This is a genomic window from Ruegeria sp. AL7 (genome assembly GCF_056536105.1).
This window is the reverse complement of record NZ_JBQFJF010000002.1, coordinates 344,094-749,127: the sequence shown is the minus strand read 5'-3', so window position 1 is coordinate 749,127 and position 405,034 is coordinate 344,094. Positions and strand designations below refer to the sequence as shown.

Annotated in this window: 345 protein-coding genes, 2 tRNA genes and 26 pseudogenes (1 of these 373 running past the window's edge); 201 read left to right on the top strand and 172 right to left on the bottom strand. The window is 55.5% G+C overall.

The genetic code is table 11. The features are described from left to right. Window positions 1-107: 107 nt before the first annotated feature. From ACR3E2_RS20655 to ACR3E2_RS20645, 3 genes and pseudogenes are all read right to left on the bottom strand, one after another. Complete coding sequence (locus ACR3E2_RS20655) at window positions 108-344, bottom strand: DODA-type extradiol aromatic ring-opening family dioxygenase (RefSeq protein ID WP_480492909.1); 237 nt, start codon at window positions 342-344, stop codon at window positions 108-110. Window positions 345-395: 51 nt separating this feature from the next. Further along, window positions 396-1,900 (bottom strand): annotated as a pseudogene (gene hpaE / locus ACR3E2_RS20650) (5-carboxymethyl-2-hydroxymuconate semialdehyde dehydrogenase). Window positions 1,901-1,903: 3 nt separating this feature from the next. Further along, the gene (locus ACR3E2_RS20645; protein ID WP_480492907.1) at window positions 1,904-2,302 is read right to left on the bottom strand and encodes a 5-carboxymethyl-2-hydroxymuconate Delta-isomerase; all 399 of its coding nucleotides are present in this window, start codon (window positions 2,300-2,302) and stop codon (window positions 1,904-1,906) included. A 107-nt stretch (window positions 2,303-2,409) separates the two neighbouring features. Between ACR3E2_RS20645 and hpaR the strand changes: the two genes are divergently transcribed. After that, the gene (hpaR, locus tag ACR3E2_RS20640; protein ID WP_480492848.1) at window positions 2,410-2,850 is read left to right on the top strand and encodes a homoprotocatechuate degradation operon regulator HpaR; all 441 of its coding nucleotides are present in this window, start codon (window positions 2,410-2,412) and stop codon (window positions 2,848-2,850) included. Window positions 2,851-2,883: 33 nt separating this feature from the next. Here the strand turns inward: hpaR and ACR3E2_RS20635 are convergent, their stop codons facing one another. From ACR3E2_RS20635 to ACR3E2_RS20625, 3 genes are read right to left on the bottom strand one after another with little or no spacing between them, the layout of a single operon-like run. Next, window positions 2,884-4,233, bottom strand: a complete 1,350-nt coding sequence (locus tag ACR3E2_RS20635; RefSeq protein ID WP_480492905.1) for an aminotransferase class III-fold pyridoxal phosphate-dependent enzyme — start codon at window positions 4,231-4,233, stop codon at window positions 2,884-2,886. Between the two features lies 1 nt (window position 4,234). Beyond that, a complete protein-coding gene (locus tag ACR3E2_RS20630; protein WP_480492903.1) occupies window positions 4,235-4,630 on the bottom strand; it encodes an IclR family transcriptional regulator domain-containing protein in 396 nt (131 codons plus the stop codon). Continuing rightward, complete coding sequence (locus ACR3E2_RS20625) at window positions 4,549-5,046, bottom strand: IclR family transcriptional regulator (protein WP_480492901.1); 498 nt, start codon at window positions 5,044-5,046, stop codon at window positions 4,549-4,551. The genes ACR3E2_RS20630 and ACR3E2_RS20625 overlap by 82 nt, the downstream gene beginning before the upstream one ends. Before the next feature lie 106 nt (window positions 5,047-5,152). On the opposite strand from ACR3E2_RS20625, the gene ACR3E2_RS20620 reads away from it, so the two are divergent. From ACR3E2_RS20620 to ACR3E2_RS20595, 6 genes and pseudogenes are all read left to right on the top strand, one after another. Next, on the top strand, window positions 5,153-6,082 hold the full coding sequence (locus ACR3E2_RS20620) for a tripartite tricarboxylate transporter substrate binding protein (RefSeq protein WP_480484909.1): 930 nt from the start codon (window positions 5,153-5,155) through the stop codon (window positions 6,080-6,082). 62 nt (window positions 6,083-6,144) lie between these two features. Beyond that, window positions 6,145-6,681, top strand: coding sequence for a tripartite tricarboxylate transporter TctB family protein (locus ACR3E2_RS20615; protein ID WP_480484908.1), 537 nt, complete (start codon window positions 6,145-6,147; stop codon window positions 6,679-6,681). A gap of 10 nt (window positions 6,682-6,691) precedes the next feature. Further along, window positions 6,692-8,218, top strand: a pseudogene (locus tag ACR3E2_RS20610) (tripartite tricarboxylate transporter permease). An 8-nt stretch (window positions 8,219-8,226) separates the two neighbouring features. After that, a pseudogene (locus tag ACR3E2_RS20605) lies at window positions 8,227-9,632 on the top strand (aldehyde dehydrogenase family protein); the annotation flags it as partial. Between the two features lie 207 nt (window positions 9,633-9,839). Next, window positions 9,840-10,973: a Tm-1-like ATP-binding domain-containing protein gene (locus tag ACR3E2_RS20600; RefSeq protein ID WP_480492898.1), complete on the top strand. Its 1,134-nt coding sequence runs from the start codon at window positions 9,840-9,842 to the stop codon at window positions 10,971-10,973. A 415-nt stretch (window positions 10,974-11,388) separates the two neighbouring features. After that, a complete protein-coding gene (locus tag ACR3E2_RS20595; RefSeq protein WP_480492834.1) occupies window positions 11,389-11,565 on the top strand; it encodes a hypothetical protein in 177 nt (58 codons plus the stop codon). A 225-nt stretch (window positions 11,566-11,790) separates the two neighbouring features. Here the strand turns inward: ACR3E2_RS20595 and ACR3E2_RS20590 are convergent, their stop codons facing one another. Beyond that, window positions 11,791-12,552, bottom strand: a complete 762-nt coding sequence (locus tag ACR3E2_RS20590) for a helix-turn-helix transcriptional regulator (RefSeq protein ID WP_480484904.1) — start codon at window positions 12,550-12,552, stop codon at window positions 11,791-11,793. 128 nt (window positions 12,553-12,680) lie between these two features. Between ACR3E2_RS20590 and ACR3E2_RS20585 the strand changes: the two are divergent. The 8 genes and pseudogenes from ACR3E2_RS20585 (at window position 12,681) to ACR3E2_RS20550 (ending at window position 23,191) form a co-directional block, all read left to right on the top strand. After that, window positions 12,681-14,656, top strand: a pseudogene (locus tag ACR3E2_RS20585) (CocE/NonD family hydrolase). Between the two features lie 21 nt (window positions 14,657-14,677). Next, window positions 14,678-16,243, top strand: coding sequence for an ABC transporter substrate-binding protein (locus ACR3E2_RS20580; RefSeq protein ID WP_480484902.1), 1,566 nt, complete (start codon window positions 14,678-14,680; stop codon window positions 16,241-16,243). Between the two features lie 85 nt (window positions 16,244-16,328). Further along, window positions 16,329-17,267, top strand: coding sequence for an ABC transporter permease (locus tag ACR3E2_RS20575; protein ID WP_480484901.1), 939 nt, complete (start codon window positions 16,329-16,331; stop codon window positions 17,265-17,267). A gap of 12 nt (window positions 17,268-17,279) precedes the next feature. Further along, the gene (locus tag ACR3E2_RS20570) at window positions 17,280-18,137 is read left to right on the top strand and encodes an ABC transporter permease (protein ID WP_480484900.1); all 858 of its coding nucleotides are present in this window, start codon (window positions 17,280-17,282) and stop codon (window positions 18,135-18,137) included. Further along, window positions 18,134-19,114 (top strand): ABC transporter ATP-binding protein, encoded by a 981-nt coding sequence (locus tag ACR3E2_RS20565; RefSeq protein WP_480484899.1) that lies wholly within the window; start codon window positions 18,134-18,136, stop codon window positions 19,112-19,114. Before ACR3E2_RS20570 ends, ACR3E2_RS20565 begins: the two co-directional genes overlap by 4 nt. After that, window positions 19,111-20,034, top strand: a complete 924-nt coding sequence (locus ACR3E2_RS20560; protein ID WP_480484898.1) for an oligopeptide/dipeptide ABC transporter ATP-binding protein — start codon at window positions 19,111-19,113, stop codon at window positions 20,032-20,034. Before ACR3E2_RS20565 ends, ACR3E2_RS20560 begins: the two co-directional genes overlap by 4 nt. Window positions 20,035-20,046: 12 nt before the next feature. Next, window positions 20,047-21,689: pseudogene (locus ACR3E2_RS20555) on the top strand (amidohydrolase). Then, window positions 21,689-23,191, top strand: a complete 1,503-nt coding sequence (locus ACR3E2_RS20550) for a M81 family metallopeptidase (RefSeq protein ID WP_480484896.1) — start codon at window positions 21,689-21,691, stop codon at window positions 23,189-23,191. Before ACR3E2_RS20555 ends, ACR3E2_RS20550 begins: the two are co-directional and overlap by 1 nt. 308 nt (window positions 23,192-23,499) lie before the next feature. On the opposite strand, the gene ACR3E2_RS20545 is transcribed toward ACR3E2_RS20550, so the two are convergent. From ACR3E2_RS20545 to ACR3E2_RS20530, 4 genes and pseudogenes are all read right to left on the bottom strand, one after another. After that, window positions 23,500-25,506, bottom strand: a complete 2,007-nt coding sequence (locus tag ACR3E2_RS20545; protein WP_480492894.1) for a hypothetical protein — start codon at window positions 25,504-25,506, stop codon at window positions 23,500-23,502. Further along, window positions 25,461-26,735, bottom strand: a complete 1,275-nt coding sequence (locus ACR3E2_RS20540) for a M10 family metallopeptidase (protein WP_480492892.1) — start codon at window positions 26,733-26,735, stop codon at window positions 25,461-25,463. The genes ACR3E2_RS20545 and ACR3E2_RS20540 overlap by 46 nt, the downstream gene beginning before the upstream one ends. Before the next feature lie 459 nt (window positions 26,736-27,194). After that, window positions 27,195-29,565: pseudogene (locus ACR3E2_RS20535) on the bottom strand (1-deoxy-D-xylulose-5-phosphate synthase N-terminal domain-containing protein). Between the two features lie 14 nt (window positions 29,566-29,579). Then, a complete protein-coding gene (locus ACR3E2_RS20530; RefSeq protein ID WP_480483734.1) occupies window positions 29,580-30,779 on the bottom strand; it encodes a methionine gamma-lyase in 1,200 nt (399 codons plus the stop codon). Between the two features lie 115 nt (window positions 30,780-30,894). Here ACR3E2_RS20530 and ACR3E2_RS20525 point away from each other — a divergent pair, with 115 nt between their 5' ends. Then, a complete protein-coding gene (locus ACR3E2_RS20525) occupies window positions 30,895-31,347 on the top strand; it encodes an Lrp/AsnC family transcriptional regulator (protein ID WP_480483733.1) in 453 nt (150 codons plus the stop codon). Window positions 31,348-31,566: 219 nt separating this feature from the next. Here the strand turns inward: ACR3E2_RS20525 and ACR3E2_RS20520 are convergent, their stop codons facing one another. From ACR3E2_RS20520 to ACR3E2_RS20495, 6 genes and pseudogenes are all read right to left on the bottom strand, one after another. Next, entirely contained in the window at window positions 31,567-32,472 is a 906-nt protein-coding gene (locus ACR3E2_RS20520) for an HAD-IIA family hydrolase (RefSeq protein ID WP_480483732.1), read from the bottom strand. After that, window positions 32,469-33,284 (bottom strand): phosphonate ABC transporter, permease protein PhnE, encoded by an 816-nt coding sequence (gene phnE / locus ACR3E2_RS20515; RefSeq protein ID WP_480483731.1) that lies wholly within the window; start codon window positions 33,282-33,284, stop codon window positions 32,469-32,471. Before phnE (ACR3E2_RS20515) ends, ACR3E2_RS20520 begins: the two co-directional genes overlap by 4 nt. Next, window positions 33,284-34,097, bottom strand: a pseudogene (gene phnE, locus ACR3E2_RS20510) (phosphonate ABC transporter, permease protein PhnE). The gene phnE (ACR3E2_RS20515) and the pseudogene phnE (ACR3E2_RS20510) overlap by 1 nt, the downstream one beginning before the upstream one ends. After that, on the bottom strand, window positions 34,094-34,888 hold the full coding sequence (phnC, locus tag ACR3E2_RS20505) for a phosphonate ABC transporter ATP-binding protein (RefSeq protein WP_267366602.1): 795 nt from the start codon (window positions 34,886-34,888) through the stop codon (window positions 34,094-34,096). Before phnC ends, phnE (ACR3E2_RS20510) begins: the two are co-directional and overlap by 4 nt. 60 nt (window positions 34,889-34,948) lie before the next feature. Further along, the gene (phnD, locus tag ACR3E2_RS20500; protein WP_480483730.1) at window positions 34,949-35,923 is read right to left on the bottom strand and encodes a phosphate/phosphite/phosphonate ABC transporter substrate-binding protein; all 975 of its coding nucleotides are present in this window, start codon (window positions 35,921-35,923) and stop codon (window positions 34,949-34,951) included. 61 nt (window positions 35,924-35,984) lie between these two features. Then, window positions 35,985-36,793 (bottom strand): annotated as a pseudogene (locus ACR3E2_RS20495) (DeoR/GlpR family DNA-binding transcription regulator). 224 nt (window positions 36,794-37,017) lie between these two features. Here ACR3E2_RS20495 and ACR3E2_RS20490 point away from each other — a divergent pair. From ACR3E2_RS20490 to ACR3E2_RS20470, 5 genes and pseudogenes are all read left to right on the top strand, one after another. After that, a complete protein-coding gene (locus tag ACR3E2_RS20490) occupies window positions 37,018-37,419 on the top strand; it encodes an NUDIX hydrolase (protein ID WP_480492889.1) in 402 nt (133 codons plus the stop codon). A gap of 120 nt (window positions 37,420-37,539) precedes the next feature. Next, window positions 37,540-38,564, top strand: a pseudogene (locus tag ACR3E2_RS20485) (ABC transporter substrate-binding protein). Then, window positions 38,565-40,781 (top strand): ABC transporter permease, encoded by a 2,217-nt coding sequence (locus ACR3E2_RS20480; RefSeq protein WP_480483726.1) that lies wholly within the window; start codon window positions 38,565-38,567, stop codon window positions 40,779-40,781. It begins immediately after the preceding pseudogene. Beyond that, window positions 40,778-41,848 carry an ABC transporter ATP-binding protein gene (locus ACR3E2_RS20475; RefSeq protein WP_480483725.1) on the top strand — a complete coding sequence of 357 codons (1,071 nt, stop codon included), beginning with the start codon at window positions 40,778-40,780 and terminating at the stop codon, window positions 41,846-41,848. Before ACR3E2_RS20480 ends, ACR3E2_RS20475 begins: the two co-directional genes overlap by 4 nt. Then, window positions 41,849-42,373: a histidine phosphatase family protein gene (locus ACR3E2_RS20470; protein WP_480492886.1), complete on the top strand. Its 525-nt coding sequence runs from the start codon at window positions 41,849-41,851 to the stop codon at window positions 42,371-42,373. Between the two features lie 44 nt (window positions 42,374-42,417). On the opposite strand, the gene ACR3E2_RS20465 is transcribed toward ACR3E2_RS20470, so the two are convergent. Together ACR3E2_RS20465 and ACR3E2_RS20460 are read right to left on the bottom strand one after the other, a co-directional pair. After that, the gene (locus ACR3E2_RS20465; protein ID WP_480492884.1) at window positions 42,418-43,035 is read right to left on the bottom strand and encodes an inositol monophosphatase family protein; all 618 of its coding nucleotides are present in this window, start codon (window positions 43,033-43,035) and stop codon (window positions 42,418-42,420) included. 265 nt (window positions 43,036-43,300) lie between these two features. After that, on the bottom strand, window positions 43,301-45,349 hold the full coding sequence (locus tag ACR3E2_RS20460; RefSeq protein ID WP_480483722.1) for a dockerin type I domain-containing protein: 2,049 nt from the start codon (window positions 45,347-45,349) through the stop codon (window positions 43,301-43,303). A 228-nt stretch (window positions 45,350-45,577) separates the two neighbouring features. On the opposite strand from ACR3E2_RS20460, the pseudogene ACR3E2_RS20455 reads away from it, so the two are divergent. From ACR3E2_RS20455 to ACR3E2_RS20425, 7 genes and pseudogenes are all read left to right on the top strand, one after another. Continuing rightward, a pseudogene (locus tag ACR3E2_RS20455) lies at window positions 45,578-47,875 on the top strand (Ig-like domain-containing protein); the annotation flags it as partial. Continuing rightward, window positions 47,870-48,181: pseudogene (locus ACR3E2_RS20450) on the top strand (Ig-like domain-containing protein); the annotation flags it as partial. The pseudogenes ACR3E2_RS20455 and ACR3E2_RS20450, both read left to right, overlap by 6 nt. Window positions 48,182-48,190: 9 nt before the next feature. Continuing rightward, window positions 48,191-49,408, top strand: a pseudogene (locus ACR3E2_RS20445) (adhesin); the annotation flags it as partial. 46 nt (window positions 49,409-49,454) lie between these two features. Beyond that, window positions 49,455-50,294: a SapC family protein gene (locus ACR3E2_RS20440; protein ID WP_480483720.1), complete on the top strand. Its 840-nt coding sequence runs from the start codon at window positions 49,455-49,457 to the stop codon at window positions 50,292-50,294. A gap of 88 nt (window positions 50,295-50,382) precedes the next feature. Next, window positions 50,383-51,627 carry a TolC family protein gene (locus ACR3E2_RS20435; protein WP_480492881.1) on the top strand — a complete coding sequence of 415 codons (1,245 nt, stop codon included), beginning with the start codon at window positions 50,383-50,385 and terminating at the stop codon, window positions 51,625-51,627. After that, window positions 51,624-53,771: a type I secretion system permease/ATPase gene (locus tag ACR3E2_RS20430; protein WP_480483718.1), complete on the top strand. Its 2,148-nt coding sequence runs from the start codon at window positions 51,624-51,626 to the stop codon at window positions 53,769-53,771. The genes ACR3E2_RS20435 and ACR3E2_RS20430 overlap by 4 nt, the downstream gene beginning before the upstream one ends. Beyond that, complete coding sequence (locus tag ACR3E2_RS20425; RefSeq protein WP_480483717.1) at window positions 53,755-55,065, top strand: HlyD family type I secretion periplasmic adaptor subunit; 1,311 nt, start codon at window positions 53,755-53,757, stop codon at window positions 55,063-55,065. Before ACR3E2_RS20430 ends, ACR3E2_RS20425 begins: the two co-directional genes overlap by 17 nt. A gap of 115 nt (window positions 55,066-55,180) precedes the next feature. On the opposite strand, the gene ACR3E2_RS20420 is transcribed toward ACR3E2_RS20425, so the two are convergent. From ACR3E2_RS20420 to ACR3E2_RS20410, 3 genes are all read right to left on the bottom strand, one after another. Next, complete coding sequence (locus tag ACR3E2_RS20420) at window positions 55,181-55,882, bottom strand: response regulator transcription factor (RefSeq protein ID WP_480483716.1); 702 nt, start codon at window positions 55,880-55,882, stop codon at window positions 55,181-55,183. Continuing rightward, window positions 55,882-57,777 (bottom strand): PAS-domain containing protein, encoded by a 1,896-nt coding sequence (locus ACR3E2_RS20415; RefSeq protein WP_480487482.1) that lies wholly within the window; start codon window positions 57,775-57,777, stop codon window positions 55,882-55,884. The genes ACR3E2_RS20420 and ACR3E2_RS20415 overlap by 1 nt, the downstream gene beginning before the upstream one ends. Before the next feature lie 201 nt (window positions 57,778-57,978). Further along, the gene (locus tag ACR3E2_RS20410) at window positions 57,979-59,517 is read right to left on the bottom strand and encodes an alkaline phosphatase family protein (RefSeq protein WP_480483715.1); all 1,539 of its coding nucleotides are present in this window, start codon (window positions 59,515-59,517) and stop codon (window positions 57,979-57,981) included. Between the two features lie 257 nt (window positions 59,518-59,774). Between ACR3E2_RS20410 and ACR3E2_RS20405 the strand changes: the two genes are divergently transcribed. Genes ACR3E2_RS20405 through ACR3E2_RS20390 form a run of 4 tightly spaced genes read left to right on the top strand, consistent with a single transcriptional unit; the run spans window position 59,775 to window position 63,691 of the window. Then, window positions 59,775-60,899, top strand: a complete 1,125-nt coding sequence (locus ACR3E2_RS20405; RefSeq protein ID WP_480483714.1) for an ABC transporter permease — start codon at window positions 59,775-59,777, stop codon at window positions 60,897-60,899. A 1-nt stretch (window position 60,900) separates the two neighbouring features. Then, window positions 60,901-61,716 (top strand): ABC transporter ATP-binding protein, encoded by an 816-nt coding sequence (locus ACR3E2_RS20400; protein ID WP_480483713.1) that lies wholly within the window; start codon window positions 60,901-60,903, stop codon window positions 61,714-61,716. Between the two features lie 5 nt (window positions 61,717-61,721). After that, complete coding sequence (locus ACR3E2_RS20395) at window positions 61,722-63,038, top strand: MlaD family protein (RefSeq protein ID WP_480483712.1); 1,317 nt, start codon at window positions 61,722-61,724, stop codon at window positions 63,036-63,038. Next, window positions 63,035-63,691: an ABC-type transport auxiliary lipoprotein family protein gene (locus tag ACR3E2_RS20390; protein ID WP_480483711.1), complete on the top strand. Its 657-nt coding sequence runs from the start codon at window positions 63,035-63,037 to the stop codon at window positions 63,689-63,691. Before ACR3E2_RS20395 ends, ACR3E2_RS20390 begins: the two co-directional genes overlap by 4 nt. Window positions 63,692-63,776: 85 nt before the next feature. Here ACR3E2_RS20390 and ACR3E2_RS20385 read toward each other — a convergent pair whose 3' ends face one another. Continuing rightward, window positions 63,777-65,357: an FMN-binding glutamate synthase family protein gene (locus tag ACR3E2_RS20385; RefSeq protein ID WP_480483710.1), complete on the bottom strand. Its 1,581-nt coding sequence runs from the start codon at window positions 65,355-65,357 to the stop codon at window positions 63,777-63,779. A 251-nt stretch (window positions 65,358-65,608) separates the two neighbouring features. Here ACR3E2_RS20385 and ACR3E2_RS20380 point away from each other — a divergent pair, with 251 nt between their 5' ends. After that, window positions 65,609-65,977, top strand: coding sequence for a fluoride efflux transporter FluC (locus ACR3E2_RS20380; protein WP_480483709.1), 369 nt, complete (start codon window positions 65,609-65,611; stop codon window positions 65,975-65,977). Then, the gene (gene crcB / locus ACR3E2_RS20375) at window positions 65,974-66,336 is read left to right on the top strand and encodes a fluoride efflux transporter CrcB (protein WP_480483708.1); all 363 of its coding nucleotides are present in this window, start codon (window positions 65,974-65,976) and stop codon (window positions 66,334-66,336) included. The genes ACR3E2_RS20380 and crcB overlap by 4 nt, the downstream gene beginning before the upstream one ends. Window positions 66,337-66,536: 200 nt before the next feature. Here the strand turns inward: crcB and ACR3E2_RS20370 are convergent, their stop codons facing one another. After that, window positions 66,537-67,154: a TetR/AcrR family transcriptional regulator gene (locus ACR3E2_RS20370; RefSeq protein ID WP_480483707.1), complete on the bottom strand. Its 618-nt coding sequence runs from the start codon at window positions 67,152-67,154 to the stop codon at window positions 66,537-66,539. Window positions 67,155-67,299: 145 nt separating this feature from the next. Here ACR3E2_RS20370 and ACR3E2_RS20365 point away from each other — a divergent pair, with 145 nt between their 5' ends. The 5 genes from ACR3E2_RS20365 to mtnA all read left to right on the top strand — a co-directional run bounded on the left by ACR3E2_RS20365 (window position 67,300) and on the right by mtnA (window position 72,295). Continuing rightward, window positions 67,300-68,229 carry an AEC family transporter gene (locus ACR3E2_RS20365; RefSeq protein ID WP_480483706.1) on the top strand — a complete coding sequence of 310 codons (930 nt, stop codon included), beginning with the start codon at window positions 67,300-67,302 and terminating at the stop codon, window positions 68,227-68,229. Window positions 68,230-68,331: 102 nt separating this feature from the next. Continuing rightward, window positions 68,332-69,165 carry an S-formylglutathione hydrolase gene (gene fghA / locus ACR3E2_RS20360; RefSeq protein WP_480483705.1) on the top strand — a complete coding sequence of 278 codons (834 nt, stop codon included), beginning with the start codon at window positions 68,332-68,334 and terminating at the stop codon, window positions 69,163-69,165. A gap of 3 nt (window positions 69,166-69,168) precedes the next feature. After that, window positions 69,169-70,626, top strand: a complete 1,458-nt coding sequence (gene sthA / locus ACR3E2_RS20355) for a Si-specific NAD(P)(+) transhydrogenase (RefSeq protein WP_480483704.1) — start codon at window positions 69,169-69,171, stop codon at window positions 70,624-70,626. Continuing rightward, entirely contained in the window at window positions 70,623-71,078 is a 456-nt protein-coding gene (locus ACR3E2_RS20350) for a YaiI/YqxD family protein (RefSeq protein ID WP_480483703.1), read from the top strand. Before sthA ends, ACR3E2_RS20350 begins: the two co-directional genes overlap by 4 nt. 122 nt (window positions 71,079-71,200) lie before the next feature. Next, on the top strand, window positions 71,201-72,295 hold the full coding sequence (mtnA, locus tag ACR3E2_RS20345) for an S-methyl-5-thioribose-1-phosphate isomerase (RefSeq protein ID WP_480483702.1): 1,095 nt from the start codon (window positions 71,201-71,203) through the stop codon (window positions 72,293-72,295). Window positions 72,296-72,357: 62 nt separating this feature from the next. Here the strand turns inward: mtnA and ACR3E2_RS20340 are convergent, their stop codons facing one another. Further along, window positions 72,358-73,593, bottom strand: coding sequence for an MFS transporter (locus ACR3E2_RS20340; RefSeq protein ID WP_480483701.1), 1,236 nt, complete (start codon window positions 73,591-73,593; stop codon window positions 72,358-72,360). A 149-nt stretch (window positions 73,594-73,742) separates the two neighbouring features. Between ACR3E2_RS20340 and zapE the strand changes: the two genes are divergently transcribed. Beyond that, window positions 73,743-74,801 (top strand): cell division protein ZapE, encoded by a 1,059-nt coding sequence (gene zapE / locus ACR3E2_RS20335; protein ID WP_480483700.1) that lies wholly within the window; start codon window positions 73,743-73,745, stop codon window positions 74,799-74,801. Window positions 74,802-74,861: 60 nt separating this feature from the next. Here zapE and ACR3E2_RS20330 read toward each other — a convergent pair whose 3' ends face one another. The 4 genes from ACR3E2_RS20330 to ACR3E2_RS20315 are packed head-to-tail and all read right to left on the bottom strand — an operon-like array spanning window position 74,862 to window position 81,110. Then, entirely contained in the window at window positions 74,862-76,136 is a 1,275-nt protein-coding gene (locus tag ACR3E2_RS20330; protein ID WP_480483699.1) for a bifunctional folylpolyglutamate synthase/dihydrofolate synthase, read from the bottom strand. Further along, window positions 76,133-77,065, bottom strand: a complete 933-nt coding sequence (accD, locus tag ACR3E2_RS20325) for an acetyl-CoA carboxylase, carboxyltransferase subunit beta (RefSeq protein WP_209597255.1) — start codon at window positions 77,063-77,065, stop codon at window positions 76,133-76,135. The genes ACR3E2_RS20330 and accD overlap by 4 nt, the downstream gene beginning before the upstream one ends. Window positions 77,066-77,125: 60 nt before the next feature. Then, window positions 77,126-78,010 (bottom strand): CPBP family intramembrane glutamic endopeptidase, encoded by an 885-nt coding sequence (locus ACR3E2_RS20320; RefSeq protein ID WP_480483698.1) that lies wholly within the window; start codon window positions 78,008-78,010, stop codon window positions 77,126-77,128. Beyond that, window positions 78,003-81,110: an ABC transporter transmembrane domain-containing protein gene (locus ACR3E2_RS20315; protein ID WP_480483697.1), complete on the bottom strand. Its 3,108-nt coding sequence runs from the start codon at window positions 81,108-81,110 to the stop codon at window positions 78,003-78,005. Before ACR3E2_RS20315 ends, ACR3E2_RS20320 begins: the two co-directional genes overlap by 8 nt. A gap of 250 nt (window positions 81,111-81,360) precedes the next feature. Between ACR3E2_RS20315 and ACR3E2_RS20310 the strand changes: the two genes are divergently transcribed. Next, window positions 81,361-82,122: a DUF6478 family protein gene (locus ACR3E2_RS20310; protein ID WP_480483696.1), complete on the top strand. Its 762-nt coding sequence runs from the start codon at window positions 81,361-81,363 to the stop codon at window positions 82,120-82,122. An 11-nt stretch (window positions 82,123-82,133) separates the two neighbouring features. Beyond that, window positions 82,134-82,493, top strand: coding sequence for a hypothetical protein (locus ACR3E2_RS20305; RefSeq protein ID WP_480483695.1), 360 nt, complete (start codon window positions 82,134-82,136; stop codon window positions 82,491-82,493). A 137-nt stretch (window positions 82,494-82,630) separates the two neighbouring features. Here ACR3E2_RS20305 and ACR3E2_RS20300 read toward each other — a convergent pair whose 3' ends face one another. The 7 genes from ACR3E2_RS20300 to ACR3E2_RS20270 form a co-directional block, all read right to left on the bottom strand. Next, a complete protein-coding gene (locus ACR3E2_RS20300; RefSeq protein WP_209507125.1) occupies window positions 82,631-83,971 on the bottom strand; it encodes a S41 family peptidase in 1,341 nt (446 codons plus the stop codon). 6 nt (window positions 83,972-83,977) lie between these two features. Next, window positions 83,978-85,108, bottom strand: coding sequence for a murein hydrolase activator EnvC family protein (locus ACR3E2_RS20295; RefSeq protein WP_480483694.1), 1,131 nt, complete (start codon window positions 85,106-85,108; stop codon window positions 83,978-83,980). After that, window positions 85,105-86,622, bottom strand: a complete 1,518-nt coding sequence (gpmI, locus tag ACR3E2_RS20290) for a 2,3-bisphosphoglycerate-independent phosphoglycerate mutase (protein ID WP_480483693.1) — start codon at window positions 86,620-86,622, stop codon at window positions 85,105-85,107. Before gpmI ends, ACR3E2_RS20295 begins: the two co-directional genes overlap by 4 nt. A 103-nt stretch (window positions 86,623-86,725) precedes the next feature. Next, window positions 86,726-88,396, bottom strand: coding sequence for a sulfatase-like hydrolase/transferase (locus ACR3E2_RS20285; protein ID WP_480483692.1), 1,671 nt, complete (start codon window positions 88,394-88,396; stop codon window positions 86,726-86,728). Between the two features lie 73 nt (window positions 88,397-88,469). Next, window positions 88,470-88,706: a (Na+)-NQR maturation NqrM gene (nqrM, locus tag ACR3E2_RS20280; protein WP_267366293.1), complete on the bottom strand. Its 237-nt coding sequence runs from the start codon at window positions 88,704-88,706 to the stop codon at window positions 88,470-88,472. A gap of 14 nt (window positions 88,707-88,720) precedes the next feature. Beyond that, complete coding sequence (locus ACR3E2_RS20275; RefSeq protein WP_480483691.1) at window positions 88,721-89,746, bottom strand: FAD:protein FMN transferase; 1,026 nt, start codon at window positions 89,744-89,746, stop codon at window positions 88,721-88,723. A 66-nt stretch (window positions 89,747-89,812) separates the two neighbouring features. Next, window positions 89,813-89,998, bottom strand: a complete 186-nt coding sequence (locus ACR3E2_RS20270; protein ID WP_480483690.1) for a hypothetical protein — start codon at window positions 89,996-89,998, stop codon at window positions 89,813-89,815. A gap of 122 nt (window positions 89,999-90,120) precedes the next feature. Between ACR3E2_RS20270 and ACR3E2_RS20265 the strand changes: the two genes are divergently transcribed. After that, complete coding sequence (locus ACR3E2_RS20265; protein ID WP_480483689.1) at window positions 90,121-90,645, top strand: CBS domain-containing protein; 525 nt, start codon at window positions 90,121-90,123, stop codon at window positions 90,643-90,645. A gap of 2 nt (window positions 90,646-90,647) precedes the next feature. Here the strand turns inward: ACR3E2_RS20265 and ACR3E2_RS20260 are convergent, their stop codons facing one another. Next, a complete protein-coding gene (locus ACR3E2_RS20260) occupies window positions 90,648-91,412 on the bottom strand; it encodes a metallophosphoesterase family protein (protein ID WP_480483688.1) in 765 nt (254 codons plus the stop codon). Window positions 91,413-91,596: 184 nt separating this feature from the next. On the opposite strand from ACR3E2_RS20260, the gene ACR3E2_RS20255 reads away from it, so the two are divergent. Further along, the gene (locus tag ACR3E2_RS20255; RefSeq protein WP_480483687.1) at window positions 91,597-92,610 is read left to right on the top strand and encodes an NAD-dependent epimerase/dehydratase family protein; all 1,014 of its coding nucleotides are present in this window, start codon (window positions 91,597-91,599) and stop codon (window positions 92,608-92,610) included. Between the two features lie 56 nt (window positions 92,611-92,666). Here ACR3E2_RS20255 and nqrF read toward each other — a convergent pair whose 3' ends face one another. The 6 genes from nqrF to ACR3E2_RS20225 are packed head-to-tail and all read right to left on the bottom strand — an operon-like array spanning window position 92,667 to window position 98,530. After that, a complete protein-coding gene (gene nqrF, locus ACR3E2_RS20250; protein ID WP_480483686.1) occupies window positions 92,667-93,890 on the bottom strand; it encodes an NADH:ubiquinone reductase (Na(+)-transporting) subunit F in 1,224 nt (407 codons plus the stop codon). Window positions 93,891-93,903: 13 nt separating this feature from the next. Continuing rightward, window positions 93,904-94,512, bottom strand: a complete 609-nt coding sequence (gene nqrE / locus ACR3E2_RS20245; RefSeq protein WP_209507136.1) for an NADH:ubiquinone reductase (Na(+)-transporting) subunit E — start codon at window positions 94,510-94,512, stop codon at window positions 93,904-93,906. Beyond that, the gene (locus ACR3E2_RS20240; protein WP_267365754.1) at window positions 94,512-95,165 is read right to left on the bottom strand and encodes an NADH:ubiquinone reductase (Na(+)-transporting) subunit D; all 654 of its coding nucleotides are present in this window, start codon (window positions 95,163-95,165) and stop codon (window positions 94,512-94,514) included. Before ACR3E2_RS20240 ends, nqrE begins: the two co-directional genes overlap by 1 nt. Beyond that, entirely contained in the window at window positions 95,165-95,980 is an 816-nt protein-coding gene (locus tag ACR3E2_RS20235) for a Na(+)-translocating NADH-quinone reductase subunit C (protein WP_267365756.1), read from the bottom strand. Before ACR3E2_RS20235 ends, ACR3E2_RS20240 begins: the two co-directional genes overlap by 1 nt. After that, on the bottom strand, window positions 95,973-97,181 hold the full coding sequence (locus ACR3E2_RS20230) for an NADH:ubiquinone reductase (Na(+)-transporting) subunit B (protein WP_480483685.1): 1,209 nt from the start codon (window positions 97,179-97,181) through the stop codon (window positions 95,973-95,975). The genes ACR3E2_RS20235 and ACR3E2_RS20230 overlap by 8 nt, the downstream gene beginning before the upstream one ends. Window positions 97,182-97,186: 5 nt before the next feature. Then, window positions 97,187-98,530, bottom strand: a complete 1,344-nt coding sequence (locus tag ACR3E2_RS20225; protein ID WP_480483684.1) for a Na(+)-translocating NADH-quinone reductase subunit A — start codon at window positions 98,528-98,530, stop codon at window positions 97,187-97,189. A gap of 296 nt (window positions 98,531-98,826) precedes the next feature. Here ACR3E2_RS20225 and ACR3E2_RS20220 point away from each other — a divergent pair, with 296 nt between their 5' ends. From ACR3E2_RS20220 to ACR3E2_RS20210, 3 genes are all read left to right on the top strand, one after another. Then, window positions 98,827-99,942: a THUMP domain-containing class I SAM-dependent RNA methyltransferase gene (locus tag ACR3E2_RS20220; protein WP_480483683.1), complete on the top strand. Its 1,116-nt coding sequence runs from the start codon at window positions 98,827-98,829 to the stop codon at window positions 99,940-99,942. Between the two features lie 118 nt (window positions 99,943-100,060). Further along, a tRNA-Pro gene (locus ACR3E2_RS20215) sits at window positions 100,061-100,137 on the top strand. Between the two features lie 211 nt (window positions 100,138-100,348). Then, window positions 100,349-100,762: a helix-turn-helix domain-containing protein gene (locus ACR3E2_RS20210; protein WP_480483682.1), complete on the top strand. Its 414-nt coding sequence runs from the start codon at window positions 100,349-100,351 to the stop codon at window positions 100,760-100,762. On the opposite strand, the pseudogene ACR3E2_RS20205 reads toward ACR3E2_RS20210, so the two are convergent. After that, window positions 100,733-100,906, bottom strand: a pseudogene (locus ACR3E2_RS20205) (methyltransferase domain-containing protein); the annotation flags it as partial. The gene ACR3E2_RS20210 and the pseudogene ACR3E2_RS20205 sit on opposite strands and share 30 nt — an antisense overlap. A 308-nt stretch (window positions 100,907-101,214) precedes the next feature. Between ACR3E2_RS20205 and ACR3E2_RS20200 the strand changes: the two are divergent. From ACR3E2_RS20200 to ACR3E2_RS20190, 3 genes are all read left to right on the top strand, one after another. After that, on the top strand, window positions 101,215-101,607 hold the full coding sequence (locus tag ACR3E2_RS20200; RefSeq protein ID WP_480432013.1) for a RidA family protein: 393 nt from the start codon (window positions 101,215-101,217) through the stop codon (window positions 101,605-101,607). A 294-nt stretch (window positions 101,608-101,901) separates the two neighbouring features. Continuing rightward, window positions 101,902-102,915, top strand: coding sequence for a LysR family transcriptional regulator (locus tag ACR3E2_RS20195; RefSeq protein ID WP_480483681.1), 1,014 nt, complete (start codon window positions 101,902-101,904; stop codon window positions 102,913-102,915). A 128-nt stretch (window positions 102,916-103,043) separates the two neighbouring features. Next, window positions 103,044-104,741, top strand: a complete 1,698-nt coding sequence (locus ACR3E2_RS20190) for an adenylate/guanylate cyclase domain-containing protein (protein WP_480483680.1) — start codon at window positions 103,044-103,046, stop codon at window positions 104,739-104,741. A 147-nt stretch (window positions 104,742-104,888) separates the two neighbouring features. Here the strand turns inward: ACR3E2_RS20190 and ACR3E2_RS20185 are convergent, their stop codons facing one another. Together ACR3E2_RS20185 and ACR3E2_RS20180 are read right to left on the bottom strand one after the other, a co-directional pair. Then, window positions 104,889-105,548: a DUF2268 domain-containing putative Zn-dependent protease gene (locus ACR3E2_RS20185; protein WP_480483679.1), complete on the bottom strand. Its 660-nt coding sequence runs from the start codon at window positions 105,546-105,548 to the stop codon at window positions 104,889-104,891. Between the two features lie 1,242 nt (window positions 105,549-106,790). Beyond that, window positions 106,791-106,875, bottom strand: a tRNA-Leu gene (locus tag ACR3E2_RS20180). An 834-nt stretch (window positions 106,876-107,709) separates the two neighbouring features. On the opposite strand from ACR3E2_RS20180, the gene ACR3E2_RS20175 reads away from it, so the two are divergent. From ACR3E2_RS20175 to ACR3E2_RS20115, 13 genes are all read left to right on the top strand, one after another. Next, the gene (locus tag ACR3E2_RS20175) at window positions 107,710-108,132 is read left to right on the top strand and encodes a hypothetical protein (protein WP_209507691.1); all 423 of its coding nucleotides are present in this window, start codon (window positions 107,710-107,712) and stop codon (window positions 108,130-108,132) included. A 2-nt stretch (window positions 108,133-108,134) separates the two neighbouring features. Continuing rightward, a complete protein-coding gene (locus ACR3E2_RS20170) occupies window positions 108,135-110,147 on the top strand; it encodes a dynamin family protein (RefSeq protein WP_480483678.1) in 2,013 nt (670 codons plus the stop codon). Between the two features lie 8 nt (window positions 110,148-110,155). Then, entirely contained in the window at window positions 110,156-111,898 is a 1,743-nt protein-coding gene (locus ACR3E2_RS20165; protein ID WP_480483677.1) for a dynamin family protein, read from the top strand. 46 nt (window positions 111,899-111,944) lie between these two features. Next, entirely contained in the window at window positions 111,945-112,346 is a 402-nt protein-coding gene (locus ACR3E2_RS20160) for a hypothetical protein (RefSeq protein WP_480483676.1), read from the top strand. 23 nt (window positions 112,347-112,369) lie between these two features. After that, window positions 112,370-113,236, top strand: a complete 867-nt coding sequence (locus ACR3E2_RS20155) for a hypothetical protein (protein ID WP_480483675.1) — start codon at window positions 112,370-112,372, stop codon at window positions 113,234-113,236. Window positions 113,237-113,305: 69 nt separating this feature from the next. After that, window positions 113,306-115,348, top strand: a complete 2,043-nt coding sequence (locus ACR3E2_RS20150; protein ID WP_480483674.1) for a dynamin family protein — start codon at window positions 113,306-113,308, stop codon at window positions 115,346-115,348. Then, a complete protein-coding gene (locus tag ACR3E2_RS20145) occupies window positions 115,345-116,631 on the top strand; it encodes a dynamin family protein (protein WP_480483673.1) in 1,287 nt (428 codons plus the stop codon). Before ACR3E2_RS20150 ends, ACR3E2_RS20145 begins: the two co-directional genes overlap by 4 nt. A 340-nt stretch (window positions 116,632-116,971) precedes the next feature. After that, on the top strand, window positions 116,972-119,143 hold the full coding sequence (locus ACR3E2_RS20140; protein WP_480483672.1) for a serine/threonine-protein kinase: 2,172 nt from the start codon (window positions 116,972-116,974) through the stop codon (window positions 119,141-119,143). 201 nt (window positions 119,144-119,344) lie between these two features. Next, on the top strand, window positions 119,345-120,364 hold the full coding sequence (locus ACR3E2_RS20135; protein WP_480483671.1) for an FHA domain-containing protein: 1,020 nt from the start codon (window positions 119,345-119,347) through the stop codon (window positions 120,362-120,364). A gap of 3 nt (window positions 120,365-120,367) precedes the next feature. Continuing rightward, window positions 120,368-121,150 carry a PP2C family protein-serine/threonine phosphatase gene (locus ACR3E2_RS20130; RefSeq protein ID WP_267366226.1) on the top strand — a complete coding sequence of 261 codons (783 nt, stop codon included), beginning with the start codon at window positions 120,368-120,370 and terminating at the stop codon, window positions 121,148-121,150. Between the two features lie 21 nt (window positions 121,151-121,171). Then, a complete protein-coding gene (locus ACR3E2_RS20125) occupies window positions 121,172-122,434 on the top strand; it encodes a type 2 periplasmic-binding domain-containing protein (RefSeq protein WP_480483670.1) in 1,263 nt (420 codons plus the stop codon). A 43-nt stretch (window positions 122,435-122,477) separates the two neighbouring features. Next, the gene (locus tag ACR3E2_RS20120; protein ID WP_267366224.1) at window positions 122,478-123,584 is read left to right on the top strand and encodes a transporter substrate-binding domain-containing protein; all 1,107 of its coding nucleotides are present in this window, start codon (window positions 122,478-122,480) and stop codon (window positions 123,582-123,584) included. Window positions 123,585-123,853: 269 nt separating this feature from the next. Further along, window positions 123,854-124,810 (top strand): glycosyltransferase family 2 protein, encoded by a 957-nt coding sequence (locus ACR3E2_RS20115; protein WP_480492862.1) that lies wholly within the window; start codon window positions 123,854-123,856, stop codon window positions 124,808-124,810. Between the two features lie 396 nt (window positions 124,811-125,206). Here the strand turns inward: ACR3E2_RS20115 and ACR3E2_RS20110 are convergent, their stop codons facing one another. From ACR3E2_RS20110 to ACR3E2_RS20100, 3 genes are all read right to left on the bottom strand, one after another. Continuing rightward, window positions 125,207-127,420, bottom strand: coding sequence for an NADP-dependent isocitrate dehydrogenase (locus ACR3E2_RS20110; protein WP_480483668.1), 2,214 nt, complete (start codon window positions 127,418-127,420; stop codon window positions 125,207-125,209). Between the two features lie 243 nt (window positions 127,421-127,663). After that, window positions 127,664-128,722 (bottom strand): ABC transporter ATP-binding protein, encoded by a 1,059-nt coding sequence (locus ACR3E2_RS20105; RefSeq protein ID WP_480483667.1) that lies wholly within the window; start codon window positions 128,720-128,722, stop codon window positions 127,664-127,666. Beyond that, window positions 128,719-129,525 carry an IclR family transcriptional regulator gene (locus tag ACR3E2_RS20100; RefSeq protein ID WP_480483666.1) on the bottom strand — a complete coding sequence of 269 codons (807 nt, stop codon included), beginning with the start codon at window positions 129,523-129,525 and terminating at the stop codon, window positions 128,719-128,721. Before ACR3E2_RS20100 ends, ACR3E2_RS20105 begins: the two co-directional genes overlap by 4 nt. A 140-nt stretch (window positions 129,526-129,665) precedes the next feature. Here ACR3E2_RS20100 and ACR3E2_RS20095 point away from each other — a divergent pair, with 140 nt between their 5' ends. From ACR3E2_RS20095 to ACR3E2_RS20050, 10 genes are all read left to right on the top strand, one after another. After that, a complete protein-coding gene (locus ACR3E2_RS20095; RefSeq protein WP_480483665.1) occupies window positions 129,666-130,925 on the top strand; it encodes an ABC transporter substrate-binding protein in 1,260 nt (419 codons plus the stop codon). A gap of 93 nt (window positions 130,926-131,018) precedes the next feature. After that, window positions 131,019-131,945: a carbohydrate ABC transporter permease gene (locus tag ACR3E2_RS20090; RefSeq protein ID WP_480483664.1), complete on the top strand. Its 927-nt coding sequence runs from the start codon at window positions 131,019-131,021 to the stop codon at window positions 131,943-131,945. A gap of 1 nt (window position 131,946) precedes the next feature. After that, on the top strand, window positions 131,947-132,795 hold the full coding sequence (locus tag ACR3E2_RS20085) for a carbohydrate ABC transporter permease (protein ID WP_480483663.1): 849 nt from the start codon (window positions 131,947-131,949) through the stop codon (window positions 132,793-132,795). Further along, window positions 132,792-134,132 carry an alpha-galactosidase gene (melA, locus tag ACR3E2_RS20080; RefSeq protein WP_480483662.1) on the top strand — a complete coding sequence of 447 codons (1,341 nt, stop codon included), beginning with the start codon at window positions 132,792-132,794 and terminating at the stop codon, window positions 134,130-134,132. Before ACR3E2_RS20085 ends, melA begins: the two co-directional genes overlap by 4 nt. Window positions 134,133-134,191: 59 nt before the next feature. After that, complete coding sequence (locus tag ACR3E2_RS20075) at window positions 134,192-135,898, top strand: IlvD/Edd family dehydratase (RefSeq protein WP_480483661.1); 1,707 nt, start codon at window positions 134,192-134,194, stop codon at window positions 135,896-135,898. Next, complete coding sequence (locus ACR3E2_RS20070) at window positions 135,898-136,662, top strand: SDR family NAD(P)-dependent oxidoreductase (RefSeq protein WP_480483660.1); 765 nt, start codon at window positions 135,898-135,900, stop codon at window positions 136,660-136,662. Before ACR3E2_RS20075 ends, ACR3E2_RS20070 begins: the two co-directional genes overlap by 1 nt. A gap of 4 nt (window positions 136,663-136,666) precedes the next feature. Next, window positions 136,667-137,560 (top strand): 2-dehydro-3-deoxygalactonokinase, encoded by an 894-nt coding sequence (locus tag ACR3E2_RS20065; RefSeq protein ID WP_480483659.1) that lies wholly within the window; start codon window positions 136,667-136,669, stop codon window positions 137,558-137,560. Continuing rightward, entirely contained in the window at window positions 137,557-138,162 is a 606-nt protein-coding gene (locus tag ACR3E2_RS20060; protein ID WP_480483658.1) for a 2-dehydro-3-deoxy-6-phosphogalactonate aldolase, read from the top strand. Before ACR3E2_RS20065 ends, ACR3E2_RS20060 begins: the two co-directional genes overlap by 4 nt. Then, on the top strand, window positions 138,159-139,019 hold the full coding sequence (locus ACR3E2_RS20055; RefSeq protein WP_480483657.1) for an SMP-30/gluconolactonase/LRE family protein: 861 nt from the start codon (window positions 138,159-138,161) through the stop codon (window positions 139,017-139,019). The genes ACR3E2_RS20060 and ACR3E2_RS20055 overlap by 4 nt, the downstream gene beginning before the upstream one ends. After that, on the top strand, window positions 139,016-140,932 hold the full coding sequence (locus tag ACR3E2_RS20050) for a beta-galactosidase (protein WP_480483656.1): 1,917 nt from the start codon (window positions 139,016-139,018) through the stop codon (window positions 140,930-140,932). Before ACR3E2_RS20055 ends, ACR3E2_RS20050 begins: the two co-directional genes overlap by 4 nt. 42 nt (window positions 140,933-140,974) lie before the next feature. On the opposite strand, the gene ACR3E2_RS20045 is transcribed toward ACR3E2_RS20050, so the two are convergent. The 9 genes from ACR3E2_RS20045 to ACR3E2_RS20005 form a co-directional block, all read right to left on the bottom strand. Next, complete coding sequence (locus ACR3E2_RS20045) at window positions 140,975-142,243, bottom strand: ABC transporter permease (protein WP_480483655.1); 1,269 nt, start codon at window positions 142,241-142,243, stop codon at window positions 140,975-140,977. Continuing rightward, a complete protein-coding gene (locus ACR3E2_RS20040; protein ID WP_209507624.1) occupies window positions 142,240-143,160 on the bottom strand; it encodes an ABC transporter permease in 921 nt (306 codons plus the stop codon). The genes ACR3E2_RS20045 and ACR3E2_RS20040 overlap by 4 nt, the downstream gene beginning before the upstream one ends. Before the next feature lie 12 nt (window positions 143,161-143,172). Next, complete coding sequence (locus ACR3E2_RS20035) at window positions 143,173-144,285, bottom strand: ABC transporter ATP-binding protein (RefSeq protein WP_480483654.1); 1,113 nt, start codon at window positions 144,283-144,285, stop codon at window positions 143,173-143,175. A 116-nt stretch (window positions 144,286-144,401) separates the two neighbouring features. Further along, window positions 144,402-145,526, bottom strand: coding sequence for an extracellular solute-binding protein (locus ACR3E2_RS20030; RefSeq protein ID WP_209507630.1), 1,125 nt, complete (start codon window positions 145,524-145,526; stop codon window positions 144,402-144,404). A gap of 124 nt (window positions 145,527-145,650) precedes the next feature. Further along, window positions 145,651-147,636, bottom strand: coding sequence for a beta-galactosidase (locus tag ACR3E2_RS20025; protein ID WP_480483653.1), 1,986 nt, complete (start codon window positions 147,634-147,636; stop codon window positions 145,651-145,653). Continuing rightward, window positions 147,633-149,279: an amino acid ABC transporter permease gene (locus tag ACR3E2_RS20020; RefSeq protein ID WP_480483652.1), complete on the bottom strand. Its 1,647-nt coding sequence runs from the start codon at window positions 149,277-149,279 to the stop codon at window positions 147,633-147,635. Before ACR3E2_RS20020 ends, ACR3E2_RS20025 begins: the two co-directional genes overlap by 4 nt. 66 nt (window positions 149,280-149,345) lie before the next feature. Then, complete coding sequence (locus ACR3E2_RS20015; protein WP_480483651.1) at window positions 149,346-150,095, bottom strand: basic amino acid ABC transporter substrate-binding protein; 750 nt, start codon at window positions 150,093-150,095, stop codon at window positions 149,346-149,348. A 22-nt stretch (window positions 150,096-150,117) separates the two neighbouring features. Next, the gene (locus ACR3E2_RS20010; RefSeq protein WP_480483650.1) at window positions 150,118-151,164 is read right to left on the bottom strand and encodes a LacI family transcriptional regulator; all 1,047 of its coding nucleotides are present in this window, start codon (window positions 151,162-151,164) and stop codon (window positions 150,118-150,120) included. After that, complete coding sequence (locus ACR3E2_RS20005) at window positions 151,164-151,913, bottom strand: sugar phosphate isomerase/epimerase family protein (RefSeq protein ID WP_480483649.1); 750 nt, start codon at window positions 151,911-151,913, stop codon at window positions 151,164-151,166. The genes ACR3E2_RS20010 and ACR3E2_RS20005 overlap by 1 nt, the downstream gene beginning before the upstream one ends. Window positions 151,914-152,084: 171 nt before the next feature. On the opposite strand from ACR3E2_RS20005, the gene ACR3E2_RS20000 reads away from it, so the two are divergent. The 3 genes from ACR3E2_RS20000 to ACR3E2_RS19990 are packed head-to-tail and all read left to right on the top strand — an operon-like array spanning window position 152,085 to window position 154,368. Next, window positions 152,085-152,321, top strand: a complete 237-nt coding sequence (locus tag ACR3E2_RS20000; protein WP_480483648.1) for a family 1 glycosylhydrolase — start codon at window positions 152,085-152,087, stop codon at window positions 152,319-152,321. A gap of 31 nt (window positions 152,322-152,352) precedes the next feature. Further along, complete coding sequence (locus ACR3E2_RS19995) at window positions 152,353-153,402, top strand: glucokinase (RefSeq protein ID WP_480492861.1); 1,050 nt, start codon at window positions 152,353-152,355, stop codon at window positions 153,400-153,402. A gap of 39 nt (window positions 153,403-153,441) precedes the next feature. Then, window positions 153,442-154,368, top strand: coding sequence for a carbohydrate kinase family protein (locus ACR3E2_RS19990; protein ID WP_480483646.1), 927 nt, complete (start codon window positions 153,442-153,444; stop codon window positions 154,366-154,368). A gap of 124 nt (window positions 154,369-154,492) precedes the next feature. Here ACR3E2_RS19990 and ACR3E2_RS19985 read toward each other — a convergent pair whose 3' ends face one another. From ACR3E2_RS19985 to hutI, 13 genes are all read right to left on the bottom strand, one after another. Beyond that, on the bottom strand, window positions 154,493-155,248 hold the full coding sequence (locus ACR3E2_RS19985; protein ID WP_480483645.1) for a methyltransferase domain-containing protein: 756 nt from the start codon (window positions 155,246-155,248) through the stop codon (window positions 154,493-154,495). Next, the gene (locus ACR3E2_RS19980) at window positions 155,245-155,865 is read right to left on the bottom strand and encodes a pimeloyl-ACP methyl esterase BioG family protein (protein ID WP_480483644.1); all 621 of its coding nucleotides are present in this window, start codon (window positions 155,863-155,865) and stop codon (window positions 155,245-155,247) included. Before ACR3E2_RS19980 ends, ACR3E2_RS19985 begins: the two co-directional genes overlap by 4 nt. Next, window positions 155,862-157,148 (bottom strand): adenosylmethionine--8-amino-7-oxononanoate transaminase, encoded by a 1,287-nt coding sequence (gene bioA / locus ACR3E2_RS19975; protein WP_480483643.1) that lies wholly within the window; start codon window positions 157,146-157,148, stop codon window positions 155,862-155,864. Before bioA ends, ACR3E2_RS19980 begins: the two co-directional genes overlap by 4 nt. After that, complete coding sequence (gene bioD / locus ACR3E2_RS19970; RefSeq protein ID WP_480483642.1) at window positions 157,145-157,765, bottom strand: dethiobiotin synthase; 621 nt, start codon at window positions 157,763-157,765, stop codon at window positions 157,145-157,147. The genes bioA and bioD overlap by 4 nt, the downstream gene beginning before the upstream one ends. Then, complete coding sequence (locus ACR3E2_RS19965; protein WP_480483641.1) at window positions 157,762-158,895, bottom strand: 8-amino-7-oxononanoate synthase; 1,134 nt, start codon at window positions 158,893-158,895, stop codon at window positions 157,762-157,764. Before ACR3E2_RS19965 ends, bioD begins: the two co-directional genes overlap by 4 nt. Continuing rightward, window positions 158,892-159,872: a biotin synthase BioB gene (gene bioB / locus ACR3E2_RS19960; protein ID WP_209507670.1), complete on the bottom strand. Its 981-nt coding sequence runs from the start codon at window positions 159,870-159,872 to the stop codon at window positions 158,892-158,894. The genes ACR3E2_RS19965 and bioB overlap by 4 nt, the downstream gene beginning before the upstream one ends. A gap of 114 nt (window positions 159,873-159,986) precedes the next feature. Further along, on the bottom strand, window positions 159,987-160,835 hold the full coding sequence (gene nadC, locus ACR3E2_RS19955; protein WP_480483640.1) for a carboxylating nicotinate-nucleotide diphosphorylase: 849 nt from the start codon (window positions 160,833-160,835) through the stop codon (window positions 159,987-159,989). Beyond that, the gene (locus ACR3E2_RS19950) at window positions 160,832-162,400 is read right to left on the bottom strand and encodes an L-aspartate oxidase (RefSeq protein ID WP_480483639.1); all 1,569 of its coding nucleotides are present in this window, start codon (window positions 162,398-162,400) and stop codon (window positions 160,832-160,834) included. Before ACR3E2_RS19950 ends, nadC begins: the two co-directional genes overlap by 4 nt. A 6-nt stretch (window positions 162,401-162,406) precedes the next feature. After that, entirely contained in the window at window positions 162,407-163,456 is a 1,050-nt protein-coding gene (gene nadA, locus ACR3E2_RS19945; protein ID WP_480483638.1) for a quinolinate synthase NadA, read from the bottom strand. Between the two features lie 142 nt (window positions 163,457-163,598). Then, window positions 163,599-165,281 (bottom strand): urocanate hydratase, encoded by a 1,683-nt coding sequence (hutU, locus tag ACR3E2_RS19940; protein WP_480483637.1) that lies wholly within the window; start codon window positions 165,279-165,281, stop codon window positions 163,599-163,601. Continuing rightward, on the bottom strand, window positions 165,278-166,072 hold the full coding sequence (hutG, locus tag ACR3E2_RS19935; protein ID WP_480483636.1) for an N-formylglutamate deformylase: 795 nt from the start codon (window positions 166,070-166,072) through the stop codon (window positions 165,278-165,280). The genes hutU and hutG overlap by 4 nt, the downstream gene beginning before the upstream one ends. Beyond that, window positions 166,069-167,607 carry a histidine ammonia-lyase gene (hutH, locus tag ACR3E2_RS19930; RefSeq protein ID WP_480483635.1) on the bottom strand — a complete coding sequence of 513 codons (1,539 nt, stop codon included), beginning with the start codon at window positions 167,605-167,607 and terminating at the stop codon, window positions 166,069-166,071. Before hutH ends, hutG begins: the two co-directional genes overlap by 4 nt. Beyond that, window positions 167,604-168,812 (bottom strand): imidazolonepropionase, encoded by a 1,209-nt coding sequence (gene hutI, locus ACR3E2_RS19925; RefSeq protein WP_480483634.1) that lies wholly within the window; start codon window positions 168,810-168,812, stop codon window positions 167,604-167,606. The genes hutH and hutI overlap by 4 nt, the downstream gene beginning before the upstream one ends. Window positions 168,813-168,894: 82 nt before the next feature. Here hutI and ACR3E2_RS19920 point away from each other — a divergent pair, with 82 nt between their 5' ends. Beyond that, window positions 168,895-170,259 (top strand): formimidoylglutamate deiminase, encoded by a 1,365-nt coding sequence (locus ACR3E2_RS19920; RefSeq protein ID WP_480483633.1) that lies wholly within the window; start codon window positions 168,895-168,897, stop codon window positions 170,257-170,259. Here ACR3E2_RS19920 and ACR3E2_RS19915 read toward each other — a convergent pair. Next, a complete protein-coding gene (locus tag ACR3E2_RS19915) occupies window positions 170,256-170,801 on the bottom strand; it encodes a HutD/Ves family protein (protein ID WP_480483632.1) in 546 nt (181 codons plus the stop codon). The two genes, ACR3E2_RS19920 and ACR3E2_RS19915, sit on opposite strands and share 4 nt — an antisense overlap. Before the next feature lie 66 nt (window positions 170,802-170,867). Between ACR3E2_RS19915 and ACR3E2_RS19910 the strand changes: the two genes are divergently transcribed. Then, window positions 170,868-171,569 carry a GntR family transcriptional regulator gene (locus tag ACR3E2_RS19910; protein WP_480483631.1) on the top strand — a complete coding sequence of 234 codons (702 nt, stop codon included), beginning with the start codon at window positions 170,868-170,870 and terminating at the stop codon, window positions 171,567-171,569. A gap of 72 nt (window positions 171,570-171,641) precedes the next feature. Here the strand turns inward: ACR3E2_RS19910 and ACR3E2_RS19905 are convergent, their stop codons facing one another. The 4 genes from ACR3E2_RS19905 to ACR3E2_RS19890 are packed head-to-tail and all read right to left on the bottom strand — an operon-like array spanning window position 171,642 to window position 175,636. Continuing rightward, window positions 171,642-171,968: a cytochrome o ubiquinol oxidase subunit IV gene (locus ACR3E2_RS19905; protein ID WP_480483630.1), complete on the bottom strand. Its 327-nt coding sequence runs from the start codon at window positions 171,966-171,968 to the stop codon at window positions 171,642-171,644. Further along, window positions 171,961-172,593 carry a cytochrome c oxidase subunit 3 gene (locus ACR3E2_RS19900; RefSeq protein WP_480483629.1) on the bottom strand — a complete coding sequence of 211 codons (633 nt, stop codon included), beginning with the start codon at window positions 172,591-172,593 and terminating at the stop codon, window positions 171,961-171,963. Before ACR3E2_RS19900 ends, ACR3E2_RS19905 begins: the two co-directional genes overlap by 8 nt. Further along, window positions 172,590-174,680, bottom strand: coding sequence for a cbb3-type cytochrome c oxidase subunit I (locus tag ACR3E2_RS19895; protein ID WP_480483628.1), 2,091 nt, complete (start codon window positions 174,678-174,680; stop codon window positions 172,590-172,592). The genes ACR3E2_RS19900 and ACR3E2_RS19895 overlap by 4 nt, the downstream gene beginning before the upstream one ends. Continuing rightward, window positions 174,677-175,636, bottom strand: coding sequence for a cytochrome ubiquinol oxidase subunit II (locus ACR3E2_RS19890; protein ID WP_480483627.1), 960 nt, complete (start codon window positions 175,634-175,636; stop codon window positions 174,677-174,679). The genes ACR3E2_RS19895 and ACR3E2_RS19890 overlap by 4 nt, the downstream gene beginning before the upstream one ends. Before the next feature lie 186 nt (window positions 175,637-175,822). On the opposite strand from ACR3E2_RS19890, the gene ACR3E2_RS19885 reads away from it, so the two are divergent. The 5 genes from ACR3E2_RS19885 to ACR3E2_RS19865 all read left to right on the top strand — a co-directional run bounded on the left by ACR3E2_RS19885 (window position 175,823) and on the right by ACR3E2_RS19865 (window position 183,031). Next, entirely contained in the window at window positions 175,823-177,058 is a 1,236-nt protein-coding gene (locus ACR3E2_RS19885; protein WP_480483626.1) for a lytic murein transglycosylase, read from the top strand. Window positions 177,059-177,701: 643 nt separating this feature from the next. Further along, window positions 177,702-178,595 carry a UTP--glucose-1-phosphate uridylyltransferase gene (locus ACR3E2_RS19880; protein ID WP_480483625.1) on the top strand — a complete coding sequence of 298 codons (894 nt, stop codon included), beginning with the start codon at window positions 177,702-177,704 and terminating at the stop codon, window positions 178,593-178,595. A gap of 71 nt (window positions 178,596-178,666) precedes the next feature. After that, window positions 178,667-180,106 (top strand): mannose-1-phosphate guanylyltransferase/mannose-6-phosphate isomerase, encoded by a 1,440-nt coding sequence (locus tag ACR3E2_RS19875; protein ID WP_480483624.1) that lies wholly within the window; start codon window positions 178,667-178,669, stop codon window positions 180,104-180,106. 174 nt (window positions 180,107-180,280) lie between these two features. Next, window positions 180,281-181,345, top strand: coding sequence for a DUF2793 domain-containing protein (locus ACR3E2_RS19870; RefSeq protein ID WP_480483623.1), 1,065 nt, complete (start codon window positions 180,281-180,283; stop codon window positions 181,343-181,345). Between the two features lie 381 nt (window positions 181,346-181,726). Then, window positions 181,727-183,031 carry a UDP-glucose dehydrogenase family protein gene (locus ACR3E2_RS19865; RefSeq protein WP_480483622.1) on the top strand — a complete coding sequence of 435 codons (1,305 nt, stop codon included), beginning with the start codon at window positions 181,727-181,729 and terminating at the stop codon, window positions 183,029-183,031. A gap of 42 nt (window positions 183,032-183,073) precedes the next feature. Here the strand turns inward: ACR3E2_RS19865 and ACR3E2_RS19860 are convergent, their stop codons facing one another. The 3 genes from ACR3E2_RS19860 to ACR3E2_RS19850 all read right to left on the bottom strand — a co-directional run bounded on the left by ACR3E2_RS19860 (window position 183,074) and on the right by ACR3E2_RS19850 (window position 185,455). Continuing rightward, entirely contained in the window at window positions 183,074-184,132 is a 1,059-nt protein-coding gene (locus tag ACR3E2_RS19860; RefSeq protein ID WP_480483621.1) for a helix-turn-helix domain-containing protein, read from the bottom strand. Between the two features lie 64 nt (window positions 184,133-184,196). Next, on the bottom strand, window positions 184,197-184,934 hold the full coding sequence (locus tag ACR3E2_RS19855; RefSeq protein WP_480483620.1) for an anti-sigma factor: 738 nt from the start codon (window positions 184,932-184,934) through the stop codon (window positions 184,197-184,199). Continuing rightward, complete coding sequence (locus ACR3E2_RS19850) at window positions 184,931-185,455, bottom strand: RNA polymerase sigma factor (protein ID WP_245220757.1); 525 nt, start codon at window positions 185,453-185,455, stop codon at window positions 184,931-184,933. The genes ACR3E2_RS19855 and ACR3E2_RS19850 overlap by 4 nt, the downstream gene beginning before the upstream one ends. Window positions 185,456-185,883: 428 nt before the next feature. Here ACR3E2_RS19850 and ACR3E2_RS19845 point away from each other — a divergent pair, with 428 nt between their 5' ends. The 5 genes from ACR3E2_RS19845 to ACR3E2_RS19825 all read left to right on the top strand — a co-directional run bounded on the left by ACR3E2_RS19845 (window position 185,884) and on the right by ACR3E2_RS19825 (window position 188,352). Next, window positions 185,884-186,246, top strand: a complete 363-nt coding sequence (locus ACR3E2_RS19845) for an ABC transporter transmembrane domain-containing protein (RefSeq protein ID WP_480492860.1) — start codon at window positions 185,884-185,886, stop codon at window positions 186,244-186,246. 116 nt (window positions 186,247-186,362) lie between these two features. After that, window positions 186,363-187,466, top strand: coding sequence for an ABC transporter ATP-binding protein (locus tag ACR3E2_RS19840; protein ID WP_480492859.1), 1,104 nt, complete (start codon window positions 186,363-186,365; stop codon window positions 187,464-187,466). Beyond that, on the top strand, window positions 187,352-187,663 hold the full coding sequence (locus ACR3E2_RS19835) for a hypothetical protein (protein WP_480492918.1): 312 nt from the start codon (window positions 187,352-187,354) through the stop codon (window positions 187,661-187,663). Before ACR3E2_RS19840 ends, ACR3E2_RS19835 begins: the two co-directional genes overlap by 115 nt. A gap of 159 nt (window positions 187,664-187,822) precedes the next feature. Continuing rightward, window positions 187,823-188,053, top strand: coding sequence for a type II toxin-antitoxin system CcdA family antitoxin (locus ACR3E2_RS19830; protein ID WP_480484666.1), 231 nt, complete (start codon window positions 187,823-187,825; stop codon window positions 188,051-188,053). Further along, the gene (locus ACR3E2_RS19825) at window positions 188,053-188,352 is read left to right on the top strand and encodes a CcdB family protein (protein ID WP_480484665.1); all 300 of its coding nucleotides are present in this window, start codon (window positions 188,053-188,055) and stop codon (window positions 188,350-188,352) included. Before ACR3E2_RS19830 ends, ACR3E2_RS19825 begins: the two co-directional genes overlap by 1 nt. A gap of 54 nt (window positions 188,353-188,406) precedes the next feature. On the opposite strand, the gene ACR3E2_RS19820 is transcribed toward ACR3E2_RS19825, so the two are convergent. Genes ACR3E2_RS19820 through ACR3E2_RS19805 form a run of 4 tightly spaced genes read right to left on the bottom strand, consistent with a single transcriptional unit; the run spans window position 188,407 to window position 193,521 of the window. Further along, complete coding sequence (locus tag ACR3E2_RS19820; protein ID WP_480484664.1) at window positions 188,407-189,351, bottom strand: substrate-binding domain-containing protein; 945 nt, start codon at window positions 189,349-189,351, stop codon at window positions 188,407-188,409. 44 nt (window positions 189,352-189,395) lie between these two features. Beyond that, window positions 189,396-190,403, bottom strand: a complete 1,008-nt coding sequence (locus tag ACR3E2_RS19815) for an ABC transporter permease (RefSeq protein WP_480484663.1) — start codon at window positions 190,401-190,403, stop codon at window positions 189,396-189,398. Next, the gene (locus tag ACR3E2_RS19810) at window positions 190,403-191,926 is read right to left on the bottom strand and encodes a sugar ABC transporter ATP-binding protein (RefSeq protein WP_480484662.1); all 1,524 of its coding nucleotides are present in this window, start codon (window positions 191,924-191,926) and stop codon (window positions 190,403-190,405) included. The genes ACR3E2_RS19815 and ACR3E2_RS19810 overlap by 1 nt, the downstream gene beginning before the upstream one ends. Window positions 191,927-191,967: 41 nt before the next feature. After that, window positions 191,968-193,521 carry a UxaA family hydrolase gene (locus ACR3E2_RS19805; protein ID WP_480484661.1) on the bottom strand — a complete coding sequence of 518 codons (1,554 nt, stop codon included), beginning with the start codon at window positions 193,519-193,521 and terminating at the stop codon, window positions 191,968-191,970. Between the two features lie 81 nt (window positions 193,522-193,602). Between ACR3E2_RS19805 and ACR3E2_RS19800 the strand changes: the two genes are divergently transcribed. The 6 genes from ACR3E2_RS19800 (at window position 193,603) to ACR3E2_RS19775 (ending at window position 198,385) form a co-directional block, all read left to right on the top strand. Further along, window positions 193,603-194,340, top strand: coding sequence for a GntR family transcriptional regulator (locus ACR3E2_RS19800; RefSeq protein ID WP_480484660.1), 738 nt, complete (start codon window positions 193,603-193,605; stop codon window positions 194,338-194,340). Continuing rightward, window positions 194,337-195,389 carry an aldo/keto reductase gene (locus ACR3E2_RS19795; RefSeq protein ID WP_480484659.1) on the top strand — a complete coding sequence of 351 codons (1,053 nt, stop codon included), beginning with the start codon at window positions 194,337-194,339 and terminating at the stop codon, window positions 195,387-195,389. Before ACR3E2_RS19800 ends, ACR3E2_RS19795 begins: the two co-directional genes overlap by 4 nt. Next, window positions 195,379-195,807: an RbsD/FucU family protein gene (locus ACR3E2_RS19790; RefSeq protein WP_480484658.1), complete on the top strand. Its 429-nt coding sequence runs from the start codon at window positions 195,379-195,381 to the stop codon at window positions 195,805-195,807. Before ACR3E2_RS19795 ends, ACR3E2_RS19790 begins: the two co-directional genes overlap by 11 nt. After that, the gene (locus ACR3E2_RS19785) at window positions 195,804-196,634 is read left to right on the top strand and encodes an amidohydrolase family protein (RefSeq protein ID WP_480484657.1); all 831 of its coding nucleotides are present in this window, start codon (window positions 195,804-195,806) and stop codon (window positions 196,632-196,634) included. Before ACR3E2_RS19790 ends, ACR3E2_RS19785 begins: the two co-directional genes overlap by 4 nt. Window positions 196,635-196,768: 134 nt before the next feature. Beyond that, the gene (locus ACR3E2_RS19780; protein ID WP_480484656.1) at window positions 196,769-197,524 is read left to right on the top strand and encodes an SDR family oxidoreductase; all 756 of its coding nucleotides are present in this window, start codon (window positions 196,769-196,771) and stop codon (window positions 197,522-197,524) included. A gap of 18 nt (window positions 197,525-197,542) precedes the next feature. Then, a complete protein-coding gene (locus ACR3E2_RS19775) occupies window positions 197,543-198,385 on the top strand; it encodes a fumarylacetoacetate hydrolase family protein (RefSeq protein ID WP_480484655.1) in 843 nt (280 codons plus the stop codon). A 69-nt stretch (window positions 198,386-198,454) separates the two neighbouring features. Here the strand turns inward: ACR3E2_RS19775 and katG are convergent, their stop codons facing one another. Continuing rightward, window positions 198,455-200,635 (bottom strand): catalase/peroxidase HPI, encoded by a 2,181-nt coding sequence (gene katG, locus ACR3E2_RS19770; protein WP_480484654.1) that lies wholly within the window; start codon window positions 200,633-200,635, stop codon window positions 198,455-198,457. Window positions 200,636-200,742: 107 nt separating this feature from the next. On the opposite strand from katG, the gene ACR3E2_RS19765 reads away from it, so the two are divergent. Then, complete coding sequence (locus ACR3E2_RS19765) at window positions 200,743-201,675, top strand: hydrogen peroxide-inducible genes activator (RefSeq protein ID WP_480484653.1); 933 nt, start codon at window positions 200,743-200,745, stop codon at window positions 201,673-201,675. Window positions 201,676-201,706: 31 nt separating this feature from the next. Here the strand turns inward: ACR3E2_RS19765 and ACR3E2_RS19760 are convergent, their stop codons facing one another. The 3 genes from ACR3E2_RS19760 to ACR3E2_RS19750 are packed head-to-tail and all read right to left on the bottom strand — an operon-like array spanning window position 201,707 to window position 203,561. Continuing rightward, window positions 201,707-202,042, bottom strand: coding sequence for a carboxymuconolactone decarboxylase family protein (locus ACR3E2_RS19760; RefSeq protein WP_480484652.1), 336 nt, complete (start codon window positions 202,040-202,042; stop codon window positions 201,707-201,709). An 11-nt stretch (window positions 202,043-202,053) separates the two neighbouring features. Beyond that, window positions 202,054-202,812, bottom strand: a complete 759-nt coding sequence (locus ACR3E2_RS19755) for an amino acid ABC transporter permease (protein ID WP_480484651.1) — start codon at window positions 202,810-202,812, stop codon at window positions 202,054-202,056. An 8-nt stretch (window positions 202,813-202,820) separates the two neighbouring features. Then, entirely contained in the window at window positions 202,821-203,561 is a 741-nt protein-coding gene (locus ACR3E2_RS19750; RefSeq protein ID WP_480484650.1) for an amino acid ABC transporter ATP-binding protein, read from the bottom strand. A 121-nt stretch (window positions 203,562-203,682) separates the two neighbouring features. Here ACR3E2_RS19750 and ACR3E2_RS19745 point away from each other — a divergent pair, with 121 nt between their 5' ends. Further along, entirely contained in the window at window positions 203,683-204,453 is a 771-nt protein-coding gene (locus ACR3E2_RS19745; RefSeq protein WP_480484649.1) for a transporter substrate-binding domain-containing protein, read from the top strand. A gap of 73 nt (window positions 204,454-204,526) precedes the next feature. Here ACR3E2_RS19745 and ACR3E2_RS19740 read toward each other — a convergent pair whose 3' ends face one another. The 6 genes from ACR3E2_RS19740 to ACR3E2_RS19715 form a co-directional block, all read right to left on the bottom strand. Continuing rightward, entirely contained in the window at window positions 204,527-205,483 is a 957-nt protein-coding gene (locus ACR3E2_RS19740; protein WP_480484648.1) for a dipeptide ABC transporter ATP-binding protein, read from the bottom strand. Further along, a complete protein-coding gene (locus ACR3E2_RS19735; protein WP_480484647.1) occupies window positions 205,480-206,457 on the bottom strand; it encodes an ABC transporter ATP-binding protein in 978 nt (325 codons plus the stop codon). The genes ACR3E2_RS19740 and ACR3E2_RS19735 overlap by 4 nt, the downstream gene beginning before the upstream one ends. A gap of 4 nt (window positions 206,458-206,461) precedes the next feature. Next, entirely contained in the window at window positions 206,462-207,364 is a 903-nt protein-coding gene (locus ACR3E2_RS19730; RefSeq protein WP_209506835.1) for an ABC transporter permease subunit, read from the bottom strand. Beyond that, window positions 207,364-208,371, bottom strand: a complete 1,008-nt coding sequence (locus tag ACR3E2_RS19725; protein ID WP_480484646.1) for an ABC transporter permease subunit — start codon at window positions 208,369-208,371, stop codon at window positions 207,364-207,366. Before ACR3E2_RS19725 ends, ACR3E2_RS19730 begins: the two co-directional genes overlap by 1 nt. Further along, complete coding sequence (locus tag ACR3E2_RS19720) at window positions 208,371-209,465, bottom strand: M24 family metallopeptidase (RefSeq protein ID WP_480484645.1); 1,095 nt, start codon at window positions 209,463-209,465, stop codon at window positions 208,371-208,373. Before ACR3E2_RS19720 ends, ACR3E2_RS19725 begins: the two co-directional genes overlap by 1 nt. Window positions 209,466-209,532: 67 nt before the next feature. Further along, complete coding sequence (locus ACR3E2_RS19715; RefSeq protein WP_480484644.1) at window positions 209,533-211,116, bottom strand: ABC transporter substrate-binding protein; 1,584 nt, start codon at window positions 211,114-211,116, stop codon at window positions 209,533-209,535. A gap of 1,144 nt (window positions 211,117-212,260) precedes the next feature. Here ACR3E2_RS19715 and ACR3E2_RS19710 point away from each other — a divergent pair. From ACR3E2_RS19710 to ACR3E2_RS19700, 3 genes are read left to right on the top strand one after another with little or no spacing between them, the layout of a single operon-like run. Further along, on the top strand, window positions 212,261-213,472 hold the full coding sequence (locus ACR3E2_RS19710; protein WP_480484643.1) for a M24 family metallopeptidase: 1,212 nt from the start codon (window positions 212,261-212,263) through the stop codon (window positions 213,470-213,472). 3 nt (window positions 213,473-213,475) lie between these two features. After that, window positions 213,476-214,633: an acetylornithine deacetylase gene (gene argE, locus ACR3E2_RS19705; protein ID WP_480484642.1), complete on the top strand. Its 1,158-nt coding sequence runs from the start codon at window positions 213,476-213,478 to the stop codon at window positions 214,631-214,633. Between the two features lie 3 nt (window positions 214,634-214,636). Continuing rightward, on the top strand, window positions 214,637-215,515 hold the full coding sequence (locus ACR3E2_RS19700) for a DMT family transporter (RefSeq protein ID WP_480492858.1): 879 nt from the start codon (window positions 214,637-214,639) through the stop codon (window positions 215,513-215,515). A gap of 89 nt (window positions 215,516-215,604) precedes the next feature. On the opposite strand, the gene ACR3E2_RS19695 is transcribed toward ACR3E2_RS19700, so the two are convergent. From ACR3E2_RS19695 to pcaQ, 9 genes are all read right to left on the bottom strand, one after another. Next, window positions 215,605-217,104 (bottom strand): mannitol dehydrogenase family protein, encoded by a 1,500-nt coding sequence (locus ACR3E2_RS19695; RefSeq protein WP_480484640.1) that lies wholly within the window; start codon window positions 217,102-217,104, stop codon window positions 215,605-215,607. Further along, window positions 217,104-217,877, bottom strand: coding sequence for an L-iditol 2-dehydrogenase (locus ACR3E2_RS19690; RefSeq protein ID WP_480484639.1), 774 nt, complete (start codon window positions 217,875-217,877; stop codon window positions 217,104-217,106). Before ACR3E2_RS19690 ends, ACR3E2_RS19695 begins: the two co-directional genes overlap by 1 nt. Beyond that, on the bottom strand, window positions 217,874-218,878 hold the full coding sequence (locus ACR3E2_RS19685; protein ID WP_480484638.1) for an ABC transporter ATP-binding protein: 1,005 nt from the start codon (window positions 218,876-218,878) through the stop codon (window positions 217,874-217,876). The genes ACR3E2_RS19690 and ACR3E2_RS19685 overlap by 4 nt, the downstream gene beginning before the upstream one ends. A 12-nt stretch (window positions 218,879-218,890) precedes the next feature. Continuing rightward, on the bottom strand, window positions 218,891-219,721 hold the full coding sequence (locus ACR3E2_RS19680) for a carbohydrate ABC transporter permease (protein WP_209506825.1): 831 nt from the start codon (window positions 219,719-219,721) through the stop codon (window positions 218,891-218,893). Between the two features lie 12 nt (window positions 219,722-219,733). After that, complete coding sequence (locus ACR3E2_RS19675; protein ID WP_480484637.1) at window positions 219,734-220,600, bottom strand: carbohydrate ABC transporter permease; 867 nt, start codon at window positions 220,598-220,600, stop codon at window positions 219,734-219,736. Window positions 220,601-220,706: 106 nt separating this feature from the next. Beyond that, complete coding sequence (locus ACR3E2_RS19670; RefSeq protein ID WP_480484636.1) at window positions 220,707-222,008, bottom strand: ABC transporter substrate-binding protein; 1,302 nt, start codon at window positions 222,006-222,008, stop codon at window positions 220,707-220,709. 93 nt (window positions 222,009-222,101) lie between these two features. Beyond that, window positions 222,102-223,127 (bottom strand): LacI family DNA-binding transcriptional regulator, encoded by a 1,026-nt coding sequence (locus tag ACR3E2_RS19665; RefSeq protein ID WP_480484635.1) that lies wholly within the window; start codon window positions 223,125-223,127, stop codon window positions 222,102-222,104. 197 nt (window positions 223,128-223,324) lie between these two features. Next, window positions 223,325-224,032 (bottom strand): class II aldolase/adducin family protein, encoded by a 708-nt coding sequence (locus tag ACR3E2_RS19660; protein ID WP_480484634.1) that lies wholly within the window; start codon window positions 224,030-224,032, stop codon window positions 223,325-223,327. Window positions 224,033-224,076: 44 nt separating this feature from the next. Then, window positions 224,077-225,018 carry a pca operon transcription factor PcaQ gene (pcaQ, locus tag ACR3E2_RS19655; protein ID WP_480484633.1) on the bottom strand — a complete coding sequence of 314 codons (942 nt, stop codon included), beginning with the start codon at window positions 225,016-225,018 and terminating at the stop codon, window positions 224,077-224,079. Between the two features lie 97 nt (window positions 225,019-225,115). Between pcaQ and pobA the strand changes: the two genes are divergently transcribed. The 7 genes from pobA to ACR3E2_RS19620 all read left to right on the top strand — a co-directional run bounded on the left by pobA (window position 225,116) and on the right by ACR3E2_RS19620 (window position 230,842). Then, window positions 225,116-226,285 (top strand): 4-hydroxybenzoate 3-monooxygenase, encoded by a 1,170-nt coding sequence (gene pobA / locus ACR3E2_RS19650; protein WP_480484632.1) that lies wholly within the window; start codon window positions 225,116-225,118, stop codon window positions 226,283-226,285. Then, on the top strand, window positions 226,285-227,073 hold the full coding sequence (gene pcaD / locus ACR3E2_RS19645; protein ID WP_480484631.1) for a 3-oxoadipate enol-lactonase: 789 nt from the start codon (window positions 226,285-226,287) through the stop codon (window positions 227,071-227,073). The genes pobA and pcaD overlap by 1 nt, the downstream gene beginning before the upstream one ends. Beyond that, complete coding sequence (gene pcaC, locus ACR3E2_RS19640) at window positions 227,066-227,443, top strand: 4-carboxymuconolactone decarboxylase (protein WP_480477645.1); 378 nt, start codon at window positions 227,066-227,068, stop codon at window positions 227,441-227,443. The genes pcaD and pcaC overlap by 8 nt, the downstream gene beginning before the upstream one ends. 52 nt (window positions 227,444-227,495) lie before the next feature. Continuing rightward, window positions 227,496-228,224, top strand: a complete 729-nt coding sequence (gene pcaH, locus ACR3E2_RS19635) for a protocatechuate 3,4-dioxygenase subunit beta (RefSeq protein ID WP_480484630.1) — start codon at window positions 227,496-227,498, stop codon at window positions 228,222-228,224. A gap of 2 nt (window positions 228,225-228,226) precedes the next feature. Beyond that, window positions 228,227-228,844 (top strand): protocatechuate 3,4-dioxygenase subunit alpha, encoded by a 618-nt coding sequence (gene pcaG / locus ACR3E2_RS19630; RefSeq protein WP_480484629.1) that lies wholly within the window; start codon window positions 228,227-228,229, stop codon window positions 228,842-228,844. 48 nt (window positions 228,845-228,892) lie between these two features. After that, window positions 228,893-229,714, top strand: a complete 822-nt coding sequence (locus ACR3E2_RS19625; protein ID WP_480484628.1) for a 3-oxoadipate:acetyl-CoA acetyltransferase — start codon at window positions 228,893-228,895, stop codon at window positions 229,712-229,714. 66 nt (window positions 229,715-229,780) lie between these two features. Beyond that, the gene (locus tag ACR3E2_RS19620) at window positions 229,781-230,842 is read left to right on the top strand and encodes a 3-carboxy-cis,cis-muconate cycloisomerase (RefSeq protein WP_480484627.1); all 1,062 of its coding nucleotides are present in this window, start codon (window positions 229,781-229,783) and stop codon (window positions 230,840-230,842) included. 453 nt (window positions 230,843-231,295) lie between these two features. Here the strand turns inward: ACR3E2_RS19620 and ACR3E2_RS19615 are convergent, their stop codons facing one another. Further along, on the bottom strand, window positions 231,296-232,078 hold the full coding sequence (locus ACR3E2_RS19615; RefSeq protein WP_480484626.1) for a DeoR/GlpR family DNA-binding transcription regulator: 783 nt from the start codon (window positions 232,076-232,078) through the stop codon (window positions 231,296-231,298). A 146-nt stretch (window positions 232,079-232,224) separates the two neighbouring features. Between ACR3E2_RS19615 and ACR3E2_RS19610 the strand changes: the two genes are divergently transcribed. From ACR3E2_RS19610 to ACR3E2_RS19560, 11 genes are all read left to right on the top strand, one after another. Beyond that, window positions 232,225-234,648 carry a GcvT family protein gene (locus ACR3E2_RS19610; protein WP_480484625.1) on the top strand — a complete coding sequence of 808 codons (2,424 nt, stop codon included), beginning with the start codon at window positions 232,225-232,227 and terminating at the stop codon, window positions 234,646-234,648. Window positions 234,649-234,663: 15 nt separating this feature from the next. After that, window positions 234,664-235,596: a phosphotransferase gene (locus ACR3E2_RS19605; protein WP_480484624.1), complete on the top strand. Its 933-nt coding sequence runs from the start codon at window positions 234,664-234,666 to the stop codon at window positions 235,594-235,596. A gap of 724 nt (window positions 235,597-236,320) precedes the next feature. After that, window positions 236,321-236,890: a helix-turn-helix domain-containing protein gene (locus ACR3E2_RS19600; RefSeq protein ID WP_480477671.1), complete on the top strand. Its 570-nt coding sequence runs from the start codon at window positions 236,321-236,323 to the stop codon at window positions 236,888-236,890. Between the two features lie 221 nt (window positions 236,891-237,111). Continuing rightward, the gene (locus ACR3E2_RS19595) at window positions 237,112-238,698 is read left to right on the top strand and encodes an ABC transporter substrate-binding protein (protein ID WP_480484622.1); all 1,587 of its coding nucleotides are present in this window, start codon (window positions 237,112-237,114) and stop codon (window positions 238,696-238,698) included. Window positions 238,699-238,752: 54 nt separating this feature from the next. After that, the gene (locus ACR3E2_RS19590) at window positions 238,753-239,694 is read left to right on the top strand and encodes an ABC transporter permease (protein WP_480484621.1); all 942 of its coding nucleotides are present in this window, start codon (window positions 238,753-238,755) and stop codon (window positions 239,692-239,694) included. A 125-nt stretch (window positions 239,695-239,819) separates the two neighbouring features. After that, on the top strand, window positions 239,820-240,557 hold the full coding sequence (locus tag ACR3E2_RS19585; RefSeq protein WP_480492857.1) for an ABC transporter permease: 738 nt from the start codon (window positions 239,820-239,822) through the stop codon (window positions 240,555-240,557). Window positions 240,558-240,567: 10 nt separating this feature from the next. Then, entirely contained in the window at window positions 240,568-241,563 is a 996-nt protein-coding gene (locus ACR3E2_RS19580) for an ABC transporter ATP-binding protein (protein WP_480484619.1), read from the top strand. After that, window positions 241,560-242,561 carry an ABC transporter ATP-binding protein gene (locus tag ACR3E2_RS19575; protein ID WP_480484618.1) on the top strand — a complete coding sequence of 334 codons (1,002 nt, stop codon included), beginning with the start codon at window positions 241,560-241,562 and terminating at the stop codon, window positions 242,559-242,561. The genes ACR3E2_RS19580 and ACR3E2_RS19575 overlap by 4 nt, the downstream gene beginning before the upstream one ends. Then, window positions 242,551-244,350: an aminopeptidase P family protein gene (locus tag ACR3E2_RS19570; RefSeq protein ID WP_480484617.1), complete on the top strand. Its 1,800-nt coding sequence runs from the start codon at window positions 242,551-242,553 to the stop codon at window positions 244,348-244,350. The genes ACR3E2_RS19575 and ACR3E2_RS19570 overlap by 11 nt, the downstream gene beginning before the upstream one ends. Before the next feature lie 173 nt (window positions 244,351-244,523). Beyond that, window positions 244,524-245,627: a M24 family metallopeptidase gene (locus ACR3E2_RS19565; protein ID WP_480484616.1), complete on the top strand. Its 1,104-nt coding sequence runs from the start codon at window positions 244,524-244,526 to the stop codon at window positions 245,625-245,627. 276 nt (window positions 245,628-245,903) lie between these two features. Next, complete coding sequence (locus tag ACR3E2_RS19560) at window positions 245,904-247,883, top strand: bifunctional 2',3'-cyclic-nucleotide 2'-phosphodiesterase/3'-nucleotidase (protein WP_480484615.1); 1,980 nt, start codon at window positions 245,904-245,906, stop codon at window positions 247,881-247,883. Window positions 247,884-248,592: 709 nt separating this feature from the next. Here ACR3E2_RS19560 and pbfA read toward each other — a convergent pair. From pbfA to ACR3E2_RS19540, 4 genes are all read right to left on the bottom strand, one after another. After that, window positions 248,593-249,945, bottom strand: a complete 1,353-nt coding sequence (gene pbfA, locus ACR3E2_RS19555) for a (R)-1-hydroxy-2-aminoethylphosphonate ammonia-lyase (protein ID WP_480484614.1) — start codon at window positions 249,943-249,945, stop codon at window positions 248,593-248,595. A 106-nt stretch (window positions 249,946-250,051) separates the two neighbouring features. Continuing rightward, window positions 250,052-251,515, bottom strand: coding sequence for a phosphonoacetaldehyde dehydrogenase (gene phnY / locus ACR3E2_RS19550; protein ID WP_480477695.1), 1,464 nt, complete (start codon window positions 251,513-251,515; stop codon window positions 250,052-250,054). Between the two features lie 3 nt (window positions 251,516-251,518). Beyond that, window positions 251,519-252,763 (bottom strand): phosphonoacetate hydrolase, encoded by a 1,245-nt coding sequence (phnA, locus tag ACR3E2_RS19545; protein WP_480484613.1) that lies wholly within the window; start codon window positions 252,761-252,763, stop codon window positions 251,519-251,521. An 18-nt stretch (window positions 252,764-252,781) separates the two neighbouring features. Continuing rightward, window positions 252,782-253,969, bottom strand: coding sequence for a 2-aminoethylphosphonate--pyruvate transaminase (locus ACR3E2_RS19540; RefSeq protein WP_480484612.1), 1,188 nt, complete (start codon window positions 253,967-253,969; stop codon window positions 252,782-252,784). Between the two features lie 120 nt (window positions 253,970-254,089). On the opposite strand from ACR3E2_RS19540, the gene ACR3E2_RS19535 reads away from it, so the two are divergent. Then, window positions 254,090-254,980: a LysR substrate-binding domain-containing protein gene (locus tag ACR3E2_RS19535; protein WP_480484611.1), complete on the top strand. Its 891-nt coding sequence runs from the start codon at window positions 254,090-254,092 to the stop codon at window positions 254,978-254,980. A 30-nt stretch (window positions 254,981-255,010) separates the two neighbouring features. On the opposite strand, the gene ACR3E2_RS19530 is transcribed toward ACR3E2_RS19535, so the two are convergent. The 4 genes from ACR3E2_RS19530 to ACR3E2_RS19515 all read right to left on the bottom strand — a co-directional run bounded on the left by ACR3E2_RS19530 (window position 255,011) and on the right by ACR3E2_RS19515 (window position 260,720). Beyond that, on the bottom strand, window positions 255,011-257,032 hold the full coding sequence (locus ACR3E2_RS19530; RefSeq protein ID WP_480484610.1) for a putative 2-aminoethylphosphonate ABC transporter permease subunit: 2,022 nt from the start codon (window positions 257,030-257,032) through the stop codon (window positions 255,011-255,013). Further along, on the bottom strand, window positions 257,029-258,144 hold the full coding sequence (locus tag ACR3E2_RS19525) for a putative 2-aminoethylphosphonate ABC transporter ATP-binding protein (protein WP_267365559.1): 1,116 nt from the start codon (window positions 258,142-258,144) through the stop codon (window positions 257,029-257,031). Before ACR3E2_RS19525 ends, ACR3E2_RS19530 begins: the two co-directional genes overlap by 4 nt. Window positions 258,145-258,282: 138 nt before the next feature. Next, window positions 258,283-259,302, bottom strand: coding sequence for a putative 2-aminoethylphosphonate ABC transporter substrate-binding protein (locus tag ACR3E2_RS19520; RefSeq protein ID WP_480484969.1), 1,020 nt, complete (start codon window positions 259,300-259,302; stop codon window positions 258,283-258,285). Between the two features lie 242 nt (window positions 259,303-259,544). Next, a complete protein-coding gene (locus ACR3E2_RS19515; RefSeq protein WP_480484963.1) occupies window positions 259,545-260,720 on the bottom strand; it encodes an alpha/beta hydrolase in 1,176 nt (391 codons plus the stop codon). A 1,018-nt stretch (window positions 260,721-261,738) separates the two neighbouring features. On the opposite strand from ACR3E2_RS19515, the gene ACR3E2_RS19510 reads away from it, so the two are divergent. Further along, complete coding sequence (locus tag ACR3E2_RS19510; RefSeq protein WP_480484969.1) at window positions 261,739-262,758, top strand: putative 2-aminoethylphosphonate ABC transporter substrate-binding protein; 1,020 nt, start codon at window positions 261,739-261,741, stop codon at window positions 262,756-262,758. 132 nt (window positions 262,759-262,890) lie between these two features. Next, on the top strand, window positions 262,891-263,175 hold the full coding sequence (locus ACR3E2_RS19505; RefSeq protein WP_480492856.1) for an ATP-binding cassette domain-containing protein: 285 nt from the start codon (window positions 262,891-262,893) through the stop codon (window positions 263,173-263,175). A gap of 36 nt (window positions 263,176-263,211) precedes the next feature. Here ACR3E2_RS19505 and ACR3E2_RS19500 read toward each other — a convergent pair. Further along, window positions 263,212-264,598, bottom strand: a pseudogene (locus tag ACR3E2_RS19500) (IS3 family transposase). A 352-nt stretch (window positions 264,599-264,950) separates the two neighbouring features. Between ACR3E2_RS19500 and ACR3E2_RS19495 the strand changes: the two are divergent. Genes ACR3E2_RS19495 through ACR3E2_RS19475 form a run of 5 tightly spaced genes read left to right on the top strand, consistent with a single transcriptional unit; the run spans window position 264,951 to window position 268,965 of the window. After that, window positions 264,951-265,565 carry a TetR/AcrR family transcriptional regulator gene (locus ACR3E2_RS19495; protein ID WP_480484947.1) on the top strand — a complete coding sequence of 205 codons (615 nt, stop codon included), beginning with the start codon at window positions 264,951-264,953 and terminating at the stop codon, window positions 265,563-265,565. After that, complete coding sequence (locus ACR3E2_RS19490; RefSeq protein WP_480484948.1) at window positions 265,562-266,716, top strand: efflux RND transporter periplasmic adaptor subunit; 1,155 nt, start codon at window positions 265,562-265,564, stop codon at window positions 266,714-266,716. Before ACR3E2_RS19495 ends, ACR3E2_RS19490 begins: the two co-directional genes overlap by 4 nt. Next, on the top strand, window positions 266,713-267,849 hold the full coding sequence (locus tag ACR3E2_RS19485) for an ABC transporter permease (protein WP_480484949.1): 1,137 nt from the start codon (window positions 266,713-266,715) through the stop codon (window positions 267,847-267,849). The genes ACR3E2_RS19490 and ACR3E2_RS19485 overlap by 4 nt, the downstream gene beginning before the upstream one ends. A 4-nt stretch (window positions 267,850-267,853) precedes the next feature. After that, window positions 267,854-268,567 (top strand): ABC transporter ATP-binding protein, encoded by a 714-nt coding sequence (locus ACR3E2_RS19480; RefSeq protein WP_480484950.1) that lies wholly within the window; start codon window positions 267,854-267,856, stop codon window positions 268,565-268,567. After that, window positions 268,564-268,965, top strand: a complete 402-nt coding sequence (locus tag ACR3E2_RS19475; protein ID WP_480484951.1) for a hypothetical protein — start codon at window positions 268,564-268,566, stop codon at window positions 268,963-268,965. The genes ACR3E2_RS19480 and ACR3E2_RS19475 overlap by 4 nt, the downstream gene beginning before the upstream one ends. Before the next feature lie 142 nt (window positions 268,966-269,107). On the opposite strand, the pseudogene ACR3E2_RS19470 reads toward ACR3E2_RS19475, so the two are convergent. Together ACR3E2_RS19470 and ACR3E2_RS19465 are read right to left on the bottom strand one after the other, a co-directional pair. Further along, a pseudogene (locus ACR3E2_RS19470) lies at window positions 269,108-269,808 on the bottom strand (IS6 family transposase). Between the two features lie 221 nt (window positions 269,809-270,029). Beyond that, window positions 270,030-270,395, bottom strand: a complete 366-nt coding sequence (locus ACR3E2_RS19465) for a winged helix-turn-helix transcriptional regulator (protein ID WP_480484960.1) — start codon at window positions 270,393-270,395, stop codon at window positions 270,030-270,032. Between the two features lie 124 nt (window positions 270,396-270,519). Here ACR3E2_RS19465 and gstA point away from each other — a divergent pair, with 124 nt between their 5' ends. The 5 genes and pseudogenes from gstA to ACR3E2_RS19440 all read left to right on the top strand — a co-directional run bounded on the left by gstA (window position 270,520) and on the right by ACR3E2_RS19440 (window position 273,518). Then, window positions 270,520-271,131 carry a glutathione transferase GstA gene (gene gstA, locus ACR3E2_RS19460; protein ID WP_480484959.1) on the top strand — a complete coding sequence of 204 codons (612 nt, stop codon included), beginning with the start codon at window positions 270,520-270,522 and terminating at the stop codon, window positions 271,129-271,131. Next, a complete protein-coding gene (locus ACR3E2_RS19455) occupies window positions 271,128-271,508 on the top strand; it encodes a nuclear transport factor 2 family protein (RefSeq protein ID WP_480484958.1) in 381 nt (126 codons plus the stop codon). Before gstA ends, ACR3E2_RS19455 begins: the two co-directional genes overlap by 4 nt. Window positions 271,509-271,512: 4 nt before the next feature. Next, complete coding sequence (locus tag ACR3E2_RS19450; protein WP_480484957.1) at window positions 271,513-271,734, top strand: tautomerase family protein; 222 nt, start codon at window positions 271,513-271,515, stop codon at window positions 271,732-271,734. After that, window positions 271,731-272,714, top strand: a complete 984-nt coding sequence (locus ACR3E2_RS19445; RefSeq protein ID WP_480484956.1) for an NAD(P)H-dependent flavin oxidoreductase — start codon at window positions 271,731-271,733, stop codon at window positions 272,712-272,714. Before ACR3E2_RS19450 ends, ACR3E2_RS19445 begins: the two co-directional genes overlap by 4 nt. A gap of 102 nt (window positions 272,715-272,816) precedes the next feature. Continuing rightward, window positions 272,817-273,518, top strand: a pseudogene (locus ACR3E2_RS19440) (IS6 family transposase). A 214-nt stretch (window positions 273,519-273,732) separates the two neighbouring features. On the opposite strand, the gene ACR3E2_RS19435 reads toward ACR3E2_RS19440, so the two are convergent. From ACR3E2_RS19435 to ACR3E2_RS19420, 4 genes are all read right to left on the bottom strand, one after another. After that, window positions 273,733-276,132 (bottom strand): trimethylamine N-oxide demethylase, encoded by a 2,400-nt coding sequence (locus ACR3E2_RS19435; protein WP_480484926.1) that lies wholly within the window; start codon window positions 276,130-276,132, stop codon window positions 273,733-273,735. Between the two features lie 14 nt (window positions 276,133-276,146). Next, window positions 276,147-278,129: an ABC transporter permease gene (locus ACR3E2_RS19430; RefSeq protein WP_480484927.1), complete on the bottom strand. Its 1,983-nt coding sequence runs from the start codon at window positions 278,127-278,129 to the stop codon at window positions 276,147-276,149. Then, window positions 278,129-279,157 (bottom strand): quaternary amine ABC transporter ATP-binding protein, encoded by a 1,029-nt coding sequence (locus ACR3E2_RS19425; RefSeq protein WP_480478516.1) that lies wholly within the window; start codon window positions 279,155-279,157, stop codon window positions 278,129-278,131. Before ACR3E2_RS19425 ends, ACR3E2_RS19430 begins: the two co-directional genes overlap by 1 nt. 82 nt (window positions 279,158-279,239) lie before the next feature. After that, window positions 279,240-280,190: an ABC transporter substrate-binding protein gene (locus ACR3E2_RS19420; protein ID WP_480484928.1), complete on the bottom strand. Its 951-nt coding sequence runs from the start codon at window positions 280,188-280,190 to the stop codon at window positions 279,240-279,242. 239 nt (window positions 280,191-280,429) lie between these two features. Here ACR3E2_RS19420 and ACR3E2_RS19415 point away from each other — a divergent pair, with 239 nt between their 5' ends. From ACR3E2_RS19415 to folD, 4 genes and pseudogenes are all read left to right on the top strand, one after another. Further along, the gene (locus ACR3E2_RS19415; protein ID WP_480484929.1) at window positions 280,430-281,365 is read left to right on the top strand and encodes a LysR substrate-binding domain-containing protein; all 936 of its coding nucleotides are present in this window, start codon (window positions 280,430-280,432) and stop codon (window positions 281,363-281,365) included. A gap of 185 nt (window positions 281,366-281,550) precedes the next feature. Then, the gene (locus tag ACR3E2_RS19410; RefSeq protein WP_480484955.1) at window positions 281,551-283,227 is read left to right on the top strand and encodes a formate--tetrahydrofolate ligase; all 1,677 of its coding nucleotides are present in this window, start codon (window positions 281,551-281,553) and stop codon (window positions 283,225-283,227) included. 55 nt (window positions 283,228-283,282) lie between these two features. Next, window positions 283,283-283,588 carry a chorismate mutase gene (locus ACR3E2_RS19405; RefSeq protein WP_480473724.1) on the top strand — a complete coding sequence of 102 codons (306 nt, stop codon included), beginning with the start codon at window positions 283,283-283,285 and terminating at the stop codon, window positions 283,586-283,588. A gap of 51 nt (window positions 283,589-283,639) precedes the next feature. Beyond that, a pseudogene (folD, locus tag ACR3E2_RS19400) lies at window positions 283,640-284,529 on the top strand (bifunctional methylenetetrahydrofolate dehydrogenase/methenyltetrahydrofolate cyclohydrolase FolD). A gap of 27 nt (window positions 284,530-284,556) precedes the next feature. Here the strand turns inward: folD and ACR3E2_RS19395 are convergent. Beyond that, a complete protein-coding gene (locus ACR3E2_RS19395) occupies window positions 284,557-285,402 on the bottom strand; it encodes an EamA family transporter (RefSeq protein ID WP_480483616.1) in 846 nt (281 codons plus the stop codon). A gap of 129 nt (window positions 285,403-285,531) precedes the next feature. Here ACR3E2_RS19395 and ACR3E2_RS19390 point away from each other — a divergent pair, with 129 nt between their 5' ends. Further along, window positions 285,532-285,981, top strand: a complete 450-nt coding sequence (locus ACR3E2_RS19390) for a group II truncated hemoglobin (protein WP_480478526.1) — start codon at window positions 285,532-285,534, stop codon at window positions 285,979-285,981. A gap of 69 nt (window positions 285,982-286,050) precedes the next feature. On the opposite strand, the gene glnT is transcribed toward ACR3E2_RS19390, so the two are convergent. From glnT to ACR3E2_RS19360, 6 genes are all read right to left on the bottom strand, one after another. Beyond that, window positions 286,051-287,379, bottom strand: a complete 1,329-nt coding sequence (gene glnT / locus ACR3E2_RS19385; RefSeq protein ID WP_480483615.1) for a type III glutamate--ammonia ligase — start codon at window positions 287,377-287,379, stop codon at window positions 286,051-286,053. A gap of 81 nt (window positions 287,380-287,460) precedes the next feature. Beyond that, window positions 287,461-288,789: an FMN-binding glutamate synthase family protein gene (locus tag ACR3E2_RS19380; RefSeq protein WP_480483619.1), complete on the bottom strand. Its 1,329-nt coding sequence runs from the start codon at window positions 288,787-288,789 to the stop codon at window positions 287,461-287,463. Window positions 288,790-288,809: 20 nt separating this feature from the next. After that, entirely contained in the window at window positions 288,810-289,493 is a 684-nt protein-coding gene (locus ACR3E2_RS19375; protein ID WP_480483614.1) for a protein GlxC, read from the bottom strand. 1 nt (window position 289,494) lies between these two features. Further along, on the bottom strand, window positions 289,495-290,424 hold the full coding sequence (locus ACR3E2_RS19370) for a class II glutamine amidotransferase (RefSeq protein ID WP_480483613.1): 930 nt from the start codon (window positions 290,422-290,424) through the stop codon (window positions 289,495-289,497). Window positions 290,425-290,571: 147 nt separating this feature from the next. Further along, on the bottom strand, window positions 290,572-290,787 hold the full coding sequence (locus tag ACR3E2_RS19365; RefSeq protein ID WP_480483612.1) for a hypothetical protein: 216 nt from the start codon (window positions 290,785-290,787) through the stop codon (window positions 290,572-290,574). An 11-nt stretch (window positions 290,788-290,798) separates the two neighbouring features. Next, window positions 290,799-292,172: an ammonium transporter gene (locus tag ACR3E2_RS19360; RefSeq protein WP_480483611.1), complete on the bottom strand. Its 1,374-nt coding sequence runs from the start codon at window positions 292,170-292,172 to the stop codon at window positions 290,799-290,801. Window positions 292,173-292,512: 340 nt separating this feature from the next. Here ACR3E2_RS19360 and ACR3E2_RS19355 point away from each other — a divergent pair, with 340 nt between their 5' ends. Genes ACR3E2_RS19355 through ACR3E2_RS19335 form a run of 5 tightly spaced genes read left to right on the top strand, consistent with a single transcriptional unit; the run spans window position 292,513 to window position 296,876 of the window. Beyond that, a complete protein-coding gene (locus ACR3E2_RS19355; protein ID WP_480483610.1) occupies window positions 292,513-293,658 on the top strand; it encodes an aminomethyl transferase family protein in 1,146 nt (381 codons plus the stop codon). Window positions 293,659-293,713: 55 nt separating this feature from the next. Then, window positions 293,714-294,310 (top strand): dimethylamine monooxygenase subunit DmmA family protein, encoded by a 597-nt coding sequence (locus tag ACR3E2_RS19350; protein ID WP_480483609.1) that lies wholly within the window; start codon window positions 293,714-293,716, stop codon window positions 294,308-294,310. After that, a complete protein-coding gene (locus tag ACR3E2_RS19345) occupies window positions 294,307-295,269 on the top strand; it encodes a PDR/VanB family oxidoreductase (protein ID WP_480483608.1) in 963 nt (320 codons plus the stop codon). Before ACR3E2_RS19350 ends, ACR3E2_RS19345 begins: the two co-directional genes overlap by 4 nt. Before the next feature lie 13 nt (window positions 295,270-295,282). Further along, window positions 295,283-296,350, top strand: coding sequence for a heme-dependent oxidative N-demethylase family protein (locus ACR3E2_RS19340; protein WP_480483607.1), 1,068 nt, complete (start codon window positions 295,283-295,285; stop codon window positions 296,348-296,350). 7 nt (window positions 296,351-296,357) lie between these two features. After that, on the top strand, window positions 296,358-296,876 hold the full coding sequence (locus ACR3E2_RS19335; RefSeq protein ID WP_480492855.1) for a GNAT family N-acetyltransferase: 519 nt from the start codon (window positions 296,358-296,360) through the stop codon (window positions 296,874-296,876). Here the strand turns inward: ACR3E2_RS19335 and ACR3E2_RS19330 are convergent. The 7 genes and pseudogenes from ACR3E2_RS19330 to ACR3E2_RS19300 all read right to left on the bottom strand — a co-directional run bounded on the left by ACR3E2_RS19330 (window position 296,854) and on the right by ACR3E2_RS19300 (window position 301,897). Then, window positions 296,854-297,483 carry a helix-turn-helix domain-containing protein gene (locus ACR3E2_RS19330; protein WP_480483605.1) on the bottom strand — a complete coding sequence of 210 codons (630 nt, stop codon included), beginning with the start codon at window positions 297,481-297,483 and terminating at the stop codon, window positions 296,854-296,856. The genes ACR3E2_RS19335 and ACR3E2_RS19330 overlap by 23 nt on opposite strands. 550 nt (window positions 297,484-298,033) lie before the next feature. Continuing rightward, window positions 298,034-298,165 (bottom strand): annotated as a pseudogene (locus tag ACR3E2_RS19325) (IS481 family transposase); the annotation flags it as partial. 270 nt (window positions 298,166-298,435) lie between these two features. After that, window positions 298,436-299,035 carry a short chain dehydrogenase gene (locus ACR3E2_RS19320; protein WP_480483604.1) on the bottom strand — a complete coding sequence of 200 codons (600 nt, stop codon included), beginning with the start codon at window positions 299,033-299,035 and terminating at the stop codon, window positions 298,436-298,438. Continuing rightward, entirely contained in the window at window positions 299,032-299,394 is a 363-nt protein-coding gene (locus tag ACR3E2_RS19315) for a MerR family transcriptional regulator (protein ID WP_480483603.1), read from the bottom strand. The genes ACR3E2_RS19320 and ACR3E2_RS19315 overlap by 4 nt, the downstream gene beginning before the upstream one ends. A gap of 197 nt (window positions 299,395-299,591) precedes the next feature. Next, window positions 299,592-300,302, bottom strand: coding sequence for a transporter substrate-binding domain-containing protein (locus ACR3E2_RS19310; RefSeq protein WP_480483602.1), 711 nt, complete (start codon window positions 300,300-300,302; stop codon window positions 299,592-299,594). After that, a complete protein-coding gene (locus tag ACR3E2_RS19305; RefSeq protein ID WP_480483601.1) occupies window positions 300,299-300,664 on the bottom strand; it encodes a MerR family transcriptional regulator in 366 nt (121 codons plus the stop codon). Before ACR3E2_RS19305 ends, ACR3E2_RS19310 begins: the two co-directional genes overlap by 4 nt. Window positions 300,665-300,985: 321 nt before the next feature. Beyond that, a complete protein-coding gene (locus ACR3E2_RS19300; RefSeq protein ID WP_480483600.1) occupies window positions 300,986-301,897 on the bottom strand; it encodes a PLP-dependent cysteine synthase family protein in 912 nt (303 codons plus the stop codon). Window positions 301,898-302,023: 126 nt separating this feature from the next. On the opposite strand from ACR3E2_RS19300, the gene ACR3E2_RS19295 reads away from it, so the two are divergent. Further along, a complete protein-coding gene (locus tag ACR3E2_RS19295) occupies window positions 302,024-302,401 on the top strand; it encodes a winged helix-turn-helix transcriptional regulator (protein WP_480483599.1) in 378 nt (125 codons plus the stop codon). 364 nt (window positions 302,402-302,765) lie between these two features. Here the strand turns inward: ACR3E2_RS19295 and ACR3E2_RS19290 are convergent, their stop codons facing one another. The 6 genes from ACR3E2_RS19290 to ACR3E2_RS19265 form a co-directional block, all read right to left on the bottom strand. Further along, window positions 302,766-303,443: an aspartate/glutamate racemase family protein gene (locus ACR3E2_RS19290; protein ID WP_480483598.1), complete on the bottom strand. Its 678-nt coding sequence runs from the start codon at window positions 303,441-303,443 to the stop codon at window positions 302,766-302,768. A gap of 7 nt (window positions 303,444-303,450) precedes the next feature. Further along, entirely contained in the window at window positions 303,451-304,173 is a 723-nt protein-coding gene (locus ACR3E2_RS19285) for an ABC transporter ATP-binding protein (RefSeq protein WP_480483597.1), read from the bottom strand. A gap of 3 nt (window positions 304,174-304,176) precedes the next feature. Continuing rightward, the gene (locus tag ACR3E2_RS19280; protein WP_480483596.1) at window positions 304,177-304,959 is read right to left on the bottom strand and encodes an ABC transporter ATP-binding protein; all 783 of its coding nucleotides are present in this window, start codon (window positions 304,957-304,959) and stop codon (window positions 304,177-304,179) included. Continuing rightward, on the bottom strand, window positions 304,956-305,927 hold the full coding sequence (locus ACR3E2_RS19275; protein ID WP_480483618.1) for a branched-chain amino acid ABC transporter permease: 972 nt from the start codon (window positions 305,925-305,927) through the stop codon (window positions 304,956-304,958). Before ACR3E2_RS19275 ends, ACR3E2_RS19280 begins: the two co-directional genes overlap by 4 nt. A 19-nt stretch (window positions 305,928-305,946) precedes the next feature. Continuing rightward, the gene (locus ACR3E2_RS19270; protein WP_480483595.1) at window positions 305,947-306,816 is read right to left on the bottom strand and encodes a branched-chain amino acid ABC transporter permease; all 870 of its coding nucleotides are present in this window, start codon (window positions 306,814-306,816) and stop codon (window positions 305,947-305,949) included. 97 nt (window positions 306,817-306,913) lie between these two features. Then, window positions 306,914-308,101, bottom strand: coding sequence for an ABC transporter substrate-binding protein (locus ACR3E2_RS19265; protein ID WP_480483594.1), 1,188 nt, complete (start codon window positions 308,099-308,101; stop codon window positions 306,914-306,916). A gap of 228 nt (window positions 308,102-308,329) precedes the next feature. On the opposite strand from ACR3E2_RS19265, the gene ACR3E2_RS19260 reads away from it, so the two are divergent. Continuing rightward, entirely contained in the window at window positions 308,330-309,040 is a 711-nt protein-coding gene (locus ACR3E2_RS19260; RefSeq protein ID WP_480483593.1) for a GntR family transcriptional regulator, read from the top strand. A 57-nt stretch (window positions 309,041-309,097) separates the two neighbouring features. On the opposite strand, the pseudogene ACR3E2_RS19255 reads toward ACR3E2_RS19260, so the two are convergent. After that, window positions 309,098-309,777: pseudogene (locus ACR3E2_RS19255) on the bottom strand (IS6 family transposase); the annotation flags it as partial. Window positions 309,778-309,860: 83 nt separating this feature from the next. Further along, window positions 309,861-310,064 (bottom strand): annotated as a pseudogene (locus ACR3E2_RS19250) (transposase); the annotation flags it as partial. 72 nt (window positions 310,065-310,136) lie between these two features. On the opposite strand from ACR3E2_RS19250, the gene ACR3E2_RS19245 reads away from it, so the two are divergent. The 4 genes from ACR3E2_RS19245 to ACR3E2_RS19230 all read left to right on the top strand — a co-directional run bounded on the left by ACR3E2_RS19245 (window position 310,137) and on the right by ACR3E2_RS19230 (window position 312,607). Next, window positions 310,137-310,457: a hypothetical protein gene (locus ACR3E2_RS19245; protein ID WP_480483592.1), complete on the top strand. Its 321-nt coding sequence runs from the start codon at window positions 310,137-310,139 to the stop codon at window positions 310,455-310,457. 83 nt (window positions 310,458-310,540) lie between these two features. Next, window positions 310,541-311,215, top strand: a complete 675-nt coding sequence (locus ACR3E2_RS19240; RefSeq protein WP_480483591.1) for a phosphatidylserine decarboxylase — start codon at window positions 310,541-310,543, stop codon at window positions 311,213-311,215. Between the two features lie 12 nt (window positions 311,216-311,227). Beyond that, window positions 311,228-311,974, top strand: coding sequence for a CDP-diacylglycerol--serine O-phosphatidyltransferase (gene pssA, locus ACR3E2_RS19235; RefSeq protein WP_480483590.1), 747 nt, complete (start codon window positions 311,228-311,230; stop codon window positions 311,972-311,974). 9 nt (window positions 311,975-311,983) lie between these two features. Next, a complete protein-coding gene (locus tag ACR3E2_RS19230; RefSeq protein ID WP_480483589.1) occupies window positions 311,984-312,607 on the top strand; it encodes a class I SAM-dependent methyltransferase in 624 nt (207 codons plus the stop codon). Between the two features lie 104 nt (window positions 312,608-312,711). Here ACR3E2_RS19230 and ACR3E2_RS19225 read toward each other — a convergent pair. Both ACR3E2_RS19225 and ACR3E2_RS19220 read right to left on the bottom strand, forming a co-directional pair. Then, window positions 312,712-313,180 (bottom strand): annotated as a pseudogene (locus tag ACR3E2_RS19225) (DDE-type integrase/transposase/recombinase). Window positions 313,181-313,441: 261 nt separating this feature from the next. Then, window positions 313,442-314,125 carry a DnaA N-terminal domain-containing protein gene (locus tag ACR3E2_RS19220; protein WP_480483588.1) on the bottom strand — a complete coding sequence of 228 codons (684 nt, stop codon included), beginning with the start codon at window positions 314,123-314,125 and terminating at the stop codon, window positions 313,442-313,444. Window positions 314,126-314,594: 469 nt separating this feature from the next. On the opposite strand from ACR3E2_RS19220, the gene ACR3E2_RS19215 reads away from it, so the two are divergent. The 7 genes and pseudogenes from ACR3E2_RS19215 to ACR3E2_RS19185 all read left to right on the top strand — a co-directional run. Further along, a complete protein-coding gene (locus ACR3E2_RS19215) occupies window positions 314,595-315,902 on the top strand; it encodes an AAA family ATPase (RefSeq protein WP_480483587.1) in 1,308 nt (435 codons plus the stop codon). Then, entirely contained in the window at window positions 315,899-317,008 is a 1,110-nt protein-coding gene (locus tag ACR3E2_RS19210; RefSeq protein ID WP_480483586.1) for a ParB/RepB/Spo0J family partition protein, read from the top strand. Before ACR3E2_RS19215 ends, ACR3E2_RS19210 begins: the two co-directional genes overlap by 4 nt. 530 nt (window positions 317,009-317,538) lie before the next feature. Further along, window positions 317,539-317,771: pseudogene (locus ACR3E2_RS19205) on the top strand (IS6 family transposase); the annotation flags it as partial. A gap of 68 nt (window positions 317,772-317,839) precedes the next feature. After that, entirely contained in the window at window positions 317,840-318,484 is a 645-nt protein-coding gene (locus ACR3E2_RS19200; protein ID WP_480483585.1) for an IS110 family transposase, read from the top strand. Next, on the top strand, window positions 318,484-318,864 hold the full coding sequence (locus tag ACR3E2_RS19195; RefSeq protein WP_480483584.1) for a transposase: 381 nt from the start codon (window positions 318,484-318,486) through the stop codon (window positions 318,862-318,864). Before ACR3E2_RS19200 ends, ACR3E2_RS19195 begins: the two co-directional genes overlap by 1 nt. 232 nt (window positions 318,865-319,096) lie before the next feature. Next, window positions 319,097-319,546, top strand: a pseudogene (locus ACR3E2_RS19190) (IS6 family transposase); the annotation flags it as partial. A gap of 92 nt (window positions 319,547-319,638) precedes the next feature. After that, window positions 319,639-319,770: pseudogene (locus ACR3E2_RS19185) on the top strand (IS110 family transposase); the annotation flags it as partial. Between the two features lie 303 nt (window positions 319,771-320,073). Here the strand turns inward: ACR3E2_RS19185 and ACR3E2_RS19180 are convergent. After that, window positions 320,074-320,232 (bottom strand): annotated as a pseudogene (locus tag ACR3E2_RS19180) (IS6 family transposase); the annotation flags it as partial. Window positions 320,233-320,309: 77 nt separating this feature from the next. Here ACR3E2_RS19180 and ACR3E2_RS19175 point away from each other — a divergent pair. Beyond that, a complete protein-coding gene (locus ACR3E2_RS19175) occupies window positions 320,310-322,163 on the top strand; it encodes a caspase family protein (protein ID WP_480492854.1) in 1,854 nt (617 codons plus the stop codon). Window positions 322,164-322,188: 25 nt separating this feature from the next. On the opposite strand, the gene ACR3E2_RS19170 is transcribed toward ACR3E2_RS19175, so the two are convergent. Continuing rightward, window positions 322,189-324,105 carry a CHASE2 domain-containing protein gene (locus tag ACR3E2_RS19170; RefSeq protein ID WP_480483582.1) on the bottom strand — a complete coding sequence of 639 codons (1,917 nt, stop codon included), beginning with the start codon at window positions 324,103-324,105 and terminating at the stop codon, window positions 322,189-322,191. Continuing rightward, a complete protein-coding gene (locus ACR3E2_RS19165; protein ID WP_480483581.1) occupies window positions 324,102-324,752 on the bottom strand; it encodes a DUF928 domain-containing protein in 651 nt (216 codons plus the stop codon). The genes ACR3E2_RS19170 and ACR3E2_RS19165 overlap by 4 nt, the downstream gene beginning before the upstream one ends. Window positions 324,753-324,974: 222 nt before the next feature. On the opposite strand from ACR3E2_RS19165, the gene ACR3E2_RS19160 reads away from it, so the two are divergent. Beyond that, a complete protein-coding gene (locus ACR3E2_RS19160) occupies window positions 324,975-326,750 on the top strand; it encodes a caspase family protein (protein WP_480483580.1) in 1,776 nt (591 codons plus the stop codon). A gap of 134 nt (window positions 326,751-326,884) precedes the next feature. After that, the gene (locus tag ACR3E2_RS19155) at window positions 326,885-328,582 is read left to right on the top strand and encodes a caspase family protein (RefSeq protein WP_480483579.1); all 1,698 of its coding nucleotides are present in this window, start codon (window positions 326,885-326,887) and stop codon (window positions 328,580-328,582) included. Window positions 328,583-328,979: 397 nt separating this feature from the next. Here the strand turns inward: ACR3E2_RS19155 and ACR3E2_RS19150 are convergent, their stop codons facing one another. Continuing rightward, window positions 328,980-329,633: a GntR family transcriptional regulator gene (locus ACR3E2_RS19150; RefSeq protein ID WP_209506749.1), complete on the bottom strand. Its 654-nt coding sequence runs from the start codon at window positions 329,631-329,633 to the stop codon at window positions 328,980-328,982. Between the two features lie 208 nt (window positions 329,634-329,841). On the opposite strand from ACR3E2_RS19150, the gene ACR3E2_RS19145 reads away from it, so the two are divergent. The 13 genes from ACR3E2_RS19145 (at window position 329,842) to ACR3E2_RS19085 (ending at window position 344,767) form a co-directional block, all read left to right on the top strand. After that, window positions 329,842-330,924 (top strand): Gfo/Idh/MocA family protein, encoded by a 1,083-nt coding sequence (locus ACR3E2_RS19145; RefSeq protein WP_480483578.1) that lies wholly within the window; start codon window positions 329,842-329,844, stop codon window positions 330,922-330,924. A 100-nt stretch (window positions 330,925-331,024) separates the two neighbouring features. Then, the gene (locus ACR3E2_RS19140; protein ID WP_480483577.1) at window positions 331,025-332,035 is read left to right on the top strand and encodes a sialic acid TRAP transporter substrate-binding protein SiaP; all 1,011 of its coding nucleotides are present in this window, start codon (window positions 331,025-331,027) and stop codon (window positions 332,033-332,035) included. Window positions 332,036-332,065: 30 nt separating this feature from the next. Continuing rightward, complete coding sequence (locus ACR3E2_RS19135) at window positions 332,066-332,641, top strand: TRAP transporter small permease (RefSeq protein ID WP_480483576.1); 576 nt, start codon at window positions 332,066-332,068, stop codon at window positions 332,639-332,641. Further along, on the top strand, window positions 332,638-333,933 hold the full coding sequence (locus tag ACR3E2_RS19130) for a TRAP transporter large permease (protein WP_170753386.1): 1,296 nt from the start codon (window positions 332,638-332,640) through the stop codon (window positions 333,931-333,933). The genes ACR3E2_RS19135 and ACR3E2_RS19130 overlap by 4 nt, the downstream gene beginning before the upstream one ends. After that, window positions 333,933-335,819 carry a bifunctional sugar phosphate isomerase/epimerase/4-hydroxyphenylpyruvate dioxygenase family protein gene (locus tag ACR3E2_RS19125; protein WP_480483575.1) on the top strand — a complete coding sequence of 629 codons (1,887 nt, stop codon included), beginning with the start codon at window positions 333,933-333,935 and terminating at the stop codon, window positions 335,817-335,819. Before ACR3E2_RS19130 ends, ACR3E2_RS19125 begins: the two co-directional genes overlap by 1 nt. Next, the gene (locus tag ACR3E2_RS19120) at window positions 335,749-336,693 is read left to right on the top strand and encodes a shikimate dehydrogenase (RefSeq protein WP_480492853.1); all 945 of its coding nucleotides are present in this window, start codon (window positions 335,749-335,751) and stop codon (window positions 336,691-336,693) included. Before ACR3E2_RS19125 ends, ACR3E2_RS19120 begins: the two co-directional genes overlap by 71 nt. After that, on the top strand, window positions 336,690-337,505 hold the full coding sequence (locus tag ACR3E2_RS19115) for a citryl-CoA lyase (RefSeq protein WP_480483573.1): 816 nt from the start codon (window positions 336,690-336,692) through the stop codon (window positions 337,503-337,505). The genes ACR3E2_RS19120 and ACR3E2_RS19115 overlap by 4 nt, the downstream gene beginning before the upstream one ends. After that, complete coding sequence (locus tag ACR3E2_RS19110; RefSeq protein ID WP_480492852.1) at window positions 337,495-338,664, top strand: Gfo/Idh/MocA family protein; 1,170 nt, start codon at window positions 337,495-337,497, stop codon at window positions 338,662-338,664. The genes ACR3E2_RS19115 and ACR3E2_RS19110 overlap by 11 nt, the downstream gene beginning before the upstream one ends. 7 nt (window positions 338,665-338,671) lie before the next feature. Next, on the top strand, window positions 338,672-339,346 hold the full coding sequence (locus ACR3E2_RS19105; protein ID WP_480483571.1) for a hypothetical protein: 675 nt from the start codon (window positions 338,672-338,674) through the stop codon (window positions 339,344-339,346). Further along, the gene (locus ACR3E2_RS19100; RefSeq protein ID WP_480483570.1) at window positions 339,339-340,529 is read left to right on the top strand and encodes a Gfo/Idh/MocA family protein; all 1,191 of its coding nucleotides are present in this window, start codon (window positions 339,339-339,341) and stop codon (window positions 340,527-340,529) included. Before ACR3E2_RS19105 ends, ACR3E2_RS19100 begins: the two co-directional genes overlap by 8 nt. A 137-nt stretch (window positions 340,530-340,666) precedes the next feature. Continuing rightward, window positions 340,667-341,596 carry a sugar phosphate isomerase/epimerase family protein gene (locus ACR3E2_RS19095; RefSeq protein WP_480492851.1) on the top strand — a complete coding sequence of 310 codons (930 nt, stop codon included), beginning with the start codon at window positions 340,667-340,669 and terminating at the stop codon, window positions 341,594-341,596. Beyond that, the gene (locus ACR3E2_RS19090) at window positions 341,577-342,986 is read left to right on the top strand and encodes an aldehyde dehydrogenase family protein (protein ID WP_480483569.1); all 1,410 of its coding nucleotides are present in this window, start codon (window positions 341,577-341,579) and stop codon (window positions 342,984-342,986) included. The genes ACR3E2_RS19095 and ACR3E2_RS19090 overlap by 20 nt, the downstream gene beginning before the upstream one ends. Continuing rightward, window positions 342,986-344,767, top strand: a complete 1,782-nt coding sequence (locus tag ACR3E2_RS19085) for a thiamine pyrophosphate-binding protein (protein WP_480483568.1) — start codon at window positions 342,986-342,988, stop codon at window positions 344,765-344,767. The genes ACR3E2_RS19090 and ACR3E2_RS19085 overlap by 1 nt, the downstream gene beginning before the upstream one ends. Window positions 344,768-345,182: 415 nt before the next feature. Here the strand turns inward: ACR3E2_RS19085 and ACR3E2_RS19080 are convergent, their stop codons facing one another. Continuing rightward, a complete protein-coding gene (locus tag ACR3E2_RS19080; RefSeq protein ID WP_480483567.1) occupies window positions 345,183-346,562 on the bottom strand; it encodes an NCS1 family transporter in 1,380 nt (459 codons plus the stop codon). A gap of 19 nt (window positions 346,563-346,581) precedes the next feature. Next, the gene (locus ACR3E2_RS19075; protein ID WP_480483566.1) at window positions 346,582-347,280 is read right to left on the bottom strand and encodes an aspartate/glutamate racemase family protein; all 699 of its coding nucleotides are present in this window, start codon (window positions 347,278-347,280) and stop codon (window positions 346,582-346,584) included. 183 nt (window positions 347,281-347,463) lie between these two features. Between ACR3E2_RS19075 and ACR3E2_RS19070 the strand changes: the two are divergent. After that, window positions 347,464-347,859 (top strand): annotated as a pseudogene (locus ACR3E2_RS19070) (IS6 family transposase); the annotation flags it as partial. A gap of 35 nt (window positions 347,860-347,894) precedes the next feature. Here ACR3E2_RS19070 and ACR3E2_RS19065 read toward each other — a convergent pair. The 3 genes from ACR3E2_RS19065 to ACR3E2_RS19055 all read right to left on the bottom strand — a co-directional run bounded on the left by ACR3E2_RS19065 (window position 347,895) and on the right by ACR3E2_RS19055 (window position 352,250). Then, window positions 347,895-349,922: an oxidoreductase gene (locus ACR3E2_RS19065; protein WP_480483565.1), complete on the bottom strand. Its 2,028-nt coding sequence runs from the start codon at window positions 349,920-349,922 to the stop codon at window positions 347,895-347,897. A gap of 266 nt (window positions 349,923-350,188) precedes the next feature. Further along, window positions 350,189-351,136, bottom strand: coding sequence for a DMT family transporter (locus tag ACR3E2_RS19060; RefSeq protein ID WP_480483617.1), 948 nt, complete (start codon window positions 351,134-351,136; stop codon window positions 350,189-350,191). A 163-nt stretch (window positions 351,137-351,299) separates the two neighbouring features. After that, a complete protein-coding gene (locus ACR3E2_RS19055; protein ID WP_480483564.1) occupies window positions 351,300-352,250 on the bottom strand; it encodes a LysR family transcriptional regulator in 951 nt (316 codons plus the stop codon). Window positions 352,251-352,340: 90 nt separating this feature from the next. On the opposite strand from ACR3E2_RS19055, the gene ACR3E2_RS19050 reads away from it, so the two are divergent. Next, window positions 352,341-353,177 (top strand): TauD/TfdA dioxygenase family protein, encoded by an 837-nt coding sequence (locus tag ACR3E2_RS19050; protein WP_480483563.1) that lies wholly within the window; start codon window positions 352,341-352,343, stop codon window positions 353,175-353,177. Window positions 353,178-353,196: 19 nt separating this feature from the next. Beyond that, complete coding sequence (locus ACR3E2_RS19045) at window positions 353,197-354,828, top strand: arylsulfatase (protein ID WP_480483562.1); 1,632 nt, start codon at window positions 353,197-353,199, stop codon at window positions 354,826-354,828. Between the two features lie 9 nt (window positions 354,829-354,837). On the opposite strand, the gene ACR3E2_RS19040 is transcribed toward ACR3E2_RS19045, so the two are convergent. Further along, window positions 354,838-354,999, bottom strand: a complete 162-nt coding sequence (locus ACR3E2_RS19040) for a hypothetical protein (RefSeq protein WP_480483561.1) — start codon at window positions 354,997-354,999, stop codon at window positions 354,838-354,840. Between the two features lie 78 nt (window positions 355,000-355,077). Between ACR3E2_RS19040 and ACR3E2_RS19035 the strand changes: the two genes are divergently transcribed. From ACR3E2_RS19035 to ACR3E2_RS19025, 3 genes are all read left to right on the top strand, one after another. After that, entirely contained in the window at window positions 355,078-355,410 is a 333-nt protein-coding gene (locus ACR3E2_RS19035) for a YegP family protein (protein WP_480483560.1), read from the top strand. 504 nt (window positions 355,411-355,914) lie between these two features. Then, window positions 355,915-356,556: a Crp/Fnr family transcriptional regulator gene (locus tag ACR3E2_RS19030; RefSeq protein WP_480483559.1), complete on the top strand. Its 642-nt coding sequence runs from the start codon at window positions 355,915-355,917 to the stop codon at window positions 356,554-356,556. A 65-nt stretch (window positions 356,557-356,621) separates the two neighbouring features. Beyond that, entirely contained in the window at window positions 356,622-356,822 is a 201-nt protein-coding gene (locus tag ACR3E2_RS19025; RefSeq protein ID WP_480483558.1) for a YgaP family membrane protein, read from the top strand. Window positions 356,823-356,890: 68 nt separating this feature from the next. On the opposite strand, the gene ACR3E2_RS19020 is transcribed toward ACR3E2_RS19025, so the two are convergent. From ACR3E2_RS19020 to ACR3E2_RS19000, 5 genes are all read right to left on the bottom strand, one after another. Continuing rightward, complete coding sequence (locus tag ACR3E2_RS19020; protein ID WP_480483557.1) at window positions 356,891-358,378, bottom strand: TIGR01777 family oxidoreductase; 1,488 nt, start codon at window positions 358,376-358,378, stop codon at window positions 356,891-356,893. After that, complete coding sequence (locus ACR3E2_RS19015) at window positions 358,375-359,028, bottom strand: DUF4166 domain-containing protein (RefSeq protein WP_480483556.1); 654 nt, start codon at window positions 359,026-359,028, stop codon at window positions 358,375-358,377. The genes ACR3E2_RS19020 and ACR3E2_RS19015 overlap by 4 nt, the downstream gene beginning before the upstream one ends. Window positions 359,029-359,091: 63 nt before the next feature. Then, window positions 359,092-359,655 (bottom strand): GbsR/MarR family transcriptional regulator, encoded by a 564-nt coding sequence (locus ACR3E2_RS19010; protein WP_480483554.1) that lies wholly within the window; start codon window positions 359,653-359,655, stop codon window positions 359,092-359,094. Window positions 359,656-359,890: 235 nt separating this feature from the next. Next, entirely contained in the window at window positions 359,891-360,634 is a 744-nt protein-coding gene (locus ACR3E2_RS19005; protein ID WP_480483552.1) for an FHA domain-containing protein, read from the bottom strand. Continuing rightward, window positions 360,631-361,182: a hypothetical protein gene (locus tag ACR3E2_RS19000; protein ID WP_480483550.1), complete on the bottom strand. Its 552-nt coding sequence runs from the start codon at window positions 361,180-361,182 to the stop codon at window positions 360,631-360,633. Before ACR3E2_RS19000 ends, ACR3E2_RS19005 begins: the two co-directional genes overlap by 4 nt. 159 nt (window positions 361,183-361,341) lie before the next feature. On the opposite strand from ACR3E2_RS19000, the gene ACR3E2_RS18995 reads away from it, so the two are divergent. The 13 genes from ACR3E2_RS18995 (at window position 361,342) to ACR3E2_RS18935 (ending at window position 375,474) form a co-directional block, all read left to right on the top strand. Next, window positions 361,342-362,046 carry a hypothetical protein gene (locus ACR3E2_RS18995; RefSeq protein ID WP_480483548.1) on the top strand — a complete coding sequence of 235 codons (705 nt, stop codon included), beginning with the start codon at window positions 361,342-361,344 and terminating at the stop codon, window positions 362,044-362,046. 57 nt (window positions 362,047-362,103) lie between these two features. Beyond that, window positions 362,104-362,571, top strand: a complete 468-nt coding sequence (locus tag ACR3E2_RS18990; RefSeq protein WP_480483546.1) for a hypothetical protein — start codon at window positions 362,104-362,106, stop codon at window positions 362,569-362,571. Window positions 362,572-362,647: 76 nt separating this feature from the next. After that, entirely contained in the window at window positions 362,648-364,165 is a 1,518-nt protein-coding gene (locus ACR3E2_RS18985; RefSeq protein ID WP_480483544.1) for an FHA domain-containing protein, read from the top strand. A gap of 35 nt (window positions 364,166-364,200) precedes the next feature. Further along, entirely contained in the window at window positions 364,201-364,815 is a 615-nt protein-coding gene (locus ACR3E2_RS18980) for an FHA domain-containing protein (RefSeq protein ID WP_480483542.1), read from the top strand. 5 nt (window positions 364,816-364,820) lie between these two features. Next, window positions 364,821-366,011, top strand: coding sequence for a PP2C family protein-serine/threonine phosphatase (locus ACR3E2_RS18975; RefSeq protein WP_480483540.1), 1,191 nt, complete (start codon window positions 364,821-364,823; stop codon window positions 366,009-366,011). A gap of 8 nt (window positions 366,012-366,019) precedes the next feature. Beyond that, a complete protein-coding gene (locus ACR3E2_RS18970; protein WP_480483538.1) occupies window positions 366,020-367,114 on the top strand; it encodes a serine/threonine protein kinase in 1,095 nt (364 codons plus the stop codon). 59 nt (window positions 367,115-367,173) lie between these two features. Beyond that, window positions 367,174-368,373, top strand: a complete 1,200-nt coding sequence (locus ACR3E2_RS18965) for a trypsin-like peptidase domain-containing protein (RefSeq protein ID WP_480483536.1) — start codon at window positions 367,174-367,176, stop codon at window positions 368,371-368,373. After that, a complete protein-coding gene (locus ACR3E2_RS18960; RefSeq protein ID WP_480483534.1) occupies window positions 368,354-369,085 on the top strand; it encodes an ATP-binding cassette domain-containing protein in 732 nt (243 codons plus the stop codon). Before ACR3E2_RS18965 ends, ACR3E2_RS18960 begins: the two co-directional genes overlap by 20 nt. Beyond that, complete coding sequence (locus ACR3E2_RS18955; RefSeq protein WP_480487982.1) at window positions 369,085-370,275, top strand: ABC transporter permease family protein; 1,191 nt, start codon at window positions 369,085-369,087, stop codon at window positions 370,273-370,275. The genes ACR3E2_RS18960 and ACR3E2_RS18955 overlap by 1 nt, the downstream gene beginning before the upstream one ends. Next, complete coding sequence (locus ACR3E2_RS18950) at window positions 370,268-371,902, top strand: formylglycine-generating enzyme family protein (protein ID WP_480483530.1); 1,635 nt, start codon at window positions 370,268-370,270, stop codon at window positions 371,900-371,902. Before ACR3E2_RS18955 ends, ACR3E2_RS18950 begins: the two co-directional genes overlap by 8 nt. A 17-nt stretch (window positions 371,903-371,919) precedes the next feature. Beyond that, a complete protein-coding gene (locus ACR3E2_RS18945) occupies window positions 371,920-372,180 on the top strand; it encodes a hypothetical protein (RefSeq protein ID WP_480492850.1) in 261 nt (86 codons plus the stop codon). Between the two features lie 8 nt (window positions 372,181-372,188). Beyond that, window positions 372,189-373,520, top strand: a complete 1,332-nt coding sequence (locus ACR3E2_RS18940; RefSeq protein ID WP_480483528.1) for a serine/threonine-protein kinase — start codon at window positions 372,189-372,191, stop codon at window positions 373,518-373,520. A gap of 13 nt (window positions 373,521-373,533) precedes the next feature. Then, the gene (locus ACR3E2_RS18935; protein WP_480483526.1) at window positions 373,534-375,474 is read left to right on the top strand and encodes a vWA domain-containing protein; all 1,941 of its coding nucleotides are present in this window, start codon (window positions 373,534-373,536) and stop codon (window positions 375,472-375,474) included. 55 nt (window positions 375,475-375,529) lie between these two features. Here the strand turns inward: ACR3E2_RS18935 and ACR3E2_RS18930 are convergent, their stop codons facing one another. The 4 genes from ACR3E2_RS18930 to ACR3E2_RS18915 all read right to left on the bottom strand — a co-directional run bounded on the left by ACR3E2_RS18930 (window position 375,530) and on the right by ACR3E2_RS18915 (window position 378,272). Then, window positions 375,530-376,276, bottom strand: coding sequence for an anti-sigma factor family protein (locus ACR3E2_RS18930; RefSeq protein WP_480483524.1), 747 nt, complete (start codon window positions 376,274-376,276; stop codon window positions 375,530-375,532). After that, window positions 376,273-376,782, bottom strand: coding sequence for an RNA polymerase sigma factor (locus ACR3E2_RS18925; protein ID WP_480483522.1), 510 nt, complete (start codon window positions 376,780-376,782; stop codon window positions 376,273-376,275). The genes ACR3E2_RS18930 and ACR3E2_RS18925 overlap by 4 nt, the downstream gene beginning before the upstream one ends. A gap of 42 nt (window positions 376,783-376,824) precedes the next feature. Next, a complete protein-coding gene (locus tag ACR3E2_RS18920) occupies window positions 376,825-377,217 on the bottom strand; it encodes a COG4315 family predicted lipoprotein (protein WP_480483519.1) in 393 nt (130 codons plus the stop codon). Window positions 377,218-377,624: 407 nt separating this feature from the next. After that, on the bottom strand, window positions 377,625-378,272 hold the full coding sequence (locus ACR3E2_RS18915; protein ID WP_480492849.1) for a TetR family transcriptional regulator C-terminal domain-containing protein: 648 nt from the start codon (window positions 378,270-378,272) through the stop codon (window positions 377,625-377,627). 121 nt (window positions 378,273-378,393) lie between these two features. Between ACR3E2_RS18915 and ACR3E2_RS18910 the strand changes: the two genes are divergently transcribed. Genes ACR3E2_RS18910 through ACR3E2_RS18880 form a run of 7 tightly spaced genes read left to right on the top strand, consistent with a single transcriptional unit; the run spans window position 378,394 to window position 387,264 of the window. Beyond that, the gene (locus ACR3E2_RS18910) at window positions 378,394-379,251 is read left to right on the top strand and encodes an ABC transporter permease (RefSeq protein ID WP_480483515.1); all 858 of its coding nucleotides are present in this window, start codon (window positions 378,394-378,396) and stop codon (window positions 379,249-379,251) included. Continuing rightward, window positions 379,248-380,036 carry an ABC transporter permease gene (locus tag ACR3E2_RS18905; RefSeq protein ID WP_480483513.1) on the top strand — a complete coding sequence of 263 codons (789 nt, stop codon included), beginning with the start codon at window positions 379,248-379,250 and terminating at the stop codon, window positions 380,034-380,036. The genes ACR3E2_RS18910 and ACR3E2_RS18905 overlap by 4 nt, the downstream gene beginning before the upstream one ends. Next, window positions 380,033-381,130 carry an ABC transporter ATP-binding protein gene (locus tag ACR3E2_RS18900; RefSeq protein ID WP_480483511.1) on the top strand — a complete coding sequence of 366 codons (1,098 nt, stop codon included), beginning with the start codon at window positions 380,033-380,035 and terminating at the stop codon, window positions 381,128-381,130. Before ACR3E2_RS18905 ends, ACR3E2_RS18900 begins: the two co-directional genes overlap by 4 nt. Window positions 381,131-381,147: 17 nt before the next feature. Next, complete coding sequence (locus ACR3E2_RS18895; protein ID WP_480483509.1) at window positions 381,148-382,209, top strand: ABC transporter substrate-binding protein; 1,062 nt, start codon at window positions 381,148-381,150, stop codon at window positions 382,207-382,209. 60 nt (window positions 382,210-382,269) lie between these two features. Next, window positions 382,270-384,336, top strand: a complete 2,067-nt coding sequence (locus ACR3E2_RS18890) for an FAD-dependent oxidoreductase (protein WP_480483507.1) — start codon at window positions 382,270-382,272, stop codon at window positions 384,334-384,336. After that, the gene (locus ACR3E2_RS18885) at window positions 384,333-385,907 is read left to right on the top strand and encodes a trimethylamine methyltransferase family protein (protein WP_480483505.1); all 1,575 of its coding nucleotides are present in this window, start codon (window positions 384,333-384,335) and stop codon (window positions 385,905-385,907) included. The genes ACR3E2_RS18890 and ACR3E2_RS18885 overlap by 4 nt, the downstream gene beginning before the upstream one ends. After that, window positions 385,900-387,264 carry an aminotransferase gene (locus ACR3E2_RS18880; protein ID WP_480483503.1) on the top strand — a complete coding sequence of 455 codons (1,365 nt, stop codon included), beginning with the start codon at window positions 385,900-385,902 and terminating at the stop codon, window positions 387,262-387,264. The genes ACR3E2_RS18885 and ACR3E2_RS18880 overlap by 8 nt, the downstream gene beginning before the upstream one ends. A 292-nt stretch (window positions 387,265-387,556) precedes the next feature. Here the strand turns inward: ACR3E2_RS18880 and ACR3E2_RS18875 are convergent, their stop codons facing one another. The 4 genes from ACR3E2_RS18875 to ACR3E2_RS18860 form a co-directional block, all read right to left on the bottom strand. After that, the gene (locus ACR3E2_RS18875) at window positions 387,557-388,426 is read right to left on the bottom strand and encodes an EamA family transporter (protein ID WP_480483501.1); all 870 of its coding nucleotides are present in this window, start codon (window positions 388,424-388,426) and stop codon (window positions 387,557-387,559) included. Between the two features lie 3 nt (window positions 388,427-388,429). Further along, window positions 388,430-389,215 (bottom strand): phosphodiesterase, encoded by a 786-nt coding sequence (locus tag ACR3E2_RS18870; RefSeq protein ID WP_480483499.1) that lies wholly within the window; start codon window positions 389,213-389,215, stop codon window positions 388,430-388,432. Between the two features lie 343 nt (window positions 389,216-389,558). Beyond that, window positions 389,559-390,083, bottom strand: coding sequence for a redoxin domain-containing protein (locus ACR3E2_RS18865; protein WP_480483497.1), 525 nt, complete (start codon window positions 390,081-390,083; stop codon window positions 389,559-389,561). 56 nt (window positions 390,084-390,139) lie between these two features. Continuing rightward, window positions 390,140-390,889, bottom strand: coding sequence for a hypothetical protein (locus tag ACR3E2_RS18860; RefSeq protein ID WP_480483495.1), 750 nt, complete (start codon window positions 390,887-390,889; stop codon window positions 390,140-390,142). Here ACR3E2_RS18860 and ACR3E2_RS18855 point away from each other — a divergent pair. Both ACR3E2_RS18855 and ACR3E2_RS18850 read left to right on the top strand, forming a co-directional pair. Next, entirely contained in the window at window positions 390,883-391,518 is a 636-nt protein-coding gene (locus ACR3E2_RS18855) for a MarR family winged helix-turn-helix transcriptional regulator (RefSeq protein ID WP_480483493.1), read from the top strand. The genes ACR3E2_RS18860 and ACR3E2_RS18855 overlap by 7 nt on opposite strands. Next, entirely contained in the window at window positions 391,519-392,229 is a 711-nt protein-coding gene (locus ACR3E2_RS18850) for an MOSC domain-containing protein (protein WP_480483491.1), read from the top strand. Window positions 392,230-392,472: 243 nt separating this feature from the next. Here the strand turns inward: ACR3E2_RS18850 and ACR3E2_RS18845 are convergent, their stop codons facing one another. Next, the gene (locus ACR3E2_RS18845; RefSeq protein ID WP_480483489.1) at window positions 392,473-393,378 is read right to left on the bottom strand and encodes a LysR family transcriptional regulator; all 906 of its coding nucleotides are present in this window, start codon (window positions 393,376-393,378) and stop codon (window positions 392,473-392,475) included. Between ACR3E2_RS18845 and ACR3E2_RS18840 the strand changes: the two genes are divergently transcribed. Continuing rightward, complete coding sequence (locus ACR3E2_RS18840) at window positions 393,359-394,348, top strand: nuclear transport factor 2 family protein (RefSeq protein ID WP_480483487.1); 990 nt, start codon at window positions 393,359-393,361, stop codon at window positions 394,346-394,348. The genes ACR3E2_RS18845 and ACR3E2_RS18840 overlap by 20 nt on opposite strands. Before the next feature lie 17 nt (window positions 394,349-394,365). After that, window positions 394,366-395,316 carry a VOC family protein gene (locus ACR3E2_RS18835; protein ID WP_480483485.1) on the top strand — a complete coding sequence of 317 codons (951 nt, stop codon included), beginning with the start codon at window positions 394,366-394,368 and terminating at the stop codon, window positions 395,314-395,316. 135 nt (window positions 395,317-395,451) lie between these two features. On the opposite strand, the gene ACR3E2_RS18830 is transcribed toward ACR3E2_RS18835, so the two are convergent. Further along, a complete protein-coding gene (locus ACR3E2_RS18830; protein ID WP_480483483.1) occupies window positions 395,452-396,639 on the bottom strand; it encodes a diaminopropionate ammonia-lyase in 1,188 nt (395 codons plus the stop codon). Between the two features lie 84 nt (window positions 396,640-396,723). Between ACR3E2_RS18830 and ACR3E2_RS18825 the strand changes: the two genes are divergently transcribed. After that, window positions 396,724-397,218, top strand: coding sequence for an Lrp/AsnC family transcriptional regulator (locus ACR3E2_RS18825; protein WP_480483481.1), 495 nt, complete (start codon window positions 396,724-396,726; stop codon window positions 397,216-397,218). Between the two features lie 225 nt (window positions 397,219-397,443). Here the strand turns inward: ACR3E2_RS18825 and ACR3E2_RS18820 are convergent, their stop codons facing one another. From ACR3E2_RS18820 to ACR3E2_RS18800, 5 genes are all read right to left on the bottom strand, one after another. Next, window positions 397,444-399,888, bottom strand: a complete 2,445-nt coding sequence (locus ACR3E2_RS18820; RefSeq protein WP_480483479.1) for a GcvT family protein — start codon at window positions 399,886-399,888, stop codon at window positions 397,444-397,446. 8 nt (window positions 399,889-399,896) lie between these two features. Continuing rightward, window positions 399,897-400,778 (bottom strand): phosphotransferase, encoded by an 882-nt coding sequence (locus ACR3E2_RS18815; protein ID WP_480483477.1) that lies wholly within the window; start codon window positions 400,776-400,778, stop codon window positions 399,897-399,899. A gap of 1 nt (window position 400,779) precedes the next feature. After that, window positions 400,780-402,771 carry an ABC transporter permease gene (locus ACR3E2_RS18810; protein WP_480483475.1) on the bottom strand — a complete coding sequence of 664 codons (1,992 nt, stop codon included), beginning with the start codon at window positions 402,769-402,771 and terminating at the stop codon, window positions 400,780-400,782. Continuing rightward, a complete protein-coding gene (locus ACR3E2_RS18805) occupies window positions 402,768-403,790 on the bottom strand; it encodes a quaternary amine ABC transporter ATP-binding protein (protein ID WP_480483473.1) in 1,023 nt (340 codons plus the stop codon). Before ACR3E2_RS18805 ends, ACR3E2_RS18810 begins: the two co-directional genes overlap by 4 nt. A gap of 76 nt (window positions 403,791-403,866) precedes the next feature. Beyond that, window positions 403,867-404,814: an ABC transporter substrate-binding protein gene (locus tag ACR3E2_RS18800; RefSeq protein ID WP_480483471.1), complete on the bottom strand. Its 948-nt coding sequence runs from the start codon at window positions 404,812-404,814 to the stop codon at window positions 403,867-403,869. 203 nt (window positions 404,815-405,017) lie between these two features. Between ACR3E2_RS18800 and ACR3E2_RS18795 the strand changes: the two genes are divergently transcribed. After that, window positions 405,018-405,034 carry the start of a DeoR/GlpR family DNA-binding transcription regulator gene (locus ACR3E2_RS18795; protein ID WP_480483469.1) on the top strand. It continues 769 nt past the right edge of the window, so 17 of the gene's 786 nt are visible here — the first part of the coding sequence; the start codon lies at window positions 405,018-405,020; its stop codon lies beyond the right edge, outside the window.

The following is a 405,034-nucleotide window of genomic DNA, read 5'->3' as shown; positions in this document are numbered from 1 at the left end:
GATGGGCCAACGTATAAGCACCCTTTCGGTCGCAATCCGCGCAATCGCATCACCCAATTCGGGGTTGCCTCATATTTATAGGGCAGGTCCTGAATGAACTGCGGAATTCATTCGACGTGAATACCCTCAAAATGGTCGTTGGCGTTTATGTGAAAGCCCGCGTTCAACACCCAATGCGTATCACAGATGACAACCGTTGTTGCGCCCAGTTCCTTGGCGCGACGAGCAATCTCCCGGTGGCCATCAATAGCCGGTTGACGCTTGCCTTTGATCGGTCCTTCCTGCTCGGACATGAGCAGGGTAGGCACGTGAGTCATTTTGGCGGCAAGTACGATTTCTCCCATGGTCTCCTCCTGGAGTTAGAGTTTCTTCGCGCGTATTTCGAGTGCAGTCGGTTACAGTTTCCCCAGCTGCATGATGTTGTGGTTTCCGGTTGCGAAGCCGACGTGTTTTTGTTCCATGTAGAACTCGAAGCTCCAGTTGCCGCCGTCGCGGCCGATACCGGATGCTTTGACGCCGCCGAACGGGGTGGGCAGGTGGCGGACGTTTTCCGAGTTCACCCAGATCATCCCGGCTTCTAGCTTGTCGGTGAACCGCAAGGCGCGGGTCAGGTCATTGGTCCAGACATAGCCGGTCAGACCGTATGGTGTGTCGTTGGCAATCTGCAGCGCCTCGTCCTCGGTCGAGAACGGGATCGAGGTCAGAACCGGGCCGAATATCTCTTCGCGCGATACGCATCTGGTTATTGGCATCGGTAAACAAGGTTGGGCGAATGAAATACCCTGTGTCGCCCACCTTGACACCTCCGGCGGCGACAGTCGCACCGTCTTCTTTGGCGATGTCAAAATAGGAGGTCACCTTGTTATAATGCTCCTCGGTCACCAGTGGCCCGATCTCGGTCTCAGGATCCAGCGGATGGCCGACCTTGATGGTGTTGACCCGTTCGATCAGCTTTGCCTCGAACGCGTCCTTGATGGTGTCCTGCACCAGCAGGCGCGAGGATGACGTGCAGCGCTCGCCATTGATCGAGTAGATCATGAAGATCACCGCATCCAGCGCCCGGTCGAGATCGGCGTCGTCGAACACAACAACCGGGTTCTTGCCGCCCAGTTCCAGATGCATCCGCTTGAGCGTATCGGCACCTTGTTTGGTGATGATGCTGCCGGTGCAGCTTTCACCGACAAAGGCGATCGCCTTGATCAACGGATGCTCCGTCAACGCCTTACCCGCATCGGGGCCGAACCCGTTCACGGTGTTCAGCACACCCTTGGGCAGCCCGGCCTCTTCGGCGATCTCCACCAGCAGGCGAGCGGACAGCGGAGAATCTTCGGCCGGTTTGTGAACCACGGTGCACCCGGCAGCCAAAGCAGGTGCGATCTTCCATGTCGACAGCATGAACGGCGTGTTCCACGGCGTGATCACCCCCACCGGACCGATCGGTACGCGCGTGGTGATGTTCATCAGGGTCGGCGACTTAAGGTGCTGACCGTCCCGCGCCTGGACCACCTGATCCGCGAAATACCGGAAATTCTCGGCCCCGCAGCGCGGCCTTGGACATAAAGCGCAGGGTCTGGCCGGTGTCCCAGCATTCACACAGCGCAATTTCCTCGGCACGGGCCTCGATCGCATCGGCAACGTTCAGCAAGATGCGGCGCCGCTCGGTGGCAGGCATGTCGCGCCAATCGGCAAATGCGGCGTGGGCGGCATTAGCGGCAGCGTCGATATCATCGGCTGTGCCATGGGCGACATCGCAGATCACCGACCTGTCAACCGGGAGGTGGATTGAACACCCTGCGGAACCGTCGCGATCTTCGCCCGCGATCCGGTTCTTGATGCCGGTTTCCTTAAACCGGGCCAGAAAGCCCGCCAGCTTCTCGATATTCGTATCCAGTGCGCTCATGGATCAGGGCTCCTGGTTGGTCGCGCCCAAATGGTCCCGGATCGTGCCGGTCTTGGGCGAAAGGTCTGGGTCAATGTCACGCATCTCAAGCGAGAGCGCGATGGAATGTCCGGCGAAGGCGGGGGACAGATAGGCCTCAACCGCCTCAAAAATGCGCTGCGTGGCGTCCCGTTTGACATCCGCAGCCCGGCCAGCGCGCAGGCGGATCGAGATATCGATAAACCCATGCGCCGGATTGCCGTCCGCGATGGCATAGTGATCGACCCGCGTGGCCCGGACACGAATACCGGGCAGGGGAAATGTCTTGATCCCGGCAGCCGTGGCCCGGATGCATTCGCACAAGCCACTCATATCGACCCTGTCTTCCAGATTGCCGGAATACTCGACGTGAAAATGTGGCATGTGCTCCCCTCCAATGGTAAACATGTTTAGTAAATTGGAAACCTCGCTGTCAAGAACTTGCTTTGTTAATCTTTGCATCTTTTGACTCTGCGAATTAGAAGACTGTCATGAGTGAACAAAGCCACACCAAGAACACCTCGCGCGCCCTTCCGATTGCCTTGCTGCGCGCACGCGAAACCGTCATGGCCCCCATCCGGGACATGCTGCAGGGGATACAACTGACCGAGCAGAAATGGCGCATCCTGCGCGTGCTGGACGAGTTGGGTGAAGTGGAGCAAAGCTCGATTGCCAAAGAGGCCTGCCTGCTGTTGCCAAGCCTCACCCGCATCCTGCGCACGATGGAAGCCGAAGGCCAAATATCACGCCGCCAGGACAGCCACGACAAACGACGCACAATGGTGAAGATCACAAACGAAGGACGAAACATCCTCGCCGAAAACCTCGGAACCTCTCTCCAGATCTACCAAAGCATCGAAAAACAAATGGGACGAGAAAAACTCAATCAACTCCTCGACCTGCTCGAAGAACTACAAGCCGTCAAAGTCTGACCCCGCCTAGTAACGGCGAGGTCAGGGAAGATTTCAAAGGCTCGCCAAACCGGTATCCAGCGCCGACAGGATCTTGGACACATCGTCAGACGTGATGATCAGTGGTGGCGACAGAATAATGTTGTTACCCGACACCCGGACCATGACACCGTCATCATATGCTGCCTTCTGCACCTGCAACGGAAGATGCTTGGCAATCGGTGCTTTGGTGCTGCGATCCGAGACCAGCTCCAGCGCGCACATCAGGCCCTCACCGCCGCGCACGTCGCCGACCACGTCGTACTTGTCGGCCAGCCTTTTCAGACCGGAAAAGTTCATCCCCACGAGCGGCGGCGTTCTCCACACCCGCAGGCGGTTAATTTCCGCAAGTGCTGCCAAGGCTGCTGCCGCTCCGACCGGATGGCCGGAATAGGTGTAGCCCTGATCGACGGACGCTTTGCCAGTGGTGTCGCGTTCGAACACTTCGGCAACTTGACCGGAAATCATCGCAGCGCCGAATGGGAAATACCCGTTCGTAATAGCCTTGGCCGTTGTCATAATGTCCGGCTGCACACCCCAGTGCCGGGCTCCGCTTTCGCTGCCGGTGCGGCCAAAGGCTGTGATAATCTCATCCGAGATCAACAGAACGCCGTGTTTCGAGCAGACCTCGCGCACCAACGGCATGAAGCTCTCGTGCGGTGGAATTACACCACCAGCACCCAAAACAGGTTCCATGATGAACGCTGCAACAGTATTTGCACCCTGGAACGCAATCTCAGCTTCCAATGCTTTGACGCAAAGCTGTGCCAAACGCTCGGGATCGGTCTCGTCGAAGGGATTGCGATAAGTCCATGGTGCCGGGATGTGGAAACATCCAGGCATCATCGGTTCGTAGGCAGCACGGAACTTCTGATTGCCATTGACCGACGCTGCAGCGAAATGGGTCCCGTGGTACCCCTGTTTCAAGCTTATGAATTTGGTGCGCCCGTCCTCGCCGCGTACCTTGTGGTACTGTCGTGCCAATTTCAGTGCGATTTCAACCGAATCGGAGCCGCCCGAAGTAAAGAACGCGCGGGTCAATCCATCTGGCTCGAAGAACCGGGCCAGCTCGTATGACAATTCGATCGCCTTGTCGTTGCTGGTGCCACGGAAAGTTGAATAATAGGGCAAAGCGTTCAGCTGGTCGGCAATCGCCTGCTTCACTGGCTCGCAGGAATAACCCAGATTGACGTTCCACAACCCTCCCACGGCGTCGATGGCCTTGTGGCCGTCGACATCGACGATGCTAACCCCTTCGCCGCCGACCAAAATGGTTGGTAGGTTCTTTTGGCTGTCGGCAGGGTGCGCCATCGGGTGCCAAAAATAGCGGGCGTTGTTTTCCTTCAGGAAGTTGGAATCCTTCATTTCAAAATTCTCCGGGAATTTCGTCCGACCGAACACTCGGTCGAAACTCAGTTGGAAAGTTTGCAGGAGCCTGGCCACCAAAGATTGCCGTAAGCTCTTGCGAAACTTGTTTCAGGGTATTCAGTAGGGGCGGCTGCCGGTCGCCTGCGGTTCTGATTTCAGGAACCGCGAATGAAACCGTCCCAAGCGCCAGTTGATCAATTCCGAAAACCGGGGCTGCAAAGCCATGAACACCGGTTTCGAAACTTCCGTTACTATAGGACCAACCGGTTTCCTTTACTTCGACGAGACGTTCTTGAATGAGTTCAAGGTTCGTTAGCGTAGAGGCAGTAATACGGGGCAAGTCGCGATTTTGAGGCCTTCCAAAAGTGCAGGAGGGCCAAAACAAAGCATGCACAACCCTGAGGCTGTGGCGTTGAGCGGAAGGACTTCCGTGGGGTCTAGGCTAACTCGAACGCTGTGCTGAGTTGTCTCGACCACTAGCGCCGTTTGAAGAACATCATTTTCCAGAAGAGAAAGGTGCAGGCTTTCTCCTGCTTGTTGCATCGCGGCCTGCATTTTTAGGCGCGCTGCTTTGAGGCCGGGATTTGCAATCTCGCGTAACGCGGCAAGACGCAGTGCCGCCGGGCCAATCATAAAGGATTTTGTTCCCTGATTCTGCTCGATCAATCCGAACTCTTCCAGTTCACGCAGATGCCGAAGAACAGTCGCCTTATTGACACCAGATAGCCGAGCCATCTGGGTCAGCCCGATTTCGGGCCGTGCGTTGGAGAATAACTCCAACAATCTCAAAGCATTAAGAGCAGTTCCCATAAGTTACTCCTCCTCCTTAAGAGAATACTTGACACAATGTAATTAACAACGCAACAATAAACATGACTTATCGGTTCATTATTTGAACCATCAATGGGAGGAGTCTATGAAGAAAATTCTTACCGCTGCCGTAATGGCGGTCTCTGCATCAGCTGCTTTCGCTGAGTATCCAGAGAAACCTGTATCCTTCGTCGTTCCGTGGCCTCCGGGCGATCTGGAGGATGTATTGACACGTCTGATCGCAGATGAATTTCAGGAAATGTACGGCGTACCAGCAGCAGTCGTGAACAAGCCTGGCGGTGGTGGTGGTCCGTTCCCTGGTGCTGTCGAAGTCGCCACTGCTCCGGGTGATGGCTATACGGTCGGCTCTTTTGTAATAGGCGTGCCGGTGATTGGCCCCGAGATTGGCATTCCAGAGCTGAACCCCAACCCATTTGACCCAATTGGCATCTTCCTGACCTATCCGTTCGTGATAGCGTCCAGCAAAGACGCACCCTTCTCATCTTGGGAGGAGTTGGTGGAACATGGCAAAGATAACGATGTTGCACTGGGGCATTTCGGCTCTGTCCTGCCCCCCACCCAGGTGACATTCGCAGCTGCTGTCAGCAGCGGGTTTGATTTCGCCAGTGAAGCCGCATTTGATGCTCTGGACTGCAACACCCTGACTTCAGGCGACGTGGACGTGATCAACACGACACTTCAACTTATACTACCCTGCTTAGATCAGGTGAATGTTCTGGCCAGCATCGGCGGTGAGCGGATTCCCCTGGTCCCTGACACTCCGACTGTTGTCGAGCTAAATCCTGACCTGCCTTTGGCACTATGGAACGGTCTGTTCGTTCACAAAGACACCCCGGCAGAGGCGCGCGAGAAGATCTCGGCAGCCGCTCAAAAGGCTCTGAGCTCCGACAAAGCCAAGCAGCTTGCCGAGGAAACAGGTGCACTGATCTACTGGCAGGACCCGGACGCCTCCAACGCGCAGATTGAAAAAGACAAAGCCTCTTTCGCCAAAATCGAAGAGATTCTGGGCGAATAACTCAAGATTGGCCCGGCAGGATTCAAACTGCCGGGCCTATTTTAATCGGTGGGGAGGTAGAGATGATCGCGAAAACCTTACAGGACATGTTCAAACGATATCGCCGTCCTGGCGATGTAGTTTTTGCGTTCGTGTTCCTTGCGTTTGCTGTCTTTTTGTTAATGCAGCTGGACGAGCAGACACAAATCGTCAAGCGAACCAAGTGGTTTGCGCAACCCAGTCTTTGGCCAATGATAGCCCTCTGGGCCATGGTGATTTTCGGATTTCTGCACTGGCTCAGTTCAGCAATGTCACAGCGGCGTCACGGACGGTGGACCGAAGTGGCATTCTGGTTGAGGTCGTTTGAATATGTTTTCTACTTCCTCGTTTACGTAAAAGCTGTTCCCTTGCTTGGGTATCTTCCCGCGACGGTAATATTTGCCGTGTTTTTGGCAATTCGCACCGGGTTTCGCGATGCTAAGGGTATCGGTTGTGCCGCATTGTTCGGCGTTTGTGTCACGGTCATCTTCAGGGCTTTCTTGCAGGTGAAAATCCCGGCCGGCGCTCTCTATGAGTATTTACCCGACACGGTTCGCGCGTTTGCGCTGACGTATCTTTGAGGTTTCGCTGATGGATGCTCTATTATCAGGTTTTCGATACTTGCGCAGTGGCCGGTAATCGTTGCGCTTTGATCGGGTCAATCGGAGGCGTGATTATTGGCGCTCTGCCGGTGGGAGCGCCGGTGGCAATTGCCATTCTGTTACCCGCCACTTTCGCGTTTGAACCCATCGTTGGCCTGACCCTGCTGCTAGGCATCTATGGGTCCTCGATGTATGGCGGTGCAATCCCTGCCGTCCTGATCAATACACCGGGCACTGCAGTCAATGCCTTGACCACCTATGACGGCTATCCAATGACGAAGCGCGGCCAGGGTCATCGGGCGTTGTCACTGGCCTATTCGGCGTCATTTTTTGGAGGCATCTTTTCGATAATTTGCCTTATGCTCTTGTCTCCCGTCCTAGCACTCGTTGCCCCGCATTTTGGCAGCCGTGAGATTTTCCTAGCCGCGTTGCTTGGCATCATATTGGTAATTCTCGCTCATCGCGGCCAGATCTTTGCAGCGGGCATGCTGGCGGCATTTGGTCTGTTCTTGAACACTGTCGGGCTGGAGCCGGTCAAATACACCCGTCGTTTCACGTTCGAGCAAAGCTGGCTGGCTTCTGGGTAGACCTGATTGTTGTTGTGCTGGGGCTGTTCGCAATCAGTCAGGCATTGCTTCTGTTGCTGGAAAAAAACCATGCACCGGGTGAAGCACATGTTGGCGGAGGCATCTTTGCGGGATTAGTAGAGCTGCTTGGCCTCAAGCGTATTGCAACCGTGTCATCCAGCATCGGCGTGTTCATGGGCATGGTGCCGGGCACCGGCGAGTTCACCTCGCAATTCCTGTCATACACATACGCACAAAAAACCTCTAAAAATCCAGAAGCCTTTGGCGATGGTTCGCCCGAAGGGCTGGTGGCTTCTGAATCCGCAAACAATGCTGTTCCCGGAGCGGCGATGATCCCGCTGCTGGCGCTGGGTATTCCTGGCGAGGCACTGACGGCAATGATGTTGTCAGTCTTTTACGTGCACAATGTGATACCCGGGCCGCAGCTGTTCGAAAACCAGATGGATTTCGTCATGGCCCTCTATATGGCGTTGATCCTGCTGAACGTGATCGTTCTGGTGTTTTTGCTGTTCTCGACCAATTTGCTGCTCAAGATCATTCAGATTCCAACTCGTTTTCTGGGCATCATGATCCTGATCCTGGCGTTTGTCGGCGTATACAGCCTGCGCAACTCGATCACCGACTGTGCATTGGCCGCGGCATTTGGAGTGTTCGGTCTGATCCTCAAACGGCTGGACTTGCCGATCGTTCCGATCATCCTCGGCATGGTTTTGGGCGGCATTATGGAGGTCAAGCTCCGCAGCGCCATGGCTCGGGTTAATTCACCGCTGGATTTTGTTGATAGACCGATTGCCGCCATCTTGTTCGGTATGATTGTTCTGATCCTCATTCTGCACTTTCGGGCTCTGTACTTCGAGTTCAGAAATAAGCTGCGACCAGAACCAAACGCCGAACCCGTCGATGCAGATCACCCAAATCAACAAGGTTGAGAATATCCATGGATCAGTCCCTAATCGACGCGCTGCGAATGCAGCAAGTCGCCCCGCGCGGCCACTTCATTAACGGCAATTTCACTGACGGTGAAACGGGTGTGCAGGTTGAAGTGTTGTCCCCCATCGATGGCCAACCTCTGACTAGGATCGCCGATGGCAGCGTGGCGGACATTGAAGCTGCCGTCCTGGCCGCTCGGGTTGCTTTCGAGGACGGGCGATGGTCCGGAATGGCACCGTCAGGGCGCAAGAAAGTGTTGCTGAAGCTGGCGGATCTGATCGAAGAGCGTGCGCTGGAAATCTCTGTTCTGGGAGTGCGCGACAACGGCACCGAGATCAGCATGGCCTATAAAGCCGAGGCGCTTTCGGCGGCGGCGACATTTCGGTACTATGCCGAAGCAATCGACAAGATTTATGGCCAGATCGCGCCAACCAGTCACGATATTCTTGGCCTGGTACACCATGCTCCGGTCGGCGTGGTGGGTGCAATCGTACCGTGGAATTTTCCGCTGATGATCGGCAGCTGGAAAATTGCTCCGGCCCTTGCGGCAGGCAATTCCGTAGTATTGAAACCCGCAGAAAGCGCTTCGCTCAGCCTTTTGAAGATTGCTGAACTGGCTGCTGAAGCCGGGGTTCCGGATGGCGTGTTCAACGTCGTGACAGGGCGCGGCTCGGTTGTGGGCGAGGCACTGGCACTGTCGATGGATGTAGACATTATGGTGTTCACTGGGTCAGGTGCGACGGGTCGTCGGTTGCTGGAGTATTCAGCTCGTTCCAATCTGAAGCGCTGCTACCTTGAGTTGGGCGGTAAGTCAGCCAACATCGTCTTCAACGACGCCCCGGATCTGGCCGAGGCCGCCAAAGTGTCCGTAGCGGGAATCTTCCGCAACTCCGGTCAAGTCTGCGTTGCTGGCTCTCGCCTTCTTGTTCAGGAAGATATCTACCAGGATTTCGTGGCCGAAGTCTCGCGCCATGCTGAAAACTTTCGCGTCGGCGATCCGCTGGACCTGAACAGCCAGATTGGTGCCGTTCACAGCCTGCCGGAACTTGAGGCCAATCTGGATTTTGTTGCCAAAGCCGAGGCGGAAGGGGCAGAGCGGCGCACCGGTGGTAATCGCATCCTGATGGAGAGTGGCGGCTATTATATGTCTCCGACCGTAATGGCCGGGGTAAAGAGACGGACCACTTGTTTCAGAACGAAGTCTTTGGCCCCGTTCTGGCGGTGACCCCCTTCAAAAACGAAGAAGACGCGATCCGGTTGGCGAACGCCACCGTGTATGGCCTGGCTGGCGGTGTCTGGACATCTAACCTTGGCCGCGCCCACCGTATGGTGGCTGGTATCCGCACAGGCGTCGTGCATGTGAACACCTATGGCGGTGCTGATCTGACCGTACCGCTTGGAGGAGTGCGCCAGTCCGGCAATGGGCACGACAAGTCTTTGCACGCGCTTGAGAAATACTTCGACCTGAAAACGGCCTGGATCAAGCTCTGAATGGCGGCGGAACGAAGGAGGAGCTTATGACTATGAAAACGATCCTGCTGATCGGCACCTATGACACGAAAGAAGCCGAGATGCGTTTCATTGAAAACGCACCACGCACAGGGCGCTGATGTACTGACAATGGATGTCTCAGTGCTGGGTGATCCCAAGACGCCAACCGACATCTCCAAGCACGACGTCGCTTCTGCCGGTGGCATGACCATTGATGAAGTCATCGCACAGGGGGATGAAAATAAAGCTTTTCGGGTAATGTCCGCGGGTGCCGCAAAAGTGGTTGCCCAGGCCTATGCCGATGGCCGCTTTGACGGGATGCTGGCCACCGGCGGTACCATGGGCACCGATCTGGCACTGGACTGTGCACAAGCGCTGCCGATGGGTGTGCCAAAATACATTGTGTCTACGGTCAGCTTTTCTCCTCTGATCCCTCCGCATCGTCTGGCGCCGGATATTCAGATGATCCTGTGGGCCGGCGGGCTCTATGGTATGAATTCGATTTGCCAGTCTTCACTCAGCCAGGCAGCCGGGGCAGTTGTTGGCGCGACCAAGGCCGCTATTGCACCGGACCGCAGCAAGCCATTGATTGGAATGACCAGTCTTGGCTCGTCTTGTCTGCGCTACATGAAGACGTTGAAACCGGCGTTGGAGGAACGCGGTTTTGAGGTGGCGGTTTTCCACTCTACCGGCATGGGTGGCATGGCATTTGAAAAGCTGGCCGGCGAGGGCGCATTTGCCTGCGTGATGGATTTCTGCATGCAGGAATTCGGAAATTTTATGGCGGGCTCTGTCGTGTCCAGCGGCGAGGAGCGTGTAACCAGTGCAGGTCGCGTAGGCACACCGCAGATGATCGCGCCCGGAGCGTTGGACCTGTTGGATTTCGCGGGCTGGCAGGACATCCCCGACCAATATTCAGATCGTCCGTTTCACGTGCATAACCGACTGATCAAGAGTTCCGTCTTCAATGGGGATGAACGCCGCGCTTGGATCCGTGAACTGGCCAACCGAATGGAGGCCGCAACGGGACCTGTCCACTTTTTCCTGCCTGTTCAGGGGGTTGAAGCATGGGACAAAGAAGGCGAGGCGGCGCATGACCCTGATGCACTGGCAGATATGGTGGATGAGGTACGCATGGTTATACCGGGTCGTGTGCCGATGACAGAACTTGACGCTCATATCAACGACCACACGTTCAGCGAAGCGGTCCTCGTGCAATTTGATGCCTGGGTCGAGCAGGGTGTAATCAGCAAAAATCGCTGACCTTCGTCATTCCAACAAATGCATTTAACCTTCGGACGCCGTGGCGCCGCCTCGAGGGATACCTGCGAAAGTTGCATACCATTACAGGAAAAAGGTCAGCTTATTGCCGACAAGACAAAGCTGCTTGGACCCAATGTATTATCCCTCTAAGGCGACCCGGTCCATTTTGTTAGGGGTGAAGGAGTATCCTGCCAGGTATCGTGACACTGGGGAAACCAAAGACGAACGGCCATCCGGTGGGTGGTGTTGTTACACGAGCAGAATTCTTTGTTACTTTTCTTAAGTGCTATCGCTATTTCAATACGTTTAATAGCAACCCCGTTTTCTGTGCTGCAGCGATGGCGGTATTGGAAGAGATCAAAGACAGCAATTGCTGGAGAGCGCGAAAAATGTGGGATTGCATGCTCGCAAATGAATGGAAGCGCTGGCTCAGAAACGTGCCGTTATTGGAAACGCACGCGGATTCAGTCTGATCTTCGGTGCAGAAATTGCTTTAGACCGCGACGGCAAGGAACAAGGATATCGGCTTTCGCATATCTGGACGAGTAATACGAGAAAAGCGATCATTCTGATGAACACGTGTCCGGTTTGATTGGACCAGACAGTGACTATCGGAGCAAAAAGCTCGAGTTGATCGTGTCACTATGAACTGTTGGGTCACTATCTATGGGCTACGGTACAAAAAACGGTAACGTCCCTAGTACCTTTACACCCGCGCACCACCAAAAGGACACGCGTAAGCAGAATAGCAAAGCCAAATTGATATGCCGGGTGTGATCCAGAAAAAACAGAGCGTCACATACATCCTTCCGACACTTCACTCCTCGGTAAGGTGTTTCCTGACAGTTGGATCAATCTTGGTACTATGGGTTGAGTAGATACCACAGGCGGCAATGGCCTCACGCGCGGTTACCCGCTCGTGCAGGCGCTTCCAGATTGTTTTGGCGGCGTAGGGATGCGGGTAAGGGCGCCAAGCAACACCCATCGTCATTCCCCGCAGATACTTTAGTTGCTGGCGGTGCGCTGAATATAAGATGGTATTGGCAACGCTGCCTTCGCGCATCAACTCATGTTCGGTTATAAATATCCTGTTTCCCCGCATTGTCACCAAACCAACGTAACGGGAAATCTGGTGCATGCTTTTGTCTTGTGATGTGGCAATTTCGCGGGACCGGATTGTGAAAAGCCCATCAACTTCCTGAATACGGATTAACGAACAAAATATCTTCCCTTCCCAGGAAGGCGTGCAGAAAAACGAGTGATAGAAACCAACATAGCGCCTGAGGTTTTTGTGTTGGCCCCGAAAAGGATCCAGAAACGCGTCTGCGGGCGTTTTTCCGGATGGTGGTAAGACGTCCTTTAGCATTTGCTCAAAGTAAGCAGTTTCAGCGAACAGTTCGGCTTCTGTCAGGCCGAAATGGCGCGCGATCCGACGCATGTTGTGGGCCGAAGGCAGGCTGGAGCCATTCAGATACCGATTGAATTGCTGCCGGTTGACGCCAATATCCCGACAAATCTTTGAAATATTGCCGTGTTCTGCGCATAGCGACTTCAGGTTGGCAGAAAAATACTGGGACATGGAAAAACCCTTCGCTATTTGACGCTATTTCGCTGCAAATAGCATCACTTCGCATAAGATTGCACAATTTGTTTTTTCTGCAAATTGTTTTCTTCTTCGGCATCAGCTCGCAAAAAACAAGCTCTCGGATGCCAGTTAAAACCGTCGAAAACACATGGATCACACTCTCCGACGGGCGGAGGCTTGCTGCTCGACTCTGGTTACCGAAACCGGTCCAGCTCCGGCCATTCTGGAATACCTGCCTTACCGCAAACGCGACGGCACAGCGCCCAGGGATGAAACAACACATAAGGTATTTGCCGAGGCTGACTATGCCTGCGTTCGGGTCGATATAGCGGGTACGGGCGACAGCGAAGGGCAATTCGACGATGAATACTCGGAACAGGAACTGAGTGATGGTGAAGAAGTCATCGCATGGATCGCAGCGCAGGATTGGTGCGACGGTCACGTTGGGATGATCGGAATATCTTGGGGTGGGTTTAATGGTTTGCAACTGGCTTTCCGGCAACCGCCTGCGTTGAAGGCCGTCGTCAGCGTCGCCTCGACCGTGGATCGCTATGCAGATGACATCCATTTCATGGGTGGTTGCCTGCTGAGCGACAACATGAACTGGGGTAGTCAGATGTTCGCTTATCTGACCAGGCCCGCAGATCCGGCCTTACGCGCAGACTGGCGAGAGGATTGGCTGATGCGGCTGCAAAACGTTCCATTTTCAGCCGCCGATTGGCTGCGTCATCAGACACGGGACACATACTGGAAGCACGGCTCGGTTTGCGAAGACTGGTCTGCTATCCAAACCCCGGTTTTGGCCATAACCGGCTGGGCAGATGCGTATGTAAATGCCCCGCCTGCTTTGACAGCCAACCTGACATCGCCCACCAAGGCCGTCATCGGGCCATGGGAGCATCGATACGCGCATATCTCGAAAATTGATCCTGCGGATTTCCATTCCGAAGTCATCGGCTGGTTTGATCGCTGGTTGAAAGAACAGGAAAACGGCGCAGAAGATTTGCCTGCGTACCGGACATACATGCAGGAGCATTTCAACCCGACACCAAAAAACAGCCCTCGGCAAGGTCGCTGGATAGCTGAAGGTCGCTGGCCATCGCCGCACGTACATGAACAGATCTGGCATCTGGCACCGGGCGAATTTTCCCCTACCCCAGCCCAAGGTTCCGCAGCCATTTCGTCGCCCTGCCATTTGGGCATGCAAAGCGGGTATTTTTGTGCAGGTATGCGGATCGATAACGAGCTGCCCGACGACCAGGCAAGCGACGATGCATTGTCGCTGTGCTTTGACAGCGCGCCATTGCGTGCGCCGCTGGAATTGTTGGGGCGCGCAAGACTGAAGTTTCGGTTTTCAGTAGACAAGCCTGTCGCTCAGATTATTGCGCGCCTATGCGATGTATCACCCGAGGGTATTTCACAGCGCATCAGCTACCGGTCGTTGAACTTATGCCATTTCCGCGATCACGAGACACCTGAATTCTTACAACCCGGCGAGGAATATGAGGCCGAGGTTGCCCTAAACGAATGTGCGCATCGACTGCGTGAGGGTCATGTGTTGCGGCTGGCCCTGTCGACGTCCTACTGGCCAATCATCTGGCCATCGCCAAACCAGGCACAGGTGACATTGCATTTGCAGGACTGCGCCCTGCATTTGCCGGTGCGCGAAGTATCGCGTGAAATCCAAGCTTCCGAACCCGGTCCGGCGCCGAAGTTTCCGGTTCTTGCAGCCGATCAATTGCGGACACCTGCGTCGCATTCCGAACGTAAAGAAACAGAAGACGGCCGGATCGTGCTTGAGACGTTTGACGACTATGGTAAATCACGCGATCCCTATCACGGCCTGATTGTCGGCAGTGATGTGCGCATGCATTACGGCATTAACCCGGATGACCCGGCCACTGCCCGGTTTGAGACGGCCTGGAATTTCACATTCGAACGGGCGGAGTGGCAGGTCGCCATCTCGACCGAGTGCCGCATGAGTTGCGACACGCAGAATTTCTACCTCTACCGCAAACTTCGCGCCACCGAAGGTGCCGATGAAACCGAAGTCCTGACAAAGGAATGGTCGGAAACCATTCCACGCGGATTTCTCTGACTTAATCCTAGGGAGGATACTATGAAGATAGAATGGACAAAGGCCAATGTTGGTCGTCGCGGGTTCCTGAAAGGCGCAACCGCGCTTGGAGCGACCACGGCGCTTCCGATGGGGTGGGCAAATCGCGTATTTGCAGCAGACGACGGTGTTCTGCGGGTACGGGCCTACGGCGATGCACAGAATATGGATCCGGCCCACTCGGTTGGTGTCGTGGAAGAAGAGGTACATGCCTCGATCTACAACAAGCTGATCCAGTATAAGCCAGGCGAGGAATGGGGCTGGCAGCTCGACGCGGCAACGATGATCGAGCAGGTTGACCCCACCCATATCAAGTTTGCATTGCGTGACGATATCGGCTTCACCAACGGCTTTGGCGCCATGACCGCCGAGGACGTCAAGTTCAGCATGGAACGGATCGTGGATGACGCGACCGACAGCCCAAACAAACCCGACCTGGGACCGTTCAGCCATGTTGAAGTGACCGGTGAACGCGAAGGGACGATTGTGTTGAACAAACCCTTCGCACCGATTTGGTCAATTGCCCTGCCTTACATCACCGGAAACATTGTTTCGAAAGCAGCGGTCGAAGCAGCCGGTGGCCGGATCGGTGCTGATCCGGTGGCAGAGTCCGGCCCATATCTGCGGGACAGCTGGTCGCCCAAGGAAAAAACGGTTCTTAAGCGCAACCCCGACTGGAAGGGCGATGCTCCGACATGGGACACAATCGAGATCTATCCGATCGACGACGAAAACACCGCCGAGATCGCGTTTGAAGCGGGCGAACTGGACGTAACTCGCGTGTCGCTGGGTTCAGTCGAACGTTATCGCGCTGGTGTTCCCAATGGAGGATCGCTGGTTGAGAAACCCTCGCTTTACTATGTCTGGATGGGAATGAATGTTGAACATCCAAAGCTGCAAAATCAGAAGCTGCGACAGGCGATTCAACATGCCATAGATGTCCCCAGCATTCTGGAGGCTGCCTATTTTGGTGCAGCCGAACCGGCAACCGGGATCATTGCTCCGGGTTTGGCTGGGCATCGGCCGTCTTCGCTGGTGCCACCTGAGGCAAATTTCGAAAAAGCGGCGCAACTGCTTGCGGAATCGGGTGAAACCAACGTCACTCTGACCCTCGACACGCTAAACAAGACAACGTTCACGACAACTGCACAGATCATTCAGGCGACGCTGGCGCAAATCGGTATCACAGTTGAGGTGAATGTTCTGGAATCCGGTGCGTTCTGGGCGTCTGGCGACAACGAAAACCTGCAACTTGTTCTGAACCGCTATTCGATGACGCCGGACCCGTATTATGCGACGTCGTGGTTTACGCCCGAGCAAATTGGCAAGTGGAATTGGGAACGCTTTAACAGCGCAGAGTTCAACGAAATCCACGAAGCTGCGGCTGGGGAAACAGATATCGCAAAGCGGGCTGAAATGTACCAGCGTGCGCAGGACTTGATGGAAGAAAGCGGTGCCTATCGCTTCATCACACACGAGGCAACACCGGTCATTCACAGCGCAGGTGTCATTCCTGCATTGCGCCCGGATGGGCTGTCGCTGCTGCGTTACTTTGGCAAGTCGACCTGACCTCCCCAGGTCGACAGGGAGCGGCGGGCGCTGACACTCGCCGCTCCATAACCAACGCCATCCAGCCACAAGGAGCCAGTTGGCCATGCTGAACTTCGCAACCCGTCGCTTCGGGCTGTCGCTGCTCATCCTTTTCGTGGCGGTCACCGTCATGTTCCTGATGATCCGCGCTGTACCAGGCGATCCGGTCCAGATCATGCTGGGTCCGCGCGCCACACCCGAGCTTCAGGCCCAACTCACCGCCGCACTTGGTCTTGATCAACCGATCTGGAAACAGCTGCTGATCTTTTACTCGAACCTTTTGCAGGGTGACCTTGGCACCGATGTCTTCTCGGGTCGGTCTGTGACTGAGATTGTGTTTCAGCAATTGCCGTTCACTCTGGAGCTGATTTTTGCATCAATCCTGTGGTCCGCAAGTCTTGGTATCGCACTTGGCGCTTATGCGGCTGCGCATCCAAACACGATGATCGACCGGATCGCCGCCGCAATTTCCGTCAGTTTTGTTGCCGCTCCGGCCTTTGTTGTTGCGCTTTTGGCTTTGTTGGTTTTCGCCGTTAATTTGCAGTGGTTTCCCGCCATTGGGGCAGGAGAGGGGTTCTGGGACCGCCTTGACCATCTGGTTTTGCCTGCATTCGCCATAGGGCTCAGCTGGGTAGGATATATCGCACGGCTGGTACGGGCGTCGATGCTCGAGGTCATGGGTGAAAGCCATGTGCGTACCGCCCGGGCCTTTGGTATCGCGGAACGTCGCGTGGTCATGGTTTACGCATTGCGTATCGCAATTCTACCCGTGGTCACCGTGATCGGGGTCGGGATGGGCTTTCTGCTCAGCTCAGCCGTTTTTGCCGAAATCGTTTTTGCCCGACCAGGCTTGGGTAAGCTGGTCATCGACAGCATCACGACCCGAAACTATCCGATTGTGATGGGTTCGGTCCTTGTATCAACGGCACTGTTCGTTGTGTCGACCGCCTTGGCCGATCTGATCAACGCGCTACTCGATCCACGCGCACGCACGGCTCATTAAGGAGGCGGAGTGATGGTAAAATCTCGTTCCGAACTTGGCCAGATCATAGTCGGGGTTGCCCGCGACCCGCTTGGGTTAATGGGTTTGATAATCGTTGGGACCATCGTGTTCTGCGCGATATTTGCTGCCTGGATTGTGCCTTACGATCCCATTGCCATGGATATCAAATCCCGCCTGCAAGGGCCGTCCGCGGCGCATCTGCTGGGCACGGATCAGCTGGGTCGCGATACGTTTTCGCGGGTGATTGCTGGGGGGCAGGTTGCGCTTAAAGTGGCGCTGCCAGCTGTTTTCGGCGCGATGGCGATTGGCCTGACTTTGGGCATGATAGCCGGGTACGGGCCGAAATGGCTCGACAACCTGCTGATGCTGTTTTTCGATACCATCCGGTCCTTTCCGACGGTGATGTTTGCACTGGCTGTTGTGGCCCTTGTCGGGCCCAGCTTGCAGACAGTTGTATTCGTGGTCATGGCGACCTCGATCCCGACATATGGGCGCGTGGCGCGAACCCAGACCCTGACGCTTCGCAATTCCGAATTCATTCTGGCAGAGCGATCAATGGGGGCCAGCATGACGCGTATTCTGGGTGTGCACATGCTACCCAATATCATCGGGGTTCTGGCTGTCTTAGCAGCCATGGATATACCCACCGTCATCGCGCTGGAGGCCGGGCTGTCATTTTTGGGGTTGGGTGTGAAACCCCCGACACCCAGTTGGGGAGCCTTGCTCAAGGATGGCTATTCCCTGATCCGCCAAACACCGTGGCTGGTGGTGGGCGGGGGCCTGCCGATCATTCTGGCAACACTTGGATTCACTTTCCTGGGCGAAAGCCTACGTGATGTGGTCGACCCGAAATTGAGGAAACAGCGATGACCGATACACTGCTGGAAATCGACCGCCTGAGTGTTGACTACGAAACGGGCCGTGGCGACCTTAAGGCCCTGAGGAACATCACATTCAACGTCAACAAGGGTGAAATTGTTGGTATTGTCGGGGAATCCGGATGCGGCAAATCCACCCTGATCTCATCCATCCTGCGCCTGACCGCCCCCAATACGCGGTTCCGTCAAGGTGAGGTTCGTTTCAAAGGGCAGGACCTGTTGAAGGCTTCCGAGCGTCAGATGCGCGACCTGCGCGGTGCAGACATATCCATTGTCTTCCAGGATCCGATGCAAACGCACAATCCGGTTCTGACCATCGGGCAGCAGATGCTGGACATTCAGCATCGCTCAAAGCAGTCAAAGGCGGATAAATTGACCCACGCAGCCAAGATGCTGGGTGCTGTCGGCATCCCCGATCCCGAAGCGCGCCTGAAGCAGTATCCGCATGAGTTCTCAGGTGGGATGCGCCAGCGGATCGCCATAGCAATGGCGTTGATGTCCGAGCCGGACCTCTTGATCGCGGATGAGCCAACCACTGCATTGGACGCCACTCTTGAGGTACAGATCATCGAGCGCCTACAAGAATTACAGCGCGAGTTTCATTGTGCCATTCTGTTTATTTCGCACCATCTGGGCGTGATCGCGGAACTCTGCGACCGGGTGGTGGTGATGTATGCAGGAGCCGTTGTCGAAAGCGGCGATGTGCGTGAGATTTTCCACAACCCTAAACACCCCTATACACGTCGTCTGATCGAATGTGATCCCGGCCACATCAAAGAACGCGCCCGCGTTTTGCCCACCATCCCCGGTGAAGTGCCTGATCTGGCCAACCTGCCCGGGGGGTGCATCTTTCGGGACCGTTGCGATCAGGCCATGGCGCGCTGCGCGACCGATGTGCCGCCACTGGATCAACTGAAAGAAGGCCACCACGCCGCATGCTGGCTGAACCACGAGGAGGTCGCAACATGAGCTTGCTGAATGTCGTGGATCTTAAAACCAGTTATGGACCGGCCAATGTTCTGGCGGGTGTCAGCTTTACCGTAGAACCTGGCGAAACTTACGCTCTGGTTGGTGAAAGCGGATCGGGTAAGACGACGGTAATCCGCGCGATTGCGGGTCTTGCGCCTGCACAGGACGGTTCGGTCACATTCGAAGGTCGGGAAATTCGGGGCGCGCCGGAAAGCGTCATGCGCCCGCTGCGTAAAGACATGGCGATGATGTTTCAGGACCCGGTCGGTAGCCTGTCGCCCCGCCTGACAATCCGCAGCCTGATCACCGAACCCTATCGCATTCAGGGTATGAAAGATCGCGATCTGGATGCCGAGGCCAAGCGCCTATTGGAAATGGTGAACCTGCCCGCGCATTTTGCCGATCGCTATCCCTATCAGCTGTCAGGAGGTCAGGCCCGGCGCGTGGGCGTCGCGCGCGCCCTGGCGCTGGAACCCAAGCTGATCCTTGCGGATGAGCCGACTGCCGGTCTTGATGTCTCGGTTCAGGGTGAGTTGCTGAACCTGCTCAACGAACTGCGTGAAAGGCTGGGGCTGGCGATGGTCATCATCACGCACAACCTCAGCGTCGTGCGTCACGTGGCCGACAGAATGGGCATCATGTATCTGGGCCGTTTGGTCGAGGAGGGCACAACCGAAACGATCTTCAACAACCCGCGCCATCCCTACACCCGCTGCCTTCTGAGCGCCAACCCCGAGCCGGACCCGGATGCGCGATTGGAACGGATCGCCCTCAAAGGGGAGCCTCCCAGCCTGCTGAAGCGGCCATCTGGCTGTGAGTTTCGCGAGCGTTGCCCCTTTGCCAGAGACATTTGCACCCAAACCCCGGAATGGGAAGTAAAGGGCGGCCATGGGCTGCGTTGTCTGGCCCCGCTGTCGTAACTAGGAAATCCAATGCCAAGCACACTCTACTTCAACGGCACCATCCTGACTATGGATGCGCAGAACTCTTCACCAGAGGCGGTGCTGACTGACGGCAACAGAATTCAGGCAGTGGGGGCCGAGGCTGAGTTGCGCGCCCGCATGCCTTCGGATGCGCACGAGCATGATCTGAAGGGTCGTACCCTGATGCCCGCCTTTATCGACCCACACGGGCACTTTCCCGATCCCGGCTTTGTTAAGCTGTTCCGTGTCGATCTGTCTTCGCCGCCTTTAGGGGATTGCAGAGACATGTCACAGGCGTTGGACAGGCTTCACGAAAAGGCGAGTGCAACACCCGAGGGTGAATGGGTCATGGGGGTGTCCTTTGACAATACGTCCATTCTGGAAGGTCGAATGCCCACACGGGCCGAACTGGACGGCGTGTCACAACGCCATCCAATCTGGGTCATTCACGCGTCGGGTCATAATGGCGTGGCAAATTCTCTCGCGCTGGAAAGACGCGGGATAACTCGTGAAACTCCTGATCCAAGGGGGCCGTTATGGCCGCGATCCGAAACCGGAGCACTGACCGGATTGATGGAAGGGCTGTCGGCCATGGGTGAAATGGGCGATACTGATTTCCTGATTGACCGCGACCGGTTTTGGCGGGGTTTTGACGCCTGCCGCAGCGAATACCTGGCCCATGGTGTGACCTATGCCCAAAATGCCTGGGCATCGCAGCCCATGCTGGACCACTTCGCCAGCCTGCCTGCGGATCAGGATCCGGGAATTGACATCGAGCTTTTGCCCGTCGGAGATCTGGAGCCAGAGTTATCTTCGCGTTGGATTGGAACGAGCTGGCCGGGCAACCCGCATTTTTCGCTGGGTCCGCGCAAACTGTTTACGGACGGGGCCTTTCAGTTACAGACCGCGTATTTGTCTGCTCCATATTTCAAACCTGCCAGCCCTGATAATCCTTGTGGAATGACCTATACCTCGCAAGAGCAGCTGGTTGCGGATGTAGAAAAGCTCCACAGTCAGGGCTTGCAGATTCACTGCCACTGCAATGGCGATGCCGGTGCCGAGATGTTCATAGATGCGGTGGAAAAGGCGCTTGTTGCACACCCGCGCCAGGATCATCGACATACCATTATCCATGGCCAGGTTCTGAGGGATGACCAATTGGAGCGTATGGCCCGGCTTGGTCTGACCGTCAGCTTCTTCCCGCCCATGTCTTCTTTTGGGGGGATCGTCATTACGATACTTTCCTGGGACCCGAGCGAGCCGAACGGATATCGCCGGCGGCGTCAGCCGAACGGTATGGCGTGCGATACACGATCCACAACGACGCCTCGGTCACACCGACGCGTCCAATCCATCTTGCCCATTGCGCGGTGAACCGAAAATCCGCTTCTGGCCGTGTGCTTGGCGAGGATCAGAAGATCAGCGTTATTTCAGCCCTGCGGGCCCAAACCATCGAAGCCGCTTGGCAGGTGTTCAAGGAAGATCAACGCGGATCCATAGAACCGGGTAAAATTGCAGATTTTGTTGTTCTTTCGCGCAATCCACTGCACGACCCGGACCGCCTGTCAGACACTGTCGTGCTTGAAACCATCCGCTATGGCGAAAGGGTTTTTTCCGCTGTGTGTACTGAACAAGAGTTTGAGCACGCATAATGGCGACCAAGCGTATTGTGATCGCGGGGTTCCAACATGAAACCAACTGTTTCGGTGTAACGAAAGCTGGGATGCCTGAGTTTGAGATGGCGGATTCCTGGCCGGGAATGCTGCATGGTTCACAGGTTCTTCTGGAAACCGGGGGCATGAACCTTCCGATCGCGGGTTTCACCGCCGCGGCACAGGCAACGGGATTTGATGTCATTCCCGTTTTGTGGTGCTCTGCCGAACCGTCCGCCCATGTCACCGATCATGCATTCGAAACGATCTGCGGGATGCTGTTGGACGGAATATGGGGCGCAGGCCAGATTGACGGTGTCTATCTTGATCTGCACGGAGCTATGGTCTCCGAAAGCCTTGCTGACGGTGAAGGAGAGCTTTTGCGTCGCGTTCGTGAAACTGTGGGTCCAGACGTTCCAGTGGTCGCAAGTTTGGACCTTCATGCCAACATTTCCACCGAAATGGTCAAACACTCAGACTACCTGTCGATTTTTCGCACTTACCCACATTTGGATATGGCGGAAGCGGGTGCACGATGCGTTCCAGTCTTGCGTCGCCTGCTGGCGGGTGAAACCCTATACAAAACGTTCCAACCGGTGCCTTACCTGATCCCCCTGCATGCGCAACACACGGGTTCTGCGCCGATCAGTGATATCTATCAATTGCCTGTCAGGTTTGAACAGCAAGGCATTCTGGCAGAGATCGCTCTTGGTTTTACGGCGGCGGATTATCCTGACACCGGACCATCCTGCCTTGCTTATGCCTTGACTGCTGAAAAAGCGGCTGCCGCTGCCAAAGAGATTGTCAGCATGTTCCTGTCCCGTGAGGCCAATCTTGAATGTAAGATGTTGTCTTTGGAAGAGGCCGTTTCCACATGTCGTCAAAGGCGCGAAAAACCCATCGTTCTAGCCGATGTTCAGGACAATCCGGGCGCAGGCGGAACGTCAGATACAACGGGGCTGCTGGCCGCTTTGATTGAGGGCGGGGTAAAAAACGTTCTGATGGGTCTGTTCCATGATCCGGAAAGTGCCATTCAGGCCCATGCGGCAGGGGAGGGCGCACGGATCATTTTGGCTATCGGCGCAAAGTCGAACCTGGCCGGACATGTTCCATTCAGGGCAGAGTTTGAAGTGCTTTCCTTAAGTGATGGCACATGCCGCTATACCGGTGAAATGTATGGCGGCGGAACAGCTACGCTTGGCAAGACAGCTGCGCTTCGCTTGGTTGGACACGACGCCGAGATCGACCTTGTCGTCACAAGCATACGAAACCAATGCCTGGATCGCGCACATTTCACACATATCGGGTTAAACCCTCTGAGTTATTCGGTGATCTGCGTCAAAAGCACAGCGCATTTCCGGGCGGATTTCGAACCAATTGCAAGCCATGTATATGCGGTCGCTGCGCCTGGGGTTTTCCTCTGCGACCTTGGAAAGGTCCCTTATTCTTGTATCAACAGAAGGTTGGCCAACTGTCGCCATACCTCCTTTGACGTGACGTGAAACGAAAGTTTGTTGACGTGCGATACGCCCCAATGGATTCAAATATCTCAACCCCGAAGAGTCAGCCTTGAGCCGTCCACATAAACCTGACCCCAATTGGATCTTGAATACGATTCCCTGAGGCCAGTCGGCCAAAATGCATCTTCATACACCAGTTGACCCACGTCTCTCTCAGAGCTTGTTACAACGCAAAGGCAACTTGCACATCACTGAATCGTTTCTTCGGCATAGATACACTTCTCTCGCACCAGAAATGTATCCGAGGCAATCGCAGCGCGATCAGCATCTCCTACTGAGCGGGGTCAACATTACCAAAAGAAGCTGTCATCCTCCAGCAAGGATGCAATTGTCAGGTTGGCATCCTCTTCTGGCACATTGTCTGTGGCTTCTTGCCACACAGCTTCCAGGATGGTTGTCGAAGGCCCGTAAATGTTGTTTTTCACGCAAGAGACAACCAATCCATAGATATCTTCCTCATTCTGGAAGGTGGGCAAGTCTGGCACGAATTCCAGATAGTCGACATCTTCGTCCCATTCGGAGGCACCGGACTCCTCGGCCACCGTCACGGTATTGTTTTCCGGTGCCAACAAAGCGCTCAGTTTTGGTTGAGCAGGACCGATGGTCCCATTTCCATCAATATCGTGACTGTAGAAGGTTTCGACATCCACAACATTGGCGATGCTAACACCGCCTTGGTATTGCCCCGAAGCATCCGTGGTCCATTCAGCATATGACCCGTTCGCATTTTGCCACAGCACCTTGTAGCCACCGCCCGAGGCTTCGGCCTGAAGCGCCTGCCAGCCCGGCAGGCTGTCTGGCCCAATAGCATTGCCGTTATACGTCAGGTTGACGGTACCGTTGATCAGGTACTCACCGCGGGTTGAAGACGCGAGTGTGGTCGACCCGCTGGTCTCGATATTGGTTATGGCGTGGCCGGTCTGGCCGTCATTGTTCAGATCAACACCATAAAAGGTTTCGACATCCACAACATTGGCGATGCTAACACCGCCTTGGTATTGCCCCGAAGCATCCGTGGTCCATTCAGCATATGACCCGTTCGCATTTTGCCACAGCACCTTGTAGCCACCGCCCGAGGCTTCGGCCTGAAGCGCCTGCCAGCCCGGCAGGCTGTCTGGCCCAATAGCATTGCCGTTATACGTCAGGTTGACGGTACCGTTGATCAGGTACTCACCGCGGGTTGAAGACGCGAGTGTGGTCGACCCGCTGGTCTCGATATTGGTTATGGCGTGGCCGGTCTGGCCGTCATTGTTCAGATCAACACCATAAAAGGCTTCGACATCCACAACATTGGCGATGCTAACACCGCCTTGGTATTGCCCCGAGGCATCCGTGGTCCATTCAGCATATGACCCGTTCGCATTTTGCCACAGCACCTTGTAGCCACCGCCCGAGGCTTCGGCCTGAAGCGCCTGCCAGCCCGGCAGGCTGTCTGGCCCAATTGTATTGCCATTATACGTCAGGTTGATGGTACCGTTGATCAGGTACTCACCGCGGGTTGAAGACGCGAGTGTTATCGACCCGCTGGTCTCGATATTGGTTATGGCGTGGCCGGTCTGGCCGTCATTGTTCAGATCAACACCATAAAAGGCCTCGACATCCACGACATTGGCGATGCCGGTCCCGCTAACATATTGCCCCGAGGCATCCGTGGTCCATTCAGCATATGACCCGTTCGCATTTTGCCACAGCACCTTGTAGCCACCGCCCGAGGCTTCGGCCTGAAGCGCCTGCCAGCCCGGCAGGCTGTCTGGCCCAATTGTATTGCCATTATACGTCAGGTTGATGGTACCGTTGATCAGGTACTCACCGCGGGTTGAAGACGCGAGTGTTATCGACCCGCTGGTCTCGATATTGGTTATGGCGTGGCCGGTCTGGCCGTCATTGTTCAGATCAACACCATAAAAGGCCTCGACATCCACGACATTGGCGATGCCGGTCCCGCTAACATATTGCCCCGAGGCATCCGTGGTCCATTCAGCATATGACCCGTTCGCATTTTGCCACAGCACCTTGTAGCCACCGCCCGAGGCTTCGGCCTGAAGCGCCTGCCAGCCCGCTAGCGAGTTCTGCCCAATAGACTGGCCACCATAAATCAAAGCAATGTTCGAACTTCCACCATCCAGCACATAAAGCCCTTGGCTGGCATGTTGTAACGTCGTTCCCTGTGTATCAATATCTGAAAGCTGCATTGCAGACTTGATATTCGACCGGGTATACTGCTGTAACCCGTCAAGAAACTGGACCAACTCTACGTCGTCTGCAATGGTGAAAGTTGTGCGCGAGACGACGTCCAAAACTCGTACAAAACGCCGTTTTCAAAGAATAAATAGTTACTTATCGCGCTGACAAATCTGACAGTGTCTGTGCCGGTTCCACCTGTAAACGTGCCTGCGTTGCTCTGCACAACAGCCAGATCATTGCCCTGGTCCCCAAAGACCTGGTCAGCGCCGGTACCTTGGGCCACAAAAATGATATCGTTGCCTTGGCCGCCATAGATGGTGTTGTTATTGCTTCCGTTGGACAGCGAGTGAATGGTGTCGTTTCCGTCGTTCCCGCGCAAGACGTTCTGAGCGGTATTGCCGACAATAGTATCAGCACCCGATCCGCCAGACGCGTTTTCAATCACAACGCCATGCGCGATTGTGAAACCACCTTTTATTCCAGCCGCATGCGAAATCAGCCCACCTCCGGTGACGGAATAGTCCAATGTGGCGGCCCGGAGATCTATGTGTGCGTTCGAACTGCCAACATGTTGTATTGTGTCAATCCCGCCAGTATCCCAAATGGCCTGATACCCAGTTCCTGCGACGTTTGCAGAGGGAAGTGTGTAGGTATTGCCCCCGGAATTATATGAAGTATTCGCCCCATACATGGCCTGCAACGCGGCAATATCCAAAGCCCCAAGCCCCGTTGAACCACCGTACGTTGCGTTAAAGTGTAGCCCCCCGTTTTGTGAAGTCCATCCATCGTTATACGACATCACAGTGTAGACACCCTGATTGAGGCCCGCCGCCCCAAACGAGTCGAATGGCGACGTTACACCGCTCAACACGGTTGTACCCAATCCGGTGTCATGAGGATGCCCCAACCCAAGGGCGTGACCTAATTCATGGACCAAAGTAGTAAAGAAAAACCCGCCCGGATCACCGTTTCCGTTGAAAGAAGCAGTCCAGTATGACGTGTTGAACGCTCCATAGGATGTCCCGCTCGATGGCGAATAGTGAAATCCGAGAGTTCGCGGGTTTTCAAAGAATGAAGAAGGCGCGAGAACCTCAACCAAGTCAGCGGAACCGGAGGTGACTTCGACAAAAGTAATGTTTGCAACGGCTTCTATTGCGGCCAGCGCCGCACGGAACTCCGCCTTATACTCTGATGACCAAGCCTGCGTATCAGAGAAGTGCCCGAAACTGTAGGAAATCACCGTCGTGGTCGACGGATTCCCGTCACCATATGCATAGGTGCCCTGGATAGAGCTGAGCGGAGAACTTACGGACGGTCTGGGGATTGTTGTAACGGTGGCCATTATTCTGTCTTAGAAATTAGGTGTTATTGATTGCGCTGAAACTGCTCGAACAAAGTGTTCTTTTTGGGGCAAACGCGTACTGGAGTGTCTCCTGCAAACTACATTATCAACGGCTATTCAAGAGTTACATTCTAGAGGAACAGACCCATTTTTATTAAGCGCATACATGAATAAGAATATTTCCAAAAAACCGGTCGGATAGCGTGCATAGGCCGACTTAATACACGCAAAATTGATTTTCCTGGCGGTCCATACCAACGACAGTTTTGAGCACCTGTAGTGACAGAAGCAAAGGCGCGCGGATCTTTTCTTTAGTCCCGAGTCGTAATTCTTCTCAGATCCCAAAAGTTTGGTTCGAACAAGGTGCCTTTCGTTTGGGGTTTCGAACCCAAGCGCGCCTGCAGAAAGGGCCCAATTACCCTGAGGGTAAGGCCTGGCTGTGACGTCCAACACCGCCGCTCATGTGCGAAGCAAAGCCTTGCCATGGGTCAGACCATTCACCTTCTCCAGGATAGCGTCCGCGTCAATGCAATGGTGCCGATAGAGGTCGCCAATTGTCCCTGTCTGACCAAAATGTTCGACCCCAATGGGATGGTCTGATGTCCCTGTACGGCACCCAGCCAAGACAATGTCGCGGGGTGTCCGTCGATCACGGTAACCAGCTTGCAGTGGCACGGCAGACCGGACATCAAAGTTTCGATGTGGGACCGAGCCTCCTGATTGCCGCGCGAACGCGCCCGTTGCGCTGCCGTCCACCCAGCGTTTAGCCGGTCTGCCGAAGTCACCGCCAGCACTCCAATGTCTTTGCGTCCTTCGCCCATCACGCCAGCGGCTTTGATCGCTTCGGGTGCAACGGCCCCCTGATAAGCGATTACGACCTCGCAATTCGGGCCCGGCTTCCGCAGCCAGTATGCACCATCTATGGCACCTTGACGGAACTCATCGCCCACGCGTTTGCCAGGCTGTTCAATCGGGTTTGTCGTCAAGCGCAGATAAACCGAACCGCCTGTTTCGTCACGCAGCCAGGTGCGTTCGTCCGGTTGCCCTTCGCCATCACGCTGCAGGTAGTCAAAGGCCCACTCCATGATCACCGCCAGTTCATCAGCAAAGGCTGGCTCAAAGGCCGCCAGCCCGTCCTGGCTCATCCCGATCAAAGGTGTGCCAATGGATTGATGCGCGCCGCCTTCTGGGGCCAGCGTTATGCCCGAAGGCGTGCCGACCAGCATAAAGCGCGCATCCTGATAACAAGCATAATTGAGCGCATCGAGGCCACGGCTGACAAAGGGGTCATACACAGTGCCGATCGGGATAAGCCGCTTGCCGAACAGGGAATGCGAAAGGCCCGCAGCGCCCAAAAGCAACAAGAGGTTCATCTCGGCAATACCAAGCTCGATATGTTGCCCTTCGGGAGTAAATTCCCATCTTGCCGTCGAGGGGATACGATGTTCAATAAAAGCGTCGGCTTGCTCGGATCTGGCAAACAGTTTGCGCCGGTTAACCCACGGGCCAAGGTTTGTTGTGCCTGTGACATCAGGGGACGTCGTCAGGATACGCTCGGCCAATTGGCTGTCGCCCTTCGACAAGTCATCCAAAATCTTGCCGAAAGCCATTTGGGTCGAGATTTCGCGGCTTGTGTCGATGTCAATTGATGGAACATCCAGCTTGCCATCGAAATAGCGTCGCGGACCTTTTGCAAAGAAGGGAACTTTCGACAGAAAATCTTTCAACGCCTCTGGGTCCGGCACTGCCGAGAGAGGTTCCCATTCCTTGCCGGCAGGCACGCCCATATGTTCTTGCCACGCGACGAACTGGCTGTTGTTCATCAGTCCGCCGTGGTTGTCCTTGTGGCCCGCAATTGGCGTGCCCCATCCCTTGACAGTGTAGGCCAGGAAACAGGTAGGGCGGTCATGTTCGATTGCATCAAAGGTTTGGGCCATGGTCTCGACGCAGTTGCCGCCGAGGTTTTCCATCAATGCAGCGAGTTCGGCATCTGTGCGCCGTTCGATCAGCGCCGTCACATCCCCCTGATCCCCAAGATCGTCCATGAGGCGCTTTCGCCAAACCTCGCCACCCATGAACGTCAGGGCCGAGTATTCCGGTTCGAGCAGGCATCAATCCAGTCTCGCAGCCGATCACCGCCAGGTTCCTTGAAGGCCGCGCGCTGCAGGACACCATGCTTCACGCGCACAACATCCCATCCAAAGGCATCAAAGATTTTCTCGATCCGTTCGAACAAACCTTCACGAACGATGCCGTCGAGCGACTGCCGATTGTAGTCGATAATCCACCACGTGTTGCGCAGGCCGTTTTTCCAGCCTTCCTGCAATGCTTCGTATACGTTGCCTTCATCCAGTTCAGCGTCGCCTACAAGCGCCACCATGCGCCCCATCGGGGCATCTGCCCCCCAGTTTTTGGCCTTGACGTAGTCCTGAATGATCGAAGCAAACGAGGTGATCGCGACACCCAAACCTACCGAACCTGTCGAAAAGTCGACATCATCGATATCCTTTGTCCGGCTGGGATAGCTTTGCACGCCGCCAAACCCGCGAAAGTTCTCCATCTTCTCGCGGGTCTGGTTGCCCATAAGGTACTGCATCGCGTGGAAAACCGGTGACGCATGAGGCTTGACCGCAACCCGATCTTCGGGACGCAAAGCCGAGAAGTAGAGCGCCGTCATGATCGAAACCATCGACGCGGACGACGCTTGATGACCACCAACCTTGATCCCATCCACCTTGGGACGGATATGGTTGGCATGGTGGATCATCCAATGCGACAACCACAGCAAACGCTGTTCGACGATTTTCAACAGCTTGGGATCATTCGGCATGGTGGTCTCCGGGTTCATGCGGCACTGCGGGCAGGGTAGGGCAGAGCTTGCTCCAAATCCGCAAGGATGTCATCAACGTCTTCCAGCCCGACGGAAAGACGGATCAGACCGTCGCTGATCCCATGTTCTGCCCGTTCTTCCGCAGTATAAGTCGAATGAGTCATGGATGCCGGGTGCTGGATCAGGGTTTCTGCATCCCCCAAGGACACGGCGCGTTGGATCATGTTCAGGCGGTTCATGAACTCGATGCCACCGGACAGGCCAGACTTGATTTCAAAGGCGATCATGGCCCCCGGCTGCGACATCTGGCGTTGTGCGACATCGTGCTGGGCAAAACTCTCAAGCCCCGGGAAATAAACCTCACTGACGGCCGGGTGTGCCTGAAGGTAATCGGCGACAACCTTGGCGGACGCACAGTGGCGATCCAGTCGCAGGTTCAGTGTCTTCAGTCCACGCAGGATCAGCATTGCGTTGAAAGGTGCCATCACTGCGCCTGTCATGTCCTTCATGCCGACAAGCCGGATCTCAGAAATCTGCTCGGCGGTTCCGACCACAAGACCCGCGACCACATCGCCATGCCCGCCCAGATATTTGGTGGCGGAGTGCAGGACGATATCCGCGCCGTGCTCGATCGGGCGGGTCAGATATGGGCTGGCATATGTATTGTCGACCACAACCTGTGCACCGACAGAATGTGCAATCTCTGAACTGGCAGCGATATCCACCAAGCGCATGTTTGGATTGGCTGGGGTTTCAAAATAGACGACGCGGGTTTTTTCGGAAACAGCGGCTTTCAGGTTCGCAGGGTCCGTCATGTCGACATGGGTAATAGTGACACCCCATTTTGCCAGACCGTGGCGCATGAAAGCGAATGTGCAGCCGTAGAGCGTCTTGTCGACAATGACTTCGTCACCTGGCGACAGCAGGGTCCAAAGTACGGCGGTAATTGCACCCATCCCGCTGGACAGTGCAAGTCCAGCCTCGGCACCTTCCAGCACGGCAATACGCTTTTCAAGAAGGTCACAAGTAGGGTTCGATATCCGACTATAGATATGACCTGCGCGCTCGCCAGAAAACATTTCACCGCCGGCCTCTGCGGTTTCGAAGGAGAAGGTTGAGGTCAAGTGGAGGGGCGGGGTCAGCGCACCATCGTTTTCAGATGGGTTGTAGGCATGATGAATGGCGCGAGTGGCAAATCCGGTTGTGTGGGTCACGGTGAGCTCCTGATCTAAGTTGTTACCACTTTGCGCCTTTACTTTGAGCAATGGGTTGCAAATAATGCCACGTTAATGGTGAATATTGGCATATTATGCTAAAACAGGAGAGAAAATGGACGCCAAAGACAGGCAGATCATTCGAGCATTGCAGCGGGACGGGCGTATGACGAACCAGAATCTTGCTGATGAGGTCAATCTGTCTCCTTCGCCGTGTCTGCGACGGGTCAAAAACCTTGAGGCCAGCGGTGTCATCAAGGGATACAGTGCCGATGTGGACGCTGCTGCATACGGGATGGCGATAACTGTCTTTGTCCGCATCCGGCTTGAGCGGCACAATGAAACAGATGTGCAGAAATTCGAAAAACGCGTTCGAATGATCGATGAAGTTTTAGAATGCCATGTGCTGACCGGCGCAATGGATTACCAGTTGCGGGTATTGGTATCGGACCTCGAAGCATACGAAGACTTTATTCGAAACCGAATTCACCCGATCGGCGGAATAGCTTCGATCGACACCAGCTTTGTTTATGGAACAGTCAAGAAAACATCGGTTTTTCCAGCCTGAGAAAGTTTAAATTCTCGAAAGTGACCCTTAATATTGAGTTCCAGATTGTTAGGATGCGGTAGAACCGGATTCGAGTTTCCGAGACTATGGGTATTCGCCGTTAGAAAATTCGCCGACTAGATGCAGCCCTGTAAAAGCAACATAATCATTGTTACGCGCGCATTCTGCAAGTCAACGCTGCCCGTTCGCTCTGCCAAAAATACGCTTTACTTCAAAATCTTAAGGTCGGGTTACGACAAAATCCGGCACGATCGCTGCTTGTTTGATCGCTTCCTCGACATCATGCCCGGCGAAGAACCCAAAATCCGAGACAAGTGCGGAAGCCACTCCGGCATGACGCGCGCCCAGAATGTCAGTATGCAGACTGTCACCTACCATCAGAACGCGGGATTTGTCGACGGGCCCAAGTCGCTGAAAGGCAAGATCATAGATATTGCCGAAAGGCTTTCCATAAAACTGCGGGGCTACACCCGTTCGGTCGGCCAAACGGTGCGCGAAAAGACCGGGCTCTTTGGAAAAGCCGTACTCGCGTGGGGCAACGATGTCCGGGTTGCCTACCAATACCGGGCGGGGTCGGCTTAGCAATGCCGCCTCCAACATCGCCTGCCGGGTTTCGGTCCAGGCGGCTGACCCGATCATCAGAAAACCATCAACAGTTTCGTAGGGTTGCGGGTCATCCTCCAGATAGGTTAGTTTCAAATCTTCCAAATCGCGCAGCCCGGCGCTGGGTGTCGCCATCAAACCCCAGTGCAGCTCATGTTGACCATTCAGCCCGGACAGCAACGTAGCCCGACTGGTAATCACATCCTGCGGCGCGAAGTCATATCCCAGCCTGGTGTATTTCTCCAACAGCGTGGCATGAGGAAACCCTGCGGCATTCGAAACCACCAGGACACGTTTGCCCGCATCCGTCAGTGACTTGATCCGTTCAGGCGTTTCGGGGATTGCTGTTTCTCCGATATTGAGAACCCCGAACGCATCCAGAAGAAATACGTCAAACTCATCCATAACTTCGAAAAGGGTCTCGATACGACGATAATTCACGTCGTTCGGTTCAATATCTGGAAGGCGGTGCCGGACGGCTTCGTAAGCCTTAAATGCCTCCTGCGCTGAGAATCCGGTCAAATGATCGCTCCTCGTACTTTTGCCGAAACCCACTCGCTGATCATGACTGCAAGAAGAATTACTATCAGGATAAGGCTGACTTGCGGCCACGCCAGAACATTAAGCGAGGCCGAAAGCTGCAACCCGATACCGCCGGCACCAACCAGCCCAAGCACAGTGGACTCGCGAATGTTGATGTCCCAACGAAAGACTGCAATTCCGGCAAAAGCAGGCAGGATTTGCGGAACAATCCCATACGCCATGACTTGCCACCGCGAAGCACCGGTGGCTGTGATCGCCTCGACCTGACCGTGATCAATCTCTTCAATCGCTTCATAAAGAAGTTTGGCGCAGAACCCGATTGAACGGATGGCGATCGCTATGACACCGGCAAACACACCCGGTCCAATGATAGCGATCAATAGCAGCGCCCAGATCAGCGAGTTGATTGAGCGGGTCGAAACAATGACCAACAAGGCAATGGGGCGGATGAACAACGCCGACGGGGTAGTGTTGCGGGCCGCCAAAAAGGCAACCGGCACAGCCATGCACAGAGCGATGATCGTGCCCAGAGTAGCAATGTTCAGGGTATCCCAGATCGGGGGTCCCAACTGGGTGATATAGTCCCATTTGGGTGGCGTTGCGCGGGTCCAGATATCGTTGGCGATACGGGGCGCATCCCAGACGAAAAACCAGGTTGTCGATTGCGAAATGAGCTGCCAACAGTAGACAAAAACCGCTACTCCCAGAAGCCATCCAAACCAGCGAACCAGGCTTTGGCCGGTCGTCCGCCTGCGCCAGATTTGTGTATCGTCGCGTTCAAGAACCGGCATTACTGAACCCTCGCGCGGATAATTCCCGAAAGGTATTCGAGGGCCATGACGATCCCGATGATAAGGATCAGAATGGCGGCGGCAGTGTCGTATTCATATCGATCAAACGCGGTGTTCAGTGTCGCGCCAATGCCGCCTGCCCCCACCAGCCCGAGAATAGCGCTTCCCGGAAATTGATGTCGATCCGGTACATGGAAAGACCCACAAGCCTAGGCATGATCTGAGGCTGAACCCCGTAGTTGATCCATTGCAGCCATCGTGCACCAGAGGCCTGAATCGCCTCAGCCTGAACTTTGTCCATCGCCTCGATATCTTCGGCCAAAAGCTTGGAAAGAAACCCAATGGTTGCGAAAGACAGCGTCAAAAATCCTGCCAGCGGGCCAAAGCCAAAGATGGCCACAAGCAAAATGGCAACGATAATTTCCTGCAATGCCCGGCTTAACGCGACAATGCCGCGGCACATTATGTAGATTGGCAACGGGGCGATATTACGTGCAGCCCCCAATCCAATCGGGATCGAAATCAGGATACCGACAACCGACGCGGCCACGGTCATCACAATGCTTCCAGAAGGCCGGCCCAGATATCTGACCACCGTGAAATGAAATCCGGGCTGGTAAAGGCAAGGACGAACGCCCATCCCCTGTCCAGTCCCTCATAGACCCTGCCCCAATCAACATCGATGGTCATGAAAGCCGCAATCAGGTAAGCGAAGAACCCAAGTATCAATGCCCTGCGCAGCAACGTGTTTTTAATAAAGGCCGGTTTGCGCCAACCTTTTCCCAGCATGTCGTCAAGTTCTCGATGGCTCATTCTGCAGCCTCGACATCTTCATCCTCATCCACTTTTTCGATGGTCGCTTCCCAATCTTCCTCACCGTAAATCTCGGTCAGCTTTTCCGGGGTGAGCCCTGTTGGAAGACCATCAAACACGATTTCTCCAAAGCGGAGGCCCACGACACGGGGAACGAACATCTGGGCTAGTGCCACGTCATGGATGTTGATGATGGCTGCCAGCCCGCGCTCCTGACACAGCTCGGTAATCAGCCGCATGATCTGACGACTGGTCTTCGGATCCAGCGACGCGGTCGGTTCATCGACCAGCAACAACTTTGGGTTCTGGATCAGGGCGCGGCAGATACCGACCCTTTGGCGTTGACCACCCGACAACTCGTCCGCGCGTTTGTCAGCCATATGCAACAGCCCCACCCGGTCCAGCAGGCGGAAAGCCTCGTCCACATCCGACTGCGGATACCGCCGTAGAAAACTGCGCCAGAATCCGACATACCCCAACCGACCGGACAATACGTTTTCCATCACTGTGAGGCGTTCGACCAGAGCATATTCCTGAAAGATCATACCCATTTCGCGGCGTGCTTTCCGCAACGCACCCGACCCGAGTTTGGTCAGGTCCATGTCATCCAGAAGAACACCGCCGCTTGTGGGTTCAACCAAGCGGTTGATGCAACGGATCATGGTCGATTTTCCCGCGCCCGAGGGTCCAATCAGTGCAAGCACCTGCCCTTTGGGTACCTCAAGATCGATGGCCTTCAGTGCCTGATCTCCGGTCTTGTAGGTTTTCGTCAGCTTTTGAAGACGCAGCATAAATTGCCCCCGATTAGGGTGATTAGCGGGCCTTTTCAGGCCCGCTGGATTAAGCAAGACTTATTGGCAGGCGTAGGAGACGCCGTTTGCCGCGTCAATTTTGCGAATGACGTCCCAGAATTCCTGGTAAGTCATCTCAAGAAATTGGCCTTCGTTCGACTTGGAAAACTCCGCTTCAAGCGTCGTCCCTTCCCACTCGAAGTTGAAGAAAGCATTGCGGATTTTCTCCTGCAATTCGGGCGTCAGGTTGTAGACAGTGCCAAATCCGGTGGTTGGGAAGGTCTGCGATTTGTAAATCGTAACAACATCTTCCTCCTTGATCACATCCCGCAAAATCATCCGTGCCTTTACCGAATTTGCAATCGATGCCGCTGGATAGTCCTTGTTCGCCACACCAAGGATCGAGTTGTCGTGCTTTCCCGAATAGACGGGTTCGAAGTCGCGATCGGGCAGAAGATCAAAGTCACTTTTCAGGATCGCCGACGGTGCTTTGAAGCCCGAGTTGGACGTGGGTGACGTGAAGGCAAGTTGCTTACCTTTGATATCCTCAACCTTTTCGATGCCCGAGCCTGGGTAGGTGATGATCTCCATTTCATAACCGAAGTTACCGTCTTTTGAGGCCATAATCGTAAACGGTCGGAACCCGGCACAGTTTACTGCCAGTGGGTTGGACCCGGTGTTGAAGCCCGCAATATGCAGGCGTCCCGACCGCATCGCCTCGATCTGGGCGGCGTTGTTTTGGACCGGAAAAAAGACCACGTCCTTGCCTGTCTCAGCCTTCAGATGCTCTAGAAAGTCAGACCACGCGGTTTTGTATACGGCTGGGTCTTCGACCGGTGTATAGGCAAAAATCAGGGTGTCAGGATCAATTAGCTGGGAAGAATCTGTGGGGATATCCGCAATCAAATCCCCATCGACGTCGCAAAACCGCTCGTCCAGATCACCCCTCGGGCAATCTTGCGCCGAAGCTGTCCCGGAAAGCGACATGAGCGCAATTGCCGATGCCCCAACCAATAATCTGATGTCTATCTTCATGTTTTCCTCCCAGTCATGCGCGGTCTTTTTGCAGTCCGCTGTTCGTCATTCATTTCAGTGTTTACGGGGCGACAAGAATATCAACCTCGGCACCGTTGATCGCGTTAAGCAACTCTCCTGTTGGTTTCGTGTCGGAAACTATGGAATCCAGGTTGGTCAGGTCTCCGACCTGAGACAGGCCTTTACGGCCAAATTTCCCTGAATCGATTAAAAGATGTCGATTTGCTGCGCGCGTCAGCATCATTCTTTTGACAGCCGCAAAGCCGCGCACGGTTTCTGAAGGGCCTTCGACCGAAAAACCTGACGAGCCGATCATGCATCTGTCGACATTGAACCGAGACAGGAATTCCAGCGTTTCGGTTCCAATCGTCGCAGATTCGGTTGCCAGATATTCTCCGGACAAAGCAGAACCTCGGCAGCCCCATGGCCGAGGGTCATTGCCACCGGGATTGAATTCGTAATCACTGTGCAAGGAGTGCCGAGATAGGCCAATGCACGGGCCATTTCGATTGTGGTCGAACCGGAATCGATCATGACCGTTTCACCATCACGAACCAGTCCCGCCGCGCTGATACCTATGCGTTCGCGCTCCTCAATCCGCGCGTTGGCTCGCTCGTCCAGACCTGGATAATGCCCTTGTGCCGGGGCAGATGCTCCTCCGTGCGCGCGTGCGATCAGGCCGTCATTCGACAGGGCGTCAAAATCCCTGCGCACCGTCTCGTTGGAGACGTTGAAACGCTGGGCCAATTCATTGATGCGAACGTGCGGGCGAAGCTTCAACTCCAGCAGTATTTGCTGGCGCCGGTCGGATTTTTTTACCCTACCCCGTCCCTTCTCAATCGTTTTGGCACGTATCTTCGTTTTGGACATCCAACAACCCAATCAGGTTTCAAACCCCACTTTTGTGGGATTTCGGGCATAATGCAATAATTTTTGTTGCATAACCCTCAGTAGGTTGTGACAATTCGGAAGAGTCCAAAGCGCAAGGCAAGAATGTGTGAATTGAACCGTTTCATAGTGAAAACCCAAGAACCACCGTTAACGACTGAAGGTTATTCTGGGTGCGCTATTGATACCGTGTCATTGAGGGCAGCATGAGCGACGGCAACATAACAGACCAGATTGCAGCACTTCCGATGCGCTGGGACAGGGATGGAAAACTACGCGTTCTGATGGTGACTTCGCGCGATACTGGGCGGTGGGTCATCCCAAAAGGTTGGTTGATGGAAGGAAAGAAACCTTGGCATGCCGCCGAAATTGAAGCTCTGGAAGAAGCAGGTGCAGTCGGGGCAATCTCGAAACAGCCGATTGGCCAATTTTTCTACGACAAGCGCTTTGAGGGCGCGAATAGCGTTCGCTGCCGCGTTACCCTCTATCCCATGGTCGTTGAAAAACTGAAGCGGCGTTGGAAAGAACGGGAAGAACGGACGCGTCACTGGTTTTCACCGGGAAAGCGGCAAAGCTGGTGGAAGAAAGAGATCTGTCAAGTTTTCTGAGAAATCTGACGGGCAATCAGAACGCCCAGTCTGTCATTAACAAGCTACGAAAAGCTGGATGAGAAAGCGCCTGACAAAACAAAAGATACTGGTGCACGATAACCAAAGGGAGGAATGATAATGAAAAAACTTACATCCACGGCCGTCGGGTCGCTGATTGCAATAGCCGCATCTGTGTCGGCAGCGCAGGCAGACAAGCTGACACTCTATTGCTCGGCGCAGGAAGACTGGTGCCAACTCATGGCGCGCAGTTTCGAAGATGCAACGGGCATCGACGTCAACATGACGCGTAAGTCGTCAGGCGAAACCTTTGCCCAGATTCGTGCCGAAAGCTCGAACCCGAAAGGAGACGTTTGGTGGGGCGGCACGGGTGATCCGCATTTGCAGGCCGCCGAAGAGGGCCTGACAATGGAATACATGTCGCAAATGCGCGACCAGCTTCATGATTGGGCAATTTCCCAAGCCGAAAGTGCCGGAAACAGAACGATCGGCATTTATTCCGGCGCACTTGGGTATGGCTATAACGCAGACCTGCTGGCGGCCAATAACCTACCCGAACCCGCCTGTTGGAAAGACCTGCTAAAGCCTGAATACAAGGGTCACGTTCAGATGGCCAACCCGAACTCGTCTGGTACGGCCTATACAACGCTGGCCTCGATGGTGCAGATCTTTGGCGAGGATGAAGGTTTTGAGTTCATGAAAGGCCTGCATTCGAATATCAACCAGTATACAAAATCCGGATCTGCACCAATCAAAGCAGCCGGTCGAGGCGAGAACACGATTGGCATCGTCTTCATGCATGATGCGGTAAAGCAGGCTGTATCGGGTTTCCCGATCAAGGTAGTCGCGCCTTGTGAGGGTACGGGATACGAAATTGGCTCGATGTCCATTATTGAAGGCGCCCGCAACGAGGAAGAGGCGAAGAAGTTCTATGACTGGGCGCTGTCGCCCGAGGCGCAGAACCTTGCTCTTCAGGTCAGCGCGTTTCAGGTGCCATCGAACAAGAGCGCAGAAACGTCGGAAAGCGCGCCTGACATGAGTCAGATCAAGCTGATCGACTATGACTTCAAAAGTATGGTTCCTCAGACGAACGGAAGCGTCTGTTGCAGAAATGGGACGAAGAGGTTTCGGTTCTGCCGCAGTAAATGGCCAACCATATTACAAAAAAGACCCGTCCGGTTCTGATCTTTTGGGTCATCGCCGGGTGGGTCGGGTTTTGCCTGCTGCCGTGGTATATGGTTGACGGCGGCCTGTGGTCATTCGAATGGCTTTTTGACGGCTACCCGTTTGACGAAGATTATGCCCCCGCTGCATTCCTGATCGCACAGGGTGAGAAGCTTTGGCTTGCCCCACTGTTGATCGCTCTGACCTTACCCCTTCTGGTGCTGAAGCGAGCCAAGTCTGACCCCCTCTATGCCCGGGTTCTGATCCTTTCCGGTGCGCTCGGCTTCGGCTGGTTGATCGCACAGGGATTCGGGATTGGCATCAGGGGTTTCAATTTCAATTGGTTGGACGCCTATTTTGGCGAACTTGGTGATCGCCAATTCGGTATGGGCTATGGCGCAATGATTTGCGCTTCAAGCTTTCTGTTCCTGTTGACCCAAGGCATTGCGGCAAGAGGTGCCATCAACGGTGACGTCTTTGTTGTTAGTGCGATTGGCGGTGTGATTACCATCGTCACCGTCTTTGTTTTTTTTCCGATCGCCAAGATGCTGTTCGCTGCCTTTGTCACTGAAGATGGCGCATATTCCATTGCTGTCTTCTTTTCAAAGTTCTTTGATGCCCGGCTTTGGGGGTTGGGGTGTTTTTATGGTGCCAGATGCGGCGCGGCATGGAACTCGCTGTTTCTTGCCATCCTGGTTGGCTTCGTCACGACTGCCCTGGGTTTGTGCTTTGCACTGGTCGTGAGCCGCTCGGGTTTCCGCTACAAACGCGTGCTGCGGGCTTTGACTGTTCTTCCGATCATCACCCCGCCATTTGTGATTGGCCTCGCGCTGATCCTGCTTTTTGGTCTGTCAGGCTCGGTCACACGGTTCGTCGCCGAGCTGTTCGGCACGCAGCCAACGCGCTGGCTGTACGGAATGCCAGGCATATTCATCGCACAGGCCCTTGCATTCACGCCCATTGCATTCCTCGTTCTTATCGGCGTGGTGGAAGGCGTCTCGCCATCTATGGAGGAAGCGGCCCAGACTCTCCGCGCCAGCAGATGGCAAACGTTCAGGACAGTGTCCCTGCCCCTGATGCGCCCCGGTCTTGCCAATGCATTTCTTTTGGGCTTCATCGAAAGCATGGCCGACTTCGGAAACCCGCTTGTTCTGGGTGGGAATTTCGACGTTCTATCGACCGAGATTTTCTTTGCCATCGTCGGGGCGCAATATGACCAAGGACGGGCCGCCGTTCTGGCCATGGTATTGCTGTTTTTTACTCTTTCGGCCTTTTACGCACAGCGTGTTTGGCTGGGCAAGAAAAGCTATACCACCGTAACAGGCAAAGGCGACGCAGGCGTGCACCCTTTGATGCCTACGGGTCTTTCTGTTCCAGTGCTGGTAATCGCTCTTGGCTGGGCGGTGTTCACGATCATTGTCTATGCAATGATCATCTACGGCAGTGTGGTCGAGCTTTGGGGGGTCAATAACTCCCTGACCCTAAAACACTACGTCACGGCATTCTCTGTTCGATTTGAAGAAGAGGGCATTCGTTGGACCGGCGCCGCGTGGGACAGCTTCTGGACTACCATAACCATTGCGGCGATTGCTGCGCCTCTGACGGCAGCGGTTGGGTTGGTCACGGCTTACCTATTGACCCGGCAAAGCTTTGCGGGAAAGAACGCTTTCGAGTTTGGGACCATGCTGTCCTTTGCAATCCCCGGTACGGTGATTGGTGTCAGCTATATTCTTGCCTTCAACGTTCCGCCCATCGAGATAACCGGCACAGGCGTTATCCTTGTTATCAGCTTCATATTCCGCAACATGCCGGTTGGGGTCCGTGCGGGCATCGCCAGCATGTCGCAACTTGACCGCAGTCTCGATGAATCCTCGCTGACCCTTGGTGCAAACTCGTGGCAGACATTTCGTCGTGTCATTCTGCCGCTGCTACGTCCCGCGATACTTGCCGCGCTTGTTTACAGTTTTGTCCGCGCGATGACGGCGATCTCGGCTGTGATTTTTCTGGTCAGTGCCGAATACGACATGGCAACCAGCTATATCATCGGGCGGGTCGAGAATAACGACTATGGTCTCGCCATTGCGTATTCGACGACGCTGATCTTCGTGATGCTGGCAGCGGTCGGTTTATTGCAAATTCTCGTCGGTCGGGTCCAGATCGGTCGGCGCACACAGAACACAACGGAGACACCCTCATGACCGACAACAAAATCGGTTCCAAGGCCGCCCCGGTATTATTTGAGAAAGTGTCGAAAGTGTTCGGCAAAAACGTTGTGGCTGTTGATAACATTAACCTTCATGTCGAAGCGGGAAAACTGGTCACGCTGCTTGGTCCGTCAGGCTGTGGGAAAACAACGACGTTGCGCATGATCGCCGGGTTAGAGATGGCAAGCTCTGGCAAGATTATGATTGGCAACCGGGACGTCACCAAACTGCCCGCAACAGACCGCGACGTATCAATGGTGTTTCAATCATACGCGCTGTTTCCCCACATGAGCGTGCTGGAGAACGTGATGTACGGCCTCACATTCTCGGGCTTTGCCAAGGATGAGGCTCGCAGCCGCGCCTTGCATGGCTTGCAATTGGTAGGGCTCAAGGGGTTCGACAATCGCCTTCCCTCCGAACTCTCGGGTGGTCAGCAACAACGTGTCGCCGTCGCGCGAGCGCTGGTTCTAGAACCACAGGTTCTGCTGTTTGACGAGCCGCTATCCAACCTTGATGCCAAGCTGCGACGCCAGGTGCGCGAGGATATCCGGGCCATTCAGCAAGACCTTGGATTGACGGTTGTCTATGTCACCCACGATCAGGAAGAGGCCCTGGCCGTCTCGGACGAGATCGTTGTGATGCGGAACGCCGCGATCGCTCAGATGGGTACACCTCGCGAGCTTTATGATGCCCCGAATGACCGGTTTGTTGCCGATTTCATAGGCGAGGCAAACCTGCTCAACTGTCAGATCGTTGCAACCGACGGTGATGCTGCAACAATCGAGATCGAAGGTTACCGTCACACTCTGCCGCGTCGGGGTTTGACCAATGGGCCCGCGACCATCGCTGTACGACCCTCGCGCCTTGTGATTGGTTCTGATGACGGCATCGCCGCTACAGTGGCCAAGGCAACCTATGTTGGTGTGCGGATGGAATACACACTGACCGGCGCATTTGGCCAGGTTTTTGCGGTCCACGATGATGTTGATGCACCGCTTGCACCGGGTACCGAAATCAGGATGGGGTTTGCGGGCAAAGGGCCGGTACTTCTGCCTGACTAGATGCCGAATTTACTGATCATCACTCACCCCGAGGTCGTTATTGATCCGGATACCCCCATTACGGAATGGGGTCTGAGCACGACAGGTCGCCGGCGCGCCGCATCCTTTGCCGCCAGTGAAGTTATGGCCAATGTCAGCCATATCTGGGCCAGCAGCGAACGAAAGGCTCGTGACACTGGTGAGATTCTGGCCGCGCCCTTGGGGTTGCCTCTAAATATCCACCCGGAACTTGGCGAGAATGATCGGAGTACCACTGGTTTCCTTCCACGGGAAAAGTTCGAGGCGGCCGCGGACGCATTCTTTGCCCAGCCGGATATTAGCTTTCGCGGTTGGGAAACTGCGGCCGACGCGCAGAGGCGCATTCACCGGGCAGTCTTGGAAATCACTCGTGCCCATGGCACCGGAGACCTCGCCATCGTTACACATGGTGCGGTCGGGACATTGTTGTGGTGTGAGCTTTCCGGGATCCGATTGACCGCCAGTACGATCAACCGTCACAAGGCCATTATTGGCAGACAAGTCTGACAACTTTGCAACCTAATTCCACTTGGTTGCCAATGGCCTAGACGTTAAGCCCCCCAAGCGTTCTCTGCGATTTCCAACAAACTTTCAAATACATCTGGTGTACCGACGATCACGCGCCCACCGTCGCGGATCATCGCGTCGGCGTCTTGATCTTCGACAACACCGCCCGCTTCTGCAACCAACAATTGCCCAGCCAGACAATCCCAGGCGTTCATGTGTTCTTCCACATAACCCAGAAGTCGCCCGGCTGCGACATAGGCCAATGACAATGCACCGCTGGCGTTTCTGTGAAACATGGAACCGCGCTCGATCAGTTCTGCAACCACCGGCACGACGTGGCGAGTTTCGATCCGGTTCGAATACCCCACAGAAACCGTCCCATCCCGAAGAGCAACCCCAGAGGCCACGTGTATCGGTGAACCGTTCAGTGTCGCGCCCTCTCCGCGTGTTGCCACAAAGGTTTCATCCATACTCGGATCCCGGATCACACCCACCGCAGTGTGCCCTTCGGTGACACCGGCCAGAACAATCGTCCATACGGGTATGCCATTGACGAAATTCGTAGTTCCATCAATTGGATCAATCACCCAGTCAAAACCGCTCTTGCCTGTGGCAGCGCCGTGTTCTTCGCCAAATATCCCATCCTGCGGCCAAGCATCCATGATCTTTGACGAATGAAGGCTTCGACGTTTTGTCCGCGTCGCTCACCCAGTCCTGAGCACCTTTTTGATCGATAACCAGATTACTCCTGTCCAAGAAGTATTTCTCGGCTATCACCCCAGCTTCTTCACAGACCGCGATGGCAAAATCTCTGCGTTCCGAAAGACGATTCATGGCCTGTCCTTTTGTGTTTGTGTATCTAAGGCCAACATTGCGGTCCAAGCGGAAGGCTTGCAATGACTGAGTTGCAGCACCGTTCAATTCAATTCATGCCGCCTCGAGGTTGCCGAGCAAAATGGACGTCATATCGGCGGTTATCACCCCGTCTATGGCTACAACATCCATTCCAGTCTGATAATCAACGTTGCTTTTTGTAACTCCCGACAAATCCGCATCTGAATCCAAGAAGACCCATTGAGGTTCATGCGCAGTGGTTTTCCCAACAGCCACCTGCAAAATCGCCAGTGCATCCAGGGCATTGATGGTTCCATCTTGATTGATATCCGCTGCGATTAGGTTTTCCGCATCGGCGGGCCCCCATGTCGGATCGAGGCCAACCGAAATGCGCAACACTTGTAAAGCGTCCATTGCGTCGATCTCTTTGCTTGCCGTCGAATAGTGCTTGATGATGTCCAGTCTTCCGGGGAACGTGCCATCCGGAAGGTCCAAGTCAAATTGTCCCTGATCGTCAGCCGTGACAGATACCGTGCCACCGCCGATCGGAGTGAATCTAATCTCCGCATCCGACAATCCGGGATTTACAGATCGGCTGTCCACTGTGATTGGCCCAAGCACGCCATCCGAACTGTCCGGCTTCAAACCGCCGAAATCACCGAATTCAACCGGAATGTGATCGGGGCCTTCAAACCCGGCCCCGAAAATATCGGTACTGGTCAGCGTTCCGCCCGAAGCGGACTGAACCTGCACCACCTCGCCCCGATACTCTATCCGCGCCCCTTGGGTGGTGCTGGTGAATGTCAGTTGCTGAGGGGACCGCAACAGCAGGTAGTCGAACATGTCCAGACGGTCCACACCCGGTTGAAAATCCGTGATCGTGGTCAGACCGCTGCCCGACTGCATCACGAAAATGTCGGCCCCTGCCCCACCTGACATGGTCGTAGCACCTGTTCCTGCTATCAGTATGTCATCGCCATCGCCACCCATCAGGGTGGTATCCAGAATACTGCCACTCAGCATGTCGTCAAAGGCCGTCCCCGATACTGTTCCAAACCCTTTGTTCACGACCCCAAGATCATCGACAGGAACCGAAATGACAGTGACTCCAGCGTCTTGTTGCGACGTAACCAGAATCTGCAACTCATTGCCGACGTGAGCAAGGCTCAGCGATTCGACATTCTGCAATCCACTACTCAAAGTGTCGGCGAAACTGTCCAGATAGACCAACTGGCCTTCCGGTGTCAGCGTGAACAATGTAAGCCCATCGTCGCCGCCACCCGCCACGACGAATACGCGCCCGTTGATGTCCACGACTTCAAGGTCCTGCACGGATTCAAAGCGGGTCGTGTGCGAATCCAGAATATGGTCTGTGGCGCTCAGGCTGCCGTCAGCTTTCAATTGAAGCACACTGAGCGAGTCGCTGCCTGCGCCCGCCACGATCACCCAGGGCTTGCCGTAGGCATCGATCGTTTCGACGGCTGTCGGAGTCGAGATTCCAAGGGTTCCCATGGCTGAACTGTTGTCAATCTCGGTCAACTGACCGGAAATGCTGTCGATCCGATAAGTTGAGACTGTATTGCTGGCCGCATCACTTGAGATCAGGAAATGGTCTGTTCCTGCGCGCAGCGTCTGCATCGCGTCTCCAGAGCCAGCAACAAGACCAGCAAGGCTCAGCGTTCCATCTGGATTAACAAGATATGTCCCGATTTGACCCGTTTCTTCATGAGCCATTGCCAGAACATCCATGGGTCCGATCGACACTTGAACAATCGCCGAGATATCTCCTCCTCCTGCCAGAGATCCGGTTTCCGTAAGGCTGTCCAGGGTGCCATCCACGTTCAGGTCATATCCGACCAACCCGACCGCCATATTCACATCCAGTACAAGTTGTTCGGATCCCGCCAGCGTTATCGGTGTGCCACTGCGACCAACGTGAAACGTGATTGTGCCGCTGTAATATTCCGTGTCGACCAGTTGCGGTAACGCGCCCTCGACCAGCCTCCAGACCGCGACGCCGCCACCCGGTCCGGTGACGGTATAAAGATACGTGGTTCCGTTAAACGTTTTTAAAGCCGTATCGCCGATACCTGAATCGAGCGCCGCGCTCCCCGTTGCCACCACACCTTCGAATTGAAGCATCACAGCCACACCTCCATCGCCACCCCTGGCCTTGACCAAAAGATGACCTGATGCACGGACCGAAACAAAAGCGGAATTGTGGTGAAAACGAGAAGTTCGGTTTCAGATTAACTCAATTTTTCACTTTCGATCGCAACAGTAACCAGTGGGAAAGACAGATGAGCCAGCCGTTATCAGCGCGATCTGTCTTCCATTTCGGTGATCGCGGAAACCACATGTGAGGGTAAGATGACCAAAGCACCAGAGTTCAACAACCGTCCGGCGGCTGAACCTTCGGAAACGGACCGCAAGCAACACATTCGCCAGTGGATCGATGGAAAACTTGGCCGCTGGGCAGGGCGCGGCGCGGCCGGCGGGTTGATTTCAACTTTGATGGCCTTGCCCGCGTTATCACAAGCCACAATCGAAGAACTGTATGCTTTCCAGTTCGCGGAAACCATTCCAGGCGTTCGCTCGGTCAAGTTGATGAAGAATGGCGATGTTCTTCTAAAAATGGCCGATGGCCGGACAATGATCGTGGCAGCTGAAAACGTCCAGATCCTGGACAGCGGTGCCATCATGATCGCTGAGAACGCGGTTCAGGAGATTGCCCAGTTCAGCGCCGTGGAAGCAGGTGTTTCCGCGGGTGCGTCCGCAGGCGGCATCAGTGGTGCCGGCGCGGCGTTGGGCGGATTGGGCCTGGCAGGGGCGGCTGCGGCCGCAGGAGGTGGCGGCGGTGGCGGTGAAGACAGCCCCGTCGTATCCGAACCCACCCCGACTTACACAAGCCTCAACCTCGCCGAGCTGCAATCCACAGCACTGAACAACGTCAGCACCAACGCCATCGCTCCCGAAGGGACTGCGACCATCGAAGTCACAATAGGGTCACTGGTGAAAACCGTGACACCCAACCCCGATGGCAGCTGGAGCATCTCTCTGACAGCAGCCGAAGCCAGCGGGCTTCCACAGGGTGTGTCGACGGTGACCATCAGGAACCTGGATGGGTCGGGGGCCGAGCTGTCGACACAATCCGTTCAGTTTGACATCGATACGGTCCCGCCAAGCCTGTCGATCACCGGGTTTTCTGACGGGCCGGTACTCAACCTGACAGAGCAGGCCACCGATCTGACGGTCACCGGTGTAACTGATGCTGAAGACGGGCAAATCGTAACGGTTTCACTGAACGGGCAAAGCTATTCCGGTACGGTTTCCGGAGGACAGTGGAGCGTAACCGTCCCGGCGGCTGACCTTAGCGCCTTGCCTGACGGCGCAATCGTAAATGTCACCGCAGACGTGACTGACGCGGCTGGAAACCCGGCCGCACAGGCCAGCGGAAGCTTTGATACGGATTTCACCGCGCCAAGTGTTTCTCTGGATCCTGTTGCGGGTGGATCAATTGACCTGATTGATGTGGCTGGTGACTTAACCTTAACGGGTTCCACCACGGCCGAGGACGGGCAAACCATCATCGTCACGTTCGACGGGCAGGTGTACACCGGCACTGCGACAGGCGGAAACTGGACTGTCACGATCCCCAATTCTGACCTCAGCGGTCTGTCCACCGGAACACCTGCTGCAATTGTTGTGGCGGTCGAGGATATCGCAGGCAACCCGGCCGTGCCGATTCTTGTTACTGTACCAGTAGACCTGACCGGCCCCTCAATTTCGATATCTCCGCTTTCCGTCGGCGCAGTTCTCAACGCCGCTGAAGCTGCGGCAAGCTTGGCTATAAGCGGGACAACCGCCAATGTCGAAGATGGCCAGCAAGTCACCATCACACTGGATGGTCAAACATATACCTCGACAGTGACGGGCGGAACATGGACTGTAACTGTCCCAGCCGGTGATCTGGCATCTTTGGCCGACGGAGGCAGCTTTCAGATCACTGCAGATGTCAGCGACGCAAACGGGCTGACAGCCCCTCAGGCTGATGTGACACTTTCGAAAGATGTCACAGGACCGACCCTCAGCATCGACACGTTCTCGACCGGCGCATTCATGAATGCTGCCGAACAAGCGGTGGACCTGACAATATCGGGCGCAACGTCGGCCGAAGATGGCCAAGTTGTGACCGTCACTTTGAGCGGTCAAATTTACACTGCTACAGCCACCGGAGGGTCTTGGAGCACAGTTGTCCCCGCTGCCGACCTTGCGGCCCTCTCTGATGCTGCCACCGTGGCGGTAACGGCGGATGTCTCCGACGCCGCAGGAAATCCGGCGTCACAGGCCAGCAACAGTTTCACGACCGATTTCACACCCCCTACCCTGGGAATAACCAGTATTTCTGACGGCACTGTCATGAACGCTGCTGAGCAAGGTACCGACCTGATTGTCTCGGGAACCTCTGACGCTCAGGATGGAACGGTCATTACTGTGGAGATCGCGCGCGCAGACGGAACTGTAGATGTAAGCGGTACAGCAACGGTAACCGGTGGTGTCTGGACCTACACCGCAACAGTTGCCGAACTTTCAGGCCTCCAGGACGCAAGTACCTATAATGTCACGGCTTCTGTTTCAGACACTGCTGGGAATGGCAACCAAATCTCGACGAGTTTCACAACCGATTTTACAGCGCCAGCAATCACGATCGACAGTTTGCCGGTTGGCTCCGTATTGGATGTAATGGAACAAGCTACAGACCTGACAATTTCAGGCACGACGACCTCGGAAGATGGTCAAATAGTCTCTGTCACGTTTGGCGGGCAAACCTATACAGGTGTTGCATCGGGTGGAACCTGGGCGATAACTGTGCCAGCCAGCGACCTGGGTGCGCTTTCCGATGGAACAAACTACACCATCACCGCAACAGTTGACGATATCGCTGGCAACAGCGCAGTAGCGGCAAGCAGTTCGGTAACAACGGACTTTCGGCCAGTTCTGATGCTGGACGATGTCGGCGTGAACAACGCAGTGGCCCTTGCTGATGCCAAGGCGTCAGGCATTACTGTCAGCGGTTCCTCTGCCGGGCTTTCAAACGGCCAGATTGTAGATGTTTTGCTGAACGGCAGTTCCGTCGGCAGCGCGACAGTAACCGCGGACGGATCCTGGACACTGGCTGTTGCGTCGTCAGATTTCGCCGCCATAGAAGCTGGGGATGCCCTGAATATATCAGCCCAGGCAACCGTTGCAGGGGGACCAGATCCCTTACCTGTATCGGATCAGGCGGTTGCTCATGAGCCAGCTGCCTACGTGCTCTCAGAGGTCGGGCGCAGTGGATCAACCGTTACATTTGCCATTTATGCAGATGCTAATCGTGACGTCTCTGGTGGCTTGGCTTTTACAGCGGAGCTTGAGTTTGACTCATCTGTCGCCACTTTCGACATCGGATCAGACACGGAACACAGCGCGTTTGATTTGTTCCTGGCAAACCCAGGCACAGGTGACATCATCAACTTCGCTGGGGCGGCGACTGTTTTTTCCGATTTGTCTCAGCCTCTTGTCACCTTCACGATGACAGTACAGGACGCTGCTCAACCCATTGAGTTAACGATCAAAACACCTGAAGGTGGCCCTGTTGCAGTTCAGTTTGGCACCAATGGCAATGACATCCTCACCGCGGCAAACACGGATACAATCATTCGTGGCGGTGGTGGCGATGACAGCATTGACATCACCGAAGCCGGGCGGGACGTCGTTGTCTTTGAAACCGACCCGAACAACAATGGCGTAGACAGCATAACCGGTTTCACAATTGGGCCCGCAGCAGATGTAACCGACGCTCTGATGTTCAGCGGACTGAATGTCGCTACGCTCCGAGGTGATGGCACGGGTTTTGAGCTTCTTACTGTCGGTGACACATTAGGCACAGACACTGGATTTGTAGGCCTCGATACCGTTCTTGCAGACCTCAATGCCGTTACACTCGAAACGGCTGTAGAGAGCCTTGCCGGAGCAATTGCAGGTGACGCGCTCTATGTGATGGCAACGGACGGAACGGACAGTGTCCTGATCAAAGTTGATTTCGTGACACCTGGCGATGCCAACGTCGAGACCCTCGCCACTTTCCATGGCCTCGCCGATCTCAGCGGCTTGACAGCCGACAACATCATACACACCGACCCAACCGGTGCGACGGCCTGAGCCAGCTCAGGAACAAATTGGCGTTCATCAGAAACACGAGGCAGTTATGGCACAGAATGGCTTAACCCCGGTCACACGAGTACGACATGGTCATCGGTTCTGGAAACGTTACACGTCGTTCGAATTCGCGCGCGATATGGTCGACTGCCCGGTGGCTGAGGCAGAGATCCTACAGGCAGCGGCCAATTTTCCGATCGCGTTCCGGAAATCCAAACGGGGATTTTACCCCGTGGCAATCTTATCGATGACACCAGACAAACCGACGCCATACGTGTCAGCAAAAGGGGAATGGCGCGCAAGCTATGTTCCCTCGGCACTACGGTGTGTGCCCTTTCAATCCCGACCACCTGAGCTTCAGGACGAAACCGGAGAGGGGGAATTTGACTTGCTTGTCAACGAAAGCCTGGAGCTGGTTACCGACAACCCCGACGATGAACCATTCTTTGACCGAACCGGAGCGCTGGGGGCTGAACTGCGAAATGTCCAGGCGTTCTTTCGCACTCTTACAGCATCACTGGAGAACACATATCAGTTGTGCCGTACGATAGGCGATATGGGGCTTTTTTCCCCACTCGCCTGCGCACAAATGGACGAATGCCTCGACGGTTACTTTGGTGTCAAGCTGGTTGCCTTGCGGCAAGTTCCTTCAGCGCATCTGTCATTGCTCGCCATGAACGGAGGCCTGCGCCTCATACACGCCCACCAAGTTTCCTTGACCCATTGCGCGTGGCTCTTGCCAGCTCAAATGCGCGTCGAGCAATTGGAGAAAAAGTCGTCGACCGGCGTTAGGTCGGGTGCTTCAGAATTTATGGAGGCGCTGGCAGCCGCCCAACGAAAGGAAAGCTTGCTCGACCATCGGTGGCAGGAGGGTCAGTATGCCATTTAGTAAGTATTCGCAGTATTTTGTCGCGCTCAGTCTGCTTCTGGTTTCGGTTTCCGCCTGCACGCGTCCACCCGATTTGACGCCTGTGACGATGTCCTTCGCAGCCCAAACAGCCGGTGCTGGGGCAACTAAACCATCAAAAACACTCAGTCACAGCGCCTTCGGGCAGCGGGTAAAAAAGGCGGTTGAGAACAGCCCAAACCTGGCGCAAGTCAAATCCAGAATGGGCATCGCGAAGGCCAAACAAGACGCGGCTGAGGGCGCTTTTCTCCCGGAGATTTCGCTGGGGCTAAACGCGCGATCTGAAAGGATTGCATCAGATATTGCGGATGTATCGCCGTATCTGAGGGTCTCACAATTGGTCTATGACGGCGGGGCGGCTTCAGGGGATCTGACCGCTGCGCGGGCACGTGTCTTGGAAAGCAGAGGCGATCAGATTCAAACGGCCTCATCCACTGCTCTCGCAGCAATCGAGACCTATGTACTTGTCCTCGATCAACGAAAGATTCAAAGCATCGCAGCACAGAATGTTTTGACCCATGAAGAGCTTGTTCGCCAGATAACCGACCGAACAGAAAACGGCGTCGGTTCAAGTGCCGACGTCCTGGCAGCCCGGTCACGCATGTCCGATGCACGCACAAAACTGGCTGATGCGTATGCGCGCACAGACCGCGCCGAAGCGCGATTCCGCGAAGTTTTTGGGGATGAACCTGGCACTCTTTCTGCACCAGTTCCGGCACCTGGGCTGGAAAGAAGTGACATGCAGATCATAATGAACAGTCCTCAGGTTCGGCGGTCCGATGCTAGGCTTCTGGCCGCCAAGGCGGAATGGTCCGCAGCGCAAGCGCGCCGCAGCCCTGATGTCAGGGTCGCCGCATTCGCAAACCAGGATAACAATCGTGACGCGAATTTTGGAGTGGATCTTTCTTTCAATTACGAGTTGGACAGCACCGGCCAACGCCGCGCCGCAATAGCAGCGGCGGAATCGTTGGTCAAAGAGACAGAGTTTGCGCGCGAGCAGCTTATCCGAGAAATTACGCGAGAATTGGGTTTTATCCGTTCGGATCAAAAAGCGGGTGCCGATCGGTTACGCGAAGCCCGAATTGCCGTAGAGACTAACGCGGAAAGTGTCGCTGCATCCCGTGAACAATTTTTAATCGGCCGCCGTAGCCTCATTGAAATTCTGGATGCTCAGCGCGACTACGTAAATGCTCAGGAACGTTTGATCCTTGCGGAACAGAGCTACTTTCTAACCAATTATGCAGCCCTAAGCCTGACCGGAGACATACTCGACCTGCTTGGGGTTTCATTGGGCGGCTGGGGCACTACACAATGAACGCATCCCACCCTGCCACCGATGCCTCGTTACTTACACCGTTTGAAGCCTGTCTGTTGAATATCTCGTCGGCACTTGAACGGCCATTGAGTCTCGCGGCGCTGCACGCGGCGCAAACTGGCGCAGATGGGGATTTGACAGTACGGGACATTCTCGCCCTCGCGCCAAAGGCGGGCATGCAGGCGGGATATGGGGCAATGCGCCTTTCCGACTTGGATGACAATCTGACACCCACCTTGTTGCTGTTGGCAGAGGGTAAAGCCGTTGTCTTTCACGGACGAACGCAAGCTGGCGCCTTTTTGGTCTTCGACCCAGAGCTTGGCGAAGGTATCGGTGAAGTTTCCGAAGACAGGCTGGCAGCCTGTCATACCGGTTACGCAATCCTGTTCCGTCGCCATCACGACGGCGAAACATTGGACGGGCCCGGTTCACATGGCGGTCACTGGTTCTGGAACGCCCTGTCCGCCAGCCGGTGGTCATACGTTCAAGTCGCACTCGCTGCGGCGCTGGCAAACCTCCTTGGTTTGTCTACGTCCGTTTTCATCATGGTGGTCTATGACCGGGTATTGCCCAACGAAGCAACAGAGTCTCTGATCGCTTTGACCCTGGGTGTGGCGTTGGCACTGTGTTTTGACTTTGCCCTCAAGTTGCTGCGGGCGGGATTTATCGACAAGGCTGGGCAGAAAGCCGACTTGTTGATGGGCCGGCGCATTTTCGACCAGTTGCTGAACATCCAGATGAAATCGCGCACTGGGTCTACCGGTGCCATGACCAGCACCATTCGCGAGTTTGAAACTCTGCGAGAATTCTTTACATCCGCGACGCTGGTGGCCGTTGTTGACCTGCCTTTCATCGGGTTGTTCATCCTGGTGATCTATCTGGTTGGGGGACAACTGGCTTTGATCCCTGCACTGGCCGTACCGGTGGTGCTCCTGACAGGTTTGGCGGTGCAGCCAGTTTTATCAAGGATGGCGGAACGAAGCTTGTCCGATGGACAGTCCAAGCAATCAGTTCTGGTTGAGGCTGTCTCGGGACTTGAAACCATTAAAACAACGGCAGCAGGCAGAAAAATGCGCGCACGATGGGAACAGGCCATCGAACAGCAGTCAGCGCATGGTGCACGAAGCCGAACTGTCACGCAATTTGCCCTGAACCTGACCGGATTCACCCAACAGGCCGCACAAGTGCTTGTCGTATTTCTTGGTGTTTTTCTGATTACAAACGGGCAAGCCAGCATGGGTGCGCTGGTGGCTTCGGTAATGTTGACTGGTCGGGCGTTGGCCCCTCTGGGTCAACTGGCGCAGACTTTGACCCGCGTAAATCAGGCCAGGTGCGCCTATCGCAACCTCAATGCGCTAATGCATGCAGAAAGCGAACGCCCGGAAGGGCGCACATGGCTGACCCGATCTGATTTCAAAGGGGCAATTGCCTTCAATAACGTGCATTTCTCGTATTCTGACCAAAGCGAAGATACCCTGCATGGTGTCTCATTCACAATCAAGCCTGGCGAGAAAGTCGCAATTCTCGGTCAAATCGGGTGCGGGAAAAGCACGATTGCGCGCCTGCTATTGGGGCTTTACACGCCGCGAGTGGGCTCGGTCATGATTGATGGATTAGACATACGTCAGATCGACCCGGGTGACTTGCGACGCAATATCGGATCCGTTCTGCAGGATGTCTGGCTTTTTTCGGGGTCTGTCAGGGACAATATCGCAAGTGGCGCAGTCCGGCCCAGAGATTGCGACATCGTCGAAGCCGGCCGTATTGCCGGTGTCGAAGAATTCGTGAACAGCCATCCTTCGGGCTATGACCTTCAACTCGCTGAACGCGGTGAGGGGCTTTCCGGTGGGCAACGGCAGGCAATCGCCCTGGCACGGGCACTTGTCGGGCGACCTCCGGTTTTACTTTTTGATGAGCCAACCAGTGCGATGGACGTCAAAACCGAAGCCCAACTGGTTCAACGCCTGAGTGCGTCAACCTCCGGGTCAACCTTGGTCATTGTAACGCACAGAACCAGTCTGCTGGAGCTTGTGGACAGGGTTATCGTTCTGGAAAACGGAAAAATCGCTGTTGATGGACCCAAGAGCCTGCTGACGCAGCACATGCGCCAGAAAGGGAGGCACCTGAATGTCGCAGCATCCTGATCTGGCGAAGTTGGCGCGCGAAATGCAGGGGCGGTCCCCCGTTCGTGGTTCATTGCTCTTGCTGTTGATCCTGTCGTGTGTTGTCTCGGCCGGGTTGTGGGCGCATTTGACCGAATTGGATGACGTAACGAGGGTCGATGGGCGGATCGTGCCTTCGGGAGACATACAGGTGATCGACGCCGCCGAGCCTGGCGTGCTGCGGTCGCTTCATGTGCGCGAAGGCCAGTTGGTCGACAAAGGGGCATTGTTGATGGAATTGGACGCCACACAAATCGACAGCCAACTTAGCCAGGAACAACAGCGCGCTTTCGGGCTGCAAGCCCGTGCACAACGTCTGCAGGCAGAAATAGATGGTACGCAATTGAATTTCGATGTGCAGTTGATCGAAGGTGCACCCAGTGTCGTGCGCTCGGAAACTGCATTGTATCAGGGTCGGCAAGCAGAGCTGGCGGCAGAAATCGCCATCTTAGAGCGACAACGTGAGCAAAAGCAGCGAGAACACGAAGAAGGTCTCGTGGATCAGGTAACAGCAGAAGAAACCCTAAAGGTGCTCGGTGAGGAGCGTGCAATCATAGCTCCGCTTGTTGAGCGGCAAATGGAACCGGCAACGACATTGCTGGCGTTACGGCGCAGCGAAGCCGAGTGGCGCGGCCGCAAAGTCCGTGCCGAAGCCGTGACCAGCAGGTTGCAAACCGGTTTGGATGAAATAGATGATCGGATTCAAGCTGCTCACAGCCGATTTCGAAGTGCGGCGCTTACTGAATTGGCCATTGCAACTGCGGAACTTGCGACCTTGCAACCCGCCTTGCCTGCCCTACGCGACCGCGCTGCACGAGCGCAGGTTCGCTCTCCGGTTCGCGGTATCGTCAACCGCATCCACCGAACCACCATTGGAGGTTTGGCGCGGAGTGGCGAAGATCTTGTCGAGATTGTTCCCCTGGACGACACACTATTGGTCGAAGCTTACGTAAAGCCCGAAGATATTGCATTCTTGCGTGCAGGACAGCCCGTAAAGGTAAAGATCACGGCTTATGATTTTGCGCGATACGGGGCGCTGGATGGTGAAATCGTACGGATTGGCGCCGATACCGTCACACGATCAGAGCGGAACGACGAAGAGGTGTTCGTTGTAGAAATTCGCACGAGCAACACCATGCTCGATGGAAATGGTGTCGCAGTGGAAATCATACCCGGCATGATCGCAGAGGTTGACATTTTGTCAGGTCGAAAATCCGTATTGGAGTATCTGCTGGAACCTGTCGTGAAGATAAAAGATCAAGCTTTGCGTGAGTGAGCGCAAAGACCAAAATATTCGTTCTTGCGACGCTTACTGTGTTTTCTATCTACACTGCCGGACGCAGAGGGGATCGAAAGAAATTCAGGTTCACACTCTGGCCAACAGAGCGTCGCTATTTCCAGTCGACATCCCCTAAAAAAATATACCCGGCACCGTAAATCGTTTTGATCAGGCGCGGATTCTTTGGGTCTTCTCCAAGTTTCGTACGCAACCTGGAGATTCTGACATCCATAGCACGATCAAAACTGTCGCCGGCCGCACCGCCCAAGGACTCCTGCATCTGCCCCCTGCTGATCAGCCGCTTGGGGCTTTCCAGAAACAGACGCAAAACCTCGCCTTCTGCATGGCTGAAAGGTGTTTCAGCCCCTGACCCGTCTTCCAGAACATACCGATCAAAATGCGCAATCCAGCCGTTGAATTCCGCCCTGTCCGATTGTGATGTCCGACCGCGCGGCGCGCGCAACCTGGCCCGTACCCGGGCTACGACCTCGGTGGGGTCAAACGGCTTGGTAATATAGTCATCTGCGCCAAGCTCCAGCCCTGTCACACGGTCCTGAACCTGCGCCCGGCCGGAAATAATGATCACTGCTGCACCCTGTTCCAGCGCCAAGCGATGAACAAGCGCCAGCCCGTCGGTATCTGGTAAGGACAGGTCCACAAGGCAGACATCAGGGGTTACTCGATTAAGGGATGCTTCAAACTCTCTGGCACGGGAAAAACTCTGCGTTCTGAAACCGGCATCCTCCAGCGCATCCGTCAGAATGCGCCGAATTTCGGGTTCGTCGTCGAGAATGGTCACCATTGGTTGCGACATCAGGCGGCCTCGGCTTGGATGAGAGCGGACAATTGGGCCTGTGAGAACGGTTTACGCAAAACAGGTGCCAAAGCAAGGGCCCGTTGATGCAGCGGATCTGAATTTGGCAGAGATGTCATAAGGATAAGCGGCAACCCCGGTTTCAACTGTTCAAGGATATCCAAGCCTGTACCGTGTCCTTCCAAACGGATATCGGACAAGACCAGCGAAATGTCCTTCACACTTGATATCAAGGCTAGTGCTTCATCAACTGAATTTGCTTCAATGACGGTAAAGCCCAAATCCACCAGCATGTCCCGAAACTGCCCGCGCAGGTCTTCGCTGTCTTCAACCAACAGTACCAATCCGTCCTGCGCCGGAGGAGCGGGCCGAAAAGGCAAACGCATGACAACTGAGGCCCCAGATGGCGTATTTCTTAGATTCAGATCGCCACCAGCAAGCTTGACCGTATCATAAACCATCGGCAGCCCCAGACCCGAACCGTCGCTCCCTTTTGTTGTGAAAAACGGGTTCAGCGCTTTTTCAAGCGCCTCGGGTGAAAACCCCGGCCCAGTGTCGGAAACCGTGACTTCGATCCAGATCTCACCAATGGCATGTGCACTGATTGTGATCTGGCCCGTGCTCCCGCAGGCATCCCTGGCATTCAGAACCAAATTCAAAAGCGCATCCTGAACCATACCCGGATCAAGCATCAATGTCTGTTTTGGCAAGGTGTTTACGACGGACAGGCCCACACCGCGAGGCAGCGAGGGCGTCGCCAGAATCCTCAGGTCTTCCAACAATCCCCCGATGTCAGTGGCCTGCGGTTGCGGCGTTCGGTTTCCAGTCATGTCGGCGATCCGGTTCAACAGCTGCCCGCCCCGGCGCGCCGTTTGTTGAGTTGCGGCCACAAGTTCCTGCGCGCCATCCGGCAAATCCATCTTGTCGAGGCGGGACTGCATCCCAAGGATGATAGTGAGCAGATTGGAGAAGTCATGGGCAAGCCCGCTGGTCATCTGGGCAGCCATCGCCCGGCGGCGGGTTTGCTGTAATGCAACGCGTGCCTGTGTCTCTTCGGTGATGTCCACCGACATCACGTACACACCCCCTGCCCCATCTGGCGTAAACGAAACCCGAATACGGCGGGAATCCTGATCTTCAGTGAACTCAAAGACCGACGGCTCTCCGCTATAGGCCTTAAGCAAATGGGCCTGAACCCGTTCAAAGGCGGCCGTGCCTAACGCTTCAGAAATATGAAGTCCCAGAATATCGGACGGACGCCCGGGCATGACGGCGCTCAGGCGGCGGTTCGAGTAATCGTAACGGCCGTCGCTGTCCAAATGCGCGATATGAGCCGGCATCATCTCGGTCACCATACGAGTACGCGCTTCGATTTCGGTCAGTTCCCGCTTGGCCTCTTCAAGCGCCGCGATCGTGGCCGCAAGTTTGCGGTTGGTTGCGGACAGTTCTTCCGCGTGGCTCAGCAACTGTTCCGACAGTTCCTCTGACCGCGCCCGCAACAGGTTTTCCGCCCGCCGCGTGCCGGTAATATCCGTGTAGACCGCGACCCACCCGCCTTGGGGCAGCGGCGCGCCTTCAATTGAAACAACCTGCCCATTGGGGCGCACGCGCTCCATGTAGTGGGGCTCAAACGCCAAGGCTTGCTGGACACGCAGATTGACCATTTCCTCGACACTTTCATCGTCGCCATACTCACCGCGGCTGGCAAGAAAGTGGATCGTGTCGCGAAACAGAGCGCCCCTTTGAACCAGCTCATCCGGCAAACCGAACATTTCCTGGAAGCGGCGATTGCTGAGCACCAGTTGCAACTTGCTGTCATAAATGGAAAGCGCCTGACCGATCAGGTTCAGCCCGGCGGTCGTCATCGCCTTGATACGCTTTTCGGTTATGTTCAAGTTGGTCTTCTCCACGGCTCATGCGTAGCATCAGAAATCACGCGCGGGTAGTGGAATTGAGAGGAGGCGTTTCGGACTCTGCCTTCGTTCAAGTGCTTTTGCCAATCCGCGAATGCGCAAAGAGAAATACGTCGACACACCTGCCCGTGACCGAGTGCCCGGTATAGTTAGAATAGATGAACGTTGACAAAAAACCGCGTTCTAAGATGTGTATCTGGGGCGGGATTTTGCACCCTCAGATGTGATCGAATGCAAGGACAATGTGTGGTCCATATTTTTCATCCGGTGGCGCAACATCTGTCGGCTTAACCGTGCGAGGTCCGTTGCAAAATCTGGATTCTCCGCGACGTTCTCGAATTCGCCCTTACCTTGGTGGTCGAACAGGATCGGGGGCAGATCGGCAGCGAACTCGACCAGTGTGAACCGTTCATCCCGCAATATTCCCAAACACGAGTCGCTGTTACCGGTCCCCAAGTCTTGCTGCCACAGCGTAGGGTTTTCAGGTTCTGAAAAATCAAGTTCACTGAAAGAATAGTCGCGCCAATCGTCTGGGATATTACCCCGCAACAATGGCAGCAAGGACCGACCATCCATAGCGTTCGGAACAGCCTGACCAATCCAGTCCAGTATGGTCGGAGTGACATCCACGGACTCGGTTGGAACGGTGATCTTGCTTCCCGCCATAGCTTCATTCCCGGGCAAACGGATCATCAGCGGTGTGTGATACGCTGCGTCGTAGACCGTCATTTTGCCCCAGCTGTGTCGATCCCCCAGCATTTCACCATGATCGGCGGTGATAACCAGCAATGTATCGTCGTATTGCCCGCTGTCCTTCAGGTACTGGACAACACGACCGATGTGGTGATCAACCTCGGTCGCCAGACCCAGATATATAGCACGCAAGGTGCGAATGTTTTCGTCCGTAGGTTCAACGTCATCGAAACCGTGAACGAATTTTTTCGCGCTAAAGGTATCCAGCTTTGGTCCAAAGAACGGGTGCACTGCTTTTTCTGCTGCTGCGCTTGGCAAGCAGTGCGGCAGAGGGATATCCGCCGGGTCATACATGTCATTGTACGGGGCCGGTGCGACCAAGGGCGGATGCGGGCGGATATAGGTCAAATGGGCGAACCAACCCTTTCCACGATGCGGCGCGATCCCATCAAGAAAGGCATCTGTCAGAAAAGCTGTATCGCTGTCTTCCGCCCGATACAGCGCGGGATCATTCAGCCGCGGGTGTCCACCGTCGGGCGAAACGGGCTTGTAGACATCCCAGTACTTTTCGAACTGGTACCCCTTTTTCATCAGATGCGCTTGCCAAGGATATGATTCTTCAAGGCGCATTTCGACAACTTCAACAAACCCGGTCATCGACTGTTCGTAAGACTTGAGGTCAGGGTCATTGGGATCATGGACGCGCGGGTCGGCGGAGGTATCTGTGTACCCAAACAACATTGGCAAGTAACCAGCTTTGCGCATCTCCGTGGCGATGTTTGGGGTATCGTGCCGTAACGGCGTTCCGTTTCTTACCGACCGATGATTCATCGCATATTGACCGGTCAGAATCGATGCGCGCGAGGGACCACAGGGATTGGTGACCGAAAAATGGCGGGTTAAGGTCACGGCCTCATCCATAAAAGCCCGCAAATTCGGAAGGTTCACATGGTCTGCCAAGGCCCCGGACAGGCAATCCGCTCTAAGTTGGTCGATGATTACAAACAAGACGTTCTTGGTCTGATGCATACCGACTTCTCCGATTCCGCGCCGTAACAAACAACGCGGAATGTGTATTGCTTCCCGCCATAGCGCAACCGATTTGTCGGTCAGGCAAAGGCGTGCTATCCCGACAAAGTTGTTGTGCGACAACCTCTGGCATGCACCTGTTCAGCATAGCTCCAATGCGACGGTCGGCGTGACGTCAAGGCCATCCAGCGCGGCAAAAAGAAGTCCAATGGCACAAAGCCATTGCGGTCACTGAATGTTTCACTTCACATGACCTCATGACGCAGCCTTCGATAATCTCAGAACACGATTCCAGCGGTACTCGTGTACGCATATCCGGAGAGCTGCTCACGCAATCGCTGCAAACCGTTGAACAAGGTTTTGCCTCTGTCCGCCCAACCGGAGACAGGCTTGTTCTCGATCTGTCCGAGGTCGAAGCCCTGGATACCGGCGGTGCCTGGCTGATCGCGGACCTTGGCAAACGCTTCACGTCACAAGGTGCAACACTTGAATTTCAAGGTGTGAAACCGGCACATGCCACTCTGATAGATACTGTAACCCGCAGCATACCCGACGAACCCGGTGAACTTGATAAACCGCGAAGTCTGTTGGATTTGATCGCACAGATGGGTCACATCACCGTAGGTGCCTGGCGGGATACGCTTTCCATCCTCGAATTTCTGGGTCTGACACTGCATCGGCTGTTTCGTACCATTGTCATGCCATGGCGACTTCGCAAGGCAGCGCTGGTCACACACATGGAAGAGACCGGGTTCAAGGCACTGCCAATCGTGGCCCTTATGGGGTTTCTGATCGGTGTCGTACTAGCATTTCAGGGCGCGACCCAACTGAAGCAATTTGGAGCTGAGATATTCGTGGTCGAGCTGATCTCGATCTCGGTTCTGCGTGAATTGGGCATATTGCTGACGGCTATAATCGTTGCCGGGCGCTCGGGTTCTGCATTCACTGCGTCAATCGGCTCGATGAAAGTGCAGGAAGAAATCGACGCAATGCGAACGCTGGGTCTGGACCCGATCGAAGTTCTGGTCATTCCGCGCGTTCTGGCCTTGTTGATCATGCTACCCATATTGGGTTTTGTCGCCGATATGGCAGGCCTGTTTGGCGGTGCCTTGATGAGCTGGATCGACCTGGGTGTAAGCCCCGGAATGTTTCTTACCCGTTTGAAGGAAAACACCGACGTCTGGCAATTGGCAGTCGGTCTTATCAAAGCTCCGTTCTTTGCGCTCGTCATCGGCGTTATCGCCTGCTGGCAGGCAATGCAGGTCAAGGGGTCCGCCCAAAGTGTCGGTCAACGTACGACAGCATCAGTTGTTCAATCCATTTTCATGGTGATCGCAATCGACGCTTTGTTTTCGATCTTCTTCTCAGAGATCGGGATATGACATGACCGGGGATACACCACAGCCATCAGCTGCCGCGACTAAAGGTCGTGAGGCTGTCATTCGTGTACGCGGGCTCCGAACTCAGTTCGGTACCCAGGTGGTACACGAAAACCTGAATCTTGATGTCTGGAAGGGAGAAGTTCTGGGAATCGTTGGCGGGTCGGGCACCGGTAAATCCGTATTACTCAGAACTATCGTAGGGCTGAACAAACCCGCCGCCGGAGAAATCGAGGTGCTGGGCGTCGATGTTCTGAATGGTCCGGAAGATGATCGTCGCAGAATCGAACGCCACTGGGGCGTTGCTTTTCAGGACGGGGCACTGTTTTCGTCGCTGACCGTGCTCCAAAATGTGATGGCTCCTTTGCGGGAACACACAGGTCTCAGCGAAAAACTGATGGAGTCTCTGGGTGCATTGAAGATCAGCCTCGTGGGTCTGCCGCAGCTGAGTTGCGGCAAGTTTCCGTCAGAACTGTCGGGTGGCATGCGCAAACGCGCCGCGCTAGCACGAGCGCTTGCCCTTGACCCCGAGATCGTTTTTCTGGACGAACCGACCGCAGGATTGGACCCGATTGGCGCAGCCGCGTATGATGAGCTGATCGGCGAGTTGCAGCAGGCACTTGGGTTGACTGTTTTCATGGTCACCCATGATCTGGACAGTCTATACGCGATCTGCGACCGCGTTGCAGTGCTTGCAGAAAAGCGTGTGCTGGTTGAAGGTCCGATTGAGGATATGACCAAGGTCGACCATCCTTGGGTACAGGAATACTTCACAGGCCCCCGCGCCCGCGCGGCGCAACAGAAGGGGCAAAACAGGTAAAGGCAATGGAAACCCGGGCGAACTATATTCTGATCGGCGCGTTTACCCTTGCGGGGTTGTTGGGCGCATTCGGCTTTTTCCTGTGGCTCGCCAAGTTTGAGATCACGCGCCAATACGCTTATTACGATGTACTATTTGACAATGTCGCAGGTCTGTCGGCAGCCGGCGGCGTGAACTTCAACGGCCTGCCGGTCGGGCAGGTCGTTTCCTTGCAACTGGATGAAAATGATCCGTCAAAGGTTCGGGTGCGGATCGAAGTGGACGCAGACATTCCGATAACCAATGAGACAATCGCGCAGCTTCAGTCACTTGGCGTGACCGGTGTTGGCTATGTTGAACTGACCGGCGGATCGGCTAACGCTGAACGATTGCCACAAAAGAGTGTTATCAAGAGCAAACGCAGCGCAATTCAATCCCTGTTCGAAGGCGCGCCAAAAGTTCTGGATGAAGCCGTGACACTTTTGGAAAACCTGAACAAAGTCGTCGATGATAAAAACCGGGAAGCTGTGAGCGGTATTCTGGACAATCTTGCTTCGGCTACGGGTAAACTGGACAAGACACTGACAAGTTTTGAATCCGTCGCAAATGACATCGGCAGCGCTGCGCAGGATATTGGCGCGTTTTCAAAGCGGCTGGACCCACTGATCGAAACTGCGCAAACAACGCTCAAGACCGGCACGGAAACATTGGAAGCCGTCAAAACGGCATCCGGGTCCGCCAAAACGGCGCTGGACGAAGCTAAAACAACCCTTCAGACGGCGGACCGCATTTTGCAGCAGGACGTGAAGCCTTTCATCGAGCGAGGCTCGCAACTGGCTGAACGATTGACCGTTTTGTCTGATGAAGGCAGCGTTACCCTTGGAATTGTGAACGAAACCGTGATGAACGCCAATTCGACGCTTGGTTCGATTACTACGACGATGGAGTCCGCCAAGGGGGCGCTGGCTTCGGCAGAATCCGCTTTTGACTCTGCAAATCGTGTCATGGAGGAAGACGTGGCACCTGTTGCGGAAGATGTCCGGAAGGCGGCCAATCAGGTGACTGAAACCGTCGCGGGCATAACGGAAAAGATCGACCAGATCTCGGACGACGTCCTGAGCGCGTCAAATTCCGCGTCCGAATTGCTGGGAACCATCGACGGCATTGTTCAGAGCAACCGCCGACAAGTGTCAGACTTCCTGCGGGTCGGGTTGCCTCAGTTTGTTCGTTTCATCGAAGAATCCCAGCGTCTTGTTATCAGTCTGGATCGCCTCGTAGACAAAGTTGAACGCGATCCGGCACGTTTCCTTCTGGGCACCCAAGCATCGGAGTTCCGTCAATGATCAAGCCTGCACTTGCAATGTTGATGGTCGCGTTGTTTGGCGGCTGCGCTGGTCTGGGCACGTTGCAACAAGCGGCGAAACCAAATGATTTGTATCTGCTGACCCCAAAAAGCACGTTTTCCTCCGCACTGCCCAGGATTGAAAAGCAGATCGTCGTTCAGGAACCCACGGCAACTGCCGCAGTGAACACGGACCAGATTGCCATTCAGCCCACCTCGTTGCAGGTTCAATATTTGCCCCGCGCCCGCTGGGTGGATCGCGCGCCCTTGATCGTTCAAACCTTGTTGGTTGAAAGCTTTGAGAACTCGGGCAAAGTCGCAGCTGTTGGACGCTCAACCGTTGGCCTGCGGGCCGATTATGTAATAGCCCCGGACCTTCGAGAGTTTCAGGGGGTCGTGATCGAAAATACCGAGAACGGAGCCAATATTCGCGTCGAAGTTCGTATTAACATCAAGGTGATCGACGAATACGAAGATAAAATCGTTGCATCCAGCTCCTTCCAGGAAAACGTCGTGGCGGCAAGCGATCAGACGCCGGATCTGATCAACGCGTTTGACCTGGCGTTGGGGCGCGCGATGAGAGATTCTGTTGAATGGAGCATTCGCAAGATCAATACCCACGTGGCAAACAACCCGCGATCCATTCCCAGATAACGAAAGTTGCATAAGACGGCGGAAAAAGCGGGCAACTACGGCCGCGCTTTCACATGCCCAATCATCGCGCTACCCAATGTGGTTTTCAGAATTGTGCGGCCGAAGCTCGGTTCCAATCATCTGCAAATTCTTCGGGAATGTCGTCCTTTAACAAGGCACCGTCCTCCAGATAAATATAAAGCTCGGCATAGGTACGCTCATGCTCGTCCGCAGTTCGGCGCAGGATATCACGGGGATGTAACTCGGACGCTTTTTCCTTGCCCATCGCGCCCAAAAGCTCGCGGAAACTTTCCAGTGTGGCATCGTGATAGCGATGAACACGCCGGCGTTTCTGCGGCACGTTCACAGCGCGCCCGCGGATGGGATCTTGTGTAGCCACCCCTGACGGACAACGGTTTGTGTTGCAATGCAATGCCTGGATGCAACCCACCGCAAACATCATCGCGCGCGCCGAGTTGCACATGTCGGCACCAAGCGCCAACTTCTCGACCATGTCATAACCGGTCGCCACTTTTCCGGAACAGATGATCCGGATCTTGTCACGCACTCCGACACCGCGCAAACAGTTGCTGACAAAGATCAAGGCTTCGTTCAGGGGCATACCCAACCGGTTGGTGAATTCCACCGGGGCTGCGCCCGTGCCCCCTTCTGCCCCGTCAATTGTGATGAAATCCGGCAAGATACCCGTTTCAAGCATTGCTTTACAGATCGCCATGAATTCGGACGGCCTGCCGATGCACAGCTTGAACCCGACAGGTTTGCCGCCTGACATTTCTCGCAGGTGCTGGACAAAATGCATCAAACCTGTGGGCCCATCGAAGGTACTGTGGGTGGGCGGAGAAATCACATCCTGATGTTCGGGCACTCCCCGTATCTCGGCAATCTCGGCATCGACTTTGGCAGCAGGCAGAACACCGCCATGGGCGGGCTTTGCACCTTGAGACAGCTTGATCTCAATAGCCTTGACCACGTCCCTTCCTGCCTTTTCGGCAAACTTGTCCTTGTCAAATCCACCAGCAGGGGTCCGGCACCCGAAGTAACCCGTCCCGATTTGCCAGATGATGTCCCCGCCTTCGGCCAGATGATGCGGTGACAGCCCACCCTCTCCGGTGTTATGCGCGAACCCCCCATCCTTGGCTCCTCCGTTCAGCGCGCGGATGGCATTGGCGCTGAGCGCGCCAAAGCTCATGGCAGACACATTAAGGCGTGAGGCGCTGTAGGGTTGCGTACATTGCGGACCCCCCAGCACTATGCGTTCTTCACTTTTGTCTACATGTTTGGGGGCTAGTGAGTGGTTGGCGCGATGATACCCGGTTTCCGTAATGTCGTATTGCGTGCCGAACGCCTGTGTGTCCACCTGCCCCTTGGCCCGAGAATAAACCAGCCCTCGGACAATCCTGTTGAAAGGCCGTCCGCTTTCGTTGGTTTCCACAAAATATTGGCGAATTTCCGGGCTTACAAATTCCAGCATGTACCGGAAATGCCCAAGAACCGGGTAATTGTTCAGGACGTTATGCCTGGTCGTCAGAACATCATAAAGACCGATGATCGCGTACGGCACCAAAATGATCAGAAGCCAAAGCGCATGAGACCAGAAGAACCCAAGGATCAGAACCACCGGCAGACAGACACAGCTCAGAAAAAAGAAAATTCTGCGTACAATCATGTTCCATACTCCTTGTGTTATTATCGGGCTGATGAGCCATGCTGTCAGAACTCAACGTGAAACAGATTGAAATTTTATTTCAAGTGCCCGCGGAAAAATGTCTGCTGAGGGACGCAAACGTGAAATCATGTTACGAACCTCCCAACTGTTGAACCCGGTGCAACCGGCGGATAAATCACGCTTAACGGACGACAAAGGGCCGATCCTTGGCAAACACACAATCCCACCTCTGGCGTGACCGAAAAAGCGTGATGTTTCTGTCCGTCTTCGCAGGCGGTGCGCTTGGGTCGTTGTTGCGTGAGGCGTTTGCACTAGAGATCCCAGGCCTAAGCTTTCTCACCTCGACTTTTGGCATCAACGTAGTCGCCTGTTTTGTTCTGGGCTCGCTATATTCCGTGCGCCATAAGGTGCACGCGCATGTTCTGCATCTTGGCGCCGTCGGGTTTTGCGGTGGATTGTCGACCTTTTCGTCTTTTGTTGCAGATCTTGAACGAATAGCCGACGGCGGCCTATGGGTAACGTCCCTGGCAATCGGGCTTGAAGTTTCATTTGGCCTTGCTGCCGCGCTGTTTGGTGAAAGACTTGGACGGCATTTTCATTCCGAAAAGACGCCGTCATGAGCGAAGTGTATCTTCATTCCATGTTCGCGTTGGGCGGAGGTCTGGGGGCTGTGATGCGCCATTGGCTGGCGCTGAAGATTCGGCACGACTTGCCACTAGCAACCTTGCTCGTAAATGTGTTGGGTAGCTTGCTGCTGGGGATCTGGGTTGGGTTTTTAGGAGGTCCAGTAGACATTCCAGAGGACCAAAAACGCCTTGTTTTCGGGTTTTGCGGTGGTTTTACAACATTCTCCAGCTTTGCCTACCAATCGCTCGAACTTCACCGCGAGCGCACATTGCTTTTGGCAGCAGGCAATATTCTGATCAGCCTTGCTCTGTGCTGGTTTTCTTTCTGGCTTGGCCTGTTGCTAACGAGCTAAAGTGCATCAAGCTGGGCAACAAGTTTGAACGCTGACCTGCTTTTCTTTCCGGCCAATGTTGGGTCCCAAGCCACGCCAATAGTTCGACAAATAAAGAGTTTGAAAAGACTTATCGCAGTAAGCTGAACTGCATCGAGTGTTCTGGTGTGTGAGCAATGGCCTGTGTCCCTGATCCGGATATGGGCCATTTCTTTCTTGGATCAGACCCCATACCGGGCAAGAAACATGTCCACGGCTTGTGTCGCTACTTCAGCGATTTCTTCTTTGCTGAATGAATTCTGAATTCCAAATGCAGCCCGGGTCCAGATCCGTACTTTGCAAAGCTCGGAAAACTGCTCAGCCGCTATTTGGACATTTTCAACTGCTAACTCACCTTTAGCCACGGCTTTTTCAAGGTATTCTGCCATTTGACGCTGGCCGTTTTGCGGCCCCGCTTCGTAAAATGCGCGGCCAAGTTCCGGAAACCGGTCTCGTTCGGCAACACAAATGCGGAAAACCTGCTGCGCGAAATCTGAAACCAGAAACGCCGTCAACTGTGTGGCCGCGATCATCAAAACTTCTCGTGCGGGTTTGGTCTCGTCGATCATCGCGACGACCCGTTCGGCCATAAGACAGCATTCCGTTTGTGCAACTTCCATGAACAAAAGGCGCTTGTCCGGAAAATAGCTGTACAAGGTTGCTTTTGACACTCCAGCCGCGCGGGCAATGTCATCCACGCTTGCGCCCTCGAATCCGTCCGCCATGAAAACCTCTCGGGCCCCGCGCAAAACCTGATCAAACTTTCGGCCTGTGCGCAGGATAGTGGCGGTCTGGGTCATGTCATCTCCTCGATCAATACCTGTCACAGTTTATAAACCGTTCGGTTCAGGTACAAGGATTCTCGTATCCCCCTTAACTCTGACCTCGCCCAATTTGGGGTGTTGAGCTCTTGCGACGGTTCTAAACCGTGCTAGGACTTGGCCCATGGCCGATATCTTTTTGCGTACACTGCCCTTTTTTGCAATCATCGGCCTTGGCTTTTGGGCTGGGCGCACACGGTTCTTTACGGCCGAAGCAACCGCATATCTGACCAAGTTCGTCTTCTTCTTCGCGCTGTCGGCAATGTTGTTTCGATTTGCAGCGACCCTGCCCTTTGCAGAGATTTTCAACGCAAGACTGATCTTCGGTTATCTCGTAGGAACCGCTGCTGTTTATGGCATAGCAACTTGCATAGCGTGGATACGCGGCCTTGACGTGCCTACTTCGGCGGTTGAGGCACAATGCGCTGCTATTGGGAACGTTGGCTTTCTTGGCCTGCCAATGCTCGCGCTGCTGTTCACCGAAGCCGCTATTGGCCCGGTCATGCTGGTCCTGACCGTAGATTTGGTTGTATTCTCGTCTCTGATCGTGATCCTGATCAACGGTGGGCGTGACGGAAGGCTGACGCCAGCCACTTTCAAACTGATTGGAATGGGTCTGCTCAAGAACCCGATGATTGTCTCGATCTCTGCCGGGCTCGTCTGGTCATCCCTGCAAATCCCGGTTCCCGATCCGCTGAACAACTTTCTGACCATCCTCGGTGGTGCCGCAACCCCCGGAGCGCTTTTTGCAATCGGTGCGTCCCTTGCTGGCAAATCCGCGGAAAGATTTCAGATCGCAGCCTGGTTGAGTTTCTGCAAACTAGTGCTCCACCCGCTTTTCGTAGCAATCGCCCTGATCTGGCTGATCCCGATCGAAACATTCCCGGCAAGCGTTGCAATTGCAGCAGCAGCTCTGCCCGTAGCAGGAAATGTCTATATGCTGGCCGCGCATTACGGCATTGCCCCACAGCGCGCCTCGGCTGCTATTTTACTGTCGACGCTCGTCAGCATTGTCACCATACCACTTGTTATTGCGGCTCTAGGTACCCCCTGACCTTCACCCTTTCAAAAATACTCACTCCAAAGGCACTCGGACTTTACGCCGGGTCCGTGGATCGTTAGCCATGTTGCGACTCTAGAATAAGGACGATGCCTAATGGAAACCCTTTCGGAAAATGCCTGTTTCGGCGGAGTGCAAGGCGTGTATCGCCATGCTTCGTCGACATGCCAATGCGACATGACGTTTGGCCTTTTTCTTCCGGCCGAGGCGAAAGATGGCCCGGTTCCGATCTTGTGGTATCTGTCTGGTCTGACCTGCACCCATGAAAACGCGATGACAAAAGCCGGCGCACAAGCTTGGGCTGCGGAACAAGGCATTGCAGTGGTATTTCCCGACACTTCGCCACGCGGTAAAAGTGTTGCGGATCATGACGACTACGATTTGGGTCAGGGCGCTGGGTTCTACGTGAACGCCACGCAGGAGCCCTGGGCACCGCATTTCCGGATGTGGGACTACATTGCCGACGAATTGCCTACCCTGCTGTTCGAAAGCTTTGCCATCGATAGCGAACGTCAGGCCATTACGGGTCATTCCATGGGCGGGCATGGTGCATTGACGTTGGCCATGAACCTTCCAGGACGGTACCGCTCGGTTTCGGCCTTCGCACCCATCGCGAACCCGACGGGCGCTGACTGGGGGCGCAAACAGCTGGGCGCGTATCTGGGGGATGATGAATCCCTTTGGGCCAAACACGATGCTTCCCTGTTGATGAAAGAAACCGGTTTCGACGGCCCCATCCTGATCGATACGGGCACCAATGATCAGTTCATGGACCTGCTGCGCCCAGAAGCGCTTGCCCAAGCCATCGCTGAGCGTCGCCAGCAAGCAACCTTCCGCCTCCAGCCGGGGTATGACCATTCGTATTTCTTCGTATCTACCTTCATGGAAGATCACATCGTTTTCCACGCCGAAGCGCTGTACGGAGACTGAGATATGAGCAAATACGACTATGATCTGGTCATCATCGGGTCCGGGCCTTCGGGGCGTTCTGCGGCCATTCAGGCTGGCAAGCTCAAGCGACGGGTTCTGGTGATTGACCGAAAAGACCGTTTTGGTGGGGTGTCCGTTCACACCGGAACTATCCCATCCAAGACATTGCGCGAAACGGTTCTGAACCTGTCGGGCTGGCGCGAGCGCAGCTTTTATGGCCGTTCCTATCGGGTCAAGGACCAGATCCGCGCCGAAGATCTGAAAGCCCGCCTGCACATGACCCTCGATCACGAGGTCGATGTGTTGGAACATCAGTTCAACCGGAACCACGTCGATACTCTGGACGGTTTAGCCAAGTTCGTCGGGCCACATGAAGTGGAAGTCGCCACCGATGCCGGAGAGACCACACGTGTAACGGCCGCCAAGTTTTTGATTGCGACAGGAACCAAGACCTACCGCCCCGATTATGTTCCGTTTAACGGCAAGACCGTGGTCGATGGCGACGAGTTTCTGGAAATGGCGGAAATCCCGCGTTCACTGGTTGTTATCGGTGCCGGGGTCATTGGGGTCGAATACGCCACGATGTTCTCGGCACTGGACGTTCGGGTGACGCTGATCGAGCCGCGGGATACGTTTCTGGACTTCATCGATAGCCGCTTGATTCATGATTTCACCCATCAGATCCGCGAAAACGGTGTTGATCTGAGGTTGGGATCGGCTGTCGAAAAGATTGAAGATGCGGGCGAGCATGTGGAAGTGACCCTTGAAAACGGGCGCCACGTGCGGGCGGAAATGCTGCTGTTTGCAGCCGGGCGCATGGGCGCAACATCGAAACTCAATCTGGATTCAGTTGGACTGGAAACCGATCACCGCAATCGGATCAAGGTAGACCGCAAGACATATCAGACCGCGGTTCCGCATATCTATGCGACCGGGGATGTGATCGGTCACCCTTCGCTGGCCTCGACTTCATTACAGCAAGGGCGTGTGGCTGCCTGCCATGCGCTCGAGACACCTACACTGCCGGAAAGCCCGTGGTACCCCTATGGCATCTACTCGGTTCCCGAAATTTCCACCTGCGGCATGTCCGAGGAAGAACTTCAGGAGCGTGGCATTCCCTATGAGGTTGGCGTGGCCCGATTCCGCGAAACCTCGCGCGGGCATATCATGGGTCTGGAACACGGTATGCTGAAGATGCTGTTTTCGCTTAAAACCCGCCGTGTCTTGGGCGTGCAGATTGTGGGCGAAGGTGCGACCGAACTGATCCACATCGCTCAGGCGGTGCTGAACCTGAAGGGCACTGTCGATTACTTCGTTCAAAACACGTTCAACTATCCAACTCTGGCCGAGGCTTACAAGATCGCCGGGCTGGATGCTTTCAACCGGATGCCGATCCCGGACGAATTCAAGGTGCGGAAGAAACCTGCTCAACCAGAGAAAAAAGAGGCCAAAAAGGCGTGACAACGCTGTATGTCGATGGCGATGCCTGCCCTGTAAAGGCCGAGGCCGAACGGGTTGCAACACGACACAAGGTGCCTATGGCGCTGGTGTCGAATGGCGGTCTTCGACCGTCAGCAAACCCGCTTGTACAGGTCATCGTGGTTTCGGAAGGTGCTGATGAAGCGGACAAATGGATTGCAGAACGCTGCGGCGCAGGGGATGTAGTTGTGACCTCCGATATCCCTCTGGCCGCAAAATGCGTCGAAGCGGGTGCCCGAGTTTTGCGCCCCAACGGCGAGGCCTTTACGGCAGCCAACATTGGCCAGCAATTGGCGATACGTGATTTGATGGCTGACCTGCGGGCCGCCAATCCATTGGGGGCTGGAGGCGGCGGCCGACCGTTCAGCAAAGCAGATCGTTCGAGGTTTCTGGATGCGTTAGAGCGGGAACTTCGCGCAGCGACCCGAGGGTAAGTGCAGTCACCGGCAAGCTAAAATGCCAGACGGTAACCAGAAACGCCCGTTTACAAGCCCGCCGAAAGAACGCAGGCTGCGAAAGACTTCTGATCAGGCTATTCGCAAACGGAGACCGAATTATGAAAGTACAGGGTGCTCATTACCGGTCGATTTGGTGGGACAAATCGGCAGGTGAGGTTCGGATTATCGACCAGCGTTGGCTGCCCCATGACTTTCGGGTGGTTGCCCTGAAAACGCTGGATGAATTTGCGACAGCGATCCGCGACATGTGGGTCAGGGGTGCGCCACTGATTGGTGCAACAGCCGCGTTTGGAATTGCCGAACAGATGTCCCGTGACAGCTCTAACGCTTCGTTCGACGCCGCGTATGACGTATTGCACGCGACCCGCCCAACGGCAATAAACCTGCGATGGGCCTTGGACAGATGCCGCGACTCGCTGATGCCACTTGCCCCAAGTGATCGTGCTGAACGGGCCTGGGCACTCGCACAGGAGGTTGCAGACGAAGATGTTGAGATCAATGCCTCGATAGGTCGCCATGGGCTGCAACTGATCAAAGAAATTGCAGCCCGAAAGCCCGCAGGTGAACCGGTGCGGCTATTGACGCATTGCAATGCCGGTTGGCTGGCAACGGTGGATTGGGGAACGGCGACAAGCCCGATGTATCACGCGCATGACGCGGGCATTCCGCTTCATGTCTGGGTGGATGAGACCCGACCACGAAATCAGGGGGCGCTGACATCCTGGGAACTTGGCGAACACGGCATTCCCCATCGTTACATCGTGGACAATGCAGGCGGTCACCTGATGCAACATGGTTTGGTTGACGCCGTCATCACCGGTACAGACCGGACCACGGCACAAGGCGACGTCTGCAATAAAATCGGCACCTACCTGAAGGCCTTGGCGGCGCGGGACAACGGGGTTCCGTTTTATGTCGCCCTGCCCTCGCCCACGATTGACTGGACGGTTCGGGATGGAGTGTCGGAAATCCCAATCGAAGAACGCGATAAAAAAGAAGTGACCCATGTCATGGGCGTGGATGGACAGGGGGATATTGCCGATGTTCGCGTCACCCCGAACGGGACGAAAGGTGGCAATCCTGCCTTTGATGTCACACCCAACCGGCTGGTGACGGGGCTTATCACCGAACGCGGCGTCTGTGCCGCCTCGGCCGAAGGCCTTGCAGGATTGTTTCCGGATCGAGTCGGCTAGATTAACACCCCACACGGCGTTACCGCTGGCACGCGCACGTAGGTCGAGCGCGAAACGTCACGTCAGGCGGGGACTGCCAGACGGTTCTCTCGGATAGGTAGATGAACGATGGCGCTGAAGGCCCCTATTGCCACACCGATCCACCAGACCAGGGCATAGTCACCATACTGGTCATACATACGCCCCCCCAGCCAGACGCCCAGGAAGCTGCCAACCTGATGGCTGAAGAAGATTATGCCATAGAGTGTTCCCATGTAACGCAAACCATAGAGGTGCGCGACAAGACCCGACGTGAGCGGAACGGTGGCCAACCAAAGCGATCCCATCACCAGCGAGAATGTAATGACGGACAGCGGCGTTATCGGGAAAACGATGAACAATGCCGCAGCAAGTGTCCGACCGGCATAGACCGAGGCCAGCAGGTATTTCTTAGGGAAATGATTACCTGCCCAACCCGCCAATAGAGTCCCGGCGATATTGGCCAAACCAATCAGTGAAATCGATACCGCGCCAAGTGCGGACGTGGATGTGATGCCGATGGAATACAGCACGCTGCCGGGTTCGATCGGGCCGCACATTTCGGTTACGAATGCCGGAAAATGAGCGGTGATAAATCCAAGCTGGTAACCGCAGCTGAAAAACCCAATAAATATCAAAGCATAAGAAGGATCTCGGAACGCCTTCCCCAGAATTTCTCCCATGCTTTCTTGCAACTCTGCCTTTGAAGCTGGTTGAGGCGCCCGCATGAAAGGCAAGGTCAATACAAGCGCAAGAATGGCAGCGGCAAACACGACGAAGACTTGTTGCCAGGGCAAGAATGACAGCAACCACTCAGCCGTCGGCGCGCCCAGAACCTGCCCGAAACTGCCCGCAGCAGTAACGATGGCCAGCGACATGGACCGGTTTTTATCAGAGGACGCGCGACCGACCACAGCCAAAACCACACCGAACCCGGTGCCAGCAATGCCAAACCCAACCAGCCACGCATAAACCTGATGCTCGAGCGGTGTGACGGACCAAGCCGACAGAACCAGACCAGCAGCATAGGTCAAGGCGCCGAGGATAATGGCCTTTCGGTCTCCTACTTTCTCAGCGATAGCTGCAAAGATCGGTTGACCGATGCCCCAAGCCAGATTCTGGATTGCAATCGCCAATGAGAAATCCGTGCGCAGCCAGCCAAATTCACTGGCGATCGGAATCTGAAACACGCCGAAAGACGCGCGCACGGCAAAGCTGACTGTGATGATGATGCATCCAACGATCAGGATCGGGTTCAACATGCGGGTGGATTGCGGCATAGAGACCTCGGGTAGCTTGGTCCGACGGACCGTACTGGATTTACGGGTTGCGTCAATTCAACAGATTTGCGGTCACGGATAAGCAAATTTGATACGTCAGGGAAAAGGCTTCTTTTCAACGGGCTGGGTCATGGGTAAGGCTCTGGGTCATGACGGATCTGATTTCGCACTACGAAGCCCGCGTCGAGGATGGAACTCTGACGCGTGACGACGCTCAAGAAGCCGTGTTGCCCCAGTTTGAGCGCATCCGTGCGGCACTGGCCGAGCCGGTTAAACGAGGGTTTTTCCGCAAGGCTCCGCCTCCGCCTAAAGGCCTATACCTGTGGGGTGGCGTCGGACGTGGAAAATCGATGCTGATGGACATGTTCGTCGACACGCTGGGTGAAGTCCCCGCACGGCGCGTTCACTTTCATGCCTTCATGCAGGAAATCCATGCCGGAATGCACAAGGCCCGGAAAGAGAACGTCGAAGATGCTCTGGCACCCGTGGCAAAGGAGGTGGTGAAATCCGTCCGCCTGCTGGCCTTCGACGAGATGCAGATCACTGACATTACGGATGCGATGATCGTCGGCCGTTTGTTTGACCTGCTGCATGAAGGTGGCGTTGTTGTCGTGACCACGTCGAACAGGCATCCGGACGCGCTGTATAAGGATGGGTTGAACCGGCAATTGTTCCTGCCTTTTATTGCCCATATCAAAGACCAGTTGCAGGTATGGGAACTGGTATCGCCCACGGATTACCGTCAGAACAGATTAGAGGGGGCTCCGGTCTATTTTGCACCCATCGGACCAGAAGCGCGGCAGAAATTACGGGATGTCTGGAAAGATCTTGCAGGCGGACCTGCCGATCCGTTGATATTGCAGGTCAAAGGACGCGCCGTCGAACTGCCCGCATTTCGCAACGGGGTTGCACGGGCTTCGTTTTATGACCTGTGTGGCCGGATGCTGGGACCGGCGGACTATCTGGCTATTGCAGAAGCAATTAAAGTGTTGGTGCTTGAGGATATCCCCCGTTTGTCGAGAAATAACTTCAATGAAGCCAAGCGCTTTGTCATCCTGATAGATGCGCTCTACGAGGCAAAAGTTCGGTTGATCTGCTCGGCTGCGGCGGAACCCGAGATGTTGTATGTCGAAGGAGAAGGCACCTTTGAGTTTGAGCGTACTGCATCGCGCCTGCGGGAAATGCAGGACCAGAACTGGGGGAAGTAGGGGCTCTGCCCCCGTCGCGCTGCGCGCGCCTCCCCCGGAGTATTTGCGAAAAGATGAAGCTTAACCGTTTTCGCGCAGGATGTTTCCGGCAAGATAAAGGGAGCCGCAGATCAGGACACGCGCCTGTGGGTCTTTGTCCGTGATTGTCTTCAACGCTTCCGAAACACTTGCAGCGACTGAAGAAGGCAGGCCAACTTTGGTGGCAGCGGCGGCGGTTTCTTCGGCGCTGAGCGTGGCCGCCTCGCCCGGTATGGAGACGGCGGTCAGGCTTGCAACCTGTCTTGACAGTGGCGCGAGGTACCCAGTCACGTCTTTCGTGTTGAGCATACCGCAGATTATGTGCGTAGGGCGTTGCGGCATCTTTGCCAGCACATCGGCAAGCGCGATGCCTGCGGCCGCGTTATGCCCTCCATCCAGCCACAGTTCGACCTGGGGGGCTTGCTCGGTCAGCGGGCCGGTTTTGAGACGTTGCATACGCGCGGGCCAATTGGCATTGGACACGGCAGCCTCGTAGGCAGTGTCACCCATTGAAAGATGACGCAGAACCGCCAAGGCAGCACCGGCATTTTGGAACTGATGTGCACCCAGCAGGTTGGGGAGCGGCAGATCACGCAACCCGGTTTCGTCCTGATAGATCAAGCACCCGTTTTCTTCATGAACGTGCCAATGCTGGCCATGTATAAGCAGCGGTGCGCCCAACCGGGCGGCTGTGTACTCGATCACCTCCAGTGCCTCGTCTTCCTGCGGGCCGACGATGCATGGCACACCGGGTTTGATAATTCCCGCCTTTTCGGCGGCAATCTTTCCCAAAGTGTCGCCCAGATACTGTTCATGATCGATTGAAACAGGCGTAATGACTGTCACCGCCGGTTCATCAATCACATTTGTTGCGTCCAGCCGTCCGCCGAGACCGACTTCAAGCAGAGTGTAATCTGCTTTGCAGCGAGAGAAGGCCAGCAAGGCAGCGCAGGTTGTGATCTCGAAATACGTGATGTTTTCGCCGCCATTCGCCGCGTAGCACTCATCCAGAACCGCAGTCAGGTCGGGTTCTGAAATCAGTTCGCCCGCCAACCGGATACGTTCGTGAAATCGCGCCAGATGGGGCGAGGTGTAGGCATGAACGGAACGCCCTGCCCCTTCCAAGCCCGCCCGGATCATGGCCTGGGTCGAGCCTTTGCCATTGGTCCCGGCAATATGGATAACCGGTGGCAGCTTGAGCTGCGGATTGTCCAAGGCGGCCAGCAATCGCCAGACGCGATCCAAGGTCAAATCAATGATCTTGGGGTGTAGCGCCATCATCCGGTCGAGGATGGCGTCAGATGTCTTGGTGTTCATTTTTTCCCGGTCTCTTCGGCCTGCGCGACCTTGGCCGTTTCATCCGGTGTCGGTGCTGGCAGGTCACCTTTGATCGCCGGCGGTTGGTTCATCAGCATCCGGGTGATGGTGATCAGTTCGTCACGCATCTCGGTACGTTTGGTGACACGGTCCAGCATCCCGTGATCCAGCAGGTACTCGGCCCTCTGGAAGCCGTCGGGCAGCTTTTCGCGAATCGTCTGCTCGATAACTCGGGGACCGGCAAAGCAGATCAGAGCGTTCGGTTCCGAGATGTGGACATCACCCAACATCGCATATGACGCCGTCACACCACCGGTGGTAGGATGGGTCAGCACAACGATATAGGGCAGATTTGCTTCTTTCAGCATTTCGACGGCCACGGTTGTGCGCGGCATTTGCATCAGGCTGAGTATACCTTCCTGCATCCGCGCTCCACCCGCTGCCGAGAACAGGATCAGTGGGCGCTTTAGCTTAACCGCTTCTTGAGCGGCTGCGATGATCGCGTTGCCCACATACATGCCCATTGATCCGCCCATGAAGGAGAAATCCTGCGCTGCTGCAACGATAGGCGTGCGTCCGATTTCGCCTTTGGCAACCAGCATCGCCTCTTTTTCGCCGGTCTTTTTCTGCGCCGCTCGCATACGCTCGGGGTATTTCTTCTGGTCGCGGAAATGCAAGGGATCTTCTTTTGGCGCTGGCACTGCAACCTCAGTGAAAATTCCGCCGTCGAACAGGTGATTAAACCGCTCGCGTGGGGTAATCGCCATGTGATGGTCACATTGGGTACAGACGTTCTGATTTTCCGCTAGTTCACGATGAAACAGCATCGTTCCGCACTCGTCACATTTCTGCCAGAGGTTTTCGGGCACTTCGCGGCGAGAGAAGATCGAGTTGATCCGGGGGCGGACGTAGTTTGTGATCCAGTTCATGTCGGAACCTTGGCTTGTGCGGTGTTGACGTCAAATAAGACGCCACGGGAAGAAATGCAATCAACGCCTGATCGCAAGCCGCGCCGCCAGCCAGCATACGAACATCACAGCCAAATCCACCACCAGCCAGGGACGAAGCTGTTCGGCGTCAGATGCATCGAACGGAAGCGAGAAAAGCGCCAGCCCGCTCAGGTTGTCCGGCAAGGAAACGAACAATAGTGCGATGATGTTATTGAAGAAATGCAAGGCGATAGCTGGCCCCAATGTCCCTGATCGCGCTGTGAGATCGGATGCAAGCATCCCAAACATTAAGGCCCACAGCACAAACAGAATTGCATTTTCTCCTGCCAGTTCCGGTGTGTAATGGCCAGCAGCAAACACAACAGACGGAACCCCCATCCAAATGACGGGCGATTGAAACCTGGCGGCAAGGGCTTGCTGAATGTACCCTCGAAACAGAACTTCTTCGGCGCTGGTCTGAATCAGGACAACCAATACCGAGACCGGAAGCAACAAGAGCCATGTTAAAAATGGCAGATTCTTTGACAGAGATCCCCCCAAACCGTAGGGCGGTAGCAAGACACCGACAGCGCCCAAGATGAGTAGGGCTTTCAGCACTTTCAGAAATTGGGCCGCAACCAGACCCCGCTGGCCGAAAATTGATCCTAAGGATCGGTGCTGCAGCTGACGTGCGGCCACTGCCACGCCAAGAATGATAAACCCGAAACTGGCCAGCAACAAAAGCAGCGCCAAAGGTGTGCTGCCTTGCAAAAGTTCCTGAGCCCACTTCGCTGAGCCCAACCCCGCGACCACGGTAAAAAACACCAGGTTCAAAACGCTGACCAACACGGCGATCAATGCCAGCCCCAGCAATAGACGCCAGAGTTCGGGTTTGGCGCGGGCTGTTTCGATCAAACGCGCATGAGCTGAATACGCACTAGGCATCCTTACCAATACCTTCCTGCACCGTTTCATCTGTCACGGGTGGAAACATGTCTTCGGCGTTCTGGGCCACGCTGATTCTGTTCGAAAGCGTCGTCAGATACCCTGCAACCGTCTGTAGCAACTGCATAGCGACCGAAGAATCGCTTTCAACAACGGCACGCAGCTCTTCCGCGCCAATACGCAAAAAGCTGCTATCTTCCGTCGCGACCAGATCCAGCTGCCTAAGTTCCCCTGTAATAATAGACAGGTCTCCGATAAGCCGACCGGGTTCTATGATCGAGATTGTACGTTTCGTTTCATCCTCGTTGGACCAATCCAGTTTGGCCTGTCCTGAAATGCACAAATAGGCCGCATCCGGCGCCTGACCGCGGGAAAAGATGACTTGCCCGGCGCTGGCTTCGTACCATTGCGCCGAAAACGCCAGCAGCCTCTGGTTTCTGCCATCCAGGCCTGAAAACAACTGCGTTGCTGACAGGATCTCGAGTTTCCGGCTCAGATCGTCCGACGTGCTGTCCTCATGCGCTGGTCTGCTTCGCGAGACGCCGTCGATCCGTCCATCCTTGATTTCCACAAACAAGTCATAGGCTTCGGGATGTGCAAAATGATCCTCCATGAATATCATGATGGAATCGGGCAGCAGTTCCCGCAGTTTCAGGCGCGTGCGCAACCGGCTTTCCGAGTCGTGGCTGGCTAGGGCTTTGTCCAGGATCAGGATGTCGGGGCGTTTGATGCCTGCGCGCGAAAAAGCGGCACGCTCCTGAAACACAGTTGGAAGGTTGTTGCCGCCCAGCCCGGACGGAAGGTCATAAATAATGGCCGCTGCCCGACGGCGCAGACCGGCTTCGTTCATGGCCTCTGCAACGATGTCTTCGATATCTTCGGCATGGGCACCCGCCATCAACGATATCCGGCCATAGATCGCGTTCTCCATCACGGTCAAGCGCGGCACATAGATGTCAGGCGCCACAGACATGAACAAACCGTCCATGGCACCACGCAACCGTTCAGCCTGGGTCTTGCGGATAGCTAGGATTTTTTCCTTGTATTCCTCTGGGAAATCCGGGCCGATCTGTTCTGCGGTCAGAAGGAAAGGCACTGTCAATAGCAAGGCGCGCTCCTGATCGCTCAGCGCGGCATTCCCTTTGGCTTTGCGCCGGTCCTGGATGTCGAGCAGCCGATGATACATGTCCTTTGACATGCCAAGCCGCAGAAACAGAGGATGGTCGGCCCCGTCCCGCCCAAATGTCTTGCCAAGAGTATCCATGACAGCATTCGATATGCTGATCGCGTCATCTGCCAGATCATGGGTGCTGAGCAATTGCACGAACCGCGCGTCTCCGGCCAGAATGTCTGGAGATATGTCTCGCGACGGTGCCGCGAACAACAGGTTGCCCCCAAGCGGGACGGCCGGGTTAAACTGGTTTGGATCGAACCTATAGACATACCGATCCAATCCTTTTTCTTTCAGCCGTTCTGCAATGGTTTCTCTCAGCCTGACTATTTCCTGTGCCAGTACAGGGTGTATTTCTGGATCAAACTGGGAGCGCAGAGTGCGCCGGAACATGAACTCGTCTATCCCCATAGCTTCCACCAGCTGGAACCACCAGTCACGTATTCCATCAATATCGTCCAGACCGGCAAGCCCCGGATCGATCCACTCATCTTCCAGCGAATCCGGTGGGTTACCCGCCCGAACAGACTCGATCTGACGACGGGACGGGGTTCTTATGGCATCTGCCTCGTGCTGCGGATGTGTGCGCAACGGCATCATGAGGTTATCGCCCAAAGTCCCATCAAACAGATAGGGGCGTGAATAGGCATACCCGATCCGGGCCGCGATAACTGATTGGTGCAATTCGTCCAGCTTGTGGCCAGCTATGACCACATCCCCCTGAACAGGTAGCACCTCGCGGGTCAGCAACTGGCCCAACGCACTACGTTCCGACGCATGGGTGGATTGAATTGCCACACGCGCGCCCTGCGGGATGGTCAGATCAATGTCTTCCAGAATGGTTTTGCCGTCGCCATCGCGAACGGTCACATTGCGCAATTCGATATCACCGGTCAGATGTGGGATGGTTTCCGGCTCTCCGATGAACAGCTCTTCGGGGATCATGTTGTCCGGGGCAAATCTTTCGGTGACCACCTCCCACCGCAGGGACATGTCCTGTACCTGGTTGTAGTAGGTCAGAAGGTCTTTCCAGGGCCCGCTTAGGTCTTTGTACGCGCCCAACGCGGCAACCAGTGCACCTACTGTCACCTCGCCCGTGATCGCCAGGTATCCGCCCACCGAATAAAACAGGAATGGCGTCATCTGAGTGATCAAATTGTTCAGGAACTTCATAAAGAATTTCTTGTTGTAGATCTTGAACCGGATCTCGAACAAGGTCCCCAGCCTGTGACTGAACTGGGCCAGACGATAGCGCCAGCCGCCATTCGTGCGCAGGTCACTGATGCCCGCCGCGCTTTCCCCGATTTCCGAGCTCAGACGCCGAACCTCCTGAATACGATCCTTGTTCAGCAAGTTGATCTGGCGTTGCAGCTTCGGAATTAACCAGGCTTGGAGCGGAATCAGCGCGACGCTTGCCAGACCGAACCAGATGCTTTGCATGAACAGAAAGGTGACGATTGTCATCATCTGGCCAAACTGAAACACCGGTTGCGCGACCGCATCCCCCATAAGGCCGCCCATCGGCTCGGCCTCGGATGTGATCATCGAGACCAGCTCTCCTTGGCTGGTGGTCGCGAAATAGGACTTTGGGAACCGCATCGTGCGTTGAATCAGGGTATAGCGCAGACGGCGCAGCATGCGTTCGGACAAGATGCCTTTCATCGTATTGATGCGCATCTTCATCAACCCACTGGCAACCACAGTAGCCAGAAATGCAAAGCATAATATCATCAGATACTGAACCTGAGACACTGTGATGCCCAAGATTGTCACCGTATCGCCTGGCGCACCGATGGCATCGTTGATGATTTGCTTAGGCAGCTCCAGCGACGCATATAGAAACGGGAAAGACAGGACCGTTAACAGCAGCAGGACAAGTTGCTGTTTTTTTGAATGCTTCCAAATAAAAGAAAATAATGTGGGCTCCATAGCCTGGCCTTATCGATAGCTGAACTGATGTTTGGCTGTTCAGGGGTAACCCATTTTTAGGAAACAGACGGTAAGCATTGACCCGACGTATTGCAAGAATTGACGGGGTCAGGCTCCAAATCCGGCACCTATCTTTTTTACGCTTAGCCACCAACCGGAAAACGTAGCGCTCAAGTAGTGTTTTTGTGATTGCGGGTTTATTCCTACTCATTTCTTTGACTAAAGAAGGACATTGTCGGACGAAGAGACCATGCGCAAGATTCTGGATCGCTATATTCATCGCCGGACGCTCGGCCGCTGGCGCCGGGCCGTGCGGCAGGCGCCAGATTCGGCGCAGGCCGAGTTGCGGGTGAAACGCGATCAGGCGCGCAGTCTGCGTGGACAACTGGATCGCCTGATCCAACTGGCGGATGCGCGCTTGCTCCGCCCGAAAATAGGATCAACTCAGTTTCACCGGCCTGTCGGCACCGACTGGAGCTGGCGACCCGACCTGTGGCGCGCGCCGTTGTTGCAATCCGGCATGGCCTCTGTTCCCCGTAAAACGGTAATGGACGATCAGGTCAGCTTATTTCACGACTGCCCATTGACCGAAATCGCTGTGCGGCAAATCCGCAACCGGGGGGCAAGTGATCTGGCCCCGTTCAGTCTGGAGGTCGAGGTTTTTGGCTTCGAGGGGTCGTTCCTGTCGGTATCTATCGATTTGCCGCGTGAGGTTGCCCGCGACCTGACACGCGAGCATCTGATCCGGTTGGAAACCCTGATTGACTGCGAGAAACCGTCTGGCGTGTTTGCACGTCTCAATGTTCAGCACGGGCCCAACATGGAGCAGGTTTTGCGGCAGCTAGACCCTTCTGACACCGTGAACGCAGTTGATTTCGACCTGGCTCACCTGCCTCTGAATGAACGTCGGATCGAAAAGATCTGGCTGGATCTTATTTTTGAGAAACCGCAGATGAACCGTATGAGTGTGCGAGACCTTACGTTTTGCCGCTTCCATCGCGCGGACTTGTGAGACGATCAAAGATGACACAACCATCCCTGATTTTCATTCGGTTCGAAAACGGTATTTGGCACGGCCATGTTGAGGCCGAACGGCAACCAGAGTTGGAGGTTCGATATCTGGGCAAAGCTCTGGAGGGTGTTGAGCTTTCACCTACAGACAACGGATGGAATCTGTATGTTCCGGTACCCGTCACAGCCCTGTCCGAAGGCGTGCACAGCTTCGTCATAGTCGACGCAGGCAGTGTCGATAAACTTGGGAGTTTCTCCATAATAGCAGGAGAGCCCGCCGCCGATGATCTCAGGGCGGAAGTGGACCTTTTGCGCGCGGAGTTGGATATGCTGAAACGCGCTTTCCGACGGGTAAGCCGCGGAGACGGCTGAAACGCTTGCGAAATCGGATCATCCATTCGGTTATGCGCTCTCTGCGCGACGCCTTCGGATTGCGCTGCTGGATGATGAAATGAAATCTCGCGAGACAGAAAGAAAAGGGCCGCGTGGTACGCGACCCATTGGTTTGGTTATTGGGACGGCCCGTGCGGGGTGAACGCTGACAAGCCTTTGAGGATGTCTATGGCATATGCCAGTTGATAATCCTCTTTCCTCAGCTCAGCGGTTGCTTCGGCCCTTGCACGATCTTCCTCGATCTGGCGGATTTCATCCTCGCTCAGGCTGTCATTGTTCAGACTGCCGCGCAAGTCAGCTTCGGACCGGGTACGCCCGTTGCTCTCTTCCTCTTCTTCTGCAGGTGCAGGGCGAGGCTGTTCAACAATGATGTCCGGGCTGACGCCAAGAGCCTGGATTGATCGTCCTGATGGCGTGTAATAGCGCGATGTGGTCAGGCGCATAGCGCCGTCGCCGCGCAGCGGCATGACCGTCTGCACGGATCCTTTGCCAAAGCTCTTGGTGCCCACAACGATAGCGCGGCGATGATCCTGCAATGCACCGGCCACAATCTCGGATGCCGAGGCCGAGCCGCCATTGATCAGCACCACAATTGGCTTGCCTTCAGCCAGATCCCCGGGGGTGGCGTTGAACCGCTCACCCTCATTCGGGTCGCGGCCGCGCGTGGAAACAATTTCGCCTTCGTTCAGGAACGCATCCGAGACTTTGATCGCCTGAGTCAACAGGCCGCCTGGGTTGTTGCGCAGGTCCAGAACAAAACCGTTCACCTTGTCGATGCCACCCGCTTCGGCAATCTGTTCCTGCAATCCTTCCTGCAGGTTCGGGAAGGTCTGGTCGTTGAACGTGGTTACACGCAGCACGACACTGGTGCCTTCGGTCCGTGCGCGCACAGCGGTCAACTTGATTGTATCACGGATAATAGTGACATCGAAGGGATCAGGCTCACCCTCGCGTACGACGGTGATGATAATTTCGGATCCGACCGGGCCGCGCATCAGGTCAACCGCTTTGTCCAGCGTCAGGCCCAGAATACTTTCGCCGTCCACATGGGTAATGAAATCCCCGGCTTCGATTCCGGCTGCGTCGGCGGGGGTATCGTCAATAGGTGAGACGACTTTGACAAAGCCTTCTTCCTGCGTGACTTCGATACCCAACCCACCAAACTCACCCCGGGTCTGCACGCGCATCTGTTCGGCGTCGTCAGGAGAAAGATAACTCGAATGCGGATCAAGCGATGTCAACATGCCGTCAATGGCCGCCTCGATCAGTTCTTCGGGCTCAACCTCTTCGACATACTGGGCGCGAATACGTTCGAAAATGTCGCCGAACAAATCCAGCTGTTCATAGACGCTTGCCTTGTTCTCGGCCTCCTGCGCCAGCAGGGGTCCTGCGATCTGAGTTGTTGCAAGAATTCCTGCCACAGTTCCAGCCAGACCGGCCACCACAAATTTCTTCATACGCGTTTATCCATCCTTGTCGGTCCGAAACCACGATTCCGGGTCCACGGGGCGATTGTCTTCTCTTACCTCTATATAGAGCGTTTCTGAGCGGTCAGTTCCAGTGCCATCACTGCTTGTTGACAAAATTGCGCCGATTTCCGGCATTTCACCGGGCATCAGACCAACTGGTGTGCCCTCTGGGATCACCTGACCGGTCCGGCCATAGACCTCCTGCAAACCGGAAAATACGAACAAAAGTCCCGATTGAGGTTCAAGTATTATCAGGTTCCCCAGGTCCAGCAGCGGCCCGCGATAGCGAATTGTCGCAGCGGTTGGCGATGTGACCAAGGCGCGCGGGCGTGTCCCCACGATCAGGCCGGGGCGCGTGACACCAGCGGCGTCCGTTTCACCCGCCTTGTGCAGCAAGATGCCCTGTACCGGCATTGATATCCGGCCTTTCCTGTCCAAGACGCTGGCATTGCTGTCGAGGATCTCTCCCTCCGAGATCTCGGACAGACCACTTGCAAAACCATCCAGTGTTTCGGTCGACGAGATCAGAATGGCCGTACGTACCGGGTCTTCCACGAAACGGCGGGGCAAATCCGTGCGGTCGGCGATTGCCTCGCTCAGACGGGTGCGGGCCGCCTGAACGCCCGTCAGACCCTCTGTCAAAGTTTCCGAGGCCTTTTGCTGCAAGACACGCAATGTCTGCACTTCATTTAGGTCCTGCGCCAGTTCCTGCGCGCTGGCGTTCAGGCCGGGGGTGACCTCGGACAGCATAATACCCGCGCGGGCAGCCCCCAACGGGCCGGCGGGATGTAACATCAAAACGGGTGGTTCAGTCGTTTCAATGGTTTGCAGAACACCGAGCAATCGCCGGATTTCCTTTTCGCGCGTCCGCAAGTCGGCACTCAGTTGCGCCTCGCGGGTAGCCGCTTGGCGCAATCCCACCCGCATCGCACCCAACCCGGCCTCATAGGCATGGATCGTCTCCGTAAGAGCATTGACCCGGTCCCGGGCACTTTCGGCTTCGGATAACGCGATGGACGCCTGTTCGAGCATCTGCGCTGCATCCAAAGCAGCCTTGGAAGCGTCTGGCTGGGCCAGCGCCGGCAAGGCCAAAAACAGACACACTGCCAGAGCAGCCGGTTTCATGACAGCAGGCTTTCCCCGGTCATTTCCATGGGTTTAGGCAAACCCATCAGTTCAAGCAGGGTCGGGGCGAGATCGGACAAACGTCCTTGGCGCAATACAGCACCTTCTGGCCCGCCAACCAGCGCTATGGGAACAGGATTAAGCGTATGGGCCGTATGCGGACCACCGGTCACAGGATCAACCATGACTTCGCAATTGCCGTGATCGGCCGTGATAATCATCGCCCCCTTGACCTTTTCAAGAGCCGTAATGACTTGAGCCAACCCATGATCGACGGCTTCACATGCTTTGATTGCGGCATTCAGATCACCTGTATGACCAACCATATCGGGGTTGGCATAATTTGTAACAATCAGGTCATACCCGCCTTCGATGGCTTCGATAAACTTCGCCGTAACCTCTGCGGATGACATTTCGGGCTGTAGATCGTAGGTTGCCACTTTCGGCGAGCTCGGCATAAAGCGGTCCTCACCTCGTTCGGGCGTCTCCTTACCGCCATTCAAAAAGAACGTAACATGCGGGTACTTCTCGGTTTCCGCCAGTCGAAACTGACGGAGCCCTTGCTTGGCGACCCACTCGCCCAACGTATTTACAAGCGCGCGCTTTGGAAAAACCGTGGTCATGTAAGCATTATGCCCGTCAGAGTACTCGACCATGCCCAGCAGTGCTGAAAGCTTCGGGCGCGGTCCTGTCGCGAACTCGGAAAATCCGGGCTCTCCGATGGCGCGCAGGATTTCACGTGCACGGTCAGCGCGGAAGTTCAGGCAAAAGAAACCGTCGCCATCGTGAATACCGTCATATCCCGTCAATACGGTTGGTGTGACAAACTCGTCAGATTCGGACTGGTTATAGGCGTGATCAACCGCGCCATGGGCGCTGCTGGCTGTTCGGCCCTGCCCGTTGACCATTGCACCATATGCTTCACTGACACGCTCCCAGCGATTGTCGCGATCCATGGCAAAGTACCGCCCGCTCACGGTGACGATGCGTACGTTTTCGGGCAGGCGTTCTTCCAGCTCAGCGATGTAAGTCAGAGCTGACCTTGGCGCGACATCACGCCCGTCCGTCACTGCGTGCAGTGCAACCGGGACACCGGCATCCGTTATGGCAGTGGCTGCGGCAAGGATATGGTTCAGATGACCATGCACGCCTCCATCCGAGATCAACCCCATCAGATGCGCAGTACCGCCAACGGACTTAACACTGGCGATGAAAGCTTGCAGAGCTTCGTTTTCAAAGAATGTCCCGTCTTCAATGGAAAGGTCGATCTGGCCCAGATCCATGGCGACCACACGCCCTGCACCGATATTGGTGTGCCCGACCTCTGAGTTGCCCATCTGCCCGCTAGGCAGACCCACATCGGGGCCGTGGGTGATCAGGGTTGAATGCGGGCACTCAGACATGATCGCGTCAAACGTCGGCGTGTTTGCCAGATAGGGTGCGTTGGCTTTTGTGTCCTCGGACAGGCCCCAACCATCAAGAATGCACAGGACTACAGGTTTGGGGGTGGCCATTGATGTACTCCATTTGCTGCTCTTGGGTCACCTTCTATCCTTTGGACTTCGACGGGTGAACCGCCTTTTGCAATGATGTACAATTATAACCAACACAGAGGTGTTAGTCCTTCAGATAGCTTTGGAAAGGGCGCACCTTGCGATTGCGGTATTTGACTGTCAGATCCAGTGGTGCATCGTTTTCATCATAAACGCCCAGAACAACACCCCTGCCCCGGCTTTTGGTGCGCATTTCAATCAATTGCTGCTCGGACCGGGTCGTGCGCTGTGACGCCCGCCGCGTCCAGGCGAACAGGTGCTCGTACATTTCGGCGATTACACCGGCATGTTCGGCGCTGTCACCCAGATCGTTCAACTCATCAGGGTCATTCTCCAAATCGAACAGGATTGGCCGGTACCCACCTTCACAATGGATCAGTTTCCATTTCTTGCTTGCGACCATGAACATCACCGCATCGCGGACGGACATGTCCAAAACATTTGCGATTGGCGAAGCCGAGTAGTCATATTCGCAGATCACCACATCGCGTTGCAACGTGTCCACCTCCCCATAAAGGATGGGCAGCAGGGAGTGACCTTCCAGAATATGCGTCGCCACTTCCCCACCAGCCGCATCGACAAAGGTCGGTGCAAGGTCGATGGATTCTACAAGCGCATCGCTGACTGTGCCACGTGTCGCGTTCGCCTCGGGCGACGGGTCATAAATGATCAACGGCACTCTGGTTGAGGCGTCGTGGAAAAAGGTCTTTTCCCCCATCCAGTGATCGCCCAGAAAATCACCGTGGTCTGATGTCAACACGATCATCGTGTTTTCCATCCGCCCGGCTCTCTCCAACCAATCCAACAGGCGGCCCATCTGGTCATCGGCTTGCTTGATCAGCCCCATATAGGCTGGGATAACCGCCTCACGCACATCCTGCCGCGAAAAGGTCTGGCCGATCTTTGTGTCCATGAAGGCTTTGAGCACGGGATGCGCATTCTGACGTTCCGCCTCGGATCGCACCACAGGCAACACATGTTCCGGCCCATACATCGAGGCGTATGGGTCCGGTACGATGTACGGCCAATGCGGCTTGATAAAGCTCAGATGGCAGCACCACGGGCCATCATGCGTTTCCATGAACTCGATCCCGCGCCCGGTCAGATAGGGCGTTTCGCTGTCTTCCTCGGCAATATTCGCGGCTTCGGGTGAATTCTTCAGAAACCAGCCAGACAGAACGTTGCCATCCGCATCCAGTCCGGAATTGGCAAAGTCATGCCAGGGATTGTCACTCTCATACCCCTTTGCTTTCAGGAACTTGTTGTATTCCTTTGCCCCGTCCGGGTCATAATACCCATCCGGACCTTCGGGCAGCATACCGTCATCCCTTTCATATACGTCAAACCCACATTCGGCGACGCGCGCACCTATCAAGCTGTCAGGTTCCAGACCAAGCCGGGCCATCCCTTCGGCGTCTGCACGCATATGGGTTTTGCCGACCAGCCAGCAATCCATCCCCGCCTTCCGCAGGTGATCACCCATCGTTATCTCGCCGACTTTCAACGGAATTCCGTTCCACGACGCGCCGTGAGAATGCACATAGCGCCCTGTGTAGGTGGACATGCGAGAGCTGCCGCAGATCGGTGATTGGATATAGGCGCGGTTGAAGCGCACGCCTTTGGCAGCCAGACGATCGATATTTGGAGTATGCAGATGTGGATGGCCGTAACAGCTCAGATAATCCCAGCGCAGCTGGTCGAACATGATGAACAGGATGTTGTTTGCCTTGGCCAAGTTGACGCCCTTCCCCAAAAGTCACGAGGGCCTAGTTAGCCCCTTCTATCCGCAGAACGAAGCAAAACCTGCGTCAGGCCTGACGGTCCATTTGTTCCAGCATCTTCTTGGCGCGTTTACATTGCAGCTTGTCGCGCAGTGGGCTGTCGGGGTCGATGTCTTTTTGGCAGACAACGCATTTGTCAGCGCCCGAGATCGCGTTTAGACCACCGCAGCTGCCTTTGATGGTCTTTCCCATCAGCATGACACCCAATGACATGCCCACCATGACGAGAGCGAGAAGAATGAAGGCCAGAATAAAGGTACTCATCTCAGCTCCAACAGTCAGTTCGATCCCAGCGCGTCTTTGAACCCCGCACTATGGGCAGTGATATAGGCATCTTCGCCGCCTGTCACATCCCGCGAGATGAAATACACGGCAAGTTTATGTTTCTCCGCCAAAGCAAGACCTTTTTCCTGACCCAAGGCCAGCATGGCTGTTGCCCAGGCATCGGCCATCATCGCGTTTTCGGCCAGCACGGTGACCGAAGTGGTGCGGTGCGTGATCGGGCGGCCTGTTGTCGGATCGATGATATGCGAATAGCGCACACCATCTTTTTCAAAGAAGTTCCTGTAATCGCCCGAGCTGGCCATACCCCTGTCATCCAGAGAAACGATCAACTGGATAGTTTGCGAACCCGTTTCAGGTTTTTCGATGCCAATGAGCCACGCTTCGCCCTTGTCATTCTTACCCTTGGTCACAAGATCGCCGCCGATTTCAACCAGATAGTTTTCGATGCCAGCGGCCTGCAAGGTTTCCGCAACAGCGTCAATTCCATAACCTTTTGCAATCGCCGAAAGGTTAATGCCCACACTGGCGTTTGACTTGGCAAGCGTGCCAGCATCTGTATCGAGCTTCAGCAGGCGGCCCTGACCTACACCGCTCAGCGCGGTGTTGATATCGGCATCCGATGGCACCGGGTCCTCGGGTTTGCGTGGGCCAAAACCCCAAAGTTCGATCAAAGGGCCGAGGGTTACGTCGAAAATGCCACCGGATTTTGCGTGCACTTCGTTCGCCGCCGAAAGAACCAGCGCAAATTCGTCGGAAATAGGCATTGGATCTGTGCTGGACGACGCGGAAAAAACGGAAACCTCGGAGTTCGGATCCCAGTTGGACATCTTGGCATTCACGGCTGCCAGCTTTTCACTGACAGCAGAAGCCAGTGCGTCTTCGTCAAGGTCTTCGCCAATTGCGGTGATTTTGTAGGTCGTGCCCATTGTCTCACCAGACAGACGGACCACTTCGGGTTCCTTGTCAAAAAGACAGCCTGAAAGAAGGGTGAAAAAGGCCAGCACGGGTAAAAGACGCATTGGGCTATCTCCGGGACATTCTGTGCCCGGCATATGCCAGCGGTCCCAGCCAGAGTCAAATTGGCATTACAGTTTCAGCGGAAGGAAACCCAACAGCAAAAGACCAGTTCCGGCCGGAATACCAAACAACCACGCGCGTTTGCGCCACCCGGGCTGCTGTTGCTTCCACGCCATGCGAAAGTTGTGACCGCACACGACAGCCGCAAAGAAGATCAGCGCGGCAACCGGGGGCGTAAGATAGAGTTCATTCAAAGGCTTAAGCTCCCTTTGCTGACCTGCGTTCGGCCAACTCGTGCAATTGTACCCTATACAGGTCGTTTAGCTGCGCTAAGGTGAAAGGGAAAGACTTTGCAAGAACCAAAAGGAGATTGCCCATGGCTCCAACCTCTTACCAGTCGCCGTCGCGCGGTGACAAGGCTGACAAGACAACCTACAGCCAATCAGCGGAATCAAACCTGTCGCATTCGCAGACGACCGTGGCCAAGTTGCTTGAGGGTAAAGGGGATGCGGTGTTTTCGGTGCGGCCTAATGATACCATCCATTCGGTGGTGAACACGCTCAAGGAAAAGCGGATTGGCGCTGTTCTGGTGACAGATCAGAACGGGGCATTGCAAGGGATCTTGTCGGAACGCGACATCGTGCGTCGCATGGCCGATACGCCCGGACAGACCCTGCCACAGTCGGTCGAAGACCTGATGACCAGGGATGTAAAGGCCTGTACGCCCGAGGATACGCTGAATGACGTGCTGAAAACCATGACCGAAGGGCGTTTCCGCCATATGCCGGTTCTGCGTGATGGCAATTTGTGCGGTGTCATCACTATCGGTGACGTGGTGCATTTCCGTCTGAGGGAATTGGAGTATGAAGCGCTTCGCATGAAGCAGATGATCGTAGGATAGTTTCAACCGGTTGAAAAAAACCTGACACTGCCGCCGTTTATTTCAGCGGCAGTTAATCTGCCTGAGGCAAAGGCACCTGTATCGATCGACACAACCCGGTTTCTAATCTGGGGGTGGCTTACAATAGTATGACCGTGAACAACCCATTGCGCGTCGCTGCGTGCAAGCCGTGGAAACATCGGATGACCCCAAAGACAGATCTGGCGATCCTGGGATTGAATGGATTGCCGCGGATCAAGTGCCGCGTGGACAAAGGTGACGTTGCCGCTGGTCCAGGTCAGCGGCAGATTTTCAAGCCAGTCCAGCAAGCTGTCGCCCATCTTGTGCCGCAGACGCTCTGCCAGTTCAGGCAGATGCTTGCCACTGTCCAACTCGTCGGGACATTCGAGACCGAAAGATGCCAAAGTTTCCGCTCCGCCGTTATGAAACCAAAGCCTGGCGTATCGTTCCGGGTCGTTTACAAACTGCAGCAGCATCTCTTCGTGATTGCCAAGCAGGCATTGAACCCGCCCGTCTGACGCCTCACTCAGGTGATGCAAATGCCGCAGTACCTGCGCGCTGTATGCCCCCCGATCGATGTAATCGCCCAGAAAGACCAGCGGGCTTTGATCGTCGAGTCGTGGCAAAACCGCCTGAAGCAAATCAAGACGGCCGTGAATATCACCGACAGCTGTCACCTTTTCCGCGGGTGCCACGTCGCATAGCATCGCATTGGTGCTTTCCTTCGCCGCGGATTGGAACCGCCGTCTGATCCAGTCTTTTATCATGGCATTTGATCCCTACCTGCCCTGCGTAGTGGTCGCAATCAACAACTGTTTGAGTAGGCAAAGTGTTGACCACGAGCCTTAGATTGTCCGATATGGCCCGCAGGATGTTCGCAAGCAGTTGATCTGATGATAGGATCAACGCCTTTCGATCAGCGATGAATTTGCAGTGAGTTCTGAGGGTTTTATGAAACGAGTTTTGATTACAGGTTCTGCCGGGTTCATCGGATTCCATCTGGCCAAATTGCTTCTGGCAGAAGGGTTTCAGGTACATGGCTATGACGGGATTACCGACTATTATGATGTGACCCTGAAACAGCGTCGACATCAGATACTGCTTCAAACCCCGGGATTTACGGCAACTGAAGACCGTTTGGAAAACTTTGACCGTCTTGTGCAGGTCGCTGAGGAGTTTCAGCCCGATGTCATCGTCCATCTGGCCGCGCAGGCAGGCGTGCGGCACAGCCTTGAATATCCTCGCAGCTATATCGAGTCGAACGTTGTGGGCACGTTCAATGTGATGGAAATCGCGCGTCAGCACAAAGTGGAACACCTTTTGATGGCGTCGACCTCATCAATCTACGGTGCAAACGAGGACATGCCGTTCATCGAAACAGAAAAAGCCGACACCCAACTGACGATCTACTCCGCCACCAAAAAGGCGAATGAGGCGATGGGGCATTCCTATGCCCATCTGTGGGATTTGCCGACCACCATGTTTCGGTTTTTTACCGTTTACGGCACTTGGGGGCGCCCCGATCTGGCCTATTTCAAATTCGTCGCTGCGATACTGGATGGCAGACCAATCGACATCTACAATCATGGCGACATGTATCGCGACTTCACGCATGTAGAAGACCTTGTGCGTGGGATCAGGTTGCTGATCGATGTTCCGCCGGTCCGCCCGACCAGCCGCGCGGATATCGAAGATGGTGACAGCTTGTCGCCCGTTGCACCGTACCGCATCGTCAACATTGGCAACGGAGACAAGGTGCGTCTGATGGATTTCATAGAAGCCATCGAAAAGGCTGTTGGCCAGAAAGCGGTCAAAAACTTCATGCCAATGCAGATGGGCGATGTTCATGCCACCTGGGCTGACAATCGGCTGCTGCAGCGGCTGACGAATTATCGCCCGCATACCGACCTGAAGGACGGTATCGCGCAGTTCGTCGCCTGGTATCGGGACTACTACGGAAAATAGGTCGATCTGGCGCCGGAATGAAAAAAAACCGGCGCACACAGCGCCGGTTACTTTAGTTACCCGCCAAAATCGTCGAGCATGATGTCTTCGCGATCCACGCCCAGATCCAGCAGCATGTTGATAACCGACTGGTTCATGATTGGCGGCCCACACATGTAGTATTCACAATCCTCGGGTGCCGGGTGGTTCTTGAGGTATTCGTCGAACAGAACGTTGTGGATGAAGCCGGTATAGCCTTTCCACTCATCCTCGGGCTGGGCATCCGACAGAGCGACATGCCATTCAAAATTGTCGAACTCTTCCGCCAGTTGGTCGAAATCCTCGACAAAGAACATCTCTTTCTTGGACCGCGCACCGTACCAGAAACTGATCTTGCGGTCGCGGTTCTCAAGGCGTTTGAGCTGGTCAAAGATGTGGCTGCGCATCGGTGCCATACCGGCGCCACCACCGATGAAGACCATTTCCTTCTTGGTTTCACGTGCGAAAAACTCGCCAAATGGACCCGAGATTGTGACTTTGTCGCCCGGCTTCAGGTTAAAGATGTAGGACGACATCTGTCCCGCCGGAATTCCTTCTGAGCCCGGAGGCGGTGAAGCAACCCGGACGTTAAGCATGATCATGCCCTTTTCATCCGGATAGTTGGCCATCGAATAGGCGCGCTCGATAGGTTCGTTCACAACCGACTCGTATTGCCACAGATTGAAGCGATCCCAATCCTCGCGATATTCTTCCTGCACGTCGAAATCAGTGTATTTCAACTGATGAGCAGGCGCTTCGATCTGGATGTAGCCACCGGCGCGGAAATTCACGTCCTCACCTTCGGGCAGGTCTAGGGTAAGGGCCTTGATAAAGGTCGCGACATTCTCGTTCGAGCGAACGGTGCATTCCCATTTCTTGACGCCGAAGACCTCTTCTGGAACTTCGATTTCCATGTCCTGCTTGACCGCCACCTGACAGGACAGACGGTCGCCACAGGAGGCTTCGCGCTTTGTGATATGGCTTTCTTCGGTCGGCAGGATCGAACCGCCACCCGAATGCACTTTCACGCGGCACTGGGCACAGGTACCACCACCACCGCAGGCTGACGGAACAAACAGTTTTTCGGCCGCCAATGTTTGCAGCAGTTTGCCACCAGCCGGAACCGAGATAGTCTTTTCACCGTTGATGGTGATGTTGACGTTGCCGGTCGACACCAGCTTGGAACGTGCAGCCATAATGATGGCCACCAGCGCCAGAACGATCAGGGTGAACAGGACAACGCCGAGCGAAAAGGTTTCCATTCTCACGCCCCCCTTACAGTTTCACGCCCGAGAAGGACATAAAGGCCATCGCCATCAGCCCGGCAGTGATAAAGGTGATGCCCAGCCCCTGAAGCCCGTCCGGCACATCCGAGTATTTCAGCTTTTCGCGCACGCCTGCCATCGCAGTGATTGCCAGCGCCCAGCCGAAACCGGATGAGATGCCATAGGTGGTCGCCTCGGCAAAATTATAGTCGCGTTCGACCATGAACAGCGAACCACCCAGAATGGCACAGTTCACAGTGATCAAAGGCAGGAAGATCCCCAGCGCGTTGTAGAGCGGCGGGAAATACTTATCGAGAATCATTTCGAGGATCTGAACCATCGCTGCGATCACGCCGATATAGGAAATCAGCCCGAGAAAGGTCAGATCCACATCCGGGAACCCGGCCCATGCCAATGCGCCCGGTTTCAGCAGGAAGGACAACAACAGGTTGTTGGCGGGCACGGTGATGGCCTGCACCACCATGACTGATATTCCCAGCCCGATGGCAGTCGAAATCTTTTTCGACACGGCGATGAAGGTACACATGCCAAGGAAAAAGCTGAGCGCAAGGTTTTCGATAAAGACGGCCTTCACGGCCAGAGAGATAAGCCCTTCCATCAGTGCGCCTCTACCTGCTGGATTTTGTATTCACGTTCTTCAACCTGGTTCGGCTTCCACGTGCGGAAAGCCCAGATCAGCAGGCCGATCACGAAGAACGCCGAAGGTGGCAGCAGCAACAGGCCGTTGGGCACGTACCAACCGCCATTGTTGACCGTTTGCAGGATTGTCACGCCGAACAGGCTGCCCGATCCAAACAACTCCCGGATGATGCCCACCAGCATCAGGATCAGGCCATAACCCATGCCGTTACCCAAACCGTCGATGAACGAGGCCACCGGGGGGTTCTTCATGGCGAATGCTTCGGCACGGCCCATTACGATGCAGTTGGTGATGATCAGGCCGACAAACACCGACAGCGTCTTGGAAATCTGAAAGGCATAAGCCTTGAGTATCTGATCCACCAGAATCACGAGCGAGGCGATGATCACCATCTGCACGATGATCCGGATCGAGCCCGGGATCTGGTTGCGCAGCATCGAGATGAACATCGACGAAAACGCCGTCACCGACGTCACCGCTATGGCCATGACAAAGGCCACTTGCAGTGATGAGGTTACAGCCAGTGCCGAACAGATTCCCAGCACCTGCAAGGTGATCGGGTTGTTGTCGACAAGGGGGTCGACCAGCAGCTCTTTCTTGGTCTGCGACATCAGATCTCTCCTGCTTGCAACTTGGCCAGGAACGGCGCGTAACCCGCATCGCCCATCCAGAATTTCACAAGGTTGTCGACCCCGCGCGATGTCAGGGTCGCGCCCGCCAGCGCATCTACGAAAAACTCGGGCCCGGCCGCTGGTTGTGACTTGGCGACGGTGATCTGCAAGGCGCCCGCGTCATCATGCAGTTTCTTGCCGTTCCACAACGCCTTCCAACGCGGGTTGTCCACCTCGGCACCCAGACCAGGCGTTTCACCATGCTGATAGAATTGCAGGCCGAAAATGTCGTTGCCGTTCTTTTCCAGCGCGATGAAGCCATAAAGCGTGGACCACAACCCATAGCCATGCAGCGGCAGGATCACCTTGTCCAACGCTCCGCTGTCGTCGCGCAGCAGATAGATGACCCGATACTTTGCCTTGCGACCAATGCCTGCGGGGTCATCGTCAAGGGCAACACTTAATTCCGGATCACCGGCAGCGGCCAGATCGTCAAAGGTGGCTGGGTCGAACTGATCGTCCGCAAATTCGCCCGTCGCCAGATCCAGAACATGCGGCTCGAACGCGGCAAAGGCCTGGCTGACATCAATGCCGGGTTCATACACCCCCGCCACCTGCAGAATGTTGACCTGCTTGTCCTTCAGCTTGTTGGCCTCCTGCACCGGGCGCAGGCTGACTGCCGCGGCCGACACGATCATCGAGGCAACGAGACAAACCGCAACAGCGATGAAGATCGTTTTGCCAACCGAATCCGGCGAGGCCGCCAGAAACCGGGCAATCGCGCCCTTGCGTTCAGGGGATTGCGTATCAGACATGGCGACGCGCCCTCCGTTTGATGTTGGCCTGAACGACAAAATAGTCGATCAGCGGTGCAAAGACGTTGCCGAACAGAATGGCCAGCATCATACCTTCGGGGAAGGCTGGGTTGATCACACGAATTAACACAACCATGACACCAATCAGTGCACCATAGATATAGCGCCCGACATTGGTGTGGCTTGCCGAGACCGGCTCGGTCACCATGAAAGCCAGACCAAAGGCGTAACCGCCCAACACGACATGCCAGTACCATGGCATTGCGAACATCGGGTTCGTCTCGGACCCGATCAGGTTCAACAGCCAGGTGAACGCAATTGTGCCCGCCAGACATCCCAAAATCAGCCGATAGTTGGCAATCTTGGTGATCAGCAGGAAGGCCAGACCGATCAGGCAGGCCAGAGTCGAGGTTTCCCCGATACTGCCCTGAATGGTGCCGTAAAACGCGCTCCACCAGGTGATACCGTCAGCGGCCAGTGCCTGGTAGCCTTCGGCAGCCGACACAGCCAGAGCCGTCGCCCCGGAAAAACCGTCAACCGGGGTCCAGACTGCATCGCCCGACATCTGCGCGGGATAGGCGAAATACAAAAACGCCCGCCCCACCAAGGCAGGGTTGAGGAAGTTCTTACCAGTGCCGCCGAATACCTCTTTGCCGATGACAACACCAAAGATAATACCCAGGGCAACCTGCCACAGAGGCGTGGTTGCAGGCATGATCAGGGCGTAAAGCATCGAAGTGACAAGAAAGCCTTCATTCACCTCATGCCCGCGGACGGTTGCGAAAATGACTTCGAAAATACCGCCTGCCACCAACGTGACAATATAGATCGGCAGGAAGTACATAAGCCCGTGCATGACATTGGCAAAAATACTGTCCGGATTCAACGAGATGCCAAGAACCTGAAGAATTGCAATCCGCCAACCAGTTGCAGACTCTGGGCCAAGCGCGGCAATGGCCGAATTTGCCTGATAACCGGTGTTCCACATTCCCCACAGGATGCAAGGAATAGTGGCAATCACGACATATGTCATGATGCGCTTCATATCCACGTAAGACCGCGCATGAGGAGCAACGGTGGTTACGGTTTTCGGAGTGTAGATGAAGCTTTCCACCATCTCGTAGATCGGAAAAAGCTTCTCGTACTTGCCGCCCTTGGTAAAGTTCGGCTCGATCCGGTCAAAGAAGTTACGCAATCCCATTCGGATCAGCCCTCCTTTTCAATCTTTTTCAGGCAGTCGCGCAGCGCCAGCCCGTATTCATATTTCGCCGGACAGGCAAAGCCCACAAGGCCCAGATCCTCTTCGTCCAGCTCAAGCGCTCCCAGTGCCTGAGCCGTATCCGTATCCATCACCAGCAACGCCCGAAGCAATTGTGTGGGCAGGTAATCCTGCGGCATCAGCTCTTCGAACACGCCTGTCGGCACCATCGCGCGGCGGCCACCGTTCAGGTTGGACGTGAAAGCATAGAGTTTTCTGGAAAAGGCCGAGCCCAATACTGGCTGGACGGAATACTTGGAAGGCATTGGTCGGATCCAACCCATCGGAATCTGATCGTGATCCTCTCGGATGATACAGATTTGACGGGCAAACCGCCCCAGATATGCGGTCGGTCCGTCGGCATGTTGACCCGACAGGATCGAACCCGAGATAATGCGGGGCGTTCCGTCCACACTTACCTCACCTCGTGTCAAGTCGTCCGTGGACGCGCCCATCACGGTGCGGATCAAACGCGGCTGACGCGCACCGGGCCCGGTCAAGGCGATCACAACACTCGGATCCAGACGCCCGGTCTGCATCAGGCGGCCAATCGCGATGGTGTCCTGATAACCGATAGTCCAGACTTGCTTTTCCCCCGAAATCGGTTCGAGGAAGTGAATATGCGTTCCTGCCAGGCCCGATGGATGTGGACCGGAAAACGCCACGGCCTCGACACCGGCGACATCCGCGCCGGGGATCGTGTCACCTTGTTTCTGGCAAATATAAGTCTTGCCTTCGGTTAGCTTGCTGACTGCCGCCAACCCAGCGGCAAAGGCCTCGGGTGCCTCGGCAATGATCGTGGCGGCATCAGCCGCCAATGGGTCACTGTCCATGGCTGTCACGAAAATCGCGTTCGGTTTGGCACCGGGTTCCGGCATTTTCGAATAAGGCCGCGTGCGGAATGAAGTCCATAGACCCGCGGTGCACAGTTTTGCAGTCACGCCTTCGGCGCTATGCGCATCGCCCACGCTCGAAAAATCCAAGCCCGTGTCATTGGTGTCGGACACTTCGATGACGACGCTCTGCAACACCCTGCGGGCACCCCGGTTGATGGCAACAATCTTGCCAGTCACCGGTGCGACCATCATCGCGTCAGGCGCATCTTTGTGACAAAAGAGCGGCGTACCCCGCTCGACACTATCACCTTCCTGCACCAGCATCTTTGGCTTCAGGCCAATGTAGTCCCCACCCAGAACACCAACGGTCGAGTATTCCGGACCCGGATGAATGGTTTGGTCGGGAGCGCCTTCCACTGGCAGGTCCAACCCTTTTTTAAGTTTGAAAGTTTGCATACCGCTACGTTCTTCCAAGCCTCTTTCCTGCGCCAGCCCTGCCGACACCCTTTAGGGGTCATGCAATAACGCGGTTTTTTCCGGTGCCCATCGCAAAAGCGTCGAAACGGGTCCAAATTCCGCAGGCGTATTTCTGATCACGGACCCTTTACGCGCGGATGCCCGCAAACGCAAACCTGTTACCGCCGAAAGTTAAGATCAAACTGCAAAATCTTGGAGTTTTCCCTCAAGATGGCCAAAAATTCGGGTCAAAATTGCGTGTCGCGCCCGCTGAACTTCCAGTGTAAGCAACCGGAATGAAAAAAGACACAGACTTCGAAATCTTTCTGATTGCCACCCCGGGCCTTGAAGCCCCCCTCTGTGCCGAGGCGCAGTCCTACGGGTTCGCTCAGGTCAAGACGATTCCAGGGGGTGTCATTTGCCGTGGTTCGTGGTCCGAGGTCTGGCGCGCCAACCTGACCTTACGCGGTGCAAACAAGGTTCTGGTTCGTCTGGGCAGTTTTCCTGCCGTGCATTTAGCCCAATTGGACAAACGTGCGCGCAAATTCCCGTGGGGCGAGTTCCTGCGCTCCGGTGTTCCGGTCAAAGTCGAGGCCACCAGCCGCAAATCCAGAATATATCATGCCGGTGCCGCACGGCAGAGAGTTGAACAAGCGATATCCGAAACTCTGGGCGCTCCGATATCTTCCGACGCCGATGTCAGGATCTTGCTGAGAATCGAAAAGGACATCTGTACATTTTCCGTCGACAGTTCTGGAGAGCTTTTGCACAAGCGTGGTCATAAAGAAGCAATTGCCAAAGCGCCAATTCGCGAAACGATGGCAGCCATGTTTCTGCGTGACTGCGGATTTAGCGGCAATGAACCGGTGTTGGACCCGATGTGCGGTTCGGGTACTTTCGTGATCGAAGCCGCCGAGATTGCCCTGGGGCTGCGCCCTGGTCGGTCCCGCAGTTTTGCGTTTGAAAACCTTGCGGGCTTCGACCCTGACCGCTGGCAAGACATGCGCAGCGAGTCAGAGGTCGCTGAGTGTTTTCTCACCTTCTGTGGCTCTGACCGCAACGCCGGAGCTATCGAAGCCGCAACAGCCAACGCCCATAGAGCGCAGGTTAACGCCAACACGCGTTTTCAACAGCTTTCCGTCAGTGACATCAAACCCCCTGCGGGACCCGCCGGGCTGGTCATTGTGAACCCTCCCTACGGGGCGCGAATTGGAGATGAAAAGCGTCTGCGCTCTGTCTACGGAGCCTTGGGTAAATCTTTGATGAGCCGGTTTCGAGGATGGCGTGTTGGGATTGTGACCAGCGCTCCGGCTTTGGCTCGGGCGACCCGCCTGCCTTTGCTGGCGCCCGGTCCGGTCGTGGACCACGGAGGCACCAAGATCCGTCTGTACAAAACGGATCCGCTGCCATGAGAGTCTCGTGACCTGTTTAGCCCGTCCGTTACCGATCCAAAGACGGAAGATTAGGATGATCGCTTCTCAAAATCCTCTTGCGCATCGGCAAAGCCGCGTATAGATCACCCGCCACGGTCGGAGTGTAGCTCAGTCTGGTAGAGCACTGTCTTCGGGAGGCAGGGGCCGGAGGTTCGAATCCTCTCACTCCGACCAATAATTCCAGATACTTAGCCCGTTTAGCTATGACCCTTGTTGAGGGTCGGTCCGGATTATGCGGCTTTTGAGGCGGTTTTTGGTGAGTTCAGCCTCCTCAGAAACCGAAAGGCCGCTGACTGGGCTGGCACCCGCGTCAACGGCCAAATCGAAAAGATTGCTCAGACTGGATACCAGATCGCGCCCGTGATCGCAATCGCGGGAGGGGCCGATGTCTGAGCTTCTGCCCTTCTGCAAGATCAAGCTGCAATTCCTGCTCGAGATGGTCACCGACCACGAGTTGGACGACAACGCCCTGCGCGTCGCCCTCTACTTGGCGTTGGCCCATGCGGACCACGAGACCGGCGAGAGCCGCCCATCTTTTGAGACCATCGGCGCGGCCATCGGCAAGCACGCCAAGTCGGTCAAGCGGGCGCTGAACAAGGTCGAGGCGGCGGGCTACATGACCATTGAGCGCGGGACCAACAAAGGGAACTCGTCGCGCTATCGTCCGACCGAAGCGGCCCTGAAACGGGCAACGGATCGTCGCCAGGAGGGGGACAAGAACGCGCCCTGCTTCGGTCAAAAGAGGTTCCGGGTCTGCAACATGGGTAAGCACTGTGTGCATTATCACGTTATCAACTGAGCCATCATCCAGGGGCAGCGACGCTCCACCAGCGACCTCAAACTCCACATTGTCGTGGCCCCCAACCCGCGCTCTTGCTTCGGTCACAAAGCCTACAGACGGCTCGAAACCAATGACCCGCGCGGGTTTGGCCTTCTCCGCAATGCGGCGCGTGACAGCTCCCGCACCGCACCCGACTTCAACCGTCAGGCTATCTTTGGCAAACTCAAGTTTGGTCAGATAGTTTTAAACGATCTTTTCCATTGTGGGATCGGCCTGACGCGCGTCCATCGAGTCGGCAAATGCGGAAATGAACTCCGCACCCGCAGCATCTACATCTTGAAACGGATCAGCCATCCCAACCACCCTCCATTAATGCTCAGTATTTTCTACCAAAAAACCCTAGCATCACCTGAACCAAGAACAAGCCGTGCCAAAATGGGTATACTTGGGACAAACAGGAGGTTCATGCCATGCGTCAGCTAGTTTCAAATGGAAATCCGATGGAAGAAATCGTTGGGTTCAGCCGAGCAGTTCGGGTTGGTCCCCACATATCTGTTGGCGGCACCGCACCTGTCGATGCTGAAGGCAAGACCGTAGGGGTCGGAGATGTATTTGCCCAAACAACCCAGTGCTTTGAAATCATCAAGGCGGCTCTCGAACAGGCAGGTTCCGGAATTCAAGACATTGTTCGGACGCGAGTCATACTGACAGATATCGACAATTGGAAAGAAGCCATCGAGGCAAGGAAGAAGTATTGCGTCGATGCACGACCCGTCGACACAATTATGGCGATCAATCGGTTTGTGAACCCTGAATGGTTGGTCGAGATCGAAGTCGATGCAATCATAGCCGACGACGCATAGCTGAGAAGGCCACTACGCGGTTACGTAGCTGTCACTTACAGCTCGCAACTGCCTTGGATGTGATCTCGTTGCCTTATTTGGCCGATTGTCACCAAGTGTCGTCAGAACCTTCCTGGATACAGACTCATCATGTTCTGCACGTCCAGTTCACTCGAAAACGCAGCGGGATTACTCCAGATCACGTCATTAATATAGTCGCGTTCCGCGTGAAGATCGTTGGCTGTAGGCTGCGGCTTACGGGTTTCGGGGCAGGCTCTTTTGGTCCAACCGAACAGTCCACCAAATACGGTCCAGATGCTGGGTGACATTGTATGGGAAGCCATCTCATGTTCCTTTCCGAGTTACTTGCGCTGTCGCAACAAAGGTAACTGTTCACCTGTTTTTCTGGTATCCGGCACAAGATTGTGCTGTTCTACAAAAATGAAGAATGGGTTCCGAAATTGGTCGGATATTCGTGTGTTCCTCTCCGTCTTCAGAGAAGGGTCGACGCTTGCGGCCTCTAGAAAGCTAAAGGTCTCCCAACCAACGGTTGCCCGACGCATTGATGTTCTCGAAAGAGAAACAGGCTTAACGCTTTTTGAGCGCGGTACGCACGGGTTCAAACCAACCCCAGAAGCCCTTCGCCTCGTTCCTCTCGCCGAAGCAATCGAGGCTTCAGTCCGCGAATTTGCCGATTGCGCGAAGGAATTGACGTCGACACAGCCCATCCGGATTACAGCTTATTCAGCAAACTTCTCTGCACGCATGATTGAGATCGTAAACGAGTTCTCTGCCGACAATCAGGATGTCGCATTCGAGTTCTTGTCCAGCGTTCGGGCGCTGGACCTGATGGCCGGTGAGGCTGATATCGCGTTGCGCCTGGCTCGAACCGATCCCGATCCTGACCTGATCTGTCGTAAGATCAGCACGGCCCGCTGGTCTTTGTTCGGCAGCAGAAATTACGCGGACAAATTTGGCTTGCCGGAGTCAACCGATGATCTGGCCGGGCATCGGTTTGTTACCTTTCAGCGGGACGATGTTCCGAATGTATTCCACGAATGGTTGACCAATCATGTGGCACCGGACCAGATCGCTATGTCTTTCACTGAACTCGAGCTGATGCATGCAGCGATCAGATCAGGCCAAGGCCTTGGGATCAGCAATGTGAAACTGGTTGAAACAGACGACTCCTTTATCCGGTGCTTCGACGAAATCCCCGAACTTGCGGTGCCGCACCTGATGCTCATTTCGCCGGAAGCTTATCGCCGGCCCGAGGTCAGAGCCTTCGTCAAGTTCTTCGCACCTCGCTATGCGGCAATCTACAAGTGATGGTTATCCCCGCATTGGACCGCGAACTGACGCTGATGCCAAGGGCGGAGAGCATCAGTAAAGAGCCCCGAGCGAACCTCGCATTCAGGCAGTTGGAGTAGAGGGCCGCATCATCTATCGTCGAACGCATGTCGAACAAGGGACAACAGTTGCAACGAAGGTTGGCGGCAATTCTAGCCGCGGATGTCGTTGGGTATTCGGCGCTTATGCACAAAGATGAGCAAGCCACAATTCTAATGCTTGATCACCTGGAAAGCGACATCGTCACCCCAACGATAGCCGGCCAATCAGGTCGTGTCGTGAAGAGCATGGGCGATGGTTGGCTGGTGCAATTTGACAGCGCGGCGCAAGCTGTAACCGCAGCAATGCAGCTACAAGAGCAGTTGGCTGAATACTCGTTAATAAACATGCGGATCGGTGTTCATGTGGGTGACATCACAGAAAAAGGTGATGACATCCTGGGTGACGGTGTGAACATTGCCGCACGGCTTGAGAGCATTGCGCCAACCGGTGGTATCGCAATTTCTGAACCCGTACATCTGAACCTTGAACACAATCTGGCAGACGCTTTCAAAGCAGTTGGGAAGAAGAGGCTCAAGAACATCCAACGCAGCCTGGATGTGTGGATTCACGATGGACCACAACTGAGTGCACCGCAAAGTTCGCCTTCTTTTACAGAGACGAGCTTGCCAAAGCTATCCATCCATCCTGTCACGTGCAGCGACCAACGCGCTGAGCTCAAGGAAATGGCCGCAGCTCTCACTTCAGATTTCGGTTCTTATTTTCGGACGATCAACTGGTTAAACGCGGCAATAACCTCCACGGAAGCATCAGAGGGATATGCACTTCGCGGCGTGCTGCGTGGACACGGCGACCGATTGCGTCTGGAAGCACGCTTAAATGACTCTTCTGGTTCTGAAATCTGGACTCAGAAGTTCGACGGTTCGGTCGAAGCTATCTTTGATTGGCAAGACGAGGTTGTAGAAAAGCTGTTGGATGCCGTTAGCGGGATCTTGATCCAGTCGCTGACCGCAAAGCTCTCTGCTTTACCTGAAGACGAGCTGACTGCCGAACAGTGCGTCTTGATGGGCATGATCACATGGTCGGAGGCCAGCATCGACAGCTATAAAGAGACGTTGTCGTACCACGCCAGGGCCATCGAGGCCAAACCAACCCTCGCCGCCGCTTATGCCGAAGCTATTTGGACAATGAATGGTGCGAGAACCTATGATCTTCGACGCGATCTGTCATCCAACTACGAGAAGCTGCCACACTGGATCGAGGCCGGACGACACATGGCGGGTCAAAGCCCAACGCTTGATCTGAGTGTTGCAGTGGCTGACTACAATGTCGACGGGGACGCGGATCGACTTTCCGTGGCGCTGGAGCAAATCCGGCAACGAGCGCCACTAGATGCCCGCCTGCATTTGTTCATGGGTTGGGGATACAACTGGGCCGGGTTTCCTAAAATGGCACTAAGCTGCTTTCAGACGGCGCTCCGGTTGGGCCGATATGGGGCCGTTTTCGTGGGTGCTTCCGGAGGGGCCGCCACCTCTTGCGTAATGCTTGGTCGAGACCATGATGCTATCGCCTATGCTGAGGCAGGTTTGCGCTTTTCAAAGAACTATGCCGCACTTCACAGCACGAGAGCCGCTGCTCACGCTATGCTTGGGGAACCTGAAAAGGCGTCTGCGGCGTTGGCGCAAATGCTGCAAATGGAACCTGATGAAACGATCTCGAAATGGCGTAGCAACGTGGACTATGGCGGTTCAGAAGGCGCTGAACGTTACTTTGAAGCGCTTCGCCGGGCAGGGTTGCCAGATTAGCGGTGCCGGAACCAAGTTGCGCTGGGAAAACCGGCAGCTTGATCGCGCATTTCAGTAACTGCAAAGCTCGGATTTGAAGGGCCGCTTAGGGCTGCGAGCGGTCAATCATGCTCATCGCAGAAAATGGCAGCGCTGAGCCCAAAGCGGTCAAATCTCGGCAAAGCCAGCCGCCCGGATAATTCTCGCGGCCTCTGTGTTTATCCAGGTACTGGCGTCCGGTTTTGTAGTCTTCCGCAGCCAGCGACCGACAATCTCATACCCCATAGCGTATCCGAGCCAACGGGGGAGGGATTTTGTACCAAAAAACCACTCAGGGTGGTCATAGTCGGTCGACCAGAGCAGGTCTGCATCCGGAAAATACTGTGAGAGCTCTGTGGCATCCACCGCGCTCTCCCAAAGCTCCGGGGGTGTGCCCAGCACGCGCTCAACAAATCGTCCGGCAAGACCTTCGCTCACAATTGCTTCGCCTAGCGTTCGCCCATATCCAGGCCCAGATTTTCTCAGGCAATGATGAACTTCGTGAACAACCTGGCGTCGAAGTGCGCCGTCCCCGACACTGTCGCTGAAGTTCGGGTTTTTGGGATCGCAGGCCAGCAGAAACATTGACGGAGAATAGGCAAACCCACACATACCGAGCTCTGGGATTACAGGGCCATCGCGGCGAAATGCGACCAAGACATCTATGGGTGGCGATTCCACGATGGTTCGGACCGCATCAGCGGCGGCTTCTATCTCGGCGGAAATCCGTGATTTCCACGCAGACAGATCCCCCTCTGCTTCCAGCCAATGAAGTGTCCAGTTGCCCACGGAGTCCCTCGCTCTGTTTTGGCCACAGTAGTGCAATTCCGTGTTAATTTGGCAATGTCCGCTTCGTCCCGCATTGTGTGAATTCAGCCAGCCGATGAATTTGCGCTTGCAGCGAACGGCAGGTTCGGCGGGCCGCGTCACAGCACCAGTTGCCGACGGTTAATGGCCGGTTAGGGCCATTGGAACTTCCGGATGAATACAAGGTTGGAAAAAACGCACCGGTTTCAGTAGCAATCAGTGATCGTTAAAACCGAAAGGATTTGAGTTTTTGTAATGAAATCAATGTGCGGTTTCTACGAACGCGAAGCGAACGTACTTCCATCAAGACATAGACAAAGAACAAGAAAAAGAAATTGATAAAGAGCACTCCATCCGCTTGTGTTACGCAAATCACGGTCGCTGTGTTTGCTGCACGAAGGACGCTTAATCAGAAAGCGGCAACCAGATTGTTTTGCCGGTCCTTCTGTCTCGACCAGCTTCGCGTTCCTTTTGTCCGTCACGGATCCGGGTGCGGGGATTTTCAATCGGGTCTAGGCTGTTCAGATAGGGTGTCAGGCAATAGAAATCTTGCGGATGCTCACGCGATGGTTTCCAGGTGATCATCGCCCACATCCGCTTTAACATTTTAGCACCTGAACGTTTGTATTAGCTGGGTTTTTCACCTGAATAGCATTGCATGGATTGGGTTGTAGCGACCAGCGATTTCTCTGGGAATTGGGTATTCACCGAAAAACCTCATCTCCTTATTGTGACCTTTAGCTGTAATGTGCCAGCTGCCTACTTTTTTGCTGCAGCCAACGCTCCTTATGCCCGCAACCCGACCCCTTTGTTGTGCAACTCGATCACTGTAGCGACTCAAGTGATTAATCGGTGTGGGAGAAATTGTAGCGGTTAAAGTAAAGCTCTGATTTTGGATGCTCAATATAGCACCACCTACATTTTTTCAGAATGCTTAGGTTTCGGACGAAAGTGAGAATTAAAGGAAAGTCCTTTAGCTTGAGGTATCGAACCCCGTGAATCAGATTACTTTTCAGTCAGTTAAGGCCTGCCAATTCTGAGGTGGAAGTGTCGCAAGGCTTCGAGAAAACCAATTTCGTATACCACAGTTGGCACTCGCGCCGATTTTTCGGATAGCAAACAAGGAAGTTGAGAATGGTATTTTCAAAAGGTGGGCCAAGGGGTGGGCTGTAAATAGAATCAAAAACACAACGCATTGATAATTAGATGAATTTTTTGGGGATATGGTGCGGGTGGAGGGACTTGAACCCCCACGCCTTGCGGCGCCAGAACCTAAATCTGGTGCGTCTACCAATTTCGCCACACCCGCAACTCAGCGCCGCAGCGCTGGATTGAAGCGGTCAATAACAAAGCTTGCTTCCGAGCGCGAGGGGTAAAATACATTTATCGCCAAGTTTGTAGATCCTCTGATGAGATATGGGGCAACCACGCTATCTTATGAAAATGTATAGCCCCAAGAGGCTCGTCAGTGGAAAGTTGATGGGAACATCAGTGGCCGTGAAACCCGATATCCTGCGGGACAATGTCCACGCTATTTAGGAAGAGCTCTTCATTCGTGCCGAAGTTAAAAATTGACCCAGCTAGCCTGCGAAATATCGCTCTTACGTTGACCAAAGTCCTAGAAAAAGCCGACAGCTTGTTGTCAGATCACCAATGGCGAACATGGAAATCCTACTTCATTGCCCTTGCGCGTTCATAGTTGAATCCATGGGAGGAGGCGCGGGATTACTCGCCACGACACCCCAGAAAACGCATCTGCGACCCTTTCCAACTCAGAGAGCAACTTCAGGTTTCTGAAACAACAAGAATAACTTATCCGACTAAAGTGCCCTTCAGGGCCACACAGATTATTGAATAACCCGCACCGTCAGGTTCAGGCAATTGTGTTCCGCCGGTCTCCGCTCGGTTTCATACAGTAGGTGCGGAATGGCTCTTGCGTCATAGGCATTCCCGCGCAGGTTGAGGCATTCTCAAGAGAACTCCACCACAAAGCTGCCACATTTCAAACGCCAAAAAATCTTATTCACGTCAAAATAAGACCGCCTTGAAGGGTCTTGTTGTTTAGCAGGAGTTAATGAGTCTTTTTTGCCACTTTGGCGCCGGTACGAGTTTCCTGCTCAACTCCAGTACAAGGTTTACTGCTGTGACCGATCTGAATCCCTCCGCTACTGCCGAGCAAGAGGCTGTCTTCTTTGCTCGCGAAAGCTTTCTTGGCGAACTCAAGATCCTGAACCGGGACCACCCGAACACGGGCTTTGGGATATCGCTCCGAACCCATTCCGGAGACCACTACCTGCTGGCCAATGCGCGTATGCCATTGCCCGCGGTCAAATCCGAGGGGTTCCCGACCGGACGCCGCGTTGCGTGCCTTGAAAACGGCGATCGCTTCAGCTCGATCGAAGTGCTAGCTGACGCCAAGGCATACGAAACCATCAGCCCGCGCGCCGAGGCTGACATTCTGGGCAACGCTTTGGACCTGATCGCACGTATCGACACGCTGACAGGAATTCCAACAGGACGTCCTTCGCATGAACCCCGCATCGCAGCTACGGGAACCGGAGGTTAAGCATGGCGCGCAATGATCACCTGTTGTCTGTCGGCAACGAAGCTCTGGCGCCGATGACCTCTGCAATGTCATCACTGACGGCGCAGATTGATCAATTGACTGAGGTGGCTGATGCGCGCTCCTCGGCACGTCTGGCAACACTCAAGACCCGGATGGAAAACTTCACCGCCAGCATCACTATGGTCGGTCAGGTAAAAGCGGGCAAATCATCGATTGTAAACATTCTTGCGGGGCGCCCATCTTTGCTTCCGTCGGATGTGAACCCGTGGACGTCGGTCGTCACAACTCTGAACATCAACACGCGTCCACCGGGCGACACCAAGGCCAAGTTCACCTTCTTTGAGCAGGAAGAATGGGACAACCTGATGGTCGGGGGTGGCCGGTTGGGCGAGTTGGCCAACCGTGCCGGTGCAGATGACGAGATGGAGGACATTCGCCGTCAGATCGGCGAGATGAAAACAAAGTCGGAAGAGCGTCTTGGAAAGCACTTCGACCTGATACTTGGCCAAAGCCACCAATACGATCACTTCGATGAAGAACTGATCCAAAGATATGTCTGCCTGGGCGATGAAGACGACCCGGATATCAATCCAAAAACAGGCCGGTTCGCAGATGTGACCAAGTCGGCCGAGTTGTACATGGATATCCCTCAGTACCCGATTGCGCTGAAGCTTTGTGATACGCCGGGTGTCAACGATACCTTCATGGTGCGTGAACAGATTACCCTGCGCAGCCTGCGCGGGTCCGAAGTCTGTGTTGTGGTGCTTGCCGCAAGCCAAGCCCTGACCACCATGGACATGGCCTTGATGCGGATCATCGCCCAATTTGAGAACCGCCAGATTGTCCTGTTTGTGAACCGGATTGACGAGCTGTCAGACCCGGTCAATCAAGTCCCCGAAATCCGCGACCGGATTCAGGACACTTTGAAACAGAACAACATCGACGAAAAGACAAGTGTCGTGTTCGGCAGTGCCTTATGGGCTGAGGCGGCGCTGACCGGGAATCCCGAGATTCTGAACGAAGAATCCCGCGAAGCACTCAATACTTTTTACCTCGCCGCCGGGTTCGGTGATCAAGCCCCTTCGCTGGATAAAATCTGGGCATTGTCCGGTTTGCCTGATCTGCTGTTGGCGATAAACGAGCGTATTGCAGAAGGTGCCGGAGCGCGGCTGATGGACCGGGTTCGCCATCGCGCCCGCAACATTGCCAGCCAAATTCGTGCCACCGCTGTAGCAAAGACTCTGTCAGAGGGTGAAGGCGTCGCGCGTGATCTTGACGGTGTATCTCCGGAAGATGCGATTGCAACAGTCTCGGCGGAGTATGAAAAGAAAGCAGCCGAACTGACCAACGCTTTGCGCGACAAAGTATTGGAGCGTCTAAACTCGGCCGAGACAAATTTCGTGAAGCGTGCGACAGACTCTCTGATCGCGCATCTTGAGAAAAATGGTGAGCAAGGCACTTGGCAATACGACCCTGCTGGCTTGAGGACGCTGCAAAAAGCCGCCTATTTCAGCTTTGCCCGCGCAATGCGTAAAGATGCTGGAGCGCTCTATTCAACTGCGGCCGCGGATGTCGAAGCGCTGTATCACAAGATACTTGGCAACCATCTGGGCGAATTCAACATCGAAGCACCGATCGTGCCGCGCGTTCCACCACCATTGGGGATTGGCCGGACGATTGCTCTGGACTTGCAAAGTACTTGGTGGCGACGCTGGTGGCAAAAGCGCAAAGGCTTTGAAGCATACGCTGCCGATTACACTCGCCTGATCGCGTCCGAAGCGAATTCGATCACCAAGGATATCGAGGAAAACCAGATTGCGGCAGTGTTGGAAAACGTCCGCGCAATTCTGGCGGACTTCATGCGGGAGCAGAAGGAGACGTTGCTGAGTATCTCATCATCAGCGGACAAAAATATCGGGCAGGCCTCGGCAGCGATGGCGGGCCTGCAACCTCAGAAATCGCGAGACGAAATTCTGGGTGACATCCTGAAAGACCTAAGCAACGAAGCGGCATAAGTAGAAAAATGGCAAACAACTCACAAACACGCTTTGTTTCACCGAAAGCATGGGAACGTATCGAGCAGTGGTCCCGCCGCAAACCGGTTTTCGCTTTGATGGGTGAATTCAGCGCTGGCAAATCCACACTGATGAACTTTTTACTGCGAACGCATACATTGCCAACGCAGGTCACCGCGACCCAGCTACCACCGGTCTGGTTTAGCTGGGGCAGTGAAACACCGTACATCAAACGCCATGACGGAAGCGTTGAGCCAATCGAGCTGGATCAGCTTGAGACTGTTGGCGTCAATGACGCGCAGTTCATTCGTATCTTTCTTGAAGCAGATATTCTGGAAGCCGTCGATCTGATCGACACCCCCGGCATCTCGGACCCCAAGATCTCGACAGATGTCTGGCAGCGGGCAGTCGGTCAGGCAAATGGTGTCATATGGTGCACCCATGCGACGCAAGCCTGGCGCGAAACCGAACGTGCAACGTGGGTTTCGCTGCCGGACCGCTTGCAACACAACTCTCTGTTGTTGGTGACGCGGGCGGATGCACTAAACCTTAAGGACCGCCAAAAGGTTCTGCGTCGTGTCAACCGCGAAGCCGGGCATCTGTTCAACCGGTCCATCTTGTTTTCTGCCCGGGATGCGATCAATGCCCGCGACAAGACTGGGGACGCTGAAATGTGGTCGCGCAGCGGCGGCGGTAAGATGATTGACAGTTTTCTGGAAATCACAGAACAGATCATGGACAACCGCGCCGATCAGCTGGCACGGTACCAGATCGACAAAAGCCAGACGGGCGCATTCAAGGTTCAACCGCTGCGCCCTGCCCGCAAACCAGACGAACGAGAAGCACTGACCAGCGACATCGAAGCTGCACCTTTGCGACTGGTCAACCCGTTGGAAGACGAACAGCGAACTGAAAACAACGATCTTAATGTCGTGACAAGTTTCCCCATTCGGCCAGCCCGCGTGGAGCGGCGCCCTGATGAGGGCGAACGAGTTCGGATCAACCCGGATGAAGCTGAACGGCTGCGTGCCGAAATGGTATCAGACCCGGAGCAGATGTCCGAGAACGCTGATACCAGCGACGAATTGCGCGCCTTCTTCAAAGACACCTCGAACGATCCACTGGAATTGAAGAATGTCGCTGGTCTGGAAGAAGATGTAGATGAATTCGACCTGTCCGGTGAAATCGGCGATACAGATGACTCTGACGATCTGTTGGATGACGCTCCAGATGCTGAAACGGGCGACAAATCCGTTGATGACGTCCTGACCTCGTTGAACACGACGTTGCGTGAAGCCTCGGACGAAGCGGACGAAGTCGAAATTTTCACGCCGGAAGTTGAATCGCGTGATGATCGGGGTATCGAAGTCTCGGTATCCTCCATTGCGGCTCTGATGGCCGCTCAGCCCGAGAACAACGCCGAGGATTACGAACCTGAGCCTGAGACAAACGGCTTGATAGAAGTCGTAGCCTCAGTCGAGGAAGACGCCCGCGATATCCGCCACGATGCGCACATCGATCTTCCAGAATCCGCAGCCGGGTCGCCGCTTAGCGCGTCGGATATGTGGCGGGAAATTACAATCAAGGAGGACCTGCCAAAGGACGCAGACGGGCTTCAGAACGTATTCAAGGCCTTTCTTGCCGAATTTGACCAGATCGCAGTTGAATATAGTGCGAAACATTCCAAACACGCCCTGCAAGCCATTCCAAAGTCAAAAGAAAACAGCAGTGCAGAGTGGCATGTTTTGTAAGGATGCCTTAATCAAGGCGCTGAGAAAAAGGACGATAAAGAGTTAAATGTCCATTCAGGATGCATTGAACACCGCGATTGAAACAATACCCGACTGCATCGCAGCCGGGTATATCGACATGGAGACCGGCATGCTTTTGGGCAGCAGTGTCTCTGATTCCGATTGCGCTGAAGCGCTGGACACTTTGGCAATCGCAGTGGCCAATCTGTTTCAGGGGCGGGGTGTCGCTGCATTTGAAGCGCTCTTGCACGAGGCCGGAAACACTGATGAGGAAAACGCCGGGTTCGGGGAAATCGCGGTGTTTTCAAAAGACCGATTGAACATCTTTTTGCGGACCCAGGAATATCCTGATCATGTGGTCTGCTATATCTGCCGCAACAGCGCGAATGTGGGACTGGCACTCACGAAATCGCATCTCAGCCTCAAGCCGGTTGCGGCCGCAGTCTGAACGGGACCAGAGGGGGTCACGGTATGATGGACACAGACATTCTCGACATGCTCGAAGATATCGGGCGGTCTTCGGTTGCCCGCCTGTCTCCGACGGTGATTGTCCCCGGTGAAACTGCTGCAGCCCGTCGGGCGGCTGTATTGCGTTTCATTCGCGGAACGATATTGCCCAGACGACTCGAGCTGACCGCGGCCAACGGAAGCTGCCTGAAAATCGAAGTAAACAGTTCCCGGATCACGGATGTGTTTCAGGTGCCGTCCGGGCAGATCCCAGATTTCGAAACGGAATCACGTACCGCGCTGGTCGGCAAACTGGCCCAACTGATTTCTGATATTTCAGCCGCCCCTGCCCCACTGGAACTGATGCCTGGAAAGCCAGCCTCGACGCTGGAGGCTGATGATGTTGGTATTACGCTGAGTGAGATCGAGAACGCCTGCGCCGGAATTGAGCTTTCCTCTGAGCCCATCGTGTCTGTTGTTCCGGACGTTGAAAAACCTTCAGACAACAGCCCTGCCCCGACAGCAGGGTCGGGCAATTCGTTGGCGCAACAGTTTTTTGACGGAGCTGCACGCTTTGCCACAGGTCGTGTTCTAGTGGACAGTATGGAAAACACTGCACTGGCTTGCGAAGGAACCTGCAACCCTTCCGAGGGGATGCACCCCAATCAAGAGATTTTGACACGTTTTGTTTCGGATCTTGCTGGTTGGAACAATGACACCCGGGGCGAATTCGAAGGCCCACATCTGATCGTCATGCGGCCATCGGGTGGTAAGGGTGCGGGCATGGCGGTTCTGAGCGACAACGAACAGATTGCTGTGGCCATTCATGATGCCCGCAAACTTGGTGCGGTAATCAATCTTTGGAAATCTTTGGAGGAGGCTGAGGAATGACCGCCCCCAAAGCATTCAAATTTTCGACTAATTCAATGCGTTGTTTTTTTGTAGTCAGGGTAAAGAGTAATGAGTGAAACACATCGCCGCGAGCTTATTCGCATCGCAGAAGACATGAACGGGACGAGCAATGACGAAACACGTCAGTTCATATCGCGCATCATTGGTGATCTGGGAAAACTGAAACCGTCAGTTGCCTTTGTCGGGCAGATCAAGGCAGGAAAGTCGCGCTTGATCAACGGCTTCACCGGTCAGGCAGAATACCTGCCGTCGGACGTGAACCCCTGGACAACCGTGATCACCGACATGCATTTCGGGCACCCGAACGGTCGAACCGAAGGGGCCGAATTCCATTTCTTCGACAACTACCAGTGGCAATCACTGATCGCCGAAGGCGAAGAGTTGCGCAACATGTTCCCGGATGACGAGGACAGCTACAAGCGCGAGATGATCGAAGAGCAGGTCGAAGCCATGAAGACCCGGGCGCGTCGGCGACTGGGGGACAGTTATGAACAGCTGTTGGGTCAACACCACGATCTGGATCAACTGACTTCCGATGATCTGGCGCGTTACGTGTGCGCCGGGGACGACCCCGCAGAAGACGGGACAGTTGACCCCGGCAGTGATCGGGGACTTTACAGCGACATCACGCGCAAGGCCGAGGTCTATTTCGACATCGGGCATTTCCCGTTCCCTCTGACCGTCACTGATACGCCCGGAGTAAATGACCCCCTGCTGATCCGTGAGGAGATTTCGCGTCAGTATCTCAAAGAATCCGATTTCTTTGTGGTGGTTCTGTCAGCGCATCAGGCGTTGTCGCGTGCGGACCTGAAACTGTTCAGGCTGATGCAGGCATTGGAACTTGGACAGATCGTTGTCTTCATCAACCGAGTCGATGAATTGGGCGGCGGGGCCGATGATGCGGCAAAGGTGCGTCTGGATGTTGTAGACGGGCTCGAAAAAGCGTTAGGCACGTCGAATATCGATGTACTGATGGGAAGCGCACAATGGGCGCATTATGCACTGACCGGCGATGAAACCGGTGTGAACCACGATCATATTCTGGCTTGGTTGCGGGCGCACCCGGAACAGATGCAACAGTACCTGAACGGCGTGGCCGAGATCAAACAAGGCCCGGGACCCATCAGCCGCGAGGCTGTACTACGGTTTGCCGCGATGATCGCGTCGGGCTTGCCCGACTTGCGCCGCCATGTCACTCAGGCGTTGGCGGACGGGCCGATAAACGAACAGCTGAGGATGGCGTGGCAGCATCTCGACAGCTTCGCGCGTGGCGATTTGGAGCGGTCACAGGTACATCTTCGTGCGCTGCAAGACGAAGGCAGCGCGGGGGCGCACAGCCCGGATGACAGCGACAAGACGCTTGGTGATCTGCGCAAATTGATTGCGGACAAATCGCAAGACATCGTCAAGGACATGGACGATGTTCTGTCAAACCTGCGTGGGGTCATGGATGACACAGTCTCTGAATCCGTCTTTGTTGTGGTGCGCGGACCTGAAGGACAATCCCCATTGCTTGCCAAAGGCGGCGCGACCGAATTGAATTTCACTCCTTTGCGCGAACAAATGCGCGAGTTGGTGCAGGGCGCGTCGCAAGTGGTGCGGCAACGCATGTTGAGCGAACTTTACGCGATCGACATGCAATGCAACGCCGCTTTGCGGGCACTGCCAGGGTGGCAGGAACCAGTCGACAATCGCATGAACACAAGTGCAGTGCGTTGGTTCCGTCCGGACACCACCGCCTTGACCCGTGGCATTACCGTTGAGCTGCGTGTAAACTGGTTGTCGCGTCTGATATCGCGCAACAGCGTTGTGGCGCGGGCCGAGCGCATGATCGTGCAGGAATTCGAACTGATTGGCGATGACCTGATCGACACAACGCGTGAAAATCTTCTGGAACGGTTGAAAACTGTTCTGGATCATTACTTGGCCCTGTTGGCAGGCCATCTTGAGCACCGTTCCGGAGCGGGTGAGTTGAATGCTCAGGCGGAAGCACAAGCTGCGTTCGAACGGGCGCGCCGTATTGCTGACGAGTTGGATAGTGTCTTTGGAACAAGCAACGTGGACGAACGACAAGCAGAGGCTGCGGAATGATTGAGTTTCCCGGAACCGAACAGGAAGTGCGCCAGCTGGAGCGTTTTCTGACATCGACAGAAAAACTGTCGTCGGACCCGAAATTGGAAGATATGCGCGCACGGGCTCTGGCCCACGCCGAACGCCTCTCCAACGCGGTCAACATCGGTTTCGCCGGAGAGTTCGGGGCGGGCAAGTCAAGCCTTGCAAACATGCTGGCAGGGGCGGATATTCTTCCAACCGGTCCGCAGCACCTGAAGCTGCCACTTGTCATCGTTGCCTACGCGGATACGCCAGAGACGACAGTCGGCTGGTGGAACAAGGAGCCAAAGACATATTCTGGTATAGCACTGGAAAAGGCCGCTGCGGATGAGCCTGACTTTATTTCGGTTGGATTGAACACACCTGCTCTCAAAGAGATATCACTGTTCGATCTTCCCGGCTCCGGCGCATTGGATGATACATACAAACAGACACTGGACCTGCTGAAATTCGTCGACTGTGCCATCTGGTGTACCAACGGCACAAGCGCATGGCGTGAAACAGAACGGCATTTGTGGGCGCAGGTGCCGCCCGAGCTAAGAGCCAACAGCCTGCTGGCAGTTACACATGCTGATTTGCCCCCGGTGCAGGCCGCTCTGGATCGGGTACTGGCTCGATTGAACAAAGAAAAAGAAGGACTGTTTCGCGCTGTGGTCCCAATTGGCACGCCCGTCGCGGTGCGCGCCATGGCACAAGAGCCGGAACCAGATTTTGATCTTTGGGAAAACTGTGGCGGCCAGGAACTCGCGGAAAAGGTCCTTGATGCGGCGTCTGACCGGCGGCGCAGTGACCTTGACGCTGCCCGGAAGGATCTGAAGCACGAGTTTCTGCCATTCCTGGAAACATTGAATGGGCCAGAGCCGGAACCTTCCGTCAACGATGCTGCGTCAATGCAGTCAACGCTGGGGTCTGCCCTTCCGCCACTGAACAACCCAATTCTTGAAGACTGGTTGGCTGCCATTGCCAGCATTTATGAAGATCTGCGTGACACCGCCGCCATTGAACCCGCAGCGTTTTTGCAAAGCTGCCAGGAAATCGTCGAAGATTTCGCGGAACGGCTGGACCAAGGTGGCGAGATCGATCCGGATGCTGACTGGATTCCGGCCGAGTTCGAAAAAGCGACTGACTTGTTGTTGTTGCTTCAGTTTGAAAGCGGAGATGCGCCTTTGAAAGACGCAATCAGCATACTTGTACAGCTTGGTGACAACCTTGCCTGGGCTGGCAGTACCGTTGCCGCAGCACAATCCAAAACCGGTACCTAGCACATTCCATCAGGATTGAAGCGCTGTTCAGCGATTCGAAGGGCCGAAGAATCGGCACTTTATTGTTTCGAATTCGTAGACCAAGAGACCGATTTGGGGTCGTCAGTTTTCATTTATTCCACCCCGTTAATCAATATATTGTGCTATTGCTTCGAACTAACGCCATATATGCCATAATCAAAAAAACGATCCTTAGTGAAGCCATCAGGCGGCCCCATTAAAGTCAAATTTGAAACGTCTAACCGTTCTCAAGTGTCCTGCGGTTGTTTTTGGTTGTGAGTTCGTGGGCTGCCGGCCCTGTTTAATTAAGCCGCAAAATGAGTAGAACGGGCGGATTAAAATGAGCCACAACCAGGCTGTCGGTGCAACGCACGACGAACCAAAAATTGAAGGACTGCAACCGGGCGCAAAGCTGTTGCGCGGGCAGTATGAGATCCTCCGATATCTCAGCAACGGCGGATTTGGGATCACCTATTTAGCACGCGACAGCCTGGAGCGTGATGTCGTGATCAAGGAATGTTTCCCCGGTGCGTTGTGCCGTCGCAACGGGGACTTGGTTGAGCCGAACGACCCGTCCTACAAGGATGATTTGCGCGCCATTATCGACCTGTTTATTCAGGAAGCCCGCAATCATGCGCGTCTGGTGCATCCGAACATCGTCGACGTTCATCAGGTGTTCGAAGACAACGATACCGCCTATATCGCTATGGATCTGATCCGTGGTTGCGACCTGCTGGACTATGTTGAAAATCCGGAAAACGACGGTGGTCCTGACTTTGTCGTGCAAGTCACGGAAAAGATGCTGTCCGCGGTGTCGTTCATCCACCAAAGCGGGATGCTGCACCGTGACATTTCACCCGACAACATCCTGATTGACGAAAACGGAAACCCGGTCCTGATCGACTTCGGTGCCGCGCGTGAGCAAGCCGCAAACAAGTCGGCCGCATTGTTGACCCTGCGCGTCATAAAAGACGGATATTCGCCGCACGAGTTTTACGTCCGTGGTGCCGAACAAGGGCCCAGCAGTGACCTCTATGTCTTGGCCGCGACTCTGTATCACGCAATCAGTGGCGAACGCCCGGTAGACGGCCAGAGCCGCCTGAATGCATTCAACAACGGGCAAGACGACCCTTATACCCCATTGGCAGGCCGCTTTGACGGATACCCCAACGGATTCCTCGAAGCAATCGACAAGGCAATGGAAGTACACGCAACGGACCGGTTGCAGACAGCCCTGGATTGGCTGCGCATGTTCCGCGGCCCTGGCGTGATGTTTGATACATTCGCCTATCGCCCGGTTTCCGTGATTGTCGGCATGGATCGTAAGGACAAGGAAGAAGAAAAGGCGCGGATCAAGGCCGAAAGTGAAAATGCCGAAGCGGTTGTGACGGCTCTGCTTGCCGGGAACTCGGACATTGTTCGCGAAACCGAAAAAAAGAATGAACCCGAGATGGCAAAGATTTCTGCAAAAGCGGAAACACCGGTCGCAGTTGATACCGTGGTTCAGAGCGGATCCGGTGGCAGCGGCAAGATGATCGCTGGTGCAGCAGTGCTTGTGGCAGCGTTGGCTGCAGGCGGTTTCTTCGTGATGTCCGGCGACAAAGGTGAAGAACAAGCTGAGGTTACGACGACGCTGCCTGAAGCAACCACACAAACTGCCGAAGCAGACCCGCCCGCGGTGGAAGAACCCGTGGCCGAAACACCTGAACCCGACGTCACGGTCGCTTCAGAGCAACAACCTGAACCAGAAGAGCCTGTCGAGCAGGCGCAAGTTGAACCTGCGGAACCAACCGCTTCAGAAACAGCGTCCGAAGCTACCGAGACTGCCGGTGCCCAGGAACAACCTGCAGAACAAGAGGTTGTGGCCGTTGTGGACGAACCCAAAACCGTAGCCGCTTCCGGCACTCCGGTCGAACAACAGGTATCTTTCCACCATTGGGATGTTGAAATCCCCTTCCAGACGTCCCGCCGCCGGACCGCAACAGGTGCAACAATTGCGGTAACCGGTGTGGACGCCAAACAGGACATGAGCGTTATCGGCGAATGGGTGGAACCCGGAGTTGTGATCTTTACTCTGAACGGCAACCCGGTTCGTCAGGACGTCTCTTTCGCGGCGCAAGTCCTGGACAAGCTAAGCGTCGACCCAGACGGCTTTACACGGGTTGCAGCCCGCTACCGGCCGCTTGGAAAGACCCGCGCGCAGAATGGCCTGCTGGCACTGCCTGTGCTGCGCTCGGTCGGATTGGAGAACGGTTACTCGTTCACAGTCAGCAGCTCGGGAGGTGAAGGGTGGCAAACAAAAGTAAGCTCGGTTCCAGCCGAGGCGACAGGCAGCTTGCAAAAAGGCGATGTTCTGTTGAGCGAAAGCCAGACCAACATGACATTGAATACGTCCGAAAGCCTTGATGGCATGCTGGCTGCGCTGGTTTCCGACAGTCAGCCAGAGGCAAAGCTGACCGTATTGCGCAACGGTGCTGAGGTAGCTGCGACCATGCAGTTAGCGCAGGAGTGATCTGACCGGTTCAATTTTGATCTGCCAGTGTGTGTTTACTGAGGGTGGCTTTAAGTTTGCCGCCCGGCGGGAACCGGCCCGCCGCAGAGAGTACCAGTTTCCATGTTTTCAATTGAGTGTCTCTGCGTTGTTCCACGCAGGGTTAGGTAGCAGCCCCATGGCACAAAAGGTCCGTGCCAACAATTCGAAGGTGTCGACACCATGTTCAAATACAAAAGCCCTCTGAGCCGGCTTCTCGAAGGTGCCGGCAAATCCAAAGAAGATGATGTTGCTGAAAACGCTCATGCAGCTGACAGCGCGGCACCTGAAACCGAAAAGCAGGAGCCTATCGCAGACTTCAACGCGCTGCGTGCCGCACTGGCCGGTGGAAACATGACGTCTGAATCCTATGAGGAAACAGACGAGCTTATCCCTGAAGAGAAAATGCCGGAATTCGACGAAGTTGCGGCGGAGAACACGGAAGAGCCGGTTGAAGTGTCCATCTTCGTTGAAGATGCAACTGACGAGGACGACCAAGATACCAAGAACTTGATGGCCGACCCCGACGATGACGAGGATATCTCGGACGATCAAATCATCACTTTGCATGTAGCAGACGAGCTTGCCGAAACACCGGATGAAGTTGCGCCGCCTCTGGATGTAGCTGAAATGAGCGCGCCGGAAACGGTGGAAGCTGAGGTTGCAGCCCCGTCCGTGCAAGAACCGGCAGTGGTGGAAGAGGGTGCCGTACAGGCTCAACCCACGCCTGCCGCCCCAGCCGAGGACCGTCGCTCGCGGGTCAAAACAACGTTCCTTGGGTTTGAGCGTGCGGACACGCATGTTCAGGAATTGATCGAAACATCAGAACCCGTCTCAAAAACCGAAGCTGCTCAGGAAACATTCCCGGTTGGCTGGCTGGTGGTGACGGCAGGTCCCGGGCGGGGCGCCAGCATCACCCTGACCGAAGGCCTGATGCAAATCGGTCGAAACGATGACCAGGCGATCCAACTGGATTTCGGCGACACAGGCATTTCACGTTCGAACCACGCTGTTATTGCTTATGACCCGGAAGATCGGAAATGCTATCTAGGGCATGGCGGAAAGGCCAACCTTGTTCGCCTGAATGGTAAACCCGTTCTGAGCACAATCGCACTCTCCAGCGGTGATCTGATCCGCATCAGTGAAACATCAATCCGATTTATGGCCTTCTGCGATGAAGGTTTTGATTGGCGGGATTCCTGATAGATGCTGGCTACTCCGGCATATGATGTTGCGCTGATCCTGAACCAGGGTCAGCGGGAAACGCAGGAAGACGCGATTGCTGCGCGCATGTTCGACGCATCGGACGCGGGCTATATTGCGATCGCTGACGGTATGGGTGGCCACGAGGCGGGCGAAGTGGCTTCGGAAATGGTGATTGCCGCTTGGCGGAACGCGCTGGATACCGAGCTAGAGGCCGATACCTTGAATGAAGGCGCCGCAATTGACGCGCTGCCATTGGCTGCCATGCAAGCCAATGCAGCAATATCAGACCATAACGAGGCACAAGGCCAGGGTTTCAACATGGGCTCCACCTTGTTGGGTGTCCTCTTTCTGGGTCAGCGTGTGTTCCGGATTTCGATCGGTGACAGCCCCCTTTACCTGTTCCGCGAAGGCAAGTTGACACAGGTGAACGAAGACCACTCGATGGCCCCCGTGATCGACGCAAAACTGGCCGCTGGTGAGCTTTCGGAAGCTGAAGCACGGGGACTGGACCGGAACCAACTGACGTCGGTGATCATGGGGGGTGCTATTCCAAAAGTGGATTGCCCTGAAGACCCGCTGATCGTGTCTCCGGCTGATATTCTGATCCTTGGCAGCGACGGGCTTCAGTATCTTAGCGACGCTGAGATTCAGGATGTTCTGCGCCTGCATCAGCAAGAGCTAGCACAGGAAATCGCCGAAGCCTTGCAACTGGCAGTGCAGGCCAAGGGCGATCCCGATCAGGACAATCTGTCGATCGCAGTCGCAAAACTTACGAGAAAATAACCAGGCAAAGCAACAGGACCCATGAGAAAACACCTATTCATATCAAGCCTTGCCCTTGCCGCCGCCACAGGCGCGGCGTCAGCGCAAGAGGCATGTTCAAACTACGAGATTCAGCGTGGCGATAGTCTGCGGGAATTGGCAATCCGAGTTTACGCAACCGAAGATTATCGGCCAATCTACGATGCGAACAGGGATGTTATCGGCACAAATCCCAATATCATTCGTGTCGGCGATGTTTTGAAATTGCCTTGCCTGGAAGATGTCGGGCGCGCGCCCGAGTTGCCCGACACCGAAGCAGGACGCCTCGCGGCTGAAATGGCCTCAGAACTGGTAAAAGCGGCAGAAGAACGCGCGGAGAAAGCCGTGGCCGAAGCGGAAGCCCGTGTCGCGGCAGCGGAAGCTGAGGCAAAGAAGGCAAGTGAAGATGCAGTCGTCGCTGCACGGGCCGCTGCCAAAGAAGAGATTGAGGCAGCCCGCTCGGAAGCCGCCGCACTGATCAGAAATGCTAACGCTGAAACGCGCCCGGAAATTCGTGATCGTCAGTTGCTGTTGATTACCGGTGGGAACTACGCTCCGTTTACGGACGAAGCGTTGCCCAACCGGGGGCTTTACACGCATCTGGTTGAGACAGCGATGCTGCGTGCCGCTCCGGAACAAGCGTATAAAATTCAGTTTGTGAACGATTGGTCGTCGCATCTGGATCTCTTGATGCCAACACTTGCATTTGACGGCACCTTCCCCTGGTCACGCCCAAATTGCGAAGATGCAGCAGCGTTGTCGGAAAGTGACCGCAATCGTTGTGAGACCTACGATTTCTCAAACCCGTTCTATGAAGTCGTGGATACATTCTTTGCGCGCGATGGATCGGGGTACGAGCAGACGCTGACCTATGCCGACTTTGCCGGGACAACAATTTGCCGCCCGGAAGGCTGGTCGCTTTCACATATGGACGCGGTAAGTCTTTACGAACCCGTCATCAAGCTGATGCGGCCAACATCGCCTGATGATTGCTTTCATGCTGTGATGGACGGAACTGCCGATATCGTGGCAATCGAAGCGCATCTGGCAGAGGAAGCCATCGCTCGGCTTGGCTATAAACACCGGATTATCGAAAACCCCAACCTGGCGGCGATCAAGTCGCTTAATGTCATGACCCATAAAGATAATCCTGATGGGGAAGCGATCTTAGAGACGCTGAATCAGGGTCTGGCAATCATGCAGCAGTCAGGCGAATGGCGCGATATCGTGTCGACCGCCCTGCGTCACCAAATGGAAAATGGATAAGGCCCCGTCTGGCCTGACAAACAAAAGTCTGGAGGAAGTGGAAATGTTTAACGAGAAAATTAAGAAACTGGCGCTGTCGGCAACTGCCATCACAGCTCTGAGTGCGGGAGCCGCCGCTGCACAGGAAGCGTGCACGAACTACACCGTGCAAGATGGTGACACATTGGCAACCATCGCCATCGCCGCCTATGGCACCTCGAACTACCAGCCGATCTTCAACGCGAACAGGAACGCGATCACAAACCCGGGGGCTCTTAATCCTGGGCTGGTGCTGGCCCTGCCCTGTGAAGACGGTAGCTTGCCGAACGGCCAAAGCGCGCAGGAAATCATCGCTGCTGAAGAACAGCGCGCCGCCAGCGTAAAGCGGTCGAATGTCTATGCGCCGCCGATCAAAATGGTGGCTGGTAACGGTTGGGAACCGTTCACAACCGAAACACTGAATGGCGGGGGCATCATGACTCGTCTGGCAACGACCAGCCTTCAGCGGGCAGGAAACAGCCGTGAGTATTCAGTCAGCTTTGTCGACGACTGGAGTTCGCATCTGGATACACTGTTGCCGCTTGGTGCCTTTGATATTTCAATTGCATGGACCGTTCCTGATTGTACCAACCGTACATACGAATGGTCCCCTGAAACCGAAGCTCGCTGCACTCAATTCGTAGCTTCGGTCCCGGTTTATGATATCGTCGGCGGCTTCTTCACACTGCCGGAAAGCGAATACGCAAGCGCGACCAGTTTCAAGGACCTGGAAGGCTCGACCATTTGCCGTATGGCAGGCTGGAGTATGGTTGTTCTGGAAGAACAGGGACTGAACCGCGAGAACACGACTGTGGTTCAGCCCAGCTCGGCCCGTGATTGTCTTGACGCTGTATTGACCGGAACCGCAGATGTTGCGGCATTCGAAGTTGATCTGTTCGCATCGACAATGAAAGACATGGGTTTGACTTCGGCTGACATCGTTGAGAACCCCTATGTGTCCACACTGTCGTCGATGAGCTTCCTTGCGCACCGCACCAACCCGTTCGCGCGCGAATACATCGCTATGATGAACAAGGGTCTGATCGAAATGCGTCAATCCGGTGAATGGTACGCGATCATCTCGGATACGCTGCGTGAGCAAAACGCAAAGTTGAACGCAGCTTCGAACTGATCCCTCGGTTCAGCTGAAACTTTGGGGCCGGTTCTTGAACCGGCCCCCTTTTGCTGAATTATCGGCGCGATTCAATCGGATGCCAAAATTCGGCCATTTATCTGCTTCAGAAATACCTCATACGCGCAGCATCTTGGGAACAAAGTGCAATCATCCCTCAAGTGACACGTCCGAGCGAGCAAGAGTGACATATGATACAGTGTGCCTTGAATATCCAAAGTGGATCTCTGACACGGGCGTCGTGGCCGGGTTTGGAAATTGCTGTTATCTTGCCCTGTTACAATGAAGCCGTTGCCATTGGTGAAACAGTCAAGCAGTTCCGCGCCGCCCTGCCGGAGGCGGTAATTTACGTATTCGACAACAATTCCACGGACGGCTCGGCGAGAGTGGCGCAAGAAGCTGGCGCGCTGGTCTACTCTGAAACATTTCAGGGCAAAGGTAACGTTGTCCGCAGGATGTTTGCTGACGTGGATGCGGATGTCTACGTCATGGCAGACGGGGATGCGACCTACGACAGTATGGCAGCACCTGAAATGATCAATCTGCTGGTCTCGCAAAACCTTGATATGGTCAATGGCGCACGGGTGAACGACGACAGTCAAGCTTATCGACGGGGTCATAAGTTTGGAAACGCCTTGTTCAGCGGGCTGGTGAAATTCTTCTTTAACAGCAAAATCAACGACCTGCTGTCCGGTTATCGTGTTTTCAGCAGACGCTTTGTCAAAAGCTTTCCGGCGGTTTCCAACGGGTTCGAGATTGAAACTGAACTTACAGTGCACGCGATGCAGATGCGCATGCCGATTGGAGAGGTTGAGACAAAATACGTTTCACGGCTTCCGGATTCGAACTCAAAACTGGCCACCTATTCAGATGGGTGGCGAATTCTCAAGATGATTGGCCTTTTGATCAAAGACGAAAAGCCAATCGCGTTCTTCTTATCTTTGGCATTGTTGATATTCTTACCTTCGCTTCTCGTATTCGCATCGGTTTTCCGCGAGTTTTTGGAAACAGGGTTGGTTGACCGAATTCCGTCTTTGGTTGTCGCAGTATCCGGTTTTGTCGGAACCATGCTGTCAATCGTGTGCGCGCTGATCCTTGAGTCTCTGGCGCTTGCCCGGCGAGAGGCGCGTCGCCTGTCTTATCTGCGACACAAAGGTTTTGCGATGTACGGTACGAACAGAACAAAGGCGCCGATTGCCAACCCAGAACCCCGGCGCGTTGGCTAATACCCAGTCTCCAGGCTTCCTCTTTGCGTAAACACAAGATTGTGTTCGTGTTCAACCATGGTTGAACTGCTTGGCTGTCCAGAAAATCCCGAGAACCAAAATGCAAATGACCAGCACCCCAAATGCTGGTCATTCTCTGAGTGAGTGATAAGGCCCTGAGGCATCACCAGTGAAATTCTCTGTTACCCAAGGTTTAAAGCAGTCAGCGCTGCCGTGCTATTAGGGGAATCCCGTAAGTACAAACAAACTCATTGTAAAGTATTGTAAATGCGTAATACTTTTCTCGACCCTACTTTCCGTAACAATGACCGCGATACAAAAAAGGGACCGCACAATTGTGCCGGTCCCTTTCTGCTTTTTGAACAGGCAAAGGATCGCCTGTTTTGCCGTTAGCGATTAGCCGATGATTGTGTTCAACGTTGTGCTGGGCCGCATAACCGCCGCCGTTTTGGCTGGGTCCGTGTGATAGTAGCCGCCCAAATCCGCAGCTTGACCTTGAGCTGCGGCCAACTCTGACAGGATCTGCTCTTCGTTGGCGGCCAGCTCCTTGGCCAGTGACGCAAACTCGGCAGCCAGTTCCGCATCTTTGGATTGGGTGGCCAAAGCCTCTGCCCAATAGCGTGCAAACCAATAGTGGCTGTCGCGGTTGTCCGGCTGACCAACTTTTCGGCTGGGTGAGCGGTTGTTGTCCAGAATACCCTGCGTCGCTGCTTCGGCCGCTGTACCCAGAATGCCCGCTTTTTCGTTGCCTTTGCTATCAGCAAGGAAGTTCAGCGATTCACCCAACGCACAGAACTCACCCATCGAGTCCCAGCGCAGATGGTTTTCCTCGACCAACTGCTGCACGTGTTTGGGCGCCGAACCACCGGCACCGGTTTCGAACAATCCGCCACCGTTCATAAGTTTGACGATGGAGAGCATCTTGGCCGAAGTACCAAGCTCCAGGATCGGGAACAGGTCAGTCAGATAGTCCCGCAGCACGTTGCCTGTAATGGCAATCGAGTCGTTACCAGCGGTGATCGTCTCCAACGACTGACGGGTCGCTTCACGCGGGGCCATGATCAGGAACTTGTCGGCCACGCCAGCAGCCTCAAGCGCCGGTTTGACATATTTGATAAGCTCCGCGTCATGGGCCCGGTTTGCGTCCAACCAGAAAATCGCCTCGGAGCCGGTCAGACGCTGACGGTCCATGGCCAGCTGAATCCAGTTCTCGATCGGCGCTTTTTTGACAGTGCAGGCGCGCCAGATATCGCCGGCCTCGACACTATGGCTGTGCAACGTTTCGCCATTGGCCAGAACGATGCGGATCGTACCATCGGCCGGCGCCTCGAAAGTTGTCGGGTGCGAACCGTATTCCTCGGCTTTCTGAGCCATCAGGCCCACGTTCGCCACGGCTCCGGCAGTGGACGGGTTCAACGCGCCATTGGCTTTGAAGAACTTAATGGCCTCATCATAGACGGTCGCGTAGCAGCGATCAGGGATCACACAGTTGGTGTCACCTTTGGCACCCGTCTCATCCCAGCCCTTACCCCCGGCGCGGATCACTGCAGGCATTGAGGCATCAATGATTACATCCGATGGGACATGCAGGTTCGTGATTCCGCGGTCCGAATCCACCATATACATGGACGGGCGGTCCGCCTTGATCGCGTCGATGGCCGTCATGATGTCGGCGTGACCCTGTACGCGCTCCAGCAGCGCCCCCAAACCGGAATTTGGGTTCACACCCAACGCATCCAGTTCCGCGCCGAACTTTTCGAACACGGGGGCCAGCCAGGCTTTGACCGCATATCCAAAGATGATCGGGTCTGAAACCTTCATCATCGTGGCTTTCATATGCAGCGAGAACATGGTCCCGTCTTTTTTGGTGTCCTCAATGGCATCTGAAAGGAACGCAGACAGTGCCTTGACCGACATGAAAGTCGCGTCGGCTATGGTTCCTTCTTCCAGCGACCAGCCGTCTTTCAGAACGGTGACGTCACCATCCTTGCCCACAAATTCGATTGTCGCATCGCCTGCTTGTGCTGCGGTAATGGTGGCCGAAATCTCGTTTGCATAGAAATCATTGGCCGGCATGGACGACACTTTGGTCTTGCTGTCCGACGCCCATTCGCCCATCGAATGCGGGTTGTTCTGGGCATAGTTTTTCACGGCACGCGCCGCACGGCGGTCACTGTTCCCTTCGCGCAGAACCGGGTTAACAGCAGAACCTTTGATCGCGTCATAACGGGCGCGGATCGTCTTTTCCTCATCCGTTGCAGGTTCTGCAGGGTAGGTCGGAATGTCGTAACCCTGCGATTGCAGCTCTTCGACGGCCGCAACCAACTGTGGAACCGAGGCAGAGATATTTGGCAGCTTGATGACATTGGCATCCGGTGTCTTCACCAGATCGCCCAAATCAGCCAGATCGTCGCTTACACGCTGATCGTCGGTAAGGTTCTCGGGGAATGCTGCCAGAATACGTCCCGCCAGAGAAATATCTTTGGTGCCAACGCGGACGCCAGCAGCAGATGCGAACTTGCGGATGATGGGCAGGAACGAAGCGCTGGCCAGCTCTGGCGCTTCGTCTACAATGGTATACAATATGTCGAAGTTCGATTTATCTGCCATATTCTTTTACCTTTTTTAAGCCTTTCGGGGCGTGCGATCCAAGAGTTGCAACCACAATTGCGTGGCGTGAGAGGGGCTAAACCACGATACAGCCCCTGGGTGACTCTGTTTTGACAGGGCTTCCATTAAATCACGTTTGACTTGGAATCAATCGCATCTGCCCGCGCGTTTTGCCACGGGTCAGATAAAGTGTCGTGTAACTCTTGGGACGGGTAAGCCTGCCCGTGGGCTGGAAGGTCGTGGCTAACGATACCGTTGCCCGGTCTCTGGATCAAAAAACATCACACGATCTGGCTGTATGGCGATGCCGATCCGATCCCCGGTTCTGCTTCGTTGGTCGTCCCGTTCCTCAATGATCAGCTTATCACCATTTGGCGTCCGTAGATATGAATAGGAAACACCGCCCAAGGCTTCGGTCAGGTCCACGGTGCAAGTATCGGCCGAACGGTCAATCTGAATATGTTCGGGCCGCATGCCCAATGTCACCTTGGTCCGACCGGAGGGGATAGTCGCAGAAACGGGCAACGGCTTGCCTAGCGCGGGATGGGAGACATGGCCATCCCCATAGTCACATTCCAGAAAGTTCATTGCAGGCGAACCGATGAAGCCTGCGACAAACCGGTTGTCGGGATCACGGTACAAATCCATCGGAGCCCCAACTTGTTCAATGCGACCATCCCGCAGCACGACGATCTTGTCGGCCATGGTCATGGCTTCGACCTGATCATGGGTCACGTAAATCATTGTCGCGCCGATTTCCTGATGAAGGCGCGCGATCTCAACACGCATTTCCACGCGCAACTCGGCGTCCAGATTGGACAAGGGTTCGTCAAACAGGAAAACGTCGGGGCCGCGAACGATGGCACGGCCAATCGCAACCCGCTGCCGTTGACCACCCGACAGAGCCTTGGGTTTGCGTTTGAGATACTGGTCAAGCTTCAGAATGTTCGAGGCTTCCTGCACTTTTCTGGTGATCTCGGCCTTTGGGACACCGTTCATGCGAAGCCCAAAGCCCATATTTTCCGCCACGGTCATATGCGGATAAAGCGCATAGGTCTGGAACACCATCGCCACACCACGTTTGGCCGGGTCCATGTGGGTTACGTCCCGAACCCCAATGTGGATCTGGCCTTCCGACGTATCTTCCAAACCCGCGATCATCCGAAGCAATGTGGATTTGCCACACCCCGAAGGGCCAACGAAAACACAGAACTCACCATCTTCGATCTGCAAGTCGATGCCGTGAATGACTTGCGTCTGGCCGTACCGCTTGATTGCCTGATTCAGGGTTACACCTGTCATGTCGCTTGCTTCCTGTCATTGCCGAGGTCTGGTCGCGTTTCAGGGAAACGCCATGCCTGTGCCTCGGTGCTGATTTGTTCAGCCACCCGCCGCACACGAGGCACCCATGCCTCGAGTTGTTCAAAATCCATTCGTTGGGTCGAGCCGGTTACCGAGATTGCGCCCAGGACCCGACCGTTTGTTGTCAGAATGGGGCAAGCAACGCAGATAATCCCGGGTTCATGTTCTTCGTCATCAACGGCAAAACCCTTGCTGCGAATTCGATCAAGATCCGTGCGCAGGTCATTGTCGGACGTCAGAGTCTTGTCGGTAAAGCGGTGAAAACTCTGCTGCGAAATTGCCCGGTTAAGGTCACTTTCATTCAGAAAGGCAAGCATCGCCTTGCCAACACCCGTGCAATATGCCGGGCCTACCTTACCCGCCTGGGAATACATCTCGATCGGTTGCGCCGCGTTGCGTTTGTCTACGTAAAGAACCTGACCTGCATCAAGCTGCGCCAAATGCACGGTCTCTCCGGTTTCCTGGCTTAGAATATCGAGAAACGGACGTGCAATAGGGGCCAGTGAGCTTTGGGTCCAGGCTGCATGCGCAAGTCGTACCAAACGCATACCCGGCGCGTAGGTTTGGCGCTCGGGGTCGTAACATAGCATTCCCTGATTGGTTAACGATTGCAAAAACCGATACAATGTTGCTTTCGGAAAATCGCTGCCGTCCAGCAATTCCGAAAATCGCACAGGGCGCTGAAATGCGGCGACCTGATCCAGCACGTCACATGCTTTGCCAATAGTTCCGTCACCTGACACGGGCGTCTGTTCTCCTCAGCTTGCCCATCGCAGTTCGCACGAGGGTCTTGACAAGACTAACCGAGTCGATGTGTAGTTTTCAATATATAAAACATAGTTTCACTATTTGGAACTTATGTGGAAGCAACAGGGAGGAAACCATGTATTCCACTTTCAAGCGCACAACCGCTGCGCTGGCACTTGGCGTTGCTATTGCAGCACCGGCGGCTGCCGACCTGACCGGAGAACTTCGGATTTTTCTGGACACGTCGAACCCGGCCCCGCGCGCAACGATGGAAGCGATGATCGAGCGGTTCGCAGCGCAGCACCCCGGCCTGGAAATTGAAACCACGGTTATCGACCGCGAGGCGTATAAGACCCAGATCCGCAACTTTCTGACGGCCGACACACCCGACGTGGCCACTTGGTACGCCGCCAACCGTATGAAACCATATGTCGAGGCCGGTCTGTTCGAAGACGTCTCGGATCTTTGGTCGGAACCTGAAATCGCCGAAAACCTGGCATCAACCAAAGGCGCGATGACCATCGACGGCAAACAATGGGGCGTCCCTTACACTTACTACCAGTGGGGCGTTTACTATCGTAAAGATATCTTTGACGAATTGGGACTAAGCGAACCGACTACCTGGGAAGAAGAGCTGGCAAATTGCCAGAAGATCGTCGATTCAGGTCGCGCTTGTTATACCATCGGGACCAAGTTCCTTTGGACCGCTGGCGGTTGGTTCGACTACCTGAACATGCGCACCAACGGGTTTGATTTTCACAACCAGCTGGCCAATGGTGAAATCAGCTGGGAAGATGACCGGGTCAAGCAGACCTTTGCCAACTGGAAGCAGTTGATCGACATGGGGGCCTTCATTGATAACCATCAGACCTATAGCTGGCAGGAGGCTTTGCCATTCATGGTCAATGGAGAAGCCGCCGCGTACCTGATGGGCAACTTCGCAGTCGCGCCCTTGCGTGAAGCAGGGCTGACCGATGATCAGCTGGATTTCTACCAATTCGTGTCAATCAACCCTGATGTCGAACTGGCTGAAGACGCGCCGACCGATACATTCCATATCCCGGCGAATGCCTCGAACAAAGAAGCAGCGCGTGAATTCCTGCGCTTTGTTGTCTCGGCGGACGAACAGACCGAGATCAACAATGGGTCAAACCTCGGTCAGCTGCCGGTGAACGCGCAATCCTCAGTAGACGATGACAAGTTCCTGCAGCAGGGTTTTTCAATGCTCTCGTCCAACAGCCCCGGCGGTGTGGCTCAGTTCTGGGACCGCGACGCGCCGGCTGAAATGGCCAAAGTGTCAATGGAAGGTTTCCAAGAATTCATGGTCAAACCAGACAATGCTGACCGTATTCTGGCCAAGCTGGAACGCGCGCGAGAGCGTATCTACGACAACTGATCAGGCTTGGGCCGGGCTGAAGCCCGGCCTACTTGACCCGCTTTGTTGGGCAGGTTTCAGCCCGCCTTCACCTCAAGAAAATCCGGGACACCCATGACCACTGCCGCCGACGCCCCAGAACAGGAAAGCTGGTTCCACAGAAACCAACAGCGCATCGCGCCGTGGCTATTTCTGGCTCCGGGCCTGCTGTTCTTTATGGTCTACGTGATCATTCCGGTCTTCCAATCCTTCAACCTGTCACTTTACGAGTGGGATGGGTTGGGTGCCGCCGAATATGTAGGCATGCGCAACTATGAAGATTTGTATTGGGAATGGGTTGACCGGGACGCATTCTATATCTCGCTCAAAAACAATCTGATCTGGTTGATCCTATACCTTCTGGCCATTCCGGCGGGCCTGTTCATTGCCTTGTTTCTGAACCAGACAGTCTGGGGTATCCGCCTTTACAAATCGCTGTTTTTCTTTCCATTTGTCATTTCTCAGGTTGTCGTTGGCCTCGTATTCACGTGGTTTTACGACCCGACTTTTGGTCTTCTGAATGAGCTTCTTGGCTTATTTGGAATAGGCCCCTTGAATGTGCTGGGCGACGAACGTTTGGTCACCTACGGCATCATCGTCGCGGGCCTTTGGCCGCAAACCGCCTATTGCATGATCCTCTACCTCACCGGTCTGAATGCCGTCGACCCCGAACAGATCGAAGCCGGGCGCCTGGACGGTGCCAAAGGCTTGAGAATGCTGTGGCACATCATTCTGCCGCAGTTGCGCCCGGCGACTTTCATTGCATTCGTCGTGACAATCATCGGAGCGCTGCGCAGTTTCGACCTGATCTCAATCATGACACAGGGCGGGCCGTTCGGATCCTCCCGCGTGCTGGCCTATTACATGTTCGAAGTCGCCCTATCTGAATATGGCTTCCGCATGGGGTATGGCGCGGCAATCGCTGTGGTGCTTTTCCTGATTATGCTCTGCTTCATCGCCTATTTCCTCTGGTCGATGTATCGCGAAGAAAGGGGGCACTGAGATGTTTCCCAAACCCATCGAAAAACAACCTCGCGCCGCGCAGATCACCTATCAGGCGATGCTGCCACTTGCATTGTTGCTGTGGCTGGGGCCCCTGCTGGCGGTGGCTCTGTTTTCGGTCAAACCAGCGGCGGATTTCACCAACGCCAACTATTGGGGCTTGCCATCCAGTTTTGAAGGTGCAGTCAATTACGGGCTGGTGTTCTTCAACTCGGACATGCCGCGATATTTGCTGAACTCTTTCATGATCACCATTCCTACGGTAATCGGTGCCGTTGCTCTCAGTTCCATGACCGGCTTTGCACTAGGCATCTACAAATTCAAATCGAACCTATGGATTTTCTTTATGTTCGTAGCCGGCAATTTCGTGCCATTCCAGATCCTGATGGTGCCTGTGCGCGACCTGACACTGGATTTAGGCCTCTACAACACAAAAACCGGCCTCGTCTTGTTCCACATCGCCTTCCAGACCGGCTTTTGCACATTGTTCATGCGCAACTTTATCCGGGCCCTGCCCTTTGAATTAATCGAGGCCGCGCGAGTCGAGGGTATCAGCGAATGGCGCATCTTCTGGTACGTGGTGCTGCCGTTGATGAAACCCGCAATAGCCGCACTCAGCGTGCTGATCTTTACCTTCATCTGGAACGATTACTTTTGGGCGGTCGTCCTGACACAGGGCGCGGAAAGCCAACCTGTCACGGCAGGCATCACCAGTTTCAACGCCCAGTTCCGCGCCGCCTACCAATTAATGAGCGCGGGCTCGATCGTAGCAGCGCTGCCGCCGGTTGCCATGTTCTTCCTGATGCAAAAGCACTTTATCGCGGGCCTGACCCTCGGAGCTGTAAAATGACAAAGATAACTTTTATCGGAGCAGGTTCCACGATCTTTATGCAGAACATCGTGGGGGATGTTCTGTTAACGCCTGCTCTGGCGGACAGTCATTTTGCGCTGATGGATATCGACCCCGTACGCTTGACGGAAAGCGAATCTGTAGCCCGCGCCATGGTCCGTTCGGTCCGGTCAAACGCGACAGTATCCACACATGCGGATCGACGCGCGGCACTTGATGGTGCCGATTTCGTTATCACTGCCTTTCAGATTGGCGGGTACCAGCCTTGTACCGTCACTGATTTTGAGATCCCCAAACAATACGGGCTGCGCCAGACCATCGCCGATACGCTGGGCGTGGGTGGCATCATGCGGGGGCTGCGCACTGTGCCGGTCTTGTGGGACGTAGCGCATGACATGATGCAGCTATGCCCTGATGCGACACTACTACAATACGTCAATCCGATGGCCATCAACACCTGGGCACTGGCCGAGAGATACCCGTCATTGAAGCAGGTCGGCCTGTGCCACTCGGTTCAGAACACGGTGGCGGAACTGGCACATGATTTGGACCTGTCAAAAGACGACATTCGCTACAAGGTCGCGGGCGTCAATCACGTCGCCTTCTTCCTGCGGCTTGAGCATCAGGGCCATGATTTATACCCCGCCCTTCGGCAAGGTTATGTCAGCGGCAGGATCCCCAAGGCACCGCTGCTGATGCCGCGCTGCCCCAACAAGGTGCGCTACGAAGTGATGGATCACCTTGGCTTTTTCTGCACCGAAAGTTCTGAGCATTTGGCAGAATACGTGCCATGGTTCATCAAAGACGGGCGGGCGGACCTGATCGAGAAATTCTCAATCCCACTCGATGAATACCCGACCCGCTGTGTGGAACAGATGAGCAACTGGAAAGAGCAGGCCAAAACCGTGACTGACGGGCGCGACATAGCCGTCACTCGCAGCCATGAGTTTGCGGCAGACATAATGAACGCAATCATCTCTGACACCGCCTACGTGGCCTATGGCAATCTGCCAAACACCGGCCAGATACCTCAGCTGCCTATGGGGGCTGCTGTCGAAACACCGTGTCTGGTTGATGCAAATGGCATTCAGCCTTCTGTCATCACAGACGTCCCAGCGCAGCTGATCGCCCTTATGCGTACCCAGATCAACGTTCAGGAACTCACAGTCAGGGCATTGGTCGACCAGAACCCCGAGCATATCTATCATGCAGCCATGATGGACCCGCACACCGCCGCCGAACTGGACCTGCGCCAAATTCGAAATCTGGTGAACGACCTTCTGTCTGCCCATGCCGACTGGCTGCCAGATTGGTGCCGCCCATCTCGCGCCGCTTGAATTTCACCTTTTTACAAATACTCAAATCCACCCAGACCTAAAAAAAGCATCACAGAACAATGTCAAAACGCCGCTCACAGCATTGGTACGGGAAACTCGACAAGGATGGGTTCATCCATCGATCCTGGATGAAAAATCAGGGTTTTCCTAATCACGCCTTCGATGGGCGGCCAATCATCGGAATCTGCAACACATGGTCGGAGCTGACCCCTTGCAATTCCGGCCTGCGTGATCTGGCCGAAGGGGTAAAGCGCGGTGTGTGGGAGGCCGGGGGCTTTCCCGTCGAATTCCCGGTCATGTCGCTGGGCGAGACCCAGATGAAACCCACAGCCATGCTGTTTCGCAATCTGCTGGCCATGGATGTCGAAGAGTCGATCCGCGCATATGGCATTGACGGTGTGGTTCTGCTGGGCGGGTGCGACAAGACCACGCCGGGCCAATTGATGGGCGCGGCCTCGGTCGATCTGCCGTCGATCGTTGTCAGCTCCGGCCCTATGCTGAATGGAAAATATCGCGGTCAGGATATTGGCTCAGGAACCGATGTGTGGAAGTTCTCCGAGGCCGTGCGTGCTGGAGAGATGACCCTTCAGGATTTTATGAACGCGGAATCCGGGATGTCCCGCAGTGCCGGGGTTTGCATGACCATGGGGACAGCCAGCACCATGGCGTCTCTGGTCGAAGCGATGGGCATGAGCCTGCCCACCAATGCCGCCCTGCCCGCCGTTGACGCCCGCCGCATGGCCCTAGCCCATTTGACCGGCAAGCGGATTGTCGAAATGGTCGACGAAGACCTGAAACCATCGGACATTTTGACCAGGGAAGCCTTCGAGAATGCAATCCTCGCCAATGCAGCCGTTGGGGGATCGACCAATGCCGTTGTGCATCTACTGGCACTCGCAGGTCGCGTGGGCGTTGACCTGACGCTCAAGGACTTTGAAATCGGATCAGAGATTCCCCTTCTGGTGAACTGCATGCCCTCGGGCACATACCTGATGGAAGATTTCTGTTACGCTGGCGGTGTTCCGGCTGTGTTGAGCGAACTCAAACCTTTCCTGCGCCCGGCCAGAACGGTTCTCAACAAGGACATCTCGGCCCATTTCGAAGGTGCCGAATGTTTCAACCGCGACGTCATCCGCCCCTTCAACGATCCGGTGAAGCCCGCTGCTGGCCTTCGCGTTTTGCGTGGCAATCTTGCGCCCAACGGAGCCATCGTCAAACCTTCTGCCGCAACAGATGCCCTTCTTGAAACCGAGGGAGAGGCGTTCGTTTTCGAAAACATCGAAGACCTGAAAGCCAATATCGACCGGGATGATCTGCCGGTTACTCCCAAAAGCATTCTGGTGCTCAAGGGATGTGGACCCAAGGGTTATCCCGGGATGCCCGAGGTAGGAAACATGCCGATTCCGGCCAGATTGGTGAAGGAAGGCGTTCGCGACATGATCCGTATCTCGGATGCCCGTATGTCCGGCACCGCCTATGGCACCGTCATCCTGCATGTCAGCCCTGAGGCACAGGCGGGTGGCACGCTGGCGCTGGTGAAAACCGGCGACCGCATCCGCGTATCTGCCAGCGCCGGCAAGCTTGAACTGTTGGTGGACGAAAAAGAATTGGACGCGCGCCGAGCTCAATGGAAACCAGACAAGCCGCATTATTCCCGCGGGTATGCCAAACTTTACGTCGATCATGTGCTGCAGGCCGATCAAGGTGCCGATCTGGATTTCCTTGTCGGCAAAGACACCCGCCTTGTGACCAGAGAGAGCCACTGATGACCCAACCAGCAACATTTCATGACTTGAACGGGTCATCCGTCTATATCACCGGCGGAGGCTCGGGCGTGGGCGCAGCATTGACGGATGGGTTTCTGGCTCAGGGGGCCAATGTGGCTTTTATCGGCAGATCGGACGCCAGCGGTTTTGTCGAAGAGATGCGCGACAAACACGGCCGCGCACCTCTGTTCATGCAGGGTGACATGACCGACACCCAGCTTCTTCACACGACAATGGCCAAAGCCGCCAAAGCCCACGGCCCCCTGAACGTTTTGGTTAACAACGCGGCCAATGACCAACGCCATACACTTGAGGAAACCACGACCGAGTTCTGGGACTGGATGATCGAGGTAAACCTGAAAGCCTATTATTTCGCCTGTCAGGAAGCGGCCCGGCAAATGAAAGAAGGCGGCGTTATCATCAACTTCAGCTCGATCAGCTACATGATGGGCAATGCAGGCTATCCGATCTATACGACGTCAAATGCGGGCATTACAGGGATGAGTCGGTCTTTGGCCCGCGAACTGGGACCAAAAAACATACGTGTGAATGCGCTGGCTCCCGGTTGGGTCTTGACGCAAAAACAACTGGATATGTGGGCGACGCCCGAAGATTTGGCCGCGCATTTGGATCGACAATGCCTGAAAGAACATTTGACGCCCGAAGACATGGTTGCACCGACATTGTTCCTGGCATCCAACGCCAGCCGGGCGATGACCGGTCAGTGTATGGCGGTTGATGGCGGCGTCGTGGTTTCAGGGTGACACAATGAATACTGAATGGATCGCCGCCGATTGGGGCACATCTCACCTGCGGGTCTGGGCCATGCAGGGGGCCACGGTGCTGGACTGCGCGCAGTCCGACAAAGGTATGGCACGTATCGAAGCCGACAGTTTCCAGCCCGCTCTGTTGGACCTTGTTGAAAACTGGCTGAAGGATGGCCCCATCGATGTGATCGCCTGCGGTATGGTCGGTGCACGCCAAGGCTGGGTCGAAGCACCTTATTCTACCGTTCCGTCGCAGCCCTTGCCGCAAGTACCGGTCCGTGTTCCCAGCACAGACCCGCGCATCCGGGCCTTCGTCATACCCGGATTAAAGCAATTGACCCCACCGGATGTGATGCGGGGCGAAGAAACACAAATCGCGGGATTTTTGGGAACTCGCCAGAACTGGGATGGTGTCCTCTGCCTTCCAGGAACCCATACGAAATGGGTTCAGGTCAGCGCAGGTGAAATCGTGAGCTTTCGGACGCTCATGACTGGAGAGCTTTTTGATTTGTTAAGTGCGCAATCTGTTCTGCGGCATTCTATAGGTGAAGGATGGGATGAAGATGCCTTTGCAGATGCTGTGGCGGATACATTGTCCAAACCCGAACAGTTGGCTGCGCGCCTGTTCGGCTTGCGGGCTGCAGACCTGCTGCACGATCAGGACAAAGACATCGCGCGCGCACGGCTGTCCGGACTGCTTATCGGTGCTGAATTGGCCGCCACTCGTCCATATTGGCTGGGCCAACAACTGGCTATCATCGGCGCAGATGCCGTATCGCGGGTCTATGCGGCAGCGCTGAGACAACAGGGCGCTTTTGTTGAGACTGCAAACGCCACCGAAACAACCCTGGCCGGGTTGGCGCTGGCGCGCAACATGACAAGGCAAATCGCATGAGCCGCCCCATCATCGCCATTCTGCGTTGTCTGCAACCACAGGAAGCCGAGGCGGTTGGCAGAGTTATCATCGATGCAGGGATCGACCGGATCGAAGTTCCACTCAATTCGCCTGATCCGCTCGACAGCATTTCCATTCTGGCCGAAGCTTTCGAAGATCGCGCCCTGATTGGCGCTGGTACTGTACTAACGGTTGATCAGGTGGACGCAGTTCGGAATGCCGGCGGCAAGCTGATCGTGTCACCCAATTATGATACTGATGTGATCAAACGGTCTGTGGCGTTGGGGATGCAAAGCTGGCCGGGCGTTTACACGCCGACCGAAGCGTTTGCCGCTCTCAAAGCAGGGGCCACAGGATTAAAGCTGTTTCCTGGCGTCATGGCAGGCCCCGCAGGGTTGGCTGCACTCCGACCCGTATTACCCAAGGAAACACGCGTCTTTGCCGTCGGCGGTGCCGGGCCCGAAAATTTCGACCAATGGATCAAAGCCGGTGCCGATGGATTCGGGATTGGATCAGCGCTGTACAAACCCGGCATGGACACAGTCGAAGTCGCAGAACGCGCGGGGCAAATCGTGGCAGCCTTTGACAAGGCGGCAGGATGAGTACGGTCTTTGACGACCGCCCATGCGCGTTGGGCGAAGGTCCGCTATGGCACCCCGCTCGGCAACAGCTTTTCTGGTTCGACATTCTCAACAAACGCATGATGACGCGCGAAGGCGAACATCAGATAAGCTGGGATTTCGATGAACATGTGTCTGCCGCAGGCTGGGTGGATCGTGACACATTGCTTTTGGCGTCAGAAACGGGTCTTTGGCAGTTTGACTTGAAGTCAGGGCATCGAGCGCTGGTCACGCCGCTTGAGGCAGACAACCTAATCACCCGCTCGAATGACGGTCGCGCTGATCCTTGGGGCGGTTTCTGGATCGGCACGATGGGCAAACAGGCTGAATCCGGGGCCGGATCAATCTATCGGTTCTGGAAAGGTACACTCAGATGTCTCGTGCCGGGTGTGACGATTTCTAATGCAATCTGTTTTGCACCGGATCGATCCGTGGCCTATTTCTGTGACACGACGGTCAGGCAGGTCAGGCGCTGGAGCTTGAATGCAGAAAGCGGATGGCCCGAAGGGAAAAGCACGGTATTTCTGGACCTTCGCAAAGAAGGCCTGAACCCGGACGGTGCGGTGGTTGATGCCGACGGCAACATCTGGATCGCGCAATGGGGGATTGGACGTGTCGCGGCCTACACGCCCGAAGGTCAATTCCTGAAGGCCATTTCCTTCGACGCGTCACATACGTCCTGCCCGGCCTTTGGTGGCGACGGCTTGGGCACGCTGTTCTGCACCTCGGCACGGCAGGGGTTGAGCAACGCGGATATTGAATCCCAACCCACCAACGGCATGACCTTTGCAATGCCAAACGCGGGGCGAGGGCAGGCAGAACACAGGATCATATTATGAAGCCGGAACTTGGTGTGTGTTACTACCCTGAACACTGGCCCGAGGCGATGTGGGCGGAAGATGCCGCGCGCATGGTGGACACCGGCATCTCGTGGGTACGCATAGGAGAGTTCGCCTGGAGCCGGCTGGAGCCCCACCCCGGAACCCTGCAATTCGAATGGCTGGACCATGCGGTTGAAACACTTGGCGAGGCGGGATTGAAAGTCGTGCTTGGCACACCAACAGCAACGCCACCGCGTTGGATGCTGGACAAACATCCGGACATGCTGGCCGTGGATGCACATGGAAACGTGCGCAAATTCGGGTCACGGCGACATTATTGCTTTAGCCACCAGGGTTATGTCGATGAATGTGTCCGTATCGCAAGGGTCCTGGGGAAGCGCTATGGTCACAACCCGTATGTGGCGGCATGGCAGATCGATAATGAGTATGGGTGTCACGACACAACCGTCAGCTATAGCACCCCGGCTCTGAACGCATTCAGGCGCTGGCTGGCTGTTCAATACAGTTCCATAGAACAGCTGAACAAGGCCTGGGGAAACGTGTTCTGGTCGATGGAGTACCGTAGCTTCGATGAGGTTGATTTACCCAATCAAACTGTAACCGAGCCTAACCCCGCTCATGTACTGGCGTTCCGTCGGTTCAGTTCAGATCAGGTTGTGGCATTCAACAAAGCTCAGGTCGATGTATTGCGACCTTTGACCGATGCGCCGCTGTTGCACAACTACATGGGCCGTATTCTGGATTTCGACCATTTCGAGGTTGGCGCAGATATGGATATTGCGACTTGGGACAGTTATCCGATCGGATTTCTATCGGACCGATTGGAAGATGACGAAGCCCACAAGACCGCCTTTCTTCAGCAAGGCGATCCGGACATGCAGGCGTTTCACCATGATCTTTACCGGGCAGTAGGCCGTGGCCGATGGTGGGTGATGGAACAACAACCCGGTCCGGTGAATTGGGCGCCCTATAACCCGGCACCCCTGCCCGGAATGGTACGGTTGTGGTCGCTTGAGGCTGTCGCCCACGGTGCTGAGGTTGTGAGCTACTTTCGATGGCGCCAAGCCCCCTTTGCACAGGAACAGATGCACGCGGGTTTGCTAACACCGGACAATCGCCCTGCCCCTGCCTTGCACGAGGCCCGTCAGACAGCGGATGAGCTATCCACATTGGGCGAGGTGCATCAGGCGCAATCCAAAGTTGCCATATTGTTTGATTACCCCTCGGACTGGGCCTGGACATCGCTACCGCAAGGAGCAGGCTTTGATTATTTCCGGTTGGTCTTCTCATCTTATCGTGCATTGCGCCGTGCGGGGTTGTCGATTGATTTCGTTTCGTCCAATGACCTGTCCGCGCATTATGCACTGATCCTTGCCCCCGGACTGGCAACGATTGACCCGGATTTGGAGCGTAGGTTAACGGACAACTCGGATCTGGCAATCCTCGGCCCGCGCAGCGGCGCAATTACTCGTGATTTCCAGATCCCCGTCGTCGGTCGACCTGGCCTGAAAGGGTTGGATTGCAACGTGGATTTGGTCGAAACACTGCCCCCCGCAAACAACCGGACTGTCCGAGGTGGCGGCGCGGTACAACATTGGATTGATCGCCTTTCAGGATCAGCCGAAGAAATTCTGAGTTTTGACGACGGAGCGCCTGCGCTTATGGCAGGGGACGGGCTCTGGTATCTTGCAGGCTTCCCAAACGAAATATTATGGGATCGCGTCATCGGCCTGGCTGCGGAAGAAACGGGATTAAGCCTGAAGCCAATGCCGCCAGGACTGCGACTGCGTGAGACAGCCGATCACGTGTTCCTGATCAACTATAACGCTGAACCGGTGGTCTGGAACGGGTCGACCATCGGCGGTTGTGATGTAAAAATCCTGAAGCGCAATCTGCCCGGACAGATTTGAATCCTGTCCGGGCAGTTGCGTTGGTTGCCGCTTAGCACAGCATTAGTCGCTTTTCAGGCTGTTGGGGTCAAACACCCCTCCGAAACCACTGTTGTTGGATGGCTCACTCTCGGATTCAGAAGTACCTTCGTTGCTTTCATTCTCGCTACCATCCAGCGAGTTCGGAGCGAAGACATTACCAAAACCGCTGTTATTTGACGGCTTTGGCGCGGTTTGGGCATCACCCTGCCCGGCTTTTTCCGCCTCCTGCTGTTTGCGGCGTTCCTCACGCTGCTTGCGAAGTTCCTGAATGCGTTGTTCCGCTTCCAGCTGTTTTTGCTCGCGAACATCGGCAATGCATTGCGCCGGACTGTAGGTCGCCGCTGTGCCGATAACGGTGATCGTTACAACCGCAAATGCGACCAACAACACGGCGGCCATGTTACCGGCAAAGAAACTGGGCAGCTTGATCTTTCCAGCCAGTTCCTCGACCGTTGCGTTCTTACGCGCCGCGGCCACCAGTTCCTGACGTTTCAGCTTGGCTTCGTTAAGCAGAGCGAAGAAAACCGTCAGCGCAACGATGATGAATGCCAGCGCCGAGATCGCAGGCGTAATGCCGTAGCGAACCTTCTGAGCCAGCTCAATCGTCAGCGTCGGGTATTCACCAAAGGTGAAAGTGGTGGTGTTGTAGTTCTCGAACGAAGCCAAGAATGCCAGCACCGCCGCCGAGGCAATCGCCGGGCGCATGAACGGCAGCAGGATTTTGCGGAAAGCCTGAGCGTGGCTGGCCCCAAGGTCCAGCGCAGCCTCGGTCAGGGCGACATCATAACGCTGCAACCGCGCCACCAGCACCAGCATACAGTAACTGGCGATGAAGGTGGATTGGCCGATCACCGTCAGGAAAATACCGTTCGACAGAAAGCTGTCTGCACCCAGCCCCAGCATCCGGTTGATCCGGTCCCAGAAGACCAGCGTCGAGATACCAAGAACCACACCGGGGATCAGGATCGGAGCGATGATGACTGTATAGTAGGTCGCACGAAGCTTCGGCCAGATCTGGGTCAGCATCAGCGCGCCTGCCAAACCCATCGCCACGGACAGAATCACTGTGCCAATTCCGATGATCAGCGAGTTCTTGATACCGTTCAGGATTCGCTGATCCTGAAACAATTCACCAAACCATTGGAATGTCAGACATTCCCATGGGCTCATCCGGGGGAACCCGGACGAGTTGAACGCGGTGATCGACATGATCACAAGCGGGCCCAGCAGATACAGGAAGAAGATCGCCAGATAGACCCAGATGCTTATACGGAGGAAGGAATTGTTCATTTCCCGATATCCCCCATGTTCACTTTGAACAGGCGCATCATGGCCAGCACGAACAGAATACAAGTGACCAACAGAACGATTGCGTAGGCGGCGCCCTGTGGCCAGTCGTTGTTGTCATTGAATTGCTGATAGATCAGTTGGGTGAACCACAAACTGGACGGCCCGCCCAGAATTTGCGGCGCAGCCAACGCACCGGCGGACAACATGAAGACCATGGTACAGCCCGAGCTGATCCCCGGCTTGGCATAAGGAATGACCACACGCCAATGAATCCGCCACCAGGGCGCACCAAGGTCGCGTGCTGCTTCGATCTGGTTTTTGTCCAGACTTTCAATCACGTTATACATCGGGAAAATCATCAGCAGGATATAGGCGTATCCCAGACCCGCATAGAGCGCGATGTCATTGCGAATGAAGTCGAACGGCGTATCCCAGATGCCCAGCCCCGTGAACAATGTGTTCAACACGCCTGTTTCCCCAAAAATGATGCGCAGCGCAAAGGCGCGCAGGATCTCGTTGATCCAGTAAGGGATGATCAGCATGATCGCGAAGATACGAATATGGCTGCCTTCGGCCTGACCCAGGTAATAGGCAATCGGATAGCAAATGATCAGGTTGAAAACCGTCACAAAAACCGCAGCCACGAGAGTTCGGAAAAACACCCTCAGATCAACGGTGTTGTAGTCCTGACTGCCGCCTTCGGGGCCATAGATCAGATACTTGTAGTTCTCCAGCGTATATACGTCTTTGGGGCCGCCGATCTCTGGCGGCGGCAGGTTCGGACGGAACGAGAAGTCCAACATCGACAGCTGCGGAAGGATGATCAGGCCGATGGTCCAGAACATAACCAGACCCAGGATCGCCACTCCCATGCCGGTGCCGTTGCGATTGAAGAAGTCTTTCAGAAACTGGGGCATGAGTTTTTCCCCTTATTCTGCAGCCAGTTCACCCGCAGGAACGATGACGGCATTATGCGTCTTGTATTCCAACGTGATGTTCTGTCCGGTGTGGTCCTCGAAGGATTGTCCATGGTTCGGGATCGACACCTTGATCTCTTTTCCACCTTCACCTTCGGTAAAGATGTTGAAGACGTTGCCTTCGAATTCTTCGTGGTTGACCCGCGCGGTAACAAAATGGTCACCCGAAGCCCCCTCGGGCGCAATGGCGAAGGCTTCGGGACGAATGAACATCATCGCACTATCGCCTTCTTTCATCTTGCCTTGGTTGGCGGTCGATATCCGTGCAACCAGGTCGCCCGAGCGGTTGGTCGAGATCAGCGCCTCGTTGCCCATGACCTGTTTGATCTTGCCACGGAAAACGTTGTTTTCGCCGACAAATGAGGCCGCGAAAGCCGTGTTGGGATCGTTGTAGATGGTTTTACCGTCGGCAATCTGGTCAATCACACCTGCACGCATGACGGCGATATTGTCTGACATGGTCAGTGCCTCGCCCTGGTCGTGTGTGATGTAGATAAAGGTAATGCCCACACGCTGCTGTATCTCACGCAGTTCCGTTCGCATGTGCTGGCGCAGTTTGAGGTCAAGTGCCGACAAAGGTTCATCAAGAAGCAGAACATCCGGCTCGGCGCAAAGGGCGCGAGCGATGGCCACTCGCTGACGCTGACCCCCAGACAATTCGCTAGGAAGTTTGTCGCCTTGCCCCGGCAGCGCGATCATGTCCAAAAGCGCATCAGCGCGCTTGCGCCGTTCGGCGCTGCTGGCACCTTTGATTTCCATCGAGAACGTGATGTTCTCCCAGACCTTCATCAAGGGAAACAACGCCAGGTTCTGAAAGATCAGAGCAGTGGGGCGTTTGTTAGGTCCGATGCCCCGCATGTTCTTGCCGCCGATCAGAACATTGCCTTCGCTAGGCTCGAGAAAGCCGGAAACAGCCCTTAAGATCGTTGTTTTTCCGCAACCCGAGGGCCCGAGGAACGAAAAGAAATCGCCCCCGTTTATATTGACGTTTGCATCGCGCACGGCGACGAAGTCACCGAAACGGATCCACAGGTTTTCCAGATCGACTCCGACCCCTGCACTCATTTTTGGTATCTCCCTGAGGTGCGTGCTGTCACCACACCACATAGCTTTCCGTTACGCCGGAGCGGCGCACAGATTGTTGCCCCCCGCAGAACGCGAGGGGCATGGTTTCAGATCGCTTATGCGCTCTTGAACTTGTTGACGAACTCGGTCCGCGTTTCAGCATACCACGGTGCTTCGGCCGGCCACGGGTTGAGGTTGGCCAGCGAGTCGCCCGGATAGGCCTCGGCAAAGTTCTTCTTGTAAGTGTCGCCAGAATACTGGTCAGCCCCCAGAACAGGAGAGTTGTACCCGTGGCTGTCGATGGCAACACCGGCAGGTTTGGCCTGATAGGCGAAGTCGATGAAGGCATAGATCTGGTCGATATTCGCCGCGCCGGATGGAATCGACATCCCGTCAACCCATGCCATCGCCCCTTCGATAGGCGCCTGATAGTGCACCGGTTCACCAGCCGATTTCAGTGCCAGTGGTGGGCCGTCCCAGGTTTGACCGACAACAACACCTTCGTTCAGAAGGCCGTTCTTCTGCGTGTCGGCGTCGTTCCAGATCAGCTTGATGCGATCCTTACGTGCAATGCACCAGTCGGTGATCTGACCCCAGACCTTGCGCATGGTTTCTTCATCGCCATATGCGGCCCAGACCGAACCCGGTTCCATCTCGCCGGAACGCTCCATGTAGAGACCAGCGCCAAGCATCATCGAATGCGCGCGGCCCATGGTCTTGCCTGCGTTTTCTTCCGACCAGACGTCGCCATAGGATGGTGCGTCCCCAGCTGGCAGCCACAAGTCGGTGCGGTATGCAATACCTTCGGTGCCCCAGATATGCGGCAACCAGTGGACCCCGGCGCCGCCAAAGTTCCAAGCATCCGTACCGATTTTGGCCATGGCAGGGTTCACCAAGTCGACCGGAACCTTGTTCATGTCAAAGGGCTGCAACAGCTCCAGAGGCTCCCACTGCAACGAGCGGTTGTTGGTCGGCGAGACGATGTCAAAGCCCTGACCTTTGGTTGCCTTCATCTTGTTGATGATTTCTTCGTTTGAGCCGATCCCGGTGTAGTTCACCTTGATGCCGGTAAGGGTCTCAAACTCTTCGATAAAGCTGGGCGGCAGGTAATCCGACCACATCAGGATGTTGATTTCACCGGACGACGCCAGTGCGCTCTTGCTGTAAAGAGGCGCGGCAAGTGCAGCGGCACCTGCTCCTTTCAAAACAGTGCGTCTGGAAAGTGATGATTTGGTAACCATAGTGTTCTCCCGTTGTTGGACTCGATTTTTTTGTTTTCTATTCATAGGACTTTCTGCGCCCATCCGTCAGTCCAAAAGTGACAGTTTGCGAAAATCTTATGTCCAGTTTCGCGATTTGACACGTCTAAGCTGAATTATGAGGCGCCGCATTCTCCTGCCAAACGGTAATGTCCTTTGGATTGACCGGATCTGAACCAAGCAAAATTTGACGTGCAAGGCCAACAGGCAAAGGCTTTGAAACGTCACTGAAGTTGAACGCGTAGTAGGTCGAGCCGCGTTGGGTTATGCGCAAATCGGGATCGCAAGGCGTTGCATTTATCCCAGCCCAGTTCAGTACCTCACCGACAATCGCTTGCAAAAGCTCATTACGCGGAACCATTGCCAGATAGGTCGTGCGGTCAGAACGGATGACCGCCGGGCTGGCATCGCAATAAGCGCTCTTGAAGCGGGCCAAAACGTGCTCTTTGGTTTCGACGATTTCACGCCAGCCCGTGAATTCGAGTTGCTGACCATCGGGAAGAATCACAGCCTCCTGCGCAAGTGAAGGGAGTGATTCGACGCGCGTGACACGGATACCTGTTAACTTTGCCAGTTCGCCCGGAGCCAGATTGGAAGGAGTGTTCATCCCGGATGTCTTGCTGCCCGAACGGGCACCTATCAGTATCTTGGCTCCCGAAGCGTCAAGCTTGTCTGCAAGGTCAGCCGTCACGATCATGCTTTGCGGTAATACGATGAGGGCATAGCCGCTCAGTTCATCTTCAGGGCCAACAAAATCAAGATCGACCCCAAAACCACGAATAGCAGTGTGCCACTCGCGAAAAATCTGGACATTGGGGAAATCCCTGTCATGCGGCAGGATATCCGCCGCCCAGATCGAGGTATAATCCAGCAGCATTGCAACCCGCGCTTTTGCCCGCCTCTCGGGTGGCAAAATGGCGCGATCCTTTACGATCTCAGCCAATTCAATAGCAGCCTGATCCAGGCTGCCATCTGACCGCAATATCGCTGTATGGTATTGTTCTTGAGCAGATTTTGCCTGTCGCCAGCGAAAGAACATCACGGCTTGCGCGCCGTGTGCATAGGCCGCCCAAGTCCAAAGCCGAACCATCCCCTCTGCCGGAGACGGATTCTTATCGGCCCAATCTACCGGACCCGGCTGCTGTTCCAACACCCACATCCGACCGCGCCCCTGACTGCGATATAAATCACAATGAAAACCCTGATAATCCGGTGCGCCGGTGCGCAAATAACGGCGCTTTTCTTCATCCGAAAGGGTAGAGCCCAAAAGGTTCCCCAGTGGGTAGCTGTCGAACCCGATAATATCCAGATCAGCAGCCACGGCGTGGTGATCGAATTCGAAACTGCTTGCCATGAAGTTATGGGTGATATCCCGCCCCGGCGCATATTTGCGCAGAACATCCACCTGCGTTTTGTTGAACAGACGAACCCGTTCTGAAGAATAGCGCGCAAAATCCAGCGCGTGGGCTGGGTTGGGCGTGGCGACCAGCCCGTTGGGCAGTTCGACCTGACCAAACCGTGAGTAAAGCGACCCCCAGAAAACGGTTCCCCACGCGTCGTTCAATACGTCGATTGCACCATATCGTTCCTCCAACCAGTTCTGAAAACCAGTCCGCGCGGCATCGGAATAGCTGAGAACTGTATCGTGGTCGTTATACTCATTGTCGATCTGCCACGCTTGTACATACGAATTCTGACCATATCTGCGAGCGTATTCGGTTGCGATCCTTTGCGCCTCGGCCAGATAAACCTCACTGGAAAAACAATAATGCCTGCGTGAACCGAACCCTCTGACCCGACCATCCGGCCCAACGGGCAGGATTTCGGGATACTCATCGATCAACCATTTGGGGGGGGCGGCCGTTGGGGTGGACATCATGACCCGTAGTCCAACCTGCCCCAATATCTCGATCACCTCATCCAGCCAGTCCCAGTGAAACTGACCGCGCACGGGTTCGATCAGGCCCCAGGTGAATTCAGCAATCCGCACCCAATCCAGCCCCATGTCCGCCATTCGGGCGGCATCGTCTCGCCATTGCGAAGGGTTCCACTGTTCGGGGTAGTAACAAACCCCAAGTTCTAGCGCGCTCATCGTGTGTCCTTTGCTGTGCGTCGTTCGATCCACTTCAGGAAACTGGCGCAGCCGAGTGTGAGGACAACATACAGGATTGCCGCCGTGTTGAAGGGAGCAAAGGGCAGAAAGCTGGCCGCCTGAAATTCTCGCATCCTCTGGGTCATGTCGCGGACGGACAGGATTGACAGCAATGACGTGTCCTTGATCATCGCGATAAACTCATTGCCAAGCGGTGGAGTTACAATCCGCAGGGCTTGCGGCAGAACGATAAGCCGCGCCGTATGCCATCGCGACAAACCCAGAGAGCTGCCCGCTTCCAATTGGCCTTTTGGTATCGCCTCGATCCCGGACCGGAAAATTTCGGCCATATAGGCGGAATAACCAACCGAGATCGCGATGATCCCCCGTGTCATATTGGTCATATCGATACCGCCGCCGGTAACATCCTTGACTGCGCCCGCCAGCGGCAAACCGATATAAAGAATGATCACCAGCATCGGAATGCCACGTATCGTATCCACGAAAAACTCAGCCCCGACCGCAAGCGGATGCAGCTTATGCTGAGCCCCGCCGATGGTCAGTGTCAGCAACAAAAACCCGAGCACGGCAAATGCCAGGGCTGGATTGCGGTACTTGTCGGGTAGAAATCTTGTTTGCCACAGGACCGGATAACCTTGCGAATGCGCCTCCTCCGGGACAAAAGCGCCCGAGACACTGTCGACCGTTTCGATTTGTTCAAGCGCGGCAGTGGCATCGGTTGCGCTGCGAATGCGATATTGCTGACCGCCGGCCCCCTCGAACTCGCCAAACCGGATAATGTCAGCCTGCGCCTGCGGCGTGCCGCGCACAACCGCGATACGCCCCTCGGTGCTGCCCACCAGAACAAAGCTGACCTGCGGCTGCATGAAGAAAAAGGCCGAGGCTGCCAGCAATGCCAAACTGATCGAACCATAGACGACCGTAGTACGCGCCTTTGGTTTAAACGATTGCAACCCGACCCAGACCAAACCAAGAATGGCCGCGAAGATATAGGCAAAGATGGCCGCGCGGAATGTAATGGCCACCCCGGTCGCGAACTGCCAATGAGCCATGAACATGAGATAAAACAGAACCGCGCCTGTGAGACTCTCCAACCCCAACAAGACGCGCCCGCGCCAGGGCGGCTGCAAACGTGCCGACAGTAGGCAAAGCGCGACTACAGCTGCGTAAACCGCCAGGATAACCTGTAATCCCGTCTGAACCCTGGCGATCACGTCCGGAAACAGTACCCAGGTCTGATTGGACCGATCGATGAGGGGCGAGGTGTTTTCGCTGAGCGCATGAAAGAAGACAGACTCGGCAAATGGCATCAGAAGCTGCGGAGAAACAAAGCTGATGACCAAAAGCGCCGCAGCCGCCGGTAACGCGGCAAGCGCGCTGAACCTCAACCAGCCGGGGGAGTTTGGTGAAAACCGCGCGTAGCGGGCGCAAAGATATCCAAGGATCGCAACGGTCGCAATCAGCAGAAATCCTACAAAAATGGGCCCCGCGTCGATGCCGATCCCCAGAATTGCAACCAACGACCGCAAGTATTTTGAGGATGTAGCGAACAGGTAGATAATAAAGGGCGCTGCAGCGAGCAACACCATGTTACTCGGGCGGATCGTGCTGAGGCGCGACATGAAAATTCTCCGCTAAAACAAGGCCCGGCGGTGCTGACCGCCGGACCAAAAAAGGGCGCTAATGGATCAGTTGGTGCCCCAGTATTTGGCCGTCAGCTCGTCCAGTGTTCCGTCCTCCTGTATGGCTTTCAGACCAGCGTTAATTGCATCCACTGTCGGATCGCCTTCCTGAAACACGATACCCAACGGGTCGGATTGCAGGCCTGTAATGCCAACAGTCAATTCGCCCGCAAATTCCTGTTCATAGGCCGCCGCCGAAGTGCCATCGATGATCACGCCCTGAACGTCCGCGTTCTGAAGCGCCAGAATGGCGGCCGAGAAGTTGTCGTAAAGGCTGACATTCTCGCGCCCGACAAGCTCTTCAGCCAATTGTGCGTTGGTCGTCGCGGTTTGCGCGGCCAGTTTCTGGCCACCGGCTTTGAAGTCCTCAAGTGTCATGTCAGCATTATCGACCTGCAACAGAATGGCTTGGCTGACAACGATGTAAGGCTCGGAAAAGTCCATGGTTTCTTCGCGTTCCGGTGTGATCGACACGCCCGAGATAACCAGATCGAACTCACCTTGCTGAAGGGCCGCAAAGATACCGTCCCAGGCGGTGTTTACGAAATTGGGGACGCAATTGACCTTCGCGCAGATTGCATTCATCACATCGACGTCAAAGCCCACGATCTCACCGGTTGTTTCATCCACGGTTTCCATCGGTGGGTATGTCGCATCGGTTCCGATTTTCAGAACACGACCTTCCAGGTCGGCAGCAAAGGCCGCTGGAGCCATCAGTGTTGTGAGTGTTGCAGCGGCAAGTAGGTTTTTAAACATTTTCAGGTACTCCTTTGTTGGATCAGGTGGTTTGCGCCGCATCCGGCGCCGGGGTGTCAGGTTGCCGCTCGATCAATGAGGCCCTGATCTTTTTCTGAATCTCGGACGGATCGACCCCGTCCAAAGCTTTCAACATGAACTCACCCAGCAGACGGCTTGTTTCAGCAATCGGCAAGTAATAAGTGCTGGGTGGCGGTACAAAATACTGGCTGAGCTTCAAGTCGTCGTTCGAGATGACCACAACGTCCCTTCCAACCTGCACTCCGGCTTTATCGGCAGCTGACAGCGCCCCAAGGGTTATGGCCTCATTAGCGCAGATGATGGCGCTCGGCGGTTTCGGCAACTCCATAAGCGTAGCAAATTTCTGCTGACCGGATTCCGCGGTGGTCGGGCCGGTGGAAACCAGTGTCGGGTCGAACTCCACACCGCATTCTGACAGCGCTTCAGCATAACCCCTGCGGCGTTGCTGCGCATAGATCAGGTCATCCGGCGGGTTTATCAAAGCGATGCGGCGATGCCCCAGCCCAAGCAGCCTGGCGGTGGCATCATAAGCCGCTGCCTGACTGTCGAGATCCACATAAGGATGCGGTTGGGGGCTGTCGCTCATGCCGTATGTGACAAAAGGAAAGCCCTGCCCCTGCAGATACGCGACGCGTTCATCATGAACACGTGTGCCGGAAAAGATCACGCCATCAGCCTGCCCTTCCTGCACGATGGACTTCAACGTCTGCACCGCAGCCTCGCCATCACATGTGCTGAATACGCTCAACTGATAGCGTGTTCCTATTAGCGCATTGGATATACCGGCTAGAATACGCGTAAACTCTACACCTTCCCACTCTTCCGCAGCATCGTTCGAAACACTGACCATGACCCCGATTCTATAGGATTTATTGGTGCGTAGCTTCAGGCCATCCAGATTCACCCGGTATCCCAGATCCGACGCAACTTTTTGAATCTCTTCCCGGGTTTCCCGTTTCACCGATACGGAATCCCGCAAAGCATTCGAGACTGTGCCAACGGAATACCCAGTACTTCTGGCAATCGATTTGATCGTCGCCCGCGCCATCACCCAAACCCTGCCAATTGTTCCGTCAAAAATGACCGACCCGTTTGCAGGGTGCGCACGTGATCATCGGTTTCGTCATGTTCGACAAACAGGTCCGTGCAGTTGGTCGAGGCAAGTGCACGCAGGGTTGCGTTCCAGTCAACTACGCCTTCGCCCAAATCGCGCCAGCGCGCGTCACCTGTTCCGCCTGCTGGGTCGATATCCTTTGCATGCACGGACAGGATTCGATTGGCGTGGCGGCGGATCGCGTCCGCCGGATCCAGACCAGCCGCAACCAGCCAACCGATATCTGGTTGCCAAAAGACATCTCCGCCGGCAAGGATCAGGTCAAGAGGTGTGTCACCAGCCTCACCGATAAGATCAAAATCATGATTGTGATACGCCAGGCTGATATCATGATCTGTCAGCTGATTTGCCCATTTGGACAACTGGCCCGACACCGCCCTCCATCCCTCGGCAGTGTCGGGCCGCACCTGGGGCGCCAGCCAAGGCATGACAGCCACCCGGCATTCCATTAGGTTTAATACTTCGACGATATCCGAAAATCGCCCTTCGAACTCTTCCCAATCAAAATGTGCAGACCGAACATTAAGGCCTGACCCGTAAATAGTGCCCGCCATCTGAGCTGGGGTCAGGCCGTGCAAGCCAGTGGTTTCGACATCTGAAAAACCGCAGGCCGCAACCAATTGCAGCTGATCTGCAAGATCACCGCATTGCCGCACTGTGTAGAGTTGGGCAGAAACTCGCATCCCTCACCTTTGAAACGTTTCAAATATGGTGAATTACGAGCTGTATCCTTGTCAAGCGCCGTATTGATTCGATCCGTACGCCAGCTTTGAATAAGGCTCCGAGCCTTTGCCTAAAACCCAGACGGGGTGGGAAATCGAGCCATTTCCCGCAACCGATTTCTGATCCGAACAATGAAGGGCTATACGAGCGAGCCACCAATCTGTATCACCAAAAACGGTATGGCGCGCGCAGAACGTCTTCAGAATGATAATCGCATGGATTATCTCGACCGACACCTGGCTGCCGTAAGGGACGCTTTTGCACAAAATGTTCCGGTAAAGGGCTGTTTTGTTTGGTCACTACTGCGACAAATGCGAATGGGCCTTCGAATGTGGAAAAAGGTTTGGACTGGTGAACGTGAATTTTGAAACGCTTGAGAGAACACCCAAAGCGTCTTTCATGGCGCTAAAGTCTGCCCATTCCGGGGGTCAGAACGTCTCTCAGCCGTTAGCGCAACCATTCGGTGCGGTGCATGAGCATTGGAATCTGGTTGCTGACATAGGGGGCACCAACACGCGGCTGGGCGTGGTTACGAACGGAGAGCTGACAGCCCTACGCAAGCGCCCAACGGGGACACTGGAAGATCTGCTGGAAGCGTTTCACGCGCTTCGGGATGAAATCGGAACAAATCCACAGGCGGTCGTGGCGGCGGGTGCAGGCCCTGTCCGGAATGGCACGATTCGGCTGACAAATGCCAATCTGGACCTGTCCGAGGCCGAATTGGCAAAAGCCACCGGCGCCAGTCATACGTTTGTAATCAATGATTTCACCGCTGCCGCGTGGTCGGTGGCAGAAGTAACCCAGAAAGATGTTGCCGTCTTGCAAGGTCACGCGACACCGCCCGCAGGCACGCGATTGGTGGTGGGTCCTGGCACCGGGCTTGGCGTGGGAGCGTTGCTGTTTTCCGAGGGCCACTATCACACAGTCTCCGGAGAAGGTGGTCATGTGGGTCTGTATCCGCGTCACCGCGACGAAGTTGACATCTTTGAAGCAGCCCGCAGCATTGCGCCTGAGTGTTTTTTTGGTGACAGCCTCGCACTGGAAGCTGAGATGTTCCTGAGCGGTACGGGCTTGCCTATCCTATATCAGGCGATCGGGCTGGCGGCAGGCCATATACAGACACCAACGCGCTCGGCGAAAGACATTCTGCTCGATGCCCGCGACCGTTCTGACCCCATCGCGGTACAAGCCGCTCGGATGTTCAACACCCATCTGGGGGCTTTGATGGGCGACATGGCTGTCACACTGATGCCTTCGGGCGGAGTGTTTCTTGTTGGCGGCGTCGCGGAAAAGAATCGCTGGTTATTCGGCGAAGAGTTCCGGGAAGCGTTCAACGGCGGTGGCCGTTTCAGCGAGCTGCGCCGCTCGTTGAACCTGTATGTCTCCGAGCAAGCAGAGTTCGGCATCATCGGGGCGAACAATTTCTGCAAGAACGCTTTGATGCGATAACAAGTCTCCCTGACAAAATACTCTGAAAAGGACTACGAAATGATCCTGTGCTGTGGTGAAGCCCTGATCGACATGATTTCCGAGCCGACAGTGTCGGGCGAACAAGGATTTGTACCGCACACAGGTGGGGCGATATTGAACACGGCGGTCGCAGTCGGTCGTCTAGGTGTTTCCGTCGGAATGCTGACCGGCGTGTCGTCTGACATGTTTGGCCAACAAATTACAAAGGCGCTGAATTCAAGCCATGTTGACACGTCACATGTGATTGTCTCTGACCGCCCCACGACCCTTGCCTTTGTACAGCTTAAAGACGGTCACGCCACTTACAGCTTTGTTGATGAAAACACCGCCGGACGAATGCTGCAACCCGAGGACATGCCAGACCAGCTTACAGCCGTGTCCGCCTTATATCTTGGGGGTATCAGTCTGGCATGTGAACCCTGCGCGGATGCCTATGCCTCACTTCTGAATCGCCACGGAGCGGATCGCGCAGTGATGTTGGATCCGAATATCCGACCGGGCTTCATCAAGGATCAGACCCGGTATCGAACCCGTCTGAACCGCATGATTGCGAAGTCCGATATTGTGAAGGTTTCAGACGAAGATCTTGACTGGATCATCCCGGGAGCCGAACCCGAGGCCGCCAAAGCGTCTCTTTTGTTGCAGACCGGTCCGTCAGCCCTCATCGTGACCAGGGGTGGCGACGGGGCGAATGGGTACCTGGCCGACGGATCCAAGGTTTCGGTTCCTGTGAAACCTGTTCAGGTTGTCGACACAATCGGCGCGGGCGACACGTTTAACGCTGGTGTTCTGACTGAACTCAGCCGCGCAGGGCATTTGACAAAGCAGGGGCTGCGCAATCTGACCTCTGAAAGCTTGCGGGCGGCCATGGCGTTGGGCGCAACTGTTGCCGCCGTAACAGTATCACGCGCCGGGGCAGAACCGCCCTGGGCACATGAGATTTGATTGCCTGCAACAACCCGAAAAAATGAACTGGTGACAATCGCTTCAAGGCCGAGGGCCGTGGCTGCGGAGATTGCGACCGTCTGGCAGGCTCACAAATCACGTTAGGCCACGGCAGAATAAGCACCTATCGCTTCCGGGCAATGATCCACACGGGATGATATGTCAGTGAGACTCCGCGATCCGTGCCGAACTCCTTAGCGTATTCGTTTTCGAACCGAGCCAGCGTGGACTTGGTCCATGTCCCTTGCGCCCTGCCGTTTACACCTGTTCTTCGCAAATACCTAAGTACCTCGCGGGGCGTATCGAAATAGGTTTGCCTCAGGCTTTCACCAACGGCCAATATCTGCATCGGGCCGTCGACAGCCGCGGCAAGAGCAGCCGGAGTAGTAAGTCCCGGTGCACGGGCAGTTGATCCAATCTGACTAAGCTCTTGATATTGCTGAGGGCCAAAACCCGAAACCGCCAACCACCCGCCGGGCTCCAGCGCGTCCATCGCTTTGTGAAGCAATTGCAACGGGCTTTCCATCCATTGGATCATCGAAGCCGAGGCGATCAGATCAATCCGGGAAGGCCAGTGAACTTCACGTGCATCACCGGCAATGAACTTGGCCTGTTCCGCATCAGCCGTTGCCTGAGCCTGCGGCGCGATGTCGTTCAATATGAGGTTTGGCAGGTGAAATTTTTGTCGCATCAGACGGGTCAGATGCCCTGTGCCACATCCCAGCTCGAAGACAGTTTCAAAGCGGTCCGGGGCTCCGGCACGACGCAGTTCGGACACCAGCTTGCCTGCAACCCAGGCTTGTTGACTTGCCGTGTCGTGGTAGGTTTGAAAGCTTCGGCTAAAGCTCCGCTGCACCCTGTCTGCCAGTTGCGCTGTCATGATACCCAACTCGCCCAACTTTGCCCCCGTAGGAATGGTACGTGCGGCCCCGCAACATGCTCGACTCGGGCCGAGGTTGAGGCCCATGCCGTTTCTTGGGCCGATGTCGGAATGATCCGGTCGTTTGTGGGTATCCACACCCTGTCAAAACCCGGATCAGGGGCAGACCCACGTTGGATCACGGCAAATAGCTCCTGTTGCGCCGCTGCGATGGCCAGTTCCGGGGGCTCGCCTGGCAAACCCGCACGGCGGCAGAACTTGGCAAAGCTGCGCTCGGAAAGTTGAGCCGCCGTTGCCTTGATCATGTCGGGCGCAATGCCACGTTCCGGGCACGCCGGGTGCAAAGTGCCGCTGATGGCGATCAAACGGTCGGGACGAAAGCCCGAGCACGCCAGCCAATGCGCGGCCGACGCGACACCGAAGGAAAAGGCCAGCATATCTATGTGATCGAAACGGGCGAGATCAGGCAGGGGATCATCGAGGCTGGTGTAACCTTCCACCAACAGGATATTCCCGCCCCCCGCAAGACCCCGGAACGGAGCATCGCCCAATGCCCATCCACCGAACAAAAGGGTCAGAGTACTGTCACCTGATTGCGCCAGCCAACGGCTTTTCATTTGTGTCCCCCAGCCAGAGCAAGCATCGCAGACGTTACCCTGCTCAGTTCGTCAGGTGAAATGACATAGGGGGGCATGCAATAAATATTGCGAGCGAACGGGCGCAGCCAAACACCGGTTTCCGCAGCCAATCCATGTGCGATGGAGGGGTCGACCCGCTCATCCATCTCGATGACGCCGATTGCGCCAAGCACGCGCACATCCGCTACACCGGATAGATTGCGCGCGGGGGCGAGTTCAGCCTTCATCTGCTGCGAGAGTGATGCAACTTCCTGCTTCCAGTTTCGCTGTTGCAACTGGTCAAGGCTCGCCACCCCTGCCGAACAAGCCAAAGGGTTGGCCATGTAGGTGGGACCGTGCATCAAAACACCTGCCTCACTTTCCCCGATCCCGCGAGCGACGGCCTCGGTCGCGATGGTGGCGGCCAAGGTGATATGCCCACCTGTCAATGCCTTGCCAAGACATAGGATATCCGGAACCACTCCGACGTGGTCCATTGCAAACATTTCGCCGCTGCGTCCGAAACCGGTCGCGATCTCATCAAAGATCAGCAAAACGTCATGCGCTTCACACAAGGCGCGCGCCCCGCGCAACCATGCAGGGTGATAGAAATACATCCCACCCGCGCCCTGCACCACCGGCTCAAGGATCAGCGCGGCGATCCTGTTGCCTTTGTAGTTCAGCAACGCCTCCAGCGGCTCCAACCCGTTCTCGGAAGGGTCGTCGAGCCACTCATCACCGAACTGGATGTGAGGGCGTGGCAGAAAGTGCTGGATCGACAACGCACCGCGAAACAGACCATGCATCCCGTTGACGGGATCACAAACGCTCATCGCTTTCCATGTGTCGCCATGATAGCCACCCCGGATCGTGGCAAATTCAGACCGTTCGCCCCGGCCTTTGGCAATCTGGTACTGGACTGCCATCTTCAACGCGACTTCAATCGCGACCGAGCCGCTGTCGCTGTAGAAAATGCGATCCAGGCCATCTGGCAGAAGGTCGACCAACCTGCGCCCGAGTTCCACGGCGGGTTCGTGGGTCAGACCACCAAACATCACATGCGGCAGTGTATTCAGCTGCTTTTGCATCGCATCGATGATGGCCGGGTGCCTGTGCCCATGCACCATACACCACCAGGACGACATTGCGTCGATCATTCTGATGCCATCTGCACGCGTCAGCCAGACACCTTCTGCCCCGGTAATCAGGTGCATCGGGCCGGGTTCAAGCACATGTGTATAAGGGTGCCACAGATGGCGCGCATCAAATTCCAACGGGGTCACAGGAACCTCCGAATGGTCGCCACATCGATTGCCGAAAATGAGCTGTTCAGGCGCTGCGGTGTCAGGTCGCTCAGAAATGGCAGGCGTCCCAGATGATGCACTTTACACATCTCGACGATGGTTTGCTCTACGTCCGGCACGGGGTCACCCACGAATACGACGCCGACAACCTCGCAGCCAGCAGCCCGAAGCGCCATTAGGGACAATGTGGTGTGGTTGATCGTTCCCAAGGCGGTGCGCGCAACAAGAACAACCGGAGCCTGCCATCCGGCAATCACGTCCAGAAAGAAGGACTGGCGGTTCAGCGGCACCATGAGGCCCCCTGCCCCTTCGACAACCAGAGGCCCGTCCACTTTCGGAATTTCAAGACGCGAGAGGTCAATCTCAACGCCCATGTCTTCGGCAGACAGATGCGGTGAGGCGGGCATGTTCAGCCGGTACGCTTCGGGCAGGACCTCGGCACCGCTCAGCGCGCTGACGGTTTCAGTGTCTGTAACATCCTCAAGACCAGACTGAACAGGTTTCCAGTACCGGGCCTGCAACGCTGCCGCCAGACCAGCCGAAAACACGGTTTTTCCAACACCTGTGTCGGTTCCGGTAACGATCAGCGCGCTCATGCGGCCTCCGACTGACAGATTGAGATAGTGGTGAACAAGGCCGTGATATCCTGAAGGGTGACATTTCCGGTAATCGAGACGCGCAAACGGGATGTGCCTTTTGGGACAGTGGGCGGGCGGATGCCCCGAACGTCAAAACCCCGCTGCTGCAAAGTGGCCGCCATCGCCATTGTGCGCTCGTCATCTCCCAGTACAACCGGGATGATCTGGCTGTTCAACGCGGCTGCGGGCAACCCCAGTTCCCGTGCGGTGTCATGGGCATGGCGCATACGTTCATGCGCGCCTTCAACCAGACTGACATCCTCGGCCAGTTCCCGTAGCGCAGCACGAACCAGAGCAGCGTTCAAAGGCGACGGAGCGGTCGCAAAGATGAAGGGACGAGCACGGTTGATCAGGGTATCTATCATCACGCGCGGACCGCAGATCAGCCCGCCTGAAACACCAAGCCCTTTACCACAGGTATGCAATGTTAGCAGATCAGCGTTCAGGTCATGCGCAAGACCCCGGCCTCGCTCTCCGAAAACGCCGGTGGCGTGGGCCTCATCAACAACCAAAACTGCATCAGCTTCGCGCGCAAGTACGGACAGGTCTTCCAGCGGCGGCAGGTCACCTTCCATGGAATACACGCTTTCGACCGCAATCCAGACCTGACCCGAACCGCCTGTAGATTGCCAGTCGCGCAATACGTTGCGTGCATCCGCAACATCATTGTGACGGAAGGCACGCAGATCCGCGCGGCTGGACCGCATACCTTCATGGGCGCTCGCGTGGACCAGCGCGTCATAAAGGACCAAATCCTCAGCCGCAGGCAACGTGGAGAAGATTGCCTGATTGGCCTGGAACCCGCCTCCCATGAACAGCGCGGCCTCAGCTCCAAAGAATGCGGCCGCTTCCTTTTCCAGTGCTTCATGTTCAGGGTGGTTGCCCCGCAACAGACGTGAACCTCCCGAACCTACAGGCACACCCCGCGACAGCGCATCATGTGCCGCGCGCTGTAACACTTGAGAACCGGCAAGACCCAGATAGTCATTCGACGCGAAATCCAGCCCTTGCGTCGGGATCAAGGCCCGGCGGCGGTGCCGGGCTTGAAGCGCATCAAGCATCGATTCCAGTCGGTTGACTGCTTTCATTCGGCAGCTTCCGTGCAGTTTCGCGTTTCGGCTTTTTCAGCTTGCAGGCCAAGTTTGGCAAACAGGACCGCGTCGGTGTCTTCTTCGGGGTTTTCTGCTGTCAGTAGCGTTTCGCCAACAAAGATCGAGTTGGCACCGGCGAAAAAGCACATCGCCTGCATCTCGTCACTCATGTCGCTGCGTCCGGCCGAAAGCCGCACATAGGACTTGGGCATCAGAATGCGGGCCGTTGCAATGATCCGCACAAAGTCGATCGGATCGATCGGCTCGGCGTCGGCAAGCGGGGTATCGGCCTGCGGCATCAACATATTGATCGGCACCGAGTCAGGTGGAGGCGTCATGTTGGCCAATGTCAGCAACATGTCGATACGGTCGCCAGTATGTTCACCCATCCCGAGAATGCCGCCCGAGCAAACCTTGATCCCGGCTTCCTGCACCCGGTTCATCGTATCGATCCGATCCGCAAAAGTACGGGTGGTGATGACTTCGGAGTAATAACGTTCCGAGGTGTCGATGTTGTGATTGTAATAGTCCAAACCGGCATCGCGCAGCTGCACCACCTGGGTGTCGTCGAGCATACCCAGCGTCATGCAGGTTTCCATACCCAGTTCCTTGACGCCCTCGACCATCGCGACCAGCGCATCCATATCGCGCGCCTTTGGCTCGCGCCACGCCGCCCCCATGCAAAACCGGGTCGCGCCGCCATCGCGGGCTTTTTTGGCCTCGGTCAGAACGCGCTGAACCTCGATCAGCTTCGACGCGGGCAAGGTTGATCCATTGCGGGCTGATTGCGAGCAATAGGCGCAATCCTCAGCGCAGCCACCAGTCTTGATCGACAATAGCTTCGAGGTCTGGATCTGGTTCGGATCAAAGTTTTCGCGATGCACGGTCTGCGCACGAAACAAAAGATCCATCAACGGAAGATCGTGAATAGCTTGCGCAGTTTTACGGGTCCAGCCGGAGTGTGGGATGATCATTTTATCTATAAAACTTTCTGCAGCTTGCGTTGCTGTGGATTTATTATCGATAAAACTTGAATACGCAACTGTGTTGGCGCAAACGATCATAAATCAAGCGGAAATGCCGCGCCTTCAGAAATCGAGCCCCAGATCGACGGTGCGGGCGGAATGCGTCAAGGCACCGGACGAGATGTAATCCACCCCTGTCGCCGCAATTGATGCGACCCGTTCCAACGTCACATTGCCGCTGGCTTCGGTCTTCAACCGCCCGCCCACCATGGCAACCGCTTCTCGCAGCATGTCATTGTCCATGTTGTCCAGCAAAACCACTGAAGCACCGCCAACGTCCAGCACTTCGGCAAGCTGGTCCAGTCGATCAACTTCAATCTCGACCGCCATCATGTGACTGGCCTGCGCCTTGGCGGCTTCAAGAACCTGACGAATACCGCCTGCCGCAGCAATGTGGTTGTCCTTGATCAGGATCGCATCTGATAAGGAATAGCGGTGGTTGAAACCGCCACCGTGCAGCACGGCCTGTTTTTCCACGATGCGCAGGCCTGGCGTGGTTTTGCGCGTGCAGGTCATGCGGGCCGTAGTGCCGTTGGTCTGCTCCACAAATGCGGCTGTCTTTGTGGCAATACCCGTCAGGCGCCCGGCAAAGTTCAGAGCGACACGTTCGCCGGACAGGATCGATGCGGCAGAGCCCTTGATGGTCATCAGTGTATCACCGCGTGCGCAACGCGAACCATCGTTGATCCGCACGTCAACCTCAAGCGACGGGTCCACAAGCCGGAACGCGATTGCGGCGACCTGCATCCCCGACACGACGGCGTTTTCGCGCGCGTTCAGTCTGGCTGTATAGGTTGTTTCCTGCGGAATAACCGCGCGAGTTGTCACATCACCGTAGCTTCCCAGATCCTCCATCAGCGCAGCGCGGACCATGGGTTCCAGGATCAGATCTGGCAGGATCGCATATGTCATGACACTTCCTCGCAGGCTTTGGCCCGAATGCTCATTGCTTCGGACAAATACATCCGGGACCGCTCTCCGGGCCCATCATTGGCTTTTGGAAAATCGGATCGCTTGTGTGCACCGCGGCTTTCTTCACGGTGCAAAGCAGCAGCAGCGATCAGGGTCGCGGTGGCACACATGTTGCAAAATGACGGGCAGGCATCGTGCTGCGCCTCCAAATGCGCAATAGTTTGCAGAGCACGGATTAGGCCCGTCCGGTCCCGGACAACACCAACGTCGCGCGTCATGGTTTCGCGCAACTCTTGGATAGCCCTTGTCGTGTCCGGAGTCACCACATGGACAAACTGCAATGTAACGGGGTCGGCATTTGACACCACCGGAACGGATGCCCCGATGCTTTCGGCGCAGATGCGCGCAAAGACAAGCGCCTCAAGCAGCCCGTTCGAGGCCAGCCGGTTGGCGCCGTGAAGGCCGGTCGAAGATGCCTCGCCGCAGACCCAAAGCCCGTCAAGTGTCGCGCGACCGTCAGTGTCGGTGGCAATACCACCCATGTGATAATGCGCTGCCGGTGCGACCGGAATCGGTTCGTTGACCGGGTCGATACCATTGCGCGCGCAGTATTCGGCAACTGCCGGGAACAGGTCCGTTATCTTCGAGCCTAATGCGGTACGGGTGTCCAGCATGGGTCGGTTACCCGCCTGCACTTCGGCAAAAATTGCACGCGCAACGACGTCTCGCGGGGCGAGTTCTGCGTCCGGGTGAACGGATAACATGAACCGGTCACCCTTATTGTTGATCAGCGTTGCCCCTTCGCCGCGCAACGCCTCGGTTGCCAGCGGAGCCGGATCTTCACCAACATCCATTGCCGTCGGATGAAACTGAACGAATTCGGCGTCAGCAATAAGCGCACCAGCACGTGCGGCCATCCCGATGACCTGCCCGCGAATGCGTGCCGGATTGGTCGTCAAGGCATACAACCCGCCAGAGCCACCCCCGGCAAGCAATACGGCAGGCCCGCAGATCGTAACGGGCTCGGACCCTGTTTCTGATGCGTCCTGAACCGTGACACCTGTCACCCGACCGTTTGATACGTCCAGCGCCGTGGCAAGGACACCTTCCAACACCTGAACCGAGGGTGTTTCATGCACCCGTTCGATCAGGGCAGCCATGATTTCACTACCTGCCTGATCCCCTTTCACCCGTACGACACGTGCGAAGCTATGCGCCGCTTCGCGTGACAACACATAACTGCCATCCTTGGTGCGATCAAATGGTGTGCCCAATGTCGTCAGGTCAAGGATATATTGCCGAGCCTCGCGCGTGACCAGATCGGCAACGGCCGGAACGACTATTCCCGCGCCAGCCTTGACGGTGTCCAGGCTGTGGCTTTCCGGGCTATCCGACAAATCCATTGCCGCGGCCACACCGCCTTGCGCCCATGAGGAACTTGCACCTTCGCCCAAAACATCGGGTGAGATTACAACCACTGGCCGCGGCGCGAGCTTCAATGCTGCATAAAGCGCGCCGATGCCAGCCCCCACAATAATGACGCGATCCGTGGTGACTTTGGTCATTTCAGATCAAATGCCGAGCTTGCGGGACAGATCAATCATCGCCTGAACGGATTTTCGCGCCTTTTCAGCCACATCTTCGGCGACCTCGACCTGCCCTTCCATCGTGTGCAGGGCGAAGAGGATCTTTTCAAGCGTGATTTTCTTCATATACGGGCACATGTTGCATGGCCCTACAAATTCGACCTCGGGCAATTCATCGGCAATGTTGGATGCCATCGAACACTCGGTGATCAGCATCGCCTTTTTCGGCTTTTCATCATGCACGTATTTGATGATGCCGCTGGTCGAGCCGGAATAGTCTGCCTCGGCCACCACATCCGGCGGGCATTCAGGATGCGCGATCAGCCGTGTTCCCGGGTTCCATTCGCGGAAGTCGCGCAGGTCCTGTGCCGTATATTGTTCGTGCACAATGCAAGAGCCGGGCCAATACACCACGTTCTTGTGGCTTTGATTGGCAACATTTTGCGCCAGGTACTGATCCGGCGTCATGATGACCGTATCACTTTCCATGGCGTTGACGATCTGAAGCGCGTTCGAAGAGGTGCAGCAGATATCCGAAGCTGCTTTGACCTCGGCAGTGGTGTTTACATAGGACACAACCGGCGCGCCGGGGTATTTGGCGCGCATTTCATCGATTCCCTCAGCGGTGATCGATTCTGCCAATGAACAACCGGCTTCCATGTCGGGCATCAGCACAGTCTTCTGAGGGCTGAGGATTTTCGATGTCTCGGCCATGAAATGAACACCGGCCTGAACGATCACATCTTCTTCGACTTCACTGGCCTTGATCGCAAGCTGCAAACTGTCCCCAACGAAATCGGACACACCGTGAAAAATCTCGGGCGTCATGTAATTGTGCCCAAGGATCACGGCATTACGCTCTTTCTTGAGCGTATTGATGGCTCGCACGTAAGGCGCGTAGATTGCCCAATCTGGTGGGCTGACCACGCGATCCATGCGGGCAAACGTTTCTTTCATCTCATTGGCCAGAGTGGCCGATGGGGCAAGGTCATAAACGTCCGAAATCACCGAGCGGACATGTGCAATATCGAGCAACGGGTAGCCACCTTTGTCAGTTGCCTTCAACCCCACGGGGTTGTTGAACGGCTTAGCCCTAGCCGAAACAGCACCGGTTCGAAACCGGAAAATGTGACGTTAGCGCTAAGGCAAACCGACAAAACAAAGGTTGGCGTGGTAATCAGCCCAAAATGCCCGGCAATCGCAGCCCATGTTCACGAGCGCAGGCTTTCGCGTCCTCGTACCCGGCGTCCGCGTGACGCCAAACCCCCGACGCGGGGTCATTCCAGAGCACCCTCTCCAATCGCTTGGCGGCGGCATCGGTTCCGTCTGCGCAGATGACGACGCCTGCATGCTGACTGAACCCCATGCCAACTCCGCCGCCGTGATGCAGCGAAACCCACGTTGCACCCGATGCCGTATTGACAAGCGCGTTCAGCAGCGGCCAGTCCGAAACAGCGTCCGAACCGTCCTTCATCGCCTCGGTCTCGCGGTTAGGTGAGGCGACAGAACCACTGTCAAGATGGTCTCGGCCGATGACGACCGGAGCTTTCAATTCGCCGTTTCTAACCATCTCGTTGAACGCCAGCCCGGCCTTGTGGCGATCTCCTAGCCCAATCCAACAGATCCGCGCCGGCAGGCCCTGAAACGCAATACGCTCCTGCGCCATGTCCAACCAGTTGTGCAGATGGGTATTGTCGGGGAACAGTTCCTTCATCTTGGCGTCTGTCTTGTAGATATCTTCAGGGTCACCGGACAACGCGCACCAGCGGAAGGGTCCGATACCCCGACAAAACAGCGGGCGAATATAGGCGGGTACGAAGCCGGGGAAGGCAAAAGCGTTCTCCAACCCCTCATCCTGAGCCACCTGTCGGATGTTGTTGCCGTAATCCAACGTCGGCACGCCCGCGTTCCAGAAGTCCACCATTGCAGCGACGTGTTGCTTCATCGAAGCACGTGCAGCCTTTTCGACCGCCTTCGGGTCACTTTCGCGCTTGTCTTTCCATTGCGCCATGGTCCAACCAAGCGGCAGGTAGCCGTTTACCGGATCGTGGGCACTGGTCTGATCCGTGACAATATCCGGGCGCATCCCGCCAGCTTGCATCCGAGCGTAAATTTCCGGGAAGATTTCAGCAGCGTTTCCCAACAAACCAACGGATTTCGCTTCGCCCGCCTTGGTCCAGCGAACAATCATTGCCAGCGCTTCGTCCAGCGTCTCGGCTTTTTCGTCCAGGTATTTTGTACGCAAGCGAAAGTCGATGCTGTCCGGGTTGCATTCCACGGCCAGACAACAAGCCCCTGCAAAGACAGCGGCCAGAGGCTGCGCGCCGCCCATTCCACCCAGTCCCCCGGTCAGGATCCACTTACCTGTCAGGTCGCCGTCGTAGTGCTGACGCCCGGCCTCGGCAAAAGTTTCATAAGTGCCCTGCACGATGCCCTGTGTACCGATATAGATCCACGAGCCAGCGGTCATCTGGCCGTACATCATCAGACCTTTCTTATCGAGCTCGTTGAAGTGGTTCCAATTGGCCCAGTGCGGCACAAGGTTCGAGTTTGCGATCAATACGCGGGGGGCATCGCTATGGGTGCGAACAATGGCAACCGGCTTGCCGGACTGGACGATCAGCGTTTCATCCTCTTCCAGATCCTTCAGGCTGGCAACGATGGTGTCAAAATCCTTCCACGTCCGCGCCGCGCGGCCAATCCCGCCATAGACCACCAGCTCATGCGGGTTTTCGGCCACGTCCGGATGCAGGTTGTTCATCATCATCCGCAATGGCGCCTCGGTCATCCAGCTTTTGGCGTTCAGTTCAGCTCCGGTGGGCGGAAAGATGTCACGGGTGTTTTTGCGAGGATCGGTCATCGGGCAAGCTCCAATGCTGTGTCATTGAGGGCGTCTAGAATGTCTTTCAACCAACGGCGGAGACGGTTGGCTTTGGCGGTGTCAAAAGTCCAGGGCGGCATTTCTGAGGTCAGGTAGGTCGACTGCGCCAGCTCCATCTGGATCGCGTGAATACTGTTATCCGGATGTCCGTAGTGGCGTGTCGTCCACCCACCTTTGAAGCGCCCGTTCAAAACGGTGCTGTAAGGGGATGAAGCGGCGAACTCATGTGCAATTGTTTCGATTTCCAATGCACAGGTCATCCCGTTATTTGTGCCAATGTTCATGTCGGGCAATACGCCGTCGAACAGAAAAGGAATGCGGCTGCGGATTGAGTGGCAATCATACAGCACAGCGATGCCATGGATCGCCTTCACCCTCTCCAGTTCGGCCAGCAAAGCGGCGTGATATGGCGCATGAAATGCGTCACGCCGTTCAATGATATCTTTTTCAGTTGGAGGGATGTCCCAGATGTCCTGCCCGTCGAAATCCGTCAGCGGCACCAGGGTCGTCGTGTTCTGGCCAGGGTAAAGGGAAGTACCGCTCGGGTCACGGTTGGCGTCGATCACATAGCGATGAAAGGTGGCCCGGACCGTGGTAGCACCGGGCAAAAGCCCGTCGTAAAGCATGTGGATGTGCCAATCCGTATCTGCCAGCGCCCGACCCTGTGCATTCAGTTTGGCATCAATCGCCGCAGGCACATAGGTGCCCGTGTGAGGCAGCCCCAAAACAATTGGACTATCGCCCTGAACTACTTCGACTGGATCAGTCATGCGCCAAGCTCCGGCATGGCGACACCAGCGCCATCGGAAATCTCACCGCTTGCAATAAGGGCCGAGGCTGCTTCGATGTCATTTGCCATGTACCTGTCATCTTCCAACGCCGGTACAACAGAACGCAGACGCGCCATGACACCTTGAAGGCTTTCACTGGTTGGCAGCGGCGCGCGATATTCAACCCCTTGCGTTGCGCACAGCAACTCGACCCCCAGGATACGTTCCAGATTGGTCACCATTTGCCCCAGCCGCCGTGCGCCATGGGCGGCCATTGACACGTGATCTTCCTGATTGGCCGAAGTCGGTGTTGAATCCGTGACGCAAGGATTGGCCAGATGCTTGTTTTCGCTCATCAGTGCGGCTGTCGTGACTTCGGCAATCATCAGGCCAGAGTTCAAACCGGGGTTGGGTGTCAAAAACGGAGGCAAATCAAAGCTGAGCACCGGATCGACGATCAGCGCGATGCGTCGCTGCGCAATCGCCCCGATCTCGGCCACTGCCAGAGCAATCATGTCGGCGGCAAACCCGACCGGTTCTGCATGAAAGTTTCCGCCTGATACGATCAACCCGGCCTCGGCCAGAACCAGAGGGTTATCGGTGGCGGCGTTGGCTTCGGTTTCCAGTGTCACCGAAGCCTGACGCAGCACATCCATCGCGGCACCAACAACCTGCGGCTGGCAGCGGATGCAGTACGGGTCCTGAACCCGCGTATCACCGTCCCGATGGCTTTCGCGAATGACCGACCCAGCCAGTAGCGCGCGCATGGTTGCGCCCGCTTCGATCTGGCCCCGGTGACCACGCAAGGCGTGAATTTCGGGCTGCAAAGGCGCGGTAGACCCCATAATCGCATCAGTTGTCAGGGCTGAAGTGACCAAAGCGCTTTGCGCCGCCCGCCAAGCGCCGAAAAGCCCCGCCAGCGCAAACGCCGTAGAAAACTGAGTGCCGTTGATCAGCGCCAGACCTTCCTTGGGGCCAAGTTCGACCGGGGTCAAACCTGCCGCTGCCAGCGCGTCGCCGCCAGACATGAGGGTGCCGCCAAACTCGGCCTCACCCTCGCCCATCATGACGGCTGCCATGTGCGACAGCGGTGCCAGATCGCCCGAAGCACCAACAGACCCCTGTGCCGGGATTACCGGTGTCACCCCTGCGCCAAGCATCGCTTCCAGCAGGTCAATCAGTTCCAGCCGCACACCCGACGCGCCACGTCCGAGGCTGAGCAGTTTGAGTGCCATCATGAGCCGCGCAACAGCACGCGGGATCGCTGGTCCGACGCCACAGCAATGGGACAGGATCAGGTTGCGTTGCAGCGTCGCGGTATCCTCGGCCGCGATCTTGACGCTTGCCAGTTTTCCAAAGCCCGTATTGACCCCGTAAACGGCGGCTTCGCCAGTCGCCGCCTCAATGATGCGAGCGTGTGCCGCGGCTATCGCAGGCCTGCAATCCGGGTCCAGCCGAACGGCGCATTCCTGGCGGAATACCTGTTCCAGCTGCGCCAGAGAGACAGCGCCGGGAGTTAACGTCAGAGTGGTCAAAATGCGCCTCCGAATATGCGGGCGTGAAGGGGATTAAAACCGATGCGGTAGGCAAGCTCGGCCGGGTGAGTGACATTCCAGACAGCCAGATCCGCCCGCAGGCCCTGAACGATCCTGCCGCAGTCTCTCAGGCCCAGTGCACGCGCGGCATTCACAGTGACACCTTTCAACGCTTCCTCGGGGGTCATTCGAAACAAGGTGCATCCCATGTTCATCGCAAGCAAAAGTGATGTCATCGGAGCCGAGCCCGGATTGCAGTCGGTCGCAAGGGCCATTGGCACGTCGTACTTGCGTAGCAAATCAATTGGCGGTTGTTGCGTCTCGCGCAGGGTGTAGAAAGCCCCGGGCAGTATCACGGCCACCGTGCCTGCCACTTCCATGGCTTTGACACCGCTTTCGTCCAGATACTCGATATGGTCGGCAGACAGCGCACCAAAGCTTGCAGCAAGTTTCGCACCACCCAGGTTGGACAGTTGTTCGGCATGCAATTTGACCGGCAGTCCTAGTTCCTTGGCAACGTCAAACAGTGGCACCAGTTGGTCGGGCAGGAAGGCAATCCCTTCGCAAAATGCGTCCACTGCATCAACCAAACCCTCGGCATGAGCCGCGCGGAGGGTCGGAATGCAAATCTCTGCAATGTACGCCTCGGGCCGGTCTTTATACTCGGCGGGCACAGCATGAGCGCCCAGAAAGCTAGTTATAATGCGCACCGGGCGGCTTTCCTGCAGGGCCCGCGCGGCGCGCAGCATGGTCAGCTCAGTTTCACGATCAAGCCCATAGCCCGATTTGACCTCGATCACCGAGACCCCTTCGGCGATCATCGCGTCCACGCGCGGCAGGGCCTGCGCAATCAAATCCTCTTTACTGGCCGCACGCGTGGCTTTCACGGTCGAAATAATCCCACCACCCGCGCGGGCCACCTCTTCATAGCTGGCACCGTTAAGGCGCATCTCAAACTCAGCCGCGCGGTGGCCGCCATGCACTACATGGGTATGGCAATCGATCAGAGCCGGCGTCACCAGCCGCCCGTCCAGCGAAGTTTGAGAGAATGTCGCGTATTCTTCCGGCAACTGCGTCTTCGGACCGACCCACGCGATCCGGTCCCCACGCACGACAATCGCCGCGTCTTCGATCAATCCGTATGCATCCGCACCAACCATGGTCGCGGCGTGCAGATCTGTGAACAGATGATCGTGGGTTTGCATTCGAATCCCTCTTCGGTGCAATTCTCTCTTTTCTGGTACAGGTCTTTATGTCATATGTCTATTCATAAAACCGGAGGTAGGGATGACGGTCATTTTCGCAAAACGGGCCTATCTGGCAGCCGGCTGGGCAGAGAATCTACGACTCGAGATCAAAAATGGTCGTATTGCCCGTCTGACACCCGACGCGGTCGCGCAACTCGGCGACACCTGCGTTGACACTCTACTGCCCGCTTTGGCCAACCTTCACAGCCATGCCTTTCAGCGTGCCATGGCGGGAATGACCGAATATCGGCAGGCTGGCCGTGACAGTTTCTGGACTTGGCGTGATCTGATGTATCGCTTCACAGCCCGCCTGAACCCCGAACACATTCAGGCCATCGCTGCGCAAGTCTATGTCGAGATGCAGGAGGCCGGGTACGCCTCGGTCGGGGAATTCCATTATCTGCACCACCAACCGAACGGGCAATCCTATGACAGGCTTTGCGAACTCAGCGACCGGATCATGGCCGCTGCTGCTGAGACCGGAATTGGCCTGACCCATCTGCCCGTGCTCTACAGCTATGCAGGAGTTGGGGAAAAACCACTGGAGGCGGGGCAGCGACGCTTTGGCAATGATGTGGACCGTTTTTGCGAACTTGTCGCGCAGGCGCGGGGTGCGCTCGGCAATCTTCCTGACGACTGTCGCGTCGGCATCGCGCCACATTCCCTACGCGCCACCTGTCCGCGCGATCTGGCGCAGGTGGTGGCATCACAAAGTTCCGGTCCAATCCATATTCACATTGCCGAACAACCCAGAGAGGTTGAGGAAGTGCAGGCTGGCCTTGGCGCGCGTCCGGTCGAATGGCTGCTGGATAATGCCCCGGTTGAGTCCAACTGGTGCCTGATCCACGCAACCCATATGACCGACGAAGAGACTTGCGCAATGGCCCGCAGCAAAGCGGTTGCCGGTCTGTGCCCGGTGACAGAAGCCAACCTGGGCGACGGGCCTTTCAACGGCCCTGTCTATCTGAATGCAGGCGGCGCTTTTGGCGTGGGATCGGACTCCAACGTGTTGATTTCCATGACCGAAGAGCTCCGCACACTCGAATACTCGCAACGACTGCGCGACCTGTCACGTAACGTGCTGGTGGTTGGCGAAGGCTCGGCAGGACAAACCCTTTATCGCGGCGCAGCTATTGGCGGTGCGCAGGCGCTAGGCCGCAACGCGGGGCAAATTACCGAAGGAATGCTGGCCGATCTCGTCGCCATCGACAGTCAGGCCCCTGCCCTTTGCGCACTACAACCTCACCAACTGCTGGATGGTCTAGTCTTTGCCGCCAAAGATAATGTCGTAACTGATCTTTGGTCCGCAGGCAGACACCAGGTTCAAAACGGACATCACGTCCTGCGGGACAAGGTCACGCGTAACTACAAAGGGGCAATAAGTGAGCTTCTGGCTGAGCTTTAGCTAGGGATCTTATTGAAACACACGCGAAGGATCTTAGCGCCTGCAGCCGGACTGACCGTAACAGCGGCGTTCAGCGTCATTGCGTCTCCGGCAACCAGCGGCGTGTTGTCTGACATGTGGGCCATTCCCGAGGCGACAAAGACAAACTCGCCCGCTGTCGCTTCAAATTCCTGATCATTTGCAAAAACGTTCACCACAACAACGACCTTTGAATCGTAGATCACATTGAATGCACGACACGGCCCGCCCAACAGCCGCGCATTCAGCGCGAGCGCCCCGTCGAACGAAACCGGCAGGAATGGCCGCGCTGGTAAAACACCACTATCACCGAGCAAATCAAGCCCGGTCCCTTCGATGATCGTGTGTACGCGCGACATCCCCGGAAATCGGGAAAATGGCCCATCCTGATCGATCCGGGCCACACTGATACGCCAGACGACATGTTTACCGACCCGCTTCGCGGCAAGTTCGGTTGTTACCCCGCCACCATTGGCCCATGGCGTAACCGCGCAATCCTGCAATCTGATAAGGTTCTGGGTCAAATTCTTTGCATCTCACCGTTAACCTAGACATAATATGAATAAGTTCGAAAATATAGTGAGCACAATGTGAACGAGCAAAAAAACGTCGGCTTCCAGGATATCCGCGATGAAGTTCTAAATCGCATCCAGACCAGAATTTGGCCGCAAGGCAGCCTGCTGCCCACCGAACTGGAGCTTGCCGCCGAGTTCGGCTGCGCCCGCGCGACTGTCAATCGAGCTCTGCGTGAACTTTCTGATCAGGGCATTGTAACACGCAAACGCAAAGGCGGCACACGTGTGGTTACAACACCGGTCAAACAGGCCAGATTGCCGATTGCGGTAGTCCGTCAAACCATTGAAGATATGAATGCAGAATACCGGTATGCGTTGGTCAGCCGTACACTTATTGATTGCCCGGCATGGCTACAAGCCAAACTCGGGCTGCCCGAGGGTACGCAAATTCTGCATTTGCGCTGTATGCACCATGCAGACAATCGCCCCTTCCAGTACGAGGAACGATGGATCAATACAGCCGCGGTACCGCACGTCATGGATGAAGACTTTCTGACCACCGGTCCAAACGAATGGTTGCTGGCCGAGGTTCCTTTTTCGAACGCGGAAATTGCATTCTCAGCTGTTCCGGCAACCGGTCCGCTTCAGGACTTTCTTTCTGTTCCGCCCGGAACACCTTTGTTCCAGTTGGAGCGGACAACGTGGTTTCGCAATACCCCAGTCACTTTCGTACGAATGACCTTTCATCAGGGTTATCAAATGCGGACTACGTACTGAGGCTTTTCCGCTATTGGTGGTCCTGCCGAAAGCCAAATCTCGACCCGCTACTCCGCTTGTCTCAAATAGGCACTACATCAAGTGCATGTGCATTCGGGTGGCCAAATTGCCAAGAACCCAGACGGTGCCAAGGATCATTATCATCAGAACCAGTGTCGAAAACAGAACTAGGTGCAGATCTTCACGGCTGCTGCGCCGACGGTCGATATGCAGGAAGTAGACAAGCTGCAGCACAAGCTGTGCCAATCCAAGCAACCCGATGGTCAGGTAAACACCAACCGTTTCAATCCCATAAACCTGTGCCACGCCAAACATTGCCAAGGTCAGCAACAGCGAGCCACCGTACCCGATCACATAGCGCCGACGCTCGCGACGATGCATTTCAGAGCGCTTATCCATAGGTCAGACCTCCGAAAAACACGATGGTAATGATCCCAATCCAGATCAGATCGAGAAAATGCCAGAACAACGCCAGCCGCACAACGCGCGAGATAACCACATCCGTCATGCCCTTGACGCGCAGCTGGATACCCAAAACGATCAGCCAAAGGCATCCAGTCGCAACGTGCAGACCATGAAGCGGGACCAACCCAAAAAAGGCTGACAGAAAACCGCTGCGCTGCGGAATGCCACCTTCTTCCGCCATGGCCATGAAGTCACGCACTTCCAGCACCAGAAAACTAAGGCCCAGAACAAGCGTGACGCCAAACCATAAGACAATGCGACCGCGCGGCAGATTGTACTTCAGCGCCAGCATCGCAAGACCGACTGTCAGGCTGCTGGTCAGCAGTATCAGGGTTTGCGCAAAGACACTTTTCAGATCAAACAGCTCGTGCGGGCCGGGGCCACCTGCCTGCGCATCGATCATCGTTATGTAAATCGCAAACATCAGGCCGAAATAGACCAGATCGCTCATCAAGAAGACCCAGAACCCAAAGGTGACAACCTCGGCCGCCTTGTGGGCGCTGGCGTGATGTTCCCCTAGATTGATACCGGGATAGCTGTGTGTCGGCGCGCGCTTCATGTCGCCACCTCCAGATCCGGGCGGGCAAGGCCGCGGTTTTCCGAAGAAGTTTCAGAGTCACGATCAACTGCGGCTTCGCTGTGGACCAACGCCAGCCAGGCTTCGTGATCCCTTCGCACCTCTTCCGCGGGGATGGTGAGTTCTGTACTGTCATCAAATGTCCAGATGATCACCGCAAGGATCATCAAAACCGTCATTATCGCGGCAAGCCACCAGATCCACCAGACCAGCGCAAATATCCATATGCCGCTGAGAACACACAGGACAAAGCCAATTCCCGTGTTTCGGGGCAGTTCGATATCTTCATAAGCGTCTGGTGTTGGATAGGCCGTTCCTTTTGCCTTCTGTGCCGTGAATTCATCCCGATCCGTAACCTTGGGGATGATCGCAAAGTTGTACGCGGGAGGCGGTGAAGGGATAGTCCATTCCAATGTGCGACCATCCCAGGGATCCCCAACAGGAACGCGGGTTTGGTCGCGGTCACGAATGCTGACCCATAGCTGGATCAGTACCGAGAACAATCCACAGGTAATAACTATTGCTCCGATGATGGCCACAATCATGAAAGGGTGGAAAGACGGATCGCTATAGCTGAAAGAGCGGCGTGGCATGCCCAATAGCCCGACGAAATAGAGCGGCATGAATGTCAGCAAAAACCCCCCGGTCCAGCAAAAGACAGAAACCCGGCCCCAGAATTCGTTCAGTCGGAATCCAAAGGCCTTGGGGAACCAGTAATTGTATGCCGCCAACAATCCGAACAACACGCCAGGCAATAACGCGTTGTGGAAATGAGCTACCAAAAACAGCGTATTGTGAACCTGGTAATCTACGGTTGGGTTTGCCAGGATCACACCGCTCAGCCCACCGATGGCAAACAGCATCAAAAATGACAGCCCATAGAGCATCGGCACCGAAAACCGAATGCGCCCCCGCCACAGCGTCGCCATCCAGTCATAGACTTTCACGCCGGTTGGGATGGCAATCAGCATGGTCGCAATACCAAACACCGCGTTGATCAGCGCGCTTTGACCCATGGTAAAAAAGTGGTGCAGCCAGACCGTGAACGACAACACTGCGATCGACATGGTCGCAATAACAAGCGAGTTGTAGCCATAAAGCCGTTTGGCCGAGAAGGTCGCAAACACCTCGGAATAGATGCCATAAGCAGGCAAAACCAGCAGGTAAACCTCGGGGTGGCCGAACAACCAAAACAGATTGGCATAGTTCATCATGTTGCCACCGAGGTCGTTTGTGAAAAAGTGGAAATCAAGATAGCGATCAGCGGCAAGCATCAGCGCGGCGACACCCAAAGGCGGCATAGCAAAGACGATCAGGATCGAACTGCAAATGATTGTCCAGCAATACATCGGCAGCCGCATGAACGTCATGCCCGGCGCGCGCAACTTGTAGATCGTAACGGCAAAATTGATACCCGTCAGCGAGGTGCCAATGCCCGAAACAACGATGGCCCAGATCCAGTAATCCGGTCCAACACCGGGATTGAACGCTGCGCCGGTATACGGTGGATAGGCTGTCCAGCCGCCGGTCGAAAACTCTCCAATCACCAGCGACACCATCAGCATCATGCCTGACGAAACCGTAAGGCCCAGACCAATCTGGTTTAGTCGCGGGAACGCCACATCGCGCGCGCCGATCATCAGCGGGACAATGTAATTCGCAACACCAAAGACAAAGGGAACGGCAACAAAGAAGACCATGATTGTGCCGTGAGTGCTGAAAAGCTCGGCAAAATGTTCGGCTTCGAGGAAACCGTCGCCGGGCCCGGAAGCCTGCTGCGCGCGCATGACAACGCCTTCAAGCACACCGCGCGCCAGCATCACGATGGCAAAGACGATATACATGATACCGATCTTTTTGTGATCGACGCTGGTCAGCCAATCGCGCCACAGGGGTGTCCACAGACGAAACCAGCTCAGCAATCCTACGACAACAACAACGCCAATAATCACAACAGCTGCGGCTGTATTGGCCACAATCTCATTAGTATTTGGGTTCTGGATCAACCCGGCAATCGGAAAAGCGTCCCAACTCAGACGCCCGAAGAAACCTGTCTCGGTCGGCGTCATTTTTGCGCCTCCTGCCCAAATGATGCAGTTCCAGGCTGTAGATCGATGGGCAGCGGCTGACCGCTGTGGTAGCGGCTCAGGATATTCCGGAACAGATCGTCTTTTATTGTGAAGTAGAGCGCATCATCCGGCATCCGAGATGTTCCCAAAGCGGCCTGAACTTCATCCCTGTCGGTCCGCATGGCCAGTTTCCGATACGTTGCCACATCTAGTTGGATGCTGTTGTTACGCACTTTTTCGACCCAAGCGTCGAAATCCTCATCACTCATTGCGATGGTGCGGAACTTCTGCTTGGTAAAGCCCCGTCCGTTGTACTGAGTGTTTTCACCCTGCATCACTTCCGGCGCATCCGCGACAAGATGTAACTGGGTGGTCATGCCCGGCATCGCATAAATCTGTCCGGCCAGCGCGGGTATCATAAACGACTGCATCACGGTATCGGTTGTCAGCGTCAATGCAACTTGCCGCTTTGTCGGAATTCCGAACTCTCCTACAGTGGCGACCCCAAGATCGGGGTACAGAAACAGCCACTTCCAATCCAGACCGACAACCTGAACCCGCAGCGCCGGATCTTCACCAAACGGTGCCGAATACGGGTCAAGCCGATGCGTCGCCTTCCAAAGGTAAAAAGACAGCAAGGCCACGATTATGACAGGCACACCCCACATTACAAATTCCAGCTTTGCCGAGAAATCCCAATCCGGCGCGTAGGGCGCAATGCGGTTGCTCCGGCGGCGATACCGAAACGCTATTATCGGGACCAGCACCAATACCGGGATAACGGCCAGCAGGATCAATACGGTCGCCCGAAGCAAATGCGTTTTCTGAACTGCCGCTATTGGGCCTTCCGGGTCCATAAAGCTGTCGCTGGCCAAAGCTGGTTGCGCCGAAACGATCAACAGGAGCACAACTACAAGCCTGAGCAAGGATGGATTGGACGAAATGACTTGTGCCACAGCTGACTGTCCTCTCCTCATCTCAATCCCATCCAACTATCGGCAAGCGGGTGAATTTTCTCAAGAGTTTTTCCGAACCGGGGATTGCCATCCTCAATTTTCTTTCAACTTTGGGTGTAAACGGCGACGGGTCGCGCGGCATCTTCCCGTTGACTTGCAAGGCCAGTCGGGACAGATAAATCGTCAATGCGTATTTTGCTGTTCACTCTAGGATTGATCATTCTGTCCCAGACCGCACTGGCACAGGATCGTGCAGCAATTGAACGCCAGTTTCAGTCGTGGTTGTTGGAGACGATCTGGCCGCAGGCGCAGGCCAAAGGTGTTTCGCGCAACACACTGCAACAGGCGTTTTCTGGTGTTACTCTGAACTGGGACCTGCCTGATCTGGTTCCCCCCGGACATAAACGCAAAACGCCCAAGGCGCAAAAACAAGCCGAGTTTGGATCGCCCAGCCGGTATTTCAATCCGGGGTCAATTCAGGGCGCAACGTCTATCGGGCGCAGGATGGCGAGGCAACACTCTGCGATTCTTGCCAAAGTCGAACGTCAAACGGGCGTTCCTGCTCGTATCATTCTGGCAATCTGGGGCAGAGAGAGCGGCTATGGGCAGGTGCCGATCCGCCATGATGCGTTCAGGGTTTTGTCGACCAAGGCATTCATGAGCACGCGCGCGGACTACTTCACGGCCGAGCTTATCGCGGCTCTGCAAATCGCGGAAGCAGGACCTCTGCCAGCCCGGCAATTGAAAAGCAGTTGGGCGGGCGCGTTAGGACAACCCCAATTCATGCCATCAAGCTATTTGGCTTACGCCGCAGATGGCAACGGCGACGGACAGGTCGATATCTGGGGGTCATCCGATGATACAATCACATCGATTGGCAACTACCTGAAACAGCACGGCTGGATCGCCGGGCGTGACTGGGGTTTCGAAGTGTCTGTGCCAGCAACCGTTTCATGTGCATTGGAAGGACCTGATCAAGGGCAGTCAATCCAGCAATGGGAAGCGATGGGCATAAACCGGGTCTCGGGCAAACCTTTTCCAGCCCACGAGTTGAAGGGGGCAGGTTACCTGATGATGCCGGCAGGACGATTTGGTCCTGCTTTTCTGGTCACTCCGAATTTTTACGTTTTGAAGGAATACAACAAAAGCGATCTGTATGCTTTGTTCGTCGGCCACGTCGGTGACAGAATCCAGTTTGGAAGCGGCGATTTTAAAGGGCAATGGCGCAAGGTCGGCGGCTTGTACCGTTCTGATATAGCAAAAATGCAGGGCGCGCTGGAAAGCTTGGGGTACGATGTTGGAGGCGTTGACGGCTTGCCAGGTTTCAAAACCCGCCGATCCATAGGCAGATGGCAGGAAACGAAGGGTGTTGCACCCACCTGTTTTCCCGAAACCTCGATGACAACGAAACTGGTCCGATAAGGCGCCAAGCATGCGTTGAACGGTACCACGCGACTTGCTTGAGCATCTTATCGCCGGTCGCAACAGACCGCCGTTATCACCAATCTTTGCGGTTCCGATCATATTGTTGCCCATTCGAAAACGGACTAGATGCGTCAGATCATGTATTTCCAAGAAGCTCGGATGTTTGCCGACGGGATACTTGTGTACATAAGACACGTTACTTGACGCAGCTTGCGACTAAGTGAGCCGTGTTAATTTCAGTTGCACAGTCCCTGCCATCCAAATTCTTTTCGGCCGCGCAGTCCTAAACTACTCGTCATAACAAGGCGCTATGCCCATCCAAAGAAAATATGCAGGACTCCGTCCGGGAGTTTTTCAAGACAACCGACGCCGCTCCAAACATATCAACTTTCCGTGAACGACAAATCGTCGTCAGATTTTTGGCACAGAGTTATAGCGGAAGGGTCTCTGGGAACTGTGGTTCAGGCCTTGTATACAGGAAACACCGGAGTCGGCTTTTGACTCATCTGGACCGAGGTGGCACGATTTGGTCAATAACGGCCGGCACACCGGGCATGATTGATTGACGCGGTTTTGAAGACTAAGAGGACATTCCGGATGTTTTCTGCTTTTCCGGCCAAGTTTTGTTTTGAGAGGCACCATGACACGCAAAGTCACCAAAGCAGTTTTTCCAGTGGCGGGAATGGGAACCCGGTTTTTGCCGGCAACCAAATCTGTTCCGAAAGAGATCATGACGTTGGTGGATCGCCCGCTGGTGCAATATGCAATCGATGAAGCGCGCGCCGCTGGTATCAAAGAGTTCATCTTTGTGACGTCTCGCGGGAAATCCGCGCTTGAAGATTACTTTGACCACAACCTTGTCCTCGAACAGGAGTTAATGGCCAAGGGCAAAAACAAGCTTCTCGATATCCTAAACAAGACCAATATGGAAAGCGGCGCGATTGCCTATATCCGCCAACACAAAGCCCTGGGGTTGGGGCATGCTGTATGGTGTGCACGCCGTTTGATAGGCGATGAACCCTTTGCTGTAATGCTGCCTGACGATGTGATTGCTGCAGATAAACCATGTCTGCAACAAATGGTTGAAGCCTATGAGGAAACGGGCGGCAACATGGTGGCAACGATGGAAGTTTCACCAGAAAAGACCAGTTCGTACGGCGTTCTGGATGTCGTCGACAGTATCGGCCCGGTCATTCCGGCCAAGGGTATGGTTGAAAAACCCGAACCCTCAAAAGCGCCATCCAATCTGGCGGTTATCGGGCGCTATATTCTTCGACCTTCCGTATTGAACAACCTGAACGCAATGAAAACCGGAAGCGGCGGTGAAATCCAACTGACTGATGCGATCGCCGAGGATATCGCATCCGGCGTGCCCGTTTTTGGCTACAAGTTCGACGGGCAGCGTTTCGATTGCGGTTCAAAATCCGGTTTTCTGCAAGCGACAGTTTCCTTTGCCCTTGCCCGTGACGACCTGCGCGATGATCTGAGCCAATATCTGAATGACATCGTTGCAACTGGAAAAGCGGCCCAGTAGCCACGGGATCTCCCATTCCACAAAAAGAATTGAACAATATCGTTGGCCATCAGCAATTCAGGGGCACGTGTATGAACAGAACGGTCTATCCAGTCATCCTGTGTGGTGGTTCAGGAACGCGTTTGTGGCCCCTGTCGCGCAAAAGCTATCCCAAGCAATTCGTTCCACTTGTCGGAAAAACCAGTCTGTTACAGGATTGTGCCGACCGGATGCTTGGACCCTCGCATACGCCCTATGCCAAACCAATGGTTCTCACCAACGAAGCCTTTCGGTTTATTGTACCTGAACAGCTGACCGCTATTGGGATCGACCCCGGTCCGATTCTGATTGAGCCTGAAGGGCGAAACACGGCCCCTGCCGTACTGGCGGCTGCGTTGTACCTTGCCTCACGTGATCCGGATGCCATCATGCTGGTCGCGCCTTCAGATCATGTGCTTCCAAACAAGGCGGCTTTTCATCAGGCCGTCGCCACAGGCGTGCGCGCAATTGCCGAACGAAGCGATCTGGTGACATTTGGCATCACGCCCACTCGGCCCGAAACCGGGTATGGCTACTTAAAGCTGAACGACGCCCCAGACGCGTCCGGGGGTGCAGTTCGCCTGGATCGGTTCGTGGAGAAGCCGGATTTGGAAGCCGCGCAGGCGATGGTGAAAGATGGCAGTTACCTGTGGAATTCCGGCATCTTCCTGTTTGCGGTACGTGACATCGTTGCAGCATATAAAAAATACGCAAGCACCCTTGTTGCACCTGTCCAAAAGGCCGTCGACAGCGCAAAGGCAGATTTGGGGTTCCTGAGATTGGACCCTTCGGCTTGGGCTGACGTCGATGACGTCTCGATCGACTATGCGGTCATGGAAAAAGCCCCCAACCTTAGCGTGGTTCCGTATTCCGCAGGTTGGTCGGATGTTGGAAGTTGGACGGCTGTTCAAGAATTGTCAAACCCTGATGAAAACGGCACCGCGACAAATGGGGAAGTAACCACAATCGACTGCTGCAACGTTCTGATACGATCAGAATCGCCAGCTCAGGAAGTGGTGGCAATGGGGCTTGAGAACATTATCGCAGTTGCGATGCCGGATGCTGTGCTGGTTGCTAGCATGGACAAAGCCCAGGACGTCAAGCAGGCTGTCGCTGCCTTAAAGGCTAAGGGGGCCAAACAGGCAGATACGCTTCCGGTCGATCACCGCCCCTGGGGCTGGTTTGAGAGCCTCGTGATCGGTGACAGATTTCAGGTCAAACGAATCCATGTACATCCTGGCGCTTCACTCAGCCTGCAGTCCCATCACCATCGGTCCGAGCATTGGATTGTGGTTGAGGGCACCGCCAAGGTCACAATCGATGATCAGGAACGGTTGGTTAGCGAAAATCAGTCCGTCTATATCCCGCTGGGTGCCGTGCACCGGATGGAGAACCCTGGCAAAGTGCCCATGGTTTTGATCGAAGTGCAGACCGGCACCTATTTAGGCGAAGATGACATCATTCGATATGAAGACATTTATGCCCGGGACTAAGCGGCGACATAGTTCTCTATAGGCCATACTCGGGTCGGCTTGTCCCCGGAGATACTTAGGTTAACAGATTATTTCCTGTGCGGTCGGCCAGGTCAGACGGGATTGACGCGCCTTACGGCAGAGTGGCGCGCGACCGACTTTCGGACCGACAGCCACAGGAGGACCCTCGTGTCAATGACCTCACCCAGATTGCGCCTGCCTTTTCTACAACCTTCGCAGGCTCAAAAACACGTTACTCACAATGAAGCACTGCGGCAGCTTGATCTGGTCGTACAGCTGACAGTGCGAACGACCAATTCCAGCACTCCGCCCGTAGTCCCCGAGCAGGGCGATGTCTATGCTCTAGGCGTCACCCCCACCGGGGACTGGGCCGGACATGCAGGAGAGCTTGCCGCATGGCTGGACGACGCCTGGCATTTCTTGACCCCGTATGCGGGCTGGCGCGCCTGGGACGAGGCCACTGGTGAACTGAAGTTCTGGAATGGGTCTGACTGGCTGCCCTTGCCCGTCAATACTCAGAACCTGAATGGTGTTGGGGTGGCAACAAGTTCGGACGCTACGAATCGCTTGTCTGTCCGAAGCCCGGCAACGCTTCTGAGCCATGAGGGCGGCGGGCATCAGCTAAAGATCAACAAGGCGGGTGCCAGCGATACAGCATCGCTGGTGTTTCAGTCGAACTGGACCGGTCACGCTGAAATGGGGTTATCCGGAAGTACGTGGTTTTCAATCAAAGTGTCCCCTGACGGAGGTACCTGGACGGAAGCTCTGACTTTTGACCCCGCGACCGGAACAGCGGCTGGTGCAGCTGTTCAGGGCAATGCGACGGATACCACTCCGGGTCGCCTGATGCGTGCCGACTACGGTTATGGGCCGGGTAACCTTCTGGGGTCGGTATCAGAAGTTGGCGGTATACCAACCGGTGCGGTCATAGAGCGCGGAAGTAACACCAATGGCGAATTTACACGTTTTGCCGATGGAACCCTGATCTGCACCGCCGCGTTGCTTCCTGTCGCATGCACGGCCGCGGAAGGCGTATTGTTCGCAAGCGCTGCAATGACGTGGAACTACCCAGCTCCATTTTCCTCTGCGCCAAGCGTTAGTGGCAGCGCTGGAGCCAATAATCGTTTCATCGGGTTTGATGTGCCCGGAAACACTCAAGCCACGTGCAAAGCCCTCTCTGTAACTTCGGATACAGCGGCTTTTTCACCAAGTGTCATCGCCATAGGGCGCTGGTTCTGAGCACAGCTGCCGCCTGAACTGTGGTTCGGGCGGTTTTTTTGCGTCGTCGGTCTATTTCTATAGCAATCGCCAATTCCATTGGACCCGCTACAGGCGCCTTGCTCCGGGCGAAAAGTGGGCGGCGCAACACCGCCCGCTTACTGGCTGTTTATTACTGGTCCATGCCCAGAATTGTATCTTTTCAGCTGACAATGGACGTGATTCAACAAGTTCTGCGCAGCACGACGGATTGTAAAAACTCTGTTCCCGCGCATATTGCCTCAAAAACAACAAGAAAACATGGGAACTCAGCAACCATACCTGTAAATCATTGAAACCGGCGCTGGATTCTTCGATTTTGCCCGCGCCGTTGATAGTAATTGGTATAAAAGGATTAGGCAGATGCGCATTGCAATGATCGGCACCGGGTATGTGGGCCTTGTTTCCGGTGTGTGTTTCTCGGACTTCGGTCATGATGTGATTTGCGTTGATAAGGCTGAGCAGAAGATCGATATGCTCAAAGCCGGACAGGTGCCTATTTATGAACCAGGTCTGGACGTGCTGATGGCGCGAAACGTCGCGGCTGGCCGCCTGAGCTTCACAACCGATCTTGCAGCCGCAGTGGACGGCGCGGATGCTATCTTTATTGCAGTTGGAACGCCAACCCGGCGTGGAGACGGCCATGCGGATCTGACCTATGTGATGGCAGCGGCGGAAGAAATCGCTCAGGCTGTCACCGGGTATACCGTTATCGTCACAAAATCGACTGTGCCCGTCGGAACAAACCGAAAAGTGCAGGAAACAGTCAAGGCCGCTAACCCCCTGGCCGAATTTGACGTGGCTTCGAACCCTGAATTCCTTCGCGAAGGCGCGGCAATAGACGATTTCATGCGCCCGGACCGCGTTGTGGTCGGCGTCGAAAATGACCGCGCTGCCGAGGTGATGGCAGAAATTTACCGCCCTCTTTACCTGCGCGACTTCCCGATCCTGACCACCGATCTGGAAAGCGCCGAGATGATAAAATACGCCGCCAACGCGTTTCTAGCGACCAAAATTACCTTCATCAATGAAATCGCCGGGCTATGCGAAAAAGTTGGTGCGGATGTCAAAGAAGTATCGCGTGGCATTGGCCTTGACGGGCGGATTGGCAACAAATTCCTGCATGCAGGACCTGGCTACGGTGGTTCATGTTTTCCAAAAGACACGGCCGCGTTGGCCCGGATCGGGCAGGACCACGCGCATCCGATGCAAATCACCGAGACCGTCATCCGCGTGAATGACGAAATCAAGAAACGGATGATCGAGAAAATTCGTGACGCATGTGACGATCATTTCAACGGCAAGACCGTGACGGTTCTGGGTGTCACGTTCAAACCCAATACGGACGATATGCGCGACGCGCCATCACTGTCCATCGTCCCCGCCCTGATAGGCGGAGGCGCAAAGGTGCGTGTTGTTGACCCACAGGGAAAATCTGAAGGAGAGGCGCTTTTGCCGGGCGTCGAATGGTGCGACGATCCGTACATCGCCGCGCGGGGCGCGGATGTTGTTGTGCTGCTGACGGAATGGAATGAATTCCGCGCGCTGAACCTTTCCGAAATTGCGGCGTCAATGAAATCAGCCAGGATGGTCGACCTGCGCAACATCTACTCGAAAACTACAGCGCTGAAATCGGGGTTCGAAACCTACGTCGGCGTTGGACGCTGAAAGCACCCGTCCAATCATACCGTTTCGCAAGTAGTTGACGGATCATAGTGCGGCTGTCCAAACCCGGTAGCGGCCTTGTCCGGTGACTTCGCGCACCAGACCTCTCCGGGTGAACAGGTCAAAATTCCGTTGAACCGCCGCGCGGGAAGAATTGGTAAGTTCTTCTGCAAGTGGGGCCGAGACCATCGGCCACGCCGCCAGAGCATCAATCAGACGCGGGGGGGTGCGACCGCTCAGATCCTGCGTCGCGTCGCGGGCCTTACCCTCCCAGACACTGATCCTGTCGAGGTGCAGCAAAGCCGCAAGAACAGCTTGCCCGGCGCCCTGTATCCAAGACCCTAACTTTTCCGTCGGCCCACCTGTTCCGCGCAACGCACCCGGACCAGACAACGCCAGTGGCATGAACATTGCGCCGCCCCGCCCCATCGAAGCCGCGTGCCGCGCTGCGATGATTGCCGCCTCGGTGTCTTGTCCGACCCCCTGCGAAACCGCTCGCCATGCATGAAACGCGATGGCCGATTGTGTCACCGGGTGCAGCCTTTCAGCATTCCGCATGACTTCGGCCAGATCAACGATCGCTTCAGGCGTCGCATCGGCCCCCTGAGCCAGACGGTCGAGAAACGCGGTCAACCCGCTTTCCCACCCGCCTGTCGCAGGGCCCGCGCCAGAGCTCAGACGGCGCACGGCCCAACCTGCCCGGAACAGCGCCTGCACGTCATCGTGGGTCGCGCCGATCCTCAGACCCGTCCACAAAGCCAGGCGGTCCACGCTGACCCGATCCCCTGTCCACCACCCCAGATCGGACGTTTCCATAAGTGCCAAACGATGCGTCCACCCCTCAGGCCCCGAACGCAGCCGCTCATCCAGAGCGCCAAAGGTCAGGGCAAGATCAGCAAGCTCTGCCGACAATTCTGATTGTGCCGAATACCAATCGCGCGGATCGAACAATGGGCGCTGATCCGATCGGGGACCAGGCAAAAAGAAACCTTCCTCCACGTCCTGGTCCGGGGGCAAAAACCAAGGGTCGTCTTCTTCTGCCGGATCACCGTCATAGATGCTGGCTGGGCCAAGATCATCGACCTCGTCTTCTGGAAGGGGCATGGTTTTCTTCGACGTCATACCCGGCATTCTTCGGGCATTTGCAACAGTTCACAAGGTTTTTCCATCAGCCCGAGAATGTACGGGTCAACACTTCCAGTTCGTTGCTTAAATCCGTCTGCGGGGAACTGCCCAACAGCATATATCCATAACCGCCCTGCTCCCATTTTGCAGTTGCCAAACCGCTCAACACCGTTTGTTGAACTTCGGTATCTGCGGCATTCGGTCCCTGGCGAATGACACAGAAGGCAAGTGGTTGACCCTGATCGTCGGCAAAAACCACTTGGATCAAGGGCTTGCCTTTGAATGAAAGAACCTGCGCCCGCTTCAGCTCCAACCCTGGCAACGCTTCCAGTGTTTCCTTATTCAGCGATCGTCCCAGCTCGGCTTCGGCCATTGCAAATTGTTTGGTCAGCGACGCGTCCGAACTGTCCAGCGATGCAATCGTTTCCGGCACGTAAAGTGATTGATAGATCGCGGCCTGCTGGGCCCAGCTTAAGTCTGCTGGCCGGGTGGCCCAGAATGTTACGGCGACGGCTGCAAACGCCGCGCTGGCAGCCACCGCAACAAGACGCAGAAACCCGTTATTGGCGGGCCGCGTCGTTTTTTCTGGAAGGTCCACCTTCGGCGCTTCAGCGGGCAGGTTCTCAAAAACATCCCGAACAACAGGCGCAATCGGATCCAGCGCCATCAGACGATGTTCCAACGTAGCGTCATCTTCAACCGCAACATCAATAGCGCGGGTCTGAGCCTCATCCAGGCTGCCTTCCAGATACGCTAATAGCGTCTCGTCGGAAAACGTCATTTGCCACTCCGTCGCGCGGTGTCCGCTGCATCAACCTGCATCACAGTTTTAAGTTTCTGCCGGGCATTCGAAAGCCGGCTCATGATCGTGCCAATTGGAACCTCCAACAAAGCGGCGGCTTCGCGGTAACTGTACCCCTCAACGAAGACGAGCATAACCGTTTCGCGCTGTGCCTCTGGCAACTGCATCACTTGAGTAAACACTTCAGCCGCAAAAATATTCGTTTCCGTGTCCGGTCCCGTTGCAACCAGATCCGCTTCGGGGGTCACCGACAGCGCCTGCGCGCGCCGAACCGACCGCGAACGCAGCTCATTCAGCCAAATCGACCGGCAGATTGTCATCAACCAGCTGTCCAGACGGTTGTGCGACGTCACCTGATGATGTCGTTCAAGCGCGCGCAAACATGTGGCCTGTAACAAATCATCGGCTACATCCGAGGCACCCGATAATGCCAGCGCAAACCGCCAGACACGCTTCGAATGCGTCTGAACCGCATCGCGGACGGCTTGTTCAGAAGTCATCTCAGCTCTCATCGAATGATCGCGACCTGCTTGTGTTTCTCAATCGCGGATCGGACCCGCAAGGGCAGAATTGCCATATTTAGCAGTGAAATGAAACGAAACTCCTGTTCCAAGCAGTCACGTTTGCGTCTGTAATTGTTGCAGCGCCTGTTTCTGCAACCAACTGGGTGTTGGATACTGGCCATTTGCGGCAGTTGTATTGGTTTCGACCAAAGGCATGGTGTTCCAAAGCACATAAGCCGTTCGATTGCGGTTATGGATTGCTTGAGTTTTTTTGGTATTGGTTGCGGGTTTGAGGGTTAGGTCTTATTTAGCGTGTTTGGATGTTGGGATGGGTTGGTCTGCCGCAGGGTTGCATCTGTCCTTTAGGCGCGACGGGATATGGGGTATCTGAGCGTGCGCACCGTTTCACGGATTTGGAGAACGCAATGATGAAGCGCGCCTGGAACAAGTGGCGATCGGGCTATATGGGCCGGCTTGTCGGTGAGAGCTTTTATGCGCAGGGCGGGCTTTACGGCGTTGCGATCCTGGCGATGATCGCGGTGGCGGTCACCACCGCCGGCTCGGCTTACATGATGGAATATATCGTCGATGCCATGACCAGCCCGGAATTGCGGGGATGGGCGCATGTCATTGCGCTGGGGGTTGTGCTTCTGTTCCTGACCAAGGCGGTGGCCTCGTATGTTCAGGCCGTCTTTCTGGCGCGCGCGGGCAACCGGATTGTGGCCCAGCAGCAGGAGAAGCTGTACCGCAAGCTGGTCCGGCACGGGTGTCGTTCTTTCGACCAATGAATCATCGGATTTGCTGATGCGCACGACCAATGGCGCGCAATCGGCCCGGGGCCTGATCGATGTTCTGGTCACCGGGTTTGTCCGCGATGCCCTGACCGGTCGGCCTGATTGTGGTCATGGTGTATCAGCAGCCGGTCCTGTCGGTGATGTTCTTTGTGGTGGGCCCGGTTGCCCTTCTGGGGGTGCGGTATCTGCTGAAAAGCGTCCGCTCGATCATGCAGGCCGAGTTCAAATCGCTGGCCGAGATCATCCGGGTGCTGCAGGAGACCTCGGCGGGGATCAAGGTGATCAAGGTGTTTGCGCTTGAAGATCGCATGATCGACCGAATGGAGACCGCGATCCGGAAGGTCGAACAGCGCTCGAACGACATCGCCCGGCTGCAGGCCATTGCCAGCCCGCTGATGGAGTTTCTGGCCGGTCTGGCGGTTGCCGGGGTTCTCATTGTCAGCACGATGGGCATCGCGGGCACCGAACAGCCGACCGCGGGTCAGTTGATGTCCTTCATCACCGCTTTGCTGATGGCCTATGAACCCGCCAAGCGCCTGTCCAGGATGCGGGTCCAGATTGAAACCTGCATGGTCGGTGTCGGCCTGTTGTTCAGCCTGCTGGATCAGGAGGACACGATGGTGGAAAGCCCCCGGGCCCGTGACCTGAGTGACGGCCCCGGACAGATCACGCTGCGCAATGTGACCTTTGGCTATCAGGGCACGGTGCCGGTGATCGACAACATGAGCGCCACTTTCGAGGCCGGGAAAACCACGGCCCTTGTCGGCCAGTCCGGTGGTGGCAAATCCACGTTGTTTGGCCTGATCATGCGGTTTTACGACCCCGATCAGGGCAGCGTCGAGATCGATGGCCAGGACCTGAGGGATGTCAGCTTTGCCTCGCTGCGGCGGAAAATCTCGTATGTCGGTCAGGACACGTTCCTGTTCTCGGCCTCGGTGATGGACAACCTGCGCTGCTCGGCACCCGAGGCGAGCGATGAAGAGGTGATCGCGGCAGCCCGGGCCGCACATGCGCATCAGTTCATCACAGACCTGCCGCAGGGCTATGAGACCCCGGTGGGCGAAACGGAACCTTTCTGTCGGGCGGTCAGAAACAGCGCATCGCGATTGCCCGCGCCATTCTGCGCAAGGCCGAAATCCTGCTGCTGGACGAGGCCACAAGCGCGCTGGACGCGGAATCGGAATCGCTGGTCAAAGAGGCGCTGGACGCCCTGACACAGGATGTCACCGTCATCGTCATCGCCCACCGCCTGTCAACCGTGCTGGAGGCAGACAAGATCATCGTCATCCAGGACGGCACTATCGCCGAACAGGGAAACCTCGACCAACTCATGCAGAAAAACGGACCCTTCAAAAACCTCTTCGACCAACAGTTCAATAAACACAAACAAAAACAAAAAGTCGCTCAGTAATGAGAGGGGGAAGAACTGAGCGCAAAGCTCTTTTCAGGCCAAAAATCTCCTGATTGCCACGTACCGCTGAACAGAGGGCTTCCGCCATTCACGTAATATGCGCATGTTTGACGCGCATATCGTGTGATGGTAAAATGGCGCAGTTCAGAGGGTAATCAAATGAATGCTCCATCTCGTAGACCGACAAATCTATCACTGGATGGCGATATGCTGTCCGAGGCGCGGGATCTGAAGATCAATCTTTCCCGCGCAGCCGAAGACGGCATTCGGGCCGCAGTCGCCAGCGCAAAAGCGGAACGCTGGAATGCCGAAAACAAGGCCGCACTTGAGAGTTCCAACGCGTATGTCGAGCGTAATGGCTTACCGCTGGACACCTACCGACAGTTCTGATGCCAAAATACGACGTGTTCCCCAACCCGTCAGGTGACGGGTATCTTCTGGACATCCAGAGCGATCTGCTGAGCGGGTTGAACACACGCGTCGTCGTGCCCCTGCTTCCCGAAGCGACCGCGCCGATCCCAGCCACCCGGCTCAATCCCGTCTTTGATATCCAGGGCAAACCGTTTGTAATGGCAACCCAATTCATGGCTGCCGTTCCGGTGGGCATTCTAAAATCGCCGGTCGACAACCTTGATGATCACTTTGCGCAGATCACCGCCGGCGTCGACATGCTAATGCAGGGATTCTGACAAGCTTCTGGCCCTTGGAGAACCAAGAGCCAGGAACAAGTATGATAATGAAGATCAGTCGTACAGCACTGCCGCGATCTTTGGATCGTCGATGTTGGATGCGTCGTAATAGTAGAACCCGGTATCAATCAGGGCAGGAACTTCTTCGCCCTTCATCGCGGCCACAGCAGCCTTGACGGTTTCATACCCGATGCCCACGGGATTCTGAGTGATTGCACCCGCCATCAGCCCGCTTTTGATCGCATCTTTCTGGGCCTTGCCACTGTCATATCCGATGATGGTCAGCCCCTCGGTCCCCAGTTCCTGCACACCATTCACCACACCGATGGCCGAGCCTTCGTTGGTGCCGAAGATGCCATTCAGATCGGGGTTCGCCGTCAGGATCGCTTTGGTCACCTCGGTCGATTTCAGGTGGTCACCCTGACCGTATTGAACCGTGACAACTTCGATGTCCGGGTATTTTTCAGCAATGCGATTGACGAAGCCGTCGCGCCGGTCGATGCCTGTGCGGCTGGTCTGGTCATGCGCAACAACGGCGACTTTGCCTTTGCCGCCAATCATCTCGGCCATCTTGTCCGCAGCCAGCGCAGCCGCGGCCTGATTGTCTGTTGTTGCTGTAGAAACTGGGATGTCGCTGTCAACGCCACTGTCAAAAGCGATGATCGGAATGCCTTTTTCATCAGCTTGCTTCAGCAGTGGAATGGCGGCCTGGCTGTCCAGAGCGGCAAAACCGATGGCCTTGGGGTTATTGGCCAAGGCCGCCGCCAGCATGTCGATCTGACGATCCACCATGGTTTCGTTGTCCGGGCCTTCAAAGGTGATCGTGACACCGTATTCCTCGGCGGCCTGTTCCGCACCGGACTTTACCGCCTGCCAGAACTGGTGCTGAAACCCTTTGGACACCAGCGGAATATATATGTCTTCCGCTGATGACATAGTTGCAGGTATCGAAAGGCTGGCCGCACTCAGGGCCCCCAAAATGAAACGACGTGTTAGCATGTCTTCTCCTCCAGTTGGTCTTCGTTTCTGATTTTTGTGACTGTTCAACCTGTCTTCCTGCGCCGCGCCATATCGGCGTAAACGGCCAGAATGATGATCGCGCCGGTGACAACGGTCTGCCATTCCTGCGCGACGGACAGCACTCGCAAACCATTGGTCAGAACTGCCATGATCAGGGCACCGATCAGGGTTCCAAGGATTGTACCACGCCCACCGGACAGGGACGTGCCCCCGATCACGACGGCAGCGATGGCTTCCAGCTCGTAGCCAAGCCCCAGCGCGGGCTGCGCCGAATTCAGTCGCGACGCGATCAGAATTCCACCGATACCGCAGATCCCACCTGCCAGAGCGTAAATACGCATCTTCCAAAGATCGGTATTCACCCCCGATAGGCGCACCGCCTCTTCGTTTGATCCCAGCGCAAAGGTGTATCTGCCCAGAACCGTGCGCCCCAGAATGTACGAAGCTGCAATGGCAACAAGGAAAAGGATCAGCACGCCATTGGGGATCGGTAATGCGGGAAAAACCTTTCCGATCAGCGACCCGCGCGAAATCTGGTCAAAGCCCGGCGTGTCGTTGAAGTAGATGGGCCGCGTGCCGGAAATCACCAGCGACAACCCTTTTAGGATCAGCATCATACCCAGCGTGGCAATGAAGGGCGGGATTTTCATCTTGGCGACAAAGGTGCCCGAGCACAGCCCGCAGAACGCACCCGCCGCAATCGCTGCCGTAACCCCCAACAACAGTGGCATTCCGAGATAGGTCAGCACGACACCGGCGATAACGGCACAGAATGTCATCAGAGTTCCCACGGACAGGTCGATCCCGCCAGTTATGATGACCAATGTTGCAGCAACCGCCAGCACCCCATTGACCGATGTCGCCTGCAAGATGGCGATCATGTTTGAAGTTTGCATGAAGTTCGGCGACGCGATTGAAAACCCGATCAGCAAGGCAATCAAGCTGGCGAAGGCCAGCAGCTTTTGGTAGGCGCCGCTTTCCGAGAGCCCCGCCAGTGGGCTTTTCTTTTCGATTTCCGTTGCTGAGGTCATTACGCTGTTCCTGTTATCTGCATCGCCGCCGCCCGCTGCGTCGCCAGATGCATGATGTCTTCCTGAGTGGTGGCTTTGCCGCCCGGCAAAATGCCGGTCAGTCGGCCTTCGCACATCACGGCAATGCGATGGCTTAGGCGCATGATCTCGGGCAGTTCCGACGAAATCACGATGATCGTCTTGCCCTGCCCGGCCAGTTCTTCCAGCAGCTTGTAGATTTCAGATTTTGCGCCCACGTCGATACCGCGCGTGGGCTCATCGAAAATCAGGATATCGCAATCCCGCAGCAGCCATTTGGCAATGACAACTTTCTGCTGATTGCCGCCGGACAGCAGGCGTACCTCCTGCGTGTCCGAAGGCGTGCGAATGCCCAGCTGCGTGATGTAACCCTTGGCCGTCGTGCTGATTTCACCATCGTTCAGAACACCGACACGTCCGGTGAACATATCCATCGAAGCCAAGGCAACATTGTCACGAACGCTCATCCCTGTGGCGAGGCCGAAATGCTTGCGATCCTCGGAAAGATAGCCGATGCCCGCCTTGACGGCATCGGATGGTGTCCTGATCGAGACCACCTGCCCATGCACCCGGATTTCTCCGCTATCTTTGGGATCAGCCCCGAAGATTGCCCGCGCAACTTCGGTACGTCCGGCCCCCATCAGCCCGGCAAAGCCCAGGATCTCACCCTTCAGGACCGAAAAGCTGACATCGCGGATTTCGTGACCCCGACACAGCCCGGTCACTTCCAGCGAAACCTCGGCATCGCTCAGATCGGGGGGGACCAGCGGCTCTTCCTTGACTTCGCGACCTACCATCATCGCGATAATCTGGCTGATCGGCGTTGCTGCCGCGTCAACGGTGCCAACGTATTCTCCGTCGCGCATCACCGTAACCCGGTCAGCAATCTGCTTCAGCTCATCCATTTTGTGGCTGATATAGACAATGCCCACGCCTTCAGCCTTCAGACGGCGGATGATCACGAACAGCTCGGCAATTTCAGCATCGTTCAGGGCCGCGGTCGGTTCATCCATGATCAGAACCCTGGACCGGTAAGAAAGAGCCTTGGCGATCTCGACCATCTGTTGTTTCGCAATGGTCAGACTGCCGACCTGCGCCTTGGGGTCGAGGTTTAGGTTCATGGACGCAAAGATCTCGGCCGTATGTGCATTCAACGCAGCATCGTTCAGTCGGCCAAACCGTTTACGAGGTTCGCGGCCGATAAAAATATTCTGTGCCACTGTCAGATCATTCATCAGGCTCAGTTCCTGATGGATGATGCCGATACCCAAAGCCTGCGCCTCGCGTGGCGTGGTTGGGTTTGCATCACGTCCTTCGATTTGCAATGTGCCACCGTCGCGCTGATAAATCCCCGAGAGGATTTTCATCAGCGTGCTTTTTCCCGCGCCGTTCTCGCCCATCAGCGCATGGACTTCACCGGGCACCAGATCGAACTGCACTGATTTCAGCGCATGGACTCCGGGAAAGTGTTTCTCGATCCCCGACATGTCGACCAGTTTTTTCATTTATCCTCCCAAACACCCCTCTCCCCAAGGGGTGGTGCCGCCTACATCACCGCGCCGATTTGCCAGGGCACAAATTCGACCCCACCAAAGCCAAGTTCTTCGCTTTTTGTTTGTTCACCCGATGCGACGCGGATCAGCATTTCGAACAGCTCTTCGCCTTTTGCCTCAATGCTCACACCGTCTGTGACGATATCCCCACAGTTCAGATCCATGTCTTCCGACATCCGGGCATACATTTCGGAATTGGTAGCCAGCTTGATGCAGGGTGTTGGTTGATATCCCGAAACCGAGCCCCGCCCGGTGGTGAACACGATCAGGTTCGCGCCTGACGCTACCTGCCCCGTGACCGAGCATGGATCAAAACCGGGGCTGTCCATGAAAACAAAGCCGGCCTTGTCGATTTTCTCGCCGAACTTGTAAACACCGCGCAAGGGCGCGGTGCCGCCCTTGGCGACGGCGCCAAGCGATTTCTCAAGAATGGTCGTCAACCCGCCGCGCTTGTTGCCCGGGCTTGGGTTGTTGTTCATCTCGCCGCCGTTGCGCTGTGTATACCCCTCCCACCAGCGAATGCGTTCGATCAGCTTTTCCCCGACCTCAACGGTCTCGGCCCGCCGGGTCAAAAGGTGTTCCGCGCCATAGATTTCCGAGGTTTCGGACAGGATCGTCGTACCGCCATGCCGCACCAACAGATCCGACGCATAACCCAAAGCAGGATTGGCGGTGATCCCGGAATACCCATCCGACCCGCCGCATTGCATTCCGACCGTTATCGCACTGATCGGCGCAGGTTTGCGTTCGGCCTTGTTCGCGAGGTCGGCAATCCCGCGCAGCTCGTTCAATCCACGTTCAATGGTACGGCGTGTGCCGCCCTCACTCTGAATGGTCATGTAACGCAGCACGCCATCAGGACGGATCGGACGACCGCCAACCAGATCGGCCACCTGCATCACCTCGCAGCCCAAACCGATCAACAGGATACCGGCGAAATTCGGGTGCTGGGCATATCCCGCCAGCGTTCGAAACAACGTGGCGTAGCCTTCATCTTTGCCCGACATGCCGCATCCAGTGCCATGAACGATCGGGACGATACCGTCCACATTCGGGTACGCGTCCAATAAGCCCCGTTTCTCGGCGGCTTCGGCGATGAACCGCGCCACGGAGCCAGAGCAATTCACCGTTGTCAAAATGCCGATGTAGTTGCGCGTGCCGACCTTGCCATCGGCGCGGTGGAAGCCCTGGAAGATACGGTCGCCTGAAATCTCGGGCAGCGGCGCGTTCGCGCTTGCATATGCGTAGTCCTGCTGATGCGCCCCCATACCCAGATTATGGACATGAACATGCTCGCCCGCGGCGATATCCGCTTTGGCCTGACCTATGATCTGTCCATAGCGGATCACATTTTCACCCGCCGCAATCGGGGCGGTGGCGATCTTGTGCCCGCGTGCGATATCCGTGGGAAGCCGTATCGATATCCCATCCGGTTGCGCGTCGGCTTTCAGGTCGCGCAACGCGATGATCACGTTGTCATCCGGGTTCAGCCGGATTGTGTCACGGGCCGGGCCTCCCGGGGTTTTGATCTCTGAAACTGGGCGCATGGATTCCCCGCTTGTTCGCCACAGAGCTACGGGGATAATCCACTCTTGTCAACTAACATGTTAGTATGATAGTTCAGATTCATGAACCACCCATATGACATTGACGCCACCCGCCTGCCCGACATTTCAACATTTGAGGGATCGCTTGCGCAGCGGGTTTACCAATCCATCAAACAGGCGATCCTGGCACTGGATTTCCCTCCCGGTGCCAATCTGAGAAAGGCACCAATCTGCACGCGCCTGGGTGTATCCCGCGCACCTGTCGCGGACGCCATCACCAGGCTTGCCGCCGAAGGACTGGTGGATGTGGTGCCGCAATCGGGTACACGCGTGTCCTATTTCTCGATGGATGAAATACGCGAAGGCGCCTTTCTGCGAGAGGCCCTGGAGCTGGCAACTGTGGCCAAGGTTGCGCGTGACCTGACCGATGATCAGCGCAAAAAGCTGAGCCGCAACGTGCGCCTGCAAGAGCTGTTGATCGAAGATGACGACATTGCCGGGTTCTATCACGCGGATGAAGAATTCCACGCCCTGTTGATGGCGTTCACCGGGATGCTTCGCTTGCCGGATGTGGCGCAGACGGTGTCGCTACAGGTCAGCCGCGCGCGTATGTTGCTGTTGCCGACACCCGGCCGCATCGCGGAAACACTGGCCGAACACCGGGCGATATTCGATGCCATCTGCGCCCATGATGAACGTGCAGCACAAGACGCCATGCGCCATCACCTTGGGCAACTGATGCCTCGGATAGAACAGCTGCAACAGGAAAGACCGCAGCTGTTCAATTTACCCCCCCAAAACACCCGAGAGGCAGGATGACCGTTTCGCAAACCGCCCTTCTGAACAACAGGACGTCCCGGCCTGTACCGCTGACCCGCATGGGGTTTGGCGGCGCGCCATTGGGCAATCTTTATCGCAAGGTCTCGGATGCTGATGCGCAGGCTGCGTTGCAATCCGCTTTTGACGCAGGCATCCGGTTCTTCGACACCGCGCCGCAATACGGGTTGGGGCGGTCCGAGTATCGCTTTGGCGAAGCGATCAGGCGGTTTGGGCGTGAGAACATTCAGCTATCAACCAAAATCGGTCGTCTGCTGTTGGATTGCGAACCACATGAGGTGACACCCGAAGCGTTTGTGGACGTTCCGCAGAAACGCATTGTGTTCGACTATACCTATGACGGCGTCATGCGGTCATATGAGGCAAGCCGGGACCGGACAGGTGTTGCCAATGCGGACATTCTTCTGGTGCATGACGTCTGCGCTTTCAGTCAGGGCAGTCAGGAAATGTCAGACGCCAAAGTACGCGAGTTGTTCGATGGCGGCGGGTACAAGGCGCTGGTTGAACTGCGCGATGCAGGTGAGATCGCTGCGATTGGCGCCGGCGTGAATGAATGGCAGGTTTGCGAAAAACTGCTGGGTCTTGGCGATTTCGACGGGTTCCTGCTGGCAGGTCGGTATACGCTTTTGGAGCAGGAAGCTTTGGACAGTTTTCTGCCACTTTGCGAGAAACGCGATGTGGGCATCATTCTGGGCGGGCCGTATAACTCAGGTATCCTCGCCACCGGACCGGTGCCTGGGGCCAAGTATAACTATTCCGATGCGCCTGAGGATATTCTTGAACGGGTGCGCAGGATCGAAACTGTCTGTGCGGCCCATGACACACCGCTGATCGCAGCCGCGCTGCAATTTGTTCTGGGACACCCCGCCGTGAAAACGGTTGTTCCGGGCGCCGTCAATGCGGCCGAGGTTCAAGCCAATGTCGCCCTGCTGGAGCGGACTATCCCCGCCCAGCTTTGGTCAGACCTGCGTACCGAAGGCCTGATCCGGTCAGATGCCCCTTTGCCCAAGGAACCTGTCAATGCTGCGTAACCTCGACCCGCTGTTGTCTCCTGAGTTGCTGTACGCCCTGCGTGCCATGGGCCATGGCGATGACATCGTTATTGCGGACGCCAATTTCCCGGGCTCAAGCCTTGGGCCCGACTGCATCCGTGCGGATGGTTCAACAGCAAGCGACCTGCTTGGCGCGGTGTTGTCTGTCATGCCGCTGGATACATTCGTGCCCGACCCCGCGCTGACCATGCAGGTTGTCGGTGATCCCGAAGCCGTGCCCGAGGCCGTCGCAGATTTCCAAAAGATCATCGACGCGCAGGCTGACAACCCCGCGCAAATTCAGGGTCTGGACCGGTTCGACTTCTACCAACGCGCGGCATCCGCATTTGCCATCATTCAGACCGGCGAGCGCAGGCTGTACGGCAACATCATCCTGAAGAAAGGCGTGATTGCATGAAGATCGACGCCCATCAGCATTTTTGGGCGCTGGCACGTGGTGACTATGGGTGGCTGACACCGGATTTGGGCCAGATTTACCGGGACTTCGGGCCAGGTGATCTTGCGCCATTGTTGCAAGCACAGGGCATCGACGGGACAATTCTGGTTCAGGCAGCGTCGACCGTCGCCGAAACGAAGTACCTGTTGTCACTGGCGGACAAGACACCTTTTATCAAAGGTGTGGTTGGCTGGGTCGGTTTCGACGCCCCTGATGCGCGTGCACAAATCATCAGACTAGCCACTCATCCCGCTTTGGTTGGTCTGCGGCCAATGATTCAGGATATCGCTGATCCGAACTGGATGCTCGGCGCAGCCCTGAGACCTGCCTTTGAGGCCATCCAATCTAAAGATCTGACTTTCGATGCCCTCACCCTGCCCCGGCACCTGGGGCCGTTGCGTCGCCTTCTGACACAGCACCCGGACATGCGGGTTGTGATTGACCATGGCTCGAAACCTCTGATCCGGGACGGTGCATTTGACGGGTGGGCCGAAGACATGGCCGCCATCGCGCGGGACACCAACGCGTTCTGCAAACTGTCCGGTCTTGTCACCGAAGCTGCACCTGACTGGACGGTTCGGGACCTGTACCCCTATGTGGATCACCTACTGAACACGTTCGGACCATCGCGGTTGATCTGGGGCAGCGACTGGCCGGTCTGCACATTGGCCAGCAGCTATGAACGATGGGTAGATGCAACCGACGAACTGCTAAGCGCACTTTCCTCCAATGACCGTGCGGCCATCCTCGGAGGGAATGCGGCAAAGGCTTATCACATCAGGATTTGACGGTGCCGCACCGAACCCCAAACACGCACTGCTTTGCGCCCGCTGAACCTGCCCAATCTTTTCCCTGAGGCGCGAACAACAAGGCAGTTATCCCCAACACACCACCCGGCTTCGGGAAAATCATGAGGACCAGAATGACATCGCATCAGCCTTCTGACCGACTAAAAGGCAAAACCGCATTCATCAGCGCCGCTGGGCAGGGCATCGGACGTGCCACGGCCGAACTGTTCGCAGCCGAAGGCGCGCATGTCTTTGCAAGCGACATCAACGAAACCACTTTGGCCGGGCTTTCGGAGATCGACAGGATCTCTCCAATCCATCTCGACGTGACAGACGCGCATGCCGTAAAACGTGCCGTGGCTGAATTGCCACCGTTGGATATCCTGTTCAATTGCGCGGGTTACGTGGCAAACGGCACCATTCTTGAGTGCGAAGAGGACGACTGGGATTTCAGTTTCGATCTTAATGTGAAGGCTATGTATCGCCTGATCCGTCTGACCCTGCCCGCGATGTTGAAAAACGGCGGGGGGTCGATCATCAATATGTCCTCGGTCGCATCGTCGATGAAGGGCGTTCCAAACCGGTTTGTATATTGCGCATCAAAGGCTGCCGTAATTGGCCTGACCAAGTCGATCGCCGCCGATTTCGTCACGCAGGGCATCCGGTGCAATGCTATCTGCCCCGGCACCGTTGACAGCCCCAGCCTGCATGAGCGTTTGCGGGCGACGGGCGACTACGAAAAGGCGATGACGGATTTCATCGCCCGCCAGCCGATGGGGCGCATTGGGACTGCCGACGAGATTGCCGAACTGGCGCTCTACCTTGCGAGTGACAGCAGCGCATTTACCACAGGTCAGCCCTTTGCCATTGATGGCGGATGGGCGATTTAATCTGAAAGGGATCACAATATGAAACTACTGCGGTTTGGCGCCTTGGGTGCAGAAAAGCCTGGGCTACTGCACGACGATGGCACAATTCGCGACCTGTCAGGCGTCATCGACGATATTTCGGGCGACGTTCTCAGCGACGAAGGTTTGGCGCGACTGCGCGCGCTGGATCCACAGGATTTGCCGATGGTTGAAGGCAACACCCGTTTAGGGGCGTGTGTCGGCCAAGTGGGCAAGTTCATTTGCATCGGCCTGAACTATGCCGACCACGCGGCAGAAAGCGGTATGGAGTTGCCGCAGGAACCTGTGATCTTTTTCAAGGCGACATCGGCCATTGTCGGGCCGAACGACACGGTGGAAATCCCGCGCGGGTCCGTCAAGACCGACTGGGAGGTCGAATTGGGCGTGGTGATCGGCAAGGAAGCGAAATACATCTCCGAGGCCGAAGCGATGGATCACGTCGCAGGCTATTGTGTGGTCAATGACCTGTCGGAACGTGATTTTCAGCTTCACCGCTCGGGGCAGTGGGTCAAGGGCAAGTCGGCAGACACATTCGGCCCCATCGGTCCATGGCTGGTGACGCGGGACGAGGTTGCAGACCCTCAGAATCTGCCGATGTATCTTGAGGTCAACGGCCACCGTTATCAGGACGGCTCGACCCGGACGATGCACTTCGGGGTGGCAACTGTGATCTCACACCTGTCGCAATTCATGTCCCTGCAACCGGGCGATGTGATCTCGACCGGAACTCCGCCGGGTGTGGGCATGGGGCAAAACCCGCAAGTCTATCTGAAACCCGGCGACACGATGGAATTGGGCATCGAAGGCCTGGGTGTTCAAAAACAGAATGTGATCGCGGGATAATCGGGCACTATCAGATGTCTGCCCGAACACAATATCAGGCGAGGTTTCCCTCGCCTGACGATTTTTGACTTAGGCTACCAGATCGAACCGGTCGTTGGTCATGACCTTTGTCCAGGCCGCCACGAAGTCCCGCACGAACTTCTGGGCATTATCGTCCTGGGCATAGACCTCGGCGTAGCCACGCAGGATCGAGTTCGAGCCGAAGACCAGATCCGCGCTGGTAGCGGTGAACCTGACCTCGCCCGAGGCGCGATCACGCAGCTCATATGTGCCGCCGTCAACCGGGTGCCAGCTGAGCGACATATCCGTCAGGTTGACGAAGAAGTCGGTGGTCAACTGACCCACGCGATCCGTGAAGACCCCATGCGCCGAGCCGCCATGATTGGCGCCCAGCACACGCAGGCCACCCACCAGAACCGTCATTTCGGCTGCGGTCAGACCCAGCAGTTGCGCGCGGTCCAGCATCATCGCCTCGGGTGATACCGCGTATTCCTTCAGCTGCCAGTTTCTGAACCCGTCCGCCAGCGGCTCCAGCACCGAGAAGCTATCGGCATCGGTCTGCTCATCCGTTGCGTCGCCGCGACCAGCCGAGAACGGAACCGTCACGTCAAAGCCTGCGGCTTTGATCGACTGTTCCAGACCAACGTTACCCGCCAGAACGATCACGTCGGCGATCGAGGCCCCGGTTTCCGCTGCAATCGGCTCCAGCACGCCCAGCACTTTTGCCAGACGTTCGGGCTCGTTCCCTGCCCAGTCTTTCTGCGGTGCCAGACGGATACGCGCACCATTTGCTCCGCCGCGTTTGTCCGAGCCACGGAAGGTACGGGCACTGTCCCACGCGGTGGTGATCATCTCGACCGCGGTCAGACCACTGTCGGCGATCTTTGCTTTGACGGCATCGACGTCATACCCGGTCGAACCGACAGGGATCGGGTCCTGCCAGATCAGCTCTTCTGACGGGACGTCTGGGCCATAGTAGTTGACACGTGGCCCCATATCGCGGTGGGTCAGCTTGAACCACGCGCGGGCAAAAGTGTCAGCAAAGTAATCCGGGTCAGCCATGAACTTCTGACAGATCGCGTTGTAAATAGGATCGATCTTCATTGCCATGTCCGCATCGGTCATGACCGGCATACGCCGAACCGAAGGGTCGGTCGGGTCGACCGGCTTTTCCTCTTCCGGCATGTCGATGGGCTGCCACTGTTGTGCACCCGCGGGCGATTTACCCAATTCCCACTCATAGCCGAACAGGTAATCGAAAAAGCCCATATCGAATTTGGTCGGGTTTTTCGTCCACGCACCCTCGATACCAGACGTGAACGCGTTGGTTGCCTTGCCGTTTTGATCGGGGTTGTCCCATCCCAGACCCTGAGCGGAAACCGGGCAGGCTTCGGGTTCGGCGCCGATATGATCACCCGCCATCGCGCCATGCGCTTTGCCGACCGTGTGACCACCACAGGTCAACGCGGCGGTCTCTTCGTCATTCATCGCCATGCGGGCAAAGGTTTCACGGATGTGCAGCGCAGTTCTTGCTGGATCCGGGTTGCCGTTCACACCTTCTGGGTTCACATAGATCAGGCCCATATGCACCGCACCCAGCGGGTTTTCCAGCGTTCCGGGAGTTTCCAGATCGCCATAGCGGTTCTCGGACGGGGCCAGCCACTGGTTTTCCGACCCCCAATAGACGTCTTTTTCCGGGCCCCAGATATCTTCGCGGCCAAAGCCAAAGCCAAAGGTCTTCAGACCCATGGATTCGTAGGCAACCGTTCCCGACAAAACAATCAGGTCTGCCCAGGACAGCGCGTTGCCGTATTTCTTTTTCACCGGCCAGAGCAGACGGCGCGCTTTATCAAGGCTGGCATTGTCCGGCCAAGAGTTCAGCGGTGCAAAACGGATGTTGCCCGAACCTGCGCCGCCGCGACCATCCCCCAGGCGGTACGACCCGGCAGAGTGCCACGCCAGTCGGATCATCAGGCCGCCATAGTGGCCCCAATCGGCTGGCCACCAGTCCTGACTGTCGGTCAGCAACGCTTCGACGTCAGCACGAACAGCATTGAAATCCAGCCCTTTGACCGCTTCGCGGTGGTTGTAATCCGCGTCCATCGGGTTGGTGCGGGTGTCGTGCTGGCTCAGAATGTCCAGGTTCAGCGCATCCGGCCACCATTTGGTGACAGAGTTGCCTGTGCCCGTGTTCCCGCCATGCAAGACTGGGCAGCCGCCGGATTGATGATTGTGGGGATTGCCGTCCATTGTAAATCTCCTGAGTATTTACTGAGGGGTTCAGATGTCTTGACTCGTATCCCACAGTTTCGATAATTGGAAATTTGTAATTACTATCATTGTGATTAGTTTTTTCTATGAAGTCACTCACACTTAAACACCTGCGCTACTTTGAAGCGCTTGCCACCTACCGCCATTTTGGCAAAGCCGCGGCGGCCAGCGCGATTTCGCAACCCGCGCTTTCCATACAAATCAAAGAGCTGGAGGCCATCATGGGTGGCCCCTTGGTCGAACGCGCAGCGCGCGAGACGCGCCTGACCGCGCTTGGCGAAGATGTCCTAAAACATGGCCGCGAAATCCTGACGCGGGTCGAAGATTTGGGGAATCTTGTGCAATCTTCCGCTGGTCCCTTGTCGGGTCGCATCAGAATCGGGGTCATCCCCACGGTCGCGCCTTACTTGCTGCCATCAATCATCAAGGCACTGTCGCAACGATTCCCACAGCTGACGATCGAGCCCAAAGAGACCATCACCCAAACCCTGATCGGCGAAATTTTGGACTCAAGACTGGATTTTGCCGTTGTCGCTTTGCCAGTATCGGAGCCCAGCCTTCGGGAATTTTCGTTGTTTAACGAAGACTTTCTGCTGGTTCGCCCGGCGCGGGACGCCGGGTTGCCAATGCCAAGTTCGTCACAGCTCAGAACGATGCGGCTGTTGTTGCTGGAAGAAGGGCATTGTTTCAGAGATCAGGCGCTTTCCTTCTGTTCGATCCGCAATATCGAACCGCAGCACATTATGGAGGGCAGTTCTCTGTCCACACTGGTACAGATGGTCGGGGCGGGCATCGGTGTGACGCTGATACCGGAAATGGCCGTGGGGCTGGAAACCCGGTCTGCCGACGTGTCCATCGCCCGCTTTCAGGACACCCCACCAACCCGAACCATCGGCCTGATCTGGCGAAAGACCAACCCGCTGGGCGAAAACCTTCTGAAAATCGGTGCAATTATTCGCAAAACCGCAGAAGAAAACGCGGGAGGCATGGGGCAAATGAAACCGGAACCAAACGCCTGATCATAACCCGCATTAATGCTATGCGCGGCAATTACCCGGAAAACACATCATAAGCCTTCAGCGCTTTGGCGCTGTAAGCATAAGACGGCCCGCCGCCCATATAGGTCGCCATCGCCAATGCCTCGCACATCTCGTCTCGGGTTGCACCCAGCCGGACAAGGGAACGCACGTGAAACCCTATGCAGCTGTCGCAGCGGGTCGCAATGGCGATGCCAAGGGCCATGAATTCCTTGGTTTTCTCACTTAGTGCGCCATTGGTCTTGGCGGCCTTGCCCATGATGCCAAAGCCGCGCACGGTTTCGGGCACTTCCTGCGAAAAAGTTCCGATATTGGCCTCGGTCTCGGCCATGAAAGCTTTCCAGTCCATATCAATTCTCCTTATCCGCGCTCGTCCGCGCCCATGCGACGCTCCAGCCAGCGCACACCCGCACTGATGATCAGAACCAGGATCAGGTATTCAAAGATCAACAGGGTATAGATTTCCAACGGGCGGTATTCCGTAACCACCAGCTCATTCGCGCGGCGGGTCAGTTCCTGCATCCCGATGACGCTGGCGAATGCACTCATCTTTACGATGTAGATGAACTGGTTTGCCAAGGGCGGCAGAATGCGCCGGATTGCCTGCGGCAGGATCACATAACGCATGGTCTGCACGTAGTTCAGCCCGATGGTCTGCGCCGCTTCGCTTTGACCTCGCGCAATGGATTGAATGCCTGCGCGGTAAATCTCGGCAGTGAAGGCGCTGTCAGAAATCGCCAATGTGATGATCGCACCCCAAAAGGGATCGATGGGGACATTCATGCCCATAGACTTGAACACGATGGGCAAGCCATAAAAGACCCAGAACAGCATTGGCAGCAGGGGAATGGCGCGAATAAATTCAACGTAAACACGGTTAACCAGCCGCCAGCCGCGTTTCTCGGACAATCCCGGCAGGGCCACCAACAATCCGATGACGATCGAAATCGCCGCTGCGATCAGTGAAATCTGGATCGTTGCCCCCATCCCCGAGATCAGAAATTTCACATTGATCCAGCCCGATGCAGTGGTCGGGTCGATCACATACCAACCCCAGGTCTGGGAAGACGAACAGCCTGCCAGCAGCAGCAAAGGTACAATTAGTAGAAGTTTTTTCATCAGCCCTCTCAGTGCTGCAGTATCTGAGACAGGAATTTGCGACAGCGGTCAGACTGAGGGTTGGTGAAGAAATGTTCCGGCTTGCCTTCTTCGACGATTTCACCAGCATCCATGAAGATCATTTTGTCAGCCACTTTCCGGGCAAACCCCATCTCGTGGGTCACGACCACCATGGTCATGCCCTCATTCGCCAGTTCAACCATAACTTCCAACACTTCCGAGATCATCTCGGGGTCCAGCGCCGACGTGGGTTCATCGAACAACAGCACGCGCGATTCCATGCATAAGGATCGTGCAATCGCCACACGTTGCTGCTGACCGCCGGACAACTGCATGGGCTTTTTGTCCGCCTGATCGGGAATATGTACACGATCCAGATAATGGCGCGCTTTTTCCTCCGCGTCCTTCCGGCTCAGGCCGCGCGCTTTGATCGGACCCAAAGTCAGGTTTTCCAAAACGGTCAAATGCGGAAACAGATTGAATTGCTGGAAGACCATCCCGACATCGGACCGGATGGTTGCCGTTGACTTCGCGTCATCCGCCAGGTCAACCCCATCTATCCGAATGATCCCTTTCTGGTGTTTTTCCAACCGGTTGATACATCGAACGACGGTGGACTTGCCTGACCCCGAAGGCCCGCAAATCACCACCTTTTCGCCGCTGCTGACCGTCAGGTTAATGTCCTTGAGAACGTGAAACGTGTCATACCACTTATTCACGCCCACAAGTTCGATTGCGGCGCCTGCCATAAGCTGAACTGCCCCCGTTTTTGCCCCATAGTAATATTTTCTTGAGGTTATCTTTCCCTTTGGACTGAAATCAATGAGGATTGCAATCACAAGGTCGTAACGCCACCAACGGGAGATACCTATGAGCGTTTTTTGGAAAGCCGCGGCGGTTGCCGTGTTGGGGCTTGTATTGTCCGGTTCCGCACAGGCGCAATCTGCGCTGAACGAGGTGCTGGATTCCGGCGTTCTCAAGGTTGGTACCACAGGTGACTGGAACCCGATGACACTGCGCGACCCGGCAACCAACAGCTACAAAGGGTACGACATCGACATCATGAATGCATTGGCCGCCGATCTTGGAGTTGAGGTCGAATTTGTCCCCACCGACTGGAAAACACTGGTGAATGGTGTGGTCGCGGGCAAGTACCACCTGACCGGGTCGGCATCGATTTCGCCACCGCGCATGAAAGTTGCGGGTTTTTCGGACAGCTATATTTCGGTCGAACTTTTTCCCTACACCACCAAGGACAAGGCTAACAAATTCGACGGCTATGACTCGATCAACCAGACCGGTGTGAAAGTCGCGACGACTTTGGGCACCACATTCGAAAAACGGGTCCGTGAATGGTTCCCAAACGCCGAGATCAAGGTGGTCGAGGCCCCCGCCCGCGGGTATCAGGAAGTAATCGCCGGTCGTGCTGATGTATTCATAACGTCGAACATCGAGGGCTCGACCCTTGAGGAGAAGTTTCCTGTTATCCGCGTGAAAAACGCCGGTCCCCGGACACCTTCGCCGATTGCGATGATCCTGCCACAAGGCGATCAGATCTGGATCAACTATGTGAACAACTGGATCGAAGTAAAAAGAGCGGAAGGCTTTTTTGAAGCAAACCGCGAGAAATGGGGGCTCTGACGCCATCAAGGATATGCAATTTTCCAAACGCCCGGTGCCTTGGCCCGGGCGTTTTCGTTTGCCATCTGGTTCTTCAGAAAAGAGGATGCAGACACGCGACCTGATGGGTTTCATCATCCAGTTCAGGCAATGTTTGCCTGCACTGATCAGTCACAAGCCAGCATCGTTGCGCAAAAGCGCACCCTTTCGGGATGTTCATGGGTGACGGCAACTCGCCTTCCAGCTTGATCCGTTCTTTGCGGGCATCCGGGTCGGCGCGGGGCGTCGTGGACAGCAACGCCTTGGAGTACGGATGTCGGGGTGCCGCGAACAGCTGCTCTTTCGGGCCTTTTTCAACCGCGCGCCCCAGATACATGACAATCACGTCATCGGCGAAATGCCGGACAACCGACAAGTCATGTGAAATGAACAGGTAGGCTAGGTTCAGCCGTTCCTGAAGATCGACCAGCAGGTTCAGGATCTGCGATTGAATCGAAACATCCAGCGCCGAAACAGGTTCATCCAGAACCAGCACCTTGGGGTCCAGCATAAGCGCCCTTGCAATAGCGATCCGCTGGCGTTGCCCACCCGAGAACATATGCGGATAGCGGTCATAATGTTCGGGGCGCAGGCCTACCATCTCGATCATCTTGCGTGCCTGCGTTTCACGGTCGGCGGCCGTCATCTGTGGCCGGTTGATGATCAGCGGTTCTTGCAGGATCTGGCCGATGCGCTGACGCGGATTCAACGAGCTATATGGGTCTTGAAAGACGATCTGCACCGTCTCTCGCATCTTGCTCCATTGCGAAGGGGTAATGTCGACCCCGTTGATCGTCAGGCTGCCCGAGGTTGGTTCTTCGATCATTGTGATCAGTCTGGCCAGCGTAGACTTGCCACAGCCTGACTCTCCGACAATGGCCAGTGTTTTTCCCGGTTGCAGGTCGAAATCCACCCCCGACAGTGCCTTTACGGTTGCGGGCTTGGACAGCAACCCGCCTTTGACCGTGTAAAACCGGGTCAGGGCGTTGGCCTGAACGATAGGTGTGGTCATACCAGCTCTCCGGCGGCAATCTTTTCAACATGGTGACAGCGCGCCTTGCCAAATGCCTCGGCATGAGGGGTCGGCGGGGTCTGGGCGCAGGTCGCATCGGCAAAGCGGCACCGTGGACTGAATAGGCAACCTTTTGGCCTGTCGAATTGCCCCGGAACAACACCTGGAATCGTCGGCAGAATCTTGGACGTCGCCCGTTCCGGCAAAGCACTTAACAGAGCCGTGGTATAGGGATGACGCGGGGTTCGGAACAAATCTCTGACAGGCTGTTCTTCAACCTTTTGCCCGGCATATTGCACCTGAACCCGCTCGGCGGTTTCCGCAACGACGCCCATGTCATGGGTGATCAGAACAAGGCCCATGTCATGCTCATCACGCAACCGGATCAGCAGATCCAGAATCTGCGCCTGAATGGTCACGTCCAGTGCCGTGGTCGGTTCATCCGCGATCAGCAGCTTGGGCTTGCAGGCAATGGCCATCGCGATCACAACCCGTTGGTTCATACCCCCTGACATCTGATGCGGAAAAGTATTCAGGCGGCTTTCAGGCGCGGGAATGCCAACCTGATCGAACAATTCGACCGCACGCTCGTGACGCTCTTTTCGGTTCAGGCCAAGGTGGATGCGCAATGCCTCTTTGATCTGGAACCCGACAGTAAAACAGGGGTTCAGCGAAGACATCGGCTCCTGAAAGATCATCGCCATGTCCTTGCCTATGATCTTGCGCCGTTCACGGGCCGAGATACCGGACAGGTCGCGGCCTTCAAAGCTCATCTCATCGGCGGTGATCGTGGCGGTCCAGGGCAGCAAGCCCATCAGTGCCAGCATCGACACAGACTTGCCCGAACCGCTTTCGCCAACGATGGCCAGCAATTCGCCTTTGTCGACCGACAGATCGACACCGTCCACGGCGCGGAAACTGCCCGAAGATGTGGCGAACTCGACAGTCAGATTACGGATCTGCAAAAGGCTCATGCGATCAGCTCCGTTTCAGTTTCGGGTCCAGCGCATCGCGCAACCCGTCGCCCATTAGGTTGATGGCAAGCACGGTGACCAGAATTGCGAGACCGGGGAAGGTGACAACCCACCATGCGCGCAGGATGAACTCGCGCGCTTCAGCCAGCATGGTGCCCCATTCCGGCGTGGGGGGCTGCGCGCCCATGCCCAGAAACCCAAGGGCCGCCGCGTCCAGAATGGCAGTGGAAAAAGACAGGGCCGCCTGAACGATGATTGGCGCCAGGCAATTGGGCAATACCGTGATGAACATCAGCCGCGACTTGCCAGCACCGGCCACACGGGCCGAGGTCACATAGTCTTTCTGCCGTTCCGCCAGAACCGACGCGCGGGTCAGGCGCACGTAATGCGGTTGAAACACGATGGCGATGGCGATCATCGCATTGGTCAGTGATGGGCCCAGAATGGCGACCAGAACAAGGGCAAGCAGCAGAGACGGGAAAGCCAGGACGATGTCCATCACCCGCATAATCAACGTATCAACCCATTTGGGCGCAAAACCCGACAGAAGGCCGACCATTACGCCGCCCGTTACGGCAACACAGACCACAACGATCCCCACAAAGAAGGAATAGCGTGAACCCATGATCAGCCGCGACAGCATATCCCTGCCCAAAGGATCGGTGCCCAACGGGAAGGCCCAGCTTCCGCCTTCCTGCCAGGCAGGGGGTTGCAGGATATGGTCCCGGAATTGTTCGGTCGGATCATAGGGGGCCAGCAAAGGGGCAAAGGCCGCACAGAACACAAAACCTGCAAAGACCCACAACCCAATCACGGCACCCCGGTTTTCGCTGAAGTAATACCAGAACTCTCGCAGTGCGCTGGGACGATTTTCAGTTACGGGCTGGGTCGACGAAAGCTCGGTCATCATCGTCTCCGGATTTTTGGGTTGATGATGCCGTACAGGACATCGACCAGCAGGTTCACCAGCATCACGATCACCGCGATCATCAGCAAACCCCCTTGCACCACCGGGTAATCCCTGCGGAAAATACTGTCGACCATCCACTTGCCGATGCCCGGCCAGCTGAAGATGGTCTCGGTAAGAATTGCCCCCGCCAACAATGAACCGACCGACAATCCAATAACCGTGACAACCGGTATCAGCGCGTTACGTAGCGCATGCAGCCCGTTTACCCGGGTCGGCGACAACCCTTTTGCACGTGCAGTGCGGATGTAATCCTCGCCCAGAACCTCCAGCATCGCCGACCGGGTCTGACGCGCGATCACTGCCAGCGGAATAGTACCCAGCACAATCGTCGGAAGGATCAGATGACGAACGGCCGACCCGAATGCGCCTTCCTGCCCGGACAAAAGACTGTCGATCAGCATAAAGCCAGTGACACTTGGGAAGTAATAAAGCAGGTCGATCCGACCGGACACCGGTGTCCAGCCAAGATTGCCCGAAAACACGATGATCAGCAGCAGCGCCCACCAGAAGATGGGCATCGAATACCCGACCAATGCCGAAGACATCAGTGCCCTGTCAAAAAACTTCCCCCGGTTCACCGCCGCAATCACACCGGCAGGCAGACCCAATGCGATGGCGAAGATCATGGCGCAGAGCGAAAGTTCCATTGTCGCGGGGAACAGCGAAAAGAACTCCTCCCAGACCGGTTTTTTGGTGACAAAGCTTTCGCCAAGATCGCCCTGCAATACCCCGGCAAGGTATTCCCAGTATTGCTGCAACACCGGTTTGTCGAAACCCAGCTTTTCTACCATTTCCTGATAGCGTTCTTCAGTCATGCCACGCTCGCCGGCCATGACGATGATCGGATCACCCGGCAACACCCGGATGAACATGAATGAGATCAACGTCACGCCCAGAAAAGTCGGGACGAACAGGCCAATGCGGGTGAGTAAGTAACCAAACATCAGCGACCTATGACTGTAAGCTCTTTGGGGAAATGGGTCAGCGACCGGCAACCATCCACAGTGACAAGCACGTCATCTTCGATGCGAACGCCAAAACTTTCGAGCGCGTAGAGACCTGGTTCATTCGTCCAGACCATGCCCGGCAGAATTTTCTGGTGGTTTCCGCGCATGATATAAGGTGCCTCGTGCACATCCCGGCCAAGCCCGTGGCCCGTTTTGGTGCGAATACGATCCGCAAATGGCGAGGCCTCGAGCACGCTTATGACCGCATCGTCGATGTCATGGGCCGTTACACCCGGGCGGCAGGCTTCGAACCCGGCTTTGTTGGCGCGCAGAACGGCATCGTAGACTTCCCTGCCCTCGTCTGACACGTCCTGAACAAAGAAAGTTCGCGTAATATCGGCGGCGAAACCATCTTTGCGGGCACCGAAATCGAACAGTAACGCGTCGCCTGCCCTGATCTGGTAGTCGTTGCGCGCTTTCGCATGCGGCCGTGCCGAATTGTCGCCAGCCGCTACGATGGGTGAAAACGCCAGTGACTCGGCCCCTTCTGCAAACAGCGCCTGTATCAGGGCTTGCTCGATCTGTTTTTCGGTCTGGCCGACACGCACATCTGCAATCACACGACCCAGAGCACGTTCCGAGATATCGATGGCCGCCTGCATCGCAGCAATGTCTTCATCGGTCTTGATTATGCGCAGGCCCGAGATTTCGCGTTCACCGTCGACGATCCTCAAATCCGGCAAAGCACGGGTAAACGCGGCAGAGACAAAAACCCGCATCACCTGACCTTCCACCGCCAGCGAGCAGATCGGCATATGCGCGGCCAATGCGGTAAACGCATCGTCATAACCGGTCTGATCGCGCCAATCGAAAACAGCGCCCTCGAACCCGACAAGATCCCATGAGGCCAGTTCCAGATTGGGCACAATCGCCGCGGCCTGTCCCTCAGCCGGGACAACGACCACGAAGGGCCGTTCGTGGCTCATGAAAGATTTTCCCAAAGCGCGTGTGAAATTCGGGCCAGGTACAAGAGCTACAGCGTCGACCGACATGTCCCGTGCCAGTTGACGATATTCGAACAGATCCGGCATTCAGGCCGACCTCCTCAATAAAAAGCCGGAGCCGCCAAACAGGCAGCTCCGGTGAGTGAGTGGTGGCTTACTCGACGCTCACACCATAGAAGATGTGGCCGCCCAGCGGGTGCACTTTGTAACCTTGCACCTTGTTGTTCATCGGCATGAATACAACCGAGTGAGCAATGGTTGCCCATGGGGCCTGCTCTTTGAACACGACCTGCGCTTCTTCATACAGCTTGGTCCGCTCTGCCTGATCGGTGCTTTGCTTGGCTTTCAGGATCAGATCCTCGAACGGCTGGTGGCACCATTGCGCACGGTTCGATGCCTCGACCCCGTCACAGCCCAGCAGAACGGCCAGGAAGTTGTCCGGATCGCCGTTATCACCGGTCCAGCCCAGCAAAACAGCACCATCGCGGTTCAGTTCTTTCGAGCGTGACAGGTATTCGCCCCATTCGTACGAGACGATTTCGACGCCCACACCAACCTTGGCAAAATCCGCCTGGATCAGCTCGGCCATGCGGCGGGCATTGGGGTTGTAGGGGCGCTGAACCGGCATCGCCCAGATCTTCATCGACAGGTCTGTGACACCTTCGGCATCAAGCATAGCCTTGGCCGCTTCGGGATCGTATGGATCGTCCACGATAGCGTCGTTATAGCTCCACATGGTTGGCGGGATCGGGTTCTTGGCAGCCTGGCCTGAACCCTGGAAAACCACGTCGATGATCGCCTGCTTGTCGATCGCCATGTTCAACGCTTTGCGAACCTTGGGGTTGTCGAACGGCGCCATCGTGGTGTTGTAAGCCAGATACCCGACGTTCAGCCCTTCCTGCTCCATCATGTTGATGTCTGCATCATCCTTCATCGCCTGAATGTCAGCCGGGTTCGGGTAAGGCATCACATGGCACTCGCCAGCTTTCAGCTTCTGATAGCGAACAGACGCGTCCGGCGTAATGGCAAAGATCAGGTTTTCGACCTGCGCCGGTTCTTTCCAATAATCGCCATTAGCCGCATAGCGGATCACCGCGTCTTTCTGGTAGGCCACGAACGAGAAAGGCCCGGTCCCGATGGGCGCGGTATTCAGTTTTTCAGGCGTGCCGGCAGCCAGCATAGCGTCGCCATATTCGGCTGACATGATCGATGCAAAGTCCATCGCCATATTCGCAACAAAGGGCGCCTCTGGCTTGGACAGAGTGAATTTCACCGTGTAGTCATCAATCTTTTCGATAGAAGAGACCAGATCCGGCATCCCCATGCCCTGGAAGTATTCCCACGTGCCGCCAGACACTTGGTTATAGGGGTGGTTCTCGTCCTTTTGGCGCATGAAGGAAAAGATTACGTCATCAGCGTTGAAGTCGCGGGTCGGGGTGAATTCGTCATTCGAATGGAATTTGACACCCTGGCGCAGCTTGAACGTGTATTCCAGGCCATCATCACTGGCCTCGACACTTTCAGCCAGACCGGGGATCACATTGGTTGTACCGGTTTCGAATTCAAGCAACCGGTTGTAAATAGGATGCGACGAGGCATCAAAGGTAGTTCCTGCGGTAAACAGTGCAGGGTCAAACCCCTCGGGTGAACCTTCGGAACAATACACCAGGGTATTTGCCTGTGCCACGGCACCCGACAGGGCTATTGCCGTGGTTGCGGCCAGAAGATTGAGTTTCATGATTTTCTCCCAGAAATGGACTTGGCAAGACAATCGCAGGGCTCTTTGTCGTCAGAGCGTTCAGTGACAATACAGGTCGTTGCGATATCCCTGACAAATGTATCCAAAATACAAAACCTGTTGTCAACCGGCTCTGTCACTGACTTTCGTGAAAGATGCCTGTTGCCAGGGTGTGTCTTGAACCTGAAAGCGCCCTGCCCCAAGGAAATCACGAAGGGCAACACTTACATTCCACTGGGCCCGGCAGTTTGGCCACAGATATTGACTGTCATTGACCCGAAGTCATTCAGGTAAGAAAGGATATCTAACTTTGACTGTTAGCTGATGAAGCATCCTTGCGCATATCGCGAATGCAATCGTAGCCCAGCCAGAATAAGACTGTCAGTGCTACCAGAAATACGTAGGGAAGCAGCGAGATATGCATAACCAACACGCCATAGAACATGGCGGCGTACGCAGCGATTTGGACTATCACCAACAAACCCCACGCAACCATTCCCCAAAGATTGCGCGCTTTCCTCTGACCGGCCGAGTTGCGCAGGCTTTGACACTCTGCCTCGTTCACCACAGGGGACGCGGCACGCGTTGAATTGAGAATGCCGTTGGTGTCGAGCGCGCTGGATCGACATGCATCGAAACAAGGGGCCGCCTCTCGACAGGTGGGCGCAGTGTGTAGCATTGATTGAGTCCTTGGACATCTGGGGTTTGGCAGCGAGCCTTCACTGTGCCCCAAGACACCGACCCTCTGCACCATGCCGCGCGCGAGATCAGGTGCCACCGTTGCCGTCTTGCAATCATATCCAGCGGAGAAATGCCGATCCTCGCTCAGGCGCAGCATAAAACCGCACAAATAGTCGATTGGCCCGCGAAAACCGCGATCAGATGAGGTCTGAAGAACTTTCTCATGACCCTCGGTGGCTCATGACTTTTGGCGCGGTTTCGGAAGCGCACTAACCACCGAACAGGGACTTCGCATGCTTCCAGCGCTCTATTCTACTGCGTCCTTCGATGCTGAGGGCGAATACCCTGTACGCGTACCATGATCTCCTCGTTAGATAACCCATTAACTTCTAATAGGGGTTTCGGTTCAGGTATCGCTTACAAGTTCATTTGTGTACAAATTGGAAAGATTGCGCTCAAGTACATGTCATATCCAGCCTCCGAGGATGCCATGCCGATTGAACACGCCCCCTTCAGCCAAGCGGAATATGACCGCAGGATCGCCAAGACCCGAAGCGCTATGGAAAAAGCGGGGCTAGAGCTACTGTTTGTCACCGACCCTTCGAACCAGGCTTGGCTGACTGGCTATGATGGTTGGTCCTTTTACGTGCATCAGGGCGTATTGCTCGGCATGGAAGGTGAGCCGATTTGGTGGGGACGCCAGATGGATGCATTGGGTGGGTTGCGCACATGCTGGATGTCCAAGGACAACATTCGCGGCTATGCAGACCACTACGTTCAATCAACCATACGCCATCCAATGCAGGATCTGGCTGGCCACATTCGCGCGCTTGGGCTGAGCACCGCCCGCTTCGGCGTTGAGATGGAGAACTATTACTATTCCGCAAAGGCACACGAGGTTTTGGGCAAGGAATTGCCCGAAGCGACGCTGGTGGATGCGACGGCACTTGTAAACTGGCAGCGTCTGATCAAATCGGAAGAAGAAATTGTCTTTATTCGCAAGGCGGCCCGGATTTCCGAAAAAGTAATCCAAACGGCCATTGATCGCGCCGCGGTGGGCGTGCGCAAGAACGACCTTGTCGCAGATATCCTTCATGCCGGGATTACCGGGGTTGAGGATGATTGGGGGGATTACCCGGCCATTGTCCCTTTGACACCCTCAGGGCTGGATGCCACTGCCGCGCACCTGACATGGAATGGCGCGCCGATGAAAGAAGGTGAGGCAACATTTTTCGAACTATCAGGCTGCTATCGGCGGTACCACGCTCCGCTTTGCCGCACGGTATTTCTTGGCACTCCGCCGCCAGAAATGCGGGACGCGGAACGCGCGCAGATCGAAGGGATAGCGGCGGGTTTAGAGGCTGCACGGGCTGGCAAACGGACCAGCGACATTGCAAACGCTTTTCTTAAGGTTCTTGCACGTCACGGACTCGAACGGGAGGGGCGCATGGGATACCCTATCGGTCTGAGCTATCCGCCAGATTGGGGCGAACGGACAGCGTCGATCCGTGCCGAAGACGAGACCATTCTGCAGCCGGGCATGGTTTTCCATTTCATGCCTGCGCTATGGATGGACAGCTGGGGGCTTGAGACCACGGAAACCATTCTTATCACTGAAAACGGCCCCGCCGAAGCCCTGTGCAATATCGAGCGAAAGCTCTTTGTGAAAGACTAAGCCTTGAGCACCCTCGAAGACGCCAAGACCCTGCTGGGCGAACTGATCAGCTTCCCCACGGTTTCGTCAGACAGCAACCTGGACATGATCAAACACCTCGCGGACCGGTTGAGCGATTGCGGTGCAGAGGTTGAAATATGGCATGATGAAACCGGCACCAAAGCCAATCTTTTTGCCACATTGGGCCCAAAGCGCGACGGTGGTATCGTTCTGTCAGGCCATTCCGATGTAGTGCCTGTCGCCGATCAGGACTGGTCCTCGGACCCGTTCGTGATGGAGGAGCGGGACGGCAAGTGGTTTGGACGCGGAACCTGCGATATGAAAGGGTTTATAGCGGCGGCAGTCGTCATGGCCCCGTATTACGCAAAGCTGGACCTTCAGCGCCCGGTGCATTTTGCCTTTACCTATGATGAAGAAATCGGCTGTTTTGGCGCGCAGGCTTTGGCCAAAACCCTGCGGGAGAAAGCGATCAAACCCGCTGTGGTCATCATCGGCGAGCCCACCTCGATGCGCATCATCGAAGGCCACAAGGGCTGCTATGAATATACAGCGCATTTTACCGGGTTCGAAGGCCATGGCTCGGCCCCCGAGCGCGGCGTTAACGCTGTCGAATACGCAGTGCAATACGTGTCGAAACTGCTGGCGCTGAAGGCTGATTTGCAAGGGCGAGCACCGGAAAACAGCCCGTTCGACCCGCCATGGACAACAATAAATACCGGTTCGCTGGTGGGCGGGGTGGCCCATAATGTGATCCCCGGTAAGGCGCGGGTCGATTGGGAGATGCGACCAGTGCAAAAGGCGGATGCGGATTACGTCAAAGACGAACTGCACCGGTTTTGCGCGCAAACCCTGATCCCGGCAATGCAGACTGTTCATCCCGATGCCGGTATCAAGACCGAAGTAATCGGTGAGGTCGACGGGCTGGAGCCAATGGACGACAACGAAGCGCGTGACCTTGTGATGGAACTGACAGGGGCAAATGGCGCCGACGTTGTACCTTTCGGCACCGAGGCCGGGATATTCCAGCAGTTGGGGATGAGCGTCGTTGTCTGCGGCCCCGGATCAATCGATCAAGCGCATAAACCCGATGAATACGTCTCGGTCGACCAAATGGCCCAATGCCTTGATATGCTTGGGCGATTATCTTCGAAGCTGGAATAGATGATGACCTCGGCCCGCGCGGTATCGATATTCTGGTTGGGTGCACCGGTTCTGTTCGTGCTGTTCTGGGCGGGTGGCTACAGCTTTGCCAAGCTGGGGCTGCCCTATGTGGAACCGATGACCATGCTTGCGATCCGTTATGGTCTGGCTGTTCTGTGTCTTCTGCCGCTGCTGGCGGTGTTCCGCCCTGCCCTGCCGCGTGATCCGGCGCACTGGGCCGCGATGGCGGCAAGTGGGTTTCTTATTCAATGTGTTTACTTCGGTCTGGCCTATCAGGCGATGAAACAGGGGTTGGGTGCCGGCACCACTGCCATCGTGATGGCCTTGCAACCTGCACTTGTCGCCGCCTTCTCTCCGTTGGTCGGAGAAGCGCGTGGACGGCCCGTGATGTGGGTTGGCCTGGCGCTGGGTTTTGCGGGGGTTGCAATCAGCGTCTTTGACAAGACTAGCGCAGTGCCTCTTTCCGCCGGGCTGCTTGCGGTTAGTGCATTGGTCGGCCTGACCGCCGCCACTTTGCTGGAAAAACGTCACGGGCGGCGCAGCGACCCAGTGTTGGGTGGTGCTGTTCAATATGTGATCGGATTTGCCGTGCTGCTTCCCATCGCAATGGCGACCGAAACGATGGAAGTCACCTGGCATCCAAACCTGATCCTTTCCCTTGCGTATCTGGTCATCGCCAATTCCCTGATCTCGATCAGCCTCTATGTCGCACTTGTTCAGCGCGGCGACGCGACCCGCGTGTCCACATTGCTTTACCTTGTCACCCCTTTGGCAATTGCACTGGCCTGGATGATCCTGGGCGAGCCGGTCACCTGGCGCATCGCCTTTGGTTTCGCTCTCTGCCTCGCAGGCGTATATATCGTGCGGAAATCCAAAGATTGACGCCTATGGCAGTTTTCGATCGGACACCGGAAATTCAAAGCCTGCGACCAGTTCAATAATGGAAACCACCTGAACCGAGATCACATCCGTCAGGAAAGCGCATTCAGATAGCTTTTGATCGTCGTCCGGCTTCCGTGCTGCCAGATCCGCGGCAACCAGCGTATGAAGGCTTCTGCGAACTGAGCTTCACGGCCAGTACTTCCGTACAGGTTTGCTGCCTCAAGCCACTTTTCGGGCTGTTCCCTGGCGGCAAGGGCCGCACTCTGCAAATCGCTCCAGATGGGATCATTGGGCGCAATCTCTGATCCATCCTCACGCAGACCGGCGCACATCCGGCACCAGAAAGCTTCAACCAGCGCCAACCCAGTAACAGATGTACCCGAGGCCAGTGCATCGCGAAGCGACGGGAGCAAGAATCCGGGGTGTCGTGCAGACCCATCAAAGGCCACGCGCCGCGTGGTGTCGTGAATAGCCGTGTTCGAAAACCTGCGATTGACCAGATCCAGATACTGTTCCGGTGTCATCCCGGGAACTGCAATGGCATGAGGAAGAATTTCTTCGGTCTGTACTTTCAGGAAGAATGCCGAAATTTCCCGGTCGTTCATGCAGTCCGCGATTGTGGGGATGTTCAGAACCTCACCCACATTCGCCAGAATCTGGTGCCCGCCGTTCAGAATACGTAGTTTCAGGGTTTCATATGCGTGTACGTCTTTGGTGATCGTAACGCCGACATTCTCCAACATCGGCCGCCCGGCACAGAAATCGTCTTCAATCACCCATTGGCGGAAATTCTCGTGTGACACCGGAACGCAGTCTTCAATTCCCAGGGCGCGGGTCTGGGTTCGGACATGATCAGTGGTTGCGGGAACAATGCAATCCACCATCGAATTCGGGAACGCCCCGTTCTGATCGATCCAATCCGCAAGATCAGGGTCCGTAAGGCGTGCCAGTTCAACAACGCAATTGCGCAGGATGGTTCCGTTGCCCTGAAGGTTGTCACAGCTTAATGCCGTAAAGGGCAGATGCCCGGCGGCACGGCGATTGCCAAGTGCTGCCACTATGGCACCAAAGACCGTGCGAGGCTGTTGCGGGTTTTGCACGTCGTGTCGAATGTCATCGTGGTCCACGTCGAAAACACCCGACTTGGCATCCAGAAAATAGCCACCTTCCGTAACGGTAAGGGACACGATCCGAATGGCGGGATCGGACATCTTCCTGATCAGAGGCGCATTTCCGGGTTCAATGGGCAGATAGTCCATCAACGGGCCGATGACTTCGGCCGAAACACCGGACGGGTCAAGCTCGATCAAAGTTGTCAGACAGTCCTGCTGGATCAGCTTTTCGCGCATGTCCGCGTCATAGGCCCGAACGCCGGCCCCGATGATCGCCCAGTCCAGGGCCAGCCCTTTTTGCATCAGCCTGTGAATGTACCACGCCTGATGCGCACGGTGAAAATTCCCAAGTCCGATATGAACAATCCCAGGGGTCAGGTCTTCACGCCGGTATCCGGGTATTTTGACATCCGCAGGAAGCGATCCGAGGCGTTCGAGGCACAGCTCTACCGGTGTTATGTCCGCCAAAGGGGTCATCAGCTCATCCAGTTTCCGCCATCGACATTGTAAGTCTGGGCCACGATGTATTCCGCTTCATCAGACGCCAAAAACACCGCTATCCCGGTTAAATCCTCGGCCCGTCCCATACGGCCGAACGGTACCGCTGATGCAACTTCACGCTTCTTCTGCCCCGGTTTTTTATTTTCGTACTTCGCAAAGAAGGCGTCGACGCCGTCCCAATGCTCTCCATCAACAACACCGGGCGAGATCGCATTCACATTTATCCCGTGAGCGATCAGATTGAGCCCCGCTGACTGCGTCAAAGATATTACGGCAGCCTTGCTGGCGCAGTAAACGGCGACCAAAGGTTCGCCACGCCGACCAGCCTGTGAGGCCAGATTTATGATCCGGCCTTTGACATTGGCGTCGATCATGTGCCGCGCAACGGTCTGCATTGTAAACAAGGTGCCCGAAACATTGATATCAAAAACGCGCTGGTAATCGGAGCGGTCGATTTCGATGATTGGCGCTGCTGAGAAAACGGCAGCATTGTTGATCAGAATGTCAATCTGGCCGAACTGATCCACTGCGCGCGCAACAGCAATGTCGATGCTGTCCTGATCAACAACATTCATTTCGACCGCCATTGCAGCGTCACCGATTTCCGAGGCTGCGGATTGCGCCCGCGCGAAATCTATGTCGGCAATGGCCACACGCGCACCTTCGGCGACGTAAGCTTTTGCGAAGGCCAGCCCGATTCCACGCGCAGCACCAGTGATAAGCGCGGTTTTTCCGTCCAGTCGCTTCATTCGATCCGCAGCCCTTGCGCGTCAAAACGATGAAGCACATCGGCACGTGGTGACAGGTAGATGCGGTCGCCATGCCTAAATCCAACCTCTCCGTCTGCTCGCACCGTGATTGTTTCCGCCAGACCGGTTTCATGTATGTGGAAAAACGTATCTGATCCAAGATGCTCGGACACGCCTACAACACCGCTCCAGGTTCCGTCGCTCTCGGACACAGCAATATGTTCGGGGCGGATGCCGATTGTATGTGCGCCGTGTTTTGCAGCTTCTTCGCCTTCGATAAAGTTCATCCTGGGCGAACCGATGAACCCGGCGACAAAAAGGTTTCGTGGCGTACGATACAGGTCCAGCGGGCTTCCGACCTGCTCGATCACACCAGCCTGAAGCACGACGATCTTGTCGGCCATCGTCATTGCTTCAACCTGATCATGGGTCACATAGATCATGGTGGTCGCCAGCCGTTCGTGCAACTCGCTGATCTCCAACCGCATGCCAACGCGCAGCGCAGCGTCCAGGTTGGACAGCGGCTCATCGAACAAGAACGCTGCGGGTTCACGGACAATGGCACGCCCGATGGCAACGCGCTGACGCTGGCCACCGGACAGCTGGCCGGGGCGGCGATCCAGATAGTCGGTCAGGTTCAGAACCTGCGCGGCCCCTTCCACACGTTTGTCGATTTCGGCCTGATCCAGTTTTGCCATGCGCAAGGGAAAGGCGATGTTCTTGCGAACGGACATGTGCGGATATAAGGCATAAGACTGGAAAACCATCGCCAGACCGCGTTTTGCAGGTGGTACGTTTGTTGCATCGGCCCCATCAATGCCGATGGAGCCAGAGGTGATGTCCTCCAACCCCGCAATCAGGCGCAGCAAAGTGGACTTACCGCAACCCGATGGCCCGACGAACACCGTGAACTCTCCGTCTTCGATGGTCAGATCCAATGGCGGGATAACCTGCACGTCGCCAAAGCTTTTGGTCACGGACTTGAGTTGAATACGTCCCATGAGAAGTTTTCCTTATTTCACAGCGCCAAAAGTCAGGCCGCGGACAAGTTGTTTCTGGCTAAACCAGCCAAGGATCAGGATCGGTGCAATGGCCATTGTCGAAGCCGCGCTGAGCTTGGCAAAGAACAGGCCCTCGGGGCTGGAATAGCTGGCGATAAATGCGGTCAGCGGGGCCGCGTCAACGGCTGTCAGGTTGAGGGTCCAGAATGCCTCGTTCCAGGCAAGAATGAAGTTCAGCAAAACAGTCGAAGCGATGCCCGGTACAGCCATGGGTGTCAGGATGTGCAGGATTTCCTCTTTCAGCGTTGCCCCGTCCATCCGCGCGGCTTCAAGGATTTCACCGGGAATTTCGCGAAAGTAGGTGTAGAGCATCCAGACGATGATCGGCAAGTTGATCAGCATCAACACGACAACCAGTCCACCTCGTGTATCAAGCAGCCCCAGACGGATGAACAGCAGGTAGATCGGGTAAAGGACCCCGACTGCGGGCAACATCTTGGTAGAGAGCATCCAAAGCAGAATGTCCTTTGTACGTTTCGAAGGAACAAACGCCATTGCCCATGCTGCCGGTACGGCAATGATCACACCCAACAGGGTTGACCCGCCTGCGATGATGACTGAGTTCCAAAGGAAACGCATGTAGTTCGAGCGTTCCTGCACGACAGCATAGTTCTCGAGCGTCCAGTCGAAGTTCAGGAACAGTGGCGGGCTTGCGATGGCCTGTGCTTCGGTTTTGAAGCTGGTCAGGATGGTCCAGAGGATCGGGAAAAAGATCAGCAGACCGACGGCCCAGGCCAGGGCAGTGTTCAGCGACTTGCGTTGGATTGTAACGGTGCGGGCCATGGTTTTACCTCTTCACGCGTCCAGGTTCTTGCCGACGATGCGCATCAGGAAGACCGCAACGATATTGGCGAGAATGATCGCATAGACACCTCCGGCTGATCCGAGACCGACATTCTGGCTTTCCAAAACGCGCTGGAAGATCAGGTAGGTGAGTGTACGGGTGCCGAACGCGCCACCGGTGGTGACGAAAATCTCGGCAAAGACCGAAAGCAGAAAGATTGTCTGGATCAGAATTACGATTGTGATTGCACGGCTCAGGTGCGGCAGAATGATGTGGTAGAACCGCTTGATCGGCGGTGCGCCATCCATTTCAGCAGCTTCCAGTTGCTCACTGTCCAGCGACTGGATTGCGGTCAAAAGGATCAGTGTCGCAAATGGCAACCATTGCCACGACACGATCATGATAATCGAGGTCATTGAAGCTTCGGACAACCACGAGACCGGTTCAGCCCCGAAAAAGCGCCACAGATGGGCCAGCAACCCGTTGACCGGGTCCATGAACATGTTTTTCCAGACCAGAGCTGACACAGTCGGCATAACAAAGAATGGTGCAATAACGAGGATGCGCACCACCCCCTGGCCCCACATCGGTTGATCTAAAAGCATCGCCAGCAGGATGCCCAGTAGGACCGTAATCGCCAACACGCCGATAACAATGACAAGCGTTGCCTGTACCGCAGGCCAAAACGAACTGGACGAAACAAACCGGATATAGTTGTCGAAACCCACCCATCCGAGATCACCGCCCCGCAAGGGAAGGTATTTCTTGAAGGAAAAATACAGAGTCATCGTCAGCGGCACGAGCATCCAGCCAAGCAGCAGCACCACTGCGGGTGCCATCATCAGGCGTGCAACTGATCTGGAATGTTGAGTTGCCATTGTGCAAGACCTCTCTGTTCAGGCGTAAGGCAGCCTGCGAGAAAAACACGAATTGTGGAAGTGGGAGCAGGGGGCAGAAGGTCTGCCCCCCGCTGGGAAGGTTGCCTCAGTACCCTGCGGCTTCCATCTCTTCTGCTGTGAAGGCCTGCGCTTTGGCAAGCGCCTCATCCACCGTTTGCTGTCCGGCATAGACGGCCGAGAACTCCTGGCTGACTTGCGTGGCGATACCTGCAAATTCCGGAATTGCCGCAAACTGAACGCCAACATAAGGCACCGGCTTCACTGTCGGGTTGCTTGGATCGGCAGACAGGATCGAGTTCAACGTCATCTGAGCGAATGGAACTTCCTGATAGTTAGGGTTTTCGTACAGCGATTTGCGCGCACCCGGCGGCACGTTCGCCCAACCTTCGGCTGCGGCAACCAGTTCAATATAGTCCTTGGACGTGGCCCACTCGATGAATTGTTTGGCTGCATCCTGTTTTTGTGTGCCCGCTGGAATGGCCAGCGCCCAGGCCCAGAGCCAGTTGGACCGCTTGCCCAAACCGGTGTCTGGCGCAAGAGCAAAGCCAACGTGATCCGCCACTGTCGAGTCGTTGGGGTTGGTCACGAAAGAGGCTGCAACTGTCGCATCGATCCACATGCCGCACTTGCCCTGCTGGAACAGCGACAGGTTTTCATTGAAGCCGTTGGTGGCATATCCGGCCGGTCCGGATTCCGACATCATTCCAACGTAGAAATTCAGCGTTTCAGCCCATTCGGGCTGGTCGAATTGCGGCTTCCAGTCTTCGTCAAACCAACGTGCACCAAACGAGTTGGACATGGCCGTAATGAACGCACCACCTTCACCCCAACCTGCCTTACCACGCAGGCAGATGCCGTTGATGTCGTTGTCACGATCGGTCATGGCAGCCGCAGCTTCACGGATGAATTGCCATGTAGGTGCTTCGGGCATTTCCAGACCGGCCTTTTCCATCAGGTCGGTGCGGTACATGATCATCGAGCTTTCGCCATAAAACGGCGCAGCGTAAAGCGTGCCATCATGGCTCAACCCGCCTGCCATCGCAGGCAGCAGATCACCAACATCATATTCATCGGACAAACCGTCCAGCGGTACCAGCCAGCCGTTCGCGCCCCAGATCGGAGTTTCGTACATGCCGATGGTCATGATATCGAACTGACCGCCCTTGGTCGTGATGTCGGTGGTCACGCGCTGACGCAGTACGTTTTCTTCAAGCGTCACCCACTCGACATCGATGCCGGTCGCTTTAGAGAAATCGTCTGTGTAGCCCTGCATCCGGATCATGTCGCCATTGTTGACGGTCGCGATCGTGATGGTTTCCGCTTGGGCTGCTGCCGTAGCGACGAAAGTCAACGCAGTCGCCGCACGAAGTGCGTTCTTCAAATACATCCCTGTCCTCCCTGAGCTTGGATGCTGTACAGAGACCCTAGTTTATAAATTGTCGCGGCGTCAATAATAACTTTACGCGCGTTAAGTTTTAATTCACGCAGATTCTCTTAAGACAAGCCGTGCCGGAAACAGAGTTTCCGTCCGATCATCAAATTTTCCCCCGCTTTCAATGAGTTCAAACAAGGTGTCCACACTGCATCCTGCCACGTTGTCATAATCATGCGCAGCTGTTGTCAGCGATGGGCACGTAAATTTTGCAAAAGGGTGGTCGTCATTTGATGCGACACGGAGTGAGCATTCTTCCGTTCGCCCAACCCGAATCCCCTGCTCATAACAGGCAGCCAGAAATCCGATCGCAAGGCGGTCATTGCTGCACAAAACCGAATTCGTCCTGAGAGCGCCTTTCTCCAACACCCTCAAAGCACCTTGATGCCCGATCTCTTCAAACGCCCAGCCTTCACCATCGATTTTAATGACATGGGGCTCGAACCCCAGACGTTCCATTACCTCGATATATGCCTTGCGTCGCTTGTTGGCGTTTGGGTTTGCTGGCGTGCGCATTTCAAAGAAAGACGGAGGTTCACCCGTCCGGGTCATGTATTCCACGGTTTGGGACACAAAACTGAAATTGTCCGATCCAATAAATGCGGCGCCCAACCCTTCAAGGTTGCTGTCAAACAGAACAGTAGGCACCTCGGCGCAAAACTTCTCGATGTGAGCGCGGTCCGAGGCACGCCCTAATGGGGCAAACAGCACGCCCGCCGGTTTCAGAGAGCGCAAACTATCGAGAATTTCATTCTCCAGCTTCTGTTCACCATGCGAGCTGAAAAGAGATGGACGATACCCGGCAGCAATACAGCTCTGCTCAAGGTATCTGGCCATCTCGGCAAAAAAAGGATCGGCTAGATAGGGAACAACGATGCCGATATTCTTGGTCAGCTTTCGGTTCTGGTTCACCGCGTAGATGTTGGGGCGGTAATCGAACTTTTCCAAAGCTTCTTCGATACGCGCCCGCGTAGAGGAACGAACGCTTTCCGGGTCGTGGAAATATTTGGAAACCGTTGGCCGAGAAATCCCGCTCAGGGCCGCGAATTCCTCCATATTTCTTATTTTTGCCATACCTACCCGCTTGCGGAACTCTTTTGCTTTGACCTTACATTTTCTTTACGCGCGCCAATAAATCAATAGGCAGCCGTATCCGCGCGAATGGCCAGATGCGTGGCACCAACGGCGAACAGGCGAAAACCTCCTGATCAAGTCGCGACGTTTTGGGTTTACGCCCAATATGCCGACCCCAAGCGCAGCCATCTTGGTCGTCAGGTCTGTTCAGGCTCATTTTGCTTCTTAGCAGTACCTGCTGCGACATCCTTGTAGTCGCCCTGAACACCATAAGAAGCGAAACCGGATAGCGTTTCGGAAATCTGTTCATCGGTCAGGATCACCGGACCAAGGGCCAGGGAAAGGTAATACTGCCGGGCTATGGTTTCCAGTTCGACCGCGCGCCACATGGCCTTGTCCAAATCCTCACCCATGGCAATGGACCCATGATTGCCAAGCAGACAGGCGGTTCGGTCTTGCATCGCTTCAATCGCCAGCTCGGACAGCTCGGGCGTTCCAAAGCGCGCATAGGGTGCGCAGCGGACATTAGTACCACCGAAGGCCGCAACCATGTAATGCGCTGCCGGAATTTCCTTGTGTGCAATCGCCAGCGCCGTGCAATAGGTCGGATGTGCATGGACCACCGCGCCCATATCGGGGCGGGTTTTGAGAATGTCGAAGTGGAACCGCCATTCGGTCGAAGGTTTGAGCGAGCCATCCCAGGTCCCATACTCTCCATCAAATGGCATTGAGACGATCATCTCGGGGTTCAGCTTGTCATAGGGCGTCGCCGAGGGTGTGATCAGCATCCGGTTCTCGTATCGGGCCGAGATATTGCCCGATGTGCCTTGGCTAAGCCCGCTGGAATTCAGAAAAAGGCATTTCTCGATAATCGCCTCACGGACTCTGCGTTCCTTGTCATCCATCTTGTGCTCCTGTCCTCGCGCCACCCCGGCAGAATGGACCAGCCTTAGTTATCAGAGGTCGCACCATCAGGCGACAAGCCCAACCTTGCAATTGCATTGTCCAAAGCCAACCCGAAAACCTGCGCCTGAGGTGACAGGACCTGGTCTGGCCGACGCATCAGCCCAACGGGTCCGCGCGTTATCGACGTATCAAACGGCAACGCTACAAGGTGGCCATCGCTGATTTCATTGGCAACCACCCCCGCCGAGATGATCCAGATCGCATCGGTCTGCCGGGTATACACCCGCCCGAAAGCACCCGAGACAGTTTCCAAACGATCTTCGATTTCACCAATCCCATGCGCGATCATGAGGCGATCCACCAAGGGCCGAATTGCCGATCCTTCAGGCGGGTAAAGCACTTGCCACTCGGTAATCCGCCTGAGATCGGGGGCTTTCAGCAGCGGGTGATCCGCGCGCACGACAAAGACGACCTTCTCCTCGTAAAGCTGGGTAAAGGAAATGCCCTGCATGGTTTCAGGGCGACCCAAACGCCCGATAACAAGCTCCAGGTCGCCCAGACGAAGACGCTCCATCAAATGGCCATGTGGACCGTCGAAAACGCTCAGTCGGGCATTGCCCGCAAGTTCGGAAAAATCGGTGGCAACGGCTGGCATCAAACGGGCCGCAACCGAAGGCAGCACCCCGACCCGAAGACTGGCCCTGCCGCGCGCTTCGATCTGCTCCACACCAGAAAAGCCCTGCTGCAAAGCGGCCAGCGACATTTCGGCGAAATGCAGAAACACTTCGCCCTGCCGCGTCAGAGAAACACCGGACCGGTTACGGGACAACAGCACAGTGCCCAGAATATCCTCAAGCTCCTTAAGCGTCTTGGATATCGCCGGTTGCGTGAGAAACAGCTTCTCTGCCGCAACTTTCAGGCTTTTCTCGCGACATATCTCAATAAAACATTGAATATGCCTAACTTTGATGCGGCGATCTATCATTACTTTCCAATTATAGCAACTAAGTCCAAGTAGAACTCATTTTACATATCGAGAAATGACGTTCAATTATTAGACACGCGAAATCAGGAGAGCCAACATGCGCGTTCAGGTCGCGATCATCGGCGGTGGACCTTCAGGTCTTTTGCTCAGCCAGTTGTTGCACCGCAACGGCATAGACACCATCGTGTTAGAGCGCAAAACCAGGGAATATGTTCTGGGCCGCATTCGCGCTGGCATTCTGGAAACCGGTTTTGTGGAGCTGATGCGCGAAGCCGGTGTAGCAGATCGGATGGACAAGGAGTGTTTTGTCCATGACGGCACAGTGATCTCATATGGCGATATCGAATTCGGTATCGACTTTAAAGAGCTGACCGGCAGCCACGTGGTTGTTTACGGACAAACGGAAGTAACCCGTGATCTGTATGATGCCCGCGATGCGATGGGAGGTAAGATCGCTTTCAACGCCGATTATGTTCAGATTCACAGGGCTGACAGCGATACGCCTTATGTGACGTATCAAGCAGATGGGACCAGACACCGGATTGATTGCGATTTTGTCGCCGGGTGCGACGGGTTTCATGGGGTGTCGCGTCAAACCATCCCGCTGACCGTGCGCCGGGAATATGAAAAGGTCTATCCATTTGGCTGGCTAGGCGTTTTGTCCGAAACACCCCCGGTCCATGACGAACTGATATATGCCGGATCGGAACGCGGTTTTGCGCTTTGTTCCATGCGCAATGAGAACCTCAGCCGGTACTACATTCAATGCTCGCTGTCTGACAGTGCCGATGACTGGACTGATCAAGCCTTCTGGCAGGAACTGAAACGCAGGATCCCCGCGCAATATGCTGAGACACTGATCACCGGGCCATCTGTCGAAAAATCAATTGCGGCGCTGCGGTCTTTCGTGACTGAACCAATGCGCTGGGGCCGTTTGTTCCTGTGTGGTGATGCCGCGCATATCGTGCCCCCCACCGGGGCCAAGGGGCTTAACACGGCGGCAAGCGACATCCACTATCTGCACAACGCCCTGCTGCAATTCTATAAAGACCACGACAGCGAAGGCATCGACCGCTATTCCGAAAAAGCGTTGGCCCGAATTTGGAAAGCCGAGCGGTTCAGTTGGTCCACGACCAACCTGTTGCACCGTTTTCCGGAACAGAACGGCTTTGACCTGAAAATGCAGAAGGCTGACATTGATTTCCTGCGCGAAAACAAAGAGGCCCAATCGGTGTTTGCACAAAACTACGTCGGGCTGCCCTACTGATGCAGATTGCGGCGCTGGATAACATTCACCTGCATTGGCGTGAGGATGGCGATCCAGATGGCACGCCTGTGGTGTTTGCCAACTCGCTGGGAACTGACCTGCGCCTTTGGGACAAAGTTTTGCCCTTACTGCCCAAGGGGCTGCGCCTGATCCGGTTCGATCTGCGTGGTCACGGCCTGTCGGAATGCCCTCAGGCGCTTTACAGCTTGGCTGAGCTGACAGATGACGCCGAGGCGTTGCTTGACCATATCGGGGTTCGCGACACGGTGTTTGTCGGCCTGTCGATTGGCGGCATGATCGGTCAGGCGCTGGCTTCGCGCCGACCAGACCTGATCCGCGCCCTTGTTCTTTCCAACACCGCCACGAAAATGGGGACGCCCCAGATGTGGCGTGACCGGATGGGCGCAATCCGATCGTCCGGCATCGAGCCTGTGGCTGACGCAATTCTGGACCGTTGGTTTGCAGCGGGTTTCAGGGCAACCGATAACGTGCTGCTTTGGCGCAACATGCTGGTGCGTACCCCTGTTTCTGGGTACCTGGGATGCTGCAACGCGATTTCAAATGTTGATCTTGAATCCATGACCTGGGCGCTGCGATTGCCAGTTCTGGCCATCGCCGGATCAGATGACCGCGCCTGCCCGCCCGAACTGGTCCGGCAGACCTGTGCTATGATCCCCGGGGCGCGCTATGCCGAAATACCCAACACCGGGCACCTGCCATGCGTGGAAGCCCCCGCCACCTATGCTGAACACTTGTCCGCCTTCCTGATGGAGAACCGCAATGAGTGACAAATACGCGTCCGGTATGCGAGTGCGGCGCAGAATTCTGGGCGATGCCCATGTGGATCGTGCCGAAGCCGCCAAATCTGATCTGGACGGTCCATTTCAGACGCTTATCACCGAAGGCGCGTGGGGCACTGTCTGGGCTTCGGACGGGATCAGCGACCGTGAGAGATCCATGCTGACGCTGGCTTTGCTGGCTGCGTTGGGCAATTTCGAAGAAATCCCGATGCATATCCGCGCCACAGCCCGTACCGGCGCCAGCAAGCAGGATGTACTTGAAGCGTTTCAGCACGTCGCAATTTACGCGGGCGTACCGCGCGCCAATCAGGCCCTCAGGCTGGCAAAACAAACGTATGACGAAATGGAACAGGACTGAATGGGAAACGCGCAGAAACCCCAGTCAGAGAAAAAGGAAGTGTGATCCGACAATGTTGAAACAAGGTGAATTCTACCAGCGTGACCGCGAGTGGCACCCACCTGCACTGACGCCCGACTACAAGACCAGCGTGACCCGTTCACCGCAATATTCGCTGATCTCGCTGCAAAACTCGATCAGTGAGGTCACCGGCCCGGTTTTTGGCCACAACGATGTTGATCCTCTGGATAAGGACCTGATCTCGAACTATGCGCAGCCCGGTGAAAGCCCGATTGGCGAGCGAATTATTCTGCACGGCAGGGTGCTGGATGAAAACGGACGTCCGGTGCCAAACACGTTGGTGGAAATCTGGCAGGCGAATGCGGGTGGGCGCTATCGCCACAAGAAGGATACCTATCTGGCACCGATCGATCCCAATTTCGGTGGTTGTGGCCGCACCCTGACAGATGAAAACGGGTATTATTTCTTCCGCACCGTAAAACCCGGTGCCTACCCCTGGCGCAATTGGGTGAACAGCTGGCGTCCCGCCCATATCCACATGTCGATATTCGGAACAGGTTTTGCGCAACGCCTGATCACACAATGTTATTTCGAAGGTGACCCGCTGATTGACAGGTGCCCGATCGTGAAAACTATTCCTGACGCCGATGCGATCAGCCGCCTGATTTCGCGGCTCGATATGAATTCGACGATCCCACTGGATACCATCGCCTATAAATTTGACGTGGTCTTGCGCGGTCGGCGCTCGACCCTGTTTGAAAACCGTCTGGAGGGGAACTGAAGATGCAACAGCTGAATTATCTGAAGGAAACCCCCTCGCAAACAGCCGGGCCTTACGTCCATATCGGTCTGGCGCCTGGGGCTGCCGGATTTGAGATCTACAGGCAGGAACTGGGCTGGGATATAGCCGGACCAAATGCCGAAGGTGAGCGTATTCGGGTCGAAGGACTGGTCGTGGACGGGGCAGGATCGCCCATCAAGGATGTTTTGCTCGAGGCCTGGCAGGCAAATGCCAGGGGCGTCTATGCCCATCCTGAGGGCGGCGGCGATGTCGAAGACGGCTTTCGCGGCTGGGGACGCGTCATCACCAATTTTGAAACCGGCGAATGGGCGTTCGACACTGTCAAACCCGGCCCGACACCGGGACGAAACGTGGGCCAGCAAGCGCCTCACATAAACCTTTGGGTTGTAGCCCGGGGCATCAATGTCGGTCTGAATACGCGTATCTATTTCGAGGACGAGGAAGAGGCCAACAGCAAGGACCCGGTCCTTAATCTCATCGAATGGGAACGCCGCCGCGCAACGCTGCTGGCCAGACGCACCAATCGGGACGGTCAAGTTGTCTATCGCTTCGATATCAAGATACAAGGCGAAGATGAGACCGTCTTTTTTGATATCTGACTACTTGGTGCTGCCTTGCCAAGGCCGCACTCATTTCAGGAAGTCACCATGACCAAACCCTGCATCATCTGCGTGGCTATCACCGGTTCCCTGCCCACCAAGAAGAACAACCCAGCGGTGCCGATCTCGGTTGCGGAACAGGTCGAAAGCACGCAAGAGGCGTTCGAGGCCGGTGCCAGCATTGTCCACGCCCATGTTCGCAACGATGATCAGACGCCCAGCAGCGACCCCGACAAATTCGCTCTCCTGAAAGAGGGTTTGCAAAAACACTGTCCCGGAATGATCATCCAGTTTTCCACTGGTGGGCGGTCAGGCGCCGGTCAGGCCAGAGGCGGAATGCTGCCCCTTGCCCCTGACATGGCGTCGCTGTCGGTTGGATCGAACAACTTTCCCACCCGGGTTTATGAAAATCCACCCGACCTGGTGGACTGGCTGTCAGCCGAAATGCAAAAATACAAAGTCACGCCCGAGATCGAGGCGTTTGACCTGTCCCACATCCTGCAAGCGATCAGATTGCACAAGGAAGGCAAGCTGTATGGCAAGCTGTATGTTCAATTTGTCATGGGTGTCAAAAACGCGATGCCGGTCGACAGGGCCGTGTTCGACTTTTACGTGAAATCCATGCAGGATCGCGCACCGGGTGCCGAATGGTGTGCCGCCGGGATCGGTCCAAACCAGATTGTGGTAAATGAATGGGCCGTTGCTGCGGGCGGGCACACGCGGACAGGTTTGGAAGACAATGTCCGGCTGGACCGCAACACGCTTGCGCCTTCGAATGCTGCGCTGGTCAATCGCGTGACCGAGTTATGCGCAAAGCACGAACGTCCGGTCGCCACCTGGCAACAGGCCCGCGAGATTTTGGCTCTTTGAGCGCAGGGAGTAATGGCGCCATGACGATTGATATCCGCCCGCTTCAATTCAAAGGCCACATATAGGATGGAACAGCTTTCCACTCATCCCTGGCTCAGCGGGCTGTTTGAGGACCCGCAGACCTCAGAGATGCTGGGCGCAGAGACTCAGCTAAGACACATGCTGTCCGTCGAGGCCGCATATTCTGAGGCTTTGGCGGCGGTCGGCACCGTACCACCAGAGGTGGCGGAAACCGCGGCAAAACTTATCCGACAACACCGTCCCGACATGCAGGCGCTGCGCGACGGGACGGCATTGGATGGCGTGGTGGTGCCCGCGCTGGTGCGGTCGCTCAAAGCGGCATTGCCTGAACATTGCCACGTCGCGCTGCATAAGGGGATGACGTCGCAGGATGTTGTCGACACCGCTCTGGTTTTGTCAATCAAGGACATTCTGGAGGTGTTTTCGGCCCGTCTTTCTGACCTGATGGATGCGCTTGTGGCGTTGGAACAGGCATATGGCGAACACGTGATGATGGGGCGAACCCGAATGCAGGCGGCATTGCAGATTTCTGTTGCCACGCGCCTGCGAAACTGGCGGTTGCCATTGGCCGATCACCAGAAACGCCTGACCGAATTGCAACCCAGATTGCTTGTGCTGCAACTTGGCGGCGCCGTTGGCGACCGCGCCGGGATGCACGGGTCCGGACAGGTAATCGCAGATCATGTGGCCCGTGGGCTTGGCCTGGCCAGCTGCGATGCAAACTGGCATACCCGCCGGGACAATCTTGCAGAGTTTGCCTCATGGCTTTCATTGATAACCGGATCGCTGGGAAAGATCGGTCAGGACGTGTCGCTCATGGCCCAGCAGGGGGTGGACGAGGTTTCGCTGGCAGGTGGCGGCGGATCTTCGGCGATGCCTCACAAGCGCAACCCGGTCCGCGCGGAACTGCTGGTCGCACTTGCTCGTTTCAACGCAACCCAACTTTCGGGCATGCATCAGGCGCTGGTGCACGAGCAGGAACGTTCCGGCGTTGCCTGGACGCTGGAATGGATGATCCTGCCCCAGATGATCCTGGCAACGGGGCAGGCTCTGATCAGCTGTGGTACGTTAGTGCAACAGATCGAACGGATAGGCATGGTGGAGTGACTGCACTGGCCTCTGAGCCCGACGTTATTCAGGCGCGACACTGACTTGGCGTCGCAGGTTGTGTCACTTGTTTCCCATCGTGTTTCCTCCGTTTTCCCAATCCCAACGACGGGCCACTTCAGTAGCGAAGGATCAGTGACGGTGCGGGCAACCTAAAGTCGCCGAAGAACCGAGAACAGGCGGCGTTCCTGATCAAGGTGATGGCCGAGGATCGCCCTGACGATCTGTCGCTGGCCTATTTCACGGCCAAGGAAGTCAGCCTACGCTGGACGGAACATATCGGAATTTCGTTGACGCGGATATCAGGACAGCTGCCATTTTGGAGTGCCGGAGTATGTCAGATGTCGCCGACAATATTGATGCGGCCCACGCGTTATGCAAGCGACGCAATCCCGCCACTCCACACAGCTTTGTGGTAAATAATAGGAAAAAACGTCCGTTCCCAAAGGCCAATCACTCATCAAAAGCTTGAAACTGATCTGCAGCGATTACTGTCTTTGCCTGACCTATGACGCCTTCGAATTTTGGCGCAGGCTTCCGCTCGGTTATCAGGAAGTCACTTGCCGAAAGAGCCGGAAGACGCAAGGCTGGTTTGGGTTCGGATGCCTGGAACTTGGTCGAGTCAACTGCCATGAAACATCGTTCACTGATCGCCTTCATTGCGACCGCAATATCGACTTCGCATTGTTCGAACACCAAAAAACCCTGTTTCGGATCCACACGTGACGCCGACAGGATTGAGTACTCCACCGACATATTTGCAATAACGTCAAAGGCCGCGCGGTCGAACGCTGCCCCGTCATGATTTCGAAGCTGTGTGCCCGCCATAAAGACCCGGTTGCCGTTCCCCATGGCCAAAGTTGTTGCGATGAACGCTGAATTCGTCACCACGGTAAGATCTCTGCGCGCCTTGAGGGCTTGGGCCACAAAACCCGACGTAGATCCCGTATCGATAGCAATGGACGCGTTATCTGGTACAAGGTTCAATATTGACTTGGCAATGGCGACTTTCGCTGCGCGGTTGGTTGTCATACGCGCGATGAAAGGGGGATCCAGAACCTTTTGGGTGCTGATCAACGCGCCGTGAACCTTGTCGATTTGCCCCGCATCCACCAACGGCTTTACAATTCGACGGATTGTCTGATCGGAAACGTTAAGCCTCTGCGCCAGGTCCATGACCGAGATTCGGCCATGCATGTTAACCGCGCTCAGGATGTCCTTTTCGTATTTTGACATTCAGTCACTCGGATGTTGGACTTTAACAGGATAAATTGTAGTTACCCCCTTAAATCAACAGATTTCAACACTATTGTTTAATTTTTGTTGATTTATATTGGCCGATACGGTGATCTGGCACCCAATTTGTCGACAGGGGCGAGGCCATGACAACCCATTCTGCAAAACACCTTATTATTGGCGGCGGCATCATCGGATGCTCAATCGCTTATCATCTGGCCCAGGCAGGTGAGACGGATGTCGTCCTTCTGGAAAAGGCATCTCTGACAGAGGGGGCAACATGGCACGCTGCCGGGCTGGTTGGGCAATTGCGATCTTCCCGCAATACAACCCGGATGCTGAAACGTTCGGTCGCGCTCTATGACCGGCTGGCCGACGAGACTGGTATGGAATTCGACTGGAAGAAAGTCGGCAGCTTGCGGCTGGCGGCAACCAAGGAACGGTTGCTGGAGGCAAAACGCTTGGCAACGATGGCACGCAGTTTTGACCTGGAGATGGAAATCATCTCACCAGCCGAAGCGAAAGCCCTGTTTCCCTATATCGATGCCGACGGGTTAGAGGGGGCCGCCTTTATTCCGTCGGACGGCCACGTTGACCCCGCTGGCCTGTGTCTGGCGATTGCAGCCGGTGCGCGTAACCACGGCGCACAGATCAGGCAGGGGGTGAAGGTTGAGGATTTCGAAATCCGCAATGGTCGCATAACCAAAGTGATGACAACCAACGGCGACTATGAGGCGGAAACCGTTGTGCTGGCCTCGGGCATGTGGAGCCGTGAACTGGCGGCAAAACTGGGCGTCGTGGTGCCAGCCTGCGCTGTCGAGCACCAATATGTCGTAACAGAACCGTTACCAGAGCCGGAATTGGTCAAGGGCCTGCCCACACTGCGCGACCCCGAGCGTCTGGTCTATTTCAAGCCCGATGCTGGCGGGCGTCTGGTCATCGGAGGTTACGAAGACGACACATTACCATTTGGAAAACGGGGCATTCCCGGAGAGTTTGTGCGCCAGTTGCTGCCTGACAATCTTGACCGTTTCGCGCCGCTGGCTGAACTTGCCGGTGTCGTCACCCCTGTCGTGAACCAGGTCGGAATCCGGCAAATCATCAATGGACCGATCCCCTATTCCGCCGATGGTGATTTTGTCATGGGCTGGGCCCCTGAGATCAAGAACTTGATGCTTTCGACCGGGTTCCTCTACGGCATTGCGGCTGGCGGGGGCGCGGGGGAAATGATCGCGGAATGGATTCTGAACGGGCGCCCAAGCCTGGATCTTTGGCCATTGGACGTGCGGCGGTTTAGCCCACATCATGCGACCAAGGCCTTTATGTATCCCCGAGCCGTCGAACATTACGCACATCACTACAAGATGCGCTATCCGGGCCAGGAGGCCGAGACCGCACGTAATTTGCGCTTGTCTCCACTATATAACCGATTGAAAGAACACGGGGCGGTTTATGGATCGAAGAACGGGTGGGAACGGCCTTTGTGGTTTGCCCCAGCTGGGGTCGCCCCAGTGGATCAGCTCGATTTCCTCAATCCCGGTTGGCATGTCTTCGCGGCCGAAGAACACCGCGCTGCCCGCGAAAGTGTCGTTCTGATCGACCAGTCGAGCTTTTCCAAGTTCGAGCTGATCGGCTCTGGCGCGTTGGGTGTGTTGCAACACCTGGCGGTCTCAAACATGGACAAGCCGGATGGCAGCGTAATCTATACCCAACTTTGTAACGACAAAGGCGGCGTCGAGGCGGATGTCACCATCACCCGCCTGGGGCGCGACCATTTCTATATCGTGACCGGCGCTGGATTCGGGGTTCACGATTCCGACTGGATCCGACGTCATCTGCCGGAAGACGGATCAGCACATTTAATCGAGGTTACCTCTTCCCGCGCGGTGATCAACATGTGCGGGCCAAAAGCGCGCGACGTCCTGCAGACGGTAACCGAAGAGGATATCTCAAACGCTGCGTTTCCCTTTGCAACAGCGCGCGACATTACAGTCGGAGCAGCAAGAGTGCGTGCAGTGCGCATAGGCTATACCGGCGAGTTGGGCTGGGAACTGCACATCCCAACCGAATTTGCACTTCATGTCTATGATCAGCTTTGGAAGGCCGGGCACGCCCATGGCATCCGCGATATCGGCTACCGGGCCATTGACTCGCTGCGCCTGGAAAAGGGGTATCTTTACTGGAGCACCGACATCACCCCGGACTATACACCTGTAGAAGCGGGCCTGGGCTCTCGCGTCCACCTGAAATCGAAGGAAAGTTTCCTAGGGCGCGATGTGCTGGAGGACCAGAAATCCAATGGCACGGCACAGATACTCTGTACCTTCGTGACCGAAGAAAAACTGCCGATGACCGGGGGAGAAACCATCCTGCACAATGGCGTAACCGTTTCGCGCGCCAGCAGCGGTGGTTATGGGTACCACGTCGGGAAAACGATCATCTACGGCTATCTTCCGGTGGCGATGACGGACCAGACGGAATTCGAACTCGAACTGTTCGGTGACCGCAAACAAATCTGCCGGGTGGACGGGCCTCTGTTCGACCCGGCCAATGAACGGCTAAAAACCTGAGGGGGAGGGCAGAAAATGACTGACGGAAACACTGACCGTGTCCTGAGTGAACTTCGCAACCTGAAAGGCTTTGAGGACACCTCAGCACAAAACAGCGAAATCAAGCGGCTGGGTGGGTTGACCAACCTGGTCTACAGAGTGGAAACCTGCGGACACACCATGATCGTTCGCATCCCCGGAGACGGCACCGCGGATTATATCGATCGTGGCGTTGAGATTCACAATGCCAAGGTCGCAGCCGAAGCTGGTATCGGTCCCGCTGTGCTTTGGGCGGATGCAGATACCGGTGTGATGATCAGTGACTGCATTGACGATATCGTCACCATGACACCCGAGCTTTTCGCGACGCGCACCGGAGCGGCTGCGCGTGCCGGGCATGCCCTGCGGCAACTACACGAGTCACCCCGCCCTTTCGAGTTCCGGTTCGAACTTTTTTCGATGATCGATGAATATCTGAAAGTCCTGGCAACAAAGGATATTTCCCTGCCCGAAGGCTATACTGAAATCGTCGCCGAAGCGGCGCCGATCAAACAGCTGCTGCAAGACAAGCCGGGCGCGCTGGTTCCCAGCCATTGCGATCCGCTTTGCGAGAACTTTCTCGACAACGGTGACCGTATGTGGATCGTGGATTTCGAATATTCCGGGATGAATGATGCTCTTTGGGACCTCGGCGATTTATCAGTCGAAGCAGGGCTGACCGAGAAGCAGGAAATCGAAATGCTGACCTCCTATTTTGGCGCGGCACCAACAGCGGCTCAATTCGGGCGAATGGTGATCTACAAGGCGATGTGCGATCTTCTGTGGACACTCTGGGGCTTGATCCAACATGCTGATGATAACCCGGCCGAAGATTTCTGGGCCTATGCTACGGGTCGGTTCGACAGGTGCAAGGCACTGATGTTCAATCCTGCTTTCGCAGCCCATGTTCAGGCAGTTGCGAACGAATAGTGCAGATGGATAAGTTGCGATCTCTTGATGAATGACTGGCATGTGGAAATGAAAAATGGTTCGGACAAATGGGATTCGAACAGGTTTCACGGTAGGCTCTTTGAGGGGCCGCAACGTCCCCAAAACGGCAGTTAAAATGCTGTGCTGTTCTACCTGAGGCACAGTTTCCTGTCGTGATCGAACAGATATCATAGCTGAATGCGGTCCGAGAGTTGATCTGGCGACCTCAACATACGGGTTGCGATTTTCCACCGTTGGTCTTTGCACGGGGCACATTTGAAGGAACGCTAAGTGCAGAATTCCTGGCGCTTGGGCCAAACGTATATCAACGCAACAGGTACGCGGGCGTTTCTACGCCCCTTCTTGAATGATGGCGTCAAAATCACTGATTTCCTTCTGTGCGCGCGGTGAAGTAAGTCGACTGCAACAAGGTCCCCTGTCAGATCTGAGTCTGTCATAGCGGCGGGCTGATTTGGCTAGGTTCCTCACACGTGTTCGCCAAGACAACGCCTCTCATTCAGAAACTTGTAGCGACACGAAGGACCGAACCAAATTTGCTTTTCAGGGTCAAAAACGCTTTTAGTAGAAACTTAGCCAATGATAACCGTACCGGTTATGAAGTTCGCCTAGGTAAGCGAATCGCTGTCCCCTTCGGACACTGGTACAGGATTTGCTGAAACAAGGCCTTTGAGAGCTGTCGAGCTCTACCACTAGAGAAGAAATGATGGATCAGAAAAATCACCCGTCTCAACTGGGGAAAGCAATTCGACGCCGCCGGAAAGCGCTTGGCAAAACACTTGTCGAAGTTGCGGATGAAGCTGATTTGACGACAGGGTTCATATCGCAGGTTGAACGCGGCATTAGTGCCCCGTCCCTGTCTTCGCTTATGGCAATTGCTGCATCTTTGAAGACCAGCATTGAACAGCTAGTCAGCGTTCCCGAGGAGTACACCGAATACGTTCGCAAAGATCGACGTCAAACCTATGCTTTGGGAGTCAACGGGCGGTTCTATGAAAAGTTGGGTCCGGGGTTTTCGGGCGCGCTTTTGTATCCTTGTATTGTTCATCGCCCTGCGGGTCACATGTCCGAGAAAATGTGTCACGAAGGCGAGACCTTTTGTTATCTGATTTCGGGTCAGTTGGAATATCATCTGGGTGACGAAGTCCACATCATGTCGAGCGGTGACACGATACATCACGACGCGTCCAAGCCGCATTATTCGATCGTTCTAGGAGATACCGAAGCGGTTGAATTGTGGGTGGATACGACGCCGATCAAAAATACGTCCAAGTAATCGCACCGGCTGAACAGCTCACCGAAAGTTCTCCGAATTCTATCGCGGGGCCGCACTTGAAAGTGCTGCCCCGAACGTTGTGGCGCGCCCTGAAATTCTCAATCAATACTCCTGTGAGCGCAATACACAATTTACACATTACTAAAAAAAGTTTTAGCAGCAATGAAATTAATGTATAACACCTTCACGCGATGGAGAATCGCTTTGGGAGGAACTCATCAATGAAACGTAATTTGATGGCAGCGACTGCCGTCGTGGCCACTGCAATGGCCCTACCTTTGTTTGCACAAGAGCGTGGTGGCATTCTGAATTTCGCCAGATATGACGGATCAAACCTGATTGACCCTATTTATGCAGATCGAAACCCTGACATCTGGATGGTTGGCAGCCTTTTCGACACGCTTTTGCGCCCCAGTGAAGATGGGAACTCTGTCATCCCAGGACTGGCCGAAGAATACAGTATCTCCGACGATGGACAGTCTGTATCGCTCACCTTGCGCAGCGGCGTCTCGTTTTCGGATGGAACACCTTTGACCGGAGAAGACGTTGTCTTTTCGCTGGATCGCGCCCGCAATCCCGATCTGAGCCCATGGGCTGGGCTTCTCGGATCCATCGACAATGTAAGCGCGGAAGGAAACGTCATCTCGATCAGCCTGAAAGCGGCTGACCCGACAATCCTCTCTATGCTTGCCACTTTCACAACCGGCATTGTCTCCAAAGCCGTCTTTGAGGCGGCCGAAGGTTCAACAGACCAGGAAAAGTCCGCCGCAATCTTTGCAGCCAAAGGCCCCGGTGTCGGGTCCGGCCCCTTCTATCTGTGTGGATTTGAGCAGGGAACTTCCATGGAGTTCTGTGCCAACAAGAATTATTGGCGCAAAGGATCCGACGGCAAAGCGCTGCCCTACCTGGACGGCGTGCATTTCGAGATCATACCCGATGACGCAACCCGGATTCTGAAGCTTCAGGCCGGTGAGGTGGATGCCGCCGAGTTCATTCCCTTTTCACGTGTGCCGGAGCTTGAAGCAGACCAAGCGATCAACATGAACCTCTATCCGTCCACACGGATCATATATTCGCCGATCAACACGCGTGAAACCCGTGCTGACGGATCGCCTAACCCTTTGTCAGACGCTCGGGTACGGCAAGCACTCAACTATGCCACCAACAAAGAGGCACTGATCGGGCTTGTGCTGCAAGGCGCCGGCAAGCCAATGACGTCGCCTTTGATGGCGGCGGCGACCCAGCTTTCCGCAAATCTTGATCCGTTGTATGCCTACGACCTTGACAAGGCGAAAGCTCTGATCGCCGAGGCCGGCGTAGCGCCAGGAACCGAAATCACCTTTACGACTTTGGCTGGCTCTGCGGATGACAGCACAATATTTGCGGCTCTTCAGCAAATGTGGGCTCCGTTGGGGATAAACCTGTCAGTCGAACAGGTGGATGGACCGACACGTGGCGCCAAGAACCGCTCGGGTGAGTTTGACATCCACACCTATGGTTGGGTGAACGACGTAAACGACCCCAGCCAGGTCGTAGGCTGGTTGGGTCATACACCTACGGCCAATGCGGTCGGTACTGGTTGGGAAAACGCGGAATTCAACGCTCTGTTTGAGGCTTCGGCAACCGAAATCGACGCCGAAAAAAGAGCGGCCCAGTATGCTGAAATGCAGGAAATATATGCAGATGCTGCCCCCTTGCTTTTCATGTATGAGACGCCCTTTGCGGTGGCCGTTTCGACCAGCGTGGATGGATACGTTCAGACACCACTGGGAAACAACGTCTTCGATCAGGCGACCGTCAGCCGCTGATCGCTAAAATGCCGCCGGCAGTACCTGCCGGCGGTTCTTTTGACGGAGGCCTTGATGGCAACCCTTCAATACACGTTCAAACGCTTGCTGTTGATGATCCCCACATTCATCCTCGTGATGATCATCATCTTTGTTCTGGTTCGTCTCCTGCCGGGGGACCCGGCCATCGCCATCGCAGGAGATCGGGCATCGGATGCGGATCTTGCTGCTATCCGCGAACGGTTGGGACTGAACGAGCCGCTTTTGGTACAGTTCTGGCTGTTTCTGACAAATACGCTGCAAGGCGATTTGGGCCGGTCAATCCTGATGCGCGCACCGGTAACTGAAGTCATCATCAACCGTCTTCCGACCACGGCTTTTCTGACGATCTATGCTGTCCTCATGTCTTTGTTGATTGCAGGACCACTGGCATTTGTTGCAGCTCTGAACCGCGGACGGTGGCCTGACGCAGTGATCCGCACGGTTTTCCAGGTGGGGCTGTCGATGCCTGTGTTTTACATCGGTCTGATTCTGCTAACCTTTCTTGCCGCACAGCTCAGGTGGTTTCCAGTCGGCGGCTACGGCGACACCTTTGGCGACAGGCTTTATCACCTGTTCCTGCCTGCCGTAGCGGTGGCGTTATATACCTCGGCGATCATCATGCGAAATCTGCGTGCTGCCATCATCGAGGTTCTGGATGCTGAATACGTTCAGTTTGCCCGAGCCAAGGGTTTGCCTGACAGGCTGATTTTGGGACGCCATGTGCTGCGTAACGCGCTGATTTCGACCGTTACACTTTTGGGTCTGTCCATCGGCAACCTCATGAGCGGAACACTGGTTACCGAAACAGTTTTTGCCGTGCCTGGTGTCGGACGCTTGATGCTTGAGGCGATTTTCGCGCGCGACTACCCGCTTATCCAGGGATTGACGCTGACCTTTGCGGTTCTGGTCTCGGTCGTATTCCTGCTTACGGACCTGTTTCAAAGCTCGTTGGACCCGAGGATGCGATTGACATGACCAACACTGCCACTTCTCCTGTTGGGGCGGGTGAGCCGCCAAGGACGCGCATGCCAGCGGCGCTACGAAAACCGGGTTTTATAATAGGCCTTTGCATCATTGGAATGTCGACTTTGCTTGCGATCATGCCAAATGCTTTCGTCCCCTATGATCCCAATTTCATTGATTATAACGCGGTTCGCCAGCCACCAAGCTGGGCCCATCCCTTCGGCACCGACCTGCTGGGGCGCGACAGTCTGAGCCGCGTTATTTCAGCCTATTCGGTAAACATGCAGATGGCAGTCCTTGCCACAGTCTTTGCCCTGATCATTGGCGTCGTGGTTGGCGCACTTGTCGGCTACTACCGCGGAATTGCCGATATGATCTTCGGGCGTGTCGTAGACGCGATCATCACGTTCCCATTTCTGGTTCTTGTTATCGCGGTCGTCGCCGTGCTTGGGCCGGGTTTGGTCAATATGTACATTGCGATAACGGTTGTTGGTTGGGTCTACTATGCCCGGTTAATGCGGGCCGAGGTCATCGCGCAGATGGGAAACGACTATGCTGCTGCTGGCATCGTCATGGGATACTCTGACAGGCGCATTATCTTTCGCCACCTTCTGCCGAACGCGATCACGCCGGTTATCGTTTACTGGATGACGGACATGGCACTGGCAATTCTGCTGGGTTCGTCGCTGGGTTATCTGGGTCTTGGCGCACAGCCACCGCAGGCGGAATGGGGTGTCCTGATCGCGGAAGGACGCAATTTTATCACAACGGCCTGGTGGTTGAGCCTGATGCCCGGCATCGCGATCGTTATCACAGGTCTTGGATTTTCCCTTGTTGGCGATGGGTTAGCAGACCTGCTCAGGCCACGTGGGTAAGGAGTTGACAATGACAGGCAATCAGCAACCTATCCTCGAAGTCAAAAACCTGAGTACAACCTTCTGGAAGGAAGGGACCCCTCTGCCAGCTGTGCGAGACGTAAGTTTTTCCGTTCGACGTGGCGAAGTGCTGGGATTGGTCGGTGAAAGCGGTTCTGGCAAGAGTGTCACTTTGCGTTCGGTTCTGGGACTGTCGCGGCGCTATGGTGAAGTCACAGGAGTCGTGAATTGGCAGGGGCAAAACCTTGTTTCGCTTTCCGAACGAAAACTGAGGCGCATTCGCGGTGGCGAAATTGCGATGATCTTTCAAGAGCCGATGACATCGCTTAACCCGTTGTTGACGGTTGGCATGCAGCTGACCGAGACGTTGAAAGCGCATACCGACCTCAGTCGCGCAGCGCGCCGTGATCGGGCGGTTGAGATGCTGGATCATGTAGGGATTCCATCTGCTGCGTCACGTTTGGACGAATACCCACATCAGTTTTCTGGTGGTATGCGGCAGCGCGTTATGATCGCGATTGCTCTGGCAGCAAATCCGAAACTGTTGCTTGCCGATGAACCAACCACCGCATTGGACGTAACAATTCAGGCACAGATTCTTGATCTGATCCTGTCCTTGGCCGATGAGCTTCAAATGGGCGTGGTTCTTGTCACGCATGATTTAGGTGTGGTCGCTCAGACCTGTGAATCCTTGGCGGTCATGTATGCCGGGCGGGTGGTTGAACAGGGGGCTGTGCGTCAGGTTTTGAATGCACCACGCCACCCTTATACCGTAGGGCTGATGCGGTCTGTTCCTCAGAATGTGCCGCCGCGTACACCACTCTATTCGGTGCCGGGCACGCCTCCGAGTCTTGAGAAGTTGCCGGTCGGATGCGCCTTTGCCCCAAGGTGTCAGAGCACCATCGACGCGTGCCTGAACGCGCGTCCGCCTTTGTCGGCGATATCCGAAGGCCGTCATGTGGCGTGCTTCAATCATGTGCCCGCAGCTCAGGGAGACGTCGCATGACAGATACGGTCATGGAGATAAATGATGTGGGTCTTCAATTTCATTTGTCACGGTCGGTTCTTGACCTGATCAGCCAGCGACCCGGGCGGGTTGTCAACGCGCTGAACGGTGTTAGCCTCGAGCTCAAGCGAGGAGAAACACTGGGAGTTGTCGGTGAGTCCGGCTGCGGTAAGTCCACACTTGCACGTTGCATAGTTAGGCTCCACCAGCCTCAGACCGGCAGTATCCGTTTCACTGGAAAAGATATCTTTGACCCGAAATATCGTAACGAGCGCGATTATAATCGTCGCGTTCAGATGATGTTTCAGGATCCTTATTCGTCCCTGAACCCCCGCATGACGACTGGTCAGATTCTGTCCGAGGCTCTTAGTGTTCACAAGATGCGCCCCGAGAGTGAAATCCCCTCGCGTGTTATGGAACTGTTGGATCTGGTATGCCTGCCACAGGACGCCGCAAACAAATTACCGCACGAGTTTTCGGGGGGCCAGAGGCAACGAATTGCGATCGCTCGCGCACTGGCAGTCGAGCCGGAAGTTTTGATTGCCGACGAACTGGTTTCCGCGCTGGACGTTTCAGTACAGGCACAAGTGGTCAATCTTCTGCTTGAATTGCAGGACAAACTGAACCTCACAATTCTGTTCGTCGCACACGACTTGCGACTTGTACGTCACGTCTCGAACCGGGTGGCTGTGATTTATCTGGGCCGGATTGTGGAGATCGGCGACAGTGAAACCTTGTTCTCCGATCCCTCACATCCTTACTCCCAAGCTCTGCTCAGCGCCGCGCCTTCGCTTGATCCGGATGACAAGGGGAACGTCATTCGACTGGAAGGTGAATTGCCATCACCTATGAACGTACCGCCCGGATGCCCGTTCCACGTGCGCTGCCGCTTTGCCACAAGCCTGTGTCAGCGCGACGTTCCCGCACTCAGACAATTTGGGGGTTTTGGAGAAGTCGCCTGCCACCACGCGGAAGAGATCAAAGCAAATGCTGGATAGGTTTCACTTATGTCCGAGCGAGAGAATTTCGCTGTTCCGTGACCAACTGATTGTGCAGGACCTGGATGCCTTTGTACTACCGCGATTTGATGCTCATCAAGGTGAATACGTCGCACCGCATGACGAACGTCTGGCGTATCTGACCGGGTTCACCGGATCTGCCGGACTTGCTTTTGTAACACCCGAGATCGTCGCTCTTTTTGTCGATGGTCGATACAGCTTGCAGGCTGCGCAAGAGTGCAAAGGCGCGTTGTTCTCTCACCACCACCTTCATGGCGAGACGCCCGAAAAGTGGCTGAGAAAAGAAATGCGTATTGGTTGGCGGCTCGGATTTGACCCGATGCACATACCCCCGTCGTGGTTTGACCGGTTTGACGCAGCTTGCAAGGAAGTAGGCGCAACGATGGTGCCGCAACAAGTCAATCCAGTCGACGCGGTTTGGACAGATCAACCAGCACCACCCTGCGGTCGTGTGACAGTTTTACCGTCGCAAATTGCCGGGAAAAACTGTGCTGAAAAATGCACTAGTCTGGCAAACTATCTGGTTGAGCGACAGGCCGACTTTGTCGTCGAAACACAACCTGACAATATCGCCTGGTTACTGAACATCCGCGGGGCGGATGTTAACTATAATCCGGTAGTTAATTCCTTTCTTCTCGCACATCGCGATGGGGCGCTGGTTTGGTTTGTCGATCCGAAAAAGCTGGATGATTTCGTAGAGGGGGCACTGCCTTCTAATCTTCAGATAGTTCCTCAGGCTGAGTTTTTACCCACGCTCAAGGCCAGCTTTCAGCCAGGTCAGTTTGTTTTGGCTGATCCGGATTTCTCACCTGTCGCGGTAAGGCAAACCATTGAAGAAGCCGGCGCGAAGCTTGGTTCTGAACGCAGTGTGATTACCCTGACTAAGGCATTGAAAAACACGATAGAACTGGAGGGTCTTCGAACCTGCCATTTCATCGACGGAATTGCGTGGGCAGAATTTGGGGCCTGGCTTGCAAACACCGTTCCCGTTCGCGCCGAAAGTAGTGACCCCCTGACCGAGCGTGAAGCAGAGCAAAAACTGAGGGCGCTGCGTTGCGCACAACAAGGTTTCCTTGATGACAGTTTTCACGCGATCTCAGCAGCAGGCGTGAACGCGGCGATGTGCCACTATAGCGCAACCGCGGATCGGAATGATCCTATCCGACCGGATCAAACCTATCTTATGGACAGCGGCGGACAATACGAGACTGGCACAACCGACACCACCCGGTGCTACGCTTTTGGATCACGACCGGAAGGGTATGATGAGGCATACACGGCAGTCTTCAAGGCCTTCTATGCCTTGGCCACCTTACGGTTCCCACCTGGTACCCAAGGACACCATATCGACGGGATCTGTCGTCGCCCGTTGTGGGACCTCGGGCTGGACTATGACCATGGGACCGGTCACGGCATCGGCCATCGACTGTCAGTGCACGAACACCCGCAGAGAATAGGAAAACCCTATAACCCGATTGATCTGGAACCGGGCATGGTCATGTCGATTGAACCGGGGTTTTACAAAGCCGCCAGCTTCGGCATCCGCATAGAAAATGTCTTTGAGGTCGTCACAGAAGACAACGGTTTCCTCGCCTTCCGCAATATGACTTTTGTGCCAATTCAGACTGACATGCTGATTGTTGAAAACCTGACTCAGGCCGAACGGCACTGGTTAAATCAATATCATCGTCAAATCAGACAGATGCTTTCACCGCGATTGAGTGAGCCTGCAAAGGGGTGGCTGACAAAAGTGACGACTGCAATCTGAAACACGAAACGAACTATTGGCCGGGCTGTATACTGCTGTGCGGCGAAACGAATGGCAACGTTTCCAACTGTCAGAATACCAAACCAATGACGGTTCGCGTGTGGCGTAAGAATAATAAGATCTGCCGAGATCGCCGAAACGGGTGGTTTTGGTCACAATAAGGGTTGGTAAGGATGCCAGATTTATCAGAATATAGCCGGTTGGCCCGTGAAATCTCTGTCGATGCCGTGGCATTGGTGCCGGGTCCGAATTTCGACCGAGCCATGGGCAAGTCTTTCATGACCAACGAACGCCCCATCGTGGTTGTGATCCCCGCATCAGGAGAACCCGCTGCCGTTGTTCCAAATCTGGAACTTGGCTCGTGGGATCAATTAAGGTTCGAAGGAGCGGTATTCGATTGGCGGGATGAGGCGGGTTACAAAGGGGCTTTCACCGCTTTGGCGAACCACCTGAGCATCGCGTCCCTTGCAGTTGAAGGGCAGGTCATGCGTGTTTTTGTCTCTGACGCGCTGACCGAAGCTATGCCTGGGTTACAAATAACTGATGCGGAACACCAAATCTCGAACCTGCGACTGATCAAGTCCAGCAAGGATGTGGCCTCCATGCAAGCTGCGATCACCATCTCGGAACGTGCGCTTGAGCGGGTTATCGGAACGGTACACGCAGGTCAGACCGAGAAACAGATCGAACAGGATTTGATCCAGGCAATGTTTGCCGAAGGCGCCGATTCTCTGGCCTTTACACCGATTGTGGTCGCTGCCGACAACTCGGCCCGACCACATGGGAAAGCGCGTATGGATTATCGGATTCAAACCGGCGATGCGCTGCTCTTTGACTTTGGCGCGCGCAAGGATGGATTTGTCGCGGATATCACGCGAACCTTTTTCGTTGGCGAAGTCTCAGATGAGGGCAAGGCTGTCTACGAAACTGTATTGCGAGCAAATCAGATGGGTCTGAACGTGTGTCGCCCCGGTGTGACGGCCCATGATATCGATGATGCTGTCATCGGCGTTCTTGAAGCATCCCCTTTCGCCAATCGCATCCGCACCAAGACAGGCCACGGATTGGGTCGGGATGTGCACGAGGCTCCATATATCATGCGCGGAAACAACCAGGTAATGCGCGCAGGCATGGTCTGGACCAACGAACCGGGTCTGTATGACCTAGGCAATTTCGGTGTCCGTATTGAAGATGACGTCTTGGTCACAGAAGACGGATGCCTATCACTGACCAGTTTCCCGAAAGAGCTTATTGTCCTGGGGGCGGGACGTCGATAACCGGGCTGTCCCAGCCACACGGTTGGGGTCAGTGAATGGCAGCCAACATGATGCGGGTTGGATATGTCGCAAAGCACTGATTGTGAGGCATTGTCTTGGCAATCGCAGGGCACGGGTTCCCCTTCTACCATGTCTTATCAAGTACAGGAAGTTGGGCTATTGTACCTAGCATTGCGCCTACACATGACGCGTCTAAAGCGCTGGCAACCGGTTTCATATGGATGTTGCGAATTACAGGCAAAAAGACGCGTTGACCACAAACCTGAAAGGTGACCCATGTCTTTCTCAAGCCGTTCTTCAATTTCGCGACGCCGCTTCCTTGCCACGACAACCGCTGGTGCGGCGGCAATTACCCTGCACCCGTTTTCGGTGGCGGCGGCCAATAGTCAGGCGCATCTGCGCATCATGGAAACCACCGATATCCATGTCCATGTGTTTCCTTATGATTATTATGCGGACAAACCCCGCGACACGGTGGGCCTGTCCCGCACAGCTTCGATCATCAACGAAGTCCGATCTGAGGCGACAAACTCGATCTTGGTGGACAACGGCGATTTTCTGCAAGGCAATCCGATGGGCGACTACATCGCTTACGAGCGCGGCATGAAGGACGGCGACAGCCATCCCATCATCACGGCCTTCAATACGGTCGGGTATGATGCCGCGACGCTGGGCAATCACGAGTTCAACTACGGTCTGGAGTTCTTGGACAAGGCTTTGGCCGGTGCCGAGTTCCCTGTTGTTCTGGCAAACGTCGCCAAGGAAAAAGGTGCAAACCCGCGTGACGACAAGACCCTTGTTCAGGCCTATGCCATTCTCGACCGTGAAATCGAGATGGGCGACGGCACCAAACATCCGATCAGGATCGGTGTCATCGGTTTTACCCCGCCACAAATCGTGAACTGGGACCGCAGGCACCTGGAGGGCAATGTTCAGGCCCGCGATATCGTCGAGACGGCTCAGGCCTATGTGCCCGAGATGAAGGAACAGGGATGTGACCTGATCATCGCCCTGTCGCATTCGGGGATCGGGGGGGCCGATCATGAGGACGGCATGGAAAACGCATCGGTGGTTCTGGCAGGGGTCGACGGGATCGACGCGCTGGTCACCGGCCACAATCACCTGGTTTTCCCGTCACCGACATTTGCTGACCGCCCCGGGATCAACGTGGAAAAAGGCACGCTGATGGGCAAACCTGCCGTCATGGGCGGTTTCTGGGGGTCGCATCTTGGCCTGCTGGACCTGCTTTTGGAACGGGACGGCAATGAATGGCGCGTCGTTACCACAACTTCCGAGGCGCGACCGATTTCCAAACGTAACGAAGATCGATCAATCACCGCTCTGGTCGAAGATGATCAGAAGGTTCTGGAATCGGTTGCGAAAGCTCATGACGAAACGCTGGCCTATGTTCGGCGCGCGGTCGGCAAGACCTCGGCCCCGCTGCACAGCTATTTTGCGTTGGTCGCGGATGATCCGTCTGTGCAGATCGTCTCAATCGCGCAGAAATGGTATGTCGAAGACATGCTGAAAGGCACCGAGCATGAAGGGCTGCCAATCCTGTCTGCGGCAGCACCGTTCAAGGCTGGTGGCCGAGGGGGTCCGGAGTATTACACCGATGTCCCGGTCGGGGACGTTGCCATCAAGAACGTGGCCGATCTGTACCTCTATCCAAACACGGTCCGCGCTGTTCGCGTGAACGGGGCGCAGGTGCGTGGCTGGCTGGAACGCTCGGCCGGTATGTTCAATCAGGTCGAAGCTGGGTCCAAGGATGCGATCCTTCTGAACCCCGAGTTCCCATCGTACAATTTCGACGTGATGGACGGTGTGACCTATCAGATCGACCTGTCGCAACCGTCGCGCTTTGGACCAAAGGGCGAAGAGGTGAACCCCGACGCAGCACGGATCGTGAACCTTGCCTTCAATGGCGCGCCTGTTACGGATGACATGGAGTTCATCATTGCCACCAACAATTACCGTGCATCCGGTGGTGGCGCGTTCCCGGGCGCAATGGGCGACACGATCGTGTTCGAAGCACCGGACACCAACCGCGACGTCATTGTGCGCTACATTGTCGAACAGGGCACAATCGATCCCAAAGCGGATGCCAATTGGTCGTTTTCGCCGCTGGCGGACACCACGGTGTTGTTCGAGACGGGTCCAAAAGCCCGCGACTATATGGGCGACGTCAAAGGTGTGGCAATCGAGGACGCCGGGGAAGGCGCCGACGGTTTCGCAGCCTTCCGCATTAAGCTCTGATCCAAAAGAAATGTCGCAACGATAACCTGACCCGCCACCTTGGTAACTCGGTGGCGGGTTTGCGCTGAACACCCGTACAGCTCGAAGGCACTGCCCCTGCAGAGTCAGATGCTACATTTTCAATTCGCGTTCCCGACAAGCGTCGTGGCGGCAGGTCATAGAACTTAGCGAACCGTTTGATCGCCAACTGAACTTCTGCGCTCCCAGTTCTGTCAAAGAAGCTGAATGGGTGAAGGCAGGGGCAAGTTGGTGAAATCTGTATTCAAGGATCTCGCGGCAAAGGGAGATTGAATATCCTATGGCAGGTAAAAAGTAGTCGCCTGCTGAACGGCATCTTGTTTCTCAGTTTTTTGCAAAGACCACGGACTGCGATCTGTAGAGCACAGCAACAAAAGGTCTTTCAGCTTCTGAACTACATTCGATACCATGAAAGACTCCGCTCTGTTGATTTTGAGTTCCTGTAATCCCGTCAGTTTGTTCAGTCTCATTTGTACCAGAGGCCGAATTGAAGATTTTGCCTTTCCCGTTACTTTCGTCAGCGTTTTAAGCCTGAGTGCAGTTGGATATTACAACGCCATGGGCCAAATCCAAATTCTATTGTACGCCGTGCGCCATCGGACTCGTTGTCTTACGTCGCACTTTGGGGTCTTCGTCGCTGTCTCGGCCAGCCTCTTTTTACGAACTGGCGAGTTTTGACTGATCCGACGTGTCAACTCTCGGCCTTGATAGCAGCGATCACAATGTCGATTGCGTGGTCCAGATCCGATTGCGAGATGGTCAGCGGCGGCGACAGTGTCAGAACGCATCCCTGACTGATCTTATAGCTCAAACCGGCCTCCAGACAGGCGTAGTAAATCCGTTCGGCACGCGCATTGCCCGGTATCTTTTCAACGCGATCATCAACGATTTCGACCCCGAACATCAAACCCCTTCCCCGGATGTCTCCGACGGCGGGTACGTTCTGAAGTTCGTCCATCAGACGACCAATTGCGTGCTCACCCAGCATGGCCGACCGATGAACCAACCCCTCATCTTCGATGATCTGAAGTGTTGTCAAAGCGGCCCGCGCGGTGACCGGGTTCTTTTCGTGTGTGTAATGACCAATGGCAAAATCCCCGCAAACATCCAAATGTTTGCGAGTAACACATGCGGCAATGGGAAGGATACCACCGCCAAGCGCTTTTCCAAGCGTCACAATGTCGGGAATGATCTCGTCATGTTCAAAGGCGAACATCCTGCCGGTTTTGCCAAGGCCGGTCGGGATTTCATCCATGATCAAAAGCGCGCCGTGACGATTGCACGCCTCGCGCACGGATTTCCAAAACCCCGGCGGTGGCACATAGGGCACCGCACGCATGGGTTCGGCTATGACCGCCGCCACATCTCCTTCACGCTCCAGAACATATTCGACCATTTTCGCGCAGGCCAACCCGCAGGTTTCCGGTCCCGCGTGATTGTATGGGCACCGGTAGCAGGCGAAAGGCGCGACATGTTCAGTCCCCGACAAGAGGGGGCCCGCGATATGACTGCGGAACGTCGCCTCGCCACCGACGCTTGCGGCGCCGAAGCCCGCACCGTGGAAGGCATCCCAGAAGCTGATTGTTTTGAACCGACCGGTCGCGGCACGCGCGATTTTGAGGGCAACCTCGTTGGCGTCAGAGCCGCCAGTGGTAAAGAGCATCTTCCCCAGATCGCCAGGCACGATATCTGCCAGTTTTTCTGCCAAATCCACTGCCGGGTCATTGGTAAAGCGGCGGGGTGCAAAAGGAAGATCATCAAGCTGCGCTTTGATGGCGGCTATCAGACGCGGGTGCCCATAGCCTATGTGGTGCACCGAGTTGCCATGGAAATCCATGTACCGGCGACCCTCCATATCCTCGATCCAGATCCCCTCGGCCTTTGCAATAGTGCTGACGCAGGGTGATGACAGAGATTGATGCAGAAACACATCCGCATCGCGTTTGAGCAGAGGTGCCGACTTCGGTCCCATGGACTTTCGCAACCATGCCTTGCGCGCTTCGGATGTGTTTGATTCCCCTTCCGTGTGGACAATCTGTGGCATGTCCGCTCCTCATTTCTGTCATCAAAAGATGCGGGCCCCAAAAGGCCCGCCAGTATCAGGGAGGATATGAGGCGCCCTTCCCGTCTGTGGGGAAAGGGCGCAAGGTTTAGTTGGGCCAGGGCAGCGAATAGGTTTTGACGTTGGTGAAAAACTTCATCGCCTCGATAACACCCTCCTTCACGCCGTTTCCGCTGTCCTTGATGCCGCCAAAGGGTGACATTTCAATGCGGTAACCCGGCTGTTCCCAGATGTTGCAGGTGCCGACATTCAACCCGTTGATAAAGGCGATGGCCCTGTTCAGGTCATTGGTGCAGACCCCAGAAGACAGGCCGAACTCGGTCGAATTCGAGATCGCCATCACCTCTTCGTCGTTGTCTGGTACGCGCACGATCGGCACGATAGGACCGAAAGTTTCTTCCATCACCAGCTCGCTGTCATGGGGAACCTTGTCGACAACGATAGGCGGCAGCAATGCGCCCTGACGGCCCGGGTGATACAAGATTTCTGCACCCTCTTTCTCAGCCTGCAGAACGCGGTTCTCGAATATCTCCGCGGCTTTGTCGTGGATCACACACCCCAGCTCGGTTTCGGGGTCTTGCGGATCGCCGAATTTGATCTTCTTGGCCTTCTCCAGAACCAGCGGCACAAACTTGTCGGCCACACTTTCCTGCACGAGGATGCGCTTGACTGCCGTACACCGCTGACCGGAGTTTCCGGTCGCACCCGCCACTGCAATTGTTGCGGCTTTGTCCAAATCCGCATCGCTGAGGTCATTCAGAACGATCAGAGGATCGTTACCCCCAAGTTCCAGCGCCTGCCGCTTGTAGACGCCTTTCTCAGCGATCAACTTGCCCACCGGCACACCCCCGGTGAAGGTGATGATGTCGATATGTTCATTGGTGATCATCTCATCGCCAATGTCAGCCGGCCAGCCGGTCACCACTTGGAACATCTCATGCGGCAGGCCTGCTTCATAAAGTATGTCGGCCAATGTCAGCGCAGTCAGCGGCGTCAGTTCCGTGGGCTTGCAAACCATGCAATTATTGGTCGCAATCGACGGCGCGATTTTGTGGCTAACCATATTCAAAGGGTGATTGAACGGGGTGATCGCACTGATTGCTTTCACCGGCTCTCGGGTGGTGAAAATCTTGCGGGCTTTGCCATTGTGGGTCAGATCGCAGGAAAAGATCTCGCCATCGTCCTTTAGCGCCTCAGCCGCCGCAAACTGATAAACATCCTGTGCGCGTTTGGTTTCGTAGATCGCATGCTGGTGGCAGATGCCCAGCTCCAACGTCAGCCATTTCGCAAGGTAATCGCGTTTCTCGCCGATCAGCTCGCCTGCGCGCTGCAAAATCTGGCTGCGCTCGTACCGGGTCAGTTTAGGTTTGTAATTCGCCGCGATTTCGAATGCCCTGCGTGCGTGTTCTGCGGTGCCAGCGGGAACATGGCCCACGACCTCGTTGGTGTACGGGTAAAGAACAGGAATGGTTTCATCGGTAAAGACGATTTCGCCACCGATCCGCATTCCTTCGTTACGTACTTCGATTTTCGACATGGTCTGGTCTTTCATGGCTTACTGTGCCGCCGCTGTAGTTGCGTAGAAAAAGGCATCAAAGTTGCGCAGCACGGGTTGGTTTGGCAGGTCGATGACACGGTTCACGATGAAGGGAACTTCTTGTTCCGTCAAACCACCATGGCTGCGCAGGGGCTCTTTGAGCGCTGCCAGATCGTGGCGATGCTCGGACGTTCCGATGCAAATGTTTTCGCCAGAAACCATCACAATGTCGCCAATCCGATCACCGGGCAATTCGAACCGTTCAATGGCCTGAGCCTTGGTCAGCACATGGGTGATCCCTTCGGTCGCCTTGAGTTTGGCAATGATGTCACTCTGATCCGCGCCATCCGGCAGGTAAGCGGTCGCGAACGAACCCAGTGCACCATGATGCACGACATAGGGGTCAGTGATCGGAAGGATGACCCGCGCCGCATCCTTGCCCAGCCATTCGTCCATCAGGTCCTGCACATAGACGACCGAAGGGGATCCATCTGCCAGGTGCTTAGGCTTCATGCCATGATCAGCCGTCACCACGATGGCGGCCCCCAATGCGTCCAACTCGCCCAGATAGCGGTCGAACATGGCGTAGAAATCAAGTGCGCCCTTTTGATCGGGTGCAAACTTGTGCTGGATATAGTCGGTAGTCGACAAATACATGACGTCGGGCTTGAACTCTTTCAGCAGCTTGACGCCAGCAGCAAAAACGAATTCCGACAGCTCGGCCGAGTATACCTCGGGCACGTCCATACCCAACCATTTGCTGGCATTGTCGATGCCATGTTCCTCAAGCGTCGTTTCGCCCGAACGCTCAGAAGAGAATGCAACCGCCCTGCCCTCGTCAAACTTCAGCCCGGCACCAAGCAGCGCGCGAAGCTTGTCCTTGGCGGTTACCATCGCCACGCGGAAACCTGCATCATAGAACTGTGAGAAGATGGTCGGCGCGCGCAGGAAGCGGACATCGTTCATCATAACCTCTTCACCGGTGTCGGGATCAATAAGGTAGTTGCCGCAGATTCCATGCACGATCGGCGGACGCCCGGTGGCAATCGAAAGATTGTTGGGGTTGGTGAACGACGGAATAACAGAATGCGCCAGACGGTCTGTACCTTCCTCCCGCATCCGTTTGAGGTTGGGCATCAGCCCTTTCGCAATCGCCACGTCGAGGTATTCAGGTTCACATCCATCAAGGCAGATGGCAATTGCGGGCACCTTCGGCGTTGGGTAGACGCGCTCATTTGCTTCGACAGGGGTTTGAATGGTCATCTGTGTTTTCCTTGATTTTTATGCGGCCAACTTGGCGCGTTCTTCCAGTGCCCGGAGAGGAGGCGCAGCGCTTGTCACGCCCATTTCTTCCAGAGATTCTTTTGCAGCGATCACAACTTTACGCATGACATCTTCGTCCATCTGGCCGATGCAACCGACGCGGAAACTGTCGACGACAGTCAGCTTGCCCGGGTAGATAATGAACCCTTTTTCTTTCATCCGGTTATAGAACTGATCAAAAACGAAATTCTCATCAGCCGGGCAGAAGAAGGTAACGATGATCGGGCTCAACCAACGATTATCCAGCAGTGTTTCGAAACCCAGTTCCCGCATGCCCGCGACCATGACGTCCCGGTTGCGGGTATAGCGGGCGCCTCGACCTGCAACACCGCCTTCGGCAGTGTGCGCCCGAAGTGCCTCGATGAAGGCCGCAACCACATGCGTCGGCGGGGTAAACCGCCACTGTCCCGTTTTGTTCATATGCGCCCACTGCGCATACACATCCAGAGACAGCGAATGACTGTTGCCTTTTGCGGCTTCCAGCTCGGTCTTGCGCGCCACGATGAACCCGAAACCCGGAACGCCCTCGATGCATTTGTTCGCCGAAGACACCATGGCCTCGTAACGAATTTCAGTTGGTTTGAGCTCAATCGCTCCAAAGGCGGACATCGAGTCAATCAAGAGCTTGCGCCCGGCGGCATATGTGACCTCCGAAATCTCTTCGACCGGGTTCAGAATGCCCGAGCTGGTTTCGCAGTGAATGGCGACGACATGCGTGATGTCCGGGTCATCCGCGAGAATGCGCGCAACCTCATCACCCCTCGGCGGCAGGTAATCGCCTTTGTCCAACACAACATGATCACGACCCAGGTACTGCAACGTTTGTGCTGAACGCTGCCCGTAGGCACCATTTGCCAATACCAACGCCTTTCCGTCTCGCGGAATAAAGGATGCCAGCATCGCCTCGACGGAAAACGATCCGCTGCCTTGCATCGGTACGCAATCGAACGCGTCGGCACCCTCGCCAAGCAGGTTCAGCAGGCTTGACCGCACCTCCCGCGTCATGGCGCGGAAATCATCGTCCCAGCTACCCCAGTCACGTAACATTGCCTCTTTGACCGCGTAGGACGTTGTCAAAGGACCGGGCGTCAAAAGGTAGGGTTCACCAAGGCGCGGTTGCTCTAATTTTGGTTTGGATGGCGTCATTACCAGGCTCCAGAACAGCGTTTTCAGGAACACAATTGCAGCAACGCTTGCTATATGTGAAATTGCAATTATCAATCTAATCATAAGCGCAGCCTATGAACGCATCTACAGGGAACTGCCATGCGACACAGCCAGTTGAAAGCCTTTCATTACGTGGCCAAACATGGGGGATTCTCCCGTGCGGCAGAGGCTTTGTATCTGACCCAGCCAGCGATTTCCGAGCAGGTCCGAAAACTGGAACAGGATCACGACCTGCTGCTGTTCCAGCGTGAACGAAAACGCGTGAACCTGACGCCCGAAGGCGAACAGCTTTACAGATTCACAAAACAATATTTCGAGATCGAAGATCAGATTGAGGATTACCTCTCTGAAACCAAAGCCGCGATCGATGGTGAATTAAGGATTATTGCCGATTCAGCGCATCACATGACATCTTTTCTAGGTTCGTTCCAAAAGAAATACCCGAAAATCACGATCACTGTGCGATCCGGCAACACCGAAGAAATCCTGGAAGAGCTTCGGTCTTACAATGCGGAAATCGGCGTTGTTGGCAGCCTGTCTCCTGGCAAGGACATGGACGTATTGAATTTGGGGTCCACTGAAATTGTGGCCTTTGCTGCCCGGGGCGTGCTGTTGGCATCCAAACCCACCCTGACCCTGGAGGAGCTTGCCGAGTTGCCCCTGATTTTCAGAGAGCACGGGTCAAAAACACGCGAGAAACTGGAAGAAGCCGCCGAGAAACAAGGTATCAGGTTAAACCCGGCGATTGTTGCTGAAGGCCGAGAGGCCGTTCGCGAACTTGTTGCCTCGGGTGCAGGTATCGGTTTTGTTTCTCAGGCGGAATATGGGCACGATGATCGATTGCGGCAAATCAAATTGAAGGGCGTGAATCTGCAAATGGGTGAGAGCATGATTTCCCTTTCCCAGCGTCGTGACGTCAAGATCATACGTGCGTTTATGGATTTTGCGGAGCGGGTGCATAAGGAGAAGGAAACCCCCGCAGATATGTGATCTGCGGGGGTATTGAGTTTTTTGTGTGGATTACCTGCTGCGCCAGGCCTGTGTGCGGGCCAGGATGCCTTTTGATGCCATCAGATGAAAGATCCGGGCGGCTGCGTTGGTGTAGAAGATCATCATGCCCATTGCGGCTGCGGGTGCGATATCCCCGGCATCATCCATGTTCAGCACCGCGATGGACGCGAGTGTGGTTTTGGGTGAGTAGAGGAACACAACCGCCGACACGGTCGTCATCGCGTTGACGAACAGATAGATCGAGATGTCCAGCACCGCAGGCAGGCAGACCGGCACCGTCACGCGGGCAAACAGCTTCATTGTTGGCTGTTTGAGAGAGGCCGACACCGACTCGAACTCTTTATCCATCTGCTTGAGAGCGGTGACCGCCGTCAGGTGCGATACGGTATAGAAATGCGTCACCGTGCAAACCACCAGGATCGCCATGGTGCCGTAGATCGCATTGAACGGATTGGACGGGTTGTTGAAGAAGAAGATATACGACAGTCCCAGAACCATGCCCGGGATGGCCATCGGCAGCATGGCAAACATCTGAAAGATCGACCGCCCGGTTTTGAAGCCGTTCGATTTTTCCACCAGGTACGCCCCGAAGAAGACAACCGTCGTGCCGATCACCGCCGTCAGGAAAGCCAGTTTGATCGAGTTGAAATACGACCCCCAGCCGCCGCCATCCATCTTGTCGAACTGGTAGTTCTTGAGGCTCAGGCTCAGATCGTAGGGCCAGAACTTGATCAGCGCCGCAAACTGACACACGGCCAGAAGACCAACGATGAACAGGCCGATCAAACTGCAGTAGATCAGGAATATGCGATCAGTCTTTGGGTTTGGTGTTGCCTGATATGGAACCGAACGCGCAGACAGCAGCGCCACCTGCTTGGACTGAACCATCCGGTCGATGGCAAAAGCCAGAATTGCGGGGATGACCAGAACCACCGAGACCACGGCGCCCATCTCAAAGTTCTGCTGGCCGATCACCTGTTTGTAGATATCCACGGCAAGCACGTTGAACTGGCCGCCGATCACCTTTGGCAGGCCAAAATCGGTGATCACCAGATTGAACACGACAAAGGCTGCGGAAATCAGGCCATAGCGCGCGCCGGGTATGGTAACGGTCCAGAATGTCCGCCAGGGGGTTGAGCGCAAGCTGACAGCGGCCTCGTACAACCGCGCATCCGATATCGCGAGCGCGGTCGATATGATCAGGAACGCGTGTGGAAAGGTAAAGAAGACCGATCCGATCACGATGCCTATGGGGCCGTAGATACTGGCGCCGAACAGCAACTCCTTGATCATCCCCTGATTGCCGAACAGGTAGACCAGCGCGATGCCCGGCAGCAGCGAGGGAACCAGAATCGGCGCCATCGCGATCAGGCGAAAGACCCCCTTGAACCGCATGCAGCTTCGGTTCAGCGCATAGGCAAACCAGAACGCCAGCGTCACCGTAACGATTGTGCTGACAACCGAAATCCAAAGGGAGTTCTTGATCGAGTTGAACAGGGCCGGGGTTGAGAAGTAGTTGATGAAGTTGCCCAGACCCCGCGCTTGAACCGGCCGCATCTGCACCCGGCGGAACGTGTTGGAATCAAGCTCGACCCAATCGGTGCCTTCGTTCAAAGTCGACCCGACCAGAAAGCGCCCGGCCTCCGTCGTGTTCCGCATCTGGTACATGACCGGGCTGCGAAAGCTGAAATCCGGAAAGAACCCGGTCACCGGCAAACGCCCGTCCGAGCCGGTTGTCAGATCGGTGTCGGAATACACCCCCAATTGCCTGTTCAGTTCGTCAGCCGTCAGGATCGTTCCGTCGAACACACCCGCTTCATCACTGACCTGAAACTCATACTGGGACAGCTCGACCCGGTAGGTCGAGAAGGACTTGGAAAGCATCGTGTAAAGCGGCAGCGCCAGTGTCACGATCAGATAGAGCGCGATCACCATCATGCTTCCGCGCATCAGGATGTCATCGCGGCTGAGCCTGGGCCTGATATCCGGTCCGACAGGCAATGTGTCGTGATTGGTCGACATCGTGCTCATGCCGCAGCCTCCGGAAGGTCAAACGCCATCAGGCGGTTCTCGGGAAGCTCGATCACCATGCTGCACCCCTCTTCCAGCTCAAGACGACGCACGGCGTTGATCGAAAAATCCGCGATCAGTTCAGAAGATCCGAACCGCTCGTTGTTCAGGCGGCAGCGCCAGAACGAGCCCAGAAACTCCATTTCATCAAGCGTGACCTCGATGCAGTTCCGATTGCCGCCCGTGTCAAGATAACCAGCTTCATGAGGGATGATGTCTTCGGGACGAATGGCTGCGATGACCGGAGTGCCATCATTGAACGTGTGGCTGAGGCAGGCAAAGGTCTTTTCCCCGACGCTCAACCGCCCGCCTTTGGTGACCTGAGATCGGATCTGGTTCATTTCACCGATAAAGTCGGCCACGAACAGGTTGGCCGGTTCGCGGTAGATCTCCGTGGGCGATCCGACTTGTTCAATCACCCCGTGGTTCATCACCACGATGCGGTCGGCCATGGCCAGCGCTTCTTCCTGATCGTGCGTCACCATCACGGTGGTCACACCCAGCTTGCGCTGCAATTCCTTGATCTCATGCCGCAGGTGAACGCGCACCTTGGCGTCCAGCGCCGACAGGGGTTCGTCCAGCAGCAGCAAACCGGGATTGGTTGCAATGGCGCGGGCCAGCGCAATCCTCTGCTGCTGGCCACCGGACAATTGTGCCGGGTATTTCCTGCCCTGATCCGGCAGACCAACAAGGTTCAACAGCTCGCTCACCCGAACTGCGATATCCGACTTGCTGCGGCCCGTGTTTTCAAGGCCAAATGCGATGTTCTTTTCGATCGTCAGGTTCGGGAACAGCGCATAGGACTGAAACACAATCCCGAAATCACGCTCGGACGGGGGCAGGTTGGAGACGTCCTTGCCATCCTGCATAACCGTACCCTTGGTCTGCAGATCCAGCCCGGCAATCGCCCGCAACAAGGTGGTCTTGCCGCAGCCGGACGGGCCAAGGAAACAAATGAATTCACCTTCTTTGATTTCAAGAGAGATGTCCTTGAGTGCCAGAAAGCTGCCGAACGCTTTCCACAAATTCTGGATGCTGAGATACAGTTCACCGGGTGGTGTTTTCTGAAGCACGGGAGAGGTCCTCACATCTGCACCTCGGGCACGACCGATCCTGGCTGGTGCGCGCCGGGTGAGTTGGTTGTGTTGGTGGGAACAAGAGAGTGGAGTGGCGGGCAGGAGAGGCACAAAAAGCCCCTCCTGCCAATGGAATTATTTCGCTTCAGACTTTCCGTCATAGCGAGACTGCCATTCCTTCAGGATTGCCGCGCGATTGTTGGCGGCATACTCGAAATCATTGTTGATCATCGCATCCAGAAGACCTTCTGGGAAGTGTTCAACCGGTTTTGCAACGCCGGGATACGCCACGACCGCATAGCCGGTATTGTACATCTCGTTGGCCTCTTTGGTGACGGTGAAGTCCACCAGCTTCTGCGCGGCTTCCAGATTTGCGGTACCGGCCACAATCGCGGTTGCTTCCATGTCCCAGCCGACGCCTTCCGAAGGCACAATGATTTCCAGCGGTGCGCCATCAGCTTTGGACTTCGCCCCACGGAACGCAAAAGAGATACCAATCGGGATCTCACCCGCCGCCGCCAGTTTGCAAGGCTTCGAGCCGGAATGGGTGTAGCGCGCAATATTCTCGTGCAGCGCATCCATGTATTCCCAGCCACCTTCTTCGCCAAACATTTGAAGCCAGCTGGACACATCAAGGAACCCCGTGCCAGACGAATTCGGGTTCGGCATGATCACCTGATCCTTGTACATCGGATCAGTCAGGTCCTTCCACGAAGTGGGCGGCTTCAACCCGGCCTTTTCCGCCTCAACCGTGTTGTAGCAAACCGAGGCAACCCAGGCGTCCATGCCAACCCAGGCAGGCGGGTTGTCACCATCGACGAATTTCGCATCCAGCTTGTCTACGCCAACCGGGGCATAAGGCTCCAGCATCCCTTCGGATTTCAACAGCAGCAGAGAGGTCGCCGCCAACCCCCAGACCACATCCGCCTGTGGGTTGTCCCGTTCAGCCAGCAGTTTCGCGGTGATGATCCCCGTCGAGTCCCGGACCCAGTTGATCTTGATATCAGGGTTACTCTGGTTGAACGTCTCTGCATACCTCGCCAGATCCTCCGCCTCGACAGCGGTGTAAACTGTCAGTTCCGTCTCCGATGCCGCAACCGTCGCAGTCAGTAAACCGACCGCCAATGCCGAATAAAATGATGTCGTCCGTTTCATGGTTTTCCTCTGTTGGTGAATTGTTTGACAGGTTCGCCATTCTTGCGCGGCGTAAAATTCACATTTGAGCAATGGTATCTTGACAGATTAATATGCCAAGAAAAATCGATTATACCTTCAACGTCATAAGTCTGACCTATGGATGACCTTACATAAGAGTTTCGATGTGATCCGAGGGAGCCTCGTGTGGCAAGCTGATCAGAATAGAGAATAGACGGGGATAACCAGACGGTTCCTTTCCTTCAGTACAAACGCCCCAGTTCCCTGATCCTTTGCGGATAATCGTCTGGAAAACGCCAGATGACTTCGCCGGGTGCGCGCACCAGTCCGCGCGCGGCGGGGTCTTTGTTGGTCAGCAATGACAGGAAAAGATCGCTGCTGGCCCATGGTGAAGATCGGAAGTACCAATGCCCGTTGCCAGTGCCCGCCTCTTCGGCATCCGTCACGTCGATGACATGCAGCCTTGGGGTCCGGGCCAGCTCCGCTTGCACCGCAGGCACTGCTTCGCCGGGCGGCGAAGTCTCTCCGACGCGCTTGCGGCCAAAAACAAGCCTAGACATCGCCAGCGCGGAATCCGTTTGCGACTGATAGATCGTCAGGTCCGTAACCGCATCGAGAAGACCGTCCTCGATAGCATGAATGAAATAAGCGCGATCCAGATCGCTGCCGATCAGGATGAGCTTGCCCAACCGCGCGTTTCCCTCGGCCCCCAAAGCAATTTGATAGGCGGCGTCAAATGCCAGCCTTGTCCCGGCACTGTAGCCAATCAGGTGGATGCGACGGGCATCGGTAAGGGCCGAGAGAAAGGCAATCAGCTCGCGCAGATAGCGTCGCGAGGCCAGCGCCGATTCCTGATCGCGGAAATAGGCCAGCGTACTTGGGGTTGCTGTCCAGTTGTAACTGATGAAAGCGCCCTGATAGCCCAGGAAATGTTGCAACTGGCTTGAGACCAGAGTGGAATAGTCGAAATCCACATTATAGCCATGAATGTAGATGAAAATGTCCTTGTTGGCCGATTGTGCCAATTGCGCACTGATTTGTGACGCAAAATGGCTGCCGGCGGCTTCGACTTCGGCACGGCTGGGTGGCGTATCCATGTAATTGATAGCGCTGAACGGCAGAATGCCGGTCTCGGTCACGCCCACCACCCGCAGCCTATAGTCCCGATCCCGCGCCGCGGCGAGCGTTATGCGCCTTGCGTTTTCCCAGCTTTCAAGCGGCGGGTCCGACGCAATCTGCGCGACACCCGCCCGCAGCACGTGCCCCCGTGCATTATTGTAGCTTTTCTGCGGGTCGTCCGGTTCTGCGGGCTGGCGGTCGGTTGCGTAAAACAGACGCGCCCGCGACTCGAAATTACCCTCGGTCACATCCCCGAACGGGTCAAGCGTGCCATTGGCAAAGACCGTTGGCGAAGGCATGATGTCAATTTCATTGTAGGTTTTCGCCGCACACCCCGTCAGGGTTATGAAGATAATTAGCCAACAGAACCTATGCATCAGACACTTTACGCCCCAGAATTTCCGCCGCATTGAGATTTGCCGGCACGAGCTTTCAACCATTTTTGCAAATGGACCACCGTTGGCAAGCCTTAGTGGATGCCTGCGACAACGATGGCAGCAGATTGCGGGCCGGGACCGTGGATGATGCTGTCTGATAGACGTTTGAAGGGTTCGAGTAAGCGGCCACATTAACCAATGGTCGCCGATTTCGGGGTCGGCTTCTTGATGAGTCTTTTACAATGTGAAACTACGCAAAGGCGCAAGGGACCATGTGAAAACGGCTATGAAACGGGCCAGATGTTCATCAAGGTGAAGGGCATGTGCGAATAGTCATGAACGTTTCCTGCACTGAAAAGGTTCGCACCAGAATTTTACCACTCTTGGTTGTCCGGCTCCCGCCGCAAGTTTGTGGGCTCCAAAAGAATGTTTGTTTGCTGTTTTTTACCTTGGCCTCACCCTATCCAGGGATCGAAGCTTCCAGAGAACCCGGCGCAATTCAGCGGTTTTTCGATTGGATGAAACTCCTCCAGTGCACTGCCTGTGCCCCAAAGTTAGAACGATTTGCGATCGTGTGGCTTTTTGTTGCTTTTTCTTGACCGGGCAAACGAATTGATACATTTTACCAAAATAAACCCAGAATGGAGCACAAATTATCACGAATATAGACCGTTTTTGTCGCTCCATACCGCCCTTGAGTCAGAGGTTTCGTCTCGGTGTAAGGATGGTTTCGGAGGGGCGGCAGTGCTAATAACGGAATGTCCTGTGCGGACTGGTTATGGTAACCTGAAATAGAAAGGTATCGCCCCGACAGTTTGCAGTTAACTGCACATTATGAGGGTGCAATTCTGTCAAATTGGCGGTCACTGGCTTCACTTCACCCAAAGCGCCTCGCAAAAGAAGGCACCCAACAAGAATGATCAACCAACAGAGGAAAACCATGAAACGGACGACATCATTTTATTCGGCATTGGCGGTCGGTTTACTGACTGCGACGGTTGCGGCATCGGAGACGGAACTGACAGTTTACACCGCTGTCGAGGCGGAGGATCTGGCGAGGTATGCAGAGACGTTCAACCAGAGTAACCCTGATATCAAGATCAACTGGGTCCGGGACTCGACGGGGATCATCACCGCGAAACTGCTGGCTGAACGGGACAACCCACAGGCGGATGTGGTCTGGGGGTTGGCGGCGACCTCTCTGCTGCTGTTGAAATCCGAAGGGATGCTGGAGCCTTATGCCCCGGTTGGCGTAGACAAGCTGGATGCGAAATTCGTCGATGGTGACAACCCGCCTGCCTGGGTTGGCATGGACGCCTGGGTTGCCTCGGTTTGCTACAACACGGTTGAGGCGGAAAAGGCCGGGTTGAAGCCGCCCACTTCGTGGAAGGACCTGACTGATCCGATGTACAAGGATCAGGTGATCATGCCGAACCCGAATTCGTCTGGCACGGGGTTCCTTGATGTGTCCAGCTGGCTTCAAATGTTTGGCGAAGAAGGTGGCTGGGAATACATGGATGCGCTGCACGAGAATATTGCGCGCTACACCCATTCCGGCTCGAAGCCTTGCAAACTGGCGGCGGCGGGTGAGATCCCGATTGGTATCTCTTTTGCGTTCCGTGGGGCGAAGTCCAAAGCTGATGGCGCACCGCTGGAAATCATTGTGCCTTCGGAAGGCGTCGGCTGGGACATGGAAGCAACCGCGATTGTGGCCGGTACCGCAAATCTGGAAGCCGCGCAGAAGCTGGTGGACTTCACCGTCACCAAAGAGGCCAACGAGATGTACAATACCGGCTATGCGGTCGTGGCGTATCCCGGCGTTGCAAAACCGGTTGAACACTTCCCAGAAGGTCTTCTGGATGCGATGATCAACAATGATTTCGAGTATGCCGCCAACAATCGCGCGGCAATCCTGAAGGAATGGCAGTCTCGCTATGACGGAAAGTCTGAAGCGAAATAATTCCATTGGCAGGAGGGGCTTTTGTGCCTCTCCTGCCCGCCACTCTCTTGTTCCCACCAACACAACCAACTCACCCGGCGCGCACCAGCCAGGATCGGTCGTGCCCGAGGTGCAGATGTGAGGACCTCTCCCGTGCTTCAGAAAACACCACCCGGTGAACTGTATCTCAGCATCCAGAATTTGTGGAAAGCGTTCGGCAGCTTTCTGGCACTCAAGGACATCTCTCTTGAAATCAAAGAAGGTGAATTCATTTGTTTCCTTGGCCCGTCCGGCTGCGGCAAGACCACCTTGTTGCGGGCGATTGCCGGGCTGGATCTGCAGACCAAGGGTACGATTATGCAGGATGGCAAGGACGTCTCCAACCTGCCTCCGTCCGAGCGTGTCCGTCATCGAATGATTTGGAACACGAGCGTTTGATTGGCTTAGGAGGATCAGGCTCGCCGCAGTTTCAATCTACGCCGCGTTCTGATGATGCAGCAAGCGGCGTTTCTGGATTGTCTGGTGTTTGATTTCCTTTCTGCGTCTGAGGATTGTTTCGGCTCGACCGAAATAGACATCGGCGGGTGTCAGATTGCTGATGCTCTCGTGGTATCGGTTGTGGTTGTAGTGATTGATGAAGTCGCCGATGGCCTGTTCGAGCGCCTGGCAGATAGTAGTTTTCCAGCAGGACACGGTTCTTCATCGTCTGATGCCATCGCTCAATCTTGCCCTGGTCTGCGGATGGTTGGGCGCTCCCGAACATGATCCATACCCTGCTCATCCAGCCATTTCGCCAACTCGCCAGAGATGTAACTGCTGCCGTTGTCGCTGAGCAGCCGGGGCTTGTGGGCAACGGTGACACTGTCACAACCTGATGCAGCCAAAGCGTCTTCCAGCGTTCCTGTGACATCGTCAGCTTTCATCGTGGTGCAAAGGCGCCAGAGACAACGTAACGGCTGTAATCATCCAGGATCGTAGACAGGTAGAACCAGCCCCAACCGATGACTTTGAGATAGGTGAAGTCGGTCTGCCAAAGCTGGTTCGGCCGCACAGTCTTCTCATGGAATTCATCCGCCGCTTTGATGGTGATGCAGGCTGGGCTAGTGATCAGATCTTGTGCCTTCAGAAGCCTGTAAACACTGGCCTCAGAAACGAAGTAGCGCCTGGTGTCGGTGAACCGCACCGCAAGCTCGCGGGGCGATAACTCGGGTTCTTCCAGAGCCAGTTCCACGATCTGCTTGCGCACCTTGTCGGGGATGCGGTTCCAAACCCTACCTGGCCGGGAATGGCGATCCTCAAGCCCGGCCTCGCCGAAAGACAGATACCTGTCGTACCAGCGGTAGAAGGTCGTTCTGGGAATGCCGAGCTTTTCCAGTGTGCGTTTGATCGGCAGGTGCGAACCGTCAACCAGCCGGATGATCTCAAGCTTTTCGGATGTTGCCCCTCTCATCGCTGCAAGCAGCGACTGTTGGGTGACAGATATCTCATTCGTCGTCTCCCCCATCCTCGAACATGCTTTTTTTTTGAGCAGCCGGTTCTCAAGGGTCAGGTCGGCGACTACCTCTTTCAGCGCCGACGATTCCGCTCTCAAATCCTTCACCTCAGAGCTGGTAGCCTGGCGTGCGGTATCGCCAGCCAACCGCTTCTTACCGGCCTCAAGGAACTCTTTCGACCAGCTGTAATACAGGCTCGTAGCTATTCCTTCACGGCGACACAGCTCCGCTATGCTGTCTTCACCACGAAGCCCATCCAACACAATACGGATCTTCTCCTCTGCCGAATGCTGGCGCCGTGTCTTCCTGCGGATGTCTTTGACAACTCTCTCTGCTGACGCTTTCTGTTTCCCGGATTTCATTCTCATCTCCACTCTCTGATGGTTACGATGAGCCTGAAATCCTCCGCTACGCAATCAACCTAGTCTGTTCCATGGGTGCTGATGGCGGACAGCGAAATAACCTCACAGGAGACTGCGTTGCGTTTGAAGTCAGCGACGAGCTCAAGCGGCTTGATGTCGTGTTATTCCCAAAGTTTGACTATAGGTGTCGCGCAGTTATCGGGTGCTGCCCACCGTTTACCTGTCGATCTTCTCGCTACCAAAAGGTGCCATATACCCCCTTCCGACCCTGATAACGTAATCAAATCCAGATGCGCTTGACGTCAAGTGTATCTCGTCTTAATAAGTTAGTTATTACTCACTAACATAATGGTTTCGAATGCCCGCCCGCAAGCCCGCAGATGAACGCAAGACCGAGATCGTACAAGCCATGCTGCGCCTCGCGGACGAGTTGGGCCCTGATCGCCTGACCACACAGTCGGTTGCTGATGCAGTCGGGCTGACGCAGCCCGCAATCTTCCGGCACTTCGCGACCAAACAGGATTTATGGTTGGCGGTAGCTAACGAGATTTCTGAACGCCTCCGAACCGCGTGGGGTGACGCGCTTAGGACATCTGCCGATCCGGCAGAGCGGATCAAAGCGCTGATTTTGGCTCAATTGCACCAGATCGAGACTATGCCGGCCATCCCGTCTATTCTTTTCTCGCGCGAGCTACAGGTAGAAAACGACGATCTCCGGCAAGCTGTTCTTACGCTGATGACTGAATTGGTCGCATTGCTGTCCATCGAGCTGACCAACGGACAGAAAGCGGGCCTGTTTGACACAAACCTGCCGCCCGAAGACGGAGCGCTACTGTTGATCTCGCTGGTACAAGGGTTGGCGATCCGCTGGACTCTGGGGAAACGCGGTTTCGCATTGGAATCCGAAGGGCACCGATTGCTCGACGCTCAGATGCGGCTATTCCGAATAGCAAGTACAGAGGTTTCGCCATGAACCGCCGTATCATCTTCGGTGTTACCCTTGCTGTCGGCCTCGCCGTCTTTGGCTGGCTTGTCCTTACAGAGCGCCCGGTTGGTGTTTCCACTGCCGCAATTGAAAAGAATGTCCCTGTTCGTGTTTATGGGCTAGGGACGGTCGAGGCCCGGATCGTCTCAGATGTCGGATTTGAAGTTGGTGCCACGCTGACAGAACTTTCAGTCGACAGTGGTGATACGATCAAAGCGGGGCAAGTCCTTGCCCGGCTTCATCCGACGGAACAACAAGCAAAAGTCGCGCGCGCCAAAGCCGGGATTGCCGCCGCAGAGGCCACTTTGGGCAAGGCTGAGGCAAATGTGATCCGCGCGCGTGCCATTCTTGCGCAACGGCAGTCGACAAATGCGCGCCAGCAGGAACTTGCCGGGCGCAATGCCGTCTCGACTCAGGCTGCAGAAGAGGCGCAGCGGGATGTCGATGTTGCAGCCGCTGATCTGGCCGTAGCAGAAAGTGATGTTGAGGTTGCCAAATCCATGCAAAGTGACGCCAAGGCAGCCCTGCAATACGAGCGTGTGCTGCTTGATCATCATGTGTTGCGGGCGCCATTTGACGCGGTCGTTGTTGAGCGCCACGTCGAAGCAGGTACTGTTGTTGTCGCTGGTGAACCTATCTTTACCCTTTTGGACCCGAACACTGTTTGGGCTTTGGCCTACATTGATGAAGAGAGGGCCGGGCCCCTGCAACTCGGACAAGTTGCCGAAGTGAGGTTGCGGTCTTTGCCCCATAAGGTCTTCACAGGCAAGATCGCGCGGATCGGTATAGAAAGTGACCGGGTGAACGAAGAACGCCGGGTCTGGATTGCATGCAATCAGTGCCCGGAACAGGTTTTTCTTGGCGAACAGGCCGAAGCTTGGATCACAGTGACAGAGCTGGTCGATGCGATGTTGGTTCCCGAGATCGCAATAACCGGTTTTGCCGGGCATGAAGGTCTTATATGGGTCGCGCAGGATGGGCGTGCGCATCAGGTGTCGGCAGTCTTCGGTCACCGGACCGAGGATGCGCGGGTCGAACTGGTCGGTGGTATTCCCGACGGCTCGCAGGTCATCCTGGCACCCGGTAAAGGGCTGTCTGAGGGGCGCATGGTTCGGGTCGTCGAGAGGGATGCGCCATGAACCTCGCCTACCGCGATGTGCGTCACAATCTGTTCCGCTTCATGCTGACTTGCCTCGGCCTCAGCCTTCTGATGGCGGTCGTGCTGGCAATGATTGGTATTTACAATGGGCTGGTTGCGGACGCGCTGAACATCGTCAAAGCACCTCGAGCAGATCTTTGGATTGTTGAATCTGGTACACGCGGACCGTTTGCAGAAGCCTCGAAAATTCCCGACGGCACCCGTGATGCCGTGGGGCGATTGCATGGCGTGGCCGAAGCGGGCAGCATCACATACCAGACCGTCGAAGCGCCCTTTCGCGGCGAAACGCTACGCCTGTACGTGATCGGATACGAGCCAGGTCACCCCGGTGGACCCGAAGCAATCTCGGTAGGGCGTGGGATCAGCCAGTCCCATTTCGAGATCGTGGCAGATGCCAAATCCGGACTGTCCGTCGGCGATGTGATCCGACTGGGCCGCGATCCTTTCACTGTGGTCGGGTTGGTCGAGGATACGATGAATTCCGCCGGTGATCCGGCGGCGTTTATCACCTTGCGCGATGCGCAAGTGCTACAGACGCAACTGGCCCCGTCGGCTCAACGCGTCCAGGAGGCACGAGGCGCGGGGTTGCTCGAAAGTCAGGACAGCGTTGCGGCTGTGATCGCACGGCTTGAACCGCTTGCAGACCCGCAAGCAGTGGCGCAGTCGGTGCGCCAATGGAAACATCTTGGGGCCCTGACACAAGCCGATCAGGAGTCTATCTTGCTAATGTCTGTGGTGGATCGGGCAAAGCGGCAGATAGGTTTGTTTCTGGGCATCTTATTGTCCGTTTCAGCCGTTGTGATCGCATTGATTATCTACACGATGACCATGGAAAAGCTAAAGCAGATCGCCACACTCAAACTGATCGGCGCCCCCGACCGCACGATCATCGGGCTGATCGTGCAGCAATCCATTGCACTTGGTGCGGTCGGCTGGAGTTTCGGTCTGATCCTTATCCTGCTTGTCAAAGACTACTTCCCCCGCCGGGTTGTGTTGGAGCCGATCAACGCCGTCGCGCTGGCAGGGATCATCCTCATTGTCTGCATCGTCGCCAGCGGCCTTGGCGTTCGTGCAGCACTCAAGGTCGATCCGGCTACGGCAATCGGAGGGTGACGTCATGCTCAATGATCCGCGCCGCGTGATTGTAGATGTTACCAATGTCTCAAAGCACTTTGGCGAGGGCGGTGCACGTGTCGATGCACTGAAGGGTGTTGATCTGTCAGTCGAGGCGGGCGAAGTGGTGGCACTACTCGGCCCGTCTGGATCGGGTAAAACGACGCTTCTGAATGTCATTGGCTGCATCATTGCTCCGAGTACGGGGAAGGTTACGCTGGACAATGAGGCGGTTTACGACAAGCAATGGCTGCGAAACGATTTGCGTAGGCTACGGCTCGACAAGATCGGGTTTATCTTTCAATTCCATAATCTTCTGCCATTTCTCGATGCCAAGGATAACGTTGCTCTGGTGCTGAAACTGGCTGGAAAGTCGACGGTCGAGGCGCAAAGGCGCGCTGTCGAACTGCTGGACTATCTGGAGGTCGGTCACCGCAGGGATGCGATGCCCGCGCTTCTGTCCGGAGGTGAGGCGCAGCGTGTGGCCATCGCACGCGCCCTTGCCAACAGCCCGCGCATCATTCTGGCAGATGAACCAACTGCGGCGCTTGACAGCCAGAGGGCCGGGATCGTGATGGACCTGATGCGCAAGCTCGCAGCTGAGCAAGACGCCTGCATCATCGCGGTGACGCATGATGAAAAGATTTACGACCGGTTCGACAAGCTGTTCCACTTACGCGACGGCCGACTTGATGGAACGGAAGGGGGCGCGACATGAAAAATGCAACCACTGGCAACCGCGCCCTGAACATAGCGGCGAGCGTGGCAATAGTGTTCGGCGCGTTGACTGTTTTCTCAGGCGGACGGGCCTTGTTTGGTGGCGATGAAGCACGCGCAGCCGTTGGTAATGCAGTGCCCTTCGTGCTGTGGTTCAACTTTCTGGCAGGATTCGCCTATGTCGTGGCCGGCATTGGACTGTTTCTTCGGCACCGGTCAGCGGCCTGGATATCAACAGGTATTCTGGTTGCCACCGTTCTGGTTTTTCTGGCCTTCGGCGCTCATGTGCTGCAAGGCAATGCCTATGAGATGCGCACCCTCGGCGCGATGACCTTGCGCACGGGTGTCTGGTTAGCCATTTCCGTTGTGGCTTGGGTGCATATCTGGCGAGCAGAATGACTCGCCTGTAGATATGCCGTTACTCGCGGGACATTTCCTTTAACCTCGCAGTCGGGGACAAAGGAGATGTTTATGAATCAGGACGTACGCGGGTATTGTCACGTTAACGTCCGGTCGACGAGGGAATGCTGATGGTCGGGATTCAAGCGGCTCGAGTGGCAGCATTCCAGGCGTTAGTTGCCTCGAGGCGGTGACAACGGATTGTTAGTGCGGAGCGACGACGTGCCGGGACGCGGAAGCAATTTCTAACGGCTGATGGGTGGTTACGAACCGCTGCAAACCTCCTGGAGATCGGTATCCTGGCATCGTCCGTTCTCGCTTTCGGAATGGGAGGGGGCTGTTTTCCGCGCAGTTGTTCAAGCCCTTGTGCGACCAACGATCCAAGCCCGGCGCGATTTCCCGTTTGGCGGTGCCATAGGACCGCAACTTGTTCGTGATGATCCGCTTGGGAATGAAACCAAGGTGCTTGATCAGGCCGCGCAACAGCCGTTTTGCCGCCCGTTTGTCCCGCCTGGATTGGAGTACTTCGTCCGACACGACGCCATGCTGATCGACCGCGCGCCAAAGCCGATACTTGCGACCTGAAATGTCCACGACAATTTCATCCAGATGCCAGACATCATCTGGGCGGCCATGTCTCTGCCATAGATTTGGAGCAACCACCGGCCCGAATTTGATGACCCAGCGCCGAACAGTTTCGTAAGAAGCATCGCGCACGCGCTGCAGCAGCATCTCTTCAACTTCCCGCAGGCTCAGATTGAAGCGAACGTACAGCCACACTGCATGCGCGATGAGCTGAGGCGGAAACCGGGGGCGCTTGTAGCTGATTGACGATGTCTTCATCAATGTCACCTCCGCCCAATGTCGGGCATCAGCAGCCTAACGACAGTTAATGTGACAACACAGAAAGAAAGGCTCGAGACACGCCATTTGCGCGTCGATCAGCCAGAAAAATCACTCATGTCACCGCTCCGTTTTCGGAGCTGTGAAGCACGCGGCACAACAAAAACCAATGAATCCTGACCCTAGATTTGCTGCAAAGCTGTCCGAGAAGACGGGACCACTTAATCTGCCCCCTGTTGACTACTTTGTCGTGCCTTCAGTCGGTGGCCGACCTGAACAATCGCGTCAAGGGCCGGGATCAATTCGGCCCCAAGCTCGGTCAGGCTGTATTCCGTCGAGGGGGGCGACGTGCGCCGGACATGGCGGACCAGCACACCTCGTGCAGCCAGTTCCGACAAACGGGCCGAAAGTACCTTGGCAGAAATCGGCGGAATATCCGAACGCAGTTCACTAAAGCGGCGCGGCCCGGCCCGCAACGACCAGATCACGTTCGGCGCCCAGGCACCTGCAATCACAGCCATGCATTCGGTCAGCATGCAGGGTTCGGGTGGCGCAGGGCTTCGGTTGTTCCGCATCTTCAGGGCCATGAGTCGTTACCAGGTTTCTGTTGGGTTACTCTATTTTTTAAGTAACCATCAGAAACCTAGTTGTCAACGGATATGCCCTTCTCCATGTCTATGGTGCCACCAGTAATCCCCAGAAAGGAATACCATGAAACTCTACTACAAACCGGGCGCATGTTCGCTTGCCAGCCACATCGTGCTGACCGAAATCGGCACTCCCTTCGAAACTGAGGCCGTTGATACCGCGGCTGGCCGCACTGAATCCGGCGCGGATTTTAGATCCATCAACCCCCGAGGATATGTGCCGGTGCTTGCGCTGGACGACGGTGAACTTGTCAGGGAGGGATCCGCTATTCTTCAATATCTTGCTGATAAGAACCCGTCCTCTGATCTGGCACCATCAAACGGAACGATGGCCCGGACACGGGTTCAGGAATATCTGAGTTTTGTGGCGGCCGATCTGCACAAATCCTTCAGCCCGCTGTTCAAGGGTGATTCCACCGACGCCGAAAAAACCAAGGCGCGCAGCATCGTCAAAACAAAATTCGATCAGGTCGAAAACATACTGGCCGATGGGCGGGAATACCTTGTGGACGGAAAGTTTTCGGTCGCGGACGCATATCTTTTCGTTGTCTCGAACTGGGCAAATTTTACGGAAATCGATTTGTCCGGCTGGCCAAACCTGAAAGCCTATGTCGAGCGGGTGGCAGCACGTCCCGCAACACAAACGGCGATGCGCGCCGAAGGGCTGATCCAATGACCCCGGCCGATCACAAAGCTGTGGTCGAATTGATGGAGGCCTATTTCGAGGGCCTTCATCACGCCGACAGCAACGCCCTGAGACAGGTGTTTCACCCGAAACTGGCCTATATCTGCGCCACCGAAGGGGATGAGCTGTATCTGGATCTTGAGAGCTATATGGCCCGTGTGGATCAGCGTGAACAGCCAGCAAAGCGCGGTGACCCGCGCGATGAAGAGATATTGCAGATCTCCTTCGGCAGTCCGAGGCTGGCCCATGTCATGGCCCGTATGTCGATGATGGGGCGCGATTATCTGGATTACCTTTCCCTTGTCCGCCACGGCAATGACTGGCGGATTGTCACCAAGGTCTTCTCCTACGTTCCAAGGAAGGATTAAAACCATGCCATATGTGAATGTCAAAGTAACCCGTGAAGGTGGTCCTGACGGAACCGGCCCAAGCCAGAGCGAGAAAGCAAAGCTGATCGCCGGAGTGAGCGAACTGTTGCACGAGGTGCTGGGCAAAAACCCGGCAACCACAGTCGTCGTGATTGACGAGGTCGATCTGGACAACTGGGGCATCGGTGGGCTGCCGGTTGTCGACTACCGAAAGACGGCCACGTGAAAACCCGGCTGACCGAGCGCCTGAACCTGTCCCACCCGATCATTCAGGCGCCAATGGCGTTTGTTGCGGGTGGGTCGTTGGCCTCGGCTGTGACGCAGGCGGGCGGGCTCGGGCTGGTCGGCGGGGGTTACGGCGATCGGGACTGGATTGCGCAACAGTTCGATGCAGCCGGAACCACCCCTGTCGGGTGCGGTCTGATCACATGGAAGCTGGCAGAGCAGCCCGCTCTGCTCGATTACGTGCTGGAGCGCGGGCCAGCCGCGGTCTTTCTGTCCTTTGGTGATCCTGCACCCTTTGCCGACAGGATCAAACGGACGGGCGTTCCGCTTATCTGCCAAATCCAGACACTTCGGGACGCGCTGCGTGCCATTGCAGTTGGCGCCGATGTCATTGTGGCTCAGGGGGCCGAAGCTGGTGGCCACGGCGAGGTGCGCGGCACGATCGCGCTTGTGCCCGAAGTGGCGGATAAAATTGACGCATCGAACAGTTCGGCTGTACTTTGCGCCGCCGGTGGTATCGGCGATGGTCGCGGTCTGGCTGCGGCCCTGATGCTTGGCGCAGATGGCGTTGTGATAGGAACTCGGTTTGTTGCTGCAGATGAGGCGCTGATCCATCCGCAGATTCTCAGCGACATCTTGCGCGCATCAGGGGATGAAACCGTTCGAACCTCGGTTCCCGACATCATTCGCGGTTATTCTTGGCCGGACCGATACTCAATCCGGGTACGTCGAAATGATTTTGTCAGTAAATGGCATGGTCGAGAAGCCGCGCTAGACGCCGGCTTGGATGTCGAAAGACGACTTTGGAACGATGCTCAGAATTCCGGAAATCCGTCAATCGTTCCCGGTATTGTCGGCGAAGGTGTGGGTATCATAAGAACCTCGAAACCTGCAGAACAGATCATTGACGAGATCATGCACGATGCGATCAACCTTATCAAAGGTGAAGGCGGCAGACATTTGTTTCGGCATAAGGCTTGATTGTCAATCGGTCAAAAAACGCGATTAGATAGGATCTAATGGTGTTGTCACATTAACTGTCGTTAGGCTGCTGATGCCCGACATTGGGCGGAGGTGACATTGATGAAGACATCGTCAATCAGCTACAAGCGCCCCCGGTTTCCGCCTCAGCTCATCGCGCATGCAGTGTGGCTGTACGTTCGCTTCAATCTGAGCCTGCGGGAAGTTGAAGAGATGCTGCTGCAGCGCGTGCGCGATGCTTCTTACGAAACTGTTCGGCGCTGGGTCATCAAATTCGGGCCGGTGGTTGCTCCAAATCTATGGCAGAGACATGGCCGCCCAGATGATGTCTGGCATCTGGATGAAATTGTCGTGGACATTTCAGGTCGCAAGTATCGGCTTTGGCGCGCGGTCGATCAGCATGGCGTCGTGTCGGACGAAGTACTCCAATCCAGGCGGGACAAACGGGCGGCAAAACGGCTGTTGCGCGGCCTGATCAAGCACCTTGGTTTCATTCCCAAGCGGATCATCACGAACAAGTTGCGGTCCTATGGCACCGCCAAACGGGAAATCGCGCCGGGCTTGGATCGTTGGTCGCACAAGGGCTTGAACAACTGCGCGGAAAACAGCCCCCCTCCCATTCCGAAAGCGAGAACGGACGATGCCAGGATACCGATCTCCAGGAGGTTTGCAGCGGTTCGTAACCACCCATCAGCCGTTAGAAATTGCTTCCGCGTCCCGGCACGTCGTCGCTCCGCACTAACAATCCGTTGTCACCGCCTCGAGGCAACTAACGCCTGGAATGCTGCCACTCGAGCCGCTTGAATCCCGACCATCAGCATTCCCTCGTCGACCGGACGTTAACGTGACAATACCGTTTCGGATACTGCGCACCTTTGAAATAAATCATGGACTGGTTCTCGAGTGAATACACCGGCGGCCATTCACCGTCTGCATTCGAGCGCGTCAATAGTCAAAAGTTTGCAACATAACCCTTTACGGTGCCCGGCCAAATCACAAGCCCGGCCCTCTTGGTCAACTACTCTGCTGCGTCCGAAACCGTGGTTTCTGAGTATATCCCTTTCACACGTTCCTTTGTCGGATCAAAATGAGGGAATGGAACGATCCTGGCTTTCAACCGTTTTTGTTGGCCGTCCAATTGCCCGATTTCGATGTCTGCCCCAATTGTCGCGTGGGTAACTGAAATCCGACCCAAAGCGATGACTTTCCCTAAAACGGGTGATTTCATTGCGCTGGTAATCGCTCCAACCTGCGCCTTTCCGACGCGGACGCAGTCGCCGGGTGACGGGACGACGCCGCCTTCGATTTCAAAACCAACCAGCCTTCGGTGGGGGTGCGCCTTGCGTTCTTCGATTGCTGCCCGCCCGATGAAATCGTCGGTTTTTGATTTCAGCGGCACGGTAAAACCGATGCCGGCTTCAAACGGGTCCGTCTGGTCGTCGAATTCTGACCCGGCAAAAATCAGGCCCCCTTCGATCCGCAGCATATCAAGTGCCCCAAGGCCCAGCGGCGTGATCCCATAATCCTGACCTGCCTCCCAGACTCGGTCGAAGATTTCCACTGCATCTTTGGGATGGCAGAAGATTTCATATCCAAGCTCACCGGAATACCCTGTTCGGGAGATCACGACAGATGTTCCGCGCACATCTCCGACCCGTGCAACGGTCAGTCTGAACCATGGAAGTTCGTCAATCGTTGGTTGCTGTGGGGGTGTCCAGAAAATTCTGGAGAGAATGTCGCGACTGTGCCGCCCTTGAACCGCGATGTTGTGCAGCTGATCCGTCGAATTGCGAACCCAGACATTCAAGTTGCGTTTTTGCGCTTGTTCCTGAAGCCACAATCCACTGGTGTCATTCCCGCCGATCCAGCGGAAGTTCGTCTCACCCAGACGATAGACGGTGCCATCGTCAATCATCCCGCCGTGCTCATAACACATTGCGGTATAGACGACCTGACCGACGCTTAGCTTTTTCATGTTGCGGGTCACGCATAGCTGCATCAGCTCTTCTGCATCGGGTCCGACAACTTCGTATTTACGCAAAGGACTCAGGTCCATGACGGCAACCTTGTCCCGACAGGCCCAGTATTCAGAAATCGCACCATGATTGGTCATCGTGTTCGGCAGCCAATAGCCGTTATACTCGACGAAATCACGGGTATGCCGCGCAAAGCAGTCGTGAAAAGCAGTTTTCTTGGTTTCTTCCACATCCGCCTCCGCAGATTTTCTATAGCCGTAGGATCGTTGAATATCCTCGGTCGCCTTGTACGTTCGCACCTGAATATCGGTCGGGTTCCACCCGTTTGCCGGATCAATGTCGCAGGGACATGCCGTGCTGATGCAGACCAGATCGGTCAGCGCGCGCAGCAACACGAAGTCACCCGGTCGCGACCAGGGATCGTCCATGCCAATGGCATTGGCGTCATCCAGCATCGTGTTGAAAAAGAAGTTGATCGCAGGCCAGCCGCCGCGCGGCTTGATGCCATACTGGTCCAGATCTTTGTTAATATTGTCCGAACAGTTTACGTGGCCTGGATAGCCAAGGTCTTCGTAGTACCGCGCCGTACAAGCAAGGCCAAACGTGTCATGACGACCGCAAGTGTCCTGCACGATTTCGATCAAGGGTTCCTGATCGACGGACCAGTATTTCGAAAATATCCCCGGTTGCGGATACAGGCTGCCCATCAGGCTGCGGGTCGTCGTCGGATCGATTTCGCGCTCGATCCCCTGATCCAGCGCCCGGCGGCTGAAGGCCTGAAAATCCGAGCATTCGCGGCCGCGAATATCCAAGATCTGGATGAATTCTCCAGCTTTGACCTCATAAGATATGGCGTTTCCCGGTTGAATGTTGATGTCCCTGAGAGGGTCGGCCAACGGCTCAGGCGCGCCAACACCCGGCTTTTCCAGACCCGGCGCGGAACGCTGAATATAGAGGATGATATCCGTTGGAGGGTTGTTGTTTTCCGGGCGCATCGCCTCGCCGGGTGCGGCGACGATCAGAAGACCATCGCTTTCCGCCACGAAATGCACCATGTCGCCGGGGCGCGAGCCTTCGACAAAAGCGCGGATTGCGTCGCCCTGCCCGATGTCAAACCCCGCAGCCTCGAGCGCGCGCAGAACCTTCCGGCCCGAAGCGGAACCGTTTGCCAGCGTTGCGATCACCCCGTCGGGACACCCGTGTCCCCGCGCGCCGAGCATCGCCGCGTCCGAGCTTCGGTCGGGGGCAAAAAATACCATCTCAGCAGGCTGCATTCCATCGCGATCCAGCAATGTGATCGTGTCCCCTTTGGACACCGGAACGGCGCGCGATCCCATTGCGGGAACCGGATGGCGTTCTGTGCCATGCGGCAGGATGGGCAGACCAGGAGCCAGCACCCCGCTGCGTTCGAACGGTACCTCAAACAAGGGTTTGACGTTCATCTGAACAACTCCGGTTAATCCAGCCCCAAAGCGCGCTTGCGCTTTTCGGCCCAACTGCTGATTGCCATATCAAAGGTCAACGCCATCAGAGACACGTTCAGACCCAGTACAAAATTCTTGCCCAATTCGGTGCCTGCCAGGGTTCGCTGCAATTCCTGCCCCAGATCCTGCGTGCCGATGAACGCGGCGATAATGACCATGAAGAACGCGAACATGATGGCCTGATTGAACCCGACGGCCATAGTCGGCAGCGCCAGTGGAAACTGTACTGACATCAGTTTTTGTCTGCGCGTCGAACCAGACATATCCGCGGCTTCGGTCATTTCCGGCGGCACGCTTCCCAGACCGATGATGGTATAGCGGATCAGCGGCACGGCGGCGAAGATCAGGATGGAAAACACGACCGCCACGTCATTGACGCCGAACAGCATGATCGCGGGGATCAGATAGATGAAGCTAGGGAAGGTTTGCGCAGTGTCGCAGGCCAGCAGGATACTCTTGGACCAGCGTTTGGACCGAGCTGCGACTACGCCCAAGGGGATACCGATCAGAGTTGCCAACACAACCGCTGAAATCACTGTATAGAGCGTGATGACCGAGCGATCCCACCAGCCGGAAAACGCGACGATTGTAAAAAACACCGCAGCATAGATACCGGGTTTGCGGCCTCCGATCCAATAGGCAAAGGAGACAACCAGCAGGATGAACGCAGGTGTCGGAATGGCAAGCAAAGTATCACGAAACGGGATCAGAACTTTTACGTTCAGGAACCAGCGCAGCCATTCGGTTGTCCCTTTGATCACATCGAAGGCCAAAACCGACTTGATCACATCGTCGATTTCCTTTCCCTGGCTCAGATGCTGCTTGCGACCAACTTCAGCCAGGATCGGAAACACTTGCGACAACAGGGTGAACCCGACGAACAGACCCACTGCGATTAGCGGAATCCAGTGCCGTTTCCACCATGGCGTTCCGCGTTCGAAATGAATGGGCTGTTTGACGACCCAGGCCTTCGACATCCGGTCAAGCATGACCGCCAGAAGAACGATGGTCACGCCGATTTCAAACGAACGGCCAAGTTTGAAGCTGCCCATCATTGCAAGCAACTTGGCTCCAAGGCCCGGCATGCCGATAAAGGCGGTGAGAACCACCATTGCCAGACACAGCATGATCACCTGATTGACACCTACCAGTACTTCGGTGCGTGCGGCTGGGACGTATACATGCCGCAGCATTTGCCAGCGTGTACATCCAGACATCTGGCCGGCTTCGATCACTTCGGGGCTGACTTTCTTCAGACCCAGTGTGGTCATCAGGATCATCGGCGGGATGGCAAAGGTGATTGTTGCCACGGCCCCCGCGGTTGGTCCGACTTTGAAAAAGATCACCGCTGGCAAGAGATAAGTAAAGAATGGCAGGGTTTGCAGAACGGACAGGATGGGTTTCAGCACCCGCTCGAACCGGCCATACTTCCAGGCGGCGATGCCCAGCACCAGGCCCAGCACAAACGCCAGCGGTGCCGCCACTACAATGACAGACATGGTCTGCATGGCGATGTTCCACTGGCCGATTGCAGCGGTCCAGATGAACGTACCCGCACCCAGAGCCGCCAGCCGCCACCCCCCCACGGCATAGCCCACAACAGCAGCGACAGCAGCGATTGCTGACCACGGGATTGGGCCCAGATAAGGCCAGCGGCGCTTGCCTTCGAGCAGGTTGGCCGACATATCCAACAGGAATTCCAACGGGCCTTCGGCGATAAAGCGGGTCACGTAGATCAGACCAAGGTCGTTTTGGATGAAATTGAAGATCGCATCCAGCACCTGCGCCGTCGGCGGGATTGCTGCCTCGGGAATGCGGTTCAACCATTCAGGGAGAATTCCGACCGCCTTGGCAAGGATCAGCGCAAAGGCGGTGATCAGAAGTGCGGTAAGGACTCTGGTGCGCCCCCACGCACCGTCTGCCGTGTCCGGTAATTCGGTGGACAGTGTCGCCATCATTCGGCTCCGAGCAGAACGTTCAACGCGGCATCGCGATCCAGAACACCGGTGACAACGCCAGTTTCATCCGCAACCGGCAGCAGGATACGCTTGTCATTGACCAGAACCCGGGCCAGTTCATGAATGGTTGATCCGCCATTGATCGGCGCGCCTTCAAGGGTATGGCCGTTCACCGGTTTTGCCAGCCCTTTCGCATGCACCACGCGGGCCTTGTCGATATCCTCGGTGAATTTCGCCACATATTCGGTCGCCGGGTTCATCACGATCTGATCCGGAGTATCGCATTGTTCGACCGCACCGTTGCGCATTATAGCAATCCGGTCAGCCAGACGCAGCGCCTCGTCGAAATCATGGGTGATGAAGACGATGGTTTTGCCCAGCATCTCTTGCAGGCGCAGGAATTCATCCTGCATTTCACGGCGGATCAGCGGATCAAGCGCCGAGAAGGGTTCATCCAGAAACCAGATATCCGGTTCGATAGCCAGCGACCGGGCGATACCGACCCGTTGTTGCTGGCCACCGCTCAATTCCCGTGGGAAGTATTCTTCCCGTCCTTCAAGGCCCACCAGCTTGATGACCTCCAAAGCGCGTTCGCGCCGGTCGTGGCGATCCTGCCCACGCATTTCCAGCGGGAAGGCGACATTGTCCAGAACCGTGCGGTGCGGCAGCAACCCGAAAGACTGAAACACCATCCCCATCTTGTTGCGGCGCAATTCGATCAGATCGCGCTCGCTGAGTTTCATGATGTCCTGACCGTCTACTTCGATCGTGCCTCCGGTGATGTTGTGCAGACGCGAAAAGCACCGCACCAGCGTGGATTTGCCCGATCCTGACAACCCCATGATGACAAGCATCTCGCCACGGCCAACCTCGATCGAGACATCCTTGACCCCGGCGATATACCCATCCTCACGGATCTCGTCGAAACTGCGGCCTGCCGGCATGGACTTCAGATAGCTCTCGGGCGAGGGTCCAAACAGTTTCCAGACATTCTTGGCTGATATGACAGGCGCGATGGCGGGCATGGCTGCTTTTCTTTCTTGTTGAGCGCGGCCCTGGATCACAAAACGATCAAGGCCGCGCCAGATTCATTATACGTAGCCGTTATCAACTGCAGGCATTGATCCAGGGGTCAACAACGGCACGGTTGGCGTCCAGCCATTCCTCTGCCGCTTCTTCCGGCTCAAGCTCATCAGTGTCGACCAGCTTTGCCATTTCCGCGATCTGAGGGTTGGTGAAAGAAATCTGGGTCAGGGCGCAATACGCGGCTGGCCACTTGTCTTTCATGCCATCCCAAGCCGCCTTTTTCAGATATCCACTTGCCGGGTTGCCACAATCATACAGCGCGTCCGGGTTCGGACCCTTGGCAGGATCCTTGTCGCAGCCGTCTTCCCATGCAGGGAACTCCACAAACTCACCGGGCCAGACGGCTTCGGCAAAGTTTGGCGTCCAGTTGAATACAAGAACCGGGGTCTTGTCGGCCTCGGCGGCACCAATCTCGGCCCACAACGCTGCGGCGGAACCCGCATTGATCACGGTGAAGTTCAGATCAAGCGCTTCGGCGCGTTCCTTACCATGTTTCAACCAGTCTACCGGACCATCAAGATACCGACCCTTATCCCCGGTCTCGGCCGTGGCAAACAGGTGCGCGCAGTCGTTCAGTGCATTCCAATCAGGCAGGCCCGGGCAGGATTCCTTGGTCCACATCGGGTACCACCAATCTTCGCGCGTGACGGCATCATGATCGCCCGCGTCATGCAAACCGCCCTTTTCCAGCGCGGCCCGGTAGGATGCGCCAAACGCGCCTTCCCAGACTTCCATCTCAAGCGCGACGTCGCCCAAGCGGACCGATTCATAAACCGCCTGGCTGTCGGTGGTGACATATTCGACGTTGTTGCCCATCTCTTCGAAGATCAGACCGACGACGTTGGACATCACGATCTGGCTGGACCAGTTGTGAATTGGAATGACAATCGGGTCGCTGCTGTCTTCGGCAATCGCCCCGGTTCCCGCTACTGCCGCCAAGGTTGCTGCGGAAAGGAGGTTTGTAAGTTTCATGTTCGCTCCCTGAGTGAGGTTCGTTTTTTGTCAAAGGGGCTCTTCCGGCCCGCGAATTTGTGCATTTTGCCTAGAATCGCTCATAATGCAGAAAAGAAATTTGAGGGGCGTTGACCATAAAATCTTGAGGCAAACTCAACTTTTTACTATGTTAACAGTCGGTTGCCCGTTCAGACGGCAACGGGTGACCATGAATGTTTTTGCGTGTGGCCGCGTCCAGATCGGGAAAGATCCTGTAAATGCCAAAGAAAACATCAGTCACAGGGAAAGTCCTTCCTCCGCTTGATTATTTGTTGGCGTTTGAAGCCGCGGCAAAAGCGCAAAGCTTTGTGCAGGCCAGTAAGGTGCTGAACATCTCGGAAACCGCGATCAGCCGCAAAGTGCGCCTGCTGGAGCAGCATTATGATGTGCCATTGTTTGTGCGAGGTCACCGTTCGGTGTCACTGACGCAACAAGGTGCCATTCTGTTGGCAACTGTCGAGAAGTCTCTGGATCAGATGCGGGACGTCAGCCGTGAGATGCTGGCCAAACATCAGGCCAACAAGGTGTCGATTTCCGCGACGAACTCTGTCGCGTCTTTGTGGTTGATGCCACAACTGCACAAGTTCAACAAATCCAACGGTCGTATCCGTATTTCGCTGGTGTCTTCGGACAGTGACGCAGAATGCCTTTCGGATTCCATGGACCTGACAATACTGCGTGGAGATGGCGAGTGGCCGGGATACGAAGCAAAGCTTCTGTTCGGAGAAACAGTGTTTCCGGTTTGTAGCCCCGAGTACCTCAGAAGCAACCCCAATGCGGCAGTTCTTTCCGCGCTGCCGGAACTGGACCTTATTGAAGTCACCAGCAGCCATGCGGAGTGGATGACATGGCGTACATGGTTCAGCGGTAACGGTGTTTCCACCTCAGCGATGGAACAAGCTGTGGCTTTCAACACCTATCCACTGTCGGTTCAGGCTGCCGTCGATGGTTTGGGAATTGCATTGGGCTGGGCCCATCTTGTTGACCCCTTGCTTGAGAGCGGCGCGTTGGTCAGGCCGGTCCAGAACGCTTCGGTGCGAACGCAATCCGGATACTACCTGCTGAAAAGGCCGCTTCAAAAAGCTTTCCCGGAACAGCGCATCGTCGAGGATTGGTTGCTGGGTCTCAGCGCAGGTCGAAAAAGATACGCCTGATCCTGGTCGCAAACCGCTGATTCTTGACTTGATGTTTGGAAATGTCCCTTGGGCGTTCTAAACTCACGTATTGACCCTTGGGAATATTTATTTACCTTAAAGAAAATTTCGACCGAATCTGGCCCTGCGTTTTGTCGCTTTGGCCGGACCAATTCAGACTATCTCACGCAGGGAGACCAAACCCAATGAGCTATAAATCCGACATCGAAATTGCGCGTGAAGCGAATAAGAAGCCGATCCAGGAGATCGGCGCGAAGCTTGGAATATCCAGTGATGATCTTTTGCCGTATGGGCATGACAAGGCGAAGGTGAGCCAGGAGTTCATCAACTCGGTGCAGGGTCGTGAGGACGGCAAGCTGGTGCTGGTGACGGCGATCAACCCGACGCCTGCGGGTGAAGGCAAGACGACCACAACGGTTGGTCTGGGTGACGGTCTGAACCGGATCGGCAAGAATGCGATGATCTGTATCCGCGAGGCCTCGCTGGGTCCGAACTTCGGCATGAAGGGCGGCGCTGCGGGTGGCGGCTATGCGCAGGTTGTTCCGATGGAAGAGATGAACCTGCACTTCACCGGCGATTTCCACGCGATCACCTCGGCCCATTCGCTGCTGTCGGCGATGATCGACAACCACATCTACTGGGGCAATGAATGCGAGATCGACACCCGCCGGGTCGCATGGCGTCGTGTGGTCGACATGAACGACCGTGCCCTGCGCCAGATCACCGCCAGCCTGGGCGGCGTGTCGAACGGGTTCCCGCGCGAAACAGGTTTTGACATCACCGTGGCGTCCGAGGTCATGGCGATCCTGTGCCTGTCAAACGACCTGAAGGATCTGGAAAAGCGTCTGGGTGATATCATCGTGGCCTATCGCCGCGACAAGACGCCGGTCTATTGCCGCGACATCAAGGCCGAAGGCGCGATGACCGTTCTGCTGAAAGACGCAATGCAGCCGAACCTGGTGCAGACGCTGGAAAACAACCCGGCCTTTGTCCACGGTGGCCCGTTCGCGAACATTGCGCATGGCTGCAACTCGGTGATCGCGACCAAGACCGCGCTGAAAGTGGCTGACTATGTGGTGACCGAGGCGGGCTTTGGCGCCGATCTGGGCGCCGAGAAGTTCATGAACATCAAGTGCCGCAAGGCGGGCATTGCGCCCTCTGCCGTGGTTCTGGTTGCCACCGTGCGCGCGATGAAGATGAATGGCGGTGTCGCCAAGGCCGATCTGGGTGCCGAGAATGTCGCTGCGGTCAAGGCGGGCTGCGCCAACCTGGGCCGCCATATCGAGAACGTGAAGTCGTTCGGTGTGCCGGTTGTTGTCGCCATCAACCACTTTGTCACCGACACCGATGCCGAGGTTCAGGCGGTGAAGGATTATTGCGCCTCTCATGGGGTCGAGGCGGTTCTGTCGCGCCATTGGGAGCTGGGCTCGGAAGGCTCTGCCGATCTGGCCCGCAAGGTTGTGGAAATCGTCGAAGGGGGCTCTGCGAACTTCGCGCCGATCTACCCCGACGAGATGCCGCTGTTTGAGAAGATCGAAACCATCGCCAAGCGCATCTACCGCGCCGACGAGGTTCTGGCCGACAACAAGATCCGCACGCAGCTGAAAGAATGGGAAGCTGCGGGGTATGGCAACCTGCCGGTCTGCATGGCGAAAACCCAGTACAGCTTCTCGACCGACCCGAGCTTGCGGGGCGCGCCCACCGGCCATTCGGTGCCGGTGCGTGAAGTCCGCCTGAGCGCGGGCGCGGGCTTTATCGTGGTTGTCTGCGGTGAGATCATGACCATGCCGGGCCTGCCCCGCAAACCGGCCGCGGAAACCATCTGCCTCAATGACGCAGGTGAGATCGAGGGCTTGTTCTAAGCCGCTGAATAAGACATCTCGTGGTCCGGGACCCCCGGGCCATGAGGAGACGATGATGCCCACTCTGACACCGCCGCAGGACTGCCATTCGATGCGGGATCTGCGGGTTCAGATCGACAGGCTGGACCGCCAGCTGATCGGGATGCTGGTGAGGCGCGCAAGCTATATCGACCGCGCGTCTGAGCTGAAGCCGGGCGAGGGCCTGCCCGCCCGCATCCCGGACCGGGTCGAGGATGTGGTGCAAAAGGTGCGCGCCAGTTCGCAGGCGGCGGGGATGGACCCCGATTTGTCCGAAACGCTCTGGCGCATTCTGATTGACTGGTCGATTGCACGTGAGGAACGTGTGCTCGGCCCCGAGTAAAGACCGGGCGCGTTCTGCGCCCGTTTGGGTTTTGAAAGAAGGGACCAAAGGATGGTAGCGCAGGTTATCGACGGGAAGGCCTTTGCCGCCAAAGTGCGCGCGCAGGTGACCGATCAGGTTGCAAAGCTGAAAGAGGAAAACGGCATCACCCCCGGCCTGGCCGTGGTTCTGGTGGGCGAGGATCCGGCCAGCCAGGTCTATGTCCGCTCGAAAGGCAAGATGACCGTCGAGGTCGGCATGAACTCGTATGAGCACAAGCTGGATGCGGAGACCTCGGAGGCGGAGCTGCTGGCGCTGATCGACAAACTGAACACCGACCCGGCGGTGCATGGCATTCTGGTGCAGTTGCCGCTGCCCAAGCACCTGAACGAGGATCTGGTGATCAATTCGATCGATCCGGCCAAGGATGTGGACGGCTTCCATATCTCGAACGTGGGCCTTTTGGGCACCGGTCAGAAATCGATGGTGCCCTGCACCCCGCTGGGCTGCCTGATGATGCTGCGCGATCACCACGGGTCGCTGTCGGGCATGGATGCGGTTGTCATCGGTCGCTCGAACATCGTGGGCAAGCCGATGGCGCAGCTGCTGCTGGGGACAGCTGCACCGTGACCATCGCGCATTCGCGCACCAAAGATCTGCCGGATGTGGTCCGCCGCGCCGATATCGTCGTGGCCGCTGTCGGTCGCCCCGAAATGGTGCCTGGCGACTGGATCAAGGAAGGCGCCACCGTGATCGACGTGGGCATCAACCGCATCGAGCGGGATGGCAAGACCAAGCTGGTCGGCGACGTCGACTATGCCAGCGCTGCCGAACGCGCCGGCGCCATCACCCCGGTCCCCGGCGGCGTCGGCCCCATGACCATCGCCTGCCTGCTGGCCAACACCCTCACCGCCTGCTGCCGCGCAAACAAACTCCCAGAACCAGAAGGCCTGACCGCCTGATAAACACGGGGGCCGGAGCGGGGCGTTTCAGAGTGCAAGGTACCCTATACCTGCAAATGCAACACAACACCCAAGCCACTGCTGAAGAGCCATTTTTTCCTTCAATATGGCCCAGGCCAGAACTACGGTTAACAACCCAAAAACGGATGCCGAGACCGAGGCAAATTGTGCATTGGGCAAACCACCCGCTGAGACCACGCAAAGGATGGCAACTGCATCCAGAACACCCATCACACATAACAGGGGCATCGCTTGGGGTCCGGGCCAAATTGCTTTTCCAGATGCCACAGCAACCATCCCCAGAGTCAGGATTGCCGCCAATCGGCTGACCAGCGAGACCGAGTACTCGTTGCTAAGCTCGGTTGCATATTGTCCGAGGGCAAAGGCCGCCGCGAAGCCGACGGCCGCAACCAGCGACAGCAGTATTGTTGGGCCTGTTGCCGGATACACCACCGCATCCCGTTCGGACTTGGCTGCGACCACGGAAACCCCGATGCCAATCGCAATGACGGCAAGCCAATGCAGCGGGCTGATAGTTGCACCACGCCATATGGCCAGCAACACGGACAAGACCGGGTAACTCGCGACAAGTGGCGCAACCAACCGAACCGGGCCACGCTGAAAAGCGGCATACATGCTGATACCCGCCAACAGATAAAACCCGCCCGCGGCGACAGCGGTGAACACTGCGGCACCAGAAATCGAGTCAAATGTACCCAGCGTCACCGTCAGACCAAACTGAAGCACCGCGCCCGATATCAGCACGACCATCAGCGACGCGATCACGCTGACAGACTGGCTGACATAACGTACTGCCAGATCGTGTATCCCCCAGCAAAGTGCCGCGACCAGGCCAAGCGCCAGAGCAGTCATTTTGTCATCACCATCATCGGCTTTGTTTCAATCCGCTTGAGACCATGCATACGTCAAACTGTCACTGGTATTAAACTTATTTTCCTGTTATGCAATATTATTGAAGCCAAAGGCAGTAAGAGGCAGCACATGACGTCTGCATTAGAGCAACTTGGCGGTGAGAGCCGGCTGCGCAGTCTGGTTGAGCGTTTCTATGATCGGATGGAAACGGATCCGGCAGTTTATTCCTTGCACAGGCTACACTTTCGCGGCCATGGGCTAAACCATACCAGACAGGCCCAGTTCGAGTTTCTCAGCGGTTTTCTGGGAGGGCGGGCCTATTACCGCGAACGATTTGGTCATATGGACCTGCGCGAAATTCATGCGCATGTCCCTATCCGCGAAGCTGATGCCGAGCTTTGGCTGGAGACGTTTGACGCCGCGCTGGCGGATTGCGGCATGTCCGGTCCGGTTGTCGATAGGATGCGCGTGACGTTGCGCAGGGCGGCGCTCATGCTGGTCAATGACGTACCTGACTGGCGGCTGGAGGCGGATGCGGGCGCAGATGCCCGTGACACACAGCGTGAAAAGAGCGACTAACTTCGCGTGGCCATCGCAGAAACAGGGCCGCCTATGGCGCGGCCCCGATATGCAACCCTGCAATCCGACTTAGATATCGAGCGTGTTGTCTTTTTCCCAGCGCGAGAAATGGGAAACAAAAGAGTTCCATTCCTGATGCTTCATTTTCAGGAAAGCTGACGAGAATTCGGAACCCATCATCGCCTTCAGCTCTTTGTCCTTGTCGTATTCGCGCAGCGCATCAAGCATGTTCAGGGGCAGTTTCGGTGCACCGCGTACCTTATGGCCTTCGGCATACATATCGATGTCCCAGCGCTTGCCGGGATCGGCCTTGGACCGGATACCTGACAGCCCGGCCGCGATGATGACGGCCTGTAGCAGGTAGGGGTTGGTTGCGCCATCGGGCAAGCGCAATTCGAAACGTCCGGGGCCGGGAACGCGCACCATGTGCGTGCGGTTGTTGCCGGTCCAAGTCACCGTGTTAGGCGCCCAGGTAGCACCGGATATCGTCCGCGGCGCGTTGATGCGTTTGTAGCTGTTCACCGTGGGGTTGGTGATCGCCGCCAGTGCCGAGGCGTGTTTCATGATCCCGCCGAGGAAGTGCTTGCCGCGTTCTCCCAGACCAACCTCGCCGGTTGGGCCGTCACCCTCTCCTGCGAATACATTGGTTTTGGCGGCATCACCCGGCGCATCCCAGACCGAGATATGGGCGTGGCAGCCATTGCCGGTCAGTCCTTCGACCGGTTTCGGCATGAATGTCGCCCGAAGCCCGTGTTTTTCCGCGATCGATTTTGCCATGAACTTGAAGAAGGAATGCTTGTCTGCTGTGCGCAGGACATCATCAAATTCCCAGTTCATCTCGAACTGGCCGTTGGCATCCTCGTGGTCGTTCTGGTACGGACCCCAGCCCAGGTCCAGCATGTAGTCACAAATTTCGCGCACCACATCATAACGGCGCATCACGGCCTGTTGGTCATAACAGGGCTTTTCGGCTGTATCAAACGGATCACTGATCTGTTCGCCATCCGGGGTCATCAAAAAGAACTCGGCCTCGATCCCGGTTTTGACATGCATGCCCTCGCTTGCCGCTTCGCCAATCAGGCGGCGCAGAACATTGCGCGGGGCTTGCGCGACGTCCTTGCCTTCCATCACACAGTTGCCCGCAACCCATGCCACCTCTGGCTTCCATGGCAGCTGGATCACCGATGACGGGTCCGGCACCGCCAGCATGTCAGGATGCGCAGGGGTCATATCCAGCCAGGTGGCAAACCCGGCAAAACCAGCGCCATCTTCCTGCATCTCGGCAATGGCTTGCGCTGGCACCAGTTTGGCCCGCTGTCCACCAAACAGATCGGTGAACGAGATCATGAAGTATTTGACGCCTTTTTCTTTTGCGAAAGCTGCGAGATCTGTCGTCACGATTGCTTTCCTTTCCCTGTTGAATTTTCGGTTTTCAAAGCAAGAACGCGGCCCCCATTCAGGAGGCCGCGTCGCATATGTTCAGAACCCTTCCTTGCCCGGGTACCAACTGGTTCCCGCTAAGGGCACCCGCGCCATCGCGGCGGCCTCCATGGTCAGGGCACACAGGTCCTCCGGCTCGAGGTTGTGCAGGTGGTTGTGACCGCAGGCGCGCGCAATGGTCTGCGCCTCTAACGTCATGACCTTCAGGTAGTTGCGCAGCCTGCGACCCGCTTCGACGGGGTTCAAGCGCGCGGCAAGCTCTGGGTCCTGCGTTGTGATGCCAGCGGGGTCGCGCCCTTCGTGCCAGTCATCATAGGCCCCTGTGGTCGTGCCCAGTTTCTGATACTCGGATTCCCATTTGGGATCGTTGTCGCCAAGGGCCACCAGAGCGGCGGTGCCAATGGCGACCGCATCGGCCCCAAGCGCCAATGCTTTGGCCACATCTGCACCTGTTCGTATGCCACCCGAAATGACCAACTGAACTTCACGATGCACACCTAGATCCTGCAACGCCTGCACGGCGGGGCGGATACAGGCCAGTGTGGGCAAGCCAACATGTTCGATGAACACATCCTGCGTGGCAGCTGTGCCACCCTGCATCCCGTCCATGACCACGACATCAGCCCCGGCCTTTACCGCCAGTGCAGTATCATAATAGGGGCGCGTCGCGCCGACCTTGACATAGATCGGCACCTGCCAACCGGTGATTTCGCGCAACTCAAGGATCTTGATCTCCAGATCGTCCGGCCCGGTCCAGTCCGGATGGCGACAGGCCGAACGCTGGTCGATGCCTTTGGGCAGGGTCCGCATTTCGGCCACACGGTCGCTGATCTTCTGACCCAGAAGCATCCCGCCACCGCCGGGTTTAGCGCCTTGCCCGACCACGACTTCAATCGCATCCGCCTTACGCAAATCATTCGGGTTCATGCCGTAGCGCGAGGGCAGATACTGGTAGACCAGCTTGGATGAATGACCCCGTTCTTCCGGGGTCATGCCGCCATCACCGGTTGTGGTCGACGTGCCCGCAGCAGATGCGCCACGGCCCAAAGCCTCTTTGGCAGGACCAGACAACGCGCCGAAACTCATACCCGCGATGGTGATCGGAATGTCCAACTTGATCGGATTTTTCGCAAAACGTGTGCCTAGCGTTACCGAGGTATCGCAGCGTTCGCGATATCCTTCCAGCGGATAGCGCGAGATGGATGCGCCCAAAAACAGCAGATCGTCGAAATGAGGGACCCTGCGCTTGGCTCCGCCACCGCGAATATCATAGATGCCGGTCGCAGCAGCGCGTCGGATCTCGGCATTGATGGGGTTGGAGAACGTCGCCGACTGGATCGGCAGGGTGCGGGGGATCTGATCGTCCATATCTTTCATACCCTTCTTCCTCAGTATGCGGCGGCGTTGTCGATGTCGAAATTGTACAGCTGCCGAGCCGAGCCGTAGCGTTTGAACTCTTCCGGTTTGGCATCACAGCCCGCCCGGTCCAGCAGGTCTTTCAGTATCTCCAGATGTTCGGGACGCATTTCCTTCTCGATACAATCGGCACCAAGACTTTTGACCGAGCCGCGCACGAACAGCCGCGCCTCGTAGAGTGAATCCCCCAGCGCATCGCCTGCGTTTCCGCAGACCACCAGGTTTCCGGCTTGCGCCATGAAGGCGGACATGTGGCCGATATTGCCGTGCACGACGATGTCGATGCCTTTCATCGAAATGCCGCAGCGCGAGCTTGCATTGCCCTTGATCACCAGCAATCCGCCATGGCCGGTCGCGCCGGCATATTGGCTGGCGTCACCATCGACGATGACCTGACCGGACATCATGTTCTCTGCAACACCCGGCCCGACGGACCCTTCGACCTTGATAGTTGCCTGCTGGTTCATCCCCGCGCAGTAATACCCGGTCGATCCCTTGACCGTCACCTCGATCGGCGCGTCCAGCCCAACGGCAATCGCATGGCTGCCCTTGGGATTTACAATTTCCCAACGGGTCTGGTTGGTCTCGGAATTTTGTGCCTGCAAGCAAGAGTTCAATCCGCGCAGCCCGTCTGCCTCTAGATCATAGGTCTGCATATCAGGCGGCCTTTTCGTGGGTTGTGGGGCTGTCGTTGTGCGACCAGAAATAAACGGTGGACGGTTCAGGTTCCCAAACTCGTGCATCTTCGATGCCGGGCAGGTTCACTAGGGCGCGATACTCGCTGCCAAAAGCCACATACTGATCGGTTTCAGCCATCACGGCTGGTTTACACGCGATCGGATCACGCACGACGCCAAAGCCGTCCTTGGTTCCCACGACAAAAGTGAAGAAACCGTCCAGATCATCGATGCTGGATTCCAGAGCCTCGCCCAAGGTGGCACCATTCATCATCTTCCAGGTCAGGTAGGCTGCGCCAACTTCGGTGTCGTTCTCTGTCTGGATCGTTACACCCGCGCGGCGCAGTTTGCGGCGCAACGAGTTATGGTTGGACAGCGACCCGTTATGGACCAGACATTGGTCGGACCCTGTATTGAACGGGTGGGCACCCATTGTGGTCACCGCAGATTCCGTCGCCATGCGGGTGTGTCCGATGCCATGCGTGCCGCTCATTCCGCTGAGGTTAAAACGCTCGGCAACATCCTTCGGCAGGCCGACTTCCTTGTAGATTTCAAGGCTGTCACCACGGCTCATCACCCGGACCGACGGGCGGATCTCAGCCAGAGCGGACCGTGCAGCTTCGAACTGACCGGCAGGAATTTCCAAAACGGCATGTGTGTCGTTGTTTCTTTGACCAACAGACGTACCCAGGCTTTTGCCCAACTCGTCCGCAAGGTCGACAAAATCGGTTTCGGGGTTGGGGGACTGAACCGTAATCTTGGTTTTACCCCCCGATTCTGCGCCATAAATCGCAATACCGGCACTGTCGGGGCCACGATCTGTCATCGTGATCAGCATGTCTGTCAGCATATTGCCCAGTTGAGGAGCAAGGGACTGATCTTTGAGGAATAATCCAACAATTCCGCACATGGCTGGCAGATCTCCTTGTGTGTTTCGTTATGATTCGACGGTACCAATTATTCTGCAGGATATCAATAACGGTAGGAAAGTTTTTTTCCTGTCAGGCAATGGACGCATCCATTGATCTTGCGCCCATTGCCGGTTCTCAAAACCGGATCAATAACGATCCAGCTGTGCTTTTACTCTGTCTTCGTCTCCTGCGTGGCGGGCTTTTTCAAGATGCTCGCCCTCGCGGACAAATTGGATACGGTGCCAGCCGATCCAGAAGACGACGCCGATGATGACCATCAGAATTTCGTACCCCTGGAAGGGATAGACCGGGCCGACTTCGGCAAGATCAACGGCCCAACTTGTATATCCGATTGTAGACATAACGTTCTCCTCTATTTCGCGGCTGCGCCGCGGGCGGCCAGCTCTTCTTTGTCAGCCGCGATGATCGCTGCTTTGGCATCTTCGTAGGCATGGTGTTCGGCGTAATCGAGGCCCTGAAGCTCAACCTCTTCCGGTATGCGAAGAACACCGGCAGCAGCTTGCAACTTGGCCACGATCCAACCGGGCATGAAACCCAGCACAAAGAACATTATGACTGCACCGGTGACCTGTCCGACCGGATTGATCGTCGCATATCCTTCGTAAGGCGAAGACGGGACACCCCACAGGACAAACCCAGCAATGATGAGGCCAATGACACCTGAGTACCCGTGCACTGCAACCGCCCCGACAGCATCATCCAGCTTGAACCGGCGTTCGACCCAGTAGTGCAGCTTGTAGACAATCACGACACCGATCGCGCCGATGATCATCGCCTGGATCGGGTGGTACAGGTCATTCCCTGCGGATGCGGTGATAACACCGGCCAGCCCGCCAGAGAACGTCCAGAAGGCATCGCCTTTTGAAACCACATACGCCGCCATCAATCCACCAGACAGAGACATCAGGAAATTGAAGGTGATCGCCGAGAGAGTCGTCGGAGCCAGATAGATGTTTGTTGCGGTCCAGGTCACACCAGTGATCTGCCCGTCAATCGCCTCGGGAGAGATCACCGGAACGTTGCAGGCAGCGTAGAAACCCCAGAAACCGGTGTAGATCAGGAAAATCCCGATCGTCAGCATCCACGGATTGTGAGGTGGAATATCCCGAGGAGTTCCGTCCTTAGCAAACTTGCCAAGGCGTGGACCCAGAACCATGATCACACCAAGCGCATACCCCCCGGCGATCGCGTGAATAACGCCGGATGCATAGGCATCATGATACCCCAGAACACGCACCATCCAGCCGGCATAGTGCCAACCCCATGCGGCATCGATGATCCAAAAGACCGACCCGATCAGCACCGCATGTACCCAAAGGGCCGAAGATCTGATCCGCTCGATCACCGAGCCGGAAACGATCGAGGCCGCGGTCCACGAAAACAGCAGGAATGCGGCCCAGAAGACCCCTGTGATTCTGTCGCCAAGGTTGGTGGCCATTGTGTCGGCCCAAGGCAGATTCGCGGCACCCGCTTCTGCATCCAGACCGCCCCAGAACGGAAAGTTCGGAAAGGCCCAATAGATCCACCATCCGAAGAAGAAGAACGTGACCGTCACCAGCGGGATGATCATGATGTTTTTCATCAATGTGTGCATGTGGTTACGCGCTCGGCTGGCGCCGACCTCGTACATGCAAAAGCCCACATGGATGAGGAACATGAAGACGACCGTTACCCAGTAATAAAACTCGGTAAAGACCGTTGTGAGTGCGTTTAGATTACCATCCACTTCGTAGTCTCCCTGTTGTTGCAGCAGGAGGTCCGCCCGCGCAGAATTTCCTGCTGGGAATATTTATCCACTCAGAGGACATTTTCATTTGCGACCTGTCAATAGATATGTGGGGCAAACACCTTTTAGGCTTGTCCGCGACCTACGCTTTGGCACACCATAAACGGACCTAAACATTTGACAAACAACTGACAAATTCCTTTCTCAGGAATGTTTCCAGGGTGCAAAAATTGCAGGCTAATATTCCCAGCAGGAAAATTTTCTGCACTCAGGTGTTGATTTTCAATCCAACATCGGCCTCAATGTGGCCAACAAAAACGATCAACGGGAGACCTGAACCATGGCCATTCTTTGGAGGACGTCGGCCCTTGCGCAGCGCCATGCCGAGATCGGCGGCGAGCTTGAGGACTGGAACGGAATGGGGACCGCTTGGTTCTATGACCACAGCCCTGACCGTGCCAAGGCGGACTACGAAGCCATCCGCACCAAAGCTGGTCTTATGGATGTATCCGGCCTGAAAAAGGTTCATGTGGTTGGCGAGGATGCCGCCTATGTTATTGATCGCGTCACCACGCGGAATGTGGAAAAGATCATGCCGGGCCGATCGACCTATGCCTCGATCCTGAATGCTGAAGGCAAGTTTGTTGATGACTGCATCATCTATCGTCTGTCGGTGAACACGTGGTTGGTGGTGCATGGCACCGGAACAGGCATGGAGCAGCTGACATCGGTGGCGGCAGGCAAGAACTGCTCGGTCATTTTTGACGACGACATGCATGATATGTCGCTGCAAGGGCCAGTCGCCGTTGACTTCCTGGCAAAGCATATCCCCGGCATTCGTGACCTGGCTTATTTCGGTATCATGCAGACCAAGCTTTATGGGTGCCCGGTGATGGTTTCGCGGACCGGGTATACCGGTGAGCGTGGGTACGAGATTTTCTGTCAGGCCAAACATGCTGTGCATCTGTGGGACAGCATTCTGGCTGACGGCAAGGACATGGGCATCGTACCGGTCCAGTTCTCGACACTCGATCTGCTGCGCACCGAAAGTTACCTGCTGTTCTATCCGGGCGATAATTCGGAAACCTATCCGTTCGATGGTGAGACGTGTGGCGATACGCTGTGGGAACTGGGTCTGGATTTCACTGTCTCGCCCGGCAAGACCGGCTTTATCGGCGCCGAGAACCATTATGCCTCGAAGGGCAAGGAACGGTTCAAGATCTATGGCGTCAAGCTGGAAGGCACGACACCGGCGAATGAGGGCGCGGACCTGCTGCAGAACGGTGAAAAGGTCGGTGTTGTCACCTTTGGCATGTATTCCGAAATCAACGGGCATAACGTGGGTATCGCGCGGATGCCGGTTGCCTGCGCATCGCCCGGAACCAAGCTGACGGTGCGCAACGGAGATGGAACGGAAATAGCGGCGACTGCGGAGGAGATGCCGTTCTACGATCAGGATAAATCGATCAGAACCGCAAAGGGCTGAGTTTCAGGGGGCGCGACGGGCATACCGTGGCGCCCTTTTCCTATTTGAGGGTACAATGTCAAAGTTCGAATTTCCCAAGTCAATCACAAGCCGACCGATCTGGGGCACGCTGGAGGCTCGGCAGGGCGACCATCATCTCATGATCGCCGAAGCCGAAGGCGCCGAAGCCGTTCTCGACATCGCGACGCCTGATCTGATGGCCAAAACGCACCTGATCTATATCCCCAAAGGGACGGACTACTCGGAAAGGTTGCAGGCGCTGAACCCCGCGCAGTTCTACGAAGGACCTTCCTATGCGGCCGCGCTGCAACGCATCCGCCGCGTACTGGAGGACGCGCATATGGGACTGCAGGTCTATCTGAGCGGTACTGAGGGCATGATGGGCCAGGCCATGAACGAGGTGACAGCAGTCGGCCTGCCACACACGGCAATACAGACCGAGCATCGCGGTTCAGTTGCACGCCGGATGCAATGTGTGCACTGCAAAGGCATCACCGAAGATGTCGAGGTTGATCCATTTGTCTGCTCGCATTGCGGGCTGAATCTGTTCGTGCGCGATCACTACTCCCGCCGGCTTGCCGCCTATCAGGGTGTCCGCGTCGACGCCGAAGATCATGGCAACGTGCCCGAGCCGAAAGGGATTTACGAATGAGCGGTGCCGAGAAAATTCAGGTCAAAGTGACCGAAATCACCCCGCTGAATGAACTGGTGACGCGGTTCCGGTTCGAACGCATCGACGGCGGTCAGTTGCCAACATTTTCCGGCGGGGCGCATACCGTTGTCGAAATGAAGGATGGCGGCATCACACGGCTTAATCCTTATTCCCTGATGTCCGACCCGTTTGATCAGTCATCCTATACGATCTCGGTCCGGCGTGACGATGAAGGCAGGGGCGGTTCGTTGTTCATGCACCGTCAGGTCAAGCTGGGTGATGAAATGACCATCAGTTATCCGGTCAACCTGTTCTCGCTTGACTTGCGCGCCCGCAAGCACCTGTTTCTGGCCGGTGGCATTGGCATCACGCCCTTTCTGGCGCAGATCAAGCAACTCGAACTGCTGCACGGGCACTGGGAACTGCATTACGCTTGTCGAAACACGGCATTGGCGTCTTATGCCGAGCAACTGACAGACAGTCATCCGAATGAAACCCATCTGTATTACGACGACCAAAACCAGCAGATTGATCTGAAAAACCTGCTGAGCGGGCAACCCTTGGGTACACATGTATATGTCTGCGGTCCCAAGGGCATGATTGATTGGGTGCGCAACACCGCGGCTGCCGAAGGCTGGCCCGAGGATTGCGTCCATTACGAAGAGTTTCTGGCCCCGCGACCCGGCAAACCGTTCGAAGTGCGGTTGGCCACATCGGACAAAGTTATTCATGTGGGCGAGAATGAAAGCCTGCTGGAGGCGATCGAACGTGAAGGGGTGGATGCTCCGTATCTGTGCCGCGGCGGGGCCTGTGGCCAATGCGAAACAGTTGTGCTGGATCATGATGGCAATTTCGTTCACCGCGACCACTGGCTGACCGATGAGGAAAAGGCAGCGGGCAAGAAAATCATGCCCTGTGTATCGCGTTTCGAGGGCAAGTCCCTCGTGCTGGACCGCTGAGAGGAGGCCCAACATGACCATTCAATTCAACGACGAGTCCTTCCGCGACGATTATACGTTTCATAACTCGGACTGGGCGATAAATCGCTTTCCGTTTCCGTTCCACGAAGACAGCTACATGTATTCGGTCAACATGGAACAGCATCGCGGCGGGCCCGAAGGGTCAGTCTATGAAAAGCGGTTCGATGTGGACGAACATTACGTTTCGGAAATGAAAGACCGCGCCATCGTTCTGGATCAGGACCCGCTGCGTTGCCAGTCTTTGCCACACATGACATTGGCGGGTTGGGACATTCTGGAACTGATTATGGTTTGCAAGTCCGAGGATTACCCGGATCTGTTTGAACTGCACCGCAACGGCAACCAGTGGCGCTGGATCAACAAACCATTGGGGATTGATCACAGCTTTACCTTCATGGATGAAACCACCCTGCCCTGCGGGCCGATGGAATATATCACCCGTCAGGCCCAGGGTGACTATGCGGTGCTTGATCAACGTGACGACATGCTGTGGATGGATGCCGGAATGGTGACCACCCAGGCCGACTGGAGCCTGGATTTCGACATTGGCATGAACTTTTTCGAATGGCACGCCCCGGTACCACTGGCCCACGAGATGGGTATCTTTCAGCGTGCGCTGAAATTCTTGCTGAGTATTCAGCAGGGCGCACCCGCACGCCGCCTGAACTGGACCATGACGGTCAACCCGCTTTTGGATACCAGCCCGGAGAACTACCATAAATGGGGTATTCAGAAAACCACACTGACACCGGAGAATATTGGCCAAAAACAACATCTTCGGGTCGAGTTGCAGACATTCTTCCGACTACCGCGTTCAAACGCGCTGTTATTCCCAATCCGCTGTTATCTGTGTAGTTTTCAGGATCTGATGACTGTACCGAAATGGGGTCGTCGCCTGCATCGTGTTGTTCGTGATCTGCCAGTGGAACTGGCAACCTACAAAGGGTTCATCGACAACCGGCCGCTGATGCTGGACTATCTCAGCCAGTTCGACGACGGGTTGCCCACCTCGCCCGGGATCTGGCCGGATCTGGAAACGGAACCCCCCTTGTCAAAGTAAACCGGCAATGTCAGGTGTCTTGGCTGTTATGACTGATCCAGACAGAACACCGTGGCTCATCCCGAGCGATGACTTCGCTCTGTATGACGCTCTGGCGCTGCTGCGCGAGTCCTTTCGGTACATGGATGCTCGGATCGACCCTCCGTCGTCCATCCATCGTCTGAACGTGGACGGAATGCTTGCGCATTGTCAAAGTGGCGGAGAAATCTGGGCCATCGGCCGACCGCTTTTCGCCTGCATGTTTCTAACGCCCAAGCCCGACAGCTTGTACCTTGGAAAGCTGGCAGTGAAGGACGGATTGCGAGGACAGGGTATTTGCCGGTCCTTGGTGGATCATGCTGCAATCCGCGCAGCGCAGCTTGGCCTGCCCGCGCTGGAACTGCAAACGCGCGTGGAGCTCACTGAAAACCATCGCATATTTTCCAGGCTTGGGTTCACGATTGTCAGCACGGGCAGCCATGAGGGGTATGACAGACCCACAGATTTCCTGCTGCGCAAGCCGATCAGTTTGTCTGCGGATAGCTGATCACTGAAAGATAGCGTGCCGGCAGATTGACCAACCGTTCCGGGCCGTGGGGTGCGTCGGCGTCAAAGAACAGGGTATCGCCGGGCTTCAGGGGATAAATCTGGTCCCCGTGGCGATAGTCTACCTCGCCTTCAAGCATGTAAATCGTCTCAATTCCGCCATGTTGGAACGTTGGGAACACATCGGATTCAGCAGTCAGTGTGATCAGGTAAGGTTCCACGATTACACCTGATCCATTGGCGCCGATATGCCCAAGCAGGTTGTACTGATGGTTGGCGCGAGTTCCCTCGCGCTCCAGTTCGACCCCTTCGCCAGCTTTCGTATGAACCGCTTCGCGGCGTTCTTCAAACTGGCGGAAAAAGCTAGTCAGAGGAACCGAGAGCGCATCCGCCAGCAATTGCAGGGTTGTCAGAGAAGGTGACGTGTTGCCGTTTTCGATCTTCGACAACATGCCGATTGACAACCCAGTTAGCTGAGCCAGGTCTGCAACCGTGATGTTCTGCTGTTTACGAAACGCTCGAACCTCGCGACCAATGGCGACTTCGAGAACTTTTTCCCTGTCACCCGAACGAACCGAATGCGGGTCCTGACTCAGATTTATCGCCATGTCTTTGTCTTTTTTTTTCAATTTCACTCTTTCAACGTCTTGCTACACTTGTCCAAACCGGTTCTGCAACCAGGCGCGGTGCAATAGCCCATCCAATTCGGACCACAATAGCACCAAGCTTTCCTGATAGTAAAATAATCATGCTGACAGAGAATATGAGCACACTGTTCAATCGCAGGAACCGTTCCGCTGCACGCAGGTGTTTTGCCAAAACGCTGGACTGCCAGGTTTCACTGCATCAATCTGAAATCTCGGCTAAATCGACCCAGCGATTTACTTGGGTCGATTTCAGTACTGCGCCACAGAATCGCATTTCGTAGCGACCGTCTTCAAATGTCGCCAGTTGCGTAAAGTGCGACATGCTGCCTGTCGTCAGGGAATTTGGGACAGTTGGCCGCCTGAACTAAGAGAGGATCAGGCTCACCTGGTTGTTTTGATTATGCGGCGGATTCGAGGTGGAGCAAGCGCCGGGTTTCGATTGTCTTTTGTTTGGTCCTTCCTCGTTGTCTTAGTATGGTCTGCCCGCGTCCGAAGTAGACATCGGCCGGGGTTAGGTGTTCAGTTTCGGCATCTGGTGGATTGGATTTAGGATGGATCGATCTGGTTTTGATGTCCAGATTTTGCAGATGTATTCATATGGTGCGAGACCGCTGAGCGTCTTCAGTCTGAGGGCAAAGTTGTAGGGGTCAATTGCGGAAGAGTGTGGAATCCAACGCTAAGAAAACAATGACGCCATTGCGGGACGGGGCGAAATGACACTCTGAGCGATTTCGTGTTGCGCGCGCTCACAGCACCTGTATGCCGCAGGGACGGAAATTTCGGTGCCGCGGTGCAGCGCGGAGACCGGCCATTCATCGACTGCGCAGCAATTTTCGGACACCCAATTTACGAGTCGCGGACGAGAGTCCTATTTCGCTGCGGTTGCACCAACGTCCGGTCGCACGACGGGTTTCTAGTCAACGATCACCACCTGCCCTGTGAGAGCACCCTCGACACATTTCGCATATGCCAATCCAACATGATGGGATGAAACCGGTTTGTGGCCGTGAAACCATGCGCCGTAACGTGGCGCGGACACGTCCAACATGCCCGGACTGACAACATTGACTCTCAACCCGCGCGGCATCTCGATTGCAGCGCTCTTTACGAAGCCTGCCAATGCTCCGTTAGCGGTTGCCGCATTTGAACCCATTCTGATCGGATCGCGATCAAGAACACCGCTTGTCAGAGTGAAGGAACCTGCATCCGAAATGACGTCCAGCCCAGCCAGGACAAGGTTCACTTGCGCCATAACCTTTTGCTGAAGACCCACCATGAAGGTCACTTGGGTCATCTGCGGCAACGGGGCAAAGGTCGCGTCGCCTGCACAGGACACCACAGCATCGAAATTGCCGAGGCTTTCATACAGTGATTTCACCGCGTTTAAGTCACTTGAATCGACCCGATGGTCCCCACTTGAACGTCCCACTGTGACGATTTCATGCCTTTGCCGAAGCTCCTTGCAGGCAGCTTGTCCAATATCACCACCTGCTCCGACTACGATAATTCTCATGCCTGATCCTTCAATATCTCATCATAGCGTTTCAGTTTTCGATTTAGGATCACGCGGCATCGGTCCAGATCGGCCTGTCGATCTTCCAGGCGGCGGCTATGTGCCAAAAGGGCAGCTTTGCGCTCAGGGACTTTGCCGTCGCCGGATGCGTAAAGCTCCGCAAAAGCCCGCATTTCTGCCAACGGCATACCTGTCGAACGAAGGGACGCCAGTAACTCTAACCAATCGGCATCTGCCTTCGAGAATTTGCGCTTGCCATCCGCGCCGCGTTGGACGAATGGACACAACCCCGATTTCTCATAGAAACGAATTGTTGAAGCGCTGAGTCCGGTGCGTTCTGCAACTTCTGAAATCATCATGCGATCTGATCCTCTCGCCCAAGTCCCTACCTACCTGAAGCTACTTCAGGTCAAGCAACTTCTGCAGAAACTCTCAAAAGCCGCCATTCTCGCATCGCGCAGCTTCGGCCACTCTGGCTCGCTGCAAAGCGCTTGGGCAGTATCGATGCGGACAGACAGGACTTGGCGCGCCGCGGCCAAGGTCAGCTTTCGACGTATCAGGCAGCCACCATATCAACTTCGGCAGCCGAGAATCCAAAAGAAGCGACCATGTTCCGATGGGCATCGGTCCCAAGGAATTGCGAAAGAACTGCGTCGACTTCGTTCCGCAGGTTTGTGTCGTTCAAACCAAACGCGAATGACCCGAACGCAGGAGGTTTTTCTGAGTTTGGCACAAGGATCAGCTCCAGATCCCATTCCGGGTTCTGCTCGATAAATCCACCATGCGCTCGGCCCACGCTGGCATAGGCATCGGCGGTGCCTTCACAAACAGCTTGTGCGGCCTCGACATATGTTTCGAAAATCATGATGCGCTCTGCGCTGACGCCAAATTCAATCGCCGAGCGATGCTGAAACTGGTCCCGGATAACCGCCAAACGGATATCAGAATTGTCGGCAACCGATCGATATCCGCTCAAACCCATCTGATTGCCCCCAGCCACCAGGAGCCCGTCGGGTTGCGCCCAGATCGGGCGGCTGAACAATGCGCTCTTCCTGCGTTCTTCCGTTCCAAAAAGACCGGTCGTCATGCGCCATCGGCCATCCCCGACCCCGGGCAAGAGTTCAGCAAATTCCGTTTCTACCATTTCAAAACCGGCAATGCCAAGTTGCGCCATTACATACCGCGCGAGCTCAACGTCACAGCCGGTGACGAGGCCTGTTGCATCGATGTAGTTGAACGGCGGTTCGATCAGGTAGGCAAACTTCATGGGTCATCCTCTTTGGTGTCCGGGCCATAGCTGGCGATCTTGATGGCGAGGATACTTTCGCATTTTTCGAGAGTAGCGCGTTTGGCTTTTAGCGTTGACGCGTGGCCCAACAGGATTTGTCGCCGTTCTTCGATACCTGCATCGCCCGCTTTGGCAAGAGTCGTAAACCGACGCATTTGCTTGAGTGGCATGCCGGTTTCGCGCAGCCAATAGAGCAGAGTCAGCCACTCGACCAAACGAGGCGTAAACCGACGATGTCCATCGGTGCCACGCTCGATCTCTGGCAGCATTCCCGACTTCTCGTAGAACCTTATAGTATGTGCGGATAGCCCACAGGCTTCCGCCGCTTCAGCAATTCTCATCTTCGCAAATGTTCCTCTGATCTCTGGGTAGCGAGTTAGAGCCACTCTAAGTCAATAGCGACTTTTGAAAAGCTGGCATTCGTGCAGAGTGCGGTATCTGTCAAACTGGGCTCTGGGCGGTCATCGAAGGCGGAGCAGCATCTGAATTAAGAGAGATCTGTGGAGCCATCGAGGACGGCCCAAACCAATCTCTCAGCGCAACCCTATACTCTACGGTCGCTGCCCGAAATTCAGACATTCGCTGCAGGCACGAAAGGTAAGATCACCGCAAGGTCAGCAGCGCGAACAAAGCTGGCATCGACAATTCGTGTTTGAGATCCACTACCGATGCAAGTCTCCGTTCAAGTATCGCAGACCGGTGTCGATGATCACGGTCACTACGGTTTTGCCCGGTCCAAGTTCCTTGGCCTTTTTCAGGGCCGCCCAGATGTTTGCACCTGACGTCACACCGCCAAGCAAACCTTCCTGGCCAGCGAGCGCCCGGGCCCCCCAATAGGCGTCTTCATCCTTCACTGGAATAACATCATCAATGAGGTCCCTGCGCAGGATCTTCGGCACGAAGGATAAGCCTATCCCCTCGAGCTTGTGCGTACCACTGGTGTCACCTCCTGAGAGGTTGCGCACGTAGTTGGGCTCCACGGCGACAATTTCGGTGTTGGGATTGTGCGTCTTCAAGACCTCAGCATTGCCCGAAATGCAACCGCCACCGCCCGCAGCCATGACGAAGGCATGTACGGGAGTGTTTACTTGGCTCAGAATTTCCTGAGCCATATCGTGATACCCCAGCTTGTTATCTATGTTGTTCACCTGATCCGGCCAAAACGTGCCTGGTTCACCGGCCAGTTCTTTTGCGCGCACGATCATCCGGTCGAGTACATCCGCAGTCAGCACGCCGCCCTCAGCGTGGACAATTTCCACTTCCGCGCCGAACGCTCTCATCGTTTGTAGCTTTTCCTCGGAGAACCCGTTTGAAGACACAAAGTGGGCCTTATACCCGCGAGTGGCACAGACCATCGCCAGCGAGCTTCCGGTGCTGCCACCAGTGTACTCGACAACGCGCCCACCGGGCTTCAACTCTCCGCGCCGTTCGGCCCCTTCGATCATCGACAAGGCCATGCGGTCTTTCATACTGCCCGTTGGGTTGGCCCCTTCCCACTTCACATAGATGTCGGCGTGATCGGGTCCTGTCAGATGGGACAGTTTGATGAGTGGGGTATTGCCGATGGTGGTCATTTTGGAGCCTTTCGCGGACTGTCATCACCAGCGGCTTCCATAAATTAAGTCACAATCCGAGTCAAACTTCCATTTTTTAAGTAACTGCACTAAGTTCAACAAATTGACAGCTAACATGAGGACGGAATGACCCAAACAGAGCATGAGTTTCGTTCCCGATGCTCGATTGCGCGCAGCCTTGAGATCCTTGGTGACAAATGGACCCTGCTGGTGGTGCGAGACCTGTTGTGGCACGGAAAACATACATTCCAGGAATTGCAGAACAGTGAGGAACACCTGCCCCCAAACCTTCTGTCTCAACGACTAAAGCGGTTGATGGAGTGGGGGCTTGTGGAGCGGGAGGCCTATCAGGTCAGGCCTGTGCGCTATCGTTACATGCTTACCGACCGGGGGCGAGCGTTAGAGCCAACCTTGTTGGGGATCATGAACTGGGGGCACTTGCACTTAGGGGGAGGACTGTTCGACCCAACGCTTGGCAAGACAGTGGCTGGAACATCGGTCTGAGTTTCCAGACACGTTCGTCCTGGGTTCGTAGCAGACCTGGGAGCATGCGCGTCAACTAGATCCCAGAGTTTGCGACACATCCTCGGCATGTCCGAAGCAGAATACCAACGGCTTCGCGATCTGACCAGCGAATGGCGTTTCGGCAACAACTATCTGCTGACGGTCCTCCTGGAACACTTAGACGATGTTGTGGACAGGAGGCTTGGAGCACCGTGATGGCGGACTTCATCGACGAAAACGGTCAGCTGGAAAGCGGCAGATTGCGTTAGCTGATGATGAGGCCCGGCCGATAGTGTTGAAAAACTCTAATTTTGCCCAAAAGTGGTGGAATAGTTAGCCGTAGAGAGCCAGTCGAAGACCCCGGCTAGGCATAAGAACACAGTTTCGACGTCGTCAATCTGGATTTGACCAAGGCTTCGGCAAAGGTGACGGCACAGGCAACACCATCAACAACTGGTAAACCAAACTCCTCGGATAATTGTGACATCAAGTCTGTCATTCCGGCACAACCCAGAACGATGGCTTCAGCTTTGTCCTCGTCAATGGCGGCGCGAATTTCAGCCCGTATCTTATCTATTGTCGCCGGATCGTTTTCCTCAAGCTTCAGAACCGGCACGTCCGATGCCCGAACCCGGGCGCATCTGCGATCCAGGCCATATTTCAACAAATTTGTTTCCAACCCAGCCAGAGATCGGGACAGCGTAGTAATGACGCTGAATTTTGGACTGATCATGGAGGCCGCGTGATAGGCGGCCTCACCAACACCAACGACCGGAGCCGAGGTGATGCAACGTACAGCGTCGACACCTGTGTCATCGAAACAGGCCACTACGATGCCATCCACATCCGGATGCTGCTTGACCACATCCAACAAGCCCGGAACACAAGTAGAGACATCCAGATAGCCCTGTATGCTGGCGGGACCGTCTTGCGAAGTGGCAGCAATAATCATGGTTTCAGGATGCGCAGCCGCCCGCGCTGCCTCTTCTATCTTTCGCGTCATGGAACTGGTGGTGTTGGGATTGACGACTAGAAGTTTCACAACGTCCTCACATTTCTCCGCCCAGATAGGCGGCTTTGATCCGGGGATCGGTCAACAGCTCTTTGGAATTGCCCGCGATCACCACATTCCCAGTGGTCAACGCATAGGCGCGGTGCGAAATCGAAAGCGCCATGCGCGAGTTCTGTTCCACCAGCAGCACAGACACACCTTCGTCCCGGTTGATAGCTACAATAGACCGCGCAATGTCTTGCACCAGTTTGGGCGCAATTCCCAACGACGGCTCATCCAGCAACAGAAGGCGTGGCTTTGCCATCAGAGCGCGCCCGATCACCATCATCTGCTGCTCGCCACCCGACAAGGTTCCTGCCGACTGGCTGTAGCGCTCTTTCAGGCGCGGAAACCGTTCCAGAACCGAATCCAGAGTGCGCTGAACATCCGCTTTGTCCGAGCGGGTAAACGCCCCCATGAGAAGATTGTCTTTTACCGACATGTACGGGAAGACGCGCCGCCCTTCGGGCACCATAGCGATGCCTTTCGAGACGATCTCGGCCGGGTTGGTTCCGGCAATCTGTTCGCCCTCGAACGCGACCGAACCGGATTTGATCTTCGCCAGCCCAGTGATCGCCCGCAGGATCGAGCTTTTGCCTGCCCCATTGGCACCGATCAAAGCAACCGTTTCGCCTTGCTCAAGATCAATCGATACCCCTTTAAGGGCATAGACGTGATCGTAGTAAAGCTCGACATCCTTGAAATCTAACATCTTGGTCATGGCTCAGATCCCAATCTCGTCGTCGGCGCTGCCCAGATAGGCTTCGATAACTTTTTCGTTGTTCTGGATTTCTACCGGTGTGCCCTCGGCGATCATCTCACCGAAATTCAGCACGACGATCCGGTCCGAGATATTCATCACCGCAGGCATGTCATGTTCTACCAGTAGAACGGTCACCCCCCGGTCATCTCGCACCTTGCGCACCAGATTGACCATTTTCATGGTCTCGTCATGGTTCATCCCGGCGAAGGGTTCATCCAGCAGCAACACCTTGGGATCGGTTGCCAGACCAATCGCGATCCCCAACGCCCGCAGGTTGCCCTGTGGCAGGTTTGAGGCCTGTTCGTTTGCAATCTCGGTCATGCCGAGGAATTCGATCAGATCGTCGGCATATTGCCCGAAGCTGTCGACATCTTCATGCGCCGTTTTTGTGCCCCAGAAATACCCGGCCAACGAAGCACGGGCCCGTAAGTGCTGAGCGACAATGATGCTTTCGCGCACTGTCATGGATTTGAAGATCGTCGTTTCCTGAAACGTACGGACAACGCCCCTGCGGGCCACTGCGTGTGGTTTCAGGTTTGAAATTCTCTCGCCCTTGAACAGCACCTCTCCGGTCGTGGTCGGCAGGAAGGATGAGATCATCTTGAACAGCGTGCTTTTGCCCGCACCGTTCGGTCCGATCACCGACAGGATCTCGTTTTCATTGACGTTGAACGAGATGTTGCTGTTCGCGGTCAGGCCACCGAATTTCTTGGTGACATGGCGGACTTCCAGAAGATGGCTCATTTGTCCTCTCCTTTCTTGCCAGGCAGACGCAGGCTGAGCAGCCCGTTGGGCAGGAACAGCATCAGGATGATCAGCAAGCTGGAATAGGCCAGCAGCTGGAAACGACCCAACTCGAACAACAGGTCCCAGCCAAAATACAGGACCAGCGTGCCCAACATCGGGCCAAACACATATCCCAGACCACCGAGGAAGCAATTCAGCATGAAGTTCACACTGTCGGCGACCTGAAAGCTGGACGGATAAACCGATTGCGCGATCGATCCGAACATCGCACCGCCAATGCCGCCCAGAAAGGACGAGATGGCAAAGACGATGACCCGGATATACGAGATGTTCACACCTATGGAGCTGGCCAGTTCCTCATTCTGCTGCATCGAGCGGCAAAGGTGGCCAAGGCGCGAATTCACCAGCCGGTACATGGCGGCAAAGGTCAGGACCATCAGAACACAGGCGGTGTAGTAGAAGGCCAGTCTTGGGTTCTCCAGTGTTCCGAAATCGGGTATCAGAGGGATACCCAGGATCGACACCCCGCCCGGAAGCGGGATCGAGGTGATGCCCTTGGCACCATTCGTGACAGGCAAGGCAAGCGCAGTCAGGGTGACGACCTGTGTCAGCACCAGCGAGATCATTGCAAAATACACGCCCCGCAGCCGCAGGATCGGCAGACCGATCAGAACCGCCACACCGGCTGCAAAGAGGCCCGCAAGCGGCAGGGACAGCCAGAACGAAATGCCAGCCTTGGTCACCAGAATGGCCGAGACATAAGCTCCGATCAGGGCAAAGGCGCCCTGCCCTATGTTAATGCGGCCGATATAGAAGGTCAGCCAGACACCGGCACTGGCGATCGACAGCAGCGCTACCGAGGTCAGCGTGTAGTACAGGTCAGACCGTCCGGAGGCGGCGACAAAGCTGGGAACCGCGATGAAGATGGCCAGCAGGAAGACCGCCACACCGGCCCATTGGATCATTGAAAATTTTGGCACTGCGTTATCCCCACGGTTTGCCCATCAGGCCCTGCGGGCGGATGGCCAGGAAAATCATCAGCGAGACGAAGATCAGCAGATAGGTGATATCGCCATATTGCGAGAGCACCGCTAAACCGATGGCTTCCATGAAGCCAAGGATGATACCGCCTGCGATTGCGCCGGAAATCACACCTGCGCCGCCGATCATGACCATCATGAAAGCCTTGATTGAGGTCGGTCCGCCCATACCCAGATTGACGCCGGTAATAGTCACGAGCAGACCGCCGACCAGACCAGCCAGCATTGCGCCCAATGCAAATCCAATCATGGAGTAGCGAGCAACATTGACTCCCATCAGTTGGGCAGCGGTTCTGTCCTGCGCCAGCGCACGCAGGGCGCGGCCGGTTTTGGAATACTGCATAAACAGGATGAAAGTGACGATCGACAGAATAGCCAGCACGCAGATCAAAATACGGTCATATGGCATGATCAACTTGAAATCCCAGTTGAAAACCCCGTTGACGATCTTGGGCACACCGCGCTGTTTTTCTCCAAAGACCAGCAGGATGACCGCGTCAAACAGAAACGCCAGTCCCGCCGCCAGCAGCATTGTGCTTTCTTCGCGCGATGACCGTCGTATGACTGGGGCGAACAGAAACCGTTCTATCAGCGCGCCGAGCACGGCCAGAGTGATACAGGACGCCAGCAGCGCAAGGATGAAAGGCCAGCCAAGTTGTCCGTAGAAGGTGTAGGTCACAAAGCCGCCGAGAACGTACATCTGTCCGTGAGCAAAATTCAGTACGTTCATCAGGGCAAAGATCAGCGTCAGACCCAAGGCGATCATCGCATATTGCGCGCCCAGATAGATGCCGTTTGCTAGTATCTGTTCCATGATAGTCCCGCGTTAGGTTCGGGTTTCCCGGGCCGATCATCAGCCCGGGAGTTTGAGTGGCTCGTTAGGCTTTCGCCTTGTCTTGGGGAGTTCTGCCTCAGTCGACTTCAGCGACAAAGAGTGTTTCAAACTCTCCGTCCTGGTAAACATTCACTACCAGCGGGACCGCAATCTGACGCTTTTGTCCGAAGGAGGTTGTTCCGACGTACCGCATCACGGCGTCGCCCTTCATGAAAGGGTTCGGTGCTTCGAACGTGTCCATCGTGGTCTGGAACGCCTTGACGTCGTCAATGCCCGCCGGGTTGGCGTTCAAGGTCGCCAGAATATACTCCAGCGCATAGACCTTGGTATTCGATTCATCGTTATATTCGCCGAACATATCAGTGTAACGCTTGACGAATTCCTTCATGTCGTCCGATGCGATTTCAGGCGTCGATGCACCGCCGACCGAGATGAACCCGTTGGCCAGATCGCCCGCACCTTCGCGCAGAACCGTCGCATCCTGCGCGGTTTCGGTCGAGATGATGCCCTGATACCCCAGTTCGCGCGCAGACCGGATCAACTGAGGTGCATTGGCCGGCGAGACGCCGGACAGAACCAGCAAATCAGGCTGCGTGCGCATTACAGGCGTCAGAACCGGGGTAAAATCTGTCGTGTCCACCTGATACGTCACGTTGTCAGACACAACTTCAAGACCCAACGCATTGGCCGCTGCGATCCCTCCATCCCGCTGGCTCAGCGGATCAGACTCGTTGGCAGCAACAAAGGCCACGCTCTTTACGCCTTTTTCGTCGCGCAGGTATTCGTAAATCGCCGGGCCGGATTGATAGTTCGCAACCATGCCCAAAACCGCATTGGACGCCGGAGCGGTATAAAGCTCTTTCGGGAAGGCATATGGGAAATACATGATCCCTTGAGCCTCGGCCACAGGGCGCACGGCGGCAGCGCCGTCATCCACATTCGGACCAACCACATAGTGGATGCCTTCCTGTGCCATCTTCTCCATGCCCGCGATTGCGCGCTTGGGGTCTTTCTGGTCATCGAACGAGACGATTTCGATATCGTAAGTGGTATCACCGATCTTGTAGCCGCCGGATTCATTGATCCAGTCAGCGCGTGCTTCCATCGAGCGCTGGTTCGAGATGCCCCAGGCCGCTGCCGGACCTGAAGTCACACCAACAAAGCCAATCTTGAGAACCGGGTTTTCCGCCCAGGCGGTGGAGCCCAGAACGGATATGGCCAGCGCCAGGGCCGCCGATGATTTCATCAGATTTCTGCGTTTCATTTTTTCCTCCCTATTGAGGTTTGGGCGCCTCTTTCGGGCGCTTGCAAAGGTCATTGAGTCACAGGTCGAATCCCGGTGATGCTGCCAAGCTCAACATTGTTAACAATCTATGTCAACATTTTTTAATGAATGACAGTGTTGATATTGTGAACAAATACTCAATATATTGTCAGTCAGAAGCCGTGCGTCTAAGAAAACGCACAAGAATTCCAGTCGAATTGAAACCAGATGACAGACGCACAACAAATACTCGACACCGTCCAATCTGATCCGGATGAGCAATTGATCGTTGATCGAATTTATTCCGCGGTAATGGAACAAAAGCTGGCGCCACGAACCAAATTGAGCGAACAAACCTTATGTGAGACCTTTGGCGTTGGTCGAATGCGCGTCCGCCGCGCATTGTTGTTATTGAGCAGCCAAGGCATTGTTGAACTTCATTCCAACCGCGGTGCCTTCATTGCTTGCCCAAGCCCCGAAGAAGCCCGAGACGTGTTTGAGGCCCGCTTGATGATCGAAACCGGTATCGTTCGGGATTTGACGCGAGAAATTAGCAACGCGGGGGTCAAAGCGTTGCGGCTTCATATCAAAAAAGAAGATGAGGCTAGGGCAAGGAACGACCAAACAGAAATTATCAGGCTCTCTGGTGAATTTCATGTCGAGTTAGCTAAATGCCACAACAACGCAGTACTCACTCGCGTCGTCAGGGAACTGGTGACCCGGTCTTCTCTGATCGTGGCGCTGTTCGGAACCAACAAGGACTCATCTTGCCCCGATGATGAGCACGCGTCGATCATCAATGCGATCGCGAGTGGTGACCCGCAAGCTGCGGTAGACAGCATCCAACACCACCTTTTTCACGTTAAAAACAGCCTGGATCTGGAAAAAACCCAAAAGGTTGAACCCGATCTGGCCAAGATACTCACCGGGCGCATGTAATTGGATCTGTTGCAAACTTTTGGAATGGCCAGAGTAGCGAATAACCGGACACACCTTTCCTGCGATCTCTGCAAATAGCTGAAATCCCGACGTCGTAGCGTTGGGGAACAGCTGCTTTCGGATCATGTTTGCGACCTCGATGCCGTCCAGACTAGCCGATGCGGACCCGAACGATTTGAACCCGCACATGTGCCGCACGCGACGCTTGATAAACCGGTGATCCTGCTCGATCAGGTTATTCAAATACTTGACCTGACTGTTTGAATTTTGTCGAGGCAACCAAACCGATTAAAGATTTTGTTCACCTCTCGAATGCCCGCTGCGTTGTTTCCGCTTTTGTCGATGACGATCTTGCTCGCGACTCCATTTGAAGACAGCGCTTTGGCAAAGAACCTGGCTGCCGCTGGAGGGTTCCTCCGCTCAGACAGCATAAAATCAAGGGTCTTGCCGTGCTTGTCGACAGCTCGATAGAGGTAAACCCACGCGCCTTTCACCTTGATGTAAGTTTCGTCCATTCTCCACGAACGATCACAAGGTCCTTTGCGGCGACGTGCTGCCTCAGCGATCGCACCAGAATACCGTGTTACCCATCGGTTTAGCGTGGCGTGGTCCACTAAAACAACGCGCTCGGCCATGATTTCTTCCAGATCCCGGTATGACACACCGAATCGGACATAAAAAAACACCGCGAACAGGATCACGTCCTTCGGATATTGCGCGCCTTTGAAAGAAATCATGAACCAACTTTCGACTGATTATACCGAAAGTCATTCACCCGCAGCATCTGACCTCGTCAACAGCCAAATGTTTGCAACAGATCCGTTGAATGCCGTCTTGGAACCAGCCCGAGCCAGGCGGCGAAGTCGCGCCCTCGCGGGAACGTTTCCGGCGGCGGGGCGAGGGCCACCAGCGCAGTTGCGATGAGCGGACCAATTCCAGGCACCGTCATAAGGCGGCGTGCCGTTTCATTTGACCGCGCGCGGCGGGCAATCTCGGCATCCAGTTCTTTGATCTGACCCTCCAGTTGGTTCAACATGCTGATCAGCCTTTCTAAGCACTGGCGCAGGCCTCCATTCAGGTTGTTTGCAAACCCACAATGGCACACCGAGGCCAGCGGGGGCCTCTACACCTTCAGAACCGTACAGGATTTCTCAAATGGAGCGATTTCTTTGCCGACCCGGTGGCAGAACTGGTCGATATGGAACTTAGAACGCTCTGTGGCGGGATCGTCCGGTGGTCCGGCAGATCTCACGAATTGATCGCATTTGAAGAAGGCGGACTTGTACGAAGCCTCGATAGCTTCCAATCGGGTCAGGTCGAAGACTTGGTTGCGGAATTTGGCCTCAACCCAGCTGAAGTTACCGAAGTGCGCGGAGATTCAGACGATCAAGCCCTTTGGATCAGATATCTGAAATAATGAATCGTCTGCACCCGCTACACTTGCGTTCCCCAGCAATCCACTTATGAAAGTGCCATCAATTGACCTAGGGAAAGCTTGCGATGCGCATGCGCGATACGTTCATCAAACCGATGCACCCTGAAGGCATTCGGTTTGTCGCGATCTTTGCCGCCATCACGGTCGGTCTGTTTCTCCTGTCCGACATTCTGGGCTGGATTGGCGTCGGCCTTACGATCTGGTGCTACTATTTTTTTCGCGACCCCGAACGCGTATCACCGACAGGGGAAGGCCTGATTGTCAGCCCGGCGGATGGGGTGGTATCGCTAATCGAAGCGGCAGTGCCGCCGAGTGAGCTTGGGATGCCAAACACGCCCCTCACTCGTGTCAGTGTATTCATGAGCGTCTTTAATTGCCATGTGAACCGCGCGCCCATTGAAGGTGAGATCACCGCCGTTGCCTACCGCCCCGGCAAGTTTTTCAACGCATCCCTAGATAAGGCCAGTGCCGATAACGAGCGCAACAGCCTGCGTATTCGAATGAGGAATGGTCAGGACCTGGCCGTGGTCCAGATTGCCGGCCTAGTGGCCAGACGGATCGTCTGCTTTGTGAAATCTGGCAACGCGCTTCAAACCGGAGAGCGATTTGGATTGATCCGTTTCGGATCCCGGCTGGATGTTTATCTTCCAGATGGCGTGGAGCCGCAGGTGCGTGTCGGGCAAACGATGATTGCCGGCGAAACCATCCTTGCCAGTTTGCACACACCCAATGAAAAGTAGGTGGCTGGATCAGTGACAGAACCATCCGAACAGGAAGAGACCGGGTTTGCGCTGATTCATTTGCTGCCCAATGCACTGACAATAACAGCCATTTGCGCGGGCCTGTCGGCAATCAGATTTGGCGTTCAGGGAAACTACGAGCTTGCGGTGCAGTTGATTATAGCCGCTTGTGTGCTGGATGGGTTGGATGGGCGCATTGCGCGCTTGCTCAGCAGTGACAGCAAAATCGGGGCAGAACTGGATTCGCTCGCGGATTTCTTGAACTTCGGCGTTGCCCCGCCGCTTGTTCTCTATTTCTGGGCTTTGCAGGATGTACCCAGTGCTGCATGGCTCGCCGTGCTGTTTTTTGCGGTGTGCTGCGTTATGCGCCTTGCTCGGTTCAATGTGGGCAGCAAGTCCGAGACCTGCGAACATAACAGCGCTTATTTCGAGGGGGTTCCAGCCCCTGCAGGGGCGCTGCTGGTCATGTTGCCAATGTATCTGTCCTTCGCTTTCGCGGATGCGCCCGCGCTGCCCAGTATATTGATTTGCCTCTTCATCGTGATCATTGGTCTTTTGCTTATCAGTCGCATACCGACCTGGTCTTTTAAAACCACGCGGATTTCACGCGAGAACGCGAAGTTTTTTCTCATCGGTGTCGCTGTTGTTGGCGCCGCGCTGCTGACCTTTGCCTGGGCCACGCTGATCGCGCTTTGTGTCGGATATGTGGGAATGGTCGCCTGGGCGTGGATTGACAGGGAAGCACGTTCTAACCGTTAAGGATACGATATGGACATCAAAGCCGTTCAAACCTCTTACGCTCGCTGGGCACCCGTCTATGACAAGACGTTTGGGGCCGTCACCAATGTCGGGCGGCAGCATGCGGTTGACTATATCAACAGACGTTCTGGCAAGGTTCTGGAGGTTGGCGTGGGCACCGGGCTGTCACTGGAACATTACGGACCCAGGACTCAGGTGACCGGAATCGACTTCAGCGAGGACATGCTGCAAAAAGCACGCGGCAAGGTAAGAGATTTATCCCTGAGCCACGTTGCGGAGCTAAGGCAAATGGATGCCCGCGCGCTTGATTTCCCAGACAACCATTTCGATACGGTTGCAGCGATGCATGTGCTGTCCGTCGTTCCAGAACCGGAAAAGGTAATGGCGGAAATTGTGAGGGTCTGTAAACCCGGCGGCAGTGTGGTGATTACGAACCATTTCAAACGAGAGCGAGGTCTGCTGGCAACCTTGGAACGCGCGTTTGCGCCAATTGCTAACACAATCGGTTGGCACTCTGACTTCGAAATCGACACGGTATTACAAGAGCAAGCGCTAACTGTCGAAGAGCAAAGAGCCCTACCACCGATTGGGATGATGACCTTTCTGGTTTTGAGAAAGTCAGTGGTTGCATAGTGGTCTAATGAAAAGTTAGCGCCTACTAAAACAGGAAGCCGAGCAGAATGACAGGTATTGCCAAGTTGATGACCTGAGCATGTGAGGTATTGGCGAAGACAGGATCAAGCGGTCATTTCCGCAGTGTACTCGTCCCAGAGGTTGAACGCGTCGGAACGAGCGTGGCGGTAAGAGTTTGCGGTGAGTTGATAGCGGCTGGGGCGGAAGACCAGGTTGATTTTGTCATGCGCAGACAGAAATCTCTGAGCCTTTAGGTCAGACTTGAACCGGCCCATGATCTTTTCTCGTTTGCGGGTTGGTCGGTGCGACACTTCGATGGCGTTATTCAGACCTTTGTGGGCATGATGGTCAACCTCTGGTGCAAGTATTTTGATCGGCTTGATATAGCTGCGCAATTTGTCGGTGATGACGACCCTGGGTTCGCCAAACTTGGAAACCGGCCCGAGCAGCCAACAGATCCTCAACGTCAGCTGTGCTCAACCCAAAGCGATGGTAAGCCCAGACCGCGTAGGCAATGATCTCACGAGAAAAGCGAAAACTTTTCAGGAGTGGCATGATCGTTGGGATGTTCATTGGCGCGACATAGCTGGATCATTCAACGTGAACAACTTGGCAATACCGTCGAGTTAGGTTCTTTCGCAAACTTCTCTGAGATCTGCATACATGAAGCTGGAGGGACGATTGTCCAGCCAGTTGGCTGAACTGCTGAAAAAGACGGAATATGGGCGTGAATTGACCTTTGCTGATCTTCTTGAAGACTGTTCGGAAACTACTCGATGGGACCGAACATGAGATCACGTACGTTCGACAATTGGGCAACAAGGCCGAAGACAGTTACTCAGCTGCGTCCACGCGAACCGTCCTGATGCTGGGATCAATACGGCTGTAGGCGGCCAGAAGTCGCGCCGACCACTTCTGCGAAATATAATCGGCCATGAATCGTGACGGTGCGATAAGGACAACACGCCCCCCTGCCCTTTCAGCTTCGGACAGATGTTGAAACCAGCTTGCCCACAGTTCCGGATCGCGACCGTGTAGAATCGCCTGTACCTGCGACCACACATCCCCAGCTGGGCTGTCAGGGGCACTGGGTTTGGTTGCAAAGGGTACGACATTCGTTTCGGGTTCCGGCACGTCAGTCATCCGGGCTTGAAAGTCCGATCCGATAACAGACCACACCTCTTCGGTGTCAATCAGGATTTGTTTCAGATCGATCTCGTACACGGCTACACGACCCCGCGCTGAGGGCCGTTTTACCGTTACCCAACCTAATGTGCGAAATCTGGACATTTCGCGCTTTACGGTTCTTTCGTTCACTGCCCACAGGCGCGAAATTTCTTCCCGCCCAATGGATAATTCGTTGTTGCGCCAGTTATACCGGGTCGTAATCAACGCAATGATACGCAAAATACTTCGTTGTCGGTGCTTGTCGCCTGACAGCGCATGAACGGTCAGAGCAGATAGTATATCATATTTCAAAGCCGGCGCATTTCGCCCGACCGGTTTCGCAAGCTGCATATCCGTTCTCACCGCTCAGTCTGCCTCTGGCGGGTGTGTCCCGCCAATCTCGCGCCGTTTGCCAACGCTTTTCGTCATCTTGGCCTAATTAGCGTCCAAAGCTTCGATTCTGTCAAGCCAAGACTGGAACATCGCGTGATCTTGCGCAGATCAAACTCAAAAAACGAAAAGAAATTTGGTGAAATATTGGTGATGGGGGTCATTCTGTGTGTCCCCTTATTGGGTCTTTGTGTCCCCCTATATGTGGTTATTTCCTTCGGTCCGTCCCCCTAAATACTGGCTGGATAGGGCTGTCTTGATCGTTTTGTTCCACCTGGGGCGGTCGAATCGCTTCGGGTGTTTTTGCGCCTTGTTTTCTTACCCGTGGGTAAGATCGTACTCTCATCATAATTTCTTTTGCTTAAAGTGCAAATCAAGCGTAAATAAGAAACGAGCAGAAATTTACGTTCCAAACTAAGAGACCCGAGGCATGTACACGCACGAAGACCTGAACGCATTGCGCAATCAGTCCCTCAAGTTGCAGGGGTGGATTCGCCAGCAGACCTTTAGCCCTGAGATGGAGAAAACGCTCCGCCGGTTTTCCAGCTGGGAAGTGTCCGAACTGATCTTCCGGGTGAATCAGTCAACCTTTCGCGGAAAGCTTGCAGCCGATCCTTCCCTACCTGGTGGAGAAGTTGAGCCCGACGGGCGTCAGCGCTGGTTCAGCCTGGAAGAGGTGAACGAACTTCGGCGACGGCTCAAGATTAATCGCAAGTCACTGATGCCCCCTCGCCCTGAAGGCAAGCGCGCCATTCGTGCGGCTGTCGCAAACTTCAAGGGTGGCGCGGGAAAGTCGACCGTGGCGCTGCATCTTGCCCATGCAGCCGCCCTGGATGGGTATCGGGTCCTTGTGGTGGATTTCGACCCTCAGGCAACACTAAGCCATTCGATGGGGCTGACGGATGTGGCCGAAGATTATACGGTCTGGGGGATCATGGCGCGTGACCTCATTCGTGAAACAGAACGCATGAATAACCGCCCCGCCGCTGCAGAATCGGGAACCGCCCTGCCCCGCCGGGAGTTGCCGCCCGCGATAACAGATATGGGCCTGGGCGATCTGCGAATTGCTGATTTCATCAAGAAGACCTCCTGGTCGACGATCGATGCGATACCTTCCTGTGCGAACGCAGCCTTTGTTGAATTTGCGTCGGCCCAGTACCGGCACCTGAATCCCGAATGGTCCTTCTTTGCGGCGGTGTCCCGGTATCTGGATCAGATTCCGGATGACGCCTATGACCTTATCCTGTTCGATTGTCCGCCCGCAATCGGGTACCAGTCTATGAACGCGGTCTTTGCCGCAGACATGCTTTATATCCCTTCGGGCCCTGGCTATTGGGAATATGACTCGACCACATCGTTCATCGGCCAATTGGCAGAAGCGTTGGAAGACCTGGCTTATGGGTTCGACAAGACCTTACCCACGGGTAAGATTGGGTTGCCCAAAACCTTCTGTGAGTTGCGGTTCCTGTTGACGCGGTATGAACCGGGCAATGCGCTGCATCTGGCGATGTTTGATGCCTTTAAGAAGGTATTTGGCGAGCACGTCGCACAGCACCCGGTGGAAATGACCCGTGCGGTGGAGCAGTCTGGACGTTTTCTGAGCTCGGTCTACGAAATGGATTACCGCGAAATGACCCGCGAAACCTGGCGGCGCGCCCGCTCAACTTTCGACAATGTGTATGAGGAATTCCGGGGCGTAATGCTATCGGCCTGGGACAAGGTGGAGGATGACGCATGAGCCGCAAGCGGAGAATGTTCGATATTGATCTACCGGCTATGGATGACATTCCTGTTGGTAAGGTGCCGGATAAAGTTTTCGAAAAACGACGTGGCCCAATGGCCGCTGCAATTTCGGAAAATGCCGACGCTTTGCGTGATCAGCAATCGACGGAACAATCCATTCGCGCAGAAAACGATCGTCTTGCACACGAACTGGTTCGGCTGAGAGCCGAAGGTTTGGTGACAGAACGAGTGGTGCTAAACGACGTTGTAACGGAAAAGCTGACACGAGATCGCAAACCCGGTCCCGATCTAGAACTGGATGAACTTAAGGACTCTATTAGGGAGGTCGGCTTGTCCAACCCGATCCGCCTGGAGCGCAGGTCGGACGGGCTGTATGAATTGATCCAGGGTATGCGCCGTTTGTCTGCCTATCGAGCCTTGTACGATGAGACCGGTGATGAAACCTACGCCAGAATTCCAGCGGGGATTTCTGATGCGGGTGATCTGGACAACAGTTATCGGCGTATGGTCGACGAGAACCTGATCCGAAAGGATATCTCATTTGCGGAAATGGGTGCCCTCGCCCGTGCATATTCCGAAGACCCTGCGAATGACTGTCCCGATGTCGACAAGGCGGTGTCCACGCTGTTCAAATCTGCCAGCTACACAAAGCGCAGCTATATCCGGTCTTTTGCCAGTTTGCTGCTGATGTTGGACAAAGTTCTGACCCACCCGAACGACATTCCGCGAAACGTGGGTGTTGAGCTAAAGCGCAAATTTGACGCGACGCCAGGTCTGGTTCGCCAGGTAAGCGAGGCACTGAAGAGTGAGCCTGATCGGGATGGCGCGCGTGAAGTCGCAATTCTGAGGTCATTTCTAGGTGAGCCAGAAGCTGTGTCCTCGAAGAAGACGGAGGCCGCCAGTGCAGGTAAACCACGCCGCGCGAAAACAACTTTTCAGGTTTCGGGCAGGGCAGGGATCGCGAAATGTGCTGCTTCTAGTGGAAGGATCGAGGTGCGGTATGATCTGGATTTTACCCGCGTTGATCGAAGCAAACTGGAGGCAGCAATTGCCGCGCTGCTCGATGCGCTTCCCGAGGAAGATGATCTTACCCACGGGTAAGATCACGAACTAGCAAGTCAGGTGAAGGCGTCGGAAAGGTTTCGGCGCCTTTTTTGTTTTGCCGCGCAAAGGGTAGGGGCCTTGAGTGACATTGTCGGGTAAATCCACTGTCCAAGCTGAACCGGAGGGCGCGGGCCATGGCGTGAACGGGGTAACCGGCATATCAAAGCTTGCTGTCAAGCCAAGTATAAAGTTTCTCAACATATCGATTATGGACATAATCTGCTTAGGCATGTATCTCCGTTCTGTCGAAAACAGGCGGCGCCGGGAGCGTCGCGCTTACCCCGCCGACCCGCCGAACGTCAAACTTACCTAGTGCACAAGCATCGTTGCGATGTTTACAGTCGAAGATCAGTCGGTTGTGATTTGAGGCATATGTAGTGTTAGCGACTTGCATAAACTACAATATATGCCAACAGCTCTGGCTTGGCACCCAAAAAAGATGTGTCGCAACCTCTGGGGTCTGGTTGACGCGCGTGCGTGATCCTCGGTTTGTACTCGTCGGATAGTTTTGAACAGGTTGTTTGAGCATGATCTCATTGAACGGCTGTCATTTCTCAAGGATGCAGTTTTGTACGCTGTGTACTTCTACCTGCGTTACACGGTGTCGTATCGGGACTTAGAAGAAATCCTGGCGGAACGCGGCGTTCAGGTGGACCATGCCGCTCTCATCAGGTGGGTCGTGAGGTATTCACCGATGATCGCAGTAAGATCGCAATTGAAGAAACGCCCAACGCCGAACTCTTGGCGCATGGACGAGACTCTGAGTAATTGACCAGCAGCTCTCTTGGCCGGTGCATGATGGCATCGGAACAAAGACAGGAGAGTAAAATGGAACAGTGTTTTGTCGGATTGGATGTTTCGAAAGCTGAGACGTCTATTTGTTTATGCGACGAGAACGGTGATCCGGTGTTTGCTGCGAAGAAAGTCACCGAACCGGATGTCATTTTCCAAGTGCTGCGCAAACACCTTGGTTCCCTCAAATGCGTCGTCCTCGAAACCGGTCGAATGGCGAACTGGCTCTATACTGAGCTCTCGGATCGGGGATTGCCGATTGTTTGCATCGACGCCCGTCAGGCTCATGCTGTTCTCAGCCAGATGCACAACAAGACTGATGCCAATGATGCCGCCATGTTAGCAGAGCTGGCGCGCACGGGGTTCTATCGGAAGGTAGAGGTTAAGAGCCGGCTCGCCCAGGAGCGGCGGGCATTGCTGAAAGCTCGGGAAGTGGCATTGAAATCCCGCGTGAATGTCGAAAACACAATCCGCGGTCTTTTGGCCAGTTTCGGGCAGCGGTTGCCAAGGCATCTGCACACATACGAGGAACGGGTCCACGCGATCCTGAAAGATCGGCCAATCTTATCCAAGATCATCCTGCCTTTGCTCGACTTGCGCACAACCGCGCTGCGGCAAGCGGCAGCTCTGAGTAAAGAAATGGCGCGCCATGCGAAAAACGATGAAGCCTGCAACGTTTGATGACGATCCCTGGCGTTGGCCCGGTGAGCGTTGTGACCTTTGTGGCAACAATCGACAACCCGCATCGGTTTGTGAAATCCAGATCGGTCGGAGCCTATCTCGGGCTGACTTCCCGGCGCTACCAATCGGGGGACATCGACTATGGGGGGCGAATATCGAAACGGGGCGATCCTATGCTGCGTTCTACGCTCTATGAAGCGGCCAGCAGTTTACTGAACCGAGTAAAACCGGGCAAAGGATCTGAATTACAGAGATGGGCTCGGGCTCTCAAAGCCCGTACCAGTCACAAGAAGGCGGTTGTCGCCTTAGCCAGAAAACTTGCGGTCCTTATGCACGCCATCTGGACAAACGGATCAACCTTTCAAATGAAGGAGGCATAATCAGCGTAACAGCGGATAAACCGAACACGAGTTGCCGTACCGACCAACACGGCAGGCTGTCGACCGAACCCGTGAGATCTACATGCGGCTATTTAACCAGACCGCGCATGAGACCTTTGGGGGTTGATGCCTTGAACGCCGAGATGGAGCTCCAACAGAATGACTTCGGAAAGAACCTTGCAGGTGGTCGATACTGGAATAAAGTCACCGAGAGCTGCTGCTCAATTAAAGAACCTACATCAAAGTTAAAGGCGCGTGGGTTTACCTCTATCGAGCTGTCGACAAGCACGGCAAGACCCTTGATTTTATGCTGTGTGAGCGGAGGAACCCTCCAGCGGCAGCCAGGTTCTTTGCCAAAGCGCTGTCTTCAAATGGAGTCCCGAGCAAGATCGTCATCGACAAAAGTGGAACCAACGCAGCGGGCATCAAGGCCATAAACAAGATGCTAAAGGGCTTTGGATGTCCGATACCAATTGAGATAGTCAGGCGGAAGTATTTGAACAACATTGTGGAACAGGATCACCGCTTCATCAAAAGACGAACCCGTCCGATGCTCTGCTTCAAGTCCTTTGCTTCGGCTTCAGCCACTCTCGCAGGCATCGAAGTCGCGCACATGATCCGCAAAGACCAATTCACACCTGGACTCTGTCCCTTTCAACAATTCAAAGAACTGGCCGCTTAACTCATCAGGTCAGATGCATTTCTCCGAACTGCAGGAAACTTCGCAACAGCGTTGTTATGTGGCGTTCACGTAAGAGAACGGAAACCGATCCCTGGCTTGCCCGCATGATCGAACGCAAGCCGCCACTGCTGGTTCGCGTGGCCCTTGCGAACATGATGGCGAGGATCGTTTGGGCCTTGATGAACACAGGGGAAGTCTACCGGGCTCCGGCTGCCAACGCGTAAGGCGTCTGTGGCCGCGAGGCGGCGGAAACGGAAGAGGACAATGGACGGTATGGCATAAGGATCGTGAGACCGGGTCGGAAAAACCAGCTTGCGACAGAGTGCTTTGAGCACGTGGTTCTGAATTGGACCGGATCCGCTAACACCATAGGGGCCAGCGGCATGTGCAAACGCCGCGCAACAGGCCGAACACATGTCAGTACCCGAACCGATGCAATTACCGGTCAAAATTACCTCTTGTGTTTTGGGCGTCTACACGTGTCGCAAACTTAAATGAGATTAGCATTGTCAGTGCTGACGAGCCGATTATCCAGCCAATCTGGCAAACTGTTGAAATGGAGAGAGTCCAGGCGTGAACTGACCTTTGCGGATCATGTTGACCAGTTCGATACCAGCCAAGGCAGATGCTGCTGAAGTGAACGACTTGAATCCCAGCGTAGGCCTGATCCTTCGTTTGATGAAACGGGAAGTTTTAGCGCGGTTCATACGAAAAAGTTGGCGGCACACCTGGCAAATTCTTTGTAGCCTTATCGCGATTCGATGTGGATTATGTTAAAGTAACTGCGGCTTTCGTGGACGAAGTTATTATGCTAGTACACCTTGTTTTTCTAGGTTTTTTGCGGCTTAGGTCTAGCCTCATCGCTATTGTGATGTTCGGACCTGCTATTGTACTGGCGGACGTATCTGATGTCAGACGTACGGCGCTTGTCATAGGAAATTCGCAGTATGAGTACGTTTCGAATATTCCGAACTCGGCAAATGACGCCCGGGATATAGCAGCAGCGCTTGGTCGGATAAGTTTTAATGTGACCGAATTATACGATCTCGACTATCGCCAAATGCGGCTGGCCCTTCGGGATTTTTCCGACAAGGCTGCGACGGCCGACGTGGTATTGGTCTATTTTGCGGGTCATGGCATCGAAATAGACAACACTAATTACCTGATTCCCACCAACGCGGAACTCAAAAGCGACAAGGATGTGGAATTCGAGGCTATACGGCTGGACTCGGTACTAAATTCGGTATCGACGGCGAAAGGTCTCAAACTTGTTCTTATTGACGCCTGCCGAAACAATCCGTTCCTTTCTGATATGGAGCGCACAACCGCGACGCGGTCGATCGGGCGCGGATTGAGCAGTATTGACCCCGGAGGTGTTCTGGTCGGCTATTCTGCACGCGGTGGAACTTTGGCTTTGGATGGAAAAGGTCGCAACAGCCCATATGCCGAAGCGCTGCTTGAACATATTGAGGTTCCCGGGCTGGAACTTGGGAAATTGTTTCGCAAAGTCCGGGATTCAGTCTTTAAACTTACCGATGGGTACCAAGAGCCCTTCACTTATGGCTCATTGCCAGGGCGGGATATATTCCTTGTCCCTGCAGCGGCCAAGGTACCTTCCATTTTAAAAGAAACGCCTGCGCCTGTTGCCGAGTCCTCGCCTGAAGATGAGCGTGAAAAATCTGCCCAACGCGTTCTGCGCGAAGCGTTAAAGTTGGATGATCAAACGGTCAAGTTGGGCGCTTTGAAGATGATCGCGCAGCTCTATCCAAATACACGCGCTGGTCAATATGCGGCTGACGTAGCCGATGTGCTCAGCCGTTCACAACCGATTAAGAACAACGCCAGCGTGCCTACAGAGTCTGCTGCCGCGTCCCAAAGCCCGATCAACACGACGAACCAGGAGAACGTCGCGGGGCAACAACCAGATCCAGCCCTTGTGGCAGAAAAGGATCTTAATCTCAGCCAAAACGACTATCGCAACATTCAACGTGGTCTGAATTTCCTAGGGTATTCAGCCGGGCCTGTTGATGGGATATTCGGTACGCGCTCTCGTGCGGCACTAAAGCAATTTCAGAGCAAAAGCGGTTCGACCAGAACGGGGTATCTGACAGCGCAAAGCCTTGCTGTGTTAAAGAACGTCGCAAAGCCGCCACCCTCGGCGCACAGCGAGGAACAAACGAGCGGCGAAACGCTTGCTGCCTTGCCGAAGACGACCCAAACCGGCGCAGTAGCAAACAGCTACCATGGGGATTACTCAATCGTGGTCAGAAGACGACCCAATCCAAACTACAATGACCCGGAGCTTGCTAAGGATCGGCCCAAAATAGTGTTGCAGATGGTGTACCGGAAGTCGTCCGCCGGGTTTCAGATGATCAGCGCTCAGGATCTGACGGAAGGTGGTGAAAATCGACCAAAACGATTTCGCGCATCGTTATCAGAAAAGGGGCGGTTGCGTATTTCGGGAAATACAGGGTACCTGTTTGGTAAAGTAAGAGTTGTCCCCTTCTCAATTACTCAGAGAATTCCTGCAGACTTTTCCAAGGGGCAAACCCTCCACTCCAACCAAGGCCAGTTCGACAAAGCCTTTTTCATGGATGTGACGATAACAAAACGTTGAAACTCACAACACGAAGTATTCGCAGCTACTCGGGTACGCGCCTGTTGAGTTCAACCACTTGAATTTCTGTCTCGCCATCATCGTGAATGAAACTCGCAGCCACTGGCCATCGTCGTTCAGCGTCCACAGTTTTTGCCGTCGCCATGGTCATATAAATAGGACGAAACCCATCGGCATCCGGTGCTAGGGTCTTGATCCAGCTTTCCAGGCGTGCAGCGACATTTATTGTATCACCGATGACGTTATAATGCATGGATCCGCTGACACCCAGTGTGCCACCGATTGCTTCTCCACTGTTCAGCGCTATCCGTAGCTTGTATGCACGTTGATTTCGAAAAGTGTTATTAAGTGATGCCACGGCTTCGCGCATGGCGTTGGCACAACGTAGTCCGGCCTGCGCGTCCGATTGCCTTTGCTCGTGTGTTTCGCTTGGAATTGGCGCGCCAAACACAACCAGTATGCCGTCTCCTGTATATTTCTCGACAAACCCACCATGCGCGCGAGCGATTTCACCCAGCCGATCAAGAATTCGCGCGATCCACGTCATAAACTCGTCTGCATCCATCGCATTCCCGGCGAGGGTCGACCCTTCAATATCCGCAAGCAGCGCCGTAACATACAGCTGTCGAGATCGGGGCTTTCCACCCGACATTAGATTTTTGCGCTGCTTCCAGATCTCAGCTGACAACTCTTCGGACAGATGAGATGAAAAAACCTGTGCGATCGCGCGTCTTTGGTTGCGCGAAAAGCCTGAGATGATCCCAAAGCCGAAAAGAAACCCGAAAGTCCAGCCCAGCAGAGAAGGCGCGACAGGCATTAACAACGCGAACTGTTGAAACATGGACAACGTAATCGTTAGCAGGACGCCACCTATCCCAGCCAGCAACACCGCATTGCCGGTGACCCTGACGAAAACAGACACGCAGGCACCTAAGAAGACCGAAGCGAGGATGATGAACGCAGGGAACTGACCGTCCAACGCGCGCAGCGGAGAGGCTTGGCCGTTGAAGTAGTCAATCAACTGTTGAACGATGGCGGCATGAATTTCGGCACCAAAGGTAAAATCTGACCCGGTTGATCGGTTGAGTGGTGTTGAAAAGTAATCTTTTACGGAATGACTGGTAACGCCGATTATCACGGCATTTCCCTCAAAGCGATCCAGCCCAGTGTGAGTCAGAATCTCTGCGGCGGGAACACTGCGCGTGATCGGCAGTGCATTTTTGTAATCAATGACGATTTGATAGCCTGACGTATCCACGTTGCGGAACAGGTTTGCACCCGGGGCCAAGGGTTCTACAACTGTATCGCCAAACATCAAATAGCGCGGATTGTCGGGAGCGCTTTTCAATGCGGGTTGCCCGGTATGGGTCGCGGCCAGATGCATAGGCAGTGACAGGGAAATACCATCGTGCGTATTTACTAACAACAAGGCGCGTCGGGCAACGCCATCAGGGTCAATTGGAATATCAGCGAACCCAGTGTGCGTGCCCGGCGGCGCTGAAATGCCAGCAGTCTCGCTATCCTGCAATTTCGAGATCACGAAAACTCTGGGATCGCTCAGCACCTCAAGTAAGGCGTCCCGACCTTCACCTGCCGGAACGTCCCTGTAAATGTCGACGCCCACCGTAGTTGCACCAGAGGCGAGCAAGGTGTTTACAATCTGTGCCAATTGCCGATCGGGGACAGGCCAACCCCATTCGCTCAAATCTCGGTCGGTGATGGCAACCAGATAAACGTCTGCTATAGGTTCATCCGCCGCAAAGGCCGATATTGTCCAATCGTATTGGAGAAGCTCAAGTGACTCGAGCATGCCTTTTTTCCGGAGTTCGACCAGAGGCATGCCGACAATCAGTGTAATGACACAGACCAACACCCAGCGTTGCCAAACCGGCATGAGCGATGACGTTCTCTGCCATGCATGCTTTTGACGCTTCGATGTCACTGACCTACGCCAGCTGAGTTCAGCAATTGTTCGAGTTCGGCTGGGTTCGTCGCCTGCACACGGCCGCTGAGGCCTATATCCACAAGTTCAGAGAGCGCATCGAACCACAGACCAGCTGCGGCCGGGGTGTCGGATCTAAATTCTTCCGGCAAACGCTCGATCAATCCTGATGTTCGTTCGACCACCGCGTCGGTGTTTGGATCGAGCAACTCGAGTTGCAAAAGATAAACTCGGTCGGTGTCCAGCACAATATTTGACCTACTGAGGTCCAGACCGTAATCGCCGGGTGGGAAAGGGCCACTGATGTGTAACTCTGTTGCAGTCATCCCGGATGGGCCCAGTTTGACGATTACATTTCCTCGATGGCCGCGAGTTAGCCGCCAGATCAACGGCGGAAAGGCTTGAGTTGTTAGCCCACCGTCTGCTGGAACCAGTAGCAATAGGTCAGAAGCGGCATCCGAAGGTATATTCCGGGTGCCTGCGCCCATTCGATCTTTTGGCGTACCTATTTTGGGAGGAACAAACACAATTTCTGCGGACGTGTCGGTGTTTTTCTCATCGCCGGAAGCTAGCGCAAAACCGCTGAGAAAAAGGCCTGCAGCGAGTACGAAGACAAAAACAGCTATTGATACCCAATTCCACGACACAAGACGCCTCTCGAAGAAAACTGCAAGTGTATCCGCTTTTTGAAGGTTTAGCGTAGGCTTGAAACTACGTTGAGTCCAGTTCCTGCTCTGTCTCGCTTCAGCTGATCCTAAGCTCGGTGGTCAGGCAATTTTATGCTAAAATAAGGATCTGTTCGGTTCAGAGTCGAGTCTGTGCTCATGGTTCCTGAAAGCAAATGGCGAAGCGGCGCCTCGTGTTTGTTGGTGGTTTGTTTGCTCTTGATCTTGCCGCTTGCGGCAGAGGCTAAGGGCAAGCGCGTCGCGCTTGTAATAGGTAACTCCGCCTATCAATACGTCCCGGACCTGCGCAATCCGGCCAATGATGCTGAGGACATATCTAAGGCGTTACAGCGCATTGGGTTTGAGGTTACACAGCATCAAAACGTGAGTTACACCGATATGCGCATTGCATTGCGCGACTTTGCCGAAGCCGCAGCCGATGCGGAAGTGGCGCTTGCGTATTTCGCGGGCCACGGAATCGAAATTGAGAACACAAACTATCTGATACCCGTGAATGCCGCGCTAAAAAGTGATCGGGATGTAGAATTTGAAGCCATTCGTCTGGACGCTATCGTGAATGCCATTGCTGGCTCGTCGGCTCTAAGTATCGTGATTGTTGACGCATGCCGAAACAACCCGTTTTTGGCCCAGATGAAAAAGGCCTCGAGCACTCGTTCAATCGGGCGCGGTCTGGCCGCAGTTGAACCAAGAGGAGTCGTGGTCGGATACGCGGCCCGAGGTGGGACTCTGGCGCAGGATGGCGACGGCCGGAACAGCCCTTACGCGCAGGCGTTTCTGGAACATGTTGAAGAACCGGGAGTGGAACTTGGTAAACTGTTCCGCAAGGTGCGCGACCGCGTGGTCGCACTGACCGACGGGTATCAGGAGCCTTTTGTCTATGGCTCACTACCGGGCGAGGACATTTTTTTGGTCCCCAAGGTAGAACAGGCTGCATTACCCTTCCCTGACCTTCAGGAGTCTGACGAACCAGTCTTGCAGCCGCAGGTAACTCAGAAAAACGCGCTGGCCGCAGCTATGAAGGTGAACACAGTCAGGGGGTGGGATTTGGTCGCCAGATCCTATCGCGCTGCAACGTTATCCGAGCCCGAAATACTGAAGCGGATGGCCCAGATCACACCTGCCTGGACCAGAAAAAGCGGGCGGCTCGATGAGATAGAAGCCGCGCTCTTGCCGGGCCCTGCTCAGAAGAAGGAAGTACAACAAAGTCTTAACAACTCAGGCTTCGACGTCGGTACACCTGACGGAGTTTTCGGACCGCGGACCCGATCAGGCATCAAGGCGCTTCAGGCCAACGTCGGGTTAGAACCAACCGGATATGCCGATCTTGCTGTCCTGTCCGGCTTGGGGATCAGACCGCTGGCGGATGATGGCGCGAGTTTTATCAGCAATCCCTTTGCTGTCCGACAGGATATATCCGAGCTGGAAGTGTTAGGTGAATCCGAAGAGGTCACGCAAATTCTTGGCTGTTTGGGCCTGCGTAAAAGCGTCTATGGTACGTTTCGCGGAAACCTATATATTGCGCTGGTTTATTCAGGCAGTGTGCAGAGTGCGCGCAGCGAGGCGCAAAAATGTGGCTTGGATTTGGCCGCAATAACATCGGCTGCAGAGAATGCGTTCATCGTCCGGATGATTTCAAGTGACCCGGCTTTCTTTGAATTGGGATACGACAGCAAAACGAAAATCAGCTACAAGGCCGGACCCTATTTCGGGTTCAGAAAGGACCCCAAAGAAGACGGTGCCATCATCGGATGGCGATGGTTCAGCGGAGAACCCGTGAGCTACACCAACTGGTTGCCATCCAAGCCAAACAAAACCCACGGCAAAGGCAGAAAATCATTTGCCCAATTTCAGTACGAAGCGCGAGGACGGCGCGACCTTGACGATGTGACCCCAACAAAATGGTTCGATGGCTCTGGATGGAATGCGCGTTCCGTGGTCTTGGAAGCTTCTCTGAAATAACGCGCTCTGCCCAAAGGGTTTCAGCGAAGCTATGTTTTTTATGAGGATACGCTGGCAATCGGATCAGCATATTCGATTCAATCAGGTTATGTGGTAATGTTCAGGCGTCTCAACTTGTTCCGATCGGGGGCAGTTTGTTTAACAGTTCATTTCAATATCCTTTCAGGACATTCTTATGGCTGATAGGCTTTGCGATTTGGTTCTCGGTTTCGCATGTTGCGCACGCGGACACCAAACGGGTCGCATTGGTGATTGGAAATGCCGAGTATCAACATGTCGCCAATCTTCCAAATGCAGGCAATGATGCCTCGGATCTGGCCAAAGCCTTGCAACGGATCGGTTTCACGGTTTGGCACAATCAGAATCTAGATTACCGTGGTCTCCGCATTGCGTTGCGCGACTTTGGTCGAGCGGCGAAAGATGCGGATATGGCCATCATCTATTTTGCGGGTCACGGGATTGAGATCGAAAACACAAACTACCTTATTCCTGTAAACTCAGAACTGCGCAGCGATCAGGATATCGAATTTGAAGCGATACGGTTGGACTCCGTCATCAGTTCTTTGTCGGGTGCCGATGGGTTAAAGGTCGTTTTGATCGATGCGTGCCGGAACAACCCATTCCTGAGCACGATGGAAAGAAATGGCGGCACACGCTCCATCGGTCGCGGATTGGGTCGTATTGACCCCAGCGGAGTATTAGTAAGCTACGCAGCCAAGGGTGGAACGTTGGCTCTTGATGGAGAGGGGCGCAACAGCCCGTATGCCACAGCGCTGCTAAAGCACATCGAAGAGCCTGGGCTGGAACTAGGTAAAATGTTCCGCAAGGTCCGCGACACCGTATTTAAGTTGACAGATGGGTTTCAGGAACCTTTCACCTACGGTTCTTTACCGAGCCAAGATATCTACCTAGTTCCGGTGGCAGCGCCCATGCCGCCGGAAGCCAAGCGTGTCGGGTCTGACAACCGTGAAATCTACGCTGACTTTGAGTTGGCTCGTTCACTCGGAACGCTGGATGCAATTGAGTCCTTTCTAAACCGTTATCAGGAACAGAATGATCACTTTGCGGTAACGCTCGCCCTTTCGCTTCGGGATGATCTGCGTGAGAAGGCAAGGCAACAAGCTGCTCCTGACGACAACCCCAGAACGAACGAGACGGAAGTCGCCGTTGCGGCTCCGCCGGACAATCCGACTGAGGAAGCACAGACACGCAGCCTGGTCCGTGACATTCAGAGCGAATTGAACCGCGTCGGATGCAGTGCGGGCGCGGCGGACGGCGTTGCAGGTCCTCGCACTAGAGCGGCATATACTAGATACCGGAACGCCCGAAAAAACCTGGGGCTTCCGGCGGAAGGTCTGAACCAACAACAGACCCTTATTGCGCTTAAGAAAGAACCGGGTCGCGTTTGCAAGGAAGTTGCGGTTGCTGTAGGTTTAGACGGTGATTACGTCATCTCCATTCGGCGTAGATGGGATGATGACTATTGGCAGACTGCAACGCGCGGCGACGAATCCTACTACCCCGGAAAAATCGAACCACTCGCTTCATTGCGGATCAATCGGAAAGGCAGCAAAGTGACTCTGGTGTCCGCCCAAGCGTTTACCGGAGGCGGTCCGTGGTTCAAGGATTTCCAGGGGTCATTGGATGACAACGGTCAACTGAAACTCCGTTTCACCCTAAGCTCACATTTTGGTCCACCGGTGACGCCCTACAAGGTTCGAATTGATGTAAAATTGCCTCAAGGACTGCAACCCAACCGACGCCTCGTGTATGAGCCACGACGTATCGACGGTCAGTTTTTCCTGAATTTCCTGGTTAGACGTGCGAACTAGCTTCCAACGGAAATCCCAAGATGACGAGGGTCGACAAGAGCGGCATGAATACCAAGCTGCGTGCCGTTTGCGCCAAAGTTGCAGAGACCGATTTCCTCTACTACGAAGTCGGCCATCGGCTTGAGAGCCGTTGAAAATAGAATTTCCACTAAATCAACTGAAGTAGCTGCATGTTGTTGTAGAACTCCGTACCCTGCCATGAGGTCGGTGATATCGGAAGGTGGTGGGCGGGATCCCAGCGATCGGCAGCTATGCGGGCTGCACCACCAGCATTCGGCTTCGACGCCAAAGGTCCGGTATGGGGCGCTCACAAACTTCTCGATTTAGATGTGGAATCTTGAGGTATTCCCTGCCAAATCGACCTGAAGACGTCGAGGCACACAATCAGCATGCCGCCTTACATAGCCTCCAACGTGTGGGCGAGGCCATTTCTGATGTGATCTTCCAACAGTTTCTTGGCTGTATCAGCGTCTTTGGCCAACGCGGCATCGAACATGCGTTTGTGTTCTTGGGCTGCAACCTCACCTCGGTAGGTCAGTACGAGCATCTGATAACGAAGGTACTTGTCATAAATGATTGAGTGAAGGGATAAGAGGTTCTTGGAATTACAGGCTGCAATCATCGCTTGATGAAACTCTGAATCGTACCTCTTCCAGGTTTCCTTTTCAGAGTCATCACCCTTGAGAAGCCGTTGCTCCATCAAATGCAGCTTATGATGCGCAGCGACCAGGTTGCCTTCCCAGTCCGTGTCGCCATTCGCAATGGACAACTCCAACGCGTGGCATTCCAGCAGAACGCGCAGTTCTGAAATCTCGGTCAGGTCTTCTCGTGAAACTGGCGTGACCAGGAAACCCCGTTGCTCAGGAGCTTCGACAAATCCGTCGCTGGCGAGCCTGTTCAGCGTTTCACGAAGTGTCGAAAGGCTTGCCGAATAGCGTTCCTTCAAGGCGTCCAGCTTCAGTTTGGAGCCGGGCTGCAGCTCCCCGAAGATGATGTCCCGCTTGATGCGCTGATAGGTGCTTGCACCTATCGTAGACGGCTGTTTCGCCATGCGTTTCACCCGATATTTTTAGTTTCCTCGTTCAATTAGCATTTTTTTGAGACATCAGCAATCCAAACTGATGTATGGTATAAATAATAATATCATACATTATTGCGGAATCGCGAAAACCCCAATACGGTCGTGGCCAAATTGGGCAAGGCAGCCTGATCGCAATCAACGGTTTCGGGATTTTCCGGACCCTCCGGAAGGAAGCAAAGTGTCTAAGAACTTTCGCATTGCCATTGTCGGCATTGGTCTTGTTGGACGCCGCCACGCAGACGCTATCCGAGCGTTGCGCCATGTTGATCTCGTTGCGGTAGTCGACCCCAGTGATGAAGGTCGTGCTTACGCCGTTGAGCACGGGGTCGCATGTTACGAGACCCTCGAGAAAATGTTTGCAAATCAGACGCCAGACGGAGCTGTTCTTGCGACCCCGACCACGCTTCATGTTGAACAAGGCCTCACGTGTGTTCGACACGGTTGTCCTGTTCTTGTCGAAAAACCGATCGCCGTAGAAGCCACCGCTGCACTTGAGCTTGTTCAAGCTGCGGAGAAGGCCAATGTGCCACTGATGGTCGGTCATCATCGCAGACACAATCCTCTGATCAGGTCGGCTAAGGAAGCAATTGTCGATGGAAAGATTGGAAATGTGCGCGCTGTCCATGCGAATTGCTGGTTCTATAAGCCAGACGAGTATTTTGATACTGCGCCCTGGAGAAAGAAACCCGGTGCAGGGCCCATCTCGGTCAATCTTGTCCACGATGTGGATCTGCTGAGGTACCTGGCCGGAGAAGTTGTGACCGTACAGGCTCAGTCGGCTGCATCGCAGCGGGGCTACGACAACGAAGATGTTGCTGGTGCGCTGTTGACATTTGAAAGCGGGGCGATAGGGACCATAAGTGTGTCCGACAGCATCGTTGCTCCATGGAGCTGGGAGATGACGTCTCAGGAATATCCAATCTATCCTTCGACCACAGAGAGTAGCTATATGATCGGTGGCTCTCATGGTTCGTTGTCCGTTCCCGATCTTCGCCTGTGGAGTTACCAGAGTGAGCAACGGGACTGGTGGACGCCTATCTCATCGACCGCGCTGAAGAAGGGTGCGTCTGACCCTTTGGTCAATCAGCTCAGGCACTTTATTGAAGTAGCCCGGCACGAAGCAGTGCCGATTGTGTCTGGATGGGAAGGTTTCAGAACGCTTCAAGTTATTGAAGCTATTCAGAATTCTTGCAGAACAGGTGAAACGGTCAGGATCAAAAACTTACAAAAAACACCAATGGTAGATATGACAGTAGTATAAAATATCAGATATTTTGCAAAAAATCTTGCAAAATTTCCAAAATAGGGCAAAACTCTGAATCGCAAAAAAGAAGCATCATGATGTCTCAGGGAGGAGCAAAGTGATTACCAAACTTACCCGCCGGGCTGCTGTATCAGCCCTTGTTGCAACCGGTGTTCTGTTTGGCGCGACAAGCGGTGCGCTGGCGGAAGACAAAGTGCAACTTCGCCTCGCAACATCAGGATCGGAGACCGACCAGCGCTCGGTCGCTATGGCCGAGGTTTTCGCGCCGATGGTCGCTGATTTTGCAAGCTACGAGCCCAGCTATAATGGAACCATCTTTGCCCAAGGCACCGAGTTGGATGCCATCAGCCGGGGTAACCTGGAAATGTCGATCACCTCGGCGCAGGAACTGGCACAGTTCTTCCCCGAGTTTTCGATCTTTACCGCAGGTTATGTCCACCAGGACGCCGCGCATCAGGTGGCTGTCTTCAACGATCCCTTGATGGATGCCTTTAAGCAGAAGGCCGAAGAAGAATTAGGCGTCAAACTGCTGTCGGTCATGTATCTGGGCCGTCGTCAGGTGAACCTGCGCCAGCCCAAGGATGAGCTGACAGTCACGACACCCGCAGATTTGGAAGGCGTGAATCTGCGGATGCCGGGCACCGACGCATGGCAGTTCCTTGGCAAGGCGCTGGGTGCCGCGCCGACACCGATGGCCTTCTCCGAAGTCTATACCGCGCTGTCGACCGGTGCCGTTGACGGGCAGGATAACCCGTTGCCGACCGTCGTCGACGCCAAGTTCTATGAAGTGACCAATCAGATCGTCCTGACATCGCATCTGGTCGACCTGAACTATATCGCCATCGGCAAAGAGGTTTGGGACGGGCTGACACCGGAACAGCAAGCCAAGGTTCAGGAAGCTGCGGACGCAGCAGCTGAATCAGGCCGCCAGAAGCAGCTTCAGAAAGAAGAGGATCTTGTCAGCTTCCTGAAAGAGCAGGGCATGGAGATTTACGAACCCGATCTCGCTGCGTTCCGCGATCAGGTACAGTCTATGTATCTGGACAGCGAATTCGCTGGCTCATGGCCCGAAGGCGTTCTGGATCAGATCAACGCTCTGGGCAACTGAACCCAGTAAGACAGGGGAGGGAGAACCATAATGAAGGCCTTTATGAAGGGGTTCTCCCGACTGACCGAAGCGATTGCCGGCGGGATGCTGGCGGCAATCTTCCTTATCTTCCTTCTCCAAATTCTACTACGGTACTTCTTCACCCCAGCAGGCTGGACGCTGGAATTGATCGGCATTCTTTGGGTCTGGGTGATTTTCTTCAGCTGCGCTTTCATCGTGCGCGAACGGGATCACGTGAAGTTCGACATCATCTATCTTTCGGTGCCGATGCGCGTACGGCAGGTCTTTGCGATGCTGGCGGCCGCAGCGATCGTAGTCGGTATGCTCTACAGCTTCCTTCCGACGTGGGACTACATCGACTGGATGAAAATCCGCAAGACATCGACTGTCCGCAATCCGTTCTCCGGTGAGAAGATTCCGCTGCGCACAGTATTCTCGATTTACGCGGTATTCATGCTGGTCGTCGCAGCGCGCTACGCGTGGCTATTCTTCGACGTCATGCGCAATGGCCCACCAAAGACAGAGTTGGAACTGGTCGTTGGGTACAACGTGGTTGACGATCATCCCCGTGTCGACGTCGAAAAGGATGAGGAAGTTAAGAAATGAGTTTTGAACTTCTTTCCTGCCTGCTCGCTCTCTTTCTTCTGGCAGGCATCGGGACACCTATCGGCTATTCCATCCTCCTGGCCTCATTAGTGTACCTGGGCACGGCCGGACTGGACGTCGCCCTCGCGGGCGAGAAGATCCTGCAAGGTTTTTACAAAAGCACGATCCTGCTTGCCGTGCCTTTGTTCATCGTCGCCGCGAATATCATGAACGCTGGATCGATCACGGACCGTCTTTTGAACTTCTGCGTCGCTGCTGTCGGTCGTTTCAAGGGCGGCCTCGGGCACGTAAACGTGGTAGCGTCACTGATCTTTTCGGGTATGTCCGGCTCGGCCGTCGCGGATGCTGCTGGGATCGGGAAGATCATCATTGAAATGATGACCAAGGATGGCCGCTACAGCCGAGGCTACGCAGCTGCAATCACGGCGGCGTCGGCAACGATCGGCCCTATTATTCCGCCCTCTATCCCAATGGTTTTGTACGCGCTCGTTTCCAAGGCCTCCATCGGGTCGCTGTTCCTAGCCGGTATTCTGCCGGGCCTGATCATGGGCGTCGTCCTCATGGCGATGAACTATTATCTGGCCGGAAAGCGGAACTTTGCATTGGAAGAACCTGTTCCACTGCGCGAGTTGCCGGCTAAAACCGCCAACGCATTTCCGGCACTGCTGATGCCCGCAATCCTGCTCTACGGCATATATGGGGGCGTCACCACTCCGACTGAAGCTGCCGCCGTAGCTGCATTCTACGCCCTGCTACTGGCAGCGTTGTTCTACCGAGCGCTGACCTTCCGCGGCCTTTATCAGGTGTTCGTCGATAGTGCGCGCTCTTCCGCAGCCGTCGGGGTTGTCATTGGTGGCGCGTTCATTCTGAACTTCATCGTCATCCAGGAACAAATACCGCAGTCTATCTCGGCGCTGCTGGAGGGTTCCGATGTTAGCCCGATTGTGTTCCTGATCCTCGTAAACCTGCTGATCCTCGCGCTGGGATGCGTGTTAGACGCAACAACGATCATCCTGGTGATTGTGCCCCTGTTCATTCCAACCTGCGAGGCGCTTGGGATTGATCTGGTGCATTTCGGGGTGCTGGTCGTCGTGAACTCGATGATCGGTCTGATCACGCCGCCCTATGGCATTCTGCTCTTTGTGATCAACGCCGTGACGGACATTCCGCTACGCGAAATCATCTCGGAAATCTGGGCCTTCCTCGCGGTTCTCATCTTCGCCCTGGTGATCATGATACTGATGCCTGATTTGGTCCTGTGGTTGCCGCGTATGTTTGGATATCAGGGATAATGTGCCTCTCGGTTTCGACAACGTCGATCCCCGGTGATCTGGCCGAAAAACTAAGCACTATCGCTGACGCGGGATTCGGGGGTGTCGAATTACACGAACCGGACTTGACCGCTTTTGACGGGCCGCCATCGCAAATTCGGAACATTGCATCAGATCTCGGCCTGAAGATTTGCCTGCTGCAACCTTTCCATAACCTTGAAGGTCAGTCTGGCGGCGGACGGGAGCGCGCCTTTGATCGACTGAAGCGCAAACTCGACCTGATGAGCGAATTGGGTACGGATCTGCTGCTAATCGGGTCCGCATTCGAGGTCGATGCCGCTGCGACCGAAGAACAGGTAATCGCAGATCTTGGCGAGGCGGCCGAAATAGCAAAGGCATTGGGGTTGCGTCTGGCCTATATGGGCTTGCCATGGTCGGATCTTATTCACTCGGATGAACAGGCGTTAGGCGTCGTTGAAGCTATCGACAGCCCTTATTTGGGGTTGGCCTTGAATTCCTTCTTCTCGCTTGCCGACGGGTCCAAACCAGCCCGCCTTCGGGACATTCCCGGAGATCGGCTGTTCCATGTGCAGCTATCCGATGCACCCCGACTTGAGATGGATATTCGCAGGCTCAAACGGCACTTTGGGCTTCTGCCGGGGCTTGGGTCGCTGAACCTTGCGGGCTTTGTGCGGGTGTTGTCCCGCGCTGGGTACAAGGGGCCTTGGTCTATTGCGCGTGTCAATGAAGCAGCTCCTCAACCCGGTGGCCTGACACTGGCCCGAGACAGCTACAGGTCGCTGGTGAACCTGTTAGATGAGGTTTCCCGGACCGAACCGGGAACAGATTTCGGCATCCCGGACCTGCCGGAACGCGTCTATGCGTCAGGTTTCGAATTCGTCGAATTTACAGCCGACGAAACAAGCGGCGCGCAGCTGGCAGATATGCTGTCAGCAATGTGTTTTCGAATGGAGCGAAAACACGTAACCAAGTCCGTCGAGCTGTGGCGGCAGGGCGCGATAAACATCGTTGTAAATACCGAAAAGGAAGGTTTCGCCCATTCGGCGTTCCTGGGTCACGGCCCCTCCGTGTGTGACATGGGGTTGCGTGTCAAAGATGCGGATCAGACGGTTCAGCGAGCGACCGCGTTGGGCGCGCCGAATTTCTCACAGCCGGTAGGGACTGGGGAACTGGACATCCCGGCCATCCGAGGTGTTGGTGGCAATGTTGTCCATTTCATAGATGAGAAATCCGATCTGCATCGGGTTTGGGACATCGAGTTCGAGCCAGTCGCCAAGACCAAAGCGATCCAGCCTGCTGGTCTGCGCCGCATCGACCATCTGGCGCAGACGATGCGTAACGATGAGATGCAAAGCTGGCTGCTCTATTACATTTCGACTTTTGAGATGGCAAAATCTCCGATCGTGAACGTTGCCGACCCTTCAGGTGTTGTGCAAAGCCAAGCCATCGAGAGCCCCGAGGGCGAAGTGCGTTTAAACCTGAATGGTGCAGTTGGGCGTCGAACACTGGCGGCTTCATTCCTTGAAGACGGTTTTGGTGCCGGTGTTCAGCACATAGCCTTCCAGTCGGACGACATATTTGAAACCTCAGCCCAATTGCGGAAGTCCGGCTTTCCCAGCCTGTCCATCCCAGAAAACTACTACGCTGATCTGCAAGCGACATTCGGGTTAAGTGAAGACCTGATCGCCCAAATGCGCAGGGATAACATTCTCTACGACCGCGCAGCGGGTTCCGAGTATTTTCAGATCTACAGCCGACCTATCTTTAACGGCTTCTTCTTTGAAATTGTTGAGCGCCGATCTGGCTATTCCGGCTATGGCGCGCGCAATGCTGCGTTCCGATTGGCGGCCCAAGCGCGACACCACATGGCGGAAGGAACAACCTGAAATGAAGGCGGCACTAATCGGCCAAGGTATTGCTGGCTCCATGACGCCTGAGATGCACGAGGCAGAAGGTCGGGCGCAGGGTATCGATCTGAGCTACGGTAGGATCGACACTGCAAAAGAGCCATTTCGTGGAATGTCGGTCGCTGATTTACTGCATTATTCCGTTGAATTAGGCTGCGCGGCGGTCAACGTGACGCATCCCTACAAAGCATCAGTCATTGATCATCTTGATGAGCTTTCCAAGACTGCTGAGGAGCTTCAAGCTGTCAACGCGGTGGTTTTTTGTGACGACCGAATGGTTGGCCACAACACCGACTACATAGGTTTCCACAGTGCCTTCGGAGATTCTTTGGGATCATCGAAGACTGAAACGGTTCTCATGTTTGGTGCTGGTGGCGCGGGCAGTGCAGTCTCTTTGGCTTTGCTTGATTCAGGTGTTCGAGACCTGGAGATTATTGATCCTGACCTCCGCCGAGCGCAGGCGCTGGTCAGTCGACTAGAGGTCTTGCGCCCTTACGCAAAGATTCAGGGTTCCCCTTCGATTTCGTTGGATCGGATCGAACTTGTGGACGGAGTGGTCAACGCAACACCACTTGGAATGGACAAGTACCCCGGAACAGTCATTGAACCATCCCTGTTGCGGCCCGATGCATGGGTGGCAGACATCGTATATTTCCCGCTTGAGACACACCTACTGAGCAGGGCCCGCGCAACTGGGTTGAAAGTGATGAATGGTGCTGGAATGGCGGTTCATCAGGCTGCAGCGTCTTTTGAAATCTTCACCGGCTGCACCGCCTCAATCAGTCGCCTTCAAAACGTTTTCGATTCACTTCGTCAGCAGCGCATGCGCGAGTTTAGAGGTGCAACGGTATGACAAACGACGAACAAGCAATCCGCCAATGGTGGCGCACATCCATCATTGACATGAAACCCGGCAAGATCGCGTTTCGTGGCAACGCAATAGAGGATCTGATCGGGAACGTTTCTTTCCCGCAGATGATCTGGCTGATGGTGCGGGGCGATCTGCCCAGCGACGCACAAGCGTGTCTGTTCGAAGCCGCTTTGGTCGCAGGCGTGGATCACGGCCCACAGGCCCCCTCAATCGCGGCGGCGCGCATGGCTGCCACCTGCGGGGTAGGTCTCAATAATGCGATGGCGACTGCGGTGAACATGCTGGGCGATGTGCATGGCGGAGCAGGCGAACAATGCGCCGAGCTTTACTATGATATCTCGGAACGCATGGATGCTGGGGCATCGCTGAATAATGCTGTTCAGGACGGTCTGGACAGCTGGCGCGAGACGTACGGCAAGATCGTATCGGGCTTTGGTCACAGGTTTCACAAGCCTGTCGATCCACGCGCACCACGATTGATGCAACTTGTTCGTGATGCGGCGGCAGAAGGCACAGTATCTGGCCGGTTTGCCGATATCGGAGAAGAGGTTCGCGCCGAACTCGGTCGTCAACGCGGCGGTCGGCCAATTGCCATGAATATCGACGGCGCGACAGCTGTGATCTTCTGCGAACTTGGCTTTCCTGCGCCCTTGTCGCGGGGGCTGTTCTGCCTGTCCCGCTCGGTCGGAATACTTGCCCACGCCTGGGAGCAGACGAGCCAGGGCGGTCGGAACAAAGGGCCTATGCCCCCAAATTACTTACCCCTCTACGAAGACAGGAATGATGACAGGTGAGACATCGAAATCCTTCCGGGTCGGCCTTATCGGCTGTGGTCGTATCAGCGATATCTATCTAAAAACACTATCTAAATTTTCCAGCGTCGAGGTCGTGGCTTGCGCAAGCCTTGACCCTTCTGAAAGCCGCGCCAAAGCGGATCAATACGGTATCGCCAAGGCCTGCACGCCAGGTGAAGTGTTTGACGATCCGACGATTGACTGCGTTCTGAACCTGACAATTCCGGCGGCGCATGCCGAAATCAGCTTGCGCGCGCTGGAGGCGGGGAAACACGTCTATTCCGAAAAGCCACTGGTCATGAACCGAACGGACGGTAAGGCGATCCTGCACATGGCCTCTGAAAAGGGGTTACTGGTCGGTTGCGCACCCGACACATTTCTGGGCGGTCGCTGGCAGACCGTTCGGCGCTTGATCGACGAGAGTGCCATTGGCAAACCAACAGGGATTTTTGCCCATGTCGGTACCCACGGGACGGAGCGCCACCATCCCAACCCGGATTTCTACTATAAGGCGGGTGGCGGGCCATTGCTGGACCTTGGGCCGTACTACCTGACCGCCATGATCTGCTGCCTTGGTCCCGTTGACCGGGTTGCCGGAATGGCTCGGCGCACGTTCGACAATAGGATGATCGAAAACGGCCCTCGCAACGGCGAATGGATAGATGTCGAGGTCGACACGCACTCCCTGAGCCTGCTGCAATTTGCGTCCGGTGCCATCGGGTCGATGACCATGAGTTTCGACATCTGGGACAGTGAAACGCCGCGGTTCGAGATCTATGGCGAAAACGGAACCATCAGTATCCCTGACCCTGACCCGGTTCATGGAGCCAACATCTTTCAGGGAGATGTCTGGCTGAAAACACGCGAAACCTCGCGTTGGTCGCATCAGCCCCGCCCAACCGGTCGCGAGGACTGGCAGGTGGTAGAAAACAAACACGGCTTCAACGAAGACAGCCGCGGTCTCGGCCTTTTGGACCTCGCCCTGGCGGCACAAGAAGGACGCCAACCCCGTGCAAGTGGAGCGCTTGCTTACCACGTTTTCGAGGTCATGGACGCAATTGAACGGGCGCCAAAATTCGGCGCCTATCAGACGATAGAAAGCCGTTGCGCGGCTCCGGAGCCTTTGCCGGTCGATTTCCTTAACGATGAGAGGAAGTAGCTGGTCCATGCCGATTGAGACACTCGACTTTGCCCAGCCATTCTTTGGCGTCCAGCACATAACTGACGAGCGCAGAATTTCTATCGAGGGTCGCGCCATCGTCCTTAACCTTGGGGGGCGAAATCTCTCTGTCGATGATCAGACCATTGCACCGCTTTCCTCTGTGATCGTGCAAGACAGCACGCTTACCGGCGTGGAACGTGCAGTCATTGTCCACGGTTTCGACGCCCATTCCAATGACAACGAGTTGTTCGCATGGGTGAAAGATACATGGCCATCTGCTTTCGATGTTCGCCAAGAGGAGCGTCTGCGTGGCGTCAGCCACTACATGTCGCCGAAGGTCTTCGTGGGTAACGTTGGACTGACCATGTACCATTCCGGCTCGGTCCCTTTGAATGTCGGATTGCATAAGGATCATCCGTTCTGCCCGGTACCAGGGTTTCGCGAAGTGCATACGCAGATCGTTGGCTTCGGCAAAATGCAGCAATGTCGCGAACGGGATGTCGAGACCCTGTATCTCGAAGAATTCATGGCCCCGGGCACGACCCACAAACCTATGTATGACGCCGAAGGCAATTATCCCTGGCATCAATACGAGACGATCACCCCCGGTATCTTCATGGCGGTGGAGATACTGCCCGAGGGCGTACGGGTCCCGGAAGCGGAGGTTGAGAATGGCTGAGAGACTTTTACCCGAAGACCTGAAGTTCGACGGCCCTTTCCCCCGGTTGTCTCGCCGTTTGCGGCTGGGCGTTGTTGGTGGAGGACGGATCTCTGTCACGCAAGCATCATCCGCGCGGATGACCGACCGGTGGGAGGTCGTCGCAGGAGCACTCAGTTCTGACACAGCGCGCAGTAAGGCGCGTGGGGCCGAGTGGTTCCTGCCGGCCGAACGGTGCTACGCGTCTTTCGAAGAGATGGCACAGGCCGAGGCGGCACGCACGGATGGCATAGATGCCGTCATGATCACGACCCCGAACCACGTTCATTTTGAAGCGGCCAAAGCGTTTCTGGAAGCGGGCATTGACGTGTTGTGCGACAAGCCCCTGACCAACGAAGTCGCCGAGGCCGAGGGGCTTGAGGAGATTACCGCGCGCACGGGACACATCTTTGCTGTCGGTTATGCGATGTCATGTTTTCCGGTGATACGGCAGGCCAAGCAGATCGTGGCCGACGGGGGCATCGGCAAAATCAACCAGATCCATGTCGAGTTCATGCAAGACTGGATGACGCCCGAAGATGTGGCCGATGCGCCTCATGTAAAGTGGCGGCTGGACCCCAATATTTCTGGTCCAACCAGCTGTGTCGGCGATATCGGCACCCATGCCGCGCATCTCGCCAGTTTTGTTTCCGGCCTGCCCTTGACCGACCTGCGGGCCGAGTTTCATGTCTGCGGCGCGCCAAAGCCTTTGGAAGACACGGTGTTCATGTTCACCCGTTACCAAAATGAAGTCCCCGGAACCTTGATGGCAACACGCCTTGCCCCCGGAAACCGGGGTGGGTTGCGCCTGCGCATATTCGGGAACGAAGGAGGCCTCGAGTGGGACCTAGAGAACTCGGAGCGGCTGAAATTCAATCGGTTTGGTGAACCGGATCATATCATCAGCCGAGGTCTCGGGCATGGTATCGGACCCGGCGCAGAACGTTTGATCCGTACCGCGCGCGGCTTCCCTGAAGGGATTATCGAAGCCTGGGCCAACCTCTATACGGAACTTGCGATGGCCGTAGCCGCGCGTCGGGATGGCGTAACCGTTCCGGCCGATTGGCTTGCTTATCCCAGTGTCGAACAAGGCGCAGACGGTGTTCGATTCATTGACGCCTCTGTGCGCTCTCACCAGTCCGGAGGGGACTGGGTCACTCTCTAAGGGTCTGCCTACACGAATGTAATACACGCCCGGGGCGTTGCCCGGGCGTTTTCATTTCTGTTAAGTATTGAAGTTGATATTTTAAAAAATATCAGATATTTTTGACTACGTGTGATGAATTTTAGATTCGCAGACACGTGGAGCTGTCGTTCATGGTGAAACCCGAAGAGGCTGGCGCAAGCCCCTCTCTCTATTCCTTGGCGCATCTGACGCTGATTGGCTGTACGCCGCCCGAGTTGGTCTATATCGCCGCACGGGCCGGTTACGATGCCGTCAGCCCCCGATTCATTCCGATGCATGTGCCCGGCGAATTCACTCAATCCCCAATCGACAAGGCACAGGTGCAGGCCACCAAAACGGCTCTCTCTACCACCGGATTGAAGGTCCTTGATGTCGAGCTTGCACGCATCACCGAAGATGTCGATCCACGCAGTTTTGAGCCTTCTCTTGAGATTGGCGGGGAGTTGGGCGCCAAACGCATGATTATGAGCGCGTGGACAAACACCCGCGATGATCGTGATTTTCTGATCGACGTCTATTCCGAAACCTGCGAACTGGCAGCGCCCTACGGATTAACGGTGGACTTGGAGTTCCCGAGCTTCTCCCGCTTGCGCACGCTGGATGAAGCACTGGACATTGTCCGCGCCTCTGATCAGCCCAACGGCGGTATTCTGGTCGATACGCTCTACCTGCACCTCAGCCGCGTAGATCTTGGTGAGCTGTTGCACGTTCCCTCGGACCTGTTTCACTTCCTGCATATCTCTGATTGCCTGCCCGGCATCGCCGATACGCGTGAGGGCATGATCCAACTGGCCCGCGATGCGCGGCTATATCCCGGTGAGGGATGGATCGATTTCACAGGCATCATCGAACGGATGCCACCCGTCGACTATTCCATCGAACTGCCCAACCAAAGCCGCGTGGCCGAGTTGGGATATGAAGAACACGCGCGTCGCTGTCTCAGCCACGCCAAGCGAACATTCGGCGAGGCGCGGTCACAGCGTCGTATGCCCGATGCTGCAATTCCAAAACACCAAGAGGATCATCATGGGCAAAGAGCTCACTGAAAACGACCGCAACATGGCGGCCGATATGCTGGCACGCGCCCGCGCTGCCATGGCCGAGATCGAGGATTGGGATCAGGGCAGGTTGGACCGCCTGTCTCAGGCCATTGCATGGTATGCGGGGAACGAGAAAACCTTCACGCGTCTGGCCCAGCAAGGCGTGGACGAAAGCGGTATCGGAGATCGCGAAGGGCGTCCTGCCAAGCGATTTAAGATTCACATGGTGTTGCGTGACGTCTTGCGGACACCATCGACCGGGATCGTCGAAGTAGACGAAGAAAAGGGTCTGGTAAAATATGCCAAGCCTGCCGGTGTGATCGCATCTTTGATTCCGATGACCAATCCAGCGATGACACCACCGGTGACCGGTGTTTCCGCCGCCAACGCCCGGAATGCTGTTATCTTCAGTCCGCATCCGCGAACCGCTCATACCACCTTCGAGATGGTCGAGGTCATGCGAGCGGCCTGCCGTGCCGCTGATGCCCCCGAGGATCTGTTTCAATCCATTCGCAAACCGTCGATCCCATTGACGCAACATTTGATGGAGATCTGTGATCTGACGCTGGCAACGGGCGGCAAGCCCATGGTCAAAGCGGCGTACAGTTCAGGGCGCCCGGCCTTTGGCGTCGGCGCGGGCAATTCATCCATCGTCATCGATGAGACTGCCGACCTGGACATCGCCGCTCAGAACACACGAATTTCCAAGACGTCTGACTTTGGTTCGGGTTGTTCGGCCGACGGTAACATCATCATCCAGCGCTCGGTTTACGACGATATGGTCAAGGCGCTTGAGGCCGAAGGTGGATACCTGTGTTCGACCAAAGAGAAGGCCATGCTCGAAGCTGCCATGTGGGATGAGAAAGGAAACCGTACCTTCCCGACTATCGCCTGTCCGCCTCAGCAAACGGCCAAGGTCGCCGGTTTCTCGATCCCCGAAGATCGCAAGTTCCTGATGGTTGAAAATCAGGGGCAAATCGGGCCGCAGCACAAGTTCTCGAAGGAAAAACTGACCACGCTGATGGCGCTATATCACTTTGACACTTTCGATGACGCGCTGGAAACGGTCAGCCAGATTTACAACACCGGAGGCAAGGGCCATTCCTGCGGCATCTACAGCCACAATGACGATCACATCGACCGGTTGGCGCGCCTGGCTCCGGTCAGCCGCATGATGGTGCGACAGCCTCAGTCCAAGGCCAATGCGGGTGCCTGGACCAATGGCATGCCTATGACCAGCAGCCTAGGTTGCGGCATCTGGGGCGGCAACATTACCAATGAAAATGTCACCATGAAACACATGATGAACTACACCTGGGTCAGCCGTCCCATCCCCGAGGATCGCCCCTCGGAGCCGGACCTGTTCGGTGAGTTCTACGGACAGGAGGTCGCGTGATGGACGGAGCGAAACTGGAAGGCAAAACCGTTGCCGAACACATCGTCGACTTTCTCGAACGTCGCGAGGTCAAGCATGTATTTGGCCTGTGCGGGCACACGAACATTGCGGTTCTGGCCGCGTTGGCGGAAAGCCCCATCGATTTCGTCACCGTACGGCACGAACAAATCGCCAGCCACGCAGCGGACGCATATGCCCGCGTGACGGGCAAGGCCTCGGTGGTGCTGTCCCATCTCTCCCCGGGGCTGACCAATTGTGCAACCGGGGTCGCCAACGCCGCACTGGACTGTATCCCGATGGTCGTGATCGCGGGCGACATTCCAACGCACTACTACGGTAAACATCCACATCAGGAAGTGAACCTCCATGCAGACGCCGCCCAGTGGGAGATCTATCGTCCCTTTGTCAAACGCGCCTGGCGGGTCGATCGGGCAGACCTGATGGCCGAAATTCTGGAAAAGGCGTTTCATCTGGCCGAAAGCGGCCAGCCCGGGCCAGTGCTGGTCAACGTGCCGATGGACATCTTCTCCGAGGTGATCCCCTCGGACAGTTTCGACCGTATCCGCGACAACACGCGCGCGCTCAAAAAACCGTCGATTGACGATGAAACAGCGCGAGAGATTGTCGAAGCGTTGGCGCAGGCTCAAAGTCCGGTCGCTTATGTCGGTGGTGGTATTCTACTGGCACAGGCCAGCGAGGAATTACGCGCCTTTGTGGAGCACATGGGCCTACCAGTCGCGCATTCTTTGATGGGTAAAGGCGCACTGCGCGACGACCATCCGCTTGTGCTGGGAATGACCGGGTTTTGGGGCACCGAGCTGGTCAACCAGTCTTGCCTGAATGCGGATTACATCTTTGCTGTCGGAACCCGGTTCAAAGAGGCCGATTGCTCCAGCTGGTATCCTGGTTACACGTTCAACATTCCTGGCTCAAAGGTCATCCATATCGACATTGAACCGCAAGAGATTGGACGGAATTATCCCACCGAGATCGGAGTCGTTGCTGACGCCAAGGCCGCTTTGCGCGTCGTCAACCGAGTTGCCCGCGAGATGTATCCTGAGGGCTTCAAACGCCCCGCGCTGGAACAGAAGATCACCGACTTCCGAACGAACTTCAAAGCGCGCAACGTGGACATGGCGACCTCGTCGTCCTTTCCGATGATGCCCGAACGTATTTTGGCAGATACCCGCAAGGCACTGCCCGAGGATGCCATTATCACTACGGACGTGGGATGGAACAAGAACGGCGTCGGACAACAATTTGATATCCTGGCACCCGGTTCAATCCTGACCCCGGGTGGATTCGCGACGATGGGCTTTGGCCCTCCGGGAGCGATCGGCGCAAAACTGGCAGCCCCTGACCGTGTGGTGATAAGTCTTGTTGGCGATGGGGGGTTCGGTCAGAACCCGTCGATGCTGGCAACCGCGGTCGAGCTTGATCTGGGCATCATCTGGCTGGTTATGAACAACAACGCCTTCGGCACTATCGCGGGCCTTCAAAAGGCGCATTACGGTCTGACATACGGGACCACGTTCCCTGGATCAGCCGCAGCTCCTGCAAACGGACCGGGTTATGCGGATATTGCAAGAGCTTATGGTGCAGAAGGGCACAGGCTCAGTGCTGCTGATGAATTGTTGCCCGCATTGGAAGCGGCAATCGCCAGCGGCAAACCAACCGTTCTTGATGTCCCAATGATCAACAACCCAACACCAACGACCGGACATTGGAACATCTTGGACATATACTCACCGGACAAAGAGGTATCTCACGTCGCGACTTGACGAAACTGGGCGCGTCTGAACGCGCCCAGTTTCTTGTGTCAATGCTCATCCGTGTTCGAGCAAATATCAACAGCTCCGTCGCGGCGCGGTCATCGTTGTTGTGTGTCTGAACTTTTTTGTTGGTTAGTTATTCTCAACGAAGCACGTGAGATAATGTCAAATTGCAATAACGCTGAAGTATGTGCGTTCTTAGCGTCCAAGTTTTCTCTCTCGCAGCGAATGGCAGATACGACGGGATGCGTCGCAGCATCACCAACAGGCAGCCAACGGCAGCCTAGGGCCGGGCGCGTCGTTTAGGCCAAGGCGCTTATTAGCTACCCGGTACGTGACTGTTTTTTGATGGCGGCGAGCAGTAAATGCCTAAGAAAGAAGGCCCGCAATGACGCGAGCCTTCTTTTGGCGGATGGGTCATCGACTATGCGTCGAGAAACCTTTTCGCGCTCGGCAGGTGGTGCATCAGCACGTAGTAGGTCAGACCCGCCGGGATCAGACTTGCGTACCAGGAGATCCCCGAAAAGATCAGGGCCGCGACAACTCCGACACCCATGGCGATCACGGCAGCCCAGTTCACGCCGTTATAGGGGCCTTCCGGATCATAGAGCTTGTCAAGATCAAGCGTCTGTTTGCGCAGCACGAAGTAATCGACGACAAGGATCGCGAAGATGGGACCTAGGAAAGCCGAGTAGGTCTGAATGAAAATGCTCAGGCCTGCCGCGGACTCATCTTTTACAAGTTCCCACGGGAAAGTGCAGAAGGCGAGCAAGCCGACGATCACTGCAGAGGTTTTGAATTTGATCTTGAAGACATCCATCAGCGCATAGGCGGGAGGGACGACGTTGTTCAGGATGTTCGTTGTGACCTGAGCAAAAGCAATGAACAGGAGCGTTACGACCAGCAGCAGCTTGTTGTCGACAGCGCTCGAAAACACCTTGATTGGATCAACTTCACCGGTAGCACCGGACACCATCAGCCCAATGAGGCCCATAAAAAGTGTCGCCGGCAGGATCGAATTGGCATAGATCGCGACCTGCCTTAGCGGCCCAACGCTCCGACGCAATTCGCGCGAATAGTCCGATACGTTCAGCATCATCGTACTGTAGATCCCAAGGAAGAGCATGGTTGCCCCCCAGAACGGTGCACCCCAGGTGCCCTCGACATTTACCAGATTGGTCGAGATTTCTTCGCCGTATTTGTTGATGACGCTAAAGAACATGTAGATCAGCGACGCGATGATGAAGATCGATCCGATATTCTCGAGCCACTTGATCCCGTGAAACCCAAGCACCGAAAGACCGATCTGAAGGAACTGGAAGCCGATAAAGAACGCCCACATGTTCGAATAACCGAGGAGCGTTTCCGACACGAGGTTGAGTGCGCCCGCGCCGATCCAACTCTGGAACCCGAACCAGACGATAGCGGGAACCGAACGCACCAGCGCCGGAATCCGAGTGCCCGCAAAGCCAAAGGCGGACCGGGCCTGTACCATGAACGGAATGCCATATTTGTGACCGGCCTGACCGTTGATCATTAGCGCGAGCCCGATCACCGTGCAGCCGATGGCGATAGCGACAAAGGTCTGCAGGAGGTTCAGCGTACCGACCAAGCCCGACCCGATAGTAAATGTTCCGATGGAAACACATCCGCCAAGCCACGCGAAAAGATAGGACCACGGGTCCATGATCCGCGTCTCTTGCGGTGCCAGGCTCTCTTCCCCGATCGCCTTGTGTTCGATATGGGTTACGTGATCGTCGTGCGACATAGCGACCGTGTCGGCCGTGTCTGATTTGATTGTCATTTTCTCCTCCGATGACAGGTTATTTTAGTTTTGGCCGGGCGTAGGCATTGATTTTGCTGGTCTTTAGGCCGCAACCGACCAGCGCTTCGATCATGCGGGTTGCCACGCTCACGCCATCGATCACAGGAATGCCGGTCTCTTCGCTGAGCCACGCGGTCAAATCGGCCATCCCCGCACATCCCAGAACAATTGCTTCGCAACGATCTTCCTCAATCGCGCGCAGGATTTCCTCGCGGATCTTTTCGCGCGCGTTCGAGCCGGGCTCTTCCAAGGCCAAAACAGGGATCTCTGCTGACCGAACCCGCCGGCATTGATGCGACAGGCCATAGCCATGGATCATGTGTTCGATGATGGGCACTGACCGCGGCAAAGTGGTGACGACCGAGAACGAGGTGGCAAGCATGCTCGCCGCCTTCACCGCAGCTTCGCAGATTCCGATGACAGGGCCCGTCGCGATCTCGCGGCAAGCGCCGATACCGGGATCATCGAAACAAGCAACGACAATGCCATCGACCTGCTGGTCTTCTGCGGCTTGCACGCAGGACAGAAGGCCGGGAACTGACATCGCTTCGTCGAAATGCCCTTCGATACTCGCCGGTGCGCCTTGCGCGGTAGCGCCTCTGATCACGACACCGGCACTCGCGGCCGCCTGGGCGGACGTGATGATCTTGCGTGTCATCGATTCAGTAGAGTTGGGGTTTACAACTAGAATTTCCATGTGATCTCCCTTGACGATATAAATTGTTAACAAACAGTGTTAACGATTCCAAACAAAATGTTAACTTGAATTGTCAAGGCGTTACCGATGCCTAGATGGCGTCTGTTCCGACTGGGGGCAGAATGACAGGGGTGTTGTCAGGTTAACCCTAGATCGGTTGCTCGTGTCTGGATTTGGACATAGATCGCATTGGTGAATCCATCGTCCAACAGCTACAAGCGTCACCGATTTCCGCCTCAGATCATTGCCCACTTTGTGTGGCTGTATTTCCGCTTCAATTTGAGCCTTCGCGAAGTTGAAGAGATGCTGCTTGCGCGCGGGATCGGCGTTTCTTACGAGACTGTCCGGCGTTGCGTGATCAAGTTCGGACGGATGATGGCTCGAAACTTGCGACTAAGTCAGGACCGTCCTGGTGATGTCTGGCATCTCGATGAAGTTGTCGTGAAAATCGCTGGTCGCAGGTATTGGCTTTGGCGCGCGGTCGATCAGCATGGCATCGTGCTGGACGAAATACTCCAACCGAAGCGGGACAAACGGGCCGCAAAACGGTTGTTGCGCCGCCTGATAAAGCGTCTTGGCTTCCTCCATTGGTCAGCAAAGAAGTGAAATTTCTTTCAGACAGTTACACATATCCGCAATGCATCGAGAATTGCGGCGTGTATATTTCGGCTTGTAACTGCGTCGCCAATTCGGGCCAAATGGAAACGGCCGCTTAGATTGGTGTCAACGAATGGAAATGTCCCACCAATAAGCGCCTTGTGTTCAACCTGCCCGTGGTTCCGCGAGCTTGGTTTGAGATCGTGAAAAAGTCCGTCCATTGGGGACAGGCCATGTTCTACGACTACGTGATCAACAAGACGTTCAGTGACATCCCCCGTCAACACATGACGCAGGCTGGCGCGAACTCCATCATCTTCGCGCACCAGGGAGGTAAGCTCTTGCAGGCAGGTGAAGGTAACTCCATTGGCGGCCAGATCGCGTAAGGCGACGGCAGAGGTCGTTGGGCCAAGGTCATGCAGAAGTGCCCGGTCCGGGGTTACAAGATTTACACTGCAACCATTGCCCGCCAGCGCGTCGGCAGTTACAGCCGCAGGGTGGTCGCCGACTTCATCGAACAACAGCACCTCGCCCGAGACACGTGCCTCGCCCGACAACACGTCCCAACTGGAAATTGCCAGGTCGCCGCCGGGGATAACTGTGGTTTCGGGCCAGCCGCCTGTTGCAACGATCACCAAATCGGGGGCTTCGGATATCACGTCATCAGCTTCGGCATAGGTGTTCAAGCGGATATCGATCCCAAGCAAAGTCACTTCGGAAATCAACCAGTCAGCTACGCCCCAGACCTGTCTGCGCGTTTTCCCTTTAGAGGCCAGAACCAACTGCCCGCCCAGCCGATCCGATGCCTCGAACAGCACGACTTCGTGACCGCGCAGGGCGCAGACCCGTGCGGCCTCCAGTCCGCCGGGCCCGCCGCCGACGACAACAACTTTCTTTCGGGTGTCGCTGTAGGCGATGATATGAGGCAAGGTCTGCTCACGCCCCGTGGCGGCATTGTGTCCGCAAACGGCAGGTTTGCCCTGATTGACCCGGTCCACGCAGTAGCCCAAGCCGACACAGGGGCGGATGCGTTCTTCTTCCCCCCGCGCGAGTTTTTCTACCAGATAGGGATCTGCCATCTGTGCGCGGGTCATGCCCACCAGATCGACATGGCCGCCGGAGACCGCGTGGCGGGCCGTGGCAATATCCGCAATCCCTCCTGCGTGCAGGATAGGCAAATCGACGGCATCACGGATGCGCCCGGCCACGGTGATATGCGGTGCCGCCGGCAGGCCCATGGGGCGCACCCATTCAGCCAAACCCAGATCATCATAGGGCGCGCCGGCGAGGATGTTGAGCAGGTCGACATCGCTGGATTTTTCCAGCATCCTGGCTGCGGCAATGCATTCTTCAGCGCTCAGCCCACCTTCTTTCAGTTCATCGCCGGTGATGCGCATCGACAGGATGAAATTAGCGCCGACTTCGGCGCGCACGGCGTCGAGCACCTGCAAGGTCAGGCGCATGCGGTTCTCCAGCGTTCCACCATAGTCATCGTCGCGCTTGTTTGTCAGCGGGGACAGGAATTGCCCCAGAAGGTGTGAGTGGGACAGGAGCTCGATCCCGTCGAATCCTCCTTGCTGACAGCGACGCGCAGCGGCTGCGAAATCGTCAATCACGCGGTTGATGTCTTCTTGTTCCATGGCCTTGGGAAAGGCACGATGTGCACGTTCGCGGATACTGGACGGAGCTATGACAGGCAGCCAATGGCCATCATCCCATGCAGTGCGGCGCCCCATATGAGTGATCTGACACATGATCGCGGCACCATGTTCGTGAACGCCATCCGTTAGTTTCCGAAACCATGGAATGACGCTGTCATCACCGGCATAAAGCTGGCCGAACACCGATGGGCTATCAGGGGCGATATTGGTCGACCCACCGACCATGGTCAGGGCAACCCCGCCCTTTGCCTTTTCCTCGTGATACAACCTGTAGCGGTCCCGGGGATGGCCATCTTCAACAAAATTCGGCGCATGGGACGTGCTGACGATGCGGTTGCGCAAAGTCAGGTGTTTCAATTGAAACGAATCGAGTAGGTGCGCCACTTTCGTGCCCCTTCGGCCAAATCTGCTGTTTGAAAACTGTCCAGGGTCGGCTCCGCTGGTCAGTTTCAACACCTGATGAGTTTGGTTGTCGAAAGCACTTTACTTGGGAAGCTATGCGTAAGAATTCACTGCTTCCGACATTGCTGTATGAAAAGGCGACCCGACCAGGAAATCCAATGGTGGAACACCCTTTGAGTACAGAAGGGAACCTGGCAGGGGCCGCTCGATCCATCAAGGTCTGCACAAGGTTGCAATCACGTGCAATCTTAGATTGGAGGTGCTGCGCGCGCTGTGATCAACTGTCTGGCAGTAACTCTTTCGCGATGTATCATGTACAGACCTGCACCGATGATGATGGCAATGCCAAGCAGGCTAAGCCTGTTCGGAAAGTCATTGAAGACAAGGTAGCCAAACAAGGTTGCTACCGGCAGCTCAAAATACTGCAAAGGAGCCAATGTGGCAGACGGGGCAAATGACAGCGCATAAGTCATCATCATGTGGCTTACCGTCGCAAAAAAACCGGTCCCAAGAAGCCACAACAGTGCAATGTCTTTCGGCCAAACGGGATCGAAAAGTTCGGAACCAGAACCTTGCGCAACCAATAAGATTGGAATGCAAAACAGACTGGCAACCAGGCCAGTGTGAAATTGCAGAGCCACCGGGTGCATCCGTCGCGACAAGCCCCGCGTCACAAGAATGTAGAAAGCGAAAGCAACAGCCGTACCGAGAGGAATAATTGCCACTGCGCCGAAAGCCGCGAAGCTGGGTTGGATGACGAACAATACGCCAACAAACCCTACAAGAGCTGCCCCGACGCGACGAGGACCGACATCTTCACCAAGGTAAAACTTGCCGACCAGCAAGACAATGAACGGTGCCACAAACACGATGGCAAGGGCATCAGCAAGCGGCATCACTCGGATAGCCGTAATGAAACAAAAAGTCGCGAACAGCAAAAGTATTGAGCGGAATACAAGTACCATCAATTCACCGCTCGCGACACGCAATGACAGTCCCATTTTCCAGACAAACGGTCCCATCAACGCACATTGCAATACAAAGCGAGCGGCCGTTATCTGCCCAACCGGCACACTGGCCGATGCGAGCTTGGCAGCTACATCGAGCAAGGGAGCAGTCAGGCAAAATCCAAGCATCAGTGCAACGCCCGCAAGGGTGCGATCCGTGGATTGAGGTGTGGAATCAGCTGAGGTCATCTCATCATGAAGAACTGTCGCCAAATGCGTGTCTGTTCTCAATGCGACGCCAGGCAAAAGTCCCGATATTCCCGAGCTCGGGCAGAGTAGGAGTTTGCTCATGCAGCGAACCGCAGGTTCCATGACCCGCACGGCAGCATCAACTGCCTTGTTTCAGGATTCGCTAACGAGATGTACTGGCTTTTTCATTCAACGGTTTACCTGCAAGGCTAGGCACAGAGATCGGCGACCTGCAAATCTCTAGAAACCGGTCAATCAACGCTGTCTGCACTGCTTGGCGAGAGCGGGCAATCACCACCCTGTAGTGTCCGATGCTTTCCTCGAGCGGTCGCGCAACGATGGGGTCGCCTTCAATCGTGCGATCCTGCTTGGGCGGGAAGCCTGCCAGGGTGAAGCCGAACCCCTTGCCGACGTAGGCCTGAACAAGCTCGCGTGATTGGGATTGGAATGGCACTTCGGGGTGAACGCCTGCGGCCTGCAGCAGTTGAAGATAGCTAGGGCCAGGCCCGGCTGGTGATACAGCGATATAGGGCAGTCCGATCAGGTCGGACAGGCTGATCCGGGCTTTTGCTGCCAAAGGGTGTTCGCCTGACAGCAGAACCAGGGGCGGCAGCTCCAGCAGCACTTCTGCCTCATGCCGCTTGAGATCGAACCCCTGGTCAAAAACCACCAGCGCATCCACTTCGCCACCATCCAGTGCGTCCACCAAGGTCGGATAATCCGCTTCCTTCACCTCGACACGAACGTCTGGGTAGCTTTCGCGGAAGGCAAGCACCGCAGGCAGGACGATGCGCTGTGCCAGTGCGTGATGAGTGCCGATGTGGATCCTGCCAGTGCGTCCTGACGCCAGGTTCTCGGCCTGCCTGTCCAGCGCCGCGGCCTGCGCCAGCAGCGCCTCAGCCTGGGCGAAAAACTCCTTTCCCGCAGGCGTCAGCCGCATACCTTGCGCCGGAAAGCGGTCGAACAGGGTCAGGCCGGTGGTCGCCTCCAGTTTGTCCACCGCTGAGGCAATCGCGGCGGGAGAAACATTCAATTGCCGAGCAGCCTGGGCAATACCGCCCCGCCGGGCGGTTTCTGACAGGTAGGCGAGTTGGCGAAGGGTGAAATTAATCATCTAAAAAACTGACTTTTGAGGTGTATTAAATCAGTTTTACCGACCTTTTGACAAGCCCTATGCTGCTTTTGGGACAAACAGGAGACTCACATGGAGATTCTTCCTCTGACGGGGGGGCTGGGTGCCGAAATTCTGGGTGCGGATGTCCGCAGCGATGCAGATTTTGACGCCATTCAGCGCGCATTTGCCAAATACTCGGTGATTGTGCTGAGGGGGCAGGATGTGGGCCCGGAAGATCACCTCGCCTTTGCCCGCCGTTTCGGGCCGGTCAACGTGAACCGGTTCTTCAAGCCGGTCAAAGGGCACCCCGAGATCGCCATGGTGCTGAAAGAGAAGAACCAGAAAGAAGCCGTTGGAGAAGGTTGGCATACCGATCATTCCTACGATCAGGAACCGGCGATGGGCTCGATTTTGCATGCGATCGAAATGCCGCCTTACGGCGGCGATACGCTGTTTGTCTCAATGGGGGCCGCCTACGAGGCGCTTTCGGCCCCGATGCGCCGGTTTCTCGGCGAGCTGACGGCCGTGCATTCCTCGCGGCATGTGTTCGGCGCTGCCGTAATGGATAGCGAGGCAGTAAAGTCAGGACGTCTGGGCAATGCAGAGGCCGCAATCCAGGACGCCCGGCATCCGGTCGTTATCACGCATCCCCTGAGCCGACGGCGTGGCCTTTTTGTGAACCCGGTCTTCACAACCCGTATCGAGGGTTTGGCCCCGGCTGAGTCTGAGGCGCTTCTGGCCATGCTCTATGCCCATTGCCAGCAACCCGAGTTCCAATGCCGTGTGCGCTGGCAGGCCGGTGACATTACCATGTGGGACAACCGCGCCACCTGGCATAAGGCGATCAATGATTATCACGGCTTCCGCCGCCTGATGCATCGTGTCACTGTTGAGGGCGTGCCCCTCGCGCCCGCTGCTGCGGCCTGACCTTAGCGAAAGTATCGCAATGACCCACCTCAACTCACAGGCAGCAACCAGCCGGCCCAATGTCATCCTGATCCTTGCGGACGACATGGGATTTGCCGATCTTGGCTGCACCGGTTCTGAAATCCAGACCCCCAACATCGACGCCCTTGCGCGGGGCGGCGTTATGCTGTCGGCGATGTACAACTGCGCCCGCTGCTGCCCCACCCGTGCTTCGCTTCTGACCGGGCTTTATCCGCATAATGCAGGCGTTGGCCACATGGGCGCCAATCTGGGCACCCCTGCCTATCAGGGCTTCCTGCGCAATGACAGTGCCACGATTGCCGAGCATCTGCGCGTCAGCGGTTATGCCACGCTGATGTCGGGGAAATGGCATGTGGCGGGCGATTTTGAAGCCCGTAAGGTGGACAGTTGGCGGGTTGGCGACGTCGAACACCCAACCCCGCGCCAACGCGGCTTTGACCGGTTTTACGGGATCATGGATGGGGCCACACATTTCTTTTCGCCGCATTACATGCTGGAGGATGACAGTCGGGTCGAAACCTTCCCCGATGACTTCTACTTCACCGACGCCATCACCCAAAAGGCTATTGGTATGATCGAAAGCGCTGTGGCGGAAGAAAAACCCTTCTTCCTTTACCTAGCCCACACAGCGCCGCACTGGCCGTTGCACGCCCACCCTGAGGACATCGCAAAATACGATGGGGTCTATTCAAAAGGCTGGGACCATATTCGCACCGCGCGCCATGAAACCATGAACAGCCAGGGTGTGTTCCAGCGCGGCTGGGACATCTCGCCCCGCGACAGCACTGTACATGGTTGGGAGCAGGAACAGAACCGGGACTGGGAGGCCAGCAAGATGGCCACCTACGCGGCGATGGTTGACCGAATGGATCAGTCGATCGGCACGCTGGTTGCGGCCCTGAAACGGCTCGGTCAGTTCGACAACACGCTGATCCTGTTCCTGTCAGACAACGGCGGCTGCGCCGAATTCATGGCCGAGGACGGCTGGGCTAAGTTCTATCCCGACCGCACCCATGACGGCAAGCAGATCACCATGGGCAATGTGACCGGTCTGCGCCCCGGCGATGCCCAAACCTTCCAGAGCTATGACAAACCGTGGGCCAATGTCTCCAATGCGCCGTTCCGGCTTTACAAGCATTATGTCCACGAGGGCGGTATCTCCACCCCACTGGTGGCCCATTGGCCAAATGGGTTCGAACCGCGCGGCACGGCTCATGCAGCCTGCCATGTGGTCGATATTCTGCCGACCATCCTGGAAGCCACCGGAGGCGCTTATCAGACAGAGGTGGGCGGTCATGATATCCAACCGTTGCAAGGGGAATCTCTGCTAGGTCTTATGAGGGGCAAGGACTGGCAGCGCGAGCAGCCGATCTTCTGGGAGCACGAGGGCAATGCCGCCATCCGGTTGGGCCAGTTCAAGCTGGTTCGACTGCATGACCGCCCCTGGGAGCTTTACGACATCGAGGCCGACCGTACCGAGCTGACCGACCTAGCGGGCCGCAACGCCGCCCTTGAGAAAGACATGATCCATCAATACCAGGCTTGGGCGGAAACCGTCGGCGTGATGGACTGGAACGAAGCGTTGCCGAAACTGCTGGCGGCGTGGGGGATGGAGAACGCGGATGGCTGAAGCTGATCGCTAGGTGGTCGCTGAGGTCCCTTGGTAAAGGACGGGTTTGCTCGCATCCTGCCAGTTCAGGCGAGGTGTAACGAATGGAACCGAAGCCAGCATCAGATCATCCATTTCGATCTTACCTGTGACTTTGGGGGTATCTTGCTCTGGGTAGATTGCTCGCCTCATCTTTTTTCTTGAGACGAATGTTTAATTATAGGAATGTATTTGAAAAAACCGAAAGTAGAACTGAGGAGTAGGCGTCAAATGGCCGGGAAGTTCGAGATATATAAAGACAAGGCTGGTGAATTTCGGTTTCGTCTGAAAGCCGGGAATGGTGAAATCATTCTGGCCAGTGAAGGATATGTTCAAAAGGCGAGTGCCACGAACGGGATCGAGTCTGTCAAAAAGAACGCGCCGGATGACGGCCGGTACGAGCGCAAGGAAACCAAATCCGGCGGTCATATGTTCAACTTGAAGGCCAGCAACGGTCAGGTGATCGGCACCAGCGAGAGCTATACCAGCACTTCAGGGCGGGATAACGGGATCGATTCCGTCAAACGGAACGCACCTGACGCACGTGTCGACGATCTGACGTGACCTGACACGGTAACTTTTTACCACTTCCATTTGTGTAAACTGCGAAGGCGAGATGCATCGACGCATCTCGCACAAAGGCTTGAACAACCAAGCCGAAAGCACACATCAATCAACCCGTAGGCGCGAACGCATCGTGAAGCGTTTCGTTTCGATTCTGTTTCAAATCCGTGCCTACCGAATAAAACGGCGTTTTAGCGACAGAGGATCCAGACCCATGCTGGCAATCAAATCCTTTGCTTCAACCGCATTTGCCCTGACGACCATTAAGCTGAAAAACATGATCCGCTAAAGGCAGATCTCCCCTGGACTCCGTCCATTTCAGCATTTCGCCCAACTGGCAGGCCAATCGAGTCGCCATCTCCACTGATGCTGCCGCTATTAAGACCGTAGTAGAATTGTCAACTTTGGTTCCGCGCGGGTGGGTTTGTCACAGGCAAATTGGGTTTGCTCGCGAGGTCCCCAAGGCTAAAAATCCGGGAGTGAGTGTGAGACGGAGGTAGAGCAGTGACCCAACAGAACTGGAGCCAGGCCATTCTCGACCGGCTCAAGTCCGCAGGAAGTAATCTGACTATACCAGACGGATCCCAACTGTTTGCTCCGGGCGCTTACGGTGAGATGTTTTTGATCGTCCGTTCGGGCATCGTCCGGGTGGAACAAACCAGTCCGTCGGGACGCACCGTTGTTCTTTATCGGGTTGGCCCGTACGACAGTTGCGTTATGACGACCTCGTGCATGTTGTCGGACATCCCCTATTCAGGGTTCGGTTATGCCGAGGGGCCGGTGACGGCGCTGGCCATCGGGCGGGACAAGTTCAACACGTTGCTGGCTACAGATGCCGAGTTTCGGGGCGCGGTCTTCATGGCGTTTTCACAACGCATTGTTGAGCTGTCCGAGGTTATCGATGATCTTCTACTTAACCGGATGGACCTGAAATTGGCACAGTGGCTTTTGGATCAGGGCGCACCTTCGGACGATATCCGCACCACGCACCAGCGCATTGCGGCCGAACTGGGCAGCGCACGCGAAGTCATGTCCCGTATCCTCAAGGATTTTGAACATCGCGGGTGGGTCAGGCTTGAGCGAGGTGTGATTTATCTGCAGGACCGCCCAGCCCTGCACCACCATGCAAGAACGGGGGTTGTGTGACCTCGTCACATAACATGGCTTGGAAAACAGTGAATCTTGGACCAGACAATCAAGGAGATTCGACCATGCAATTCACGTCTAATGTTGGTTCTGTCGACCGGATTCTGCGCCTGATCCTCGGTGGTGTGCTGATCCTTCTGGCACTGACCGGTACTATCGGCCCCTGGGGTTGGCTTGGGGCTGTGTTTGTGGTGACGGCATTCATGAAATTCTGTCCGATCTATGCGCTTCTGGGTCTGTGCACCAACAAGCAAGCCAAGCCGTAACACGACCAACCCTTGCCTCGTGCAACACCGGGATTTTCTGGATCCCGGCGTTGCGCAGCGGGCGCGGGTCAGGCGCGGCGTTTCTCAGAGCTGACGCTGTTTGAGGCGGCCCGAGCGCCCGTGATCCTGGCAAGGGCGGGGGCCAGCTCGGGGCTATTGAAACGGAACCCGCTGCGTAGCAGTTTTGCCGGAATGACACGCTGGCCACCCAGTATCGTTTCACGTCCCATATCCCCTGCGACGTTTGTGATCAGCCAAGCAGGCAGACGTATCAGGGCAGGGCGGTTCAATGCGTTTGCCAAAGCCTGTGTGAACTCTGCGTTGCGCACCGGGTTTGGAGCAGTGGCGTTGAGCGGGCCGTTGATATCCGGATGCGACATGGCGAATGCGATGACGCGGATCAGATCATTCCGTTCGATCCAGGGCATCCACTGTTGTCCATTCCCCAGCTGACAACCGGCACCAAACTCGAAAGGTGTCAGCATTCGGGCCAGCATGCCGCCTTCAACTCCCAGCACCAGACCGATACGCAGTTGCACAACCCGGACGCCCATATCCACGACTGGCGCAGCGGCGCGCTCCCATGTGTCGCACACCTCATGGATGAAGGCGGGGCAGTGCGTGTCGTCTTCGGTGAGGGTCTCGTCTTGCCGCAGCCCATACCAGCCCACGGCGGAGCCGGTGATCAGACAAGATGGTTTTTGATCCAGCCTGCGGATCAGTGCGACCAAATCTTTCGTCATCTTGACCCGAGACTGCAGGATGCGCGCGCGTTTCCGAGGCGTCCAATGCGCGTTTGCTACCGGCTCACCCGCCAGATTGACGATGGCGTCAAAACGCTCTGTGTTGTCAATTTGCTCGAGTGAGGTGATCAGGCGTACCGGATGGGTCAAAGCGTCGACCTTTTGCAGATTGCGGGTCAGGACGGTGACGTGGTGGCCGCCAGCAACCAGCGCTTCGACCAGACGTTGCCCGATGAAACCGGTGCCACCCGTGATCAGCAGATGTTGTCGGGGCGCGAGTTGCGCGACCAGAGAGGCCGAGTTGACAGCATTCAACCGCGTGCTGCGTGCGGCCGCCACCAAATCGCGCGCGCTGAACAGCGCCACACCAATCGCGGCAAGGGTCGCCATGATGCTCCAACCGCCGTGATGGACGGGTACCATCGCTGACGGCAGGGCAGACCAGGTCCAAAGGTATGGGGCAGCCAGCGCGAGGATCGCACCATAATTCAGCGCCAGCAAAGTGTGATTGACCCGTTCCGTGGCGGGGAGACGGCGGGTTAGGTCCTCTTCAACGAAATCCCAAAGGGTAATCAGGACCTCAAGGCCCAGGATTATGGTCAGAGCAATGGTAAACGTGCCGTGGGGTTCGAACCATCCAAGGCACAGGAAGATGACGGCGTAGAAAGCGTTCCTGACCCCATGCAGGCGCAGTTCGGTCTGTTGCGAAGGGCGCCAGGCCAGCCGCTCGGTGCCTTCATGGTGCACCAGCGTGTCGAATGCACCCATCGAGATCTGAAGGGCAATCAATGTCCAAAGCAGCGGGTCAGTCATGTCGGATCCTTTCTGTCGTAAAAAATGGCGTCCTGGTGGATCAACTCTCCGAACAGGCGGCTATGAAGGCTTAGGGAAAACAGAAACCGCGCGTCGCCAAGATCGGTGTGAGTGATGGTCAGAACGCCAGGGCGAATCCAGCGCGGGAGGCGCAGTTTCCTATCACCCAATTGAACGAAGTAATGATCGCTGAGAAAGCGGAGACCGGTGCGGTCTGCTTGAACGCGCAATGCGATACCGATACCGGCGCCGATGTATTCTTCGATCCCGGTCGGTCCAGAGAACCGTTTTGAGCTGTGGATAACTTGAGGAAACCCTCCGTCGCGCCCATACTGGCGGATCCAGAACTGTCCGTTAACGGAACTATCCTCGGTCACGGTGACAATCGCGGGCTGATCCACGCTGGATGTATCAAAGGGTAGGGGGCCGCCGATCAGACGGGCCAGATGCGCCAGCAGTTGCCCGGCCAGCGTCAGACGCATTGCTACAACTTTGCCCTGATAGACCACGCTGGCGCCGTTCGCTAGGCAATGACCAAACCGCGCCCGGACCTGATGGGGCAGGGCGGCCCAAGCTGCGGGGCCAACCAAGTCGCGAAACCTTTGATCGGACATGTCCATAACATGCGGAGAGAAATTGCTCAGTTTCATATCACACCATATGCTGTAGTTGCTGTTATTTCTGTAAGAAGAGAAAGGTATTCTCAAAATTTTTTACGACTTGCCTTTCTTGCTTCCGATCTTGAGGAGCATGATGATCTTGTCGCCCATCTTCATAAGAGCCGAAAGCTTGGACTTAGGGACCGACAGCATTTGCTCGGACCATTGGTCGGCCGTAGTCAGGAACTGTTGCATATTTTGCATTCTCTCCAATACGACAGGGGACAGATCAGCCTCGTCCGAGGCTTGTTGCACGCAGATGTCCAACGCCCGCATCGCGGGGTCGATCTCGCGCTCTTTGCGGCCTTTTGCAATCAGCAGGGCCATGTTCCAGACATCAGTTTCGGCTGCGAAGTGCTCGCGACGATCACCGGGGACGGGCACGCGGTGGATCAAACGCCATCCGGCCAGCTCTTTCAGCGAGTTTGAAACATTTGACCGGGCGATGCCAAGTTCGTTTGCGATTTCTTCGGCATTCATGGGCGAAGTGCTGAGGTACAAAAGCGCATGTATCTGCGCTACGGATCGGTTCACACCCCACTGGCTGCCCATATCACCCCAATAGAGGATGAATTGTGAACGGGCCGAGGATTCGGATAAATCAGTTGTTTCTGTCATGACAGAAATATGAGATACCGGTAGTCTGATGTCAAACAAATTTACCATGACGTCAGGGTGATCCGCCCGAAACCTGTACCGAGGTCTTGTCGCAACCGGATCGCAATTGATGACCGTGGAATCCTGAGTGACTAACCAATTCCAAAGTCAAATTTAGGGAATTAACCAGCCGCAACACCTGCCGTGCATTTGTAGCTAACAAACTATGCTAAAACCCGCGGTACGTTGGAACTGGTCACCTGACCGTGGCAATCTGGACATTTCCTACACGGAACCGACCATCCGCGGCCAACGGTACCCATTTTTCAGGACCGACACGCCGTCCACCTGTCCAGGTTCCGTTCGTTGAGCCCATATCACGAATAAAAAGATCGCCCGTTTTTTCTACGCGTAAAACACAATGCTGACCCGAAGTTCTTTCGCTGCGAGAAAGCGCAAGATCAGCCCAGTTCTTGTCACGTCCGATTTTGATCTGATGTGTGTTAGACAAGCCTTTAACATTCCGAAATTCGACAAACTTGCCGCGATCCGGGCCGTTCAGAACAACCAGTTGCCAAAAGGCCAAGGCGCGGGGAGCCATCGGGCTGTACCATGTCACATCGGCGGCCCTGTCATACCGGGATGCGACGTTCGGATTTGCTCCGGTTAAGCCAAACGACATGATCTTCTTCAACGCGCGGGTAGAACGCCGCATATGAGATACCGGATTGCCGCGTTTGTCGCGCATATTCAGACGTAAGGCATATCGTCCCAGGCTGTGCCCACCAAGAAAACCTTCGCAGATCAACCAGTAGCTAAGAACCAGGATCAGATAAAGCCCTACCGGTAAGGCCAGACCGGTATTTCCCAACCGTAGTTCCTGACGCAACACAGGTTCCAAAGTGACCAATACAAAACCCAGAAACATAAAATCTAGGACAGCGGCGGCGCTCAGCAGGCGCGCGGCGTTTTTTGAATCCAGAGGTCCACTGAGCTTCATGTCCGCGCCCCCAACAAAGTAAGCACCATAAAAAGGGCCGCGCCGATCGAGAATAGGAACAGCGCGTCGCACCTGATCCGCAGTGCTCGTCTACCACCTGCACCGGCGCTTTGAAAATGGAATCCAGCGACCCACACGGCAAGACCCGTTCCTGTGACAGTGAATAACAGGACTTCCGGCAAGACCTGTTGGTGGGGCGCAATAGAAAGCCAGTCAGCGGCCCCCACCATAAGGCCGCCCCACAAAAGCGCGACGACATAAGCTGCAAAGCCAAGAGACTCATTTCTTTGCTGACTTAGCTTTCCGACAAGTGCACCCAATCCCCATCCCAATGCCGCAGCGACTAAAACTAATAATGTCAGGCGGACAGGTAAAGACAGTGAAGAAACCTGAACATTGAACACAATACTGGACGTATTGTTCGTCAAATTGGAAGTAATACCGAGAAACGCAAGAAATGCGCCAACTCCGGCACCGAGGTGCCCAAGGAAGGTAAAAATATCATTTGCGAGTGAGAGTTTATCTCTGATATCAAAGGGTAATTTCATTGAAAATCTCGAGTTTGATAAATAAGGAATTCACGTGTTCGGCGACGTGAGACGATATTACCATTCTTCACTTGCACACATGCGAATCGTTGATTGAAAATAAAAAGTATGTGACTTCATAATCAACTACGAAGAAAATTATGAGTACGGAGTTTGTTGATGCGTTCAGTAGCAATTTCTATTTTTGCGGTTTTTTCTCTTCTACTTTCAGCCTGTACAGAAGAAACAATTCAATCTGCGTCATCATCGGCAGTCGCTGGCAAGACGCAGCAGGAAAAGCAACTTGAAAAGCAGGTTCGAAGCCTGGATCAGGTTTCAAAAGATATCATCGTCAACAATACCATTCAGGGTGCCCTGGCTGGTGCAGTCGTTGGTTGTGGGATCGGATTGTTGCTGGGTGGCAGTGGCAGCGATTGTGCCGCTGGTGCAGCAGCAGGTGGCCTGATCGGCGGCGTAGGCGGCAATCAGGTCGGCAAGAAAGCGGCAGCCAAAAATGTTGAAATCGTCAACAGCAAGGCTGTTCTGGCCAATCTGTCCAACGTCAGTAAGCAACTGAATTCGGTCGAAGCAAACCTGCGGTCAGTTCTGGCATCGCAAAACGCGGAACTGAAGTCGCTTCGTCGTCAACTGGATGGCGGCCAGGTTTCTCAATCGGCGTACAACGCACGCGTCAAGGCTATCAAGTCAAACCGCCAGGTTGTTTCGAATGAGCTAAAGCGCAGCGAAAAGAACATGGATGGAACGATTTCCGAGTTGCGTGCTGCCTCAAGCAAAGGCCAGCCTGGTCTGGGTGGAGCCACGAATGCAGCCGTCAGCAACAAAAATCGTCTGGCGCGGACGCGGGCATCCATCAATCTTCTTTAAGTTTCTTTGACCCGCGTTCGTTACCGGACGCGGGATTTCCAATAGTAAGTGTGTACCATGACCTCTGATCTTTTTCGTTTCTCAAAACCGGTAATGCTGGTCTCATTGATCGCCCTTGCGGGATGTACAGGATCTACGGACCCAACCACCGCGACTCTCTTCGACAATATAGCTAACCTGAATTCCGGGGAATACGATCGCCAGATTGCGCAGAACAAGGCGCAAGCGGATGCCATTCTTGCTCAGAACAAGGCGGCTGAGCAGCGAAACGCTCAGCTAGCGGCGCAGCGCAATGCCAATCAAAGCGAGATAAACGCGTTGCGTCAGCAGATTGCGGAAGTCAAAGCCCAAGGGGCCAAAGCCCGCGCAGCGTCAGCTTCGGACCCGGTGAAACTGCAGCAAGTTCAGGCTTTGGACAATCAACTGGGGGCCGTCGAACGGGACGTATCAAGCGGCGCTGATCCGTCTGTTGTACGCAACGAACTGAACCGGATTAAGTCGGCCTATCGCGCGCTGTCGATCTGATAAGAAACACGCCAGGTCGGCGCTTGTCGACGCATGCGACGACCGGGACAACTTGCCTGAGGGGGGTCTTGGGATCGTGACCTACGGAATATCACGCACATTTATTGCGGTTGCGGCTGCATTGGTTTTTGCAAGCTCAGCCCAGGCGCAGGACGGTAAGACGCGTGCGCCTGCGACCGGGCTTGCCATTCTGGATTGCGCTCCGGCAAAACCTGCACCGGAAGACAGTTGTCTGGTGCGGGTACCGTCAGGCAACGAACGCGGCGGTATGAGCTTTCGATCCCTTGGTGATACGCAAGCTGATTTCGAGTTCGTCAAAGATGTCGACGAATTGCCCGGTAACCTGACCCTCTCTGCTACAATGGTTCTGATTGACCTTTCTGTCGGGGATCGCAGTGGCAGGGTGCGCAGCTGGAGCCGTGAACGGGACCTAATATCGCGCGTAGTGACGAACCTGCCGCCGGATGAGAAAGTTGCGATCTACGGTTTCGGCAACGATATTGTCGAACTCTCGCCATTCTCCACCAGCCGCGCGCGCGCGGAAGACGTGGTCAAATCTCTTGAGATCAAAGAACAGAACACGCGCCTTGTTGCAAACTCGACCCGGGCGATCGAATTGCTTAGCGAGCAGGACGATGTGCTGTTGAAGAACCTGATCCTGATCACCGACGGCGACGAGGAAGGGTTGGCCACTGTTGAAGAGATTTCAGAGGCTGCAGAAAAGGCAGGAGTGTCTGTCTCAGCTCTTGGGATGTTCTGGCGGGCACAGGGGAATGCCCGTACTACGCGCGGCATCGATGTTTTGAAACGCCTGACAGATCCTCAACAGGGTCTAATGGAAGAAGTGTTTCTTCAGAACCAACAAACAGCAAACACGGTAGTTTCAACCTTCATTCGAACTTATGGAAATTCGGTCAAGGGTTCCGGCCTGATCGTGCCCGTAGGCGATGCGGCGCCAGCGCGTATCACGATTGACATGATCGAACCTGTTGTTGGTCAACCTGGTCAGACACAGACCAAGAGCTACTCGGCAGAGTTTCAGCCTGTCAATGTAGCGGCGGCGCAAACGGAAGAACCGGCTGAACCGGAAGTGGATGAAACTCTGATTTTCGGCTTGCCGGCTTTGTATGTCTATGTCGGTGCCGGTGTTCTGGCATTGCTGGTACTTTTGCTGGCGTTCTTGCTGATGCGTCGCGGGGGCTCTGGTTTTGATGATGATCTGGAAGAGATCGAACTGGGGGATATCCCAAATGCTGAGGAAGTGCCGAACCGCGACGCAGCACCGACGGCTGCGCATGTACCACCTCCGGTTGCCTTTCTTGTGCGTGTTGACAATGGACATCGGTTTCCGGTGCCCGCAGGGCGTTCGACCTTGGGCCGCAGCAGCACTAACGCCGTGGTCGTTCCCGATAGCGGCGTATCCCGTGTTCATGCCGAACTGAGCGGATCGCTGGATGGCAAGTTCACACTCAGTGATCTGGATAGTCTGAACGGGACGCTGGTCAATGATCGCAAGATCAAAGGCACGCAAAGAATAAATGTGGGTGACACTGTGGGCCTTGGGCCCGTGCGCCTGAAACTGGTCCGCGGTTAATCCGCCAGATCATCTGAACAGGAAAGGTGATGAAAATGGGTAACGATAACAAGACTAGCTGGTTGTTCGATAAGGATGACGAAGAGTTGAACGATCTGGACATAGAAGGAGATGACGGTTTTACCGAAAGCCTTGCCCCTTCGAACAATGAACCGACACATGCAATCGGCGGATCATCCTACAGCGAAGCCCCGACCGAATATGTAGAATCTGACAAGACGCAGATCTACCACGGAGGTATGTCCAAGAGCTTTTCCGGAAAAGCCGAATTTGATCCAATGATTGATCCCATTACAGGGTGGTTGGTCGTGGTGAAGGGCCCCGGACTGGGACAGTCTGTAAACCTGGGTTCAGGTATGAACACGCTGGGACGCGAGGGAGGAGAGCGTGTGTCACTGGATTTTGGTGACAAGTTGATTTCTGGTAAGGATCATCTGCGTATCATTTTTGACGACGCCAATCGGGTATTCTTTGCAGCCCCCGGAACAGGCCGCAATATCAGTCGGATCAACGGGCAGATCGTCGCCACGACAATGCCGCTTGAGAACTATGCTTTGATTGAATTGTCCAAGCAGACTCATGTGCGTTTTGTTGCTTTCTGTAACGAGGATTTTGACTGGTCGGAACTGGCCCAATCCTCTGAAGACTAATTCAGATGACAATTATCAGCGGCAAGCAAAGCCTGGGCCAGCGCGAGAACCAGGAAGATGCGTTTGACATCGTATTCCAGAATGAACGTGACCCCAAATCAGATATCCTCATGCTGGTCGCCGACGGGATGGGGGGGCACGCTGGTGGTGAAGTGGCCGCGAACATGGCGTTGTCAACCTTCAAATCCCATTTCATCGAAGGCTCGAACGCCCCTCGTCCTCGAGACCGGTTGCAGGAGTCATTGATCGCGGCCAATGAAGCTCTGCGTCACAAGATTGGCAGCCAACCGGATCTAAAGGGCATGGGGTGTACACTTGTTGCCGCCCTGAAACTGGGTGACCGTTTGGTCTGGTTGTCCGTCGGAGACAGCAGCTTGTTTCTACTACGCGACGGACGGCTGAAAAAGCTCAACGCTGATCACTCGCTTTACGGCGAGCTTTTGCAGATGGTTGCGTCTGGTCAAATCACTCAGGACGAGGCTGACAACCATCCGCGTCGCAACGCACTGCGCTCTGCCTTGATGGGAGATCGGATTTCACTGACGGATATCAACGCGATCAACCTGAAACCCGGTGATGTCGTACTGGTATGTTCTGACGGGCTTGATACGTTGTCGCAAGCCGAGATCACCGGTGTGTTGCAAAGCGGTAAAAGTCGCGACATGCGTGGTGTGGCCTCGGATCTGCTGAATGCCGTCGAGGCGAAAGGCAAACCGAAACAGGATAATACGACTGTTGTGGTTTATGCACATGTTCAGGAAGGCATGAGCAGCATGTTGCGGGGCAGCCAGTGGGCGTTCACACCCGCTGACAATCGAAAGAAAACACTGAAATACATTGCGATCGGACTTGGGGCTTTAGCCGTTGGGGCCACTATTGGTGCGCTGAGTTTCGGTGACAAGAAGTCAGCGGAAACTGATCTGGCACCAAAGCCCGAGTCCGCTCCAGTAGAGCAGGAAGAACGCAGTATCGGAGACAGCTCGGTCGCCGAGCCGGTTTCGCCGGAAACGCCTGTTGAAGGTGTTGAGAGCCCCGCACCCGAAGAATCGGATGCTCAGGAACCGGTGGCTGATCCGGAAGCGCCTGGTGAAGAAGCCCCTCCGTCAGATGCGCCTGAAGCGTCGGGTGATCAGCCTAGTGAAGATGTGACCAATCAGGATGAGCAACCGTCCACTGATTCAGTAGTTCAGGAGTAGCGCCGCCCGTGTCCGCTCATTTGCCAAGGGGAGAAACCTTTGCCGGCTATGTCCTAGGGGACGTGCTTGGGCAAGGGGGCTTTGGCATCACCTATCAATCGCGCAACCGGGAATCAGGTGAACGATTTGCAATCAAGGAGTACTTCCCGGCGGATTACGCCAGTCGCGGACCGAAGAACGCAGTCGTTCCCACAAACGAAGGGCGCCAGCTTTTTCACATGGGGCTCGAAGCGTTTTTGCAGGAAGCTAACATGTTGCGCGACCTGCCGCAGCAGCAGGGCTTGATGCGTGTTCGGGCGGCTTTTCGCAAGCATGGTACAGCCTATTGCGTGATGGAATACATCCACGGCGATCCGTTGGACCGGATGCTGACTCGTATGATCGAGGCACGTGGCTCCGTACCTCAGGACCTCGTAAAAAAGTTTCTCCAATCAATGCTTGGTGCATTGGATGCGGTTCACAAAGTTGGCATTGTGCATCGCGACATGAAGCCTGCGAATGTCATGATCCGAAAAGATGGGCAGCCGATCCTGATTGACTTCGGAGCAGCGCGACTGATGGGCAAGTCCAGCGGGTTGGCTTCTATGTTCACACGGAAATACGCCGCGATCGAGCAGTTTCCGCCCGAAAAAACCGGGTTGGCGGGCGGAGTTCACGAAGGACCGTGGAGCGATCTGTTCGCATTGTCCGTTATTCTTTACGAAATGGTGTCGCAAAGCCTGCCGCCAAATGCGGAAGAACGCTGGAAAGACAAGCGGGCCACTGGTCGTGATCCTTATGTGCCCGTGCGTCAGAATCTGATCCGCAACCGTGTGCAGGCCCAATATGATGACGTTCTGCTCAATGCGATCGACATGGGGTGTCAGCTGTTGCCCCGAGACCGAATTCAGACTGCGCGAGACTATGCCCGGATTTCAGGTATCGATTTGCGTCACCCTGTCGAGAAACATGAACCACCTGACCCGAAACCAAAGCGACCGCAGGACGGTCGCACGCCTCGACATAAGCGCGGTGGTCGTGCTGGGCATAAGGCATCGCTAGTGGTGTTGTTGTTTATTCTGGTCGTTGCTGTGGCCGTAATTGCGTATGGAACTTTGATGTGAATGTTGTGATCGCCCTTCGTGCAATGTTTTTCTCAGTTGTTTGGTCAGCTGCTTTCGGAGTGTCAGCTGCATGCGCGCAGATCCAATCCGAAGTCGTTACGGTGGCTGATGGTGCGGTTGGGCGTGTGGTTGTCCAATACGATGGTGGATGGGGAACCGGGTCTGGCTTTGTGCTTGCGCCTTTGCCGGGTGGAGGCGGGTATTATTTCCTGACCAATCACCACGTGATCGAAGGTGGTGTCAGCGCGTTTGTTGGCTTCAAGAAAGGCGACCGGATCTACAAATACGGCGTTCAGGTCGCATACGATTCCTTTGAAAAGGACATGGCTATCCTGAAGATCACACCGCAGGAATCCTTTGATCACAAACCCAACGTTCTGGCGGTGCGTGTTGGGACAATCAACAAAGGCGAGCAGGTTGCCGCAGTCGGTTTTCCTGGCACTTCAGACGTATCCAATGACAGCGGAAACGAGCTGGCCTTTTTTGAGACCACATTGACACAAGGGGCCGTCAGCAAAGTTTCACCCGGAAAAACGCAGCGGAATCGTGGTACGCAAGAAATTGTTCAGCACACTGCAGCAATCAACCCCGGAAACTCCGGCGGGCCGATGATCGATTTCTGCGGTTCGGTTTTGGGGATCAACACCGCCGGTGTCATGTTGAATTCGGATGGTGAAACTCCTGCTAACGGCACGTTCTTTGCACCATCCGCCAATTCCATCGCCGGTTTCCTGCAAGACAGCAATGTCCCGTTCACGCGTCACAAGGCAGGTTGTGATCCTGACAATCCAACTGTCGTTTCCGGTGGTACGTCAGACAGCAACCTTCTGATCATCCTTGCTGTATTGTGCGGTGGAGGCGCTGTGGTGATCGGTGGGATGTACTATGTCGTCTCGCAAAGTCGCGGTAAGGCTGATTTTAAACCCGAGCGGTCGGCTGCGTCTTCCAAATCCTCTGGGCGGTCTATTCTTGCCGTGGGCATGGCGGGTCATTCTGCGCAGTTCAGTGCTCGGCAGTTGCAATCCGGTGTCACCATCGGGCGTGCCAGCGAGAACACATTGACAGTCACTGATCGCAATTTGAGCCGCCGTCATGCAAGCCTCTCTCTGCAGGGGCGCAAGATGATGCTGACAGATCTTGGGTCTTCGAATGGGACCAAGGTTGACGGGCGGCGCCTCAAGCCAAACGAGCCGGTGCAGATCAACACCACGTCGAGGGTTGAACTGGGAGGGATAGCGCTTGTCCTCAAACGACCCTGATACCGTCCTGTCAATCCGGAACCTTGGTATAGAACGAGCGCCGAGTTTCTTTGTTGTGATCGAAGAACTGGACCTGAGGGCAGGTGAGACCATTGTTCTGGATGCTGTCAGCGGGGCGGGTAAAAGTACCGCTCTGGGGTTGATCGCGGGGGCGCTTCCGTTGACTGCATTGCCGGATACGCACCACGAGATAGCTGGCGTTACGGTGACGTCGGATACGCCTCGTGCGGATTTTGCGGGGCCGGACAAGCTGGGATTTGTACTTCAAACAAACACACTGGTTCCATATCTGACATTGCTCGAAAACATCGAACTGCCCGTGCGCGTTGCGGGTCAGGAACCCGATGCAGAATGGCAGGACCATCTAATCCGGTCGATGGGCCTGGGTGACTATGGGGCGCGAAAGCCGGGTCAGTTATCTGTTGGTCAACGACAGCGAGTATCCGTTGCGCGGGCTTTGTTGGGTCGACCGGCCCTGTTGCTGCTGGATGAGCCGGTGTCGGCATTGGATCCCGCGAATGTCGCCGAGGTCGAGGGCTTGATCGTGCATCTTGCGGCAGAGGCCGGGTCTGCTGTCGTGTTGGCCAGCCATCAGGCGCAGACCGGTGAGTTTGCGCAAACGCCTCGGGCTGATCATCGGCTTCTGGATCATCAGGGGCAGTCCTATTCCATCTTTTCCACAGCGGGTCGTGTAGCGGCCAAGGTGGCATGATGTTGAAAATACCAACCAAACTGGCCCTCAGGGAGTTAAAGCACGACTGGCAATCGGCTTTATGTTTTGTCGCTGCCTTGGCTGGTGTTCTTGGACCTCTGCTGATCATACTTGCGCTCAAGAATGGGGTCATCGGCACAATGGTCGGGCGTCTGATCGAAGATCCGTCGAACCGAGAAATCCTGGCCATCGGTGCGGGGCAGCATGATGCTGCCTTCTTTGCAGGTTTGAGTGCGCGGCAAGATGTAGGTTTTGTTGTTCCTGCAACACGCTCAATCAACACATCCGCAAACGCTGTTCGGAATGAGGCGCAGCGGAAACTGGAGCGGGCGGTGCCATTGATCCCGTCATCTGCGGGTGACCCCTTGGTCAAGGGCGAGGCCGTCGGTCCCGGCCGGATCTGGATATCAGACACGCTGGCAAGTGATCTTTCGGTTTCCGCAGGTGATACACTGGACATGATTATCGGGCGCGAGGTCGACGGGCAGCGCGAGAACGCGCGGCGCGACCTGACGGTTATCGGTGTGCTATCGCCTGAGATCTGGCCGCGGCCCGCAATCTTCCTGTCGGTTCCCGACTTGCTGGCAGTTGAGCGGTTCCGGGATGACCTGTCCGCGACACCTGGTAACTGGACGGACCCGGTTCCGGAACCTGACAGCTTTGCCAGCTATCGCCTGTATGCCAGGTCTCTCGAAGATATCGCAACCCTTTCCGCTTATTTGGCGGATATCGGTTTGCAATCTCGTCCAAGGGCTGAAAACGCAGCGCTGTTGCTGTCATTTCGCCGGAATTTAAACATCCTTTTCACGGCCGTAGCGGCATTGGCGATGTTCGGGTTTTGGGCTGCAATGTCAGCCAACCTTCGTGGTATGGTCGAGCGTCAACGCGTCATCTTCAGTTTGTTTTCCATGTTGACGATGCCCGATCGTCAGCGGTGCGTCATTCCCGTTGTGCAAAGCCTGACGCTTGTACTGGGTGGTGTGATTGCGACCTTGGTTATCATCCTGCCTTTTCTGCTTGCCATCAATGCCAGCTTCGAAACGGCGCCCGGAGAGGCCATTGCGCGCCTTTACCCCGGTGACATTCTGGCCACTCTGGGTCTGGGCGCTGTGACAGCTGTCACGGCAGCGGCCTGGGCGGTATTTGCCGTTCGCAATGTTGAACCACAGGAGGTTTTGACCCATGCCTAGACTTCCTCTGAGTATGATTGCCACTCTGATCGGCCTTTTCAGCTTGACTTCAACCGCACAGGCGCAGGACATCACTTGGCGCGAGAAATATTTTAATCCGCAACCCGCCGAGGGAGATTTGACTCTGCCAATGCCGTGCGGCGGAGCGATGACGTTTCGAAAGATCGCAACTCCTAATACTGACGGCGTGATTGGCGATGTTTCGGTTGTACTTGGTCAGGAAGGAAGCGAGCAGCCCTATCTGAACGGTCTTCGCCGGGCGTTTGTATCTGGTGCGTTCGCGGATGAAGATGGTGCGGCCAAGGGCTACTTCTACATGGCCAAATACGAGTTGGCACAGGCACAATGGGATGTGGTCATGGCTGGTCAATGTTCCGAAAAGGAACCCCGCCGACGCGAGTTTGTTCCTGCCGTCGCACAATCAAAGCTCGACTATCAGCGCTTTGCTGAGGCCTATACGCTATGGTTGATGCAGAACGCCCCGGATACGTTACCGCGTGTCGGTGAAACACGTGGGTATCTGCGATTGCCGACTGAAGAAGAGTGGGAATACTCTGCCCGCGGTGGGTTGGCCGTTGATCAAGCTCTGTTCCGGGCGCCCTTGCCCCCGATTCCGGAAGGGACGCCGCAGGACGAATTCATAGCACATGGTGGAACAGCGTCGGCGGGCGGTAAATTACAGGTTATAGGTTCGTTGCGCCCCAACCCTTTGGGTCTGCATGACATGCTGGGCAATGCGGCCGAAATCGTTGGCGATCCATTTGCTTTGGTCCGTCACGGCCGATTGCACGGACAGGCCGGAGGATTTGTGAAACGGGGGGGTGATGCACGCACACCCTTGGCGGACATCACTTCTTCGACCCGGTTCGAAGTGCCGCCGTTTGACATTTTGTCCAATACCTCTTCAGCGGACCGGTTTACCGGCACACGTCTTGTGTTGCAGGGCTTGGCCATTACTTCGGCTGATCAGGACCAGGCTCTGAAAGATGGACTGGACCAATTGGCACGCCCGGACGAAGGTCTTGCTGTAGCGGCCAGCGAACAAGAGGCGATGGACCTTCTGGATGAGATATCGGCCGAGACGTTGTCGGATCGGACCAAAACTCAATTGGCGGTGATCAAGGATACCTTGAACAGGGGGCGTGTGGAACGTAACGCGCAACGCGACCAGTCGATCCGCCTTATCCTGACCTCGGGTGTACTTGTCTGCGGGCAGGGCATTCGACGTTATCTAAATGCGCTGATTTCATCACTGACAATTGCACCTGAGCTGGATGCGCTGGAGGCGGAAGCGCGGGCAAGCGGGGACCAGTCTTTCCTTGACGAAGTGCTTGCTGCCAAAGAGGACGCTGCGGCCAAGCTGGCCGAACTTGAGGCCAAGGCCAAGGCTGATATTGTCGAATATGCCAACCTGATCGAAGGGTTGGTCGATCAGTATTCACCTGTTTTGCTGCGCAAGCAGATCGATTTCATCTATCCGACAGAAGCAGAGCGGGGTCGCGAGCGCGCGACTTGCCTTGCTATGGTTCAGGATCATATCGGTGCGCGAAGCGTAGCTGGCTATTCGGATTTGGATCAGATTGCGAACGACTTTCAGGCAGTTGCTTTGTCGTTTGTCGAAGAATGAATTGGAAAGGTTGAACTATGCGGGATGTATTGAACAAATCGCTTGAAGTACTGGTCTGGATAACGACTTGTCTATCCATTGTCTTTTTCTGTTTCACAGCAATTACGATGTTGCGGCTATCTCCGCTGGGGCCGGATACAACGACCATCATTGCAGCCTTTCTGACTGTGGTGTTCGGGATTACCGCTTCGCTTGTTTTTGCTGGCATCTGTTTTCAAATCATGGATATCCGCACCTTTTCCAAACACAGCGCGATCAGTTTGAAGAGCCGGAGGTAACATAAGCTATGGAACATTCTGTACTTGGGCTTCGACCCGGCAGCGTCCTTCAGGATACCTACGAGATCAAGTCTCTGTTGGGTGAAGGTGGTATGGGTGCCACATTCCGGGGTTTGAACCGGGCCAGCGGTCACGAAGTGGCAATCAAAGTAATGACACCTAGCTTTGCCAAGAACCAAAAAGCGGTTGACCTGTTCCGGCGCGAAGCGAATTTGCTGCGAACTGTCCGTAGCGAGGCGGTGGTCCGGTTCGAAACCTCCATGCTGGATAAGGACGGGCGCTTGTTTCTGGTCATGGAATTTGTACCGGGTCATCCTCTGTCGCATTATCTGAAAAAGGGCGCGCGACTTTCGTCCGATGACGTTCTAAAATTGGGGTTGCGACTGGCGCAGGGGCTGGAGGCAATCCATAAACTGGGCATCGTTCATCGAGATGTTGCACCCGACAATGTGATGATCTCGCATGAAGACATTAATCAAGCGAAGTTCATAGATTTCGGTTTGGCATCTGACAGCATCGGAACCGACAAATCGATAATCGGCGACAGTTTTGCAGGCAAGCTGCGCTATTGTGCTCCAGAACAGTTGGGTTTGTTTGGCAATAGTGTTTCAGCCGCGACCGATGCCTACGCATTGGGTCTTGTGTTGATGCGTACGACCGGGCTCGAGTTGCCAGGTGAAGGTAAAGGTTTTGCCGCGGTTGAAGACCGAAAGGTGGACATCAAGATAACCGATCCAAAGGTTGCGCCCGGTCTGAAATCTGTTTTGGAACACCTGCTGAAAGCCAACCCCAAAGACCGTCCCAGTGACCTGCCTGGCTTGTTTCGCACAGCAATGAGCGGTGCCAAGGCAGCACCGACTTCGGCGGCTGTACCCCGTCAGCCGACTGCCGCGCCCGACCAGGGTGGGGGCAGCAAACTACCTTTGATTGCGGCGGGTATCGTCGCTCTGATCGCAATTGCTGGAGGTGCATGGTATTTTCTGTCAGGAGCTGGTGGTTCGTCAGCCAAGGTCAATGAGTCTGTCGGGATTGCGCAGGAGGCCGTTGCTGCCGATAACCCACTGACAGCCGCACGAGACCTCTTGGCTGTGGGCGGGGCACAGAATCTGGATGCCGCTTTGGGCGCGCTGATTGCGATCAGCAACGATCAGGAGTTGTCCCAACAGGATCGGGCATCAGCCAATATCCTGATTGCTGAGATGTATGATCCTAAAACGCACAGCACCGTTACATCGCCTTTCCCGCGCCCTGACCCGTCGGCAGCACGGCGTTATTATCAGCGCGCAGCTGATCTTGGGTCGGACCCGGCGCGTCAGGCTTTGGATCGATTGGCTGAGTGAGGAGGTGAAGAAGATGTTGATACGAGTTATTTCCCTAGTTGCCTTGTTGGCCTCTATGGTCGGTCCGGCTACGGCGCAATCAAGATCTCCGCTTCCAATCGAAGGCAAAGAAAGCCTGTATCAAAGGGTTCTGATCCGTGAGCGGATCGACGCGAGGCCCGAGCCAGACAGCGAAAGTTCCGCGGCGTCTCTTTCTCCATTACAGGTGTTTTTTGTCTATGCTCGTGACGGCGACTGGATGCAAATCGGAGCGAGCGATCAAGGCGACGATCTTATGTGGATTCCGGAAGGGGCGGCTATTCCCTGGAATCAGAACATTGTTGCAACGTTGGAAGGCAGTGACAATGTCGGACGCGTTTTGTTTTTTAATGATATCGACCCGATCTATGACATCATCGAAAGCGAAAACCCCGCCGGTCTTGCAAAAAACGCCAGAGATGAAGCGCTGGCAGCTGAGCAGGGCGGCGAACCGTCAGAAAGCGTGATCGCCTTAGGCCCGCGCGAAACGATTGATCAGCGTCAAAACCTTTATGTAATGCCAATCCTGGCAACGGAAGAGGCTGTGTTCGACATCGGACCGTTCGTAAATCTGCTGCAAGTGGCCGTTGCCAGTGCCAACGCCCCGAACCGCCCGGCGCCATCGGGTAGTCAGAATTCGGGCGACTTAAAAACAGCAGTGGTCTTTGTCGTGGACACTACGATATCGATGGAGCCGTATATCCGCGCTACCCGTGCAGCACTGCAAGAGGTTTATCGAGAGGCCGCAGGATCAGCGGCAGCAGACGCGATCAGTTTCGGGCTTGTTGGCTATCGCGACAGCCTCGAGGCAGCTCCGGGCCTTGGGTATGACGTTCGGACATTCGTGGATCTTCAGCAGGGCCTTAACGTTGACAACTTCCTGAGTGGCATCGATCAGATGCAAGAAGCGGAATCCAGCAGTAAGAATTTTCGCGAAGACAGCTATCGCGGTATTGAATACGCATTGGAAGGCATGGACTGGAGCGACTTTGGGGGACGGTTTATCGTACTGGTTACAGATGCAGGTCCACGCGAATTCGATGATCAGTATTCTGCCACAGGGTTGAGCGCCGAAAGTCTGAACAGGATTGTCCGTGAGCGCATAGGTGGTGCGATGGCCGTCATGCATCTGCGTACCGCGCGAGGTGCCAAAGACCACCCTTCGGCTGAAGCGGCTTATAAGCAACTGACCGCCTTTCCGAATTCTGCTCCCTTGTATTTCCCGATCGAGAACGGTGACCCAGACGTCTACAAGGAAACCGCACGCACGTTGGGTGGGATTGTGGCAAAGCATACGTCTTCTTATCGTCGCAGCGGCGGCGACGAGATTTTGGACGAAGACGCCATTGCTGACAAAGGTGACAACAGGTTTTCCGGCCTGAGTACAGCAAGCCGGACTATGCAACTGGCCTACCTTGGAAAAACAGAAGGCGCGCGAGCGCCCGACTTGTTTGAAGCTTATGTGGCGGATCGGGATTTTGATCGACCAGGATTGAAACCTTTGTCTATCAGATTGCTCATCTCGAAGGCGGATCTGAGTAACCTGGAAGAAGCGTTGCGGATCATTGTCGACCAGGCCGAGCGGAACGTCGTGAACCCTGATCAGTTCTTTGCACAGGTTCTTGGAGTTGCCGCAGACATGAGCCGCAGACCTGATCAGGTATCACGCCAATCAGACCCCAGCCTTGCCGAAGCTGTGGCGTTGGACGAATACCTGTCTGACCTGCCCTATAAGTCTCAGATCATGACTATTACTGAAGATGATTGGGTGCGCCTTCCGATTTCAGAGCAGCAAACCATCGTCAACGGGCTATATGACAAGATCGAACGGTACCGGCGGTACAACGAGTCGACCGATCAATGGGTTGATTACCTTGGGGCCGGGCCGCAGGCAGGAAACTTGCTGTACCCGATGTTGCTGGATGATCTGCCATAACCCCAAAGGTGTTGTCGCAAATCTTCTGCGCGAGCCAAGCCGTCGAAAGCGGTTTCTAGATCATTTGACCATGCGCCAAGCGGGCGATGTGTTCCATCGGGTCACGTTTCTGGTCCCCGACCAACGTATACTGCCAGGGTCCGTCCTGCCAGAAGACGACAAGATACCCGTCCTCTTGTCGAAACCGAAATGATTGAGTTTGAGTTGTGTCGCCATGCGTGGCCATCAAACTTAACCGATCACCCTCTGCATTCTCGTACATAAATAAAGCTGAGGCTTGGTCTCCTGCGGGCAAAAGGCGTCCTCCAATCAGGGAAAACCCGGTTTCCCCAAGTTGCGGCGCGATAATGGCAGAGCCCAGACGATTGGAGAGCCAGGTTTGCAAGTGGTCTTTTTCCGCAGCGGCGACTTCTACAGGGTGAAGAACCTCAACGGCGAATAAAGAATGCGCCGCCTTTGCGTGTTGCGAAAACAATGCCAGATCGTCGGTTGTTCCACTGTTCCAAGGTTGCAAATAAGATCCCAAGCCGAATCCGACTGTAAAAACCGCGACCGAAGCAACCAGCCTCAAAGAGACTGGCGAGGGTGGCGTGGCCTGTTTCCGCAGACTTCGAAGATGTGCCGCAGAAGGTACAGGGACCGCCTTGTTTATCAGATCAGATTGACGCTGCATTGCACGAACGCGCGCTGCATCGTCCGGGTGACGGGCAAGGTGACGGTCAAGGCGTTCGCTCTCTTCCGGTGACAACTCACCGTCTATGCTACGCTGAACCAGGTCTTCGATGGATGGGGTGTACGTCATTTCACGCTCCTGATCTTCACGGCGGTCGAAGCGTCCATTTCAGATTTGATTTTAGTACGCGCGCGCGAGATCCGCGACATCAGCGTACCCTTTGGAATGGACAAAGTTGTGGCCGCTTCGTCATAGCTTAACCCACCAATCACAACAGAAAGAAGGGCTTCTCGCTGATCTTGGGGAACAGAATCCAGCGCCTTCCAGACAGCCTTGAGTTCCAACCGTTCTTCGGCCGTGCTTGTCGTAGCTGCCAGCGTCGAAATGTTGTCGAGATCGACAGTGTTGAATTTGGTCTCTCGACGCCACCTGTCCCGGTAGAGGTTCAACAATATTTTAGTGAGCCATGGTTTCAACGGCCGTCCCGGAAGCCATAGCAATCGTTTGCGAAGGGCGCGTTCAACACAATCCTGCACCAGATCATCCGCCGCATCCGGATCACGGGTCAGCGACCAGGCATAACGCCAAAGATCGGGGAGGCAGTTTTCAAGCTGGTTTTCAAATGACTGAAGCATGTACGTAAGCCGGGAGAGGAAACCTTCCCCCGGCACCAAGGTTCAGGGGCGTGCGATATGCCAAACACCTTTTACACCGTCCCCTGTCATGTCCCCAGGGTTTTCGTCTTTGAACCATAGATAAAGCGGCTTTCCTTTGTAGGCGATCTGAACGCTGCCATCCATGCGTTCGATCAGGCTGTAGCCTTTTTTCAGTTCCATGTTGGCATCACCCATCAGCGGCGGCCATTTGGTGGCACAGTCATCATAGCAATTCGAAACGCCTGTTTCGTCCTTGTCAAAGGTATAGAGAGTCATCTTGTGCGCATCCATAAGGAAGGTTTCTCCGTTGAGCTTGCCAGTTACGGCTGGCGCACCGGTGTGACCATCCGCAAATGAACCGGTTGCAGTCGCAACCAGCGCGACACCAGAAAAAGTAAGGGACTTTAGGGACATTGTATTCTCCGACTGTTTCAGGTCTGCCGAATGGCAGACTATACAACTACGAAGGCACCTGGAAAAAATTCCCCAAAGTGAAACATTTTTTCGGCGGCGTGTGGGCATTGTTTTGATGGTAAAGCCAGAGTCCACGCCTATGGGAAAGGTCACGCATATCCAGTTTGGGTACGAAAAACCTGTATCTGTTCGACAAGTGGGACAAGCGCGTTAGGGCCCGAGGGGCAGGGTGCTTCGTCACCTGTCAGTATCTGAAGTAAGGACAATTAAGTGTTGGCACGGCTATCGCAAATCTTGCAAAACGAAAGCACAGGCGAGCTGATTGCATGCGCCCGGAACAATTATCTCTCAGAAACTTCTGTCTCCGAGCTATCCAATTTGAATTGGGACGCCGCCTAGGCTTAGACCTAGAATTTTCCGGGGAAAAGTCCGCATAAAAACCTTCGAACAAGGTTGACAGAGCGGCGGCGTGAAAATCCCTGCATATCGGTTAGGTAGTTCACCCACATCCCCTCCAGCAAGGCCAGCGTTCCGCTGGTTGCGTCATCTACCAGGTTCGGGTCGCCTCTGTTTTCCGAGGCTATCTCTGTGAACGCGGACCGCAAGGTTTCGACAAGTTTGTCATCCTGAGTGCTGCTGTAACGGGCGATACCTGGATGAGAGCTTGCGATACCCCGAAACGCATGCCAGATTTTAGTACTGCGGGGATTGAGCAGTGCTTCTGACAGGTCGGCCTCAATCACTGCCATAACACGGTCTTCGGGTCTTGCGCTCGGGCCCAGATCTGTCCTTCTGTCCATCTCGGCATAATACTCGGTGCTGAAATGCTGGGCGGCTGCGGTCAGTAAATTGTCCTTACCCCCGAAATGCAAATGGATCATTCCGCGTGACAGACCGGAGCGCTCGCAGATTCGGCTGACCGAGGTATCGGTCACCCCAATATCGGCAATCGTGTCCAGAGTCGCGTCGATCAGTAGCTGTTTATTGGCTTCCGGATCCCGCTTTGAACCGCGTTTTTGTTCCTTGACGCTTTGCGCTTTATTCAATGGTACCAACCGTTTGTGAATGTCTCATAGAGGTAGCTCACAGGAATATTGACACGAAAGGCCATTCTGGCGCAACATTTAATGGACGATCGTCCATTAGTGACTCGTGAATTGCGGGAAGGGAGGTTGGGTGATCTTTCGCAGCGAAGCGTCCCGGGGATATACCCTTAGCGCGCCAGCCACGGCTTACGTGGGCTTTCTGGTCGCGGCGCCATTGGTGATCCTGATTGCCTATTCATTCTGGACCCAAACCTATGTGACGCTCGACAAGACACCGACGCTGAAGAATTACAGCGATGCGTTTGCGGATCCGCTGGTCCGACACCTGATGCTTCGGTCGATCTGGATTGCCGGAGCGGTGACCATAGTCACCGTCGCGCTGGCCTATCCCATCGCGTATTTTATCGCGATGAAGGCCCAGAAAAAGACCATCTGGTTATTACTGATCACCATACCGTTTTGGTCCAGCTATTTGCTGCGCGTATTTGCCTGGAAGCTCATTCTGGGGTTCAATGGAGTGATGAACTCTGCGCTTCTTGCGCTGGGTTTGATCAGCGAACCTCTCGACTTCCTGCTCTACAACGAATTCGCAGTCGTGCTGACGCTCGCTCATGCCTGGGCACCATTTGCGATCCTGCCGATCTATGTCTCACTGCAAAAGATCGATCCGAGCCTTCTTGAGGCTGCAACAGATCTTGGGAACAGCCCCTTTCAACGTTTTATGCGGGTGACGCTGCCGCTGACGATCCCAGGTATCATTGCTGCTTGCCTGATCATCTTCATCCCTACAGTCGGTGATTATGTGACCCCGGCTCTGGTTGGTGGTTCAGATGGGAAGATGATCGCCAATCTTATTCAGGTGCAGTTCGGGGCCGCCAACAACTGGCCACTTGGGGCTACGCTATCGTTAATCGCAATGCTGTCGGTGGGCTTTGCGGCCATCGTGTTTGTCATGTCCGCCACACGGCTGGGGAGGCGGATCAGATGAGACGTCCTACGACCCTGACAGCCTATGCGTTCGTGTATCTGCTGTTTCTGTACCTGCCGGTTTTGTTCCTGCCTTTGTTCTCTTTCAACAGCGGCACAATCGTTGCGTTCCCGATTAAGGGCTGGACACTGGACTGGTATCGGAAGCTGGGCGAGCAGGACACGTTGATCCAGGCGCTTTGGAATTCGCTTGCTGTCGGCACTGTTGTTGCCCTTCTGTCGACCGCCATGGGATTGTTCGCCGCCCGTGCCTTCGTTCGGTACCGTTTTCGGGGTCAACGCGCGGCAGAAGGTCTGGTGATGCTGCCTTTGGTGATCCCAGGTATTATCGTCGCCTCTTCAATGCTGGTCCTGTTTCTGTTTCTTGGTCTCAAGCCGTCATTGCTGACCGTCATTCTGGGCCACACGTTTCTCGCGCTGCCGTTCTCTGTCTCGATCTTGAAATCAGCCTTTGATGACTTCGACGCATCACTGGAGGAAGCATCTTACGATCTGGGCGTCGGTGTGTTCGAAACCTTCCGCCGCGTGACGCTGCCGGTCGTCGCCCCCGGTATCGTAGCCAGTGTTTTGGTCACATTCACCGTCAGTTTCGATGAGTTCGTCCTTGCCTTTTTCCTGTCCGGCAACCAGCCAACCCTGCCGGTTTACATCTGGAGCCAGATCCGTTTCCCCGCCAAGCTTCCAAATGTGTTGGCGCTGGGGTCGATCCTGCTGCTGACTTCGGTTCTGCTTCTGGTTCTGGCCGAATACTTCCGCCGCCGTTCATCCGCATCAGAGGTCCGATGACACACAGAAACATCATAGAGCTCAGGGACGTCGAAAAGCGCTACGGAACATTTGTGGCCGCGAGCGGAATAAACCTTGACCTCAGAGAGGGTGAGTTCTTTTCGCTCCTCGGTCCTTCAGGGTGTGGCAAGACCACGGTTTTACGCATGATCGCGGGCTTTCAGGAACCCACCAGGGGGAAGGTGCTGATTGACGGTCAGGATATGGAAGGAGTGCCGGCCAACAACCGACCGACGAACATGGTCTTCCAAAGCTACGCAATCTTCCCACACCTCAATGTCGGGAACAACGTAGCCTACGGGTTGCGGGGCAAAGCGCCCAAGGCCGAGATCGACCAGCGCGTCGCCGAAGCTTTGGAAATGGTCGAACTGGGTGGTCTTCAGGATCGCGGCGCAAGCGAGTTGTCGGGCGGGCAGCGTCAAAGGGTGGCGCTTGCCCGCGCGCTGATCATGCGGCCAAAGGTGTTGCTTTTGGATGAACCCTTGTCAGCGCTTGACAAGAAGCTGCGTGAACAGATGCAGTTTGAAATGCGCAATCTGCAACAGTCGCTTGGCATTACCTTTGTGATGGTCACGCATGACCAGTACGAGGCTATGACCATGTCCGACCGTATCGGCGTGATGTTCAACGGACAACTCAAACAAGTTGACACGCCAACGACGCTTTATGCCCGTCCCTGTGATCAACAAGTGGCCAGCTTCATCGGTGAGATGAACATATTGCCGGCCCGGTTACTGAGCGAAAGCGGTGACATGTTGTCAATCGATGCGGCTGCCTTCGGGCGGATGGAAATCGAGAGAAACCCCAATGTGGCGACCAGCGCCAGAAACATGAACATCGGTATTCGACCGGAACAGTTGGAGATTGCTGAGGACCGTCCTGAAGACTACCCATCAACGGTTCAGGGCACTGTCAGCAACGTCGCCTTCTACGGTGAGAATATTCACTACCACATTCAGGTGGCTGGGGCCGAGAAACCAATCTCGGTCTCGGTTCCGAACTATTTCCACACGGTCGACTTTAAACGCGGCGATGTCGTTTGGCTGGGGCTTCAGGCGGCTAGCGTGATCGATCTTGGTACGATCTCGGAATAAAACAGAGGGAGGATAGAATGAAACTTCAGGGAATTGCGGCCTTCGCGTGTGCGACGGCAATAACGACAGGCAGTGCCAGTGCAGGTGGCGCCGATCTGACCGTTTTTGACTGGTCGGGATATGAAGATCCCGGATTCTTTGCCAGCTACATGGAAAAATACGGGGATGAAGCGCCAAGCTATTCCTATTTCGGAAGCCAGGAAGAAGCCTTTACCAAGCTGAGTTCCGGTTTTACCGCTGATCTGGCACATCCTTGTTCTGACGCGGTCAGAAAATGGGTCGCAGCTGATCTGATTCAGCCTTTGGATGAAAGCAAGCTGACCAATTGGGCGGATGTGCTGCCCGAGATCAAAGAGGTCGACGCCATCGTTCTGGACGGCCAGCTTTACATGCTGCCGTTCGAATGGGGGAACACAGGTCTTATCTATCGCACCGACAAGATATCAGGGGATGACATCTCACTGCAATTGATGGCGGACCCGGCCTATGCAGGCAAAATCGCCATCCCGGATGCTGCATCGTCTGCTTATGCCTTGGCCGCGCTGGCCACCGGAAACGCGGATGACTACACCAACCTGAGCGATGAGCAATTCAAGGAAGCATCGGATTTCCTGCGCTCGATCCACCCGAATATGCGTTTTTATTGGTCCGATGCGGGTCAGTTTGACCAGGCCATGACCAGTGGCGAGATCGAAATGGGGTGGGCCTGGAACCAGTCCGAACTGAACCTGATCTGGAACGAAGTGCCCGCGGCCATGATGCGCAACGTGGACAAGGGCATCGCGACCTGGGCGTGTGGCTATGTGCATCTGAAATCGTCCACGACACCGGTCGATCAGGTCTATGACCTTTTGAACGCGCTTACGGACCCTGCCAGTGGTCAGTACATCATCGACAACTGGGGCTACCCGCATTCCAACGCAAAAGCGTTCGAAATCGCCGATCAGGGCAGTATAGAAGCCTATGGTTTTTCCGATCCCAAAAGCTTCTTCGAAGGCAGTTTGTTCTTTGATGCTGTGAACCCCGAGCTTGAGGCGAAGATGCTGGCCGAATTCGAGCGGATCAAAGCCGGCTTCTAACATAACCCACTATCCGGAGCCTTTAGGCTCCGGAACTCAACTACAGGAAAACGCGTGATTATGTCGAACGCGAACCCATATGCTCTGCTTTTCGAACCGGTCCAGATCGGGCCCGTCACAGCCAGAAACCGCTTTTATCAGGTGCCGCATTGCACCGGGATGGGGCATCTCAGGCCGCGGGCGGACGCTGCCGTTCGGGGAATGAAAGCAGAAGGTGGCTGGGCCGTGGTGTCCAATCAGGAGACCGAGATTCACCCGACCTCGGACTTGTCCCCGTTCCCCGAAGGGCGATTGTGGGACGCACGCGATGTGCCTGCGCTGCGGCTGATGACAGATGCAGTGCATTCACATGGCGCGTTGGCGGCCATACAGCTGGTTCATAACGGCAACCACGCGCAAAACCTGCTGACCCGCGCTCCGGTTCTTGCACCGTCCGAGATGTCTGTGGATACGACGCAACCAAAGCACGCGCAGGCCATGGACAAGGCCGATATCCGGGAACTCCGCCGCTGGCACCGCGACGCGGCCCTGCGCGCGAAAGAGGCCGGCTTTGACATCGTTTATGTCTATGCCGGGCACAACATGACATTGGCGCAACATTTCATGCTAGCCCATATGAACCAGCGCAGCGATGAATATGGGGGGTCGCTTGAAAACCGTGTGCGGCTGACCCGTGAGTTGCTGGAAGACACCCACGATGCCATAGGCGACAGCTGTGCCGTTGCGTTCCGCTTTGCCATTGACGAGATGATGGGCGCCGACGGTATGCAGGCAGCAGAAGAAGGCCGCGGGGTTGTTGAGCTATTGGCCGATCTTCCCGACCTGTGGGACGTGAATGTCGCGGATTGGTCCAATGACAGCGCAACGACCCGTTTCCAGCCCGAAGATGGCTATCAGAACGCGTTTCTGTCCCACGTCAAACAGATCACCCGAAAACCTGTTGTTGGCGTGGGCCGACTGACGTCCCCGGACATGATGCTGTCGATGGTCAAAAAGGGAATTGTCGACCTCATCGGTGCCGCGCGGCCATCCATTGCGGACCCTTTCATTCCAAAAAAGATCGAGGAAGGCAGGATCGACGAAATCCGCGAATGCATCGGCTGCAATATCTGCGTGTCGTCGGACAATCTGGGTATTCCGATCCGTTGCACGCAAAACCCAACGATGGGCGAGGAATGGCGCCGTGGCTGGCACCCCGAGATCATCGCGCCGAAAAAAAGCGAGGCCGAAGTGCTGGTCATCGGCGGCGGACCTGCGGGGTTGGAATGCACGATGCAATTGGCACGGCGCGGGTATCAGGTGACTCTGGCCGAGGCCTCGGCCGAATTTGGTGGACGGGTAGGTATGGAAAGCAGACTTCCCGGCCTCGCCGCCTGGTCGCGCGTGGTTGACTATCGCCTGAACGATCTGAAACAGCGGGCCAATGTTCAGTTATTCACGGACAGCAAGCTCGAAGCCGGACAAGTCGCCGAGCTTGGCATCGAGCATGTCTTTGTTGCAACCGGCAGCCATTGGCGTGCCGATGGAGTGGGTCGCAATACGCAGCGCCGCCTGCCTAGGGTCACGCCGGATGCCAAGGTGTTGACGCCTGATGACATCATGAAAGGCGTTCTGCCCCCGGACGGCCCGGTGATGATCTATGATGATGATCACATCTATCTGGCTGGGGTGATTGCCGAGAAATTGGCGACTGCCGGATATCAGGTCATTTTTGCCACGCCTGAGAGTTTGGTTTCGGCCTACGCCGTTCACACATTGGAACAGTCCCGCATCCAGGCCCGCATGATCGAACTGGCGGTCGATATCCGCTGCAATCAGGTGCTTACGGCGGTTCAGAGCGACGCGGTGCGGATAGGCTGTGCCTTTACCGACCGCGAAACTGAAATCCCGTGCGCCTCAACGGTTCTGGTGACCGAGCGCCAGCGTGAAACCGCCCTTTTCGACAGCCTGAAGGGAGCCGGTTTGAAAACCCTTGACCTCATTGGTGATGCCGCGTCGCCGGGGCTGATCGCAGACGCAGTTTTTGCAGGTCATCGCGCCGCCCGCGATTTCGAACGCCCAAAGGCCGATGCAGACAAAGACTGGTTTCGCCGTGAGATTATTGATTTGGCAGAGGATGCAACATGAACAGCACCAATGAAGCACCCCGTTCACGTCGTCGCGGGGGCGGGGGGCGCGCAGCGCGTCTGAAGGTACAACAGACGACCACGGGTAACGAAGCCGTACGCGGGGGTCTGAGCGGCGGACGCTATAGACCGCTGACTCAGACCGATATGGAGAACATCCATCATGCAGCCTTGACCGTCCTGGAACAAACCGGAATTACCGACCATTTCCCGGAGTTGCTTGAGCTGGTGCTTCCCAAAGGTGCAGTGCTGAGTGACCTCAACCGGCTGTGCTTCCCACGCTCCCTGATGGAGGACATTCTGGCAGGTGCCGCCAAGGAGTTTTACGTCTATGCCCGAGGGGAGCGCGAAGGTAAGGACGACATGCATTGCACGGCAGAAAGCGTCTATTTTGCCAATTCCGGCACCGCCGTGACAACATTCGATTCCAAATCCAAAACCTATCGTCCGTCGGTTCTGCGTGATGTTTATGATTTCACCCGCCTGGTCGACCGTTTGGAAAACATCCACATGCTGGGCGACACGGTTCTGGCGACGGATGTGACCGATGACTTCACCCATGACATGAACACCATTTATGCCATGCTTGCGGGCAGCCAAAAACCCGCCTGCCTGACGTTCCGCGACCGCAGCCACATTCCACATGCCATTCGCATGTTTGATCTGGCTCAAGGGGGCGAGGGGGCTTTCCTGAAAAAGCCAAGCGTCATATTCGGCGGCTGCCCCATTGTTTCCCCCTTACGGATCGGCAAGGAAAATATGGAGATCCTGATTGATACCGCCAAACTTGGCCTGACTGTCGATCTGGCCGTGCCACCTCAAGCCGGGGCCACGGCACCTGCGACGCTTGCGGGAACGCTGGTTCAGACCGTGGCCGAAACACTTGCCTGCGTTGCCATCGTCAACCTGATCACGCCGGGTTGCCCCATCTGCTTTGCGGCCTGGCCCTTCATTACGGACTTGCGCAGCGGGTCTTTTACTGGCGGCAGCGGCGAACAGGCGCTGATCGGTGCCGCAGCAATTCAGATGGGCAACTTTTACGGACTTCCTACCTCGGTGGGTGCAGGTATGACCGATGCAAAAATACCTGATGCGCAATACGGGTTGGAAAAGGCGCTGACCTTTACCCTTGCGGCGCATGCTGGTGCCAATCGCCTGTGCGAGTTTGGTGGCATGATCGGTAGCCTGATGGGATGCAGCTTTGAAAGCATGGTCATCGATGACGAAGCGGGCGGCATGATCCTGCGATCGTTGCGTGGGATAGAGGTTACTGATGAAACCATGGCGGTGGATGTGATTCACCAATGCGCCATAGATCCGGGTCATTTCCTCGGCAATCCGCACACGCTGAGCTATATGAACAGCGAATTTGTCTACCCACAGCTGATGGACCGCGAGCGTACGGACACTTGGGAGAATGAGGGGAAAACGGATCTGTTGGACCGCGCCCGCAACAAGGCGAATTCCATCCTCGACAGCCATTTTCCTAATTATTTTGGTGCTTTGGACGCTCGGGTGCGCGAAGAATTCCCTATTGTACTAAGCGCGGAAAGCATGGCCCGCCATGGATAACTCCAACGCCAAGCAATGGGACAACGACCACTTCCTGCACCCGTGGGAAGGGATGGAGGCTTTGGGTGAAAACGACCGCACCTTTATCGAAGGTGCCAGCGGCATTCATCTGATAAACGAAAAGGGTGCTCGCCTGATCGACGGACCGGGGGGAATGTGGTGCACCCAGATTGGGTATGGGCGCACGGAAATGGCCGAAGCAATGGCCGAGCAAGCCCGGAATCTTGCCTATTTCTCACCCTTCAACAACACCAACTCGACTGCGGCACAGTTCGCCCGCGAAATCGCCGAACGTGCGCCCGGCGACCTGAATAATGTCTTCTTTACAACCGGCGGTTCCACCGCGGTTGATACAGCTATCCGGTTTGTCCATTTCCGCAACAACCTTATGGGTCGGCCAGAGAAAAAGAAAATCATTTCAAGGCAAAAAGCCTATCACGGAAGCACTTATCTGGCAGCCAGCGTCAGTGGAAAAGAACGTGACAGGCTTTGGCTCGACAAGGCCGACGACCTGGCGCTTTTCCTGCCGGACGTGAACCCGCTTTACCGCGCGCCCGGTCAAAGCGATGAGAGCTTTCTGAACGAGAAAGCTGCCGATCTCGAAAACGCCATTGTGGCACTTGGCCCGGAAAATGTTGCCGCTTTTATCGCTGAACCAGTTTTGGCCTCGGGCGGTGTCATCGTGCCACCAATCGGATATCACGCACGCTGCCTGAACATCTGCAGGAAGTATGATGTCCTGTATATATCAGACGAGGTTGTCACGGCTTTCGGCCGATTGGGTCATTGGTTCGCCTCCGAGGCTGTCTTTGGCATTCAGCCCGACATAATCACCTGCGCCAAGGGGATGACATCCGGGTATGCGCCGATGGGGGCCGCGATTATCTCAGATCGGCTGATAGCGGATGTTGCGGGAAAAGATGCCACCTTTTCAAATGGCTACACCTATTCGGGCCATCCGGTCAGCGCGGCTGCCGGGTTGAAAAACATCGAGATTTTCGAGCGGGAAAAGATACTCGAACACGTTCGAAAAGTCGGCCCGGTTTTTCAGGATCAATTACAGCAGTTGCGCCAGATTGACATTGTGGCCGATGCGCGTGGGATGGGATTGATGGGGTGTGTTCAGTGCTCAGTCGATGGCGATCCCCAGAGCGAGCTTGGGCGCGACTATGAGATTGGCGGTCGTATCGATATGGAATGCCAGAAACGCGGTCTGCTTGTACGACCCGTGATCAACATGTGTGTTCTTTCACCGCCCCTCATCATTACAAAAAGCGAAATCGAGCATATGTTTGCTATTCTGCGACAAGGGCTAGAAGCGACATCCGAGTGGCTCGGCAGGATCAGTGGCCGGTGACTGTTGCAGGCTGTCGCTGCGAAAATCTGGAGATCGGATACCGTAGCGGCATTTCGAACTTAGGCTTTGCCAAATTCGCTTTCGTCAAGGAGTTGGCGTATTTGCACTGCCCGAGCGACTATGGCATCTACACGTTGGTTCCAGAGATGGAGTGTTTCGGATCATCAGTGTATTCGTTTGATTCTGTCGTGCACGGCCATTACAGGACCGGCTATTTACGTCCAGAGAGATCCCAAACAAGGCCAGTAAACGAAGGACGAGTTCGTAGCGCGTCAAGACAGTGACTACAGTTTCAACCTCGGGACAGCGTAATCAAAAGGATTCCCAATGCGATCAGGCTTGCCCAGCCGATACGGTGCAGAAAACGGGATTCCTTCAATATGATCGCCGCGAGGGTCACTGAAACCGGGATCGATGCTTGCCGTACCGCGCTGACTGTGGCGGCTTCGGCCCCAAGCTGGAACGCGGTCAGGATGAATAGGTAAGACAGATAGGACGCAATCCCGGCAAAAGCGATCCGCACCGGTGCCTGCGCCCAGCCACGCACGACCCCCAGAAACGGGGCTGACAAGTGGCGATCTTCCCAGGCTCTGATGCCAGCAAGCAGCGGTGTCACCAGAATATAGGTGAAAAACAGGAAAGGTGCCGGATTGGTCAGCTTCATCGCTTGGGCATCGCTTAGCGAATAAGCGGCAGATCCCAGCATCGCCACACTTGCCAGCGCGAATGCTTTGTGATCATGCAGCAGTCCGCCAGGCGACTTCTGAATCATCAGGCTGCCTAGCAGGACCAATGCGATCCCCAGCAGGGTGAACCACGAGTAATGCTGATCAAGGGCCAGCCAGCTGAAGGCGACAATGGCAATCGGCGACGAACGGATAATCGGATAATAAACCGACAGGTTCCCACGTCTCAGGGCCGACAATGTGCCGTAGTAGTAGAAGGTCAACCCAAGGGCTGAGATTGCGACAAAGGGCCAGGTCTCAAGTGGCAGGCTCAATTCCTGACCCATAACCAGCGTATGAACCGCCGCCAGGATCACCCAGGTCAGAGACACTCCGACATAGCACGACACCGGATGCGCAACCCCTTTCAGCGTAAGGTCGCGCAATGGGTGGGTTGCCGCCGAAACCAGAACCAATGCGATCCAATAGGCTTCCATACCTCAGGTCTGATGCAATGGGTTACGTTGCAGGAAAGTGTTGAAATGCACCGTCAGCTGATCCTCGGCGATCTGTACGACACCGTAAGCCGGAGGTTCGTCGCAGAACTCGCCATCGACACTGGCCGCATTCAACGGAATCTGATGGTTGAGACTGGGCAGGCTGGTAAATGGAATGCCGCGCCAGTTCACATAGGTCATGCGGTGCACATGGCCGTAAAACACATGCCGAATGTTGCGCCCGTGTTTGAGGGCGTCAGCAAAGGCGTCCGCCTCGACCAGCCTGATCTCGTCCACAAGGGGAATGCCAAGGTCAAAGGGCGGGTGGTGCAGGAACACATAGGTTGGCTTGTCCTCGGCTTGGGTCAGTTGCTGCCTGAGCCAGTCCAGCCGGGCAGGGCAAAGCTGCCCTTCATGCACATCGCGCCCGTCTTTGGTTGAATCGAGAAACAAGAAAACCCCCTCATCCGTTTCGAACCGATGCTGGACAAACCCGTTGGCATCCTTTGGATGATCCGGGAAGATCGATTGGAAAACAGTTCTGTCGTCGTGATTTCCAATCAGCAGAAAAGAGCGGAGCGGAAATGCGGCCAGTTTCGCCTTGAGCGCCCGATAGGCCTCATCCTCGGCAAATTCAGCCAAATCGCCAGAGATGACACAGAACGCCGCATCGGAATGGCACCGAACGATATCGTCCAAACAGGCGTCCAGCCGCTGGGATGGAAAGCCGCCGTTTAGCGGGCCGGAGTCGCGGACGAGGTGTATGTCAGTGATGTGAATGAATTTCATCAGCCCTTTTCCCCGAGTATTGCAAGAAATAAGGTATCGACGAAGTTTGCCGATCACACGGATTTAGTAAGAAATTCACTGGGTTCACTCGCTCATACGCGACAAGGTTTGCAGTCGTATACGACAGAGTTCGCGAAACTTCCCCCAAATGATGTGAAGCCGTAGTCCAGATAATCCGGCCGTATCGCTGTCGCGGGTACGCAAGTCTGAAACGGGCGCGGTACCGTGCCTAAACGAACATGTGGAACCCGGGCAGTTTTGCTTAGCAGAGAAAATGGAGAACCAATGTCGCGCACGCCGAGGAGGTAGATACGCTTAGGTTTGCCCTCTGTATGCCGCCGTTTCACACAGCGCAGCCAGTGTCATCACACCGCCTGGCCTGGCTGGGTTGCCGACTTGCGTCCACAGCGGCAGCCTCGCTGGCAAGTAGGCTTCCAATCTCTGCACCCAGCTGCAGCTTAGAGACCTGGCCAAAGTGATGTGCCGCAATCCGGCCTGACTGATCCAATAGAACAAGGCTGGGCGTGCCGCGCATTCCGTATGCCGCCATGGTTTCCGGCAAAGGCCCGGTGCCCTGTTTGTCGACCGCCACAGGAAACCTGATACGGTATTCGTGAAGAAAGGCTTTCAGTGATACCGGCGTCATTGCGTCGTGATGTTCGAAAACGGTGTGCAACCCGATTACGGCGACGTGTTCGTTGGAAAAATGCTCCCGCACAGCTTGTGCCAGAGGGATGCCATGGATGACGCAGCCTGGGCATAGCATCTGGAAAGCCTCAATGACGACAACCTTACCCTGGAAATCCGAAAGCATTAAGTTCTTGTCAGTGTTGAACCATTCACTGACCTGCAGTTCAGGCGCTTGCATATTGATCTCTCCTGTTCAGAGGTCGGCCGCCTGCCTGAGACGACCGGCCGACATCGTTATTGAAGCTTGCCCGGTAGGCTCAGGTCGCCCGAGGCAATGTCGAAAACATCCGTGACGCACAAAAGCGGAGCGTGAATGTTGGCGTTTACCCGCAGAGCAGAGGTTACGCCATCATAAGCGATGCCTTCCAACTGAACGTCGTTGGAAAATCCGGCTTTGACTTGAATTTCCGGACCATCGAACAGCGGTGTGAACCCTGGGCTGTCCAGGAAGATTGGGAATCCAGGCCAGGTTGCAGGAAGCTTTGGCGTCGTCCCTTCAGGGATATCGCGCACTGCAAGGGCGCCCGGGCCGCAAGTTTCGGTCGGGGCGAGAACAACCCAGTGGCTGTGCCATTCGATACCGTCGTTGGCTGGGTCGCCATCGCCGTTTTCATCAAACAGCGGGGTGTCGTCAAAATCCGGGTGGCTGGTTGCAGCCATTGCCAAGATGCCGGCGCCGCCTTCGAAACCTACTGCAGACGTATCCAGGGATGTAGGCCACACATAGGACCAGACGTCTGACCCTCCTACTGCCCCGGTTCCTGCCGGCACCGATGCCCCGGCAGTACCATTGGTGGTCATGTGGAACGTAATGGTATTGCCGTTGCGATGCGCATGCGCTGCAAGGATGTCAAAGTCGGCCACCTTGGCGACATCAGCGGGAGAGACAACAGCCCCCTCCTGATGTATCGCGTGATCGCCTTCTGCGACGGCGGACGAAGCTCCGATCACAACTGCAGCAAGTGATTTCCAGGTGAGTGTCATTTCTTATCTCCGGTAAAGTGATATCGACTCGCTACCAAACGGAGAAACATATTGCAACTTTAATTTCGACTCGCTACTTGTTGGGCATGAGAACCGCCCACAGTATTCGTATCCTTATCAACCGTCTTGCCCGGATAGATTCCGCTGCGGGCTGGACGGGCGACCTGAACCCGACACAAAGGGCGGCGCTGGAGTACCTTTCCGAGGCAAATCAGTTTTCCCGTTCACCGTCACATGTCGCTGAGTACCTTGGGACAACCCGCGGAACGATGTCCCAGACACTGAAAGCGCTTGTGCGCAAGGGATACGCTGCCGAGCACCGACAAAAATCTGACCAGCGGTCGATCTCGTACGAACTGTCCAAGGCGGGCGCCTCTGTTTTGACAGAGGCCAATCCGATTGCTGACGCCATCGGCAATCTGCCCTCCAGCGTTCAGGTGTCTCTCAAGGATGGTCTGCTTCAGAGCTTGATGTTGGCATTGGCAGCGAACGGTGGTCACTCGTTCGGGAAATGCATGACCTGCGCCTATCATAAGAAAGGTCAGAAAAATGGCTTCTGCAGCTTGCTGGAAGTGAGCCTCGAGCGTGGCGAAGAAGAAAAGATATGTATTGAACACAAAGAGGCCTGAATGACCCTTCCTGAACTATCGACAGTAATAGGTGGCATTTTCCTGGGTTGTGTCACGAACCGCTGGGAGGCAAAGCCGCCCTCTGCCATTCAGAAGGATCGGGTGTCTGGCCGTCAGGTCATTTCGCTTACTGGATTTTCAGATGATGCACAGGCGGACCTGACCGTGCATGGCGGTGCAGAAAAAGCCATTCACCATTATGCGCAGGATCACTATGCGGATTGGCAGAGAGAAGGGCAGCTGCCCCCCGGCGCAGAGCCCGCAGCATTTGGTGAAAACATCTCAACAACCGGTTTGACCGAGGAAAATCTGTGCATTGGCGACATCCTGAGGCTGGGCACGGCAATCGTTCAAATCAGCCAGGGCCGTCAGCCCTGCTGGAAACTGGGACTGCACACCGGAAATGAAAGGATGCCCTACCTGTTTCAGAAAACGGGTCGCACTGGGTGGTACTACCGTGTTCTGGAAACCGGCGAGGTCGAAGCAGGAGATCGAATAACGTTGATTGAAAGGCGCAATCCGGACTGGAGCGTGCAGCACGTGACCCGCGCCCGACTGACACGACGAGTTTCCCGCAAGGATGCCGAAGCCCTCGCAAATCTGACGGACCTCGCCCCTGGCTGGCGGCAAGCCTTTGCGCGCATGGCGATGGGCGACGTAAAAGAAGATACGCGCGCGAGATTGGGGAGCATGTCGAACACATCGCCTTAAGGCCCCACTGCGAGACTTCAGCATGTTTGTTGGAAGACATGGGCAGGTCGCCAGCGCGGTGCACATCGGCACGTCAAGGGGCTATATGAATTTCTGGCGGTTGATCAGCCAGGAAGTTTCCAGTGAACGTTCCGCTTTCGCAGTTAGGATATCAGTTCCGGTTGTCGGAAGGAGGGTCCGCATGCGGCGGACCAGGTCTTTTGCGCGCCATCTCAGAGATGGCAATCAAAGTTCCTTTGCCCTTCATCGGGCGGTCGCTATCTCCGAGATGAGCGCGCGGAGCCATTGGTGGCGAGGTGACGCTGCCTGGCGCATGTGCCAGATCTGCGCAATTCTATCGGGTGGCAGGTCGACGGGTGGGCTGCAATGAGCAAAGCCGGCAAAGATATTGTCCTTTAACCGCGCAGGCATAGTCGCAATAGTATTGGTCCCGCGAATAAGAGAGGCGATTGCCGAGAAACCGGGCAGCGTCACTGAGATGCGGCGATGCCTTTCCAGGTGGCTGAGCGCCAAATCGATAGCGGTAAGTTCGTGTTGCCCGGGCATCATGACCGCGTGGGGCAACGCGCAATAAGCCGCGATTGTATCAGGAGCAGTCACGTGGTCAGGGTCGAAATAGCAAAGATCATTGTCGGTCAGGATCAGTTTCTGCATCAAGTCGGCTTCGGTTCCGGTAAGCTCGGGCGCCAGCACCAGATCGACCTGCCCGTTGCGTAGTAGTTCGGCCCAGTCTTGTTGCGACTGCGCGCGCCAAATGCGCAGTTGTACCTTCGGTGCGCGGTGTCGCAACGCGTGAAATAAGGGTTTCAGCACGATTTCGGTCTCATAATCATTGGCGGCGATCACAAACTGGCCGCTGTCATCACGAGGCTCGTATTGCGCGGGTTCTGTAAATGCGTCCACTGCCTCCAGAATATGTTGCGCTTGTGCAAACAACTGGGCTGCGCGCGGCGTAGGAGAGATACCGCGCCCCATAGGGACAAACAGCTCATCTTTCACAATTCCGCGTAGCCGGTTCAATCCATGGCTGACAGTGGATTGTGTGACCTCCAGACGTCTGGCCGCCGCCGTGATCGAACCTGTGTCATAGACCGCGGCAAACATGCGTATCAAACGGACGCCGAGTTCCTTGTTATCGTTTTTCTTCATGAGTTGTATGGTTATTCTTTCTGTTATTTTCATCAATGAAAATCTCTATCTGGTCGCCACATGCAACCGAAAAGGTAAACCCATGCCGTTTAGAAGATCCGTCCTCTTTGCTGCAACCGCTGTGGTTATGGCGCTTTCCACTCCGCTCCATGCTGATAAGCTAAGCATTGACGCACAAACCCAGGCCTCGATCAAACTGGCCGAAGGGTTCTATCGGGATGTTTTGGTTTACCGGAACCTCAACAATTTCGGGAAGTACATCGGCGATACCTATGTTCAGCATGCCACCGCATATGGCGACGGGCCGGTTGAGTTGATCAAGGCCGTTGCCAGTGAACTGACTGCCGATCCTGATGTGCAGGTGGATCTCTACCGTGTGCTTGCCGAGGGTTCCTATGTTGCAATCCATTCTGTCTGGACCGGCAGTAACGGGGACCAGTACGTCTATGTTGATGTCTGGCGCGCCGAGGACGGAAAACTGGTCGAACACTGGGACCACTACCAGCAGGTCCCCGAAAGCGCGGCGAATGAAAACACCATGTTTCAGGGACCAAACGCAGATGTTTATTCCGATCAGAATATCGAGCAGAACCGTGAACGTGCTATCGCCGTTCTGAAAAGCTTTGAAAACCCAAGTGATCTATCAGCGGTCGAAGCGTATATCTCCTCCGAGAACTATATACAGCACAACCCGAGCGTGCCGGATGGGCGCGATGCTCTGGCAGAATACTTGACCGGACTAGCTGCTGATAACGTGCGCCTAAAAACAGAAATTGCCAAGACTATTGCGATGGGCGACATGGTGCTGGTTCATTCGAAGCAGACCAACCTCGACATTGAGGGCGATCTGGGCATCGGATTTTTCGATATCTTCCGCTTTGATGACAATGGTTTCATCGTAGAGCATTGGGACATCGAAGAAGCGCAGACCGGAGAATCTGCAAACACCAACGGCGTGTTCGAGTATTGAGGATCAGGAGAAACCCCATGACCATCAAACCCGGCAATGTGCACAGGCGAGGATTTCTAAACAGGATGGCCGGAGGTTTGACTGCCGCCGGTACAGCGATGATCGCTGATATGCTGGCAACGCGGGCCTACGCCAGCGCGGTTGATGGGAAGGGGGTTTCGAAACTCAGAAAAGGAGCCTATGGCATGAGAAGCAGCGAAGCCCCCGTGTCAATCGGCCGTGTGGCACTGATTGTGAACAATCTGGACACTGTTGGGACCTTTTACCAACAAGTGCTTGGCCTTGAGGAATTGGCGCGGGATGGCGAAACCCTGAAACTGGGCGCAGGAAACAACGTTCTGCTCGAGTTGCGCCAAGACCGTGCTGCGCGGCGCTATCCGCATGCGGCGGGTCTTTTCCATACAGCTTTTCTGATGCCGGACCACGATTACCTGGGACGCTGGCTGATCTATGCTGCACAAAACCGCATCCCTTTGACCGGGGCGGCGGATCACGACGTCAGCGAGGCGCTGTATCTAAACGATCCAGAAGGCAATGGGATCGAAATCTACGCCGACCGGCCTGTTGAAACATGGCAGATGGATGGAGAGTATATCCGCATGGGCTCGCATCATCTGGACCTGGAGGCCATTGCAGGTGCGGCCCGTCAAGACTGGTCCGGGGCTCCGGAAAATATGGTGGTCGGACATGTCCACCTACAGGTCGGGGATATCAATGCGGTCGACGAATTCATGACACGACATCTAGCGCAGGATCGCATGCTGCACGAAGGTTCAGCAGGGTTCTACAGTTCGGGTGGGTACCACCATCACTTTGCAGGCAACGTCTGGAACAGCAATGGTGCAAAAGCTCGTCCAACTGACAGCAGCGGCTTGGATGAGATCGTGCTGTTGACGGATGGGACTGTATTGCAACCGCAAGAGCTGACAGACCCTTGGGGAACGCGGTTCACTGTCGAAAGGAAGTGAACCTGCATGATTGGCCAAGAACAAAGGCGTATCTTGCAGGCCGGACAGCGGTAAACTCCTGCGGCGTGGCCGGAAGGTGGAAGCCGGGCGCGGCTTCCACCAAGGGGGAATACCACGCCGGGTCATTTCCGCAAGTCAGTTGCTATCATTCATGATCCGGTCGAAAACATGCGGATCTGTGACGCCCTCTGACCCGATCAACATCACTCGGGATCGCGGCGTAATTTGAAATTGTTTTCGCAAGTCGGTGCGCATCGACGCGCAGATCAAGCCAATCAGACCGGCCACGGCGCTTTCTCCGGCTTCGATTGGCTCATCTCCGAAAGCGCCGTTTGCCAATAGGCGGACGGCCGGTGCCACAAGCTGGTCAGGGATTTTCATGAAACCGCTGGCGGCCTCTTCCAAAACGTTCCATGCCAATTCGGACGGCGCGCCGCAGGATAGCCCAGCCATTATGGTTTCTTCGCCTACTTCGACGGCTGTAGGCCGATTTGCCTGGGCGCTTGCAAAAAGGCAGGGGGCCAATTCAGGTTCGACCACGATGACGCGCGGCGCATTCTGCTCCCATTCGTGGAGGAATACCGCGGTGACGGCAGCCGCTAAGCCTCCAACGCCGCCTTGAAGGAAGACATGAGTGGGTGGCAAAGCCAAATCCTGCACGATCTCGCGCGCCATGACCCCGTAACCAGCCATGACATCAAGAGGTGCCTGAGTGTAACCGGGCCAGGAAGTATCTGAAACAATCAACCAACCGTGTGCCGCTGCATCGGTCCGGGTCTGTGCCACGGAAGCGTCGTAATCTCCATCAACCCTGATCACTTCGGCCCCCAGCTGGCGCATTGCGTCGGCGCGGAATGCGCTTACTTCTTTGTGAATGTAAATTCGGCATGGCGCGCCGAAGCGCTGGGCACCCCAAGCCACTGAACGACCGTGATTGCCATCTGTCGCCGAAATGACGGTTATGTCTGCAATTCCGGCAGTATGGGTGCCGTTTCGGATCTCATCGGCAGTGACTTCACGGCCTGTCTTTTTGGTTAATTCGCGCTGTAATACTCGCAGAACCGCATAAGCGCCGCCAAGTGCTTTGAAACTGCCCAAGCCAAATCTTAACCCTTCATGCTTGTAATAGACTGCGCCCAGATCCAGTGCTTCGGCTAGACCTTGAAGAGACGGCATTGGCGCTCTTTCGTACCCACTCCAGCTTTGAATTTCCCTCTGTGCGAGGTCAAATCCCTCGCGGGGTAAGGTGGCTGTGGCGGCATGGCCAAAGCCTGGCTTGGCTGTATGGCTTTCAATTCCGACTGTCTCAAAGTTTGCGAGCATTTGTGGTCCTTCCATTGTTGGTGCAAATATAATTCAATGTCAGTGATGTTTTCGCTCTGAATTGCTGGTAATTTTGAAGCAAACTTGCATGAGGTCGCCGTGAAACAAAAATATTTATCAGGAAGTCTGGATAGCTTCGATCTCGCGATTCTTAGGGTGTTGCAGCAGGACAATACGGTGCCGCACCGTCAAATCGGTGAAAGCGTGAATCTGTCTGCGCCCAGCGTGCAGCGGAGGATCAAACGCATGGAGGCGGAGGGCGTCATTGCCGCGCAGTCAGCGCATATTGATCCGGCAGCCGTGGGATTGCCGCTGACCATTTTCGTCGAAGTCGAACTAAAAACCGAGACTGGCGGAAAAATCGATGAAATCAAGAAAAGCTTCTATGATGCCCCTGAGGTTCAGCAATGCTACTATGTTACTGGTGAAGTGGATTTTGTTCTGATCGTTATCGTTCGAGATATGTCCGAATATGAAAAGCTTACCCAACGGTTGTTCTTTTCGAACAAGAACATCCGAAAGTTCAGAACATTCGTTGCAATGGACCGAACAAAGTCATCCATGCAGTTGAACATCTGACTTGTGCCTCTCCAGAGCATGTAGTCTGGCGGGGTATTTGACTTTTGCGCGGCGAGAACTGGAAACAAAGTGCTTGTGCATTCCAAATCTGCCAGAAACCTGGTGATCTGGGCGGTAAATCCTGCCGAGATACCTCTCGGTTTACCTGGAAAATAACCACGTTTCCTGAGGTATTGAGGTTGGGACACATTTGCCCCAACCTCATCCAGGTAACAGGAGTTTGTGTTATGATTTGATACGGTCCATTTTGGGATCGTAAAGCGGTTGAAGTGTCACGTCGCAGGAGACACGTTGGGTCGCAACCTCCAACTCATACGTGCCGGACGTAACAAAATCTGCATCGACGCCGAACTGATTTCGGACATAGCCGTAACCGATGGATTTACCGGTTGTATAGCCATAGCCTCCCGACGTTAGCCAACCCACCCGTTCTCCATCCCGGTATATCGTTTCGCGGCCCAACAGCACCACATCGGGGTCGACGGTGAAGCAGGCCAGCATCTTTTTGACGCCCTCGGCCTTTTGCTTCTCGCTTGCCGCGCGACCCTTGAAGTTTATGTTCTTGCGCAGTTTCACAGCCCATCCCAGACCGCTTTCAAACGGCGTGTGATCGGGCCCGATGTCAGACCCCCAGGCGCGGTAACCCTTTTCTAGCCGAAGAGATTCAATTGCGCGGTAGCCCGCATTAACCAGCCCTTGCGGTTGCCCTGCTTCCATCAGCGCGGAATAGACTGTTTGCGCGTATTCGACAGGCAAGTGCAGTTCCCAGCCAAGCTCGCCCACGTATGTCACCCGCAGCGCCTTGACCGGGCAACCCGCGATGCCGATTGTCCGGATCGTGCCAAACCTGAACCCGTCATTCGAGACATCATCACGGGTAACTGCCGCCAGAATATCTCGTGCTTTTGGCCCCATCAGCGACAACACTGCGTTCGAGGAGGTGATATCGAACAGCTGGCAGTTCAGCCCGTCCGGAATATTTCGGCTGATCCAGTCAAAATCGTGGGTGGCATAGCCGGTACCAGTGACAATGTAGAATTCATCATGTGCTACACGGCCCACGGTCAGGTCGCATTCAATTCCGCCCTTGTCATTGAGCATCTGGGTATAGACCAGCGCACCCACCGGTTTGTCCACATCATTGGCACAAATCCAGTTCATCGCCGCCAAGGCGTCCGGGCCTTTCAGCGCGAATTTGGCAAATGATGTTTGATCGAACAGCACTGCCGCTTCTCGGGCCGCTTTGTGTTCACGGCCAACAGCAGCGAACCAGTTCTGGCGACCAAAGCTGTATTCGTCCTTCGGCGTTTCACCCAGCGATGCGTCGGCAAACCAGTTTGGACGCTCCCAACCCAGTTTTTCACCAAAGCAAGCGCCCTGATCCATAAGCGTATCGTACAGCGGTGACTTGCGGCAGGGGCGGCCGGACTCGTGTTCTTCATGAGGCCAGGCCATAGTGTAGTGTTTGCCATATGCTTCGACTGTTCGGGTGCGAACCCAATCGGTGTCGAAATGCGGGCGGCCAAAACGGCGAATGTCGGCGGACCACAGGTCAAAGGGCGGCTCGCCCTTGGCGGCCCATTCTGCCAGCACCATTCCGGCGCCACCGCCAGAAGCAATGCCAAAGGCGTTGAAACCAGCACCAACAAAGAAATTCTTCAGCTCTGGTGCTTCACCCACAATGAAGTTGCCATCCGGAGTGAAGCTTTCGGGACCATTGGTTAGGGTCTTGATCCCTGCGGTCTCCAACGCTGGCACCCGGCCCAGCGACAGCTCTATGATCTGTTCGAAATGGTCGAAGTTACTGTCGAGCAAGGTGTAGTGGAAATCTTTAGGTATGCCATTCACCGCCCATGGGATTGGGTTCGGCTCATAACCGCCCATGACGAGCCCACCAACTTCTTCCTTGTAATAGGTCAGCCGATCGGGATCCCGCAGGGTAGGCAGATCACCGGGTACACCAAATGGTTCTGTGACCATGTACTGATGTTCCATTGGCACCAGCGGCACATTCACACCGAACTTGGCGGCAAAGTCGCGCGTCCACTGACCGGCACACACGATCACCTTTTCACATTCGATACGGCCATGTTCAGTGATTACGGCGCGGATCTTGCCGTTCTCGATTTCAAGATCGGTGGCCTTGGTATCCTCGAATATCTTCGCGCCTGCCATGCGCGCTCCCTTGGCCAGCGCCTGGGTAATGTCCGAGGGGTTTGCTTGCCCATCGGTGGGCAGGAACGCCGCGCCGATGACGTCACCGATATCCATCAGCGGCCAAAGATCCTGCGCTTCCTTCGGGGTTAGCAGCTGCATGTCCAGACCAAAGGAATGGGCTGTGGTGGCCTGCCGTTTGACCTCGGTCCAGCGTTCCTCGTTGCAGGCGAGACGCAAACCGCCATTCATTTTCCAACCCGTTCCCAGACCGGTTTCTTCTTCAATCTTGTTGTACAGATCGACTGAATATCCCAGCAGCTGAGTGATATTGGCGTTCGAACGCAGCTGCCCCACCAGACCCGCAGCATGGAATGTGGTGCCCGAAGTCAGCTTTTTGCGCTCCAGCAGCACCGTGTCGGTCCAACCGAGCTTGGCAAGGTGATAGGCGGTCGAGCAGCCGATGATGCCGCCGCCGATGATGACGGCTTTGGCTGTATTTGGAAGGTCGGTCATATCTGTCCTCAGGTGTTTTTGTAATCGGTCAGGGCCGTGCGAAACCGCGCGAGATTTTCACTTGTGTAGGCTGCATAGTCGAAGTCGATATCCGAGGTGATCTCGGACACCATGCTCCACATGGTTTCACGAAGCAGCGAGGCGCATTTCATCGCCGTATAGCGATGACGCAATTGGTTGGTGACGGGTGCCTGAAAGTAGGTTTCCAGAACCCAGTCCTCTTGTTCATTGGAAAGAGAGTTGTTCGAGGCCAGCCCACCCAAATCAAACAATGGCGAGTTGAAGCCCGCGTAGTCGAAATCGATCAGCCACAGGCGGGTGCCATCGTCCAGAAAGTTGCCGCAAAGCAGGTCGTTATGGCCAAACACGATTTCGTACGGCCCGGCCTCGGCTTCCAGATCATTTCCAATTTGCACAAGTTCAGGGATCAGGCCTTTATGCGAACTTCCATGATCGGTGAGGGTGGCGGCATAGTCGCGGATGACATGAAAGACCCAGAACACCAGCGACGGGCCGCGCAGGTGCTTGGGCACCTCAAGGTGGCAGGCTTTCACGAGCTCCAGCACTCGAGGCAGCATACTGGGGTCGCGTACGTCTTCTTCGATCAGAGTGCGGCTTTCGACGAATTCCAGCACTGTTAATTCGTTGGACGAAAACACTACAGCGGGTGACAGACCTGCAGCATGGGCGGCCTTACTGGCAGCCAGTTCGTTGAAGCGCATCACCTGGTGCAAAGGGATGTCGTCACCGACACGCACCACATAGGATCCACTGCTGTCAGTGACCTTGTAGTTCACATTTGTAATCCCACCCGTCAACGGGGTGGCTTTGATCTCGCCCTGCCAGATCGGTAGCTTGCGAATGCGGGTCATCAGGTCGGATTGGGTCATATCAACTCTCCATTCCAAAGCGGATGCGTGCCTGACGAGCGCTTGCGTTGATCAGCCTATCAGCGATGATGGCAATGAATGCGATGGACAGCCCTGCCACCAGACCTCGACCAGTGTCAGCCTTTGTCAGGGCAATGTAGACTTCCTGCCCCAGATCGCGGGTGCCAACGAGGGCGGTGATAACCAGCATGGACAGCGCCAGCATGATGGTCTGGTTAATACCCAAAAGGATTTCGGGCAGGGCCATGGGCAAGCGAATATGGCGCAGAAGTTGCGTGCGTGTGCACCCAGAGACCAATCCGGCCTCGATCAATTCCTCACTGACCGAGCGCACGCCATGTGCCGCATAACGTACGGCCGGGGCCAGCGCGTAAAGGACTATGGCAATCAGCGCAGTGAAATCGCCGACGCGAAACAGCATCACAACCGGGATCAGATAAACAAAGCTGGGCAAAGTCTGCAACGTATCAATCAACAGGTTGATCACCGTCCCGGCGCGTTTGTTCAGAGCAGCCACAACGCCCAGCGGAACACCGATCAGGGTAGCAAGAAACACAGAGGCTCCGCAGAGATAAACTGTCACCATTGCCTTGGCCCACAGTCCTGAAATGAGGATCAGAGACGCCAGTCCTCCGCACAACAGTGCCAGCCGCCAGCCCCCTGCGTGCCAACCCAGCAAGGTCAGCATGGCAATGGCCCAAGGCCATGGAATTCCCAGCAGGACCGTTTTGATCGGGATCATGAACCACGTCAGGAAGAAGATCTTGATCGCCTCGAACGTGTCGAAATAGTTGATGTTCAGGTATTTGACCGTGTCATCCCAGAACCCGCCAGTGGTGATCGTCTGACTTTCAGGATATTCCAGCAACAGGGGTGAGAACTGCCCCAGAACCCAGGTCAAAATCAGCAGGATCAATACCAGAATTGTCCGGCGATGGCGGGTGACCCACGAGCCGGGGAGCTCGTGATGTACCTGCCCCATACGCTCGGCAAAAGCCTGACTTAGGCGATCGACGGCAATGGCCAGAACTACAATGGCAATACCGGCCTCGAACCCAGCGCCGATGTCCAGCCGGCGCAGCGCGGCAAGGACGTCAAACCCTAATCCTCCGGCCCCGATCATCGAGGCAATGATGACCATGTTCAGCGTCAGCATGATCACCTGATTGACGCCTACCATCAGACTGTGGCTGGCGGAAGGAACCAAAACGCGCCACATCAACTGCTTTTGCGTCGTGCCTGCCATGCGCCCGAAGTCCAAAATCTCGGGGTCGACGGCTCTCAAGGCAAGCGTGGTGATCCGCACCATGGGTGGTGTCGCATAGATGATAGTTGCAACAAGCGCCGAAATCGGTCCAAAGCCGAACATGAACAGAATTGGTACCAGATAGGCAAAGATCGGAATTGTCTGCATCAGGTCCAGAATGGGCGAGATGATGCGATCGAAAGTCAGGTGGCGATAGGCCAATATCCCCAACAACAGCCCGCCGCCCGCGCCAATCGGCACCGCAATCAGGACCGAGGCAAGCGTTACCATCGCGCTGTCCCACTGGCCAAAAACGGCCAGATAGGTAAAGCAGCCGCCGACCAACGCCGCCAACCCCCAGTCCCGGCAATACTGTCCCAAAGCTATTACGGCGGTGATAACCACAATCCAGCTGATCGCAGGTAGGATGACTTGCGCATCGTTGCCTTGCCCGGTGACAAAACCCTCGGCCAGCAGGGACAAGACAAGGTCATAGGGCTGTTCTATCAACCAAGCAGCAGCGCGGGTAACGTCGGTGAACGAAACTGGGCCGATTGCAGCATCCTCGATCAGCCAGGACATTGCAGATGAGATATAAGTTTTGAACGGGACGACCCAAGCCGACGGGAATTTGGTGATCCAGCGCGCATCGAGCGCTTTTCCCAGGTTGCTGCCGAAATACCCCAGCAGGATCGTGAGTCCGACAAACAGCAGAATGATGAGCTGACTGCGGGACAGGCGGCTCATACCGCGTCCCCTTCACCGAATAGCACATGGGCCACATCCTTGCGATCAATGGCGCCAATAACCAGCCCATTGCTGTCTGTCACGGGAATTGGCGCATCTGCGGCGATGATCCGTTCCGCCACGGTCGAGACGCGGGTCGATTGCACAATGGGCTCACCTTCACCTGCAGCGCCGACGGTCATTACACCACCAACCGTCAAAACCTTGGAGCGCGGAATATGGCGCGTGAATTCAGCCACATATTCTGTCGCTGGATTCATCACCAGTTCTTCCGGGGTGGCGATCTGGATGACTTCACCATCCTTCATAATGGCGATGCGGTCGGCCAAGCGAACGGCTTCTTCAAAGTCGTGCGTGATAAAGACAATAGTCTTATGCAACCGTTCCTGGAGTCGCAGAAATTCGTCCTGCATTTCGCGCCGGATCAGTGGATCGAGGGCCGAAAAAGGCTCGTCCAGAAACCAAAGATCGGGCTCTGTCACCAACGATCGAGCAATGCCCACACGCTGTTGCTGACCACCCGAGAGCTCTCGTGGATAGTAGTCCTCGCGCCCCTTCAGGCCGACCAGTTCCACCACGTCTCTCGCCTTTGCGTCGGCTTCGTGTTTGGGCGTAGCCTGAATAGTCAGGGGGAACATCACATTCTGCAATACGGTCAGGTGCGGCAGCAGGGCAAAATGCTGAAACACCATGCCCATCTTGTGCCGGCGGATTTCAATCATTTCTTTCTCGCTGGCGCGCAGCAGGTCGGCGTCGTCGAACAGAACCTCACCGCTTGTAGGTTCGATCAACCTGGACAGACAACGAACCAGGGTTGATTTGCCTGAACCGGACAGGCCCATGATGATGAAGATTTCACCTTCAACGATTTCAATATTGGCGTTGCGTACCGCTCCGATCACACCCGCATTTCGAATGTCATCTGCCGATGGGTTCGGATTTTGCGCCAGAAGGGTCTCGGCGTTTGGACCGTAAAGCTTCCAAACGTTTCGGCAGGACAGTTTTGTTGTGGGAGTCATCAGTGGTGTCCGGGACTAAGACGGAAAAAGACCGAAGCGGTAGAGGAGAGCGGGGTAACCGCTTCGGCCAAGCAGATTATTTAGAGATCCAGCCAGACCAACGGTCCTTGTTCGTCTCCATCCAATCCGCGACAACTGCATCAATATCCACACCGTCCAGATCGGTTTTGCCGACCATGGCGCTCATCTCGTCGTTATTGATGTTATAGGCTTCGATGATGTCATACGCGCCCGGCCACTTTTCTTGCAGGCCAGACCAAGCAGCCTTCCAGATCGGACCGCGCGGTTTTCCGCAATCATAGGCCAAGGCCGGGTTCACACCGACGGACGGGTCGCTGTAGCACTCGGCCGAGTATGGCGGAAACTCCACGAATTCACCGTCATATTTGGCCGGGGCCCAGTGCGGAACATAGACCCACAGCATGATCGGATCTTCGCGCTGATATGCGGATTCCAGCTCTGCAAAAAGCGCAGCATCCGTGCCTGCGTGGACAACTTCAAACTCTAACTCTAACGCTTCGACGCGTTCTTCGTCGAAACCGCCCCAGGTCACGGGTCCGCCGACATAGCGCCCATTTGGCGAGGTTTCAGCCGTGGCAAATTCCCCTGCGCAGTCTTTCAGAGCTTCCCAGTTTGGCAAGCCGGGGCAGCGGTCTTTCATGTAAGTCGGGTACCACCATTCTTCGATCGCCATCAGACCGGTTTCACCAACGTTCACCACATTTCCAGAGGCGGTGGCTTCGTCCAGCGCTTCACGCCCGGTGGTTTCCCAGATTTCCATTGCCAGATGTAGATCACCTGTCTTCAGGCCCGCAAACTGAGCGATATAGTCTGCCTGTACATACTCAACGTTGTATCCGGCCTCTTGCAGGATTGATCCCATTATCTTGGTGTTGATCAGCTGCCCTGACCAATCATGCAACGTCAGTTTGATTGGGTCCGTCGATTCGGCGGCCCAAGAAGCCGAAGCAGTTACGCCAGCGACTAATGCCATTGCGTGTAGTGCATTGAATTTCCTGATCATGTTGTGCTCCCTGAATGTGGCTTTTTGAGTGTTTTTCGTTTATTACACTTCCATGCTGCGCCAATCTGACAACTACGTCAATAAAAACCACACTTCGCCACGAATATTCGTTATAATTCACACAAAAAGCCCCGAATGGCACTGTATTGGACGTAATATTGTTTTATTGGGATGACTGCCGTATCCCCCTTTCAGGAGGTCGCATGTTAAAGCCACGAAA

Coding starts and splice junctions, on each gene's coding strand:
- ACR3E2_RS20615 (WP_480484908.1), top strand. CDS start 6,145: ATGATCGCGAAAACCTTACAGGACATGTTCAAACGATATCGCCGTCCT.
- ACR3E2_RS19765 (WP_480484653.1), top strand. CDS start 200,743: ATGAAGTCACTCACACTTAAACACCTGCGCTACTTTGAAGCGCTTGCC.
- ACR3E2_RS20275 (WP_480483691.1), bottom strand. CDS start 89,746: ATGCGTCTTTTACCCGTGCTGGCCTTTTTCACCCTTCTTTCAGGCTGT.
- ACR3E2_RS20300 (WP_209507125.1), bottom strand. CDS start 83,971: ATGAAGAAATTTGTGGTGGCCGGTCTGGCTGGAACTGTGGCAGGAATT.
- ACR3E2_RS20095 (WP_480483665.1), top strand. CDS start 129,666: ATGTATTCCACTTTCAAGCGCACAACCGCTGCGCTGGCACTTGGCGTT.
- ACR3E2_RS19605 (WP_480484624.1), top strand. CDS start 234,664: ATGACTGACGGAAACACTGACCGTGTCCTGAGTGAACTTCGCAACCTG.
- ACR3E2_RS20200 (WP_480432013.1), top strand. CDS start 101,215: ATGCGTCAGCTAGTTTCAAATGGAAATCCGATGGAAGAAATCGTTGGG.
- ACR3E2_RS19090 (WP_480483569.1), top strand. CDS start 341,577: ATGGGCAAAGAGCTCACTGAAAACGACCGCAACATGGCGGCCGATATG.
- ACR3E2_RS19420 (WP_480484928.1), bottom strand. CDS start 280,190: ATGAAACTTACAAACCTCCTTTCCGCAGCAACCTTGGCGGCAGTAGCG.
- pobA (WP_480484632.1), top strand. CDS start 225,116: ATGCGCGTTCAGGTCGCGATCATCGGCGGTGGACCTTCAGGTCTTTTG.
- ACR3E2_RS19370 (WP_480483613.1), bottom strand. CDS start 290,424: ATGTGCGGAATTGTTGGATTATTCCTCAAAGATCAGTCCCTTGCTCCT.
- ACR3E2_RS20540 (WP_480492892.1), bottom strand. CDS start 26,735: ATGGCCACCGTTACAACAATCCCCAGACCGTCCGTAAGTTCTCCGCTC.
- ACR3E2_RS20050 (WP_480483656.1), top strand. CDS start 139,016: ATGAAGCCGGAACTTGGTGTGTGTTACTACCCTGAACACTGGCCCGAG.
- ACR3E2_RS19055 (WP_480483564.1), bottom strand. CDS start 352,250: ATGATTAATTTCACCCTTCGCCAACTCGCCTACCTGTCAGAAACCGCC.
- ACR3E2_RS19600 (WP_480477671.1), top strand. CDS start 236,321: ATGGATCAGAAAAATCACCCGTCTCAACTGGGGAAAGCAATTCGACGC.
- hutG (WP_480483636.1), bottom strand. CDS start 166,072: ATGACTGATCCAGTCGAAGTAGTTCAGGGCGATAGTCCAATTGTTTTG.
- sthA (WP_480483704.1), top strand. CDS start 69,169: ATGAGCAAATACGACTATGATCTGGTCATCATCGGGTCCGGGCCTTCG.
- ACR3E2_RS19760 (WP_480484652.1), bottom strand. CDS start 202,042: ATGGACTGGAAAGCTTTCATGGCCGAGACCGAGGCCAATATCGGAACT.
- ACR3E2_RS20230 (WP_480483685.1), bottom strand. CDS start 97,181: ATGGGATTGCGTAACTTCTTTGACCGGATCGAGCCGAACTTTACCAAG.
- ACR3E2_RS18995 (WP_480483548.1), top strand. CDS start 361,342: ATGCGTTCAGTAGCAATTTCTATTTTTGCGGTTTTTTCTCTTCTACTT.
- ACR3E2_RS18955 (WP_480487982.1), top strand. CDS start 369,085: ATGTTGAAAATACCAACCAAACTGGCCCTCAGGGAGTTAAAGCACGAC.
- ACR3E2_RS19395 (WP_480483616.1), bottom strand. CDS start 285,402: ATGACTGCTCTGGCGCTTGGCCTGGTCGCGGCACTTTGCTGGGGGATA.
- ACR3E2_RS19880 (WP_480483625.1), top strand. CDS start 177,702: ATGACACGCAAAGTCACCAAAGCAGTTTTTCCAGTGGCGGGAATGGGA.
- hutU (WP_480483637.1), bottom strand. CDS start 165,281: ATGACCGATCCTCGCAAAAACACCCGTGACATCTTTCCGCCCACCGGA.
- ACR3E2_RS18945 (WP_480492850.1), top strand. CDS start 371,920: ATGCGGGATGTATTGAACAAATCGCTTGAAGTACTGGTCTGGATAACG.
- ACR3E2_RS20560 (WP_480484898.1), top strand. CDS start 19,111: ATGAGCTTGCTGAATGTCGTGGATCTTAAAACCAGTTATGGACCGGCC.
- ACR3E2_RS20470 (WP_480492886.1), top strand. CDS start 41,849: ATGCCGAATTTACTGATCATCACTCACCCCGAGGTCGTTATTGATCCG.
- ACR3E2_RS19310 (WP_480483602.1), bottom strand. CDS start 300,302: ATGAAGTTTGCCTACCTGATCGAACCGCCGTTCAACTACATCGATGCA.
- ACR3E2_RS20430 (WP_480483718.1), top strand. CDS start 51,624: ATGAACGCATCCCACCCTGCCACCGATGCCTCGTTACTTACACCGTTT.
- ACR3E2_RS19990 (WP_480483646.1), top strand. CDS start 153,442: ATGATCCTGTGCTGTGGTGAAGCCCTGATCGACATGATTTCCGAGCCG.
- ACR3E2_RS19565 (WP_480484616.1), top strand. CDS start 244,524: ATGCCAGATTTATCAGAATATAGCCGGTTGGCCCGTGAAATCTCTGTC.
- ACR3E2_RS20120 (WP_267366224.1), top strand. CDS start 122,478: ATGTTTAACGAGAAAATTAAGAAACTGGCGCTGTCGGCAACTGCCATC.
- ACR3E2_RS19210 (WP_480483586.1), top strand. CDS start 315,899: ATGAGCCGCAAGCGGAGAATGTTCGATATTGATCTACCGGCTATGGAT.
- ACR3E2_RS19410 (WP_480484955.1), top strand. CDS start 281,551: ATGAGCTATAAATCCGACATCGAAATTGCGCGTGAAGCGAATAAGAAG.
- ACR3E2_RS18950 (WP_480483530.1), top strand. CDS start 370,268: ATGCCTAGACTTCCTCTGAGTATGATTGCCACTCTGATCGGCCTTTTC.
- ACR3E2_RS19795 (WP_480484659.1), top strand. CDS start 194,337: ATGACCGTTTCGCAAACCGCCCTTCTGAACAACAGGACGTCCCGGCCT.
- ACR3E2_RS19700 (WP_480492858.1), top strand. CDS start 214,637: ATGACCTCGGCCCGCGCGGTATCGATATTCTGGTTGGGTGCACCGGTT.
- accD (WP_209597255.1), bottom strand. CDS start 77,065: ATGAACTGGATCACAAACTACGTCCGCCCCCGGATCAACTCGATCTTC.
- hutI (WP_480483634.1), bottom strand. CDS start 168,812: ATGCAAACCCACGATCATCTGTTCACAGATCTGCACGCCGCGACCATG.
- ACR3E2_RS19300 (WP_480483600.1), bottom strand. CDS start 301,897: ATGACCACCATCGGCAATACCCCACTCATCAAACTGTCCCATCTGACA.
- phnD (WP_480483730.1), bottom strand. CDS start 35,923: ATGAAGATAGACATCAGATTATTGGTTGGGGCATCGGCAATTGCGCTC.
- ACR3E2_RS20635 (WP_480492905.1), bottom strand. CDS start 4,233: ATGAAGGATTCCAACTTCCTGAAGGAAAACAACGCCCGCTATTTTTGG.
- ACR3E2_RS19815 (WP_480484663.1), bottom strand. CDS start 190,403: ATGACCTCAGCAACGGAAATCGAAAAGAAAAGCCCACTGGCGGGGCTC.
- ACR3E2_RS19510 (WP_480484969.1), top strand. CDS start 261,739: ATGAAACGGACGACATCATTTTATTCGGCATTGGCGGTCGGTTTACTG.
- bioD (WP_480483642.1), bottom strand. CDS start 157,765: ATGAGCGCGCTGATCGTTACCGGAACCGACACAGGTGTTGGAAAAACC.
- ACR3E2_RS20465 (WP_480492884.1), bottom strand. CDS start 43,035: ATGGATGCTTGGCCGCAGGATGGGATATTTGGCGAAGAACACGGCGCT.
- ACR3E2_RS20150 (WP_480483674.1), top strand. CDS start 113,306: ATGAGTGAAACACATCGCCGCGAGCTTATTCGCATCGCAGAAGACATG.
- ACR3E2_RS19110 (WP_480492852.1), top strand. CDS start 337,495: ATGACAGGTGAGACATCGAAATCCTTCCGGGTCGGCCTTATCGGCTGT.
- ACR3E2_RS20330 (WP_480483699.1), bottom strand. CDS start 76,136: ATGAACACCAAGACATCTGACGCCATCCTCGACCGGATGATGGCGCTA.
- ACR3E2_RS20170 (WP_480483678.1), top strand. CDS start 108,135: ATGGCGCGCAATGATCACCTGTTGTCTGTCGGCAACGAAGCTCTGGCG.
- ACR3E2_RS19215 (WP_480483587.1), top strand. CDS start 314,595: ATGTACACGCACGAAGACCTGAACGCATTGCGCAATCAGTCCCTCAAG.
- ACR3E2_RS20020 (WP_480483652.1), bottom strand. CDS start 149,279: ATGTCGCGCCTCAGCACGATCCGCCCGAGTAACATGGTGTTGCTCGCT.
- ACR3E2_RS19060 (WP_480483617.1), bottom strand. CDS start 351,136: ATGACCTCAGCTGATTCCACACCTCAATCCACGGATCGCACCCTTGCG.
- katG (WP_480484654.1), bottom strand. CDS start 200,635: ATGGACGGCAATCCCCACAATCATCAATCCGGCGGCTGCCCAGTCTTG.
- ACR3E2_RS20190 (WP_480483680.1), top strand. CDS start 103,044: ATGTCGAACAAGGGACAACAGTTGCAACGAAGGTTGGCGGCAATTCTA.
- pcaQ (WP_480484633.1), bottom strand. CDS start 225,018: ATGATAGATCGCCGCATCAAAGTTAGGCATATTCAATGTTTTATTGAG.
- ACR3E2_RS19315 (WP_480483603.1), bottom strand. CDS start 299,394: ATGATGATTTCAGAAGTTGCAGAACGCACCGGACTCAGCGCTTCAACA.
- ACR3E2_RS18870 (WP_480483499.1), bottom strand. CDS start 389,215: ATGAAATTCATTCACATCACTGACATACACCTCGTCCGCGACTCCGGC.
- ACR3E2_RS19490 (WP_480484948.1), top strand. CDS start 265,562: ATGAACCGCCGTATCATCTTCGGTGTTACCCTTGCTGTCGGCCTCGCC.
- ACR3E2_RS19330 (WP_480483605.1), bottom strand. CDS start 297,483: ATGGCGATAAATCTGAGTCAGGACCCGCATTCGGTTCGTTCGGGTGAC.
- ACR3E2_RS18875 (WP_480483501.1), bottom strand. CDS start 388,426: ATGGAAGCCTATTGGATCGCATTGGTTCTGGTTTCGGCGGCAACCCAC.
- ACR3E2_RS20365 (WP_480483706.1), top strand. CDS start 67,300: ATGGCCGATATCTTTTTGCGTACACTGCCCTTTTTTGCAATCATCGGC.
- ACR3E2_RS19475 (WP_480484951.1), top strand. CDS start 268,564: ATGAAAAATGCAACCACTGGCAACCGCGCCCTGAACATAGCGGCGAGC.
- ACR3E2_RS20140 (WP_480483672.1), top strand. CDS start 116,972: ATGAGCCACAACCAGGCTGTCGGTGCAACGCACGACGAACCAAAAATT.
- ACR3E2_RS19365 (WP_480483612.1), bottom strand. CDS start 290,787: ATGTCTACAATCGGATATACAAGTTGGGCCGTTGATCTTGCCGAAGTC.
- ACR3E2_RS20000 (WP_480483648.1), top strand. CDS start 152,085: ATGAAGGGCTATACGAGCGAGCCACCAATCTGTATCACCAAAAACGGT.
- ACR3E2_RS19520 (WP_480484969.1), bottom strand. CDS start 259,302: ATGAAACGGACGACATCATTTTATTCGGCATTGGCGGTCGGTTTACTG.
- ACR3E2_RS19595 (WP_480484622.1), top strand. CDS start 237,112: ATGAAACGTAATTTGATGGCAGCGACTGCCGTCGTGGCCACTGCAATG.
- ACR3E2_RS20195 (WP_480483681.1), top strand. CDS start 101,902: ATGCTGGGTGACATTGTATGGGAAGCCATCTCATGTTCCTTTCCGAGT.
- ACR3E2_RS20525 (WP_480483733.1), top strand. CDS start 30,895: ATGGACGCCAAAGACAGGCAGATCATTCGAGCATTGCAGCGGGACGGG.
- melA (WP_480483662.1), top strand. CDS start 132,792: ATGACAAAGATAACTTTTATCGGAGCAGGTTCCACGATCTTTATGCAG.
- ACR3E2_RS20110 (WP_480483668.1), bottom strand. CDS start 127,420: ATGGCAGATAAATCGAACTTCGACATATTGTATACCATTGTAGACGAA.
- fghA (WP_480483705.1), top strand. CDS start 68,332: ATGGAAACCCTTTCGGAAAATGCCTGTTTCGGCGGAGTGCAAGGCGTG.
- ACR3E2_RS20440 (WP_480483720.1), top strand. CDS start 49,455: ATGGCACAGAATGGCTTAACCCCGGTCACACGAGTACGACATGGTCAT.
- ACR3E2_RS18815 (WP_480483477.1), bottom strand. CDS start 400,778: ATGACCCAATCCGACCTGATGACCCGCATTCGCAAGCTACCGATCTGG.
- ACR3E2_RS19920 (WP_480483633.1), top strand. CDS start 168,895: ATGACGGTCATTTTCGCAAAACGGGCCTATCTGGCAGCCGGCTGGGCA.
- ACR3E2_RS19260 (WP_480483593.1), top strand. CDS start 308,330: ATGACAGACGCACAACAAATACTCGACACCGTCCAATCTGATCCGGAT.
- ACR3E2_RS19320 (WP_480483604.1), bottom strand. CDS start 299,035: ATGAGAATTATCGTAGTCGGAGCAGGTGGTGATATTGGACAAGCTGCC.
- ACR3E2_RS18925 (WP_480483522.1), bottom strand. CDS start 376,782: ATGCTTCAGTCATTTGAAAACCAGCTTGAAAACTGCCTCCCCGATCTT.
- ACR3E2_RS19120 (WP_480492853.1), top strand. CDS start 335,749: ATGGCGCGCGCAATGCTGCGTTCCGATTGGCGGCCCAAGCGCGACACC.
- ACR3E2_RS19870 (WP_480483623.1), top strand. CDS start 180,281: ATGACCTCACCCAGATTGCGCCTGCCTTTTCTACAACCTTCGCAGGCT.
- pbfA (WP_480484614.1), bottom strand. CDS start 249,945: ATGCCACAGATTGTCCACACGGAAGGGGAATCAAACACATCCGAAGCG.
- ACR3E2_RS18845 (WP_480483489.1), bottom strand. CDS start 393,378: ATGAAGAAAAACGATAACAAGGAACTCGGCGTCCGTTTGATACGCATG.
- ACR3E2_RS20405 (WP_480483714.1), top strand. CDS start 59,775: ATGACGCAGCCTTCGATAATCTCAGAACACGATTCCAGCGGTACTCGT.
- ACR3E2_RS18980 (WP_480483542.1), top strand. CDS start 364,201: ATGGGTAACGATAACAAGACTAGCTGGTTGTTCGATAAGGATGACGAA.
- ACR3E2_RS19345 (WP_480483608.1), top strand. CDS start 294,307: ATGAGCGGTGCCGAGAAAATTCAGGTCAAAGTGACCGAAATCACCCCG.
- ACR3E2_RS19800 (WP_480484660.1), top strand. CDS start 193,603: ATGAACCACCCATATGACATTGACGCCACCCGCCTGCCCGACATTTCA.
- ACR3E2_RS20135 (WP_480483671.1), top strand. CDS start 119,345: ATGTTCAAATACAAAAGCCCTCTGAGCCGGCTTCTCGAAGGTGCCGGC.
- ACR3E2_RS20210 (WP_480483682.1), top strand. CDS start 100,349: ATGTCTGAGCTTCTGCCCTTCTGCAAGATCAAGCTGCAATTCCTGCTC.
- ACR3E2_RS19715 (WP_480484644.1), bottom strand. CDS start 211,116: ATGAAACTCAATCTTCTGGCCGCAACCACGGCAATAGCCCTGTCGGGT.
- ACR3E2_RS19850 (WP_245220757.1), bottom strand. CDS start 185,455: ATGACTTCTGAACAAGCCGTCCGCGATGCGGTTCAGACGCATTCGAAG.
- ACR3E2_RS20305 (WP_480483695.1), top strand. CDS start 82,134: ATGACACAACCATCCCTGATTTTCATTCGGTTCGAAAACGGTATTTGG.
- ACR3E2_RS20055 (WP_480483657.1), top strand. CDS start 138,159: ATGAGTACGGTCTTTGACGACCGCCCATGCGCGTTGGGCGAAGGTCCG.
- ACR3E2_RS20600 (WP_480492898.1), top strand. CDS start 9,840: ATGGATGTCTCAGTGCTGGGTGATCCCAAGACGCCAACCGACATCTCC.
- ACR3E2_RS20420 (WP_480483716.1), bottom strand. CDS start 55,882: ATGTCGCAACCAATGGTGACCATTCTCGACGACGAACCCGAAATTCGG.
- ACR3E2_RS19775 (WP_480484655.1), top strand. CDS start 197,543: ATGAAACTACTGCGGTTTGGCGCCTTGGGTGCAGAAAAGCCTGGGCTA.
- ACR3E2_RS18810 (WP_480483475.1), bottom strand. CDS start 402,771: ATGAGCCGCCTGTCCCGCAGTCAGCTCATCATTCTGCTGTTTGTCGGA.
- ACR3E2_RS20580 (WP_480484902.1), top strand. CDS start 14,678: ATGAAGATAGAATGGACAAAGGCCAATGTTGGTCGTCGCGGGTTCCTG.
- ACR3E2_RS20390 (WP_480483711.1), top strand. CDS start 63,035: ATGATCAAGCCTGCACTTGCAATGTTGATGGTCGCGTTGTTTGGCGGC.
- ACR3E2_RS20570 (WP_480484900.1), top strand. CDS start 17,280: ATGGTAAAATCTCGTTCCGAACTTGGCCAGATCATAGTCGGGGTTGCC.
- ACR3E2_RS19825 (WP_480484665.1), top strand. CDS start 188,053: ATGCCAAAATACGACGTGTTCCCCAACCCGTCAGGTGACGGGTATCTT.
- ACR3E2_RS20045 (WP_480483655.1), bottom strand. CDS start 142,243: ATGAACAATTCCTTCCTCCGTATAAGCATCTGGGTCTATCTGGCGATC.
- ACR3E2_RS20260 (WP_480483688.1), bottom strand. CDS start 91,412: ATGATAAAAGACTGGATCAGACGGCGGTTCCAATCCGCGGCGAAGGAA.
- ACR3E2_RS20225 (WP_480483684.1), bottom strand. CDS start 98,530: ATGCAAACTTTCAAACTTAAAAAAGGGTTGGACCTGCCAGTGGAAGGC.
- ACR3E2_RS19115 (WP_480483573.1), top strand. CDS start 336,690: ATGACAAACGACGAACAAGCAATCCGCCAATGGTGGCGCACATCCATC.
- ACR3E2_RS18820 (WP_480483479.1), bottom strand. CDS start 399,888: ATGACCGACCTTCCAAATACAGCCAAAGCCGTCATCATCGGCGGCGGC.
- ACR3E2_RS19220 (WP_480483588.1), bottom strand. CDS start 314,125: ATGCAGCTTGCGAAACCGGTCGGGCGAAATGCGCCGGCTTTGAAATAT.
- ACR3E2_RS20085 (WP_480483663.1), top strand. CDS start 131,947: ATGTTTCCCAAACCCATCGAAAAACAACCTCGCGCCGCGCAGATCACC.
- ACR3E2_RS20130 (WP_267366226.1), top strand. CDS start 120,368: ATGCTGGCTACTCCGGCATATGATGTTGCGCTGATCCTGAACCAGGGT.
- ACR3E2_RS19380 (WP_480483619.1), bottom strand. CDS start 288,789: ATGGACGATCAGATCCCCCGCACCCTGCCGATCCAGTCGGCGACGTTC.
- ACR3E2_RS20370 (WP_480483707.1), bottom strand. CDS start 67,154: ATGACCCAGACCGCCACTATCCTGCGCACAGGCCGAAAGTTTGATCAG.
- ACR3E2_RS19305 (WP_480483601.1), bottom strand. CDS start 300,664: ATGAGAATTGCTGAAGCGGCGGAAGCCTGTGGGCTATCCGCACATACT.
- phnY (WP_480477695.1), bottom strand. CDS start 251,515: ATGAAAGACCAGACCATGTCGAAAATCGAAGTACGTAACGAAGGAATG.
- ACR3E2_RS19780 (WP_480484656.1), top strand. CDS start 196,769: ATGACATCGCATCAGCCTTCTGACCGACTAAAAGGCAAAACCGCATTC.
- ACR3E2_RS19810 (WP_480484662.1), bottom strand. CDS start 191,926: ATGAAAAAACTGGTCGACATGTCGGGGATCGAGAAACACTTTCCCGGA.
- ACR3E2_RS20035 (WP_480483654.1), bottom strand. CDS start 144,285: ATGAGTGCAGGGGTCGGAGTCGATCTGGAAAACCTGTGGATCCGTTTC.
- ACR3E2_RS19740 (WP_480484648.1), bottom strand. CDS start 205,483: ATGACCACACCTATCGTTCAGGCCAACGCCCTGACCCGGTTTTACACG.
- ACR3E2_RS19050 (WP_480483563.1), top strand. CDS start 352,341: ATGGAGATTCTTCCTCTGACGGGGGGGCTGGGTGCCGAAATTCTGGGT.
- zapE (WP_480483700.1), top strand. CDS start 73,743: ATGACGGATCTGATTTCGCACTACGAAGCCCGCGTCGAGGATGGAACT.
- ACR3E2_RS18920 (WP_480483519.1), bottom strand. CDS start 377,217: ATGTCCCTAAAGTCCCTTACTTTTTCTGGTGTCGCGCTGGTTGCGACT.
- ACR3E2_RS20155 (WP_480483675.1), top strand. CDS start 112,370: ATGATGGACACAGACATTCTCGACATGCTCGAAGATATCGGGCGGTCT.
- ACR3E2_RS19465 (WP_480484960.1), bottom strand. CDS start 270,395: ATGGCCCTGAAGATGCGGAACAACCGAAGCCCTGCGCCACCCGAACCC.
- ACR3E2_RS20060 (WP_480483658.1), top strand. CDS start 137,557: ATGAGCCGCCCCATCATCGCCATTCTGCGTTGTCTGCAACCACAGGAA.
- ACR3E2_RS19425 (WP_480478516.1), bottom strand. CDS start 279,157: ATGCCCGCCATCGCGCCTGTCATATCAGCCAAGAATGTCTGGAAACTG.
- nadC (WP_480483640.1), bottom strand. CDS start 160,835: ATGACATATGCGATCCTGCCAGATCTGATCCTGGAACCCATGGTCCGC.
- ACR3E2_RS20625 (WP_480492901.1), bottom strand. CDS start 5,046: ATGGGAACTGCTCTTAATGCTTTGAGATTGTTGGAGTTATTCTCCAAC.
- ACR3E2_RS20575 (WP_480484901.1), top strand. CDS start 16,329: ATGCTGAACTTCGCAACCCGTCGCTTCGGGCTGTCGCTGCTCATCCTT.
- ACR3E2_RS19685 (WP_480484638.1), bottom strand. CDS start 218,878: ATGGGACGTATTCAACTCAAGTCCGTGACCAAAAGCTTTGGCGACGTG.
- phnC (WP_267366602.1), bottom strand. CDS start 34,888: ATGCTGCGTCTTCAAAAGCTGACGAAAACCTACAAGACCGGAGATCAG.
- ACR3E2_RS20165 (WP_480483677.1), top strand. CDS start 110,156: ATGGCAAACAACTCACAAACACGCTTTGTTTCACCGAAAGCATGGGAA.
- ACR3E2_RS19720 (WP_480484645.1), bottom strand. CDS start 209,465: ATGCCGGATCTGTTCGAATATCGTCAACTGGCACGGGACATGTCGGTC.
- gstA (WP_480484959.1), top strand. CDS start 270,520: ATGAAACTCTACTACAAACCGGGCGCATGTTCGCTTGCCAGCCACATC.
- ACR3E2_RS19240 (WP_480483591.1), top strand. CDS start 310,541: ATGCGCATGCGCGATACGTTCATCAAACCGATGCACCCTGAAGGCATT.
- ACR3E2_RS19375 (WP_480483614.1), bottom strand. CDS start 289,493: ATGCAGACCTATGATCTAGAGGCAGACGGGCTGCGCGGATTGAACTCT.
- ACR3E2_RS19280 (WP_480483596.1), bottom strand. CDS start 304,959: ATGAGCCATCTTCTGGAAGTCCGCCATGTCACCAAGAAATTCGGTGGC.
- ACR3E2_RS20015 (WP_480483651.1), bottom strand. CDS start 150,095: ATGTTTAAAAACCTACTTGCCGCTGCAACACTCACAACACTGATGGCT.
- ACR3E2_RS19805 (WP_480484661.1), bottom strand. CDS start 193,521: ATGCGCCCAGTTTCAGAGATCAAAACCCCGGGAGGCCCGGCCCGTGAC.
- ACR3E2_RS19585 (WP_480492857.1), top strand. CDS start 239,820: ATGCCAAATGCTTTCGTCCCCTATGATCCCAATTTCATTGATTATAAC.
- ACR3E2_RS19455 (WP_480484958.1), top strand. CDS start 271,128: ATGACCCCGGCCGATCACAAAGCTGTGGTCGAATTGATGGAGGCCTAT.
- ACR3E2_RS20620 (WP_480484909.1), top strand. CDS start 5,153: ATGAAGAAAATTCTTACCGCTGCCGTAATGGCGGTCTCTGCATCAGCT.
- ACR3E2_RS19575 (WP_480484618.1), top strand. CDS start 241,560: ATGACAGATACGGTCATGGAGATAAATGATGTGGGTCTTCAATTTCAT.
- bioB (WP_209507670.1), bottom strand. CDS start 159,872: ATGATCATCCCACACTCCGGCTGGACCCGTAAAACTGCGCAAGCTATT.
- ACR3E2_RS18975 (WP_480483540.1), top strand. CDS start 364,821: ATGACAATTATCAGCGGCAAGCAAAGCCTGGGCCAGCGCGAGAACCAG.
- hpaR (WP_480492848.1), top strand. CDS start 2,410: ATGAGTGAACAAAGCCACACCAAGAACACCTCGCGCGCCCTTCCGATT.
- ACR3E2_RS19820 (WP_480484664.1), bottom strand. CDS start 189,351: ATGCTAACACGTCGTTTCATTTTGGGGGCCCTGAGTGCGGCCAGCCTT.
- ACR3E2_RS19785 (WP_480484657.1), top strand. CDS start 195,804: ATGAAGATCGACGCCCATCAGCATTTTTGGGCGCTGGCACGTGGTGAC.
- ACR3E2_RS19415 (WP_480484929.1), top strand. CDS start 280,430: ATGCCAAAGAAAACATCAGTCACAGGGAAAGTCCTTCCTCCGCTTGAT.
- ACR3E2_RS20655 (WP_480492909.1), bottom strand. CDS start 344: ATGGGAGAAATCGTACTTGCCGCCAAAATGACTCACGTGCCTACCCTG.
- ACR3E2_RS18830 (WP_480483483.1), bottom strand. CDS start 396,639: ATGCTCGCAAACTTTGAGACAGTCGGAATTGAAAGCCATACAGCCAAG.
- ACR3E2_RS19085 (WP_480483568.1), top strand. CDS start 342,986: ATGGACGGAGCGAAACTGGAAGGCAAAACCGTTGCCGAACACATCGTC.
- ACR3E2_RS19875 (WP_480483624.1), top strand. CDS start 178,667: ATGAACAGAACGGTCTATCCAGTCATCCTGTGTGGTGGTTCAGGAACG.
- ACR3E2_RS20145 (WP_480483673.1), top strand. CDS start 115,345: ATGATTGAGTTTCCCGGAACCGAACAGGAAGTGCGCCAGCTGGAGCGT.
- ACR3E2_RS20480 (WP_480483726.1), top strand. CDS start 38,565: ATGGCCAACCATATTACAAAAAAGACCCGTCCGGTTCTGATCTTTTGG.
- ACR3E2_RS19745 (WP_480484649.1), top strand. CDS start 203,683: ATGAGCGTTTTTTGGAAAGCCGCGGCGGTTGCCGTGTTGGGGCTTGTA.
- ACR3E2_RS19270 (WP_480483595.1), bottom strand. CDS start 306,816: ATGGAACAGATACTAGCAAACGGCATCTATCTGGGCGCGCAATATGCG.
- ACR3E2_RS20295 (WP_480483694.1), bottom strand. CDS start 85,108: ATGAAACCGGCTGCTCTGGCAGTGTGTCTGTTTTTGGCCTTGCCGGCG.
- ACR3E2_RS20490 (WP_480492889.1), top strand. CDS start 37,018: ATGAGCGACGGCAACATAACAGACCAGATTGCAGCACTTCCGATGCGC.
- ACR3E2_RS19335 (WP_480492855.1), top strand. CDS start 296,358: ATGTCAGGTGTCTTGGCTGTTATGACTGATCCAGACAGAACACCGTGG.
- ACR3E2_RS20065 (WP_480483659.1), top strand. CDS start 136,667: ATGAATACTGAATGGATCGCCGCCGATTGGGGCACATCTCACCTGCGG.
- ACR3E2_RS19670 (WP_480484636.1), bottom strand. CDS start 222,008: ATGTATTTGAAGAACGCACTTCGTGCGGCGACTGCGTTGACTTTCGTC.
- ACR3E2_RS20310 (WP_480483696.1), top strand. CDS start 81,361: ATGCGCAAGATTCTGGATCGCTATATTCATCGCCGGACGCTCGGCCGC.
- ACR3E2_RS18880 (WP_480483503.1), top strand. CDS start 385,900: ATGGATAACTCCAACGCCAAGCAATGGGACAACGACCACTTCCTGCAC.
- ACR3E2_RS19390 (WP_480478526.1), top strand. CDS start 285,532: ATGACGTCTGCATTAGAGCAACTTGGCGGTGAGAGCCGGCTGCGCAGT.
- ACR3E2_RS20025 (WP_480483653.1), bottom strand. CDS start 147,636: ATGAGCGCGCTAGAACTTGGGGTTTGTTACTACCCCGAACAGTGGAAC.
- ACR3E2_RS19355 (WP_480483610.1), top strand. CDS start 292,513: ATGGCCATTCTTTGGAGGACGTCGGCCCTTGCGCAGCGCCATGCCGAG.
- ACR3E2_RS19075 (WP_480483566.1), bottom strand. CDS start 347,280: ATGGAAATTCTAGTTGTAAACCCCAACTCTACTGAATCGATGACACGC.
- ACR3E2_RS19125 (WP_480483575.1), top strand. CDS start 333,933: ATGTGCCTCTCGGTTTCGACAACGTCGATCCCCGGTGATCTGGCCGAA.
- ACR3E2_RS20265 (WP_480483689.1), top strand. CDS start 90,121: ATGGCTCCAACCTCTTACCAGTCGCCGTCGCGCGGTGACAAGGCTGAC.
- ACR3E2_RS19105 (WP_480483571.1), top strand. CDS start 338,672: ATGCCGATTGAGACACTCGACTTTGCCCAGCCATTCTTTGGCGTCCAG.
- ACR3E2_RS20475 (WP_480483725.1), top strand. CDS start 40,778: ATGACCGACAACAAAATCGGTTCCAAGGCCGCCCCGGTATTATTTGAG.
- ACR3E2_RS19860 (WP_480483621.1), bottom strand. CDS start 184,132: ATGCCCCTTCCAGAAGACGAGGTCGATGATCTTGGCCCAGCCAGCATC.
- ACR3E2_RS20380 (WP_480483709.1), top strand. CDS start 65,609: ATGTTTCTGTCCGTCTTCGCAGGCGGTGCGCTTGGGTCGTTGTTGCGT.
- ACR3E2_RS20395 (WP_480483712.1), top strand. CDS start 61,722: ATGGAAACCCGGGCGAACTATATTCTGATCGGCGCGTTTACCCTTGCG.
- ACR3E2_RS19020 (WP_480483557.1), bottom strand. CDS start 358,378: ATGACTGACCCGCTGCTTTGGACATTGATTGCCCTTCAGATCTCGATG.
- ACR3E2_RS19865 (WP_480483622.1), top strand. CDS start 181,727: ATGCGCATTGCAATGATCGGCACCGGGTATGTGGGCCTTGTTTCCGGT.
- ACR3E2_RS18905 (WP_480483513.1), top strand. CDS start 379,248: ATGAGACGTCCTACGACCCTGACAGCCTATGCGTTCGTGTATCTGCTG.
- phnE (WP_480483731.1), bottom strand. CDS start 33,284: ATGCCGGTTCTTGAACGCGACGATACACAAATCTGGCGCAGGCGGACG.
- ACR3E2_RS19855 (WP_480483620.1), bottom strand. CDS start 184,934: ATGACGTTTTCCGACGAGACGCTATTAGCGTATCTGGAAGGCAGCCTG.
- ACR3E2_RS19430 (WP_480484927.1), bottom strand. CDS start 278,129: ATGGCGACACTGTCCACCGAATTACCGGACACGGCAGACGGTGCGTGG.
- ACR3E2_RS19040 (WP_480483561.1), bottom strand. CDS start 354,999: ATGAGGCGAGCAATCTACCCAGAGCAAGATACCCCCAAAGTCACAGGT.
- ACR3E2_RS18990 (WP_480483546.1), top strand. CDS start 362,104: ATGACCTCTGATCTTTTTCGTTTCTCAAAACCGGTAATGCTGGTCTCA.
- ACR3E2_RS19010 (WP_480483554.1), bottom strand. CDS start 359,655: ATGACAGAAACAACTGATTTATCCGAATCCTCGGCCCGTTCACAATTC.
- ACR3E2_RS19530 (WP_480484610.1), bottom strand. CDS start 257,032: ATGAGCACGATGTCGACCAATCACGACACATTGCCTGTCGGACCGGAT.
- ACR3E2_RS19725 (WP_480484646.1), bottom strand. CDS start 208,371: ATGTTTGGTTACTTACTCACCCGCATTGGCCTGTTCGTCCCGACTTTT.
- pcaC (WP_480477645.1), top strand. CDS start 227,066: ATGAGTGACAAATACGCGTCCGGTATGCGAGTGCGGCGCAGAATTCTG.
- ACR3E2_RS19275 (WP_480483618.1), bottom strand. CDS start 305,927: ATGATCCAATGGGCCGGTGTGGCGGTCTTCCTGCTGGCCATCTTCATC.
- ACR3E2_RS19660 (WP_480484634.1), bottom strand. CDS start 224,032: ATGGATGACAAGGAACGCAGAGTCCGTGAGGCGATTATCGAGAAATGC.
- ACR3E2_RS20040 (WP_209507624.1), bottom strand. CDS start 143,160: ATGCCCCAGTTTCTGAAAGACTTCTTCAATCGCAACGGCACCGGCATG.
- ACR3E2_RS19590 (WP_480484621.1), top strand. CDS start 238,753: ATGGCAACCCTTCAATACACGTTCAAACGCTTGCTGTTGATGATCCCC.
- ACR3E2_RS20220 (WP_480483683.1), top strand. CDS start 98,827: ATGAAAAAAGACACAGACTTCGAAATCTTTCTGATTGCCACCCCGGGC.
- ACR3E2_RS19885 (WP_480483626.1), top strand. CDS start 175,823: ATGCGTATTTTGCTGTTCACTCTAGGATTGATCATTCTGTCCCAGACC.
- ACR3E2_RS20075 (WP_480483661.1), top strand. CDS start 134,192: ATGTCAAAACGCCGCTCACAGCATTGGTACGGGAAACTCGACAAGGAT.
- ACR3E2_RS19830 (WP_480484666.1), top strand. CDS start 187,823: ATGAATGCTCCATCTCGTAGACCGACAAATCTATCACTGGATGGCGAT.
- ACR3E2_RS19285 (WP_480483597.1), bottom strand. CDS start 304,173: ATGACCAAGATGTTAGATTTCAAGGATGTCGAGCTTTACTACGATCAC.
- ACR3E2_RS20550 (WP_480484896.1), top strand. CDS start 21,689: ATGGCGACCAAGCGTATTGTGATCGCGGGGTTCCAACATGAAACCAAC.
- ACR3E2_RS19480 (WP_480484950.1), top strand. CDS start 267,854: ATGCTCAATGATCCGCGCCGCGTGATTGTAGATGTTACCAATGTCTCA.
- ACR3E2_RS20315 (WP_480483697.1), bottom strand. CDS start 81,110: ATGGAGCCCACATTATTTTCTTTTATTTGGAAGCATTCAAAAAAACAG.
- ACR3E2_RS19755 (WP_480484651.1), bottom strand. CDS start 202,812: ATGAAAAAACTTCTACTAATTGTACCTTTGCTGCTGCTGGCAGGCTGT.
- ACR3E2_RS19750 (WP_480484650.1), bottom strand. CDS start 203,561: ATGGCAGGCGCCGCAATCGAACTTGTGGGCGTGAATAAGTGGTATGAC.
- ACR3E2_RS19100 (WP_480483570.1), top strand. CDS start 339,339: ATGGCTGAGAGACTTTTACCCGAAGACCTGAAGTTCGACGGCCCTTTC.
- ACR3E2_RS19695 (WP_480484640.1), bottom strand. CDS start 217,104: ATGACCCCTTTGGCGGACATAACACCGGTAGAGCTGTGCCTCGAACGC.
- ACR3E2_RS19265 (WP_480483594.1), bottom strand. CDS start 308,101: ATGAAACGCAGAAATCTGATGAAATCATCGGCGGCCCTGGCGCTGGCC.
- ACR3E2_RS19515 (WP_480484963.1), bottom strand. CDS start 260,720: ATGCCTTCGCCAACGGTCTTTGCCAATGGCACGCTTGACCCGTTCGGG.
- ACR3E2_RS19610 (WP_480484625.1), top strand. CDS start 232,225: ATGACAACCCATTCTGCAAAACACCTTATTATTGGCGGCGGCATCATC.
- ACR3E2_RS18935 (WP_480483526.1), top strand. CDS start 373,534: ATGTTGATACGAGTTATTTCCCTAGTTGCCTTGTTGGCCTCTATGGTC.
- phnA (WP_480484613.1), bottom strand. CDS start 252,763: ATGACCATTCAAACCCCTGTCGAAGCAAATGAGCGCGTCTACCCAACG.
- ACR3E2_RS19130 (WP_170753386.1), top strand. CDS start 332,638: ATGAGTTTTGAACTTCTTTCCTGCCTGCTCGCTCTCTTTCTTCTGGCA.
- ACR3E2_RS19570 (WP_480484617.1), top strand. CDS start 242,551: ATGCTGGATAGGTTTCACTTATGTCCGAGCGAGAGAATTTCGCTGTTC.
- ACR3E2_RS19680 (WP_209506825.1), bottom strand. CDS start 219,721: ATGGCCCGCACCGTTACAATCCAACGCAAGTCGCTGAACACTGCCCTG.
- ACR3E2_RS18900 (WP_480483511.1), top strand. CDS start 380,033: ATGACACACAGAAACATCATAGAGCTCAGGGACGTCGAAAAGCGCTAC.
- ACR3E2_RS19340 (WP_480483607.1), top strand. CDS start 295,283: ATGACCATTCAATTCAACGACGAGTCCTTCCGCGACGATTATACGTTT.
- ACR3E2_RS19665 (WP_480484635.1), bottom strand. CDS start 223,127: ATGGCAAAAATAAGAAATATGGAGGAATTCGCGGCCCTGAGCGGGATT.
- ACR3E2_RS20340 (WP_480483701.1), bottom strand. CDS start 73,593: ATGCCGCAATCCACCCGCATGTTGAACCCGATCCTGATCGTTGGATGC.
- ACR3E2_RS19560 (WP_480484615.1), top strand. CDS start 245,904: ATGTCTTTCTCAAGCCGTTCTTCAATTTCGCGACGCCGCTTCCTTGCC.
- ACR3E2_RS19980 (WP_480483644.1), bottom strand. CDS start 155,865: ATGAAAAGCCGTTGGCTGGCGCAATCAGGTGACAGTACTCTGACCCTT.
- ACR3E2_RS19435 (WP_480484926.1), bottom strand. CDS start 276,132: ATGAACGTCAAACCCTTGTTTGAGGTACCGTTCGAACGCAGCGGGGTG.
- nqrM (WP_267366293.1), bottom strand. CDS start 88,706: ATGAGTACCTTTATTCTGGCCTTCATTCTTCTCGCTCTCGTCATGGTG.
- ACR3E2_RS19840 (WP_480492859.1), top strand. CDS start 186,363: ATGGTGTATCAGCAGCCGGTCCTGTCGGTGATGTTCTTTGTGGTGGGC.
- ACR3E2_RS19195 (WP_480483584.1), top strand. CDS start 318,484: ATGACGATCCCTGGCGTTGGCCCGGTGAGCGTTGTGACCTTTGTGGCA.
- ACR3E2_RS19965 (WP_480483641.1), bottom strand. CDS start 158,895: ATGAAAGCAGTCAACCGACTGGAATCGATGCTTGATGCGCTTCAAGCC.
- ACR3E2_RS18835 (WP_480483485.1), top strand. CDS start 394,366: ATGACCATCAAACCCGGCAATGTGCACAGGCGAGGATTTCTAAACAGG.
- ACR3E2_RS18805 (WP_480483473.1), bottom strand. CDS start 403,790: ATGACTCCCACAACAAAACTGTCCTGCCGAAACGTTTGGAAGCTTTAC.
- ACR3E2_RS19895 (WP_480483628.1), bottom strand. CDS start 174,680: ATGACGCCGACCGAGACAGGTTTCTTCGGGCGTCTGAGTTGGGACGCT.
- ACR3E2_RS19690 (WP_480484639.1), bottom strand. CDS start 217,877: ATGAAGCGACTGGACGGAAAAACCGCGCTTATCACTGGTGCTGCGCGT.
- ACR3E2_RS19580 (WP_480484619.1), top strand. CDS start 240,568: ATGACAGGCAATCAGCAACCTATCCTCGAAGTCAAAAACCTGAGTACA.
- ACR3E2_RS19035 (WP_480483560.1), top strand. CDS start 355,078: ATGGCCGGGAAGTTCGAGATATATAAAGACAAGGCTGGTGAATTTCGG.
- ACR3E2_RS19015 (WP_480483556.1), bottom strand. CDS start 359,028: ATGAAACTGAGCAATTTCTCTCCGCATGTTATGGACATGTCCGATCAA.
- ACR3E2_RS20235 (WP_267365756.1), bottom strand. CDS start 95,980: ATGTCTGATACGCAATCCCCTGAACGCAAGGGCGCGATTGCCCGGTTT.
- ACR3E2_RS19675 (WP_480484637.1), bottom strand. CDS start 220,600: ATGGCAACTCAACATTCCAGATCAGTTGCACGCCTGATGATGGCACCC.
- ACR3E2_RS19615 (WP_480484626.1), bottom strand. CDS start 232,078: ATGTCAAAATACGAAAAGGACATCCTGAGCGCGGTTAACATGCATGGC.
- ACR3E2_RS20240 (WP_267365754.1), bottom strand. CDS start 95,165: ATGTCGCAGACCAAGAAAGAGCTGCTGGTCGACCCCCTTGTCGACAAC.
- ACR3E2_RS20595 (WP_480492834.1), top strand. CDS start 11,389: ATGGAAGCGCTGGCTCAGAAACGTGCCGTTATTGGAAACGCACGCGGA.
- ACR3E2_RS20090 (WP_480483664.1), top strand. CDS start 131,019: ATGACCACTGCCGCCGACGCCCCAGAACAGGAAAGCTGGTTCCACAGA.
- ACR3E2_RS19495 (WP_480484947.1), top strand. CDS start 264,951: ATGCCCGCCCGCAAGCCCGCAGATGAACGCAAGACCGAGATCGTACAA.
- ACR3E2_RS19150 (WP_209506749.1), bottom strand. CDS start 329,633: ATGGCGAAACAGCCGTCTACGATAGGTGCAAGCACCTATCAGCGCATC.
- ACR3E2_RS19245 (WP_480483592.1), top strand. CDS start 310,137: ATGGCACACCGAGGCCAGCGGGGGCCTCTACACCTTCAGAACCGTACA.
- pcaG (WP_480484629.1), top strand. CDS start 228,227: ATGCAACAGCTGAATTATCTGAAGGAAACCCCCTCGCAAACAGCCGGG.
- ACR3E2_RS18895 (WP_480483509.1), top strand. CDS start 381,148: ATGAAACTTCAGGGAATTGCGGCCTTCGCGTGTGCGACGGCAATAACG.
- gpmI (WP_480483693.1), bottom strand. CDS start 86,622: ATGGCCACCCCCAAACCTGTAGTCCTGTGCATTCTTGATGGTTGGGGC.
- ACR3E2_RS18890 (WP_480483507.1), top strand. CDS start 382,270: ATGTCGAACGCGAACCCATATGCTCTGCTTTTCGAACCGGTCCAGATC.
- ACR3E2_RS19135 (WP_480483576.1), top strand. CDS start 332,066: ATGAAGGCCTTTATGAAGGGGTTCTCCCGACTGACCGAAGCGATTGCC.
- ACR3E2_RS19540 (WP_480484612.1), bottom strand. CDS start 253,969: ATGACGCCATCCAAACCAAAATTAGAGCAACCGCGCCTTGGTGAACCC.
- ACR3E2_RS19900 (WP_480483629.1), bottom strand. CDS start 172,593: ATGAAGCGCGCGCCGACACACAGCTATCCCGGTATCAATCTAGGGGAA.
- ACR3E2_RS19620 (WP_480484627.1), top strand. CDS start 229,781: ATGGAACAGCTTTCCACTCATCCCTGGCTCAGCGGGCTGTTTGAGGAC.
- ACR3E2_RS20160 (WP_480483676.1), top strand. CDS start 111,945: ATGTCCATTCAGGATGCATTGAACACCGCGATTGAAACAATACCCGAC.
- ACR3E2_RS19625 (WP_480484628.1), top strand. CDS start 228,893: ATGACCAAACCCTGCATCATCTGCGTGGCTATCACCGGTTCCCTGCCC.
- ACR3E2_RS20425 (WP_480483717.1), top strand. CDS start 53,755: ATGTCGCAGCATCCTGATCTGGCGAAGTTGGCGCGCGAAATGCAGGGG.
- ACR3E2_RS19080 (WP_480483567.1), bottom strand. CDS start 346,562: ATGACAATCAAATCAGACACGGCCGACACGGTCGCTATGTCGCACGAC.
- ACR3E2_RS20010 (WP_480483650.1), bottom strand. CDS start 151,164: ATGGCGCGGGCGACGATCAAATCGATTGCCAGAAGTACTGGGTATTCC.
- ACR3E2_RS19350 (WP_480483609.1), top strand. CDS start 293,714: ATGTCAAAGTTCGAATTTCCCAAGTCAATCACAAGCCGACCGATCTGG.
- ACR3E2_RS20460 (WP_480483722.1), bottom strand. CDS start 45,349: ATGCTTCAATTCGAAGGTGTGGTGGCAACGGGGAGCGCGGCGCTCGAT.
- ACR3E2_RS19405 (WP_480473724.1), top strand. CDS start 283,283: ATGCCCACTCTGACACCGCCGCAGGACTGCCATTCGATGCGGGATCTG.
- ACR3E2_RS20005 (WP_480483649.1), bottom strand. CDS start 151,913: ATGCGAGTTTCTGCCCAACTCTACACAGTGCGGCAATGCGGTGATCTT.
- pcaD (WP_480484631.1), top strand. CDS start 226,285: ATGCAGATTGCGGCGCTGGATAACATTCACCTGCATTGGCGTGAGGAT.
- ACR3E2_RS19200 (WP_480483585.1), top strand. CDS start 317,840: ATGGAACAGTGTTTTGTCGGATTGGATGTTTCGAAAGCTGAGACGTCT.
- ACR3E2_RS18800 (WP_480483471.1), bottom strand. CDS start 404,814: ATGATCAGGAAATTCAATGCACTACACGCAATGGCATTAGTCGCTGGC.
- ACR3E2_RS19230 (WP_480483589.1), top strand. CDS start 311,984: ATGGACATCAAAGCCGTTCAAACCTCTTACGCTCGCTGGGCACCCGTC.
- ACR3E2_RS19950 (WP_480483639.1), bottom strand. CDS start 162,400: ATGACCAAAGTCACCACGGATCGCGTCATTATTGTGGGGGCTGGCATC.
- ACR3E2_RS18940 (WP_480483528.1), top strand. CDS start 372,189: ATGGAACATTCTGTACTTGGGCTTCGACCCGGCAGCGTCCTTCAGGAT.
- ACR3E2_RS20255 (WP_480483687.1), top strand. CDS start 91,597: ATGAAACGAGTTTTGATTACAGGTTCTGCCGGGTTCATCGGATTCCAT.
- ACR3E2_RS20125 (WP_480483670.1), top strand. CDS start 121,172: ATGAGAAAACACCTATTCATATCAAGCCTTGCCCTTGCCGCCGCCACA.
- ACR3E2_RS20105 (WP_480483667.1), bottom strand. CDS start 128,722: ATGACAGGTGTAACCCTGAATCAGGCAATCAAGCGGTACGGCCAGACG.
- ACR3E2_RS20030 (WP_209507630.1), bottom strand. CDS start 145,526: ATGGTTACCAAATCATCACTTTCCAGACGCACTGTTTTGAAAGGAGCA.
- nqrF (WP_480483686.1), bottom strand. CDS start 93,890: ATGGAAACCTTTTCGCTCGGCGTTGTCCTGTTCACCCTGATCGTTCTG.
- ACR3E2_RS20070 (WP_480483660.1), top strand. CDS start 135,898: ATGACCCAACCAGCAACATTTCATGACTTGAACGGGTCATCCGTCTAT.
- ACR3E2_RS19905 (WP_480483630.1), bottom strand. CDS start 171,968: ATGGATAAGCGCTCTGAAATGCATCGTCGCGAGCGTCGGCGCTATGTG.
- ACR3E2_RS19790 (WP_480484658.1), top strand. CDS start 195,379: ATGCTGCGTAACCTCGACCCGCTGTTGTCTCCTGAGTTGCTGTACGCC.
- ACR3E2_RS20320 (WP_480483698.1), bottom strand. CDS start 78,010: ATGCCTAGTGCGTATTCAGCTCATGCGCGTTTGATCGAAACAGCCCGC.
- ACR3E2_RS20410 (WP_480483715.1), bottom strand. CDS start 59,517: ATGCATCAGACCAAGAACGTCTTGTTTGTAATCATCGACCAACTTAGA.
- ACR3E2_RS19985 (WP_480483645.1), bottom strand. CDS start 155,248: ATGACAGCGCAACTGGCAGACAGGGTGCAGCGGAGCTTTAGCCGAAGC.
- ACR3E2_RS19045 (WP_480483562.1), top strand. CDS start 353,197: ATGACCCACCTCAACTCACAGGCAGCAACCAGCCGGCCCAATGTCATC.
- ACR3E2_RS19535 (WP_480484611.1), top strand. CDS start 254,090: ATGCGACACAGCCAGTTGAAAGCCTTTCATTACGTGGCCAAACATGGG.
- ACR3E2_RS20565 (WP_480484899.1), top strand. CDS start 18,134: ATGACCGATACACTGCTGGAAATCGACCGCCTGAGTGTTGACTACGAA.
- ACR3E2_RS19735 (WP_480484647.1), bottom strand. CDS start 206,457: ATGAGCCTTTTGCAGATCCGTAATCTGACTGTCGAGTTCGCCACATCT.
- ACR3E2_RS20400 (WP_480483713.1), top strand. CDS start 60,901: ATGACCGGGGATACACCACAGCCATCAGCTGCCGCGACTAAAGGTCGT.
- ACR3E2_RS18850 (WP_480483491.1), top strand. CDS start 391,519: ATGACCCTTCCTGAACTATCGACAGTAATAGGTGGCATTTTCCTGGGT.
- ACR3E2_RS19710 (WP_480484643.1), top strand. CDS start 212,261: ATGTCATATCCAGCCTCCGAGGATGCCATGCCGATTGAACACGCCCCC.
- nqrE (WP_209507136.1), bottom strand. CDS start 94,512: ATGGAAGGGCTTATCTCTCTGGCCGTGAAGGCCGTCTTTATCGAAAAC.
- ACR3E2_RS19845 (WP_480492860.1), top strand. CDS start 185,884: ATGATGAAGCGCGCCTGGAACAAGTGGCGATCGGGCTATATGGGCCGG.
- ACR3E2_RS20645 (WP_480492907.1), bottom strand. CDS start 2,302: ATGCCACATTTTCACGTCGAGTATTCCGGCAATCTGGAAGACAGGGTC.
- ACR3E2_RS19025 (WP_480483558.1), top strand. CDS start 356,622: ATGCAATTCACGTCTAATGTTGGTTCTGTCGACCGGATTCTGCGCCTG.
- ACR3E2_RS18865 (WP_480483497.1), bottom strand. CDS start 390,083: ATGCAAGCGCCTGAACTGCAGGTCAGTGAATGGTTCAACACTGACAAG.
- pcaH (WP_480484630.1), top strand. CDS start 227,496: ATGTTGAAACAAGGTGAATTCTACCAGCGTGACCGCGAGTGGCACCCA.
- ACR3E2_RS18860 (WP_480483495.1), bottom strand. CDS start 390,889: ATGACACTCACCTGGAAATCACTTGCTGCAGTTGTGATCGGAGCTTCG.
- ACR3E2_RS19000 (WP_480483550.1), bottom strand. CDS start 361,182: ATGAAATTACCCTTTGATATCAGAGATAAACTCTCACTCGCAAATGAT.
- crcB (WP_480483708.1), top strand. CDS start 65,974: ATGAGCGAAGTGTATCTTCATTCCATGTTCGCGTTGGGCGGAGGTCTG.
- ACR3E2_RS19005 (WP_480483552.1), bottom strand. CDS start 360,634: ATGAAGCTCAGTGGACCTCTGGATTCAAAAAACGCCGCGCGCCTGCTG.
- ACR3E2_RS19295 (WP_480483599.1), top strand. CDS start 302,024: ATGACCCAAACAGAGCATGAGTTTCGTTCCCGATGCTCGATTGCGCGC.
- ACR3E2_RS18885 (WP_480483505.1), top strand. CDS start 384,333: ATGAACAGCACCAATGAAGCACCCCGTTCACGTCGTCGCGGGGGCGGG.
- ACR3E2_RS19485 (WP_480484949.1), top strand. CDS start 266,713: ATGAACCTCGCCTACCGCGATGTGCGTCACAATCTGTTCCGCTTCATG.
- ACR3E2_RS19450 (WP_480484957.1), top strand. CDS start 271,513: ATGCCATATGTGAATGTCAAAGTAACCCGTGAAGGTGGTCCTGACGGA.
- ACR3E2_RS18930 (WP_480483524.1), bottom strand. CDS start 376,276: ATGACGTACACCCCATCCATCGAAGACCTGGTTCAGCGTAGCATAGAC.
- ACR3E2_RS19995 (WP_480492861.1), top strand. CDS start 152,353: ATGGCGCTAAAGTCTGCCCATTCCGGGGGTCAGAACGTCTCTCAGCCG.
- ACR3E2_RS19730 (WP_209506835.1), bottom strand. CDS start 207,364: ATGACCGAGCTTTCGTCGACCCAGCCCGTAACTGAAAATCGTCCCAGC.
- ACR3E2_RS20435 (WP_480492881.1), top strand. CDS start 50,383: ATGTCCTTCGCAGCCCAAACAGCCGGTGCTGGGGCAACTAAACCATCA.
- mtnA (WP_480483702.1), top strand. CDS start 71,201: ATGAAAGTACAGGGTGCTCATTACCGGTCGATTTGGTGGGACAAATCG.
- ACR3E2_RS20385 (WP_480483710.1), bottom strand. CDS start 65,357: ATGATTGTACGCAGAATTTTCTTTTTTCTGAGCTGTGTCTGTCTGCCG.
- ACR3E2_RS20590 (WP_480484904.1), bottom strand. CDS start 12,552: ATGTCCCAGTATTTTTCTGCCAACCTGAAGTCGCTATGCGCAGAACAC.